Genomic DNA, 445,092 nt, shown 5'->3' on the forward strand with positions numbered 1-445,092 from the left:
CGCGAGATGTTGATTTCTTTCCTGATCGATACCGATCGCAAAGCGGATCCACTCGACGCGAACCTTCGCGCGCGCGCCCGCGTCGAGCAGCTCGACGTCGCGCTCCGCCTGGTTCCCTTCACGATTCTTGTGAGCCTCAGCGTCGTACAGGTCATCGTCTACCTGTTCTGGCAACCGGGCAACCGGGTCTACCTCGCCGGGCTCGAGGCGCTCGTCCTGCCCCTGGCGGTGGTCTCGCTTCAGCAGTGCTGGCGCTGGCGCTCCCGTCCGAAACCGCTCGAAGTGCCGTCCTCGTTCGTCCAGGGCGTGGTGCTGGCCGCCCAGGCCTATGGCCTCCTGCTGGCCTCCATCCCGGTCATGCTCTTCGCCGGGGCCGACGCGCACGGGCGGCTCCTGATCGCCTCCAGCATCGCGGGCCTGATCGCGACCGGCATGAGCGCGGCGGTGCTGCCCCGCGTCGCCATCGGCTATTCCGGCCTGATCATCCTCGGCTCGTTCATCGCCCTCGCGACGACCGGGGAGCCCTTCTACATCTACGTCGCGGTTCTGCTGTTCTTCTACGCGATCTTCATCTGCTTCACGATCGTGCATCTCAGCCGGCTGTTGACGATGCGGGTCATCGCGCAGATCGAGCTGGAACGGCAGCAGGAATTCACCCACCTCCTGCTCAACGAGTTCGAGGAGAGCGCCAGCGACTGGCTCTGGGAGACGGATGCCGACCTGCGCCTCCAGCACGTCTCGCCGCGCCTGATCGAGGTCGCCGGCTCCTCCGAGCGCCAGCTGATGGGCCTGCCGCTGGAGCGGCTGCTGCTGCCGCCGGTGGCACCGCCCAGGAGCCACTCGAGCACCACCCTGTGGGGCTGCATCGCCGAGCGGCGTGCGTTCCGGAACCTGCACCTGCAGCTCGACATCGCCGGCGAGCGGCGGACATGGTGCCTCAGCGGCAAGCCGACCTTCAACCGGGCCGGCGCATTCTCGGGCTATCGCGGCGTCGGCTCCGACGTGACCGAGAAGCGGCGCTCCGAGGAGCGGCTGTCGTATCTCGCCCTGCACGATTCCCTGACCGATCTGCCCAACCGGGTCCTGTTCCATCAGCTCCAGGAAACGGCGCGGGAACGGCTCGCGCAGGGGGACCGGTTCGCCGTACTCGCCCTCGACCTCGACGAGTTCAAGAGCGTCAACGACACCTTCGGCCACGCGGCCGGCGACAGGCTCCTGAAATCGGTCGCCGAGCGGCTGCGGAGCTTCGAGGCGTCCGACGTCCAGCTCGCCCGTCTGGCGGGGGACGAGTTCGCGGTTCTCGCGACCGGACGGAGCGCCCGGGACCTGCACGGCATCGAGTCGCTCGCGAACGGCATCGTCGAGGCGCTCGCGTCGCCGTTCACCATCGACGGCATCCGGCTGACCGTCAGCGTCAGCATCGGGATCGCGATCGCCCCGCAGGACGGTTGCCAGGAGATCATGCGGCGGGCCGACCTCGCCCTCTACCGCATGAAGAGCGAGGGCCGGAACGGCTACCGCTTCTACGAAGCGGAGATGGACGAGCGGATCGAGGCGCGGCGCGCCCTGACGGCCGACCTGCGGGGCGCCCTCGATCGGGACGAGTTCGTCCTCTACTTCCAGCCGATCGTGGCGGCCAAGGAGTGCCGCGTGCGCGGCTTCGAGGCGCTGATCCGGTGGAAGCATCCGGTGCGCGGCTTCGTCTCGCCCGGGGATTTCATCCCGCTCGCCGAGGAGACCGGGGTGATCATACCGCTGGGCGAGTGGATCCTCCGGGAGGCCTGTCGGATCGCGGCGGGCTGGCCGGGAGATGTCCGCATCGCCGTCAACCTGTCCCCGCGGCAGTTCCGGCACTCGGACCTGACGCAACTTGTCCGCTCCGCGCTGCGCACGAGCGGGCTCGCCGCCCCGCGCCTGGAGCTGGAGGTGACCGAATCGGTGTTCCTGGAGGCCACGCCGGCGATCAACGCCACGCTCGCCAAGCTCCGCGAGATGGGCGTGCGGCTGTCCCTCGACGATTTCGGAACCGGCTACTCGAGCTTGAGCTACCTGCGCCGGATCGCCTTCGACAAGATCAAGATCGACCAGAGCTTCGTCCGCGACCTGCCTCAGGAGCGGAGCGCTGCGGCGATCGTGAACGCGATCATCGACATGGCGACGAGCCTCGACATGACGATCACCGCGGAGGGCGTCGAGACGGACGCCCAGCGCGCCTGCCTGCTGGAGCAGGGGTGCCACGAGTTCCAGGGCTACCTGTTCAGCAAGCCGCTGCCGGCCGAGCAGGCCGCCGCGCTGGCGCGCAGCCGTCAACTCCTCCCGGCGGCGGTTCAGGCGGCGTGAGGCGCGGTCAGACGCCGAGCGGCGCGACGCCGGTCGTGCCGCTTGCGCCCGCGACGGCGTGCGGGGACGTCTTCGGCCAGTAGGGCAGGAAGCCCTCGATGATCGCCCGCGGAATATCGAGCGGGCGATAGTGGACGGTGTCCACGAACATCAGCGACTGCTCGCCCCGGCCGAGGAGGCCGTTGACCTCGCTGTGGATCTCGTGCGCCAGGGTCACGAACTTCCTGTTGTGGCTCGCGATCGAGATGCGGACGGTGACCGGCTCGAACTCCATCGCCTCCCGGCGGAAGTCGTGCTGGAAGGACTTCGTCAGGATGTAGAAGTCCGTCGATTTCAGGTCGAAATCCGGCATGCAGATGTTGAAGAAAAGCTCGCGGGCCTTGCCCACCCAGCGCACGTAATTGGCGAAGTAGACGTTCCCGACCGAGTTGGTGTCATCGTAGGTCGGGATGAGGCGCAGGACGAACCAGTGCCCGTCGAACCCGTGCGATGCGACGGCGTCGGTCTGGTCCACCGCCACGGGCACCGCCGCCGCCCGCGGCGCCCGCTCCGCCGCCGGGATCAGCTCCGCGACCGGCGGCGGCGCGCGCCAGCCGAGGACCTCGGCGATCATCGGGAGTGCGCCGATCAGGCCGATCAGCGGCGCGATGGCCAGCAGCGCCCAGCTCGGGGCCAGATAGCCTGTCACGAAGATCAGGCACGCCGTCGCCCCGATCATGGAGGTGAGAACCGGGTCGTAGCGGCGGGTCGCGCCGAGCGTCTCGCACACGAGACACGCCGCCGCCCCGACGAGGAGCGTGGCGAATGGCATCATCAGGTAGAGGAGCGAGAGGTTCGCCCAGATCGCCGCCGCCGCTGTGGCGAGCGCGGCACCGAGGATCCAGACCGGCGACGCCACGAGGCCGGCCGGCACGAAGGCGAGGAGCGGGGAATTGCTGCGGGCCGTGACCGAGATTCCGAGCCAGCGCGTGGCGCTGTAGAAGCTGTCGATCGTGGTCGCGGCGGCGATCGCCGTCCAGATCACGAAGGCCACCGCGACGCCGGTCGCGGGTTCGCGCCCGATCGCCTGCGCCACGGCCGCGTAGGCTCCCGACAGGCCGTCGGACGAGACGACCGGCATGCCGAGACCCGCCCGCGCGGCCATGAGTGCGTTGATCGTCAGGAGACCGAGGAAGAGGAGCGCGCCGGTCACGTAGGCCGCGCGCACCGACCCGCCCGAGCGCCGGATCTCGACCGCCCGCTGCCACTGCTGGATGTCCATCCAGGGGCCGAGCAGGAAGCCGACCAGCGAGGGGACGACGAGCCCGTAGAAGCGCTCGTCGAAGGCCTGCAGCGGGACATCCCAGCCGTCCCGGTGCGCGGACAGACCGCCGAGCAGGATCACGCTCGCGGCGAGCCCGACCGCCAGCGCTCCGCAATGGACGATGCGGATCCCGCGCAGCGGGACGGCGTGGCCGAGCGAGCAGGCGACGAGGACCAATGCGATCACGCCCACGGCGGCGTCGTGGCCGAACAGGGGAAGCCACGCGTAGGCCGCGAAGCCGAAGATCGTGATCGCGACGGCGAAGAACTGGGCTCCCATGAACAGGAGCGCGTAGGGGCCCTGCACGGCGGCCACGATCGCGTCGAGATTCCGACGGGGCGCGCCGAGCATCCAGCCGAACAGGCCGAGACCGGTCGCGTTCGGCAAGGCGAAGGCAAGGAACCCGAGCCAGCCGTATGTCAGCGTGACATGGATCGCGTAGAAAAACCCGAGCCCCCAGAACCACGACAAAGCAATCGTGGGTGCCCAGGCCGCGGAGCGGATGAACTGGGAAGGCATTGTGGCTTCAAGCGCTCCGGACCTTAAGCTGCAATAGCGTATCAGATTCGTTTCGGGAATATGGCGAACCCAAAAGAAGGCGGATACAAGAAATTCAGTGAGGGAAAAGCATCGGGCTGCTCCGCCACGGCCGGCGATCCGAGGGGCGCGCGTGTCCTACAGGCACCCGCCATGGCGCCGAGGCCCGGGTGATCCGCCTAGTCGGCGAGCGTCTTCCGACCGTCGCGGACCAGATCGACGAAGTTGCAGACCAGGGCGGCTTTCGCGGGCGACCACAGCGCGAAGACGTCGGCGCGGATGCGGGGTCCCTCGAGCGGCCTGTAGACCACGTCGGCATGCGCCAGCCGGGCGACGTATTCCGGGATGATGGCGATGCCCAGGCCGGATGCGACGAGGCTCGTCAATGAGGCCGCCTCGACGGCCTGATGGGTGATGGTGGGGACGAACCCGGCCTCGACGCAGCAATCCCAGAGATACTTGGCGAACAGCGAATCGGACATCCGGAGGAACACGAACCGCTCGTCGCGCAGGTCGGCGAGCCGGAGCCTGCCCCGCGCGAGACGGTGCCCCCTCGGAAGGACGACCTGCACGGTCTCGCTCCACGCGCGGACCCGGACCAGATCGGCATCCTGCGGCGGGGCTCGCAGGAAGCTGACGTCGGTCTGCCCCGCCTTCAGCATCGCGATCTGGCGATCCGGCGACATCTCGTGGATCCGGAGATCCACCGCGGGATAGACCTGCGCGAAATCCCGGATCGCGTGCCCGAGCGGCCCGGCGAGCATCGAGCCCGTCAGGCCGACATTGATGATGCCGGCGGTGCCCGCGCCGATCGCCCGGGCGCGCTCGACGGCCTCGGCGGCCCGCTCCAGGAGCCCGATCGCCTGAATGTGAAAGTCGTGACCGGCCCGCGTCAGCGCCACGCGCCGGGTCGTCCGCTCGAAGAGAGCCGTCCCGATCTCCGCCTCCAGATCGCGGATCTGCTGGCTGAGCGGCGGCTGCGCGACACCGAGGCTCTCCGCGGCGGCGGTGAAGCTCAGGTGCTTCGCCACAGCGACGAAGTAGCGGAGATGGCGTAGTTCCATGGGCGGATTAAAACTCTGAGCATTTCAAACTAAATGAAATAGATATTTGACGTCTAGATCGTTCGGCACGATTTTGCCGCCGGGAAGGCCGAGCAGGCATCGCTTTGCACAATGCCGCCGCGCCGCGCGGTCGGGCTCGACCGGACCCGCCCATGAGAGGCGGGACGATCGCGGTCGGGTCGGGGCGAGCCTTCCGAGGGAGATCGCGATGAAGCGCTTGTACGGGTCGCTGTTCGGGCAGGTTGTGGCCGCCCTGATGATCGGCATCCTCGTCGGCCGGCTCTGGCCCGACTTCGCCGTCACCCTCAAGCCGCTGGGCGACGTCTTCATCAAGCTCATCAAGATGGTGGTCGCGCCGCTGGTCTTCGGCGTCGTCGTGCACGGCATCGTCGGCGCGGGCGACCTCCGGAAGGTCGGTCGCGTCGGGCTCAAGTCCCTGATCTACTTCGAGGTGGTGACGACAATCGCGCTCGCGCTGGGGCTCGTCCTCGCCTACGTCTTCGCGCCCGGTCACGGCATGAACGTCGATCTGGCGACCCTCGATGCCAAGTCGCTCACCAGCTACACCGACCGGGTCGGGCAGGTGACGGGCACCGTCGACTTCCTGATGAAGATCGTGCCGACGACCTTCATCGACGCCTTCGCCAAGGGCGACATCCTCCAGGTCCTGCTCCTCGCGATCCTGTTCGGCGCCGGGCTCTCGCTCCTCGGCGAGCGCGGCAAGCCGCTGGCCGACAGCCTGGAGCGCATCACCGAGGTCCTGTTCCGGATCATCGGCTTCATCGTGCGGCTGGCGCCGCTCGGCGTGCTGGGCGCGGTCGCCTTCACGGTCGGGAAGTACGGCGTCGGGTCCCTGAAGCAGCTCAGCATGCTGGTGATGCTCTTCTACGCCGGCGTCGCGCTCTTCGTGGTCGTGGTGCTCGGCAGCATCATGCGGCTCGCGGGATTCAGCCTCTTCAAGCTGCTCGCCTACCTGCGCGAGGAGTTGACCGTCGTCGCCGGCACCGCCTCGTCGGACTGCGTGCTGCCGCAGGTCATGCGCAAGCTGGAGCGGCTCGGCATCAAGGAATCCACCGTCGGCCTCGTGATCCCGACCGGCTACTCCTTCAACCTCGACGCCTTCTCGCTCTACCTAACCCTCGCCACCGTGTTCATCGCCCAGGCGACCAACACGGACCTGTCCTTCGGCCACCTGATGCTGATCCTCGGCATCGCGCTCCTGACCTCCAAGGGCGCCCACGGCGTGCCGGGCTCGGCGATCGTCGTCCTCGCCGCCACGCTGTCGGCGGTGCCGGAGATCCCGGTGATCGGGCTGGTCCTCGTCCTGTCGGTCGACTGGTTCGTCGGCATCGCCCGCGCCCTCGGGAACCTGATCGGCAACTGTGTCGCGACCGTCGTCATCGCCGCCTGGGAGGGCGACATCGACCGAGTGCGGGCCAACCGCGTCCTGAACGGCGAGGACACGACCGACACGGCGGAGATCCTCGAGGCACCCGTCGCCGAGCCGCGTACCGCGTGACCAGCTCCCCGACAGACGTTTACAGCTTGAAGTCGAATTCTGGAGACCGACCATGAGCGCTGGAGCCTACAACCCCCCGTGCGGTGGCCTACCCGGCCAGACGCGGCTGATGACCGGCCGCGCGGTGTTCACCGAGGCCTACGCGGTGATCCCCCACGGCGTCATGAGCGACATCGTCACCAGCCTCCTGCCGGGCTGGGACAGGACCCAGGCCTGGATCGTGGCCCGGCCGCTCTCGGGCTTCGCCGAGACCTTCGCCCAGTACCTCATGGAGGTCGCCCCCGGCGGCGGCAGCCAGGCCCCCGAGCCGGAGCCGCAGGCCCAGGGCGTCCTGTTCGTGGTCGCCGGCACGGCCAGCCTCACCCTGGAGGGCGCGCGCCACGCCCTGCGGCCGGGCAGCTACGCCTACCTCGCCCCCGGGGCGGCCTGGGCCCTGCGCAACGACGGCGACGCGCCCGTGCGGTTCCACTGGATCCGCAAGGCCTACCAGCCCGCCGCCGGCCTCGACGCGCCGACGTCCTTCGTCACCCACGAATCGGCGGTCGAGCCGGCCGGCATGGTCGGCACCGACGGCGCCTGGGCGACGACCCGCTTCGTCGCCTCCGACGACCTGCGCCACGACATGCACGTCAACATCGTCAGCATGCGCCCGGGCGCCTCGATCCCATTCGAGGAGACCCACGTCATGGAGCACGGACTGTTCGTGCTGGAGGGCAAGGCGGTCTACCGGCTCAACCGCGACTGGGTCGAGGTCGAGGCGGGCGACTTCATGTGGCTGCGCGCCTTCTGCCCCCAGGCCTGCTACGCGGGCGGGCCGGGCCCGTTCCGGTACCTGCTGTACAAGGACGTCAACCGCCACCCGGCGCTGGCGCCGCGCGGGCTCGGCCGGTGAGCGCGGGCGCCCGCACGGTCGTCGCCCGGCCGCTGACGGCCGAGGCGTTCGCGCCGTTCGGCACGGTAATCGACGCCGCCGCGGTGGCGCCGCGGCCGATGAACGGCGGGATGGCGCGGCGCTTCCACGATCTGGCGGCGGTCGAGGTCGTGGGCGAGGGGTCGCGGGTGGTGATCGGGCTGGTCGAGGCGCAGCCCTACCCGGTGCCGCTGCGGCTCGGCCTGGTCGAGCGGCACCCGCTGGGCGCGCAAGCGTTCCTGCCGCTGAGCGCGGCGCCGTTCCTGGTGGTGGTCTGCCCGGACGCGGAGGGCCGTCCCGGCCCGCCCCAGGCCTTCGTGACGGCGCCGGGGCAGGGGGTCTGCTACGCGCGCAACACGTGGCACGGGGTGCTGACGCCCTACGGCCAGCCGCAGGACTTCGTCGTGGTCGACCGCGGCGGCCCGGGCGTGAACCTCGAGGAACACACCTTCGAGCAACCCTGGACAGTGCATCTGCCCGGCCGGGACTGAGGCCGAGCGCGCCATCCGCGCCATCGTCCCGTCGCCACGGTCTCGCGCGGCCGGGGCCGCCTCCGGTCGCCCCGTATCAGCGGCGGCCGGATGCAATCATTCCCGGGGACGCGGCCGCGAAAGTCCGTTGACTGGCACCGGTCAGCGGCTATCGAGGCCGCAATCAGGAGTCCGCACCAACGCGGACCCGAGGAAACGCCGGGCCCCGCGCCCGCACCGGAAAGGCCGCCATGTCCCCGTACCGCACGCCCCTGTCCCGCCGCCGATTCCTGGCGACCGGCTCGACGGCCCTCATCGCCGGTACCGTGGCGGCACCGCACGTGGCGCGGGCGCAGAAGGCAGAATTCACGTACAAGTACGCTAACAACCTGCCCGACACGCATCCGATGAACATCCGCGCCCGCGAGATGGCGGAGGCGCTGCGTACGGAGACCGGCGGCCGGTTCGACCTCAAGATCTTCCCGACGAGCCAGCTCGGCTCCGACACCGACACGCTCAGCCAGCTGCGCTCGGGCAGCGTCGAGTTCTTCACGATGTCGCCGCTGATCCTCTCGACGCTGGTGCCGAACGCGTCGATCAACGGTATCGGCTACGCCTTCCCGAGCTACGACGCCGTCTGGCCGGCCATGGACGGCGAGCTCGGCGCCTGGGTCCGCCAGCAGATCGCCAAGGCCGGCCTCGTCGCCATGGAGAAGATCTGGGACAACGGCTACCGCCAGACCACCTCGTCGACCAAGCCGATCGCCACGCCCGACGACTTCAAGGGCTTCCGGATCCGCGTCCCGGTCTCGCCGCTCTGGACCTCGATGTTCAAGGCCTTCGACGCGGCTCCCGCGTCGATCAACCTGAACGAGACCTACTCGGCCCTGCAGACCAAGATCGTCGAGGGCCAGGAGAACCCGCTGGCGGTGATCTCCACGACGAAGTTCTACGAGGTGCAGAAGTACTGCTCGCTCACCAACCACATGTGGGACGGGTACTGGTTCCTGGCGAACCGCCGCGCCTGGGAGCGACTGCCGGCGGACCTGCGCGAGACGGTGGCCCGCCACATCAACGCCGCCGGGATGAAGGAGCGGGCCGACGTCGCTCAGCTCAACGCCAACCTGCAGGCGGACCTGTCGAAGAACGGGATGGTCTTCAACAAGCCCGACCCGGAGCCCTTCCGCGACAAGCTGCGCAAGGCCGGCTTCTACGCCGAGTGGAAGGGCCGGTACGGCGACGAGGGCTGGTCGCTGCTCGAGAAGGCCTGCGGGAAGCTCACCTGATGGGCGCCGCGGGGGCGCCGCGCGGCGGGGTCGCGCCGTGCTCCCGGCGGGTGATGAATCTCGCCCATTTCCTGCGCCGCGCCGCGCGCCGGTTTCCGGACGCGGTGGGGCTCGCCTGGGGCGAGCGGCGCTGGACCTGGGCCGAGCTCGACGCCCGGGTCGACGCGATGGCGGCAGCGCTCGCCGCCCGTGGCGTGACCAAGGGTGATCGCGTCCTGGTCCAGGCGCGCAACAGCAACCAGCTGTTCGAGTCGATGTTCGTCTGCTTCCGGCTCGGGGCCGTCTGGGTGCCGGCCAATTTCCGGCAGACGCCCGCGGAGATCGCCTATCTCGCCCGTGCCAGCGGCGCCTCGACGCTGATCTGCGGCGCGGGTTTCCCGGAGCACGCCGCCGCGGTGCGCGAGGCCTGCCCGGATCTGGACCGCGTCGTGGCGATCGGCGACGCGGCCTTCGGGGCCGGCTACGACGCCCTCGTCGCGGACCATCTCGGCGCGGCCGCGCCCGTTGCCGATGTCGAGCACGACGATCCGTGCTGGTTCTTCTTCACCTCCGGCACGACGGGCCGCCCCAAGGCGGCGGTCCTGACCCACGGCCAGATGGCCTTCGTCATCACCAATCACCTCTGCGACCTGATGCCGGGCACGACGGAGGCCGACGCGTCCCTGGTCGTGGCGCCGCTCTCGCACGGCGCCGGCATCCACCAGCTCGCGCAGGTCGCGGCCGGCACCAAGACGGTGCTGACCGCCGGCGAGCGGCTCGATCCCGAGGAGGTCTGGGCTCTCATCGAGGCGTGGCGCGTCACGAACCTCTTCACCGTGCCGACCATCGTCAAGCTGCTGACCGAGCACCCCGCGGTGTCGACGCACGACCATTCCAGCCTGCGCCACGTCATCTACGCGGGCGCGCCGATGTACCGGGCGGACCAGCAGCACGCGCTGCGGGTGCTCGGGCCGGTGCTGGTGCAATACTTCGGCCTCGGCGAGGTGACGGGCAACATCACCGTGCTGCCGCCCCGCCTGCACGCGGCCGAGGACGGGCCGGACGTCAAGGTCGGCACCTGCGGATTCGAGCGCACCGGCATGCAGGTCCAGATCCAGGACACGGAGGGCCGCGAGTGCCCGCCGGGCGTCACCGGCGAGATCTGCGTCTGCGGCCCGGCCGTGTTCGCGGGCTACTACGACAATCCGGAGGCCAACGCGGCGGCGTTCCGCGACGGCTGGTTCCGGACCGGCGATCTCGGCCATCTCGATTCCGAGGGCTTCCTGTTCATCACCGGCCGCGCCTCGGACATGTACATCTCCGGCGGCTCCAACGTGTATCCGCGCGAGATCGAGGAGAAGCTCCTCACGCATCCGGCGATCACCGAGGCCGCGATTCTCGGCGTCCCGGATCCCGGCTGGGGCGAGGTCGGCGTCGCGGTCTGCGTCGCCCGTCCCGGGGCCGCGGTGCAGGAGGGAGAGCTGATCGCGTGGCTGTCCGCGACTGTCGCTCGTTACAAGCTGCCTCGGCGCGTGTTCTTCTGGGAGGCCCTGCCGAAATCCGGCTACGGCAAGGTGACGAAGCGCGCGATCCGCGAGGGACTTGAGGCGCGGGGCGACCTGCCCTTCGACGGGCAGGCGAGGCCGCAGGCCCGATAGGGCTGTCGCGATCCCATCCGGTTGATGCGGCGCCCCGTCTTTGCGAGCGGAGCGAAGCAATCCAGTCAGCGCCACGATCTCAGTGGACGCGCCGCCCTGGATCGCTTCTCTCCGCTCTCGAGGACGGCAGCGGCGGAATCGGCCTCCATATGCGGGACGCAGATTCAGGGAGCCGCGTCGATCTCGGGGCACGCGACCGGTAGCCGACATTCCGAGCGGAAAGTCGGGCCGGTCCACATCCCTCCGCGCACATTATGATCTCGCTGCATGGTAGCTCCGAGATGCAGACCCTGACATGTCCCCGGAGCTGCGCGCATATTGCAGTGCAGCACGCCGGGCCCCCGCCCGGCCACGACCGGGATCTCGGCACAATGACAACCCTCGCGAATCTCGTCAGCCGGCTCGAGGGTGCAGTGCGGCGCGCCGCGGCCGAACGCTACGCCGAGCAGCGCGAGCGGATCGCGCGGACCGGCAGCGCCGGCATGATCTGATCGCGCGCGGCGCGTCCCCGCGGTGGAGATCGTCAGAGGAAGCCGATCGAGAACCAGGGGACGAGGATGATGGCGAGCAGCCCGACCAGCAGGGCCACGATGTAGCCGACGATCGGGCGCATCCCGGCATCGGGATGGATCCGGCTGATGGCGCAGGCCGCGTAGTAGCCGACGCCGAAGGGCGGGGCGAACAGGCCGATGCCCATCGCGAGGATGACCACCATGGCGTAGTGGACCTCGTGGACCCCGACTGCCCGCGCGATCGGGAACAGCAGCGGCCCGAACAGCACGATCGCCGGTATGCCCTCCAGCACCGAGCCCAGGATGATGAAGGCGAAGGCCGAGACGAACAGGAACCCGAGCGCGCCGCCCGGGAGGCTCTTCATCACCTCGGCGAGCGTCTGCGAGAAGCCCGACTGGGTGAGCGCCCAGGCCATCCCGGTGGCCGCGCCGATGATCAGCAGGATCGCCCCCGACAGGGTCGCGGTGGTCACCAGCATCGGGTAGAGCCGCCGCCACTCGAACTGGCGGTAGATCAGCAGGCCGGCCAGCGCCGCGTAGACGATGCCGATGGTCGAGACCTCGGTGGCGGTGGCGATGCCCTCGACCACGGCGAAGCGGATCACGAACGGCAGCGCCAGCGCCGGGATCGCCACCAGGAAGGCGCGACCGATGACCCGGCCGGACGGCCGGGCGACGTGGCTCAGGTCCTCGCGGCGGTAGCGCCACCAGACCAGCGCGCACAGCGTCGCGGCGAGGACGAGGCCCGGCATCAGGCCGCCGGTGAACAGGGCGGTGATCGACACGCCGGTGACCGAGCCGATGGTGATCAGCACGATCGAGGGCGGGATCGTCTCGGTCTGCGCGCCCGTGGTGGCGAGCAGGGCGACCAGATCGCCCTCCTTGGCGCCGCGGGCCTTCATCTCGGGGAACAGCACGGGCGCCACGGCAGCCATGTCGGCGGCCTTGGAGCCGGAGATGCCCGAGACGAGGTACATGGCGCCGACCAGCACGTAGTGCAGGCCGCCGCGGACGTGTCCCAGCAGCGAGGCCAGGAAGCCGACCATGGCTTTCGCCATGCCGGTCATCTCGATCAGCAGGCCGAGGAACACGAACAGCGGCACGGCGAGCAGGATGAGGTGGCTCATGCCCTCGTCCATGCGGCCGACCACCACCATGGAGGGCGCGTCGGTGGTCAGCGTGATGTAGGCGAAGGTGGACAGGCCGAACGCGAAGGCGATCGGCACGCCGGAGAAGACCAGCGCTCCGACGCCGACGACGAAGAACAGCAGCAGGTTGAGGTTCCCGAGGTTGGCGAGCCACGGCTGCAGCGCCAGGAGCGCGGCGGCAACACCGCCTCCCAGGATCAGCGCCCCCACGGTCAGTTTCCAGTCGGCGGTCTCCAGGAGTCGGATCAGCGCCACGATCAGCATGAGGCCGAGACCGATCGGCAGGGCGGCGGCGCGCCACGCGTTGTTCAGCTCCAGCGCCGGCGTCTGCACAAAGGTCTCCTCGCTGGCGAACTCGAAGGCCGGCTCGAGCAGCAGGGCGACGAAGATCAGACCGGCGACCAGGGCGACCGTCTCCAGGAAGGCGCGCAGGCGCGGGCCGCTCATGGCCACGAAAGCGGTCATGCGCATGTGCTCGGCGCGCCGGAAGGCGACCACGGCGCCGAGCATGGCGAGCCACAGGAACAGGATCGAGGCGAGCTCGTCCGACCAGATGATGGGATCGCGGAACACGTAGCGGCTGACGACACCGGCGAGCAGCACCGCGATCTCGGCTAGGACGAGCAGTGCCGCCGGGATCTCCACGAGGTGGCCGAGCCCGGCATCCACCCGGCGCAGCCAGCCGCGGGCGCGCAGCGGCGGTCCCGAAAATTTAATCCCCGCCGTCGACTCGACGGCCGCAACATCGATCTGCATGGCGCCCCTCCGTCGGGGCCGCTCCCGATGCCGCTGGCGGCGGGATCGACCCCACATGCGTCTTCGCGTGTGTCTTGCGGTGCGTCTCGGCGCGCCTTCGTTCTCCGATACCGTTATCCGATCCTGCGGAAAACGGTCCCGGTCAGTTTGCCCGACGCATCCTCACGATGCGACCGCGCCCCGTCGCCGTACTTCGTTTTCCGGTCCTTGTGGAATCTCTGCCGTTCAGCGGCGCGCGAATCCGCGCCAGCAGGTCGGCCGGCTCGTGGATGCGGGCCGCCCGAGCGGGTTGCGGAGCGGCGTGACGGTTTCCTAACCCTGCGGCATCCGCACCGGACCTTCGCCGCGGGGCAGTCCTGAGACGTTGTCGGCGTCGAACGCGTCGGTGATGAGGCGGGCATAGTCCATGCGGGCAGCGAGCCGCACCCCGAAATCCGGATGGGCGCTCAGGAATTGCGCCAGCCGCAGCGCCACGAGGTCGAAGGCGCGGTTCGACTCGGCGGAGGCGCGCCCGACATGGTCGCACGACGCCTCTCCGGCAGGGGTCCGCGGGATGCCCTGACCCACCTGCTCGAACAGAACGACGCCCAGCGTCTCTTCCGTCCTGCGCGATGCCCGACTGACTGCGCGCGGGGGAGAGGTTGGACGGCGGAGAGGGGTACGGACGGCCTCATTCCGGGCAGGATGGGCCCGCGACCGGTGCCGCTGGGATCGGGCCCGGGCCGGCGATACGCCGGTCGCGGCGCGCCGGGATCAGGCCGACCGGTGGCCGCGGACCCGGACCGGCGCGGCGGCCGGGACGATCTTGCCCTGCTGGGCAACCTCGCAGAGGACCGCCACCATCGCGTCGGCCTGCGTCTCGAGGTCGGGCGGCCCGACATCGTCGCGCGTGTTACGCCAGGCGATGAAGATGCAGGCCAGGATAGCCGACGCGCTGGCTGCCAGGGGTGCGATGATCAGCGCGGCGAGGGCGCTCACCGGCGCCAGGATCGTGGCTGTCGCGAGACCGCTGACGATGGCTGCGGCTATCAAGACGATCATCGGAGCCTCGCCCGATCTGCGTGGCCGGATCCCGTGCCCGTCCACCGTCCTAGGATCACGTCACAAAGGTTTACGCTTCGTTAACGGGAAGCTTCCATCCGCTAATTCCTTGGCAGCTGTCTCGCCGATTGCTTGACGATCGCCCGTTCAGCGCCCGCAATGACAGGTCGGGGCGCGGATTCGTGGCCCCGGCTCCGGTCTGCCGGGTCGCGCAACACGACGAGCTGCGCCGTGGCCGGCCCGATCGCGGACGCCGGCACGCCGGTGGCGCCGGACTGTGCGGAGACTGTTCACGCCTTCGTGAGGCTACGCGCTGCAATCCGCTCGCGCAGCGTGTCGACCACATGCCCAGAAGTGTTCAAACTGATACGATCGGATCAGGCCTAGTACAGGGCGATCCCTTGCTGCTCAGGGTTGGGCAATGATAGCCCTTGCGCGCCCGGCGTGTAGGAATTCTGTCTCCAATGGCCATCGATGTTCGAGCTGTCGCGCGCCTGCGCGAGATCGCAGCCGTCATTGGCTGTCCGGTCGAGGCCTTCTACGGACCGGATGGCGAGGCCGTCGACCTCGGCATGACGCACGAACTCTTTCGCCTCTGGCACGCGATACAGGATCCGAAAGCGCGTCAGCGCGTCCTGAACAGCGCGCGGCGTGAGGCTCTCGGCGACGCGGTCCCCAAAACGGCCGCCGAATAGCCGCCGCGCCGTCAGCGCCCCTGTGCGATCCAGCCCAGGACCGTCGCGCAGCGCTCGGCCTGCTCGCGGGTCAATCCCGACGCGACGGCGGCGCCGTTGCGGTAGACCACGAAGGTCCCGTCGTCGGTCGCGCGGATCTTGACGGACGCCATCACTCGGCTCCCGACGTGAGAGCCCGGAGCTGGGAGAGGCCGGCCGCGGTGATCTGCCAGACCGCCACTGGACCACCCGGATCCTCGAGCGGGTCGATCCGCCGGAGATGGCCGGTGCTCTCGAGCGCCGTCAGCCGGCTGTGGTCGCCGGGCCAGGACGCGTCCGCCCTCTGACGGATCGTGATCTGGTAATCACGTGCCTCCGCTGCCTTGTTGAGGAGACGGCGCTGGTGGTTCACTCGCATCGGCACTCCGGCTCAGCTCGGGTCGGTACGCAGTAACTACGGACAGGCTGGCCGATACGGTTAAGCTTGGCAACCCCGCGGTCGCAACGGGCTCTGGATCGTCCTGTTCAGAATGCGTGCGATGCGAGGGCCGCCTTCCCGCGTGGATTCTCCTCGGCGCTCCGTCGAGCCGGGGCGGTTGCCGGCGCGACGTCGGCTTCGGATGCCGCGCTCCACGATCGCGGGCGCGGACATAGAGAGAGGCCGGCCGGGTTGCCCCGGCCGGCCTCTGGCGCTTCGCGGTGCGTTTCGCTTACCGCAGGAGCTGGAGAACGCCCTGCTGGGCGGAGTTGGCCAGCGACAGGGCCGAGATGCCCATCGACTGGCGGGTCGACAGCGCCTGCGAGTTGGCCGCCTCCTGGTTCAGGTCGGCGTTCGTCAGGTTGGCCGAGCCCGTCTGCAGCACGTTGATCAGCTGCTTGGAGAAGTCCTGGCGGTTCTGAACCACCGACAGGTTCGAGCCCAGGGAGCTCGCCGCGGAGGTCAGCGAGTTGCCGGCGCTGGTCAGGGTCGACAAGGTCTTGTTGACGTCGGCGTTCAGCAGGAAGTTGCCAAGGCCGTTCTGGCTCGACGAGTTGTTCGAGCTGGTGATCGACGACAGGCCGAGACCGCTCGCCGTGGCGTCGACCGAGGCGACGTTGAGGGTCGAGCTGCCGGTGTCGTTGAACTTGATGTTCAGGTCATTGCCCTTGCCGGCAATGAGGTTGACGCCGTTGTAGCTGGCGTCGCCGGCGAGCTGCGTGATCTGGTTGAGCAGGTTGTTGTACTGGTTGGCCAGCGAGGCGCGCTGCGTCACGCCCGAGATCGACAGGTCGCTGGACACGACGGTGCTGGCGGCGGTGCCGTAGGTCGAGGCGGTGGTGGCCGAGGCGGTGAAGCCGAGCGCCGTCTGGCTGCCCGAGTTCTGGAATTCCACGTCCGCCTGAGCGTTCAGGACGATCTTGGTGCCGGTGCTGTCGACCGAGAAGATCGCGCCGGCGCCGAACGAACCGCTCGAAGAGGTCGAGGCCGAGCTGACCGCAGAGTTCAGGGCCGCGACGGTGGCGCTGATGCTGGAGGAGGCGGCGACCGTGGCCGAGACCGAGGTACCGTTGATCGTCATGAGCACCGTCTGGGAGGCGGTGCTGGCGCTGTAGGCGTTGGCGGCGGTGCCGGTGGTGGAGAGCTGGGTCGAGAGCGCTTGGTTGGCGATCGACTTGGCTTGGTCCACGAGCTTCTGGATCGAGGTGATGCCCTGGTTGGCGGCCTGGATCGACTGGATACCGTTGGAGACGCCGTCGAGGAGGGAGTTCAGGCTCGAGGAGCGTCCGTCGAGGGCCTGGGAGGTGAAGAAGTTGGTCGGGTTGTCGAGGGCGGAGTTGACGGTCTTGCCGGTCGCGAGCCGGTTCTGGGTGGTCGCCATCAGCTGGGCGGTGTCCTGCAGCGAGAGCAGGTTCTGACGCGTGGCGGCCGACAGGGTGATCGAGGACATAGGTCTTATCTTTCTGATTTGATGCACCCGTTTCTCGGGTACGCCAGTAATCGCCCTCCAAACGTTTCGCGGGGGTTAAATCAATTGCCGACTCCGAGTGCGTCCGAAGTGATCGTTAATGAATCGATCCTTGAAGCGCTAAGTATTTACGGATCGCGGGGCGTGTTCAAGATCCATTAACCATCCGCAGCCATAAGCTGTGACGCAAACCAAGTCTGTCGCGCCTGCCCGACCGGTGCCGATCCGGTTCGGTCGGCGCGGCGGGTACGGGGCGCACCTTGCAGGGAGCTCAGATGTGATCGCTCAAGCGTCCGGTGATGTTGGCGCCGCGACCCCTTCCGCGTCGCCGAAGTTGCCCCATGTGGCGATCGCGATCCCCTGCGGGACCATGGTCCACGCGGACTTCGCCGTGAGCCTCGGATCGATGATGCACTCGCTCGGCGAGATGCCGATGTCGATCGTAGTCGGGAAGTCGTCGATCGTCGCCGATGCCCGCAACCTCGGCCTCGAATACGCGCAGAAGTACGGGGCGGAGTACGTCCTGTTCATCGACAGCGACATGACCTTCCCGAAGGACGCACTCCTCAAGCTCCTCGTGCGGCAGGTCGACATCATCGGCGCGACCTATTCCCGCCGCACCGCCCCGTTCCACTTCCTGGGCGACATCCTCCCGGAGCAGCCGGCCGACGCGCCGAAGGGTCTGCTGGAGATGTCCCGGATCCCGACCGGCTTCCTGCTGATCAAGTCCACGGTCTTCGAGAAGCTGAAGAAGCCCTATTTCCGCTTCCGCGTCGACGAGGAAGCCGGCGTGAACATCGGCGAGGACTTCGACTTCAGCGACCGGGCACGCGCCGCCGGCTTCCGGATCTGGTGCGATCCGTATCTCAGCAAGGAGCTCGGCCATATCGGCGAGCAATCCTTCAAGCTCTGACAGCGTTCCGCGCCGCGGCGCGCGACGCCCGACACGGTGAGGCGTGGGAATGAGGATCGCGATCATCACGCCGTCGAGGCTCAAACCCTCGACCCTGGCCGGAAAGGCCGGCCAGTACTTTTTGGAGCACGCGATCGCGAGCGCCAACGCCCAGGAGCTCGACCGGCCGGCGACGATCCACTTCTTCGTCGGGATCGACCCCGGGATCGAGATCCCGGCGCGGCTCGCCGCGCACCCGCAGGTCACCTTCGCGCGCGGCCCGCAGAGGGGCCAGATCCCCGCGCTGAACGCTGCCATCGCCGCCGTCGACGACAGCTGGGACCTCGTCGGCTTCCTCGAGGACGATGATCACTGGCTGCCCGCCTATCTGGGCTTCGCGCTGAGGGCCCTCGAGAGCTTCGATTTTGTCTCCTCGACGCAGCTCGAGACCGACGAGGCCGGCGAGGTGGTGCGGATCAACGACTTCGCGACGCCGTCGGGCTGGCTGATGCGGCGGACCACCTTCGCGCAGGTCGGCGCGATCAGCCCGGCCGCGAAGTGGCACTACGACAACGAGTGGCTCGGCCGCCTCGCCGAGACCGGCCTGCGCCGCGCCCACCTCGTCGAGGCGACGGCGCCCGTCACGCTGCAGGACGCGATCCAGGTCCGTCCGTGGCTCGCCAACGTCCTGCGCAACGGCGGCCCCAACGTGCAGCTCGTGCGGCACGGTTTCGTCCTGCCGCTGGTGTGCCGCCTCGTGCATCCAGGCTCCGGGACCTCGGATGTCGGCTCGGGCGGCACCTCCAAGGCCGAGAGCAACGCCGAGTACCAGCGGCTGGTCGACCGCTTCGGTCGCATCCCCTGGTGAAGGCGCCGGGTGAAGCACCCGACGCCCGCAGCCCCCGTCCCGAGGCGGCCGACCTAGGCGGTCCGCCGCCGAGCCCGCCCCCGCAGCGCGTCCTGGAACGCGGCGAAGACCCGGCGCATCTGCGGGGCCTTGTAGGGAAACAGCTCCACCGAATCCATGTCGTGGACGACCATCCCGGTATCGGCCTCGAAGATCAGCAGACGGCCGTCCGCGCTCTCGGCGCAGTCGATGATCAGGTAATCGAGGCCGATCCTGCGGTGGATCTCGGCGAACGCGGCGCGGTGGCGCTCGGCGAAGTCGGTGTCGAACGTGGCCATGGCGGCGGCCTCGACCTGCCGCTTCACCGGATCCTCCAGCATGCCGGCGTTGAGGTAGTGGATCATCCAGTGGTCGCGGATGGCCATGTGGCAGAGGTAGGGCACACCGTCGATCAACACGACGCGTAGCTTGCGGTAGAGGCCGTCGGCACCGCGATAATCGCAGAACTGCGTGACGTAGTACGCCTCGGCATCCGTCTGCGCGAGGTAGAGATGCAGGTCCTCCGCCCGGTCGATCTTCTGGAGGTCGTTGCCGGCGTGCGTGTCCAGGGGCCGCACGAGGAGCGGGTAGGTCGGGCCCTCGGCTCTGCGGGACGCCGCGGCGCTCAGGATGGAGCGGCTCACGCGGACGACCTCCGGCGCCAGGATCCCATCCGCCCCGCGGAGCGCGTCCGCGATCCCGTGGCGGGACGTCTTGAGGACGTGGCGCGGGTGATTGACGATCGGCCGCGTCCACTGGTCCGCCGCCGCCGCGAGGGCTTCCAGGAGCGGCTCGGCGGTCCGCGCGTAGGCGATGCCCGTGACGATGACGTCGTGCGCCGGCAGGTCGTGCGGGACCGGCTCGCCGGGGCGGAGATAGAGGTAGGTGAGGCCGAAATCGCCGTCGTTCAGCAGGAAGTCGATCGGCGTGTTGGCCATGAGGTCGCCGGCCGTGACCAGGACGAGGACGCGGATCCGCGCCTGATCCGGGTTCGAGCGCAGCGAGAAGACCCGCTGTCCGTCCAGCACCTCGCTCTGGAGCGCGAGCCCCTCGGTGAAGCGGTGCTTCAGCAGCAGGATCGTCGCCATGTCCAGCGCCGTCCCCGCGTCGAGGGCGGAGTCGCCGCCTTCGGCGAGGATTTCGGCGGCCAGGGCGGCCATGTCGGCGCCTTCGAAGGCCGCCCGGATCAGGCGGGCCGGGCCGATCATCGGGTTCGGGTTGTCGATCCCCGCAACGTGCGCTTGCATCAGAGCCTCCGAGCCGTGGGGTCGCCGCAGCGATCCCGGAACCGCGATCAGGTGTTTCGAATCGCGCTCCGCGGCACGACGCCCGCACTCTGACCGCACGGAGGTTTACGAAGCGCTAACCATGTTCTCGGTTCACCGGCGGCAGTTCCGGCCGCGACGCGGAGGCCGTGCGCGCGCGTCAGGCGTGCCTCACTCGCGCCGCGGCGCGGCGCCCGCGCGCCGGAGAGCGTCGGCCAGCGCCCCGCCGGGGGCCGGACCCGGGCTCGGTCGGCTCCGCGGCGCGTCCTGCCGGGGCTCGGCCGTCCTCCGGGTCTGCTGGCCCGGCTCGACGGGATCGTCGAGCCGCAGCGACAGCGCGATGCGCTTGCGCGGGACGTCGACGCTGAGGACCAGCACCCGTACGACCTCGCCGATCCGGACGACCTCGGTGGGCGACGCGATCCGCCGCCGGGCCATCGCCGAGATGTGGACGAGCCCGTCCTGGTGAACGCCGATATCCACGAAGGCCCCGAAGGCCGCGACGTTGGTGACGACACCCTCGAGCTGCATCCCGGGCTTCAGGTCCCCGATCGTCTCGACGCCCTCCTGGAAGCGCGCCGTCTTGAATTCCGGCCGCGGGTCCCGCCCCGGCTTCTCGAGTTCGGCGATGATGTCGCGCACGGTCGGCAGGCCGAAGCGCGCGTCGACGAAGGGCTCCGGCGCGAGGCGGCCGAGGAGGGCGGTGTTGCCGAACAGGACGTGGATGTCGCTCTTCGTCGCCTGGAGGATGCGGCGGACCACCGGATAGGCTTCCGGGTGGACGCCAGACCCGTCGAGCGGGTCGTCACCGCCCTGGATGCGGAGGAAGCCGGCGGCCAGCTCGAAGGTCTTCGGGCCGAGCCCCGGGACCTTCTTGAGCGCCGCCCGCGTGCGGAACGGGCCCTGGGTGTCGCGGTGGGCGACGATCCGCGCCGCCATCGCGCCGCCGAGGCCGGAGACCTGCGCCAGCAGGGCCGGGGAGGCGGTGTTGACGTCCACCCCGACCGCGTTGACCGCGTCCTCCACCACCGCCGAGAGCGACCGCGACAGCTTCGCCTCACTCACGTCGTGCTGGTACTGCCCGACGCCGATCGACTTGGGGTCGATCTTGACCAGTTCCGCCAGGGGATCTTGGAGGCGCCGGGCGATCGACGCGGCGCCTCGATGGGACACGTCGAGGTCGGGCAACTCCTTGGCGGCGATCTCGGAGGCCGAGTAGACCGAGGCGCCGGCCTCGGAGACCACGACCTTCGCCAGCGGCAGGTCCGGGTTCGCCGCGATGATCTCCGCGGCGAGGCGCTCGGTCTCGCGGGACGCGGTGCCGTTCCCGACGGCGAGAAGTTCCACGCCGTGCAGCCTGCAGAGCCGGCCGAGCGTCGCCACGGCCTCCCGCCAGCGCCGCTGCGGCTCGTGCGGGTAGGTCGTCTCGACCGCGACGACCCGCCCGGTCCGATCCGCCACCGCGACCTTCACGCCGTTCCGGTAGCCCGGATCGAGCCCCATCGTCGCCCGCCCGCCCGCCGGGGCGGCGAGGAGCAGGTCCTTGAGGTTCCCGGCGAAGACCGACACGGCCTCGTCCTCGGCCCGCTCGAACAGCCGGCCGCGCAGGTCCTGCTTGATCCCGGCCCGGATCTTCGTCCGCCAGGCCGTGCGCACCGTGTCGAGGAGCCAGGCATCGCCGGGACGCCCCCGCGCCGCGATCTCGAAGCGGCGGCAGATCGCCGTCTCGAAAGGCCCGGGAAGGCCCGGCGCCGACTCCTCTCCCTCCGCGGCGAAGCCGACGTCGAGCACCTCTTCCCGCTCGCCGCGGAAGATCGCCAGGATCCGGTGCGAGGGCATGCGCTCCAGCCGCTCGCTCCAGTCGAAGTAGTCCGAGAACTTCGCCCCCTCGTTCGCCTTGCCCTTGCGCACCTGCGAGACGAGTTGGCCGGTCCGCCAGTAATCCGCCCGCAGGCGCCCCACGAGGTCGGCATCCTCGCCGAAGCGCTCGATCAGGATGGCGCGGGCGCCCTCCAGCGCGGCCTCGGTGTCCGGCACGCCGCGCGCGTCCGACACGTAAGCGGTCGCGACCGCTTCGGGCGCGCGGTCGGGACGGCTCAGCAGGGCCTGGGCCAGCGGTTCGAGGCCGGCTTCGCGGGCGGATTGCGCCTTCGAGCGCCGCTTGGGCCGGAAGGGCAGGTACAGGTCCTCCAGCCGCGCCTTCGTGTCGGCGGCGTCGAGGGCCGCCGCCAGGGGCGGGGACATCTTGCCCTGGGCCGTGATGCTCGCGACGATCGCGGCGCGCCGCTCGTTGAGATCGCGCAGGTAGGACAGGCGCTCCTCCAGCCTGCGCAGCTGCGTGTCGTCGAGGCCGCCCGTATTCTCCTTCCGGTAGCGCGCGATGAACGGCACGGTCGCGCCGCCGTCCAGGAGCGCGACGGTGGCCGCGACCTGCGCCTCCCCGACACCGAGTTCCTCGGCGATCAGAGCGTTCACGGATTTCATGGGTTCTCCGACTGGGGGCGCGGCGACGGACGGGCTGCCTGGGTGGAGCGCCAAGCCGTCGGAAACAAGGCACCGGTCAGGGGCGCGGCTGCGCGTCCGCTCCGGCCTCGGCCTTTACGGCCCGGGCACAATCCAGGATGCGGTGCTGGGCATCGGGATCCTTGATCGAGAACCACAGGGTCAGCAATTCTTCGGTCATCGAACGGTCGTCCTGCGGGTCCGGATCGAAGAAGACGTCGACCGAACATCCGAGAGTTTCGGCCAGATCGCCGAGAAGGCGGCGCGACCGTTCGTTCGGGACTCTGCTGTGATCTGCCATCACGTCGATCCGCCTCGCAGCGCCACCGGGTGCTGCCGCCAGAATGCCCTCGACCCCGCCCGCAACGGGTCAGAGCATCGAGATCCAGACAATCCAGTCAAGTCCGCGCGTCGCAGGCCCGTCGGGGCGTCGGCAGCGCGGATGCCGAGGCGGCCGTCACGGGGCCAGCGCAGTTCCTGGGGATAGCTGGCCGGCTGTCCGCTCATCCTGGCACGGACTTCGCATCCGATTATTCGGGTCAGATCTCGATGGATAGCTGGCACGATGCTGAACCATCGATCTCCCCGCGCTCCGTCCACGAAGACAATAGTCTTCAGCGGAAGTTCGCGGCGGCCGGCGCGCCTTGACGGTCGCGAAACAACGTCATCCGGATGTCACCCGCGGATGCAAGTCTTTCGCTTCGCATGTCCCGGACAGGGAGGCGCCCGTGCAATTCGAGATACGAGAGCGTAGCCGGTCGCTGTGGTCCTGGGTTCTCGTCAACGAGACTGACGAGCCCGTTCTCGAATCGCGACGCAGCTTCCCGTCCCGCGCCCAGGCCACGGCGGCGGCCCTGGCCTTCTCCCAGCTCGTCTCCCGTGCGGGGCGCAGCCTGGGCGGCGGCCCGCGTCAGGTCGGATTCCTCTGACGGTAGCTTGCTCCGGTCCGGTGTCAGGTCGTCCGGATCCGGTGGCGCACGAGGCTCACGAGACTCGTGGCGGCGATGACGCAGCCGACGCCCATCGCGCCGAGGCAGCTGATGGTGCGGATCGGCTCGCCGCGGGCCAGGACGATGGCCACCGCGAGCGGCAGGAGCAGGAACACGAACAGGAGGGTCATGACCGGATCCGAATGACGATGCGCGAATCTAGGACCCGAATGGTTAATCACTTCTCACGGCTCGGTCCGGCTGGCGGCCTCGGTGGACCTCGCGATCGGGGCGCACCGACACGTCTTCGCGAGCGGCGCTGAGCGATCTCGGGCGCGCGCCGCGACCCGTCACTCTGCGGGCGGACGGACCGCGATCACCGTTCGCGCGCGTCGAGGCGGACGAGACGGTCGACCAGGGCCCGGTCGTGCAGGAGCGCCATCCGCTCCTTCGGCGAGAGCCACGCCTGCGCCTCCGTCACCGTCTCGGCCTCGCAGATCTTGGCGGTGGCCAGGGTCTGGTCCGGATCGATCGCGCCCCGGGGCCGCCGCTGTCCGAGGGGAAGCATCCGCGTGTGGGCGCGCGCGAGGTCGGGATCGGCGTGGAGGGCCGCGAGGGCATCCGTCTCGTCGAACCCGCGCTCTGCATTGCGGGCCGCGAGGGACGCGGCGCGGACCGCGATCTCCGGCGGGGTGGCCTCTTCCGGCGTGGCGAGGAGCAGGCGTCGCTTGAGCGCCAGGCCTAGCCCGAGCTGGCCGCTCGCCCAGGAGATCGGGATCGCCAGAACGAGACCCAGGATCGTCGGGCTCATCCAGAGGAACAGCGAGGTGGCGATCGCGAAGGCGGCGACGCCCGCCACCAGCCCTAGCAGCGTGTGCCAGCGGTGACGGACGACGATGTCGCGCAGCGGGATCGAGCCGTCGTCCCGCCGCTGCGGGTTCCAGCCCGTGTCCCGTCCGAGCAGGATGCCCATCACGGAGCCCGACTGGATCACCATCGCCACCGGCGCCACCAGGGCGGACAGCAGGATCTCGACGAGGCTCGACAGGACGAGCCGTCCGGCGCCGCCGCAGGCGCGCCGCACCGGACCGTCCAGCAGCGCCAGGATCAGGCCGAGGAACTTGGGTGCCAGCAGCACCGCCATGGTCAGGCCGAACAGCTGGAGCGCGCGGACCGGATCGAAGCGCGGGAAGACCGGCGAGAAGCCGGCGCCGCCGAAATAGTCCGGCCGCTCCGTCGCCGTCTGGAGCACCAGCAGGATGCCGACCACCAGCTGCAGCAGCCACAGCGGTGAGGCGAGGTAGCCGGCGATGCCGGTGGCGAAGTGCTGCCGCGTCGCGGGATGCAGCCCGGCGGCGCCGATCACCCGCGCGTGCTGGAGATTGCCCTGCGCCCAGCGCCGGTCGCGCACCGCCACGTCGATCAGCGAGGGCGGGCTCTCCTCGTACGAGCCTGGCAGGCGATGGAGCATGTACACCGCCCAGCCCGCCCGGCGGATCAGGGCGGCCTCGACGAAGTCGTGGGACAGGATGTGTCCGCCGAAGGGCGGCTTCCCGGGCAGGTCCGGCAGGCCGCAGGAATCCGCGAAGGCGCGGGTCCGGATGATCGCGTTGTGACCCCAGTAGTTGCCGTCCCGGCCCGACCACGCGGCGAGGCCGGCGGCGATCACCGGGCCGTAGATCCGGGCCGCGAATTGCTGGAGCCGGGCGAACAGGGTGTTGCGGTTGATGATCAGCGGCAGCGTCTGGATGATCCCGGCGTCCGGGTCCGCCTCCATGGCGGCCGCGAGCGCCACGACGGCAGATCCGCTCATCAGGCTGTCGGCGTCCAGCACGAGCATGTGGTCGTAGCGCCCGCCCCAGCGGGTGACGAAATCGCCGATGTTCCCGGCCTTGCGGTGATGGTTCTTCGGCCGGTGCCGGTAGTAGAGCCGGGCCTCGGGGCCGAGCCGGCCGCGCAGGTCGAGATAGGCCCGCTCCTCGGCGATCCAGGCATCGGGCTGGGTGGAGTCCGACAGGACGAACCAGTCGAAATGATCGCCCAGCCCGGTCGCCTCGACCGCCTCGCGCATGGCCTCGATGCCCGCGAAGGTGCGGGCCGTCGCCTCGTTGTAGACGGGCATCAGGACCGCGGTCCGCGTGCGCAGCGCGGCCGGGTTCGGCGTCGGCCGGGGCCGGCGCAGCAGCGTCGCGAAGCCGAGCACCGCGCTGGTGAAGGCCAGGGCGATCCACGAGAAGGTCAGGCAGAACAGGACGACCAGCACGAGCTGGAGGGCGGTCGGGCTGCCGGAGACCGACACGGTCTCGACCATCTGCCAGCCGCCGAAGGCCGTGAGCGCCAGGGCGCCGCCGAACACCAGGATCCGCTCAGGCCAGGGCGTCCGGACCCGGCGCTCCGGCCGGTGACCGAGCCCCGGATCCCAGCGCGCGAGATCCTGGACGGGCATCGACAGGGGGGCCTCGGGCGGCAGATAACGGCCGCCGTCGGTCACGGTCTCGCGCCCGGAACCGGCGTCCGTCGCTGGCGGCAACATCATGGTCTCGTCCAGTCGCACGGGGGAGGCCGTTCCTCAGCAATCGGGTCGGGGTTCAGGGTGTCCAGCGAAACAGCCAGGTCTCGCTGGCCCGGGCCTGGCCGCGCCGGAGCGCGAGACGCAGCTCGCTCGCGCGCTCGCTCCCCGGATCGAGCTCGAACAGGATCCGCAGCGTCTTACGATCGGGGTACCGAAACCGTTCCTGGCGCGTGATCGTCCCGGCCGAGGCGCCGAGGTCGACGTCGATGTCGCCGGGCTGGAACAGCGCGTCGCCCTCGAAATCGACGGCGAAGAGCCGGCGGTTCCCCGTGCTGCCGTGGCCGCAGCGGCTGTCGCGCACCCGGGCGATCTCCGGCGGCAGCGGGTCCGGCCAGCCCTTGGACCAGTGCTGCCGGCACTGGAAGCGCATCTCCGCGCCCTTCGCGAGCTTCGCCTTGGGCCGCCAGTAGGCGAAGACGTTCTCGTTGAGCTCGGAATCGCTCGGGATCTCCAGCAGCGTGACCGCGCCCTCGTTCCAGTCGTCGAGGGGCTCCAGCCAGAGGGACGGACGCTGCTCCCAGTGGCGCCGGTCGTCCTCGAAATCGTCGTAGGCGCGGGCGCGCTGCATGAGGCCGAAGCCCTTGGGCCCGCGATCCACGAAGGCCGAGACCTGCAGCGCCTCGGGATTGTGAACCGGGCGCCAGATCGGCTCGCCGTAGCCGTTGTGGATCGCCAGGCCCTCCACCGAGAAGGCCGCGGCGCGCAGGTCGTCCACGCGGTTCCGGTCGAGGGGCCCGAACAGGTAGCTGCCCTGCATGCCGCCGAGACCGATATGGTCGAGTTCGGCGCGGGCGAAGACCGTCCCGTCGATCTGCGCCGTGGAGACGTCGCGGCCCGGCGTCAGCGTGATCTTGAACGCCGCGGTCGCCGATTCCGATTCCGCGAGGGCGTGGACGATGACCGGCTGGCCCGCCCGCGGCGCCTCGACGAACAGGGCCCGGAACAGCGGGAATTCCTCGCCGCGGGAATCCGCCGGCCGCAGGGCGAGCGCCCGGGCGTTGATGCCGAAATCCTGACCCTCGGCGACGAGGCGGAAGAACGAGGCGCCCTGGAACAGGGCGAAGTTCGACAGCCCGTCGGCGCCGTCGAACCGGGCGCGCAGGCGGAAGCCCGAGAAGGCGGTGTCGGCGGTCAGGTCGGGCAAATCGAGGCCCGGCGCCGCGATGGCGGACTTGTCGTACCCGACCGACTGCACCACGCCGTTCTCCACGACGAACAGCGACACCGGCGTCTCGAAGATCGAGCCGCGCAGCAGCGGCTCCAGGACGTAGCCGGCATTCCGGTCGGCCCAGACCGCGCGGCCCTCCGCGGGACGGATCGCCTCGTAGGCCTCGCGGGAGAGGTTCTTGAGAACCGTCGGCACGTCGCCGGTCTTCAGGGCGGCGTAGGGGGCGGCGGCCCGGGCGCGGGCGAGGTCGGTCAGCGTGCCCGCCGCGAATGCCTCGCCGGCGCCGGGCATGGCCGGGGCCTTCTCCGGGTCGGCCGCCCGCGCGGCTGCCGGGAGCAGTCCCGCGGCAGCGCCGAGCGCGCCCCCCAGGACGGCGCGGCGTGTCGCGGTGGCGGAGAATCCGGGGTCGATCATCATGCAGGCGGTCGTCTCACGTCGCAAGGCAAGGTGCCGGAGGCCCCGTGTATACGGACAGGCCGGCTGAACCCAGCGTTAAGCAAGCGCTTGAACCGCAAGGGGCTCCGTTGACTTAACCCGAGCCGGCTCTCTAATTCGGCCGACTGCATCGGAACGGGGGAGGCAGCATGGGATCGTTGCGAGTGACTGGCCACGGCGTGGATCTCGGCGAGAGTCTGCGCGGCCGCGTCGAGGAACGGATGTCGGCGATCCAGGCGAAGTATCTCGACTCGCACATGCACGATTCCTGCAACGGCCACGTCACGCTCCGGCGCGACGGCACAGCCTTCCGGACGGATTGCGTCCTGCACCTCGTCTCTGGCCTGACGATCGAGGCCAACGGCTTCGCCCACGACGCGCGGTCGAGCTTCGAGCAGACCGCCGAGCGCCTGGAGACCCGTCTGCGGCGCTACAAGCACAAGCTGAAGCAGCACGCGACCGGCCCGGGGGACGACGCGGCGGTCGAGGCCGCCTACGCGGTGTTCGCCGCCCCGGAGGTGGAGGAGGACGACGCCGCCGAGGGCGACGCCCACCCGCCGATCGTCGCCGAGAGCACCAAGACTCTCCAGCGCCGCACCATCGGCGAAGCGGTGACGGCCCTCGACATGACGGGATCCCCAGTGGTTGTGTTCGTCCACGCTGGCACCGGCCGCGTCAACGTCGTATATCGGCGGAGCGACGGAGCGATCGGCTGGGTGGACCCGCCGAACGCCACCGAGTGACGCCGCGGGTCGGGAGGAACGGAGCCGGAACCGGCTGGTTTCCCCGCTTATTGAATCTGGTGGGGGCGCGGCCGGAACGGTCGTCGATGCCCCTGCGACGAGGCCCGCTTCCTCGCGAACGGGCGACGGGGCAACGGTCGTTCGATGCCAGTTCTGGAATTCCTCGACCCCGACTCGGTCGTGCCGGCCCTGCGCGCCCGCGCCAAGAAGCAGGTGCTGCAGGACCTCGCCGCGCAGGCGGCGCGGCGCCTGCCCGCCCTCGGTGAGCGCCCCGTCTTCGACACGCTGCTCCAGCGCGAGCGGCTCGGGTCGACCGGCATCGGCGACGGCGTGGCGATCCCGCACGGCAAGCTGCCCGGTCTCGACCGTCTCTTCGGGCTGTTCGCGCGCTTCGACCGGCCGGTGGACTTCGAGGCGCTCGACGGCCAGCCCGTGGACATCGCCTTCCTGCTGCTCGCGCCCGAGGGCGCCGGCGCCGATCACCTGAAGGCCCTCGCGCAGGTCGCCCGCATCCTGCGCGAGCCGGGCATGCTCGCGCATATCCGGGCCGCCCGGGACGCCGGCGCGCTCTACGCGCTCCTGACGCGCTCGACGGCACCGCAGGCCGCGTGATGATCCAGAGCTTCCGAACGGCCGCCGCCCTGACCCTCGCGGCCGGCATCTCCGGCGCCGCCGCCCAGGGCGAGACCACCTGTGCGCGCGACGTCCTGGTGGCGCAGTCGATGCAGCGCCAGGCCCTCGAGCAGCTCGAGCAGGCGGACGGGGACGACGCCAAGAACTGCCGCGTCTGGCGGCGCCACGTGGAGACGATGCGCCGCGTGGCGAGCGTCTACGGTCGCTGCCTGTCCGGTTCGGAGCGCGGCGAGCGCCTCGCCCAGGTCCAGGGGTCGGACCGCGAGTTCTCGGCCGCGATCAAGGCCCGCTGCAAGGGGCTGTAGGGGCGGGCGTGGCGCGCGCCGCGCCCTCAATCCACGCCGCGGAGCATGAGCGGCTCGGCCACCATCTTCACCGGCTTGCCGCGCCCGATCAGGATCGCCGCGCGGGAGCGTTCGGGATCGGCCTCGAAGCGCGTGCGGACCCAGCTGACCAGGAACTTCATGTATTCGGAGGCCAGGAGGCGCGCGGCCGGCGGGTTCTGCCACCAGCGATCGGCATCGAAGGCCTCGCTCACGACCGGATGCGGCAGGACGCGGTCGCTGTCTTGGAGGGCGTGGTCGAGTTCGACCAGCGTCCGCGGCATGTGGTAGTTCGAGGTCACGACCGCCACGGTGCTGAACCGGTGCGCGCGCATCCAGCGGCGCGTCTCGATGGCGTTCCCGATCGTGTTGCGCGCCCGGTAGTCGAGATCCACGCAGCAGGCGATCAGGGCGCGCTGGGTCGGGTTCAGCCGGGCGATCTCGTCGCGGCTGGTCCGCTCGTTGACCCCGGTGATGAGCAGGCGCCGCCCGTAGCCGCCGGCGAGCAGGTCGATCGCGTCGCCGATCCGCTGGGCACCGCCGGTCAGCGCGACGATCCCGTCCGCCCGGTCGGTCGGCGTCCGCTCCTGGCGGGCGAGCGCGCCGACGAACACGAGAAACCCCGCGAACAGGGCCAGCATCCCGAGCCCGGCGCCGAGGCCGCAGGTCCAGAGCGCGATCCGCCGCCGGTCGCGCGGGCGCGCGGCGGCGCGGCGCGGGAGACCCCACTCGTGCCAGGCCCAGCCGACGGCGTCGGTCGAGGGCGGATCCGATGCGCGCAGCATACGCGTGGTCATCCTCCGGAGAATCGGCGCCGATTGCGGCGGCTCGGAGGCCGGCGCGGTCGGCTGTTTCCACACCGCAACGATAAAGTTTCCAGATGGTAAACGCGCTCGGAAGACCCCCTATTTCCACGTCTTCGTGACGCAGCAGGGATCAGGCCAGGAAGCGCCGCACGGTCACGCGCGAGACGACGCCTGTGACGAGGGACGCGATCACGCCGATCAGGATCACGCTGGCGTAGCCGCGCAGGCCGATATGGAACGCGCCGAACAGCGCCTCGACCTCCTGACCGGCCGGTCCGGAGCGCGCGGCCCGGGCGAGGAGCCCGGCGATCACGAAGGCCACGAGGGCCAGACCGGCGCCGATCGCGCCGCCGCGCAGGCCCAGGCCGAAGAACCGCCGCTGGAACGCGCGGGCGATGTAGTCGTCGTCGGCGCCGACGAAATGCAGCACTTCCACCACCTCGCGGTTGCTCGCCATGGCGCCGCGTGTCGCGAAGGTCACCGCGAGGCCGGTGGCGATCAGGACGAGCAGCACGAGCCCGATCCCGATCCCCACGAAGGCGTTGGCGGCGGTCGAGAGCCGCTGCAGCCAGAGCGCGTGGTCGTCGAGGCTGGCGACGCCCGGCAGCGCCTCGACGAGGCGTGATCGCAGCCGCTTCAGGTCGGCCGCCTGGCTGCTGGAGAGCTTGAGGGCGATGAGCCGCGGCACCGGCAGGTCGGACAGGTCGAGCCCGGTCCCGAGCCACGGCTCGAGCAGGCGCTCCGCCTCGGCCTTGCTGAACACCCGCGTCTCCGCGATCCCGGGTTCGGCCTTGGCGATGCCGTCGGCGCGCGCGACGTCGGCGTCGACGTCGCGGCCGGGACCGGGCCGGACCTGGATCGTGACCTCCCGCGCCACGTCGCCCTGCCACTGGGCGGCGTTGGTCGCGACCATCTCGGCCGCGCCCGCGCAGAGGCCGGCGAGGAAGGTGAGGATCGCGATGACCGCCGCGAGGGAGCGCCCCGCCGCCGTGTCGGTGGGCACCAGCGGCGCGTTGCGGCGCAGGTTGGCCGGCGTCGACGGGTCGGGCGGCACGGCCGATCCACCGGCCTTCGTCCGCGGCATCGCCTGAGTACTCATTCCTCGATCCGCAGCCGGCCTTCGCCCAGGACCATCCGGCGGGCATCGACGGCGTCCATGATGCCGAAATCGTGGGTGGCGATGATGACCGAGGTCCCGAGCTTGTTCAGCTCCAGGAACAGGCGCAGCAGCCGCCGCCCGAGGCCGGGATCGACGTTGCCGGTCGGCTCGTCCGCGAGCAGCAGGTCGGGCCGCGCGATCAGCGCGCGGGCGATGGCCGCGCGCTGCTTCTCGCCGCCCGAGAGCAGCGGGGGCAGGGCGTGCATGCGCTCGCCGAGGCCGACCCAGCGCAGCAGTTCCACCACCTCGGCCCGGTAGCTGGCCTCGGCCCGGCCCTGGACGCGCAGGGGCAGGGCGACGTTCTCGTAGGTGGTCAGGTGGTCGAGGAGCCGGAAATCCTGGAACACCACGCCCATCCGGCGCCGGAGCCCGGTCAGCGCCTTCGCGGAGATGTCGCTCACCTCCTCGCCGAAGATCGAGACGAGCCCGCGGGTCGGCCGCACCGACAGAAGGATCAGGCGCAGCAGCGTCGTCTTCCCGGCGCCGGACGGGCCGGTCAGGAACTGGAAGGAGCGCGGCGCGATGCGGAAGCTCACGTCGGACAGCACCTCCGGCCCGAGGCCGTAGCGCATGCCGACATTCTCGAACTGCACCACCGGCCGCTCCGCGCCGGGCAGCAGGCTCTTCATGCTCGCCTGTAGGTTCAAAGCCGTGCCGTATCTCGTCTGTCCGTCCCTCGGGAATCGCCGGAGCGGCGGGCGTTTTCAAGGCCTCGGGGATTTCACGGCCCCTTAACCCTGTTCGGGCACACTTCTTCAAGCAATTCACAGTCCGGCCCGGTCGCGGCCGATCGATGCGAGTATGGCGCGGATGCTGATCGCCTGCCCGAGCTGCGCGAGCGAATATCGCATCGACGCCAGCAAGGTCGGCATGGAGGGCCGTTCGGTCCGCTGTGCCGCCTGCCGCGAGACGTGGTTCATCTCGCCCGCCGACGTCCTCGCCGGCCACGAGGCGGAGCTCGCCGCGCAGGCCGAGACCGATCCCCTCGCGGACGCGGCCTGGGAGGAGGCGACCGCCTCGGTGCGGAATGCCACCGACGTTCCGGCGCCCGAATCCCGACGGTCCGCCAAGCGCAAGTCCGCCGGGAAGGCCGCCGGGAAGGCGCGCCGCGCGATCCCGGGTCTGACCCCGTCGCTGGCTCTCGGCCTGACACTCCTGGCGGCGATCCCGCTCGTCTGCCTCGCCCGGACCAGCGTGGTCCGGGCCGTCCCGCAGACCGCCTCCCTGTTCGCGCGCATCGGCCTGCCGGTGAACGTGCGCGGGATCGAGATCCGCGACGTCGTCGCCTTCAACAACCCGGCCGAGGACGACAGTCACGCGGAACTCGTCGTCGAGGGCGACCTCGTCGGCGTCGCGCGCTCGGACGCGCCCGTCGCGCCGCTGAGCGTCGAGATCCGCGACGCCGGCGGTCGGACGATCAAGACCTTCACGGTCGCGCCGCCGCGGACGATCCTCGCCGCGACCGAGACCGCGCGATTCCGCGCGAGCCTGCCGTCGCCGCCGGCCGCTGGGCGGGCGGTGGTGCTGCGTTTCGCCGACGCGTCCGCGACCCGCTCCGACCCTCGAGTGGCGGCGGCGGATCGGTGAGGCGGGTCCGCGCCGGTCATTAGCTCAGGTCACGCCTCTCCCGCGGATCGGCAACCTTCTCGACGGCGTCCCCGTTGCGGGCGTGAGCGTCGGCCGACGTCGGCGCATGGGATCGCCGTGCCTTGAGTGTTCGCGAAACCGTTCCCATCGTCGTCGAGACGACCGACTCGGTCGATCAGAAGCGCGCCTTCGACTACTGGCGCAGCACGGCACTGGCGCGCGTCGACGCGACGCCGCTGGCACCCGACATCCCGTTCGCGGCGGGCCGCCGGCTCGCGATCACCCGTCACGGCGCGATCCTGCACACCCTGAGCAAACCGATCGGGGTCGAGCGCACGACGCAGCACGTGCGCCGGGACGGGCGCGACGACATCGCGATCGTGCTCCTCGTCCAGGGCAGCGGCTACATCGAGCAGGGCAACAGCGGCGCCGTGCTGGGCGCCGGCGACATCGCAGTCCATGCCATGGACCAGCCCTTCGCGATCGGCAGCCGCGATTCCTACGAGGAGATCCGCCTCCAGGTGCCGCGCGCCGCCTTCGTGAGCCAGGTCGGCAGCGTGCACGCCTTCGCCGGGCGCGGTCTCCGCGCGACGCCGCTCAGCGGCCTGTTCGCGACCTATCTGCGGTCGTTCTCCGAGACGGTCGGCGGTATGTCGGAGGCGGAAGCCGGCATCGCCCTCGAGGGCGTCCTGCACCTGCTGCGCGCCCTGGCCGACCGCCAAGGCGAGACGGCCGGCGACGAGCTGTCCGGGGACGCCGTGCGGGCCCTGGCCCTCGCCCATATTGAGCGCCGACTGCACGATCCCGCCTTCGGGCCGGAATCGCTGCCGACGGCTCTGCGGGTCTCGCGAAGCCGCCTCTACGCGGCTTTCACCGGCGACGAGGGCGTGGCGGCGAAGATCCGCGACGCCCGGCTCGACCGGGCCTACAGGCGGCTCCGCGGCGGCACGCGGATCGGGTCGGTGATGACGAGCTGCGGCTTCACCGACGCGGCTACCTTCAGCCGCGCCTTCCGCCGCCGGTTCGGCGTGGCACCTCGGGACGTGCTGGAACGCCGCCCCTGACGGAGTCAGATGCGGCTGCCGCGCGGGTCGGAGACCGTCCGCCCGGGCGCGACCGCGCCCGCGAGCCGCTGCGCCACGCCGATCAACCCCAGGCCGAGGCGGATCGCGACGACGCCGACCCGCGCGATCCGGATCTGCCCGGGCAGCTGGCGCGGGCCGATCGGGCGGTAGGCGAGGCGCGGGCTGGCGCGCTCCGCCTCCGCGATGGCCTGACCCAGCGGGAGGGACGCGATGCGCCGCGCCTCCGGCGGAACGATGCCGATCGCCCGCGCCCAGCCGTCGCTCCGCGCGAGCGCCCCGCGCCCGTGCATCTGGCGGAATCGCCGCCGCCAGAGGTAGCGCCGCACGGCGCGCGGGAAGGTCTCCATCCGGGCATCGCAGAGCGCGTCGGGCTCCTCGCAGCGGGAGCGGATCGTGTCCGCCACGCCGCCCGGCGCGCGCCCGGCGAGGCGGGCCGAGATGGTCACGCAGACGTCGGTGGCGTGCCGGACCCGCAGCCCGTGCTCCAGCAGCCGGGCGATGAAGGCGCCGTCCTCGCCGAGCGGGATCTCGGGCATGCCGCCGACGGCGAGGTACGCGCTGCGGGTCACCGCGAGGGTCGCGCCGATCGCGGTCCGGTGGCAGGGCCAGGGGTCGTTCGGATCGGGATCGATCCGCGCCTCGACCTCGGTGATCAGGGCGTCGTAGGTGTCTTCCAGCCGGCCGCGGGCGGGGAGCGAGGGCGGCAGCAGCGCCGCCTCCGCCGCGTCGAGCTCGACCCGGCCGGCCACAGCGTCGGCCCCGGCCTCGATCGCCGCGCGATTGCGCGCCACCCAGTTGGGCGGGACCCGGCTGTCGGCGTCGGTCGACAAAATGATCCCCGCATTCCCCGCATCACCCAGCCAGGCGGCGGCGGCGTCCATGGCCCGGCGCCGGGCCCATCCGGCATGGGCGCCGGAAAAATTCTCGACGGACACCCGGACCGGGATCGACAGCGTCGGCACCAGCGCGGTGACGAGGGCCTCGGTGCCGTCCGTGCAGTTGTTCAGGAACAGCACGAGCCCGACGCGCCCCGATTCAGCACCCTCCTGGGCGTCGATCGCCCGCAGGCACGCGGCGATCCGCTCCTCCTCGTTGCGCACGGGCACCGCCACGATCGCATCGGGACCCGGGACGTCTGACAAAGGGGGGCTCGACACCGGTGATCATCTCCGCCGGACCCGTCGTGCGGGTCTGGATCGGGCTTATGCCGGAGCTTCCCTGAACGGGACCGGACCGGGGAGATCCGGCGACGCGCCGTCGGTCAGAGGGTCTTCTCGACGAGGCCCTCGATCCATTCCGGCTGGGTCTCGCCGACCGAGCGGCCGACCTCGGTCGCGCCCTTGTAGGCGATCAGCGTGCTCTGCATCCGCACGTTCAGGCGGCGCAGCAGCTCCTTCTGGCTGTCGAAGTCGATGTCGAAGATCTGGAGATCCTTGAAACGCGGCTCGGCCGCGAGTTTCGCGAGGATCGGCTTCTGCGTCCGGCAGATCGGGCACCACGGGGCGCTGACCGCGATCAGCACCGGCTTCCCGCCCTTCTGCGCGGCCTCGAAGGCCGCGTCCGAGAACGGCCGGGTCTCGCCCGCCAGGGCAGCGGTCGGGACCTCGAGCAGGGCCGGGCCGGCGAGGGCGAGGCCGACGAGCGCGAGGACGTGACGGCGGCTCTTCATGGCGTGCGATCCTCCCGCGACCCCGTCGGCGCGGGGGGCTGCTGGTGGCGGGATGCTACGTCGCGCGCCCGGCCCCGTCCCTGTGACCTGTGCGCCCCAAAGACGGAAAGCCCCCGCGCCGGATCACATTGTCGAGACGCCGGACGGCGACGCGTCGGACGACCGGTCCTCCGCCACGAGCGCCGCGATGTCGTCGGGATCCACCGCGTCGATCGGGCGCCGGATCTTCAGGGCCCGCGTGGGCGCGCCGGCGCGCATCACCAGCACGATCGTCTCCATGTCGGGGCAGCCCGGATCGGCGCAGGCGATCTCGTTGACCGCCAGCGTGTCGGCTTCTCCGAGGCCGAGGGCCGTCCGCAGATCCTGCTTCAGGCGCGCCGCGATCGCGGCGCGCTCCGCCGAGCGGGTTCGCCACGCCTTGAGGCTCACGAAAGCCATGCGCGATGCTCGTTGTCCTGCCGTGGAAGACCGGTTGCGGATGTGTAACACTGTTACAGTTTTCCGGGGGCGGTCAAGCGTCGCCCCATGCGCCTGAAACAACCGTCGTGTTCACCGGTCATGTAGAGGCCGACCTCGGAAAAACCGACTGCGTTGGTCTTCGGACTCGACAGGGGCGTAGAGGTCCGGTGTGGTGTAATAGGCGCGCGAAGGATGTGAGATCTTGCGACCCTGGCGGGACGGACCGGACGACCGGCGGAGCTACCATCACGGCAACCTGAAGGAGGCCCTGCTGGAGGCCGCGCGCCGGTTCATCGCCGAACGCGGGATCGGCGGCTTCACCCTGGTCGACGCCGCGCGGCTCGTCGGCGTGACGCCGGCCGCCTTATACCGCCATTTCCGCGGCCGCGAGGCGCTCCTGGAGGAGCTGGCCGGGCGCGGCTTCGCGGAGCTCGCCGCGCGTCTGGCGCGGGCCCTGACGTCGCGCGGGACGCCGCTGGAGCGGTTCACCCGGATGGGCGAGACCTATCTCGCCTTCGCCGAGGAGGAGCCGGCCTACTACGCGGCGATCTTCGAGACCCGCGGGGCACCCGCCGGCGAGGCCGATCCCGACGCGCCGCCCGGCACCCCCGGTGCGGAGGCGCGGCCGAGTCCCTTCGACCTGCTGGTGGAAGCGCTGCAGGCGACCTTCGCGGACGGGTTCGGGGGCGTGGCGCCCCGCTTCATCGCCCTGGAGGTCTGGGCCCTCGCGCACGGCCTCGCCACCCTCTCGGCCGCCGGCCATCTGCCGCGCGGCCCCGGCTTCCCCGACAAGTACGAGTTGCTGCGGGCCGGAGTCCTCGCTCTGGTCCACGGGGCGGGGCGCCCCGGCGAGCGCGACGGCGGCGGTGGGCGGCCTTGAAAGGCCCCCGCCGGACCCGCATGTTAACCGCGTTCACATGAACAGCGGAGCACAGCCGTGACCTCTCAATCCTCCTCTCCCTGGGCGACCGGCAGGCTCTGCCGGTCCGGCCCGTTCCCGCGTCGGTCGCTGGAGATCGGCGCGATCGTGGTGGGCTTCATCTACTGGTGGCCGGTCGGCCTCGCGCTCGTGGCCTGGAAATTCGCGGGCTACCCGGCCTTCGCCGAGATGCGGGACGCCGCGCGCCGGACGGTGTCGGGGTTCGAGGGCGGGCGCCCCGCGTCGCGCTTCGCCCGCGCTTTCGAGGCCGCGAACCGCCGCGGCGGCAGCGGGAATGCCGCCTTCGACGAGTACCGCCGGGCCGAGCTCGACCGCCTCGAGGCGCAGCGCCGCGCCCTCGAGGAAGAGAGCCGCGCCTTCTCGGACTTCGTGGAGGAGCTGAAGCGCGCTCGCGACCGCGAGCAGTTCGACGCGTTCATGGCCAAGCGCCGGACCGAGGGTGGCGGCCGCGCGGTCTGATTCTGCGACGCGGCGTCCGGGCTCATCGGCCCGGACGCACCCCTGAACGCCACGTGCCGTCTCAGGCCGCGCGGACGCGATCGAGGAACCGCGCCACCTCGCCGCTCAGGTGCTCGGACTGCTCCGAGAGCCGCGACGCCTCGGCCAGAACCTGCCCGGCGGCCTGACCGGTCTTCTCGACGGCCCCCGCGACGCTGACGATGCTGCGGGTCACCTCGCCGGTGCCGGCCGCGGCCTGACCGACGTTGCGGACGATCTCGTGGGTCGCCGCGCCCTGCTGCTCCACCGCCGCCGCGATCGTGGTCGCCACGCCGTCGATGTCCCGGATCCGGGCCGTGATCGTCCCGATCGCCGCGACGGCCTGCCCGGTCGAGGCCTGCACCCGCCCGATCTGACCCGCGATCTCCTCGGTCGCCTTGGCGGTCTGCTCGGCCAGCGCCTTCACCTCGGTGGCCACCACCGCGAAGCCGCGGCCGGCCGCGCCCGCGCGCGCCGCCTCGATCGTGGCGTTGAGCGCCAGCAGGTTGGTCTGGCCCGCGATGGTCGAGATCAGCCCGACCACGTCGCCGATCCGCGCCACGGCCTCGCTCAGGTCCCGGACCAGCGCGCCGGTCCGGTCGGCCTCCGCGACCGCCGCGCGGGCGAGGCTGGCCGAGCCGTCGACCTGCCGGCCGATCTCCTGCACGGAGGCGCCGAGTTCCTCGGCCGCCGCCGCCACGGTGCCGACGTTGCTGGCCGCCTCCTCGGCCGCGGCCGCGACGGTGGTCGACTGCCCCGCGGTCTCGGCCGCGGTCTCCGTCATGCCGCGGGCCGTGGCCTGCAGGCCGGCCGCCGCGGTCGAGACCTGCGCGACGATCCCGCCGACGGCGTCGGCGAAGCGGTCGGCGACCTGCCGCATCGCGAGGCCGCGCTGACGCTCCGCGTCCTGCCGGGCCGCCTCGGCCTCGGCCTCCAGCTGCCGGGTGCGGATCAGGTTGTCCTTGAACACCTGCACGGCCGCCGCCATGGCGCCGATCTCGTCGCGACGATGCCGGAACGGGACCTCGGTGCCGGCCTCACCCCGCGCCAGCCGGGTCATCGCGGCGGTCATCGCGGCGATCGGCCGCGAGATGTAGAGGAGGCCGAAGATCGCCGCCGCCAGGGCGGACACCAGCGCGAGGCCGATGCTGGCGACGGCCGCGGCGGACGCGGCCTCGACCCGGATCATCGCCGCGTCCGCGTCCTGCTGCGCCGCTTTCTCGTCGTGGTCCGCCAGACGGGCCAGGGCCGCCCGGGCACCGTCGTACAGTGCCACGACGTCGGGCCGGATCAGCAGCGCGGTCGCCTCCGTCTGCCGCCCCGCCTCCACGAGGCGCCGCACGTCCCGATCCACCTCCGCGAATCGGGTCCAGGACGCGCCGAACGCGTCGTAGTGCCGCCGCTCCTCGGCGGTGGTGATCAGCGGTTCGTAAGCCCGGCGCGCGTCGCGCAGCCGCGCGTGCGTGGTCGCCAGGGCGGCCTCATTGGCGTCCCGGTGCTCCGGCGTATCCGACAGCAGGATGAGCCGGTACTGCTTGATGCGCACCTCGGAGGCCGCCACTTCGATCGCGCCGACCTTCTCGAGGGAGGGCACCCAGTCCCTGGCCAGCGCCGTCGCAGCCTGCCCGATCCCGGCCAGCTGACGGAGGGACAGACCGCCCTGCGCCGCGGAGATCAGGGCAAGTCCCGCGAAGAGAAGGGCCAGGATTGCTTTGAGTGGAATGGATGCGCGCATGACGATCCTCGGCCAGATCCGAGTGCGGGACGGTCGCATCGGGCGGCCCGACGCAGGCGACTGCATCTAGCCACTTCGGGATCCCGCGCAACTCGCGCCTTAGAAACATCACAGAACGATTTTTGCTTATAAAAATACTGCAGAAACCGATAATTTACCGAGCAAAGCTACATTATCATATCAGATAAAGGTGAACCGTCGCGCAGGTTCGGGTATCCGGTTCGCCCGAAAATCTCTCTTATCCAGACGAAAGCGTTGACGGCGACGAGACAAGTGACGTTTGTGCCGGACCCGCACGCGACGGACCGCGCCGACCGAGCCCCCATCCTTCCGAGAGGATTCAGCGCCCGGCCGCGATGCCTACCAGAGTCCTCACGCACCTCCGTCGATCCGGCCTTCCGCCGGGATCACCGGGACGAGTTGCACCCCGGCCTTCGCTCCTGCATTGCTCCTCAACCGCAAGGGGAGGGTTCGGGGCATGTCGACGGCTCGGGTCACCGTGGTCGATCACCCGCTGGTGCAGCACAAGCTGACCCATCTGCGGGACAAGAACCGCTCGACCAAGGGCTTCCGGCAGATCCTCAACGAGATCGGGATGCTGCTGGCCTACGAGGTGACCCGTGACCTCCCGCTGGAGCCCGTCACCATCGAGACGCCCCTCCAGCCGATGCAGGGGCAGCAGATCCAGGGCAAGAAGCTGGTGCTCGCGCCGATCCTCCGCGCCGGAGTGGGCTTTCTCGACGGCATGCTGTCGCTGGTCCCGTCGGCCCGCGTCGCGCATATCGGGCTCTACCGGGATCCCGAGACGCTGGAAGCCGTGGAGTACTACTTCAAGGCGCCGTCCGATCTGGCCGACCGGACGGTGCTGGTGCTGGATCCGATGCTGGCGACCGCCAACTCGGCGATCGCGGCCCTCGACCGCCTCAAGGCCCGGGGCGCCTCCGACCTCCGCTTCGTCTGCCTACTGGCGGCGCCGGAGGGCCTCGCCAAGTTCCAGGCCGCCCATCCGGACGTGCCGGTCTGGACCGCGGCGATCGACAGCCACCTGAACGACCACGGCTACATCGTCCCGGGCCTCGGCGACGCCGGCGACCGGATGTACGGCACCCGCTAGGAGCCGGCCTCAGCGCCGACGCCGGGCTCCGGCGCGGCCCTTGCCGACGACCTTGCGGAGGGTCTGCGAGAGCTGATCCACCGAGTAGGGCTTCTGGATCAGGTCGAAGCCGTGGACGCCCTCCTGCGCCAGCACGTGGCTGTAGCCGGAGGTGAGGACCACCGGCAGGTCGGGCAGGCGCCGCTGCAGCTCGCGGGCCAGCGCGATACCGCCCATGCCGGGCATCACGACGTCGGAGAAGACGGCGTCGAAGCGGAAGGGGATCCTCTCGATCTCGACGAGCGCCTCCTCGGCATTGGTCGCCCAGACGGTCTTGTGCCCGAGATCTTCCAGGATCTGCGTGGCGAAGCGGCCGACCTCGATGTTGTCCTCGACGACCAGCACGCAGAGGCTGGCGCCGTCGAGCCCGTTCTCCTCGCTCCGCGGCGTGACGGACATGTCCGGCGCGTGCTCCGCCTGCGGCAGGTAGAGCGTGAAGGTCGTGCCGTGGCCCGGGCTGCTCGACACGTCGACGTCGCCCCCGGACTGCTTGGCGAAGCCGAAGACCTGGGACAGCCCGAGCCCGGTGCCCTTGCCGATGTCCTTGGTGGTGAAGAACGGCTCGAAGATGCGCGGCAGCACGTCGGCCGGAATGCCGATGCCGGTGTCGGACAGCGACACCGCCGCGAAGGTGCTGCGCGACCCCGCGTGACCGCGGATCGCCGGCATCGGCCGGTCGCCGGATAGCTTCAGGGTGAGGGTGCCCTCACCGCCCATCGCGTCGCGGGCGTTCACCGCCATGTTGATCAGCGCGGTCTCGAACTGGCTGAGGTCGGCGCGGATGTAGCAGGGGGTGGCGGGGATCTCGGCCAGAACGCTGATGCGCGCTCCGGTGACCGAATCCAGCATCTCCGCCACGGCCCGCAGCGAGGCGCCCACCTCGAAAACTTCGGGCCGGAGGGCCTGGCGACGCGCGAAGGCCAGGAGCTGGCCGGTCAGCTTGGCGGCGCGGTCGACCGTGTCGGAGATGGCCTCGACGTAACGGCGACGGCGCTCCTCCGGCAGGTCCGGGCGCTTGAGCAGGTCGGTGGAGGATTTGATCACCGTCAACAGGTTGTTGAAGTCGTGGGCGACGCCGCCGGTCAGCTGCCCCACCGCTTCGAGCTTCTGCGACTGCCGCAGCGCCTCCTCCACGCGCTCGCGCTCGGCGCTCTCGGACTGGAGTTTGGCATGAGCCTCCGCCAACGCCTGCATATTGCGTCGCTGCTCGGTCAGATCCGTCAGGATCCCGCAGAGGAGCGGCTGATCGCCCTGGCAGGCGAAGCGGCTGAGCGACAGGAAGGTCGCGCTCTCCGATCCCGCCGCGTGCAGCGCGATCTCCTCGCGGACGGGCCCGTCCATCGCGTGCCGGATCAGGCGCCCGAGGTCGACGTCCGCGTGGACGAAACCCTGGAGCGTGCGGCCGGTCAGGCGCTCCTGCGGCTCGCCGAGCATCTCGGCCAGCCGCCGATTGCAGTAGAGCAGCGTCCCGTCCAGCGCCAACGTGAACGCGCCTTCCTGCATCTGCTCGATCAGCGCCCGGTAGGGCAGGTCCGCGTTCTCGAGCGTGTAGACGAGGCGCTCGTGGTTCGGCCCCTCCACCACGACGGCGTCGAAATCGCCCCGGCGGATGGCCGCGAGGGTCTCCTCGCTCTCCTCCAGCCGCGCCTCGAGTTCGCGGATATGGGCGCGATAGGCGTCGAGCCCGGGCTCGTCGCCGGGCAGCAGAGCGTCCACACCCATCAGAGCGGCTCCGCGGCGGACGCGATCTCGAGACTGCGCAGCACGCGGCCCTCGTCCAGGAGGTCGCCCGAGAGGCGCCGTTCCGGCCCCGGCGCCAGTCTCAGGAGTGTGGGCGCGGCGAGGATCCCGTCGCGCTCGGCAAGGTCGGGTTGCTGATAGATGTCGACGATCTCCAGCTCGTAGCGGCCCGGGAAGTGGGCTTCGCAGATGCGGCGCAGCACTTCGACCGCGCGCAGCGAGCGCGACGCGGTTCCGGCCACGAACAGCCGCAACCGGACGTGCTCCGCGTCCGTCGGAGACGAGGCGGCCGCGTTCAAGGCCGGTCGGCCTTGGGACGGATGTCGAGGCCGACCAGAACCTTCTCGGTGTTCGACAGGTCGCCGATGATCCGCTTGAGCGGCGACGGCAGCCGGCGCACGAGGGTCGGGATCGCGAGGATCTGATCGCCGGCGGCGAGCTGAGGGTTCTTCATGAGGTCGATGACCTCGATGTCGTAATGGCCGGCCAGGTGCTCCTCGCAGAACCGCTTCAGGTTGCTCAGGGCAGCGAGAGACTTGGCCGTCTGCCCGGCGACGTAGAGGCGCAGGTGATAGTGGCCGGAATCGCGGTCGGGATCCGTCTCGGGTGCTTGGTCGTCCGATGTCGTATCGCTCATTCCGCGGCACTCCGTCGTGCGCTCAACGCCTGCTGCTCCGCCGCGAGCGTGACGCCCCGCGCCGCGTCCTCGGTACGCAGGCTCTCCTCCTCGTCCACGGCCGCCTCGAGACCGGCCCTGAGCTCCTCGATCTGACGCTCCAAGGCGGAGCGTCGGCGCGCCATATCCCGGAGCCGGCGCTCGGTCGCGTCCCGGTGCTGCTGCGCGGCCGCGCGTTCCTGAGCCTCCTGAACCAGGCGCGCGGTGCCGGTGAGAACACCTGAAGGACCAATATAGGCATCCACCAACTGGATCCCGTCCGACGACATCAGAAATTCGCGGATCTGGTTGGAGTGGCTCATACCCCGCGCCTTGATGACGTAGAGGGTCCGCGTCCGCTCGCCGTTCGCCTCCATGTTCTGAAGCTTGATCCAGGCATCCATCAGGGAGGACACGCCGAGATCGTTGTCCTCGATCAGGGAGCCGTCGCCGCGGAGGGTCGTGAAGATCGCCGTGATGCCGCGGGTCTTGATCAGGTCGATCATGCGCAGGAGCGTCGCCTGCAGCTCGCCCGACGACCCGCGCAGGGCCGAGATCGGGTCGAGCACCACCACGTCCGGCCGGAACTGGTCGAGGTCGCGGTGCATCCGCGCGAGATGCGTCTCCAGACCGAACAGGCTCGGCCGCGCGGCCTCGAAGCGGAGGCGGCCGCTCGCCACGTGCGCGGCGAGGTCGAGCCCGATCGAGCGCGCGTTGCGGATGATCTGGGCACCGCTCTCCTCGAACACGAAGGCCATGCAGCGCTCGCCGCGCCGGCAGGCCGCGTCGAGGATCGAGGCGGCGAGCATGCTCTTCCCGGTCCCGGCCTCGCCGGAGATCAGGATCCCGGAGCCGCGATGGAAGCCCCGCGGTCCCAGCATGGCGTCGAGCCCGGCGATCCCCGTCGAGAGGATGCCGTCGGGCACCCCGTAGACGAGATCCGCCGAGGTCACCGGCAGGACGCTGATCCCCGCGTGATCGATCAGGAACGGGTACTCGTTGGTGCCGTGAGCGGAGCCTCGATACTTGACGACGCGCAACCGTCGCGTGGTGATCTGGTCCTCGACGCGGTTGTCGAGCAGCACGACGCAGTCGGAGGCGTACTCCTCCAGGCCCTGGCGGGTGAGCGGCCCGTCGCCGCGCTCGCCCGTGATGATCGCGGTCAGGCCGCGATCCTTGATCCAGCCGAACAGGCGGCGCAGCTCGGCGCGGAGCAGGGTCGGATCGGTGAAGCCCGCGAACAGCGTCTCGATCGTGTCGAGGACGACGCGCTTGGCCCCGATCGAGTCCACCGCGAAGCCGAGGCGGATGAACAGGCCCTCGAGGTCGTACTCTCCGGTCTCCTCGATCTCGCTCCGCTCCACGCGCACGTGGTCGATGGCGAGATGGCCGGCGGCGACGAGACCGTCGAGGTCGTAGCCGAGCGACGCGACGTTCGCCGCCAGATCCTCGGCCCGCTCCTCGAAGCTCATGAACACGCCGGGCTCGCCGTAGAGCGTCGCGCCGTTGACCAAAAAGGTCGTGGCGAACAGCGTCTTGCCGCAGCCCGCGGCGCCGCAGATGAGCGTCGGCCGCCCGGCCGGCAGACCGCCATGGGTCAGGTCGTCGAAACCGGTGATGCCGGTCGCGACCTTAGGCAGTGTCCGGGCGGCTTGCGGGTCGGGCACGATGGGCGAATCCCTGGACGTCTCGGAGGACGGCAAGTCCGGAAGTGCGGCGGCGCTCTCAACCCTGCCGGACCGATCGGGACGGTTCGCACCGCGAGAGACGCGGAGGCTGGCGCGAACAGCGCGTCGAACGGGCAGAACACCGGTGGAATGCGGTATGGCAACGGGTCCGCCCGCGCAATATGGGTGCGTGACGCGTCCGGCCGCCATCCCGTCGACGGACTGCGCAGACCGATGGAGGGCCTCCATGCTCGGCTGGGACGTCGACGTCACCGAGGCCCTGACGGCGCCGGCCGTCGCGCGCAACCGCGACGCGATCCTGGCCGTGCTCCGCGAGATCCTGCCCGACAGCGGCACCGTTCTGGAGATCGCCAGCGGCTCCGGTGAGCACGCGGTTCACGTCGCCGCGGCCCTGCCTGGCCTGGACTGGCTGCCGAGCGATCCCGAACCCGCCGCCCGGCGCAGCATCGCCGCGCACGCGCTCCGGGCCGGGCTCGACAATATCCGGCCGCCGCTCGCGCTCGACGCCGCCGCCGCGGCGTGGCCCGTCGCGCGGGTCGACGGGATCGTGTGCATCAACATGATCCACATCGCGCCCTGGGCCGCCACCGAGGGTTTGATGGCCGGCGCCGGCCGGGTCCTGAGCGCGGGCGGCGTCCTGTTCCTGTACGGGCCGTTCCGCGAGGCGGACCGGCCGTTCGCGGAGAGCAACGCCGCCTTCGACGCCTCCTTACGCGCGCGGGATCCCGCCTGGGGCGTGCGGGACCTCGACGCCGTCGCGGCGGAAGCGACCCGGCACGGGCTCAGCCTGGTCCGGCGCGTGGCCATGCCCGCCAACAATCTGAGCCTGATCTTCGGCCGGGCGGACAGGTGAGCGCCCGTCTGTCACGGCTTTCCGCATCTGCACACTGTATTCAAGCATCCGCGTGCTGCACTATCCTGTCCTGAACCCGATGCGGCGGCAAAAGCCGCACGGGCCGCAGGAGGAAGCCCATGCCGATGGAACGCAGCGTCTCGAGCCGGGCCCTCGCCCTGCTCGCAGTGGCCGGATTACTGGGATCGACACAGGCGCGGGCCGCGGATCCCATCAGGATCGGGGTGATCGCCGAGGCGCAGTCGGTGGTCGGGGCCTCGATCCCGCAGGCCGTCCAGCTCGCCGCCGACGAGATCAACGCCCAGGGCGGCGTCGACGGGCGCCAGATCCAGGTCGTCACCTACGACGACAAGTCCTCGGCCTCCGACGCGGTCCGAGCCTTCCAGCGGGCGGTCTCCGAGGACAAGGTCAACCTCGTCATCGCCAGCTACATCTCCGAGGTCGTGCTGGCGCTGATGCCCTGGGCGGCCCGGCTCAAGACGCCGATGATCACGCCCGGCGCTGCCTCGAACGAGATCAGCGCCGCGGTCCACAAGGACTACGCGCGCAACAAGTACACCTTCCACGGCTACCTGACCTCGGCGGCGCTCGCCCAGTCCATCTGCGATTCCACCAAGGACATGCTGATCGACCTGATGAAGGTGAAGACCGCCGCGATCATGAGCGAGGACGCGGCCTGGACCCGGCCTCTCGACGTCGGCTACGAGAAGTGCCTGCCCGAGATCGGCGTGAAGGTCGTCGACCACATCCGCTTCTCGCCGGACACGGGCGACTTCACGCCGATCTACAACAAGATCGAGGCGGCCAAACCCGATCTGATCGTCACAGGCATCTCGCATGTCGGCGTGCAGCCGACCGTGCAGTGGCAGAACCAGAAGGTGCCGCTCGCCATGACAGGCATGAACTCACAGGCGACGTCCTCGACCTTCTGGTCGAACACCAACGGCGCGACCCAGGGCGTGATCTTCCAGAGCATCGCGGTGCCGGGCGCGGCGATCACCGACAAGTCGCTCGCCTTCAGCGCCGCGTTCAAGAAGCGCTTCGGCAGCGACCCGTCCTACGCCGGGTACATGGCCTACGATCAGGTCTACTACGCCGCCGACGCGGTGAAGCGGGCCGGCACCACGGAGGCCGACAAGCTCGTCGACGCCCTGGAGAAGACCGACTGGGTCGGCACCGTCGGGCGCACGCAGTTCTACGGCAAGGACGACCAATTCACCCACTCGATCAAGTACGGGCCGGGCTTCGTCACCGGCCTGATGGCGCAGTGGCAGGACGGCAAGCAGGTCGCGGTCTGGCCGAAGAGCCTCGCGCAGGGCGCGATCGTCCTCCCGGCCGCCGTGAAGGCGGCGGCCCGCTAGGCGGCTCCCCGGACCGGCAACGGGCGCGCGGCTTGCCAAGCGCGCCCGTTGCCGCAAGTAGAGCCGGGCCGCGACACCGTGAGCGCGGCCGAGACGACGTGCGCGCGAAGGACAATCGCTGATGGCCACCACCGACCTGCCCGGGACCATGCGCCAGATCCGTTACGCGGGTTCCGGCGGACCGGAGGTGATCAGCCTGGAGAACGCGCCCGTGCCGAGCCCGGGGCCCGGCCAGGTCCTGATCGAGGTGGTGGCGGCCGGGGTGAACCGGCCCGACGTCGCGCAGCGGTCCGGGGTGTACCCGCCGCCGCCCGGCGCCACCGAGATTCCCGGCCTCGAAGTCGCCGGCCGCGTGGTCGCGCTCGGCAGCGGGGTCGAGGGCCTGTCGGCCGGCGACGAGGTCTGCGCCCTGGTGATCAGCGGCGGCTACGCCGAGTACGCCGTGGCCGAGGCGGCCCACTGCCTGCCGCGACCGAAGGCCGTCTCGCTGGTCGATGCCGGCGGTCTGCCGGAGACCTTCTTCACGGTCTACTCCAACGTGGTCCAGCGCGGCCGCCTGACGCGCGGCGAGAGCTTCCTCGTCCACGGCGGGTCGAGCGGCATCGGCGCCACGGCGATCCAGATCGCCAAGCATGTCGGCGCCCGGGTCTTCGCGACGGCGGGCTCCGCCGAGAAGTGCCGGTTCTGCGAGGATCTCGGGGCGGATGCCGCGATCGACTACAAGCAGGCCGACTTCGCCGAGGAACTGAAGCGCCTCACCGACGGGCGCGGCGTCGACGTCATCCTCGACATGATCGGCGCCAGCTACCTCGCCCGGAACCTGAAGTCGCTGGCACCGGACGGGCGGCTGGTGATGATCGCGCTGATGGGCGGCTACAAGGTCGACGGGCTGAACATCACGCCGATCATGCGCAACCGCCTGACCTTCACCGGCTCGACGCTCCGGCCGCGCGGGAAGGCCGACAAGGCCGCGATCGCCGACGGTCTCGGTCGGGACATCTGGCCCGAACTCGAGGCCGGACGCATCCGGTCCGTCACCCACGCCACGTTCCCGCTCGAAGAGGCGCGGGCGGCGCATGAGCTGATGGAATCAAGCGCCCATCTCGGCAAGATCCTGCTGACGACAGGGCGCTGAGCCGGCCCCGTCAGGAACCTGCCTCGGCGGCCCCGCGTTGGCGGCCGGTAACGAGATCGTGTCGCACAGCGCCCGTTCCGGCGTGTGGCGTCCCGCCGAGGAAGGTTTTGCACATGGCCGAGAGACTGAACCCCAACGAGAGCCGCCAGGGCGAGCGCGGTAAGCCGGTGCTCTGGGTCCTGGTGGCGAGTCTCGTCCTGCTGGCGATCGCCACCGTGGGCCTGCTCACGTGGAACGGCGCCAACTCGCCGAAGGACTACGCCAGCCAGAGCCAGGACGCGTCGCGCAAGGAGGTGACGGGCTCGGTCAACGGCCAGTCCGGCGGGTCGTCGCCGTCGAACAGCACCGCCGTTCCGGGCGGCAACCCGTCCTATCCGCAGCCGGCCCAGCCGGGCGCGAACGGCGCGCCGAAGTAAGGCGTCGCGCGCGGGACGGCTCGGGCCGTCCCGCACACGGCCCTCTCAGCGGGTCGGGATCGGCGTCGGGCCGCGGTAATCGTAGAAGCCGCGCTTGGCCTTCCGGCCGAGCCAGCCGGCCTCGACGTACTTCACGAGGAGCGGGCACGGCCGGTACTTCGAATCGGCGAGGCCCTCGTAGAGGACCTGCATGACCGACAGGCAGGTATCGAGGCCGATGAAGTCGGCCAGCTGCAGCGGGCCCATCGGGTGGTTCGCGCCGAGCTTCATGGCGGTGTCGATCGACTCGACCGATCCGACGCCCTCGTAGAGCGTGTAGATCGCCTCGTTGATCATCGGCAGCAGGATCCGGTTGACGATGAAGGCCGGGAAATCCTCCGACATCGTCGACGTCTTGCCGAGCTTCGCGATGAACGCCTTGGCCGACTCGTAGGTCGTGTCCTCGGTGGCGATGCCGCGGATCAGCTCGACGAGCTGCATCACCGGCACCGGGTTCATGAAGTGGATGCCGATGAACTTCTCCGGCCGGTCGGTCGCCGCCGCCAGCCGGGTGATGGAGATCGACGACGTGTTGGTCGCCACCAGGGTCTCCGGCCGCAGCGACCCGCACAGCGTGGTGAAGATCTCGCGCTTGGTCGCCTCGTTCTCGGTCGCCGCCTCGATGACGAGATCGCACGGGCCGAGGGCAGCGAAGTCGCGGGCGGGGACGATGCGCGAGCGGGCCTCGCCGCTGTCGCCCTCGGTGAGCGTGCCCTTCGAGACGAGGCGCGCGAGGCTGCCTTCGATCACCGACAGGCCGTTCTCGAGCCGGGCGGGATCGCGGTCGTTCAGCAGAACCTCGAAGCCGGCGGTGGCGCAGACTTGCGCGATGCCGCTGCCCATCTGGCCCGCGCCGACGATGCCGACCCGCTTGATCTCCATATGCATGTGCCGACCTGTGCCCCCAAGGCGGATGCCGCAGCGCTGCCGCCCAGCTCTCTGGACGGCACGGACGCGACGGCACCGCGCGAAGTCTCGCCGCTGCTGCCTTCTAGACCAATCCTCGATCCGGAAGGAACCCGTGAAGCCGCGTTCTGCGACAATGCTCGCGGGTTGCCAGATCCGGTGCCGTTACTGGCCCTTGGCTTTGCCGATCTCGGATTGCAGCTCGGGAACGACCTGGAACAGGTCGCCGACGAGGCCGTAATCGGCCACCTGGAAGATCGGCGCGTCCTCATCCTTGTTGATGGCGACGATGACCTTCGAGTCCTTCATGCCGGCGAGGTGCTGGATCGCGCCCGAGATGCCCACCGCGACGTAGAGGTCCGGCGCCACGACCTTGCCGGTCTGCCCCACCTGCCAGTCGTTCGGCGCGTAGCCCGCGTCCACGGCGGCGCGCGAGGCGCCGACGGCGGCACCGAGCGAGTCGGCCAGCGGCTCGATCAGCTCGTGGAACTTGTCCGAGGAGCCGAGCGAGCGGCCGCCGGAGACGATGATCCGCGCCGAGGCCAGTTCCGGCCGGTCGGACTTCGCGATCTCCTCGCCCTTGAAGCTCGAGCCGCCCGCCTCGGGCGCCGCCGCCGAGACGGCCTCCACCGGCGCCGGGGCGCCGCCCTCTTCGGCCGCCTTGAAGGCCGCCGTGCGCACGGTGATCACCTTCTTGCCGGCGGGCGCCTGTACGGTCTGGATGGCGTTGCCGGCGTAGATCGGCCGCTCGAACGTGTCGGGCGAGACCACCTTGATGATGTCGGAGACCTGCGCGACGTCGAGCAGGGCGGCCACGCGCGGCAGCACGTTCTTGCCCGTTGTCGAGGCCGAGGCGATGATCGTGTCGTACGGCTCGGCGATGGCGGCGATGAGCGCCGAGACCGGCTCGGCGAGGTCGTGGTCGTAGACGCCGTCCTCGGCGTTCAGGACCTTCTCGACGCCGTCGAGCTTGCCCGCGGCCTCGGCCACGGCCTTGGAGCCGGTGCCCAGCACGAGGGCGTGGACCGGCGCGCCGATCTCCTTGGCGGCGGCGAGCGCCTTCAGCGTGCTGTCCTTGATCTGGCCGTTGCCGTGCTCGACGAAGAGGAGTGTCGTCATGATCTGCTGGTGCCCTCGAAGGTGGTGGCGCGGGGCTCGACCGTCGACCGGGAGCCCCGCCTCGGATCAGATGACGCCGGCTTCGACCTTAAGCTTCTGGACGAGCTCGGCCGCGGAGGCGACCTTCACGCCGGCCGAGCGGCCCGGCGGTTCGGCGGTCTTCAGCACCGTGAGCCGCGGCGTGACGTCGACGCCGAGCGCGTCGGGTGCCAGCTCCTCCAGGGGCTTCTTCTTGGCCTTCATGATGTTGGGCAGCGATGCGTAGCGCGGCTCGTTGAGGCGGAGGTCCGTCGTCACGATGGCCGGCAGCTTGAGGCTCACGGTCTGCAGGCCGCCATCGACCTCGCGGGTGACGTCGAGGCTGCCCTCGCCGGGCTCGATCTTGTACGCGAAGGTGCCCTGAGGCCAGCCGAGCAGGGCGGCGAGCATCTGGCCGGTCTGGTTCGAGTCGTCGTCGATCGCCTGCTTGCCGAGGATGACGAGCTCCGGGCTCTCCTTCTCGACGACGGCCTTCAGGAGCTTCGCGACGGCGAGCGGCTCGCAGTTCACGTCGGTCTTCACCAGGATCGCCCGGTCGGCGCCCATGGCGAGCGCCGTGCGCAGCGTCTCCTGCGCCTGCTGCGGGCCGATCGACACGGCCACGATCTCGGTGACCTTGCCCTTCTCCTTCAGGCGGATCGCCTCCTCGACGGCGATCTCGTCGAAGGGGTTCATGGACATCTTGACGTTGGCGAGCTCGACGCCGGAGCCGTCGGCCTTCACGCGAATCTTGACGTTGTAGTCCACCACCCGCTTGACGGGCACCAGCACCTTCATGGCGGTCACGATCCTTCCCCGGAGGATTCTTGTCGTCGTGCAGGCCACTCCCACGGGCGCGCGAGGCGCAGCGTGGCCGGGGCACGCAAGGCGCCGGACCGTAACGGCCACATTTCCGCCTTGTCAACGCGGCGCCGTGGCGGCCCCGCGAAAACCGCGATGCCGGCTCAGCGATTGGCGCCGGGCACCCAGAGCACGTCGTCGGCCCCGTCGCCGTTCGCCGCCCGGCTCGCCACGAACAGGAAGTCCGACAGGCGGTTGAGGTAGCGCAGCGCCTCCGGCGAGACCGTCTCGTCCTCCCGCGCAGCGAGGCTGACCGCGAGCCGCTCGGCGCGCCGGCAGACGGTCCGGGCGAGGTGCAGGGCCGCGGCAGCCGGCGAGCCGCCGGGCAGCACGAAGGATTTCAGCGGCGGGATCGCGGCGTTGAGCGCGTCGATGTCGCGCTCCAGCCGGTCGACCTGGCTCGCCACGATCCGCAGCGGCTCGTAGGGGAGGGGCTCGGGGGTCGGCGGCGTCGCGAGGTCGGCGCCGAGGTCGAACAGGTCGTTCTGGATCGCCCCCAGCATCCCGTCGAGGGGGCCCTGCGTGTGCAGGCGCGCCATGCCGATGCAGGCATTGGTCTCGTCGACGGTGCCGTAGGTCTCGACCCGCAGGTCCGCCTTCGAGCGCCGCTGCCCGTCCGCTAGCGCGGTCGTCCCCTTGTCGCCGGTCCTCGTGTAGATGCGGTTGAGCTTGACCACGGGGTGGCGTGCCTCAGAACGTGTAGCCGATCTTGCCGCCGAAATTGGTCAGGCCGCGGTTGTTGGCGCAGAGCCCGGCATTCGACATGTGCTCGACCGTCGCCATGATGCTCCAGTGCTCCGTGAGGCGGAAGCCCAGGGCGGCCGCCTCGCGGAACATCGGCGAGCAGCCGAGGGTGTTGAAGCCGTAGGGCGTCTCGGCCTTCGGGCCGGTCCAGCCGTTATGGGCCACGCCGCCGAAGAACCCGTCGAGGAACACGCGGCGGTTGAAGGTCTCGGGGAAGATCTCGAGCGTCCAGGTCGCGCCGAGATAGGCGTAGCTGGTCCGGCCGCCGGTGTTGTAGCTGCCGCCGACGGTCGGCCGCGGCACGAAGGCCTGCCAGAACGGATCGTCGCCGATGCGCGGCTTGGCGAACAGGATCTCGCCGTTGACGTTCGCCTTGCTGAATCCGGGGAGCTTGCCCTCGGCGCTCCCGGGATCCTGCACCGCGCCGCCGATCCGGATCTCCGACACGATGCTGAGCGGCTGGACAGGGGCCGCGTAGGCGGCGGGCGGCGGCGGCGCGAGGTCGGCGGCCGAAGCCGGCAGAATCGCCGCCCCGGTCAGAAGGCCGAACAGACGGAGGCGGGAAGGGGCAGTCATGCGGGCTCGGCCGGTTAGGCGCAGCGATTTGCTTCTACCGAGCGTAGCAGAGGCCCGCGCGGCGGGGCGGCCTATTCATCCTTCACCGGATCGAAAGGTGTTCGGTGCGGCGGCGCGGTCACACCCGGCCCGACGCCCTCACGCCGAGCGCCACCAGACGACGCCCATGATGATCACGATCGCGACGAACTGCAGGAGCACCCGGAGGCGCATCAGCTTCTGCGAGAGGTTCACGCTGCCGCCGCGCATCATGTTGGCGAGGCCCGCGACCAGGACCGCGGCGACGGCGAGGCAGGCGATCAGGACGAGGGTGTTGGACGACATGCGGTCGGGGATCCGGGTGGGGCGCGAGCCGCGATGCGGCTCGGCGCGTCGTTGAGGTGTCGGGCGCTCAGTTGCGGCGGAGCAGGCGCTCGAAATAGTCGAGTTCCTCGCGGGGGCGACTCGGGTCCCCGAGCTTGCGCCGAAGCTCTTCCATGATGCGCCGGGCGCGCTGGACCGCGGATTCGTCGGCCGTGGGGACGCGGACCCGCCCGTCGCTCATGTCGCGGCCGCGGGTCGGGCGCCCGAGGGGATCGTCGTCGCGCGCGCCGGCCTGACCCTGCTGGCCCGGCTGCTGGCCGCCCTCCTGCTGGCCCTCGCCCTGGCCCTCGGCCATCTCCTGCATCTGCTGGGCCATGCCGTCGGCGCCGCGCTTGAGGCCGTCGAGGGCGCGGCCCTGCGCGTCGACCGCGCCGTCCGAATCGCCGTCCTTCAGCGCGTTCTCGGCCTCGCGCATGGCGTCCTCGGCGTCGGAGAGGCCCTGCTCGCCGCGCATGCCGTTCTCCTTCATGCGCTTCTGAAGGTCCTCCAGCCGCTGCCGGAGCGCCTGCTGGCGCTCGCCGACGCCGCCCTGCTGGCCCTCGCCCTGCTGCCCCTGACCCTTCTGGCCCTGTTGGCCCTGACCCTGCTGGCCTTGCCCCTGCTGACCCTTCTGACCCTGCTGGCGCTGGCCCTGCTGCCCCTGGCCCTGCTGGCCGCGCTGTCCCTGCTGCGGCTGGCCGCGGTTCTGCGGGCGCTGGCCGTCGCGCTGCTCCTCGCCGTCCTTGAAGGTCTCGTCGCGCAGGCCCTGCTGCTCGCGCGACATCGCGTCGAGATCGCGCATCTGCTTCTGCATCTCGCGGGACGCCTGATCGGAGCGTCCGCCGCGCTCGGCGGTCTGGAGATTCTCCAGGATGTTGCGCAGCTGCTCCATCAGGCGCTGCGCCTCGGCGGTGTCGCCGCGCTTCATCGCCTCCGCCATGTCCTGGATCATCTTGTCGAGATCCTCCGGCGTGACGGTCTTGGTCTGCCCGTTGTTCTGGCCGCGCTCGCTCTGCTCGCGGGGCTCGCGGCCCTGCTTCTGCGCCATCTCGGACAGGAACTTGTCGAGCGCCTGCTTCAGGTCCTGCGTCAGGCGCTTGATCTCGTCGTCGGGCGCGTTGCGCTCAATCGCCTCCTTCAGCCGGTCCTGGGCCTGGCGGAGCTGCTTCTCGGCGTCCGACAGGTCGCCGTCCTCGATCTTGAGGGCCATCTCCCAGAGGAGGTCGGCCACCGCGACGAGGTCGGCATCCGTGCGGGCGCGGCGCAGGCGCTCGGTCGCGGTCCGCAGGCCGAGGAAGATCGCGGGCTGCGGCGTGTACGTGTCGGGCGCGACCAGCAGGGCGTCCAGCGCACCCTGGACCCAGCGGCGATCCGTGTCGGGCGCGATGACGAGCCGGCGGCGCTGCTCGGCGAGCGCCCGCGCCAGCGGTTCGCGGAACGGCCGCGCCGGCAGGACGATCTCGGTGTCCGGCGTGCGCCCCTCCTGGCCGGCCTCGTCCTTGACGACGATGTGGTAGCGGACCTTCGCGCCGGACCACGGGCTCTCGGTGAGGTCCACGAGGGTCTTGGTGTCGGTGTCGCCGCTCGCGTCGCCCGGCAGCGCCAGGTTGATCTGCGGCACCGGGACCAGGGCCCGCGCGGATTTCAGCGGCTCGATCACCGCCTCGGCCGAGCTGATCCCGTAATCGTCCTTCGCCCGGTAGGTCAGGTTGAAGGTGCCGCGCCCGTTCACCTCGGGGCCGCCCACGGCGGTCACCTCCGGCGGCCGGTCGGGGATCGCGTCGACCGTGAGGCGCTGCTTGCCCGCCGGGGTGACGATCGTCAGCGCGGCGCCGCCGACGATGCGGTAGCGCTCCTCGCGCAGGTCGGCGCGCGCCTCCTGGCCCGGCACCGGGACGAGGCCGGCATTCGGCGTGAGGGTCGTCTCGGACGCGGCCTTGCCCTGGCCGGCGATCCGCACGATCAGCTGCGCGTTGACCGGCGCGCGCAGGTGCTGGTCGCTCCCGTCCATCGCGATCAGCAGCGGCGGAAGCCGCGTGTAGAGCGGCGGGTCGATCCAGCCGTCCACGCGGAAGTTCGGGCCGGGCGCCGCCGGCTCCTGCCAGTCGAAGGCGGCGCCGATCCGCTGGCGCCACTCGGGGCCGGCCACGAACAGGCTGGCGACCGCTGCGACCACCAAGCCGGCGCGCAGCGCGAAGGGGTCGTGCCGGGTCATGCCCGGCCGCGGCAGGCCGACCCGCAGGGCCGAGATCGCCTGCGCGGCGCGGCGCTGGTGGAGGTCCCACAGCAGCCGGCTCCCCGGATCGGCGGCGCCGACGGCGAGGCTGTCCTGGGCCGCCGAGGCCGGCCCGTGCCGCAGCTTCGGATCGCGGGAAGCGGCCTCGCGGTCGAGCCGCGCCAGGGCGAGGCGCCGGTCCGGCCGGGCGATGTGGATCAGCGGCAGGAGCGCGGCGACGAACAGAATGGCGAGGGCGCCGAGGCCGATCTGGCGCCAGAGCGGCGTGAGGTCGAGCCAGACGCCCGCCCAGGAGACGACCAGGAAGAGCAGGAAGACGCCGATACCGCGCCAGAGCACGGGCCAGGCCTGCTCCCACAGGGCGGCGGCCCGCGCCTGCGCCACGAGCCGGTCGAGCCGCGTGGACGCCGCGTCCGCTCCGCCCACCCGTGTCTTGCTCTCGGTGCCGTTGCTGCCGATCACGCCGACCGTTCCGCCTCACGCCGAAGGAGTGGCCCACGGAGCCGCCCCCGGCGGGCCCCGTCACACGTGCCTAGCATGGTGGGCCGCGCGGGTCGGCGGGTCAAATCGGCGCGACGCCGGCCCGACCGGCGCGCCGGTCAGTTGTGCGCCTGGATGAAGTTGCGCACCTGCGGGTAGATCTGCGACTCCCAGCGCCGCCCGGCGAAGACGCCGTAATGGCCCACGCCGGCCTGGAGGTGGTGGGTCCGCATGTACGGGGCGAGGTCCGAGCACAGGTCGTGGGCCGCCATGGTCTGCCCGACCGCGCAGATGTCGTCCCGCTCGCCCTCGACCGTCATCAGCGCCGTGCGGCGGATCGCGCGCAGGTCGATCGGCTCGCCCCGATACGACACCGCGTTCCGGGCCAGGGCGTGGTCCTGGAACACGGTCTTGACCGTCTCCAGATAGAAATCGGCGGCGAGATCGAGCACCGCGAAATACTCGTCGTAGAAGGTCTCGATCGCCTCGGCCTTGTCGTGCTCGCCGTTGGCCATGTGCCAGAACAGGTCGGCGTGGCCCTGGACGTGGCGCTTGGCGTTCATCGCCATGAAGGCCGAGACCTGAACGAAACCCGGATAGACCTTGCGGCCAGCCCCCTTGTGGCGGGACGGCACCGTGGCGATCAGGTTCTTCTCGAACCACTCGATCGGCTTGGAGGTCGCGAGCTCGTTCACGCCCGTCGGGTTGATCCGGCAATCCACCGGGCCGGCCATCAGGGTCATGCTGCGCGGGGCGGCCGGGTCCTTCGACTGCGCCATCGCGGCGGCGGCCACCAGCGCCTGCACGGCGGGCTGGCACACCGCCACCATGTGGGCGCCTTCGCCCATGGTCCGCAGGAACTGGATGAGGTGGCTCACGTAGTCGTCGAAGCCGAAGGTCCCGTCGGAGAGCGGCACGTCCCGGGCGTTGTGCCAGTCGGTGATGTAGACGTCGTGGTCGGGCAGCATCGTGCGCACGGTGGCGCGGAGCAGCGTGGCGAAGTGGCCCGACATCGGCGCCACCATCAGCACCTTGGGCTGCTCGGTGTGGATGTCCTTCTTGAAGTGGAGCAGCGTGGCGAAGGGCGTGACCTCGACCGCCTCCTCGGAGACCGGGACGCTCCGGTTCCCGACATTCACCGACTCGATGCCGTAGGGCGGCCGCGCGAAGGTCAGGCCGGCGCGCATCATCATCCGGGCCCCGGCGGACATCCAGGTCGCCGGCTCGCCCCACCCGACCCAGGGCGACCAGATGTCGTTCAGCAGCCGCCCCCACGCCCGGGTCTGGGCGGCCATGTCGGTCTGCAGATCGAACGCGTCGTACAGCATCGGGCAGGCACTCGCTTGAGCCCTGCCCGGCACGCGGGCCATCGGGGCGGCAACGTTGGCGGATGCCGGAGTGAGGGTTGCATCAGCGTGGCCGTGCAGGATGGGTCCCGTTCCCGGGGGCGGCAACTGTCCGATAGGCGGATGCGAACAAGAATTGTCGTGACGTGACTTTGATGCACCACGCGCCGCGCCGATCACATTCGGGTGTGCCGAATCGTCCGTCACACCCCCGCCGTCACGAGGCGCGGCGAATGACCGGGCGCGGGTCGGACTCGCTCCGACGATGCTCGCAGGCGACCTTGAGGTACCGGTCGCTGCCCCCGGGCAACCCGGCCTGGGCGGCCATCGTCTGGGCGTGCATCAGGCATTCCATCGGCGTGTGCGCCGGCGCGACGATGACGTCGAGGGCGGTGTCGCGCGAGCAGTCCTGGGCCAGCAGCGTGCCGGCACAGACGAGGGCAACGGAGAGCAATTCCGACATGACGGACCTCAGCTTCGAGTGATCGAAAGGTCCGCGGGGTGCTCCGGCGTGCGAGCCACCGCGTTGTCGTTGCCTAGTCGCTTCCTCCGGTTGCTGAAGACTTGAAGCACGTCATGTGCCAGCGCAGCACGACGCGTCCCTTGAGAGGTGCAACGCCGTCCGGTCCGGACTCAGTCGCGGGCGGGAAGCCAGCGCGTCTCCGGCTCGTCGGCGGGCAGGAGCGCCGCGACCGCGTCGAGGTCGACCACGTACTGATCGGTGAGGCGCTGCCACATCTCGACCGGCGAGGCGACCTGCGGCCGGAGCCCGTCGAGGGCGCGGGCGAGCAGGGCCGCATTGACGAGCTTCGGGCGCGGCACGAGCGGGTCAGCGTTCAGCATCGATGACGATCCCATTGGAGTGACGCCATCCTGCGTCGATCGTGGTTAACGATGGGTTACGTGCCGCCTCGACATCTTGCGCTGTTCTTGCGGACGCTTTCGCGCCGGGCTCTGAGCTGGATTCGTCGGCGCCCTCGGTCACGCCGAGGCGCCGCCAGACCTGAGCAACGCTGCCCGCGGACGCACCGGGCCGCGCGGGATCGCCCAGGCGAATCCACGCGCGTTCGCCAGGGCGTCGGCACCCGCTCGAGTTCACAAGCCGGACCCCTTCCCTTATCAGGCAGGCGCATCGAGCCTGTCCCGGCCGACGAAGTGCCGCCGCGCAGGGCGCGCACGGCTCCGGTCGCGCGGCTCCGGTCGATTGTGCGAACGGGACATCATGGACGCCAAACCTGAAGCGATCGGCGCGACGCATGAGCCGACGGCGCGACTCGTGCTCGCGTCCGCTTCGCCCCGCCGTCTCGCGCTGCTCCAGCAGATCGGGATCGAGCCGGCGGCGCTCCTGCCCGCCGAGATCGACGAAACACCGCGCAAGGCCGAGCCGCCGCGCGAGCTTGCGCGGCGCCTCGCGCGGACGAAGCTCGCCACCGCCGAGGCGGCGCTCCACCTGGAGGACACGACGACGCCGACCTGGCTTCTCTCGGCCGACACGGTCGTCGCGGTCGGGCGGCGCGTCCTGCCGAAGGCCGAGATCCCCGACGAGGCCGCGGATTGCCTGCGCCTGCTCTCGGGCCGGCAGCACCGGGTCTACACGGCGGTCTGCGTGCTCTCGCCCCGCGGGCGCCGCGAGCGGATCGTCGAGAGCCGCGTCCGGTTCAAGCGGCTCTCGGGCCGGGACATCCAGGGCTACGTGGCCTCGGGCGAGTGGCGCGGCAAAGCCGGCGGCTACGCGATCCAGGGCCTGGCCGGGGCCTTCGTGGTCAAGCTGGTCGGCTCGTACAGCGGCGTGGTCGGCCTGCCGCTCTACGAGACCCTGAGCCTGCTCGACGGCGAGGGGTATCCTGTGCGAGCCGGGTGGGGCGCCCTCGCATGAACCGCGAACGCCGGCCGCCGCCCTGTCCGATCTGCCGGAAACCGTCCGCGCCGGAGTTCCAGCCGTTCTGCTCCCAGCACTGCGCCGACGTCGATCTGGGGCGCTGGCTCAACGAGCGCTACGCGATCCCCGAGGAGCTCGATCCCGACGCGCCGCCGCCCCCGCCGGATCCGGGGCGCTGAATTTTTCGGCCTTCCGGTCCCGTCAATGTCACGCGAGGCTGGACAGGCCGCCAAGCACTCACTATACCCCGCGACGTCCGAGGCCGGCACCGGCGCGGACGACGCCCAGGTAGCTCAGTTGGTAGAGCATGCGACTGAAAATCGCAGTGTCGGCGGTTCGACTCCGTCCCTGGGCACCATCATCCCGCTGAGCCCCCGACCATCGGATCGGTAGAGCCGGCGACAGGATCCTCGATTTTCTGACAATACTCGGCTGCAGGTCGCGCGCGTCCGCGCGTCCCAATCAGCGCGTCTCCGCGTCGCGCAGGTGCAGGTAGGTCGGATCGAATTCGGCCGCTTCCTGCAGCCCGGCCCAGTCGTGGACGGTGAGGCGGCGACCCCGGAGCGTGATCAGGCCGGCGGCTTTGAGATCGCGGATCGTCCGATTGACGTGGACCGACGTGATCCCGAGGGCATCCGCGAGTTCGGGCTGCGTCATCGGCAGGTCGCAGGTCCGGTCGGGTGCCAGCCCGACGGCGTCGAGGCGGGTCATCAGCTCGCAGAACAGGTGGGCCATCCGCGCATACGCTTCCCGGCGCCCGGTGTTGAGCATCCATTCCCGGACCAGGGCGGCGTCCATCAGCGTCGCGCGCCAGAACACCTCGTTGAGGCGCGGGTGCGCCCGCAGCATCGCCCGGACCGCGTCGTGCTGGACGAAGCCGAGGCGGCAGGCGCTCACCGTGGCGATGTTGATGTCGAGTACCTCCAGGAACAGGCTCTGGAAATCCGGCACATCCCCGGGCACGTGGTAGCTCATCACCTGCCGCTTGCCCGCGCGTGTCGACTTGTAGGTGCAGGCGATACCGCTGAGCAGCGTGAAGCTCCGGGACGGCCGGTCGCCCTCCCGAATGATGTCCTGGTTGGTCTCGAACTGGGCGACCTGCAGCGGGAGCGCGACGAGGGCGGCGCGCTCCGCGTCGGACAGCCGGAACAGGGCCACGGTCTCGATCCGGCGCAGGAACGGATCTCTGACCGACGGTTGGGGTGTCTCGTTCATCGCGCCTCGGCCGTCCGGCAGAAGCGCTCGGCGTCGCGCGGCCGGTCGTCCACCGTCGTTGGTCCCCGCGTAAGTGTAGGGTCCCGGTCGGGCGCGACCAGGGCGAGGGCCGGCGCCGGGCGCCCTCGGTGAGGCCGGGACTGGAATTTCCCGCCCCGTCCGCGCACAGAAGTCCGGCGGCGCGATCGCCGTTCAGCCTGACGGAAAGCCCGATGAACACGGCAGATCTCGCCCCGCACGCGCATCAGGTCCTGCGCGACGCGACCCTGCCCGAGCTGCCCCGGCACTACCGCGGCAAGGTCCGGGACAATTACGACCTCCCCGACGGCCGTCGCATCCTCATCACGTCGGATCGGATCAGCGCCTTCGACCGGGCGCTCGCGGCGATCCCGTTCAAGGGCCAGGTCCTGACCCAGACCGCCCGCTACTGGTTCGAGCAGACCGCCGACCTGTGCCCGAACCACGTCCTCGCCTATCCCGATCCCAACGTGGTGGTCGGCCGGCGCCTGGAGATCCTGCCCGTGGAGGTGGTGGTGCGCGGCTACCTCGCGGGCACCACGTCGACCTCGATCCTGACGCGCTACCGCGCGGGCGAGCGGGACATGTACGGCCACACCTTCCCCGACGGGATGCGGCCGAACCAGCGCCTGCCGGAGGCGATCATCACGCCGACCACCAAGGCGTTCGACGGCGGCCACGACGAGCCGCTCACCGAGGCGGAGATCCTCGAGCGCGGGTTGCTGACGCGCGCGCAGTGGGAGACCGTGTCGAGGGCGGCCCTGGCGCTGTTCGCGCGCGGGACGGCGATCGCGGCGGAGCGCGGCCTGATCCTGGCCGACACGAAGTACGAGTTCGGCACGGATCCCGAGGGCCGGATCGTCCTCGCCGACGAGATCCACACGCCGGACAGCAGCCGGTACTGGTTCGCGCAGAGCTATCCCGAGCGCTTCGCCGCCGGTTCGGCCCCGGAGAGCTTCGACAAGGATTTCGTGCGCAACTGGGTCGTCGCCCGCTGCGACCCGTACAAGGACGCGATCCCGGAGATCCCCGCCGAGGTCGTCCTGGAGACCGCGGCGGTCTACATCCGCGCCTACGAGACGATCACGGGCAAGCGCTTCGTCCTGCCGGACCCGGCCGAGGAGCCCCTGAAGCGCATCCGGCGCAACATCGCCGCCTATCTCGCGGCGTAGCCTCGAGGTCGGGACAGGAGGTGCGGCGCCCGGCGCCGCACCCGGTCAAGCCTGTCAGGCCGCCGCGGCGATCGGGGCCGGCGACGGCGCGTCCATGGCGCGCAGGTAGACGTCGAGGAGCGTCTCCTGCTCGTCGCGCTCGTCCTTGTCCTGCTTGCGGATCTTCAGGATCTCCTTGAGCACCTTCACGTCGAGACCTTCGCCCTTGGCCTCGGCGAAGACCTCCTTCTTGGCCTCCATCAGGTCCTTGATCTCCTCCTCCAGCCGTTCCACGCGCTCGATGATCGAGCGGATGCGGTCGCCCGCGACGCCCACGGTGTCGGTCATGTCGGTCATGCAGTCCCTCGTCGGATGACGGGGGCACCCTCGCCCGACAGGGTAAGCGGTGGGTTAAGGCCGGGCCGGTGCTTCGACTTGGCCCTGGACCGGGCCCTGGACCCGGCCCCGGATCCAGCCGGAGATCGCGTCCGCCACGGCGTCGCTGTTCGATTCCAGCATCATCATGTGGCCGTTTCCGCGGATGCCGTGGTCGGCGAGCGCCAGCCGGTCCGGCTTCGCGCCCGCCTGAGTCAGGAAGGCCGCCGTGCAATCGTCCATTGTCGCCCGGAACGACGCCTCGGCGGTCACGATCACCGCCGGCACCCGGGCGAGGTTCGGCAATCGGCGCGCGGGTTCGGCCTGGAGCCAGCAGCGGATCCTGTCGGGCGCGGCGGCGCTCTCCGCCTGGACGACCGTCAGGTCGGCCGGGCCGCTCACCGGCGGCTCGAAGTGCAGCGGCACCCGGGTGATGCCATAGGGCCGCGCCCGCGCCTCGCCGACGCGCTCGTACCAGTCCGCGCCGCCCTTGAAGCGGATGTCGTAGAAGGTCGGCCCGTTCGGCTCGACGGCGACGTGCGCCTTCACGAGGTCGGGCCGCTGATCGGAGACCGCCCAGCCGAAGACGCCCGCCTGCGAGTGCGTCAGCAGGATCGCCGGGCCGATCTTCTCCAGCAGGGCGATCAGCGCCGGGTCGACCAGCTCCTCGCTCCGCAGCGCGCTGGAGATGTAGGGCACCTGGGAGAGGTAGAACTGATCGAAGGCGGCGTTGCCGCGGATCCCGGCGCCACCCGGCCACTGCGTGTGGAGCTTCGCCTGCGGGTAGAGCGCGGACCGCTCCTGCCCGGTGAACACCGTCTCCAGATCCTCGGCGGGCAGGCGGGCGTAGGGGCCGTAGGTGTCCGGGTCGCCGCCCGAGCGGCCGCGACCGACCTGGTCGACGACGTAGACCGCGAAGCCCTGCGCGGCGAAGCGGTCGGCCCAGCCCGGCCGGCCGTCGGGCGTCCCGAGGAAGTTGGTCCCGGTCTGGGCGGTGCCGTGCACCAGGACGATCGGGTAGGGCTGCGTCACCCGCTCCGGAACGCGGTACTCCACGAACATCTGGCCGGACGCCGTCGTCTTGCCGCCCGCGGTGGCGTAGCGGCCACCGACGAAGAAGTAGCCCGCGGGCTGCGTCGGCCTGAACGGCCCGTCGGCGACACCCGGCTCGGCGGCTCCGGACGGCGATGCAATGGCGAGACAGAGCAGGGCCAGCGCCCCGGCGGCGGCGTTCCTCGACATGGCGTCCTCCCGCGGGCGTCTGGCGCGCCCGGCGGGAGGCATATCAGCGTGAAAGTCCGGCCCGGTCCAGCCGGGCGTCCGATCAGGCGTGGGCGAGGCGCGGCTTCTTCCCCAGCGCCTCCTCGACGGTGCCCGCGCCGTCGAGATAGCCGTGGACCTTGGGGTTCGGCATGATCAGCGAGGCCACGAAGGCGATCGCCATCAGGACGGTCACGTACCAGAAGAACGTGCTCTCCATGCCGGCGTCCTTGAACCACAGGGCGACGAACTCGGCGGTGCCGCCGAAGGTGGCGTTGGCGATCGCGTAGGAGAGGCCGACCCCGAGCGCCCGGACGTTGGTGGGGAACAGCTCGGCTTTCACGATGCCGCTGATGCCCGTGTAGAACGACACCACGGCGAGCCCGAGGGTGATCAGCGCGAAGGCGAGGTAGGGGTCCTTGTTGGTGCCGAGGGCCGTCATCAGCGGCACCACCATGAGCGTGCCGAGGCCGCTGTAGAGCAGCATGTTCGCCTTGCGGCCGATCTTGTCGGAGAGCGCGCCGAAGATCGGCTGGATGATCATGTAGACGAACAGCACCACCGTCATCGTCTGCGAGGCCGACGTCTTCGGCATGCCGGCGGTGTTGACGAGGTACTTCTGCATGTACGTCGTGAACGTGTAGAAGCTCAGGGAGCCGCCGGCCGTGTAGGCGACCACGACCAGGAACGCCCGCCAGTGCTTGGCCAGAGCCGAGAAGGTGCCGGCGGTCTCCTTGTCGCTGCTGTCCTTCGTCTCGGCCAGCGAGCGCCGGAGATAGAGCGCGACGACCGCCAGCGCGGCGCCGATGAAGAACGGGATGCGCCAGCCCCAGGCGGTGAGTTCCGGGCCGGTCATCACAGTCTGCAGCAGCACTAGGACCAGCGAGGCGAGGAGCTGGCCGCCGATCAGCGTCACGTACTGGAACGAGGCGAAGAACCCGCGCCGCCCCTTGATCGCCACCTCGCTCATGTAGGTCGCCGAGGTGCCGTACTCGCCGCCGACCGACAGGCCCTGGAGCATGCGGGCGAGGAGAAGCAGCACGGGGGCCAGCGTGCCGACATGCTCGTAGGTCGGCAGGATGCCGATCAGCAGCGAGCCGAAGCACATCATCAGCACCGAGATGACCATCGAGGTCCGGCGGCCGACCCGGTCGGCGATGCGCCCGAACAGCCATCCGCCGATCGGCCGCATGAAGAAGCCCACCGCGAAGATACCGGCGGTCTGCAGGAGCTGACTGGTCGAATCGCCCTTCGGGAAGAAGGCCGGCGCGAAATAGAGCGCGAAGAACGCGTAGCAGTAGAAATCGTACCACTCGACGAGATTGCCCGACGACGAGCCGACGATCGCCCAGATCCGGCGCTTGCGGTCCGCAGCATCATCGAGGTCGCTCGGTGCGATACCGATCGTATCGTCGCGCGAGGCGGACATGGCGTCTCCGTCGATCAATCTTGGTGCCGGCCGAGGCCGGTCTCTTCTTGGTGCGGCGCGACGTTACAGGTGACGCGCCCGATCGCAAGGCCGTGATCCGACTTAGCCGAGGACAGCGCAGGGCGGTGTCACCGGCCGCGGGTCCACAGTGCCGCGGGAGGGAACGGTTCGCCTCAGGACCCCGTTGCGGGCCGGCGTGGGCGTCGATGGCGTTCCGACCACCGCAGGAGGAAGAGGCCATGAAGCGAGTTCTGAGAGACGCGGTCGCGGCCGCCATCGTCGTCGCCGGCGCGGCGACGGCGTTCGCGCAGGGCGGCCCGGGCGGCGGAGGGGCCGGACCCGGTGGTGCGGGCGGCGGCGCCGGCGGCCCGGGTGGTGGGGCCGGAGCGGGCGCGGGTCCGTCCGGCGGCGGCCCGGCCGGCGGCCCTGCTGGCGGTGCCGGCGGCGGGATGAGGGGCGGCGCGCCCGAAGGCGGGGCGATGCGCGGTCCCGGCGGTGCCGAGGGTGGGCCGCGCGGCGCCGAGGGACCGGGTCGCCCGGGCGGCGCGGCCGAGCGCAACGGACCGGCGGACCGGGGCGGCGCGGCCGCGAATCCAGGTGCGGGCGAACGCGGTGCGGGCGAACGCGGTGCGGGTGAACGCGGTGCCGGCGATCGGGGTGGCCGCGAGCCGGGTGCCGGACCCGAGCGGGGCAACCGCGACGCGGCCGGTCCCGAGCGCGGCGGTCGCGGTCCGGCCGGCGAACGGGACGGCCGTGCCGGTGCCCGCGACCGAGGCGCCGTCCGCGGCGCTGTCGGCCGCCTCGACACCCGTCAGCGGACCGAGTTCCGCAGCTCGATCACGCGTCTGGGCGTCTCGCCGCTCCGGGACGTGGCTTTCGGCTTGGCGATCGGCACCGCGATCCCCCGCTCGGTCAGGCTCCACAGGCTGCCGCCGGCGATCATCGAGCTGGTGCCGGAATACGAGGGCTACGACTTCGTCCTGGTCCGCGACGACATCGTGATCATCGATCCCGACACCTACGAGATCGTGGACGTGATCCCGGCCTGAGCGGGCAATCACAGGGAGATCGGTGTGCCGGGCGGATCCTCTGCCCGGTGCCCTCTACCGCCCGCCGTCCAGGAGTTTCGACACCACGCGCGCCGTGTAGTCGACCATCGGCACGATCCGCGCGTAGTTCAGCCGGGTCGGACCGATCACGCCGACGACGCCCACGATCTTCTGCGAGCCGTCGCGGAACGGCGCCGCGATCAGCGAGGATCCGGAGAGCGAGAACAGCTTGTTCTCCGAGCCGATGAAGATCCGCACGCCCTCGCCGCCCTCGGCGCGGGACAGGAGATCGATCACGTCCTTCTGGGTCTCCAGATCGTTGAACAGGAGGCGGATCCGCTCGAGATCCTCGACCGCGCGCAGGTCGTCGAGCAGGTTGGCCTGCCCGCGCACGATCAGCTGGCGAGCCTCCGTCGGGCCGACCGGCGTGGCCAGTCCGGCATCGACGAGGCGCTCGGTGATCGCGTCGAGCTCCCGCTTCATCGCCTTGCGGCCGGCCTCGATCTCGGCGCGCAGCGTGCCGAGGGTGCGCCCCTGCAGGCGCGCGTTGAGGAAGTTCGTCGCCTCCTGGAGGGCACCGGCCGGCAGGCCCGCCGGCAGGTCCACGAGGCGGTTCTCCACCGAGCCGTCGTCCGAGACGAGGATGACGAGAGCGCGGGCCGGATCGAGGCGCACGAACTCGATGTGCTTCAGGTTGACGTTCGCCTTGGTGGTCAGGACGACCCCGGCGCCCCGGGAGACGCCGGACAGCATGGTCGAGGCTTCGGCCAGGGCCGAGTCGAAGGTGTGACCCGAGGCGGCGGCGCGCATCTGCGCCTCGATGCGCGCCTGCTCGTCCTGGCTGACGTCACCGAGCTCGAGCATCGCGTCCACGAAGAAGCGCAGGCCGAGCTCCGTCGGCAGGCGGCCGGCGGAGGTGTGCGGCGCGAAGATGAGGCCGGAATGCTCCAGATCCGCCATGACGTTGCGGATCGAGGCCGGCGACAGCGCCATCGGGAGGATGCGCGCGAGATTCCGGGAACCGACCGGCTCGCCGGTCGTGAGGTAGCTCTCCACGATCTGCCGGAAGATCTCCCGGGCACGCTCGTTGAGGGCGGCGAGCGCCTGCATCGCTTGGCCGTTCGAGAAATTGGGACTGGGGTGTGTCACGGGGTCATCCTGTGGTCCGATCATGTCCAACCGTCCCGCGCGGATCAATCCGTACGGCGATGCTTGCCCGCGGTTGCGCGGCGGCCTAAGAGCCCGGCCCTCGACACTCTCGACAGAAGGGGCCCGCGATGCGGCCTTCCAAGCGTGCCGCCGACGAGTTGCGGCCCGTGAGCCTGGAGCGCGCAGTCTCGCGCTACGCCGAGGGCTCCTGCCTCGTCAGCTTCGGCAACACCCGGGTGCTCTGCACCGCATCGCTGGAAGAGCGCGCGCCGCCGTGGCTGCGCGGTTCCGGCAAGGGCTGGGTCACGGCCGAGTACGCCATGCTGCCGCGTGCGACGCACGAACGCACCCGCCGCGAGGTCGGTTCCGGGAAGCCGTCGGGGCGGACCCAGGAGATCCAGCGTCTGATCGGCCGTTCGCTGCGCGCCGTCACCAACCTCCCGGCCATGGGCGAGCGCCAGATCACGATCGATTGCGACGTGATCCAGGCCGACGGCGGCACCCGGACAGCCGCGATCACGGGCGCCTGGGTGGCGCTGCACGATTGCTTCGCCTGGATGCGGACCCGCTCGATCATCTCCGTCGATCCGCTGCGCGACCACGTCGCCGCCGTTTCCTGCGGCCTGTACAAGGGCACGCCGGTCCTCGACCTCGACTACGCCGAGGATTCGGCGGCCGAGACCGACGCCAACTTCGTGCTCACCGGCCGGGGCGGCATCGTCGAGGTGCAGGGCACCGCCGAGATGGAGCCCTTCACGCAGGAGCAGCTTCTCGAGCTCCTCGGCCTCGCCCGCGCCGGCACCGAGCGGCTGGTCGCCCTGCAGAAGGAGGCCCTCGCGTGAGCCGCCGTCTGACCGGGAAGGTGGTCATCGCCACGCACAATGCCGGCAAGCTCGCTGAGATGCGCGACCTGCTCGCGCCGTTCGGGATCGAGGCGGTGTCGGCGGGCGAGCTCGGCCTGTCCGAGCCCGACGAGACCGGCACGATGTTCGCGGAGAACGCGGCGATCAAGGCGCGGGCGGCGGCCGACGCCACCGGGCTGCCGGCCTTCGCGGACGATTCCGGCCTGTGCGTCGACGCCCTGGACGGCGCGCCGGGCATCTTCTCGGCCCGCTGGGCCGGCGCGACCAAGGATTTCACCGGCGCGATGGCGCGGATCTTCGCCGAACTCGACCGGCGCGGGGCCGCCGAGCGCCGGGCGCACTTCGTGTCCGCCCTCGTGCTGGCTTGGCCGGACGGGCACACCGAGCTGTTCGAGGGACGGGTCTTCGGCGACCTCGTCGCCGCGAAGGGCTCCGCAGGCTTCGGCTACGACCCGATCTTCCGGCCGGACGGCCACGACCGCACCTTCGGCGAGATGAGCGCCGAGGAGAAGCACGGGGTCGACTGGCAGCAGGGGCGGGGCCTGTCGCACCGGGCGCGGGCCTTCGTCGAGCTGAGCCGCGCCTGCCTCGCGCCCGGCGCCTGATTGCCAAACGACGCGCGGGCGCTCACATGCCCGCCATCATGTCATCGACCGGCCCGGACCATCCGACCCGCGACGCGGGCTTCGGGATCTACCTGCACTGGCCCTTCTGCGCCGCGAAGTGCCCGTACTGCGACTTCAACAGCCACGTCCGCCACGCGGGCGTGGACGAGCCGCGCTTCCTGGCAGCCTTCCGCGCCGAGATCGCCCACACCGCCGCCCGCACGCCGGGCCGGACCGTGACCAGCATCTTCCTCGGCGGCGGCACGCCCTCGCTGATGCAGCCCGCGACCGTGGCCGGGCTGCTCGACGCGGTGGCGGAGCATTGGGCGGTCGCGCCGGACGCGGAGGTGACCCTCGAGGCCAACCCGTCGAGCGTCGAGGCGGGCCGCTTCCAGGGCTACCGCGCCGCCGGGGTCAACCGGGTGTCGCTCGGGATCCAGGCCCTCGACGACGCCTCGCTGCGGACCCTCGGGCGCCTGCACGACACCGCGCAGGCGCTCGGCGCGATCGCCCTGGCGCAGTCGGCCTTCGCGCGGACCTCCTTCGACCTGATCTACGCCCGGCCGGGGCAGACGCCGGATCTGTGGCGGGCGGAGCTAAGTGATGCGCTCGCGCGGGCCGCCGAGCACCTGTCGCTCTACCAACTCACCATCGAGCCCGGGACGCCGTTCCACGGGCTCGCAGCCGCCGGCAAGCTGGTGACGCCGGACGACGAGGTCGGTCGCGCCCTCTACGACGTCACCCAGGAGCTCTGCGCGAAGGCCGGCCTCCCGGCCTACGAGATCTCGAACCACGCGCGGCCCGGGGCGGAATCGCGGCACAACCTGCTCTACTGGCGCTACGGCGAGTATGCCGGCATCGGTCCGGGCGCCCACGGACGGCTCGTGACGGGCCGGGGCCGGGTCGGAACCGTGACGGAGCGGTCGCCCGAGGCGTGGCTCGCCCGCGTCGAGGCCGAGGGCCACGGGATCGTCGAGACCGAGAGCCTCTCGGCCGCCGACCAGGCCGACGAGTTCCTGGTGATGGGCCTGCGCCTGCGCGAGGGGATCGATCCCGACCGCTACGCGGCGCTCAAGGGCCGGCCCCTGAATGGCAACCGCATCGGCATGCTGATCGGGGACGGCCTGCTCGAGCGGCAGCCGGGCGGCCGCATCGCCGCCACGGCGCAGGGGGCGCCGGTGCTCAACGCCCTGGTCGCCGAGCTCGCCGCTTGATCAGATCGCGGGCTTCGCGAGGACCCGGGGCGCCGGGCTGACGGGCGTCGCGGCGTTGTTGCGGATCTCGTAGACCGCGAGGGACCGCTCGCTCTGACCGTCCGGCCGGAACCGGAACGTCCCGTCGACGCCGGCGAAGCCCAGGCCGTTGGTCAGGGTGGTCTCGGCGAAGCGCTGCGAGCCGTAGCGCCGCGACAGGGCCGCCGCGAGCAGCACCGCGTCGTAGGCGAGCGAGGCCACCCGCGGCGGGACGGCGCCGAACCGGGCCTGGTAGCGCGCGCTGAAATTCGAGAAGCCGACGCGGTCCGGCGCGGCGAAGCGGCCACCCTGGAGGGCCGGCACCACGAAGAGTGACGGCTCGTTCCAGAGGGCGGTGCCGAGGGGCCGCACCCGTGCCGGCGAGAAGCCCGCCTTCGTCAGCGCGGCCGCCACGGCGGGCATCGCGTCCGCGGTCTCGGGGATGAACAGCGCGTCGGCGGTGGCGCCGGGCCCGGCGATCACCCGCGCGAGCCGCTCGACCGCCGGGCCGGGCGCGCCGGCCGGGTATCGCTCCACGGCGGCGACGCGCGCGCCCTTGCGGGCGACGACCTCCCGGAACGCCGCCTCGACGGCGTTGCCGTAGGCGGTCTCGGGGATCAGCGCCGCGAAGGACCTCTTTCCGCCCGCGACCGCGTCCTCGACCACGCGGTCCACCTCCGGCTGCGGCAGGAAGCTCAGCAGGTAGACGCCCTGGTTCGCCACGGTCGCGTCCGTGGAGAAGCCGATGACCGGCTTGCCGGCGGTCCTGGCGACGGCCGCGGCGGCCTGCACGCTGCCGGCGAAGAGCGGGCCGAGCACGATCTCGGCGCCCTGCCGCAGCGCCTCCTGGGTCGCCTCCCGGGCGCCGTCCGGACTGCCCCGGTCGTCCTCGACGATGAGCGTCAGGTCGGGCTGCTGGGCCTCGTCGTAGGCGAGCTGCGCCGCGTTGCGCATCGCGGCCCCCACGGTCGATCCCTGGCCGGTCAGCGGCAGCACCAGGGCGACCTTCACCGAGCCCGCCCCGATGCGCCCGCCGCCGCCCGCGGCCGGCATCGACGGCGCCGCGGGCGCGGCGCCCGGCGCATCCGGCACGGCGGCCGGCGGTGACAGCTCGGCCTGCGGCCCGGTCGCGCGTCGCGCGAGGTCGCTGCCGACGCAACCGCCGAGCGAGAGCAGGATCGCGCAGAGCGCGGCGGTCTGGGCGGTGACACGCACGAGACGGTCCCGCGCGCTTGTCGGGCGCGCCATGGCGCGTACTCCTTCGGGCAGGCTCCGCAGCCTGACCGGCGGATTCTCAAATGTAAACGCGGCGGCGGGGACTTGCCCCCCGGCCACGCGGCCTCGCCGCGACGAGAGGCGACCAGTGTGGCAAGATCGCCGGTGATGACCCGCAGATTCGATGACCCGGGGCCCGCTGCCCCGACCCGAGCTCCGTCCCCGAAGCTCGCCCCCGACCGCCCGCGCAGCACGACCTTCACGGCCTTTGGCCTCGCGAGCGAGACCGAACCCCTGTCGCCGGGCCTGCACATCGTGGCGACGCCGATCGGGAACCTGCGCGACATCACCATCCGGGCGCTGGCGACCCTGGCGGCCGCCGACGCGGTCCTGGCCGAGGACACCCGCGTCACCCGGAACCTGCTGGCGCATTACGGGATCACGACGCCGCTGCTCGCCTATCACGAGCATTCCAACGACGCGGTGCGCGAGCGGATGGTGGCGCGGCTCACCGCCGGCGAGGCCCTGGCTCTGGTCTCGGATGCCGGGACGCCGCTCGTCTCGGATCCCGGCTACAAGCTGGTCCAAGCCGCCATCGAGGCCGGGATCGCCATCACGCCGGTCCCGGGGCCGTCCGCGGTGATGACCGCGCTGGTCGCGGCGGGCCTGCCGACCGACCGGTTCTTCTTCGAGGGCTTCCTGCCGCAGAAGGCCGGTGCGCGGCGCAACCGCCTGGAGGCGCTGATCCAGGTTCCCGGCACCCTGGTCCTGTTCGAATCGCCGCATCGCCTGCCCGACATGCTGGCCGACGCCGCTGCGGTGCTCGGTCCGGAGCGGCCGGCGGCCGTGACCCGCGAGCTGACCAAGCTCTACGAAACCATCCGGCGCGATACGTTGGGCAGCCTGAGCGCACGCTTCGCCCAGGAGGGACCGCCGAAGGGGGAGATCGTGGTGATCATCGGTGCGGCGACGGCGCCGGAGCGCAGCGCGGATTCGGATGCCGCCCTCGACGCCCTCATCCTGGCGGCGCTGGAGCGGCACTCGATCAAGGATGCCGCCAGCCTTGTATCCGACGAGACCGGTCAGCCGAGGCGCCTCGTCTACACCCGCGCGCTGGCGCTGGCGCGGGACCAGGGATGACCGGGGCCCTGCCGGACCGGACCGGTCGGCGCCGCGCCGCCTACCAGCTCGGCCACCGCGCCGAGTGGCTGGCGCTCGCCGCGCTGATGCTCAAGGGGTACTGGCCGATCGGCCGGCGCGTGAGCGTCGCGGGCGGCGAGATCGATCTCGTCGTCCGGCGCTGGAAGACCGTCGTGTTCGTGGAGGTGAAGGCTCGGGCGCGCCGCGACGACGCCCGGGAGGCGATCGACGCCGCCAAGCGGCGGCGGTTCTCCCGCGCGGTCCGCGCTTGGATCGGACGCAATCCGTGGTGTGCCGGGTCGACGTTCCGGGCCGACGCCGTGTTCGTCGGATCCCGCACCTGGCCCGCCCATGTCGAGCGGGTCTTCACCATCGAGGGTCTCTGACGGGCGGCCCGAGGCCGCCGGAGCCGACGCGCCGGGTCTCAGTCCCGGGCGGCGCGGATCGCCCCGATCAGGGTCCGCTTCAGGTCGGCCTGGCTGAACGGCTTCTGGACGACGGGCCTGTCGCGGAACGGCTCGCGGATGCCGGCACCGCCGTAACCGGTCGAGAAGACCAGCGGAAGGTCGCGCTTGGCGATGGCCTCGGCCACCGGGTAGATCGGCTCACCCGCCACGTTCACGTCGAGAATGGCGACCTCGAACGCTTCCTGCGACGCCATCTCCAGCGCGGAGGACAGCCGCGCGGCCGGCCCGACCACGGCGCAGCCGAAATCGAGGAGCATGTCCTCCAGCAGCATCGAGATCGCGGCCTCGTCCTCGACGACGAGAACACGGACGCCGTTGAGGACGTCGTCGTTGGGGTCAGCAATCACGCCGGGCCGTCTTCCCTTCGAATGCCCCCGTCGCCGGGGATCTTGCCATGCGGCTGGTCACGCCTTGCGCACCGCGTGAGCAGCGTCCGGACGGGTGAACGCGGCCCGAGGGTCAGCCCGCGAGACAACCTGAGGCGTCGCCCGTAATGCGCAATGTGTCAAGCGTTCCCGGCCCGTTCCGACACCCAGACCGGGCGCTATGTTAACCGATGATACATTTTTGTGCGGGCGGTTTCGCGCGGGCGTATGCGAGTGTCGCCGCGCGGCCGCTCAATCGTCCTTGAACGTGACCTTGGCGCCCCGTGTCACATGCGCGGCGAGGTCGCGGGCGTTCCAGTTGGTCAGGCGGATGCAGCCGTGGGACTCCGTCTTCCCGACCTTCTCGGGCTCCGGCGTCCCGTGGATCCCGTAGCTCGGGATCGCCAGGTCGATCCAGACCAGGCCGACCGGGTTGTTGGGCCCCGACTGGATGGTGAATTTGTGCTGCGCCTTCACGCCCTTGAACGCGTATTTCGGGTTGTAGGTGTAGTCCGGGTCGAACGCGACGCCCTTCACCTTGGTCTCGCCGCTCGGGGCCGGCTTCTCGGCACTGCCGATCGACGCGGGGTAATAGGCCACAAGCTTCCCGTCGGCGCCGTAGGCGCGGACGTCGCGGCTCGACTTGTCGACCTCGATGCGTTCGACCTTCGGCTCCTGGGGCAGATCCTTGCCCTTCGGCTTGTCCGTGCCCATCGGGTCCACCGCCGCGACCGCGATGGTCGTGCCGGCCTTGTCCAGGGGCTTGCCGGGATTGAGCGCGCTCACGAGGTCGCGGCTCATGTGGAAGCGCTCGGCCAGCATCTCGCGGGGATTGGTGTAGCCCATCGACTTGAGCTCGGCCTGCTCCTCCATCTTGGGCGGGATCCGCTCGACGTAGGGGCCCGCGGCGTCGGCCTCGGAGAGCGTGTAGTCGGTGACGGCGGGCTTGTCGCTGGTCGCCTGGAGCTTGTCCCAGATCTCGGGCGTCAGGTCCTCGCCGGCGGGAAGCCCCTGGGCCACCGCGAACGCCGAGAGGGCGTGCCGGTAATTGTCGCCCTTCCGGCCGTCGATCGCTCCGGGATAGAAGCGCGCGCGATCGAGCAGCACCTGGGCCTTGACGATCAGCGGATCGGGCTTGTCGTCCGACGACTTGGCCCGACGAGCCTTCGCGTCGGACTTTGTGCCCTCGCCCTTCCCGGCGCCCGACTGCGCCAGGGTCGCGGCGTTCACTGCCTCGGCGGTCAGCGCCGGCGGCTGGGCCGTCTCGGCTTTCCGGCCCTTCCCGGTCCGGGCAGCCGCACCGTGCGCGGCCAGACAACTCGCCAGGAGAGCCACGCAGACCGGCCGCCAGGGTTTCGGGATCATCGCCGTCGTCATTCCGGGGAGCGGGCGCGCTCCCGAGCCGAGAAATGCCGGATCGGCGGGAACGTTCCACGCCGCTCTACTGGCACAGGCGGTGACCGCCGTTACGCTCGCGCTCGTCGAGGTGGAGATGGTTGGCGTGGGCGGCGTTCGAGCCCGGGCCGAGGACGGTGCGGAAGAAGCCGCAGGCCTTGGCGTGCACCGCGCCGAGGAACTGCGCCTCCTCGGAACCGTCCGGCATCGCCTTGACGGGGATGCTCGCGCGTCCCGCGAAGGCGAAGCCCATGATGTCGGCGGCGTTGGCGAAGGCGTGCTCGCTGAGCTTCGCGTCGACGTCGTGATTCTGTCCCCGGCAGACATAGGAACCGCCGAGTTCGAGCGCGGTCAGCGGATGCTTCAGCGTTCGATCGGCCTCGATCTGAACCTCCGTGACCCAGCGCGCCAGCGCCTCGGCGGTCCGGCAGGTCAGCGTGGCGCCCTGCGGCAGCACCACCCCGTCGGCGAACTTCGTCACCTTGAGCGGCAGCGGCGCGGTGCACTGGCCTTCGGAGATCGGCGGCAGCGGCTCGAACTCGACCCCGAGACGCTTGAGGCGCGTCCGGCAGGCGGAATCGTCCGGCGGTGTCACCTTGAGCGCCAGGGCGGCCGCGCCCGACAGCTCGGGCGGCCGCGCGGGCGGCGCCGGCGGCGGTGAAGGGATCTCGGGCTTCGCTGTCTCCTTCGCGGGTTCCTTTGGGGCTTCCTTCCCGGCTTCCTGCCCGGCCTCCGGCGGCTTGTCCCGGCCATTCTCCCTCGACGGCTCCCGGGCCAGGTCCTTGCTCGGCTCCTTGCTCGGCTCAGCCACGGCAGGTTTCAGCTCGGGCGGCCGCGCCGGCGGCATCGGTGGCGCCGGCTCGGCGACGGGCGGCTTCAGAGCCTCAGGGCGCTCCGGCGGCAGGGGCGGGGGCGTCGGCACCGTCGCCGCCGGCGTCTCGACGGCGCCGACCGGCGTGGCGGGGAGGGCGAGCCCCGCGGCGAGGGCGCCGCCCGCCAGGAGCGTCGCGGATCGGAGGATCGACAGGCTGCGTCCCGGCATGGGGCCTCGAAGCGTGGGCGTTGGCCTCTACAACGGGCGAGACGCCATTCGGATCGCCTAGACCCGGTTGACGGCCGCGCCGATCGGACCACTGTCTTCCGGATCGCGCCGGCACACCCCATGTCGGCGCACCGGCGGGGCGGACGATCGCGCGGTCGCGTGGACGTAGAATTTGAGGACTGCATGTCGGACGCAGCTGATGCCGGGCTCCCGAGCCTGCCGCCGGACAATCCCTTCCGCGAGGCGCAGTGGAGCACCCCGCACGGCCTCCCGCCCTTCGAGCGGATTCGGCCGGAGCACTACCGACCCGCGTTCGACGCCGCCCTCGCGGCGCACGATGCCGAGATCCGCGCCGTCGCGAACCAGGCTGCGCCGGCCACCTTCGGCAATACCGTCGAGGCGATGGAGCGGGCCGGCCTCGCCCTCGAGCGCGTCGCCGGCGTGTTCTACAACCTGACAGGCAGCCACACGAACCCCGAGCTGCAGGCCATCGAGCGGGAGATCGGGCCAAAGCTCGCCCGGCACGGCAGCGCCATCTACCTCAACCCCGAGCTCTGGGCCCGGATCTCGGCGATCGACGCCGAGGGCCTGAGCGCGGAGCAGCGCCGGGTCCTCGACCGGTACCGGATCCGCTTCCGCCGGTCGGGGGCGGATCTCGGGCCCGAGGACAAGGCCCGCATCGCCGAGATCGCGGCGCGCATGTCGGAGCTCGGGACCACGTTCAGCCAGAACCTCCTGGCCGACGAGAGCAGCTTCACCCTGCCGCTGCAGGGCGAGGAGGATCTGGCCGGCCTGCCGCCGTTCCTGCGGGCCGCTTCCGAGAGTGCCGCGAGGGAGCGCGGCCTCGACGGGCACGTCATCACCCTGTCCCGCTCGCTGATCGAGCCGTTCCTGGTCTGCTCGACCCGGCGCGACCTGCGCGAGCGCGCCTACGCGGCCTGGACGCGGCGCGGCGAGAACGGCGGCGCGACCGACAACCGGGCGATCATCGCGGAGATCATCCGGCTGCGCGCCGAGCGGGCGCGGCTGCTCGGCTTCGAGAGCTTCGCCCATTTCGCCCTCGACGACACGATGGCGGCGAGCCCGGATGCGGCGACCGGGCTGCTGCGGGATGTGTGGACGCCGGCCCGGGCGCGGGCGGCGGAGGAGCGCGACCGTCTCCAGGCCACCATCCAGGCGGAGGGCCACAACTTCGCCCTCCAGGCGCACGATTGGCGGCACTACGCCGAGAAGGTGCGGCGCGCCGAGCACGACCTCGACGAGAGCGAGATCAAGGCGTACCTGCCGCTGGAGCGGATGATCCAGGCGGCGTTCGACACGGCCTCGCGGCTGTTCGGGCTGACCTTCACGGAACTCGCCGACGTGCCGCGCTACCATCCCGATGTCCGGGTCTGGCGGGTCGGCAATCCCGACGGGTCCGAGGTCGGCCTGTTCCTGGGCGACTACTTCGCCCGCGCCTCGAAGCGGTCCGGCGCCTGGATGAGCGCCTTCCGCTCGCAGGAGCGCCTGAACGGGACGGTCACGCCGATCATCGTCAACGTCATGAACTTCGCCAAGGCGCCGGACGGCGAGGCGACGCTGCTGTCCTTCGACGACGCGCGCACCCTGTTCCACGAGTTCGGCCACGCCCTGCACGGGCTGCTCTCGGACGTGACCTACCCGCTCCTGTCCGGGACGGCGGTATCGCGCGACTTCGTGGAGCTGCCCTCGCAGCTCTACGAGCACTGGCTGGAGCAGCCGGAAGTCCTGCGGACCCACGCGCGCCACCATCGCACCGGCGAGCCCATGCCCGACGCCCTGCTGCGGAAGCTGCTCGCCGCGCGGACCTTCAACCAGGGTTTCGCCACCGTGGAGTACACGTCCTCGGCGATCGTCGACATGACCCTGCACCTCTCGGCGGAGGGCGAGGACGGTCTCGACGTGCCCGCCTTCGAGGCCGAGGCGCTTCGGCGGATCAGCATGCCGGCCGAGATCAGCATGCGGCACCGGACGCCGCACTTCGCCCACATCTTCTCGGGGGACGGCTACGCCGCCGGATACTACAGCTACCTCTGGTCTGAGGTGCTGGACGCGGACGCCTTCGACGCGTTCCGCGAGGCCGGCGACATCTTCGATCCGGAGACGGCGAAGCGGCTGCGGACCTTCGTGTACGGGGCCGGCAATTTGCGCGACCCGCGCGAGGCCTACACGGCCTTCCGCGGGCGGATGCCGAGCATCGAGCCGCTCCTGAAGAAGCGCGGGCTCGCGGCCTGAGCGACAGGCGTGCGGTAAGGGTTTCGTAAACAAACGTCCTTAACGAACGCTTGCAGCGCGAGTCCGCGTGCGGAGTTCGGGGCGATGACGAAGATCGAAGCCAAGCAGGGCGTTTCCCAGGGCATCTCGCCGGCCGACCTGCTCAAGGCCGCGGTGACCGGCAAGACCGACGCCGCGGCCGCCGCGACCGAGACAGCGGCCTCGCCGGCCGGCGGGACGTTCGCGCTGGCGTCGCTGGCGCGCCTGGATCCGAAGCGGTTCGCGATCCCGGGCGCGACCCTGGCGGTCGGTGTCCTCCTGGGCGGGGGCGTCATGGCGCTCTCCCGCCCGGCCTCGGTCCGGCCCGACGCGCTCGCGGCCCTCGAGACGACGCTCGATGCCGGCCGCACCGAGACCGTGCGCCTCGCCGCCGACATCGCGCAGCTCCACACCGTGCTCGCCGACCTGCGCGCCTCGACCGACGTGGCGCGGAAGGAGGCGGCCAGCCGCAGCACCGCCCTCGGCGAGCGCCTGGCGCAGGTCGACAAGAGCCTGAACGGCAAGATCACGGCCCTCGGCGAGCGGCTCGAGCAGGTCGAGCGCGACCACAACACCCGCCTCAGCGGCCTCGCCGCGCAGCTCGACCGCCGCGCGGCCGCGACTCCGGCCGCCGCGAAGGCGGAGCCGACCCAGACCGGCAGCATCGGCGAGCCCGCCCGCGCCGCCGAGGCGAAGCCCGAGGTCAAGGTCGCGGACGCCAAGGTGAGCGAGCCGAAGGCGAAGCCGGCCGCGGCCGACAAGCCGCCGATCATCGAAGGCTGGGCCCTGCGGGACGTCTACGAGGGCACCGCGATCTTGGAGAACCGCCGGCGCCGCCTCGTCGAGGTCGCGCCCGGCGACGTCATCCCGGGCGTCGGCCGCGTCGAGGGCGTCGAGCGCCACGGTCGGGAATGGGTGGTGGTGACCCGCCAGGGCCTCGTCACCGCGCAGGCCTGGTAGACCTCAGCGGCCCGTGAACCCGGTCGGCGCCAGCTCGCCGGGCGCGATCGGGAAGCGCGGCTCGATCGTCATCGGATCGGCCAGGGCCGCCGCGCGCTCAGCGCGCAGGCGACCGTGCCTCAGGGCCCGGGTCTGCGCCGCGCGGGTCGGGTGCAGGATGGCAGCGAGCAGGGACTGCCCTTCGAACTCGCTGTCCAGGTTCTTGGCTTCGAAGACGGGCATGGCCGGCCTGCTTGAGTGCGGTACCGGACACTGCCGAAGGCGTCGATCCGGGCCACATCCCCAATAACAGGGATCGCGTGGACAGGTTCCGTCAAGCTTTCGCTCCGCAACCTCTTTTTTACTTTCGTCCAGGCGTCACCCGAATGCAGTGCGGCCGCGCACACCGGCCCGCGGTCAGACGAACTGGTTCAGCCCCGGGATCGAGCCGATGATCGGGCCCATCGCGTCCTCGCCGACCTTCTCGCGGCCGAAGGCGAACAGCTCCTGGCCGAGCGGCTGCATCTGACCCATCGGCACGCCGGCGGCCATCAGCTTCTGGCCGAGCGCCATGACGCCGCCGCCGCCCATCATCCCGCCGAGCATGCCCATCAGCCCGCCGCCGCCGCTCTCGCCGGCATTCGACTCGGCGATCAGCGCCTCGGAGCCCGGCAGGGCCGCCAGCAGCTGGCCGACCTCGGCCGCGGGCCCTTCCTTCTGCAGGAAGGCCAGGATGTGCCCGATGGCGGTCTGAGCGGTCGCGGCGTCGAGCCCGGTGCGGGTCGTGACGCGGGCGAGCAGTTCTTCCATGGTGATGATCTCTTCGGAACGCTTCCAGACGTCCTTCGACTCTGAGGCGTCGGAAATCAAGCGCGCGGCATCGCTTCCCAGGAAAACTCCCCGGTTACAGCGGGCACGGTGCCGCAGCGGGCGACCTCGCCAAGGGCCGCCCCTTCCGGTAGACCCTCGGTCAGTCTTGAACCGTTCCAGGCCGCCGGGCCGGGTGATCCAGGGAGTTGCCGGACCATGCGGGTCGGCCTGTTCGTGCCGTGCTACGTCGACGCCTTCGAGCCCGAGGTCGGGATCGCCACCCTGGAGCTCCTCGAGCGCCTGGGCTGCACGGTCGAGTACCCGTTCGACCAGACCTGCTGCGGCCAGCCGATGACCAACACCGGCTGCCATGCCGAGGCCGCCGCGACCGAGGCGCTGTTCGTCAAGAACTTCTCCGGCTTCGACTATATCGTCGCCCCGTCGGGATCCTGCGTCCACCAGGTGCGCGAGCACCTGACGGCGATCCCGCAGACCGACGAGGTCCGCCACGTCCGCGCCAGCACCTACGAGCTCGTGGAGTTCCTGCACGACGTGCTGAAGGTCGAGGACCTGCCCTGGGCGAACTTCCCCCACAAGGTCGCCTATCACACCAACTGCAACGCCCTGCGCGGCATCCACCACGCGCGGCCGACCGAGCTGGTGAAGCCCTACTTCTCGAAGCCCCTCGACCTGCTGCGCCTCGTGAAGGGGGTCGAGCTCGTCGACCTCGCCCGGCCGGACGAGTGCTGCGGCTTCGGCGGCACCTTCTCGGTGTTCGAGCCCGCCGTCTCTGCGAAGATGGGCTACGACAAGGTCGCCGATCAGAACCGGGCCGGGGCCGCCTACGTCGTCTCGGCGGATTCCTCCTGCCTCATGCACCAGAAGGGCTGCGCCGAACGGCTCGGCTTGCCGCTCAAGTACATCCACATCGCGCAGGTGCTGAACGGAGCCGCCGCATGAGCGCCGAGGACCTCAACCCCCGCGAGCGCGAAGGCGTCATCCACCCCGAGGTGCGGGCCGGCCACGACGAGAGCGAGCGGGCGCCGGACGGCCGGCGTCTCCAGCACGCGGAAGCCGCTTCGAAGCCGATCCGCGCCCCGCAGACCCGGGAGCCGCAGCCGCGCGGCGCGAAGATCCGGGGCGACCGGCCGATCAACCAGTCGGAAGCCGCCGAGCGCTTCCTCGCGGCGCCGCTGCACCAGGCCGCCCACGACGAGCGCCTGTGGGACCTGCGCAAGAAGCGCGACGCCTCCGCGCACGGCATCCCGGAGTGGGAGGAGCTGCGCGAGCTCGCCTCGCAGATCAAGACCCACACGCTGAGCCACCTTGACCGGTACCTCGAGCAGTTCGAGGCGGCCGCGAAGGCCAACGGCGTCCACGTGCACTGGGCGAAGGACGGCGCCGATCACAACCGGATCGTGCTGGAGATCCTGCGGAGCCACGGCGCGAAGACGCTGGTGAAGTCGAAGTCGATGCTCACCGAGGAGTGCGGCTTCCGCCACCACATGGCGGCCAACGGCATCGAGGTCATCGAGACGGATCTCGGCGAGCGGATCCAGCAGCTCGACAACGAGGAGCCGAGCCACGTCGTGGCGCCGGCCGTCCACAAGACCCGGATGGACGTGGCCGAGGTCTTCGCCAAGACGCTCGGCACCGATCCGGACAACGACGACGCGCACTACCTCGCCGAGAGCCAGCGCGAGACCACCCGGCCCTACATCCTCAAGGCCGATGCCGGCATGACCGGATGCAACTTCGCGATCGCCGAGACCGGCACGGTCGTGACCTGCACCAACGAGGGCAACGCCGACCTGTCCGGCAACGTGCCGCCGCTGCAGATCCACTCCATCGGCATCGAGAAGATCATCCCGAAGGTCGAGCACCTCGGGGTGTTCATCCGCCTGCTGTCGCGCTCGGCGCTGGGCTCGCCGATCACCCAGTACACCTCGCATTTCCGCGGCCCCCGCGCGGGCACCGAGATGCACATGGTGCTGGTCGACAACGGCCGCTCCGAGCGCCTCGGCATGGAGGAGTTCTGGACCTCGCTGAAATGCATCCGCTGCGGCGCCTGCATGAACACCTGCCCGGTCTACCGGCGCTCGGGCGGCCTCTCCTACGGCGCGACCTATTCGGGGCCGATCGGTCTGATCATCGATCCGACCTTCAACAAGCGGAAATACTCGACGCTGCCGTTCTCCTCGACGATGAACGGCTCCTGCACCAACGTCTGCCCGGTGAAGATCAACATCCACGAGCAGATCTTCGCGTGGCGGAAGGTGCTGGTCGAGGAGCACCAGATCCCGGCGCTCAAGCAGGGCATGATGAAGGCCGCGGGCGCCGTGCTCTCGCGCCCGGCCGCCTACCGGGCGGCGATCGGCGCGGCGGATTCCGCCCTGAAGGTCCTGCCGCGCTTCGCGGTCTACAACCCGCTCAACACCTGGGGGAAGAAGCGCGAGATGCCCGACGCGCCGCGCCAGACCTTCCACGCCTGGTACAAGCAGAACCGCATGAAGGACACGGGTCGATGAGCGCCCGCAACGCGATCCTCGACGGCATCCGCAGGAACCGGCCGGCCGGCGACTTCCCGCTGCCGGAGGTGCCGCTGTTCGCGCCGCTCGTCGGTGAGGACCTGGTCGCCGAGTTCGGCGAGCGGCTGAAGCGCATGGGCGGCCGCGTGGCCGAGCCCGGTGCCGGCGACGTGTTCGCGGGCGTGCGCGAGCGCCTCGACGCCGCCAAGGTTATCGCCTCCGCGGTGCCGGAGCTGACCGGCAACCGCGACCTGCGGGGCGTGCGTGCGCCCCAGGAGGTCGAGGACGTGGACGTGGCGGTGGTCCGCGCGGTGTTCGGCATCGCCGAGACCGGCTCGGTGCTGTTCACGCAGGACCAGCTGATCGTCAACGCCGTCGCCTATCTCGCGCAGCACCTCGTCGTGCTGCTCGACCCGGCCGACATCGTGCCGAACGTGCAGGCGGCCTACCGCCGGCCGGAATTCGGCCGCTCGGCCTACGCGGTGCTGCATACCGGCCCGTCGGCCACCGCCGACATCGAGGGCGTCCTCATCCACGGCGCGCAGGGCGTGCGCTCTCTGACGGTGGTGCTGCTCCCACGGGATGCCGCCGAGCGCGGCTGAGAGCGGCTCCATCGCTTCAGCCGTTTTTGCGAGTGGAGCGAAGCAGTCCAGGGACGCCCTATGCCCGGCGATGTCGCGCCGCCCTGGCTCGCTTCGCTGCGCTCGCGATGACGGTGGAGCCGTCCGACGCAAGCGGCGCCCCCGTCTCGCCCGCGACTCCCCGATCGAGCCGGAACCGACGGTCGGGCGCGCCCCTTGCTTGCACGGCGGATGAGCCGTCATCCGGCAAGGAGATCCGATGCGCTACACCCTCGGTTGCAGCCTGTCCTACAACATCCTCTCGGACACCACCTTCATCTTTAATCTGGAGGTGGCGAAGCTGAAGAGCGTCGAGATCCTGAGCGAGAGCCTGGTCCTGACGCCGAACCTCAAGCGCGATCTCTACACGACCCCCGATCTCCAGAACCGCTATCTCGCGGTCAACGTGCCGACCGGTCAGTTCACGCTGGAGTACAATGCCGAGGTCGACCTGACCGTGCACCGGGCCGACCCGGCGACCGTCAACGAGACGCCCATCGGGCAGCTGCCCCTCGACATCCTGCCGTTCCTGCTGCCGAGCCGGTTCGTCTCCTCGGACCGGCTGACGCCCTTCGCGCTCGCCGAGTTCGGGGCGCTCCCCAAGGGCCACGCGCGCGTGAACCAGATCTGCAACTGGATCCACGACCACATCGCCTACCAGCCCGGCTCCAGCGACGGCGAGACGACCGCCCACGAGTCGCTCCTGAAGCGCGCCGGCGTCTGCCGCGACTTCGCGCATATCGGCGCCGCCTTCTGCCGGGCGCTCGGGATCCCGGCCCGGTTCGTGAGCTGCTACGCCCACGGCCTCGTCCCGAGCGACTTCCACGCGGTATTCGAGGCCTATCTCGACGGGCGCTGGTGGCTGTTCGACGCCACCCGGCAGGCCGACCTCGACGGGCTGGTGCGAATCGGCGTCGGGCGCGACGCCGCGGAGATCGCCTTCTCGACGCCCTTCGGCAACATGCAGCCGGTCAATCAGCAGGTCCGGATCCAGCGCGCGGACGGGCAGGGCAGCCCGATGCCGCGCACGGTGGACGCCATCTCGACCGAGATCCCGGCGCCGCACGCCGGAGCGGCCTGAGCGCGGATCCGGCCGGGATCACGTCGTCCTGTGATCCCGTGATCCCGGCCGCGCCGCGGCGAAGCGGGTGCCGGTGCAGGACGCCCGATCCCGGCCTGCGTCGGCGAAGAACGGCACGCGGGCTCCATTCGATCAGGCCCGCGACGCCGCCACGGACGCGCGCCGGACCCGCCGTTCCGCGCGAGCGAGGACCGCGCGGCGCGCAAGCAGATTGGCGCGCCGGACCCGCCGCGGCGGCGGCGCGACATGTCGTTCCGCCCGTCGGTCGGCGTATTGCCGGCGCCGGTCCCGCGCAGGGATAGTGATACAGCGACTTTCCGGGTGCCGGATTGCCGCGTCCCGCCCGGATCGCGGCCGGGAGATCCTCGGCTTGCCCGAAGACAAGTTGCGTCTCGGAGAAGCGTCTCGTCAGCGCCGCGCCATTGTCCTTCATCTTGTCGTCGCCGCCGAAATGGCCGCAAGCGTGGCTGTGGCGGGGTCGCAACACCGTAAAACGATCCCCGCTCCGCCCCGAGACCTGCCCGTAAACGCCGCGATCCCGCCATAGTCCGGGCCCACCTCAACATCCGCGGTAAACGGCAAATTCGACAACGGTTTACCGTTCGGAAACGAGGACTTCCCGAGCACGCGGACGGATCTCCCGGCGCCTCGCGAACGGCGACGCGCCGCGGTTCAACGCACCCTCGGGATCGGCTGCGAAGGCTTGGTCTGAAGTCATGGTGACGCGTTTGAACGACAAGTCGAAGCTGCCGAGTCGCCACGTCACGGAGGGGCCCGACCGCGCCCCGCACCGCTCCTACCTCTACGCCATGGGCCTGACCCGTGAGCAGATCCACCAGCCGCTGGTGGGTGTCGCCTCCTGCTGGAACGAGGCCGCGCCCTGCAACATCTCGCTGATGCGCCAGGCGCAGGCGGTGAAGAAGGGCGTCGCCGCCGCCAACGGGACGCCGCGCGAGTTCTGCACGATCACCGTCACCGACGGCATCGCCATGGGCCATGGCGGCATGCGCGCGTCGCTGCCGTCGCGGGAGGTTATCGCCGACTCGGTCGAGCTGACCATGCGCGGCCACGCCTACGACGCCCTCGTCGGCCTCGCGGGCTGCGACAAGTCGCTGCCCGGCATGATGATGGCGATGGTCCGGCTGAACGTGCCCTCGATCTTCATTTACGGCGGCTCGATCCTGCCCGGCTCGTTCCGCGGCAAGCCCGTGACCGTCCAGGACCTGTTCGAGGCGGTCGGCAAGGTCGCCGTCGGCGACATGAGCCTCGAGGACCTCGACGAGCTGGAGCAGGTCGCCTGCCCTTCGGCCGGCGCCTGCGGCGCGCAGTTCACCGCCAACACCATGGCGACCGTCTCCGAGGCGATCGGCCTGGCGCTGCCCTACTCGGCCGGCGCCCCGGCTCCCTACGAGATCCGCGACAAGTTCTGCGCCACCGCCGGCGAGAAGGTGATGGAGCTCCTGGAGAAGCGCATCCGCCCGCGCGACATCGTCACCCGCAAGGCGCTGGAGAACGCCGCCACGGTGGTGGCGGCCTCGGGCGGCTCCACCAACGCGGCGCTGCACCTGCCGGCGATCGCCCACGAGTGCGGCATCGAGTTCACCCTGTTCGACGTGGCCGAGATCTTCCGGCGCACGCCCTACATCGCCGACCTGAAGCCCGGCGGGCGCTACGTCGCCAAGGACATGTTCGAGGTCGGCGGCATCCCGCTGCTGATGAAGACGCTCCTCGACCACGGCTTCATGCACGGCGACTGCCTGACGGTCACCGGCCGCACCATCGCGGAGAACATGGATCGGGTGACCTGGAACCCGGACCAGGACGTGGTCTATCCGGCGAACCGGCCGATCACCCCGACCGGCGGCGTCGTCGGCCTCAAGGGCAACCTCGCCCCCGAGGGCGCGATCGTGAAGGTCGCCGGCATCCCGGCCGAGAAGCAGGTCTTCACCGGCCCGGCCCGCGTGTTCGACGGCGAGGAGGCCTGCTTCGCGGCCGTGCAGGCCCGCAGCTACCAGGAAGGTGACGTCCTCGTGATCCGCTACGAGGGCCCGCGGGGCGGCCCCGGCATGCGCGAGATGCTGTCGACCACCGCGGCCCTCTACGGCCAGGGCATGGGCGACAAGGTCGCGCTGATCACCGACGGGCGCTTCTCGGGCGCGACCCGGGGCTTCTGCGTCGGGCATGTCGGCCCCGAGGCCGCCGTGGGCGGCCCGATCGGGCTGCTGCGCGACGGCGACGTCATCACCCTCGACGCGATCCAGGGCACGCTCAGCGTCGCCCTGTCGGACGCGGAGCTGGCCGAGCGGCGCAAGGCCTGGACCGCGCGGTCCAACACCGCGACCTCCGGCTACCTCTGGAAATACGCGCAGGGCGTCGGGCCGGCCTTGTACGGCGCCGTCACCCATCCGGGAGGTGCCAAGGAGACGCAGAGCTATGCGGACGTCTAGGACTGACCTCAGCCGGCGCAGGGCGCCGGCCGGGGCCGATCCCGGTCGGTTCCGGTCCGTCGGCGGCCTCGCGGTCGCGGCCTGGGCGCTCGCCCTGGTCGCGCTGCCGGTCGCGCCGTCGCGCGCCCTCGACGCCAATGTCCGCACGCCCGTGCAGGTCCCGGTCGCCGACAAGAGCTACCGCTCGGCCAAGGACGCGCTGCGCGCCGGCATGCGCGAGTACAATGCCGGCGACAAGCAGGGCGCCGCCCGCGCGCTGGAGTACGCGGCCGGCCAGGGCCACGCCCTTGCGCTGTGGAAGCTCGGCCGGATGTACGCCGACGGCGACGGCGTCCCGCACGACGACCTGAAGGCGTTCGAGTTCTTCTCGCGGATCGCCGACGCCAGCACCGATGACGGGCCCGATCCGCAGAACTCGGCGGTCCTGGGCAGCGCCTTCACGGCGCTGGGCACCTACTTCCTGGAGGGGATCAAGGGCACCTACGTGCGCCCCAATCCCGAGCGCGCCTACGACATGTTCAACTACGCGGCGTCCTACTACGGGGACCCCAACGCGCAGTACAATCTCGCCCGGCTCTACCTCGACGGCACCGGCGTCGAGGCCGACCCGCGGCAGGCCGCGCGCTGGTTCAACCTCGCCGCCGAGAAGGGCCACCACCCGGCGCAGGCGCTGCTCGGCGACATGCTGGTCAACGGCCTGGGCGGCATCCCGGTCCAGCGGGTGCGCGGCCTGATGTGGCTCTCGCTCGCCCGGGAAGGCGCCGAGAGCCGCAAGGACGACTGGATCGTCGCGCTCTACGAGAAGAACTGGGCGGCCGCCAGCGAGGACGACCGCGCCGAGGCGCAGACGCAGCTCCAGACCGTGGGCTCGATCCGCAAGCGGCGCTGAGCCGCCCTCGACTGTGCAAGCGGCGCTGAGCGGCCTCAGCTCTTCGCCGCGGCGATCGCCGCGGTGAAGGACGGCCGCTCCAGCGTCGCCGCCACCCAGTCGGCGAGCTTCGGCCACCGGGCGCCGTCGACCGCGACCTTGGCTAGCCGCAGGTTGTGGAACGGCGCCGCCACGGCGATGTCGGCGATGCCGAACCGGCCGCCGACGAGGTAGGGCCCGTCGATCTGCGATTCGAGGTAGTCGAACAGCGGCGGCAGCGCCGTGTCGACAGTCCGCTGCGCCAGGGCCTCGTCGCCCTCGACCTTGAACAGGCGGGGCTTGAGGAAGCGCTCGACGAACGGCACCAGCACCTGCCGGGTCAGCTCGCACTCGCCGAACTTGTCGAACCAGCGGGCGCGGGCGGCGTCCCGCGCGTCCTCGGGGATCAGCGCGGGCGCCGGATGCAGCCGCTCGAGATAGTCCACGATGGCGCTCGAATCGGCGAGGCGATACCCGGCATCCTCCATCGCGGGGATCTTCCCCATCGGGCTCGCCGCCCGGAAGCCGGGATCCGCCGCGTGGAAGCCGACCGGGCGGTGCTCGAAGGCGACGCCCTTCTCGTAGAGCGCCGCGAGCACCTTGCGCACGTAGGGCGACACGCTGCTACCGTAGATGATCATCGTCGTTCCCCCCGATCGCGGCTCTAACCGGCCGCCAGCTCCGCCGTCACCGGCACGTGGTCCGACGGCTTGTCGAGCCCGCGCATGTGCTTCTGGACCGAGGCCGAGACCAGGCGGTCGCCGGCCTGGGGCGAGAGCAGCAGATGGTCGATGCGGATGCCGGCATTCCGCTGCCAGCACCCGGCTTGATAGTCCCAGAAGGTGTAGAGCCCGTCGCGCGGGTCGCAGGCGCGCAGGGCGTCGGTGTAGCCCTCGGCGAGGATCGCCCGGAACGCGGCCCGGGTCGTCCCGAGGAACAGGGCGTCCGAGCGCCACGCCTCCGGATCGGCCGCGTCGGCCGCCTCCGGGATGACGTTGTAGTCGCCCGCCAGCACCACAGCGATCTCGTCGTCCAGCAGCGCCCGGGCGTGGAGCCGCAGCCGCTCCATGAAGGCGAGCTTGTACGGGTATTTCGGGCTGTCCACCGGGTTGCCGTTCGGCAGGTAGATCGACGCCACGCGCACCGGGCGGGTGTCCGCGCCCGAGATCAGCGCCTCGATGTAGCGGGCCTGCTCGTCGGCGGCGTCGCCCGGCAGCCCGCGCCGAATCTCCGACATGGCCAGCGGCACCCGGACCAGCAGCGCCACGCCGTTATAGGCCTTCTGGCCCAGCGTCTCGACCGCGTAGCCCGCCGCCTCGATGTCGGCGCGCGGGAAGGCCTCGTCCTGGCATTTCAGCTCCTGCAGGCAGACCACGTCGGGCCGCGCCTCCTCCAGGAAGCTGAGGAGGTGCGGGAGCCGCTGCTTGATCGAGTTGACGTTCCAGGTGGTGATCCGCATCGCCTCGCTTCCGGTCGCCGCCCGGCCGTCATCCGCGCTTCGCGTCGCGCTGACAAGGCCATCCCGGCGCAAGGACGGGGAAGTAGGGTCGGCGAATGGACTGGTTCGAGCCGGTGTCGGCTTACTGCGAGCGGGGCGGGTTGGACTTCTGGGCCGAGCCCGCGAACGCGCTGTCGAACGCGGCCTTCCTGCTGGCCGCCGCCGCCGCGGCGCGGCGCGCCGCCGTGGCCGATCCGCCGGACCGGACCTGCCTCGGGCTGGCGACCCTGATCGCCGTGGTGGGCGTCGGCTCGTTCCTGTTCCACACCCTGGCAGTCTACTGGGCGATGCTCGCGGACGTCGTCCCGATCGCGCTGTTCATCTACGCCTATCTCGCGCTGGCCCTCTCGCGGTTCCTGCGCTTGGCGCCGGTCCGGGTCGCGGCGGCGACGGGCGGCTTCGCGCTCCTCGGATTCGCGCTCACGCCCCTGCTCGACGGGCTGACCGGCCTCGACGTCGCGCGGCTCACCAACGGCTCGGTCGACTACCTGCCCGCCCTGCTGGCGCTGTTCGGCGTCGCCTGGGCCGCCGCGCGGCGGCCGGAGGAGCGCTTCGTCGGGACCGGGCGGCGGCTCGCCGGCATCGGCCTGCTCTTCCTGATCTCGCTCGCGGCGCGAACCGGCGACCGGGCGGCCTGCGCGCTGCTGCCGACCGGCACGCACCCGCTCTGGCATGTGCTGAACGCCGTCGTCCTGTACGCCCTCGTGGCGACGGCGATCCGCCACCGGGAGACCGCCGGGTGACACGCCCCGCGGTCCCGGGCCAATTCCTTGCGGGCGGGGCGGAATTCTTGCAGAAGTGCGCCGCATCGGGCGCCCGGCCCATCGCGGTCGCCCGGGCACGGAAGGGGTCATGACAGTGAGCTTTCGCCTCGGGATCGCCGGACTCGGGACCGTCGGTGCGTCCGTGGTCCGGATGGTCGAGCGCCGCCGCGCCGCCTTCGCTGCGGCGGGCCTCGACATCCGCGTCACCGCGGTCTCCTCGCGCGACCGTGGCCGGGACCGCGGCCTCGACCTGTCCGGCATCGCGTGGTTCGACGATCCGGTGGCGCTCGCCCGGTCGGAATCCGTGGACTGCGTGGTCGAGCTGATCGGCGGCGCCGAGGGACCGGCCAAGGCCGTGGTCGAGGCGGCGCTCGCGGCGGGCAAGCCGGTGGTGACCGCCAACAAGGCGCTGCTGGCCCGTCACGGCGCCGCCCTGGCCGCGCAGGCCGAGGCGAAGGGCGTGGCCCTGGCCTTCGAGGCGGCGGTGGCCGGCGGCATCCCGGTGATCAAGACCCTGCGCGAGGGCCTGCCGGGCAACGCGGTCTCCCGCGTCTACGGGATCCTCAACGGCACCTGCAACTACATCCTCAGCCGCATGGAGCGCGAGGGGCTGACCTTCGAGGCCTGCCTGAAGGACGCGCAGGCCCTGGGCTACGCCGAGGCGGACCCGACCTTCGACGTCGAGGGGTTCGACACCGCGCACAAGCTCGCGATCCTGACGAGCCTCGCCTTCGGGACCGCCGTCGACGCCGACGGCGTGTCGGTCGAGGGCATCTCCCGGGTGCAGCCCCTCGATCTGCGCATGGCGGACGAGCTCGGCTACCGGATCAAGCTGCTCGGCGTGGCGCAGGCGACCGAGGCCGGCATCGAGCAGCGGGTCCACCCGACCATGGTGCCGAAATCCTCGGCGATCGCGCAGGTCATGGGCGTGACCAACGCCGTGACGATCGACGCGGACGCGGTGGGCGAGCTCACGCTCATCGGTCCCGGCGCCGGCGGCGAGGCCACGGCCTCCGCGGTGGTCGCCGACATCGCCGACGTGGCGCGCGGCGTGATCCGCCCGACCTTCGGCGTTCCGGCCGCGGCGATGCGCGCCAGCGAGCGCGTGGAGATGCAGCGTCACGAGGGCGGCTACTACATCCGCCTCACCGTCCATGACCGCCCGGGCGTCGCGGCCGGCGTCGCGCAGCGGATGGCCGAGCGATCCATCTCCCTGGAGAGCATCCTGCAGCGCCGCGTCGAGGGGCCGGAGGCCGATCCGCGCGGCCGCTCCGGCCGGCCGGTGCCGCTGGTGCTGATCACCTACGCGGCGACCGAGGGCAACATCCGCGACGCCCTCGACGCCATCGGCGCCGACGGACTGCTGGCGGAGCCGCCGCAGCTGATCCGGATCGAGCGTGAATAACAGTGCATACGGTAGCGTGACCCCCCACCGCTTGATGCAGGATAGTGGGCATTAGCGAACCGGCGTATACGCTGCGCGGCCGTCATCCGACGGTATCCATCCGGGATCCGACCCCAAGATCGGACCCGGCCAGAGGCAGGAAACCATGGAAGAGGCCCCCAAGCCGGCATCGCGCGGCGTCCCGCGCACGCTCGCCCTCGAACTGGCCCGCGTGACGGAGCGTGCCGCCATCGCCGCCGCCCGATTGCGCGGCCAGGGCGACGAGAAGGCGGCCGACCAGGCCGCGGTCGACGCGATGCGCGACGAACTCAACGGCCTGCCGATCCGCGGCACCGTGGTGATCGGGGAGGGGGAGCGCGATCAGGCGCCGATGCTGTTCATCGGCGAGCAGCTCGGTCTCGGGGAAGGGCCCGAGGTCGACATCGCGGTCGATCCGCTTGAGGGCACGACCCTCTGCGCCAAGGACATGCCGGGTGCCATCGCCGTCATGGCGATGGCCGAGCGCGGCTCGCTCCTCGCCGCGCCGGACGTCTACATGCAGAAGATCGCGATCGGGCCCGGCTACCCGCCCGGCCTCGTCGATCTCGACGCCAGCCCGACCGACAACATCGCGGCGCTGGCCCGGGCCAAGGGCGTCGACCCGAAGCAGATCACCGCGCTGATCCTCGACCGGCCGCGCCACGCGGCGCTCGTGGCCGAGGTGCGGGCGGCCGGCGCGGCGGTCCGCCTGATCTCGGACGGCGACATCGCCGGCATCATCTTCACGGCGAGCCCCGAGGAGACGGGCATCGACCTCTATCTCGGGACCGGCGCGGCGCCCGAGGGCGTGCTGGCGGCCGCCGCGATGCGCTGCATCGGCGGCCAGATGCAGGGACGCCTGATTCTCGACACCCCGGACCGTCGGCGCCGGGCCGCCGAGATGGGCATCGAGAATCTGGACCGGAAATACGACCTGACCGATCTCGCGAGCGGTGACGTCATCGTGGCCGCCACGGGCATCACGGACGGGGCTCTCCTGCGCGGCGTGCGCTTCCGGCCGGACAAGATCCAGACCGAGACCCTGGTGTACCGGTCCGAGGCCGGGACGGTCCGCCGGATCCTCGGCGAGCACCGGCGCGGGCTGACCTGAACCGGCGGACCGCCGGTCCCGGACCGGCGGCGCTCGGGCGGTGGGCCTGGCCCGGCCTCAGTTCAGCACCACCACCTTGCTGCCGACGCCGACCCGGCTGAACAGGTCGATCGCGTCCTGATTGATCATCCGGATGCAGCCCGACGACACGCTCTTGCCGATGGAGAAGGGCTCGAGGGTTCCGTGGATGCGGAACAGCGTGTCCTTGTTGCCCTGCCAGAGGTACATGGCGCGGGCGCCGAGCGGATTGCGCAGACCGCCGGCGACGCCGAGGCCGCTCTGCAGCTTGTCGACCTCGCTGGCGAGCTTCGGGCTGCGGGCGATCATCTCCTTCGGCGGATACCAGTCCGGCCACGCCTGCTTGGAATTCACCGTCGCGGTGCCCGACCACGAGAAGCCCTGCTTGCCGACGCCGACGCCGTAGCGGCGGGCCCGGCCGTTGGCCTCGACCAGGGTGAGCTGGTGGGCCCGCGGGTCGACGATGATCGTCCCCGGCTCGTAGGGACCGTGATAGGCGATCTCCTGACGGAGGAAGGCGGGGTTCATCTTCTTGTAATTGAACGCTTGGACCGGGAACACGTCGTCCGTGATCGGGCCGTAGATCTTGGCGTAGTCGATCGGCTCGTTGTCGGGCGCGCGGAGCACGGCCTTGGCCTTGGCGGCCTCCAGCGGCGAGAGCCCCTCGGCCGCAGGCGCGCTGCCCGGGCGTGCCGGGACCGTCGGGTCCGTCTCCAGGTTGGCGGCCGGCGGCGGCGCGACCGGGGCCTGCGTGGCGGGCGGCGGGGGTGCCGGGCGCACGAAGTTGGTGCGGCCGGTATAGGGCAGGTAGCGGCCGCCGCGACGCACGTAGAGCGCGCCGTTCTGATCCTGGTAGAGCTGATTGTCGTCGCCGAACCCGTCGATCCCGGCATCACCCACGGGGCCGCGGCCCTGGGCGTGCGCGGCGGAGGCGAGGGCGAGGACCGTGAAGCCGGCCAGGAGAAGGCGACGGATCGGGGCGGACATGGTTCGAATTCCTCGGGAGGCGCCGCCGGGGCTTGCCGCGACGCGCAGGCGAGCGGGCCGGCACGAAGTCGCGGCACAGCTCATCCCGGGGCTTAGCAAAGGTCGCGCTTTACCGCCAAGTTGCTGACGGTCATCAAGGGCAACTTACAGGGTCTTCCGGATCGTTTCTCGCCGCGTGTGTTGCCCTCGTGCAGCAACGATTTCGGCCGCGCCGCTCACCGATCCGTGAGGGCGCCGGGCGAGCGCCCGTTTACTCGGCACGCCTGCCTCGCCGAGCGGCAGCGACTCGGCGCCAGCGACTTGGCGGAACGCGGTTCGGCCGCGGCGCCGCGACGGCCGAGCGATCCGGTCGGCGGGCGTCCGTCCGGGATGGCACGCTTGCTGCATTGCCCAGTCAGCCGCGCCTGCTGCGGCGGCGGAGCAACGACGCTCCAAACAGCGGACGGTGTGAGTCCGGATCCCCGGCATGAGCGACCGCACGGCGGTTCGCCCACTTACGACGAGCACCAGCTATGGCCAGCTTCAAAACGGTGATGAAGTCGGGTCACCCCCCGACGCTGTTCGCGGCATTCCTCTACTTCGATTTCTGCTTCGCCATCTGGGTCCTGAACGGCGCCATGGGCCCGTTCATCACCGAGACCTACAAGCTGACGCCGGCCCAGACCGGCTTCATGATCTCGCTACCGATCCTCGCCGGTGCGCTGATGCGCTTCCCGCTCGGCGTTCTGGCCCAGTATATCGGCCGCAAGAACGCCGCGATCACCGAGATGGTCGTGATCATGCTGGCGATGGCCTACGGCTATCTCTTCGTCTCCTCCTACAACGACGTGCTCGCGATGGGCGTGCTGCTCGGCATCGCCGGCGCGTCCTTCGGCGTCGCGCTCTCCCTCGGCTCCGGCTGGTTCCCGCCGGAACACAAGGGGCTGGCGATGGGCATCGCGGGCGCCGGCAATTCCGGCACCGTGCTGGCCGTGCTGTTCGCTCCGCCGCTGGCCCAGGCCTACGGCTGGCAGACCACCTACGCCTTCGCGGGCCTCGTCATGCTGCTGCCGCTGGCGGTCATGATCGTGCTCGCCAAGGAGCCGCCGGATTGCGAGCACCAGTCCTTCAAGGAGCACGTCTCCTGCCTGTTCACGAAGGATGGCTGGGCGTTCTCGCTGATCTACGTCATCACTTTCGGCGGCTTCATCGGCCTGTCGAACTTCCTGCCGACCTTCTTCTACGAGCAGTTCGCGGTGACGAAGGTCGAGGCCGGGCGGCTGACGATGCTGGCGGCCTTCATGGGCTCCGGCATCCGGATCGTCGGCGGTTACTTCGCCGACCGGATGGGCGGAATCGCGGTGCTGTCGGTGGTGCTGCTGGCGGCGATCGCGACCCTGCTCTCGCTGACCGCGACCCCGTCGCTGGCGCTCACGACGCTCCTGTTCATGCTGTGCTTCGCGGCGCTCGGCGCCGGCAACGGCGCGCTGTTCCAGCTCGTCCCGCTGCGCTGGCCCACCAACACGGCGGTGGCCGGCTCGATGATCGGCGAGATCGGCGCGCTCGGCGGCGCGATCCTGCCGAACGTCATGGGCCTGTCGAAGCAGTATACCGGCTCGTTCTCGCTGGGCTTCGTCGGCTACGCCGTCTTCACCGCGATCGTGCTCGGTTGCCTCGCCCTCTGGCAGCGCAAGTGGGTCGGGAGCTGGGTCGGGCCGCGCGGCAAGGCGCTCGGCAAGGCGATCGGCACCCCGACCGAGGCCGAGCAGGGTCAGCTCCGGCCCGCGACGGCCTGACCGGCGCCGCGGGGCCTCCCGGCCGCGACCGACACGAGACGGGGGCCCGGGCGGCCCCCGTTTTCAGTTGCACCCCGTGGAATGAATTCACGTGCCGGATGCAAGTCGGCGGTTGCCTTCCGCCGCGCGACGCGTTTGAATAATGCATTACGAAAGAGCGCCCGGCCCGAGAGCCGAGGTGCCCGGCGACCGCGCGAGGCGGCGCCCCCATGGGAGGAACGGTCGATGTCGAAGCGCTTCAGCGCCACGAACGGCGTGCTCGGCCTGCTCTGTCTGATGTACTTCATCACGTACCTGGACCGGGTGAACATCGCCACGGCCGGTGCGGAGATCATGCGCGATTTCGGCATGTCGAAGACCGATTTCGGTCTGATCCTGTCGGCCTTCGCGTACCCCTACGCGATCTTCCAGGTGATCGGCGGCTCGGTCGGCGACAAGTTCGGCGCCCGGCGCACGCTGCTCGCCTGCGGGGTGATCTGGGCCTCGGCGACCATCCTGACCGGCATGGTCGGCGGCCTCGTCAGCCTGTTCATGGCCCGGGTGCTGCTCGGCTTCGGCGAGGGCGCGACCTTCCCGACCGCGACCCGCGCCATGCAGAACTGGACGGCGCCCGGCCGGCGCGGTTTCGCGCAGGGCATCACCCACGCCTTCGCGCGGCTCGGTAACGCGGTGGCGCCCCCGATCGTGGCCTTCCTGATCTACCATTTCGGCTGGCGGACCAGCTTCGTCATCCTCGGCGCGGTGAGCTTCGTCTGGGTCGCGATCTGGTGGCTGTACTTCCGCGACGACCCGTCCGAGCATCCGGCGATCACCGAGGCCGAGCTCGCGACGCTGCCGCCGCCCCGCCAGGTCGGCGCGAAGCAGAGCGTGCCGTGGGGTGCCCTGACGCGCCGGATGCTGCCGGTCACCGTCACGTATTTCTGCTACGGCTGGACGCTGTGGCTGTTCCTCGGCTGGCTGCCGAGCTTCTTCAAGGAGAACTACAGCCTCGACCTGAAGAACTCGGCCCTGTTCGCCTCGGGCGTGTTCTTCGCCGGCGTCGTCGGCGACACGGTCGGCGGCCTGCTCAGCGACTCGATCCTGCACCGCACCGGCAAGGTGAAGCTCGCGCGCCTGTCGGTGATCGTGATCGGCTTCCTCGGGGCGGCCGCGAGCCTCGCGGGCGTGTTCATGACCCGGGACCTGACCCTCGTCGCGCTGCTCCTGTCCTCCGGCTTCTTCTTCGCCGAACTGGTGATCGGACCGATCTGGTCCGTGCCGATGGACATCGCGCCGAAATACGCCGGCACCGCCAGCGGCCTGATGAACACCGGTTCGGCGGTGGCGGCGATCGTCTCGCCGATCGTCTTCGGCGTCATCGTCGACGTGACCGGGAGCTGGACGCTGCCGTTCGTCGGCTCGATCGGCCTGTGCCTGCTCGGCGCCGCGCTGGCCTTCACGATGCACCCTGAGCGGGAATTCGTGGATCCCGTCACGCCGCCGGTCGGCCCCGCGGCCACCGTCCCGGCCGGGGAGTAGCGCGCGATGGCGGAGACGATGAAGCGGTCGGGTCCACTCGCCGGGATGCGGGTGATCGAGCTCGCCCACATCATGGCCGGGCCGGTCTGCGGGCTGATGCTCGCCGACATGGGCGCGGAGGTGATCAAGGTCGAGAAGAGGGAGGGCGACGACACCCGTCGCACCGTCCCGCCCGCCCTCGAGGGCGAGAGCGCCGCCTACATGATGATGAACCGCGGCAAGCGCGGACTCAGCCTCGACCTGAAGGATCCGGACGGTGTCGCGGTCCTGCGGCGCCTGCTCAAGGGCGCGGACGCCCTGATCGAGAACTACCGCGGCGGCACGATGGAGCGCCTCGGGATCGGGTACGAGACCCTGAAGGTCGAGTTCCCGGAGCTGGTCTACTGCTCGCTCTCCGGCTTCGGCCGCACCGGTCCCTACGCCGACCGGGCCGGGTTCGACCTCGTGGCGCAGGGCATGAGCGGCCTCATGTCGGTGACCGGGGAGGGGCCCGGCCGGCCGCCGATGAAGTGCGGGCCACCAGTCACCGACATCACCGCGGGCATCCTGGCCGCCATGGGCATCCTCGCCGCCTACGCGAACCGGCTCCGCACGGGCCGGGGCCAAGCGGTCGACACGTCGCTGTTCGAGGCCGGCATCACCCACACCTACTGGCAGTCGGCCATCGCCATGGCGACCGGGATCGCGCCCGGGCCGATGGGCTCGGCCCATCCGCTGAACGCGCCCTACGAGGCCTTCGAGACCGCCGACGGCTGGATCACGATCGGCGCGGCCAACCAGACCAACTGGCTGCGCCTGCTCAAGGCCATCGGCGCCGACGACCTCGCGGAGGATCCGCGCTTCGCGCTCAACCGCGACCGGATGGCCAATCGGCACGCGCTCGCCGTGACCCTCGCGCCGATCTTCCGGGCCCACGGCTCGGCCGAGTGGCTCGCCCGGCTGGAAGCCGGCGGCGTCCCGGCCGGCCCGGTCCTCGACGTGAACGCGATGCACCGGGACCCGCAGACCCTCGCCCGCGAGATGGTGGTCGAGGTCGATCACCCGCGGGTCGGCCGCATGAAGACGCTCGGCCTGCCGGTGAAGTTCTCCGAGACGCCGGGACGCGTGCACGGGCCGGCCCCGTTGCTCGGCGAGCATTCCCGCGCGATCCTGGCGGAGGCCGGCTACGCGCCGGCCGAGATCGACGCGCTGATCGCGCGGGGCGTGGTCCGCGAGACCGCGGCCTGACGCCGCCACCCGGAGACCCGCGCATGACCGCCAAGCCCGCGACCGACGAGTTGCTGTTCACCACCGACGAGGCCGGCATCGCCCGCATCGTCCTGAACCGTCCGCAGGCGCGCAACGCGCTGACCTTCGCGATGTATCAGGGCCTGATCACCTGCTGCGAGGCGATCGCCGGGAACCCCGCGGTCAAGGCGCTGATCATCACCGGCGCGGGCGACAAGGCCTTCGCGGCCGGGACCGACATCGCCCAGTTCCGCGACTTCAGCACCGCCGAGGACGCGCTTGGCTACGAGCGCTTCATGGACAAAGTGCTGGGCTCCCTGGAGCGGCTGCGGGTGCCGACCATCGCGGCGATCGCCGGGGCCTGCACGGGCGGCGGCGCGGCCATCGCGGCGGCCTGCGACCTGCGCATCGCCACGCGCGACGCCCGCTTCGGCTTCCCGATCGCCCGCACCCTCGGCAATTGCCTGAGCCAGGGCAACCTCAAGCGGCTCTCCGGCCTGATCGGCCCGGCGCGGGTCAAGGACATCATCTTCACCGCCCGCCTCGTCGGCGCCGAGGAGGCGCTCGCCATCGGCCTCGTGGGCGAGGTGGTCGACGATCGGATCGCGCTCACGGAGCGGGTCGATACGCTGGCCCAGCTCTTGGCCAACCACGCGCCGCTGACCATGCAGGCGACCAAGGAGGGTCTGCGGCGGCTCGCCGAGGAGGAGGCCGGCGCCGAGGGCGCGCCGCATCCCGGCGATGACCTGATCCTCATGTGCTACATGAGCCAGGATTTCCGCGAGGGCATGGAGGCCTTCCTCGGCAAGCGCCCGCCCAACTGGACCGGACGCTAGGGCCGCACCCTGTCACGTGGTGCGACGGTCCGGAGGGAAGGCCTCTTGGGTGTCGAGACAGTGGCGCCATGCCCCCTCTCCCGTGCGGGAGAGGGTTGGGGTGAGGGACGAGAACGTTCAGGATCAAGCGCGCGGTCCTGCGTCGACGGCGCGCGCCTCGTCCGGACAGACCTGATCCCTCACCCTGTCCCTCTCCCGCACGGGAGAGGGGACCCGCGCCTCGTGTGGAGCGGGAACGGCGCTGACCGCGCCGCTCAGCCCGGCAGCGCGCAGACATCGACCCAGGCGGCGCCGGTCAGCTCGGCCATCCGCGCCGGCGCGATCCGCACCGAGCTGTGGGTGCTGCCGGCCGCCGGCACCACCTCGTCGAACGCCCGCAGCGAGACGTCGCAGTAGACCGGCAGCGGCGTCAGCAGGCCGAAGGGGCAGACGCCGCCCACCGGATGGCCGGTGAGCGCCTCGACCTCGCCGAGGTCGAGCATCCGCACCTTGCCGCCGAAGGCGGCCTTGGCCTTCCGGTTGTCGAGCCGCGCGTCGCCGCGCGTCACCACCAGGGCGACCTGATCGCCGACCCGGATCGAGAGCGTCTTGGCGATCTGGGCCGGGACGACGCCGTGGCCCTCCGCCGCCTCGGCGACGGTCGCGGTGCTGGTCTCCAGCACGATGACCGCGATGTCGGGCGCCTTCTCGGCGAAGAAGGCGCGCACGGAGGCGAGGCTCATGGTTCGGTCCGAAGCTCTGGATCGGGGCGGGGCGGCGCGCGCGCTGCCATAGGCGGCTCCGGTCGCGCCGGCCAGCGCGCCGACGCGGGCCGCCGCTGCGCGGGACGCGGCGCTCGCGCGACCGCGTCCCCACGCGCGACAGGCCCCTCTCCGGGCGGAGAGGGGCCTGCCTCGCACGGGCCGGGTGGATCGACCTACCGCGTCGTCGTCAGCAGCAGGTCCGGCAGCCACATCGCGATGCCCGGGACGAGGCACAGGATCAGGATCGCGACCGCCATCAGGATCACGAAGGGCAGGGTGCCCCAGATGATGTCCGAGAGCGGGATGTCCGGGGCGATGTTCTTGATGACGAAGATGTTGAGGCCCACCGGCGGGTGGATCAGGCCCATCTCCATGGTGATGGTCATCACGACGCCGAACCAGACAAGGTCGAAGCCGGCGGCCTTGAGCGGCGGCAGGATGATCGGCGCCGTCATCAGGATGATCGAGACCGGCGGCAGGAAGAAGCCGAGCGCGATCACCAGCGCCAGGATGGTCACCAGCAGCACCCACGGCGACAGCTGCATCGCGACGATCGCGGCGGCGGCCGACTGCGAGATGTGCAGGTAGCTCATCACGTAGGCGTAGAGCAGCGACATGCCGATGATCAGCATCAGCATGGTCGATTCCCGCAGCGTCGCCGTCAGGATCGGCGTGACGTCGCGGAAGCGCCAGACGCCGTAGATCGCGGCGATCAGCGCCAGGGCCATCAGCCCGCCGAGGCCTGCGGTCTCGGACGGCGTGGCGTAGCCGCCGTAGAGCGCCACCATCACGCCGGTGAGCAGGACCACGAAGGGCAGGACCCGCGGCAGCGTCGAGAAGCGCTGCGCCATGCTGTACTGCTCGTCCGCCAGGATCGGCGAGGCCGGCCCGCCGCGCTCCAGGGCCACCTTCGCGGCGGCGTATTCCGAGCGGAAGCGCACCATCGACCACGCGGCGAACAGGCCCACGAGCAGGAGCCCCGGCCCGATGCCCGCGAGGAACAGGCGCCCGAGCGACTGCTCGGCCGCCACCGCGTACAGGATCATGGTGATCGAGGGCGGCAGCAGGATGCCGAGCGTGCCGCCCGCCGCGATGATCCCGGCCGCGAAGCCCGGCGAGTAGCCGCGCTTGCGCATCTCTGGGATGCCGGCCGAGCCGATCGCCGAGCAGGTCGCCGGGCTGGAGCCCGCCATGGCGGCGAACAGCGCGCAGGCGAAGACGTTGGCGATGCCCAGGCCGCCCGGGATGCGGTGCATCCAGGCGTGCATGGCCGTGTAGAGATCCTGGCCGGCCTTGGACCGCCCGATTGCCGCGCCCTTCAGGATGAAGAGCGGGATCGACAGCAGGGTGATGGAGGCCATTTCCTCGTAGACGTTCTGCGCCACCGTATCGAGGGAGGCGCCGGGCATGAACGCCACCATGAAGGCGAGCGCCACGAAGCCCAGCGCGAAGGCGATGGGGATGCCCGAGAGCATCGCCCCGAGGGTCGCGCCCGCGTACAGGAAGCCGATCGCGGCCGTGCTCATCGTTCAACCTTCGCGGAAACGGTCTGACCCATCGGGTCCGGTCCCCGGGGCGTGACCTCGGCCGCCCCGTGCATGTCGCGATTCACGTCGGCCCCGAGCCCGATCTTGGGCTGCGCCCAGCCGGCGGCCCGCGGCCCGTAGGCGAGGGCCTCGGCGATCTGCAGGACGAACTGGAGGCACAGCAGGCTCATGCCGACGGACATGAGCGTGTAGGGGATCCAGAGGGGCGGTCCCCACGTCGACTGCGAGACCTGACCGTCGACCCAGGCCTCGTGATCGAGCGACCAGCTCTTCCACGCGAAGAATAGGCAGAAGGCGAGGCTGACGACGTCGGCCAGCAGGAGCCGGACTCTGTTCGCCGCCGGCGGGAGGAGGCCGGTCAAGGCCTCGATCGCCACGTGCCCGCGCTTGGCCTGCACGCCGGCCGCCGACAGGAAGGTGGCCCCGATGATGAGGTACACCGCCATCTCGTCCTGCCACTCCGTCGGCTCCTTCAGGAGGTAGCGGACGACGACGCTGTGGGTCAGGACGAGGCAGGCTGCCACCAGGCAGAGGCCGCCGACGGCCAGGATCACATTGTTCAGGAGGCGCATGCCCCGATCGAAGGTGCCGAGGAGGCCCGGAAGGCGCGGTTCCTCGGCCCCGCGCGCCTCCGGGGCGGCCGTGGCCGCGTCGAAGCCGTGGCTCACGCGACCTGCTCCGCGAGCTTCAGCAGTTCCGCGCAGTTCGCGTTCTTGGCGGCGTAGTCCTTCCAGGCCGTGTTGCGGGCGAGATCCCGCCACTGGCCGAGGGACTTCTCGTCGACCTGGACGACCTTAGCGCCGGCCTTGGCGAAGATCTCCTCGACGCGGGTGTCGTCCTCCTTCGCGCCGGCCTGGCCGAAGGCCTCGAGCTCCGTGCCGACCGCCATGATCAGGTCCTGCTGCTCCTTCGGCAGTCCCGAGAACACGATCTTGGACATCATGATCGGCTCGAGCATGAACCAGTAGGAGCGCTCGCGCCCCGAAGTCAGCGCCTTGGACAGCTCCTCCAGGCGGAAAGAGATCAGGCTGGTGGAGGAGGTGATCACCGCGTCGCAGGCGCCGGTCTGCATCGCCGCGTAGGACTCGTTCGACGGGATCGAGAGGGTGGCCGCGCCGGCCTCCTTCATCATCATGTCCATCTCGCGCGAGCCGCCGCGGACCTTCATCCCCTTGGCGTCGGCCGGCGCCACGAGGGCGCGCTCCCGGCTTGCGACGCCGCCGGCCTGCCAGACCCAGGAGACCAGGATGATGCCCTTCGCGTCCAGGATCTCGGTGAGCTTGCGGCCGACCGGGGCCGCCTTCCACGCCACGGCTTGCGCGTAGGACGTCACGAGGGCGGGCATCAGGCCGATATTGAGTTCCGGAATCTCGCCGCCCGCGTAGGGGCTCGGGTAGAGCGACATGTCGAGCGCGCCCTTGCGCATGGCGCCGAACTGGGCGTTCGTCTTCATCAGCGAGGAGCCCGGGTAGACCTGGACGTCCAGGGCGCCCTTCGAGCGCTCGCCGACCATCTTGGCGAACTTCCGGCACATGCGGTCGCGGAAATCGCCCTCGTCGATCGTGCCGCCGGGGAACTGGTGGGACAGCTTCAGCGTCGTGGCCGCCTGCGCGCTGTTCAGGCCGAACCGCAGGATGGCCGGTGCCGCGAGCGTGGCCGCGATCAGCGATCGACGAGTTGGCGTCATGGAGCTCTCCCGCACCGCAAACAACGCGGCGTAATTTTGTGCGCTGCAATAGTGCGGCGCCTCGTTGTATGCATGGAAAACCGGCTTGTATATTTTGTCAATGCTCCAGCATAATGTTCGCGCGCGCCGAACATCCGCCGGCCTTAAACGGCGGGGCGGCGCGCGACCCGTTCATCGGGGGAGGGAACGGCGGCATGAGCCACGCGCAGCGGCTGCGGCAACGAATCGAGGATGAGATCGTCTCCGGCGAGCTCGCCTTGGGATCGCGACTCGACGAGAACCAGCTCGCGGCCCGCTTCGGGGTCTCGCGCACGCCCATCCGGGAGGCGCTGCTGCAGCTCGCCGTCACCGGCCTCGTGCAGACGAAGCCCCGGCGGGGAGCGATCGTCAGCGCGCCCGAGCCGCACCTGCTGCTCGCCATGTTCGAGACGATGGCGGAGATCGAGGCGGCCTGCGGCCGTCTCGCGGCGCGCCGGCTCGTCCCCGAGGACGCCGCCGCGCTGCGCGCCGCGCTGGAGGGCTGCCGCGCCGCCCTGACCACCGAGGACACCGAGGCCTACTACGCCGAGAACTACGTGTTCCACACGGTGGTGTACCGGGCGAGCCGGAACGCCTTCCTGGCGGAGCAGGCGCTGTCGCTCCATCGCCGCTTGGCTCCGTATCGCCGGCTGCAGCTGCGCGTGCGCCAGCGCCTGCCGCAATCGCTGGCCGAGCACGAGGCGATCGTCGCCGCGATCATCGCGGGCGACGAGGCCGGCGCCGCGGAGACCCTCCGGGGCCACGTGATCGTCCAGGGTGACCGCTTCACCGATCTGGTGGCCGGACTGCGGGCGCCGAGCGCTGCCTGAGCGGCGGGGGGCGCGTCGCCCGCGATAATTGTGTCGACGGCCTGTCCGAATCCGGGCCCGGCCCGGGGATCGTCCCTTCATCGCGCCCTAACCCTGCCGGCAGGTCGGACTGCGTAGGTGTTCCGCCCGACTCGACCATAAGTTGCAGTCCCGGCATTGTCGATCCGGAGCCGGGGATCGATCATGCTGAAGGACGTCGTCAGGAGCGCGGGCCGTCGCGCGGGGGTGGATATCTTCCGGGCCAGCCGGGAAGTTTTTCGCTGGAGCCACACGGTCCACGATTACTACCCCGTCGTGCCGTCCGCGCGCTGGTCGCCGGGCCGGGCGCCGCACGGCCAGCTCAAGGCGGTGCTCGCTCGGTCGCACGCGGCCTACGACAGCTTCCTCACGGAACTCGAGGCGCGGGCGGACCTGCTGCACAGCGTCCCGCACGACGCGCCCGTGACCGGCGGGGCGATACCCCACTGGAACAACACGTGGTTCACCGCCCTCGACGGCGCCGCGCTGATGACCATGCTGGCCTGGAAGCGCCCGTCTCGCTTCTTCGAGATCGGCTCGGGCTGCTCGACCTGCTTCGCGCGGCACGCGATCGACACCCTGAACCTTCCGACGCGGATCACCTCGATCGATCCGATGCCCCGCCGCGAGATCGACGCGCTCTGCGACTGGACCGTGCGCAGCCCGCTGGAATCCTGCGATCTGAAGATCTTCGAGGAACTGAAGGCGGGCGACATCCTCTTCTTCGACGGTTCGCACCGCTCCTTCGCGAATTCGGATGTGACGGTGTTCTTCTTCGAGGTGATGCCGCGCCTCGCACCGGGCGTGATCGTGCAGATCCACGACATCTTCATTCCGGACGACTACCCGTCCGCCTGGAACTGCCGATTGTACAACGAGCAGTACCTTCTGGCGGCGATGCTGCTGTGCGGCGCGCCGCCGTTCCGGGTGACCGTGCCGGTGATGTATATCTGCCAGGACCCGGCGATGAGCGCCCGGGTCAAGACGGCCTTCGCCGCCCGCGGCACCGGCCCCGACATCCCGTTTCTCTACGCGAACGATTCCCGCACGCCGGGCGCGTCGTTCTGGTTCGAGATGACCGGGACGCCCGGCTGATCGCGGGCGCGGTCTATCGCGGCTGAGGCTCAGGCGGTCTCCGCCGCACCGTAATTGGCGGCGATCACCGACTTCTTCCCGCGGATGTGCTCGCGCATCAGGACGGCCAGCGCCGCACCGTCCCGGGCGCGCAGCAGCGCGATCATGCGCTCGTGCTCGGAGACGGCGCGGGCCCACTGCTCGGGGGTCTGGTGGGCGGAGTAGCGCGAGCGCTGGATCCGGCCGGACAGGCTCTCGTAGATGTTGGCGAGGATCGTGTTGCGGCTCGCCGCCATGATCCCCTCGTGGATGCGCCGGTTGTGGCTGAAGTAACCGGCCTCGTCGCCCGATTTCCAGGCCTCGACCATCGCGTCGTGGTCGACCACCAGGGCGTCGATGTCGGCGTCGGTGATCGTGCGGCAGGCGAGGTCACCGGCCGTCGCCTCGAGCCCGGCGATCACCTCCATCATCTCCTCGAGTTCGCCGTCCGAGATGCTGGCGACGCGCGCCCCGCGATTCGGGAGCAGTTCGAGCAGCCCCTCCGTCGCCAGGATCTTGATCGCCTCGCGGAGCGGCGTCCGCGAGATCCCGAAGCGCTCGGTCAGCTCGCTCTCGTTGATCCGCGCCTTCGGCTCCATCTCGCCGGACCGGATCAGTTCGCGCATGCGCTCGGCGACCTCGTCGTGGAGGTAGCGGCGGCTGATGCCGATCCCGGGCTCGATTTTGTTCATGGTCCCCCGACACACGTCAGGTCAGTGCGACCTGTGGTCTATGTGTAGGTGCCCGGCAATGGAGTGTCGAGGCACGAGGGCCCGATCCAGCACGCGGGCCACATGTTCCGCCTGGAGACCCAGCCCGTCGTGGATCTGGTGACGGCAGCTCGTCCCGTCGGCCACCACGAGGTCGTCGGGCCCTGCGGCGCGCAGCGCCGGGAACAGCGACAGCTCCGCCATGGCGAAGGACGTCTCGATGGATTCCGGCCGGTAGCCGAAGGCGCCCGCCATCCCGCAGCAGCTCGACTCGATGACCCGCAGGTCGAGCCCCGGCACCGACCGGAGCACCGTCTCGACCGAGCCCATGACGCCGAAGGATTTTTGATGGCAGTGGCCGTGCAGGTGCGCGACCCGGCCGCCCTGATCGGCGAACGGCAGCGCGATGCGTCCGGCCGTCAGGTCGGCGGCCAGAAGCTCCTCGAACAGGAATGACTGCTTGGCCAGCAGCGCGGCCTCTTCGCCGGGCAGGAGCGCCGCGAACTCGTCCCGGAAGGTGAGCAGGCAGGACGGCTCGAGGCCGACGACCCGTGCCCCCGCGCGCAGGAACGGCAGCAGCGCGTCGAGGGTGCGGCGCGCCTCCTGGCGCGCCCGGTCGGTCTGGCCGGCGGAGAGCCAGGTCCGGCCGCAGCAGAGGGGGCGCCGGCCGCGGGACGGGTAGACCCGGTGCAGCCGGTAGCCGGCCGCCTGTAGCACCCGCTCGGCCGCCTCGAGATTCTCCCGCTCGAAGGCCCGGTTGAAGGTGTCGCCGAACAGGATCACGTCGCGGAAATCGCCCGCGACGTCCTGCGCGTGGGCGGGCTCGCCCTGCTCGCTCCAGGGCCGGCGCCAGCGCGGCAGCGAGCGCTTGGCCGAGAGGCCGGCGACGCGCTCCGAGAGGGCGGCGAGGGCCGGGTACCGGTCCCGCAGGTTGAGGAGCGGCGCCAGCCGCGCGGCGGCCCCGGCGTAGAGCGGCATCGTCGCGATGAGGCGCTCCCGCAGGGGCAGCCCGTGGCGGGCGTGGTAATGGTGCAGGAACTCGATCTTCATCTTGGTCATGTCGACGCCGGTCGGGCACTCGCGGCGGCAGGCCTTGCAGGAGACGCAGAGATCGAGGGTGCGCTTCATCTCCGGGCTGGTGAAGGCGTCCTTGCCGAGTTGGCCCGAGATGGCGAGCCGCAGGGAATTGGCCCGGCCCCGGGTCAGGTGCTGCTCCTCTCGGGTTGCCCGGAAGGAGGGGCACATGGCGCCGCCGACGAGCTTCCGGCAGGTGCCGTTATTGTTGCACATCTCGACGGCGGAGCCGAAGCCGCCCCAGTCCGACCAGTCGAGGGCGGTCTTCATCGGCGCTGACACGGCGTAGTCCGGCTTGAACCGGAACAGGCTGCGATCGTCGAACTTCGGCGCCCGCACGATCTTGCCGGGATTGAGCCGGTTGTCCGGGTCGAACGTGTCCTTCACGGTCTCGAAGGCGCGGGTGAGCGTCGCGCCGAACAGCGGCTCGACGAATTCCGAGCGCGAGAGGCCGTCGCCGTGCTCGCCGGAATACGAGCCCTTGTAGCGGCGCACCAGCTCGGAGGTCTCCTCCGCGATCGCCCGCATCCGCCGGACGTCACCGGCCTCCTTCATGTCGAGGATCGGGCGGACATGCAGGCAGCCGACAGACGCGTGGGCATACCACGTGCCGCGGGTGCCGTTCTTGGTGAAGACCTCCGTCACCGCGTCGGTGTAGTCGGCGAGGTGCTCCAGCGGGACGGCGCAATCCTCGATGAACGAGACCGGCTTCGCGTCGCCCTTCATCGACATCATGATGTTGAGGCAGGCCTCGCGCACCTCCCAGACGGATTTCTGGCGCGCAGGCTCGACGACCTCCACGACGGCGTCCGGGAAGCCGTGATCGGCCATGCAGGCGTCGAGGCGCTTCAGGTCGAGCCGGAGCGACGCGAGGTCGTCCCCGGCGAACTCGGTGAGCAGCAGGCAGTTCGGCTTGCCCTTGGTGATGTCGGCGAGCGTCGTGCGGAACAGCGGGATATCGGCGCCGAGCACGAGGACGTTGTTGTCGACCAGCTCGACCGCCACCGGGTCCAGGCCGACGATGTGCCGCGTCGTCTCCATGGCCGCCCGGAAGGACGGGAAGTGGCACACGCCCATCACGCGGTGTGTCGGCAGGCGCGATAGCTTCAGCGTCACCGCGGTGGTCGCGGCCAGCGTGCCCTCGGACCCGACGAGCAGGTGCGCGAGGTTCGGCTGGGCCTCGATCAGCGAATCGAGGTTGTAGCCGCCCACGCGGCGCTGAACCTTCGGGTAGTGCGCTTCGATCTCGGCGCGGTGGTCCTCGGCGAGGCCGCGCATCCGCGCGGCGAGCGCCGCGGCCCGATCCGACCCGTTCACGCCCGGATGCGCGTTTCCGGTCAGGCCGAAGCCGAAGGCCTCGCCGTCGTGGAGCAGCGCCTCGATCGCGAGGACGTTGTCGCTCATCTTGCCGTAGCGCAGGGAGCGGGCCCCGCAGGAATTGTTGCCCGCCATGCCGCCGATGGTGCAGCGGGTCGCCGTCGAGGGCTCGACCGGGAAGAACCAGCCGTCGGCCTTCACCCGGGTGTTCAGGCGCTCCAGCACCATGCCGGGCTCGACGGTGATCGTGCCGGCCTCCGCGTCGTAGGCCAGGACGCCGTTGAAGTACCGCGAGCAGTCGACGACGAGGCCGGACCCGATCGGCTGGCCGTTCTGCGAGGTGCCGCCGCCACGCAGGATGACCGGGGCGCCGTGCTCGGCGGCGATGCGCAGGGTCGCGGCGATGTCGGCGGCGGAGCGCGGCAGCACCACGCCGGCGGGCATGATCTGGTAGATCGACGCGTCGGTGCTGTAGCGTCCGCGCGTGAAGGCGTCGAAGCGCGCCTCACCCTGGAGCTGCTCCGCCAGCCGGCGCGGCAAACCGGCCTCGAGGCGCGCCGCTGCACGCGGCGCCGGGGCATCCGCCCTCGCTTCCGTCACGATCGATCCCTCCCGAGATGGGACGCGCCCACCCGCGGGGAAATGTATTCAAAATTCACTGCGGCGCAAATCGGCCGCGGTGTCACGCTGGTAACGGGCTGCCGGGGCCCGGTTCCGCGGTCGGCCTCGCGGGCTGCCGCGAACCTCGCCCGACGGGCCGTCGCAGCCCCGCGGCCGCCCGTCGGGCGGGTTCCGGTAACGGCCTCAGTGGTTGTCCCGCGGCACCCCGGAGGCCTGCGCGACCTTCTGGAACTTCACCGCGCCCTTCAGCACCATGCCCTGGTCGAGCTGGTCGACCTGATCGCGGTAGATCTCCTGCCAGGGCGTCTGCGTCGCCGGGTAGGGATATCCGCCGCGCGCCGCCAGATCCGCGCGCCGGCGCGCGATCTCCTCGGCCGGGAGCAGGATGTCGGCACTCCGGCGGTTGAGATCGATGCGGATGCGGTCGCCGCTCTGCAGCAGGGCCAGCCCGCCGCCCACGGCCGCCTCGGGAGACGCGTTCAGGATGGCGGGCGTGCCGGAGGTGCCGGATTGCCGGCCGTCGCCGATGCAGGGCAGCGAGGTGACGCCGCGTCGGATCAGGGCGCCGGGCGGCTGCATATTCACCACCTCGGCGGCGCCGGGATAGCCGATCGGTCCGGCCCCGCGCATGATCAGGATGGTGTTCTGGTCGATGTCGAGCGCCGGGTCGTCGATCCGCGTGTGGTAGTCCTCGGGACCGTCGAACACGATCACCCGCCCCTCGAAGGCCATCGGATCGTTCGGATTGCGCAGGTAGCGGGCGGCGAATTCCTCCGAGATCACGCAGGTCTTCATGATCGCGGAATCGAACAGGCTCCCCTTGAGATTGAGGAAGCCGGCGCGCTCCATCAGCGGCTCGCCGTAGGCGCGGATCACGTCGCGGTTCCAGCTGTGCCGCCCGCGGTAGTTCTCGCCGACGGTCCGGCCGTTGCAGGTGAGGGCACCCTCGTGGACCTTCCCGGCCTCGATCAGCTCGGCGAAGACCGCCGGCAGGCCGCCCGCGCGGAAATACTCCTCGCCGAGCCAGCGGCCGGCGGGTTGCATGTCCACGAGCAGCGGGATCTCGAACCCGACCCGTTCCCAGTCGTCGCAGCTCAGCGGCACGCCGATATGCTTGGCGATGGCGTTGATGTGGATCGGCGCGTTGGTCGAACCGCCGATCGCGGCGTTGGCCACGATCGCGTTCTCGAAGGCCTCGCGGGTCAGGATGTCAGAGGGCTTGAGGTCTTCCCAGACCATCTCGACGATCCGCTGGCCGGTGGCGTAGGCCGCCTGGCCGCGCTCGCGGTAGGGCGCCGGGATCGCCGCCGAGCCGGGCAGCGCGAGGCCGAGCGCCTCGGCGAGGGCGTTCATTGTCGAGGCCGTGCCCATCGTGTTGCAGTGGCCCGTGGACGGTGCCGACGACCCGACGATGTCCATGAACTGCTGGAAGTCGATATCGCCGGCGGCATGCCGCTCGCGCGTCTTCCAGACGATCGTGCCGGACCCGGTCAGCTCCTTCTGGAAGTAACCGTTGAGCATCGGTCCGACGTTCAGCGAGATCGCCGGGATGTTGACGGTGGCCGCCGCCATCAGACAGGCCGGCATGGTCTTGTCGCAGCCGGTCAGCAGCACGACGCCGTCGAGCGGGTAGCCGTACAGCACCTCGACCAGCGACAGGTAGGCGAGGTTCCGGTCGAGGGACGCGGTCGGCCGCTTCCCGGTCTCCTGGATCGGGTGGCAGGGAAACTCGAAGGCGACGCCGCCGGCCGCCGTGATGCCGTCCCGCACCCGCTTGGCGAGCTCGACGTGATGGCGGTTGCAGGGCGCCAGGTCGGAACCCGTCTGAGCGATGCCGATCAGGGGCTTGCCCGACCGCAGCTCCTCCGGCGTCAGCCCGTAATTGAGGTAGCGCTCCAGGTAGAGGGCGGTCATGCCCGGGTTGTGCGGGTTGTCGAACCAGGCCTTCGAGCGCAGGTCGGCGGGCGTGATCCGGCGTTTGTCGCTCATGGTCGCTTCCTCGCATCCTCGGGCCGGCGCTGGCGGTCCGGCTCGTGTCTTCCGCTACCGCGGCGGGCGTCGCGACCGCGGTCGCGGCGCCCTGAGCTCGATCTTGCAATACTCTGAGGATTGATCCGCCGCAGCATCTCCGGCGCTGGATTAATTTCAGGACAGCATCCGGGTGTCACCATCGATGGAAATGGCCTGCCCCGAGATCGTCCGGCCGCGCGGCGAGCAGAGCAGCAGGATCTGGTCGGCGAGCTGCCGCGCCGTGACGTACTCCTTCACCGACACGAACGAGAACGCCCGCGCCTCCATGTCGGCGAAGCTCGTGCCCTGCTGCTGGGCCTTCGATTCGAGCACCCGGCGCTGGCGATCCCCGGCCACGAGACCCGGGAGGATCGCGTTCACCCGGATCCCCGCGCCGCCGAGCTCGATCGCCAGGGACTTGGTGAAGCCGATCACCCCCCACTTGGCGGCCGCGTAGGGGCTGCGCAGGGCGAAGCCGAACTTGCCCGCGGCCGAGGAGAGATTGACGATCGAGGCGTTGGCGCTCTGGCGCAGGTGCGGCACCGCCAGGCGCGCGCAGTTGAACTGGCTGGTCAGGCAGACCGTGAGGCAGCGGTCCCACTCCTCGGGGGCGATCTCCTCGACCCGGCCGGTCGGACCGGCGATCCCGGCATTGTTGACGAGCACGTCGAGGCCGCCGAGGAATTCGACCGCCTGGTCCATCATCGCGGTGACGGCGTCGCGGTCGGCGACGTCGGTCCGGCTGCGCCCGACGGTGTCCGGCAGCGCGGCCAGGGCGTCCGTGTCGATATCGCAGGCGAAGACGCGCGCGCCTTCGTCCAGGAAGGCGTCGACGATCTCGCGGCCGATCCCGGCAGCGCCCGCCGTCACCAGGACCCGCAGGCCGGCAATCCCCAGATCCATGATCAATCCTCTCCCTGAACGTCCCGCAATCCGCCGCGGGTCAAGATGAACTCCGCGGCTTCCCGGATGTCGGCGGCGATCGCGGCCGCGGCCGCCGCGCCGTCCCGGATCTCGATGGCCGAAACGGCCTCGGCGTGCCGGCGCAGAGCGAAGCCCTGGAGGAGGCGCTCCGGGTGGGCGCGCAGATCCAGGTTGATCACCGGGCCGGCCTTCAGCCAGAGCCGCGCGATGATCTCCTGCAGGGGTGCCAGCCCGCAGGCGCCGTAGATGGCGAAATGCAAGTCGCGGTTGAGCTGGACGGCGCGCGCCCTGTCGGGCTCCGCCGCCTCGGCCTCGGCCCGGAAGGCCGTCTCGGCGCTCCGGATCGCCGCGAGCTCGGCCCCCGTCCGCCGCTCGGCCGCCCGCGCCACCGCGATCCCCTCGACCGCGATGCGGGTCTCGACCAGGGCCCGGAACGCGGCCGCGCCCATGACCGGCACCCGGATCACGCGATTCGGCGCCACCTCCAGCACGCCGTCCGCCGCGAGCCGGCTCACCGCCTCGCGCACCGGCATGACCGAGACGCCGAGGGCCGCGGCGCTCTGCCGAAGGGACAACCGGTCGCCCGGCGCCAGCCGCCCCGAGGCGAGCAGATCCGACAGGGCCTCGTAGACGGTGTCGGACAGGGTCCGCCGCTCGAGCTGGGGCAGGTCGGCCAGCGCCAAAGTGGAATTCATATGCCGACACTAGACGGATCCGGCACTATCACGCTAGTGATCTGTGATCACAGTTCGGGTGAGGGCCGTCAGAGCTCGCCACAACAACCCGGCTGGAGGACACGCACGGGAGCGGAACGATGACGGACCGGTACGGGAATTCCCTTTCTCGCCGCAGCCTCCTGCGCGCCGGCGGCGCGGCGCTCCTCGCGCCGGCCCTCGCGAGCCCGGCGCTCTCCCAGGGACAGTCCGAGGTGATCCGGATCGGTCACCTCACGCCGCGGACCGGCTTCCTCGGGCCGCTCGGAGAGTTCGCCGTGCAGGCGGCCCAGCTCGCGGTGGAGGAGATCAACGCCGCCGGCGGCATCGCGGGCCGGAAGGTCGAGCTCCTGTCGGAGGACAGCGTCAACCCGCAGACCGCCTCGGCCAAGGCCGAGCGCATGGTCCAGCGTGACCGCGTCGCCTGCCTCGTCGGCGAGATCAACTCCGCTTCGGCGCTGGCGATCAGCCAGGTCGCGCAGCGCGAGAAGATCCTGTTCATCAACACCGGCGCTAACTCGGACGCGCTGCGCGGCTCCGACTGCAAGCGGTTCATGTTCCACGTCGAATCGCAGAACACCATGATGGTGCGGGCCTGCGGCCGAGCACTGCTGGACCGGGGCCTGATCAAGGGGCGCAAGGTCTACGCGCTCACCGCCGACTACGCCTTCGGCCACGATCTCCTGAAGCAGGCCAAGAAGTACTTCGCCGCCAACGACGCCACCCTCGTCGGCGAGGATCTGATCCCGACCGAGCTCACCGACTTCTCGCCGTTCCTGCTCAAGCTCCGTCAGGCCAAGCCGGACCTCGTGATCTGCAACCTCGCGGGCGCGCAGATCACCAACTTCCTGAAACAGTACAGCGAGTTCGGCCTGCCGTTCCCGGTCGCCGGCTTCGGCTTCGACACGGCGCTCGCCTGGGGCGCCGGGCCGGGGAACTTCCTCGGCACCTGGCCGGTGATCTGGCACCACCAGATCGACTCGCCCTCGGCGAAGAAGTTCGTCGCCGCCTTCAAGGCCAAGTACAAGAAGCCGCCTGAGAACCAGGGCTGGGGCGACTACACGGCGATGAAGATCGTCGCGCAATCGATGAACGAGCTCAAATCGACCGAGTCGATCAAGGTCGTGGAGCACCTGGAATCGGGGGCGAAATTCGACATCGCCAAGGTCCGCGAGGGCTATTTCCGCCCCTGGGACCACGAACTGATGCAGGAGATGTTCGCGATCACCGCCCTGCCGGCGGATCAGGTCAAGAACCCCTACGACATCTTCACCTCGACCGGACCGCTGCCCGGTCCGGACGAGAGCCTGGAAGTGCTCGCCACCACCCGCGACGAGAACGCCTGCACCTTCCCGGCGTGAGGCGTCCATGCAGCTCGTCTTCATCCTGGAGCAGGTGCTCAACGGCCTGCTGATCGGCGTGCAGTACCTGCTGATCGCGCTGGGCCTGTCGCTGATCTTCAGCCTCGGCGGGATCGTGAACCTCGCCCACGGCGCCTTCTACGCGATCGGCGCCTACATGACTGTGCTGCTGACGCCGACCATCGGCTTCGGCGGGGCGCTCATCGCCTCGCCGCTCGCGGTGGCGGTGCTCGGCCTCCTGATCGAGCGGTTCCTGCTCCGGCGCTTTTACCGCGGCGACCCGACGCTCGGCCTGCTGCTCACCTTCGGGCTCGCGATGGTGGCGGAGCAGGCGCTGCGCATGGCCTTCGGGGCGGCGCCGGTGCCCTTCGGGATTCCGCTGTGGCTGCGCGGGCAGGTCTTCATCGGCGACCTGATCTACTCGCGCTACCGGCTCTCGATCCTCGTCGTGGCCCTCGCCTGCGTCGCCGGCCTGTGGCTGCTCCTGACCCGCACCAGCTTCGGGCGGGTGGTCCGGGCGGGCGTGCAGAACCCCGACATGGTCGCGGCACTCGGCATCTCGCTCCGGCCCTACATGACCGCAGTGGTGACGATCGCGGTCGGGCTCGCGGCGCTCGCCGGGACCATGATGGCGCCGGTCACGGGCGTGCAGCCCGCCATGGGCGCCGAGATCCTGACCTTCGCCTTCGTGGTCGTGGTGATCGGCGGTCTCGGCTCCTTCTGGGGCGTGGTGCTCGCCGCGCTGATCGTCGGCGTGGTCCGGGGCCTCACCGCCTACGCCTACCCACCGGCCACCGAGGCCGCCGTCTACGCCCTCATGGTGCTCGTCCTGCTGCTGCGCCCGCGCGGCCTGTTCGGCGAGCACATCGCCCGGTTCGAGTGAGCGGAGAGCGTCCCATGTCCGGAACCGCCGAGCCGCTGCCGCTCGCCCTGCCGCAGCGCGGCCTGATCCTGCGCGAGAGCCGCCAGCTCTGGGCGGCGCTCGCCGCCCTGATCGTCCTGCCCTTCGCCCTCGACGCGATCGGCCTGACGCTGATCACCGCCACCGACGTGGTGATCTTCGCCCTGGCGGTGCTCGGCCTCAACATCCTGGTCGGCTGGACCGGGCTCACCTCGTTCGGCCACGGGGCGTGGTTCGGGATCGGCGCCTACGCGGTGGCGATCCTCCAGACGCGCCTCTTCCCCGGCGACATGGCGCTGCCGCTCCTCGGCGCCCTGGCGATCACCGGGCTCGCGTCCCTCGCCGCCGGCGGCCTGATCCTGCGGCGGCGGGGCGTCTACTTCTCGCTCCTGACACTCGCCTTCACGGCGATGCTCTACGCCATCGCGTTCCGCTGGACCGACCTCACCGGTGGCGAGAACGGCATCGGAAACCTGCACCGCTGGGCGGCGCTGCAGGAGCCCGGCGCCTACTACGCCGCGGTGTCCGGGATCGCCTTCGCGGTCCTGATCGCCCTGTGGCGCTTCCGGCGCTCGCCCATGGGCACCGTCCTGGTGGCGATCCGCGAGAACGAGCAGCGCGCGGGATTCCTCGGCTACGCCACCAACCGCTACAAGCTCGCGGCCTTCGTGATCTCGGCGACGATCACCGGGCTGGCGGGGGCGCTCGCGGCCTACAGTCACCGCTTCACCTCGGCCGACCCGATCTCCATCGCCTTCTCGGGCGAGCTGCTCGCCATGGTGGTGATCGGAGGGATGCGCTCGTTCCTCGGGCCGGCGCTCGGCGCGCTGTTCTACATCCTCTTCCGCGAGTTCCTGTCGATCTACACCGCCGACTGGCTGCTGTATTTCGGCCTGCTGTTCGTCGCCTTCATCGTGTTCTCGCCGGACGGGCTCGTCGGCATCGTGGCGCGGCTGCTCAAGCCGTTCCGGCGCGTCCCGACCGAGGGCGCGGCCATGTCGGCCCGCCGCGCCGGCGCCTCGGGCCGCGTCCCGGCCCGTTTCATCGCGGAGGGGCGCGGTGACGGCCCGGTGCTGGTCGCCGACGAGATTCGGAAGAGCTTCGGGCCCGTGAAGGCGGTGCGCGGCGTGTCCTTCGCGGTCGCCGACCGGACGCTCCACGCCCTGATCGGGCCGAACGGCGCCGGCAAGACCACCGCCTTCAACCTGCTGTCCGGGATGTTCCGCCCGAGCGGCGGCAGCATCCGCCTCGACGGAAGCGAGATCGCCGGCCTGGAGCCGCACGCCATCACCCGGGCCGGGATCGGGCGCTCGTTCCAGATCACCAACCTGTTCCCGGGCCTCTCCGTGGAGGAGAACGTCCGCCTCGCGGTGCAGGCCCGGCACGCCGCGCATTTCAGCCCCTGGCGGGACGCGCTGGCCGTCCGGGAGATCGCCGACGACACCGCCGAGCTGCTGCGCTGGACCGGCCTGTCCGGCATCGAGCGGGCCGAGGCCGGCAGCCTGTCCTACGGCGGCCAGCGGCTCCTCGACATGGGGCTGGCCCTGGCCACGCGGCCGCGCGTGCTGCTGCTCGACGAGCCCCTCGCCGGGCTCGCGGCGGCCGAGCGCGAGCGGGTCGGCGACCTGATCAAGGCGCTCTCGGCCGACATCCCGGTGCTCCTCGTCGAGCACGACATCGACCGCGTCTTCCGCCTCGCCGACCGCGTCACCGTGATGGCCGACGGCGCCGTGCTGGTCGACGGCTCGGTCGCGGACGCCCGGGACGACGAGCGGGTGCAGGCGGTCTATCTCGGCTCGGGCACGGCGGCGATCGCCGCGAAGCCGCGCGCCAGCGCCGCCGAGGCCGAGACGCTGCTCGCCATGGAGGGCGTCGACACCTTCTACGGCAAGTCGCACATTCTGAACGGGGTGAACCTGGCGGTGCGCCGGGGCGAGGTCGTGGCGCTCCTCGGACGCAACGGGGCCGGCAAGTCGACTCTGCTCAAGACCCTGATCGGCACCGCGCCGCCGGCCGCCGGCCGGATCGTGCTCGCCGGCCAGGACATCGCCGGCCTGTCGCCCGACCGGATTGCCCGGCTCGGGATCGGCTACGTCCCGCAAGGGCGGGCGCTGTTCGCCGGCATGACCGTCGCGGAGAATCTGGGCCTCGGCCGGCTGCGGCGGCTCACCGGCGCCGGCATCCACTGGGACGAGGAGAAGGTCCTCGAGTTCTTCCCGCGCCTGAAGGAGCGCTGGACCGTCGACGCGGCCCGCCTGTCCGGCGGCGAGCAGCAGATGGTGGCGGTGGCCCGCGCCCTCTCGGGGGACACGCGACTCCTCCTCCTCGACGAGCCCTTCGAAGGCCTGTCGCCGGCGGTGACGGAGGAGCTGTTCGAGGCCTTCGACCGGCTGCGCCGGGAGATCGCGATCATCCTGGTGGACCACCACCTCGACCTCGCCCTGGCGCTGTCCGACCGGACCGTGGCCCTGGAGCGCGGCAGCGTGCAGTGGACGGGCGAGTCGCGTCTCTTGCGCGAGGATCAGGAGTTGAGGCGGAAGGTGCTGTGGCTATGACCGAGAGCGTCGCGATCGTCGGCGCCGGCCTGATTGGCCGGGCCTGGGCGATGATCTTCGCCCGTGCCGGCTGGGACGTGCGCCTGTTCGACCCCGCGGCGGGCGTCGCCGAGGCCGCGATCCCGCTCTGCGCCGAGGGGCTGCGAACGCTGGCGGCGAACGACCTCTGCGCCGACCCCGCGGGTGCCGCGGAGCACATTCGCGCGGCCGGCACCCTCGCGGCGGCCCTCGACGGCGTCGCCTTCGTGCAGGAGAACGGCCCGGAGCGGCTGGAGGTGAAGCGGAGCCTCTTCGCGGACCTCGACGCCGCGACGCCGCGGGAGGCCGTCATCGCCTCGTCCTCCTCGGCGATCCGCTGCTCCCTGTTCACCGAGGATCTGCCGGGTCGGGCCCGGTGCCTGGTCGGCCATCCGGTGAATCCGCCGCACCTGATCCCGCTCGTGGAGATCTCCGGCGCGCCGTGGACGGCGCCCGAGGCGCTGGTGCGGGCCCGTCAGGTCTACGAGCAGATCGGGCAGGTCCCGATCACCGTGCTGAAGGAGATCGAGGGCTTCATCCTCAACCGGCTCCAGGGCGCCCTGTTGGCGGAGGCGTTCCGCCTCGCTTCGGAGGGCTACGTGACCCCGCAGGACCTCGACAAGACCGTGGCCGACGGCCTCGGCCTGCGCTGGAGCTTCATGGGTCCGTTCGAGACGATCGAGCTCAACGCGCCCGGCGGCATCGCCGATTACTGCGCCCGCTACACCGGTTTCTACAAGAGCCTCGCCGCCGACCCGGCTCCGCCCTCGGTCTACGAGGCGCCGGCCACCGAGGCGATCCTGGCCAAGTGGCAGCCGCCGACCGATCTGCCCGCACGCATGAACCGCCGCGACGCGCGGCTGGCGGCGCTCCGCGCCCACAAGGCTTCACGGAAGGACTGAGCATGGCCTCACAGCGGAAAGTCATCATCACCTGCGCGGTGACGGGCGCGATCCACACGCCCAGCATGTCGCCGCACCTGCCCGTGACGCCCGAGGAGATCGCCGACGCCGCCATCGGCGCCGCCGAGGCCGGCGCCGCCATCGTGCACCTGCACGCCCGCAACCCGGAGAACGGCCAGCCCGACCAGACACCCGAGGCCTTCGTCAAGTTCCTGCCGGTGATCAAGCAGCGCTCGAACTGCGTGGTGAACATCACCACGGGCGGCGCGCCGACCATGTCCATCGAGGAGCGGGTGCGCCCGGCCGCGACCTTCCAGCCGGAGGTCGCCTCGCTGAACCTCGGCTCGATGAACTTCGGCCTGTTCGGCATGCTCGACCGCTTCAAGGACCTGAAGCACCAGTGGGAGCGGGACTATCTCGGCAACAAGGACATCATCTTCCGCAACACGTTCGGCCAGATCGAGCACATCCTGACGACCTGCGGCCCGAACGGGACGAAGTTCGAGTTCGAGTGCTACGACACCGCGCATCTCTACAACCTGAAATACTTCTTCGACCGCGGGCTGGTGCAGGCGCCGCTGTTCATCCAGACGGTCTTCGGCCTGCAGGGCGGGATCGGCGCGCATCCGGACGACGTGATGCACATGAAGCGCACCGCCGACCGTCTGTTCGGCGATCAGTACCGCTGGTCGGTGCTCGGCGCGGGCCGCAACCAGATGAACATCGCCGCCATGGCGGCCGCGATGGGCGGCAACGTCCGCGTCGGGCTCGAGGACAGCCTCTGGGACGGTCCGGGCAAGCTCGCCGAGACCAACGCCGCGCAGGTCCGGCGGGTGCGCGCGATCATCGAGGGGCTGGGCCTCGCGGTCGCCTCGCCCGACGAGGCGCGCGAGATGCTGGCGCTGAAGGGCGGCGACAAGGTCGCGTTCTGATCGATCAGTCGATGGACGATGCGTCGCGGAAGGTGGGACGCATCGTCCGAGAGCGGATGACGTTCAGGCTCACCGTCCTTGCGAGCATAGCGAAGCAATCCAGGCGCGCCTCAGGCCTCCGATGTCGCGCAACACTGGATTGCTTCGCTGCGCTCGCAAAGACGTAGGCGACCGCTCACGGCGAACCGAACACGCGATCCAGATCCGCCTGCGCGACGCCGTCGATCTCCAGGATCTTCAGCCGGCTCTGCTCGCCGGTCACGATGCGGACCGAGCCGCGGCTGACCTTCAGCGCCTTGGCGATCAGCGCGACGAGCGCCTCATTGGCCGCGCCCTCGACCGGCGGGGCGGCGACGCGGACCTTCAGGTAGGGCTGCCCCTTGTGGTCCCGGGCCCAGCCCTCCGCGGCGTCGCGCCCACCGCGCGGCGTCAGGCGCACCGCCAGACGGATCGCCACGGCGGAGCCCTCAGAAGATCTTGCCCGGGTTCAGCCGGTTGTCCGGATCGAGCGCCCGCTTCACGAGCCGCATGACGGCGATCTCCTCGGGCGAGCGCGACAGCTTCAGCTTGGCCCGCTTCTCGAGCCCGATCCCGTGCTCCGCCGAGACGGAGCCGTTCAGCTCCGCCAGCGGCTCGTAGATCGCCGCGTCGATCGCCGCGTTGCCGGCGGCGTCGAGGCGGGTGGTGTTCCAGTGGAGATTGTTGTCGCCGATATGCCCGTAGACGACCGCCCGGCAGCCCGGGATCGCAGCGAGCCGGTCGAGCGCGCCGCGGACGTAGCCGTCCATCCGCGCGAGCGGCACGCTCACGTCGAAGGCCCGGTCGATCCCGTCGGCGTTCAGGTGCTCGACGCGGTCGCGGATCCGCCACATGCCGCGGCGCTGCTCCTCCGAGGCGGCGACCACGGCGTCGAGGATCGTGCCGTCTCCCATCAGCCCTTCCAGCAGACCGAGGAACCGGTCCGATTCCTCGGGGACGCACTCGACCTCGATGATCGCGTAGAACGGGTAGTCCGGTCCCAGCGGCGGGGTCGCGCGCCCGGGTGCCGTCATCAGCCGGTAGAAGTCCGGCCACAGGCCCTCGAACGAGGAGACACGCCCCTGGAAGGCGCTCTGCGCCGCCCGCAGCACCCGCGCGCCGTCGTCGACCCCGGGGCACGCGATCAGCGCCGTCGCGTAGCCGGCGGGCTCCGGCCGCAGGCGGATGACCGCCCGCGTGACGATGCCCATCGTGCCCTCGGTGCCGAGGAAGAGCTGCTTGAGGTCGAGCCCGGTATTGTTCTTGATGAGCGGCCGCATCGACGACACGACCGTGCCGTCGGCGAGCACCGCCTCCAGGCCGAGCACCATCTCGCGCATCATGCCGTAGCGCAGCACCCGCAGGCCGCCCGCGTTGGTGGAGATCGCGCCGCCGATCGTCGCCGAGCCGCGGGCCCCGAGATCGAGGGGGAAGAACAGGCCCGCCGCGGACGCGGCGTCCTGCACGCTCTCGAGCGTCGCGCCGGTGCCGACCACCACCGTCATGCCGAGCGGGTCCACCGGCTCGATGCCGGTCATGCGCTCGGTCGACAGGGTGATCTCGTCGGGCTGGCAGAGCGTGCCGTCGACGAGGCCGGTGGCGCCGCCCCGCGGGACCACCGCGACGCCCGCCGCGTGGCAGGCGGCCATGACGGCGCCGGTCTCCTCCGTGCTGCGCGGGCGGACCAGGGCCAGGGCGGCGCAGGGCTCGGTCGGGCGCGTCCAGTTGGCCGAGCGCCCGCGCAGCTCCGCGCCGGTGACGAGACCGGACGGTCCGACGATCGCGGCGAGGCGGTCGAGGAAGGCGGTGTCGGTCATCGGCATCATCTCGGGGCTCGGTCCGGTGGCCGCTCTGTCACAGAATCCCGCGCGCGGCGAGGTTCCGCATCAGCGCGCGGGCGCCGAAGGTCCAGGGCTCGCAGGCGTCGCAGCGGCGCATGCGGTTGACGAGGCTGCCGAGCTCCGGGCTCGCCACCACGACGCGGTCGCCGTCGGCGTGGGTGAAGCCGAGGCCCGGCCCGTGCCGGTCCTGGATCGGCGCGAACATGGTGCCGAGGAGGAGGAGGGCGCCGTCGGGGTAGTCGTGCGTCCTCCCCATCAGCGCCTCCGCCAGCTCCTCCGGGTCGCGGCTGATCTCGGAGAGCGGCGAGGTGCCCTCCAGCCGGAAGCCGTCCGTGCCGGTCACCTCGAGGGTCACGGTCGTGCGGCGGACGTCGTCGAGGCCGAACGTGTCGTCGAACAGGCGCAGGAACGGCCCCACGGCGCAGGAGGCGTTGTTGTCCTTGGCCTTCCCGAGGAGCAGCGCCGACCGGCCCTCGAAGTCGCGCAGGTTCACGTCGTTGGCGAGCGTCGCCCCGACGATCCGCTGGTCGGAGGCGACCGCGAGCGCCACCTCGGGCTCGGGGTTGTTCCAGTGCGAGTCCGGGTGCAGCCCCGCATCCGCGCCGCAGCCGACGGCCGAGAGCGGCTGCGCCTTGGTGAAGATCTCGGCGTCCGGGCCGATGCCCACCTCCAGATACTGGCTCCAGGCGCCCTGCGCGACCAGCACCTCCTTGAGGGCCATGGCCTCGGGCGAGCCGGGCTTCAGCCGGCGCAGGTCGTGCCCGACCAGGCGCTCGACCTCGGCGCGGATCGCCGCCGCGGCGGCGAGATCGCCGCGTGCGCGCTCCTCGATCACCCGCTCCAGCATCGAGGTGGCGAAGGTCACGCCCGCCGCCTTCAGGGCCTGGAGGTCGACCGGGGCCAGGAGCCAGGGCTTGGTGGCGTCGCGCGCGTCCGGCGGCGTGTTGGCCAGAACCGCGTCGAGGCTGCCGAGGTCCTCGCCCTGGGCGCCGCGCAGGGCGGCGGCGGGGTCTCGGGCCTCGCACAGGTCGCTGACGGTGGGGAAGGCGGCGGTGACGTCGACGATTCGGGCCGCACCGTCCGCGCCGGCGCGGATCGCCACGACGCTCGGACCGGCCACGTCCGGCCGCCACACCCGGCCCACGAGGGCGCCCCGGCATCCGTCGGCGGGCAGGATCTCCCGCGCGGTCAGGCCCGATAACGACATGTGCTCATGTCCCCTGGATGTGTGACCCTGAGATGTCCGCGCGCGACGGGCCCGGTTCCGGGACCGCGGCCGGCGCGCGATCCCATAGCATTCCGCGGCGCCCTTCATCCCGCCGGATGTTTCACCGGGCCGCGCTCGTCACGGGCGCCGAGCGAGCTCGCCTGACAGATCCAAGATTATCTGCAGCTTTGCCAGGAGGCCGGCTTGCTTTCCCGCGAACCCTCATTTGTACTGCTGTCCTAGAGCCGCCGACAGAGCGGCCTTGATCGGGAGGAAGCATGGCCTCGGTGGGAATCCGCGAGGTTCGCAAGGCTTTCGGATCGACGAATGTCCTGCACGGCGTGTCGGTGGATATCCGGGACGGTGAATTCGTGATCCTGGTCGGCCCGTCGGGCTGCGGGAAATCAACGCTCCTGCGGATGATCGCCGGGCTCGAGAACATCTCCGGCGGCGAGATCCGCATCGGCGAGCGCGTGGTGAACGATGTGCCGCCCAAGGAGCGGGACATCGCCATGGTGTTCCAGAACTACGCCCTCTATCCGCATCTCACCGTCCGCGAGAACATGGCGTTCTCGATGCGGATCCGGAAGGCGCCGGCCTCCGAGATCGACCTCCGGGTCAACAAGGCCGCCCAGATCCTCGGGCTGGCTCCCCTGCTGGACCGCTACCCGCGCCAGCTCTCGGGCGGCCAGCGCCAGCGCGTCGCCATGGGCCGGGCGATCGTGCGCGACCCGCAGGTCTTCCTGTTCGACGAGCCGCTGTCCAACCTCGACGCCAAGCTCCGCGTGGCGATGCGCACCGAGATCAAGGAGCTGCACCAGCGCCTGAAGACGACGACGATCTACGTCACCCACGACCAGATCGAGGCCATGACCATGGCCGACAGGATCGTGGTGATGCACGACGGGGTCGTGGAGCAGATCGGGCCGCCCCTCGAGCTCTACGACCGGCCCGACAACCTGTTCGTCGCCGGCTTCATCGGCTCGCCGGCCATGAACTTCATGCCCGGCAAGGTCCGGGCGAACGGGCGTCTGACCTTCACCACCGAGACCGGCCTGTCGATCCCGCTCGCCGACGCGCCCTCCGGGGTCGACGGTCGGCCGCTCATCCTGGGCGTCCGCCCCGAGCATTTCGACCTCGCGCCCGAGGGGATCGCCGCGGAGGTCGTCGTCGTGGAGCCGACCGGCTCAGAGACCATGCTGGCGGTGCGGGCCGGGGGCCAGGACCTCACCTGCGTGCTGCGCGAACGCGTGCGCGAGCGGCCGGGCGAGACGATTTCCCTGCGGCCGAGCCGCGTGCACTTCTTCGACGCCGAGACCGGCCGTCGCCTGCCGAACTGACCCGCGTCGGATCCGACGCGGATTCGAGGCGCGCGGCGCCTCCAGGATCACGATCACCGAGGGAGAAGAAACGATGTCCGTTCTCGATCGCCGGTCCCTCCTCGCGGGCGCCGCAGCGACAGGCCTCGCCGCCGGCGGCGACCTCCTCGGCTTCGCCAAGGCCTGGGCGCAGAACGCGGAGTGGAAGCCCGAGCCGGGGGCGAGCCTGTCGCTCCTGCGCTGGAAGCGCTTCGTGCCGGCCGAGGACGAGGCCTTCATGAAGCTCGTCGACGCCTTCACCAAGGCGACGGGCGTCAAGGTCACGGTGACCAACGAGTCCTTCGACGACATCCAGCCCAAGGCGTCGGTCGCCGCCAACACGGGCCAAGGGCCCGACATGGTCTGGGGTCTGTTCTCGTTCCCGGCGCTCTTTCCCGACAAATGCCTGCCGCTCGAGGACGTGGCGGAATCCCTCGGCAAGAAATACGGCCCCTGGTTCCCGTCGGCCGAGGCCTACGGCAAGGTCAAGGGCAAGTGGATCGCGATCCCCGTGGCGTTCAACGGCGGCTATCCGAACTACCGCATCTCGGCGATGAAGAAGGCCGGGTTCGACAAGTTCCCCACCGACACCGCGGGCTTCCTCGAACTCTGCCGCGGCCTGAAGAAGAACAACACCCCCGCCGGCTTCGCCCTCGGCCACGCCACCGGTGACGGCAACACGTGGTGCCACTGGGCGCTCTGGTCGCACGGCGGCAACCTCGTCGACGCCAACGAGAAGATCGTCATCAACTCGCCCGAGACCGCCAAGGCGCTCGAATACGTCAAGTCGCTGTACGAGACCTTCGTGCCCGGCACGGTGTCGTGGAACGACTCGTCGAACAACAAGGCGTTCCTGGCCGGCGACCTGTACCTGACCAACAACGGCATCTCGATCTACGCGGCGGCCAAGAAGGACAACCCGAAGCTCGCCGAGGACATGGACCACGCGGTCTGGCCGATCGGCCCGGTCGGCAAGCCCACCGAGTTCCAGCTCGCCTTCCCGATCCTGGCCTTCAAGTACTCGAAGGCGCCGAACGCCTGTAAGGCCTTCATCGCCTTCATGATGGAGGCGGCGAACTACAATCCCTGGCTGGAGGCGGCCCAGGGCTACCTCTGCGAGCCGCTGTCGAACTATCCGAAGAACCCGATCTGGACGAGCGACCCGAAGAACGCGGTCTTCGCCGAGGCGGGACGGCGCTCCCTGGCGGCGGGCGGCCTCGCGCCGGTGAGCGAGCGGATCGCCGCGGTGCTGGCCGACTTCGTGATCGTCGACATGTTCGCCAGTCACTGCACCGGCCGCGAGGACGTGAAGGGCGCCATCAAAAACGCCGAGCGCGCCGCCACCCGCATCTTCCGGAACACCTGACCGCACCCGCCGGAGGCGAGACCATGGCGCACACGGCCCTGACGCAGCCCGCCCCGGCCGCAATCCCGACCCGCTCGGCCTGGCAGCGCGTGCGCGCGAGCCGCGGCTGGGCGGGGTTCTGGTTCATGCTGCCGACGGCGCTGATCCTCGGCCTGTTCCTGGCCTACCCGCTCCTGAAGGGCATCTGGCTGTCCTTCACCAACGCGCGGATCGGCCGCGACGGGGTCTTCGTCGGCCTGGAGAACTACGAGTGGCTCTGGGACGACGACGTCTTCTGGCTCTCGGTGTTCAACACCTGCCTCTACACGGCGGTGGCGTCCGTGGTGAAGTTCGGGGTCGGGCTCTACCTCGCGTTGCTGCTCAACAAGAACATGCCGTTCAAGTCGATCATCCGGTCGATCGTGCTGATCCCGTTCGTTGTGCCGACCGTGCTGTCGGCCATCGCCTTCTGGTGGATCTTCGACAGCCAGTTCTCGATCATCTCCTGGTCGCTGCGCCATCTCGGGGTGATCGACGGCAACATCGACTTCCTCGGCGATCCCGCCATGGCGCGGGCCTGCGTGATCTTCGCCAACATCTGGCGGGGCGTGCCGTTCATCGCCATCACGCTGCTCGCCGGTCTCCAGACGGTCTCGCCCTCGCTCTACGAGGCCGCGACGCTGGACGGCGCCTCCAACTGGCAGATCTTCTCGCGGATCACCCTGCCGCTGCTGACCCCGATCATCGCGGTCGTGATGACCTTCTCAGTGCTGTTCACCTTCACCGATTTCCAGCTGATCTGGGCCATGACGCGCGGCGGCCCGGTGAACGCCACCCACCTGATGGCGACCCTGTCGTACCAGCGCGGCATCCTCTCGGGGACGCTCGGCGAGGGCGCGGCCATCGCCACCGCCATGGTGCCGTTCCTGCTCGCGGCCATCGGCATCTCGTGGTTCGGCCTGCAGCGCAGGGCCTGGCAATCCGGGGGGAACGACCGATGAGCGCGCCCGCACCGCCCGCCCACGCCGATCCGCATCTCAACTCCGTATTGGAGGCGCGGCCCGCCGGGCTCACGGACAATTCGGAGGGCATGGCCTATCTCGAGCGCCTGCCCCGGCGGCTCGTGACGACCTACCTGCCCCTCCTCCTCATCCTCGCCGTGCTGCTGTTCCCGTTCTACTGGATGGCGCTGACGGCCATCAAACCGGACGAGCAGCTGATCGACATGGAGCGGTTCAACCCGTTCTGGGTCGTGGATCCGACGCTCAAGCACATCAACAAGCTCCTCTTCGAGACGCAGTATCCGCGCTGGCTCTGGAACACGATGTACGTGTCGGTGGCGGCGACCGTGCTGTCGCTGTTCGCGAGCGTGCTCGCCGCCTATGCCTGCGTCCGCGTGCGCTACCGGGGCGCCGGCTGGGTCGGGGCGGCGATCTTCCTCGCCTACCTCGTGCCGCCCTCGATCCTGTTCATCCCGCTCGCCACGATCATCCAGGCCTACGGCCTGTTCGACTCGCCGATCGCCCTGATCCTCGCCTACCCGACGATCCTGATCCCGTTCTCGACGTGGCTCCTGATGGGCTACTTCAAGACCATTCCCTACGAGCTGGAGGAATGCGCGCTGATGGACGGCGCCAGCCGGTGGCAGATCCTCACCAAGATCATCCTGCCGCTCGCCTTCCCGGGGCTGATCTCGGCGGGGATCTTCTCCCTGACCCTGTGCTGGAACGAGTTCATCTACGCGCTGACCTTCCTGTCCTCGACGCAGAACAAGACGGTGCCCATCGCCGTGGTGAGCGAGTTCGTGGACGGCGACGTCTACAAGTGGGGGTCGCTGATGGCCGGCGCGCTGCTCGGCTCGCTGCCGCTGGTGATCCTCTACTCGTTCTTCGTCGAGTACTACGTCTCCGCCCTCACCGGCGCCGTGAAGGAATAAGGGACGGGCAGGACCGTCGTCGTCGCGCGCGCAGCGAAGCGTGCCGGGGCGGCGGGACTTCGGTCGGCGTGGCGCGGGCCGGATCGCTGCGCTGCGCTCGCGAGGACGGAGACCGTTGCCAGCAGGGCTCGACGAGGCGGACAATGCGCGCGGATCCGCCGACGCAGAATCGCGGATTGGCCCCATCGAAGGTCACGCCATGGCCCACTTCATCGACGCCCGCTCCACCCTGGTCAACGACGCCGTCGACGGCCTCGTCGCCGCGAGCGGCGGACGCCTGGCACGGCTCGACGGCGACCCGGGCATCCGCGTCGTCCTCCGCGCCGCTCCGGATCCCGGGAAGGTCGCGGTCATCTCCGGCGGCGGCTCCGGCCACGAGCCGGCCCATGCGGGCTTCGTCGGACCGGGCCTGCTCAGCGCCGCTGTCTGCGGTGACGTCTTCGCCTCGCCGAGCGTCGACGCGGTGCTGGCCGGGATCCTCGCGGTGACGGGGCCGGCGGGGTGCCTGCTCGTCATCAAGAACTACGCGGGTGACCGGCTGAATTTCGGGCTCGCCGCCGAGCGCGCCCGGGCGCTGGGCCACAGGGTCGAGACCGTGATCGTCGCGGACGACATCGCGCTGCCGGACGCCAAGCAGCCGCGCGGCGTCGCCGGGACGCTGTTCGTCCACAAGGTGGCGGGTCACGCCGCGGAGGCCGGGGAACCGCTCGAGACCGTGGCGTCGCTCGCCCGCCGGGCGGCCGGGGCGGCGAAGTCGCTCGGCATCGCGGTCTCCACCTGCACGATCCCCGGCTCGCCGCGCAGCGAGCGGCTGGCGGAGGGACAGGCCGAGCTCGGCCTCGGCATCCACGGCGAGCCCGGCGCGGAGCGCATCGCGCTGCCCAAGGCCAGCGACCTCGCCGAGCTGATGGCCGAGCGTCTCGCGCGCGCCGTCGCGGGTGCGGACCGGCTGGCGCTGCTCGTGAACAATCTCGGCTCCGCCTCCGCGCTCGAGATGCAGGTCCTCACCCGCGCCGTGCTCGCCACCGACCTCGGGCGGCGCGTCCGCCTGCTGCTCGGGCCCGCGCCGCTGATGACGGCGCTCGACATGCACGGTGCCTCGCTGTCGGTCCTGCCGCTCGACGACGCGCTGGAGCGCGCCCTGTCGGAGCCCGTCCCGGTCCCGGTCTGGCCCGCGGCGGTGCGGGTCACGCCGCCGATCCTGCGGCCGGTGCCCGAGGGACTCGCGGGCGAGGCCTTCGCGCCCTCGCACGACGCCGTCACCGCCGCCCGGATCCGGGCCGTCGCCGAGGCCCTGATCGGGGCCGAGGACACCCTGAACGGCCTCGATGCCAAGGTCGGGGACGGCGATGCCGGCACGACCTTCGCGGGCGCGGCCCGCGCCGTCCTGGCCGATCTCGACCGGCTGCCGCAGGCGGAGCCCGCGGCCCTGTGCCGGGCGCTCGCCGAGCGGATCGGGCGCGCGGTCGGCGGATCGAGCGGCGTGCTCGGCTCGATCTTCTTCGCCGCGACGGCCTCGGCCCTCGCCGACGGCGCCGCGTGGCCCGAGGCTCTCGGGCAGGGCGTGGCGCGCGTCCAGGGTTACGGCGGCGCCCAGGCGGGCGATCGCACCCTGCTCGACGCCCTGATCCCCGCCGTCGAGGCCCTGAAGGGCGGCGATCTCGCGGCCGCCGCGGCGGCGGCCCGGGCCGGCGCCGAGGCCACGGCCGGCATGGATCGCGCCGGCGCGGGCCGCTCCAGCTACCTCGCGGCCGGGGATCTCGCCGGTGTCCAGGATCCCGGCGCCGCCGGCGTCACGGCGGCGTTCGCGGCCCTGGCCGGGGCGTAGGCGCCGCGCGCCGTCGCCCGGCATCCGTTGACGCTCCACCCGTCGAGGCCTACCCCATCCCCATGCGCACCGGCCTGATCCTCGACGATTACCAGCAGGCGGCCCTCGCGCTCGCGGACTGGGCGCGCCTCTCCGACCGCGTCGCGATCTCCGCGATCAGCCAGCACATCCCGAATCCGGACGACCTCGTGGCGCGGATCGCGCAGGCCGAGATCCTCGTGATCATGCGGGAGCGGACGCCGTTCCCGGCGGCTCTGCTGGAAAGGCTGCCGCGGCTGGAACTCCTCGTCACCAGCGGCATGCGCAACCTCGCCATCGACCTCGCGGCGGCCCGCGCGCGCAACGTCGTCGTCTGCGGCACCGATTCCAGCCCGACGCCGCCGACGGAGCTGACCTGGGCGCTGATCCTCGGACTGGCCCGACACGTGGCGCCGGAGAGCCTGACCCTGCGCGCGGGCGGCCCCTGGCAGAGCACGATCGGGACCGACCTCGCCGGCGCGACCCTCGGCGTTCTGGGCCTGGGGAAGATCGGGACGCGGGTGGCCGAGATCGGGCGCGCCTTCGGCATGCGGGTGATCGCCTGGAGCCCGAACCTCGACGATGGCCGCGCCGCCGCCGCCGGGGTGGAGCGGGCGGCCTCGAAGGAAGCCCTGCTGGAGGCGAGCGACGTCGTCACGATCCACCTCGTGCTGGGCGACCGGACCCGCGGCCTCCTGGGCGCGGCCGAGCTGCGCCGCATGCGCCGCGACGCGTTTCTCGTGAACACCTCGCGCGCGCCGATCGTCGATCAGGCCGCGCTGGTCCAGGCGCTGGAGGAGGGCTGGATCGCCGGCGCGGGCCTCGACGTGTTCGAGACCGAGCCGCTGCCGGCCGACAGCCCGTTCCGGCGCCTGCCGAACGTGCTGGCGCTGCCGCATCTCGGCTACGTGTCGCGCAACAACTACCGGACCTTCTTCACCCAGGCGGTGGAGGACATCGAGGCCTGGCTCGCCGGCGCCCCGATCCGGCAACTGGGCTGACGTCGCGGAGCTTGCCGGACCCGGACTCAGTCCCGGCGCGGGTCCAGCGCGTCCGCGAGGCCGTCGCCGCTCAGGTTGAGCGCCACCAGGGTCGCGATCAGGAACGCGGCCGGGGCCGCGAGCAGGTGCGGCGCCGCCTCGATGGAGCGGGCGCCCTCGGCGATCAGGACGCCCCAGCTGGTCTGCGGCTCCTGCACGCCGAGCCCGAGGAACGACAGGAAGCTCTCCAGCAGGATCACCTGCGGCACCAGCAGCGTCGCGGTCACGGCCACCGGGCCGAGGGTGTTCGGCACGATGTGCCGGAGGATGATCCGGGGTGTTCCGAGGCCGAGCGCCCGGGCGGCGCGGACGAAGTCGCGCTCGCGCAGCGACAGGGTCACGGCGCGCACCACCCGGGCCATGTCGAGCCACTCCACCGCGGCGATCGCCACCAGCATGAGCAGCAGGCTCGGGCGGAAGAAGACCAGCAGCAGGATCACGAAGAACACGAAGGGGAGCGCGTAGAGCACGTCGACGGCGCGCATCATCACGGCGTCGACGGCGCCCCCGACGAAGCCCGCAATCGCCCCGTAGGCGACGCCGATGAGCAGGGCGACGAGGCTGGCCGCGAGCCCGATCGCCAGCGAGATCCGGCCGGCGACGAGGCAGCGGGTCAGCAGGTCGCGGCCCTGGATGTCGGTGCCGAGGGGGAAGTGCAGGCGCCGGACCGGCACCGCCACGACGAGCCCGCGGCCGCCGTCCCGCTCGTCCACGACGGTCGGGGTCCCGAACAGAGCCGAGCGCGGCAGGTAGACGAGGCTGCGCCGGTCGACGCCGGCATCGGAGCCGAGGGCGAGTCGCAACGTGTCGCCGTCGCGCTCGACCGCGTCGAGCCGCGCGCGCATGCGGAAGGCCAGACGCTCGAGCGCCGGCCGGAGACGCGCGGCGTCGGGCTGCGCGGTGAGGCCGGCCGGGAGCTGGCGCAGGTCCGGATAGGCGCGCTCGGGGTCGTGGCCGGTGAGGCCCGGGCCGATCAGGCAGGCGAGGGCGATCAGGACCAGCACGGCGAGCGCCGCCACGGCGGTCCGCTCCCGCGCGAACCGGAGGACGGCGCGCCGGGCCGGCGCCGTGGAAACCGCCGTCACGCCGCCCCCCGGAGGCGCGGGTCGAGCCACGCGCAGGCGAGGTCGGCGGCGAGGTTGAGCAGGATCACCAGCCCGGCGACGAGCAGGACCGTGCCCATCACCAGCGTGTAGTCGCGGTTGAGCGCACCCTCGACGAAGTACCGGCCGATCCCCGGAAGCCCGAAGATCGTTTCGACCACCACCGAGCCGGTGAGCAGGGCCGCCGCCAGCGGCCCGAGATAGGCCACCACCGGCAGCAGCGCCCCCCGCAGGGCGTGCCGGGTGACGCGGGCCGGCGGAAGGCCGAGGCTGCGCATCGTACGGACGGGCTGCGTCCGCAGCGCCTCGGCGAGCGAGGTCCGGGTGAGCCGGGCCAGGGCACCGACCTGCGGCAGGGCCAGGGTCACCACCGGCAGGACGAGGTGGCTCGGGGCACCGTCGTTCCAGCCGCCGAGCGGCAGCCAGCGCAGGGTCAGGCCGAAGGCGATCTGCAGCAGCGGCGCGACCACGAAGCTCGGCAGCGAGAGGGTCAGGGCGGCCCCGACGCCGAGGAGCCGGTCGACGAACCCGCCGCGCCGGAGCGCCGCCACGATCCCGAGGCCGACGCCGAGCGCGGTGGCCAGCGCGAGGGCGAGGGCGCCGAGCGTCGCGGAGACCGGCAGGCCCCGGGCGATCAGGCCGAGGACGCTCTGGTCGCGGAACGAGAAGGAGGGACCGAGGTCGCCCCGCGCCAGCGCCGCGAGGTAGCTGCCGAACTGCGCGATCAACGGCCGGTCGAGGCCGTAGACCCGGCGCAGGTTCTCCATGGCGGCGGGCGCCAGCGGCCGCTCCAGGTCGAAGGGCCCCCCCGGAGCGAGGCGCATCAGGAAGAAGCTGACGGTCACCACGGCGAGCAGCGTCGGCACCGCCTGGAGGAGGCGGCGCAGGATGAAGCGGATCACGCGTCGAGCCTCATGAAGCGGGTCGGCGCGGCGTTGCGCAGGTTCGGGTGGTAGCCGTGCAGCCGCGGCGCGATCAGCGCCTTGGAGCGGTAGTGCATCAGCGGGATCCAGGGCAGCTCGCGCAGGGCGATCGCCTCGGCGTCGTAGAGCAGGCCGGCCCGGCGGGTGAGGTCGCGCTCGGTGGCGGCCCGCGCCATCAGGGCGTCGTAGGCGGCGTCCGACCAGTGGCCGGCGTTCATGCCGTCATTCCCGCTCTGAAGCAGGAACAGGAAGTTCTGCGGATCGGAATAGTCGGCGATCCAGCTGTAGCGGGCGACGTCGAAGTCGCCGCCGTCGCGCAGGTAGGCGAAATGCGTCTTCGCGTCCGTGTAGACGTAGCGCGTCACGATCCCGAGGTCGCGCCACATCTCGCCGAGCGCCACCGCGATGGTGCGGTTGTTGTCGCTGATGTTGAACCGGTACTCCACCGTGAGTGGCCGGTCCGGGCCGAACCCCGCCTCCGCGAGCAGGCGGCGCGCCTCCGCCTCGTGGTCGATCGGCAGGCCGAGGCGGCCCTCGGTCTCGGGGGGCGTGCGGTAATTGTCGAGGCCGGGCGGGCACAGGGAGTAGGCCGGGCTCATGGTGCCGCCGTTGAGGCCGTCGGCGAGGTACTCGCGGTCGATCACGAGCGACAGCGCCCGGCGGACGCGCCAATCCGAGAACGGCGCCTTGCGGGTGTTCACCACCAGCGCCGCGAGCCCCAGCGAGGGGCCGAGCACCACCTGCGGCCCGAAGCGGCGGCGCAGGTCGGCGATCTGGTCGACGGGCAGGTCGGAGAGGGAGTCGATCTCGCCGGCGGCGTAGCGGCGCACCGCGGCGGCGATGTCGGGCGTCGGCAGGAAGGCGACGCGCCGGATCGCGAGGCTCGCGGCGTCCGGATGGTGCGGGTTGGCCTCCAGCGTGATCGCGCCGCCCGGCACGCGGTCTGCGAGCCGGTAAGGTCCGTTGGTCACGAGGTTTCCCGGACGGGTGAAGCTGTCGCCGTAGCGCTCGACCGCGGCGCGGTGGACCGGAAGCGCGGTCTGGTGGGTCAGGAGTTCCAGGATGTAGGGCGTCGGCTGTTCCAGCGTGATCGCGAGCCGGAGCGGCGCCTCGGCGGCGACGCCGAGGGCGTCGGCCGGCCGCTCGCCGCGGTTCACGGCGGCGGCGTTGCGGATCGGGAACAGGATCTCGGCGTATTTCGCCGCCGTGGCCGGGTCGAGCATCCGGCGGAACGCGTAGACGAAGTCGTTCGCTGTGACCGGCTCGCCGTTCGACCAGCGGCCGTCGGGGCGCAGGTCGAAATGCAGGCTCACCCCGTCCTCGGAGATCGACCAGGCGCGCGCCGCGCCCGGGATGATCGTGCCCCGGTTGTCGTAGGTGAGCAGCCCGTCGCAGAGGTCGCGCAGGATGTGCGCCTCCGCGACCGTGGACGAGCGGTGCGGGTCCAGCGTCTCGGGATCGGCGTCGTTGCCGCGGCGGTAGAGCGCGTCGGCCGCGCGGGCGGGCCGCACGGCCGCGAGGGCGAACGCGCCGGCCAGCCAGTCGCGCCGGCGCGGGCGCACGGTCAGGCGCCGGTATCCGGCCTCAGGCCGGCCGCCTCGATCCCCGCCACCGCGCAGATCTCGTCGTTGTCGGAGGTGTCCCCGGAGATGCCGACCGCGCCGAGAAGGCGTCCCTCGCCGGAGCGGATCAGCACGCCGCCCGGCACCGGCACGAGGGCGTCGGGCCCGGCGAGGTGCGTCACGGCGGCGACAAAGTAGGGCTGCTGCTCCGCCCGCGCGTAGATCGCCCGGGAGCCGAGGCCCAGCGCCAGAGCGCCGTTGGCCTTGCCGCTCGCGATCTCGGCCCGGCGCAGGGACGTGCCGTCCTCGGCCGCGACCGCCTTCAGCGCGCCGCGGGCATCGTAGACGACGACGGCGAGGGGCTTGAGGTTGCGGGCGCGCGCCGCCCGGAGGGCGGTGTCGACGACGGTGCGGGCGGCCTCGAGGGTCAGGTCGATCATCGGATTCCAACACGGACGCCGCTCCGGGCGGCGCCTCCATCCTTACGGACGGGGGCGCGCCGGGTCCACCGACGCGGATCGCTGCGGCCTCCGACACACGACCTCGACGTTCGGCGGCCGGCGCGCTCGACCCGCCAGCCTGCGAGCGCCTGCGCGCCGGTGTCCCGCGGGCCCGTTAACGGATCACGCCGGTCGCGCGGCCGGTAGGCGGATGATGCTCGCCAGGAACGCGTCGTAGCCGGCCGCCACCGCCTCCGGCCGCTCGAAATGCGGGAACGCGCCGGTCGGCAGGGTGTCGACGCGCCAGTTCGGCCGGTCGGCGACCCGCGGCACCAGCCGGTAGTCGACGAAGTCGCCGCGCTCCCCGTGCACCATCCAGACCGGGAGGCGGAGGCGCTCGTAGAGGCGGGTCGCGTCGGTGGGGAACAGGTGGCCCGCGATGAAGCAGAACGGGGCGTGCTCGGCGCCGGGCTGGTGAGCCGAGGCGTGATCGTAGGCGAGCAGACCCTCGTCGATCTCGGAGGAACCGAAGGTCTTCTCCAGGAAGAACCGCATGCTCGGCCGCGTGACCAGCGCGTCGAAGAGCGGCCGGCCGAGCGGAGGGCGGTCGAGGACGCGGAGCAGCCAGTCGCGGCCGCGATGGCCGTCCGGCGGACCCTCCCCGGAGAGCCGGGCGTCGAACCCCGTCGGGCTGACCAGCGCGAGGCTGCGATAGGCGTCGGACCGCTCCAGGCTCGCCCGCGCCAGGAACGAGCACGAGAGCGACAGGGCGAGGGCGTCGATCGCCCAGCCGCCGTGCCGGCTCCGGATCTCGTCGACCGCCGCGTGGATCGCCTCCACCATCAGGCGCGGCGTATAGCGGCGGCGCGAGCGCTCCGAGAAGCCGAAACCCGGGAGTTCCAGGGCGTAGACCGGGCGCGTGCCGCGGTAGCGCAGGTACAGCGGCCGGACCTCGTAGGCGTTGGCCGCCGCGTTGATCGAGTGGATGAGCAGGAGCGGCACGCCCTCGGCCTCAGCGGAGCCGTAGAGCGACAGCGCGCCGGCGCGGCGGGTTCGGATCCGCTCGTGGCGGCCCGGCAGGGCAGGCGGCAGGGTCATCCGCCGGTCCACGGCCAGCGCGCTCCAGCCGACCAGCGCCGCCGCCGATCCGGCGAGCGTCAGGGCCGCCGCGGTCGCGGCGCGACCGGTGCGATGGCGGGACACGGAACTCATCGGAACACCTCGACGTCCTTCCCGCGGCGGCGGGCCGTGGCCGACAACGCCGGGCCCGCGGGGAAGTGCCCTTCCGGACGCTACGAGGCGTGGCCGGCGAGGCTGCCGGCATTCACCGCCGGGGCCCGGCTCGCCGGCCGCGCCGGCGCGTCGCCCCGGCCCGCGGCCTCGCGCAGGAAATCCACCGTCGGCGCGTCGTTGAGCCAGCCCTGGACGCGCTGCGAGATCAGGAGCTTCCGCTCGCGCCGGTCGTAGTTCGCGTAGGAGGCGGCGACGAATTCGGGCCGGCTCATCGTGCGCGCGGGGCCGGACCGGCGCGTCTCCGCCTTGAAGAACAGGGCGCTGCCGGGCACGCCGTAATGCTGGGCGATCTCCGGATAGACCGGCCAGCTGCCCTGGCCGCCGAGGTCGTCCGGGAGGAACGCGTCGAGGTCGCATTCCTCGAAGGGCACGCCGGCCCGGGTCAGCAGGCCGCGGGCGAGGTCGGCCACCACGTAGAGCTTCGTGTGGTTGATCGAGTGCATGAAGCAGCCCCGACGCGCCCAGCGCGTGAGGTGCGTGTCGAGATCGTACCCGGCCTGGACGCCGAGGCCGCGCAGGTACGCGACCGACTCGTCCCAGAGATTGAAGTATCCGAGGCGCTCGAAGACCGGCTCGGAGAACAGCCGAAGCGCCTGCGCCTGCGAGAAGCCCGACAGGTAGGCGAACAGCGTGATCGCCGAGTGCGAGTGCCCCATCGGACCCGAGATCAGGCCGTTCAGCGTGACGTGATCCTGAACGCCCACGTGGACGAGGTCGGGATGGTAGGCGCTGAACACGATGGTCGGGATCAGTCGGACCTTCGGGTGCGTCCGCAGCGTGTCGATCGAGCCGCCGCCCTTGAACTTGGGCAGGTAGATGCTGGTGAAGACGTGGTCGTACCCGTCCGCGTGCGCCATCAGGTCGGCGAGCCGCGGGAACCGGCGGGACGCCGTGAAGGCCGAGACGAAATCCACCTGTGCGTGCGGCAGCAGGTAGCGCATCGTCTTGGCGATGGATCCGGCCTGGCAGACCCCGATCACGAGGATGCGCGGCGATCCGGTCCGCTTCTTCCCGAACTGCGCGAGCCGGTGCCGCGCGCGCCAGAGGCTATCGACGGTCAACATCCGGCCTCTCTCGCATGTCCGCGGGCCGCGGGCAAACACCGCACCCGTGCGGATCCGGCGGGCCGGGACCGCCGATCGCGCCCATCGGGAGGAGCCCCCTCGCGGTGCCGACCGTCGGACCGCCTGCGCGACCAGCGCGGCGGAACCGTGGCTCACGGCGACGCGCGCCGCCTGTGGATCGCCCGGGCTCGGAGGGAGGCGCTCGTCGATCTCCGATTATTCGGAGCGCCGCCCGCCATTTCTGAGAAGAGCGGAAGCAACGCGTACAGCGGACCGCCGAATTCCGACGATTTCGCTCAGATATACGGGCTATGAAAGTCTGTCGCGGAGACGATTCAACTTGCGTGCCGTTGACAGAGTCAAGTCGTTGGATACAAATCCGATTCAACGAAGCATGAAGCTCGCGGACTGGGCGCTCGCGGTCATGAGGACCGGCAGGCCCCCGATGACCGAGGTGGATCCCCTCTCTCGCCGTGACTCCGCGTCAGCGGCCGCTCCGACGGGCGCGGGGCGCTTCCGACCGACCTGCCTGGACAACGGGCCACGGTCCGAGCCGCTCGGACGGCGCAGCCGCGGCATGCCCGCGGTGGCGCCCCTCCGCATCGCCGCGACTGTCGTCGATCCACGCCCGCATGGCCGTCGGCAAACGGTCGATGCGCGGGCGACGGCGCTGCGCGGGTCGGAGGCCGGGTTCCGCATCGGGTCGAAAGCTGGAGACTGCGCGATGGATTACGTACCTCCGATGGCCGCGATCGCGGCGGCCGCACAGAAGGCGCCGCCCGGCGAGGCGACCGTGCTTACCCCGGCGCGCGACGTGAATCCCGTCGCGGCGCCGGATCCGCGGTCGATCTACACGCTCACGCCGGAGGCGGCCGGGGCCGTCTTCGCGCTCGTCGAGAACCGCATCCAAGTGATCGACGCCGCGCTTGACGTGACCGACCGGCGGGGCACGCAGGTCGCTGCCGCCGCGATGGCGACGGCCACGGCGACGACCCCGGTCGTGTCGCCGGAGACGACGAAGACGATCGGCGCCGCCAATCGCAACTGGAGCGAGGATGTCCGGTTGGATCACAGCCCGTCCCGACTCGTCGGCGCCGACACGGTCGTGGCGTACGACAGCCCGCGGGTCACGGCGGCCTGGAGCCTGGCCTTTCCGGACGTGCCCGGCCGGCGGTTCCGGGCCGTGCAATTGCCGGGTCCGAGCCTCCGCTCCGTCCTGCGCGAGGCGGAGGCCGGTTTGGACGACACGGGGAGCGACATCTACCTGCTCTGCAACAGCGCGCATTTCGAGACGATCCGCCAAGCCCATCCGCGCACCCACATCAACTGGATCAACGTCGACAACGACGAGATCGTCGTCGTCTGGCGGAAGCCGTCCGAGGCGGGCTAGCGACAGGCCCGACCGGCTCGGGGCGGCCGCGATCGCGATCGGACCAGGGCTACCCCGTCCGGACGAACGGGAGCCCGGCGGGACCGCCCGATCAGAGCGTCGGCAGCACCGCGCGCAGGTGGGCGGCGAAGGCGCGGGTCAGCGGCGCGGCGTGCGCCTCGTCCAGGTGGATCGTCAGGCCGATCCGCGGCAGCGCGGGCAGGTCGCTGCCGCGGTTCAGGACGCGCAGGTCGGGCGGGACCGCGGCCCGGGTGAGGACTGCGACCGCCTGGGCGGAGCGCGCCACCGCCAGGAGCCCGGACAGGCTGCCGCTCGCGTAGGCGATCCGGTACGCGCGCCCGCCCGCGTCGAGGGCGGCCCGCGCCGCCCGGTGGTCCAGCGTGTCGGGGTCGCCGAGCGCGAGCGGCAACGGGTCGGGCCATGGCGCTTCGGCGCCGCGCGGCGCCACCCAGACGAGGTCCTCGCGCCGCAGGATCTCCCGCCCGGCCGCCAGCGGGACCGAGACGAGGGCCAGATCGAGCTCGCCGCGGGCGAGCCGCTCCTCCAGACGGGGCGTCGCGCCGCAGACCACCTCGATCGCCGCGTCGGGATGCAGGTGCGCGAAGCCGCGCAGCAGGGTGGGGAGGAAGGCCTGCGCGTAATCGTCCGGGCAGCCGAACCTGAGCGTGCCGTTGAGGCGGCCGCCGGACAGTTCCGCCACCGCGTCGTCGTGCGAGGCCAGGATCCGGCGCGCGTGGACGAGGAGCCGCTCGCCCTGCACCGTGAGCACCACCCCGCGCCCGGTCCGGCGCAGCAGCGGCTGCGCGACCAGATCCTCCAGTCGCTTCATCTGCATGCTGAGGGCGGCCTGGCTGCGCCCGACCCGCTCCGCGGCCCGGCTCAGCGCGCCCGTCTCCGCGACCGTGGCGAAGCTGCGCAGGAGGTCGATGTCGAGGCTCTGGGCCATCAGGATCGCTGAACCCTTGGTTCAGAACTATAAGCTTCTCTGGGGTCACGGGCGGTCCTAGCATGGCGGGGCCTGCCACGGGACCCGGATCGATGACGACGCGGAACGACGACCCCGACTTCTGGACGCGCGCGCGCCGGCACCTCGTGCGCTACGGCGGCGCCTTCGCGCCGGTCATCATCGAGCGCGCGGAGGGCAGCTTCGTCTACGACGCGGACGGCCGGAAGATCCTCGACTTCACCTCCGGCCAGATGAGCGCGATCCTGGGTCACGGGCATCCCGAGATCGCCGCCGTCGTCGCCGACCACGTCGGGCGCCTGGATCACCTGTTCAGCGGCATGCTGAGCCGGCCGGTGGTCGACCTCGCGACCGAGCTGGCCGGCCTCGCCCCCGGCGGGCTGGAGCGCGCGCTTCTCCTGACCACCGGCGCCGAGGCCAACGAGGCCGCCCTGCGCATGGCCAAGCTCGCCACAGGCGGCTGGGAGATCGTGAGCTTCGCGCAGTCGTGGCACGGCATGACGGCGGGGGCCGCTTCGGCGACCTACAGCGCCGGCCGCAAGGGCTACGGCCCGGCCCCGGTCGGATCCTTCGCGATTCCCGCCCCGAACGCCTACCGCCCGACCTTCGCGCGGGACGGGGCCGCCGACTGGCAGACCGAGCTCGACTACGCCTTCGCGCTGGTGGACCGGCAGTCGACCGGCAACCTCGCCGCGTTCCTGGCGGAGCCGATCCTCAGCTCCGGCGGCATCCTCGAACTCCCGCCCGGCTACCTCACGGCGCTGAAGCGCAAATGCACCGAGCGGGGCATGCTGCTGATCCTCGACGAGGCCCAGACGGGCATCGGCCGCACCGGCCTGATGTTCGCCTGCGAGCGCGACGGGGTGGTGCCCGACATCCTCACCCTCTCGAAGACCCTGGGCGCCGGCCTGCCCCTCGCGGCGGTCCTGACCACGCCGGAGATCGAGGATCTCTGCCACGCCCGCGGCTTCCTGTTCTACACCACGCACGTCTCCGACCCGCTTCCCGCCGCGGTCGGCCTCAAGGTGCTGGAGATCGTCCGGCGCGACGGCCTGGTCGGCCGGGCCGAGGCGGCCGGCGCGCGGCTGGCGGCGCGGCTGCGGGCGCTGCAGCAGCGCTTCGCCTGCATCGGCGACGTGCGCGGGCGCGGCCTCCTGCAGGGCGTGGAGATCGTGGCCGACCGGGACACGAAGGTGCCGGCCCCGGAACTCGGCGACGCGATCACGCGGCGCTGCCTCGAACTCGGGCTGAGCATGAACATCGTGCAGCTGCCCGGCATGGGCGGCGTGTTCCGGATCGCCCCGCCGCTCACGGCCACCGACGCGGAGATCGACCTCGGGGTCGACATCCTGGAGCGGGCGATCGAAGGCTCGGTGTGAGGCGGCCCCGTCAGGCCGCCTCGATCTCCGCGCTGACCGTCAGCCACTCCTCCTCGGCGGCGGCGAGCGCGGTCGCGGCGTCCGACCGCATCTTGGCGATCTCGCCGGCCTTGGCGGCGTTCTCCCGGAACGCGGACCCGTCCTCCAGGGCGGCGTCGATCTTCTGGATCGCCGCGGTCAGCTTGGCCATCCGCGCCTCGATCGCCTCCAGCCGCTTGCGCAGGGGCGCGAGGGCCGCGCGGCGCTCGACGCCGGCGCGGCGCGCCTCGGCCTTCTGGCCGCCGGACGGCTCGGTCTCGCGCTCGGTCTCGCGCTCGGGCCCCGACAGGACGAAGCGCCGGTAATCGTCCATGTCGCCGTCGAAGGTCTTCACCGTGCCGTCCGCGACCAGCCAGAGCCGGTCGGCGCAGGCCTCGACCAGGAACCGGTCGTGCGAGACGAGGATGACGGCGCCCTCGTAGTCGTTGATCGCCTCCACGAGGGCCTGCCGGCTCTCGATGTCGAGGTGATTGGTCGGCTCGTCGAGGATCAGGAGGTGCGGGCCGTGGAAGGCGGCGAGCCCCATGAGCAGGCGCGCCTTCTCGCCGCCCGACAGCTTCTCGACCGGCGTGTCGGCCTTGTTGGCGCCGAATCCGAGCCGCGCCGTCGCGCTGCGGACCTTCGCCTCGGGGACATCCGGCATCAGGGTCCGGACATGCGCGTAGGCGCTCTCGGCGGGGCGCAGCTCGTCGAGCTGGTGCTGGGCGAAGTAGGCGACCTCCATCTTGGAGGAGCGCTTCACCTCACCGGCGACCGGCCCGAGCCGGCCGCCGATCAGCTTGCAGAAGGTCGACTTGCCGTTGCCGTTCGCGCCCAGCAGCGCGACCCGGTCGTCCGGCGCGAGGCTGAGGTCGAGGCCGGTCAGGACGATCCGGTCCCCGTAGCCGGCCTTGACGCGCTCCATGGCGACGATCGGCGGCGACAGCGGCTTCTCCGGGCTCGGCAGGTGGATCACCGGCACGTCGTCCTCGAGGAGCGCGGCGATCGGCTCCATCTTGGCGAGCCGCTTCATCCGCGACTGGGCCTGCCGCGCCTTGGTCGCCTTGGCCTTGAAGCGGTCGATGAAGCTCTGCAGGTGCGCGCGCTCGGCATCCTGCTTGGCCTTCGCCTTGGCCTGGAGAACGCGCTTCTCCGAGAGCTGCTTGGCGAAGCTGGTGTAGCCGCCGCGGTAGATCGTCAGCTTGCCGCGGTCGAGGTGCAGGATGTGGTCGACGCTGGTGTCGAGCAGGTCGCGGTCGTGGCTGATGATGATCGCGGTGCGCGGGTAGCGTTCCAGGTAATCATACAGCCAGAGCGTGCCCTCGATGTCGAGGTAGTTGGTCGGCTCGTCGAGGAGCAGCAGGTCCGGCTCCGAGAACAGGACGGCGGCGAGCGCCACGCGCATCCGCCAGCCGCCGGAGAAGTCCGCGCAGGGCCGCGCCTGGGCCGCCGCGTCGAAGCCCAGCCCGTGCAGGATCGCGGCGGCCCGGGCCGGCGCCGAGTGGGCGCCGATATCCACGAGCCGCGTCTCGATCTCGGCCCGACGCAGACCGTCCGCGTGCTCGGCCTCCGCCATCAGGCGGGCGCGCTCCGTGTCGGCGGCGAGCACGACCGCGTGCAGCGTCTCCGGTCCGGCCGGCGCCTCCTGGGCGACGGCGCCGATCCGCATGCCCTTGGGCAACGCCACCGACTTCGCGTCGACCGGGAGGTCGCCGAGAATGGCCTTGAACAGGGTGGTCTTGCCGGCCCCGTTGCGCCCGACCAGCCCGACGCGGGCGCCTTCCGGGATCGTGAAGCTCGCGGAATCGAGAATCAGACGGTCGCCGATGCGGTAGGTGAGGTCGTTGACGCGCAGCATGCCGGCGTTCTGGCGGTCCGGACGCCGCGAGGCAAGCGCCGCCGTCGCGCGGGCAGGCCGGCATCCCCGTGTCGCCCTCCGACACAACGCGGCGCCTATTTTAAGCTTGAAACATCAGCTTCGGCTGTCGGATTTTTAACGGAATGCCGTCAAACCTGTGGCGAGTGCTGCGCAAATAGACGCTGATAGTGCGTTCATCGGCTCTAGAACGTCGTCGCGTGAGCCGGAAAAGCGCCCGGGCGGGGGCGAGCCACAGGGGGGAATCTTGGGCCAGACCCTGATCCTGACCGACGATGTCGAGCGCGCCGAGAGGCTCGCGCGCAATCTCGGCGGCGTCACGCCCGTTGTGCTGCACGACCTCTACGGCGACGCCGTCCCGCCGCGGGGGGCGGGGCTGATCATCAGCGACGTCAGCGCGCTGACCTCCGAATCCGTGCGCCGGCTGCGCCAGGCGCTGTCCACCGCGCGCGGGCCCGGCATCCCGTTCCTGGCCCTGATCCACGGCAACCTCGGCCGCGGCGAGATCCAGGCCACCGCCCTCGGCGCGACCCGCGCGATGCCGGCCGCCGCGGTCAGCGCCATGCTGCTGAACGCGGTCGCGACCCTGATCGGCACCGCCAAGGCCCCGCCGCAGACCGGCAACTGGCAGGAGCAGGTGAACGAGGCCCGCTCGGCCTTCGTCAGCCTGTTCCGCGCCGATCAGGCGCCCCCGGCCGCGCTGGTCGAGAACGGCGCCGACTTGGTCAACCAGGCGATCCGCGAGGCCAAGGTGCGCGAATGGCTCAGGGTCGTGGCGAGCTTCGACGACGTCACGCACCGCCACTGCCTGAGCGTGGCCGGAATCGCGGCCGAGTTCGCGCGCGTCCTGGGGCTCAACGAGGCGGATTCCCGCTACCTCGTCAAAGGCGCGCTGCTCCACGACATCGGGAAGGCCAAGATCCCCCTCGCGATCCTGAACAAGCCCGCGCCGCTGACGCCGACGGAGCGCGCCGAGATGGCTCGCCACCCGGCGCTCGGACACGAGATGCTGCTGACGGGCGACTACGACGCGCTGACCCTGTCGGTGGTCCGCTCGCACCACGAGTATCTCGACGGGTCGGGCTATCCGGACGGGCTGCGCGGGCAGCAGATCCCCGACCTCGTCCGCCTGATCACCATCGCCGACATCTTCGCCGCGCTGATCGAGGCGCGCCCCTACAAGGCGCCGAAGGCCCCGCGCGAGGCCTACGCCATCCTCGAATCGATGAGGGCGAAGCTCGATGCGGACCTCGTCCGCGCCTTCGGAGCGGTCGCGGTCGCCTGCGAGACGCCCCGCCGCGCCTCCGCCTGAACCCGACCCTCAGACGAGTTCCCAGGCCTTGCCGTCCCGCATGAGGGCGGTGACGAGGGCGTGGTTCAGCTCGTGCCCCGTGTGGAACGCCGAGATCCGACCCTCGACCGGGTGGCCCGCCAGCGCGAGGTCGCCGACGAGGTCGAGGATCCGGTGGCGAACCGGCTCGCCGGGGACGCGCATCCCGCCCAGGACGTGCCCGCGCACCAGCAGCGCTGCCGAGCGGGGCGAGACGCCCTGCAGGAAGTCGTTCCGCATCAGGTAGCCGTAGGCGCGGCCCGCCATGGCCCGCGCGTAGCGCCCGAAGCTGCGCGCCGGCGCGATCTCCCGCTCGAAGGATTCCGGCGTGATCGCGCCCGACCAGTCGATCGATCCGAAATGCGCCAGCGCGACGTGGCCGGTGATGTGCAGGCCCGGGCCCGGCTCGATCTCGAGGCGGCGCCGCCCGTTCTCGACCGCCACCGTGCGCAGCAGGCGGATCACCCGGCAGGGCAGGCTCTGCTCGCGCCGGCCCGCGATCCGTATCGCCTCACACCAGGGCGTCGCGCTCCCGTCGAAGATCGGCAACTCGTCGGCGTCGATCTCGGCCAGCACGTTGTCGATCCGCAGCGCGCTGAGCGAGGCCATCAGGTGCTCGATCGTGCGCACGAGGACGCCGTCGCGTCGCAGCGCCGAGGAGAGCGGCTGCGATTCCCGGTAGTGCCAGTGGGCGGGCACGTCGACCGCCCGTCCGTCCTTCAGGTGGCGGCGGAAGACGATGCCGTGGCCGGCCGGGGCGGGGCTGACGCGGACCGTGGCGTGCCGCCCGGAATGGAGGCTGCGGCCCGAACGCTCGAAGGGGCGCGCGAGTGTCGCCTGCTGGCGGGGACCGGTGGAGGATGTCGAGCGCGGGAAAGGTACGTCTTGATGCATCGATACTGCCCGCCTCGGCGGGCCAGGAATTTAGCCCTGATACCTGATCCACGCTAATAAACTCCTGTTCATCGGGACGCGGCTTGACCGCCCCGCCCGCGACCGTCACGATTGCGGCGCCCGATCGATCCAGCACCGCCCCGGCGGGGCGCGGCTTCACTGTGCGGGCTGCTCCCGTCCCCAGATCTGCTGGCCGGCCCCCGTCAGGGCAGGGACGGAGGCCGGAGTTGAGGGAACACGATCGATGGCGCGGTTGGGGACAATACCTTTCTTCAAGGATCCCGGCATCGAGCTCAGCCCCTACGAGCCCCGCTGCCACTGGCGCCGCTTCGACGAGAACGAGGTCCTCGTCGACTTCGACGATATCTCCACCGACGTGTACTTCATCGCCTCCGGCGAGGTCCGCATCCTGAACCGGACCCAGTCCGGCAAGGAAGTCATCCTGGGCGAGATGCGGGGCGGGGCCTTCTTCGGCGAGCTCGCCGCCATCGACGGGATCGGCCGCTCGGCCAACGTCACGGCGCTGACCCGCGGCGAGGTCTGCGTGGTGCCGGCGCCGGTCTTCCGGCAGATCGTGTTCGCCTCCGAGGCGATCGCCGACCGGCTGTTCCGGCTCCTGGCCAAGCGCGTGCGCGAGCTGAACACGCGGCTCATGGAACACGCCCTGCTCGACCTGAAGCACCGGCTCTACGCCGAGCTGCTCCGTCTCTCCGTGCCCCGGGCCGGCACGGCGGGCGAGCGGGTGGTCTCGCCGCCGCCCTACCACCACGTCCTCGCCGCGCGGATCGGCTGCCGCCGCGAGCAGGTGACCCGGGAGTTCACCGCGATGGCGGCGGAGGGACTGGTCGACCGCACCCGCGGCGCCCTGGTCCTGCGCCGGCCGGACCTCCTGGAAGCGCGCGTGGCCGAGGCGCTGCGCGAGGATTCCTGATCCGTTGTCCGAGGGGCCGGCGCCGCGCCTGCGGCTGGAGGAGCTGACCAAGCGCTTCGGCACCCATCGGGCCGTCGACGCCGTGTCCCTCGACCTCGAGGCGGGGGAGTTCTTCTGCCTGCTCGGCCCGTCCGGATGCGGCAAGAGTACACTCCTGCGCATGATCGCGGGCTTCGAGAGCCCGACCTCGGGACGGATCCTGCTGGGCGCGCAGGACCTGACCGCGCTGCCGCCCCATCGGCGGCCGGTCAATATGATGTTCCAGTCCTACGCCCTGTTCCCGCACATGAGCGTGGCCGGCAATATCGGCTACGGGCTGAAGGGCCTCGGCCGCTCCGCCTCGGCGGAGCGCGTGTCGGAACTGCTCAAGCTCGTGCGCCTGGACGGGTTCGGCGACCGTCGACCGGAGACGCTCTCGGGCGGCCAGCGCCAGCGGGTCGCCCTGGCCCGGGCGCTCGCCCGGGAGCCAAAGCTGCTGCTGCTCGACGAGCCGCTCGGCGCGCTCGACCGCGGCCTGCGCGAGGAGACCCAGGGCGAGCTGCGCGCGGTCCAGCGCCGCCTCGGCACCGCCTTCGTCGTCGTCACGCACGATCCCGAGGAGGCGATGATGCTCGCCGACCGGATCGGCGTCATGGAAGCGGGCCGCCTGATCCAGGTCGGGCCGCCGGCCGATCTCTACCGGCGCCCGGCGAGCCGCTTCGTCGCCGGCCTGCTCGGCGACGTGAACCTCATCCCCGGTCGCATCGGCGCCGGAGGCGCCGACACGGTCCACACGGTCGAGACCGCCCACGGCCCCGTGCGGGGCGTCGCGGAGGCCGCGCTCGCGGAAGGGGCCGCGGTCGTGGTGGCGGTGCGGCCCGAGGACGTGGTGCTGGGCGCGGAAGGGCTGCCGGTGGTCGTCGCCGACGCCGTGTTCCTGGGCGACCGGGTGCGCCGGACGCTGCGCCTGCCCGACGGCGCCACGCTGCGGGCGAGCGGGCGGCCCGCGGAGGCCGCCGCGGCGCCGGGCTCGGACGCACGGGCCAGCTTCCCCGCCGACGTCGCCGTGATCCTGCCGGCATGAGGGCCGCCGGAGCGGAGGCCGACCGCGCGACCGGGCGAACGGAGGCCGGGTCCGCGCGCGCCCGCAAGCGCGGCCGGATGTTCGACCGTCTGGCGCGCCTGCCGCCCTTCCTGTGGCTGGCGGCGTTCTTCCTGCTGCCCTTCGTCATCACCCTGAAGATCAGCCTCTCGGAGCCGGCGACGGCGATCCCGCCCTACCTGCCGCTGCTCGACTGGCGCGGCGGGCTCGACGGCTGGTCGGCCTTCCTCGAGGCCCTGAACTTCGACAATTACCGCACGCTCGCCGCCGACCCCCTCTACCGCGACGCCGCCCTGGGCTCCCTGACCTACGCGGGCGTCGCCAGCCTGATCCTCGTCGCTCTCGGGACGCCGCTCGCCTACGCCCTGGCGCGGGCGCCGTCCCGCTGGCAGCCGCTCCTCGTCGCGCTGGTGATCGTGCCGTTCTGGACGAGCTTCCTGATCCGGATCTACGCCTGGATCGCGATCCTGAAGCCCGAGGGCCTGCTCAATCTCGCCCTGCGCCGGCTCGGCCTGATCGACGCGCCGCTGACGATCCTCAACACCGACGCGGCGGTGATCGTCGGTCTCGTCTACGCCTACCTGCCCTTCATGGTGCTGCCGCTCTACGCGGTGATGAACCGCCTCGATCCGACCCTGCGCGAGGCCGCGGCGGATCTCGGCGCCTCGCCGAGCCGGGTGTTCTGGACCGTGACCGTGCCGCTCAGCCTGCCCGGGATCGCGGCCGGCGCGGGGCTCTGCTTCATCCCGATGGTCGGCGAGTTCGTGATCCCCGACCTGCTCGGCGGGTCGGAGACGCTGATGCTCGGCCGGGTGCTCTGGAGCGAGTTCTTCTCGAACCGCGACTGGCCGCTGGCCGCGGCTGTCGCCGTGCTGATCCTCGCCATCGTCATCGGACCGGTGGTCCTGTTCCGGGACAGCCTGCGCGCGGGCGAGGGCGAGGCGCCGTGAGCTGGGTGACCCGCACCGCCCTGGTGGCCGGCCTGGGCTTCCTCTACGGGCCGATCGCGGTGCTGATCGTGTACTCATTCAACGCCTCGCCGATGGTGACGGTCTGGGGCGGGTTCTCGACCCGCTGGTACGGCGCCCTGCTCGCCGACGCGCCGCTCCTGTCGGCCGCCTGGGTCTCCCTGAAGGTCGCTTTCCTCGCGAGCCTGCTCGCCACGTTCCTCGGGACGCTGGCCGCGCTCGCCCTGGAGCGGCAGGGCCGCTTCCGCGGTCGCGCCCTGTTCACGGGTCTCGTCTTCGGGCCGATCGTGATGCCGGAGGTGATGATCGGGCTGTCGCTCCTGCTCATGTTCATCGGGATCGGGCTGGACCGCGGCCTCGTGACGATCGTCATCGCGCACACGACCTTCTGCACCGGGTTCGTGGCGGTGGTGGTCGGCGCGCGCCTGCGCGGCCTCGACCGGTCCCTCGAGGAGGCCGCGGCCGATCTCGGCGCGGCGCCGGCGCGCGTGCTGATGACCGTGACGCTGCCGCTGCTGGCGCCCGCGCTGGCGGCCGGCGCGCTCCTCGCCTTCACGCTGTCGCTCGACGACCTGGTGATCGCGAGCTTCGTCTCCGGCCCGGGCTCCACCACCCTGCCGATGCGGCTCTACAGCCAGGTCCGGCTCGGCGTGAACCCGGAGATCAACGCGGCCTCGACGCTCCTCGTCGGGCTGGTGAGCGTCGCGGTGCTGCTGGCGTCCTGGCTCACCGCCCGCCGCGGACAGGACTGAGCGGCGTCACTCCGCGGCCTGCGCGGCGGTCGCGCCCGCGCGCACGGTCTGCGTCACGACGAGCGTCACGACGACGTTCACCACCAGCGCCACGATGCCGACGTTCACGTCCTGGAGCGGTCCGAGGACCGGCAGCTTCGCCAGGCTGAACCCGGAGAGAACCGTCACCGCCACGGTGGCGACACCCGCGACGATTCCGGCGATCGCGGCGCGGCGGTCGAGGGGATTGCGGCGCATCAGGCTGGTGATGAAGCAGGGGAAGAGCTGCGTCACGAAGTTGTAGCCCATGAGCAGGAGCTGCACGATCGTGTCGCCGCCCGACAGGGTGAAGCCGACGCAGACCAGCGCCAGCACCGGCACGAGGATCTTGCACAGGCGCGCGGTCGCGGCGTCGTCCATGCCGGGGCGCAGCGGGCGGACGAGGTTGTTCGCCACCAGGGTGACGCCGGCGATCAGGATCATGGAGCCCGGGACGAGGGCGGTCAGCACGCCCGTGGCGCCGATCAGCCCGATGACCCAAGGCGGGAAAGTCGCGAGGGCGAGCTTGAACAGCGACAGGTCGACGTCGGGCCCCGTCAGGCCCGGCACCTGCATCACCGCGGTGAAGCCGATCACGAACACGAACAGGTTGATCAGCTGGTAGATCGGCAGGATCACCGCGTTGCGCCGGAAGGCGCCCGGCTCCCGCGCCGTGTAGAGCGACGCGAAGGTGTGGGGCCACATGTAGCCGCCGAGCGCGGTGAGCAGGACCGTGGTGGTGAACCACACGGGGCTCTGACCGCGGTCGGGCAGGGCCAGGAACCTGGGCTTGGCGGCCTCGATCGCCGTGAACAGACCCTGGTAGCCGCCGTAGTAGTGGACCGGCAGGTAGATCCCGAGGAACACCACCACGAACAGGATGCTGGTGTCCTTGATCACCGCCGTCCAGGCGGAGCCGTGCACGCCCGACACCACCACGTAGGCGGTGAGCGCGGCCGCGCCGATCCAGACCGCTGCGGTCGACGAGATCGCGCCGTAGGACGCCGTCGAGACGATGATCCCGAGTCCCTTGAACTGCAGCACGAGGTACGGGACGAGGGCGACGATCCCCACGAGCGCCACCAGCATGCCGAGCGCCCGGCTGCCGTACTTGCGCGCGAAGAAGTCGGGCTGCGTGTAGAGGTTGTTCTGCTTGGCGTAGCGCCAGACCGGCGGCAGCAGCCAGTACGAGGTGACGTAGGCGAGCGTCAGGTAGCAGAGGATGTAGTAGGCGGGGCCGCCCTTGCCGTAGGCGATGCCGGAGCCGCCGAGGAACGTGAAGGTCGTGTAGATCTCCCCGGCCATCAGCAGGAAGACCAGGGCGGTGCCGAAGCCGCGGCCGCCGACGGTCCACTGCTCCAGCCCCATCTCGCGGCCGACACGCGCGTAGAGGCCGAGGCCGATCGCCAGCGCGAAGCCGGCGGCCACGATGACGAGCGCGACGCTCATCGGGGATCCTCCGGCGCGCGGTTCTGCGGGTCGGTCAGGTAGATCACCGCCATTACGGCGGAGGTTCCGATCACGCAGAACACCAGCCAGGCCAGGAGCAGCGGCAAGCCGAACACGAAGGGCTCGACCCGGTTCAGGAAGAACGGGCCGACCAGGATGCCGAGGAAGGGCAGGGCGGCCAGCCACCGCAGATTTCGCATGCGCGATACCGTTCAGAAGGCCCCGATATCGCGGGTTGAATCAGTCACGAACCGCTGTCAACGCCGCGATTGCTCGTCGGCGCCGATCGCGATCACGTCTGCGTGCTGTGCGCTCGCGCACGCGGCCGCGCTTCGGGCGTGCATATCCTCGTGCAGCGTCGCGCCGTCCGACACGGCGGGCGCCGAAGGATTTCACGATGACCCGCACTCTGACCATCGCGGCGCTGGCCGCGCTCCTCGCCGTTCCGGCGGTCCAGGCGGAGGCCCGCCCGCGGCACACCCCCGCCAAGGCGCAGCCCAGCGCCGCGATCAAGGCGCGCCAGACCGTCTTGAACGACTTCAACGCGCGGATGAGCCGCCTGGACGCGCTCATGGGCGCCCCGAGCACGTCGTCGGTCCGCGCGCGCTCGGCCGAGGCCGGCCGCTAGGGAACGTGACGCGTCGGTCGCCCGGACCGGCGCGTCGGCTCAGCGGCCCAGGCCGCCCGCCTCCTCGACGAAACGCGCCACCGCGTCCGCGCCCGCACCCTCGCGCAGGGAGGCGAACACGTACGGCCGGGTGCCGCGCATCCGCTGCGTGTCGGATTCCATCACCGACAGGTCGGCGCCGACGAGCGGCGCGAGGTCCGTCTTGTTGACGATCAGCAGGTCGGACCGGGTGATGCCCGGACCGCCCTTGCGGGGGATCTTCTCGCCGCCGGCGACGTCGATCACGTAGAGCGTGATGTCGGCGAGTTCCGGCGAGAACGTCGCCGCGAGGTTGTCGCCGCCGGACTCGATCAGCACGAGGTCGAGCTTCGGGAAGCGCCGGTTCATCTCGGCGACCGCGGCGAGATTGATCGAGGCATCCTCCCGGATCGCGGTGTGCGGGCACCCCCCGGTCTCGACGCCGAGGATGCGCTCCTCCGGCAGGGCGCCCGCGACCGTGAGGATCCGCGCGTCCTCCTTCGTGTAGATGTCGTTGGTGATGGCGCAGATCTCGTAGCGGTCGCGGAAGCGCTTGCAGAGCTGCTCCATCAGGGCGGTCTTGCCGGAACCGACAGGTCCGCCGATGCCGACGCGGAGGGGGCCGTTCGTGGAGGTCATGCTGCGGGCTCAGGATCGGAAGATGCGGGAATACTGGGTCTCGTGGCGGAAGGAGCCGAGATCCAGGCGGAACGTGGCGGCACCGAGGGCGTCGAGATCCGCCGCGGCGGCCGCCTCGGCGAGCCCGGCGAGGCTCGGCGCGAGGGCGGCGACGACCCGCGTGCCGGCGGCCTGCCCCACCGGCGCCGCCCGCAGGGCCGCGGAGACGAGGTTCTGCAGGAAGGCGAGGCCGTAGGCGGCGAGCACGGGGCCCGGATCCATGCCGTGCGCGCCGGCCGCGAGGCCGACCGCGACCGGGTAGGCGACCGGCCCCGGCAGATGCCCGGCCAGGGCGTCGAGGGCGTCGCAGGGCCACGCGCCGCGCGTCGCGTCGAGGAAGCTGCGGCCCTGCTGGCTCGTCTCCAGGTGCAGCTCGCGCGAGGGCGCCAGGGCCAGGGCGAGGTCGTTGACGGCGACGAGCGCGGCGCCGTCCGCGGACAGCGCCGCCGCGTGGGCATGGGCCGCCAGGATCAGGTCGTTGCGCAGGGCACCGCGCTCGCAGACGTCCCGGAGCCACGCGGTCAGGCTCGCCTCGTCGCGGACGTCGCCCGCCTCGACCGCCCATTCGAGCCCGTGCGAGTAGGCGTAGGCCCCGACCGGGTAGCCGGGCGACAGCCACGCCATCAGGCGCAGCGCCTCCAGGGGCTCAGCCCGCGGCATGGTGGTGATGGTGGCCGCCATGCGGGTGGTCGTGCCCGTGGCCGTGGCCGTGATCCCCGGAATAGGCGCCGCCCTCCGGCCGGAACGGGCGCTCCACCGGCTCGGCGGTGCCGCCGAGGCCGCGGACCATCTCGGCGAGGACGTGGTCGTGCGCGATCCAGACCGCGTCCGGGCCGATCTCGGCGGCGATGTGCCGGTTGCCGATGTGCCAGATCAGGCGCTTGAGGGCGTGATCGCTGGGAGCCCGGATCTCGAGCAGGCGCTCCGGCGCGGCCTCGACCCAGACGAGTCGTCCGTCCTGCAAGACCAGGGCGTCGCCGTCCTCCAGGACCGCGGGCTCCGGAAGGTCCAGCAGGAAGCCCAGGCCCCCTGCGCCGCGCATGGCGACGCGGCGGCGGTGGCGGTCGCCGTGATCGAGGACGACGCGGTCGACGATCTCGCCGCCCGACAGGGCGTCGCGGCGGAGGATGCGGGTGGCGCGGATCATGGATGGCCGCGCTCAGAACAGGAAGTAGCGCTGCGCCATCGGCAGGACCTCGGCCGGCTCGCAGACCAGCAGCTCGCCGTCGGCGCGCACGTCGTAGGTCTCCGGATCGACCTCGATGACCGGCGTGGCGTCGTTCAGCACCATGCTCTTCTTCGAGATGCCGCCGCGGACGTTCTCGACGGCGACCAGCTCCTTCTGCACGCCCAGCCGCTCGCGCAGGCCGTCCTCCACCGCCGCCCGGGAGACGAAGGTGAGGGCGGTGGCGAAGGGCGCCCGGCCGTAGGCGCCGAACATCGGCCGGTAATGCACCGGCTGCGGCGTCGGGATCGAGGCGTTGGGGTCGCCCATGGGCGCGGCCGCGATGCTGCCGCCCTTCAGCACGAGGTCGGGCTTCACGCCGAAGAAGGCCGGATTCCACAGCACGAGATCGGCGAGCTTGCCGGGCTCCACCGAGCCGATGTGCCGGGAGATGCCGTGCGCGATGGCCGGGTTGATCGTGTACTTGGCGACGTAGCGGCGCGCCCGAAGGTTGTCGGTTCCGGACGCGTCGCCCGGCAGGGCACCCCGCTGGCGCTTCATCTTGTCGGCCGTCTGCCACGTGCGGATGATGACCTCGCCGACCCGGCCCATCGCTTGGCTGTCGGAGGACATCATCGAGAGCGCGCCGATGTCGTGCAGGATGTCCTCGGCCGCGATGGTCTCGCGCCGGATCCGGCTCTCCGCGAAGGCGAGATCCTCGGGGATCGACGGGTCGAGGTGGTGGCAGACCATGAGCATGTCGAGATGCTCGTCGATCGTGTTCCACGTGTAGGGCCGCGTCGGGTTGGTGGACGACGGCAGCACGTTCGGCAGCCCGGCCACCTTGATGATGTCCGGCGCGTGGCCTCCGCCCGCGCCCTCGGTGTGGAAGGCGTGGATGGTCCGGCCCTTGAAGGCCGCGATCGTGTCCTCGACGAAGCCCGATTCGTTGAGCGTGTCCGTGTGGATCATGACCTGGATGTCGTGGGCGTCCGCCACCGACAGGCAGGTGTCGATCGCCGCGGGCGTGGTGCCCCAGTCCTCGTGCAGCTTCAGCGCGCAGGCGCCGGCCCGCACCATCTCGACGAGGCTCTCCGGCCGGGACGCGTTGCCCTTGCCGGCGAAGGCGAGGTTCATCGGGAACGCGTCCGCGGCCTCGATCATCCGGGCGATGTGCCAGGGGCCCGGCGTGCAGGTGGTGGCGAAGGTGCCGTGCGCCGGCCCGGTGCCGCCGCCGAGCATCGTGGTGATGCCCGAGCAGAGCGCCTCCTCGATCTGCTGCGGGCAGATGAAGTGGATGTGGCTGTCGAAGCCGCCCGCCGTCAGGATCTTGCCCTCGCCGGCGATGACCTCGGTGCCCGGCCCGACCACGATGTCGACCCCGGGCTGCACGTCCGGGTTGCCGGCCTTGCCGAGCCGGAAGATCCGGCCGCGCACGATCCCGACATCGCACTTCACGATGCCCCAGTGGTCGAGGACAACCGCGTTGGTGATCACCGTGTCGACGGCGCCGTCGGCGTTCGTGGCCTGGCTCTGACCCATGCCGTCGCGGATGACCTTTCCGCCGCCGAACTTCACCTCCTCGCCGTAGGTGGTGAAGTCGCGCTCGACCGTGATCTCCAGGCTCGTGTCCGCGAGCCGGATGCGGTCTCCGACCGTGGGGCCGAACATGTCGGCGTAGGCCGAACGGGGCAGGCTGGCGGGCTTGGGCGTGTTGGCCATGGTCAGAGCTTGCCCATCACGTCGCCGCGGAACCCGTAGACGGTGCGCCCGCCGGAGAGCGGCACCAGCGCGACTTCCCGCGTCGATCCCGGCTCGAACCGCACGGCGGTGCCCGGCGCGATGTCGAGGCGCTTGCCGCGGGCCTGCTCCCGCGGGAACACGAGGCCCGGATTGACCTCGAAGAAGTGATAGTGCGAGCCGACCTGGATCGGCCGGTCCCCAACATTGGCGACCTCGATCACGGTCCGCTCGGCGCCGGGGTTGAACACGATCTCGCCGGGCAGCGTCGTCACCGCGCCGGGGATGTCGGACGAGGCCGCGCCCCGGATCGGGTGATGCACGGTCACGAGCTTGGTGCCGTCCGGGAAGGTCGCCTCCACCTGGATGTCGTGGATCATCTCGGGCACGCCCTCCATGACCTGATCGGCGGTCAGCACGGTGGCGCCGGCCTGCATCAGGTCGGCCACGGTGCGGCCGTCCCGCGCGCCCTCGACCACGAAGTCGGTGATCAACGCCACCGATTCCGGATGGTTGAGCTTCACGCCGCGGGCGAGGCGGTTGCGCGCCACCTGCGCCGCCATGGCGATGAGCAACTTGTCCTTCTCACGGGGCGTCAGCAGCACGGGCAACCTCGTCGTCGCGGCGGCCGGAGCAAGGATCATGCGCGCCGCGCGGTCAAGGGCGGGCGTCGGCCGTTGCAGGACCCGGACCAGCGGCCGTCGCGGCCCGCCGGAATCAAGGAGCCGTCACGGCGTCATGGCGATGAAGCCGGCGAACAGGTCGGGGAGGGCCGCGCCCTTCACCGCACCCGGCAGGTCGCGGGGATGGATGAACTCGTCCCGGAACCAGGGATAGCGCTTCGGATCGAAGGAGGCCCGGAGCCAGTCGATCGTCCGCCGCACGCGGGTGATCCGCTCGGCGTCCGGGTGATAGGTCAGCCAGATGTCGACGCTGAAGCGGCCGAGATTGTCCACCGGGACGACCTGGGCACCGATCGCGCTGGCATAGGTCGGCAGCAGGCCGATCCCGGCCCCCTTGGCGATCGCCCAGTAATACGCGCTGCTGACGTTGATCTTCAGGGTGATCGGGACCTTCGCGGGGAAGCCCGGCACCGTGCGCACGTAATCCTCGAGGGCGACGGTCTGGCCGCCGTCCTGCACCACGATCCGGTGGCGCTCCAGGTCCTCGGGGCGCGCCGGGAGCCCGTAGGTCTCCTCGTAGCTCCGCGCGGCGTAGGGCACCATGTGGATCCGGCCGAGCTTGACAATGCGCAGGTCCGGGCTGGTCGGCCGCGTCAGCTGGATCGCGACGTCGGCCTCCAGCCGCAGGACGTCGGCGGATTCCATCGCGCAGCGCAGGTCGACGGTGAGGCGCGGGTTGGCACGCTGGAACTCGACGAGCCGCGGCGCGAGCCAGAAGGCGCCCAGCCCCTCCGTCACGGCGATCCGCACCTCGCCGGTCTCGGCGAAGGGCGCGCCCTCGCCGGTGCGCACGAGGCTGAAGGCGGCCGCCTCCATGCGGCCGGCGGCCTCGAGGATCGCGTGGCCCTCGGCGGTGAGGCGGATGCCGTCGACGTGGCGGGTGAGCAGCGGCGCGCCGATCAGCGCCTCGAGATCGTCGATCCGGCGCCGCACCGAGTTCACCGACAGGCCGAGCTTCGTCGCCGCCGAGCGGAAGCTGCCGGACCGCTGGAGCGCCAGGAAGACCCGGATGCTCTGCCAGTCGGGCATCGGGTCCCGGATCGCCTCCGCCTGTTCCATCGACGGAACACCCCTGTTTCAAATTTTGCACATACAGCCAGAGCGCTAGATGCGAAGTGCTTAACCGTCAATCCGTACCCGAATGACAGGTCATCCGATGACGGTGCACATTGCTCGCGCGCAGTTCGTCGCGAAGGACGCCGATCAACTCGGTACAGCGCCAGTCTCTCCCGAGCCGCGGCACGCGCTGAATGCGCTCGAGGTCGGCCGAATTGCCCGGCACCTCGTCATCTTCACGCCGACCCCGGACGATCTGGCGCGGCTGATCGCGGCGGCGCGCGCGGATCTGCCCGATCTCGCGCCCCTGCGCACCGTCCAGCGGGTGATGTCGATCAATCCCGACAGCGTCCTGGCGATCGCCCAGCGCCACCGGTTCGACGCCGCGGATCCGCGGGGCGAGGGGTTCGTGGCCTGCCTGATGCTGAACGCCGATGGCCTGGCGGCGCTCAAGGCCGGGACGCTCGACGCGTCCGACCCGCCCGCCGCGCTGCTGGCCGGCCAGCACGAGCGTCCGGCCGGGATCTACGTCTGGGCCGTCTACGCGCGGCGGCGCCTCTCCGGCGGCGTCGGCCTCGTCTTCGACCGTCTGTCGAGCCCGACCTACCGGGGCGTCGACTTCTACGCCCGCGCGGCCACCCCCGAGGGGGCCGACCTGCTGACCACCCTCGGCTTCACCGCGCAGACCTCCGCCCGCGGTGCCCTGTACCATTTCGCCCGCGCACCGAAGGCGGAGCCGGCGCCCCCGTATGACACCCACCGGTCCGGCGGGACCGGCATCAGCGTCGCGGTCGCGCGGAACATGGAGGACCTGTCCCGCGTGATCGCCCTGCGCGCCGCCGTCTACATGGCGGAGCAGGCCTGCCCGTACGAGGAGGAGTTCGACGGCAACGACCTCTCGGCGACGCACCTGATCGGCTACGTCGGCGACGAGCCGGCGGGCTGCCTGCGCATCCGGTTCTTCGCGGATTTCGCCAAGATCGAGCGCCTCGCGGTCCGGGCCGAGTTCCGCAACACGCGCCTGTCCTTCGCGCTGGTCCGCGCCGGGATCGAATTGGCCCGGGTCAAGGGCTACCGGCGGCTCTACGGCCACGCCCAGAAGCGCCTCGTCGGCTTCTGGAGCCGCTTCGGCTTCCGCGTCTTCGAGGGCGCGCAGGAGCTGGTCTTCTCGGATTTCGACTACGTCGAGATGCTGATGGAGGCGGAGCCGCACCCGCAGGCGATCGGCCTCGGCGCTGACCCCTACGTCATCATCCGGCCGGAGGGGCGCTGGCACCGGGCGGGCGCCCTCGACCGCTCGCGGAGCCGCGCCGTGACCCGCCCGTCCGTCGACCGGGCGGTGGCCGCGCGATGAACCGGCCGATCAACCCGGCGCTGTATCGCCGGCCGCGCAGCGTCCCGGCCTTGGTGCTGGTGGACATGCAGCAGGAATACGAGATCGCGGGCCGCCCGCTCGCCCTGGCGGGGATCGAGCCCGCTCTGTCGAATTGCCGGCGCGCCCTCGCGCATGCCCGCGCGAGCGGCATGCAGGTCGTCTACGTCCGCTGGATCGGCGCGCCGCTGTTCCAGGCGGGCAGCCGCTTCGTCCGCTGGATCGAGGGGTTCGAGCCGCACGGCTGCGACATGATCTTCGACCGGGACCGCCCGTCCTGCTACGCCAGCCCCGCCTTCGCGGACGCGATGGAGCGGGGATCGCCGCCGCTCGTCATCGCGGGCTTCGCCGGCGAGTCGTCCTGCCTCGCGACGGCGGTCGACGGCTTCCACCGCGGCCAGGACGTGACCTTCCTGTCCGACGCCTCCGCGAGCCACGACCTCGACGGGATCTCCGCCGACGAGATCCACCGGTCGGTGAGCGCGGTGATGCGGGTGTTCGGCGACGTCACCGACACGCAATCCTGGATCGCGGCCTCGGCGCCTTTCAGGCCCCTGCCCACAGCTTCGAGACCCACGCACGCCAATGACTGACCGAAGCCAGAATCACGGGTTTCCGGAGGGGGTCCCGGCCGGCGACGATGTGGACCTGCGCCTCGGCCGGCACGCGATCGAGCTGCTGCAGGCGGCGCGCGAGGCCGGCGAGCCGACGCTGATCGCCCAGGCCGAGGCCATGGCGATGGCGGTCGGCTTCGTGCTGGCGAGCCGGCTGCCGGGCGGCGCGCCGGAGACCGCGTGATCAGTCGGCGCCGTCCTCGCCGCCGATGAGGCGCATGGCGCGCAGGCGCGCGGTCCGCTCGTCCTGGGCGCGCCGGTCCGCGGCGAGCGCCCGCCACAGCACGACGAGCTCATCCGCGAGAGGCGAATCGACGGTTTCGTCGGCATCGCGCGCGATATTGGCGTGATCGAAGGCGTCCATGTTCGAGGTTCCGCGCCTTGAGGTGCGGTCCGCTAACAGGACAGGATCGCGATCGTCCAGCCCGAAAGTTGAGCAGATCCTGTACAAGCCGACGGGATCGTCACGCGCGGCGCAATCCATCGCCGGCAAACCGAACACCGGATCGTAGATCGGCGAGGATGGGGAGGCTGACGGCGGTCGATCGACCGGGGCGATGATCCGGCTGGACCGAATTGCATCCGGAGCCGCTGTTTCGGCGCCTGCCCGGACATGAATTCAATAATCTATTGACGATAATCGATGAATACGCGACCGGCCACGCCGCCCGCCGCCTCGAACAGTGTCCGCACGGGGCCGCGCACGCCGCGAGCGCTCAGAAACATCTCGGACACCGAACTGTGACAATCCCGACCGGTATCGGCCAGGGCCCGGGCGCCGCACGGGTGCGTCCGATCGGACCGCGAGCACCTCAGGCCCGGGATCGCGTCAGCGCGGCGATGATGGATTCGACCACCACGATCTGCTCCTGCACGGCGACCAGCCGCGGCCCGGCATCCGCGCCGTCGCCCAGCACGAAGGTGCCCTTCTGCCGCCGCGCGTCGCGCAGCTTTCGCACCGACGCGACGATGACCTGCCGCTCCTCGATCAGCGCGTCGCGCAGTTCGTTCAGGCCGTCCAGTTCCAGGGTCGAGGCCATGCGGCGTCCCGGTCTCACATCCTCGGCGCGGCGTCGGCGGCCATCCCGCGCGGGCACGCCGGGCGCCTGTCGTCCGCGCGGGGCGTCCGGCCCCGCGGCGCGGCCCACTCTCGGCGGCGGTAGCACGCTTTCCGCTCACGGAACATTGCCGCGATCCGGGGAGCGCCGCGATGTCCGGCGCGGCCATTGTATGCTATTGAATGCAAAATTATCCCGGCCCGCGAAGCGGTCGGATCAACGGGCGGATAGCGGCGCATGCTGAGTGAGGACGTGCACGACCGCGACGAGTCTCGCGCGGACGAGACGGTCACGGACCGGCGCCACGGCGACGCGCGTCGCGCCGCGACCAAACCGGCGAAGAAGCGCTCGGGCGCGGCCGGCCTGATCCTCCTGCTGCTCGCCGTCGCGGGCGGCGGCGCCTACGGCTACACGCGCCTGAATCAGCCCGCGGTGAAGTCCCGGGCGGCGGCCCCGCTGCCGGTGCCCGTCACCCTCGGCACGGTCGAGCAGGGGCCGTTCGCCCTCGTGTCGAACGGTCTCGGCACCGTCCAGGCGTACAACACCGTTCAGGTGCGCACGCGCGTCGACGGCGAGATCCAGCAGGTCGCGTTCCGCGAGGGTCAGACCGTCCGCAAGGGCGACGTGCTCGTGCAGATCGACCCGCGGCCCTACCAGGCGGCGCTGGATCAGGCGAAGGCCAAGAAGGAGCAGGACACGGCCAACCTCGGCAACGCGAAGGCGGACCTCGTCCGCTACACCGGGCTGGGCGCCTTCGCCTCCCGGCAGCAGACCGAGACGCAGACGGCCCTGGTCGCCCAGCTCACCGCGCAGGTGGCGTCCGACCAGGCGGCCATCGACAACGCCACGACGCAGCTCGGCTACGCCACGATCCGCGCGCCCATCGACGGCGTCACGGGCTTCCGGCAAGTCGATATCGGCAACATCGTCAACGCGGCCGGCCAGACCCCGATCGTGACGATCACCCAGGTCGAGCCGATCTTCGTGGTGTTCACGGCCCCGGAGGATCAGCTGCCCGCCATCACCGCGGCCCTCAAGGCCGGTGACGTGCCGGTGGAGGCCTGGACGTCGGACGGGCTGACCAAGCTCGCCGACGGCAAGCTGGCCCTGTTCAACAACCAGGTCGACACCGCGACGGGCACGATCCGCCTCAAGGCCGTCTACGAGAACAGGAACCACGCGCTGTGGCCGGGCCTGTCGGTCTCGACCAAGATGCGGGTCGGCACGGTCGCGGTCGCCACGACGGTGCCGGACGACGCGATCCAGCACGGGCCCGACGGGCTGTTCGCTTTCGTGGTGGACGATGCCAGCCGGGCGCATCAGCGCGCGCTGAAGGCGGGTCGCTCGGATTCGGGGCGGACGCGCGTTCTCAGCGGCGACCTCCGGCCCGGCGAGCGGGTGATCGTCGCCGGCCAGTACAAGGTGCAGGACGGCAGCCTCGTGGCCGATCCGCACGCGGCCCACACCGCGCAGGCGGAGGCGGTCCAGTGACGCGCGCGGGACGCCTCACGGCGGGCGCGTCCCCGCGCGGGGCCCGGCCATGAAGGGCGGCATCTCGGCACCGTTCATCCGGTTCCCGGTGGCGACCACGCTGATCATGGTCGGCATCCTGTTCCTCGGGATCGTGGCCTACCCGCTGCTCGGCGTCGCGCCGCTGCCGCAGGTGGATTTCCCGACCATCCAGGTGACCGCGCAGCTGCCCGGGGCCAGCCCGGAGACGATGGCCTCGTCGGTGGCGCAGCCCCTCGAGCGGCAGTTCTCGCAGATTCCCGGCGTGTCGCAGATGACCTCGACGAGCTCCCTCGGGATCTCGACGGTCACGGTCCAGTTCGACCTCAACCGCAACATCGACGGCGCCGCGAGCGACATCCAGGCGGCCATCAACGCCGCCAGCGGCCAGCTCCCGAAGAACCTCCCGACCCCGCCGACCTACCGCAAGGTCAATCCGGCCGATTCGCCGATCCTGCTGCTCTCGGCCACGTCCGACAGCATGCCGCTGATCGACGTCGACGACGCGGTCGACGTCCAGCTTGCCCAGCGGATCAGCCAGATCTCGGGCGTCGCGCAGGTCTTCATCGGCGGCCAGCAGAAGCCCGCCGTGCGGATCCAGATCGACCCGGCCAAGCTCGTGGCCAAGGGCCTGTCGCTGGAGGACGTGCGCGCGCAGCTCACCCTCACCACGGTCAACAACCCGAAGGGCAGCATCGACGGCGGCAGCCACAGCTACACCATCTACGCCAACGACCAGCTCACCGCGGCCCACAACTGGAACGACGTCATCGTCGCGTATCGCGACGGCGCGCCGCTGCGCGTCCGCGACATCGGACAGGCGGTCGCCGGCCCCGAGGACACCAAGCAGGCCGGCTGGACCAACGGCAAGCGCGGCATCTTCCTGGTCGTGTTCAAGCAGCCCGGCGCCAACGTCATCGACACGGTCGACAGCATCAAGGCCCAGCTGCCCCGCCTGACCGCCACACTGCCGGCCGCCATCAAGGTCGGCATCCTGAGCGACCGCACGCAGACCATCCGCGCCTCGGTCGAGGACGTGCAGTTCACCCTGCTGCTGACGATCGTGCTGGTCGTCGGGGTGATCTTCGTCTTCCTGCGCAGCTTCTGGGCGACCGTGATCCCGAGCGTGACCGTGCCGCTCGCGCTGCTCGGCGCCTGCGCGCTGATGTGGATGGCGGGCTACACCCTCGACAACCTCTCGCTGATGGCGCTCACCATCTCGGTCGGCTTCGTGGTCGACGACGCCATCGTCGTGCTGGAGAACATCAGCCGCTACGTCGAGGAGGGGATGCGGCCCATGGAGGCCGCCTTCAAGGGCGCGGGCGAGATCGGCTTCACCATCGTGTCGATCTCGGTGTCGCTGATCGCCGTGCTGATCCCGCTCCTGCTGATGGGCGGCATCATCGGAAGGCTGTTCCGCGAGTTCGCCGTGGTGCTGTCGATGACCATCGCGGTCTCGGCCTTCGTGTCTCTGACGCTGACCCCGATGATGGCCTCGCGGCTGCTGAAGGCCCACGACGCCGAGCGCCACGGCCGCCTCTACCGCATGAGCGAGGCCGCCTTCGACTGGCTGCTCGCGGTCTACGCCGACGCCCTCGACGTCGCGCTGCGCTTCCGCCGCGTCACGCTGCTGGTCTTCTTCGCCACGCTGGCGTTGACCGGCTACCTGTTCGTCGCCATCCCGAAGGGCTTCTTCCCGCAGCAGGACACCGGTTTCATGATCGGCGTCACCGAGGCGTCGCAGGACATCTCCTTCTCGGCGATGAAGGCGCTGCAGGAGAAGGTCGGCGCGATCGTCCAGGCCGATCCCGCGGTCGCCACCGTCGGCATGTCGCTCGGCGGCAACGGCCAGGCGCTCAATTCCGGGCGCATGTACATCACGCTCAAGCCCCGCGACGAGCGCGACGTCAACGCCTTCCAGGTGATCGGCCGGCTGCGCCCCAAACTGGAACGCGTCGAGGGCATCCGGACCTTCATCCAGGCGACCCAGGACGTGCGCACCGGCGGCCGCACCTCGCGGACGCAGTTCGAGTACACCCTCCAGGACCCGGACCTCGCCGAGCTGAACACCTGGGCGCCGCGCATCCTCGACAAGATGAAGACGCTGCCGGAGCTGCGCGACGTCGCCACCGACCAGCAGACCCGCGGCACGACGCTGACGCTGTCGATCGACCGCGACGCCGCCTCGCGCTACGGCATCACGCCCCAGCTGATCGACGACACGCTCTACGACGCGTTCGGCCAGCGCCAGATCGCGCAGTACTTCACGCAGCTGAACAGCTACCACGTGGTGCTGGAGGTGCTGCCGGCGCTCCAGGGCAGCGTCGAGAGCCTCGACAAGATCTACATCAAGGCACCGATCGGCGGCGGGCAGGTGCCGCTCGCGGCCTTCGCCCGCTGGACGACGGAGCCGGTGGCGCCGCTGGCGGTGAACCACCAGGGCCAGTTCCCGGCGGTGACGATCAGCTTCAACCTCGCCCCCGACGTCGCCCTCGGGCAGGCCACGGAGGCGATCGGCCGGGCGATGCGCGAGCTGCAGGTCCCGCCGACAGTGGTGAGCGGCTTCCAGGGCACCGCTCAGGCCTTCCAGCAATCGCTCTCGACGGTGCCGCTGCTGATCCTGGCGGCCCTGTTCGTGGTCTACCTGATCCTCGGCATCCTCTACGAGAGCTTCATCCACCCGATCACCATCCTGTCGACGCTGCCCTCGGCCGGCGTCGGCGCGCTCGCGGTGCTGATGTGGGCCGGATTCGACTTCAGCCTGATCGCGCTGATCGGCATCATCCTTCTCATCGGCATCGTGAAGAAGAACGGCATCATGCTGGTCGACTTCGCCATCGTCGCCGAGCGCGAGGAGGGCCTCTCGCCCGAGGTCGCGATCCGGAAGGCCGCGCTGCTGCGCTTCCGGCCGATCCTGATGACCACGATGGCGGCCCTGCTCGGCGGCATCCCGCTGATGGTCGCTACCGGGACCGGCTCGGAGATCCGGCAGCCGCTCGGCTACGCCATGGTCGGCGGCCTCGCGGTGAGCCAGGTGCTGACGCTCTTCACCACGCCGGTGATCTACATCTACCTGGACCGGCTGGCGCGCCGCTTCTCGTTCCGCGACAAGCCGCGGGCGGTGGACGCGGCGCTCGACGATCCCGAGCCGATGGAGGAGGTTCGCGGGCCGCCGGCGCTGCGCGCGGCTGAGTGAGGCCGACCGCCGTCTTCGCGAGCGCAGCGAAGCGATCCAGGGCGGCGCGACGTCGGTGAGCGTGGCACGTCTGGATCGCTTCGCTGCGCTCGCGAAGACGCTGGAAGTCTCTGGGAGAGACGTCCCGAAGCCAATGGCCGGGCGACCCTGTCACTGTGGCCCGCTTGGCGGGCGGTCTGGCCGTTCCAGTTCATTCGCTGCCGGCCCACTGAGACCGCGGGACGCCGAAGGATGCGGATGAGCCAGAACCTGCCGCTGCGAGGGCTGACCGTGCTCGCCCTGGAGCAGGCCGTCGCCGCGCCGTACTGCACCTCGCGGCTGGCCGATGCCGGGGCCCGGGTCATCAAGATCGAGCGGCCGGAAGGGGATTTCGCCCGCGGCTACGACGCGGCGGTCAACGGGCTGGCGAGCTACTTCGTCTGGCTCAACCGCGGCAAGGAGAGCCTCGTCGCCGACATCAAGGATCCGGCCGACGCCCGCCTCCTGCACGCGATCCTCGCGCAGGCCGACGTGTTCGTGCAGAACCTCGCCCCCGGCGCGGCCGCCCGGGCGGGGTTCGGCTCGGCGGAGCTGCGCGCGCGCTATCCGCGGCTGATCACCGTCGACATCTCCGGCTACGGCGCCGGCAATGCCTACAGCGCCATGAAGGCCTACGACCTGCTGGTCCAGGCCGAGAGCGGGCTCGCCGGGATCACCGGCCACCCGGCGGGGCCAGGCCGCGTCGGCGTCTCCGTCTGCGACGTCGCCTGCGGGATGGACGCCCACGCCGCGGTCCTCGAAGCGCTGATCGCCCGCGGGATCACCGGGCAGGGCTGCGCCCTGGAGGTCAGCCTGTTCAGCGGCGCCGCCGACTGGATGAACGTCCCGCTGCTCTACTTCGAGGGGACCGGCAAGGCGCCCCAGCGGGTCGGCCTCGCGCACCCGTCGATCTGCCCCTACGGCGCCTTCCCCACGGCCGACGGCAGCCTCGTGCTGATCTCGATCCAGAACGAGCGCGAGTGGGCGAATTTCTGCGCCGGCGTGCTCGGCGAGCCGGAGCTCGCCCGGGCCGAGGGCTTCGCGTCCAACAACGCCCGTGTGGCCAACCGCGCCGCGGTCGACCTGCGCATCGGCGCCGCGCTGGTGCGGCTGACCCGCGACGCGGCCGCCGCCCGGCTGAAGGCGGCGGGCACCGCCTACGGTTTCGTCAACACGCTGGCGGACCTCGCCACGCACCCCGCGCTGATCCGCGCGGAGGTCCGGACGCCTTCGGGGCCGGCCCGGATCGTGGCGCCGCCGGTGCTGATCGACGGCGCGGTCCGCGCCCTCGGGCCGGTCCCGGCCATCGACGAGCACGGGGCGCGGATCCGCGCGGAATTCGCGCCCCGGGCTCGAGGACAGTGATCTGGCAGCGCATCGGAATGGGCGGGAGGAGACGATGAGACTGAACGGCAAGATCGCGCTCGTGACGGGGGCGGGCAGCGGCTTCGGGGCCGGGATCGCCCAGCGCTTCGCCGCGGAGGGCGCAAAAGTGGCCTGCGTCGACATCGACGGCGCGGCGGCCGGGCGCGTCGCGGCGGCGCTCGGCGAGAACGCCATCGCGATCGCCGCCGATGTCGGTCTGGCCGCCGACGTTGCCGCCAGCGTCGCCGAGACGCGGCAGCGCTTCGGCGTGCCGAGCATTCTCGTCAACAACGCCGGCACCACCCACCGCAACAAGCCGCTGATGGACGTCACGGAGGAGGATTTCGACCGGGTCTTCCGGGTCAACGTGAAGTCGATCTTCCACTACGTCCGGGAAGTCGCCCCGCTGATGCGCGACGCGGGCGGCGGCGCGATCCTCAACGTCAGCTCGACGGCGGCGCTGCGGCCGCGCCCGGGTCTGACGTGGTACAACGCCTCCAAGGGTGCGGCGAGCCTCGCCTCGAAGTCGCTGGCCCTGGAGCTGGCGCCCTGGAAGATCCGGGTGAATGCCCTCTGCCCGGTCATGGGCGCCACGGGGCTCCTCGAGCATTTCATGGGCGTCCTCGACACGCCCGAGAACCGCGACCGCTTCATCGCCACGATCCCGCTCGGGCGCCTGTCGGAGGCGAGCGACATCGCCGCCGCCGCCCTGTTCCTCGCCTCCGACGAGGCGGCGTTCATCACCGGCGTCGATCTCCCCGTCGACGGCGGCCGCACGGCCTGAGGAGCCCCCGATGGAAGCCTATACCGAGATCCGCGAGGCGGTCGCCAAGCTCTGCGCCGGCTTCCCGGGACCGTACTGGCGGGCCCTCGACCGGGAGATGGCCTACCCGACCGAATTCGTGAACGCGCTGACCGAGAGCGGCTACCTGTCGGTGCTGATTCCCGAGGCGTACGGCGGCTCCGGCCTGCCGCTCTCGGCGGCCGCCGCGATCCTCGAGGAGGTGCAGCGGGCGGGCTGCAACGGCGGCGCCTGCCACGCGCAGATGTACACGATGGGCACGCTGCTGCGGCACGGCTCGGAGGCGCAGAAGGCCGAGTACCTGCCGGGCATCGCGGAGGGTCGCCTGCGGCTCCAGGCCTTCGGCGTGACCGAGCCCACCTCCGGCACCGACACGGGCAGCCTGAAGACGACGGCCCGCCTGGAGGGCGACCACTACGTCGTCAACGGCCAGAAGATCTGGACCAGCCGCGCCGAGCACTCGGACCTGATGCTGCTCCTCGCCCGCACCACGCCGAGGGCCGAGGGCATGAAGCGCACGGACGGGCTGTCGGTGCTGCTCGTCGACATGCGCGCGGCCAAGGGCAACGGCCTGACGATCCGGCCGATCCGCACGATGATGAACCACGCCACCACGGAGGTGTTCTTCGACAATCTCCGCGTTCCGGCGCAGAACCTCATCGGCGAGGAGGGCAGGGGCTTCCGCTACATCCTGTCCGGCATGAACGCGGAGCGGATCCTGATCGCCGCCGAGTGCGTCGGCGACGCCAAGTGGTTCATCGACAGGGCCCGGGCCTATGCCGGCGAGCGCTCCGTCTTCGGGCGGCCGATCGGTGCCAACCAGGGCGTGCAGTTCCCCATCGCGAAGGCCTACGCCAACATGCGCGCGGCCGAGCTGATGGTCCGCGAGGCGCTGACCCTCTACGAGGGCGGGGCCAATCCCGGGGCCGAGGCCAACATGGCCAAGATGCTCGCCGCCGACGCCTCCTTCGAGGCCGCCAACGCCTGCATCCAGACCCATGGCGGCTTCGGATTCGCCGAGGAGTACGACGTGGAGCGCAAGTTCCGCGAGACGCGCCTCTATCAGGTCGCGCCGATCTCCACGAACCTGATCCTCGCCTACCTGTCCGAGCACGTCCTCGGCCTGCCGCGCTCGTACTGACATGACCGATCTCAGCGCCTGGATCGGCCGGACGCGGGCGGCGTCCGACCTCGTCACGCCGCGCCTCCTCGCCGAGTTCCGCGCGACCTTCGCGCCGCACCTGGCGCCGGTCGCCGACGGGATCGCGCCGCCGGCCCTGCACTGGTGCCTCGCGCCCGAGACGCCGCCGGCCGATTCCCTCGGGCCCGACGGCCACGCCGCCAAGGGCGGCTTCCTGCCCCCGGTGCCGCTGCCCCGGCGGATGTGGGCGGGGGGCGAGATCGAGACGCTCTCGGACCTGCGCGCGGGGGACACGGTCACGCGCACCGAGACCGTGCGGGACGTCGCCTTCAAGAGCGGGCGGAGCGGGAGCCTGTGCTTCGTCACCGTCGACCACACGGTCTCGACAGAACGGGGCGTCGCGATCCGCGAGCGGCAGGATATCGTCTACCGCGAGGCGGCGGGCGCACAGACGGGAACCGGCGCCGCGCCCGAGCGCGACGGTTCCGAATCCTACGCGGTGATCTGGGAGGTGCCGGCGACCCCGACGCTGCTGTTCCGCTACTCGGCGATGACCTTCAACGGCCACCGCTTCCACTACGACCAGCCCTACGCGACGCGGGTGGAAGGCTACGCCGACCTCGTCGTGCACGGCCCGATGCAGGCGACGCTGCTGATGAACCTCGCCGAGACGCTCCTCGGACGCGTGCCGCGGACGTTCACCTATCGCGGGATCGCGCCGATGACGGCGAACCAGGTGTTTCGGGTCTGCGGGCGGGTCGCCGGGACGGCGTTCGAGGGCGTGACCCTCGACGCGGGGGGGCATGTCTGCATGCGGGCCCGGGCCGACGGGTGAGCGGCCGCGGACGCTCGGTCCGCATCCGAGATTGGGCCGGGATCGGCACCGCCGTCGCGCCGCGCGCGAAAAAAGCGGCCCGCGGACGCGTCCGCGGGCCGGCCCCGGGCGGGATCAGGCCAGCTTCAGGCCGACGTTGACGTTGCCGCGGGTCGCGTTGGAGTACGGGCAGACCTGATGGGCGGCGTCGACGAGCTTCTGCGCGTCGGCGCGGTCCAGGCCCGGGAGGCTGATGGTCAGGTCGGCGGTGATGCCGAAGCCGCCCTCGGAACGCGGGCCGATGCCGACATCGGCGGTCACGGTGGCCTCCGCCGGGACCTTCAGCTGCAGCGACGGCGCGACGGCCTTCATGGCGCCGAGGAAGCAGGCCGAGTAGCCGGACGCGAAGAGCTGCTCCGGGTTCGCGCCCGGACCGCCCGCGCCGCCGAGCTCCTTCGGGGTCGAGAGCTTGACCTCGAAGCTGCCGTCGGCAGTCCGGGCGGCGCCGTCGCGGCCGCCGGTGGCCGTGGCGGTGGTACGGTACTTCACGTCTACGGGCATGGGACTCTCCGGTTTGGGGATGCCGCCGGCATGTAGGCGCCGACTCGCCTCCGCACAGCCCATTTAGATTGCGCGCAATCTAATTTCAAGGATCGATCAGCGCGAAGCGGTCTACATCGACGAGCCCACGATCGGTGATCTTCAGGTGGGGGATCACCGGCAGGGGCAGGAAGGCCACCTGCAGGAAGGGTTCGGGAAGGACGACCTCCAGGCTTCGCGCCGCTTCGCGCAGGGTTACGAGCGACCGGCGGATGGCGTCGAACGGCATGAGACTCATGAGCCCGGCGACCGGCAGCGCGATCTCGGCCACCACGAAGCCGCCCTCGACCACCACGAAGCCGCCCTCGATCGCGCCGAGCCGGTTCACCGCCACGGCCATGTCGGCGTCGTCCACCCCGACCACCGTGATGTTGTGGCTGTCGTGCCCGACCGACGAGGCGATGGCGCCGCGCTTGAGGCCGAACCCCTTCACGAACGCGACCCCGACGCCGCGCGCGCCCGGCTGTGTCCGGCCGTGGCGCTCGACCACCGCGACCTTGATGACGTCCTGGTCGAGGTCGATCCGTCGCTCGCCGCCGGAATAGGGCAGGGTCAGGTCGTGCCGCAGGGTGATGATCTTGCCGGGCACGACGCCGATCACCGGCGTCGACGGCCCGGAGCCCGGAGCGGCGAAGTCGGCGGCCGTCACGTGCCGCGCCCGCACGCTCCGGCGGCCGATCGGCTCGATCGACGCGCGCGCGTCGAAGAGCGCGGCGTCCACCGGCCGGCCCGCGCTGAGGACTTGCGACACGGCACAGGCGGCGAGATCGTCGAGCACCACGAGGTCGGCGCGCTGGCCGGGCGCGACGAGGCCCCGGTCGTGCAGCCCGAAGGCCCGGGCCGCCGACCAGGAGGCCGCCCGGTAGGCGGCCAGCGGCGGCACGCCGAGGGCGATGGCCGTGCGGATGACGAAGTCGAGGTGCCCCTCCTCGGCGATGTCGAGGGGATTCCGGTCGTCGGTGCAGAAGGCCAGGAACGGCGCCGTCCGCTCGGTCAGGATCGGCGCCAGGGCGTGCAGGTCCTTGCACACCGAGCCCTCGCGGATCAGCACGGTCATGCCCTTCGACAGCTTCTCGCGGGCCTCCTCGGGCGATGTCGCCTCGTGCTCGGTGCGGATGCCCGCCGCGATGTAGCCGTTGAGCGCGAGGCCGCGCAGGAGCGGCGCGTGCCCGTCGATGTGCCGACCCTGGAAGGCCGCGAGCTTGTCCAGCACGCCCGGATCGCCCGCCAGCACGCCCGGGAAGTTCATGAACTCGGCGAGGCCGATCACCTTCGGGTGCGTCGCGAAGGGCAGGAGATCCTGCGCCTCGATCCGGGCGCCCGAGGTCTCCAGGTGGTCGGTGGCCGGCACGCAGGACGAGAGCTGCACCCGCAGGTCCATCGCCAGCGTCTCGGAGGATCTGAGGAACCACGTGAAGGCGTCGGTGCCGAGCACGTTGGCCATCTCGTGCGGGTCGCAGATCCCGGTGGTGACGCCGTGCGGCAGGACGCACCGCTCGTATTCCTGCGGCGGCATCAGCGACGACTCGACGTGGAAATGCGTGTCGATGAAACCCGGCACCACGATCTTCCCGGACGCGTCGATCTCCCGGGCGCCGCGATACTGCCCGAAGGTCCCGACGATCCGGTCGCCGCAGATCGCGATGTCGGAGGCCACCAGATCGCCGGTGACGAGGTCGAGGAAGCGGCCGCCCTTCAGGACCAGATCGGCCTCGGCCCGGCCCTGACCCTGCGCGATCGCGCGCCGGAGGAAATCCACCTGTGTCATCGCGATCCGCCCCTCCCGCCTGCCATCCGCCAGAAGCATGCCACGGGTGCCGGTCTCCCGGCGACGCTTGCGGATGCGCGGGCGCGGGCGCAGAAGCCCTTCACCTTTGAACCAGTCGAAGCTCTCGATGCCTGCCTATCGCTCACGCACCACCACCCACGGCCGCAATATGGCCGGTGCCCGCGGCCTCTGGCGCGCCACCGGCATGAAGGATTCGGATTTCGGCAAGCCGATCATCGCGGTGGTGAACTCCTTCACGCAGTTCGTGCCGGGCCACGTTCACCTCAAGGACCTCGGCCAGCTCGTCGCCCGGGAGATCGAGACGGCCGGCGGCGTCGCCAAGGAGTTCAACACCATCGCGGTCGATGACGGAATCGCGATGGGCCACGATGGGATGCTGTACTCGCTTCCGTCTCGCGAGCTGATCGCCGATTCCGTCGAGTACATGGTCAACGCGCACTGCGCCGATGCGATGGTGTGCATCTCGAACTGCGACAAGATCACCCCCGGCATGCTGATGGCGACCCTGCGCCTCAACATCCCGACCGTGTTCGTCTCGGGCGGCCCGATGGAGGCCGGTAAGGTCCAGCTCCCGGGCATCGCCAAGAAGGTCGACCTAGTCGACGCGATGATCGCGGCCGCCGACGACCGGATCTCCGACGAGGACGTCGCCGTCATCGAGCGCTCGGCCTGCCCGACCTGCGGCTCCTGCTCGGGCATGTTCACCGCGAATTCGATGAACTGCCTCACCGAGGCCCTCGGCCTCGCTCTGCCGGGCAACGGCTCGGTGCTCGCCACCCACGCCGACCGCAGGCGCCTGTTCGTCGAGGCCGGCCACCTGATCGTCGATCTGGCCCGCCGCCACTACGAGCAGGACGACGCCAGCGTGCTGCCGCGCGCGGTCGCGAGCTTCCAGGCGTTCGAGAATGCCATGACCCTCGATATCGCCATGGGCGGCTCGACGAACACGGTGCTGCACCTGCTGGCCGCCGCCCACGAGGGCGAGGTTCCGTTCACCATGGCCGATATCGACCGGCTGTCCCGACGGGTGCCGGTGTTGTGCAAGGTCGCTCCGGCGGTGGCCAACGTCCACATGGAGGACGTCCACCGGGCCGGCGGCATCATGGGCATCCTGGGCGAGCTCGACCGGGCCGGCCTGCTCGACACCGGCGTCGGCAACGTCTCGGCCGGAACGCTCGGCGGGGCGCTCGCCCGCTGGGACGTGCGCGGCGAACCGGCCGCCTCGGTCCAGGACTTCTATCGCGCCGCCCCCGGCGGGGTGCCGACCCAGGTGGCATTCAGCCAGGAATCGCGCTTCGACGAGCTCGACCTGGACCGGGAGGGCGGCGTCATCCGCGACGCGACGCACGCCTACTCGCAGGATGGTGGCCTCGCCGTGCTCTACGGCAATCTCGCCGAGCAGGGCTGCATCGTGAAGACCGCGGGAGTCGACGCCTCGATCCTGACCTTCACGGGCACCGCCCGCGTGTTCGAGAGCCAGGACGCGGCCGTCGACGGCATCCTCAACGGCAAGGTCACGGCCGGCGAGGTGGCGCTGATCCGCTACGAGGGCCCCCGCGGCGGCCCCGGCATGCAGGAGATGCTCTACCCGACGAGCTACCTGAAATCGAAGGGTCTGGGTAAGGCCTGCGCTCTCGTCACCGACGGACGATTCTCCGGCGGGTCGTCGGGCCTGTCCATCGGGCACGTCTCGCCCGAGGCGGCCGAGGGCGGCCTCATCGGCCTCGTGCGCGACGGCGACCGGATCGCCATCGACATCCCGAACCGGCGCATCCACCTCGATGTCGAGACGGCGGAGCTCGACCAGCGGCGGGCAGCCCAGGAGGCGGCGGGCTGGCAGCCGGCGAAGCCGCGCAAGCGGAAGGTGAGCGCGGCCCTGCGCGCCTACGCCATGCTCACGACGAGCGCGGCGCACGGCGCGGTGCGCCGGGTCTGATCAGCGGAGTTCGAGGACCAGGGCGGCGATGGCGGCCAACAGGGCCGCCGCCGCCACCGCGGCGCCGATGAGGCGCGCGCGGACGGACCGGGCCGTGTTCGCGGGCGCACCGTTCACCGACAGGGCAGGGGCGGATGGGGCATCCGGGATGCGCCCCAGCGCCCGGAGCATCAACGGCTCGATCGCCGCGTATCCGGCCGGGCTCAGGTGGAGCCCGTCCGTCCCGTAATCCGGCCGGAGCCCGCCGGACTCGGACACCAGCACGGCGTGGTAATCGATGAACGTCGCGCCGTGCTCGTGGGCGTGGTCCCGGAGCCACGCGTTGACCGCCGCGATCATGGCGGGGGCGTCCCGCACCTCCGGGTTCCACGGGATGCCGTCCACTGGCGTGAGCGAGCCGATCCAGGCCTTCACGCCCAGGGCGCGGGCCTCGTTGAGCATGCCGGCGAGCGTGCGGCAGATCTCCTCGACCGGGACGAAGACACCCTCGTTGCGGCCGATATCGTTGACGCCGCACAGGAGATGCACGCCCCGGGCGCCGGTCTCCGCGAGGTCGCGGGCGAACCGCATGGTGATCCAGCGCGCCGTCTGCCCGGAGCCGCCACGGGGGATGAGGCCGTAGGCCTCGAAAGTGCCGGCCCGGTGGAAGCCCCAGAGCTCCGTGATCGAGTCGCCCACGAAGACGATCGGTTCGGCCATGGCTCAGGCGGCCGTCGCCGCCCCGACCGTCTCGACCACCTCCGCCTGGAGACGGTCGGCCATCACTTGGCGCCCCTCCGAAGTCACGTGGACGATGTCGGTGAACAGGGCGCGGGTGTCGGCCTCGAACAGCCGGCTCAGGTTCCGCGCCGCGAAGGCCCGGTCGGCCGTGTCCAGCCGCCCGAGGACACTCTCGAAGCGCTCGTACTGGCGGTCGAGATAGGCGAGGAACGCGCCGGACGCGGCGCCGGCCTCCGCGCCCGCGAGCGTCCCCTTGCGGACGACCGTCGGCTGCAGGAGGAACCGGACCGGCGCGCCGATCCCGGGCGCGAGCCGCGCGAGGCGCCTGAGCGCCAGCTCGAACTGCCGCACCCCCTCCCATTCCCAGATGTCGGACTGCCAGTTCGTCAGCGCGCGCAGGTTCTCGAGGCGATTGAAGATCATCGCCTGCAGGCCGTCATACGACAGGTCCTCCGCGTCCTCGGCGGATTTCCTCGGGTCGAAGAAGTAGTCGTAGAGGCTCTCGTTCGCGAAGTGATTGTAGGGAACGCCGGCCCGCGGATCGAAGCTCCACGGCTGGAAGATGTCGGTCGCGCCGCCGACGACTAGGATGACGTCGGGCTGCAGGTCCATCAGCCGCGTCGTGATCAGGGCGATCATCTGGTTGAGACAGGCCGAGACCGCGCCGAAATTGTAGACCCGCGCGCCGCGCCCGTGCGCCTGCTTCAGCCCGGTCTCCAGGCGTCCGGGCACGGTGTCGGCGAAGACCTGGCCGTCGATCAGCGTGCTGTCGCCGACGACGAAGACCCGCAGCGTTTCGGAGGGCGGCCGCGCGTCCGCGTGCGCGTCGTTGCGATACCCGAGGGCGTCGTAGCGCCAGCCCTGACCGGACGCCTCGGTCAGCGGCTTCCCGGCGAACTGCGCGTAGGGCGCGGGAAACCGGCTGTTCGCGTCGAAATTCTGGAAGCTCTGCAGGAACTTCCGCCGTCGCGCGTCCGCGCTGTCGTCGGGCGGCCGGTGGGCCATGGTCCGTCTCCTCGCCGAGCGGATGCCCGGTGGCTGTGCGATGGTCGGTGAGCCGGGCGGCGCGACGGCGGGCCCGGTCAGCTCCGCAGCGTCGCGTGGTTCTCCAGGAACCAGCCGTAGGTCTGGCGCAGGCCGTCCTCGAGGGCGATCTCCGGCCGCCAGCCCATCGCCCGCAGCCGCGACACGTCCATCAGCTTGCGCGGCGTCCCGTCGGGCTTGGTCGCGTCGAACGCGAGTTCGCCCGCGTAGCCGATCACCCGCGCGAGCGCCTCGGCGAGCTGACGGATGGTGCAGTCCTCACCCGTCCCGACGTTGATGTGCGACAGGTCGGGGCGCGTGTTCGCGGCGTAGACCGCGTCGTCCATCTCCATCACGTAGACGCTGGCCCGCGCCATGTCGTCCACGTGCAGGAACTCGCGCATCGCCCGGCCGGTGCCCCAGACCGTGACCTTCGCCACACCCTCCCGCTTCGCCTCGTGGAAGCGGCGCATCAGCGCCGGCAGCACGTGGGCGTTCTCGGGATGGAAGTTGTCGTTCGGGCCGTAGAGGTTGGTCGGCATCACGCTGCGATAGCGGCGCCCGTACTGCCGGTTGTAGCTCTCGCACATCTTGATCCCCGCGATCTTGGCGATCGCGTAGGGCTCGTTGGTCGGCTCGAGCAGCCCGGTCAGCAGGGCGTCCTCGCGCATCGGCTGGGGCGCGAGCTTCGGGTAGATGCAGGACGAGCCCAGGAACAGCAGCCGGTCGACGCCGTGCGTGTGCGCGGCGTCGATCAGGTTCGACTGGATCAGCAGGTTCTCGTGGATGAACTCGGCCGGGTAGGTGTTGTTGGCGTGGATGCCGCCGACGCGCGCGGCGGCGAGGTAGACCTGGTCGATGCGGTTCTCGGCGAAGAAGCGCCGGACCGCGGCCTGATCGAGGAGGTCGAGGGTCCGGCGGTCGGCCGTGAGAATCCGCTCGTGACCGAGCTCACGCAGGCGACGCACGATCGCCGAGCCTACCATGCCGCGATGGCCCGCCACGAAAATGGTCTGACCTCGACCGTCCATCACGCGTCCGTTCCCTGCCGAAAGCTCGGATTTCCAAGCCCCTATAGCCCCTTTGCGGCGCGATATCGCCGCGCAAACACGCGTTTTCTGAGGCGGGCCACGGGGCGCGCGCCAACCTCCGCGAACCGCGTCATTGTACGGGAAACGACGAAACCAAATACAACTGAAAGTTAGCGTTAATCATTCTACCAGAAGCTGCACCTCGTTCCTGCTTGCCGACCAACGGGTTGCAGGGCCGGATCAGAATCGCTCCCCGGCCGCGCAGCAATGGAGTTCCAGATGCGTCCCTTGACCGTCGTCCCGGTTACGCCGCGGACTGCGATGATCGCTGTCATCCGTCCGGGCGCCGCCCGCGCGATCCCGATCGCGGCCGGGCTCCTGCTCTGCACGGCCCTGGCGACGCCCGCCCAGGCGCAGCTCCTGCGCGGCGCGCTGGATACAACCACGAATGGCATCCTCGGCACCGGGCTCACGATCGGCACGAGCAGCCCCGGCAGCGGCGTGCTCGGAACCGGCCTCAATGTCGGGACGACCAATGGCGGGCTTCTCGGCACGGGCGTAACGGTCGGCACCACCAATCCCGGGACCGGCGTCCTCGGGACCGGCGTCAATGTCGGGACCACGACCGGCGGCAGCGTGCTCGGCACCGGCGTGACGGTCGAAACCACCGCTCCCGGGACCGGCGTCCTCGGAACGGGGCTCAACGTCGGGACCACCGGCGGGGGTGTGCTCGGGACCGGCGTGCTCGTCGGCACGACCGGTCCGGGAGACGGGCTGCTCGGCACCGGTCTCACCCTGGGAACCGCGGGAGGGACCGGAACGGGCGGCTGCGGCACCTGCGGCGGCACCGGCGGGGGTGGGACCGGCGGAGGCGGAACCGGTGGTGGTACCGGTGGCGGGTCCAATCAGGGCATCTACATCATCACCGGCAACGTGACGCAGTCCCAGGGGCAGACCGTCATCAACGAGCTGAGGCTCTCTCAGCTCACGAGCGTCACGGGCGTCGCCGCCAACAACACCAGCAACCAGGCCGCGCCGATCGCCGTCGGCAGCGACGCGCTGGCGGTGGGCTACGGTTCGAGCGCGGCCGGGACGGCCTCGACAGCCGTCGGCACGGGCGCCAGCGCGGCCAACACCGGCAGCGTCGCCCTCGGCTACGCGGCGAGTGCACAGGGACTCGGCGGAACGGCCATCGGCACGGCCTCCGCGGCGTCCGGAGCCGGCAGCACCGCTCTGGGCTTCGTCGCCGGCGCGACCGGAACCGGCTCGACCGCCGTCGGTGCGGCCGCCTCGGCGGCCGGCAACAACAGCGTCGCGCTCGGCAACGGGGCGGCCGCCAATCAGGCCAACACGATCGCGATCGGCGCGAACGTGAAGACGACCCAGGCCAACCAGGTGGCGATCGGCAATTCCGCGAACACCTACACGCTGGCCGGCATCGCCTCGCAGGCGAGCGCCGCCGCCCAGAGCGGAGCGACGGCCTTCGTGACCACGGACGCGAACGGTAACCTCGCGGCCTCGGCCTACGGACCGTCGACGATCGCCGGCCTCGGCAACCGGATCGATTCGGTGCAGGCGCAGGTCAACAACCTGGAAGCCAAGACCGACTCGGTCCAGCGCTACGCGATCCAGACGCGGAAGGAGGCCCGGCAGGGCGTCGCCATGGCCATCGCGATGGCGACCGCGCCGATGCCGTCGGCGCCGGGCAAGACGACCTGGGCCACCAACGGGGCGACCTACCGGGGCGAGTGGGCCGGCGGTCTCGCTGTGGCGCACCGGTTGCCGACCTGCTGCGTCCCGATCGCGGTGACCGCCGGCGTGGCCTACGGCGGCGACAACGCTGTCGGTGTCCGCGCCGGCCTCGCGGGCGAGTTCTGACGCGACCATCGCCGCCAGGGACGCGCATGATTTCGTCCTTGCGCGGCGGGAAAGGACCGCGATAGTGTCAAGCAATGCTGACACTCGCGGTCGACCATCGGGTTGCGCAAGAGATCGATCGGCGCCCGCACGCCGTCGTGGCCGGCTCGGGCTTCGGCGGTCTCGCCGCGGCGGTCCGGCTGGGCGCGCGCGGCTATCGCGTCACCGTTTTGGAGCGCCTCGCGCAGCCCGGGGGACGGGCCCGCGTCCACAGGCAGGACGGCTTCACCTTCGACGCCGGTCCGACCATCGTCACCGCGCCCCAGCTCTTCGAGGAGTTGTGGCAGCTCGCCGGCCGCAGGCTCGCCGACGACGTGACGCTGGTGCCGATGGATCCGTTCTACCGGATCCGCTTCGCCGACGGCACGTCCTTCGCCTACAGCGGCGACGTGGACCGGATGCGCGCCGAGGTGGCCCGCTTCGCGCCGGACGACGTCGCGGGGTACGAGCGCTTCATGGCGCACAGCCGCGCCGTCTGCCGGATCGGGTTCGAGCAGCTCGGACACGTGCCGTTCGGCAGCGTCGGCGCGATGCTCAAGATCGCGCCCGACCTGCTGCGCCTCTCGGGACACCGCTCGGTGTACGACGTGGTGGCGCGCTTCATCCGCGACGAGCGGCTGCGCACGGTCTTCAGCTTCCATCCGCTCCTGATCGGCGGCAACCCGTTCCGGGCCAGCGCCATCTACTGCCTGATCGCCGACCTCGAGCGGCGCTGGGGCGTTCACTTCGCGATGGGCGGTACGGGGCAGCTGGTCGACGGGCTGGTGCGGCTGATCCGGTCGCAGGGCGGCCGCCTGCGCCTCGGCGTCGAGGTCGCGCGCATCCGGGTCGAGGCGGGGGCGGCCACCGGCGTCGACCTGACCAGCGGCGAGGCGATCGCGGCCGACGTCGTGGTGTCCAACGCCGATTCGGCCGTGACGCACGCGCGCCTGCTTCCGGAGGCGCAGCGCTGGAGCCCGGGGCGGTTCCAGCGAGCCCGCTCGTCGATGGGACTGTTCGTCTGGTACTTCGGCACCAAGCGGCGCTACCCGGCGGTGGATCACCACACGATCCTGCTCGGGCCCCGATACCGCGGCCTGCTCGCCGACATCTTCGACCGCAAGGTGCTGGCCGAGGACGCGAGCCTCTACCTGCACCGTCCGACCGCCACCGATCCGAGCCTCGCCCCACCGGGATGCGACGCCTTCTACGTGCTGGCCCCGGTGCCGAACCTCGCCGGCGGCCAGGATTGGCAGACCCTCGCCGAACCGTACCGGCGCCGGATCGCCGCCCTGCTTGAGGCGAGCGTGATGCCCGGCCTGTCGGAGGCCATCGTGACCTCGAAGGTGACGACGCCGCTGGATTTCCAGGACGATTTCCTGAGCTACCGGGGCTCCGGATTCGGCCTGGAGCCGGTGCTGACGCAATCGGCCTGGTTCCGTCCGCACAACCGGTCGAGCGCAGTCCGCAACCTCTACCTCGTGGGGGCCGGCACGCATCCGGGGGCCGGCCTCCCCGGGGTGCTGTCCTCCGCCCGCATCCTCGACAGCGTGGTCCCCGATGCCCGCGTTACCGCCTGAATTCGCCGCCGCGGCCGACCGGACCGCCTGCCGGTTGGCGATCCGGGCCGGCTCGAAGAGCTTCTTCGCGGCCGGCCAGCTGCTGCCGGCCGACATGCGCGAGGCGGCTTACGGCCTCTACGCCTTCTGCAGGCTGTCCGACGATCTCGTCGACGATGCGGCGAGCCCGGCCGACCGGCGCGGCGCCGTGGCGCGTCTCGAGGCCCGGATCGGCCAGGCCTACGCGGGCCGTCCCGCCGACGCCCCGGCGGACCGCGCCTTCGCGGAGATCGTCGCGGCCCACGCGATCCCGGAAGCGCTGCCGCGCGCGCTGATCGAGGGCTTCGCCTGGGACGCCGAGGGCCGGCGCTACGCCGATCTCGGGGCGCTCCACGCCTACGCTGCCCGGGTCGCGGGCTCGGTCGGGGCGATGATGTCCCTGATCATGGGGACCCGCTGTCCCGACGCGCTGGCCCGCGCCTGCGATCTCGGCGCCGCGATGCAGCTCACCAACATCGCGCGCGACGTCGGCGAGGACGCGCGGATGGGCCGCCTCTACCTGCCGCTGGACTGGATGCGGGAGGCGGGGCTCGATCCGGACGCGTTCCTCGCCGATCCGCGGCCGAGCCCGGCCCTGGCCGGCGTGGTGGCCCGCCTCCTCGCCGAGGCGGACAGCCTCTACGCGCGCGCCGAGGCGGGCATCGCGGTGCTGCCACGCGGCTGCCGGCCCTCGATCCGGGCGGCGGGGCTGATCTACGCCGAGATCGGCCGGGTCGTTGCGGCGCAGGGCTACGATTCGGTCCGCCACCGCGCCCGGGTCACGACGGCGCGGAAGCTCGCCCTGATCGTCCGCGCGATCCGAACGCCCGCGGACGCGACCGGCCTCGGCGCGGCCCCGCTTCCCGAGACGGCGTTCCTGATCGAGGCCGTGGCGGCCGAGCCGGTCCTGCCGATGCGCGCGCGCCCGGCGCTGCGGCCCTGGTGGGACGTCGGCGGCCGGGTCGTGCACGTCCTCGACCTGATCGAGCGGATGCGCGAGCGCGAGGCGTTCGGCCGCTCCGCACCGTCCTGATCGACGCGGCGGGGGCTCATCGGTGCGCGACGGGCTGTTCGCCGCCCTCGATATCGGACTCGTCTTCGCCCTGGCGCTGGGTGTCGGGGTCTGGCAGCTCATCGCGGTCCGCCGCAGCATCCGCCGCGACCGGGACGGCAAGGTGGATTGAGGCCACGGTTACCGACGGCGGCCTCCGGGCCGTGACGGCGGGGTGAGCCACTACCCCGCGATCCGGCCGCCCTCATCCGTCGCGGTCACGCGGTCGGTGGATTCGGCGAGCGCGACGTCGCCCTCAAGCAGGCACCCGACCGGGCGGCCGTCCACGAAGCCGAGCCGCACCCGGATCTCGGACAGGCGGCCCATAGCCCGACCCTGCAGGATCCGGATCGGACGGTCGTCCGGCTCGATGAGGCCGTCCTGCAACAGCCCGAAGGCCAGGGCTGCGGCCGCGATGCCCGTGGCGGCGTCCTCGGGATAGCCGGAGGCGCGGGGAAACTGCCGCGCCTCGAACAGCCGGGCCGGGCCGTCCAGCACGGCGTAGGGATAGAGGCCGGTCGACCCGATCCGCGTGCAGGCAGCCTCGACGGCATCGCTGGCGGGCGCGAGGGCGTTCAGCGCCGCCGCGTCGCGCATCGGCACGAGCGTCTTGACCCGCGACGTCACAGCGTTGTGGACCGGCCGCGCAGCGAGGGCGTCGCGCCCGATTCCGAGCGCCGCTTGAACTGCAGCGCTCTGCTCGTCCGTCAGGGGCCGCACGCGGCCGACCGACTGCGTGATCGCGACGCTCCAAGCATCCGCGCCGCGCGGGCTGACGAACCCCGTTACGGAACCGCTGCCGGTGGCGATGCGGACCGACCCCACCGGCAGGCGCCCCTCACGGGCGAGCACCCACAGGACGCCGATCGTGGCGTGGGCGCACATCTCCATCTCGTGGTTCGGCACGAAGAAGCGGAGGTGCAGATCGTGGGCCGGGTCATCGGCCGGCAGCGCGAAGCCCGATTCGTGGCCGTACCGCCGGGCGACGCCCCGCATGGCCTCCGCGTCGAGGGCCCGCGCGTCGGAGACGACGGGACAGGGATTGCCGCCCGTGCCGGCGTGCGTGAAGACGTCGACCACAGTCACGCGGGGCATCGGCCGGCCCTCACTGGAGGTGGCGGGTATAGGTGGCGCCGGCCGCCGCCTTGAGGGCCGCGCCCGCCTCGCGGCCGATCCGCTCCGCCTCCGCGACGGGCCCCTGCCGGGACGCCGCCCAGTGGCGGCTGCCGTCGGGCAGGAAGAGCAGCCCGTCGATCCGCAGAGTGTCCCCGTCGATCTGCGCCAGGGCGGCGATGGGCGTCCGGCAGGATCCGTCGAGTTCCGCGAGCAGCGCCCGCTCGGCCGAGACCGCGATGGTGGTCCGCGCGCAGGCGATGGGCGCCAGGAGGTCGCGGATCGCCGCGTCGTCCGAGCGGCACTCGATGCCCAGGGCGCCCTGCGCCACGGCCGGCAGCATCTCCTCGACCGACAGGACGCTGCGCGCCATGCTCTCCAGGCCGAGGCGCTCCAGGCCCGCGATGGCGAGGAGCGTCGCGTCGCACTCGCCGGCCTCGAGCTTGCGCATCCGGGTGTTGGCGTTGCCCCGCAGCGGGACCACTCGGAGATCGGGCCGTCGCATCAGCACCTGCGCGCCGCGGCGGAGCGACGAGGTCCCGACCCGGGCGCCGGCCGGCAGCCCCGCCAGTCCGTCGGCGTGCGGCGACAGGAACGCGTCCCGCGGGTCGTCGCGCGCGAGGATGCAGGCGATGGTGAGACCGTCGGGGAGCCAGGTCTCCACATCCTTCATCGAATGCACGGCGACGTCGACCTCGCCGGCGAACAGGGCCTGCTCGAGTTCCTTGGTGAACAGGCCCTTGCCGCCGATCTCGGACAGGGGCCGGTCCAGGATCTTGTCGGCCACGGTGGTCACGACCACCAGCTCGGTCTCGAGGCCCGGATTGGCCGCCACGATCCGGTCGCGCACCATCCCGGTCTGCGCGAGCGCCATCGGAGAGCCGCGGGTGCCGATGCGCAGGGGGCGGTTCAACATCTGTTCCGGATCGCTTCGCTGGACGAGACACTGCCTTATAGACCGAGCGCGGCGGCAGGCCACATTCCGTCAACCGGTTTCGGGCCAGGGTCTCGCGGCCGTGAAGGCGGCCCGCCCCGCTTTCGCCGGACTGCGCGCCTAGCGGGACCCCGGCGGGTTCTGGAGCCTACAGGTCTTATCGCGATGCTGATCATGCCGAGCCGCCGGCAGTTCCTGACCGGGCTCGGCGTGGGCGCCGGCCTCACCGCCGCGACGGGCGTCTACGCCTTCGACGTCGAGCCGCTGCACCGGCTGGTGGTCACGTCCTACGCGCCGTCCCTGCCGCGCTGGGATCCGGCGCTGCGCCTGCGGGTGGCGGTGCTGGCGGATTTCCACATCTGCGAGCCGTACATGCCGTTCGACCGGGTGGCGGAGATCGTCGCGGCCACCAACGCCCTCGCGCCCGATCTGGTCCTGCTGCTCGGCGACTACCCGGCCGGGCGCATCGCGTGGCGCAAGCTGCCGCTCGACCAGTTCGCCCGGATGATGACCGAGCTGAAGGCGCCCCTCGGCACGCACGCGATCCTCGGCAACCACGATTGGTGGGACGACCACGCCGTCCAGCGGGCCGGCCGCGGCGTTCCGGCGGTGCGGCGCCTGCTGGAGGCGCAGGGCATCCCGGTCCTGGAGAATCAGGCCGTGCGCCTCGTGAAGGACGGGCGGCCGTTCTGGCTGGCCGGGCTCGGCGACCAGCTGCCGTTCCTCAACGCGTGGAACACGTTCAGCCTGGCCGACCTGCCGCGGACGCTGCGAGCGGTCACGGACTCGGCGCCCGTGATCCTGATGGCCCACGAACCCGACATCTTCGTCTCCGTGCCCGACCGCGTCTCGCTGACCCTCGCCGGCCACACCCATGGCGGCCAGGTCCGGCTGTTCGGCCACGCCCCCGCCATCCGGAAGGTGCGCGGCCACGATTACTCCTACGGCCACATCGTCCAGGACGGCCGCCACATGATCGTCTCGGGCGGTTTCGGGATGAGCCGGATCCCCGTGCGGATGGGCGTCCCGCCGGAGATCGTCCTCCTCGAGCTCGGCACGTCGGACGCGTCCGCGACCGCCAGCTGAGCACGCGAGAGCGTCACGCGGACGCCGACGGTCGCCGCATCGGTGAAGTAGATCCAGGTCGCGCGCAATGGATGTGTCGCCTGCGCGCGCGATCCCGCAAGTCACAGCGTTCATTCGCAGGCATTGACGCGGGTTTGACACACCGAGATGTGCGTGAGAGCGTCCCGCGTCGATTCGATCTGGGGACGCTCATGCCGATCCTGCTCGGCCTCATCGGGATCATCGTCGCGGGACTGTTCTGGATCTTGCGGACGCACGGGACCGTCAAGGGCCTGCAGGAGGTCAACCGGGACACGAAGGGGCTTCAGCGCCGCGCCGTCTCGACCTTCCAGAACCTCGTGGGGACGCCGTTGCAGCGCGTCCGCGACCCGCGCCTGGCGGCGGTGATCCTGATGATCCAGCTGGTCCGGACCGGCAGCCCCCTCACCGCCAGCGAGAAGACGCGGATCCTCGAATACATGGAGCGTCCGCTCGAGGTGGATCGGATCTCGGCCACCTTCGAGAGGGCCTGGGGCTACACGCAGGCGCGTCTCCCGTTCTCGCAGGTCGCCGACGCCCTGGCGCCGCTGCTGCGCGACGCGCTGACGGTGTCCGAGCGGGGCGAGTTGATCGCGATGCTGACCCAGGTGGCCAGCGCGCATTCCCCGCCCAGCGAGTTGCAGCGGGAGGGCATCGCCCGCCTCAAGCGGCGCCTCCTCGTCGGCGAGGGACCCGTTCTGGTCCGGGGACGAGGCGAATCCGCCTGATCCGCATCGGGGTGGGGCGCGGCGCGCCGGAACGCCGCGCCGCTCGCCTTTCCGGACCGCCGCGCTACCTCGCGGGCATGCGCGCGCTCCTGCCTCTCCTCGTCCTCACCGCCCTCTCGGCCGGCGCCGGCCCCGTCCGGGCACAGTCCTGCGACGCGCTCGTCGACAAGGTCACGGCCGAGACGGCGGCCAAGACGGCCGAGCGCCGGAGCGACTACGCGAGCTTCACGGCCGGTCCGGACATGACCCTGACGCTGGCCTGCGGCGGGCCAAACCTGTCCTCTGTGGGCGCGCAGTTTCGCGGGGCGAACCCGCCCGACCGCTACTACGACCTGTTCGGGCAGGCCGGGCACGCGGTGACCGGCATCGATGCCGCCGTGATCACCGACGCCGCGCACCGGGCCCAGGCGACGGCCACGAAGCTCAGGCACAGCAACGTCGATCTCGGCGGGGCCCGGGTCACCTGCTCAGCGATGGTGTCGCCCGACAAGGGCCCGCTGACGCTGTGCGCGGTGATCGAGAACAGCAACCGCAGCTGAGACCGGCGGCGGCGCGGCCGCCGGCCCGTGCGCCCGCCTCAGAGCGGGATGTTGTCGTGCTTCTTCCAGGGCTGCTCCATCTTCTTGGTGCGGAGCATCCCGAGGGCCTTGGCGATCCGGCGGCGGGTCGAGTGCGGCATGATCACCTCGTCGATGTAGCCGCGCTCGGCCGCCACGAAGGGCGAGAGGAACCGGTCCTCGTACTCGCCGGTGCGCGCCGCGATCTTCTCCGGGTCGCCGATCTCGCTGCGGAAGATGATCTCGACCGCGCCCTTCGCGCCCATCACGGCGATCTGCGCCGTCGGCCACGCGTAGTTCACGTCCGCGCCGACGTGCTTCGACGCCATGACGTCGTAGGCGCCGCCGAAGGCCTTGCGGGTGATGATCGTGACCAGCGGCACCGTCGCCTGAGAGTAGGCGAAGAGCAGCTTGGCGCCGTGCTTGATCAGGCCGCCGTATTCCTGCGCCGTGCCCGGCAGGAAGCCCGGCACGTCCACGAAGGTGACGATCGGGATGCCGAAGGCGTCGCAGTAGCGCACGAAGCGCGCGGCTTTCCGCGAGGCGTCCGAATCGAGCACGCCCGCGAGCACCAGCGGCTGGTTGGCCACGAAGCCGACGGTCCGGCCCTCGATCCGGCCGAACCCGGTGATGATGTTGCGCGCGTAGGCGGACTGGATCTCGAAGAAGTCGCCCTCGTCCACCACGCGGCGGATCAGCTCGCCCATGTCGTAGGGCTTGTTCGGGTTGTCGGGGATCAGCGTGTCGAGGGACGCGTCGATCCGATTGACGTCGTCGAAGCTCTCCAGCTCCGGCACGCCGTCGATGTTGTTCGCCGGAAGGAAGTCGAGGAGGCGGCGGATCTGGAGGATCGCCTCGACGTCGTTCTCGAAGGACCCGTCGGCGATCGACGACTTGGTGGTGTGGACCTTGGCGCCGCCGAGTTCCTCGGCGGTCACGACCTCGTTGGTGACGGTCTTCACCACGTCGGGGCCGGTCACGAACATGTAGCTCGTGTCGCGAACCATGAAGATGAAGTCGGTCATGGCCGGCGAGTAGACGTCGCCGCCCGCGCAGGGACCCATGATCACCGAGATCTGCGGGATGACGCCCGAGGCCATGACGTTGCGGCGGAACACCTCGCCGTAGCCGCCGAGCGCCGCGACGCCCTCCTGGATGCGCGCGCCGCCGGCGTCGAAGATACCGATGATCGGGGCGCGCATCTTCAGCGCCATGTCCTGAACCTTCACGATCTTCTGGGCATGCGCCTCGGACAGCGAGCCGCCGAACACCGTGAAGTCCTTCGAGAAGAGGAAGACCGTGCGGCCGTTGATCGTGCCCCAGCCGGTCACGACGCCGTCGCCGGGGATCTTCTGCTTCTCCATGCCGAAATCGGTGGAGCGGTGCTGCACGAACATGTCGAACTCCTCGAACGACCCGTGGTCGAGGAGGAGTTCGATGCGCTCGCGCGCCGTCAGCTTGCCGCGCTTGTGCTGGGCCTCGACGCGCTTCTCACCGCCGCCGAGCCGGGCCTGCGCCCGCCGCTCTTCGAGCTTGTCGAGGATGTCCTTCATGGCTGTTCCCGCCCTTCCCCTGCCTGTGACCTGCGACCCGGATCGGGCCGGGTCCAAGCTTATGCGTTCACCGATCGAGCGCCCTTAGCACGCGCTTTTCGGGTGGCAAACCGACGCGGGGAGCCGCGGGATCAGACCTTCGGGGGATAGGGGATGATGGTGGACGGTGCAGGGATCGAACCTGCGACCTTTCCCGTGTGAAGGGAACGCACTACCGCTGTGCTAACCGTCCGTACCGGCGTGCCGCCTGAGCGCACGCCATCGCCGCTCGCCCGTGGGGGCGTCGCGACCCGGTGGCGGGCCTTCTAGAGCGCGGCGGGCCGCGACGTCAAGCGCGGCCGGCGATGTTGGCCGACAGCCGGACGAGCGTTCGAGCAGGCGTCCAGATACGCACCGCACTCGGCGGAGCGCCGCCGTCGCCGGCCCGGGGCACGCCGACGTGCGCGTGCGTGAGGTTGACAAGGGCGCCGGCCCGGTGCGCTGTGCGGGCATGCACGATGGGCCAGCGGGCGCGAAGCCCGGCAGCGACGTGACGGTGGAGGGCGCGGCGAGGCCAGGACGGCCGCGCGTCGCGATCACGTACTGCACCCAGTGCAACTGGCTGCTGCGCTCCGCCTGGATGGCGCAGGAACTCCTCTCGACGTTTCGCGATGATCTGGGCGAGGTCGCCCTCGTCCCGGCCACGGGGGGCGCTTTCAACATCCAACTGGACGGGGTGCTCCTGTGGGAACGGGTGCGCGACGGCGGTTTCCCGGACGTGAAGGCGCTGAAGCAGCGCGTGCGCGACCACCTCGACCCGACACGCGATCTCGGTCATATCGACCGGTCATGAGGCGAGGGAACGGCGACGAGCCCGCGTGGCACCGCGGGCCGGGGACGGACCCCGCTTGAGTCCGGACCATCACGCCGAGGGCGCGGGCGTCCCCGCGGTGATTCCCGCGCGCCGTTCCTGGCTGTCGCGGCGGCTGCACCGCTTCGGGCGAAACGGCTTCTCGACCCAGGTCTACCTGATCGCGCTGGTGATCGCGCTGATCGGCCCCGGCCTGCTGTTCACCAGCATCCTGCTGATGCGCTACGCCTCCGCCGAGCGGGCACGGTTCGAGCAGGACGCCCGCGAGAACGTGCGCGGCATCGGCCTGTCCCTGGACCGCGACACCGCCGGTCTCGTGTCGGTGCTGCAGACTCTGGCGACCTCACCGCGGATCCGGCAGGGCGACTTCGAAGCGTTCGACGCCCAGGCGCGCCTCGTCCGCGAATCGATCGACCTGGACGTGCTCCTGCGCCGGCCCAACGGGCAAGAGATGGTGAATACCGGCGTGCCGCGCGGCGCGCCGATGCCGATCGTGACGCTACCCTTCGACCAGGATCTGGCCCGCGGGACGCAGCGCGCCATGGTGAGCGGCTACGTGCCGGGCCCGACGCCGAGCGAGGCCACTTACGCGGTCGGCGTGCCCGTGATGGTCGACGGCGAGGTCGGCTATATTCTGAGCTTCACCGTCCCCCTGTCGCGCCTGCAGGGCATCCTGTCCCGGGAGGTCGTACCGGGCTGGACGACGGGGATCAGCGACAGGTCGGGCATTGTCCTGGCGCGCCTGCCCGATCCTGAGGCGGTGGTCGGCAAGCAGCGCCTCGCCAGCCTCCGCCAGGTGCAGTCGTCGACGCCCGGGGTCTGGGAGGGCCAGGATCGCCAGCACAAGCCGGTGGTGGTGATCGAGGCGCGCTCGCGGCTCACCGGCTGGATGGTCGCGACCAGCATCCCGCAGGCCCTCGTCGACGCGCGGGTGCGGCGCTGGATCTGGGCCTTCGCGGGCTTCGGCCTGCTGGTGCTGGCCACCTCGTCGCTCCTGGCGGTGAACCTCTGGTCGCGGGTCTCGCGCCCCCTCCGGCTGCTGGCCGCTTCGGGGCCTGCCCTGGCCCGGGGCGAGGCGATCCCGCGCGTGTCGTCGCCGGTCCACGAGATCCAGCGGCTCGGCGTCGTGCTGTCGGAGGCGTCTCTCCGGCTGCGCACCCGGGAGGAGGAGCGCGACCGGGCACTCGCCGAGACAAAGCGCGGCCTGAGCGCCCTGAGCGAGTCCGAGGCGCGCTTCCGGCACATGGCCGATTCGGCGCCGGCCCTGATCTGGATGACCGACGAGACCGGCGCGGTCAGCTTCGCCAACCTCCATTTCGAGCACCTGTTCGGGCTGCCGGCCGCACGGTTCAACGACGACGGCTGGCACCAGATCGTGCATCCCGACGACCTGGAGAATTTCCGCAGCGCCTTCACGGAGGCGTTCGAGGCCCGGATCCCGTTCCGCACGGAGGCGCGGGTGATCGACCGGACGGGCGCGGTGCGCTGGCTCCAGTGCGAGGGCGTGCCGCGGCTCGACGACGCCCAGAACTTCCTGGGCTACACCGGCTGCAACATCGACATCACCGACACGAAGAACGCCGAGGAGCACCTCCTGCTCCTGATCCACGAGTTGAACCACCGGGTGAAGAACACCCTGGCGACGGTGCAGTCGATCGCGGCCCAGTCGCTGCGCGGGCTGGAAGGCGCCGAGGCCGACGCGGCGCGCGCCGCCTTCGAGGCGCGCCTCCTCGCCCTGGCGCGGGTGCACGACGTGCTGACCCGGGAGAGCTGGGAGGGGGCGGAACTCTCAGCCGTCGTGGCGGACGCGATCCGGCCGCTGGAGGCCGGCGACGGCCGGGCCTCGCGGTTCCATGTTCAGGGACCGGCCCTGCGGCTGCCGCCGCGGCTCGCGCTGTCCATCGCCATGGCCCTGCACGAGCTCGGCACGAACGCCGTGAAGTACGGCGCGCTCTCGACCGAGGGCGGCACGGTCGAGATCGCCTGGACGGTGCGGCGCCTGGACGAGATGCAGCTCTCGCTCCGCTGGTCCGAGCGCGGCGGCCCGCCGGTGAAGAAGCCGACGCGGACCGGATTCGGATCACGCCTGATCGAGCGCAGTCTGGCGCGCGAGCTCGCCGGCGAGGTGGTGCTGAGCTACGAGCCGACCGGCGTGGTCTGCACCATCGACGCCCCGGTGCCGCCGCCGGGCCTCCTCGAGCGCAAGGGCGTCGCCGCCCCGACGCGGATCGCGCCGCTGCCGCTCGCCGGGTAGGCCACACGGCGCGGCGCGCGCCCGTCAGTGGTACGGGTCGGCAGCGTCGCGCAGGCCGTCGCCCATGAAGTTGAAGGCGAGCACCGTCACCAGCACGGGCAGAACCGGCAGGAGCAGCCAGGGGTAGAGCTGCACCGCCGCGAGATTCTGCGCCTCGTTGAGCAGCACGCCCCAGCTGGTCACCGGCGGTCTGAGTCCGAGGCCCAGGAACGACAGGGCGGTCTCGCCGAGGATCATGGTCGGGATCGACAGCGTCGCTGACGCGATCAGGTGGCTCATGAAGTTCGGGATCAGGTGGCGGCCGATCACCCGGGTCGGCGAGGCGCCCATCAGCTCGGCGGCCTGGACGAAATCCTCCTCCCGCAGCGCCAGGAGCTTCCCGCGCACCGCCCGCGCGAGCCCCGGCCAGTCGAGCAGGCCGAGGATCACCGTGATGCCGAAGAAGATCAGCAGCGGGCTCCAGTTCGGCGGCAGCGCCGCCGACAGGGCGAGCCAGAGCGGCAGCTCCGGCAGGGAGCGCACCACCTCGATCAGCCGCTGCACCCCGGCATCGACGACGCCGCCGAAATAGCCCGCGATGCCGCCGAAGAAGAGCCCGAGCGCGAACGAGATGGCGACGCCCACGAGGCCGATGGTGAGGGAGATCCGGGCCCCGTAGATCATGCGCGAGAACAGGTCACGCCCGAGCTTGTCGGTGCCGAGGAGGAACAGCGTGCCGTTCTCCGGCGGGCAGACGAGGTGCAGGTCGGTGCGGACGAGCCCCAGCCAGTCGTAGCCGTCGCCCCGGCAGAGGAAGCGCAGCGGCTGCGGGGCGGCGGCGTCCACCTTGTAGTCCCGGCGGAACGTGTCGAGGTCGAGATGGGCCCGGTAGGGGTAGACGAACGGCCCGACGAAGCGGCCCTCGTGGAACAGGTGCACGCCCTGCGGCGGCGCGTAGAGGAAGTCGCCGTTGCGGCGGGCCTGCCCGTAGGGCGCGAGCTGCTCGACGAACGGCACGGTCGCGTAGAGCGCGAGCAGGATCAGGGCCGAGGCCACGGCGAGGCGGTGGCGCAGGAACTTGCGGAGGATGAGCCGCCACGCGGAGGCCGTGGCGACCGGGCTCTCGGTCCGGGCCTCCGGCTCGAAGGGCGCCGGATCGACGAAGTGTCCGGATTCGGGCAGCGCGTCGGTCATCGCGGGGCGAGTCATCGCAGGCCCATGCGGATGCGCGGATCGAGCCAGACCAGGATCAGGTCCGAGATCAGCATGCCGACGAGGGTGAGGGCCGCGACGAACATCAGGATGAACCCGGCCATGAACTGGTCCTGGCTGCGCAGGGCCTCGAGGAGCAGCGGCCCGACAGTCGGCAGGCTGAGCACCAGGGAGACCAGCACCGACCCGGAGACGAGGTGCGGGAGCAGGTTGCCGATATCCGCGACGAACGGGTTGAGCGACATCCGGAACGGGTATTTCAGCAGCGCCTGCAGGGGCGGCAGGCCTTTGGCGCGGGCGGTCACCGTGTAGGGCTTGGCCAGCTCGTCGAGCAGGTTGGCGCGCATGCGCCGGATCATGGCCGCGGTGCCGCCGAGGCCGATCACCAGCGTCGGCACGATCAGGTGCGCCAGGAGCGAGCGGACCTTCTCCCAGGTCCAGGGCTGGTTGGTGAGGGCCGAATCGTAGAGGCCGCCGATCGAAAGCCCGAACCACCGGTTGGCGTAGAACAGCAGGATCAGGGCGAGCAGGAAGCCCGGCACGGCGAGGCCGACATAGCCCAGCAGGGTGACGACGGCGTCGCCGAGCGTGTTCCGGTGCGTCGCGGAGTAGATCGCCGCCGGGATCGCCACGAGGTGGACGAACACCACCGCCGTCAGGTTGATCAGCAGGGTCAGCCACAGGGCGTCGCCGACGACATCCGCCACCGGCTTGTCGTACTCGAACGACCAGCCCCAGTCGCCCTGGAGCAGCCCGGAGAACCCGACCGATCCGGGCAGCACGCCGATCCACATCAGGTACTGCTGCCAGACCGGCCGATCGAGCCCGTACTGCTTGATGAGCAGCTCCGCCTTCGCCACGGAGCTCGCGTCGCCGGTGGCCCGCAGCTCCATGATCCGGTTGGTCAGGTAGTCGCCCGGCGGCAGCTTGATGATCACGAAGACGAGCGCCGAGATGACCAGCAGCGTCACCGCCATCGTGACGACGCGGCGGAGGATCTGGACGATCACCGGGCCTCCGCGCGCTTGTCGGCGCCGGTCTCGGTGCCCTTGTCCCAGAACAGCTCGTCGAGACGCTGCACGCCGATCATCGCGGTGGGCTCCCAGGAATAGAGGGCGCGCTTCGGGAGGTTGATCAGGCGATCGGCGCCGACCACCGGCTGGAGCGCGCCCGCCACCGTGCCGATCACCCAGGTGTTGTGCGCGTGGTTCATCAGCATCTCGCGCCAGATCGCGGCCTGCCGGCCGGCATCGTCGGTGTGGCGCCACTCCCGGTCGAGCTCGATGAGGCGCTGGACCTCCGGTACGTCGCAGGGCTCGCCGCTCTTGCCGCGGCTCTCGACGTTCATGCTCCACAGCGGCCAGGAATAATGCTCCGGCTGGGCCGGGCTCAGCTCGGTCGGGGGCATGATCGCGGTCGGGACGGCGAGGTCGAGGCCCTGGGCGGCGACCATGACGGTCACGCCCGCGATCGAGCGCCGGTGCAGGTTCGTGCGCTCCTGCGGCTTGGTGATCAGGCGGATCCCGACCTCGCGCCAGAACTCCGTGATGAGCAGCAGCGCGTCGAGGACCATCTCGGCCTCGCCGTCGCTCTCCACCACCAGCTCCAGGGCGCGACCGCCCGGGAGCAGCCGCGTGCCAGAACCGTCGCGGGCCGTCAGCCCGATCTCGTCCAGCAGCTTGGCGGCCCGGGCCGGGTCGTAGGCGGCGTTGAGGGTCCGCATCTCGGGCTCGAACAGCGCGCTCTCGGGCACGATCGTGTCGTTGCCCTCGGTGCCCAGGCCGAACAGGAGCGTGTTGTTCAGGGTGCGCCGATCGATGGCGAGCGACAGGGCGTGCCGGTACCGCACGTCGCGGTTGAGCTGCCGCCACGCCGGATCCGTCGTGGTCAGGTTCGGGTAGAGCGCGATCTCCGAGCCGCGGGCCACGGGCCACAGGTTGGTGCGGTAGCGATGCGCCGCCTCACCCTCCTTGAGGCTCGGGATGTCGGGCATCATCAGCCCGCGGAACATCAGGTCGGCCTCGCCGGCATTGGTCTTGGCGACCAGGAGGCCCTGCGAGGCCACGTCCATCACGATGGAATCGACGTAGGGGAGCTGCGTGCCGGCCGTGTCGACCCGGTGGTAGCTGCGGTTGCGCTCGAACCGGAACCGGGTGGCCGGCGAGCGGGTCCGCGGGACCCAGCCCTGCAGGGTCGGGCAGTCCGGGTTGTTGAGCTCGTAATTGTCGTCGAGGCGATTGTGCAGGGCCGCCCAGCTGCGGAGCTTCAGCGCCTTGGCCTTCGCGTCGGCCGCTTCCTTGCCGACGTAGCGGGCGTGGTACGGCTTGAGATAGTGCGACGGCCGGTAGATCAGCGGGTCGCGCGGCGCCGCCAGGGCCGGCAGGAACATCGGGTTCGGCCGGTCCCAGCTGTAGCGGACGGTGACCGGATCGAGGAATTCCACCTCCGGGAGCTTGCCGTCGACCCGGAAGAAGGCCGCGGGCCCGTCGGGGCTCAGGGCCTTCTCGTTGGCGACATCCTCCCAGTAGTAGCGGAAATCCTCCGCGGTGAACGGGTGCCCGTCCGACCAGCGGTGGCCCTGGCGGAGCGTGAACGTGAAGCGGCCGCCCTCCACGTCGACGCGCTCCAGCACATCGGGCCGCAGGTTGAGGTCGGCATCGTAGCCGACGAGGCGGGTGTAGCCGTAGACCGACAGGTAGCGGACGTCCCGCGCCTTGGCGATCAGGGTGCGGATCGTGCCGCCCGCACTGCCGAGCCGGCGTCCGTGGGCGGCGAGGTCGGCCACGTAGGGGGTGGTCGGCGGGCCGGGCGCGTCGGCCGGCGGGGTGTCGGCGAAGGCCCGCGACGGCGCGCGCGACCAGATCAGGCTGGCGCCGAGCCCGGCGAGCAGGGCGCGGCGGGACACGGTGCTGTCGTTCCCGCCCCGCAGCGGGAGAGCGGACGGGGTGCCGTCCTGAATGTCCCAGGCCTTCATGAGCTGCCCCGCAACGTCACGGAGGTGAGCCGGGCGGGCGAGTAGCCGGTCGCCCTGTGCAGGTCGTCGAAGGCGTGGGACCGGGCGATCAGCCCGGCGGCCTGCCGCACCAGGGCGTCGTCGGCCGGCTGCTCGAAATGGCGGCCGTTCCGCGTCCACCGGATCGGCTCCGGGCTGCGCTCGGGCCCGGTGATCATCGCGATGGTCGGGTGCGCGGGGCCGCCATGGGCGTGGATCCGGTGCCCGGCCGCGTCGTCGTCGAACAGCAGCCGGGTCAGACCGCGCGCCCGCGCCTCCACGACCCGCCGGCCCTGGGCGACGTGGTCGTCGAAGAACGCCACCGTCCGCGCCGGGTCGAGCATGGACCAGTCGGCGGTCGACCAATCCGCCGTGCTGTAGCGGGCCTGCCGGTCGCGGTACTGCAGGCCCGACAGGTCCGGATCGTGGCAGAAGATCTGCGCCTGCGGGCGGGCCTGCCGGATCACCCAGGTCGTGAGCCCGCGGAACACGCCCGATTCGATCACGAAGTCGGGCTTCAGCGCCCGCATGGCGACGTAGAGCTGCAGCGCGCCGTTGAAGCCGCTGCCGCCGCGCCGCTGCCGGACGGGGGCGGTGGGTATCAGCGCCCAGAACGCCCGGACCTGCTCCAGCACGTCGCCGTCGGGGACGAGGCCGGCGGCGGCGAGATCGCGTTCCAGGATGGCGGCGGCCGATTCGAGCAGGGTGGCGACTTCCCGCGGCGAGGTCGGCCGGTGGGTCCAGTCGGGGGCGGCCGGGACGAGGTCGTAGCCCAGGCGGTCGAAGAACGGCGACAGCACCTTGCGGCGCAGGCGCTCCAGCATCACGGGCGGCCGGGCCTGCATCACGCGGCCTCCGCACTGTGGGCGGCGCTGAAGCGCACCCGGTGTCCGGTCTCGACCGGGCGCATCGCCCCGGCCTCGTCGGGGGCCAGGCGGAACGGCTCCTCCCAGCGGGTCGGGTCGTTGCGGTCGGAGGCGACGGCCGCGAAGTCGAGGGGATGGTCCAGGCTCGGATCGGGCACGGCGGCGAGCAGCGCCCGCGTGTAGGGATGGACGGGCCGGCGGAACAGGGCCGCGCGGGGCGCCTCCTCGACGATGCGGCCCCGGCACATCACGCTGATCGTGTCCGCCATGTAGTCGATCACTGCCAGATTATGGGAAACGATGAGGTAGGAGAGGCCCAGGGCGGCCTGGAGATCCTTGAGCAGGTTCAGGATCTGCGCCTGGACCGAGACGTCGAGGGCCGAGACCGGCTCGTCGAGCACCAGCAGCCGCGGCTTCGGGGCGAGCGCCCGGGCGATCCCGATGCGCTGCCGCTGCCCGCCCGAGAAGGCGTGCGGGTACCGGCCGAGACCGCTGGGCTCCAGGCCGACCATGGCCATCAGGGCGCGGCAGCGCTCCCGCCGCTCCGCCGCCGGGACGCCGTGGATCTCCATCGGCTCCGACAGGATCTGCCGGACGGTCATGCGCGGATCGAGGGACGCGTAGGGGTCCTGGAACACGAACTGGACCGTGCGGCGATAGGCGAAGAGGGCGTCGCCGCTCAGGCCGTGGACGTCCCGCGGGCCGCTGCCGTCGTCGAACAGGATCCGCCCGGAATCCGGCCGGAGCGCCCGCATGATCATCTTCGAGACCGTGGTCTTGCCCGACCCGGACTCGCCGACGAGCCCCAGCGTCTGGCCCGCCGCCAAACTCAAGGAGACGTCGGACACGGCGTGGACGATCCGCGGCTTCTGCCACAGCCGACCGGCGCGCAGCGTGAAGCTCTTGCTCACCCCCTCCACCTGCAGGATCGGCCCGGCCAGGGGCGCGGGCGCCTGGCCGGGCGGGATCTCGGCCTTGGCCGGGCGGATCGGCGTGAGCCGCTCGCCGGGCGCCATGTCGAAGCGCGGCACCGCGTGGAGGAGCGCGCGGAGATAGGCGTGGCCCGGCGCGCGCATCACCGTGTCGCGCGGGCCCGCCTCGACGAGGCGTCCGCGATAGAGGACGGCGACGTCGTGGGCGATGTTGGCGACCACGCCGAGGTCGTGGGTGATCAGCAGGATCGCCATCCCGGTCTCCTCCTGGAGCCGGGCCAGCAGGGCGAGGATCTGGGCCTGGGTGGTGACGTCGAGCGCGGTGGTCGGCTCGTCGGCGACGAGGAGGGCGGGTTTCAGGATCAGCGCCATGGCGATCATGGCGCGCTGGCGCAGGCCGCCGGACAGCTCGAACGGGTAGGTCCGCAGGGCGCGGTGCGGGTCCGGGAAGCCGACCCGGGCCAGCGCCCCCTCGGTCCGGGCATCGGCCTCCTTGCGGTCGGCCCCGGTGTGGATGCGCAGCGCCTCGCCGATCTGGTCGCCCACCGTGTGGAGCGGTGACAGGCAGGTCATGGGCTCCTGGAAGATCATGGCGATGCGCTGGCCACGGATCGCCCGCATCGCCTCGCCCTCGGAGGGGAGCCGCGCGATGTCGGCCTCGACCTCGCCGTCCCGGAACAGGATCTGACCGCGGGTGATGGCGGCGGAGGGCGGCAGGATCCGCAGAATCGCCTGGGCGGTCACCGACTTGCCCGAACCGGACTCGCCGACCAGGGCGAGGGTGCGGCCGCGGTGAACGTCGAGGGACAGGCCGTGCAGCGCCTCGAACGGACCGCTCTCCGTGCGGAACGCGACCGCGAGGTCGCGGATGGACAATAGCGGGCTCAACCCGTCCTCGCGATCTGTGAGACCTGAGACTTAGATGCCGCCGGCCCCTTGTCCATCGCGGACGCGCCGAAGTGCGCCCGAACATCCACGACCTGTATCGCCGGGTGCCGCAGGAGGTTGGCCACCAGCGCGCCGACGAAGTCCCAGACGGCCTCGTCGTGGACGCGGTGGTGCGTCAGAAGGCCGAGCGGCCGCTCCGGCGCGCCCGCGATGTCGGCGGCGAGGCCGCGCAGCAGGGCTTCCGGATCGCGCAGGGACCGGCTGCCCCGCCAGTCGATCGGGTCGAGGGTGGCATCGAGCCGGCGCAGACCCGGGATCGACGGGCCGGGCACGGCCGAGAGGCCGCGATAGCCGAGATCCGGCAGGGCGGCGGCGAGTTCCGGCGCGACGCGGTTCCACGGCGGCACGAAGACAGGCAGCAGCGAGCCTTCCGGCAGACGCTGCCGGGCGATCCGGAGGCCGGCAGCGGCGTCGGCGACCAGGGTGTCGAGAGGGCGGTGCGCGCCGAACTCGGCCCGCTTCTCGCCCGGCGGGGCGTGGTTGTGGTGGGCGAGGCCGTGGACGGCGACGGATACACCGGCAGCCGCTTCGAGCCGCCGCGGCAGCGAGGCGTCGATGCCGGCCGGGATCGCGGCGAGGAGGAGCGGGACGCCGTGGTGCTCGGCGAGACCGATGAGGCGGTCGAGGTCCGGACCGCCCGCGACCGCGTCGTCGTCGCGCCAGAACAGCGGCACGCGCAGGCCCCGCGCCGCGACGGCGTCGAGAGCACGGCGGAGAGCGTCGAGGGCCGGCTCGGCCGGCTTAGCCCGGACGGGGCGCGATCGCTCGCCCCCGCGGAGGGATTCGACCAGCGCGACCGTGCGCGCTGCGCCGTCCCGATCGATCCCGGGATCGCCGGGCGCGGGGAGGACGCCCCGCGACGCGATGGCCTCCACCAGGGTCCCGGGCGTCAGCTCCGATTCCGGCAGCACCCGGGCGAGGCCCCGGGCGGCGAGGCGCTCGGCGCGCAGGCGCTGCTCGGTCTCGCCGCCGGCCTCGAAGGGCACGAGGACAGCGGGTGTGCCGGTGGCGAGGAGATCGACGGCCGTGTTGTAGCCGCACTGGCTGACCGACAGGGCGGCGCCGGCCAGGAGCGCGCGATAGTCCGGCTGGGCGCGACCGAGGATGCCGAGCGCGAGACCGTGACCGATCTCGGACAGCTCGGCCTCGGGGACGCCGTGGCCGGCGAGGATCCGCCAGCCGAGATCCGGCCGAAGCCGGGCCGCGCCTGCGGCCGCGCGCAGCAGGACCAGCCCGGCCGGTCCGGATCCGGCGGCGACCACCACGCCGGAGCGGCGCGAGGCCGGCGCGGGCACGGTCCCCTCGTCCACGTAGCCGGTGTAGCGGACCTTCGCGGCGGTCGCCGCGTCGAGGGGCCACGAGGCCTCGAGGGGGATCAGGGCCGGATCGCCGTGCACCAGCACGGCGTCGTAGAGGTCCGCCACACGCGCGTGCGCCAGGGCGATCCGCTCCGGCTTGGTCGAGGCCACGAGGACGTCGCGCACGGAGGCGAGGACGAGCGGGCGCGGCCGCCGGGCGCGGGCCGCGTCCACCAGGGCGAGGAACTCGGCCGCCAGGGCGCGCCGGCCGAACGGGAACAGCTCGGTGATCACCGCGTCCGGCTCGAAGGCCGCCAGGGTGTCGACCATCAGGGCCCGGCGGCGTTCGAGGAGCGCCGGCCCGGCCGGGCGTCCGTCGGGGTCCAGCAGCGTCGAGAAGTCCGTGCCGGTGATCCGGAGCGGCGGCAGCTGCACGCGGCGCAACCCGTCCTGTCGGACCATCGGTGCCGGGACGCCGCCCGAGACCAGCATCGTCTCGTGGCCGGCCGCCGCGAAGGCGCGGGCGATGGCGGCCGCGCGGGTGAGGTGCCCCGCGCCGAGCAGATGCGTGACCGCGATCAGGACGCGCACGCGGACAACTCCGATTCGCGGGCGACCGCGCCCTGCGGCAGACCCGCGGACGCGCGCAGCCGGCCGGCGATCAGCGCGATCGCCGCTTCCTCGGAGAAGTCCTGCACGAGCCGGGCCAGGGCCGCCGCGCCGAGCCGCTGACGGAGGCCCGGATTGCCCGCGAGACGCGACAGGGCCTCGGCCAGCGCTGCCGGCTCGCCGGGCGGCGTCAGGACGCCGTGGACACCGTCGGTGATGAATTCCGGCGTGCCGGCGAAGGCGGTCGCCAGGATCGGGAGCGCCTGGCTCGCGGCCTCCATCAGCACGTTCGGCAGGCCGTCGCGATCGCCGCCGGGGGCGGGCTTCGTCGGCAGGACGAAGAGGTCCGCCGCGCGCATGGCCTCGATCACCGCGGGCTGCGCCAGGGCGCCGCGGAAGCGGACCCGCTCCGCCAGGCCGCAGGCAGCGACCCGGGCCTCCAGGGCTTCGCGCCGCTCGCCGCTGCCGATCAGGTCGAGCCGCCATTGCAGGTGCGCGGGCAGGGCGGCGAGGGCGTCGATGAGGTCGTCGTGCCCCTTCTTGGCGACGAGCCGGCCGACACAGAGGAGCCGGAGGGGGCGGTCCGGGTCCGTCCCGTCGCGCGGCTCGCGCGGCGGCGGCGCGTCGGGGAACCGGGCGAGATCGAGCCCGTGATAGGCGAGGAGCGTCCGGCCCGGGGCGAGGCTGTCGAGCCGGGCGAGGCCGTCACGGGTGCAGGTCACGCCCCATTCGGCGTCGCGCAGCTTCTCGGCCAGTTCCCAGTCGGGCGTGGTCCAGATGTCCTTGGCATGCGCCGAGAAGCTCCACCGGCGCCCGGTCAGGAGCGCGGCGTAGCGGGCGACGCTGGCCGGCGTGTGCAGGAAGTGCACGTGGATATGGGCGACCTCGGCCGGCAATTCCCGGGCGAGGACCAGGGCCTGCCCGAGGCGCCGCAGCCGCGACGCCGTCGGGTCACGTCGGAGATCGCGGGCGAACAGCGCCAGGAGCGCGGGCAGGTTCGGCCGCCGGAGCGCGGCGCCGACGCCCCGGAGCACCCGCAGCGGCGCGTCGCGCAGGTACTCGGGCAGGTAGGCGGCCTCCGCGCGGATCTGCGCGTGCATCGGATGGCGGGCCCGATCGGTCGGGCGCCGGAGGGACCAGATCTCGAGAGCCAGTCCGCACCGTTCCAGCGCCAGCAACTCCTGCGCGATGAAGGTCTCGGAGAGCCGCGGATAGCCCTTCAGCACCACGGCGACCCGTTTGGCGCTCACGAATAGGCCTGCAGGTACGGTCGGGCCGCGACGTCCGCGCCGCCGCGGGCGGTCAGCGCCCGGACGCGGCGCGCGACCGCGTCGAGGCCGTCCAGGAGACCCGGCACCAGAACCCGCGACGGCGGGTCCTGTCCCGGCAGGTCGCGGAGCGCCGCCGCCATGCGCCCGGGCGCCCGGCCTTCCGCCTCCATCAGCACCCGCGCGAGGCCGAGTCGCTCGGCCGCCAGCGCCCGGATCGCCTGTTCCCGCCGCGGCTCGGTCCGGGGCACGAGGATCGCCCGGCGGTCGAAGGACAGGATCTCGCAGAACGTGTTGTAGCCCCCCATGGCGACGACGCCGGCGGCCTTGCGCATCAGGAATTCGATCTCGCTGTCGAAGGTGATGGCCGCGATCCGGTCGCCGAGGCGGCGGATGCGCGCCATGAACCCGTCGCGGATGCCGGCGTCGAGGAAGGGACCGAAGGCGATGAGCGCGGGGAGGGGGATCGCGGGATCGGCCTCGTAGGCGGCGATCACCCAGTCGATCAGGGCCGCCCCGTCGCCGCCGCCGCCCGGCGTCACCAGGATGAAGGGGCCGTTCGCGATCGGGGGCTCCTCGCGGCCGGCGCGGCGCTCCGGGAGGTCGCGGCGGAGATAGCCGGTGTAGATCAGGCGCCCGTCGATGCGGGCGGCCATCTCGGGCTCCATCGGCAGCGCCGCCAGGGGCTCGTGGATCCGGCTCAGCCCGTACACCCAGATCTCGTCGTAGAAGCGCGCCATCGTCTCGGCCGCGCCCTTGCGCTCCCATTCGGGGACGAGGCGGTCGGCGTCGTCGAGGACGTCGCGCAGGCCCAGGACGAGGCGGATGTCGCGGGCCGCGGCCTTCTCCAGCACCGGCAGCAACTCGCCGTGGAAGCCGGCCGGTTCCTTGTCGACGATGATCAGGTCGGGTCGGAAGGCGTCGCAGGCCTGGGCGATGATCGCGGAACGCTGCGCGACGGTGCGCGCCAGCGGGGTCGCGCCGTCGAGGCTGGCATAGCCGCCGTCGGCGAACTTGGTCACCGGCGGCAGCCTGACCGTCCGGACGCCCGCCGCGAAGGCGAAGCGGTCGACCACGGGCGAGCCTGAGACGATCATCGCCCGGGCGCCGCGGTTGCACGCCACGATCGCGTTGGCGATCGCCCGCGAGCGGCGCAGATGGCCGAGCCCGAAGGTATCGTGGCTGTAGATCAGGACGCGCGGGGCCGGAGACGCCTCGTCCAGTCGCATCGATGTGATCGCCCCGGTTTGACGGCGCGAGGATCGCAGCCGCCGCCCTCTTGCACAAGCCGGGCCGGGCCGCAAACACCCCTGTTAACGGGCCCGGAACCGCGCGCGCCTAGGCTGCCGCGGAATCCGGACGCGGAAATCCTCCGTCATGCCAGCGCCCCTCCACACCCGTGCGCCGGGCTCACCGTCAGCACGCGCCGCCGCGCTCCGGTCAGATCTCGCGCATCTCCTGAGCAGCGATGACCGGCTGTTCGCCTTCGGCAGGCGGGCGGCCTGGGTGCTGCTGCCGTTCGGCCTCGCCCTGGTCCTCCTCGTCTACGGGACCGGCCCGGACCCGCGGCGCAACTGGTACGGCGACCCCCTCGGCAACGACTTCGTCCAAGTCTGGGTGGCGGGCCGCTCGGCGCTGGAGGGGCGGGGGGCGGACCCCTACGATCTGCCGGTGCACCTGGCGAACCTGAAGGCGGCCTGCGGGCAGGCGTGCCGGTTCGCGTGGCACTATCCCCCGGTGTTCCTCCTGCCGGCGGCCGCGATGGCACTGCTGGATCTGCAGCCGGCCTACCTGCTCTGGACCGCGCTCTCCCTCGCCCTGTTCGCGCTCGCGATGCGGGTCGCGGCCGGCCGGCGGGACGCGGCCCTCATCGCGCTCGCGCACCCGCTCGTGCTCTGCAACCTCGTCTACGGCCAGAACGGCCTGTTCACCGCGTCGCTGCTCACCCTCGGCGCGGTGCTCGTCGATCGCCGACCGTGGCTCGCCGGGCTCTGCTTCGGCCTGCTGGCCTACAAGCCGCACTTCGCGGCGCTCGCCCCCCTGCTCCTGCTGGTGACGGGACGGCGCGCGTGCCTGGCCGCCTGCGCGTCGACGGTGCTGGCCCTCTGCCTCGCGTCGCTGGCGCTGTTCGGGACGGCGCCCTGGACCGGCTTCCTCGGCACGCTCGGGGACACGAACCGGATCATCCTGCAGAACGCGGCGGCGAGCCTCAACCTCAACGCCAGCGCGTTCGGCGCGGTGCGCTTGCTCGGCGGCTCGATGGCCGCCGCCTGGACGGCGCAGGGTCTCGTCGCCGTACTGGCGCTCGGCCTCGCCTGCCGCGCCTGGTCCCGGCCCACAGACCCGACGCTGCGCGCGGCCGCGCTCCTCGTCTCCGCGCCGCTGCTGTCACCGTACCTCCCGGTCTACGACCTGGCGCCCCTCGTGCCGGCCGTGCTCCTCCTGGCGCTCGCCGCGCACCGCGCGGGCGGCCTGCGGCCGCGCGAGCGGGCCCTGCTCTGCGCGGTGCCGCTCTTCGCGGTCGTCCGGGAGGCGGCCGCGCTGACCGGCTTCCCCCTCGGCCTCGTGCTGAGCATGGCGACCTTCGCCTGCATCGCGGAGCGCGTCATGCCGCGGAGCGTCACCCCGAGCCGGCGGCGATCCGGGACGGGCGGCGCCGAGGCCCTCACGGAGCCAGCGGCCGCGGGATCCGGAAGGGCAGCATGAGTCGCACCATCGGGTTGCGGAACCGGTCGAGCGACAGGCTCTCGTGCACGGCCCGGACCGGCTCGCCGCCCAGCGTCGAGGCGAGCAGCGAGCGGGCGTAGAACGGCGTGTCCTCGTAGGTCGCGAGCACCCGCGAGCGGCCGCCGTCACTGCGGGTCTCGCGCGGCATCCGCCAGAAGCGCGTCGCCGGGAGCGCCGCGCCGGGCGGCGGCCGGATCTCGCGGCGGCTGCCGTCCGCGGAGAACCGGAGCGACAGGTTCTGGCCGCCGCCGTCGCGGTGATGGACGTCGTAGAGGATCGCCGCGCCGTCCGGCAGGTCGGCCCGGCACCATGTCCACCGCGAGAAGGCGGCCTCCAGCGGTTCGTCACCGTCGTTGGTATCGAAGTAGCCGCTCCCGCTCCAGCGAAGGTCCGGCGCGTCGAAATCCACCTCGACCCGCGAGGACGGCGACATCGGCCACCAGCGGTGGCGCCCGGCCCGGTCGAGATGGAACGGGCCGCCCGTGAACCCGCGCGGCTCGAGACGCACGGTGCCGCGGATCCTCCGGGGCAGGGGCGCGCCGCGCTCGTCGATCCGCACCGTCAGCGCCGTGCCGTCCCAGTGCATGGCGCTGGGTCCGACGGCGATGTGGTCGGCGCTGCGCGACAGGCTGGCGGCGCGGCGCTCGGTCATGGCGAAGCGGCCGCGGTCGCCGTAGAGCACCACGTTCATGGCGCAGTGGGCGAAGGGGTCCTTCTCGGCGCTCCAGGCGTAGTAGGGCGAGAACACGCTGCCGATGAACGCGATGATCGTGAGGCCCTGGCGGCCGTCGTCGCTCACCGCATCGACGTACCACCACGCGTAGCCGCCCCGCGCGACCGCGCCATCGAATCGCGGTCGTCCAGGATCGCTGCCGCTGCCAGCCGCCCCGACTGCGCCGCCATCGGCACGCCCGGGCCGGGATGGATCGAGCCCCCCGCGAGATAGAGGCCCGGCAGCGCCGTCCGCGCGCCCGCGCGCTTGAAGGTCGTCGCCCATCCCTGCGCCGCCCGACCGTAGAGGGCTCCGCCCGTCCCGGGGAAGAGGGCGTCGAAGTCCCGCGGCGTCGTCGTGACCGCCGACGACGTGAAGTCCAGGGTGAGCCCGCAGGCCTCCAGCCGGCGGATCAGGTTCCTCTCGCATCTCTCGATCTCCGGCGGCTGAAGGGGGCGCTCCCGGCCATCCGCCGGAGCGTTGACGAGCAGGAGCAGGCGTTCCGGCCCCCGCGGCGCGGCGCCCGCCGCGTCCCGGTCCTGGGCACAGACGTAGACGGTCGGGTCGTCGGGCAGGCGGCGGGCGCGCAGGAGCGCGTCGAACTCGGCCCGGTAGTCGCGCGAGAAGAACACCGTGTGGTGCGCCAGCGGGAAACCCGCCGGCACCGCCTCCGCGCAGAGCGTGACCGCGGAGAGCGAGCGCTCGCCGGGCGCGAGCCGCTCGCCGGCGGCGGCCGCATCGGGCCCAAGCAGCCCCGCCCCCAGGGCCGCGCAGTCCGCGTTGCAGACGACGTAGTCGGCGGCCACAGTCGTGCCGTCGCTCAGGCGCACGCCGGTGACGCGGCCGCCGTCCGCGAGGATTTGCGCGACCTCCGCGCCGTACCGGAAGGTCGCGCCGCGCTCCGCCGCCAGATCGGCCACCGCCCGCGCGAGGCCGCTGAGCCCTCCCGCGACGGTCCAGACGCCGGCCTGCTCCACGTGGGCGACGAGCATCAGCGTCGCCGGTGCCGTGAAGGGCGAGGCGCCGCAATAGGTGGCGTAGCGGCCGAACAGCTGGAGCAGCCGCGGGTCGCGAAAGTACGCCCCCAGCGCCGACCAGAGCGTCGTGAAGGGCTGGATTCGCCAGAGATCGCCGAGGCCCGAGAGCCCGACCCGCTGCGCGAGGCCGGCGGGACCCGTCCGGCCCTCGCGGATGAAGGGCCCTTCGAGGGTGCGGTAGACCTCGGCCGAGCGGGCGCAAAAGCGCCGGTAGCCGTCCGCCTCGCGCGGTCCCGCGAAGGCCGCGATCGCGTCCGCCGACGCGTCGATATCGGCGAAGAGGTCGAGACGCTCGTCCCGGCTCCAGGCGTGACGGGCGAGGAGCCTTGCCGGTGACAGGGCGACCCGGTCGCCGAGATCCGCCCCGCACTCGGCGAACAGCTCCTCGAGAACCCAGCGCATCGTGAAGACGGTCGGACCGGCCTCGACGGCGCGGTCCCCGACCGGGACGGCGCGCATCTTCCCGCCGGGCTGCGGCGCGCGCTCGAGGATTGTCGTCTCGAAGCCGGCATGGGCGAGCCGCAGGGCGGCGGCGAGGCCACCGATCCCGGCACCGATCACGACGACGCGCTCCTGCGCCACGGCCGCTCCGAACTCCCCCACCACGGGATTGATCTCCCCTCCGCAAAGTGTCAATAAGAAATGACACCTGTTGCTGACAACCGCATACAACACGGGAGGCAACGATATGGAGTTCGGTCGGCGGATCGAGATGGCGCTGGATCGCGCCGTTGCGCACGCGGAGGCGCCCGGCGCCCCGCCCCTTCTGGCGGAGGCTCTCCGCTACGCGGTGTTTCCCGGCGGCCATCGGATCCGGCCGCGCCTGTGCCTCTCGGTGGCCTGCGCCTGCGGCGACGACGACCCGGCGGGGTCCGTGGCGGCCGCCGCCGCTATCGAGCTCCTGCACTGCGCCTCGCTGGTCCACGACGACCTGCCGTGCTTCGACGACGCGCCGATGCGGCGGCAGAAGCCCTCCGTCCACGTCGCCTTCGGCGAGCCGATCGCCGTCCTGACCGGCGACGCCCTGATCGTCCTCGCCTTCGAGACCCTCGCGCGGTCCGTCGGGCCTCATCCGGCGCGCCTCGGGCGCCTCGTCGGACTCCTCGGCCGCGCCGCGGGGTCGCCGTCCGGCATCGCGGCCGGGCAGGCCTGGGAATCGGAGGCGCATATCAGCCTCAGCGACTATCAGCAGGCGAAGACGGGCGCCCTGTTCGCCGCCGCCACCGTGGCCGGTGCCGCGGCGGCGGGCGCGGATCCGGAACCCTGGCGCCGCCTCGGCGAGTGCCTCGGCGAGGCCTATCAGGTCGCCGACGACCTGCGCGACGTCGCCTGCCGGCAGGAGGAGATCGGCAAGCCCGCCGGGCGCGACGCGACGCTGGGCCGCCCCAACGCCGCCGCCCTGCTGGGGACCGGCGGCGCGATGGAGCGCCTGTCCCGGCTGACCCGCGAGGCGATCGCGGCGATCCCGCCCTGTCCGGGCGTGGCCACGCTCACCGCCGAGATCGAGGCGCAGGCGCGGCTGTTCCTGCCCGCGAGCCTGCGCGCGGTGGCGGTCTGAGCGCCGGATCGCTCCCCGGAACCGGCACGGTGCCGCCCGTTCCGCCCGCGTGGGCGGACAGGTGGCTCGCGTGGCGCAACCGCCTCGTCGCCAGCCCCCGGTTCCAGCGCTGGGCGGCGGGTTTTCCGCTGACGCGCCGCATCGCGCAGCGCAACACGCGCACGCTGTTCGACCTCTGTGCCGGCTTCGTCTACGCGCAGGTCCTGACCGCCTGCATCCGCCTCGACCTGTTCGCGATCCTCGCGGATGGCCCGCAGACGGTCGACGCGCTGGCGCGGCGGCTCGACCTCACGCCCGACGCGGCACGACGCCTGCTGCGCGCCGCCGAGTCCCTCGGTCTGCTGCGCGCCCTGTCGAATGACCGATTCGGGCTCGCCGACCTGGGCGCGGCCCTGGTCGGCAATCCCGGCATCGCCGCCATGATCGAGCATCACGCGCTGCTCTACGCGGATCTCGCGGATCCGGTCGCCCTGCTGCGCGGGCAGGCCCAGCCGACCCGCCTCGCGGGCTACTGGCCCTACGCGGCCGGGGCGACGGGCGACGCGCGCACGGTGGCTCCCTACAGCGGCCTGATGGGTGCCTCGCAGGCGCTGATCGCCGAGGATGTGCTCGACGCCTGCGACCTGTCGCGCGTCCGGCACCTCATGGATGTCGGCGGCGGCGAGGGCGCCTTCCTGCAGGCCGTGGCGGCGCGGCACGCCGGCCCCCGCCTGACCCTGTTCGACCTGCCGGCCGTCGCCGACCGCGCCCGAGCGCGCCTCGACCAATCCGGCCTCGGCGACAGGATCGCCTGCCGCGGAGGCGACTTCCACGGCGGGCTGCCCGCGGGCGCCGACACGATCACCCTGGTGCGGATCGTCCACGATCACGACGACGCGCCGGCCCAGGCACTGCTGCGGGCGGCCTACGCGGCGCTGCCGCCGGGCGGCACGCTGCTCATCGCGGAGCCGATGGCCGGGACGCCCGGCGCGGAGCCGGTCGGCGACGCCTATTTCGGCTTCTACCTCCTGGCGATGGGCTCCGGCCGGCCGCGCCGGGCCGAGGAGCTGCGCGCGATGCTCGCGGCCGCAGGTTTCACCGCCACGCACGAGCATCCGACACGTCGCCCCCTGCTCGCGCGGGTGCTGAGAGCTCAAAAAACAGGCCCAGCCAAGTAAGTGTGACTTGACGCTGACCTGTGTCTATCTAGGATGACACATAGCGGCTTCGCACCAGAGAGAGTCGCAACGCAAAGGGTGGACACTTCCAGCCATGGACGCTCTGGCCGTCATTCTGGAAAACCCGGAGCACCTGTCGGTTCAGCGCCTGGCCCTGACGCCGCCCACTGACGCGGACGCGGTCGTGGCGGTGTCCTGGAGCGGGATCAGCACCGGCACCGAGCGCCTGCTCTGGTCGGGGCGGATGCCGCCCTTCCCGGGCATGGGCTACCCCCTGGTGCCGGGCTACGAATCCGTCGGGACGGTCGTGGAGGCGGATGCCGGCGCTTCGGTCCGGGTCGGCCAGACCGTCTACGTCCCGGGGGCCCGCTGCTTCGGCGCCGTTCGCGGCCTGTTCGGAGGCGCCGCGTCCCATCTGGTCGCACCGGCCGCCCGCCTCGTGCCGGTGGACGAGGCCCTCGGCGAGCAGGCCTGCCTCCTGGCCCTCGCGGCGACTGCCCATCGCGCCCTCGGGCGCCTCGCCCCCGGCGCGGCTCCGCTCATCGTCGGGCACGGCGTCCTCGGCCGGCTGCTCGCGCGGCTGACCCTGGCTGCGGGCGCCGCGCCCACCGTCTGGGAGACGGACCCCGTGCGCGCAGCCGGCGAGCACGGATACACCGTCGTCGCGCCCGACGCGGATCCCCGGCGCGACTACGCGACGATCACGGATGTCAGCGGCAACGCCGCCGGCCTCGACGACCTGATCGCCCGGCTCGCACCGGGGGGCGAGATCGTCCTCGCCGGGTTCTACGAGGCGCCCCTCAGCTTCGCTTTCCCGCCCGCCTTCATGCGCGAGGCCCGGATCCGGATCTCGGCCGAGTTCAGGCCCGAGGACACGGTGGCGGTGACGCGGATGATCGAGAGCGGCCGGCTCTCCCTCGACGGTCTGATTACCCACCGTGCCCCGGCGGCACAGGCCCAGGACGCCTACCGCACCGCGTTCGCGGATCCGGGCTGCCTGAAGATGATCCTCGACTGGAGGGACGCCGCGTGAACGTTCAGCTCAACAAGGCTGCCCTGTCCCAGGCGACTCAGCTCCGCGCCGAGGCCGCGATCGAGCCCGATGCCGTGTCCACCGCACCGGCGAAGAAAGAAACGCAGATCATCGCGATCTACGGCAAGGGCGGCATCGGCAAGTCGTTCACCCTCGCCAATCTCAGCTACATGATGGCCCAGCAGGGCAAGAAGGTCCTGCTGATCGGCTGCGACCCGAAGAGCGATACGACCTCGCTCCTCTTCGGCGGCAAGGCCTGCCCGACCATCATCGAGACGTCGACCAGGAAGAAGCTCGCGGGCGAGTCGGTCGCGATCGGCGACGTCTGCTTCAAGCGCGACGGCGTCTACGCAATGGAGCTCGGCGGTCCCGAAGTCGGGCGCGGCTGCGGCGGCCGCGGGATCATCCACGGCTTCGAGCTTCTGGAGAAGCTGGGCTTCCACGAGTGGGGCTTCGACTTCGTCCTCCTCGACTTCCTCGGCGACGTGGTCTGCGGCGGCTTCGGCCTGCCGATCGCCCGGGACATGTGCCAGAAGGTCATCGTCGTCGGCTCGAACGACCTGCAGTCGCTCTACGTCGCCAACAACGTCTGCTCGGCGGTGGAGTATTTCCGCAAGCTCGGGGGCAATGTCGGCGTCGGCGGCCTCGTGATCAACAAGGACGACGGCACCGGCGAGGCCCAGGCCTTCGCGGAGGCGGCCGGCATCCCGGTCCTGGCCTCGATCCCGGCCGACGAGGACATCCGCCGCAAGAGCGCGAATTACGAGATCATCGGCAAGCCGGACGGGCGCTGGGGCACCCTGTTCGCGGAACTCGCCGCCAATGTCGCGGAGGCCGCGCCGCACCGCCCGACGCCGCTCTCGCAGGACGGGCTGCTCGGCCTGTTCTCCAGCGAGACCACCGGCCGCGACGTCGTGCTGGTTCCGGCGACCCACGAGGACATGTGCGGCGTCGCCCACGTGTCCAAGCCGTCCCTCGAAGTCGTGTACGACGAGGTCTGACGCGCATGGCCGTCTCCCTCGACATCGCCGATCTGCGGGCCCGCAAGGCGCCGGCCACCGTCGACCTCGCCGCGGCGCAGAGCGACGGCCTGGGCTGCCACGCCGGTAAGGACGCGATGGTGGCGGCCGCGGAAGCCGCCGGCATGTCGGAGACCCTGGCGCAGCTGCGCGAGGATTATCCCCAGGGCCCGCACGACCAGCCGCAGAGCATGTGCCCGGCCTTCGGCTCGCTGCGGGTCGGTCTGCGGATGCGCCGCACGGCGACGATCCTGTCGGGCTCGGCCTGCTGCGTGTACGGCCTGACCTTCACGTCGCATTTCTACGGGGCGCGGCGCAGCGTCGGCTACGTGCCGTTCAACTCCGAGACGCTCGTCACCGGCAAGCTGTTCGAGGACATCCGCGAGGCGGTCCACGCGACTGCGAAGCCGGAGGATTACGACGCCGTCGTCGTCATCAACCTCTGCGTCCCGACGGCCTCCGGTGTGCCGCTGCGGCTGCTGCCGAAGGCGATCGACGGCGTCCGGGTGATCGGCATCGACGTGCCGGGCTTCGGCGTCCCGACCCACGCCGAGGCCAAGGACGTGCTCGCTGGCGCCATGCTCAAGGTCGCCCGCGCGGAGGCCGAGCAGGGGCCCGTCGCCGCCCCCCGCGGTGGCCGTTCCGAGCGCCCGAGCGTCGCGCTGCTGGGCGAGGTCTTCCCGGCCGACCCGGTGGTGATCGGTGCGCTCCTGGAGCCGCTGGGACTCTCGGCCGGCCCGGTCGTGCCGACCCGGGAATGGCGCGAGCTCTACGCCGCCCTCGACTGCGCGGCGGTGGCGGCGATTCACCCGTTCTACACGGCCTCGATCCGCGAGTTCGAGGCGGCCGGCCGCCCGATCGTCGGCTCGGCCCCCGTGGGCGTCGACGGGACCGCCGACTGGCTCGACCGGATCGGCGAGGCTTGCGGTGTCGCTCGCGCGACCGTCGAGGCGGCCAAGAACCGCATCCTGCCCGGCATCCGCGGCGCGCTCGGCGCGATGCCGATCAAGGGGCGGATCACGCTCTCGGGCTACGAGGGATCGGAGCTGCTCGTGGCGCGCCTCCTCGTCGAGAGCGGCGCCGAGGTCCCCTATGTCGGCACCGCCTGCCCGCGCACGCCCTGGTCGGAGGCGGATCGCGACTGGCTCGAGTCTCGCGGAACGGAGGTCCGCTACAGGGCCTCCCTCGAGGATGATCTGTTCGCCTTCGAAGCGCTGAAGCCCGATCTCGCCATCGGCACGACGCCGGTCGTGCAGCGCGCCAAGGAGCGCGGCACGCCGGCGCTCTACTTCACGAACCTGATCTCGGCGCGCCCGCTGATGGGCGCGGCCGGCGCCGGGTCGCTCGCCACGGTGATCAACGCCGCCCTCGGCAACAGGGCGCGCTTCGACGCCATGCGCGACTTCTTCGAGGGCGTCGGCACCGGCCACGCCGCGGGCGTCTGGCAGGAGGTCCCGCAGAAGCGCCAGGGCCCGAAGATCGAGGGTCCGAAGAAGCCGATCGGGGAGATGGCCTGATGCTCATCCTCGATCACGACAGGGCTGGCGGCTACTGGGGCGCGGTCTACGTCTTCACGGCGATCAAGGGCCTGCAGGTCGTCATCGACGGCCCCGTGGGCTGCGAGAACCTGCCGGTCACCTCGGTGCTGCACTACACCGACGCGCTGCCGCCGCACGAGCTGCCGATCGTGGTCACCGGGCTCGCCGAGGAGGAACTCGGCCGGCACGGTACCGAGGGCGCCATGAAGCGCGCCCACGCGACCCTCGATCCGGGCCAGCCCAGCGTCGTGGTCACCGGCTCCATCGCCGAGATGATCGGCGGGGGCGTGACGCCCGAGGGCACGGGCCTTCAGCGCTTCCTGCCGCGCACCATTGACGAGGATCAGTGGCAGGCCGCCGACCGCGCCATGCGGTGGCTCTGGCAGGAGTACGGGGCGAAGAAGTTCGCCAAGAAGGGCATTCCGGCCCGGCCCGAGAAGAAGCCCGGCGAGAAGCCGCGGGTGAACCTGATCGGCCCGGCCTACGGCACCTTCAACATGCCGTCCGACCTCGCGGAGATCCGTCGCCTGGTCGAGGGGATCGGCGCCGAGGTGAACCTCACCTTCCCGCTCGGCGCGCACCTCGCGGACGTGCCGAAGCTGGTCAACGCCGACGCCAATATCTGCCTCTACCGGGAGTTCGGGCGGCTGCTCTGCGAGGATCTGGAGCGCCCGTACCTGCAGGCGCCGATCGGCATCCTGTCCACGACCAAGTTCCTGCGCTCGCTCGGCGCGATCCTGAACCTCGATCCCGAGCCGTTCATCGAGCGGGAGCGGCACACCACGATCAAGCCGGTCTGGGATCTCTGGCGCTCGGTGACGCAGGACTTCTTCGGGACCGCGAGCTTCGGCATCGTCGCGACCGAGACCTACGCGCGCGGCGTGCGCCACTTCCTCGAAGACGAGATGGGCCTGCCCTGCCACTTCGCCTTCGGGCGCTCGGCCGGTCTGAAGCCCGACAACGCGGCCGTCCGCGCCGCCGTCGCGGCCAAGCCGCCGCTGGTGCTGTTCGGCTCGTTCAACGAGCGGATGTACCTCGCCGAGTGCGGCGCCCGAGCGACCTACGTGCCGGCCTCTTTCCCCGGCGCGATCATCCGGCGGCACACCGGCACGCCGTTCATGGGCTACGCCGGGGCGACCTACCTGGTCCAGGAGGTCTGCAACGCCCTGTTCGACACCCTCTTCCATATCCTGCCGCTCGCCCGCGACATGGACAAGGTCGAGGCCACTCCCACGCGGCGGCACGCCGAGCTGCCGTGGGACGAGGCCGCCCGGCAGGCACTCGACGCCCTCGTCGAGGCCCAGCCGGTGCTCGCCCGGATCTCCGCGGCCAAGCGCCTGCGCGACGCCGCCGAGCGGGCTGCCCGGGACACCGAGGCCGCCGCCGTAGCGCCCGCCCACGTGGCGCGGGCCCGGGCCGCCCTCGCGGGAGGAGTGCCCGCATGAGCCGCCTTTCCGTTTCACCCAGAGGAGACCTGACGATGCGAACGATGGTCCCGACCGGCCGCCAGCACCAGGAAGCGTTTCAGTTCCGGCTGATCCTGGCGGCGACCTACCCGTTCTTCCTCGCCGCGGCGGCGCTGAACCGGTTCCGGCCCAGCCGCGAGACGGCCCGCCCGGGCCTGGCGCCGGCGCGCCGCTCGGTCTTCGGCGAAGCCCGCGCCATGGCGGTTCAGGCGATCCCCTTCGCCTTCATGGGCTGAAACGCCCCTGAGCGAGACGCTTCCGTCCGGTCACGCGGGGGAAGTCGGGCCGTGACAGCCGAAAGGCATCGCGGCTGAACCCGTCGCGCCTCGCCAGAGGCGCGGCCAACACACGGAGGTCTGAACGATGGCGAGTGGACCCGTCACAACAGAAAGACCGAGCAGCCTGTCCGGGCTGACGGAACCGGAAGCCAAGGAGTTCCACGCGATCTTCCTGACGAGCTTCCTCATCTTCACGGCGATCGCCGTGGTCGCCCACATCCTTGTCTGGCTGTGGCGTCCGTGGCTCCCCGGACCGCAGGGCTACGCCTCTCTCGAGGGCGTTCGCGATGCGGCCCACGCCCTCGTCACGATGATCGGCTGAGGAGGATCGGATGCACAAGGTTTGGTTGCTCTTCGATCCGCGGCGCACGCTGGTAGCTCTGTTCACCTTCCTCTTTATCCTGGCGCTGCTGATCCACTTCATCCTGCTCTCGACTGACCGGTTCAACTGGCTGGACGGCCCGAGAAACAACAAGGCGGCCCAGAACACCATCACGCTCGCGCTGCCGCAGATGCCGGCCTGAGTGCCGGTTCGGACCGCGGCGCGCGAGGGCCGCGGTCCACCCATATTTCCTCTTCTCCGGCCTGACTGAGGAGCAGCCGCCATGGCGATGCTGAGCTTCGAGCGCAAATACAGGGTTCGCGGCGGCACCTTGCTCGGAGGCGACCTGTTCGACTTCTGGGTCGGGCCGTTCTTCGTCGGTTTCTTCGGCGTCGTCGGCATGTTCTTCACGGTGCTGGGCACCGCGCTCGTCATCTACGGCGCCGCGATCGGACCGACCTGGAACATCTGGCAGATCAACATCGCGCCGCCCGATGTCAGCTACGGCCTGAGACTCGCGCCGCTGAAGGATGGCGGGCTCTGGCAGATCATCACCATGTGCGCGCTCGGCTCGTTCGTCTCCTGGGCGCTGCGCGAGGTCGAGATCTGCCGCAAGCTCGGGATCGGCTACCACGTCCCCGCGGCCTTCGGCATGGCGATCTTCGCCTACTTCACCCTCGTGGTGATCCGGCCGCTGCTGATGGGCGCCTGGGGCTACGGCTTCCCGTACGGCATCCTCAGCCATCTCGATTGGGTGTCCAACACCGGATACCAGTATCTCCACTTCCACTATAATCCGGCCCACATGCTGGCCGTGACGTTCTTCTTCACGACGACGCTGGCCCTGGCGATGCACGGCGGCCTGATCCTGTCGGCGACCAACCCGAAGAAGGGCGAGACCGTGAAGACGCCCGAGCACGAGGACACCTTCTTCCGCGACACGATCGGCTACTCGATCGGCACGCTCGGCATCCACCGCCTCGGCCTGTTCCTGGCCCTCTCTGCAGGGTTCTGGAGCGCGGTCTGCATCGTCATCAGCGGGCCGTTCTGGACGCAGGGCTGGCCGCAATGGTGGGGCTGGTGGCTCAACCTGCCGGTCTGGCGGTGACGGGTCGGACGCGATCGGAACGAGGGGACTAACGCGGGTCGCCGCCGCCCAGCGCGCGGCACTCCGGGGGAGGGCAGGCCATGGCCTATTACCAGAACATCTTCACGCAGGTTCAGGTGCGCCCGCTCGTGCCGGATCAGGGCGTCCCGGTCGCGGTCGACGAGCGGGTCGGCAAGCCGTTCAACAGCTACCTGTTCGGGCTGATCGGCAACAGTCAGGTCGGGCCGATCTACATCGGCTACATCGCGGCTCTGTCGATCACATGCGGAGTGATCGCCTTCGAGATCATCGGGCTCAACATGTGGGCCTCGGTGAACTGGGACCCGGTCCAGTTCGTCCGGCAATTGCCGTGGCTCGCCCTCGAGCCGCCTCTCCCGAAGTACGGCCTGAAGGTCCTTCCGCCCCTGAACGAGGGCGGGTGGTGGCTCATCGCCGGCTTCTTCCTGACGGCCTCGATCCTGCTGTGGTGGGTCCATCTCTACAAGCGGGCGCGGGCGCTCGGCCTCGGCCTGCACGTGCCGTGGGCCTTCGCGTCGGCGATCTGGCTCTACCTCGTCCTCGGCTTCATCCGGCCGGTGCTGATGGGTTCGTGGTCGGAAGCCGTGCCGTTCGGCATCTTCCCGCACCTCGACTGGACCGCCGCCTTCTCGCTCCGCTACGGGAACCTGTTCTACAACCCGTTCCACATGCTCTCGATCACGTTCCTCTACGGGTCGACGCTGCTGTTCGCGATGCACGGGGGCACGATCCTGGCCTGCTCGCGCTACGGCGCGGAGCGCGAGATCGACCAGATCGTCGACCGCGGCACGGCCACCGAGCGCGCCGCCCTGTTCTGGCGCTGGACCATGGGCTTCAACGCCACGATGGAGTCGGTCCACCGCTGGGCGTGGTGGTTCGCCGTGCTGACGACGCTGACCGGCGGCATCGGCATCCTGCTCACCGGGACCGTGGTCGACAACTGGTACCTCTGGGCGGTCAAGCACGGCGTCGCGCCCTCGTACCCGCAGGTCTACGGCCCGATCGTGGATCCCGCCCATCTCGCACCCGGCATGAAGCCGTGAGGAGGCCGTCATGAAGACGATTCTGGCGGTGGCCGGCGGCGCACTGGCCCTCTTCCTCACCATCGCGATGTTCGGCGGCGCCGGCTGGACCCACCCGCCGATGGCGAACAAGCAGACCGGCTTCCGCGGGACGGGCATGGACCTGATCCGCACCCGCGCCGGCAACGAGGCGCTGGCCGCCGCGAACGTCGCCCCGACCCCGGCCGATCCGGCCGATGCGGGCGGCGACAAGGCCTCCGCCGTCTACCAGAACGTCCAGGTTCTGGGCGATCTCTCGGCCGAGCAGTTCAACCGGCTGATGGTGTCGATCACCGAGTGGGTGGCCCCGCAGCAGGGCTGCACCTACTGCCACAGCACCGAGAACATGGCGTCCGACGAGCTCTACCAAAAGCGCGTCGCCCGGCGGATGCTCCAGATGACCCAGTACATCAACTCGTCCTGGAAGGAGAACCACGTCCATCAGGCGGGCGTGACCTGCTACACCTGTCACCGCGGCAATCCGGTGCCGGCCAATATCTGGTTCGATCATCCGGTTCAGGGGGCGGGGCGCTTCATCCCGCGCAACAACAGCCAGAACCTCGCCTCCGCAGAAGTCGGCAACACCTCGCTGCCCTACGACGTCTATCAGGCCTTCTATCAGCACAAGGAGACGTCGGAGGACGCGGTCCGGGTCAACGCCACCACGGCGCTGCCGGAGACCAAAGGCAAGCCGATCCAGGACGCCGAGAAGACCTTCGCGATCATGATCAGCATGTCGCAATCGCTCGGAGTCAACTGCACCTTCTGCCACAACACCCGGTCGGTGGCGCAGTGGGACACCAGCACGCCCAACCGTGTCCATGCCTGGTACGGCATCCGGATGGTGCGTGACCTGAACCAGGATTATATGGAGCCGCTGAAATCGACGTTCCCGCGGAACCGGCTCGGGATCCTGGGCGACGTGCCGAAGATCAACTGCGCCACCTGTCACAACGGCGCCAACAAGCCGCTCAACGGCGCCAACGTGATCGAGCCCTATCCGGAGCTGTCGCACCCGACGATCGCCGTGAGCCTGCCGACCGGCGAGGCCAAGGACCCGATCCCCGGGACCGAGACCCCGACGCCGAAGCCCTGATCCGCCCCGGGGCGGCCGGACCACCGGCCGCCCCGCCCAAGCTACAGGGAACCTCCGTGGGGTAGAGGCGTCGATACCGGCGGCCAAGCTCGGCCTTTAGGAGGCGTCCGTGACCATCACCATCTCGAACCTCCAGCCGCTGATCGCGATCCTCGCCGGAATCCTGATCCTGGTGATGCCGCGGCTGCTCAACTACATCGTCGCGATCTACCTGATCGTCGTCGGCGTGATCGGGCTCGGAATCCTGCATTGACGGGCCGCGCCCGCGCCGCGACGGCGCGGACCTGACAGACCGCTCGAGCCGTCAGTCGCGCACGCACAGGGCCATCGCGCGTTCATCTTGCGTTGCGCTGCGGGATGGTCCAACCCCGCCCATCAGCTCGGCCGGCGCCGGGCACCAGATACGGACGGGATCGACATGGCGACCGGCAGCGCGAAGTGGGTCTATGCCTTCGGCGACGGCAAGGCGGAGGGCAAGTCGCAGATGCGCGACCTGCTCGGCGGCAAGGGCGCCAACCTCGCCGAAATGTCCAACCTGGGTCTGCCGGTCCCGCCGGGCTTCACGATCACCACCGAGGTCTGCACCTACTTCTACGATCACGGCAAATCCTATCCGCCGGAGCTCAAGGATCAGGTCGCGGAAGCGCTCGCCCAGGTGGGCAAGCTCACCGGCCGCAAGTTCGGCGACGCGACGAACCCGCTGCTCGTGTCGGTCCGCTCGGGTGCGCGCGCCTCGATGCCCGGCATGATGGACACGGTCCTCAATCTCGGCCTCAACGACGAGACCGTCCTGGCCCTCGCCAAGGAGGCCGACGACGAGCGCTTCGCCTACGATTCGTACCGCCGGTTCATCACGATGTACTCGAACGTGGTGCTCGGCGTTGAGCACCACGCCTTCGAGGAGGCGCTGGAGCAGTACAAGGAGGGCAAGGGCTTCGACCTCGACACCGAGCTCGGCGCCGGCGACTGGAAGACCCTCATCCAGACCTACAAGAAGATCGTGCGCGACGAGCACGGCTCGGACTTCCCGCAGGGCGCGGATGACCAGCTCTGGGGCGCGATCGGCGCCGTGTTCAATTCGTGGATGATCCCCCGCGCGAAGAAGTACCGGGAGCTGAACAACATCCCGGAGAGCTGGGGCACGGCCGTCAACGTGCAGGCCATGGTGTTCGGCAACATGGGCGACACGTCGGCCACCGGCGTCGCCTTCACCCGCAACCCCTCCACCGGCGAGAAGGCGCTCTACGGCGAGTTCCTGATCAACGCGCAGGGCGAGGACGTCGTGGCGGGCATCCGCACCCCGCAGAACATCACCGAGAAGGCGCGGGAAGAGGCGGAGAGCGACAAGCCTTCCATGGAGAAGGCCATGCCCGAGAGCTTCGCGGAGCTGACCCGGATCTACGGGATCCTGGAGTCGCACTACCGCGACATGCAGGACATGGAATTCACCATCGAGAAGGGGAAGCTCTGGATGCTCCAGACCCGCAACGGCAAGCGCACGGCCAAGGCCGCCCTGCGCATCGCCGTTGATCTGGCGGGCGAGGGGCTGATCTCCCGCGAGGAGGCGATCGGCCGCGTCGAGCCCGGCGCCCTCGACCAACTCCTGCACCCGACCATCGACCCGAAGGCCGACCGCAAGGTCATCGCCTCCGGCCTGCCGGCCTCGCCCGGCGCGGCGACCGGCGAGATCGTGTTCAATTCCGAGGACGCGGAGGCCCACCGCAAGGCCGAGCGCAAGTGCATCCTCGTCCGGATCGAGACCTCGCCCGAGGACATCCACGGCATGCACGCCGCCGAGGGCATCCTCACCACCCGCGGCGGCATGACCAGCCACGCGGCCGTGGTGGCCCGCGGCATGGGCAAGCCCTGCGTCTCCGGCGTCGGCTCGATCCGGATCGACTACAAGGCGCAGACCCTGACGGTCGGCGGCACGACGCTGAAGGCCGGCGACCGGATCACCATCGACGGCTCCACCGGCCAGGTGATCCAGGGCGAGGTGAAGATGCTGGAGCCCGAGCTGTCGGGCGACTTCGCCACGCTGATGGAGTGGGCCGACGCGATCCGCGGCATGAAGGTCCGCGCCAACGCCGACACGCCGACCGACGCCCGGACCGCGCGCAACTTCGGCGCCGAGGGCATCGGCCTCTGCCGCACCGAGCACATGTTCTTCGAGGGTGACCGCATCATCGCGGTCCGCGAGATGATCCTGGCCGACGACGCCGAGGGCCGGCGCGCGGCGCTGGCGAAGATCCTGCCCTACCAGCGCCAGGACTTCCTGGAGCTGTTCACGATCATGTCCGGCCTGCCGGTCACGATCCGCCTCCTCGACCCGCCGCTCCACGAGTTCCTGCCGCACACCGACGCCGAGGTCGCCGAGGTCGTGAAGGCGACGGGCGTCTCCGAGGAGAAAATCCGGCACCGGACGCGCGAGCTGTCCGAGCACAACCCGATGCTCGGCTTCCGCGGCTGCCGCCTCGCGATCGCCTTCCCGGAGATCGCCGAGATGCAGGCCCGCGCGATCTTCGAGGCCGCGGTCCAGGCGGCCGCCGATACCGGCAAGGCGGTGACGCCCGAGGTGATGGTGCCGCTGGTCTTCACCCGCGCCGAGTTCGACATCGTGAAGGCCCGGATCGACGCCATGGCGAAGGCCGTGGCCGAGGAGAAGGGCGCGACCCTCGACTATCAGGTCGGCACGATGATCGAGCTGCCGCGCGCGGCCCTCAAGGCCAATGAGATCGCCGAGACCGCGGAGTTCTTCTCCTTCGGCACCAACGACCTCACCCAGACGGCGCTGGGCATCTCCCGCGACGACGCCGCCACCTTCCTGGGCCCCTACACCCAGAAGGGCATCCTGCCGGCCGACCCGTTCATCACGATCGATCAGGAAGGCGTGGGCGAGTTGGTGCGCATCGGCGTCGAGCGCGGCCGCAAGACCCGGCCGGACATCAAGCTCGGCATCTGCGGCGAGCACGGGGGCGATCCCGCCTCGGTCGGCTTCTGCCAGGAGGTGGGGCTCGATTACGTGTCCTGCTCGCCCTACCGGGTGCCGATTGCCCGACTGGCGGCCGCCCAGGCGGCGCTCGGCAAGGTCGCCGGCAAGGAAGGCTGAGACCGGTCCGGGGGACGCCGAGCGCGTCCCCCTTTCGGCTATCAACCGTCCGTATGAGGATCAGTGGAAAAATTCGCCTTTCGGTCGAACTCGCCTCTTTCTGAGGCGTTCTTCGATTGAACGGGTACGTCCGACGTGCGCCTAATCGGCCCGCGTCGGGTTCAGCATCGCCCGTCAGAAGCGGCCGCCACCATGTCCCACAGCCCATCGCCGCTGTGCCTCGCCGAGACCGAAGCGGTCGCGGCTGTCCCGAGCGTCGCCGTCCGCGCCTATCTCGCTCTCGTCGCCGGTCTCGGCGGTGTCGTCACGGCCGTGATGCTGATGATGTCGGTCGCGGCCAACAGCGGCAGCGAGGCGGAGCGCATCTCGGCGACGCAGGAAGACAGCTACGCGACCACGCTGGTCGGCGCGCTGGCGGTCAACCTGTCCAAGCCTCTGCGCTGAGCGCGTATCCGGCGTCGACCGCCCCGGGTGGCCCGGCCCACTGCGCGGCTCCGATGCGGACGTCCTGACGACGACGGTCGAATCACCGCGCCCCCGACACGGCCCGTGCGGCCGAGCCGGTGAAACGGGTCGGCAGGTCGTCGCCGGGGCTGCGGGGGCTGAAGCGCGTGGTGACCCGATCGGGCGCGGCGCCGACCACCGCGTCGGGCGCGGCACCGCGCAGGCGCGTGGCGGCCACGTGCACGGGCGTGGCGCGGCTCGCCGGGGCAGCGCCCGGGCCGGCCGATACGGAGTCGAACAGGGCGCGCAGTTGCGCCTTGGCATCCGCGTCCGGAGCCACGAGGGAGCGGGCGCGAGCCGGAACCGCCGCCGCCGGCTTGTCGAGGGCGCGGATCTCGGCCGCCGGCGCGAGGTTGGCCATCCCGCGCTCCAGCGCCGCGAACTGCACAGGGCGGGGCGGCGGCAGGGGCATGTTCAGGCTCGCCGCGACGGCGGCTATATCGGCGGGGCGCCGCGGCGGGAGCGGTGCCGTGACGGCGGTCACGGTATCGTCGACGGCGACCGGCTGACTGGCGGTCAAGAGCGCCTTGGCGTCGGCGGGCCTGGTGTCGGAGGGCTTGGTCTCGGCGCCTTTCGCCTGCGCCCGCTCGGCCAGCGAGCCGCGCAGGGCGTCGTCGGCCGCGGGCGCCGCGTAGGCGAGGGCCGCGCGCGCGCCCGCCGGATCCTGCGGATCGGCGCTCGCCACGGCGACGACGGGCGCGCGGCGCGACTTCCGCGCCGTCTCCACCGGGGCCGGCACCGGCGCGGGTTCCGGTGCCGACCGGCCGCCGCCGAACAGGCTGGCCAGGAAGCCGAACAGGCCGGGCCCATCCTCCTCCTCGCCGCTGGCCATCTGCGTCGTGAGGCCCGCCACGGTGCCGCCGCGGGCCAGGATCTCGGCCTTGGCCTCCTCGTAGCGAGGGAAGGGGCGGTTGTCGCTCGGGAGCAGGACGGTCTTGCCGTCCGGGAAGAGGCGGGCGAGCTGATCGTGGGTCATGCGCGGCCACATCCGCACTGAGCCCACGTCGAGGTGCACGAACGGCGTTCCGGCATGGGGGTACCAGCCGACGCCGCCGCGCTGCATCCTAAGACCGACCTCCCGGATCCGGTCGATCGACACGTCCGGCAGGAAGAAGTCCATCGCCTTGCCGAGCATGTGCTGGCTGTACTCGGCCACCATCCTGGAGCGGCGGCGCAGCATCGCGTTGGTGCCCGGCGACCGGTAGGCCGACACGACGTGGATCGGCTGCGTCGCCCCGACCTGGCGATAGGCCTCCCAGACCGTATCGAACAGCCGCGGATCCATCTTTGTCGGCTCGTTGACCCGCCAGTCGCGCAGGAGCCAGTTCAGCTGCTCGAGGGCCGCGCGGTCGTAGCGCCCATCGCGCTTGAAGGTGATGGTCGCGCTCTCCTGCGTGTGGGTGTGGTAGATCGACAGGGAGCGGGTGTCGCCGTTGGCGACCGCGTCCTCGGTCTCGGCCGTCCCGGCGATCAGTCCGAGCGCGAGGCCGGACAGGGCGAGGGTGACGTGGCGAAGGGCGCGCGGGAGACTGGGCACGACGGTCCTGATCCTCTCCCGACAGCCTGACCCGACGCCTGTTGAACCGGGTTCGCGACCGAAACGGCTAAGGCTCGACCGTGGCGAAATCGTGCCCGGCTGTGCGGCCGCGCACCTGAAAGTTGCTGCTGGCGCGGGTGGGCTACCACCACCCGCGCGGCGCCGCCTGCTGCGGCGCGGGCGTCCAGAGGCCGGGCTCGCCGTATTCCGGCGCGCTGTCGGCACGGGCGGCGCGACGCTGGGCGCGGCGCGGCGTCTCCGCCTCCTCGTAGCGCCCGCCCGGCCACGCGTCGGCATCCGCGACCGGCCGCTCGGGCGCGCGGCGATGGACGGTCCGGGGCGCGGGCGGCTTCAGGGCGCGCTCGGCCTTGCGCCGCGGCGGCTCGTCCGGGAGCCGCGCGATCGCCGGCCCGCCGCCGCCGGGCAGCCCGAGGGCCGCGCGCATCGGCGCGTCGTAGCCGTAGAGATCCGGAAGGGTGCGGTAGGCGCCGCCGTCGTCCACGAAGGCGGTGAAGTAGGCGAGGTGGACCGGCAGTTTCTCCGGCAGCCGGATGGTGCGCTCGCCCTTGCCGATCAGCTTCTTCAGCCGATCCGCGGACCAGTTCGGCAGCACCGCGTCGGCGAGGCGGAACGGGTCGTCGACGCGGACGCAGCCGTGGCTGAAATCGCGCTTCGCGGCGGAGAACAGCGAGCGGTTCGGCGTGTCGTGCAGGTAGACCGCGTGCTGGTTCGGGAACATGAACTTGATGAAGCCGAGCGCGTTGCGCTCCCCCGGGGGCTGGCGCAGCGAGATGTGCCCGCCGCGACGGACGACCTCGTAGCCGCCCCAGGTCTTGCCGCCGTAGCCGGCGAGCTTCGGCGCCATCGTCTTCAGGATCGACGGCGGGACGTACCAGGACGGGTTGACGACCGCGTACTCCATCATCCCGGAGAACAGCGGCGTGCGCGATTCCGGCTTGCCGACGATGACCCGCGCCTCGTCGCGCATCACACCGCCCCGGTAGGCGCGCAGGCGATATTCCGGCACGTTGACGAGGATGTAATCCGGTCCCAGATCGCCCGGAAGCCAGCGCCACCGCTCCATGTTGACGATGAGTTCGGCCTCACCGCCCGTCGGGCGCGCCGTGCGGCCGGCATCGGCGAGGGCGAGCACCGTCTGGACGTTCAGGACGCCGTTCCCAGGTAGGCCGCGGCCGCGCTGGAACTTGGCCACCGCGTCGGCGACCATGGAATCGTACTCCTCCGGCTCGCCGGGCCCCTTGTCCAGGGTCGCGGCCGGGCGGCTCTCGAGGTTGAAATGTGCCCGCAGCAGCGGGACGCGGGCATCACGCATGCCGACGCGCAGGGCCGGCCCGGCCGGGAGGCGCAGCGGCTTCACCGCGGTCGGCGTAGGCCCCCGCAGGCTGGCGAGCCGGGCCTTCAGCGCGAGATAGCCCGGAGTCGCCGGGTTGTAGGCCTGCAGTGCCTCGCCGGCTTTCGCGCCGGCCTCGTCGAGCTTCGCCAGGACGTCGTTGCCGGCCGGCAGATCGAGGTGCGGGGTGATCAGCCGCGAGATCGAGGCCAGGTTGATCCGGCCGCCGCGGGCGTCCCGGGCGTAGAGAACCGCCGCCGCGGACAGGCGCAGATCGGCGTCGGCGACCGCCTTCTCGTCCGGTTTGTCGGCGAGCGCCGGGACCGTGTAGGCGCGGGGGTCGAGCCCGTCCTCGGCGGCGGCCGCCAGCCGCGCCGAGACCGCCTTCGCGGCGTCGGTCCAGGCCCCGCCGGAGATCCAGAGCGGCTTGAAGCTGCGGGCCTCGTAGAAGCTCCGGATCGCGTCGCGGTCCTTGCCGGTGAGGCGGAGCAGCAGGGGCGCGGCATCCGCGAACCGGGCGAAGATTGCGGCGCCGAGCGGGTCCGTCGGGGCGACCGGGGCCGCCGCGGCGGGAGCCGGGGCCGGCTCGGCCGCCGGCGCCTCAGGCTTGTAGTCGGGAAGGGCGGTCGCGGCGGGCGCCGACGGATCCGCCGGCGCGGGCGCCGCCGGCCCCGGCGCGGCAGCGGGCGGGGTCGCGGGGACATCGGCGGCCGGCTGGTCCAGCGCGGCCGTCGCGGCGCGGAGGGAGCCGGCCGGTGCCAGCGTGCCGCCGAGAAGGGCGGCCAGCGCGATGAGGCTGGAGCGCGGGACGCGCATCGTGATCTCCCGGGGCGCGGCGGCAGGACCGCACGCTCAGATTGTGATTATCCGCGCAAGCGTGGCTTTGAGCAACCGCAGTTATCGCGAATAGAGGCTCGGTCCTGCAGATGAATGTGTCATTTCTAATGCTGCTCAGCTTACGATCCGCTCAATCATCTGCCGGCGCGACGCAGCAGGGCCGAGAATTTTAGCGACCGTGGCCGAAACGAATGCGCACGGTGCGCTAGCGCACGCCGCGCTCGATCAGGCCGCGTCCTCGGTTTTATCATCCTCCTCCAGCCCCAGATCCTTGAGCTTGCGGTAGAGGGTGGAGCGTCCGATGCCGAGGCGGCGCGAGACCTCGGACATCCGCTGCCGGTAGAACTGGAGCGCGAAGCGGATAATCTCCGCCTCCAGGACGTCCATCGGTTTCATCTCGCCGGTCTCCTCGGCGACGAGCGACATGGCGTGCGGGTCGCGGACCTCGACGCGGACGATCTCCCGCACCGGTTCGGGGGCGTAGGCCGGCATCTGCGGCTGGACCGGCGCTGCCGGGATCCGCACGTCGAAGCCCTCGACCTGCGCGGCGATCTGGGGGAATTCGGAGACCGTCAGCTCGTCGCCGTCCGCCAGCACGACGGCGCGGAACAGGGCGTTCTCCAGCTGCCGGACGTTGCCCGGCCAGGGATAGCGCGTGAGCAGGGCCATGGCCTCCGGGCTGATCGCCCGAACGCGCTTGCCTTCCTCGGCCGAGAACCGCGCGCAGAACGAGCGGACGAGGTCCGGGATGTCCTCGCGGCGCGCCCGCAGGGGCGGCAGCGTCATCGGGAAGACGTTCAGGCGGTAGTAGAGATCCTCGCGGAACTTACCCTGCTTCACGAGGTCGAGCAGCGACCGGTTCGTCGCCGAGACGAGCCGGATGTCCACCCGCACCGAGCGCTTGCCGCCGACGGGATCGACCTCGCCCTCCTGGAGGGCCCGGAGCAGCTTCACCTGCGCGTCGAGGGGCAACTCGCCGATCTCGTCCAGGAACAGGGTCCCGCCCGAGGCCTCGACAAACTTGCCGGCGTGCTTCTCGGTGGCGCCGGTGAACGCCCCCTTCTCGTGGCCGAACAGGGTGGATTCCACCAAGTTCTCCGGGATCGCCCCGCAATTGACGGTCACGAACGGCTTGCCGCGCCGGTCGCCGGACCCCTGGATCGCCCGGGCCAGGACCTCCTTGCCGACGCCGGACTCGCCCTCGATCAGAACGGGGATGTTCGACTTCGCCGCCCGCTCTGCGAGGCGGATCACCCGCTCCATGTCGGGGCTCTTCGAGGTGAGATCCTTGAAGGTGAGCGCCCCGGAGGCGCGGCGGCGCATGCGGCGCACCTCCTCCTCGAGCGTGTCGACCCGCAGGGCATTCTTGATCGAGACCTGGAGCCGCTCCGCGCCCGCCGGTTTGACCACGAAATCCACGGCGCCGGCCCGCATGGCGCTGACCACCGTGTCGATGGAGCCGTTGGAGGTCTGGACGATGACCGGCGTGGCGAGGCCGCTCTTGCGCATCTCGGCCAGGACACCGAGCCCGTCGAGCCCCGGCATCACGAGGTCGAGGAGCACGACATCCGCACCCTCGGATCGCAGCAGGGTCAGCGCGTCCGCACCGGTCTCGGCGATCCGCGCCTCGAAGCCGAAACGGCGCACGGCCGCCTCGGCCAGGCGCCGTTGGACCGGATCGTCATCCACGATGAGCACAGTGGCGGACATGGCGGCTCCCTGAACGGCGCGCGAAGGCCGGACACGCGACGCGGGCTCGACCCGGTCGCGGCCTTCCGATTCGGCGACTGTTTCGTTTCGAGCCGTAGGGTGACCGACAGTCGTAAAGTGCCGCTTAACGACGTTTGCGCCGCGTCGTCACCGATCGCGCGCCGGTCCGACGGTCCCTCCGCGTTGAACGCGTGGCGGCACGCTCGATATCAGGGTACGGGGCCGGAGCCCTTGGAGAGGATCGCACACCATGATGCCGAGCCACACCGCCTCGCCGGTGACTGTCCGCCTGCCGGAGGGCGTGAGTGCCGCGCGCGCCGCTGCGAAGGCTGCCGACCTCGGCCATCTTCCGGAATGGGACCTCACGGATCTCTATTCCGGCCTCGATGATCCGAACTTCTCCGGCGACATGACCCGCGCCGAGGAGGAGTGCCGCCGCTTCTCCGAGACCTACGCCGGCCGGATCGCGGAGCTCGCCGCGGGCCCGGACGCGTCCGCGCGGCTGGCCGAGGCGGTGCGCGCCTACGAGGGCATCGAGGACCTGCTGGGCAAGCTCATGTCCTTTGCGGGTCTCGTCTATTCCGGCGACACCACCGACGAGGCGCGCGCCAAGTTCTACGGCGACACCCGCGAGCGGCTGACCAGCGCCTCGGCGGATCTCCTTTTCTTCGCCCTGGAGCTGAACCGCGTCGACGATACGGCCATGAACGCCGCGATGGCCGAAGGGCCGCTCGCCCACTACGCCCCGTGGATCGAGGACCTGCGGCGGGAGAAGCCGCACCAGCTCGACGATCGCACCGAGAAGCTGTTCCTCGAGAAGTCGGTCACGTCGAACGCCGCCTGGGACCGGCTGTTCAACGAAACGATCGCCGCGCTGCGCTTCACCGTGCAGGGCGAGGAGATGCCGCTGGAGCCGACGCTCAACAAGCTTCAGGATCCGGACGGCGCGGTCCGCAAGGAGGCGGCCGGCGCGATCAGCGCGGTCCTGCGCGGTCAGCTGCGGGTGTTCACGCTCATCACCAACACGCTGGCGAAGGACAAGGAGATCAGCGACCGCTGGCGCGGGTTCAAGGACGTCGCGGACGCGCGCCACCTGTCGAACCGGGTCGAGCCCGAGGTGGTGGAAGCCCTCGTCGACGCCGTGCGGGCGGCCTATCCCCGCCTGTCCCACCGCTACTACACGCTCAAGGCGAAGTGGTTCGGGCAGGAGGCGCTGCCCTACTGGGACCGCAACGCGCCGCTGCCCCGCGTCGAGCAGCGCACGATCCCGTGGACGGAGGCCCGCGACACGGTGCTGTCCGCCTACGACGCCTTCTCTCCGAAGATGGCGGGGATCGCGCGGCGCTTCTTCGACGAGCGCTGGATCGACGCGCCGACCCGTCCCGGCAAGGCGCCGGGCGCCTTCGCGCATCCGACCGTGCCCTCCGTCCACCCCTATGTGCTGGTCAACTACCAGGGCAAGCCGCGGGACGTGATGACGCTGGCGCACGAGTTGGGCCACGGCGTCCACCAGGTGCTCGCCGGGCCGAACGGCGCCCTCATGGCGCCGACGCCCCTGACGCTGGCCGAGACGGCGAGCGTCTTCGGCGAGATGCTGACCTTCCGTCGGCTCCTCGCCGCGACCACGGACACGACCCAGCGTCGGGCCATGCTCGCCGCCAAGGTCGAGGACATGATCAACACGGTGGTGCGCCAGATCGCCTTCTACTCGTTCGAGCGGAAGGTCCATCTCGCCCGCGCCAAGGGCGAGCTGACCACAGATCAGATCAACGCGCTGTGGCTGTCCGTCCAGGCAGAATCGCTCGGTCCGGCGATCACGCTGGATTCCGGCTACGAGCCGTTCTGGGCCTACATCCCGCACTTCATCCACTCGCCGTTCTACGTCTACGCCTACGCGTTCGGCGACTGCCTGGTGAACTCGCTCTACGGCGTCTACGCCCGGGCGGAGGACGGCTTCGTGGACCGCTACTTCGCGTTGCTCGCGGCCGGTGGCTCGAAGCCATACGGTGAGCTGCTCGCGCCCTTCGGTCTCGACGCCAAGGACCCGGGCTTCTGGCAGATCGGGCTCGGCATGATCGAGAGCATGATCGTCGAGCTCGAGAGCATGGAAGGACAGGCCTGAGCCGAGCGCCGCGGACCCCGTCGGCCCCCGCGGCGCAGGGACCCACGCCCCTGGTTCGCGGCCGGGGGCGGCTTATCTGCGCATCATCGTCAGACAAGCAGATCGAGTGATGGCCGAGACCGACCGCGAAGCCAACCGCTTCTCCGCCCGCGCCGGGCGCTACGCCAGCGTGGGCGCCAACGTCGGCGGCGTCGCCGCCCGGATGGCCGTGGCACGGCTGTTCGGAAAGGAGGGCACCACCAACGCCGCCGCCCTGGCGCAGGCGCTGGGCGGCCTGAAGGGCCCGATCATGAAGGTGGCCCAGCTGCTGGCCACCGTTCCGGACCTGCTCCCGCCCGAATACGCGACCGAGCTGCAGAAGCTTCAGGCGGACGCCCCGCCGATGGGCGCGGCCTTCGTCCGGCGCCGGATGCAGTCGGAGCTCGGCGCCGGCTGGCAGGAGCGCTTCGGCAGCTTCGACCTCAAACCCGCGGCGGCGGCCTCGCTGGGCCAAGTCCATCGCGCGACCACCAAGGGCGGCGAACGTCTCGCCTGCAAGCTCCAGTACCCGGACATGCAGTCGGCCGTGGAGGCCGACCTGAAGCAGCTGGAGGTCGCGTTCGCGCTGCACCGCCGGATGAACACGTGGCTCGACACGCGCGAGATCGCGAAGGAGATCGGCGCCCGGGTGCGTGAGGAGCTCGACTACGAGCGCGAGGCCAAGCACGCGGCGCTCTACGGGGCCGTGCTGAAGGACATCGCGGCGGTGCGCGTGCCGCGCGTCTTTCCGGAGCTCTCGACGAAGCGTCTGCTCACGCTCGGCTGGCTCGACGGGGACAAGATCCTGGGCTTCGCCGACGAGCCGGTCGAGGTGCGCAACCGGATCGCCCAGGCGATGTTCAAGGCGTGGTGGCACCCATTCAGCCGGGCAGCGGTGATCCACGGCGACCCGCATCTGGGCAATTACACCGTGTTCTTGGACGCCGGCGAGGCCGCGGGAATCAACCTGCTGGACTACGGCTGCGTCCGGATCTTCCATCCGCGCTTCGTCGGCGGCGTCGTGGATCTCTACCGCGGCCTGTTGGAGAACGACGATGCCCGCATCGTCCACGCCTACGAGGTCTGGGGATTCAAGGATCTCGACAAGGAGAAGATCGAGATCCTGAACATCTGGGCCCGCTTCATCTACGGGCCGCTGCTCGAAGACCGTACTCGCACCGTCGCCGACGGCGTGAAGCCGGGGGAGTACGGTCGCCGACAGGCCTTCCAAGTCCATCAGGCCCTGAAGGAGCGCGGGCCCGTGACTGTCCCGCAGGAATTCGTCTTCATGGATCGCGCGGCCGTGGGGCTGGGCGCCGTGTTCCTCCACCTCAGATCTGAACTCAACTACCACCGGTTGTTCGAGGCCGAGATCGAGCATTTCTCGCTGGACGAACTCACGAAACGCCAGGGCCGGGCACTCACCGAAGCCGGTCTGCCGAAACCGGCCTGATTCGACGCGAAGATCCACCGGGAGAGCGATCAACTTGCGTGCGTCCGATTGCGGCAGGTAAACGCTTGAGCTACATCCGACCGCGACCGCAAGAAGTCGCGTCTTAGGGAAACGAGCGCACGATGGCCGAGAGTGACACGGTGGCCGGGCATACCTACAGCCCGGCGATGGACGCGACGACGCACGAGCAGACCTATCGCGGATTTGTCCGGTTCGTCGAAATCGCCACTGGCGTCGTCATCTGCTGGGTGCTGGCCCTCGCCATCGGCGGGATCCGCGAGGCGTGGCTGCTGGCCATCGTCGGCGTGATCGCCTCCGGAGCCGCGGGCGCGGTGGGCGCCCTCGCGCCGGCCGTGGGGTGGAAGGCCCCGCTGGTCGTCGGCATTCTCCTGGTCCTCTACCTGTTCTTCGCCTGAGAGGGCCGTGGGCGGCGGCGTCGAGCGTCGCCGCGGATGACGAACCCGCTCGCGTTCGCCGGGCGGGTCGCTGACACATTGTTGGCAATTAAATTGGGCGCAAGTTACATTCCGGCCGCATCCATCGCGGTATCGTAGATCCGCCTCTCGAAAAGCTGCGCCGGTTCGCGCATTCGAAAGGCCGAGCTTTTCCAGGGGAACCCTCGCATGCGCATTGCTGTGCTGTCCGAGACGGACTCCGCGGAGCCGCGCGTCGCCGCGGTTCCTGAGACCGTCAAGAAGTTCAAGACTCTCGGTGCCGACGTCGTGGTGCAGTCCGGGGCCGGTCAAAAGGCCGGAATCCTGGACTCCGAGTACGAGGCCGCCGGCGCCAGCATCGCTGGGAGCGCCGCCGATGCTGCCGGGGATGCCGACCTCGTGCTCAAGGTCCGGCGCCCGAGCGCCGAGGAGCTGCCGCAGTTGAAGCGCGGCGCCACCGTGATCGCGATCATGGACCCCTACGGCAACGAGGACGCCCTCAAGGCGATGGCCGAGGCGGGGATCGACGGCTTCGCCATGGAGCTGATGCCCCGCATCACCCGCGCGCAGGTGATGGACGTCCTGTCCTCGCAGGCGAATCTCGCCGGCTACCGCGCGGTCGTCGACGGCGCCGCCGAGTACGGGCGGGCCATGCCGATGATGATGACCGCCGCCGGCACCGTGCCGGCCGCCCGCGTCTTCGTCATGGGCGTCGGCGTGGCCGGCCTCCAGGCCATCGCGACAGCCCGCCGGCTCGGCGCGGTCGTCACCGCCACCGATGTCCGGCCCGCCACCAAGGAGCAGGTCGAATCGCTCGGCGCCAAATTCGTCGCCGTCGAGGACGACGAATTCAAGCAGGCCGAGACAGCCGGCGGTTACGCCAAGGAGATGTCGGCCGAGTACCAGAAGAAGCAGGCGGAGCTGGTCAAGGGTCACATCGCCAAGCAGGACATCGTCATCACCACCGCGCTGATCCCGGGCCGGCCGGCGCCGAAGCTCGTCTCCGAGGAGATGGTGGCGTCGATGAAGCCGGGTTCGGTCCTCGTCGATCTCGCGGTGGAACGCGGCGGCAACGTCGCCGGCGCCAAGGCCGGCGAGGTCGTCACGAACGATCGCGGCGTGAAGATCGTCGGCCACGTCAACGTGCCGGGGCGGCTCGCCGCCACCTCGTCGAGCCTCTACGCGCGCAACCTCTACGCCTTCGTCGAGACCCTGATCGACAAGGAATCGAAGGCGCTGGCCATCAACTGGGACGACGAGCTGGTGAAGGCCACGAACCTCACCCGCGACGGCTCGGTCGTCCACGCATCCTTCCAGCCCAAGACCGATGGCGCAGCCTCGGAAGCCGCCTCCGTGGGGCTGGCCAAGTCGGAGGCCAGCAAGGCGTCCGGTGCGGCCACCCCGGAAGGCGCGCAGTGAAGCCTGGCCGAGAGGAGTAGCAGAATGGCAAACGTCATCGTCCCTCCCGATCAGGCGGCCGATCAGGCCCGCGTGCTAGCCGACGCCGCGCGCGCCGCGGCCGCGGTGGCGCGCAACGCCGCCGACCAGGCGCAGGTCATCGCCGACGGCATGGGCCACGGGCTCAGCGCCGCCACCGGCGGCGCGGTCGATCCGACCGTGTTCCGGCTCGCGATCTTCGTGCTGGCGATCTTCGTCGGCTACTACGTGGTCTGGTCGGTGACCCCGGCCCTGCACACCCCGCTCATGTCGGTGACCAACGCGATCTCGTCGGTGATCATCGTCGGCGCGATCCTGGCGGTCGGCGTTCCGCTGATCGAGAAGGGCACGGGCCTCGCCCGGTTCTTCGGCTTCATCGGCATCGTACTCGCCAGCGTGAACATCTTCGGCGGCTTCCTCGTCACGCAGCGCATGCTCGGCATGTACAAGAAGAAGGGCTGAGCCGGTGTCAGAGAACGTCTCCTCTCTTCTCTATATCGTCGCCGGCGTCCTGTTCATCATGGCGCTGCGGGGGCTCTCGCACCCCACGACCTCCCGGCAGGGCAACCTGTACGGCATGGTCGGCATGGGGCTCGCCATCCTGACCACGCTGGTCGGCCACCCGCCGGCGGGTGCCGGCGCCTGGATCCTCGTCCTGCTGGGCTTAGGGCTCGGCGGCGGCGCCGGCGCGGTGATCGCCAAGCGCGTGCCGATGACCGCAATGCCGCAGCTCGTGGCGGCCTTCCACTCGCTGGTCGGCCTCGCGGCCGTCTTCGTGGCCGCGGGCGCCCTCTACGCACCGCAGGCGTTCGGCATCATCGAGAACGGGCACTTCCACAAGCAGTCGCTGTTCGAGATGGGTCTCGGCGTGGCCATCGGCGCCATCACCTTCACCGGCTCGGTGATCGCCTTCGCCAAGCTCGACGGGCGCATGTCCGGCAAGCCGATCATGCTGCCTCAGCGCCACCTCATCAACGCGCTGCTGGCCGCCGGCCTCGTGCTGCTGATCGCCCTGTTCATCGGCACCGAGTCGAAGGCGATCTTCTGGCTGATCGTCATCGCCTCGCTGGTGCTCGGCGGCCTGATCATCATCCCGATCGGCGGCGCCGACATGCCGGTGGTCGTGTCGATGCTCAACTCGTACTCGGGCTGGGCGGCGGCCGGCATCGGCTTCACCCTGGGCAACCTCGCGCTGATCATCACCGGCTCGCTGGTCGGGTCGTCGGGCGCGATCCTGTCCTACATCATGTGCCACGCGATGAACCGGTCGTTCATCTCGGTGATCCTCGGCGGCTTCGGTGGCGACACCGCCGCGGCCGGCACCGGCCAGGTCGAGACCCGGCCCGTGAAGCAGGGTTCGGCCGACGACGCGGCCTACATCATGAAGAACGCCGAGCGGGTCATCATCGTCCCGGGCTACGGCATGGCGGTCGCCCAGGCGCAGCACTCCCTGCGCGAGATGGCCGACATGCTGAAGAAGGAGGGCGTCGACGTGAAGTACGCCATTCACCCGGTGGCGGGCCGCATGCCGGGCCACATGAACGTGCTGCTCGCCGAGGCCAACGTGCCCTACGACGAGGTCTTCGAACTGGAGGACATCAACGGTGAGTTCCCGCAGGCGGACGTCGCCTTCGTGATCGGCGCCAACGACGTCACCAACCCGGCCGCCAAGACCGACAAGGCCTCGCCGATCTACGGCATGCCGATCCTCGACGTGGAGAAGGCCAAGACCGTGCTGTTCATCAAGCGCGGCATGGGCTCCGGCTACGCGGGCGTGGAGAACGAGGTGTTCTTCCGCGACAACACCATGATGCTGTTCGGCGACGCCAAGAAGGTCGTGGACAGCGTGCTGAAGTCGCTCTGAGACCCAGGTCTCCGGCAGCGTCGAGGGGCGGGCAGCGATGCCCGCCCTTTCTCGTTGTGGCGATCGGGTTCGCCGTCGCTGTTGCGGCGGGGCGCAAGATTCCCCGCGCCGGCCGGTGTAGGGTGGCGCCCGTGTCGTCCGCTCCGCTCCTCGCCGAATTGCCGCCCTTCCTGGGTGTGGCCGCCTCCGTGACCGGCCGGCGCTGGCAGGAGCGCTGCGGCGGCGCGGCCGTCCAGAATCACATCGCCAAGATGGTCCAGGCCCACGGCCTGCCGGAACTGCTGGCCCGGGTGCTCGCGGGACGCGGGATCGTACCGGAGGCGGCGCCCCGCCACCTCGCGCCGCGCCTGCGGGACCTGATGCCGGATCCGGACACGCTGCTCGACATGGAGGCGGCCGTCCGCCGACTCGTTCGGGCGGTGAAGCGCGGGGAGACCGTGGCGGTTTTCGGCGATTACGACGTCGACGGCGCCGCAAGCGCGGCCCTGCTCGCCGGATACCTCCGCGAACTGGGTTTGCGCGCGCCGATCCACATTCCCGACCGGATCACCGAGGGCTACGGACCCAACATCGCGGCGATCACCGCGCTCGCGGCTGAGGGCGCGACGCTCCTCGTCTGCGTCGATTGCGGGACGAGCGGCCACGCGCCCCTGGAGGAGGCCGAGAAATCCGGCCTGGACGTCATCGTCCTCGACCACCACGCGGCCTCCGAGGTGCTCCCGCCGGCTCGCGCCGTGGTCAACCCGAATCGCCTCGACGACCTCTCGGGCCTCGGCCATCTCTGCGCCGCCGGCATCGTGTTCCTGACCCTGGTCGCGCTGAACCGCGCCCTGCGGCAGGACGGCTTCTTCGGCGGCCATCGTCCCGAACCGCAGCTCACCGACGCCCTCGATCTCGTCGCCCTGGCGACCGTTGCCGACGTCGTGCCCCTCACGGGCCTCAACCGGGCCTTCGTGACCCAGGGCCTCACGGTGATGCGCCATCGCGGCCGCACCGGGCTCGCGGCGCTGCTGGACGCCGCCTCGCTCGGCGAGCCGCCGGAAGCCTGGCACCTCGGCTTCGTCCTCGGGCCGCGCATCAATGCCGGGGGCCGCATCGGCGATTCGGCACTGGGCGCCCGCCTGCTGACCACGGCGGACCCGAGCGAGGCGGCCCGGATCGCCGCCGACCTCGATCGGCTGAACCGCGAGCGCCAGGCGATCGAGGCGCAGGCCGTCCAGGAGGCCGAGGCCGAGATGGACCGGGCGCTGACGCTGGATCCAGCCCGCACCGTGCTGGTGACCGCCAGCGCCGAGTGGCACCCCGGCATCGTCGGCCTCATCGCCTCGCGGTTGAAGGAGCGCTTCAACCGCCCGGCCTTCGCGTTCGCGATCCGCCCGGACGGCACCGCCACGGGCTCTGGGCGCTCGATCCCGGGCGCGGATCTCGGGCTCGCGGTCCGCGCCTGCGTCGAGGCGCGGCTCGCCAGCAAGGGCGGTGGCCACGCCATGGCGGCCGGCGTCACCGTGCGGGCCGACGACATCCCGCGCTTCGAGGCGCACCTGGCGATGCTGCTCGGGGCGAGCGTCGCGGTGGCGCGCGCGGCCGACGCCCTGCTGATCGACGGCGGCCTCAGCGCCGGCGGCGCCACCGCGGAGACGGTCCGGCTGCTGCAGCAGGCCGGCCCGTTCGGCCAGGGCGCGCCCGAGCCGCTCTTCGCGCTGGGCCGGCATCGCCTCGTCGATGCCGGCGTGGTCGGCTCGAACCATGTCAGGGCGCGACTGCGCAGCCGCGACGGTCAGGTGGTCGGGGCGATCTGCTTCCGCGCGGCCGAACGGCCGCTCGGCCTGGCCCTCCTGAACGGGATCGGCCGAGAGATGCACGTGGCCGGGACCCTGTCCTGCGACCGCTGGCGCGGCGCCGAGCGCGCCCAGCTCCGGATCGTCGATCTCGCGCCGTCCGAACCCTGAGACGCCCCGGCGTCAGGTCCCGGCCATCACGAGCGCCCAGAAGCGCTTGTACCGCGTCGTGGGGGCATCGACCCGGGCGATCCCGATCCTGCGGATCTGCGGGAGCAGCATGTTCTTGTTGTGCTCGGGGCTCGCCTTCCAGCGGGCGAGCACCTGTTCCAGGGTCTCGGAGCCGGCGCTGAGATTCTCGGCCGCCCAGGATCTCGCGAGACCGGCCGACGCCATGCGCGAGGTGAAGCTGCCGCCAACATCGTGGCTGAGCTGGCCGCGGCGGGCGTTGTTGCCGGCCTGGAAGGCCGCCGCCTTCACGAGAGCCGGATCGACCACGACCGGGCTCAGGCCGTGCTGGACCCGGTAGGCCGAGATCGCCGCGGCGGCCGCGACCTCGTCGAGCACGGCGGTGTGCGTCGCGTTCTCGACAGAGGACTCGGGCAGGACCGAGAGACCGCCGCACCCGGCGAGGGCCAGCAGGAGGGCGGCGGCGATGGCGCGACTGAGTTTGGGCACGGTCCGGACGGCGTTGCGTGAGACGGGATCGCTTCCCTCCGGCGCGGTTGCGGCGAAAGCGCGGCGCGCGGCGCGCCGGCAGGATCCCGCCGACCGGCGTGGCGCCAGAGCCACGCCCGGCCGCGGATCAGGCCGCGAATTCAAGCTGCGGATTCAGGCCGCCAGGGCGCTGCCTTTGAGCATGGAGGGCGCGAAGGCCCGCAGGAGATCCGGATCCAGATGCCCGGCGCTGTCCGTCATGATCGACAGCGCCTCGGCGGGCGAGGCGGGCTGCCGATAGGTCCGCCGCTCGGTCAGCGCGGAGAACACGTCGCAGATCGTCACGATGCGCACGAGGTCGGAGATCGCGGGGCCGGACAGCCGATCGGGATATCCTTTCCCGTCCAGACGCTCGTGGTGGTGGCGGACCACGTCGATCACCGCGTCCTCGAAATCGCCGTGCGCCCGGAGCAGATCGGCGCCGATGTCGGGATGGCGCTGCATCAGCCGCAATTCCTCGGCGTTGAGCGGCCCCGGCTTGTTGAGGATCTCCACGGGGATGCGCGCCTTGCCGATGTCGTGCAGGAGCGCCGACCGCACCAGCAGTGCGAGATCGGTCTGACCGAGCCCGATCTGCGAGCCGAACGTGGCGGCATGGCCCGCGACGCCGAGGGTGTGCTGATAGACGCCGATCTCGTGGCGCCAGACCTCGGCAAGCCACTCGGAGATCCCGACCTCGGAGATGGCCGCCAGAACCAGCTCGGTCCCGCGATCCGCGTCGGCGCGCTGCAGCCGGGCCCCGAGGGCGGCGCTGTCGAAGATCTCGGCGACGACGGCGGTCGCGCCCGAGACGCGCTCCAGGAGCCGGCGCTGCCGCAGCTCTGCGGACCGCGTCGCCTCCTCGATCATGGCGAAGACGTTCGCCAGAACGAGTTGCCGGGGCGAGGCGGCCGGCAGCTGACGCAGATAGCGGGTAGCCGGCATGGGTTCGCCGCGCACGAGGACGAGGCGCGGAACCGGCGGTCCGTGGTGGGGGAGGGTCGACTGCACTCTGGCGGTCTGGGCCGGCGGCAGGTCGAGGATGACGAGGTGCGGGCGGCCTGACGGTAGCGGCGCGCCGGGCGGGATCGCCCAGCAGTTCATCACGAGCGCGATGGCACGCTCAAGGGCCGATCGTTCTGACGGGCGGTCCGATACGAGGAGGACGAAGGGGCCGTCCGAGAAAACCGAGGCTGCGCCGAGGGCCAACGCGGTAGCTCCTCGCCCGCACGGTCAACGATCGGTTCACCCTACGCGTAAAATTTGAGGAAAGCGTTACCCCTACGCAATCTCTGGTATCGCGGATCCAGCTCTGACTTCAGGCGAGCTTGGCGTTCGTGACGTCGGCGGTCGGCTCGACAGTGTTCCGTGCCCGGTCGGCGGAGAGGAAGTCCGCGAACTTGACGGTGAGCAGCGCCTGGCAGGCGGCGAAGGCGACAAAGATGGCGAGGAAGCTGGCGATCATCGGATTCTCCGGCGCGGTCTGGAACCGCCTCATGTTGCGACGCACTGCGTGCCATGCCGCTGCGCAACTTGGTATGCCAGATTACGAATATCGATTATGTCGAACATGCATGGGACGCGCAGATCGAGCCCACAAAGTTCGGATTGTGGCCCAGTCATGCATAAAAATGCACAACTGACCGGCTTTGAAAGGTCGTGGCCTGCCGAACATGTTCTGCACTGCATCAACGCTTGCGCGCGATTTATGTTCAGGCGCGTGCTGAGCTCGTGTGATAGCCGGCGCGGCGATCGAGGGTTCCCCCCGAGCGCCGCTCGCGCCCTTGGCCCATCATCATGCCGCAGAGGCACGAGGTGTCGTCCGCGCCGGACGATCCGTCAGGCGAGGACAGAACGGTCGCTCAATCCAGATAATCGCCGTAGGTGTCGACGTGCTGCGCGAGGCCCAGACCGTGCTCGCGCACGAGTCTCTCGGCCAGATCGGCATCACGGGCTTCGAGCGCCGAGATGATGGCGACGTGCTCCCGGATGGAGCGCTCCGCCCGATCGCCCTGCCGGAGCGCGGTGCTGCGGATGCCGCGAACGTGCATGAGCAAATTGCTGGTCAGATCGGCGATCGCCTCGCAGTGACCGAGCGCGATGATCCGCTGATGAAATCGGATGTTCGCGTCCGAATACTCGTCCATGTGTTCGGACGGCTGGCCCTCGAAGAACTCGGGGAAGGATTCGCGCAGCGAGCGAAGCTGGCCGTCGGTGGCGCGCGCGCAGGCGAGGCGTGCCGCCATGCTCTCCAGCGCCGTCCAGGCGTGGATCATGCTGACGATCTCGCGCTTGTTCTTCTTGATCACGAAGACGCCGCGCCGGGCCTCGGAGCGAACGAAGCCTTCCTGCTCCAGAACCGTCAGGGCCTCCCGCACCGGGGTGCGGCTGACACCGAGATCCTGCGACAGCTTGCGCTCGTCGAGCCGCACCTCGTCCGGACGCCCGTAGATGTCCATGTTGGTGATGGCCGTCTTGAGCGCCTCGTAGGCCAATGTCCGGAGACTGGAGCTGGCGACGATGGGCTTCACGCTCAGCGGTTCGGAATTCGACATCCCTCGTCCAGTCAGCTCACACGCATGATGTCTCGCACGCATTCTCTGTCGTGCGCTCTCAAACGACCTAACCCAAACCTTTGCGAGATCCTAGTCGATCGCGGAGCGGTCCCACAGACCTGTGACCATTGCCGGCGCTCGGCACCTGAAAAATTGGCCGCGGCGCGACCATCACCCGTCGCCTAGCGAGGCACGTTCGGGAAGGCGATTTAATCCCCGGTCGCGAACCTGTGTTTTTTTGCAGGTTTGATTGACACCCCGGGATTAAATCAGCACCATCTTGCTGGCATACCGTCGACCATCGGACATCAAGGCCGACTCGGCGACGGATGCTGCTGTACTGCAGAGATTATTTGCCTGCGGGCCAAGAATTTTTCGAAGAATTCCGATCACGTTGTTCTGACAAGCTGCGTCGTGGCAGGGCATAAGCCCGGCTCGAGCGCGAACGCCGACAAGAATACTGCCAAGAGGGAACGGTATGTCCGAGATCGTCAAACCGGTTGGGCGCGGCCGCTGGCTGCAACTCGCCTTCGGCGTCGTCTGCATGTGCATGATTGCCAATATGCAGTACGGCTGGACCTTCTTCGTGAGCCCGATGCAGGAGCGGCACGGCTGGGATCGCGCGGCGATCCAGGTGGCGTTCACGCTGTTCGTCGTCACCGAGACGTGGCTGGTCCCGATCGAGGGCTGGTTCGTGGATAAGTACGGTCCGCGCATCGTCACGCTGTTCGGCGGCCTGCTCTGCGCCGTCGCGTGGGTGATCAATTCCTACGCGGACTCGCTCACCGTGCTTTACATCGCGGCCGCGATCGGCGGCACCGGTGCAGGCGCGGTTTACGGGACCTGCGTGGGCAACTCGCTGAAGTGGTTCCCCGACCGCCGCGGCCTGGCCGCCGGCATCACCGCCATGGGCTTCGGCGCGGGTTCGGCACTCACGGTCGTGCCGATCCAGGCGATGATCAAGTCCCAGGGCTACGAGGCGGCCTTCTTCTACTTCGGGATCGGGCAGGGCGTGATCGTCATGCTGATCGCCCTGTTTCTGCGCGCGCCGGCCAAGGGCCAGGTTCCAGAAGTCGCCCGGGTCAGCCAGTCGAAGCGGGACTACAAGCCCTCCGAGATGGTCCGCACCCCGATCTTCTGGGTCATGTACGCGATGTTCGTCATGATGGCCGCCGGCGGCCTGATGGCCACCGCGCAGCTCGGCCCGATCGCCAAGGACTTCAAGATCGCCGACGTCCCGGTCTCGCTCCTGGGGATCACGCTGCCGGCGCTGACCTTCGCGGCCACGCTCGACCGGGTTCTCAACGGCGTGACGCGCCCGTTCTTCGGCTGGGTCTCCGACCATATCGGCCGCGAGAACACGATGTTCCTGTCCTTCGCGATCGAGGGCCTGGGCATCTACGCGCTGAGCCAGTTCGGCCAGAATCCGATCGCCTTCGTGCTGCTGACCGGTCTCGTGTTCTTCGCGTGGGGCGAGATCTACTCGCTGTTCCCGGCGACCTGCGGCGACACGTTCGGCTCGAAGTACGCGGCGACCAATGCCGGGCTGCTCTACACGGCCAAGGGCACCGCGGCGCTGATCGTTCCCTACACCAGCGTGCTCACGACCATGACTGGAAGCTGGCACACGGTGTTCCTCGCGGCCGCGGCCCTCAACATCCTCGCGGCCCTGCTGGCGCTGTTCGTCCTCAAGCCGATGCGCGCCGCCTACACCAAGAAGCCCGAGGCGGGCCTCGCGCCGGTGCTGGCGCAGTAGCGGGCCCCCATCGCTCGGCGCCGCGGCGCCGAACCGAAGCGAATGAGCCCGGCGCCGTCTTTACGGCGCCGGGCTACCTGCATACCGGGAACCGGGCCTTCCGGAGATCGGGCATGGACAGGGACGAGCAGATCGCGCGCGAGGGCGTCGTGGCGGCGGCGCGGGCACTCGACGCACAGGGGCTGAACCGCGGCACGTCGGGCAATGTCTCGGTGCGCTTCCGCGACGGGCTCCTGATCACCCCGTCGGGCGTGCCCACCGAACGGATCGGACCGGACGACGTGGTCCGGATGGGTCTCGACGGCACCCACGCGCCGGATCGGAAGCCGTCATCGGAATGGCGCTTCCACCGAGACATCCTCGCGTCCCGTCCGGGATTCCACGCGGTGGTCCACGCGCATCCGGTCTACTGCACCGCCTTCGCGATGTGCGGAGAGGCCATCCCGGCGATCCACTACATGATCGCGGCCTTCGGCGGCCCGACGGTACGCTGCGCGCCCTACGCGCCATACGGCACCGCGGAACTCTCGGACCTCGCCCTCGCGGCGCTCGTCGACCGCAACGTCTGCCTCCTCGCCAATCACGGGATGATCGCGGCCGGGGCGAGCCTGGAGAAGGCCCTGTGGCTCGCCGTCGAGCTGGAGACGCTCTGCCAGCAATACGCCGTCGCGCGGCAGATCGGGACGCCGATCATCCTGTCCGACGACGAGATCGGCACGACGGTCGAGCGCTTCCGCGGCTACGGTCTGAATGCGGCGCGGCCGACCGCGCCGGAGACGACCTGAGGCGCGGCTGACCTAGCGCCCGAGAAACTGACCGACCGCCAGTCCGGCCTCCCGGGCGTACTCGGCGGCCGCGACCTTCTTGCCGCCCTCCGCCTTGACCTTGCGGATCTCGAGCCGCCCGCCCTGCGCGCAGACGCTGAAGCCCTCGTCGTCGACGGCGATCACCTCGCCGGGCTTGCCGACGACGTCGGCGAGCTTGCGGATCCGATGCAGGCTGCAGTCGAAGATCTGGAGCTTCTTGCCGTCGTGCGTGGTCCAGGCACCGGGCGCCGGGTTCGCCGCGCGGATCAGGTTGTAGATCTGCTCGGCGTGGGCCGACCAGTGGATCTCCGCCTCGGCGCCGCGGAACCAGCCCTCGTAGCTCGCGGCATCCTCGTCCTGATCGATCTCGACATGCTGGCCGGCCACGACGAGGTCGGCCGCCTCGAGCATGGCCTCGACGCCCATCGGGAACAGGTTGTCGAAGTAGACGTCGCCCAGGGTCGCGTCGGCGCCGATCGGGCAGGATTTCTGCAGGATCACCGGCCCCTCGTCGAGGCCGTCGGTCGGCCGGAAGATCGTCAGGCCGGTCTGCAACTCGCCCCGGGCGATCGGCCAGTTGATCGAGGACGGGCCCCGGTAACGCGGCAGCAGGCTCGGATGATACTGGATGGTGCCGTGCTTCGGGATGTTGACGAAGCTCTGCGGCGCGAACTGGAGCACGTAGGCCATGATGCCGATATCGGCGTTCAGGCCGCGCATGGCGTCCTCGGCCTCGGGGCTCTTCAGGCTGGGGAACTGGAAGACCGTCAGCCCCTTCTCGACGGCCGCCGTCTTGAGGACATCCGGCTTGGCACCGGGCTTCTCAGGCGCGCAGAACACCGCCGCAACCTCATCGCCTCGTTTGAGGAACGCCTCCAGGACCGCTTTTCCGAAATCCTGTTGACCGATGAAGGCGATGCGCATGCAGGCTCCTGGGTGTCATCCGGACCCTGAGCAGGGCCGGGGAGAAACAAACCGAACGCGGGCTCGGCGGCGCGACCGTGCCCCGGCTGTCGAACGGCGTCACCCGGAATCCGGGGCCGCGCTTCACGCACGCCCCCGGATTGTAACATCGGCGATCCGGGATCTCGCCCCCGGATCGCCGGAGACCGATCACTCCGCCGCGATCTTCTGCACCGCGCCGATCGCGCCAGATTCGGCGATCTCACCGACCTCGGCCTCGGAGTAGCCGAGCACGGAGCGCAGGATCTCGTCGGTGTGCTCGCCGAGGAGCGGCGAGCGGGTGACCTCGCTCGGGCTCGCCGACAGCTTGATGGGGTTGCCGACCGTCAGGTACTTGCCGCGGGTCGGGTGATCGACCTCCACGATGGTGCCGGTCTTCCGCAGGGACTCGTCCTCGGCGATCTCCTTCATCGACAGGATCGGGCCGCAGGGGATGTCGTACTTGTTCAGGGTGTCCATCACCTCGAACTTCGACACCTTCATCGTCCAGGCCTCGATCCGCGTGAAGATCTCGTTGAGATGCGGCAGGCGGGCCTTCGGGGTCGCGTAGTTCGGATCGGTCTTCCAATCCGGCTCACCGATGATGTCGCAGATCGGCTCCCAGACGGCGGCCTGGGTGATGACGTAGATGTAGGAGTTCGGGTCCTGCTCCCAGCCCTTGCAGCGCAGGATCCGGCCCGGCTGGCCGCCACCGGAATCGTTGCCCGCACGCGGGGTCGCCTCGCCGAACGGGATGCCCTCGCCGAATTGGCTGTACTCCCTGAGAGGCCCGTGCGCGAGACGCTGCTGGTCGCGCAGCTTGACCCGGCAGAGGTTGAGCACGCCGTCCTGCATGGCGCAGTCGACCTTCTGGCCGAGGCCGCTCTGGGTCCGGTGGTAGAGCGCCGTGACGATGCCGAGGGCGAGGTGCAGGCCGGTGCCGGAATCGCCGATCTGCGCGCCCGTCACCATCGGGATTCCGTCGCGGAAGCCCGTCGTCGACGCGGAGCCGCCGGCGCACTGCGCGACGTTCTCGTAGACCTTGCAATCCTCGTAGCGGCCCGGACCGAAGCCCTTCACGGAGGCCAGGATCATCCGCGGGTTGACCTCGTGGATCTTCTCCCAGGTCAGGCCCATGCGGGCGAGGGCGCCGGGCGCGAAATTCTCGACCAGGACGTCGCATTCCTTGATCAGCCGCCAGAGAACCTCCTTGCCCTTCGGGTTCTTCGAGTCGAGCGTGATCGACCGCTTGTTGTGGTTCAGCATCGTGAAATAGAGGCTATCCACATCCGGAATATCCTGAAGCTGCTGACGCGTGGCGTCCCCCGCGCCCGGCCGCTCGACCTTGATGACGTCGGCGCCGAACCAAGCCAGGAGCTGCGTACAGGTCGGGCCGGATTGAACGTGGGTGAAGTCCAGGATGCGGACGCCTTCGAGGGCCTTGGTCATGATCGGTCTCGGAGCTGGAGTCGGTTTGGGGATGTCGGAGGGCGGCTCAGGCCGCGCGGGATATCGGTTCGATGCCTGCACGGGCCCGTGACGCGCGTGCCGCGACTGAGGGGCAGGGGCCTTCCATCCTCGAACGGATCATGTCTGTTCTCCCTCCCACAGCGCGGTCCCGTCGTATCGCGACACCGTCACGCGGACCCGGGGTGACGAGTCCGCCAATTTGTATACCACATGCCATTTGCCGGATGCGAGTGCCTATTGTGGACACCTCCGGCACCGGCCGATGGCCGACCGTAAGCCGGTGCGGGCTCGCGCTCAACACGCTGCACAGCGTGCAGGGGGTCCGGGGCGGCGACCCCTTGGCATTCGCCGACAGGCGGTCCATGATTTCGCCAAAATTGCCCCAGCCGCGGGATGAAAAACGCGTCGCGGCCGTGGGTGAAACGATGTAACGCTGCACGAGGAACGCCCATGCTCGCCAGCACCAGCCTGATCAAGTCGTCCTGGATCGCCGTCGACGTCGCCCACGACCGCGCCGAGCGCGTGTTGGTGGTCGAGACCTACATCGCCGTCAGCCCGCTCGAACCGAATTACGACGCCGCGCAGTACGAGCGGGTGCTCGCCTGCGTTCAGAAGGTGCTCAAGACGCACCCGGAGATCGACCGCGCGTCGATCCTGAGCATGCATCGCGGCTCCGGCTGTACGGCTCTGTTCCGCGACACGCCCGCGAAGCAGCCCGCGGCGGCCTGAGGCGTTCAGGCCTCGCCGCCCTCGGTCGGTCGGGACAGGTCCGGCGGCTCGAGGGCGACGCGGGCCGCGTGGAACCACCAGAGCGGGATGTCGCGATTGGCCTTCGCCAGTTCCGACGCCCATCCCTCCTTGGGCATGACGTCGGCCCGGTCGGCGAACAGGCGCAGCGCCGCCTCCGCGCGCTCCCGTCGGCACCGCTCCTCGATCGCCCGCCGCTCGGCCTCGGCGCGGGCGTCGGTCTGCTCGATGAGGCGCCGGGTCGCGAGATCGTCGGCGTCGAAGGCGAATTGCTGCCAGAACGCCTCGGCTTCCCGCGCGACATCCCGCTCGCGGCGCAGCGTCGCGAGCGCTTCCTCCGCGGTGTGCCGCGCCGTCTCGGCGGCCTCGGCGCGGGCGACGAGGCGGTTGTTCGCCTCCAGCAGCTCCCGCTCGCGCTCGGGCGACATCCGCTGCCGGCGCAGCACCCGCAGTTCCTCCTCGTCGGCATGGCGGGCGGCCATCAGGTCCGCGAGCGGACCGGCCGCCAGGGCGTCGGCGGATCGGCGATAGCGCTCGCGCAGGCCCGGGTGGCGGGCCTCAAGGTCCGTGTCGGTCCAGGCGGCGCGATCCTCCCCGTCCGTCCGCTCGCAATCGTACAGAGCCTGCGCCAGGGCTTCGCGCAGGTCGTCCGGAAATCGTGCCGCGGCGTGTCCGTTCATGAACCTGCATTCGCGTTGAGCGATCGACAGAACCTAGAACGCGCGCGCCCGCCGGGAGAGACCGTCGCTGTGTGACGAACGCGTTTTTTTTCGACGCGGCTCGGCCGCGCGGCGGCGGCGATACGCGCCTGTCCACCGAGGCGTTCCGGCCGGGATGACAGCGTCGCCGTCATCCAGCCTCCGCGCATCCTGTCTGCCGGTCTCGTCTGACGGGAGTCGCGGTGGATCATCGCTGACCCTGCTTGCCTGAGCCTGTGTGGCGCGCACCGGGATGCCGATCGCGATGGCCGATCCGCTCTGGTCCCGGCGCCGGTCTCGGAGCTCGCCAACGCGGCTCGATGTTCGGTAGCTTCATGCGTCTCGGAATCGCGATAGCGCCGACGGATCACCCGGGATACATCGCGAGGAGGCTCCTTCACGCGTCGATCGCAGTCGATGGTCCATACTGGCTACAATCCGGCGCTGGTCGCCCTGTCGATCGGCCTCGCGATCTTCGCGTCCTACACCGCCCTGGACCTGGGCGCGCGGATCCGCGGGCCCGTCGCGGGACCGCGCTGGCCGTGGATCGCCGGCGCCGCCCTCGCCATGGGCGGGGGCATCTGGTCGATGCACTTCATCGGCATGCTGGCCTTCGAGATGGGCCTGCCGGCCGCCTACGATACCGGGCTCACGCTCCTGTCCCTCGCGATCGCCGTCGCGGCGACCGGCGCCGCCTTCCTGTGGGTGGCGCGCGTCGGCGACGGGACCGGCAGCCTTCTCGTCGCCGGCCCGCTGATGGGCCTGGGCGTCGCAGGCATGCACTACACCGGCATGGCGGCGCTGCGGATCCCCGGCGACCTCGCCTATAGCCCGGCGATCATCGCGCTTTCGGTGGCGATCGCCGTGACCGCGGCGACCGCCGCCCTGTGGCTCTCCTTCCGGCAACACGGCGTCTGGCAGAAGCTCGTCGCGGCCTGCGTGATGGGCCTCGCGGTGGCGGGCATGCACTACACCGGCATGGCGGCGGCGACGATCACCGCCGAGGCGGGCGGCGCCCACGCCGCCCACGCGGTGACCAGCGCCCCGGCTCAGCAGAACCTCGCCCTCTACGTCGCCGGTGCCACGTTCCTAATCCTGTTCCTGGCGATGCTCGCCTCGTCGCTGGACCAGCAGCGCGTGCAGCGCGAGCTCCAGGCGAGCGAGGCGCGGTTCCGGGCCGCCGTGCAGGCCGTGCGCGGCGTGCTCTGGACCAACGATGCGACGGGCCGGATGCTCGGCGAGCAGCCGGGCTGGAGCGCGATCACCGGTCAGACGCGGGCGGAGTATCAGGGCTACGGCTGGGCCGACGCGGTCCATCCCGACGACATGGAGGCCTCCGTCGAGACGTGGAACGCGACCGTCCGGGCGCGGCGCACCTACGTCCACGAGCACCGGGTCCGGGTCCGCGACGGGACGTGGCGACACTTCGCGATCCGCGCCATCCCAGTCCTCGACGCGCGCGGCGAGATCCGCGAGTGGGTCGGCGTCCACACGGACATCACCGAGCAGCGTCAGGCCGAAGCCGACCTGCGCGAGTCCAACGAGGAGATCCAGCGCTACGCCTACATCGTCAGCCACGACCTGCGCGCGCCGCTGGTCAACGTGATGGGATTCACGAGCGAGCTGGAGGCGACCCGGACCGAGGTCGCCGCGGCCCTCCGGGGTCACCCGGCTGCAGAGCGGCTCGACGCCGATTTCGGCGAGGCGCTCGGCTTCATCAAGGCGGCGGTGAACCGGATGGAGGGGCTGATCGCCGCCATCCTCAAGCTCTCGCGAGAGGGCCGGCGACAATTCTCGCCCGAGGCCCTCGACATGACGAGCGTGCTCCGCGGCGTGGCCGATGCCCAGCGGCATCAGGCGGAGGCGGTCGGGGCCACGGTGACGATCGCCCGCGACCTGCCCGAGATCGTCGCCGACCGGCTCGCGATCGAGCAGGTCTTCGGCAACCTGCTGGACAACGCCGTGAAATACCTCGACCCGAGCCGGCCCGGACGGATCACCGTCACGGCCAAGGCCGTGGGCGAACGCGGCGTCTGCTTCTCCGTCGCCGACAACGGCCGGGGGATCGCCGCGCGGGACCATGCCCGCGTCTTCGAACTCTTCCGCCGATCGGGCGCCCAGGACCGCCCGGGCGAGGGGATCGGTCTCGCCCACGTGAAGGCGCTGGTGCGCTCGTTCGGGGGCCGGATCGAGATCCGTTCAGAACTCGGTGTGGGCACGACGTTCGACGTGACCTTGCCGCACGGGACAGCTACAGCGGTCCGGATCGACCCCGAACCGGCGCCCATCGCCGCCTAATGAGCGTGGAGCGGCCCGTGCACCCCGTCAGCATCGTGATGATCGAGGATGACGAGGGCCATGCGCGCCTGATCGAGCGCAACATCCGACGCGCCGGCGTCAACAACGACATCGTGCCGTTCCGCAACGGCACTTCGGCGCTGGACTATCTGCTCGGGCCGGACGGCTCCGGCGAGGCGAGCGCCCGACGGCACCTGCTGATCCTGCTCGACCTCAACCTGCCGGACATGACCGGCCTCGACATCCTCGAGAAGGTGAAGGCGAACCCGCACACGCGTCGGTCCCCGGTCGTGGTCCTGACCACGACGGACGACAGCCGCGAGATCCAGCGCTGCTACGACCTCGGGGCCAACGTCTACATCACCAAGCCGGTGAGCTACGACGGCTTCGCGAACGCGATCCGCCAGCTCGGTCTGTTCTTCTCGGTCATGCAGGTTCCGCAGAACCCATGACTGCTCGGCGTGCCAGCGGGGACGGCACCGCCGCGGCGGCACGCATCCTCTACATCGACGACGATCCCGGCCTCGGCCGCCTGGTCCGGCGCGCCCTCGAGGCGCGCGGCTACGCGGTCGAGCTCTGTCCCGACGGCGCGGCGGGGCTGGCGCGGCTCGCCCAGGGCGGGATCGACGCCGTCGCCCTCGACCACCACATGCCGGGACAGACGGGCCTCGACCTGCTGCCCGAGATCCGCGCGCTGCCCGAGGCGCCGCCGGTCATCTACGTGACCGGCTCCGAGGACAGCCGCGTCGCCGTGGCGGCCCTGAAGGCCGGAGCGGTGGACTACGTCTGGAAGGACGTCCAGGGTCAGTTCCGCGAGCTGCTCGGCGAGGCCGTCGCCACCGCCCTCCGGCAGGAGAGCCTGCGGCGCGACAAGGAGCGGGCCGAGGCCGAGATGCGCGAGGCGCGCGACCGCGCCGAGCTGCTGCTGCGCGAGGTCAACCACCGCGTGGCCAACTCCCTGGCCCTCGTCGCCGCCCTGGCGCACATGCAGCGCAACGCCGTCACGGACCCGGCCGCCAAGGCGGCGCTCGACGAGATGCAGGCCCGGATCTCGGCGATCGCCGGCATCCACCGCCGCCTCTACACGTCCGACGACGTCGAATCCGTCGAGCTCGACGCCTACCTGCAGAGCCTGGTCGAGGAGTTGCAGGCCGCCATGCGGGCGAGCGGGCGCGACCACGCGATCCGCCTTCGTGCCGCGCCGGTGAGGCTCTCGACCGACAAGGCCGTGTCGGTCGGCGTTGTCGTGACCGAACTCGTGACCAACGCCTACAAGTACGCCTACCCGGTCGGCACGTCGGGCGAGATCCGCGTCGCGGTCGAGCGGGACGCCGCCGACACCGTGCTGCTCGCCGTCGAGGATGACGGTATCGGCTGGACCGGGGAGGGCGAGGTCCGCGGCACCGGTCTCGGGTCGCGCATCGTGCGCGCCATGGCGTCGAACCTGCGCTCGGCCCTGTCGTATGCCCCCCGAAGCGCCGGGACGCGCGCCGTCCTCGCGTTCCAGGCCTGAGCGTCCGGATCTAGCCGCCGGCTCGCCCGGCGATGCGGTCGAGGGCCTCGAGCATCGGCGCCAGGGCGTCCTCGTCGAGTTGCTGAAAGCCCAGCGCCCGGCTCATGAACAGACCGAGGATGGCGAAGTACAGGACGGAGCCCTCGCCCGGGGGAGCGCCCTCGATCCGTCCGAGCTGGTCCAGCTGATCCGCGACGAACGCCTGGAAGTCTTTCTGCGCCTCCGGTGACTCCATCGATGCCAGCAGGAGTGCGCGCGCCGCTTCGTTGTCGTCGCAGTAGTGCCCGCGGATATGCGACACCATCGCCCTGGGAAGCTGCGACGGGCCGGCCGGTATCTCCCGCGCACAGGCGTCGATCTCCGCGCGCACGTCCGCGAGCTTGCGGGCGACCAGCGCGCCCACCAGGGCGTCCTTCGACGCGTAATGGTGCAGGACGCCGCCCTTGCTCAGCCCGGCCTCGGCCGCGACCGCGTCGATGGTCAGCCCGCGGACGCCTCCCTTCAGGAGAACGGCCGCGGCCGCCTCCAGGATGATCTCGGGGCGCGCCGCCAGTCGCTGTCGCTTCGCCTGCATCACGGACCTGCACTAAAAACCGTCTGGACGGTATGTAACGGATGGCGTAGGAACGCGCCACGCAATTCGCACGAGTCGCGCCGACACGGTCGATCGCATGAACCGCATCGCCTTCCTTCCATCGGCATCCGCGCTGCTGATGTTAACCGCGCTCGGGTCGATCGGGTGCGCCCAGGCCGCACCCGAGACGGCGCTCGACTCCGCCGTGGCGCGCGTGCGGGTCGTGCAGGCGCGTCGCACACCGATGGCGCTCGACGTGGTGGTGACCGGCGACGTCCAGGCCCAGGCGCAGGTCAACGTCTCGTTCCGGACGAACGGGAAGGTCGCCGAGCGGCGCGTCGAGGTCGGCGACCACGTCTCGGCCAATCAGGTCCTCGCCGTCCTCGAACCCCTGACGCAGCAGGCAAATCTCGACAACGCCAAGGCCGCCCTGGCTTCGGCCGAGGCGCTGCTGACGCAGGCGAAGATGTCGTACGAGCGCCAGAAGCAGCTCCTGGCCGGCGGCTTCACGACCCGCTCGACCTACGACAACGCCGAGCAGGAGCTGCGCACCACGCAGGCGGCGGTCGACTCGGCCAAGGCGGCGCTGGGAACCGCGCAGGAGCAGTTCTCCTATACCGAGCTGCGCGCGGGCGTGTCCGGCGTGGTGACGAGCCGCAGCTTCGAGGTCGGCCAAGTGGTCCAGTCGGGCCAGACCGTGCTGGTCGTCGCGCAGGACGGGCCCCGCGACGCGGTCTTCAACGTCTACGAATCGCTGCTGGCCCAGCCGCCGGCCGGCGACACCGTCGCGGTGGCGCTGCAGTCGGACCCGTCCGTCACCGCGGTCGGGACCGTGCGGGAGATCTCTCCCACCGTGGATGCCGCCAGCGGCACGGTGCGGGTCAAGATCGGCCTTAAGTCGACGCCCGCCGCCATGGGGCTCGGCGCCGTCGTGATCGGCCGCGGGCGCTTCGCGCCGCACGAATCGGTGATCCTGCCCTGGTCGGCGCTCTACCGCTACGACGGGAAGCCCTCGGTGTGGGTCTACGATCCGGACCGGAAGACCGTCTCGGTCCGCGCGGTGGAGATCGATCGCTTCGGCCCCGATATCATCGCGCTGAAGCGCGGCGTCGAGCCGGGCGAGCGCGTGGTCGTCGCCGGCATCCAGTTCCTGCGTCCCGGCCAGACGGTCGCGGCCGCCGAGATCGGAGACCGCCCATGACGGCGCGCGCGTATCTCGTCCTGGGCCTCCTCGCGACGGCACTGGCCGGGTGCAACGGTCACGGCGAGGAGGGAGGCGAGGCCGCGGCGGCCCCGGTCCGTCCGGTGCTGACGCAGGTTGTCGTACCGAGTGACACCGTCACGTTCGGGCCGTTCGCCGGCACGATCGAGCCGCGCTACCAAGCGCAGCTCGGCTTTCAGATCCCCGGGCGCATGGTCGCGCGGGACGTGACGATCGGCGACCTCGTCACCCGCGGCCAGCGCCTCGCGGCCCTCGACACCATCGTGACCCGTTTCGACCTGACCCGCGCCGAGGCCGACTTGGCCGACGCGAAGGCGCAGGCCGAGAACGCAGAGGCCGCGGAGTCGCGGACCCGGCGCCTGATGACCGGCAACGCCGTCTCCCAGGCGACGCTCGATCAGGCTGTCGCCAAGCGCGAGACCGCCCGGGCCCGGGTGGATCAGGCGATGGCGAGCCTCCAGAAGGCCCGCGACCAGATGGGCTACACTGAGCTGAAGGCCGAGTTCGACGGTGTCGTGACCCAGCGCCTCGCCGAGGTCGGCCAAGTGCTCAGCGCCGGCCAGGGCGTCGTGACCGTGGCGCGGCCCGACGTCCGTGAGGCGGTGGTCGACATTCCCGAGGCCCATGTCGGGGCTCTGCCGTCGGACGGCGTGTTCACCGTCGCGCTCCAGAGCGCGCCGGAGCTGACGGCGCGCGGGCGCGTCCGCGAGATCGCGCCCCTCGCCGAGTCGGGGACGCGGTCCAAGCGCATCCGGATCACCCTGGACGATCCCGGCCCGGCCTTCCGGCTCGGCGCGACCATCAACGTGTCGCTCATGCGCAAGGTCGCGCCCACCGTCCTTCTGCCCGCCTCGGCGCTGCTCGAGGACGGTGACCGCCGCTCGGTCTGGGTCGTCTCGCCCGACGGGAAGTCGGTAGCGCGCCGCGACGTCACCGTGGCGGCGCGGGACAACGCCGAGGACGGCCGCGTCGCGGTCGTCGCCGGCCTGAAGGCCGGCGAGCGCGTCGTGGTCGCGGGCGTCCACGTCATCGAGGAAGGCCAGGCCGTGCGCCTGACCGACGGCGCCGTCTGATCCGGCCGCACGGGGTTTTCGCGTGAAGGACTTCAACCTTTCCGACTGGGCGCTCGGGCACCGCTCGTTCGTCTGGTTCCTCATGCTGGTCTCGCTGATCGCGGGCCTGATGGCCTACACCCGCCTCGGCCGTGAGGAGGATCCGCCCTTCACCATCAAGACCATGGTGGTGCAGACCACGTGGCCGGGCGCGACCATCAAGGACACCCTCGATCAGGTCACCGACCGGGTCGAGAAGGAGCTCCAGCAGCTCAACGGCCTCGACTTCGTCCGCAGCTACACGACGCCCGGATCGTCGACAGTCTTCGTCCAGTTCCGCGACACGCTCAAGAAGAACGAGATCCAGCCGGCCTTCTACCAGGTCCGCAAGCGGCTCGGGGACATCAAGGGTCAGTTCCCGGAGGGCGTGCAGGGTCCGTTCTTCAACGACGAGTTCGGCGACGTCTACGGCAATATCTACGCGTTCACGGCCGACGGCCTGACGCACCGGCAGCTGCGCGACTACGTCGAGGGCATCCGCACCGAGGTCCTGCGGGTGCCCAATATCGGCAAGACCCAGCTGATCGGCACGCAGGACGAGACGATCTACCTCGACTTCTCCACCCGGAAGCTCGCCGGCTACGGCATCGATTTCCAGGCCCTGATCAAGGCCCTGCAGGCGCAGAACGCGGTCTCGGCCTCCGGCGTGGTGCAGGCCGGGCCGGAGCGCATCTCGCTGCGGGTCAGCGGCTCCTTCGCCTCCGAGGCCTCGCTCCAGGACTTCAACCTGCGGGTCAATGACCGCTTCTTTCGCCTCGCCGACATCGCCGAGATCAGCCGCGGCTACGAGGATCCGCCCGCACCGCTGTTCCGGGTGGACGGCAAGCCCGCGATCGGCCTCGCCATCGCGATGCGTCCGGGCGCCAACCTGCTGCATTTCGGAGAGGCGCTGAAGGAGCGCATGCGCGCCATCGAGGCCACCCTGCCGCTCGGTGTCGGCGTCCATCTCGTGTCGGACCAGCCCAAGCAGGTCGAGCACGCGGTCGGCGGCTTCACCCAGGCGCTGGTCGAGGCCGTCATCATCGTGCTGGGGGTGAGCTTCGTGAGCCTCGGCGTCCGGGCCGGCCTCGTCGTCTCCGTGTCGATCCCGCTGGTGCTGGCGATCGTCTTCGTCGTCATGCAGATCATGGACGTCACCCTCCAGCGCATCTCCCTCGGCGCGCTGATCATCGCGCTCGGCCTCCTCGTCGACGACGCCATGATCACCGTCGAGATGATGGTGGCCCGCCTGGAGCGGGGCGACACGCTGCGGAAGGCCGCCACCTTCGCCTACACGTCGACGGCGTTCCCGATGCTGACCGGGACGCTCGTGACGGTGGCGGGCTTCCTGCCGATCGGCTTCAACGGCTCCGGCGCCGGCGAGTACACCTACTCGCTGTTCGTGGTGATCGCGGCCTCGCTGCTGGTCTCCTGGGTCGTGGCGGTCCTGTTCGCGCCGCTCGTCGGCGTCACGCTCCTGCCGAAGACCATGAAGCACCACACGGAGAAGGAGGGGATCTTCACGCGCCTGTTCGTCTGGGCGCTGCGGCTCGCCATGCGCTGGCACTGGACGACGGTGGTGGTCTGTCTCGGGCTGATGGCGGCGGCCATCGTCGGGATGGGGCACGTGCAGCAGCAGTTCTTCCCGTCCTCGGACCGGTCCGAGGTGCTGGTGGACCTGACCCTTCCGCAGAACGCCACCATCGCCGAGACCCGGGCGCAGATGGACCGGTTCGAGGCGAACCTGAAGGACGATCCGGACGTGACGAGCTGGTCGTCCTACGTCGGCGAGGGCGCGGTGCGCTTCTACCTCCCGCTCGATCAGCAGCTCGCCAACGCGTTCTTCGGCCAGATCGTCATCGTCACGAAGTCGCTGGAGGTGCGCGACCGCGTGATGGCGCGCCTGCAGACGATCGGCCTGCGCGACTTCGTCGGCACCGACGTGCTGGTGCAGCCCCTGAGCCTCGGGCCGCCCGTGGGCCGGCCGGTGCAGTACCGCCTCAGCGGCCCGAACATGGAGACGGTGCGCCGCCTGTCGCTCGACCTCGCCAACGTGGTGGCGGCCGACAAGCGCATCGACGTGCCGACCTTCGACTGGAACGAGCCCGGCAAGGTGCTGCGCGTCGAGATCCTCCAGGACAAGGCGCGCCAGCTCGGCGTGACCAGCCAGGACGTCGCCGGCATCCTGAACGGGATCGAGGGCGGGCAGGCGATCACGCAGGTCCGGGACTCGATCTACCTCGTCAACGTCGTCGGCCGCGCCCGCGCCGCCGAGCGGTCGTCGCTGGACACCCTGCAGTCGCTGCAGGTCGGTCTCGCCAACGGCACGGTGGTGCCGGTGCTCGCCTTCGCGCGGATCGGCTACGATCTCGAGCAGCCGATCGTCTGGCGCCGGGACCGCCTCCCGACCGTGACGGTGCGCGCCACGATCCACGACGCGACCCAGCCGGCCACCATCGTGGCCGCCCTGCAGCCCGGTCTCGACGCCTTCATCAAGGCGCTCCCGGAGGGCTACACGGTCCAGACCGGCGGCGCCGTCGAGGAATCCGCCAAGGGCCAGGGCCCGATCGCGGCCGTGGTCCCGGTCATGCTGCTGGCCATGGCGTTCCTGCTGATGATGCAGCTCCAGAGCTTCGGCCGGATGCTCCTCGTCTTCACCGTGGCACCGCTCGGCCTGATCGGCGTGGTGCCGGCGCTGCTCCTGTTCGACAAGCCGATGGGCTTCGTCGCCATCCTGGGCATCCTGGCGCTCATCGGGATCATCATCCGCAACGCGGTGATCCTGGTGAGCCAGATCGAGGAGTTCCGGGCCGAGGGGATGGCGCCCTGGCAGGCGGTCTTCGAGGCGACCCACCACCGCATGCGGCCGATCCTCCTGACTGCGGCCGCGGCGAGCCTGGGCCTGATCCCCATCGCCCGCGAGGTGTTCTGGGGGCCGATGGCCTTCGCGATGATCGGCGGGATCCTGGCGGCGACCTTCCTGACGCTCCTGTTCCTGCCCGCCCTCTACATCGGCTGCTACCGCATCCGCCCGGAGACGGGCGGCGCGCCGGCGCCCCACGCTGGCTGATCGGCCGGATCACGCGATCGCGGCGCCCGCGGGCGCCGCGAGGAACGGTCGGCCCGCCCCTCCGCCCCCTCAGGGCGGGCCGACCGTGACCAAGTTTCACGCGGGCTGGGCCACACCGCCGGAAACCCGGCGGTACTCCCGCGCGTAGGGTGCGACGGAACCGAGGACCGTCTTGCCCATGAACGCCTTCATCGCCGTCGTCCTGGTCTGTGCCAACGGGATCGCCCAGGATTCCTGCACGGACGCCCAGGCGCTCGAGGTCCGCAAGGTCCGAGTCGCCAACGAACTCGGCTGCGCCACCGGCTGGCAGGAGATCATCGCCCGCACCGAGCTGCGCGAGGAGATCGGCAAGACCGCCTACCTGAAGACGGAGTGCCGCCGGGTGAAGGAGCCGCGGTGACGCACGCGGCGGCCGCTACTTCTCGTACTTGATGTAGGCGAAGCGCGGATCGGTCGGGGTGCCCTCGAGCCCCTGTCCCTCCAGGCCCGGCTGCCAGGAGACGACCTCCTCGATCTTCCGGGCGAGGGCGAAATCCTTGTCGGTGATGCCCTTGGCCGCGTGGTTCATCAGCCGGACCTCGACCCAGGCGTAGGAGGCCGTGATGTCCGGATGGTGCCACGCCGCCTCGGCGAGGTGGCCGACCGTGTTGATCACCATCAGGGTGCTCTTCCAGCCGGACGTCTTGTAGGTGCGCCGGATCCACCCGTCCTCCAGCCGCCAGGCGGGCAGCTCGGCCTTCAGCCGCGCCTCCACGGTCGCGTCGTCCAGTGCGCCCTCGCGTCGCTCGCTCATGATCCATCTCCGATGAAACCGTCGCTGCCGAGGGTGCCGCCGCGGCCGGTTGCGCGCAAGCGTGTTTGCCGCGGTGGACGGAAACCGGTGTGAGCCCTATGACCTTTTGGCAATGGCGTCCGGCTCGATCGGCACTCCAGTCTGCCGCCGCTGAAGACTGCGCAATACGATGGGAGAAGGCGTGATGCTGTCACGGCGCGCGATGCTCGCCGGGGGCCTGCTCGGCGGCCTCGGCCTGCGGGCGGCGCGCGCCGACGTGCCGACGATCCGCCTCGGCAGCCTGCCCTTCGGCACGTCCACCTGGGAGGCGGCGGTGATCAAGGCCCGCGGCCTCGACACGGCCAACGGCTTCGAGCTCGACGCGGTCAAGCTCGCCGGCAACGACGCGGCCCGGATCAGCTTCATCGGCGGGCAGGTCGACACGATCATCGGCGACCTGCTCTGGGCTGCCCGCCTCGGCAACGACGGCCAGGCGGTCCGCTTCATCCCGTACTCGACCTCCGAGGGTGGCGTGATGGTACCGGGCGGCAGCCCGGTGAAGAGCCTCAAGGATCTCGCGGGCAAGCGCCTCGGGGTGGCGGGCGGCCCCTTGGACAAGAACTGGCTCCTCCTCCGGGCACAGGCCAAGGACGCGGCCGGCATCGACCTCGAGCAGGCCGCCGAGATCGCCTACGGCGCCCCGCCGCTGATCACGCTGAAGCTGGAGCAGGGCGCCCTCGACGCGGCGCTGACCTACTGGACCTACTGCGCCCGCCTCAAGGCCAAGGGCTATCGGCAGCTCGTCGGGACCGAGGACATCATGCACGCCCTCGGGGTCCCGGGCGACGTGGCGCTGATCGGCTACCTGTTCCAGGACGCCACCGTGAAGGAGAAGCCCGCGGCCGTGGCGGCCTTCGCCCGGGCCTCGCGGGCCGCAAAGGACATGCTCGCCTCCGACCCGAGCACGTGGGAGATCGTGCGCCCGCTGATGGCGGCGGAGGACGAGGCGACCTTCGAGGCCCTGAAGCACGATTTCCTGGCCGGCATTCCGCGCCGCTCCATCGCGGAGGAGCGCGCCGACGCCGAGAAGCTCTACGCGGTGATGGCGCGGCTCGGCGGCGCCCGCCTCGTCGGAAAGGGCAACGCGCTCCCGCCGGACCTCTACTACACCGGCCGCAATGGTTGAGGCGGCCGCCCGGCGGGCGCGCGTGTCGACCGTCAAGACTATCAGGATCATCGGGACCGCATGGGCGCGCTGACCCGTATCGCGTCCCTGGCCGTGCTCCTCGCCGCCTGGCAGCTCGCCGCGATGGAGGCGGGCTCGCGCCTGCTGCCGGCGCCCCTCGCGGTGCTGCGCTTCATCGTTCAGGAGGCGGAGCGCGGCGACCTCGCGCACAACGTGGGCATGACGCTGCTCCGCGTGGCGATCTCCTTCACCGTGGCGATGGTCCTCGGCGTCCTCCTCGGCGTCGCGCTCGGACGGTCCAAGGCCGCCGACCTCACCCTCGACACGCCGCTGCTCGTCCTCCTGAACACGCCCGCCCTGGTGATCACGGTCCTGGCCTATGTCTGGGTCGGCCTCACCGAGACCGCCGCGATCCTGGCGGTGGTGCTCAACAAGCTGCCGAACGTCGCGGTGATCGTGCGCGAGGGCGCGCGGAATCTCGATCCCGGGCTCGACGAGATGGCCCGCGCCTACCGTCTCGACCGGCGCAGCTGGGCCCGCGACATCCTGATCCCGCAGCTCCAGCCCTACATGGTCACGGCGGCGCGGTCGGGTCTCTCGCTCGCCTGGAAGATCGTGCTGGTCGTGGAGCTGCTCGGGCGCCCGGACGGGGTCGGCTTCGCGATCAACTACTACTTCGTCCAGAGCACCGACGTGGCGGCCATCATCGGCTACAGCCTCGTCTTCATGGCCGTGATGATCGGCATCGACGTCCTCCTCCTCCAGCGGCTCGAAGCCTATGTCCGTCGCTGGCGTTGAGCCCGTCCTCCAGGTCGCGATCGCGTCGAAATGGTACCGGCCCGCCCGGGCCGAGGCGGTCGAGGCCGTCCGGAACCTGACCTTCGGCGTCGGCGCCGGGGAGATCGTCTGCCTGATCGGGCCGTCGGGCGCCGGCAAGACCACCACCCTGCGGATCCTGCTCGGCCTCGACACCGCCTTCGAGGGCCGCGTCTCCGGCGCGGACCGGGCGGGCATCGTGTTCCAGGAGCCGCGGCTGCTGCCCTGGCGCAGCGTCGAGCACAACGTCCGCCTCGGCCTGCCCCGGGCACGGCGCGGGCGCGATCTCGACGATCTATTCGCGCGGCTCGGCCTGGCGGCGTGGCGGACGCGCTACCCGAAGGCCCTGTCGCTGGGCATGCAGCGGCGCGTAGCGCTGGCGCGCGCCCTGGCCGATGGCCCGCGCGTCCTCGTCCTCGACGAACCGTTCGTGTCCCTCGACGACGCCGCCGCCGCGGAGCTGCGCGGCCTCGTGGTGGACACGGTGGACCGGGCCGGCATGAGCGTGCTGATGGTGACGCACAACGTCGCCGAGGCGATCGGGATCGCAGACCGGCTGCTCCTCGTGTCGCGGCGCCCGGCCAGTCTCATCGCCGACGTCCGCCTCGACCGGCCGCGCCGGGAACGCGACCGCGCCTGGGCCGAGGCGACGCGGGCGAACCTCGCCGCGCAGCATCCGGAGATCATCGCGCAGTGACGCGTGTCGCGCCGGCCGTTCGGCCGATGCCATCGGTCCAGATCGGCCACTGCGTTCAGCGCGCCTCCCGAACGGATCGTTGAACCTCCCTCCATCTCAACCTCGGACGATCCCCGGCCAGGCAGGCCATCCCCCCGCGGGACCCGATTGGCGTAGGGGCGCCCGAGGGAGGTGCGGATCAGTATCGGCGGGTGGTTCGCGCGGGCGGTCCTCGGCGGTCTCGCGCACGCGGCGCGGGAGGTGCTGGAACGCGGCACCTTCAGCGACGCGGCGGAGGCCGTGTCGGGCGGTGGGGCGAAAGCCTACAGGGCTGAAGAGCCGCGGCAGGCGCGACCGCTCGGGATCGCTGCCGCACGGCGGGCGATCCTGCGGCGAGCGGGCGCCGATCGGCCCGGATACGCGAGTCGCGGCGAAGGACCGGGCGGCACGGTTTGTCATCGCATCGCGATACGGACGGGAACGCCGCCGCTATACCGGTGCCCTCGTCGCACCGGCCGGCCGCGGAGCCTTGTCGAATCCAGAGCGTCCCGATGTCCCGCACGTCCCCCTCGGCCATCGACCGCGCGCCCGTCGCCGACCGGTCGGGCACCGGCAATGTGGTCAGGCTAGCCGTCGCGCAGGCCCTCGCCGGCGCGAACTCGACCGTCGTGTTCGCGACGGGCGCGGTCGTCGGCAACATGCTCGCGCCCAGCAAGGTCCTGGCCACATTGCCGATCTCGATCTTCGTGGTCGGGATGGCCGCCTGCGCCCTTCCGACCGGCAGCATCGCCAGGCGCCACGGGCGCCGCACCGCCTTCATGGTCGGCACCGGGTGCGGCGTGCTCGTCGGCCTGCTCTCGGCCTGGGCGATCGTCGCGGCCAGTTTCTGGCTGTTCTGCGCGGCGATGTTCCTCGGGGGCGCCTACGCGGCCGTGGTCTTCTCGTTCCGCTTCGCCGCCGCGGACTGCGTTCCGGCCGATCGCCGCCCGCGGGCGCTGTCGGCCGTCATGGCCGGCGGCGTCTTCGGCGGGGTGATAGGGCCGCAGCTCGTCACCCACACCATGGACCTGTGGCCTCCCTACCTGTTCGCCGCCACCTTCCTGGCCCAGGCCGCCGTCGCCGCCGCGGCCGCCCTGATCCTGGCGGGCGTTCGCCTGCCGCGGCCGGCCGCCGGGTCCGTCTCGGGCGGACGACCGCTGGCCGTCATCCTCGCGCAGCCGCGCTTCGTGATCGCGGTGATCTGCGGGGCCGTGTCCTACCTCCTGATGAACTTCGTCATGACGGCCGCCCCGCTGGCCATGCGCCTGTGCGGCCACGCGCAGGAGGATGCTAATCTGGGCCTGCAGTGGCACGTCATCGCCATGTACGGCCCGAGCTTCTTCACCGGGCGGTTGATCACGCGCTTCGGCGCGTCCCGCGTGGTGGCGACCGGCCTCACCTTGACGGGGGCGGCCGCGCTCGTCGGACTCGCGGGCGCGGACGTCGGGCATTTCTGGCTGTCCCTCATCCTCCTCGGCGTCGGATGGAACTTCGGCTTCGTCGGCGCCTCCGCGATGGTGCTGGACTGTCATCGCCCGGAGGAGCGGACGCGGGTGCAGTCGATCAACGACTTCATCGTGTTCGGAATGGTGGCGCTCGGTTCGTTCTCGTCCGGGGGCCTGCTGACGAGCTACGGCTGGGACACGGTTCTCTGGGTGTCCTTCGCACCCTTGGCGCTGGCCGCGACGGCGCTCGCGCTCACGACAGGGCGCAGCGCGAAGGCGTGGTAGCCTGGATCGTCCCTCGCGGTCGCAGAGCCCGTCGATGACCCTCGATCAGTTGCGCATCTTCGTGGCGGTCGCCGAGCGTCAGCACGTCACCCGCGCGGCCGAGGCCTTGAACATCGTGCAGTCCGCGGTCAGCGCCGCGGTGTCCGGGCTGGAAGAGCGCCACGCGGTGAAGCTGTTCCACCGGGTCGGCCGCGGGATCGAGCTGACCGATGCCGGTCGCGTCTTCCTCGAAGAGGCCCGTGCGGTCCTCGCCCGCGCCGAGGCGGCCGAGTGGGTCTTGGCTGACTTGAGTGGCCTGCGGCGGGGAAGCCTGCGCGTTCACGCGAGCCAGACCATCGCCAGCCACTGGCTGCCCCGCCATCTCGTCGCGTTCCGGGCCGCCCATCCGGACATCACGATCCGGCTCGCCGTGGGCAACACCGCGGAGGTGGCGCGGGCGGTCGCCGATGGTTCGGCCGAACTCGGCTTCGTCGAGGGCGAGGTCGAGGATCCGGTCCTGGCGAGCGCGGCGGTCGCGCAGGATCGGCTCGTGCTCGTCGTGCCGGCCGGCCACCCCTTCTCGGCCCGGGAGACCCTGACGGCCGCCGATCTCGCGGGCCACCCGTGGGTGCTGCGCGAGGCGGGTTCCGGAACGCGCTCCGCCTTCGAGGCGGCGCTCGCGGCGGCGGGGCTGGCGCTCGCGGATGTGGCGGTGTCGCTCGAGCTGCCCTCCAACGAGGCCGTGCTCGCCGCGATCGAGGCCGGGGCCGGTGCGAGCGTCCTGTCGGAGGCGGTCGTGGCGAGCAAGCTGGCCGCCGGCGCGCTCGTCGCGCCGCCGTTCCCGTTGCCGGCACGGACCTTCCGGATGCTGCGCCATAGGGAGCGGTACAGGAGCCGCGCCGCGGACGCCCTGCTCGGCCTGATCCGAGACGGGGCGCCGTGAGCGGCGCAGTCAGGGCCGCGGCTTCAGCGCGGCGAGATAGTCGATGATGGCCTGCCGGTCGGCGGGATCCACGCTGGCCTTGTAGCTGTGAATCATCTTGTCGACGATCCCGCTCCACTGCGCCTTCGACAGGGCGGGCTGCGTGAGGATCATCCCGGCCGAGTGACAGGCGAGGCAGGTGTTGCTGATCGCCTCGGCGCCCGGTCCCGCCGGGAAGACCTGATCGGACGTGGGCCATTCGACCTGCTGCGACGTGAAGCGCATCGGCTCCGGCGCGGCGGCCGCGGAGACGGGGATCAGGGCGAGCGCGGCCAGGCAGCGCGCTGTTGGCGTCAGGGACATGAAACTCCTCCTCAGGCGACCTGGAGCGTCACGGTCTCGACGCCGTTCTGCATGAAGCCCGCGCCGTTCCAGACGGGGTCCATCGGCTGCGCGAGTCCGTTCGTGTTGGTGCAGCGGACCTTGACGGCGCGGGTGCCGGTCGCGAGGGCCGGCAAGCCGACGTCGAAGCGGCGGAAACTGTAGGCGCCCGCGTCGGCCCCGAGCCGCGTCGGCGCCCAAGACGCGCCGCCGTCGGTCGAGATCTCCACGGACCTGACCCCGCAATCGCCCCCGAAGGCGATGCCGCGCACGGCCACCGGCGCGCCGGCCGCGACCCGGGCGCCGTCCTGCAGGTTCGTCACGAAGGCGCGCGGCACCATGCGGTCGATCGGCACCGTCTTGAAGCCGGTCTGGCCGGGCCGGACGTTGGCTCCCGGCACGTCCGGGATGCGGTAGGCCGTCTCCATCCAGTACTGATCGTCGGGCCTGTCCAGAACCTCGATGTCCGACAGCATCTTGACCCAGTAGGTCGAGTACCGGCCCGGAACGACGAGGCGCAGCGGGAAGCCGTTCAGCAGCGGCAATTGCGCGCCATTCATCGCGTAGGCGATCATCACCTCGCCGTCGCGGGCATGGTCCAGGGCGAGGGATTTCCGGAAGTGCGGCGCGTCGCCCACGACCGGCTCGTCGAGGCCGGCGAAGCGCACCTGCACGGCGCCGGCCCTCACGCCCGCGCGGTCGAGCACGTCCTTCAGGCGCACGCCGGTCCAGAGGGCGTTCCCCATCGCGCCGTTGGCCCACTGCGCGCCGGGGACCCGCGGCACGAACAGGCCCCGCGAATTGCCCGAGCACTGGTTGACCGCCGCGATCTCGAATCGCGGCATGTCGGCGAGTGCGTCGAGGGACAGCGACAGGGCCGTCTCGACGTGACCGCGCACTGTCAGTCGGAAGGACGGCACGTCGATCGCGGTCGGGATCTCGGCCCAGTGCCAGCGCACATAGAAGCGGTCGTTGGGGGTGAACACGCCCTCGTCGAACACCGCGAAGGGTGTCTCCAGCAGCGGCGGCCGGGTGCGCTGCAGGATCATCGCGCCCTTCCCGGGGAAGGCGGTCGTGACCGCGCGCTGCTCGGGACCGCCGGGCAGGGGGAGTCTGACCGTGCCGGCGGCCCAGGCCGGGGCGGCCGCAGCGAGGCCTCCGAGGCCGAGGCCGGCCAGCACGGCACGGCGGGGAAGGGCGGATTGGCTCACGGCAATGTCTCCTCAACGGCGTGGAATAACTCGATGACCGTTGCTCTGCCTTTTGCAGATCGCGGTTCCGCGGTCCGATCTCTCTCCTGACGCTCCTCGAACTGGGCTCGGGCATCACGCGATGCCGGAAGGTGGATCAGGTGGAGGCTGATGGCGGTGGGCGCGGCGAGCGAGGGTGCAGGTCCAGGACCCGGCCGACGATCGCGACCTCGACCGCCTCGGGCCGACGGCTCCGAGGCTGACCGCGAGGCGGGAGCCAAGCCTGGCTACGGAACCGCGGATGCGGCACGCGATCGAAAGAGGGTTGGTCCTGCGCGACACGGCTCGGCTCCGGAACAGGGAGCCACCATCCCTCTCGCCAAGCGTTCAATCCAACAGAATTTATGGAACGAACTGATCGCGATTCCCGATCGTTCCGGGTGGCGGTGCGGCGAACTCCGAGAACGCGGTCGGCACGACAGCCCCCGCGTCGGGGCAGCGCTGGCCGCGCGATCTCAGCCTCTGCGGCCCGCCTCCGGATCCTCGGCCTCGGGCAGGGCGACGTAGATCATCACGCCGAGGACCGTCATGGCGAAGCGGAAGGCGGATTGCTGGCCGTTCCAGACCTTCGACATCCACATGCCGAACCACTCGGCGCCGATGCCCAGGAAGCCCGCCTGCCAGACCAGGAAGCCGACGCTCAGGCCGGCGATCGCCCAGGTCTTGGCCCGGTCGAAGTCGCCGCGCGGGGCCCGCAGCCGCGCCAGCATCAGCGCGACGCCGATCCAGAGCAGGAGCGCCGTGACAGCCTCCGCGGCGACGATCATCGCGAAGGCGCCGCGCTGCAGTGCCGGATCGGTGATCGCGCGGTCGGCGATGCCCGAATCCGGCAGGATCGTGTCCATCGACAGCACGTGCTGCACGAAGGCGAGGTTCACCGCCGGCTCCGTGACGTTGCCGTACACGACCAGCGTGCAGGTCAGTGCCAGGGCGCCGACGAGGGCGGCCTTCGAGAGGCGGACGGCGAGCATGGGCGGCCCTTCCAAATATGCGGGCGTCGCCTTCGGAGCCGGGCCACGGCCTCGGCCGATCGCGGCGTCCCTCAGTTCGCTTTCGCCTCGACCTCGAGCCGGTCGAGGACGGCGGCCGGTGAGCGCGCCGCGCCCAGGTCGATGAAGCCGATCCCCGCCGGCTCCTTGGACTTGGCGTGCACCACGAGCTTGCCGGGTTTCATCACGAACTGGCCCATGGCGGCGCCGATCCCCTTGGCGGCCGCGCTGTTGCCCAGGATGATCGGCACGCCGAGCAGGCTGGCGGTGACGTATTCCTTGCGCAACTCGTCCGGCTTGAGGCTGAGATCCTTCGACTGCGCGGCCAGGAAGCGCTCGAACAGGCCGGCATTCTCGACCGTCAGGTTCAGGGTCTTGGCGCTGCCCGAGAACATCACCATGGTCGCCGCCGGCAGGGTGCCGGAGAACAGTTCGGGCCCGATGCCTCCGAGAGTGCCGGACAGGCGGACGGTGCCGATGTCCCGCCCGGAGATCGTGACCTCGCGCAGGGCGAGGTCGCGGGCCTTCTCGTCCAGGCTCGCGTCGGCCACGAGGTCGAGGTCGAGGTCTCGGTAGCCGTAGGCCGGCAGCAGGCCGAGGAGCGGCGCGCCCGCGAGCAGGTCGGCGGGCAGGCTCAGGCCGGTGAGGCTGATGCGGGTCGCGCTGGGCACGCCATCGGTCAGCGGGCCGAAGGCCAGGGCCGCCTCGCGCAGCGCGACGCGGGGGGACGTCCGCGGCGACACTGTGACCGCCAGGGGATCCGCGGTCCTGTCGGCCGGCCTGGGCTCGGGTGTCCGCGCCGACCGGCCCGGCTCGGGCAGGGCGCCGCGGGCCGGGGGCCGGACGTCGCGGGGAGGCGCCCGCTCGACCTCCGCCTCGGGCGGCAGGTCGATCGACAGGTCGGTGAGGGTGAGCGTGCCGAGCTTCGGCGTCAGGCGACGCATCTCGACGTCGGAGAAGCCGGCGCCGCCCGTCGGCTCGGCGGCGATGCCCTGGAGGGTCGCGACGGTCGGCGCCAGGGAGGTCCCCAGCGCGGCCACGCGGCCGACATGGATCCGCAGCGCGCCGCGGGTCATCGACAGGTTGTCCAGGGTGGTGCCGCCCTCGGAGCCCGAGGAGGTGTAGGCGGCCCGGCCGATCTCGAACAGCACCGGCCCCTTCGGATCGGTGTCGCTGACGCTCAGGCCCTGCATCTCCAGGCTGCCGACCGAGGTGGCGTCGATGAGATCGGCGGCGGCGGCGGCCAGCGGTCGGCGGTCGCTGGCGCCGTCGAAGCCGTTCGCCACGATGGCGAAGGCACCGCTCCAGCCGTCCGGGACCTGCCGGCCGCCGAGGTCGCGGCCGTCGAGGCGGGCGATCTTCACGGTGGTGCCGCGCGCGTCCGAGTAGGTGACGTCCGAGACCTGGATGGTGCCGTAGACGCGCTGGACCGGTCCCTTGCCGTCGCCGGGCACCGTGTAGAGCCGGCTGAGCGCGGCGAGATCCAGGTCCGTGGCGCGCACCTGACCGTAGGTCCCGGACCCGCGGTTCGGCCCCGCGACGGAGCTGACCGTCGCGCCGGCCGCCGTCAGCTCGCCGACGCGGCCGGCCCGGATGTCGCGGGCGACCACGTCGCGGTAGGTGACGGTCTGCCGGTTCTCGCCGGGACCCGCGTTCTCGGAGACGAGGACCGGGACGGTCAGGCTGCCGGCGTCGAGCCGGGCGAGGCGCTGCTCCCAGGGCACGTTGGAATCCGGGCGCAGGATCGCCGCGAGATCCTCCTTGGAGAGGCGGGTGCCGCTGGCCGTCAGCTTCGGAGCCTTCAGCAGCGTGCCGCCCAGCGGGATCACCACGTCGTTGACCGTCACGTCCTGGACGGCGGCGGCGCCCTCCTGCGCGGCGAGCGGCGCGGGCGCGAGGCCGAGAAGGGCCAGCGTGGCGGCCGTCGCCCAGGCCGACCGGAGGCGGAGACGGGCCTTCGGGTGGTTCATGGCAGCGTCCGGACCAGGGCTCTCGCGGGGATGCCCTAGCCGTGCCGTGTTTTGCCGGGCGAGGCAATCGCGCGCGCCGGCCCGGGCGATCGAGCCTGGAAAGGTGTCGTACGGACGCAACGGCGCGTCGGCGCCGGGGCGGGGGCTACAACGAGAAGGAGGTCCCGCAGCCGCAGGAGGCGGTGGCGAGCGGGTTCTCGATCTTGAAAGACTGCCCGATCAGATCGTTCACGAAATCGATGGTCGAGCCGCTCATGTACTCGAGCGAGACCGGATCGACGATCACGGTGGCGCCGTCGCGCTCGATCGCGACATCCTGCGCCTCGCGGGCGCGGGTGATGTCGAAGGCGTAGGAGAAGCCCGAGCAGCCGCCGCCGTTGACGCTGATCCGCAGCGACGAGCCAGCCGGCTCCGCCACCATGATCTCGTTGATGCGCTTGGCCGCGCGGGCGGTCAGGGTGATCTCAGCCATCGGTCTCTGGCCACGCATTCGTTCGGTGGACGGCGCGCCCGGCCCGTTGCCGAGGGCGCCTCGACCCACAAGATATGAGCCGCAAGCCCGCGCCGCAACGCGCCGGGCGGGGAGCCGTCATGAGCAGGGTGCGTGAGTTACAGAGCGGATGCCGTGCGACCGAACGGTGAGCGCTGGCGCGCGCCCTACGCCACCGACCCGGCCCGCACCCGGGGCCGCCTGATCCCGGAGGCCGGCTCGCCGACCCGCAGCGACTTCCAGCGCGACCGGGACCGGATCATCCACTCGACGGCGTTCCGGCGGCTGAAGCACAAGACGCAGGTTTTCGTGCATCACGAGGGCGACCACTACCGCACCCGCCTGACCCACACCCTGGAGGTGAGCCAGATTGGCCGGGCGCTCGCCCGCGCCCTCGGGCTCGACGAGGACCTCGCGGAGGCGCTGGCCCTCAGCCACGACCTCGGCCACACCTGCTTCGGCCATACGGGCGAGGATGCCCTCGACGCCTGCATGGCGCGCCACGGCGGCTTCGATCACAACGCCCAGGCGCTGCGTATCGTCACCCGGCTGGAGCGGCGCTACGCCGGCTTCGACGGGCTGAACCTCGCCTGGGAGACGCTGGAGGGTCTCGTCAAGCACAACGGTCCGCTGCTCACCGCGAACGGCCAACCGACGCCCCGCTACGCCGCCCGCGGCATCCCGGCGGCGATCCTGGAATACGACGCGCTGAATCCCCTCGACCTGTGGAGCCAGGCCGGCCCCGAGGCCCAGGCCGCCTCGCTGGCGGACGACATCGCCTACGCCGCCCACGACCTCGACGACGGGCTGCGCGCCGGCCTGTTCGAGATCCCGGAGCTGCGGGCGGTCCCGTTCCTGGCCGGGCTGCTCGACGAGATCGACCGGCTCCATCCGGGCCTGGAGCCGTCGCGGATGATCCACGAGCTCGCCCGCCGGGTGATCACCCGCTTCGTCGAGGACGTCATCCGCGAGGGCGGCCGCCGCATCGCCGCCCTGGATCCGCAGCGCGTCGAGGACATCCGCAACGCGGATCAGCCGGTCATCGTGTTCTCGCCGGAGATCGCGGCGGCCGACGCCGAGATCATGCGCTTCCTGTGGGAGCGGATGTATCGGCATCCCGGCGTGGTGGCCGTGCGGAAGAAGGCCGACGCCATCGTCAACGACCTGTTCGCCGCGTTCACCGCGGCGCCGTCCCGGATGCCGGAGGAGTGGAGCGCCGGTCTCGACGGGGCCACCGAGGCCCGGGTCGCCCGTCGTGTCGCCGACTACATCGCCGGCATGACCGACACCTACGCGGTCCTGGCGCACCGCAAGCTCTACGCGACGACGCCGGACCTCCACTGGGAGTTGCCCAGCCGGGGCCTGCCCCTCGCCGAGCCCTGAGGGCCCGGCGCGGGGCCGGCGCGTGTCAGCAGCCGCAGCCGCAGGTGAAGCTGCCGTAGCACCCGCCGTAGCCGTAGCCACCGTAGGCGGCGGGGTAGCCGTAGCCGCCGTAGGCGGCCGGGTAGCCGTAACCGTAGCCGCCATAACCGTAGCCGCCGTAGACGCTGCCGGCGGCGAGCCCGAGCCCGAGGCCGATCCCCGCGCCGGCCAGCCCGTAGCCGAGGGCCCGACCGTAGCCGCCGCGGTAGCCGTAACCGTAGCCGCGCCCGTAGAAGCCGCGGGCCACGTAGCCGCCGCGGTAGCCGTAGCCGCCGCGGTAACCGCCCCGGAAGCTGCCGCCATGGAATCCGCCACCATGGAATCCGCCACCATGGAATCCGCCGCCGCGGAACCCGCCCGCCTCGGCACTCGGCGCGGCCAGGATGAGCGCGCAGAGCGCCGTTCCCGCAATCGTCAAGGTCTTCATCAATAACTCCGCGATCGGCCTACTCACGATCGCCGACGATGACACCGTGTCGTCTCGTTCGAGACAAGACGGACACTGGGCGATCCGTATTCGTCGCGCGGGATAACCCGTCGGCGACGCGCACGTGGTTACCGGAGCGATGCCGCGACCGCGGATTCCGCGCGGTCGGTGCGCGGCCCGGCGCCGTGACACCCTCCCGCCCCCTTGCTAGACCGCCGGGGCGGGCGCAGGCCGGACGGGCCGGGCGACGAGACCCCCGCGCGAGCGAGATCGAGATCCATGAACATCTTCGCCCTGTTCGAGGCGCGCGTGCGCGAGGCCGTGGAGGCGCTGACCCGCGCCGGCCACCTGCCCGAGGGCCTCGACCTGGGCCGCGTGGTCGTCGAGCCGCCCCGCGACGCGTCGCACGGCGATCTCGCCACGAATGCCGCCCTGGTGCTCGCCAAGGAGGCGCGGACCAATCCGAAGGCGCTCGGCGAGGCCCTGGCGGAGGAACTCCGCGCGGACCCGCGGATCGTCGAGGCGAGCGTCGCCGGGCCGGGCTTCATCAACCTGCGGCTCGACCCCGCGATCTTCCACGCGGTCGTGCGCGACGCGCTGACGGCGCCGGAGGCGTTCGGCCGCGCGCGGCTGCCCGGCGGCCCGATCAACGTCGAGTACGTGTCGGCGAACCCGACGGGGCCGATGCATGTCGGGCACGGCCGCGGCGCGGTGTTCGGCGACGCCCTGTGCAACCTGCTCGTCGCCGCCGGCCGGCAGGTGACGCGGGAATACTACATCAACGACGCCGGCGTTCAGGTCGACGTGCTGGCCCGCTCGGCCTTCCAGCGCTACCGCGAGGCCCTGGGCGAGCCCTTCGCCATCGCCGAGGGCCTCTACCCGGGCGACTACATGAAGCCCGTGGGCGCCGCGCTGGCCGAGACCCACGGCCGCGCGCTCCTCGACAAGCCGGAGGCGGAGTGGCTGCCCGCGGTGCGCGAGACCGCGCTCGGCATGATGATGGAGATGATCCGGGCCGACCTGGCGGCGATCGGCATCCGCCACGACGTGTTCTTCTCCGAGCGCACGCTCCAGGAGAGCGGGGCCGTGAAGTCCCTGCTCGCGGAACTGCGCGCCAAGGGCCTCGTCTACGAGGGCCGCCTGCCGCCGCCCAAGGGTCAGCTGCCGGAGGATTGGGAGGACCGCGAGCAGACGCTGTTCCGCACCCGGGAATTCGGCGACGACAGCGACCGCCCGCTGCTGAAGTCGGACGGCTCGTACACGTACTTCGCCTCCGACATCGCCTACCACCGGGCCAAGTACCTCGCCGGCGCGACCGAGCTGATCGACGTCCTGGGCGCCGATCACGGCGGCTACGTGAAGCGCATGCAGGCTGCCGTGAAGGCGGTCAGCGACGGCAAGGCCACGCTCGACGTCAAGCTCTGCCAGCTCGTGCGGCTGTTGCGCGCAGGCGAGCCGGTCAAGATGTCCAAGCGGGCCGGCGAGTTCGTGACCCTGCGCGACGTGATCGACGAGGTGGGCCGCGACGCGATCCGGTTCATGATGCTCTACCGGAAGAACGACGCGACCCTGGATTTCGACCTCGCCAAGGTCGTGGAGCAAACGAAGGACAACCCGGTCTTCTACGTCCAGTACGCCCATGCCCGCGTCCGCTCGGTGCAGCGGCAGGCGCGCGAGGCCTTCCCGGACGCCGACCTCTCGGCCGCGGCGCTGGCCCGCGAGGCGGATTTCTCCGTGCTGAGCGACCCGGGCGAGATCGAGATGATGCGCCTCATCGCGCAGTACCCGCGGGTCCTCGAATCCGCGGCGCTGGCGCACGAGCCGCACAGAATCGCCTTCCACCTCTATGAACTGGCCTCCGCGCTGCATAGTTTCTGGAACAAGGGCAAAGACTTGCCGCAATTACGGTTTGTTAATGCAACCGACCGAAAGTCGACGTGGGCCCGGCTGGCGCTCGTCGAAGCTCTGCGGAGCACGCTGGCGGCCGGCCTTGCGATTCTCGGTGTGACCGCGCCGGACGAGATGCGATAGGCCCGGGTGCATCGGGCCGGTCTTCGGCGTTGATGTGAGGATGCTGCCATGACGAACGCTTCGCGCGCTCAGGTCGATTTGGACGCCCTCGCGCGCGATCTGCGTCAGGAGAAGGGCCAGGCGCCGCAGGCGTCCGGCAAGGGCGACCCGCTGGCGGAACTCGCCCGCATCGTCGGCCAGGACGACCCGTTCCGGGCGCTGCTCGCGGCCCGCGACGAGATGCGCGCCGTCGCGCCCGCCGCGCCGCAGCAGGCCGCCTGGAATGCCCGGGTCGAGCCGAGCTTCGCCCCGGAACCCGCCAAGGCCACGCCGGCCGACGCGTTCGACCAGTATCTCGCCTCGGTAGAGCAGGACACGCACCGCGAGGGCGCCGGCTACGCTCCGGAGAGCGGCCCGACCTCGACCGGCGACGAGGAGACCTACGCGGACAGCCGCGCGCTCCGGCGCGCCAATCCGCGGCGGCGGCTCGTCTCGGTGGGTGCCGGCGTCGCCGTGGTTGCGCTCGCCGTCACAGGGGCGCTCACCTACAAGGGCCTGAGCAATTCGGGCCACGGCGGCGTGCCGGTGGTCCAGGCCGATTCCACGCCCCTCAAGGTCGCCCCGAAGGTCGCCGACGGCGTCGAGATCCCGGATCAGAACCGGCAGATCTACGACCCGAAGGGCAAGAAGGACGGCCAGATCAAGATCGTGAACCGCGAGGAGCAGCCCCTCGACGTGGCCGAGGCCGCGCGGGCGGCCCAGGGCCCGTCGCAGCCGAGCGGCGCCCAGGGTGGCACGACGCCGGGCAGCGGCCCGTTCGAGGCCTTCGGGGAGCCGCGCCGCGTCCGCACCGTGGCGGTCAAGCCCGAAGCGCCGCCCGCGCCGCCGCCGCGCGAGCAGCAGGCCGCCGATGCCGGGCCGGCCCCGATCCCCACCATGGTCCTGCCGAGCGACGAGCCGCCCGCTCCGCCGGCCCCGAAGTCCAGGCCCGTCCGCCAGACCGCCGCAGCCATGCCGGCGACCACGGCCACGCCCGTCGACGCGCAGCCGGAAGCCGCGGTCGAGCAGCCGGCGCCCAAGCCGGTGGCCGTGAAGCCGCCGCCGAAGGCCGCCCAGCGCATCGCCGCCGTCGCTCCGGCCGGGGCGGCCGCGCCCGACACCACCGCCAGCACCACGACGGACGACGACGCCGTGAAGTCCGGCCCGGTCAGCGGCTTCTCGGTCCAGCTGGGCGTGCGCAGCTCCGCCGCCGAGGCCAAGGCCGCGTTCCACCAGTTGCAGGCCAAGTACGCGCAGCTCGCCGGCAAGCCCGAGCTGATCCGGCAGGCCGAGGTCAACGGCAAGACGATCTACCGCGTCCGCGTCGGACCGCTGGAGAAGGCCCAGGCCGCGAGCCTGTGCAGCGCCCTGCAGGGCGCGGGCGGCCAGTGCTTCGTGGCCAAGAACTGATCTCCTGACGGCACCTCGCGGACGGGACGGCGTGCCCGTCCGCGGTGATCCGCGTCGCCCGTCCGACCGAGTCCCCTAGGCAACACGGGCGGCGCGATCGCCCCGGCCACCGGTCCGGGGCCCCGGTTTGGTCTTGCCGGCTCCCCGTTCCCGCCCGACTCTGTCGCCATCGATTCGCGCCGTCCGGCGGTTCCGCCGCCGTTCTCGCGCCGTCTTCGCGCCGCAACCGAGCTGTCCCCGAGTCGTTCCAGATGACCTCCCGCGCCCTGATTCTCGGCTGCACCGGCCCGTCGCTCACGGCGGAGGAGAGGGCCTTCTTCCGGGACGTGAAGCCCTGGGGCTTCATCCTGTTCAAGCGCAACATCGGGACGCCCGACGAGGTCCGCGCCCTCACCGGGGCACTCCGGGACTGCGTCGGGTCCGACCGGGCGCCGATCCTGATCGATCAGGAAGGCGGCCGGGTCCAGCGGATGGGCCCGCCCCACTGGCCGGCCTATCCGGCCGGCGGCCGCTACGGCCGCCTGAACGGCAGCGCCGCGACCGTCGCCCGGCTCGGCGCGCGCCTCATGGCGCACGACCTTGCCGAGGTCGGCATCAACGTCGACTGCGCCCCCGTCCTCGACGTGCCGGCGCCGGGCTCGCACGACATCATCGGCGACCGGGCCTACGGGACGAGCCCGGAGCGGGTCGCCGAGATCGGCCGCGCCGTCGCCGAGGGCCTGATGGCCGGCGGCGTCCTGCCGGTGATGAAGCACATTCCGGGGCACGGGCGCGCCACCTGCGATAGCCACCACGGCCTCCCGGTGGTCGACGCGACCCGCGCGGATCTCGCCGGGCAGGATTTCCGCACCTTCCGCGCCCTCGCAGACCTGCCGATGGCGATGAGCGCGCACGTCGTCTTCACCGCCATCGATCCCGACCGGCCGGCGACCCAGTCCGACACCGTCATCCGCGACATCATCCGCGGCGCCATCGGCTTCGACGGCCTGCTGATGACCGACGACCTGTCCATGCACGCGCTGACCGGCACGTTCCGCGACCGGACGGAGCGCGCCTTCGCGGCGGGGATCGACATCGGCCTCCACTGCAACGGCGCGCGCGACGAGATGCAAGCGGTGGCCGAGGCGGCGCCCGAACTGACCGGCGAGGCCGCGCGGCGCGCCGCCGCCGCGCTGGCGCGGCTCGATCCCGCCGGCGACGGGCTCGACGTCGCGGAAGCCCGCGACCGCTTCGCCGCGGCCCTCGCCGCCGCCTGACCTGAGACACCGCGCGGCGATCCATCGCGGCCTTCCACCGGCCGTGGCATCGCCTCTGCTTGTGTTCGGGCGGCGCGATCCCTAGGTTCGCCCCGAAATCCTCAACCGGACGTGGCGTCACGCTCCCGCTTCTTCGGGGCGCCCGCAGGAGGTTGCCATGGGCAGCATGAGTATCTGGCACTGGGTCATCGTCGCGGTCATCGTGATGCTGCTCTTCGGACGCGGCAAGGTGTCCGACCTGATGGGCGACGTCGCCAAGGGCATCAAGGCCTTCAAGAAGGGCATGGCCGAGGACGAGACTCCGCCGGCGGCCCAAACCGCGCCGCCGCCGGCCGAGCCGGTCCGCACCATCCCGCACGCTGCCGAGACGAGCCCCGGCACCGCGATCCCGGCGAGTCATATCCCCGGCGGCGAGCGCAAGCCGGTCTGACGGCGAGCTTGACTGTAGGACTGTCAGAGCGCGCGCGCTCGTGTAGAGCCTGACGGGGTCCGGCCGCCGTGCCGGATCTCGGGGCAGCAGGACCGTCGACGACATGCTGGACATGAGCTGGGGCGAGGTGATGCTGATCGGCGGCGTCGCCCTCATCGTCATCGGGCCGAAGGATCTGCCGAAGGCGCTGCGCACCGTCGGGCAGATCACCACGAAGCTGCGCCGCATGGCCGGCGAGTTTCAGATGCAGTTCAACGAGGCGATCCGCGAGGCCGAGCTCGACGACGTCCGGCGCGAGGTCGACGGCATCCGCAACACCGTCCGCACGGCGGGCTCGACCTTCAATCCGGTGCAGACGATCCGAGACGAACTGAAGGGCGCCGTCGAGGGCCGGGCCAAGATGGGTCCGGAGAAGATGGGACCGGAGATGCCCGGCCCCGAGACACCCCCGGTCGAGACCCGGTCGCTGGCCGACGCCACGGCGCAGCTGAAGGCCGAGCAGGAAGCCGCGGCGGCGCCTCACGCCGCCGATACGCATCCGGTGACGCCAGCCGGCGCGTCGGACCATGGTGCGGCGACCGAGGTCGCGGAGGCGCCCCTGCCCGTGCCCGGCTCGGTGGACGATCCGTTCGGCCCTCCGCCCGACCCGCCCGCCGCGCATCCCGCCACCGAAGAGTCCAAGAACGGCACGGCTGCCCGATGATCAGCGAGGCGGACGAGGCCGAGATCGAGGCGTCCCGGGCGCCCCTGCTCGAGCACCTGATCGAATTGCGGTCGCGGCTGATCAAGTCGCTCATCGCCTTCGTGCTGATGTTCTTCGCGTGCTTCTTCTTCTCGCGCGATATCTACAACGTGCTGGTCTATCCCTACGTCTCCATCGTAGGTGCGCAGAACGCCGAGCTGATCGCCACGCACTTCCTCGAACAGGTCTTCACCAACATCAAGCTCAGCGTCTTCGGCGCGGCCTTCCTGGCCTTCCCGGTGATCGCGACCCAGATCTACGCCTTCGTGGCACCCGGCCTCTACCGCAACGAGCGCAAGGCGTTCCTGCCCTACCTCGTCGCCACCCCGATCTTCTTCCTGCTCGGCGCGCTCGTGGTGTTCTTCCTGGCGATGCCGCTGCTGATCAAATTCTCGGTGTCGCTCCAGCAGGTGGGCGTCGCCGGGGAGCCGACGATCAAGCTGCTCCCGAAGGTCGACGAGTACTTGTCGCTGATCATGACGCTGATCTTCGCGTTCGGCATCGCCTTCCAGCTGCCGGTGATCCTGACGCTGCTCGGCCAGATCGGGATCATCGACGCGGCGTTCCTGCGCGAGAAGCGCCGCTACGCGATCGTGCTGGTCTTCGTCGCCGCCGCCATCCTGACCCCGCCGGACGTCATCTCGCAGCTCTCCCTCGCGATCCCGATGCTGCTCCTCTACGAGGCCTCGGTGTTCTCGGTGGCGCGGGTCGAGAAGCTGCGCGCCGCGCGGCGCGTCGAGGAGGGGCTGGAGCCCTGAGCCGGCGCGCCGGGCTCAATCCGGCGCGCGTAGGCGGTAGCCGACGCCGGTCTCGGTGAGCAGGTAGCGCGGGCGCTCGGGATCGGGCTCGAGCTTCTGGCGCAGCTGCCGGATGTAGACGCGCAGGTACTGCGGGTCCGACGAGGCCGGCGCGTGGCGCATGAGCTGCGCGTGGGTGAGCACCTTGCCGGCGTGCTGCACCAGCACGCGCAGGAACTCGTATTCCCGCGGCGACAGCTTCACCTCGCGCTCGCCGACGCGGACGATGCGGCGGACGAGGTCGACCGAGAGGTCCTCGACCCGGAAGACCGGCCGCTCACCCTGCATGGCGAGGCGATGGCGCAGGGCCGCGCGGATGCGCGCCAACAACTCGTTCATGCCGAAGGGCTTGGTGACGTAGTCGTCGGCGCCGAGATCGAGAGCCTCGACCTTGCCGCGCTCGTCGTCGCGGCTCGACAGGATCACGACCGGCAGGTCGGGCCAGCGCTCGCGGATCGCCGCCAGGAGCGCGTGGCCGGCCATGTCGGGCAGGCCGAGGTCGAGGAGCGCGAGATCCACCCCGCCGGCCTCCAGGGCGACGAGCGCCGCGGCCCCGTCGGCGGCCTCGACGACCGCGTAGTCCTGCGTCCCGAGACCGGTGCGGAGCAGCCGGCGGATCGGCGGCTCGTCGTCGATCACCAGGATGCGGGCTATGCTCACGCGTTCCGTCCCTCGTGGCGGTCTCGGGCGGCCTATTCGGGCCGCAACAGCACGTGCCGCTTCTTGCCGAAGGAGAGCTTGATCACCCCGTCCGCGGTCACGTCGCCGCGGCCGAGGACAGCCTTCTCGTCCGTGACCGGCACGTCGTTGACCCGCAGGCCGCCGCCCTTGATCTGACGGCGCGCCTCGCTGGTGGACGGCACGAGCTTGGCGACCTCCGGCCCGAAGGCGGTGAGCACGCCGAGGCCCGCCTCCAGGGCGGCGGACGGCACGGTGACGCTCGGGAGGTCGGCGGCCAGCGTCCCCTCGACGAAGGTCTTGCGGGCGGTCTCGGCGGCGGCCTCGGCGGCCTCGCGGCCGTGCATCAGCGCGGTCGCCTCCGTGGCCAGCACCGTCTTGGCCGCGTTGATCTCGGAGCCGGCGAGGGCGGCGAGGCGCGCGATCTCCTCCATGGGCAGGAGGGTGAACAGCTTGAGGAAGCGGGCCACGTCCGCGTCCTCGGTGTTCCGCCAGAACTGCCAGTACTCGTAGGGCTTCAGCATGTCCGGGTTGAGCCAGACGGCGCCGGCGGCGGTCTTGCCCATCTTGGCGCCCGACGACGTGGTCAGGAGCGGGCAGGTCAGGGCGTAGAGCTGCGGCGTGCCCATGCGGCGGCCGAGATCGATGCCGTTGACGATGTTGCCCCACTGGTCCGAGCCGCCCATCTGCATGACGCAGCCGTAGCGGCGGTTCAGCTCCACGAAGTCGTAGGACTGGAGGATCATGTAGTTGAATTCCAGGAACGAGAGTTCCTGGTCGCGCTCCAGGCGCAGGCGCACGCTGTCCATCGACAGCATGCGGTTCACCGAGAAATGCCGGCCGACGTCGCGCAGCATCTCGATGTAGTTGAGCTTGGTCAGCCACTCGGCGTTGTCGACCATCACGGCATCGCCGGTCTCCTCGCCGAAGCGCAGGAACCGGTCGAAGGTCTTGCGGATCTCGGCCTTGTTGGCGTCGATCTGCTCGACGGTGAGGATCTTGCGGGTCTCGTCGCGGCCGGACGGATCGCCGACCCGGGTGGTGCCGCCGCCCATCAGGGCGATCGGCTTGCCGCCCGTGGCCTGCAGCCAGTGCAGCATCATGATCGACAGGAGGTGCCCGACATGGAGCGAGGGCGCCGTGCAGTCGTAGCCGACATAGGTGGTCAGCCGGCCTTCCAGGGCCGCGGCGTCGATGCCGGCGAGGTCCGAGGTCTGGTGGATGTAGCCGCGCTCGGTCAGGATCCGCAGGAAGTCGGATTTCGGCGCGAAGCTCTCGGCGGTCATGGATGCCATCTCGGGTCGCGCGCTGGCGCGACAGGCCGAGGCCCCGCATGCTAGCTCGCGCTGGGTTCAGGATACGGCGCGCTCTTAGCAGGGCGTTGGCCGAAAGGCACGGGGCAGGGCGGCATGGCGATGATGCGCGCGATCGGACTGATGAGCGGCACCTCGCTGGACGGCGTCGACATCGCGCTGATCGAGACCGACGGCGAGCGGGTCCACGTGGTCAAGGGCCACAACAACTTCCTCGAACCGCTGGGCCCGACCGGCTACCGCGGCTACGCCGACGACGAGAAGGCGCTGCTGCGCGCGGCCACCAAGGACGCCGAATCCGTGCTCCATCCCGCCGACCGGCCCGGGCGGCTGCCGGAGGCCGAGGCCTTCGTCACCCTCGCCCACGCCGAGGCCGTGGAGCGCTTCCTGGCGGAGCACGGCCTGACCGCCTCCGAGATCGACGTGATCGGCTTCCACGGCCAGACGGTGATCCACCGGCCGGACCAGCGCATCTCGATCCAGATCGGCGACGGGCAGGCGCTGGCGACCCGGCTCGGCATCCCGGTCGTCTCGGACCTGCGCCGGGCCGATATCGAGGCGGGCGGGCAGGGGGCGCCGCTGGTGCCGGTGTTCCACAAGGCGCTCGCCGAGGCCTCGGGCTTCGACGGGCCCTTCGGCATCCTGAACATCGGCGGCGTCGCCAACGCGACGCTGATCGATTCGAGGGGCGGCGTCATTGCCTTCGATACCGGCCCCGGCAACGCCCTGATCGACGAGTGGATGCAGGAGCGCGAGGGCAAGAACCTCGACGATGGCGGCCGAACCGCGGCGAGGGGCCGGCCCGACGAGCAGCTGCTGGCCTGGCTCCTGACCCACCCGTTCTTCTTCCGGAAGCCGCCGAAATCGCTCGACCGGAACTGGTTCTCCCACAAGCTCGCCGGCCAGCTCTCCACCGAGGACGGCGCCGCGACGCTGACGGCCTTCACGGCCCGGGCCGTGGCGCGGGCCCTCGACCACGCCCCCGAGATCCCGACCCGCTGGATCGTGGCCGGCGGCGGCGCCCGCAACGGCGAGCTGGTGCGGCTCCTGAACTACCACCTGCGCGCCGAGATCACGACCGCGGACGCGATCGGCTGGTCCTCCGCCTATCTGGAGGCGCAGGCCTTCGCGTACCTCGCGGTGCGCTCGCTCAAGGGCCTGCCGATCACCTTCCCGGCGACCACCGGGGTACGCGAGGCCATCACCGGCGGGGTGCTGGCGCGGCCGTGAGCCTCGGCTACGCCCTCCGGCGGATCGTCGAGGAATACCCGCTCGCCCGGCTCGACCCGCCGGCCGGCCACCCGCTCGCCGCCGTCATCCGCAGGGGTGCGCCGGACGAGCTGCGCGCCGCCCTGGAGCCGATCGACGGGCCGTTCCTGGTGAAGGGCAGCCCGGGGCGCGGGAGCCACTGGGCCGCGATCCCCTGGATCGCCGTGTTCGATCCCGCCGTCACCACCAGCGCCACGCGGGGCTACTACCTCGTCTACCTGTTTCCGGCGAACCGCGAGGCGGTGCACCTGTCGCTGGCGCAGGGAACGGTGGCGGCGATCCGCAGCCACGGTCCGGCGGCGGCCGGTGCCCATCTTCGCGCCAGCGGCGCCGCGCTCAGGACTCGGCTGTCGGACTTCGCCGACGCGCTGCCGAACGCGGCGATCGCCCTCGGCAGCGCGGGCGAATTGCCGGAGGGCTACGAGGCCGCCCACATCCTCGGCCTCACCTACGCCCTCGCCGATCTCGGCGACGAGCGCCGGCTGCGCCGGGATCTCGCGGCGGCGGTCGCGGCGTACCGGGCGCTCAAGGCGCGGGGCGGGCTCGATCTGCCCGGTTCGCCGAAGTCGCCATGAGGCTGGCGACCGCTTCGGCCCGTCGCCGCGCGCGGGCCTGCCCGGCCGCCCTGCACGGGCCGCGTTTGTGCCCCCGCCGCTCCCGCGCTAAGGCAGCCGCGCCATGTCGCACAACACCTTCGGCCACCTGTTCCGCGTCACGACCTTCGGCGAGAGCCACGGGATCGCGCTCGGCTGCGTCGTCGACGGCTGCCCGCCCGGCCTGCCCCTGGAGGCCGAGGAGATCCAGGCCGAGCTGGATCGCCGGAAGCCCGGCCAGTCGCGCTTCACGACGCAGCGCCGCGAGCCCGATCAGGTCAAGATCCTGTCCGGCGTCTTCGCGGACGACCGCACCGGCGGCCGCCAGCTCACCACCGGCACCCCGATCGCGCTGATGATCGAGAACACGGATCAGCGCTCGAAGGACTACTCGGAGATCCGCGACAGCTACCGCCCCGGCCACGCCGACTACACCTACGACGTGAAGTACGGCATCCGCGACTACCGCGGCGGCGGCCGGTCCTCGGCGCGCGAGACCGCCGCGCGGGTCGCGGCCGGCGCGGTGGCGCGCAAGGTCATCCAGGGCGTGACCATTCGGGCGGCCCTCGTGCAGATGGGCCCGCACGCCATCGACCGGTCCCGCTGGGACTGGGACGCGGTCGGCAAAAACCCGTTCTTCTGCCCCGATGCCGAGACGGCGTCCTTCTACGAGACCTATCTCGACGGACTCCGGAAGGACGGCTCGTCGGTCGGCGCCGTCATCGAGGTCGTCGCCGAGGGCGTGCCGCCCGGTCTCGGCGCACCGGTCTACGGCAAGCTGGACGCGGACCTGGCCGCCGCGATGATGTCGATCAACGCCGTGAAGGGCGTCGAGATCGGCGACGGGTTCGCGGCGGCGGCCCTGCGCGGCGAGGACAACGCGGACGAGATGCGGGCCGGCAACGGCGGCCGGCCGCGCTTCCTGGCGAACCACGCGGGCGGCATCCTGGGCGGCATCTCCAACGGCGAGCCGGTCGTGGTGCGGTTCGCCGTGAAGCCGACCTCCTCGATCCTGACCCCGCGCCGCTCCGTCACCCGCGACGGCGGCGAGGTCGATCTCGTCACCAAGGGCCGGCACGATCCCTGTGTCGGCATCCGCGCCGTGCCGGTCGCGGAGGCCATGATGGCCTGCGTGCTGGCCGATCACTATCTGCGCCATCGCGGACAGGTCGGATCCCAGCCTTGATCCGGGTCCGTCCCAACGATTCGAGAATGCCCGTGCCCCACTGCACCGTCACAGAGGCCATCGCGGCCTTCGCCCGCGGCGAGATCGTGGTCGTCACCGACGACGACGACCGCGAGAACGAGGGCGACCTCGTCGTCGCCGCCTCGCTCTGCACGCCGGAGAAGATGGCGTTCATCATCCGCAACACCTGCGGCATCGTCTGCGCGCCGATCACCCAGAGCGAGGCGCAGCGCCTGCACCTCGCCCCGATGGTCGCGTCGAACGACGCACCGCTGGGCACGGCCTTCACGGTCACGGTCGACGTCAAGCACGGGCTGACGACCGGCATCTCGGCGGAGCAGCGCTGCAACACCGTGCGGGCGCTGGCCAACGGCAACATGGGCGCCGGCGACTTCGTGCGGCCCGGCCACGTCTTCCCGCTGATCGCCCGCGACGGCGGCGTACTCATGCGCTCGGGCCACACCGAGGCCGCCGTCGACCTGTGCCGCCTCGCCGAGCTGCCGCCCGTGGGCGTGATCTGCGAGCTCGCCAACGACGACGGCACCGTCATGAAGGGGCCGCAGATCGAGACCTTCGCCGAGAAGCACGGCCTCAAGCAGGTCTCGGTGGCTGACCTGATCGCCTATCGGCAGGCCCGCGATCGTCTGGTGGAGCGGGTCGGACACTTCCCGGTGCGCTCGAACCACGGCGACCTGAACGCTTACGTCTTCTCGACGCCCTTCGAGTCGATCCAGCAATTCGCGTTCGTGATGGGCGAGATCGGCGACGGCCGCGACGTGCTGGTGCGCCTGCACCGCTCCAACGTCGCTGCCGACGTGATCGGCGGCGGCAAGCAGATCGACGCCGTGCTCAAGCGCTTCGCGGCGGCCGGGCGCGGCGTGCTGGTCTATCTCCGGGACGGCACCGCGGGTGTCCCGGTCAAGAGCGTCACCGACGAGGGTACGGAGGCGCTCCGGGCGCGGCAGTGGCGCGAGGTCGGGCTCGGCGCCCAGATCCTGCGCGATCTCGGCGTGGTCTCGATCCGCAACCTCGCCACCTCGTCCCGCTCCTATGTCGGCCTCTCGGGCTTCGGTATCGAGCTCCTGGGCGACGAGCCCCTGGAGGGCTGAGGCCCGGAAGAGCGCACCGGTCAGGCGCGGCGCAGGACGGTCCAGACCGCCGCGCCGGCCATGATCGCCGCGGCGCCGCGGTTCAGCCGCGCGCGAAAGGCCGGCCGCCGGAGAGACTCGCGCGCCCGCGCCGCCAGCGCCGCGTAGGGCGTCATCACGGCGAAGAGGATCGCGGCCGTGATGACGACGAGGCTGACGCAATCCGCCGCCGTCACGCCCCGCAGATCGACGAGCGTTGGCAGGATCGCGAGGTAGAAGACGATCGTCTTCGGATTGCCCAAGGTGATGGTCAGCCCGGCGACGAAGCTGGTCCACGGCCGGTCCCGCGATTCCCCCTCGACCCGGGCTGCGGCTCCGGCCGCGCGCCAGAGCCGGAACGCCAGGTAGGCCAGGTAGAGCGCCGCGCCGTAGCGGACGACGACGAAGACCGCCCCGAGCGCCTCCGCGATCAGCGACAGGCTGAAGATCGCGGCGGCGAGATAGGTCAGGTCGCCGAGGATCAGGCCGAGCGAGAAGGCCATCGCGGCGCCGAAACCGGCGCCCAGGGCCCGGGCGACGAGGGCGACGACGCCGGGCCCGGGGATCGCGGCAGCGACCCCGAGGGCCAGCGCGTAGGTCAGGAAGCCCGCGAGCGTCATCGAGCGGTGCCCGCGGCCGGGACGGGAATGCTCCGCAGGGGTGGGCGCAGACGGTTCCGTGGCGGCATGGCGGCGATCTCCTCCGAGACGCCGATTATCGCGTGCCGCCGGACGACCGCAACGCAGCCGCCGTCAGCGGCCCATCAGCGCGTCGACGTGGGCGGCCACCGACTTGCCGAGGCCCTCGAGGCTGTAGCCGCCCTCGAGGATCGAGACGACCCGGCCGCCCGCGCAGCGCTCGGCCAGGTCCATCAGGCGGCGGGTCGCCCAGCCGAAATCCTCGGCCTCCAGCCGCAGGTTGGCGAGCGGGTCCAGCCGGTGCGCGTCGAAGCCGGCGGAGATCACGATCACGTCCGGGCGGAACGCCTCCAGGCGGGAGAGGATGCCGGTCTCGAACGCCTCGCGGAACACCTCGCCGTCGTCGTTCGGCCGCAGCGGCACGTTGACGATCGTATCCTTCTCGCCCCGCTCGGACGGCGATCCGGTTCCCGGGTAGAGCGGCATCTGGTGGGTCGAGCAGTAGAGCACAGAGGCGTCGTTCCAGAAGATGTCCTGGCTGCCGTTGCCGTGGTGGACGTCCCAGTCCACGAGCGCCACCCGCTCGGCGCCGTGCTTCTTCCGGGCGTGCAGCGCCGCGATGGCGGCGTGGTTGAACAGGCAGAAGCCCATCGCGCGGGTCCGCTCCGCGTGGTGGCCGGGCGGGCGCATGGCCACGAAGGCGTTGCGGCACTCGCCGCCGACGACGGCGTCGACGGCATGCATCCCGCCACCCACGGCCCGCAGCGTCGCCTCGAGGCTGCCCGCCGACAGGATCGTGTCGGAATCGATGCCGACCATCCCGTGTTCGGGCACCGCCGCCACCAGCGCGTCCACGTACTCGCGCGGGTGCGCGAGGGTGACGGCCTCGATCTCGCCCCGGGGCGCGGTGGCCCGCACGAGGCCCGCGAAGCGCTCGTCCTCCAGGGCCCGCTCCACCGCGCGCATCCGGGCCGGTCGCTCCGGATGCCCCTCGGGGACCTCGTGATCGAAGCTGGCGGGATGGCTCACGTAGAGGGTGGTCACGAGGGTCGCTCCCGGGATGCTCGCCTGTCGCGCACCGGCAACAGGAGCCGGCAATGTGCCACGGGCCCAACGCGCGGACTACGGCGGGGTGCCGTTGCCCCCTTATGGTTGCGTGATTCTTCCACGGGACGGACCCGGATCGGCGATCCGCGCGCCCCGTCCGCGGTCGCGACGACCTTCGAGGCGGGGATATGCGCATCATCTCGGGACTCGGCTGCGCCCTGCTGCTGGCGGGCTGCACCTTCAAGGGCGTGCCCGATCCGGCGCTCTCGGCCCGCGACGCCGAGTACATGGCCCTGGTGCCCGAGGCCGAGTTCGATCCGCACTTCGCCCGCTACGAGATCGCCGACCCGACCCGGGAAGCGCCCGGCACGATCGTCGTCGAAACCAAGGAGCGCCAGCTCTACCTCGTCCTGCCGAACGGCCGGGCGATGCGCTACGGCGTGTCGGTGGGCGACGAGGCGTATGGCTGGACCGGCACGGCCCGGATCGACCGCAAGGCGGAGTGGCCGGCCTGGAACCCGCCGGCCGAGATGATCCGGCGCTGGCCGCACGTCCACGCCATGCAGGGCGGCCCGATGAACCCGCTCGGCGCCCGCGCCCTGTACCTGTCGGATCGCGGTCGGGACACGCTCTACCGGATCCACGGCACGAACGAGCCCGAGAAGATCGGCCAGGCGGTCTCCTCGGGCTGCATCCGGATGCGCAACATCGACGTGGTCGACCTCTACAACCGGGTGCCCGTGGGAGCCACGGTCATCGTCCGGTAACGCAACCGGTCAACGTCCCAATAAGCCTGCTTGCTCGGGGGGTGTTTACCTGAACTTCCGTTCAGATCTCGCCATTAACCTCTGGAAGGGGAGCGGTCCCGTAAGTTGAAGACACACAGGGACTAGAGCCGACCGCAACAAAGGTCGGGGAGGCAGGCGATCATGACCACCATTTCCGTTCAACAGTTCTGCAACCATGCTGTCTCGGCCGGCACGATCAGCGACGAGGACCTGTTCGTCCTGAAGCGCGAGGTTCTCCCGGACGGCCTCATGAACCGCGAGGAGGCCGACCTCCTGATCGCCCTCGAGCGGGCGGTGATCGGTTCCGACGCCTTCGCCGACTTCCTGGTCGCCTCGGTCGTCGACTTCGCCGTGTGGGGCTCGCGCCCGACCGGCTACATCGACCGCGACGTCGCCGCGTGGCTCGCCGCCTCGCTCAGCGGCCGCGACGGCCCGAGCGCGGTGGGTGCCCGGATCGCCATGGAAGTCGTCCGCGAGGCCGAGAGCAGCGCCGAATCACTGGTGGCCTTCGCCCTCGAGGCCAACCGTCGCGCCCGCGACACGGTCCAGGCCCCGCGCATGACCTTCGCCCTGGCCGCCTGAGCCTCAGACCAAGGCGCAGCTTCCGTCCGCGGCGCAACTGATCTATCGGGACAGTCAAGCCGGTGCGCAATCCGGCGATCTCGAAAGCAGTGCGCCAGCGATGTTCGACAAGATCCTGATTGCCAACCGGGGTGAGATCGCCTGCCGGGTGATCAAGACGGCCCGAAGGATGGGCATCAAGACCGTAGCGGTCTACTCGGATGCCGATCGCGACGCCGTGCACGTCGCCATGGCCGACGAGGCCGTGCATATCGGGCCCGCTGCCGCCTCCGAATCGTACCTCGTGATCGAGAAGATCGTCGAGGCCTGCAAGAAGACCGGCGCCCAGGCCGTCCATCCGGGATACGGCTTCCTCTCCGAGCGCGAGGCCTTCCCGAAGGCGCTCGAGGCCGCCGGCATCGTGTTCATCGGCCCCAACCCGGGGGCCATCGCCGCCATGGGCGACAAGATCGAGTCGAAGAAGGCGGCCGCCGCCGCCGAGGTCTCGACGGTTCCGGGCTTCCTCGGCGTGATCGAATCACCCGAACACGCCAGGAAGATCGCCGACGAGATCGGTTACCCGGTGATGATCAAGGCCTCCGCGGGCGGCGGCGGCAAGGGGATGCGCATCGCCTACTCGGGCGAGGAAGTGGCGGAGGGCTTCGCCCGCGCCAAGTCGGAGGCGGCCTCCTCCTTCGGCGACGACCGCGTCTTCATCGAGAAGTTCATCACCGACCCGCGCCACATCGAGATCCAGCTGATCGGCGACAAGCACGGCAACGTCGTCTACCTCGGCGAGCGCGAGTGCTCGATCCAGCGCCGTAACCAGAAAGTGATCGAGGAGGCGCCGTCGCCGCTCCTCGACAAGAAGACCCGCCGTAAGATGGGCGAGCAGGCCGTCGCGCTCGCCAAGGCGGTGAACTACGATTCGGCCGGCACGGTCGAGTTCGTCGCTGGGCAGGACAAGTCCTTCTACTTCCTGGAGATGAACACCCGTCTGCAGGTCGAGCATCCGGTCACCGAGATGATCACCGGCCTCGACCTCGTCGAGCTGATGATCCGCGTCGCGGCCGGCGAGAAGCTGCCGATCACCCAGGACGACGTGAAGCTGAACGGCTGGGCGGTCGAGAGCCGCGTCTACGCCGAGGACCCGACCCGCAACTTCCTGCCCTCGATCGGTCGGCTGACCACCTACCGTCCGCCGGAGGAGGGCCAGCAGGGCACGGCGATCATCCGCAACGATACCGGCGTGGAGGAGGGCGGCGAGATCGCCATCCACTACGACCCGATGATCGCCAAGCTGGTCTCCTGGGCGCCCACCCGGGCCGAGGCGATCGCCGCGCAGGGCGAGGCCCTCGACGCCTTCGCCATCGACGGCATCCGCCACAACATCCCGTTCCTCTCGGCGCTGATGGCCCATCCGCGCTGGCAGGAGGGTCGGCTGTCCACAGGCTTCATCGCCGAGGAATTCCCCGAGGGTTTCACGGCTCCGGAGCCCGCCGGCCCGGTGGCGATCCGCATGATGGCGGCGGCGGCGGCGATCGACCACAAGCTCAACCAGCGCAAGCGCGGCATCTCCGGGCAGATGCGCGCGCCCGGCCTCTTCGCCTTCGAGCGTGAGCGCGTGGTGATCCTGGCGGGTCAATCCTTCCCGGTGACGGTCGAGCCGGAGGGCGAGGACATCCTCGTCACCCGCGACGACGGCACGGCGCTCACGGTGGCGAGCGCCTGGCGCCCGGGCGAGCCGGTCTGGATCGGCACGATTGGCTCGGAGCGCGTGGCGATCCAGGTGCGCAGCCTGCTCAACGGCGTGTTCCTGCAGCACGCCGGCGCGGCCGCCGAGGCCCGGGTCTACACCCGCCGCGAGGCGGAGCTCGCCGCCCTGATGCCGGTGAAGGAGCAGGCCGGCTCGGGCAAGCAGGTGCTCTGCCCGATGCCCGGCCTCGTGAAGCAGATCCTCGTCACCGAGGGCCAGGAGGTGAAGAACGGCGAGCCGATCGCGGTCGTCGAGGCCATGAAGATGGAGAACGTCCTCCGCGCCGAGCGCGACGCGACGGTGGGGAAGATCCACGCCAAGGAGGGCGACAGTCTCGCGGTCGACGCGGTGATCCTGGAATTCGCCTGATCGCGGGGCACGCGTCGCGCTCGCGGCCGTCATCGGCTTCGTCACGCCGATGACGGCCGCGAGCTTCGGTGTGCCGAGTGCACCGGCGCTGCGCGTCGAGAACGCGATCTTCACGCTCGTTCGGCTTGGGACCGGCTGCGCACTACATTACGGCGCGAGGCGTGCCCTCCGGAGCCTGAAGCCGTGAACTACGACTGGATCTTCGTAACGTTCGGCATTCCGGCGATCACGTTGGCGATCGCCTACGCGGCCGTGCGCGCGAACGAGCGGGCCGCGCGGCGCCTCGATCCTCCCGCGGGCGAGTAGGCTCTCACAGCTCCGGCATGCCCCTCTATTTCGCCTACGGCGCCAACATGGATGCCGCCGCGATGGCGCTGCGCTGCCCGGTTTCGCGGCTGATCGGCGGCGGACATCTGCCGAACCACCGCTTCATCATCATGCGCGAGGGCTACGCGTCCGTCGTGCCCGATCGAAGGCGCACCGTCTGGGGCGTCCTGTGGGAACTCGCTCCCGACGACATCCCGGCCCTCGACCGCTACGAGGGCGTCGCCGGGGGGCTCTACACCAAGGCGGCGCTGCCGGTCCGCACCGGGGAGGGCGTCAAGCGCGCCCTGATCTATCGCGGATGCTCGACGGCGCCCGGGCGTCCGAGGCCCGGGTACCTGGAGGCGGTCGTCGCGGCGGCGCGCGCGGCGCAGCTGCCGCCCGCCTATCTTCGGGAACTCGGCACCTGGGCCCGCGGCCTGCCCGCCTGAGCGTCGCGCAGTTGGTACGCGACATGCTTGCCCACGAGCGAGCTGGAGGGCGAGCGGCAGCACCGCGCCCGTCCGGCCATCCGTGATTGCGCGGCGCGCCCGTCGGTCAACGACGATCGGCGTGCGTTCGCGAGGGAGAGTTGTGCATGTCGTATCTGGCGCCCGCCGATTTCGTGAAGAAGGCCGTCGATGCCGGTGAGGCGAAGGTCTTCATGGCTACCAAGGACACGTTCATCCGAGCCTACATGGCCGGCGCGATCCTGGCGCTCGCCGCCGCCTTCGCGGTGAGCGTCAACCAGGCGACCGGCCAGCCGCTGGTCGCGGCGCTGCTGTTCCCGGTCGGCTTCTCGATGCTTTACCTGCTCGGCTACGACCTGTTCACCGGCGTCTGCGTGCTCACGCCGCTCGCCCTCATCGACAAGCGCCCCGGCGTCACCGTGGCCGGCGTCGCCCGCAACTGGGTGCTGGTCTTCTTCGGCAACTTCGCGGGCGCCCTGACCACCGCGGTGATGATGTCGATCGTCTTCACCTTCGGCTTCGCCACCGAGCCGAACGCCGTCGGCAAGCTCATCGCCGGGATCGGCGAGGCGCGCACCCTCGGCTACGAGAAGTACGGCGCCTCGGGGATGCTGACGCTCTTCGTCCGCGCCATGCTGTGCAACTGGATGGTCTCGACCGGCGTCATCGGCGCCATGCTGTCGACCTCGGTGCCCGGCAAGGTCATCGCGATGTGGATGCCGATCACGGTGTTCTTCTTCATGACCTTCGAGCACTCGGTGGTGAACATGTTCCTGTTCCCGTCGGCGATCCTCATGGGCGGCCACCTGACGGTGATGGACTACCTGCTCTGGAACGAGATCCCGACGCTGATCGGGAACATCGTGGGCGGCATCGCCTTCACGGGCCTGATGCTCTACTCCACGCATGTCCGCACCGGCGCGACGCGGACCCCGGCCCTCGGCGCCGGCATGCGTCGCCCGATCGCGGCCGAGTGAGGCCATCCCGGCCCGCGCCGCCGGCGCGGGCCCTTCCAGGCGAGACCGCGCCCGCATGAGCGAGACCCGGACGATCTCCGTCATCGTCACCGGTCGCGTCCAGGGCGTGTCCTACCGGGCCTGGACGCAGTCCGAGGCCCGCGCCCGCGGCCTCTCCGGCTCCGTGCGCAACCGCGACGACGGCACGGTCGAGGCGGTCTTCAGCGGCGCGACGGAGGCCGTGGCGGAGATGGCGGCCCTGTGCCGGTCGGGTCCGCCGGGTGCGCGCGTGACCGACGTGGCCGCGCGGGACGGCGGCGACGTGCCGCGCGACGGCGAATTCCGGATCCTGCGCGACTGAGATCGCCGCCGCGGGTTCAGCGCGCGCCCGCGGACTGGTATGGCGGACGGCCCCTTCGCGTATCCGCCATCCGGAGACCATGACCGACCTGTCCGCCGGCAGCGCCGCCTTCTCGCATCTCGATCTCGCGGCGCTGCTCTACTTCGTCCTCGCCTGGATCGCCTACGGCCTGTCCGTCGGCCGGCTGCGCGGCAGGATGGTCTCCCTCAGCCAGATCATGAACGGCCACCGGGCCAACTGGGCGCGCCAGGTCATCGGCCGCGACAACCGGGTGGTCGACACGCAGATCAACGCGTCGCTGCAGAACGGCACGGCCTTCTTCGCCTCGACCTCGCTCATCGCGCTGGGTTCCGTCCTGACCCTGTCGCGCTCCGGGGACGACGTCCTGAACCTGTTCGCCACGCTGCCCTTCGGGACGGTGGCCAATCGCCTAACCTGGGAGCTGAAGGTCGCCGGCCTCGCGCTGATCTTCGTCTACGCGTTCTTCAAGTTCGCCTGGGCCTACAGGCTGTTCAATTACACGGCGATCCTGCTGGGCGCCGTGCCGCACAAGGGGTCCGGCACGAGCGACGTCGAGATGCTGCGGGCGGTGCGGCGGCTCGCGGCCATGAACGTCAGCGCCGGGCGGCACTTCGCCCGCGGTCAGCGCGCGTTCTTCTTCGCACTGGCCTATCTCGGCTGGTTCATCAGCCCCTACGTGCTGTTCGTCTCGACGACGGCCGTCGTGATTATCATGTGGCGCCGCCAGTTTGCCTCGGAGATCCGCAAGGCGCTCCTCGAAGCCGGAGAGGGGCCCCACGAGGGACCGCTCGAGGCGCCGCTCCTGTCGCCCGCCGAAGAGGCCCGCACATGACCGACCCACGACCCGACGACGCCGCGATCGAGACGGCGATGCTGCGCCTCGTGGCCGAGCGCGGCGCCGACAAGACCGTCTGCCCCTCGGAGGTAGCCCGCGCCCTCGGCGGCCCGCACCCGGACGGCTGGGGCCCGCTGATGCAGCCTGTGCGCCGGGTCGCGGTGCGGCTCGCCCATGCCGAGCGGATCGCGATCCTGCGGAAGGGGAAGCCCGTCGACCCGGACGATTTCCGCGGGATCTACCGCCTGTCGCTGCCGGCCTCCGATGCGGCCTCGGAAGCCCCCCTGGAATCCGGTCCCGGCAGCCAGTCCGGCGTGTAGCCGGACAGGCGATAGGCGACGAGGCCGATCCACTCCTTCACGGCCAAGTCGAACTGGAGCAGCCCGTCCGACGCGAAGCCGTGGAAATGCGCGACGTCGCCCCAGCCGCGGGTCCGGTAATCCACCGGGAAGGCGTCCACCGCGAATCCGGCCTGGCGGAAGCAGCCGACCGCCCGGGGCATGTGCCAGGCCGAGGTCACGAGCAGCCAGCGCTCGCCGGGCTTCGGCTGCACCAGGGCCGCCGAGAAGGCGGCGTTCTCGTGGGTGTTGCGCGAGCGGTTCTCCAGGATGAGACGCGTCCGCGGCACGCCGATCACGTCCGCCTGCCGGCTCACGATGTCGGCTTCGGCCATGCCGCCCGCGATGAAGCCGCTGCCGCCGGAGAAGACCAGCCGCGCCGCCGGGTATCGCCGGGCGAGGTCGGCGAGATAGATCGGCCGCTCGCCGGCATCGTTGACGACGATCTGGCGACGCGCCTCCGAGAGGCCCGTCTCGATGCCGCCGCCCAGCACGATGATCCCGGCCGGGGCCGGCCCGTCTTCCGGATAGGCGGGGAAGCGCTGCTCGAGGGGGATCAGGGCCACGTCCGACAGGGGCGCCAGCCCGGCCGCGCCGAGCAGCAGGGTGCCGAGCAGCGCCAAGCCGAGGCCGGTCCTCCGCCACCGCGTCACCGCCGCGACGGCGATCCCGAGCAGGATCGCGAAGATGCAGAAGTTCGACGGGGTGATCAGGAAGAAGATCACCTTCGAGACGGGGAAGAACACGGTGCTCAGGCCGGCTTCGTCTCGGCCTCGAACCGGGCGAGCGCCGCGGCGTCCGGCGGAAGGAGACTCGCGAGGTCGGCGCCGCGCTCGACCTCGCGCTGGATCCAGAGATCGAGGCGCTGCTGCTCGACGGCCTCCAGGGCGACCCGCTCGGCGAGCGCCGCCGGCACGGCGACGAGGCCGCTCGAGTCGCCGACCAGGATATCGCCGGGATGGATGGCGGCGCCGCCGCAGGCGACGCGCTCCTGCGTGCCGACCAGGGCCAGGGCCCCTGTGGCCGCGGCCGGCCGGCACCAGGCGGGGAGGCCGATCTCCTCGGGCAGGGCCGCGTCGGTGATCAGACCGACGGCGCCGCGCTGGGCGAGGCGTGCCGCCAGGATCGCTCCGAATGGCAGGGCGAGGGCGGAGGCCGCGGCATCGATCACGACCACAGCGCCTTCGGGGACGGCATCGATGGCCGCGGCGAGATCGCCCGCGGCGTCGTCGCGGGCCGGGATCATCCGCATCGTGTAGGCGGGCCCGACCACGGTTCCGCTCCCCCGCGCCGAGAGCCCGTGCGGCGTGCAGGCCTTCACCCCGGCCCGCGCCAGGGCGCGGGCGAGGCTCGCCGGTGTCACGGCGGAGAGCGCGTCGCGCAGGGTCGGGTCGATCGCCATCGGGGGCTCCGTGAAAGGCCGGTCCCGGTCCGGGCGGCGCGGTCGGGGAAAGTGGATCGCGCGGGCGTGCCGGCAAGGCTCCGGGCGCCCGCGGCGGCCGTCAGGCGATGGGCTCGCCGAGCGCCCGGGCGGCGCCGGGCCGGGCGGCGATCCGGTCGTACCAGCGCCGCAGCGCCGGGCGCTCGATCCGCTCGGCCGGAAGGTTCAGCCAGCGATGCGCCGCGCAGCCGAGGGCGATGTCGGCGATGCCGAAGCTGTCGCCGACCGCGTAGGTCCGGTCCGCGAGATGGCGGTCGAGGATCTCCGCCATGGCCTCGCTCTTCTTCAGCGATGCGGCGATCAGGCCGCGGTCCGGATCGGCCGCGCGGTAGAGCTGCCAGAAGGCGTCGCGCATGGCCGGCGTGAAGCTCGTGGCCTGCCAGTCGAGCCACTGCTCCGCGTGGGCGCGCGCCCGGGGGTCAGCCGGCAGGGCCAGGGCCGGGCTCACCGCCGCCAGGTAGCGGAGGATCGCGTTGGATTCCCACAGGACGAAGCCGTCCTCCTCCAAGGTCGGGACGAGGCCGTTCGGGTTCATCGCGCGGTAGCCGGGGTCGTCGACGACCCCGTGGGCGCCGCCGGCCTCGACCCGCTCATACGGCAGGCCCGTCTCGTCGAGTCCCCACACCGCCTTCTGCACGTTCACCGAGGTGAGGCGGCCCCAAAGCCTGCGCATAATCGAAGAGTCTCCGTCACGCCTTCGGCGGGTAGGCGTGGTCCTGCCCGCCCGGATCGGTCACGCGCACCCCGTCGGGGGTGTCGTGCAGGTAGCCCGGTCCGATCGGCACCTTGCCGTGGCCGCCGGGAATGTCGAGCACGTAGGTCGGCTGGGCGAGGCCGGAGAGGCGGCCGCGCAGGGCGCGCATCAGCGCCTGCCCCTCGGGCACGTCCGTGCGCAGGTGAGCCGTCCCGGGGGCCAGGTCGCCGTGGTGGAGATAGTACGGTTTGATCCGGTTCTCGACGAGGACCCGCATCAGCGCCTCGAGGGTCGCGGCCTCGTCGTTGACGCCGCGCAGGAGCACCGACTGGCTGACCAGGGGAATGCCGGCATCGACCAAGCGGGCGCAGGCGGCGCTGGCGGCGGCGGTGAATTCCCGCGGATGGTTGGCGTGGACGGCGACGAAGACCGCGCGCCCGAACCGCTTGAGCGCTTCGACGAGGGCGTCGGAGACGAGATCGGGCTTCACCACGGGCACGCGCGTGTGGACCCGCATGACCCGGACATGGGGGATGGCGGCGAGGCGCTCCGCGATGGCGCCGAGGCGGCGCGGCGAGAGCGCGAACGGGTCGCCGCCGGTGAGCACCACCTCCCAGATCCGCGCATCCTGCGCGATGTAGGCGAGGGCGGCGTCGAGTTCGGCGTCGGTGAGGGTCCCGAGCCCGTCGGGTCCGACCATCTCCCGGCGGAAGCAGAAGCGGCAGTAGACCGGGCAGATGTGGAGCGGCTTCAGCAGCACGCGGTCCGGGTAGCGGTGCACGATCCCCGTCACCGGGGCGTGGGCGGCGTCGCCGATCGGGTCGGCGCGCTCCTCCGGCGTCGCCACGGCTTCCGCGGCGCGGGGCACGAACTGGCGGCCGATCGGGTCGTCGGGGTCCTGCGGGTCGATCAGCTCGGCCATGTCGGGCGTCACCGAGACCGCGTAGCGCGCGAGGACGGCGCCGAGGGCCTCGGCCTCCGCCCCCGAGATCAGGCCGGCGGTGAGGAGGTCGTCCGCGCTGCGCAGGACCCGGTTCATGGCCGCGTCTCCGCCACGGGAGTCCAGATCACGTCCTCGACCCGGGTAGCCCCGCAGGCCAGCATCGCCAGGCGGTCGAAGCCCAGGGCAACTCCCGACGCCTCCGGCATGACGGCCAGCGCCGCGAGGAACTCGTCGTCGATCGGGTAGCGCTCGCCGTAGACCCGCTGCTTCTCGGCCATCTCGGCCTCGAACCGGCAGCGCTGCTCCGCCGGGTCGGTCAGCTCGCCGAACGCGTTGGCCAGCTCGACGCCGCAGGCGTAGAGCTCGAACCGCTCGGCCACCCGCGGGTCGTGCGGCGCCGGACGGGCGAGGGCGGCCTCGCTGATCGGGTACTCGCACAGGATGGTCGGGCGGCCGAAGCCGAGATGCGGCTCGATCCGCGCGACGAGAACGCGGGAGAACAGGTCGGCCCAGGTATCGTCCGGGGCGACCCGGAGGCCGGAGACCGCGACGGCGGCGGCCAGAGTCTCGCGGTCCGTCTCGCCGCCCGGCGCGACGCTCGCCAGAAGGTCAATCCCGGCGAAGCGGTCGAAGGCCTCGGCCAGGGTCAGGCGCTCCGGCTCGGCGAAGGGATCCGTCTCCCGGTCGCGGAAGGTGAAGCGGCGGGCGCCGGCGGTCTCGGCCGCGCCGGCGAGCAGGTCGGCGCAATCCGCCATCAGCGCCGTGTAGGGGTCGCCGGCGCGGTACCACTCGAGCATCGTGAATTCGGGATGGTGCAGCGGCCCGCGCTCGCGGTTGCGGAACACCCGGGCGACGCTGAACAGCCGCGTCTCGCCCGCGGCCAGGAGCTTCTTGCAGGCGAATTCCGGCGAGGTGTGCAGGTAGAGGGGCGTGCGGGCGCCGCTCGCACCGATGGCTTCCGTGGCGAAGGCCGACAGATGCGCCTCGTTGCCGGGCGAGACCTGCAGGCAGGCGGCATCGACCTCGACGAAGTCGCGGTCCGCGAACCACGCGCGGAACGCCGCGAGGACGCGGTTGCGCAGGAGCAGTGCCGGGCGCCGGTCGGCGTGGCGGCCGGCCTTCCACCACGGGGAGGCGGGTCCGCTCACGACCGGCTTCCTCGCCGGGGTGGGACCGGCCGGCTCCGACGGAGACGCGTCGCGTTCTGGAGCACTCTCATCCTCGGACCTGACTGGCTCCGGGCCGCGGAGACGCGCCGCGGCCGATGCCGGTTGCCATCGACGGTCCACGCCCGCCCGCTGGCAACCGCGGCGCAGATGCGATAGTGGCGGGGTCCGAGATGCAGCGCCCGCGCTTGGCGCGTGCCGGCCCCCATGTCAATGCAGGACGCAATTCCGTGAAGGTGATCGCCTCAACGCTCCGTAAGGGCAACGTCGTCGAGAAGGACGGCAAGCTCTACGTGATCCTGTTCGCCGAGAACATCCACCCCGGCAAGGGCACCCCGGTGACCCAGCTCGACATGCGCCGGATCACGGACGGCGTGAAGGTGTCCGAGCGCTACCGGACGACCGAGCAGGTCGAGCGCGCCTTCGTGGAGGATCGCGAGCACACCTTCCTCTACAGCGACGGCGAGGGGTTCCATTTCATGAACCCCGAGAACTACGAGCAGATCGCGGTGCCGCAGGACGTGGTCGGCGACGCCGCCCCGTATCTCCAGGAGGGCATGGCGGTGATGCTCTCCGTCCATAACGGCGTCCCGCTGACCATCGAGCTGCCCCAGCGCGTCACGCTCGAGGTCGCCGAGACCGAGCCGGTCCTGAAGGGCCAGACCGCCTCGTCGTCCTACAAGCCCGCGACCCTGTCGAACGGCGTGCGCACGACCGTGCCGCCCCACATCGCCGCCGGCACCCGCGTCGTCGTCATGACGGCCGACGGGTCCTACGTCGAGCGCGCCAAGGACTGATCCGGTCCGCGCCGGCGACCAACCCTGCGAGGTCGGTCGCCGCGTTCAGCGCGCGGATCGCGCGGCGGCCTCCAGGGTGGCGTAGCAGCCCTGCGAGATCGCCTGCGCGCGCAGGCGCTCCGTCCCGCTGAAGGGGCGGCCATCCTCCCGGAACAGGTCCTCGCGGAGCAGCGCCTCCGAGGTGCAGCGGGCCGCGATGCGGCAGAGCGGCGGCTCGCCGCCGGTGCGCGCGCAGATCGTCACGTAATCGGCGCGGAACGCCCGCAGCCCGGCACGCGGATTGGCGCCGACCACCGTGACGAGCCCGGTCAGCAGCGCCAGCAGCAGCGGCTGGTGGATGAGGTAGATCGCGAGGCTGTGCCGGCCCGCGAAGGTGGCGGCGCGGCCGAGCCGCGTGCGCGGCGCCCAGGCTCCCAGCCGCGACCGGGCGAGCCGCGGCAGGGCCAGACGACCCAGGACGATGCCGGCCAGCACAAGCCCGAACCAGGGGAAGAGCGGCACGTAGTCGTTCGTCCGCGGCAACACCGAGCCGAGGCCGAGGAAGAACAGGGCCGGCGCGTCGAGGACGGGCGCGTGCACCACGTGCGGCGCGGCGAGCACGGCCGCGGCCGCGACGGCGGTGACCGGGACCGGCAGGAACAGGAACGGCAGCCCGAGCAGGCTCGAGACGGCGATGCAGTGGAGCACGCCGAAGAACACGAAGGCGTCCGGGAACATGACCCAGGTGCCGAGGGTCACCAAGAGCGCCGCCCCGCCGATCCGCGCGAGCCGCAGCAGCGTCGGTCGAAGCCGGACCCCGCGCCCGTTCATCAGCACGAGGCCGATGCCGACCAGGACCAGGAAGGTGCCGGCGATCGCCTCGGCGGCGTGCCGCCCCGTCGGCGTCAGCGCGTAGTTCTCCGCGGTCAGCCGCAGGTGACCGAGATCCCAGAGCGTGTGGTAGCTCGCCATCGCCAGCAGGGCGGCCGCCCGCGCCGCGTCGACGACCGGCAGGCGGCGCCGCTGCGAGGCGGGCGCGACCGGGGAGGCGGCGACGGGACGGTCGAGGGTGACGTCAACGGACATGATGGTGCACCCAAACCATGTCGGGGCCGCCCTTTCCATCGCGCCGTGCGACGGACGCTCCGACCGAGCCCGAAGCGGGTGCGTCGGCTCTCGGAAACGTGAACACCGACGCGGCGTGCGCGGGAGTGCCGGGAGGGAGAGCCGGCATCCGGAAAACCCCTCGGCAGCCCCGACGCTTAAACGGCGGTTTCGCCCGAGCCTGCGACCGATCGACTGTTGCGGCCCCGCCTCCTTGCGCCAAGATTGCAACTTGGCGTCACTGTTCTGCCGGCCAAATGGGCTTCCCGGACATCAGGACTTCGTTAATCTTGCTGGGAGAGCGCGCGGCGTGATTCGGTGTAGGTTGCTCGGCCATGTCTGACGAACGCGGATCCGGGCCGGAGAACCCCGAGCGGGGGATTGTCGCCCGAACCGGCGAACTGGATCAGCACGAGGATGAGGCGCTCGACCTCGTCGAGGTGGCCGGCCGCATCAAGTGGTTCGACGTCTCCAAGGGTTTCGGGTTCATCGTGCCCGACGACGGCGCGCCCGACATCCTGCTTCACGTCACGTGCCTGCGGCGCGACGGCTACCAGGCGGCCAGCGAGGGCGCCCGCATCGTCGTGGAGGCCATCGAGCGGCCCCGCGGCTGGCAGGCCTTCCGGGTCATCTCCCTCGATCAGGCGACGGCGGTGCATCCCTCCGAGCTGCCGATGCCGCGCACGCACGTCACCGTGACGCCGACCAGCGGGCTCGAGACCGCCGTCGTGAAGTGGTTCAACCGCCTGCGCGGGTTCGGATTCCTGACCCGCGGCGACGGGACTCCGGACATCTTCGTGCATATGGAGACGCTGCGGCGCTACGGGATCGCCGAGCTGAAGCCCGGCGAGTCCGTCCTGGTGCGCTACGGCGACGGCTCGAAGGGCGTGATGGCGGCGGAGGTGCGGCTGATCGACGGGACGATGCCCGCGTCCCATTGAGGCCGCGTTTCCCCGGCCCGGCACACCCCGTCCTATCTCCTTGTCGAAGCTCGGAAAATCCGGAGCCGGATTCCCCTTCGGCATGTCCTAGTCTATCACCGGGCGACGGGCCTCACGGTCCGCGCGCCATCCCACGAGAGGCATGAGCCTGTGAGATCCCTCCTTCGCACCGCCCGGGCGGCCGCCATCGCCTGCCTCGCCCTGACCGCGATCGCCCCGGCGCCCGCCGTCGTGGCGCAGGCGGCCGCCCGGGCTGCCGCGACCAAGTCGGAGCCGCTGACGATCGTCACGAAGGCCGGGCCGAAGCGCTTCGACGTCGAGGTAATGCGCGACGACGCCGCCCGCGCCCGCGGCCTCATGTTCCGCCGGCACATGGCGGCCGACCACGGCATGCTGTTCGACTTCGAGCAGAACCAGCCCGTCACGATGTGGATGAAGAACACCTACCTGCCGCTCGACATGGTGTTCATCCGGCCCGACGGGACGATCAGCCGGATCGCCGCCGACACCGAGCCGCTCTCCACGGCGATCATCCCGTCGGGCGGCCCGGTCGTGGCGGTGCTCGAGCTGAACGCCGGCACCGCGGCGAAGCTCGGGATCGCCCCGGGCGACCGGATCGAGCACGCCATGTTCAAGGCCCGCTGAGGCGCGCCCGCGCGATTCGCGAACGCACCGGGAACAAGCGCCTTGACCACCGCCGATTTCCGCTCCAGTGTTCCGGCAATGTTCCGGTGCGCCGGAAGGCTGGTTCAGGGCGGAGGACCCGATGGGCGACGCGGCTGAGGTCGAACTGTTCGGCAACGACGACTGGTCGGTGCAGGCGGACGGAATCGAGCACCGCCAGACCGGCTACTTCATCGCCCGCTCCGCGCTCGCGACGCGCCGGGCGGAGGGCCTGTGGGACTGGCCGCTGCAGATGGCCGAGAAGCGCTGGTGCCGGCCGAGCCTGTTCCGCGAGGCGTTCCTCGCCGCTCTCGACCGGTTCGGCATCCCGCGGGACGCCGAGCTGATCCGCTCCTTCGCGCTGGGCTACGGCATCCGCGCCGTGATCTCGCCGGCCGCCGAGACCTTCGTGAGCCTGGGCGACATGCTGAAGCCCCGCGAGATCGCCGAGCCGGCGCGCGCCGCCAGCCCGCGGCCCGTCCGGGCCCTGGCGGCCGCCGGCGCCTGAGGGCCCGGCGACGGCGGCCGATTTGACCCGGGCGGCTGCCCGCGGATAGCCCTCAGCCTCGGAACGAGGGAGAGAGCATGATGGCGGATCACGACCGGGCCGGACTCGACGGGTTGATCACGCCGCCCCTGTCGCGACGGGGCTTCGTGATGACGAGCCTGATGAGCGGGCTGACGCTCGCGACCACCCGCGTCGAGGCCCAGGTGATTCACACCGACAGTGCAGGCATCGAGGCCGGCGAGGTGAAGATCCCGGCCGCGGACGGGCCGATGCCGGCCTACCGCGCGGTTCCGGAGGGCGCGGGCCCGTTCCCGATCATCCTGGTGATCGAGGAGATCTTCGGCGTCCACGACTACATCAAGGACATCTGCCGCAGGCTCGCGAAGGCCGGCTACTGCGCCGTGGCCCCCGAGCTCTACGCCCGCCAGGGCGACCTCTCGACCATGTCGGATCCGAAGCAGATCATCCGCGACGTCATCGCGAAGACGCCGGACGCGCAGTGGATCGGCGATCTCGACGCGACGGTGGCCTGGGCGGCCTCGGCGGCGAAAGGCGACCCGAACCGCCTCGGCGTCATGGGATGGTGCCGCGGCGGGCGCGCTACGTGGCTCTACGCGGCGCATCGTCGCGACCTGAAGGCGGCCGTCGCCTGGTACGGGCCGGTCGGTGGCGAGCGGACTGACATCCAGCCGCGCACCGCCGGCGACGTGGCGGCCGAGATCCACGCGCCGCTCCTCGCCCTCTACGGCGGGGCCGATACCGGCATCCCCGTAGCGGCGGTCGAGGAGGCGCGCGACCGCGCCAGGGCGGCCGGCAAGAGCGTCGAACTCGTGGTCTACCCGGACGCGCCGCACGGCTTCCACGCGGATTATCGTCCGAGCTACCGCCGCGAGGCGGCGGAGGACGGCTGGAAGCGCGCGCTGGCCTTCCTGAAATCGCACGGCGTCGGCTGAATAGTCGGCCCAGGACGCCCGATCGGGCGCGTTCCGGGGTGGCTGTGTTACCCAAGACACGGCCACAACTTCACAATCGTGCAAGGATCCAAGGAGGATCTGTGCCCGCGCGGGTCTGGCCCTTCGCGGCGCTCGGGCGTTGAACCGATCGAAGCGACCGTCGTTCAGCCCCTGTAGAGTGTCCTGGTCCATGAGCGATTCGGTACAGCCTGGCCAGAAGCCCGTGATCCTCGTCGTGGAGGACCAGCCCGACGAGCGCTTCCTCGCGGCCACGCTGCTGGAGGATACCGGCTTCACGGTGATCGAGGCCGAGACCGCCGATCGCGCCCTGGCGATCCTCAACGATCGCGCGGACGAGGTCAGTGTCGTGTTCTCGGACGTCCGCACGCCCGGACCGATCGGCGGCTTCGAGCTCGCGCGGATCATCGGCGTGACTTGGCCGCGCGTGCGGGTCCTGCTCACCTCGGGCGACGCGGGCGACCAGCCGAGCGACCTGCGCGTCTCGGCGACCTTCATCCCGAAGCCGTGGCGCGCCGAAGACATCCTCGCCTGGGTGGAGCAGGCGGCCGGGCGACCCTCGGCCGGGTCGGGACCGTCCGTTATCGGACCGGGCGGCAAAATAATCCCGTCCGGCTTGGAAACCTGAGGCGGCCGCACAGTTGTACGCCACTCCGGAGCGCGCCGCGCCCGGACTTCCGCAGTACAACCGATCCCCGACGCCGCCATGAAGATTGTCGCAACCAACCACGCCGATTCACTCCGACGCCCCGGTTCGCGGGATTCGGCGGAATCCGCCGTTCTCGACACGGTCCGGGAGGGGCTGCTCAGTGTCTACGGCACGGCGGATCGCGACCTGCCGGCGGAATTGGCGGCGCTGGCGCGGCAGCTCGACCGTCCGGGTCCCGCGGGCTGCGGCCCGACCTAGCTTCCGCCGCGGAACCTTGACAGGAGACTGCGCCAGCGGGTCGCCAAGACGAGAGAATCTGCTATTCAGCGCATTCTGACCTGCCGACGCAGTGCGTCTCTCAGTCGAGTCCCGGATGCGTCTCACAGTTCTTCGCGGATCGCTCACCGCCGCCGCGATCATGACCCTGGCCGGCCTCGCGTCCGTTCAGGCGGCGACCCCGCCGGCCCAGCCCGCCGACGGCGCGGGCGGTGTGGGTGACCGCAAGGCGACGGTGACCAAGCGGCTGCTCGGGCGCGGCACGGCCTCGACCTACGCGTTCTACGCCGCGGGCGCGGCCCCCGAGACGGGCCGGCCGGTCGCGATCGTCCTGCACGGGTGGGGCGCGGTCAATCCGCAGAGCTACGGCGGCTGGATCGATCATCTCGCCCGCCAGGGCTGGCTCATCTTGTATCCACGATTTCAGGAGGTGAACCGGACCCGCCCGGCCGACGCCCCGGCCGTCGCGGAATCCCTCGTCAAGGCGGCCCTCGCCGAGATCGCGACGGACGGCGAGGCGAAGCCCGACCTCGGCCGCGTCGCGATGATCGGCCACCTCGCCGGGGCTCCGCTCGCCATGGATCTGGCTGCCGCGGCCAAGGCCCAGGGCCTGCCGGTGCCGAAGCTGATCTTCGCGGTGATGCCTGGCGGCATCGCCAGCGGGCCGAAATCCCGCGGCATCGCCCTCAACGACCTGTCGGCGATCGATCCCGCGACGCTGATCGTGACCATGGTCGGCGACAAGGACACGCGGGCCGCCGATCTCGCGGCCAAGCGCCTCCTGCGCGAGGCGAGTGCCGTGCCGCTGGAGCGCAAGCTCTTCGTGCGGGCGCTGTCGGACGATCACGGCTTCCCGGCCCTGACGGCGACCCTGGCGGCCCCGGCCGGCGTGGACATGGCCTACGACGGCGGCGCCATCAAGCCGGGCCCTGAGCCGAAGGACGCGCCCAAGGACGCGACGAAGCCGCCGCCGTTCCGATGGTCCGCCGACATGGCGCTGTCCGGCGAGCAGCAGACCCTGGTCTCGCAGATCAACCTCGCCCGGGTCGACGCACTCGATTATCTCGGTTTCTGGAAGACCTTCGACCTCGCCGCCGCGGCGGCCTTCGCCGGATCGGACGCGACGGCGCTGAAGAACAATCCGCGCCTCGCCGACATGGAGCGCTGGAGCGACGGCTGGCCGGTGAAGCGGCTCGCCGTCGAGACGCCGCGGCCCACGCCGGCCGCGCAGGCCGGGACGCCGGCGCCGGCACCCGCCGGACGCAAGCGCTGAGGTCGGACGGCCCGGCAGCTTGGCCTTGGCGCGCGGCTTGCTAATCTCTCCCCGTTCGACACGGGAGGGAGATCATGCCCGAGTTCGTCGCCAGCCTGCTCGCCGCCGCGGCCTTCTGCCTGACGTTGCTCGCGCTGAACGCGCTGACACGGCTGCTGATCCAGGCGCATATCACCCCCTCGGATCTCGGCGAGACCGGCTTCCTGCAGGTCGGCGGTGCGCTCCTGATGGCCCGGGCGGCCTACCGGCGGGCGCCCCAGCGCCGACCGGGCTGACGCTCAGCGCAGGAACGCGCCGAACGAGCGTGGGCCGTTGCCCGTCGGGATGGTCGCCAGCACCTTGAGCGTCTTCGAATCGAGGACGCTCAGCGTGTTGTCGCCCCAGTTGGCGACGTAGAGGCGTCCGTCGGGATCCGCGGCGATCCCTTCCGGGTGGTCGCCGACATCGACGTCGGCGATCGGCTTGAGCGTGGCGAGGTCGAACGCCGTGACGCTGCCGGCATACTGGTCCGTCACGAAGCCGCGCCCGCCGGCGAGGGCGATGACGTAGGGCCGGCGGCCGGTCGGGATGCGGCCGATCTCGCGCCCTGTCTTCAGATCCAGCACCGAGACGTCGTCGCCGGTCACGTTGGCCGTGTAGGCGCGCCCCGCCGCGGCATCGAGCGTGATTCCGAACGGATGCTGCCCCACCGGGATGACCTTGGTCTCCCGCAGGGTCGCGGCGTCCACGACCGAGACCGTGTCGGCCTCGCGGTTGGCGACGTAGAGCGTCGCCCCGTCGGGGCTGACGGCGATCCCCGAGGGCGAAGCGCCGACCGCGATCTCGCCGTCCGGAACCAGGGTGCCGTCGCGCTCGGTCAGCACGAACAGGCGGTGCCCGTACCAGTCGGCCACGTAGACCGCGCCGCCCCGTGGGTCGGAAGCGACGCCGAGCGGGCCGCCGGGCAGCGGAACCTCGGACAGGACCTTGCCAGCGTCGAGGTCGAGGATCGCGAGGCCGTGCCCCTCCGGGCGCGTGACGTAGGCCCGCCGGCGATCGGGCGACAGGGCGATCCCGGCCGGGGCCCCGTCGACGGGGATGCGGCGCACCACCTTCCCGGCGGCCAGGTCGACGATCTCGACCGCGCCGCCGAGCTGGGCGGTGACGATGGCCTCCCGGGCCGGTTCGGCACGGGAGGCCGTCGCCACGAGGACGAGGCCGGCGGCGAGGGCCGCGCGGCCCCGTGCTGGGCTCACGAGCCCTTCTCGACCTTGGCCTTCAGGTTGGCGAGGCTCGCCTTGATCCAGTCGCCGACGCCCTTCTCGGAGGCCTCGTCGTTCAGATCCGGCGGCGGGTCGTTGTTCATGTAGCCGCGGTAGAACGCCGCCTTCCATTCGACCTTCGACTTGGCGTTGCCCTCGGGCTCGACCGTGATCGTCGCCGAGTAGTCGTTCGCCGGAAGATCCTTCACGTCGACCTTGTCGATGTAGTACGAGAACAGCTTGTCCTCCGGCTTGTACTTGTTGCTGGTCTCGGAGATCTGATTCCCGTTCTTGAGCGTCAGCACGCGCTTAAACTTGCCGGCCGGGTCGCCGTTGAGCTCCGTCTTGGTGACGTTCTGCATCCAGTCGGAATTCTTCAGGTCGCCGACCACGGCCCAGACCTTGTCGGCGGGGGCGTTGATCTCGATCGACTCGGTGATCTTGCGCCGGGTCGGGCCGTGGGCCTGCGCGGTCGCCGCCACCAGGGCCGCCGTGGCCGCCAGGGCCAGGGTGATTTTCTTCATCTTGTCCTTCTCCTCCCGCCCTCAGCGGTCGTCGCGATCGAGGACGCGCGCCTCGGGGCCGAGGGCCGCCGCGACCTTGTCCTCGATCCAACCCCAGGCCTCGCGCTCGCGCGGTCCCGCGGTCTTGCCAATGGCGATGGCGAGGTAGGCCATCTCCGTCAACACCTTCTCGGGCTCCAGCATGTGGAGCCGGGTCGAAAGAATGGCGGCCTCGAGGACCGCCGCCTGCGCGCGGTTGAAGCCGATGAACGGCGCGTGCGCGGCGCTGTGGACCATCCGGCCGCGGAAGCGAGGCCGAGTCTCGTGGGCCTCGACGGAGGCGACCTCGAACTCCGCGTGGCCGAAACTGTCGGCGAGGCGGCGGCCCTCGATCGCCGCGCACGGCAGCGTCGGCCACTCGCGCCGGCCCGTCACCGCGCCGGCGATCACCCGGATGTCGCGCGGGCTCGAGGCCGCGAAGCAGGGATTGGCCTCTAGGTTGACGATCGTCGGCGATGGCCGGAACGGCGCGAGGACGTAGCCCTCATCCTCGCCGATCAGCCCGAACGGGACGAGGTGCAGCTCGCCCGCCGGGGACAAGGTGGTGACGATGGTCTCGAGGATCAGCGGCATGGCCTCACGCCTTGTCGGCGGGGACGAGGCGCCCGCAGACCAGCTTCGACGGCGGATCCTGCGGGCGCTCGGGCGCGACCGCGGCGCGCGCCGCGGCCTCCGGGACGGTCTCGGGCGGGCTCGCGCCGGCCTCGGGCCCGGCCAAGCGCGCGTCGCGGGTCCCGGGCGGGGGCGCGTCGGGTCCGGAATGGCGGGTGTGGCCGGCCTTCTTGAAGGCGGTGGCATCCTCGACGTCGGCGTCGGCCGCGCAGCCCCAGTCGAGGGCCTCGTCCTGAACGTAGCGCTTGCCGAGCCGCCACGCTGTCTCGGCCTTGGCGAGTTCGGCGCCGAGATAGAAGGCGTGGGCGCCGTCGCTCGCCACGTCGAGGTCGGGGAAGAAGGCCATCGCGTCGGTGCCGACCCTGTGGATGTCGCGGTTGTAGAGGTGGATCCCGTCCTCGGCGATCACGATCCGGTAATTCCGGTCGCGCACCTCGGCGGCGGCCTGGGCGATCTCGTCGGCGGTCTGCACGAACGGGCGCTTGTCGTGAAGGGCGAGGAGCGCCTGTCCGTAGCCCTTCGGCAGCGCCGAATCGGCCTTGGCCGCGTACATGACCCGCCGGGCAGCGTCGTGCTCCTCGACGGTTCGGCGGGTGTGGTTGGAGACCTGCACGATCAGCACGTTGCGGATTGACAGCTCCGAGCACATCCCGACGAGCAGCGCCGTGACGCCCAGGGAATCGGCCTCGGTCAGCTCGGTGAGGTTGCCGGTGCCCATCATCATGTCGATCTCGGGCCAGCGGGCGCGGGTGTCGCGGTAACGCGCGATCGAGTCGACGAAGCCGTGGTGGATCGGCTCGAGGATCGGGTCGGCCAGGAACGGCCGCCCCGCCTTGAGCATGCGCTCGATCGCGCGATCGAGGGAGGGCAGGTCGTCCGGCCGCATCGGCACGAGGATCGGCATCGCGTCGGTCTCGAAGGCGAGATCGAGGGTCTCCTCGTTCAGGCTCAGCAGGAAGTCGGCGCCGGCGCCGGCGCCCCGGACCAGTTCCTCGCGGGAGAAGGAATCGACGCTGACCCTCAGGCCGGCGCCCTTCAGGGCCCGCACGGAATCCTCGAGGTGCGGGAACGGGGTATCGGGCAGGCCGCCGAGATCGATGACGTCCGCGCCGCGCCCGGCGAGATCGAGCCCCTTGGCGAGGATCTGGTCGACGCTCATCTTCGACGCGTCCACGATCTCCGAGAAGATCCGGAGGTCGTGCCGGGACAGGTCGACCTTGCGGGCGGTCAGGCCGAGCCAGGCCGGCAGGTCGACCACCTCGTCGGGTCCGCGCTCCACCGGGACGCCGAAATGCGCCGCAAGGTGCTCGGGATCGGCCCGGCACCGGCCCGGCAGGACGATCCGCGTGGCGCCCTCGGGCAGCACGACCCGCCGGCGGATGATCTCCTCGGTCATCAGCGCCGCGACCTTCACGCCGGCATCCGCGATGCTCCAGTGGAGGGTCTGCGGAAGCCCCGCCGCGACCTTCTCGAGCCGCGCCCGGGCGAGGCGGCCGGTGACGAAGACGATGTGCTCGGCGGTGCTCACGCGGCGGCCCTCGTCTCTACCGCGACGCGGCGGTGCGGTCCCCAGACCTCGATCGTACCCCCGAAACATGCCGCGAAGCCCGGGAAGGCGGCGTCCACGATCCGGTCCCGCGCCAGCGCGGCGGGGTCGACGCGCGGCGGCGCATCAACGGATTTCACCAGGACGCAGCGCTCCGCCCCGACCCGCGCGGCGAGCCAGAGGGCGAGGCTGTCCGAGGTGACGTCCCAGGTCTCCGGGATGTCCGGGTGGCCGGCTCGGAGAGCGCGCGGGTTCCAGACCCGAATCCGCGCGGGCGCCGTCTCAGCCCAGGGCTCCAGGCTCTGCACGAGCCGCGGCTCGATCCCGCGGAAGATGCCGGCCGCGTCGCTCATGGCGTCGAGCGCCCGGCGATGGGCCTCGGCGTCGCCGAAGCGCTCCCGCGCCTGCGCGGCCCGGACGGCGTCCGCGAAGGCGCCGCCGCCCGGCACCACGATGCAGCGCCCGTGCGCGCCGTCGCCGATCGCCTCCAGCAGGGCGCGGCGGCGATGCGGATCCGCCTCGAGGCTGCCGCCGATCTTGATGACGCTCGTCACGCCGCGTCCTGCCGGCTCGGCCGCAGGGCGCGCAGGGCCTCGGCCACGCGCAGGGGATCGATGCCGTTGCGGCGGTCGAAGTCCCGGCACAGGCCGCCGCGGAAGCCGAGGTAATCCGGCCGGTGTGCGCAGAGGCCGGGGATGTCGATGACCCGCAGCGACCCGGCGAGGCCGCTCATCAGGCCGTGAGCCCGGCAGGCGGCGGTGAAGGCCGAGAGATCGGAGGGCGCGGCGAGGTCGGGCAGGCGGGCGCCGGTCTTGCCGGCAGTGTCGATCATGGCGCCGGCGAAGCCGGCGGCCGCCAGGGCGGGCACGTGCGGGGCCGCCGGCCCGTCCTCGGCGAACAGCACGGCGATCAGCCGGCCCGGCGCGGCCGCGACGCGATCGGCCAGCGCCGCCGCGTCCCGGATCTCGGCAGGACGTAGACCGATCTTCACCCAGTCGACCCCGGTCCGGGCCAGGGCGGCGACGGATCCGGCCGCCGGATCGGCCACCGCGCTCGTCGCGGCACCGCCGGACACGCGGGCGACGATCTCCCGCACGACGTCCTCGTCCAGGGCGCCGAGCGCCCCGCGCTCCGGGTCCTTGGCGTCGATCAGGTCGGCGCCGGCGAGGCGGGCTGCCTCGGCCTCGGCCGGATCGCGAACGCTGACGAGGAGCCGGGGCAGGGGGTCTTGCTGGATGGTGGACGCGGGCACGAAACACTCGGACTTGAACGGGCCGTCTCAGGACTTCCCGGGCAGCGGCTCGGCGAGCAGGCGGTTCTTCACCACCCAACGCATCGCGTGCGCCCAGGTATCGTCGGTGTCGGCCCGGATCGTCACCTGCCCGCCGCGCACCACCTTGCCGGTATCGGCTTCGGCGATTGCGACGCTCAGGTTGAAGATCTGGCCGGACCCCTTCTCCACATAACCGGTCACGACGAGGTCCGCACCCAGGCTCTTGGCGATGTCGGCCGCGCAGCCGTTGCATTTGTAGAGCGGCCCCTCCTTGGCCACGACGTCGGCCTTGGGCGCGGTATCGACGATCTCCAGACCGGCCTTGTCGCGCAGGGCGTTGCGCAACTCGTCGGTGACGAGGGAGAGCTTCCGGGCGTCCACCGGCCGCGTCCGGGATCCGTAGGCGGCACCGGGATCGAACAGCTCGACCGGGAAGACGGCGGCCTTCTCGGCGGCGCCGGCCGCACCGGGCAGGGCGGTCCATAGGACGACGCCGCAGGCGAGCGCGGCGCGGAGAGACGTGTGGCGCATCGGCGGGAGCTTCCTCTCGAGGCGTGCGACCGCCCGAGGCGGCGGCATCGTTCCCGCCATAGGTCGGGCGAAGGGACAATTTGGCAATGTACTTCCGCGCCCGCCTATCCCACGACGGTAACGTGAACGTCGGGACGAGACGCCGCGGTTGAGCGGCCTGAGCGGAAGCTGATAGAGGCCGCGCGCATGCACCATCCTGCACCCGACACGGCCCTCCGGCACAAGACGCGCCCGTCCTGGCTGCGCGCGGCCGCCGTCGCGCTCGCCATCGCCCCGGCGGCGGCGCGGGCCGAGGACCCGGCGCCGGCCGCGGCGGCGCAGCCGGCCCAGGCCGCCGCTCCGCAGGCGCTCGAGACCCATGTCGGCCTGATCTACCGGCCGCAGCCTGCCCCGTCCTCGTACGATGCCGAGGCGGCGCCGGAGGACGAGGGCCTGGCCGGTGCCAAGATGGGCATCGCCGACAACAACACCACCGGCCGCTTCACCAAGCAGACCTACGTCCTCGACGAGGTCGCCCTGACCGACGACAAGCCGGACGCCGTGGCGGCGGCCAAGGAGCTGATCGGCAAGGGCGTGCGCTACCTGGTCCTGGCGCTCCCCGCCGACGCGGTTCTGGCCGTGGCCGACGCCGTCAAGGACACGGGCGCGGTCGTGCTCAACGCGGGGGCGTCCGACGATCGTCTGCGCGGCGCCGAGTGCCGCGCCAACGTGTTCCACATCCTGCCGTCGCGGGCGATGCTCACCGACGCCCTGGCGCAGTACCTGACCGTGATGCGCTGGCGGAAGCTCTTCCTGATCGTCGGCCCGACCGACGCCGACAAGGCCTACGCCGACGCGATGCGCAACTCGGCGCGGAAGTTCGCGCTGAAGATCACCGCCGAGAAGCCCTGGACCTTCGGCCCCCTCGCCAAGGCGCGCGGCGACACGCCGACCCGCGCCGAGGCGATGGTCTTCACCCGGGGCCTCGACTACGACATGGCCATCGTGGCCGACGAGGAGGGCGACTGGGGCGACTACGTGCCCTACCGCACGGTCGATCCGCGCCCCGTCGGCGGCACGCAGGCGCTGACGCCGACGACCTGGTCCCCCGTGCTGGAGACCTGGGGCGCCGCGCAGGCCCAGAACCGGTTCCGGCGGCTCGCCTCCCGGCTGATGCGCCCGCTGGACTATCAGGTCTGGGCCGCGGTGCGGACGGTGGGCGAGGCCGTGACGGCCAAGAAGACCAACGACCCGGCCGTGATCGCCCCGTACCTCGTCGAGCCCGCCTTCACGCTGCCGGCCTACAAGGGCGTGCCGCTGAGCTTCCGGCCCTGGGACCACCAGCTCCGGCAGGCGATCATCGTGGTACAGCCGAAGGCGCTGGTCTCCGTCGCGCCGGAGCAGGGTTTCCTGCACCAGCGCACGCCCCTCGACACGCTGGGCGTCGACCTCCCCGAGACCACCTGCAAGTTCAAGTGAACCCGCGGCCTGCGGCGATGGCGAGCGGCCAAGGCCCTCGCAACGCGCGGAAATCGCACTACAAACGTCCCCCGAGAACGTCCGCCCAGGGCGCCGGGCCGTCGCAAGGGAAGGAAACCGTATGAGCCGCCGCGTCGAGGCATGTCTGAGTGGGGTCGCCCTCGGTGCGTGGTTCGCCCTGTGCGGGCCGGCCGCCGCCTTCACCGCCTACGTGACGAACGAGAAGGGCAACTCGGTCAGCGTCATCGACACCAACACGATGGCGGTGACGGCGACGTGGAAGGTCGGGCGGCGCCCGCGCGGTGTGACCGTCTCCAAGGATGGCAAGGAGCTGTTCGTCTGCGCGAGCGACGACGACCGGATCGACGTGCTCGACACCAGTTCCGGAAAGGTGGTGCGCTCGCTGCGCTCCGGGCCGGATCCGGAGCAGTTCATCCTCGACGCCTCCGGGAACCCGCTCTACGTGGCCAACGAGGACGACAGCCAGGTCACGATCATCGACATCGAGAAGAACAAGGTGCTCGCCGAGGTACCGGTGGGCGTCGAGCCGGAGGGGATGGGCCTGTCGCCGGACGGGAAGATCCTTGTCAACACCTCCGAGACGACCAACATGGCCCACTTCATCGATACGAAGACATTCCAGGTCATCGACAACGTGCTGGTCGACGCCCGGCCGCGCTTCGCCGAGTTCACCGCCGACGGCAAGTTCCTGTGGGTCTCCGCGGAGGTCGGCGGCACGGTGAGCGTGATCGACGTCGCCCAGCGCCGCGTGATCAGGAAGATCACCTTCAAGATCCCGGGCGTGAATGACGAGGCGATCCAGCCGGTGGGCATCCGGATCACCAAGGACGGGTCTAAGGCCTTCGTGGCCCTCGGGCCGGCGAACCGCGTCGCCGTGATCGACGCCAAGACCTACGCGGTCGAGAAGTATCTGCCGGTCGGCCAGCGGGTCTGGCAGCTGGCCTTCACGCCTGACCAGAAGCAGCTCTTCACCACGAACGGCACCTCCAACGACGTCTCGGTGATCGACGTGGCCGCCGAGAAGGTGGTGAAGAGCATCCCGGTCGGGCTCTTGCCCTGGGGCGTGGCGATCTCGCCGAACTGATCCGCGCGACCTCCGGGCGCCGAGCGAGGACGGCCGCGCGCGACGCGGCCCTAGGGTGGAACACGACATGACACGCATGTTTCGAACGGCGGCCCTCGGCCTAGCAGGGCTGCTCGCCGCGGCACCGGCCAGTGCCCTCGACCTGACCAAGAAGCGGGAGAACCTGCCCGACCTCGTCCTGGGCGACGATCAGGGCAACGACTTCGTGGTCGAGAACAAGGACATCACGCTGGAATCCGGCAAGGCCTACCGGCTACGGATCGTCGCCAAGGGGCACCAGGAATACAAATTCTACGCGCCGGAGTTCTTCCGCTACATCTGGTTCAACCAGATCGTGATCGAGCACAAGGAGATCCACGGCGGCGGCCCACCCGATCACCTGGAGTTCGACGATCCCGGCGAGATCGCCATCGAGTTCGTCGCGATCAAGCCCGGCACCTACACGTGGTCGGTGCACGGCCTGGAGTCCAAGGGCATGACCGGCACGCTGACGGTGAAGTGATGCGCATCCTCCTCCTCTCCGCCTGCCTCCTCGCCGCCGGCCCGGCCCTCGCGGCCGACGACGCCGCGTCCTGCGCCGAGGGCATCACGATGATCCGCGACGCCCTCGCCCTGAACCCGCCCGAGACGGCGGTGCCGAAGCTCAAGAAGGCCCTGCGGGTGGCCGAGCGGGAGCAGAAGGAGGGCGAGTTCGACGAGTGCCTCGACGCCGTCTCCGACGCCCGGAAGGTCCTGGGCCGATGAGCGCGACCGAGCCGGCGGCCCTCCTGATCGAGCATGTCGGCCATAAGTTCGGCGCCCGCGCCGCGCTGGACGACGTCTCGATCACGGTGGAGCGTGGCCACTTCGCCGCGCTGCTGGGGCCGAACGGCGCCGGCAAGACGACGCTGTTCTCGGTTATCACCCGGCTCTACAACAACCAGACCGGGCGGGTCTCGATCTTCGGCCACGCCCTGGATCGCGAGCCGTCCCGGGCGCTGGCGCGGCTCGGCGTCGTGTTCCAGGCCCGCACCCTCGACACCGATCTCACCGTCGAGCAGAATCTCCTCTACCACGCGAGCCTGCACGGCATCGCCCGCGGCGCCGCCAAGGTCCGTGTGGGCGAGCTGCTCGACCGCGTCGGACTCGCGGACCGCCGCCACGACAAGGTGCGCACGCTCTCGGGCGGCCAGTCGCGCCGGATCGAGATCGCCCGCTCGCTGATCCACCGCCCGGACCTGCTGCTCCTCGACGAGCCCACCGTCGGCCTCGACCTCGAGTCGCGGGCCGACATCGTGGCGATCGTCCGCGCCCTGGTGCGGGAGGAGGGCTTGTCGGTGCTCTGGGCGACCCACATCTTCGAGGAGATCGCGGACGACGACGACGCCGTGGTGCTGCACCGGGGCCGGATCGTCGCCCGGGGCCGGGCCGGCGGGATCGGCAGGCCCGGCGAGGCGCTCGCCGACGCGTTCCGCCGCCTGGTCGCCGAGCCGGGGAGGGCGGCGGCATGACGAACCCGACACCGCTCGCCACCCGGATCGGCACCGCCCCGCCGCGCGGCCAAGCCGCGCGGATCGGCCGCCTCGACGCGGTCGGCTACCTGATCTGCCTCGGCGGCATCGTCCGCCGCGAGTTGCTGCGCTTCTTCAATCAGAAGGAGCGGTTCTTCTCGGCGCTGGTCCGGCCGCTGGTCTGGCTGTTCATCTTCGCCGCCGGCTTCCGCAACACGCTCGGCGTGTCCATCGAGCCGCCCTACCAGACCTACGTGCTCTACGAGGTCTACGTGGTGCCGGGCCTCGCCGTGATGATCCAGCTGTTCAACGGCATGCAATCGTCGCTGTCCATGGTCTACGACCGCGAGGTCGGCTCGATGAAGGTGCTGCTCACCTCGCCCTATCCGCGGTGGCTGCTCCTGCTCGCCAAGCTGATCGCCGGCGTCGCCGTGTCGATCGTGCAGGCCTACGCGTTCCTGGCCGTGGCGTATTTCTGGGAGAGCGACATCCCGTGGCTGGGCTACCTCGCGGCGCTGCCGGCCTTCCTGGCCACGGGGCTGATGCTGGGAGCGATCGGGCTGTTCCTGTCCTCGCTGGTCCGCCAGCTCGAGAACTTCGCCAGCGTGATGAACTTCGTGATCTTCCCGATGTTCTTCGCCTCGTCGGCCCTCTACCCCCTGTGGCGGATCCGGGAATCCTCCGAGACTCTCTACTGGATCTGCGAGCTGAACCCGTTCAGCCACGCCGTCCAGCTCGTCCGCTACGCCCTCTACCTCCAGTTCGAGCCGGTCGCCTGCGCCGTGGTGGTGGGCGTGGGGCTCGCTTTCTTCGGCATGGCGGTGGTCGCCTACGACCCCGGCCGCGGCATCATGGCCCGGCGCGGCGGCCCGGCCGGCGACAACACCTGATGGAGTCCGCCCGATGAACGTCCTCCTGACCCGCATCGTCGGCCCGGCGCTCGGGCTCGCGATCCTCTCCGGTCCAGCCCTGGCGCAGCCGAAACAGGATCCGGATTGGCCCTGCGTCCAGCGCAAGGTTGCCACACTCAGTCCCGGCCAGTTCTGGACCGGCCCCGACGTGGAGGCCGCCGGCGACTGGGGCAGCGACAACGACGCCGCCGTCCTGGCGCAGAAGATCGCGTCGCGCCGCACCGACCTCTCGCAGGTCGGCCCGCTTCTCGACACGTTCGCGGAGAAGTTCGGCTCCGACAAGGACGCGAAGGACAAGGCCCTGACCCGCGTCTACGCCGGCGTGTTCGAGGTGCTGAACGGCGAGCGCAACAAGGTGGTCGGCGGCATCGCGCGCTACGCGCAGGGCCAGCGCCGTATGGCCGAGCGGATCCGCGACGAGGCCGACAAGATCAGTCAGGTGAAGGACGCGCCGAGCGCCTCCGACGCCACGGAACTCCCGAAGGACCAGTCCGAGCTGGAGACGAAGTTCGCCTGGGATCGCCGGATCTTTCAGGAGCGGAGCCAGTCGCTGACTTATGTCTGCGAGGTTCCGCAGCTGCTCGAGCAGCGGCTCGGCGAGATCGCGCGCCTGATTCAGGCGCGGCTCTGACCCCGCGCCAGCGATCATTGCCAAACTATCCCGGGCAGATTGCCGAAATATCCTTAAGTGCCTGAAATCTTTACCGAAACTGTTGCTGTTTAACCACGTGGCGGCGGCTTCGGTCGGCGCGGCCCGGAAATGAGGCCGAAACGCGTCTCACGTGTTCTTGAACCAATTGTGCGCGTTCCCGGCACCCGCCAAGAAAGACCCAAGCTCGGCAGTCACGAGCACGTGTTTGGGTTTGAGGGGGTTGGGGATGTCACTTCGGGCGCTTCGGAGCAGCCTGGTCGCGTCGGCGTCGGTTCTCGCCGGGACTGTCGTTCCGGCGGCGGTGCAGGCTCAGCAATCGGTGACGCTCGGCGAGATCAGCGTCGTCTCGACGTCGCCGGTCGGGTCCGGCGGCGGAAATTCGAGCCAGGCGCAGATCTTCAACGGTCCCGGACCGGTGCCGCCGGCCGGCTCCCTGGGACCGAGCACCGGCGTACGGCTGCGCGGCTCCGAGCAGCCGCTCTACAAGATCCCCAGCACCGTCGAATCGGTCACGGCGAGCGATATCACGATCGATCGCGCCAGCGACAACCTGACCACGACGCTGGCCCGCCGCACGCCCGGCATCAACGTCTCGGACTCGCAGGGCAACAACAACCGCGTCGACATCACCTACCGCGGCTTCACGGCCTCGCCCGTGCAGGGCGTGCCGCAGGGCCTCGCCGTCTACCAGAACGGCGTGCGCATCAACGAGGCCTTCGGCGACATCGTCAACTTCGACCTGATCCCGCCGCAGGCGATCCAGCGCATCGACGTGGTCACCGGCAACCCGGTCTTCGGCCTCAACGCGCTCGGCGGCGCGGTCAACATCCAGATGAAGAACGGCTTCACCTGGCAGGGCACCGAGATCTCGGCCTGGGGCGGCTCGGACGCGCGCACCGCCGGCTACCTCGAGTACGGCAAGGTCTCCGGCCCGTGGAGCGTCTACTTCACCGGCGACGGCCTGAACGACCGCGGCTGGCGCTACGAGAGCCCGAGCACGATCGGCCGCCTCTACGGTGACATCGGCTACCGCTCGCAGGATGCGGAGTTCCACCTGATCGGGCTCGCCGCCCGCAGCTTCTTCGGCGCGGCCGCGGCCACGCCGGTGGACTTCACTCACCGCGACCCGCGGGCGATCTTCACCTTCCCGCAGACCACCACCACCGAGGTCGGCACGCTCCAGCTGACCGGCCGGGTCGACATCTCGCCGACCTGGGATCTCGCCGGCAACGCCTATTTCCGCCGCTTCAGCCAGACCTACGTCGACGGCAACGACGGCAACTTCGAGAACTGCAGCACGCGCTCCAGCTTCCGCGGCAACCTCTGCTTCGAGGATGACGGGTTCAGCCCGGCGGCCGGACAGTCGCAGCTCGCCTTCCGCAACCAGTTCCTGATCCTGGGCCAGCAGAACCAGCGCATCCCGTTCCGGGCGGGCATCCCGTACGGCACGCTGGACACGACCCGGACGGAAGCTACAGGCTTCGGCGGCTCGCTCCAGGCCGCCAACCGCGACCGGATCTTCGGCCTGTCCAACACCTTCGTGGTCGGCGGCAGCATCGACGCGGCCAATTACGGCTTCAAGTCGTCCAGCACGCTCGGCGTCATCAACCCGGATCTGTCGATCACAACCAACCCGAGCAACCCGTTCTACGGCAACGTCCCGGGCCTCGGCACACCGCAGCTGCGGACCGCCGGCGCGCTCGGCATCGCGCCGAGCTCGGTCAACGGCTCCAACCTCTACATGGGCCTCTACACCCTCGACACGCTCGACGTGACCGACCGGCTGTCGCTGACCGCCGGCGCGCGGCTCAACTTCGCGCGCATCCAGAGCGAGGATCTGACCGGCTTCTCGCCGGACGTGACCGGCACGCACTACTTCAACAAGATCAACCCGGTCGCCGGCCTCACCTACCGGTTCTTCGACGCGCTGAACCTCTACGGCAGCTACTCGGAATCGAACCGCGCCCCGACCCCGCTGGAGCTGGCCTGCGCCAACCCGGACCGGCCGTGCCTGCTGCCGAACTCGCTGGTGGCCGACCCGCCGCTCAAGCAGGTCACCGGGCGGACCTACGAGGTCGGCTTCCGCGGCCAGCTGCCGAACACCTATGACGGCGGCATCATCACCTACAAGATCGGCGCCTTCCGCACCGATCTCGCCAACGACATCCTGTCGCTGGCCACCCCCGGCAACACCGCCCGCGCCTACTTCGTCAACGTGCCGTCGACGCAGCGGCAGGGCATCGAGGTCGGCGGCGAGTACACGGCCGATTACCTGCGGGTCTACGCCAACTACGCGCTGGTCGACGCGACCTTCCAGTTCAACGGCACCCTGTCGTCGCCCAACAACCCGCTCGCGGATGACGGCGCGATCCAGGTCCGCAAGGGCAACGTCGTGCCGCTGGTGCCGACCCACCAGATCAAGGCCGGGTTCGACTACTTCGTCACGCCCAACTGGCAGTTCGGCCTCTACCTCCAGGCCTTCTCGTCGTCCTACTTCCGCGGCGACGAGTCGAACCTGAACCGTAAGCTGCCGCCCTACTACGTTCTGAACTTCCAGACGAAGTATCAGGTGACGAAGAATCTCGAGGTCTTCGGCCTCATCACCAACCTGACCAACAACCGCTACACCACGTTCGGCACCTACGCCGAGCCGGGCGCGGTGGCGGGCAACCTGCGGATCAGCGATCCGCGGACCACGACCCTGGCGCAGCCCTTCTCGGTCTACGCCGGCATCCGCTACGCCTTCGGCGCCGATCCGGTGCCGATGTCGCCGGAGCCGATCATCCGGAAGTACTGATCCGTCAGCGGCGTCGAGAGGCGGGCGCCTCCCGCGGCCAGAAGGCCGCGCGGGGCGCCCGTCGCGTTTCCGCGCTACCGCATGCGGCCTCCTGTCTCGGGAACGGGCCCGTTCGCCCGGCGTCTCCCCGGTAGCCGCACCGGCGCATCACCGTCCGCTCATGCATGAGGGGTCGGCGCCGGCCGCATCCCGACACCGTGGAGCCTCGTCTCGATGATCATCCGTTTCGCCGTCGCAGCCCTGGCCCTGGCGGCCGCCACGCCGGCCCAGGCGACCCCGTGCGCCGACGAGGTCGACACGCTGCAGCGGCGGCTCGACAGTGCCGGCGCCGCCTCGGTGACCGGAACGACCCCGCCCGGCGGCACCACGTCCTCCAACTCGCCCAAGGCGCTCGACACGCCGCCAGCGCTCACCAAATCGGACGCCGCCGTGAAGCCCACCGCCTCGGGCGTGGAGGAGGCCAAGAAGCTGGTCGCCCAGGCGCGCCAGCAGGACAAGGCCGGCGACGCCCAAGGCTGCCGCGACACGATCCTGAAGGCCAAGGAGAAGGCCGGCGCGCTGCCGTAGCGGGCTTCCGCCCGGCACCGCTCCGGTGCCGGCCCTTTCTCTCAGTAGGCGTTCTCGGTCTTGAACAGCGCGAACGGCGTGGTCAGCAGGATCTGCAGGTCGAGCAGCACCGACCAATTCTCAATGTAGTAGAGGTCGTGCTCGACGCGCCGCTGCAGCTTCTCTGAGGTGTCGGTCTCGCCGCGCCAGCCGTTGACCTGCGCCCATCCGGTGATGCCGGGCTTGACCTTGTGGCGCGCGAAGTAGCCGTCGACCACTTGGTCGTAGAGCGTGTTGGCGGCTTTGGCCTGCAGCGCGTGCGGGCGCGGGCCGACCAGCGACAGGTCGCCCTTGAGCACGTTGAACAGCTGCGGAAGCTCGTCGAGCGAGGTCTTCCGGATGAAGCGCCCGACCGGCGTGACCCGGGGATCGCCCCGTGTCACCATCTTGGCCGCGCCGGCATCGCACTGATCCACGTACATCGAGCGGAACTTGTAGACCTCGATCAGCTCGTTGTTGAACCCGTGGCGCTTCTGCCGGAACAGCACCGGCCCGCGCGATGTCAGCCGGACCGCGAGGGCGATGACCAGCATGAGCGGCGACAGCGCCAGCAGCATCATCAGGCCGACGCAGCGGTCGAACAGCGCCTTCACCACGACGTCCCAGTCGGCGATCGGACGGTCGAACACGTCCAGCACCGGGACGGAGCCCAGATACGAGTAGCTGCGCGGGCGCAGGCGCAGCTTTGCGGCGTGCGCCGAGAGACGGATGTCGATCGGCAGGACCCAGAGCTTGGCGAGCATCTGGAGGATCCGGGCCTCCGCGGTGATCGGGATCGTGAAGACGATCAGGTCGAGCCGGGCGTGACGCGCGTAGGCGACGAGGTCGTCGACGTTGCCGAGCTTGGGGTGCCCCGCCACCACGTCCGAAGAGCGATCGGCGTTGCGGTCGTCGAACACCCCGACGATGCGGATGCCGCTCTCGCTCTGCGTCTCCAGGGCGGCGATCAGGTCCTCCGCGGGCTGCCCGCCGCCCACGATCGCGGTGCGCCGGTCGAACCGTCCTGCCCGGGTCTGGGCATCGATGATGCGGAACAGGACGAAGCGGCCGACCAGCAGCATCGCGAGGCCGGTGCCGAAGAAGGTCGCGAGCCAGAGGCGCGAGTAGTGGTCGGCGACCTTGGCCAACACGAGGCCGGCGGCGACCATCAGGAACGTCATCGACCACGCAGCGATCAGCCGGACGGCGGTCTTGAAGAAGCTCCGGAAGGCGGCGACCCGGTAGCCGCCGGACGCCTGGATCAGCGTCACGGTGATCACCGCGATCATGCCGATCGCGCCCGCGTAGGTCAGCCCGAACGGGACGCGGCCGCGGAGCATCAGCACGTGCAGCAATGCGCCCAAGCCGAAAATGAGCGCGCATTCCAGCCCGCGCACCAGACCGGCCACCACGACGGGCGAGATCGCCGTCGGGCAGGGGACGGCGGTCTCGGCGAGGGGCACGCTGCCCGCGGCCGGGGTCGAGGACGCCTCCATCGGGACGGCGGCCTCGAGAAGATCGCGAATGTCGAACGCGCTCATCGATCGGCTCCCCCCGAGCCTTGCGGTCGCTGCCTCGGCGAAACCCTGGCACGGGGCGTTGTGGGAACATTTAAGAGCGCGGGCGCCGCCGCCTTTTCCACCGCGGCGCACAGGCCTCCGTTCCTCTTGCTGCTGGTCTCGTCGTCAGGCGGTCCGAGCCCCGGCGATCGCGCGCGGTGCGGGATCGCGGCGCTCCGCGCGGGCCTCGAAGGCCGCGGCGTAGCCGGAGATCACCTCGCTGCCCATGCGTTCCAGGGAGAAGCGCTGCCGGATCGAGGCGCTCAGACTCTGCGTCCGCTCGGCCAGGGCCTCCGGCGCGGCGTCGAGGACCCGTCGGATCCCCTCCACGAGCGCCGCCGGGTCGCGCGACGGCACGAGGTCGCGCGCGGCCGCGCCGAAGATCTCCGGGATTCCGCCGACCCGAGTGGCGACCAGGGGCTGCGCCGCCGCGGCAGCTTCCAGCACGACGTAGGGCAGCGACTCCGCGAGCGACGGGACGACGAGGATCCGCCCGCGTGCGAGCACGGAGCGGATCGCCTGCGGCGGCTCGAACGCCACCGCGTCGGCGAGGCCGAGCCGCGCAACGGTGTCGCGAAGGATCTCGGCATCCGGTCCCGACCCGACGAGGAGCAGGCGCAGCGCCCGGCCCTCGGCCCGCAGCCGGACAAGGGCCTCGAGCAGGTAGGGCAGGCCCTTGGCCTCCCGCAGCTCGCCGACATAGAGCAGGTCGAAGGGCTCGGCGACGCGGTCCAGCGGCGCGAACTCGGCCTCGGCGATGCCGTTGTGCACGATCCGCGTCACGCGCTCGGGACCGCCGACGAAGCTCCGATGGCGGCCGGCGACGTACTCGCTCTCGAACAGGAACGCGTCGGTGCGGCGGGCGAGCACCGCCTCGGCACCCATGTAGAGGCGGTGCAGCGGGCTGCCCGGCCGGTAATTGTAGCTGCCGCCGTGCGGCGTGTAGGCGCGGATCGCCGGACCCGCCGCGGCGAGCCGGGCATAGGCCCCGCCCTTGGCGCCGTGTCCGTGCAGGACCTCCGCGCCGACCTCCGCGGCCCTCTGCGCCACGGCCCGGAGGCAGGACCAGTCCGACGGATGCGGATTGCGGCGCATCGGCAGCCGGACAAGGCCGAGGTCCAGGCAGGGCACCAGGTCCGCCAGGGCGCCCGCAGCGCGGTCGCCGCCGGTGCTGGAATCACAGACGAGACCAACATGGTGCCCCGCGGCCGCCTGAAGGCGAGCGAGATCCATCACGTGCCGGAACAAGCCGCCCACCGGCGCGCGGAACACGTGCAGGATCCGGTAACGCTGAGCGATGCCAGAGTCGTTCGTCTTCGGGACCACGGTCCAGCTCCCGGGAATATCAGTCCCTAGGTTGTGGTGCACCCGTGGTCGCAGGAAACTTAAAGCAGGTCGCCGCGTCTCGACCTTTCCATCAGGACGGTAACCGGAATTTTACGCGCACGATCGCAATCGATCCCAACGCTACGTCATCGGCGAGCCGTTCAGGCTGGCCCAAATCGTCCCGTAGTGGCAGGCCGTGGCGGCGAGGACGAAGCCGTGCCAGATCGCGTTCTGGAAGGGCAGGGTCCGCCAGATGTGGAACACGACGCCGATCGAATAGAGCGCTCCGCCCATTCCCAAGAGCCACAGGGCGGTGGGCTGAAGCGCCGCGATCACTGATTCGTAGGCGAACAACCCGCTCCAGCCGAGCAACAGGTAGAGCCCGATCGAGAGGCGGTCGAACCGGCCCGGCAGAAACAGCTTCACGGCGATCCCGATGAGGGCCACGACCCAGATCATCGCCAGGAGCGCGTACGCCCGCGGGCCCGACCCGACGAGGGCCACCAGCGGCGTGTAGGTCCCGGCGATCATCAGGTAGATCAGCGCGTGATCGGCGCGGCGCAGGAGCCATTTGCGCGGGCTCACAGGGTAGAGATTGTAGACGGCCGAGACGCCGAGCATCATGACGAGGGCCGTGGCGTACACGACAACGGCCGCACGCTCGCCGAACCCGAGATGCGCCGTGACCGCGGTCGCCACCAGGGCCACGGCACCGGCGAGGCCGAACACCACGCCGAGACCATGGATCACGCCATCCGCCATGATCTCCCGCGGCGTGTAGTGCCAGGTCAGGGAGAGCGGTCGACCATCCTCCGCGAGAGACATCTTGAAGCCTCCTGCCACGCGTGCAGCTTAAAGCTTGAGAAGTCTTAGTCGTTCCATGTGCAGATTGCTGATGGGGAGTTATCCCAAGGTTCCACTGGAAGCGGTAAAAGTCTCGTGCGGCGCAGCAAGGTCGCTGCACCGCACGAGAGCCTAGATGCGGCCGGCGGCGAGCCCCTCGAAGCCCAGCGGCGGCTCGGCGGCTGCGGGCTCGACCAGGCCGGATCCCCGGCCGAGGCGGGCATGGACGGTGGCCATCGTGAGCACCGCCATGGCGAGCACCTGATGCGCGAGCGCCGCCCAGAGCGGCACGGCGAGGAGCAGCGTCGCGATCCCAAGCGCCATCTGGGCGAGGACGAGGATGACGACCCCCGTGGCCCGCCCAGCCGCGCTCTTCGGGCCGGTGAGCCGGGCGTCGACGGCGTGCAGCACCGCCACGACGAAGACGAGGTAGGCCGTCACTCGGTGGTCGAACTGAACCAAGGCGTGGTTGTCGATAAAATTCTCGATCCACGGCCGGATCGCGAACAGGCTGTCCAGCGGCGGGACGAGATGGCCGTCCATGGTCGGCCATGTGTTGTAGACGAGGCCGGCATGCGAGCCGGCAACGAGGCCACCGAGGAAGATCTGCACTAGGACGAGGATCGGCAGCAGCAGGGCGGTCGCCCGCAGGCGCGCCGGGGCCGGCGCCAGGACGCCGGGGCGCTGGCCCGCGGCCAGCCAGACCAGCCCGGCCAGGATCAGGCTCGCGGTGGTGAGGTGCAGGGCGAGCTTGAGCGGCGCCACGGCCGTCATGCCGGGCTGGAGGCCCGAGGCGACCATGATCCAGCCGATGGCGCCCTGGAGGCCGCCGAGCGCGCCGAGACCGAGCAGGCCGAGGCCGAGCCGCCGGCTGATCCGGCCCTGCCACCAGAACACGATCAGCGGCAGGAAGAACACGAGGCCGATCACGCGGCCGAGCAGGCGATGGCCCCATTCCCAGCCATACAGCACCTTGAAGGCCGACAACCCCATCCCCTGGTTGAGGATGTTGTATTGCGGCGTGTCCCTGTACTTGGCGAACTCGGCCGCCCAGTCGGCCTCGGTGAGCGGCGGGATCGCGCCCGTGACGGGGCGCCACTCGGTGATCGACAGGCCGGACCCGGTCAGCCGCGTCGCGCCGCCGACCGCCACCATGGCGACCACCAGGGCCGCGACCACGTAGAGCCAGGCTCGCACCGCCCCCGACCGCCGGTCGCCCGCGCCGCTCATGTCCATGCACGTCCCTTCCGCGGAGACCGGGATGCTCCCCGCGGTGTCGGGGTTAGGGGATGTCCGGTCGCCCATCAACGGCGCCGGCGCCGCAGCCCGCGTCAGCGGGCGCGTTGCCAACCGGGTTCTAGGACGGTAGCCGTCGCCCGTCCGAGCCCGCGGCGCCGCCCGCGGGACCAGGAGTACTGTTCGAAGACACGGTCCAGGAACACAGCAATGCGCCGCCGCACCCGGACCCTGATCGGCACCCTCGCCATCTTGGTCTTCGTCTGCCTCTACGGGCCGCTGGCGATGACCCTGGCCGATAGCCGCATCTCGGAGACGCCGGCGGCGGTGCAGGCGGTGATCTACTCGATCCTCGGCATCGCGTGGATCTTCCCACTGATGCCGCTGATCCGGTGGATGGAGCGGCCCGATCGCTAAGGCCGACCCTCGATTTTGCCGCACTCGGGGATCACAAGCCTGCCGTCGCCGCTCGAGACCCCCTCCGTGCACCGCCCGACTCTCTGCCTCAAGCCGCTGGCCGCTCTCGTCGTGCTGCTCGCGCCCCTGCCGGCCCTGGCGCAGGGGACACCGCGCTCCATCGGTGAATGCGAGCGTCTCAAGAACGACCTCGCCTACAACCAGTGTCTCGCGATGTTCGGACCGGCGGCCAAGAACGTCGCCGGGGGCTACGCCTCGGCCGATACGGCGGTCGCCATGGCGGCGACGCCCGCGGCGGCCATGGCCGAGCCGATCCCGCAGGTGGAGGAGACGGTCGAGGCCAGCACCAGCCGGCGTCGACGCTACCGGTCCGTGCGCGGCCGTCAATACGCCTCGTTCTCGACCGGCTACCGCCACCGGCGTCGGCGCTAGCGGCCACCGGCCCGCGTCACTGCACTAACGGCGATCCGGAGCTTCGAGCGCCTCGAGGACCCGCGTACCCGGAACCGAACCGTCGCCGGGCCAGACGTTCCAGTCGGCGACCTGATCGAGAGCCTCGGCGAGGCGGCGCTTGTAGACGTGGCGCGGCACTTCCTCGGCACCGAACTGCGACAGGTGGTCGGTGACGAACTGGGTATCGGCGAGCCGGTAGCGCCCGGCGCGCAGGCGGGCCATCAGGTGGACGAGGGCGACCTTCGAGGCGTCGCGGACCTCGTGGAACATGCTCTCGCCGAAGAAGGCCGCCCCCAGCGAGACGCCGTACAGGCCGCCGACGAGCCGGCCGTCCGCGCCCGCGTAGACCTCGACCGTGTGGACGTGGCCGATGTCGAACAGGGCGCCGTAGAGCTCGCGGATCCGCCCGTTGATCCAGGTGCGCTCGCTGTCCCGCCGGGGCGCAGCGCAGCCGTCGATCACCCCGTCGAAATCGGTGTCGCAGCGGACCACGAACTGGTCGGACCGCACCGTCCGGGCGAGGCGCCGGGGAACGCGGAACGTGTCGAGGGGCAGAACGCCGCGCGCCTTGGGTTCGACCCAGTAGAGCGTAGGATCGTCGGCATCCTCCGCCATCGGGAAGATGCCCGCCGCGTAGGCCTTCAGCAGGATCTCAGGGGTGATGTCCACGCGGGCGGTGTCGTGCATGCCGTGAATGTCGCGCGCGGACGGCGCGAAGACCAGATCCCGCGCGCGCCGCGCTCGCCGCAGCCCCGCCCAGGTCCGGTCAGGCTTTCATGCCGCCGTCTTCCAGGAAATGCTCCAGCCAGTGAATGTCGTAAAGGCCGTTCTGCACGTCCGGGTTGCGGACCAGCGTCCGGAACAGCGGCAGCGTCGTGTCGATCCCGTCGATGACGAACTCGTCCAGGGCGCGCCGCAGGCGCATGAGGCACTCGTTGCGGGTCCGGCCGTGGACGATCAGCTTGCCGATCAGCGAATCGTAGTTCGGCGGGATCCGATAGCCCTGGAACGCGGCCGAATCGACGCGGACGCCGAGGCCGCCGGGCGTGTGGTAGTGGGTGATCTCGCCGGGCGAGGGCCGGAAGGTCTCCGGGTGCTCGGCGTTGATCCGGCACTCGATGGCGTGGCCCTCGACCTTGATGTCCGCCTGGCTCACCGACAGCGGGCCGCCCGAGGCGACCTGGATCTGCTCGATCACGAGGTCGATCCCGGTGATCATCTCGGTCACCGGATGCTCGACCTGGATGCGGGTGTTCATCTCGATGAAGTAGAACCGCCCGTCCTCGTAGAGGAACTCGATCGTCCCGGCGCCGAGATAGCCGAGCTCCTTCATGGCGTTGGCGCAGATGCCGCCGATCTCGGCGCGCATCGACTCGTTGAGGGCCGGCGAACCGCCTTCCTCCCAGACCTTCTGGTGTCGGCGCTGGAGGGAGCAGTCGCGCTCGGCAAGGTGCACGGCGCCGCCGCGGCCGTCGCCGAGCACCTGCACCTCGATGTGCCGGGGCTTCTCCAGATATTTCTCGAGATAGACCGCGTCGTCGCCGAAGGCGGCCTTGGCCTCGGACTTGGCCATGCCGATCGCCTGCTCCAGCTCGGCCTCGGAGCGCGCCACCTTCATACCACGGCCGCCGCCGCCGGCCGCCGCCTTGACGAGCACGGGGTAGCCGATCCCGGCAGCTACGCGCTTGGCCGTGTCGATGTCGTCGACGCCACCCTCGGAGCCCGGCACGCAGGGGATGCCGAGCTTCAGCGCCGTGCGCTTGGCCTCGATCTTGTCGCCCATGGTGCGGATGTGCTGCGCCTTGGGTCCGATGAAGCCGATCTGGTGATGGGCCAGAACCTCGGCGAAGCGGGCATTCTCCGACAGGAAACCGTAGCCGGGATGCACGGCATCGGCCCCGGTGATCTCGCAGGCCGCGATGATCGACGGGATGTTGAGGTAGCTGTCGCGGGCGGCCGGCGGCCCGATGCAGACGCTCTCGTCGGCGAGGCGCACGTGCATCGCGTCGGCGTCGGCGGTGGAGTGGACCGCCACGGTAGCGATCCCAAGCTCCTTCGCCGCCCGCAGGATGCGCAGGGCGATCTCGCCGCGGTTCGCGATCAGGATCTTGTCGAACATCGGACCCGTTAGAGCGTCCTGGCGATCCCGGACCGCGCAGGATGCTCTATCCTCTCGTGTTGCGGCGTCGTTCGGGACTGGGCGGCGGGCGCCCGGCGGACGTCCTAGGTGATGACGAGCAGGGCCTCGCCGAACTCGACCGGCTGACCGTCCTCGACGAAGATGGCGCTGATCGTGCCGGCGCGGGGCGCCACGATCTCGTTGAAGGTCTTCATCGCCTCGATCAGCAGCAGCTTGTCGCCGACCGCGACCGTCGAGCCGACATCCACGAAGGCCTTGGCGTCGGGCGAGGGGCGGAGGTAGGCGGTCCCGACCATCGGCGAGGGCACGGTGCCGGGCTGCGCGCGGGCCGGCTCGGCCGGGGCGAGGGGAGACGACGCGGCGGGCGCGGACACCGGAGGCGGGGCGACGGCCGCGAGCGGCGCGGGCGCCGCGACCTGCACGCTCGCGGGCTCGAGCCGCCGCGCCACGCGGATGCGCAGGTCGCCCTTCTCGACCTCGATCTCGGACAGGCCGGTCTCGGTCACGAGGTTGGCGAGCTCGCGCACGAGCTCGGGATCGATGGCGTCGTTCTTTGGCATCCGGCCTACTTCGTCTCGCGGCACGTCGGTGCGTCCATCCGGGCTCGGCCCTGGACCCCACCGCGGCCCTGCGGCTGGCGGCTCTTAGACGAAGGCGCCCCGGCGCGACAAGGCTGCGCGGACCGCCTTCGGGGTTCCTCGGCCCGATCCGTCAGCTCAGCAGGAGGCGTGGCCGCACTGGCGCACGTCGGCGATGGTCTTGCGCATCGGCTCAACGCCGACGGCGCCCGGGATCACCTCGTCGCCGATGATGAAAGCCGGCGTGCCCGACAGGCCCAGGCGGTCGCCGAGGCCGCGGTTCTCGCTGAGCGCGGCCTTCACCTCGGGGGAGGCCATGTCCTTCTGCAGCTTGGCCGTGTCGACGCCCATGTCCTTGGCGACCTGGATCGCGCGGGCGCCGTTCACCCGGCCCTTGGTCTCCAGAAGCTTCTGATGAAACTCGAACAGCTTGTCGCCCTTCAGCTGCTGGCGCACCGCGACGGCGACTTGGCTGGCCTCCAGCGATTCCGGGCCGAGGACCGGGAAGTCCTTGATGACCACCCGAAGCTTCGGGTCGGATTTGATCAGCGCCTGGATGTCGCCCAGGGCCTTGCGGCAGTAGCCGCAATTGTAATCGAAGAACTCGACCAGCGTGACGTCGCCCGACGGGTTGCCGGCAACGACGTCGTGGGGACCGTTGTGGAGAGCCTCGCGCGACTCCTTGAGGGCAGCGGCCTGGGCCAGGCGCTGCGTCTCGGCCTGCTGCTTCTCGGCCTCGGCGAGGGCCTCCTGGAGCACCTCGGGATGCTTGATCAGGTAGTCCTTGACGATCGCCTCGATGCCGGCGCGCTGCGCGTCGGTGAACGGCGCGGCGGGGGGCGTCGCGGTCTGCGCGAGGGCCGGGACGGCGACGAGGCCGAGCGCCAGGACCAGCGCGGGCAGGGGGCGGATGAAGGGCATAGATCCTCGCTTGCGCGGCGGGGCGGCCCGCGCGTGGCGCGAGCGGTAGGGGCTGGGTTAGGCGTTTTCGCGGCGTCCGGTCAATTCCCGCGGTGAGGGCGGCGTGCGCCGCCGGCTTGAGGCGGGAAGGGGGAGCGTCTAACCCCCGGAGGCTCCAGCGTCGTCCGGCTCAGAGCAGACCCCATGATCCCGATCTCCCGGCGCGCCGCCGCCGTCCAGCCGTTCCTCGCGATGGATGTCATGGCCGCCGCCGCCGCCAAGGCGCGGGCCGGCAGCGACGTGGTGCGGATGGAGGTCGGCCAGCCGTCGGCGCCGGCGCCCCGGGCGGTCATCGCGGCCGCGCAGGGGGCGCTCGCGACCGGCCGCGTGCCCTACACCGAGGCCCTGGGCCTGCCGTCCCTGCGCGCCCGCATCGCCCGGGACTACGCGGAGCGGCACGGCGTCGCGGTGAGCCCGGAGCGCGTGGTGATCACCACCGGATCCTCGGCCGGCTTCATCCTCGCCTTCATGAGCCTGTTCGACTCCGGCGCCCGCGTCGCCGTCCCGCAGCCCGGCTATCCCGCCTATCGCAGCATCCTGGCCGCCCTCGACCTCGTGCCGGCGCCGATGGTGCTGCGCGCCGATGACCGCTTCGCGCCGACCGCCGCCCTGCTGCGCGAGACCCACGCCCGCGCGCCAGTCTCTGGGGCACTGGTGATGAGCCCGGCGAACCCCTCCGGCACAGTCATCACGGAGGGCGCCCTGCAGGATCTCTGCGCGGCGGCGCGCGGCCTCGGCCTGCCGCTGATCTCCGACGAGATCTATCACGGCCTCAGCTACGGCGAGCCCACCGTCACGGCCCTGCGTTTCGACCCCGACGCGGTCGTGATCAACTCGTTCTCGAAGTACCACTGCATGACCGGCTGGCGCGTCGGCTGGATGGTCGTGCCGGAGGCGCTGGTCCGCCCGATCGAGCGGCTGGCCCAGAACCTCTACATCTCCGCGCCGTACCTGTCGCAGGTCGGCGCCCTGGCAGCCTTCGACGCGACGGACGAACTCGACGCCGTTCGCGACGGCTACGCACGCAACCGCGCGATCCTCCTGGACGCGCTGCCGGCCCTCGGCCTCGGCCGCGTCCACCCGGCCGACGGCGCCTTCTACCTCTACGCGGACGTCTCGAACCTCACCAACGACGCTTCGGACTTCTGCCGGCGCATGCTCGACGAGGCGCACGTCGCGGCGACGCCGGGCCTCGATTTCGATCCGGACGTGGGCAACCACCACGTCCGCTTCTCCTTCGCGGGCTCGGAGACCGAGTGCCGCGAGGCGGCGCGGCGCCTGAAGGCGTGGCTGCGCTGACAGGTCAGGCCGCCGGCACGAGCGCGCCGACCGCCTCGACCAGCTCCGAGAAGTGCTCGATCACCCGGTCGGGCCCGAGCTCGGCGACCGGGCGGTCGGTGTAGCCGAAGGTGACCGCCACCACCGGGATCCCGGCGGCCTTGGCGGTGTCGATGTCGGTGCGGGAATCGCCCACCATCACCGCGCGGGCCGGATCGCCGTCGGCGCGGGCGATGGTGCCGGTCAGGTGGCGGGGGTCGGGCTTCGACTGCGGGAAGGTGTCCCGACCGCAGATCGCCGCGAAGCGGTGGCCGATGCCGAGGAGGCGCAGCAGCTCGACCGACTGCCCCTCGTACTTGTTGGTGCAGACCGCGAGCCGGAAACCCGCCGCCTCGAGGGCGTCGAGCGCCTCGACAACGCCCGGGAAGAGGTGGGACGTGTCGGCGAGGTGCGCCCCGTAATGGGCAATGAAGGCGTCGAACAGCCGGTCGTGGTCCTCCGGCGAGAGTGGCCGGCCCTCGGCCTCGAAACCCCGCCGGATCAGCGCCCGGGCGCCGGCGCCGATCAGCCCGCGCGCCTGCGAGAGGGGCAGCTCGGCCAATCCCTCGCGCTTCATCAGCACGTTGAGGGTGCCGATAAGGTCGCCCGCGGTCTCAGCGAGCGTCCCGTCCAGGTCGAAAACGGCGATCGGGGGCTTGCGCGTCGATTCGGTAGACATGCCTGGGCGGTTCCGTGCTCGGCGGGATCTCGAACGGCGTCGCTATCGGGGCCGGGCACCCGGGGCAAGCCGACCGGCGCAGCACGGCGTATGCGCGGATCGTCTCACCGGGCGCCCCAGACTCGCCCGAAAGCGCAGCGAAACGCAGCGCGTACCAGCCCCGGGACCCGCGATGAAACTCTTCCTGCCCCTCCTGGCCGCCTGCGCCGCGCTGCAAGCCCTGCCGGCGGCGGCGACCTCCTTCGAGTTCGTGCCCGCCCCGCAGACCGACCTGAACCGGATGTACCGGGTCGACAAGGTGACCGGCGAGGTGACTTCCTGCCAGTACGGCCTCCAGGAATCGGCGGGCGGCATCGGCCAGACGGTCTGCTTCGGATCGGGAGAGGGCGCCGGGCCGCAGACCCCGTCCGAATACGGGCTGGTGGCGAGCCGGCATACCCGCGAGGCCGGCGTCTTCCGGGTGAACTACCGCACCGGCGAGATGAGCATCTGTTTCGTGCTGGTGAAGAAGGAGCAGGTCGTCTGCACCCAGCAGGGCAAGCCGGGCGCCGAGGGCGCGTCCGACGCGCCGCTGACCGGTCCGGCCCCGGGTCGCGCGGGCGCCAGCGCCACCCCGACACAGGGCGGCCGTCCGTGACGCGGCCGTGCGGGCGGGGCGTTCCGGTCGGCCCGGTCCCGTGCTAGGGGCCGCCCGACGCCCACGGAAAGACCGGCTGCCCATGACCCGCGCTCCCTCGCTCCCCCTCGCCGACCGGGCCGTGTCCCGGTGAGTGGGCCGGACCTGAGGCGGGCCGCTGCCGCCCGCGCCCTCGACCTCGTCGAACCGGGCATGCGGCTCGGCCTCGGCACGGGCTCCACGGCGGCGGCCTTCGTGGCGCTCCTCGGCGAGCGCGTCCGCGCCGGCCTCGACATCGTCGGCGTCCCGACCTCCGAGGCCACGCGCGCGCAGGCCGAGGGCCTGGGCATCCGCCTCGCGACCCTGGACGAGCAGCCCGAGCTCGACCTGACCATCGACGGCGCCGACGAGGTCGACGACCGGCTGCGCCTGATCAAGGGCGGCGGCGCGGCACTCCTGCGCGAGAAGATCGTCGCCTGCGCGAGCCATCGCATGGTGGTGATCGCCGACGCGGCCAAGCACGTGGCGCGGCTGGGCGCCTTCCCGCTCCCGATCGAGGTCAATCCCTTCGGCCTCAAGGCCACGCACCGGGCCGTCGAGGCCGCAATCGCCGGGACCGGCTGCTCCGGCGAGGTCCGGCTGCGCGCCCTGACGGATGGCAAGCCCCTGGTCACCGACGGAGGCCATTACATCCTCGACGCGCGCCTCGGAGCGATTCCTGATCCGGAGGCCCTCGGCGCCGCCCTCTGGGCCGTGCCGGGCGTCGTCGAGCACGGTCTGTTCCTCGGCATCGCCGACGCCGCGATCCTGACGGCGGCGCGGGACGGGCAGGCCGAGGTCACCGTTCTCGGCAGCCTCACCTGAGGCGCCGCCCTCCATCGCCGGCCATCCTCGCAAGAAAGTCCAGCATGTCCCGTCGCCTCACCGCCGTGCCAGGCCTCGCGCTCAGCCTCGCGCTCGGCCTCGCGCTCCCGGCGCTCCCCCACGCGGCGGCCGCGCAGCCGCAGAAGGCCGCGCAGGCCAAGCCGGCGGCGCAGCCGGCCGCCGGCGCCCCCGCGGCCAACAGCCCGGCCGCGGCCACCTACACGCCGGCCCACCTCGCCCTGGCCCGCGAGGTGATGCTCAGCTCCGGCATCGCCCGGTCGTTCGACTCGGTGCTGCCGGCCTTCGCCGACCAGATCCGCAAGCAGGCGGTCACCCGTCCCGAGCTGTCCAAGGACCTCGAGGAGGTCCTGGCCTCGCTGCAGCCGGAGATGGAACTGCAGAAGCAGCGCATGATCGACATCGCGGCGCGCACCTACGCGTCGAAGTTCTCGGAAACCGAGTTGAAGGAGATCGCGACCTTCTTCCGCTCGCCCGCCGGCAAGCACTACGTCGAGGCGCAGCCGCAGCTCCTCGACGAGATGGTGCAGGAGATGCAGGACTGGACGCAGGACGTCTCCGAATACGTCATGGTCCGCGTCCGCGCCGAGATGGGCAAGCGCGGACACCAGATGCAGTGAGAGCAGCCGCTCCCGGGGGCGGATCGCCGTGAGAGGTCGTCCATGAGAGCGGCCGGCCGCATGTACGCGGCGGGCGGCGCGCTCCTCGCGGCCATGCCGCTCGCCATGGTGCTGGCCAACCGGTCGAGCCCGCTGGTCGTCGGGCTGGCGGCGCTCGCCTTCCTGGCCGGACGATGGGCGGAGGACGCGTCCGCCCTGCGCCGCGCGCTGCTGTCCCCGCTGCGGACGCCGCTCGCCGGGGCGGCGCTCGCCTTCCTGGCCTGGGCGCTGGTCTCGCTGGCCTGGAGCCCGTTCCCGGCGGCCTCCCTGCGGGTGCTGGGCGAGTTCATCCCGACGCTGCTTGCCGCCTACCTGCTGGCCTGCCTCGCGCCCGGCCGGATCCCGGCCTTCGCGCCGCGGCTCGGCGCGATCGCGATCGCGCTGGCGGGACTCCTGATCGCCGTGGATCTCGCCTCGGATCTGGCCCTGGAGCGGGCCCTCGGGCGCCGGGTCGCAGCCTTCGTGCACAACCGGCCGGCCCTGACCCTCGACCTCGTGGCCGGCCCGCTGGCCCTCGTCCTCTGGAAGGACCGCGCCCGCGGCCTCGCCGCCGCGACGCTCGCCTTCGCGAGCCTCGGCGTGCTCCGCTCGATCAGCGGCGCCGCCCAGCTCGGCCTCGTGGCGGGCGCCGCGATGGCGACCCTGGCGCGGTTGCTTCCCGTGCGCGTCAGCCTGGGCCTTGCCGGCCTCGGCCTCGGCCTCGCCGTGGCGCTCGCCCCGGTCGAGGGCGACCTCCTCGCCCGCGCCATGCCGGAGGCCGCCCACGAACGCCTCGTTCAGTCCTCGTCCCGGGCCCGGGTCGCGATCGCGCGCAGCTTCGGGGCCGCGGTGGCGGCCGATCCCTGGCGCGGCGCGGGCGTCGGCACCAGCGCGCGCTTCGCCGAGACGTCCGTCGCGCAGACGGTGCCGCCGGAGATGCGCGTCCTCCTCGGGGTCGGGCACCCGCACAACAGCTTCCTGCAGGTCTGGGCCGAACTCGGCCTGCCCGGCGCGATCCTCGCGGCGCTGACCGCGATGCTGATGCTCGCCCGGATCGCGCGGCTGCCGCGACCGGACCGCGCGGCGGCGCTCGGCCTCGTGGCCTGCGCGGCTTCGATCGCCTTCGTCGAGCACAACGGCTGGGCCGCGTGGTGGACGGCGGGGCTCGGCGCTGCCATCACCTGGATGCGCGCGGCCCCTCGGGGCGGCGCGATCGTGAGATCCGAGCGGGACGGTCCGGCATGAGCGCGTTCGACGTCGACCTCTTCGTCATCGGCGGCGGGTCCGGTGGTGTCCGCGCGGCGCGGATCGCGGCCGGGTACGGCGCGCGGGTGATGCTGGCCGAGGAGTACCGGGTGGGCGGAACCTGCGTGATCCGCGGCTGCGTCCCGAAGAAGCTGATGGTCTATGCCGGCCGCTTCGCCGACGAGTTCGAGGATGCCGCGGGCTTCGGGTGGACGGTGGAGAAGCCCCGCTTCGACTGGGGCACGCTCAAGACGCGGCGCGACGCGGAGGTGACCCGGCTCGAAGGCATCTACGACACCAACCTGATCCGCGCCGGCGTCGAGATTGTGCCAGAGCGGGCGGTGATCGAGGATCCCCACACGATCCGCCTCGTCGCGTCCGGCCGCACCATCCGGGCCGAGCGGATCCTGGTGGCGGTCGGCGCGCACCCCGTGAAGGAGCCGGCGGTGCCGGGCATCGACCTGGCGATCACCTCCAACGAGGTGTTCGAGCTGGAGCGTCTGCCGGACCGGATCCTGGTAATCGGCGGCGGCTACATCGCGGTGGAGTTCGCGGGCGTCTTCGCGGCGCTCGGCAGCCGCACGACGCTGCTGCACCGGGGCGACAGGTTGCTGCGCGGGTTCGACGACGAGATCCGCGACGCTCTGGCCGAAGCCTACGCCCAGCGCATGGACCTGCGGCTCGGGCGCACGCTGCGGCGCATCGAGCGCCGGGACGGCGGCCTCTGCGCGCAGCTCGACGACGGCGGCGAGATCCTGGTGGACGAGGTGCTCGTCGCCACGGGGCGGCGGCCGAACGTCGAGGGCCTCGGCCTCGACCGGGTCGGCATAGAGACCGACGCCGCCGGCGCGATCCCGGTCGACGCGTACTCGCAGACCAAGGTGCCGTCGATCTACGCGGTGGGCGACGTGACCAACCGCGCCAACCTGACGCCGGTGGCGATCCGCGAGGGTCACGCCTTCGCCGACACGGTCTACGGCGGCAAGCCGGCCTGCGTCGACCATCGCCTGATCCCGACCGCGGTGTTCTCGACCCCCGAGATCGGCGTCGTCGGCCACAACGAGGCGGCCGCCCGGGCGATCTACGGCAAGATCGACGTCTACAAGGCGCGCTTCCGCCCGATGAAGGCGACCCTGTCCGGCCGCGAGGAGCGGATCTTCATGAAGGTGCTGGTCGACTGCGCCAGCGACCGCGTCGTCGGCGTCCACATCTTCGGCCACGATGCCGGGGAGGTGATCCAGGCGGTGGGCATCGCCGTGACCATGGGCGCCACGAAGGCCGATTTCGACCGGACCATCGCGGTCCACCCGACAGCCGCCGAGGAGCTGGTGACCATGCGCGTCCCGGAGGTCACCAAGCACCCGGTCGGCGTCGGCTGAGACCTCCGCCGCGGCCGGGGCTCGACGCGGTGCGCGACCGAGCCATATCAGGGTCATGGGCAAGCAGGGCACCGGCAAGGGACGACGCGAGGACGACGCGCACGCGCGGCGGCAGGCGATCATCGACGGCTTGCTGGAGGACGCCCTGCGGCCGGCCTTCCACCGGCCGCCGAGCCACGAGGCCCTCTCCCCGGACATCCGGCATGCGATCGACCGCCTCCTCGCCAAAGCTGAGGCGCAGCGCAGCCGCAACCTGACCTACGACGACCTGGAGGAGGCGCTGCCGCCCCGAGACGTCTCGGCCGAGGATCTGGAGGCGATCTTCTGGATTCTGGCCGAGCACGGGATCGAGGTCGAGGACGGCGAGGCCTGATCCGAGACCTGAATCCGGGACGCGCCTGCCCCCCGGTTCACGGCACTCGCCAGTGTAGAGGAACCTCTCTATAAGCCGCGCTTCGCGCGTAGGCGCGATCGCACGAAGAGGTGCGCGGAGAGAGACCATGGGCGAGCGTTGGACACCGAAGAGCTGGAGACATCTGCCGATCGAGCAGGTCCCCACCTATCCGGACGCCGCCAGCCTCGGTGCCGTCGAGTCGCAGATCGCGAGCTTTCCGCCGCTTGTCTTTGCCGGTGAGGCCCGCAAGCTGAAGGCCGCGCTCGGGCGCGTCGCCGCGGGCCAGGCCTTCCTGCTCCAGGGCGGCGACTGCGCCGAGAGCTTCGACGAGCACTCTGCCGACAACATCCGCGACTTCTTCCGGGTGTTCCTGCAGATGGCGATGGTGCTGACCTTCGCGGGCGGTTCGCCCGTGGTGAAGGTCGGGCGCATCGCCGGGCAGTTCGCAAAGCCGCGCTCGTCGCCGACCGAGACCCTCGAGGGCGTGAGCCTGCCGAGCTACCGGGGCGACATCATCAACGGCATCGGCTTCACCGCGGAGTCGCGGGTGCCGGATCCGCGCCGCCAGCTCGAGGCGTACCGGCAATCGGCCGCGACGCTGAACCTGCTGCGCGCCTTCGCAACCGGCGGTTACGCGAACCTCGAGAATGCGCATCGCTGGATGCTGGGCTTCGTGAAGGATTCGCCGCAATCCTCGCGTTACCAGGACGTGGCCGGCCGCATGACCGACGCGCTCGACTTCATGCGGGCGATCGGCATCAATCCGGAGACCCATCCGGAGGTGCGGACCACCGACTTCTACACCAGTCACGAGGCCCTGCTGCTCGGCTACGAGGAGGCGCTGACCCGCGTCGATTCGACGACCGGCGACTGGTACGCGACCTCCGGCCACATGCTGTGGATCGGCGACCGGACCCGGCAGCCGGACCACGCCCACGTCGAGTACGCCCGCGGCATCAAGAACCCGATCGGCCTCAAGTGCGGCCCGTCCATGAAGGCGGAGGGCCTGATCCGGCTCATCGACCTGCTCAACCCGGAGAACGAGCCGGGGCGCCTCAGCCTGATCTGCCGCTTCGGCGCCGACAAGGTCGGCGACCACCTGCCGGCGCTGATCCGGGCGGTCGAGCGGGAAGGGCGCTCGGTCGTGTGGATCTGCGATCCGATGCACGGCAACACGATCCCGGCCGGCCGCTACAAGACCCGGCCGTTCGAGCGGGTGATGCAGGAGATCGAGGGCTTCTTCGGCGTCCACCGCGCCGAGGGCACCTTCGCGGGCGGCATCCACCTGGAGATGACCGGCAAGGATGTGACCGAGTGCACGGGCGGCGCCCGGGCCCTGACGGCAGACGACCTGCAGGACCGCTACCACACCTACTGCGACCCGCGTCTCAACGCGGAGCAGGCGCTGGAGGTGGCGTTCCGCACGGCCGAGCTGGTCAAGGCCGAGCGCAGCCACATCGAGCGCCCGCGCCTCGACGCGGCCGAGTAGGGCGGATCTCCGACCGGTCATCTGACCGGCCAACGACGCGCGCTGTCCCCTCGCGGGGGCCGCGCGCACCGCCGGACGCCGCGATGGTCAGGCGATCGCCCGGAGCGTGCCGTTCCAGCGGCGGATGACCGAGGCGACCTCCGAGACGGGGACGGCGCGGCTGAACAGGTAGCCCTGGACCTCGTCGCAGCCCTCGGCGCGCAGTTGCGCGAGTTGCGCCTCCGTCTCGACGCCCTCGGCGGTCGTCGTCATGCCGAGGCTGGCACCGAGGCCGATCACCGCCCGAACGATGAAATCGGTCCCGTCCTTCACGCACAGGTCGCGCACGAAGGACTGGTCGATCTTGATCTTGTCGAACGGGAAGGAGCGCAGGTAGCTGAGCGACGAGTAGCCGGTGCCGAAATCGTCCATCGCCACGCGCACGCCCAGCGCGCGCAGGCTATGCAGGATCGCCGTCGTCGCACCAGGATTGGCCACCAGGACCGTCTCGGTGATCTCCAGCTCCAGGCGCCGGCCCGGCAACCCGGTCCGCCGCAACGCCTCGCGCACGGCGGTGACGAGACTCGCCGAGGTGAACTGCACGGCCGAGACGTTGACGGCGACCTTGAGCTCGTCCGGCCAGCGGGCGGCCTCCTCGCAGGCGCGGCGCAGCACCCACTCGCCGAGCGGCACGATCAGCCCGAGCTCCTCGGCGATCGGGATGAATTCGGCCGGCGAGACGGAGCCGCGGACCGCGTGGTTCCAGCGCAGCAGCGCCTCGAAGCCGCAGATCCGGTCCGTCTCGAGGCTGTAGATCGGCTGGTAGTAGACCTCGAACGCCTCCCGGGCGAGGGCGTCACGCAGGTCGCGCTCCATGATCCGCCGGGCCATGAGGCGGGCATCCATGGCCGGCTCGAAGAAGCGGAACGCGCCCCGCGCCTCGGCCTTGCCCCGGTCGAGGGCGACCTCGGCGTTCTTCAGGAGCTTGTCCGCGTCGGACCCGTCGCTCGGGGCGAGGGTGATGCCGATGGTGAGCCCGACGCAGATCGTGTGGTGGGTGAGGCTGTAGGGCGCGCCGACGACCTCAATGATGCGCCGGGCGAGGATGGCGGCGTCCTCAGGCCGGTCGACGCCGCGCTGGACCACGATGAACTCGTCGGCTCCGAGGCGCGCGACGCAGTCGATCTCGCGCACGCAGGCGGTGAGCCGATTCGCGACCGCGACGAGTAGCTCGTCGCCGATCCCGTGGCCCAGGGTCTCGTTGACCGGCCGGAAGTCGTCGAGGTCGATGGCGAAGACCGCGAAGCCCTGGTCGCGCCCGGCCTGCGCCACGGCCACGTCGATCTGCTGCCCCACAGCCACCCGGTTGGGCAGGCCGGTCAGCAGGTCGTGATGCGCCAGGAAGGCGATGCGAGCCTCGGCCCGGCGGCGCTCCGTGACGTCCTCGTAGGTGGCCACGAAGCCGCCATCGGCGGCCTCGCGCCGGTCGATGGCGACGATGCGGCCGTTGCTCAGCTCCTGGAAATGCGTCTGCCAAACGCCGTTGCTGAAGGCGTCCCGCTGCTGGCGCAGCAGCGCTTCGAGATCGCAGCCGGGATGGTTGCCGGCCGCGAGACTGGCGCTCAGGACCTCGAGGGCCGTCATGCCGGGTACGACCGTGCCGGGCGGCAGGCCGTAGATCTCGCCGTAGCGCCGGTTGACCACCATCAACCGATGCTGCGCGTCGTACAGGCAGAGCCCCTGGGACATGGTGTCGAGGGCCGCATCGAGGCGCAGGTTGGTCCGGGTCAGGAAATGCGCCTGCTCCTTGAGCAGGCTGATATCGCTGCACACCGCGATGAAGCCGCCCTGCCGGGTCGCAGTGCGGCTCACCCGCAGCCAGCGGCCGTCGGCCAACCGGACGTCGCCGTCCCGGGCCAGGGCTCCGAAGCGATCCTCCGGGACATCCGAGCGGTAGTCCTGCGGCTCGTGCGCAACCTTCGTCAGCGACAGACCGGCCCCGATGGCAGCGTCGAGCCCGTCGAAGAAGCGCAGGGCCTGCGCGTTGGCCAGGGTGATCCGGCCGTCGGCATCGACCACGACGACGCCTTCCCGTGCTGTCTGCAGCGCGTCGGTCACCTGCGTCTCGGTGCCCCGGCGCTGGCTGCCCTCGCGGAGCGTGAGAGCCCGGATGGTCGACCGCATCGCCGCGACGGCGTTCAGCAGCCGGCCCAACCGGTCGCGGCCGCCGGTGGGAATCCGATCGTCGCGCTGGCCGCCCGCGATCCGTTCGGCCGCCTCGGCCGCAGCGCCGACCGATCCGCCGATGTGGCGGGTGAGCAGCCAGGCGATCAGCCCGCAGGCGATGATCACGAGGGCCGCCGCGATGGCGTGCCACCGGACGAAGCCCCGCACGCGCTGCCGCGCAGCCTGTCGAAAGGTGAAGCCGTCGCCGGCCATGACGTTGATCAGGAGATCGATCTGGCCTTCGATTGCGTCGGCCTGCCGTTCGAGAGCCGCCTTCTGATCCGGCCGAACTGTCACGGGATCGAGTACGCGGCGCAGGCTCTCCCAGGACGCCACGCTGGTCTGAACGGCCTCGGCCGTCCGCGCCGCCCGCTCGGACTGGGCCCGTTCGGCCGCGATGGTGAGATCCTCGGCCAGGATCGCCGAGAGGTCGGTGATGTCCGCATCCCGCTTCGCCACCTCGGCAGCGTCGCCGGTCTGCATCCGCCGGACGAGGGCAGCGCGCATCTTCGCGAAGTCGGCCGCCACCGCGCGGGCGAAGCTGATCGAGGTCAGGGATTCGTCGTAGGTCCGTGTGACGAGCGTCCCGACCTGCGTGATCGCCAAGCCAGCCGAGAGCGCGAGCGCGCCCAGGAGAAGACCGACACAGAGGAAGGCGACGCTGACCGCGGCGCGAATCGACGTGATACGGCCCGTCCGCGTCGCGGCCGCGCGGGTGTGCCCGGCTCGGTCCGCGCACGCCGTCGGTGTCTCGGGATCTAGCATCGCACAGGTCGCTGGGTCACACGTCCGGCCAGCGATAAATGTCAGTTGTTAAGAGGCAATTAGCTGGCTTGTCTCAGATCACGGATCAGCTGCGCGCGACCGTCACGGAGCACTCGGCGGATCGTGCACAGTCGACCGCACGATCGGTGAAATCTTCGGCACCGCGCTTGTGCCGGCGAGCGGATCCCGTCGATTGAACGCGACCTTTCATTACGAGTGGCGCGCATTTGAGCAACGGATCCGACCGGCGCGATGCTCATGTCGCCAGCTCGGCACCGATATACCGACCGGTTTCCGACAGCTCAGAGGCCGTATCCGCGCGCCGGCCCGCCGTCGCGACGCGGTCCGCGGCCGGCGCGCCCGAATGATTCCCGCGCTCGAATGATTCCCGCGGTCGAGCGTCTCCCGCGTTCACCGCTGAGCCGAGCGGAGCGGCCCGGGCGGAGGCGGTGACTTCAGGGGCTCGACGGACTGGCCGTCCCGCAGATCCGGGGCGGGGCTGTAGATGATCCGGCTGTCGGCGGGTAGCCCCGAGTCGAGCTCCAGCGTGCGCCCGAGATCGCGCCGCACGCGGATCGTCCGCCACGTCACCCGGTCGTCGTCGCTGAGGGTGGCGACCCTGAGGTCGTTGCCGTCGAACACCGTCGCCTCGGCGGGGATCGACACCCCGGGCTCCGCTCGGGGGATCTTGAGGGTGACGTAGGCGTACAGCCCGGCCCGCAGCGCCCGGTCAGCGTTGGGGACGTCCACCTGGGTGGTCAGCGTGCGCGACGCCGCGTTCAGCGCGACGGAGCTGCGCTCCACGTAGCCTTCGAAGCGCCGCCCCGGCATCTGCGGCACGGTGATCTCGGCCCGCACCCCGGGTTTGACGCCGACGGCATCCTTCTGCGGCACGTTGACGGTGATGCGCAGCAGGCTGTCCTGATCTAAGGTTAGCAGCGGCGTGCCCCCGTTGTCGGCGCGGACGAGGTCGCCGACATCGACGTTGCGCACGGTCACGACCCCGTCGAATGGCGCCACGACACGCTCGAAGGCGGTGAGTGCCTTCAGGCGGTCGACCACGGCCTCCTGCGCCTTGATGTTGGCGGTGGCGACCTTCACGCCGGCCTCGGCGGCGGCGAGCGCGGCGGCTTGGCTCAGCACGCCCGCCTTGGTGTTGTCGGCGTTCTGCCGCGAGGCCCAGCCCTGCACGGCCAGGGTGCTGGTGCGGTTGTTGGTGAGGTTGGCGAGGTTCACGTTCGCGCGGGCCTGCTCGACCTGCGCCTGCGCCTGGAGCAGCTGCGCCTTCAGCTGGCCGACCTGCGCCTCGGCCTGCGCGAGCTGCTGGTCGAGATCCGGTGCGGCGATGCGCAGAAGGAGGTCGCCCGCCTTGACCCGGGATCCGATATCGACCCGGCGCTCCGCGATGTAGCCGGTGGCGCGCGCGGCGATCGCCGCCGTGGTGAAGGCCTGGATCTCGCCGGGAAGCACAAGATCGATGGGGCCCTCGGCCCGCGCGGCGGCCACGGTGCGCACCTGCGGCACGAGGGTCTTGATCCGCTCCAGCGTCGCGGTCGCCTCCACGTCGCGCTGCCAGTGACCGTAGGCACCCCAGGCGAGCAGGCCGAGTCCGGCGAGGCCGACCAGCAGGAACGGGGCCTTGCCGGGCGGCGGAGGGACGTCCGAGCCCGCGTCGTGCGCCTTCATCGATCGGCTCTCCGCCCCGGACATCCGGCCAGGTCACGGTGAGGGTAGCGCCCGGCGGGCCGGCCGGCCAGCGTGTGCATTGGCCGCATCGGCGCGCCGGCCTAACGCGCTGGCCCGGCCACCAGCAGGCGCCGGCTGAGGCGCTTGTGCAGGTGGACCATCAGGGCGATGCCGAAGAGGGGCGTCAGCAGGTTGAGAACCGGGACGATCATCAGGCCGGCCAGCAGGCAACCGGCGCCGAGCGTCCGGACCGAGAAGGCGCGGCGCATCTCGGCGGCCTCGGGAAGGGGGCGGAACCGGGCCGCCGCCATCTCGAAGTACTCGCGGGACAGCAGGTAGGCGTTGGCGGCGAAGAAAGCCGCGATCCCGATGACGGGAACGAAGAAGATCGCCAGGGCCGCGAGGTTCACCAGCAGCGTCACACCGGCGAAGCGCAGGGCGTAGAGCATGGCGGTCCCGAACGGCATGGCGCGTCCGGGCGGCTCGTTCGGGAAATCGGTGCGCTCGACGATCTCGGCCGCGTCGTCGAGGAAGAAGCCCGCCACCAGGATCGAGACCGCCGGCATCAGGTAGGCGAGGGCCACGACCAGACCGAAACCCGCGAGGTAGTAGGCGAGGCTGTCGAGGATCGGGTACTGGGCGGAGATGTGGTGGCTCGCCTGGAAGGCCTGGATCAGCCGGGTCAGGCCGAGCCAGATCAGGAGCAGGAGCCCGACCGTCAGGCCGAGGGACTTCCACAGGATCGCGCGCAGCGGCGGCGAGAAGGTCTGGCGCAAAGCCGCCGCGGCGGACTCGACGAGCATCGGGCGAGAATTCCGGCCTGCGCCGGAAGCGGCGCTGGCGCGTTGTGGAGCGGTGCGGCGACCGGTGCAAGATCGGGCTCCGTCGCAGGGGCGGCAGGGTGCGGGGAGCACGCGTGCAGGACACGACAGGACAGGTCTCGGCGCCGCGGGCGCTCGATCACCGGTGGAGCGACCCGGTCGTCCGGCCCACCTACAGGCCGCGCCTCGCGCCTCTACCCGAGAAGCCCGACGTGCTGGTGATCGGCGCGGGCGCCGCCGGCATCGGCGCGGCCCGCACCCTCGCGGCCCGGGGCGTGCCCGTCGCGGTCCTGGAGGCGCGGGACCGCGTCGGAGGCCGGGCCGTGACGGTGGCCCTCCGCGGCCACGCCCTCGATCTCGGTGCCCACTGGCTCCATGCCGGGCCGATCAATCCCCTCGTGGCGCTTGGCCGGGCGCGCGGCGAGCGGCTCCGCCGGGCCGCGCAGGAGAGCCATGTCTGGGTCGGGGGTCGGCCGGGCCGCGCCGACGACGTTCGGGCCAACGCGCGCGCCTTCGACCGCGCGGACCGCGCCATGACCCGCGGCGCCGCGCGACCGGGCCCCGACCGGCCGGCCGCCAGCGCCCTGCCGGCCGGCCTCGGCGCCTGGGGCGGCCGGGTCGCGCAGGTCCACGGCCTCGTCTCGGGCCGGCCGCTGCAGGCGGTCTCGCTCCACGACTTCCCCAGCATGGAGTACGGCGACAACTACTTCCTGGCCGACGGCTACGGCAGCTACGTCGCCCGCCTGGCGGACGGCCTGCCGGTGGCGCTCGCGACGCCGGTGACCCGGATCGACTGGTCGGGCGGCCGCGTCCGCGCGACCGGCGCCGACGGGACCGTCTACGCCGCCCGCGCGGTCATCGTGACGGTGCCGATGATGGTGCTCCGGGACGGGCCGGCCTTCACGCCGCCGCTGCCGAATGCGGTGCGCGCCGCCATCGACGGCTTCACCACCGGCATCTACGAGCACGCGGTGCTGCACTGGCCGTCGAGCCCGTTCCGCGGCCGCGACCGGCTCGCCGCGATCCACGGCGGGCGGCGCGCCCCGCCGGGCCTCCTCACCCGCATCGACGACACGCCGTTCCACTACTACGAACTCGACCTGCACGAGGCGGCGGCGATCGACGCGGCAGGATCCGGTGCGGACGGCGTGCGCCGCCATGTCCGCGCGGTCCTGGGCGAGCATTTCGGCCGGGCGCGGCTGCGCGACCTGACGATCCCCGCGGTGAGTGCGTGGCGCCACGACCGGTGGTCGCGCGGCTCGTGGGCCGTGGTCCCGCCGGGCCATGCGCCGGCGCGACAGGCCCTCCGCGCCGCCGTCGCCGACACCGTCTGGTTCGCCGGCGAGGCGCTGTCCCGGGAGCAGTGGGGCACGGTCGGGGGCGCCTACGCGGAAGGCGTCCGGGCCGCCGAGGCCGTGTCCGCCGTCGTACAGACGGGCGCCGGCGAGCGTATCCGGGCGGGCACAGGCTGAAGCGCGCGCGGCGCGGAACCTGCCGGAACGCTTGCCGCAGCCGGACAAGACAGGCATCCCCCGGCCGAAACGCGACAGGGGGCGGCGATGGATTGGGTCGAGGGCATCGGCTATCTCGGGACGGCGCTGACCATCACGGCGACGGCCATGAGCACGATGATCCCGCTGCGGATCATCTCGCTCTGCGCGAGCTGCGCCGTGATCACCTACGGCATCATGATCGGCAGCATGCCGGTGGTGCTGACCGAATTGATCCAGATGCCGTTCAACGCCTACCGGCTCTGGCAGATGCTGCGCCTCGTGCGGGACGTGGAGACGGCCGCCGAGAACGACCTGTCCCTGGAATGGCTCCGTCCCTTCGGCTCCCGACGCCCGTTCGGCATCGGCGAGGTGGTGTTCCGCAAGGGGGATCTCGCCACCGAGATGTACTACATCGAGAGCGGCGTGTTCCGGATCCCGGAGGTCGACCTCGAGGTGCGCCAGGGGGGGATCGTCGGCGAGCTCGGGCTCCTGTCGCCCGGCAACGCCCGCACCGCCTCGCTGGTCTGCGTCGAGGCGGGACACGCGCTGTGCGTGTCCTACTCGGACGTGAAGCAGCTCTACTACCAGAACCCCGAATTCGGGTTCTACTTCCTCAAGCTGACCAGCGAGCGGCTCTTCCAGGGTGTGCAGGGCATGTCCAAGCCCCAGGCGGTGGCCGGCGACGCCCTGTGAGGCGCCGCCGTCCGCTGCTCAGTGTCCGCCGCTCAGAGCATGCTCGGCAGGATGCGGTCCGGCGGCCGGTGTCCGTCCATGAAGGTCTTGATGTTGATGATGACCTTCTCGCCCATGTCGGTGCGGCTCTCGTAGGTCGCCGAGCCCATGTGGGGCAGGAGGACGACCTTGCCCTGGCGGGCGAGCTTGACGAGGCGCGGGCTGACGGCGGGCTCCTGCTCGAACACGTCGAGGCCGGCCGCCGAGACCTCCCCGCCCTCGATCAGGCGCGCCAGGGCGTTCTCGTCGATCACCTCGCCGCGGGCCGTGTTGACCACGATCGCCTCGGGCTTGAGCAGCTTGAGGCGCCGGGCCGAGAGCAGATGGTAGGTGGCGGGCGTGTGCGGGCAGTTCACCGACACGATGTCGACGCGCGCCAGCATTTGGTCGAGGGATTCCCAGTAAGTCGCGTCCAGCGCGCTCTCGATGGCGGCCGGCACCCGGCGGCGGTTGTGGTAGTGCACCTGCAGTCCGAAGGCGCGGGCGCGCTTGGCCAGCGCCTGGCCGATCCGGCCCATGCCGACGATGCCGAGGCGCTTGCCGGTGATGCGCCGGCCGAGCATCCAGGTCGGCGACCAGCCGGTGGTCCACTCGTCGTCCGGGATGATCCGCGCGCCCTCGGTGACCCGGCGGGCGACCGCGAGGATCAGCGCCATCGTCATGTCGGCGGTGTCCTCGGTCAGCACGCCGGGCGTGTTGGTGACCGTGATGCCGCGCTCCAGTGCCGCTGCCACGTCGATGTGATCGACGCCGTTGCCGAAATTGGCGATCAGGCGGAGGTTCGGGCCGGCCTGGGCGATCAGCCCGGCATCGATCTCGTCGGTCACGGTGGGGACGAGCACGTCGGCCTCGCGCAGGGCCGACGCCATCGCGTCCGGCGCCATCGGCGCGTCCTCGGAATTGAGCCGGACGTCGAACAGCTCGCGCATCCGCGTCTCGACGGCATCCGGCAGGCGCCGCGTCACGACCACCAGCGGCTTGCGCTTCGACACGTCTCTCTCCCCGTCAGCCCAGCGGCCTTGATCGCGGCTCGCGCCCGGTGGCTCCCGCCCGGACCGCGTCCCGCAAGCGTCCGTTAACCGAACTCGGCCAGACAGGATCGGTCACGGGGCGCCGGTTCCGGAGCCCGTTCCGACCCATCGGCCTCTCTACCAGAGGTGGGCCGGAACACAATCGGATGCGGGCCGGTCCGCGTGTCGAACCGGCCCCGCTTTCGACATGTCCGGCGCCCAGCAACGCCACGTCTGGATAGGGAGACGACCATGCGCGTGTCATGCCTCAGCCTCGCCGTCGCGGCGGTGCTGGCCGGCGGCCTCGCGACCGGTGCCCGCGCGGCGCCGCCGACCGGCCCCGAGGCCGGGGTCGGGCCGGTGACCAAGCTGCCGCTGCCGCGCTACGCGAGCCTGAAGACCGATCGCGTCAACCTCCGCGAAGGCCCCTCGAAGGATCACAGGACGCTCTGGGTGTTCCAGCGGGCCGGCCTGCCGGTCGAGATCGTGGGCGAGTTCGAAACCTGGCGCAGGATCCGCGATTCGGAGGGCACCGAGGGCTGGGTGCTGCACTCGCTGCTGTCCGGGCGCCGCACCGCCATCGTGAATGCCGGCCCCGACAAGGGTGTCGAGAAGGCGGCCGTGTCGCTGCGGGCCAAGGCCGACGACGGCGCCGACGACGAGGCCAAGCTCCAGACCGGCGTGATCGGCAGCGTCAAGAGCTGCACCGGCACGTGGTGCCGCATGATCGTCGCGCTGCCGAACAAGCGGGACGTCGACGGCTACATTCGCCAGAATCGCCTTTGGGGCGTCTACCCGAACGAGGTCGTGGAATAGAGGTCCGGGCGCCCCGACGGCGCCCGTCCGTCATTCCGGGCGGCGGCGCGCCTGCTCCCGGCACGCCGGCAGCCCGAAAAAGCGAAGGCCCGGACGATGCCGGGCCTCGCGTCGCTCGCGTACTGCGTTGGACCCGGGCCTCAGCCCTGGCGGCGGCCCGCCGGACGGCTGCGGCGCAGGCGCACGATCACCTCGACCCCGGCGATCTCCATGCCCTCGGGCGCCTCGGGCAGCGAATCGACCGTGATGCCGCAATCCGGCATGTCGATCACCTGGCTCTCGTCCTCCAGGTAGAAATGGTGGTGCTCGGTCGGGTTCGTGTCGAAATAGGCCTTCGACCCGTCGAGCGCGAGCTGGCGCAGGAGCCCGGCCTCGGTGAACTGGTGCAGCGTGTTGTAGACGGTCGCCAGCGAGACCGGCACCTTGGCGCGCATCGCCTCGTCGTACAGCATCTCCGCCGTCAGGTGGCGGTCACCGCGGCCGAAGAGCAGCCAGCCCAGGGACAGGCGCTGCCGCGTCGGGCGCAGGCCGGCCCGACGCAGACGGTCGCGCAGGTCGGACAGCGGACAGCCGCGGCGCGGAGTCCCGTTGGCCTCCAACTGGGGGGCGGGGACCCGGCCGTTGAAGACGGCCTGGAATGGCACCGGTTCGGACATCGCTGGACTGAACGCTCGACGAGGGGCCTGAAGGAACGGATGTCTCCTCAGTATATTGAAGTGGTCGGACAGTCGCAACCCGAGCGTTGCCGCATACCCGCGGCTGCAGGCTTTGAAGGCGCGGCGCCCCGTGCTAACCCGCGCGCCAGCCGATGGGCCGAGTATAGTCGCCCGCGACGCGAAGATCGCGCACATCCGAGGAAACAGCCAACGCAATGCCGCCAGACGCCGAGACACAAGCGCAGGGTGCGAACCGCCGGTCGCACTATTCCTACGAGGATCTTCTGGCCTGCGGGCGCGGCGAACTCTTCGGATCCGGCAACGCGCAGTTGCCGCTGCCGCCGATGCTGATGTTCGACCGGATCACGTCCATCGGGACCGAGGGCGGCGCCCACGGCAGGGGGCACGTGACGGCCGAGCTCGACATCCGGCCGGACCTCTGGTTCTTCCCCTGCCATTTCCAGGGCGACCCGGTGATGCCGGGCTGCCTCGGCCTCGACGCCCTCTGGCAGATGCTGGGCTTCCATCTCGGCTGGCTCGGCTCGCCGGGCCGCGGGCGCGCCCTGGGCGTCGGCGAGGTGAAGCTCGCCGGCCAGGTGCTGCCGACGATCAAGAAGGTCGTCTACAATGTCGACGTGAAGCGGGTCCGGCAGGGCAAGCTCGTGCTCGGCATCGGCGACGGCTGGCTCGAGGCCGACGGCGAGCGCGTCTATCAGGTCCAGGACATGCGGGTCGGCCTGTTCCAGAGCTGAGCCGCAGCCGTCGCGCGTCCGGTTCGCGGCTTGGCCGCAACGCCGGGCGGTCTCGGCGGTTGAGATTGTGTCCGCGTCACCTTAGCTGACCGTGACGCGGCCCGGGCGACCGGGACCGCGACGGAGGTAGTGTCACCATCATGCGCCGTGTCGTCATCACCGGGATGGGCATCGTCTCGTCCATCGGCAACAACACGCAGGAGGTGCTCGCCTCCCTGCGCGAGGCCCGCTCGGGCATCGCGCGCGACGCCAGCTACGCCGAGCACGGCTTCCGCAGCCAGGTCTCCGGCGCGCCCACCCTCGATCCCGAGGGCGTGGTGGACCGGCGCGCGATGCGCTTCCACGGCGGCGGGACCGCCTGGAACCACGTCGCCATGGATCAGGCGATCCAGGATGCCGGCCTGGATCAGGGCGACATCTCGAACGAGCGCACCGGCATCATCATGGGCTCGGGCGGTCCCTCGACCCGCGTGATCGTCGAGGCCGCCGGCATCGCGCGGGACAAGGGTCCCAAGCGCATCGGCCCGTTCGCCGTGCCGAAGGCGATGTCGTCGACCGCCTCGGCGACGCTCGCGACGTGGTTCAAGATCCGCGGCGTGAACTACTCGATCTCCTCCGCCTGCGCGACCTCGAATCACTGCATCGGCAACGCAGCCGAGATCATCCAGGGCGGCCGGCAGGACATCATCTTCGCGGGCGGCTGCGAGGATCTCGACTGGACGCTCTCGGTGCTGTTCGACGCCATGGGCGCCATGTCGTCGAAGTACAACGACACGCCGTCCCGTGCCTCCCGCGCCTACGACGCCAACCGCGACGGGTTCGTCATCGCGGGCGGCGCCGGCGTGCTGGTCCTCGAGGAGCTGGAGCACGCCAAGGCGCGCGGCGCCCGGATCTACGGCGAGGTCGCGGGCTACGGCGCCACCTCGGACGGCCACGACATGGTCGCGCCGTCGGGCGAGGGCGCCGTGCGCTGCATGCGCCAGGCGCTGGACGGGCTGAAGGGCGCGCGGATCGACTACATCAACCCGCACGCCACCTCGACCCCGGTCGGCGACGACAAGGAGATCGAGGCGATCCGCGAGGTGTTCGGCCGCGGCGAGGATTGCCCGCCGATCTCGGCCACCAAGTCGCTGACCGGCCATTCCCTGGGCGCCACCGGCGTGCAGGAGGCGATCTACAGCCTGCTGATGATGAACAACGGCTTCATCTGCGAGAGCGCACACATCGACACGCTCGACCCGGCCTTCGCCGACATGCCGATCCTGCAGCAGCGCCGGGACAACGCGCAGCTCGGCCACGTGCTGACCAATTCCTTCGGCTTCGGCGGCACCAACGCCACCCTGGTCCTGAAGCACATCGACGCCTGATCGCCCGGCGCGGAACCGCCGGCCGCGGGCCGGCGTTTACCCGCTGTTGAGATCTGGTGGTGGCGATGGGGACTTTCATCTTCGGAACATTGGGCGGCCTCATGATCGCCGGTGTCGCGGCGATCTACGCGAAGCAGGCCGCGTTGGAAGAAGCGGATTCCCACACGGACGGGCATTTCTGAGCCCGGCCCACGACGCCACAAACGCCCCGCCCGCCGGCGGGGCTTTTTTTTGCCGGCCGTCTTCGGTGCCGCGTTTGGATCGCGGCGCGAGCCGCGTTAAGGCAGCCTGCCGCGGTTCGCTGGTCGCGACCGCGGTCCGGACCCGCTTCGCGGGTCCGGCGTGGTCGGTCAGGATGTGAGTCGGCATGACGGGTTTGATGGCGGGCAAGCGCGGCCTGATCATGGGCGTCGCGAACGATCACTCGATCGCCTGGGGGATCGCCAAGGCGCTGCACGCCCAGGGCGCGCGACTGGCCTTCACGTACCAGGGCGAGGCCCTGGGCCGCCGGGTGGCGCCCCTCGCCGCCAAGCTCGATTCGGACATCGTTCTGCCCTGCGACGTCGAGGATCTCGCCTCCGTCGACGCGACCTTCGAGGCGCTCGACGCGCGCTTCGACGGCGGCCTGGACTTCGTGGTCCACGCCATCGGCTTCTCCGACAAGGCGCAGCTCAAGGGCCGCTACGTCGACGTGACGACGCGCGAGAATTTCGTGCGCACGATGACGATCTCGTGCTTCTCGTTCACCGAGATCGCGCAGCGCGCGGCCAAGCGGATGAACCAGGGCGGCTCGCTGCTGACCCTGACCTACGGCGGCGCGACCCGGGTCATGCCGAACTACAACGTCATGGGCGTCGCCAAGGCGGCGCTCGAGGCCTCAGTGCGCTACCTGGCGAGCGACCTGGGCCCGGACGGGATCCGGGTGAACGCGCTCTCCGCCGGCCCGATGCGGACGCTGGCCGGGGCCGGGATCGCCGACGCGCGACTGATGTTCAACCACCAGCGGGCGCACGCGCCCCTGCGGCGCACGGTCAGCCTGGAGGATGTCGGCGGTTCGGCCCTCTACCTGCTGTCGCCGCTCTCGGGCGGCGTCACCGGCGAGATCCACTTCGTGGATGCCGGCTACAACATCATCTCGATGCCGCGCCCGGACGTGCTGCAGGCGCAGGACGAGGCCGGCGTCGTCGGGAATGCCTGAGGCGCCTCACTCCTCCGGGATGCGCCCCGGGGGCAGGGGACCGGCCGGCGAACCGCGCTCGCCGCGGACCGAGCGCCGCTCCCGGGCGGCGCGCGCCTCCTCCGCGGTCGGCGGCGCCGAGGGATAGTTCGACGCGAAGGGGTTCGGCGGCGCCCCGCGCCCGGAGCCGCCGAACAGCTTGTCGAGGAAGCCCTCCTCGGCGCTCGCGGGTCGGGCGACCAGGAGAAGGGCGAGGGCGAGGATCGGGCGAAGCTGCATCGTCGTCGTCTGCGTGCCGGGACCGAGCCGGGTTAGGGCCACTTTCCGGCGGATCGGAGGCCGAGTCCCCGTCGCCTGGAACCCAGGCGCGTCCGGCGGGTTCGCGGTCAACGATGAGGGCGCGTACAGGAGGCGTGATGTCCGAGATTACCTATCGCATCGTCGAGCACGACGGCGGATTCGCCTATAAGGTCGGCGACGTGTTCTCCGAGACGTTCCCGAGCCGCGAGGAAGCGCTGCAGGCGGCGCAGGCCGCGGCGGCGGAGCAGCAGGTCCCCGGGTCGACCGAGGGGATCCGCTATCAGGATCAGGCCGGCGGCTGGCACGACGAGACGGCGCAGGGCAGCGACCGGCCCCGCGCCCGGGTCGTGGAGTAGCCGCGGCGGACGGGACGGACATGCGCGATCGTCCGCAACGGCGGGAAATCTCGTGGCGCGTGCGCGGCGCGTGACCCCGGCCGCGGCGCCGGCCGGTCGCAGGGCGCCCGCCCTGCCGAAGGGCGCACGGCGGACGACCCCGTCGCCGGAGACGCTGGCGGCGCTCGGCCCGGACCGGCTGATCGCGCTGATCCTCGGCGAGACCGGGCGCAACCCGGCCTTCAAGAAGCTGGTGAGCGCCGCGCTCGCCTCGCTCCAGGGCCCCGAGGCCGTCGCGGCGATCGTCGACCGGCGGCTGACGGCCCTCGAGGGCGCCCAGGGCTACATCGACTGGCAGAAGCGCCGGACCTTCGCGGCCGACCTCAACACGACCGTGACGGTGATCCTCAACGAGCTGCGGCCCCTCGATCCGGGGGCCGCGCTCGACCGGCTCCGGCGCTTTCTCGACGGCGCCGACGCGGTCCTGAACCGCGTGGACGACAGCACCGGCGCCGTGCAGGGCGTGTTCGACCGCGCCGCCGCGGCGTTCGTGGAGATCGCCGGCGCCCTGCCGCCGGAGGACGCCGCCCGGGTAGCGGCGCGCCTCGTCGAGCCGTTCGCGGCGGATCCGTTCGGCCCCCTCGGAACCGTCCTCGGCGACATGATCCCGGCGCTGCCCGAGCAAGCCCTCGCCGAGATCGACGACAGGCTCGCCGCCGCCGAGGCGGCCCTGCCGCAGGGTGGGGATCCCCGCCGCGACGCGACCCATCACCGGCAGGCGGCCCGGATCCAGATCCTGCGCCTGCGCCAGGCCGTCGCCGACCGGCGCGGCGACACCGACACCTTCATCGCCCTGGAGCGGGCGACCTTGCCGGGGCGGGAGAACCGCGTCGCGATTGCCCGGCGGCTCCTCGACGCCGGGCGCGCCACCGAGGCGCTGGACTGGATCCGGCGCATGCAGGACCCGGGCCTGCGCATCGCCACGCGGGCCGACCTGATCGCCGGCTTCGACCTGCGCGGACCCGAGCGGGAACGGCAGGCGCTGGAGATCGAGATCCTCGACGCGCTCGGCCGGGGCGATGAGGCGCAGGCCCTGCGCTGGAGGCGGTTCGAGCGCGAGCTCGACGCGCCGATGCTGCGCACCTTCCTCGCCAAGCTTCCGGATTTCGAGGACGAGGAGGCGCTCCGGCGCGCCCTCGACCACGCCGAGGCCTTCCCGCAGCCGCACCGGGCGCTCGCCTTCCTGGCGGCCTGGCCGGATCTGCGCCGTGCGGCCGCGCTGGTCGTCGCGCGGCCTGAGACCTGGCAGGGCGACCAGTACGCGGTGCTGGCGCCGGTCGCCGAGGCGCTGGCGCAGGATCACCCCCAGGCCGCGACGATCCTGTATCGCCGGCTCCTCGACTCGATCCTCGAGACCGGCCGCAGCGCCGCTTACCCGCACGGCGCGCGCTACCTCGCGGAGCTCGACGCCCTGGCGGGGCGCATCGCGACCGGCGACGTCGATCCGGATCCACAGGCCTACCGCGCTGCTCTGCGGCGGGCGCACGGCCGCAAGCACGGGTTCTGGAGCCTCGTGCGCGACTGAACCGGACGCGCGGCCGGCTCAGTCCTCCAGCACGATGGCGTCGACCCGGTCCGGGTAGAAAGCCACGTGGTCGCGGATTGCCGCGACGGCCGGGTACGGGTCGCCGTAGCTCCAGACCGCGTCGGGGCGCCGATCGCCGTCGACGACGAGGTCGAAATAGTGGGCGTCGCCCTTGTACGGGCAGTGGCTCGTCCGCGCCGAGGCGACGAAACAATCGGCGCGGATGTCGCTTCGCGGCACGTAGAAGACCGGTGGGTATTGAGCCTCCTGCAGCCGCAGGGCGTTCCGGGTCTCGGCGACCGCGGCGCCCGCCACGACGACGCGGACGCGGCGGGACTCGGGCTCGACGGTGATCGGGTGGTCCGGTCCGGGCAGCTTCATGGCGTGTTCCCTCCCTCGGGCTTCAGTTCGACGGTCCCGAGCGCGTCGGCGAGGCGCGTCTTCGCGGTCCCGGGCCGCAGGGGCTTCTGCTGGGTCTCGTGCGGCGCCCAGCCCGAGAGCCACAGCACCTCGAAGGTCGCCCGCACGCGACCGTCCGGGTCCGAGAACCGCTCGGCGTAGATCTCGGCCATGCGCAGCAACGTCGCCCGCCGCAGCGGCGTCCGCCGCCGCTCGGTGAGCACGTTCGTCATGCCCATGGCCCGCAGGTCGCGCATCAGGCCGAACGGGTCGGCGTAGCGGACCGTCAGCGTGTCGGTATCGGCCACCGGCAGCGCGAAGCCCGCCCGCTGCAGCAGGCCGCCGGCCTCGCGCACCGCCGCGAAGGGCGCCACGCGGGGGCTGACCCCGCCCTCGACCTCGCTCTCGGCCTGGGCGAAGCTCTGGCGCAGCTCCGTCAGCGTCGCGCCGCCGAGCAGGCAGCCGACGAACAGCCCGTCCGGCCGCAGGGCGCGGCGCAGCTGGATCAGCGTGCCGGGGAGGTCGTTCACGGCGTGGAGGGCCAGCAGCGACACGGCGAGGTCCAGGCTCCCGGTCGCCAGCGGCAGCGCCTCGGGATCTCCGACGATCAGGTCGCCACCCGGCTCCGGCAGGGCCGCGAGGCGGACTTGCCGCGCCGCCGGATAGCGGGCGGCGAGCAGCCGGGTCGCCACGGGACGCGGCGTGGCGAGGTCGAAAACCGAGACGAAGCTGCGCAGGACTGCGCCGAGCCGGTCGTCGAGATCCTCGGCGAGGCGGTCGAGGAGGAAGCCCGGGTAGCCGAGGCGCCCGGCACGGGCGAGGCGGCGGCGGGCGAGGCGCGTGTCGAACAGGGCGGCGGGAGCATCCATCGGGGGGCAGATGGCATCTGCGGTCGCGTCGCGCCACCGTCGCCGCGCACGGTCTCGTGAGCTGCGCTAGGATGCTGGAACGACTCGGGAGCGTCGCTGTTCCTGCTGCAACCGGCCCAACGGCCGAGATTCCTCAGGGAGCACACATCATGAAGCGCATGCTCGTCGGGGCCGCCGTGGCCCTCACCACCCTGGCCGCTGCGGGCGGCGCCGAGGCGAAGGGCTGCATCAAGGGCGCCATCGTCGGCGGCATCGCGGGTCACTACGCCGGCCATCACGGCCTCGTCGGCGCCGCGGCCGGCTGCGCCATCGGCCGCCACCGCGCCAACGCTCGCGACCGTCAGGTCGAGCGGCAGCAGATGGCGCCGCAGGCGCGCCCCGTCTCGGCCCAGTAAGCCGGGTCTGCGGGAGCGCGTCGCGCGCATGACGGCCTTCCAGGCCGTCGCCACGGCCCTGCGCGGTCTGCCGCGCGGGGTCGTCTCCCTGATCTACCCGCCCACCTGCGCGGGCTGCGGCGGCGCCACCGCCGACCCGGGCGCCCTCTGTCCGTCCTGCTGGTCGAGCCTGCGCCTGATCGAGGAACCGGTGTGCCAGCGCTACGGTACGCCCTTCGCGGTCGACCTCGGGGTCGGCCCGCTGGTGTCGCCCCGGGCCATCGCGGAACCGCCGGTCTTCGGCCGCGCCCGGGCGGTCGCCCTCTACGATTCCGTGGCGCGGCGGCTCGTCCATCGCCTGAAGTATGAGGACCGGCTCGATCTCGCCGGCGTGATGGCCCGGATGATGGCCGCGAGCGGCCGGACCCTGATCGCCGAGGCCGAGTGCCTCGTGCCGGTACCGCTCCATCGCGGACGCCTGTGGCGGCGGCGCTTCAACCAGTCCGCCCTGCTGGCGCGGGCGATCGCGGATGCGGCGGGGCGGCCGTGCGTCGCCACGGCCCTGGTGCGCGTGCGCGCCACGCGATCCCAGGTCGGCCTGAGCCGCGCGGCGCGGGCCGAGAACCTGAGCGGCGCCTTCCGGGTCGCTTCCGCCGAGCAGCACCGCGTCCGTGGGCGCCGGGTCCTTCTCGTGGACGACGTCATGACCACCGGCGCCACCGGCAACGCCGCCGCCCGCGCGCTCCTGCGCGGCGGGGCGACGTCCGTGGATCTCCTGACCTTCGCCCTCGTCGGCGACATCGCCGGCTGAAGCCTGCCTTCAGCGCCCGGCCTGCACCCGCTCCGGGAAGCCCGCCGCCAGGGTGAAGTCGAACGCCTCCGCGATCCCCTCGTACCAGAGCGAGAACGGCGTCGGACGCGCGAGGTGCAGGGCGCCCTCGGTCTCGCGCCCCTCGTGCTGGAGGGCCGCCCCGTGCTTGGCCGCGAGCCGCAGCATGGGCCCGTTTCCCGACAGGCAGCGGACGTGGAGATCCTTGACGCCGCGATGCCGCGCCGCGCGGGCGATCCGGGCGAACAGGGCGGCCCCGATCCCCTTGCGGCGGAAGGTCTGCTCGACCGCGAAGGCCGCCTCAGCGTGCGGCCCCAGGGCGTAGCGGGACGCGCCCGGCCCCATCGGCCGCAGCTCGGCGAGACCGCGCAGCACGCCGCCCACGAAGGCGCCGTACATCACGCCCTCCGCGGTCAGCGCCTGCGCGGCGTAGGCCCGGACTCCGGCCTCGCTGACATTGCCCATGAAGCGGCTCGCCCGGGTCTCCGGATCCAGCCGCAGGAAATAGTCGAGGACCGCAGCGCGGTCCGCCGGCCAGAGACGCCGGATGGTGTGGGTCGGCCCATCGAGGGCTTGTACCGCCATGATGAAGCTCCGGTTCGTGCGCGCTGCCGCGCGGGGTGATCCGGACGCTCCTCCCAAGAGACCGCCGGGATGTCGCATCCCCGTATTCATTGTGCAATGCAGCAGAGTGCGGGGCCGGCCGGCCGCGGGCCTGCCATGCGTGGGACCGATGGGAGGCTTCGATGGGACGCCTCGATGGGACGCCTCAATGGGACGCTTGCCCGCGGCTGTTCGGCCGCGGGCTTGATTCAGGCCGAGCTTGCGCGGCACTGGAACAGGCCCCGGGTCGTTGACCGCCGACGCGGGTGCAGGGGGTGCCGAACCGGTACCGCGATCAGCAGCGAGGAACCGGCGGCGTGAACGACAGATCCGGCAAGCCCATCGCCCCGTCGCCGGCGGCGCTCGCCGGTGCGGTCTCGCCCGGCCCGGTCCACGAGCGCTACGAGGCGCTGGTCGCCAACGGCGCCATCGAGCGCGATCCCGCCCAGGCGCACCTCGTGCGCGCCCTCGACCGGCTGGTCGTCGACCTCCAGCGCCGCAAGCGGGCCAGCAAGACGAGCGCCCTGGGGTGGCTGTTCCGTCGCAAGGACGAGGCCGAGGCGATCAAGGGCCTGTACATCTGGGGCTCGGTCGGGCGCGGGAAGACCATGCTGATGGACCTCTTCCACGAGGCGGCGCCGGAGCCGAAGCGGCGCGTCCATTTCCACGGCTTCCTGGCCGACGCGCACGAGCGGATCCACGCCTACCGTCAGGCGCTGAAGGCCGGCACCGTCAAGGGCGACGACCCGATCGGACCGGTGGCCGACCAGCTGGCCGACGAGGCGACCCTGCTGTGCTTCGACGAGTTCACTGTCACCGACATCGCCGACGCGATGATCCTGGGTCGCCTGTTCAACCATCTGTTCCGGCGCGGCGTCACCGTCGTCGCGACCTCGAACGTCGAGCCCGACCGACTCTACGAGGGCGGCCTCAACCGGGCGCTGTTCCTGCCCTTCGTGGCGAACCTCCAGGAACGCGTGACCGTCGTCCGCCTCGACTCCCGGACGGATTTCCGGCTCGAGAAGCTCGGCGGCGCGGCGGTCTACCATGTCCCCGCCGACGCGGCGGCGCGCGCGGCCCTCGACGCCGCCTTCAAGGCCCTGACCGGCAAGGCTCGCGGCCTCCCGGCGACGGTCACGGTCCACGGCCGGGCCGTGGCGGTTCCCGAGCAGGCGACCGGCGTGGCCCGGTTCGGCTTCGACGATCTCTGTCGCCAGCCCCTCGGCGCCTCCGACTACATGGCACTCGCCCGCGCCTACCACACGGTGATCCTCGACGGGATCCCGGTGATGGGCGAGGCGGAGCGGAACGAGGCCAAGCGCTTCATCACGCTGGTCGACACGCTCTACGACCGGCACGTGAAGCTCGTGGCCTCCGCGGCCGCCGAAGCGCAGGACCTCTACACCGCCCGGACCGGCCGCGAGGCCTTCGAGTTCGACCGGACCGTCTCGCGCCTCATCGAGATGCGGTCGCGGGAATATCTCGGCCAGCCGCACGGCCGGCCGGATTCCGAGGCGTCGGGCGCCACCACCGGGCTGGTGGAAACGTGAGCGCCCCGTCGCGCGCCGGATCGATCTTCGGCCTGCGCCGGCGCAATTGGCGCGGCGCCGGCCCGCTGGGCTGGCTCCTCGGTTCGCCCGTCGCCTTCATCCTGCTGATCGTTGCCCTGGGCAGCGGCACGGCCAATTACGTGACCGGCGAGACCGACCGGGCCGCGACCGCCCGGGCGAACGCGACGATCGCCGGGATCGAGCGCCTGATCTCCGAGGTCAAGGACCTGGAGACCGGGGAGCGCGGCTTCGTGCTGGTCGGCAGCGAGGATTACCTCCGACCCTACACGACCGCCCTCACCAAGATCGACACGGAGCTGACCGGCCTCGGCGCCGCCGCGCAGGAGTCGGTCCGGGCCGGCGGCCCGTCGCTCGCCGGGCTGATCGCGCAGAAGCGCGACTTCGCCGCCCGGGTGGTGGAGGCGCGGCGGAACCGGGGCTTCGACGCCGCCATCGACCTCGTCCGCACCGGCGAGGGCAAGCAGCTGATGGACGCGATCCGCGCCGAGTCGGCGGCCCGGCAGGCCGCGACCCTGGAGCAGCTCGCGACCATCCAGGCGCGCGAAGCGTGGCGCGGACTCCTTCTGTTCCTCCTCTCCGCGGCGGCGGCCCTCGGAGCGATCGTGCTGCTGGCGCGCCTCGCCCTGGTGCGACGGCAGGAATCCCTGCGGATGTCCCGCCTCCTCGACGGGGTACTGGCCAACGCGCCGGTGGGGCTCGGCTTCCTCGACCGTGACCTGAAGATCCGGCACATGAACCGGGCGCTCGCCACCATGAGCGAGCGCGGCTTCGGGGCCGATCTCGGCGCGCCGATCTGGGCCATGCTCCCGACTCTGCGGGAGGAGCTGGCCCCGAAGCTGGCCGCGGCCCTGACGGAAGGCCTGGTCTCGCCGAACGTCCCGGTGGCGGTGCCGACCCCCTCGGCGCCGGGCGGCGTGCGGCATTTCTCGATGAGCTTCTATCCGCTCCGGGGCGAGGAGAGCGCGGCGGCCGACCAGAGCGTCGAGGGCGTCGGCCTCGTGGTGGTCGACGAGACCATCCGCCACCTCGCGGAGGCCCGGCTGCGCCGGAGCGAGGAGCGCTTCCGCTCGCTGATCGAGGCGAGCGCCGCCATCGTCTGGACCGCCAACCCGGAAGGGAGCCTCCATCGCCGCCAGACGGCCTGGACCCGCTTCACCGGCCAGGACGAGGCCGCCTACGCGGGGCTCGGCTTCCTCGACGCGGTCCACCCGGAGGACCGTGCGCATACCCGCGCCGCGTGGACCCGCGCTGTCACCAGCCTGGAACCCTACGCCACCGAGCACCGGATCCGCGCCGCCTCCGGGACCTACCGGCACATGAGCGTGCGCGCCGTCCCGATCCTCGAACCCGACGGCACCCTGCGGGAGTGGGTCGGGACCCACACGGACATCACCGAGCGCAAGGAGGCCGAGGCCGCGATCGAGGCGGCGCGCGCGGCGGCCGAGGCCGCCAACGCGGCCAAGAGCCAGTTCCTGGCCAATATGAGCCACGAGCTGCGCACCCCGCTCTCGGCGGTGATCGGCTATTCCGAGATGGTGCAGGAGGAGCTGGAGGATATCGGCGAGGCCGATCTCGTCACCGACATGAAGAAGATCGAGACCAACGCCCGCCACCTCCTCGGCCTGATCAACGACGTGCTCGACATCTCGAAGATCGAGGCCGACCGGGTCGAGATCTACGCGGAGGATTTCGAGGTCGCCGCCGTGGTGCAGGAGGTCGCGGTCACGGTCGAGGGTCTCGTCGCCAAGAAGGGCAACACCCTGGCGCTGGAGCTGGAGCCGGGCCTGGGCAGCGCGCATACCGACGTGACCAAGCTGCGGCAGTGCCTGATCAATCTCCTGAGCAACGCCGCGAAGTTCACCGAGGATGGCCGGATCACCCTGGCGGTCGCCCGGGCGGACGGTGCGCTGCGCTTCTGCGTGACCGACACCGGCATCGGCATGACGCGGGAGCAGGTCGGCAAGCTGTTCGAGCGGTTCACCCAGGCCGACGCCTCCACGACGCGCCGGTTCGGCGGCACCGGGCTCGGCCTCGCGATCACCCGGGCCTTCGCCGAGATGCTGGGCGGCTCGATCACCGTGGACAGCCGTGAGGGGCAGGGCACCACCTTCACGCTGACGCTGCCGGACCGTTTCGAGGCCGCCGCGGCCGGGGACGCGGACCCGGCCGCATCGGGAGACGGCGACCGCGGGACGATCCTGGTGGTCGACGACGACGCCGCCACCCGCGATCTGCTGGCGCGCTTCCTGGAGCGCGAGGGCTTCTCGGTGACGGTCGCCGAGGACGGGCGGCGCGGGCTCGATCTCGCTCGCAGCCTGCTTCCGCGGGCCGTGCTCCTCGACGTCACCATGCCGCAGATGGACGGATGGGCGGTGCTGCGGGCCATCCGGGCCGATCCCGAGATCGGCGCGACGCCGATCGTGATGGTGACGGTCCTGGACGAGCAGAACCTCGCCTTCTCCCTCGGCGCCACCGACTACCTGCAGAAGCCGATCGACTGGGGAAGCCTGCGCCAGATCGTCGACCGCTTCCGCCTCGCCTCGGGTGACGGCGCGATCCTCGTCGTCGAGGACGAGGCCGACGTCCGCGAGCACGTCTGCGCCTATCTCGCGCGCGAGGGCTTCCCGGTCCGCGAGGCCGAGAACGGCCTGCGCGCTCTGGCAGCCCTGGAGACGGAGCGCCCATCCCTCATCCTGCTCGACCTGATGATGCCCGAGATGGACGGATTCGCGTTCCTGCGGGCGCTGCGGGCCCGGCCTGACAGCCGCGACGTGCCGGTGGTGGTGCTCACCGCCAAGGACATCACGGCCGAGGACCGGCGCCGTCTGGCCGGTCAGGCCGACAGGGTGCTCGCCAAGGGCTCGACCGGGCTCAAGGAGCTGGCCCGCGAGCTGCGTGCCCTGGTCCCCACAGCGGAGGACGCGCCCGCCCAGGGACCCGAGCCCGGCTGAGCGCCCGCGGACGACGCGCGGTCCCGGTCCCGGATCGGGGATGGTGCCGCGTCAGAGACCCCGGAACGCCAGCATCAGCGCGCCGACGGCGATGCCCCACAGGGCCAGCGTCGACCAGATCGCGCGATAGCGTTCGTTGCGGGCGAAGCGCTCCAGCCGGCGGGCATCGCCGGTGCCGGCCTCGTCGAGGCGGACCAGCACGCGCTTCAACCGCATGGCAAGGTCCGGGATGTCGCCGACGACGTCGGAGACGACCTTGAGGGCGTCCAGGCCGCTCTGCGCCCGGCCGACCGGCCCCATGTTGCGGGCGATCCAGGCGCGCACGACCGGCTCGGCCGTGGTCCACATATCGAGGCGCGGGTCGAGGGAGCGGGCGACGCCCTCCACCACCACCATGGTCTTCTGGAGCATCACCAGCTCGGTGCGGGTGCTCATGTCGAACAGGGCCGTGACGTCGAACAGCAGGGTCAGGACCTTGGCCATCGAGATCTCGTCGGCCCGGCGTTGGTGGATCGGCTCGCCGATGGCGCGGATCGCCTGAGCGAAATCCTCCACGGAGTGGTGGGCCGGCACGTAGCCCGCCTCGAAATGGACCTTCGCCACCCGGCGGTAATCCCGCAGGATGAAGCCCAGCAGGATCTCGGCGAGAAACCGGCGCTCGTTCGGGCCGAGGCGGCCCATGATGCCGAAATCGACCGCGACCAGCCGGCCCTCGGCATCGACCAGCAGGTTCCCCTGGTGCATGTCCGCGTGGAAGAAGCCATCGCGGATCGCGTGCCGCAGGAAGCTCTGGATGACGGTCCGGCCGATTGTCTGCGGATCGTGCCCCCGGGCGGCGAGCTCCGCGGCGCTGTGCAGGCGGGTCCCCTCGATCCACTCGGCCGACAACACCTCGCGGGCGGTCAGCTCCCATTCCGGCCTCGGCACACGGAAGTCCGGATCGTCCTTGGTGTTCTCGGCGAGCTCGGAGGCGGCCGCCGCCTCCAGGCGGAAATCCATCTCCATCAGCACCGAGCGCGCGAGGATCTCCACCACCTCGCGCGGGCGCAGCCGCTCCGCCTGCGGCGACAGGGCGTTCACCACCCGCGCCATGAAGCGCATGACCTCGAGGTCGCGCATGAAGCGCTCGCGGACGCCAGGCCGCATCACCTTCACGGCGAGGGCGCGCTGCGTGCCGTCGGGATCCTGCACGATCGCCTTGTGGACCTGCGCGATCGAGGCGGCGGCGATCGGCTCGCTGAACGACACGAACAGGGCGCTCACGGGCTTGCCGAGGGCGGCCTCGACGGTGCGAAGCGCGACCGCCTGCGGGAAGGGCGGCACCCGGTCCTGCAGTTTCTCCAAGTCGAAGGCCGCGCGCATGCCGACGATGTCGGGCCGCGTCGCCAGGAACTGGCCGAATTTCACGTAGGACGGGCCGAGGCGCGTCATCGCCGCAGAGAGCCGGGCCGCCCCGTCGTCGAGGCCGGGCCGCTCGAGGGAGCGGCCGATCCGCAGGGCGAGGCGCAGGTGCGGGGGCAGCTCAGAGGGGTCGACGAGGGCGAGGGCGCCCTCGCGGGCCAGCACGAAGCCGACCCGCGCGCCGCGAAACAGGTTGACGGCGGCGCTGATCACCGGTGCTGGCTCCCGTCGCGCGCGGCGGCGGTCAAGAGACCTTCCAGCCCGAATGGATCGCCACGATCCCGCCCGTCAGCGCCCGGTCGGTGACGTGCCGGAAGCCCGCGCGCTCGATCATGCCCGCGAAGGCGCCGCGGGTCGGGAACTTCCGGATCGACTCCACGAGGTAGCGGTAGGACTCGGCGTCCCCGGCCACCCGGGCGCCGATGCGCGGGATGACGTTGAACGAGTAGGCATCGTAGATGCGGTCGAGCAGCGGGATGTCGACGGCCGAGAATTCCAGGCAGAGGAAGCGCCCACCGGGCTTCAGCACCCGCCGCGCCTCGGCCAGCGCCGTCTCGATCCGCGGCACGTTCCGGATGCCGAAGGCGATCGTGTAGGCGTCGAAGGACCCGTCCGGCAGCGGCAGCGCCTCGGCGTTGCCGGTCACGAAGGCGATCCGGTCGCCGGCCTCGTCGACCTTGCGCTCCCGCGCCCGCTCAGCGCCGACCCGCAGCATCGACTCATTGATGTCGAGGACGGTGACGCGGGTGCGCGGACCGCCCGCGGCCAGAACCCGGAAGGCCACGTCGCCGGTGCCGCCGGCGACGTCAAGATGCGCGAAGGCGCGGTTCTGCGGCGGCCGCAGCATCGAGACGAGCTGCGCCTTCCAAGCCCGATGCAGGCCCGCCGACATCAGGTCGTTCATGATGTCGTAGCGGCGGGCGACCGAGTGGAAGACGCTGTCGACGCGCCCCTGCTTCTCGTCGAGCGCCACGCGCTCGAAGCCGAAATCCGCGCTCGCGCGCTCAGACGCCCCGTCTCCGGCCTTCATGACGCTCCCAATCCTCGATGGGCGCGTCATAGCGAAGGTCGCGCCCGATCGCCATGCGTCGAAACACGCGGCTGGGGACCGACCCCGGTGCTGCGACACGCCGAAGACGTGTCTCAGCCGACCCGGGTGCGGAGCGCGTCCGCCACCGCGCTGGCCATGGCGCGCGTACCCATCGGGTTCGTGCCCTCGCCGGCGATGTCGGCGGTGCGCGCGCCGCCCGCGAGGGCGTCCGTGATGGCGCCGTCGAGGGCGTCGGCCGCGTCGCCGAGGCCGAAGGAGTAGCGCAGGCACATGGCGAGCGAGCCGATCATGGCGATCGGGTTGGCCTTGTCCTGGCCGGCGATGTCGGGCGCCGAGCCGTGGACCGGCTCGTAGAGCGCGCGGCGCAGGCCGCTGGCGTCGACCGCCCCGAGGGAGGCCGAGGGCAGCATGCCCAGCGAGCCGGTGAGCATGGCGGCGATGTCGGAGAGCACGTCGCCGAACAGGTTGTCGGTCACCAGCACGTCGAACTGCTTGGGCCGGCGCACCAGCTGCATGGCGCAGTTGTCGGCGAGGATGTGCTCGAGCTGCAGGTTGGCGTAGTGCTCGGCGTGCACCTTGGTGACGACCTCCTTCCAGAGAACGCCCGACTTCATCACGTTGTGCTTCTCGGCCGAGGCGACCCGGCCCGAGCGCTTGCCCGCGAGGTCGAAGGCCACGTGGGCGATCCGCTCGATCTCAGCCGTCGTGTAGACCTGGGTGTCGACCGCCCGCTTGGAGCCGTCCTCTAGCGTGGTGATCTCCTTCGGCTCGCCGAAATAGACGCCGCCGGTGAGCTCCCGCACGATCATGATGTCGAGTCCCTCGACGAGCTCGCGCTTCAGCGCCGAGGCCTCGGCCAGTGCCGGGTAGCAGATCGCCGGGCGCAGGTTGGCGAAGAGGTCGAGTTCCTTGCGCAGGCGCAGCAGGCCGGCCTCGGGGCGGTTCTCGTAGGCGACACCGGCCCATTTCGGTCCGCCGACCGCGCCGAGCAGGATGGCGTCCGCGTCCCTCGCGCGCTGCAGGGTCGCGTCCGCGAGCGGGACGCCGTGCGCGTCGAGGGCGCTGCCGCCGACGAGGTCGGTCTCGGTCTCGAAGGTCGCGAGACCGGTCTCCTTGAGGGTGTCGAGCACCACCTGCATGCCGCCGGCGACCTCCGGGCCGATCCCGTCGCCGGGGAGGAGCAGGAGCTTGTAGCTGGCCATGACGGTCTCGCGGGTTCGGTCTCGACGTGCCGGCGGGCTTTATCGAGGCTGCACCGTCATTGGCAAGCTTCGGTAAAGCGCCGGCCCGCAGGCCGGGACGGATCGGGCACCGCGGTCAGAGGATCACGACCCGGCCGGTGCCGATGTCGTAGAAGCCGCCCACGACCTTCACCCGCTCGGCGGCGACGGCCTCCGCGATGATGGGGCCGGCCTGCTCGAGGCGCCGGACGCTGTGCCGGACATTCTGGGCGATGGCCTCTGCGAGGGGATCCTGCGCACGCGCCTTTTCGGCCAGATCCACCGCCGGGCGAATCGCCTCGATCAGCACGGGGAGATGACCGGGGAGCGACGCGTTGGTCTTCATGACGTCGATCGTCGCCTTCACGGCCCCGCAATCGGAATGGCCGAGGACGAGGATCAGCGGCGCGCCCAGGACCGATACGCCGTACTCGAGGCTGGCGAGACCGTCGGTTGTGACGAAGTTGCCGGCGACGCGGACGACGAACAGATCGCCCGGTCCCTGGTCGAAGATGAAATCCGGGGCGACCCGGGCATCGGCGCAGCCGACGATACACGCGATCGGATACTGCGCCGCGGCCCGCGCGGCGCGACCGGCCGGGAAGTCCCGGTTCGTCGACGTGTTGGCGACGTAGCGGCCGTTGCCGTCGCGCAGCCGCGTGAGGGCCGCCTCGGGCGTGATGGCGTTCGATCGCGCGCCGTCGGGGGCCGCCTCGGCCCGCCGGATCCCGGCGGAAGCCCCCATCACGGTACCGGCCGCGGCCGCGGCCAGCAGGCCGCGCCGGGAGAGAGAGGGTCGATGCAGATCGCACACGGTGGACGGTCCCCTTCGCATCTGACGCCGGCCAGGCCCGGCGGACCGCTCGCTCCGGCAGCGCTGAGACAAGCACTGCGAGTCGTATCCCGGCGCGTTCTTCACCACCGAGTCCAAACTTTGCAGGAAATCCTGGACCGAAGGCCGGGCGCGCGGCATCCCTTCGGCCGGATCCGGCTGATTCGGGGCGCGGATGTTGGACGATCATTTCCGGGCGCGGATCACTCTGCTTCGATCCGAGCGCGATTTCCGCCCGGCGGTCGCCGGTTACTGCCAGGGCATGATCGAACCGGCGCAGATTGTTTGGCCGAGCCACAAGCTGCTCAATCAGATCGGGCGCTACGTGGTCTCGTTCATGCTGATCCACAACGACTACGCGTGGCGCCATCACGGGGGCCCGCGTCCCACCCTGACGGTCCTCCAGGCGATGGTGGGATCGAGCCCGAGGCAGACAGCCGGCTTCGTGTCGGCCCTGAAGGCCGGGCGATTCGTCACCGCGGTGGCGGATCGGGGCGACGGGCGCGTGAAATGCCTGCAGGCGGCGCCGGCCCTGGTAACCGAGATCGCGCGGAGCGGGCGCCTGTTCGTCGCCGCCATGGACGCGGTGACCCGTCGCGACCCGGGCCACGCCGGGATGCTCGACGGCCCCGACCGGCTCGGGGAGTTGGTGCGCCTTTCGGCCGCCCACGTGCTGCGGCACGGCACGCTCATCGCGCCGTTCCCGCGGGTGCTCCATTTCGCCGGACGGGACTGCGGCTATCCGCTGCTCACGGCCCTGGTCGGGGCCCACTATGCCGCCACGGTGCCCGGCGCGCCGGCGGCGGTGTCGCTCAGCCTGCGCAGCCTCGCCGAGCGGCTGGACGTGTCGCGGGCCCATGTCGGCAACCTGCTCGGCGAGGCCGAGGCCGCGGGATGGATCCGGATCGCCGGCGGCCACCTGACCGCCTTCGACCCGACGCTGCTGGCGGAGTTCGAGGTCTGGGCCGCGGGGCAGATGCTGTTCTACGACGATCTCGCGGCGGCGATCCTCGCGGACCTGCCGGCCGCGACAGCCCCGGTCCGCGCCTCCGGACACGTCGGTCTCGCTTGTGTTCCGGTCGATCCGGGGATACCTACGGGCGGCACCGCGCCGTGAGAACGTCCCGCGCGGGTCGCCGACAGGAGAGACGAGCCTTGGCCAGAGCCGGCTCAGCGATCGAGACCGCCCGCGCCGCCTCTACGGCGCTGCGGTCCCGTGCGCGCCGCTCCGGGCTCCTTCTCCCGCTTCTGCTTACCCGCCCCTGAGGGCCGTCCGGGCGCGCGCCTGGGCCTTCAGGGGAGTTCTTTCATTCGCGAATCCGCCCGCGAGGGCACCACGCCGCGCCGCGCCATCACGTGCCGGGCGGCCCGCGACAGGGTAATGCCATGACTACGACCAGCACCGCTTCCGCCCGCGACCGGATCTTGATTTTCGACACGACGCTCCGCGACGGCGAGCAGTGCCCCGGCGCCACCATGACCTTCGACGAGAAGCTCGCGGTCGCCGAGTTGCTCGACACGATGGGCGTCGACATCATCGAGGCCGGGTTCCCCATCGCGTCGAACGGCGATTTCGAGGCGGTCTCGGAGATCGCCCGGAGGACCAAGCGCGCGACCATCGCGGGCCTCGCCCGCGCGATCCCCGCCGACATCGCCCGGGCCGGCGAGGCCGTGCGCCACGCCAAGCGCGCGCGGATCCACACCTTCGTGTCGACCTCGCCGATCCATCTCGCGCACCAGATGCGCAAGAGCCAGGACGAGGTCGTCGAGATCATCCTCAGGACCGTGGCCCAGGCCCGCGACCTCGTCGAGGACGTGGAGTGGTCGGCCATGGACGCGACCCGCACGCCGCTCGACTACCTGTGCCGCTGCGTCGAGGCGGCGATCAAGGCCGGCGCTACGACCATCAACCTCCCCGATACAGTCGGCTACGCCACGCCGTCGGAGTACCGCGACATGTTCGCGAACGTCCGCGCGCGCGTGCCGAACGCCGACAAGGCCGTGTTCTCGGTCCATTGCCACAACGACCTGGGCCTCGCGATCGCCAATTCCCTGGCCGGCATCGAGGGCGGCGCCCGGCAGGTCGAGTGCACGATCAACGGCATCGGCGAGCGCGCTGGCAACGCCGCTCTCGAGGAGATCGTGATGGCGCTGCGCACCCGCGCGGACGTGCTGCCCTACGAGACCGGCGTGGAATCGACGATGCTGACCCGCGCCTCGAAGCTCGTGAGCCACGCCACGAACTTCCCGGTGCAGTTCAACAAGGCGATCGTCGGCCGCAACGCCTTCGCGCACGAGAGCGGCATTCACCAGGACGGCATGCTGAAGAACGCCGAGACCTACGAGATCATGACGCCGGCCTCCGTGGGGCTGACCAAGACCTCCCTGGTGATGGGCAAGCACTCCGGCCGGGCGGCGTTCCGCTCCAAGCTGGAGGACCTCGGCCTGCACCTGTCGGACAACCAGTTCCAGGACGCTTTCGACCGGTTCAAGGCCTTGGCCGACCGGAAGAAGCACGTCTACGACGAGGATATCGAGGCGCTGGTCGACGAGAACCTCGCCACGGCCCACGACCGCATCCGGCTGGTCTCGCTGTCGGTCATCGCCGGCACCCGCGGACCGCAGCGCGCCACGCTGCGGATCGCCGACGAGACCGGCACGCGGATCGAGGAGGCGGACGGCAACGGGCCGGTCGACGCGGTGTTCAACGCGATCTCGGCGCTGGTCCCGCATCAGGCGCAGCTGGAGCTCTATCAGGTCCATGCCGTGACCGGCGGGACGGACGCGCAGGCGGAGGTCTCGGTGCGGCTGCGGGACGGCGAGCGCAGCGTCACCGCGCGCGGCGCCGATCCGGACACGCTCGTGGCGTCGGCGAAGGCGTATCTGTCGGCGCTGAACAAGCTGTCGGCCCATTCCGTGCGCGTGCATGCACAGCATGCGGCGGCGGAATGAGAAAAGCGGCGGCCGGGGGTGGACAGGCCCCGGCCGCGTTGGTATCAGCCCGCCACCCCGGACGGACTTGGTGGCCACCGGGCGGTCGCAGAAGCGATCGGGCGCATAGCTCAGTTGGTAGAGCAGCTGACTCTTAATCAGCGGGTCCTAGGTTCGAACCCTAGTGCGCCCACCAAGCATCTCTCTGATACTGTTGAGATATTTTCCCCTCACGGGGCGCCGTTGCTGAATAGCAGCGCCAATTATCCGGCACATATTCAGCACGAAAAACTTCTGCCACTCAGCAGCTGATGGCCGAACTGTCTGTTCGACAGCTGCCAGCGTTGGCTCAGGGATCGTGGCGATTTGGCTTTCGACAAGCGACAGACCCATTCAATGTAACCCGAAGGCCCGAGCAGCTCACGAGCCGAGCGTTGCCGTGATCGCGTCGTCGCATTGTATGGCGTATGGACCGCGGGAAATTCGCAGGAGACAGCTATGGCCACGGACAAAAAGAGCACGTTTCCCGGCTCACTGCGGGACCACAAAGATGCTGCGAACGCCGAAGCCGAGAAGGTCAGCGCGAAGATCGATGACGCCTTCCTGAAGCTCGCCAAGAAAATGCGCGAGCGCGCCGACAAGGCGAAGTCGAAGGTGGACACGGCACGGAAGCCAGAGAAGCGCGCCATCCTCCTGCGGCGCTTCGAGCTCTACGCGGATGCAGCGACCCATCTGGAAGAGCGCCTGCCCCCGCGCAACGACTAGGTGCCCAATCGAGATCAGGCGAGCTTGTGAGGCTGACGACCTTCCTGAGCGTAGGGTTGCCTCACTGCCGCGCAGACCCCTATGACCGAAGGATCAAATCGCAGATCTGCCGGGCACAGGTGCATCCATGGCCTCGATCGATCAATTGGCAACCACCCTTCAGGGGCTCGCTGGTCCTGGGATTGCGCGGAAGGAACTGATCGCTGCCGTCCGTGAGCGCCATCCCAAGGCCTCCAAGAAAGACATCGTGCGGGCGGCCTTTTACGCCCTCACGAGTGCCGTTGATGGCGATCTAGAACGCGCCCAACGGCTGCACGACTTCGCCCTGAGCCATCGGGCAGAGGACGAGCCGCTCCCCGTTAAACGCCGCAAGAAGCACGTCCGGCAGGACGCGCGGCAGAGCCATGCGCGCGCTGCAGAAAAGGTCTGAGCCTTACGGTCAAGGTCACCTCGCTGTCGTGTCCGGGCCATAGGGCACGGGACCTCCCACCGAACCCGATGCAGCGCAGTGACCGATTGGTTTGACGAACATGAAGACGTTCAGCCCTCGTCGACCGTCGAGGAGAGCTGGATGCGTCTGTACATCGTATGGGGACTGATCGGCCTTGGAGCGCTTGGAGCGCTTGGAGCGCTTGGCGGTATGCTCCACGTGCTTCCAGCCTGAATTTGGCGAACGGGAACCCGTTGGATGAGCGAACCTGAGCAGGCTGAGCCCTTCACGTTCGAACTCCTCCCATCGAAGCGCGCGGCCGGCGGCTACCACTGGGCCATCCGTAAGCACGGGAAGCTCGTCCAGCGCTCCGATACCCCGCTCCCGACAGAGGATAAGGCCCGCGTTCAAGCCCAGGCCATGATTGGGCGTCTGCGCATCGGGCAGACCAACTGGTAGGAGACCAGCTGTCAGGCAGGAGCCCGCCGCGGCTGCGCCGGGCGGGCTCCCTCCCTCGGACCATTTGTGTCAACGCGGGGTCCGATGGCTTGCTGGCGTCGGCTGTTGAGACGGACGCGCAAGGAAGCGTCGCTGCGGCACAAGTCGTCGACGTGTTGCCGCCGCTGGCAGCGCTACCATACCACACGCAACGCCTGCGTGACGTCCGTAGCCGCCGGCTTGGTGGTGGATCCATATCGGATCTGGTGCTTGGCGCCGGCAGGCGCCTGGTGAACGGCCACGTCATCGCTTCTCCATGCTTGAGGGGCCTTAAGCACACGCTCCAGCTCGGCCTGGTAGAAACTAAGGCTGGTAGCGTGGGCGGCGTTCGCGACGCTGGCCTCGCGCGCGTCGCGGATATCGACGAGCTCTAACTAGTCGCGATCATTTTGCAGGCGGCGGCGACCTCGCTGCGACGGCTGCTCGGGCGCTTAAAGGCGCCAGGGCAGCTGCGAGCTTGTCCACAGCCGCAACCAACTCCGCAAATGTGAAACTCCTGGGGATTGACCTACATCTTGTGGGTATGCGGCCAGCCAGCCATAGACAGCAGCCGTTTTTGGTGCCAGCGTTATGCTCCCGCTTGAAGGGAGTTCTGTTTGGCAGCCAAGATCAGCGATCGAGAATTACGCCTACAGGCGCTTATGCTCGATGATCCCTATGAACAGCCGAACCTGGCATGGGAGATCAAACCAGACGCGCGTCTTCTCGACGTGTTGAACCTCTACCAATTCAAGGAGTGGCCTACACAGAAAGTGTACTGCGTGTCCTGTCAGGGGCACCACCACAAAAAGGGTTTCACCTGTATAACTAGCGATGGCGATCGCCTTCTGTTTGGTTCCAAGTGCGGACAAGAAGCATTTGGCGAGAGTTGGGTTAACGCTGAAAAGCGGATCAAGGAACGACATCAGCGACAGCACGAGCTGCTTAGCTTAGACCGCAGCAAGCACATACTAGATACGATGAAAAAGGCGCTCTGGCGCTGGGTAAAACCAATCAACGATTTGGCAGCTCGGCGCGTTGGGTTCGCGAGCAAACTTGATAAACTGTATCAGCGATGCCACGAAGCAGCACAAAGATCGAATGGCATCCTGACAACGTTCGAAAAAGTCAAGCAAAAACTAGGCAATGAGCCAGATTGGGTTGAAAGGCCCTATGCGCCCCTTCCCGGGAAAGCTATGTTTGCCGCGTTCGACCGCATGAACATCGTGCATGTTGTCGAAGGCACTTTCAAAGCTATCGAGGAAGTCAAAGCCAACGCCGCTAATACCGACGGCGTCTCTACCACCAGCCTGAAGCGCGCACGCCTGAACCTTGAACGTAAATTTGAGCTGCTTGAGCATTCTGCGGTTGCGTACGAAGGCGCACAGGAGTTTTTCAGCGCTAACTCGTTCAAAAGGATAGCTGAATGGTCTTGGGCTCGCAACGTGAACGGCGAGCGATACCTCTTTGAAAGGGGCATCCTTCGACACACTGACACCGACCGTGCCGTGGGCCTGTTAAGCCCCCTTCAAGACCTCGACGACGAGATCCTGGATCTCATTCGAGAATATCGGCGCGGCGAGTAAGGAAGGGTGGGGGCTCGACGGCCCCCACCTCTCATGACGTATCGAGATCTTTCTGGCATTCAGCGACCAGCTCGCGCTGGCGCGGTGTCAGGTCGTCGAGCTGATCTCTCTCGACCAGGCCGGCGGCCTGGGCGGCGTCCCGTGCCGTGGCCGCGAGGGCGGCCAGGACCTTGGACTTGGTGGTCTGCAGGGCGGCCTCGTCGTGGGCCCAGGCCACGCCCACGAGGGCGTGGACGAGCGGGAGGTTGTGGGCGCGGCTCTTGCCCGGCATCTGGCTGGCATGCGCGACGACGGCGTCGAAGATCTGTTGCTTGCTCGGGTTCGGAACGTCGACCAGAGGTGGCACTCGCATCGGTAGGATCCTTGTTGGCTGGGTCCGTTTCGGACCGTGTGGTTCAGGCGTGCGAATGCGCGACTGTGGTGGGTTGAGGGTAGCTCCGCTCGGCCCGGCGGGCTTGGTGCTGAGCGAGCAGCCTATCTGCGCGCTGCTGGGACGTCTCTCTGGGTGGCTGCCGCATAGGCTTGTTCTCCCATATCCGATATGGAATGCGACCTCGAACTTGTTGCCGGACTTTTGACTTGTTAGTCCGATCCGTACCATCTAGTTCTAGCGTGGACACGGTCTGGTAGTGGACGTTGGAAAGCCTTCGCCGCATTTTTCCGCACTGCACAGTGAGAACAGGACAAGAACACGCACGGGGATATGTGCCGAAGGCGTTGACTTTCGTGCAACGAAAATGGTGGATCAGCGTACCATATCGTCGGCCAGCGTTCGGCGAGCGTCGGTACGATTTATCCAGTGCTCACGGTCACGTTACTCGGAATATTTGCCTAAGATGATATTAAATCACCGACCAGAGCTGAGCGATGACTGCGACTGCAGTTTTGTATCAGCAAAAGTATTTTGTCGGTGAAGTGGCTTAACATGCGTGCATCCGCTGCCACAATAGCCGGTCCGAGGATCTGACCGACATGACTGACAATCGAGGTGAGCTGTACTACAGCGGGCACACGAATAAGATAGTTGCCGCGCTGGTACAGATTGATGACAGCTGGGTAGATGTATTCGAGCGTGTAACAGTTAGACCGGGCCAGACCTTGGTTCATGGCGGCACCCGGCCGGCACTGCTTCACTTTCCCATCAACAGCGTATGCGTCGACCTTGTAAGCCCCACAGGATGGAGCCCGAGCGCCGCTCCAGCTTCTGTGGCCGGCGAGAACAAGGACAACACTGTCCAGGTCGCCATGCACGGTGACGCCGGCATGGTTGGCATCCAGGCCCTGATTTCCAACAGCCTGTCCTCGCGCATGACCGTGGTGGATCACGGCGGCCAAGCGCTGCGCTGCCAGATCTCGGCGGCGCGCCGCATGATGGACAGCTCGCCGGCCTCGCGTGAGCTGCTGCTGAACTTCACGGCGCTGGCTCTGGAAGAGCTGGCGCAGCAAGCCGCCGGTCAGCAACGGCTTGGCGTGCCCGAGCGGGTCGCGGCCTACCTGCTGGAGACGTTGAACCTGCTGCGTGAGCAGACGCTGCCGCTCACACACATCCACATCTCGAAGAGGCTCGGTGCGCGCCGACCGTCCGTGACTGAGGCGATCACGGCCATGACGAACGAGGGCGTGCTGCGCCAGGTCGACAAGGGCCGGATCGAGGTGCTGAACGAGCACGCGCTGCGGGCTCGGGTCGAGGGGGCGTGGCCGAGCCTGTTCCACGGCCGTCAGGCGTTCACGGAACGGCTGAGCGCCGCCGCGTAGTCGATGACTGCGCGCGGCGTGAAATACTCGATCTGCGAGGGCTGGGCGCGATAGGCCGGCAGGGTGGCGCGAGCCTCTGCGATAACGTCGAGCACGTCGGTGTGGCTGGTGCTGCGGCTGTCGTTGAGCTGCTGCAGGCTTTCGAGGCAGGGCGTGCCGAAGATGCGGCGCGCGGTGTCGAGGAGCAGGATCTCGGTGTCCTCGGCGAGGCGAGCCCGCAGGATCGGATCCACGATCTGGCCCAGCATGCGGTCCAGCGCGCCAGACAGGCACCAGGACCGGGCGGCGGGCGAGCAGGGGTCGCAGGGCATCCCCTCGCTGGTGTGCGAGCCAGCGCGCCGGCTCCACTCGTGCGGCAGCCGCAGCGTGGCGTGCATGCCGTCGAGGACGTTGGCCACGTTCTGTGGCCCCAAGTCGGTGTGCGTTCGTGGCATGCCCATATCGGATATGGTCCTCCTTACCAAACTGGCTCGGTGCGCCCACACGTCAGGCTCGCGACGTGCATCGATGTTCTCATTCTGTTCTAGTTGCGCCAACCCCAGGTTTCACCCCGGGGCATGCGCAGAACCTGGGGACTAGCTCACATCGCAGCCGAAGCGGTGCTCGTCGCGGCATGGATCGTACATGGGCGAGAAGCTGGATAATGACGGTCCAACCTCGAACTGGTTCAGGATCGAGTTGGCAGCCGGGGTGGCACAGAAGCAGCCGAGGATGCACGCGAGGCGGGCCAGCAGTTGGCGGCCCTTGGGGCTCAGGCGCAGCTCGTGCTGCCGGCCCTTCATCTCGCAGTGTATCAGGTCGAAGTTGCCGGCCTTGAGGTTGCCCACCACACGGCTGGCGGTCGCCTGAGGGATGTCGAGGAAGTTGCGGACGTCGCGCTGGCAGGCGCCCTCATTGTCCGCGACGAAGAGGAAGGCCCGCAGCTCGGGCGAGGTGATGCCGGGGGCGCTCTCCACCACGGTCGACTGGAGGGCGAGCAGGCGCTTCGGCACGGTTCCGAGTGAGCGTCCGAGCGAGCGTCCTGGCATTCGTTCCCCTCATGTTACAGGCGTCACATATCCACTTCTGGATGAGTTGACCACCTGTTAATTTTGCATAGTGTCCCAGCGATTTGGAACGGAACGTACCGATCGAATGATGCGTCCGCGCTTTCTTTGGGATCATCTTGGTACGTTCCGTACACCCTGTTTTGGGCGTGCGCCAATCCGGGTTCGCTTCGTCCCAGGCGAGATAGGTGGCCCAGATGTCAGGTGTGATCGAGCCGCGCGGCAGCTCGCATTCGTCCTCGGCGCTCTCGAAGGACATCTCGGAGAACGGGCGCACCCGCTGAAGGGTTGCGAGCGGTGTCTCCGCGTTCGGGTCGCCCACCAGCTGCGGCTGCGGATGCGGCTCGCCGGGCGTGAACTGCTCCAGCACCCGCATGGCGCCGAGCAGCGGGCGCGTGTCCGGCACCGCGCCCATGTCCTGCGTGTGGTGCGGGTTCACGCACCGGTCGTTGTGGCAGCGCCCGAGCTTGGGCACGGCCTTCAGGTCGATCCCGTGGACCAGGCCGTAGACCACGCGATAGGCGGCCACCGGGTAGCCGAGCGCGCTCACCCACACGGTCGGTGTCCCGCGTGCGTTCACCATGCAGCCGGTGGTGTGGCGGAAGCGCGAGGTGTCCTCCTTCACCGGGTACTCCTTGTGGTAGCGGGTTGGCGCACGAAATGAGCCTGTCCACTCCCAGCACGCCTCGCGTTCGTTTTCGTGGTCGATGCGGATCTTATTCCTGATCCTGGTTGGTAGCTCGGTGAGGCTCAGCGGTGTCGGTGCGTCGGTCATGGCCCTCTCGTCCGTTTCGTACCAATTCTAAGGCTTACGAGTTCGCCTCTTACCCCTTATAGAACAATAACATTGTTCCTAATGTTCGGATTTCCAGCTAACTAAGGTCGGGATTTATAAGCTCTAGTTTTTCTCCTCCACCCTAGAAAAAGGTAAAAGAAGAATAAAGACAAGAACTTACGTGCCTAGCACCGATCACGAGACCAGGACCGCGTTTTGCGCGTCCGCTGGGTGATCCTAGATGGTGCGACGGGCCACCACATAGCCCACCAACCACCATCTAGGAAGTACGTTCCGTACCGTGAGCCCCAGACACGCTAGAAAATGCCCGGCGCGCCCGGCACCACCACCTCGGCCAGCACCACGTAGGCGGTGATGAGCACGGTGCCGATGAAGAATAAAGTCGTATCCATGATGTCCTCCGTGCGGCCATATCCGATATGGCTGTTGGTGTGGTCGCCCGAGACGGTTCTCGGGCGTGCCGCGGTCCGCGGGGCGTGCCCTCGCGTGGTGGGCCCGTGGCGTAGTGCCAGGGCGTCATCTCGGCAGGGTGCCGCGCCTGACCTTCTCGCGTCCGGCCTGGACGTCGGCGGGATAGCGGCGCTTGGGCTCGACGAAGCGCTCCGCGCGCTTATCGGCGCCGTGCATGCCGCCCACCGGCTCCGCGATGGCGTCCACGAGACTGCGCCCGCGTGCGGTCGCGTGGCGCGTCTGGCGCGAGACCGTGAAGTAGAGGTCGATCTGGTGCTGCTGCGCGGGCGTGCGCTCCTCGGTCGGGATCGCGATCAGCGCCTGCATCGCGTAGCGCAGCGAGACCAGGCTCGCCGGCGGGCGCGTCTGGAAGCGCACCGGGCTCGCCTCATGGCGCATGAGGCCGAGCGCGAACTCGGGATTGGCGTGGGCCATTGCTGTTCTCCGAACACTGGACCGGGGGAGGGGAAGCCATATTGGATATGGCTGGGTGCCCATGGGGGCACTGCGCGCACGAGCGCGCGCATGGGCGCACACCGAGACAGGGCCTCGGTGCGCGCCGATGCGCGTGGGCGTGGGTGGGCGCCCCGTAGGGCGCCCGGTGTGGGGCTTAGGCCGCCTGCTTGGCGAAGTGCTTGGCCAGGGCCGACAGGGCCTCCGGCTCGATGGTATCGGCCAGCACCGGGGCCGTGGTCGGGGCCGGGGCGGCATCGACCATCGCCTGTAGGGCGCCGATCCGCTCATTGAGGGCCGCCAGGGCCGTCATCGCGTCGGCCGTGGTCAGGGCCGCGATCCCGGCGAGAACCGCGTCCAGGGCCGAAACCGGGGCCGCAGGAGCCATATCGGGTATGGTGCTGCTGTCCGCCGCGTTCTGGGCGAAGAACAGGGCCGCATCGGCCTGGCCCTTGGCCAGCGACTTGGCCTTGGCCGCCGCCGCCTTGGCCGCCTTGGCCGCCGCCTTGTCGAGCGGCAGGAACTCGCCCGCCGTGGCCCAGGCCCGAATATCCGAACCGGACAGGATGTTGAGGCCTTCGTACAGCTGGCGAACCGCGTCCACCGCCTCATCGGCCGCCATATCCAATATGGCCGCCACCTCATCCGTGGCGTGGGTGTGGAACATGGTTGCCGCCGTCTCCACACCCTTGACGTAGCTCTGCCAGGTGTTTTCGGCGATCAGCCCCGTATCATGGGCGCGGGCGGCCAGGTGCTTGCGGATGACCTTGGTGTCGGTGCCTGAGTTCATCATGAACAGGAGCGTGAAGGCACTATAGGCGTGCAGCTTCATGCTCTCCGCACCGACGAGCGAAGCGAAACCGATATCGGCGACAGCAGCGTTGTTCAGGGCCATGACATCCTCGTAGGCTGGCACCGGAGGCCGGTGCGGGGGGTGTGAGCCATATCCGATATGGCTAGTTGGGCGAGGCGACTGCCTCACTCACTCCCTCTATATGAGGGCACATTAAGACCATACAGACGGGCCTAGGCCCTGTCAACTCCTATCGTAGGAATAAATAGGTTATTTTGCAAATAAAAACAAATACAACTGTCAAGTGAATAGTGCGATGGGTGGGCCCTTTTCTGTGTAATATTTCAGGCCTTGGTGAACACTATTGCCCCTGTGCTTCTCCGGAAAATTTCAATATTTGGGTAATAGCACTCGAATACTCGCCGGGTCAAGCGCCGCCCACCAAGACCAGGCCCGCGGGGTAGGCCCACCAGTTGCTCAAGGCCCGCCCACCGAGACCCGGCCCAGGGAACCCACCGGGCACGGGGGCAGGCCTTGAGCGCGAGACCTACAAGCGGCCCCGCATCCGATCCAGGATCGAGCGGAGGTGGCCGCCGACCCGCATCGGATCCTCGTCGATGCCCATCAGCAGAGGCGGATCGCCCGCCTCGATGGGCTCGCCACCCTTGCGGGCGACCAGCATGTTGCCGCACGCCAGCTCGGACTGCGCCGCCGCGGGGAGGGCGTTCACAAGGCGCGTCCACTCGGGCCCCATCGGGTCCAGCGAGACGATCTCGTGGAGCTGCATCTTCTTCACCCGGCGCCGCTCAGCCTCCGGCAGCCGGTACAGCAGCATCTGCAGGATCCAGCGGACGGTGAAGGCGGCGCTCTGATGGGCCCCGGTGAAGGCCCGCTCGACCGTGAAGCCCGCATCCTCGAAGATCGAGGTCAGGCCCTCGCGCGTGGCGTTGAAGAAGTGCGACGGGTAGCCGTGGACTGGCTGTAGGAAGGGCCAGTCGATCATCGCGTAGCCGCCCGGCTTCAGCATCCGGTGGATCTCGCGGACCACCACCCACGGCTTGGGGACATGCTCCAGCACCGCGAAGCAGCCAATTCCGTACAGACTTTGGTCTTTGATCGGGTAGTAACAGTCCGGTTCGACGATCAAATCGGCAGAATTTGACGGATAAACTTCCAAATATAAGCAATTATCGTGGGTTTTTTCGCGTTTTCCACACCCAAGATCGAGAAATAGCTCGTTCGGGTGCGATTTTATCAAATCATCGAAGATATCGACGTTCGCGCCGGCACTTTCGCTCTGGTATTGGCTCAGATCGAAGTGCCGGTCACCAGCGGTGATCGGGAAGGCCCCACTCGGGTGATTGTCCAAGGGAGGGGCCAATATCCCCCTGAACCGCTCGTATTTCGCCTGCGGATTGGCTTGCATGGGCTCACCTCCGCAGCAGACCGCTCAGAAGACCGCTCTTGCGCGGCTTCGGAGCCTCGGGTTCGGGGGCAGGAGGCGCCACGGGCGTCACGCGGACCGGGTCGACGAGCTTCGAGGTGTCGAAGGTGCGCTCAGAGGCCGAGCCGCGCCGGATCGCGATGATCGAGGGCCGCGTCGCGTGCTCAGTCTCGACCTTCTCGTCGTCGTGGTGATCGGCGTGAGCCGTCGTGAAGTGGACGTCGAAGCCCAGGTTGTCGAACAGCTTCTCGTACAGGCCCCGAGACAGGTGCCACCACACCCAGAACGCGCCCGTGTCGAGCTGCGTGATCGGGCGCATCTGCATCTCGGCGAGCGGCAGCACGTCCGTGAACGGGATCAGCACCGCCTCGCGCGCGAGACGCGCCCAGGCACCGATGGCGTAGACCGGGTCCGAGAGGTGCTCGACGATGGCGCCCGCCTGCACGACATCGAACGACTGGGCCTCCCACTCGTAGAGCTGCGCCATCGGCGCGTAGACGCACTTCGCCTTGCTGTTGAATTTGTGCCAGGCGTACCACCAGGAGTTCTTGATCGGGTTGAGGTTCTGGACCTCCCACTGCCGCCGGCTTTCGACGATGTCCTGGTACGATAAGGACTGTGCGAAGGGGAAATGCCGAAACTCGTGAGTGGACGAAGCGTCCAACCCCGTCACAACCGCTCCTGCCTTTTCAGCGTGGAACGCCAGGTAGCCCGAGGCAGTCCCGACATCTAGCAAAGTCTTGCCCGCGAGGTCGAACCCGCCAATATACTGATCGAAATTGTGGATCGTCCAGCTTCCCTTGACGCTAGATCCGTCCGAGAATTGCATGGAGTGATACCAGTAAAGTTTGTCTTCTGGAGTGATGACCCGCGGTTGCTCGAACTGCGGCAGCTGGGTCTTTGTCACTTCTTGGGTCATATCTGAACCCTTCCTCCAGAACCTGGGGATGCGCGAAACGCGGGCCTTCTAACAAGTTCGTCAAGGCCTGTCGCGGAGGTTATTTCCTCTACCTCGGGTTGACGTACCCATCCATTAATGAATGTATCATTACCATAATCCGGCCACGCTTGCGGTACGATACGATCAGAGCTACGGGGCGCTGATGCGCAGCATGTTCGTCCTGATCGTACTGTCCGCCACCGCACAGGCCGCCCCGCGCGCGCCAGCGCCGGTCATGGCGTCGGACAAGGCGGTGATCCTGGACTGGGCCCGCTCGTTCTTCGCGGATCCCTTCTCGCTGCGCTCCACCGGCATCAGCGACCCGCTCGTGAGCCCGGACGGGAGCGGCATGGTGTGCATCGAGTACAACGCCCGCAACGCGCTGGGCGGCTACATCGGCCTCGACCGCATGGGCTTCGTCTGGACCCCGGCCGGACTGCGCCCCGCCACCCGCGGCCTGGGCGGCGTCACCAACCTGACCTGCTACCAGCCCGGCATCAGGATGCGACCGTTCCCCGAGCTGTCGCAGATCAACTAGATAGCTTTCTCAGAGGAAACCCTATGATCAAAGAAGCCGCGGACACCATTGTCGAGCTGAAGCGCATCATCGACGGCATTCGATCTGACGAGATCGACGCGAGCACGGGCCTGCGGTTGATCAACAACAACTTCTGGGTCAACGGGCTCGATAAGACCCACGAGATTGCGGTGGCCGAGGCCGCCTTCGTGGCCTCTGCCGCCACGCTGGCTACGGGTGCCGACGTCCTCACTCACTCTCTCAAGGATGAGAAGACCCGCGAAAGCGAGTACCAGGAGGCGCTGACGGACCTGCGCGCCTACCGCGACGCGCTTCGCGGGGCCCGGCTACGGGACGATGCGAAGATGATCGGGTCGGCTGACGAGACCGAGGTCGACGAGCCAACGATCTAGCCTGTTCTCTTTACGTTCTCGACCTAGCTTGACCGCATGGGCCGAGATCCAGTTCCACCGATCCTACTGGGCGAGGTCTGCGAGGCGGACCTCGCCCTTTCCGTTCGCTGCCCGCGCTGCCGTCACACGGTGGAGCTGGCCGCCACCGCGCTCCCGCTGCCGCGCGATCTGGACATGGACCAGGTCCGGCATCGGCTGCGGTGCTCGGGCTGTGGCCGGCGCGGCGGCCACACTGTCTACCCGGACCCGGCTGGCTGGGTCCGCTACGTCCGAACCCAAGGCTGGCGTCACCGCGAGCCCTGGTTCGCTCCGATGGTCCGTGGATAGAGCACCAGATGCGCGAGGCAGCTCTATACGCGGATTAGCCGCCAGCCGATATCGCGTATCGATATCCACCCAAGTGAAGCTTCTTGCCGATTGGGTCTACGATCTGCACATCAGTATGCCCGGCAGCCACCCAAGACTTCGCAAGCGCAATAGCACTCGCGGCCCTTCCCCGTGTTTGCTGCACAAATCCTTGATTTGACTTCCCAGTTATTACGTACTGAGGAGAGTGACTTTCTGGCATGAGACACATACCGTTGCGGGCGGAGTGAGCGCGATAGGGCCGCCGGCAGCCAGGGTCGTTGCCGACGATAAGCTAACCTAGGCTATAAATTGCATTGCGCGCAACCAAGCTGACTAGCCTTCACCATGGTGTGAACTGCGCACCGCCCACAAAAAAGGCCACTCCCGAGGGAGCGGCCCGAAGTCTTGGGAGGAAACGTCACAGAGTGACATGACGGGCAGCGGCTGGAGCGCGGCCCGTCGACCGGCGGTGTCCCATGATGCAGCGCGGCAATCAACCCGAGTTGTTGCCGCACCGCGAACAGCCGCGTCAACCACGGTCGGAGAAGGTGGGATCGTCCCCGTCCAGCAGGCGCTGGACCGCGAGCACGATCAGGCCGGCGCGCTGGTGATGCGTGCGCTCGGCGACCCGGTTGAGGCGCTCCAGGACCTCGACCGGGAACGTCACCGTGAGCTGGCGCCGGCCGGCGTTCTTGGTCGCGATCCCGAGACCGTAGCTCGACCCGGCCTTGGGACCGGGCTTTGGCTTGGGCGGCGCGTCGGGCGCGGCTCCCACCACGCGCTCGAACGCGGCATCCTCCTCGGCCTGGGATCGGGGCGCGCGCGGCGCGGGCCGCTTCGTGTTGAGGGCCATCTCAATGCGATCCTTCCTGCTGCTCGTAGATAGCTTTCACCAACCGATCTAGCTCGGCAACGGCCCGCGGGTCGACCGGCTTCTGCTCGGCCACGGCCAGCCCGGACCCGGAGGAGGCCGAGAACGCCTTCCGCTTCACCAGCCGGGGCTCCAGCAGCTCGAAGACCGGGATCTCCTGCACGGCCTTGGCCGCCTCGGCGTTGTCGGTCGAGACCGCCCGGGGCTCTGCCTGGTTCATCACCGCGAGCGAGACCAGGCCGTCGCGCTCGGCGTTCACCTCCTCGATCACCTTCGCCATGTCCTCCATCGCCCACAGGTCGAAGGACATCGGCGCGAACGGCACCAGCACCACGTCGGCGAGCATGAGGGCGGCCCGCAGCGCCCCCGTGTCCCGGCCGCCCACGTCGATAATGATGTCGTCCCAGTTCGAGCCCTGCTGCTTCACCTGGCTGCGGAGCTGGCGCGGGTCCGAGTAGGACGAGCAGGCTAGCGCCGGCTCGATCTCGGCGTCCGCCCGGAACTGGATCGAGGACGAGGCCGTGCCCTGCACGTCAGCGTCTACCAGCCAGACGCGCCGGCCCGCGCGCGCCCTCGACAGTCCGATTTGTACCCCGAGCGTCGTCTTGCCGACGCCACCTTTTGTGTTCCCGACCACCAAGATCATCTTGTTGCTCCCAGGGATCTCTCTGCGATCACACAGCGATATCGCAGATAGCTATCTCCGATCTTATGAACAAGCTCGGATGGCCCCGGGGTAAGATGTTTTTTGCCCCTTGTCCATGGTCCGTTTCGTACCATCTTCAGCGAGCCGCCAGACGGCAGCAGTCGGAGACGTACCGTGGCTAAGCTCACCCTCGAAGAAGCCCAGAAGCGATACCCAGTCGGGACCAAGGTGTCCTTCGTACCGGGGAAGACCTCGCCCACCCGCGTGACCGCCGAGGTCACGGGCGTGCGACAGGCCGGCCGGCCCGGCACCAAGGGCTTCTCGATCTTCGTGGACACCCGCGAGGACCTCGGGGACGGCAAGGCCAAGGAGCGGTCCGTCCGCCCCGCCACGCTGACCGCGGCTTGATCGTGAGGGGCACGCGCCTCTCACCACGGGAGACGTGTGCCTCTCAACCCGAGACCACCCTCCACCACCTACATCGTGAGGCTCCCGTGAGATCCACCCTTCGCAAGCTGGGCCTCGGCCTGGCTCTGGCGGCGTCTGCCGTCCTGTCTCTGTCCCCGGCCGTCGCCGAGTGGCAGGGCCCCAACGCCCAGCCGTGGTTCGAGAACTACGTCCGTCCGCAGGGCTACAACTACGCCCCCTCCGTGATCTCGGAGAACGGCACGACCGACGTGTGGTGGTGCGGTCAGGGCGCGACCGACGTCATCTACCACCGCTCCTACTCGGCCTCCGGCGGCTTCTCGCCGATCTCGCAGGTCCTGTACCCGCGGCAAACCTGGAACCGGCAGTACACCTGTGACCCGAGCGTCACGAAGGGGAACTTCCGCAACCCGCAGGACGGCCAGCAGTACCAGTACATCATGTACTACTCGGGCGCCGACAATCAGCCCGGCAACAACAACCAGCTCGGTCTCGCCTACTCCAACGACAAGGTAAACTGGGTCGACTACCAGGGCGACAGCGTCCTGAAGCCGCTCGGCGACGCCTCCAACAACTACGGCCTGGGCCAGCCATCGGTCTTCAATGCGGACGGGCAGTCCAGCCTGTTCGTCATCACCACCGACACCTCGGTGCCGGCGGATCCGAACTTCGCGCAGATCTTCGTGCGTCACACGAACGACGGCGTGAACTTCGAGGCGCCCGTCCGCGTCCCCGGCCGTGCCACCGATGGCACCACGGTCGGCCCGAACTCGGACTTCGCCTACGACTACGCCGCGGGCGACGTCTACATGATGTCCTCGCTGCCCGGCCGGAACTGCAACGCCGAGCCCTGTAAGGATCCGGCGCACAACCCGGACCGTGAGACCTACCAGATGGCGCTCTACAAGATGCCCATCTCGCAGTTCCTCTCGGGCCAGCCGTTCCAGTGGACCCCGCTGGGCCAGCTCTCCACCGATCAGACCGGCTACTACCTAAACCACTCGCCGGGCTTCAACCGCGACCCGTCCGGGAACATCACCACGTTCTTCCCGACGATCCAGATCTTCCACTCGGGCGGTGATCCGTCGCCGACCACCTGGAAGCTGACCTTCTCGCTGCTGAACAAGGACAACCCGTTCGCCCCGATCAACCGTTACTACAACGGCTCGATCCACAAGGTGACGTCCGGTTACGCCGGGCCGGGCTTCAACTACGAGATGACCCTCGGCCGTGCCCTGGTCGCTGCGACCGCGGCCACGCACAAGGTCTACTCGTGCTTCACGGGCGGCGACTACTTCCTGTCGACGGCCGCCAACTGTGAGGGCCAGCAGCATCTCGGCGTGACCGGCGAGTTCTTCAACAACAACGAGCCGAACACCCACGCCGTCTACCGCTGCCTCGCCGGCAACCACCACTTCGCGTCGAACGACGCGAACTGTGAGGGTCAGACCGTCGAGGGCCCGCTGGGCTACATCTACAACAACTAAGTCTTCGCAAGACTTAGGCGCACCTCCCCTCCCAAGGGGGGAGGTGTGTCCTGCCCCGACTGTACGTTTCGTACCGTCCGGGCAGGACACGGAGCCTGCGATCCAGAAGAGAGAGCTTAGATGCCCGAGGCCATCAATTTCCGCGAGCGCAAGTACAACCCCATCGACTACGGTGCCTCCGCCGGCGCGTCTGGTGGTCAGAACACCGCGGCGTTCGCGGCAGCGGCCAGCGAGCTGGTCGCCAACGGCGGCGGTGCCTTCGTCGTCCCGCACGGCGACTTCACCCTGGCCGACACCTTCCAGATCAACAACGATGGCGTCAGCGCCAAGCTCTACGGCTCGGACAAGGGCAGCCGCCTCGTGTTCACGGGCGGGATGCAGAACGGCACGATCCTCAACGGCCGGGCGATGACCTGCGAAGGCATCACCATGATCGCGTCGGGTGCCCCGAACATCAACCAGGGCTCGCTGCTCTACATCCGCGGCGCCGCGCAGCTCGGCTCGCTGTTCGAGACCATCTCGGTCCGCGACGTTGTGCTCGAAGGCCGACCAGGGTCCGACCCGTCGAACTTCCTGGCCATCCAGAACCCCGCCTTCGCGCGCATCAACGGCGTCGGGATCGTGGCGTTCGAGAACGAGAGCTACGGGACCAAGGGCAACCGCGGCCTGTACCTGTTCGGCGACGTGGATGCGGTCAACGGTTCGGCGGTCGGCGACTTCTCGGTCGTGGGCTTCAACTGCTACGGCGTGCAGACCGGCATCCTCATGAGTGGCGGCAACGGCGCGAATGGCCAGCAGACGGTCGAGGGCGGCTCCTTCACCGACTGCGTGATCCAGGGCGCCGAGACCGGCTTCCGGGCCCAGGCGTCCGGCTACCAGTCGCCGGGCCACTCCTGGAAGGGCGGTCACATCAACTGCGACGGCCTCGCCTTCGACCTGGAGAGCTGGGCGCAGTTCAAGATCTCGGACGGGCTGTTCTACCTCGACGCCGGCTCCACCCGGAAGCGCGGCTTCGTCTACAACAACGGCTCGACGCAGATCAACGTCCACGACTGCAACATGCTGCACTTCCCGACCCGCGCGGGCGTGCCCAACACGGGCGTCGGCATCTGGGGCGTGGCGATGCAGAGCGGTGGCTCGTTCACCAACGTCCACGACAACGAGTTCCTCGGCTTCGATGCCGGCTCGGCCTGCGTCTACAACGCCTCGAACGGTGGCGCGAACCGCGCCCACCACAACGTCCGGCAGGGCAACGGCCAGTTCCTGGCCGGCGCCGTGATCGACGGCGGCGGCAACATCATCGTCTGATCACGCTCAAATTGTGCCTGGAGCACACGGTACGTTCCGTACCTATGGGGCCGACATCCGAAAGGGTGCCGGCCCATCTTCGTCAGAATGCCCCGCGGAAGCGTTTCGGAAGCTCCCAAAGCTCTTCCGCCTGCACCAATTCGCGATTATTGAGGTTCGCCGCAAACATCCGCTTGGTACATTCGAAGAAAAACTCCCCAGATCCAAGTCTTGAACCAGTCCTAGGCAAAGACTGGACATAACCTTGGACGTGCCGCAACAAGGCACTTGGGGGTATGCCGTGATGGTCCATCACTGGCTTGTCCTTTGCCACAGCATTTCTGCGCAACTGCCGATCTTCGAGCATCCGGTTGTCACAAAATGCGAGATGAAAAAGATACAGTTCTCCGATATATGCCTTTGTTACATGCTGAGTGAAATGGAAGCCAGCACCCCAATTCGGCTTTTCGGAAACAAGTGTCGGCTTGCACAAAGCTGAAAACGGGCGGATCAGCTTGCGCTGCTTCGAAATCGGCTTTGCCCAGTCGATCTCTCGCTCGTTCTCATGATCATGAAGAAGATCGACGCCGAACGGGCTGACCACAGGCGGCAGCTTCCGGTTCCAGGCAACCCAATGCTTCAGCGTCGGGGCCCGCCCTGGGTCGGCCACGACCAGCTCGTCCACATCCGTAAACAGGACATGGTGATAGCCTTCGAGCAGCCCCGCGCAGAACTCGTTGGCGATGATTGCCCGGCGGTTCTCGTCTGGTTGCGCTCTCGCGAGGTGGAAGACCCTGGCAGGGATGTTGCGCGTCGATCCATCCGAGGATCCGTCATCGAGCACGTAGCAGTGCTTGGATCCAACCTGGCGGCCGTAGTGTCTCAGCCAGACCGGCAGCAGGACGGCCTCATTGTAGACCATCGTCACTACGGCTAGGGGCAATTTTCTTCGCGCCAACATCGGAAATTTCGTTCCTATAGAGGCATCACAGCTCCGTGAGGCAACCATAGGTTTCTGAACAAAACGGCAAGGAGTTGGCTGCCCGCGCCTTGTTCAGGCAATAAAAAGCCCGCCACCCTTTCGAGTGGCGGGCAATCTGGCAGAACACCGTAAGGTCAGGCGGCCTTGGCGCCGGCCGCCGGGCCCTTCACCGAGGTGTCGGCGGCCGGGGCCGCCATCGGCGACTTCTGGAGCACCTTCACGAGGGCGTCGAAGCCGGGCTCCTCGCGAAGGACCTGGCGCAGGCCGTTGTCGCCCGGGAGCGCGAAGCGCACCGCGTCGCCGTCCACCGTGTAGGCCGTGGCCTGGACCTCCTCACCGGAGGCCATGTCCTTCACCAGGACGATCCCGTCCTTCACGCGCGCGGACCAGCGCGGATCGCCGGCCTTCTTGAGGGCCGAGGGGGAACGGGGCTTGAAGCTCGTGGACATCGTGATCTCCAGTGTACGTTTCGGACGAAGGGGTTCAGGCGCGCGAACACGCCGACAGCGAGGCCTTCAAGATGGCGCGTGCCTCGCTCGGATCCAAGGCACGGCCGAGCCCAGCCGCCGCATTCACGGCCGCGTCGACCATCTCGGGCGTCACCTCCAGGCCGCGCATCGGCAGGATGCCGGCCTGATCGCGGCTCACCGCGCCGGCCGAGCCCGCCATCAGCACGGTGTTGCCCTCCCGGGCCTCGGCCGCCGCTAGGCCGGGCGTGTCCGGGCCGGCCATCTCGACGCCGGTCTTGTCGACCACACGGGTACGCATCTCAGTGCTCTCCTGATGCTTTCAGATTGCTTTCTGCGATCAGCGCGCTGTCGATGGCGAGCCGCAGGGCCTCCCGGTCAACGCCCGGGAGGAAGGATCGAGCCGCATCCACCATCTCGTCGGTGACGCGGCCGGCGGCGGCGTAGTCCCGGCGCAGGCAGGCGGCGAGCACCGCTCCGGGCGCCGGCTCGAACACGGCAAGCCGCTTGCCGGCGGCCATGATGACCACGCGCTCGCCGCGGTCGAGGCGCTCCCGGATCGCGCCGACACGGTTGGCCAGGCTGTCCCGGATCGCGCTCGGGCTCGGCAGCGGCGAGCGGAAGATCTGCTCGAAGGCCTTCCGGCCGGTGGCGTAGGCGCTCGCCGGGTCGAAGCTCTTGAGCGGGTCCTCCTTCGCCTCCATGCGGCGGCGGAAGCCGGGCTCCTCGGCGATGTTGGGCAGGTCACTTCCCACGGCTGGCCCCCTTCTTCGGAGCCGGGCCGGCGGCGCGCCGGAGGCGCTTGACGTCGGCCTCCAGCCGGTCGTTCTGCCGGAGCAGGTCGAACACGAGGTCGCAGATCTCGTGCTTCGTCTTGTTCATCAGGTATTTGCGGGTGATCCGCGCAGTGCTCTCGATGACGGCCATGTTCTGGGAACCCTCCGTGGTACGTTTCGTGCCATGAAAACCGGGCAGGCAAAGTATCGCCTACCGCTTTTCTCTCCAGCTCGCAGCTTCGTACTCGCCCTTGATCCGATCCCAGACCGTCTTCGCGATCATCACGCTGCGGCTTTTCGATTGGCCACAAGTGTGAGGTATCGGAACACTGAGATCGGAAGGCCCTGCGCACCAGAAACCTTGTCCACCTTGAACCCGAACTGACCCTGGAGCTGCGCCATACGCTTTGCGAGCACCTTTGACCCAACAGGCGAGACACTCTGACTGACGCAATACGACCGATATTCGTTCCAGAGGGTCGTGAAGGTGGTGTAGTTGTGCTGGTCGCTGAAGTCCTTGTTCGCTTCGGCTCCCAGGCGCATCCAGCCGTGCTCCCGGAAGCCGCAGATAAAATCCCGGACGGAGTTCAGCTCGTTCTCCAGCATCTCGCGCTGCTCGATGGAGGAGGGCGGGTCCGTCACCTTGAAGTTCTCCACTCGCAGGCGGTTCATGTGGGCCACGGCCCAGGCCGCGATGGCCTCGCGCTCCTCGGCCACCACGATCTTGTCGTAGTCGTTGATCTTGCGCGCGTCCTTCGGGAACGCCTTCGTGAACACCAGGAACAGCCACCGCCGGGTGAAGCCGTCCGAGCTGTCCTGGCTCTTCGGGGTGTGGTTCGAGGCGAACCAGTGCGCCGCCCGGGGGCGGAAGTTGAACATGGGCTTGTTCTTCTCCTGCGCCTCGATCACCTCGCCCGACACGATCTGCTTGAACTTGGCGCTGTCGATCACCTGCTTCTCGGACAGCTCGCCCGCGAAGTTGAGCAGCTTGCCCACGAGCTGGGCCGGGCCGAACTTGTCGCCCCACAGGGTCGGGGGCAGGGAGGTCTGCGCCTCGGCCGGCATCATGGCCTGCATGATCTCCATGATCCGGCTCTTGCCCGAGTGCGCGACGCCGTAGAGGCAGACCGCGAGCTGCACCTCGGTCATCTTGCCGAACATCGTCAGCGCCATCACCTCACCGAGCGCGGTGACCTTCTCGCTGTAGTCCGGGTCGTCGCCCCAGTAGTCGTTCAGCATCTGCTGCCAGCGGGTGCATTTGCCGGCCAGCTCGGCCTTGTAGGGGTAGGGGAGGGTGTAGGTCATCCCGTAGTCGGGATGGTGCTCGCGCAGCTCCAGGTCCTCGGTCAGGAAGCCGTTGACGAAGTTGATGCCCGTCTCGGCCCGGCGCTTCAGGTCGCCCTTCCGCTTGCCCCGGATCGTCTTCAGGATCCCGACGTGGTCCGACGCGCGCACGGCGGTCTTGTAGGCGCCGTACTCGTTGATGATGTGCTTGAGGATCTCGCCCTCGTCCATCTCGTCCCACGAGGAGCCGCGCCACTGCCACAGCTTCTCCTGGTGGAAGCGGATCTCGCCGCCCAGCTCCTCCAGGTCTCGCGCGACCGCCTCGGCGATCTCGGCGTGGTTCGTGCCGGCGATCTCGCCCTGCCGGAGCGCGGCGAGCTGGCGGCGCACCGCGGCGACGGTCAGCTTCTTGCCCGACACCGAGGCCACGTAGTTGATGATCTGGTCCTCCTCGATGGGTTCGAGGTTCGAGGCCGCCATCCGGTTCAGGACGTGCTTCACCACCGTCGTGAACTGCTCGGCGCTGTCCTTCACGCCGGCCTTCTCGATGTGCGCGTTGAAGTAGTTCAGGATCTCGCCAGCGTCCCAGGTCTCGTTGTCCGATGAGAAGGCGTCGAGGCCCCAGGCCTCGCGCTGCTCGGCCGACAGGCCCTCGTCCCAGCCCTTCGGCAGCGACTTCGCCTTCGGCCCGGTCACGTCGCGGATCAGGAACTCGATCAGCTTCTGCGGGCCCTTCTGGGGGTCGATGTTGTCCCCGTAGGTCTTCTGCATGAACTGGCTGATCGCCACCTCGATCTCGCGGCAGGCCTCCAGCAGCGTGCGCTGGCCGCGGAGCACATCCCGCGCGAACAGGCCGGCCATGGACACGAGCGAGTTGTCCCGGTTGCCGGTCGAGATGTAGTTCGTCACCGCGCCGAAGGCCGCCGAGCCCACCTGGACGCCGGCCTGGCCGAGCGCGTCGCGCAGGATCTGCTCGATGTTCGGCGGCAGCGACCGGATGTCGGCGATGCAGTCCAGCAGGTCCTTGTTGGCGTAGTAGGGCTGCCCGGTCTTCGGGTGGATCGAGGGCGGCAGCACGATCTGCGAGCCGGCGCCGAGCATCTCGACTAGGGACTGGATCTTCCCCTCGGCATCCCGGTGCTTGATGCGGATGATCGGCTGGCCGTCGTACTTGTAGATCAGCACGAAGCCCTTCTGGCCGATCCGCCGCCAGGGCGACGGCGGCAGGACCTTCTGCAGGACGCCCAGCACGGTCGGATCGTCCGTGTCGACATCGATGGCGACCAGCCCGGACTGCGGCCCGAGCGGCAGGCCGATGTTAGCGTGGCGGTGGAAGGCGCGCCAGCTGGTGCGCTCGGCCTCGTTCGGCATCCTGCTCTGCAGGGACTGCCAGTTCATGATGATCGGCTTCTTGTCCCCTCGCTGGAGGGGCATCACTGGGAGCCCGGCGGCCCAGAACCGCTCACAGTGCTCCGCGAAGATATTCTCCATCGGCTTAGTAGTCTCGGCAGACATCTCGCTCTTCTCCAACCTCATACGTACAGAATGGTACGTTTCGTACCGTGAACTCGGACTGAGAAACGCTCAGCCGGCGTTGATCTTTTTCAGTCGCTCCTTGAAATCGAGGCGGGCATCTTTGTCGAGAACTTGCTCCATGATCTCGATGACCAGGCGCTGGAACTCGTACATCTGCTTGAGACCGTGGGCCTTCTCCTGGATGCCCAGGTAGCGGTCCATCAGGGAGGAGTAGTTCTTCAGGAACTGGAGGCGCTCGCTGATGTCGTCGCTGCTCTCCATGTCCCGCTGGAGGCGCTTCATCGAGTTGATAGCGGTCTTCACCTCGCGGATCAGGCTGTCGGCCTCGTCGTCGAGGCCCTGGCCCTCTCGGAAGATCGCGTCCTCCGGGTCGATCTCGGCGCCGCGCGCCGGGGCTACGAGCTTGCGCAGGAAGCCCTTGAGCTGGTCCGGGTAGGGGCAGGCCGGATCGGTCAGGAAGCCGGGGTCGACCTCCATCTGCTGGCGGATGGCCTCGAAACTGAAGCCGAGCGTCTGCGGGAGGTTGGGAAACACCCGGTCTGTCATCGTGGCCATTCCTCGTGGGGAGCCGAACATAGTTGTTGCCAAATCCGTTTTCCAGGCGGGCTATATCGACACATTAGTGATAATGTGCCTAATTTCGCCGTCTTTTCTCTTTGCGACGCCATCACCACATAGAGGGAACGGAAGATTTACTGGCTGGGCTAAATGTCTGATCTTGCTGCCAAGACCGCCCTGTCCGAAACGTACACTGGACCGTGGGTAATAAGTCACCCCGACGCGAGCCCTCTCGCACCGTGGTTTGTGGCCCTGCTTCCCATGGAAGTGAGTGATGAAACCAGCCCAGTCAACCCGGGGTTAGTTGCTGGGTCCGAGCGCGCCGAGGACGCGCTGCAGTTCGCCCGGCGCGCCGACGCCGACCTCTACCGGCGCGCGCACCTCGGCCAGCACATCGCCTGGATCGTCGAGCCGCTGCCCCGGCAGCTGCCGCCGCTTTGGTCCGACAGCTGCCCGCTCACCGAGGCCGTGCAGGAGCTGGACGCCGAGGACCGGGAGAAGGCGCTCGGCCCGACCGACTGGTGGAACCACCCGGACCACCGGTCATGACCAACCCGCACCTGACCGGCTTCATCGGCGGGCTCGACGAGCGGTTCCCCGACGACAGCACCAGCATGTCGATGTCGGAGTGGATCACCACGAACACGCGGCTGCGCCAGAAGAAGTTCAGCTTCAAGGGCTACGAGTTCCAGCGGCAGATCGTGGATGACATGCATCCCGACCTGACCTGCATGAAGCTCTCGCAGATCGGCCTCACCGAGGTCCAGATGCGGAAGTTCTTCGGCTTCCTCAAGCGCAACGTCGGCACGGCCGGGATCTTCTCGATGCCGACCCAGCCGATGCGCGACCGGCTGTCCCAGACCCGGATCAAGACGCTGATCGAGAACGAGCCGATCTTCAACGGCCCGATGGTGGCCAAGCCCGTCCGGCAGAAGGCGCTCTACCAGGTCGACGAGAGCTACGGCTACATCACCGGCACCACCGAGGGCGAGGCCACCTCGATCTCGGCCGACATCCTCATGGAGGACGAGGTCGACCTGGCCGACCAGGCGATGCGCTCGCTGTTCCAGTCGCGCCTCCAGGGCTCGAAGTGGAAGATCACGCAGCGCTTCTCGACGCCGACCTACCTCGGCTACGGGATCGACGCCGCCTACCAGGCCTCGGACAAGCACGAGTACCCGATCCGCTGCGTCTGCGGCCACTGGCAGACACCGATCTTCCACCCGCGCTTCCTCTGCCTGCCGGGACTGGTCGGGGACCACGAGGACCTGTCGAAGCTCGGCCAGGACGAGGTCGACGCCATCGACATGGACGGCACCTACGTGCGCTGCGAGCGGTGCTCGCGGGCGCTCGACCTGGACGGCGGGCAGCGCGAGTGGGTCGCCGAGTACCCATCGCGCCGCGCGCGCGGCTACCGGGTCCGGCCGTTCTCGATCTCGAACATCACCATCCCGTACATCTTCCGGCAGCTGCTGGAGTACCAGCGCAAGGACAACCTGCGCGGCTGGTTCAACACCGTCATCGGCGAGGCCTTCAACGACAGCAACGCCCGGATCTCCGAGGAGGACCTGACCGCAATCATGAACCCGCGCCAGGTCGAGCCCGGCGAGCTGGCCAACGGCGACCTGTTCCTCGGCTGCGACGTCGGCCAAACCTGCCACGTCGTGATCGGGAAGCCCCACGCAATCCTGGAGTTCCACCAGGTCCAGCAGGCCGACATCGTCGAGTTCATCAAGGGCCGGGTCGAGAGCCTCGGGATCGTCCAGGGGGCGATGGACTACTACCCCTACACCCCCACCACCGAGGCGGTGCGCGAGGCCACGAACGGCATCGTCATGCCGATGGCCTACTCGACCTCGAAGACCGCGGCCCCGATGAAGGAGGTCACGGACGAGTTCGACAAGATCACTCACTACCAGATCAACCGGACGAACGCCCTCGACCTGGTCGCGAAGCAGTGCCGGAACCGCAGCTGGCAGCTCGCCGGCTACGGCCCCTACGCCAGCCTCGTGAAGACCCACTTCCGGGACATGATCCGCATCGAGGCGCCGGACGAACCGCCTGTCTGGAACAAGATCAACGGCGACGACCACTTCCTGCACGCCGCAGCGCTGCAGCAAACCGCGGTCCGGCTCAAGGCCGGCATCGACTTCACCACCGATCAGCGCAGTGCTGTCTTCTTCGGCGCAGGCTCTCGGTTGTTCTTGCCCACAGGCCGACCCATGTATCGCGGGGCCGACAACGCCGGAGTATTACGCTAGTGGCCGACAATCTCTCCGGCAAGCTGCTGTCCATCATCCCCTTCAAGAAGAAGGCGAAGGCCGGCGGCATCTCGATCACCTCGACGTACAACCCGACTGCGGCGGACCAGGTCCTGACGCAGCCGACGTACCGTGATCACCTCGACGACATCTTCACGTCGCGTCAGGCTGACAACAGCCAGACGATCATGCGGAGCCTGATGCAGGCCGACCCGGACGTGTCCGGGACGGTCAACGGCTACCTGACGCTCGCCGACACCCAGATGATCGCCTACGTCGAGGACATCGACGGGAACGTGGACGTCGAGAAGAGCCGCGAGCTGCAGCAGCTCATCGCCAAGCTGTCGAACCAGACCGACTTCACGCAGGGCTTCCAGCTGAAGCAGGGCATGTACCGGCAGTGCGAGGAGCTGCGCTACATGCTCCTGATGCGCGGCGCCATCGGGGCCGAGCTGGTCTTCGACAAGGCCGGCCTGCCGGACAACATCCGCAACGTCGACATGGCCTCGATCCGCTGGACCGAGAAGCAGCCGGGCCAGTACAAGCCCGGCCAGGTCGTGGCCGGCCGCTCGGACCCGGTCCCCATCGACACGCCGGCCTTCATGGTCGGCTTCTACCGGCGCGATCCGACCGCGATCTACACCAACTCGCCCTTCGTCTCGGTCATCAACACCGTGGCAGCACGGCAGCAGGTCATCAACGACCTCTACCGGATCATGCGCGTGAACGGCTACCCGCGCATCGAGATCAAGGTGCTGGAGGAGATCCTCCGCAAGAACATGCCGGCCAACTTCAACCAGCCGGGCCAGGAAGCCGCGCGGCAGGACTGGATCAACGCGCGCTTCGCCGAGATCCAGACCTCGTTCGATAACATCGCGGTCGACCAGTCGATTGTCCACTCGGACAGCATCGAGCTGAAGATCATCAACGAGAAGTCGCCGGGACTGGCGCTCAACGTCGAGCCGATCATCAACGTCCTCAACGCGCAGAACCAGGCGGCGCTGAAGACCATGTCGACGATCCTCGGCCGGGGCACGTCGGGCGTGAACACCGGGTCCGTCGAGGCGCGTCTGGCTGCCCTCTACGCCGACCAGCTGAACGAGCCCCTGGCCGACCTCCTGTCCCGGATGTTCTCCTTCATCCTGCAGCAGGGCGGCTACGCCGGCTTCGCGAAGGTGGAGTTCGACCCGGCCGAGCTGCGGCCCTGGACCGAGCTGGAGCCCCAGCTCACCCTGCGCTCGCAGCGCCTGCGCCAGGACCTGTCGGACGGGCTGATCACCGACGTCGAATACCACCTGTGGGTCTACAAGCGGCTGCCGCCCGATGGCGCGCCCGAGCTGTCCGGCACCGGCTTCCTCACCGAGGTGGCCGACGCCTCCGGCGCCGCGGGCTCGAACACCGGCGGGGGCGCGAAGCCCGAGAACGTGAGCCCGAAGACCGACAGCGTCGGCCGCGCCGCGAGCCCGGCACGCACCCGCGCGACCGCTACGAACCGGCGCCAGACCCGCCGGCTGGTCAACACCCCGCTGTTCACCCGGGCCATGGAGCTGATCGCGGCGTCCCCTAAAGTTTAGGGGACGTAACCGCCTCGATTGTTGAAGCAATCTGTGATCATTCCTATCTACTCGCAAGAACAGAGCGGACTTCTTGCAGTGAAGCAGCTACCCCTCAACGATGATCTGAGAGCAAAGCTGAAAGCAGCTGCGCCCGACACCGATCCTGAGAAGGTGGCTGTGTTCGAGGCCGCCGCGCTCTCGACTGCTCCGGTTCGCAAGAAGCACCCCGTCTATCAGGGCGCGGTGCATACGGCGAACTTCCTCGCCCAGATGATGGGTGAGCTGCAGAAGGAGAGCCGGCCCCTACAGATCATGCACGGGTCGTCGGACGGGGATCAGCTGCCCATCGGGCGGGTGTTCCACGGCCAGATCTCGGAAGGGACTGGTGTCGACGGCGCCACGGAGCTGCTGACCCTGTTCTGGATCGACAACGAGCACGAGAGCCTCATCAATAAGGTCAACTCGGGCACCATCGACCAGGTGAGCGTGGCGATCCTGGGGAAGTCGGCGAAGTCCAACAAGACGGGCTTCGACTTCATGGGGCCCGAGGCCGACCTGGAGAACATCTGGCTCGGGGTCGACGACAAGGGGAACAAGATGGGCGTCGAGGGCGCCCACGTCATCGTGGACGAGCTGGATGGCTGGTTCGAGATGAGCCTTGTCGGCCAGGGCGGCGCGCAAGGTGCCCGGATCAAGGGCAGCCGGCTGCAGCTCTCCGCTTCGGGTCAGGAGGTCCCCTCCATGACCCTGGAACTCTCCACCGGGCCTGCGCCCACGCCAACCCCGAAGCCGCCGGCCCCGGCGCCCCAGAAGGACCTGTTCGACATGGACGCCAAGGATTTCGCCGGCATCATCGCCGAGAACGCCACGAAGCTCGCCAACGCCGAGGCCGCCAAGGCGACCGCCGAGGCCGCTGCCGCCGCGGAGAAGACCCGCGCCGACGCGCTGAAGACCGAGCTGGACGCCCTGAAGGCGACCGACACGGCCAAGCAGGTCACCGACCTGACGACCGAGCGGGACGCCCTCAAGACCCAGCTCGACAACGCCAAGGCGCTCCCGGGCAAGCTCCTCTCGCCGCTGTTCGCGATGATCGGCCAGCCGACCGCGACCCTCGACGAGGACGAGGCCAAGGCCGTCACCCAGGTGACCGGCGCCCTCGACAGCCTCAAGGCGCTCGGCGCCCGGCTCTCGGGCGGCCTTTCGCTCGGCAGCTCGGCGCCCCGCACGGGCGGGAACGCCGCCTTCAAGCGCCGCGCCTAATCGCCGGCTCCACTCGACACCGCAACAGGAGATCCGGCGATGAGCACGCCTTTCCACCAGAAGGTCCACGTCCACTCGATCAAGAACGAGATGTTCAACCGGACCATGGCGTTCGCCAATCCGGGTGGCCTCTCGAAGGCGGACCTCGAAGGCCGCCTGGTCGAGCCGGATCCGGCCGTGCCGTGCGGCATGAAGCTGGCCGAGGCCGGCACCGCCATCGGCCCGCGCGTCGCCCGCATCGACGTGTTCGAGAACCGCGGCCCGGGTGCCGGCGGCGTCATCACCGCCCAGTTCCGGTTCACGGACCTGGTCCCCGTGCTGGAGGGCGACGCCCTCGCGCAGGGTGACACGGCGGTGGCCGGCGGCGACGGCTTCGTGAAGAAGGGCGCGGCCGACGATGTCGGCGCCTTCGTCGCCGAGATCCTGACGATCAAGGGCAAGAAGTACGCCTCGGTCGTGAAGCTCTAAGCCTCCGGCCCGGTCACCAGAACTACGCCTTTTGCCCGCGGTACGCTTCGTACCGCGTGCAGGGGCGGCAGGACTACCAGGTTCAACTTTAACGGTACGTCTCGTACCACCAACAGGCCCCCGAGGAATACGGGACATGGATCTCAAGCCGCTCACTAAGCTGACCGCCAACCGCAAGTCGCCGGAAGGTCTGCTCGCCACCCTGGCCCTGCGGGACAACAAGCGCTCGTCGGCGGACGCCGGCCTGCAGCTCGTGGCCGACGCGCGCCAGTACGGCCTGGAGATGCGCGACTACCTGCGTCTGGCCATCGACCCGATGGCCGCCGACAAGCCCGAGCTGTACGAGGGCCTGAACGGCTACGAGGCCGCGCTCAAGTTCCTCAACCTGCCGGTCGGCAACGACTACGACAGCGGTGTGGTCCTCGACCTCGCCTCCGACACCTTCGAGTACAGCCCCGGCACCCGCGCGCTGTTCCCCGAGGTGGTCGACGACGTCGTGCGCTTCGCCTCGCGCCAGGTCGACTACGAGAACCTCGACAGCCTGATCGCGTCCACGCGGACGATCAACGGCGTCGAGATGATCTCGACCGTCGTGAACGACGAGAACCCCGAGGACTTCAAGGTCTTCGGCCCGGTCTCCGAGTTCGGCCGGTTCCGCATCGGCTCCATCAAGACCAGCGAGACGCGGGTCAAGATGTGGAAGATCGGTGGTGGCTACCGCACCTCCTACGAGTTCCAGCGCCGCTCGCGCCTGGATCTGCTCACCCCGTATGCCAACCGCATGCAGCGTGAGCTGAACCTCTCGAAGGTCGGTCTCGCCACGGACCTGCTGATCAACGGCGACACGGTCAACCAGCCGGCGCCCGTCGTCCTGCAGTCGGCCTTCGACGACCTGCACGGCGCCGGCAAGTCGGAGCCCGGCCGGATCTCGTACAAGCACCTCCTGCAGTGGTTCGTCGCGCGGGCCAAGGCGGGTGTGCCCATCGACACGGTGGTCGGCAACTGGGACGCCTACCTCGACTGGCTGTTCCTGTTCGCGCTCCCCACCGCGAACGCCACGACCCGGACCGACGCCGAGAACCTCGCGGCGACCGGCTTCCGCATCGGCGGCGTGCCGATCCTGAACGGCCAGATCAACTTCGTGCTCTCGACCACGATGCCGGCCGGCCAACTCCTCGGCTACCGCAAGGGCGAGACCCTGGAGCAGCTGATCGAGGCGGGGTCGCTGATCTCGGAGAGCGAGCGCGCGATCCAGACGCAGTCGATCACCTACGTGAAGTCCGAGGTCTCGGGCTTCCGCCTGGTCTTCGGCGACACCCGCGAGATCTACGACTACTCCAAGTAGTCGGCTGATCCCGCCGGCCCCCGGGGAAACCCGGGGGTCACCTGACGCCGGAGCCCGAACACCATGAAGATCCTGGTCTCTACGACCGGCGCGTTCCAGCTCGTGCATTCCGAACAGCACGAGCACATCCGCGCGCACGGAGATACCGTCATCGAGAAGTCCCAGTGGGCGCAGGAGAAGGTCTCGATTGGCCAGCTCCTCGTTTCGGCGCAGCTCAACGACGAGGCCTCCGATGCTGAGTGGCTCAAGACGCTCGAAGAGAGCGACGGCGACCGCGACCTGGCCCTGGCCAGCTTCCTCGACCGCTTCCCGGTCGACGCGGAGAGTGCCCGCCGGCCCGAGCCCGCACCGAAGCCGCCGACCACCGCCCAGGTCACGCACAACCGCCGGGGCGCCTCGCACAAGAAGTAGGGTCGAGCTGTGGACATCGTATCTTCAACCCCCGTGACGCTCTGGGTCGATTTCGAGGCGCCACAGGGACTGGTGATCCCCGATGTCGGCTCTGTCGCCTACAGCCTGTATGACGGCCAGGGTGTCCCACTCGTCGTAGACCAGGCTCTGACCCCGGAGGCTGACGCCACCGGGGTCTCCATCAAGGTCCCCGCGATTAGCAACGTGATCGCCCCGGACCGCTTCTTCGAGCGCCGGACCACGCTGGTGAGCTGGACCGCCGATGGGCGCGGCTACAGCGCTCGCGCCGGCTACCGCGTCATCGACCTCCCGCCCTACGGCGTCATGCCGGCCGACGTGCGGACCTACCTCGCCCTCAACGAGGACGAGCTGCGCGACGACGAGGTCGACCTGTTCACCGCCTACGTCACCCTGGCCGGCGTGATCGGCCGTGACCGGCTGGACGCGGCGCTCAGCGCCGGCACGCTGGTGGAGGTGCGCGCGAGCCGCGCCGTCATGCTGACGGCCGCCACCGCCCTGTTCCCGTCGCTGCGCTACCGCATCGCCCAGTCGAAGACGGACGGGACGCTGAAGTTCGAGCGGCTGAAGGACGCCGCCGCCTTCGACGGCCTGGTGGCGGCGACCGCCGACGAGCTGCGCCAGATCACCCAGGAGCTGACCGGTGACACCTCGGCCAGCGAGGCCCTGCCGTTCCTGCTCGGGCTCACCACCAACACCACCGATCCCGTGACGGGAGCGGCGCCCGCGGTCGGCACCGGAGGCTAAGCTATGCCGATGCTCCTGTCCCGGATCCAGGCCCAGAACGAGGTCTGGATGCGGAAGCTGCCGCCGTCCGCCACGCGCTTCCGCGGCGTCATCTTCCCGGTCAACCCGACCGCGCTGCCGACCAGCGTGTTCGTGCTGCCGCGCCTCGGGCTGCGCACCCGGCCGCGCGAGCCGGTCCGGGCGAAGGACCTGTTCCGCGACCCGGCCGGCCGCGTCCTGCTGGTCGGGAACTGGGAGCTGCCGCTCGCGCTCGACGACGTGGTCTCGCGCTGCTTCGTGCTGTTCCAGATGACCGGCAAGGTCAGCTGGCAGCGGCGCAGCTCGGCCGTGAAGCACCCGGTCACCGGCCTGCCGATGTCGGAGGGCCCGTACCAGGAGAAGGGCCCGATCTGGGTCAGCATCGAGAGCTACACCCACGGAAACGAGGACCCCGGCGCCCGGATCGCCACCGACCGGCTCCGCTGCATCACGGCCGCGCCGCTGCAGCTCGGTGACCAGGTCAACGGCAAGACCGTGAAGCGGATCAACCCGACGCTCGGGGTCACCATCGCCGAGATCGAGTGATGGCGGCCGACCTGCAGCTCCTGTTCCGGGTCGGCGGCTCGAAGACGGGCGACCCCGGCTTCGTGGCCGCGCGCGCCGTCGAGCTGCTGCGCGAGCGCGCCGAGGCGAAGGGGATCGAGCGCCTGATGGAGGCCATCGTCGCCGACGAGAAGGCCATCGTGGCGGCGATCACCGCCGACGCGGAGAAGTTCGCCGGCCAGGCTGCGCGGGTGTTCACCCGCCTGAAGTCGCCGTCCTCGGGCTCGGTCACCATCTCGCTCGACGACATCAGCCGGAACGCCGGGGTGCTCTCGTCCGACAGCATGTCGAAGCGGCTGCAGGGCAAGACCACCACCGAGTGGCTGGCCCTCACGAAGCAGACCGTGGCGAACAAGCGCCGCCGGAAGGCCGGCGAGCCGACCACCTTCTTCGTGGAGACGGGCGCGCTGAAGGCCCTGCTGACCCAGTACCTGGGCCCGGCCATGGCCGCCCTGGTCGATCCGAAGATCGTCGTGCGGCGGGGACCGCGGCGCGTGTCCGTGACGCTGAGCCTGATGGCGCAGGCGTCCGGCCGGGAGAAGGCCGGCGTGACCGGCGCGAGCTTCCCGGGCGCGGCCGGCGGCGGCATCGCGCGCGAGGAGAGCCTGTTCGTCCGCTACCTAAAGAAGGCCGGCGCGCCGGACCGCGATCCCAAGCACCCGCTGGCCTACAAGCTGGAGAACCCCCGCGGCTCGCACCGGCCCTTCCTGCAGAACACCCTGGTCTACTGGATCAGCCGCCGGCTGCCGCTCGTTCTCGACAAGTCGCTGCGCTCGGCCGTGGCCAAGTCCAAGAAGAAGGGGAAGACCCGTGTATAAGATCGCCCGCAACTCGACTGTCCGCATGATCGTGGATGCGATCCGCGACATGCCCGGCGAGCCCCAGTATTACGAGTTCGACGCGCACGCCGAGGCCACCGAGCTGCCAAACGCCGATCTGATCGGCCTGGTCGCCTTCTCCTGCACGGAGAACGACCAGTTCCACGACCTGTCGTTCGGCGTCGTGGTGATGACGGTCCAGGACCCGGGCCTGACGCGCTCGACCGACTACGTGGACGCCTTCTACCGGCGGCTCCAGGCGCGCTCGAAGTGGCCGATGTTCAACGACGACGGCTCCCCCACCGGGTTCGAGGCCGTGGCCTTCGACGGCGTCGCCGCCTCGCCGATGGGCCGGGTCGACATGCGCCCGACCGTCGAGCTGGTGGTCACCGCCCGCGTCACGCAGGCTGGTCAGTGGTCTCCTCAGTGACCTCGACGCCCGCCTTGTAGAGGAGGTGCATCGTCTCGCGCACGCTCTCGCTGGCGCAGCCGAGCGCGGTCTCGATCAGGTAGACCACCTCCTTGGTCACCGAGCGGTGGTTCTGCTCGGCGCGGTGCTTCAGGATCTCGTGCAGATCGGGCTTCACCATCACGGTGATCGGCTTCTCGCCGGAGGTCTTGTATTCGCGTGGCATAACATCTTCCCCTATTCCCCTAATTTTTAGGGGAAGTCTTTGGACAAATGGGGACGCATGCTCATATTGCAAGCGACCGATTGCAGACCACTGTTGGAGACCTTGCCATGAACCCGGGAACCGCCAAGAGCGGTCGCTTCCACTTCTCGACCGCCACCCTGTGCATCGCGCCGATGACGGAGCAGGCCGAGATCAACCCGCTGCTCCACTCCGTGGGCCTGGTGAAGAACTGCAAGGTCGACGTGACGACCTCGAAGGTCGACCTCACGCAGGGCATCCAGAACGACATCGTGGCGTCCGTCGTGAACGGCATGCCGATGACGGGCTCGGCCGAGGTGTACGAGTACACCGCGAAGAACTTCGCCTACGGCCTGTCGCAGGATCCGGCCGGCCTGGTCGACATGGCCAAGCCCGTGGGCATCACCGGCCCGGTCGCGGCGGCGGCCACCGAGGTCACGGCGGCGAGCGCCATCGCGGGCGCCGCGGTCGGCTCCTGGATCTACCTCCAGGAGAACGAGGACGACCAGATCCACATCGCCAAGGTGTCGGCGGTGGCGGACGCGAAGCTCACCTTCGCCGGCTACCCGGTCCCCGAGGGGATGTCGTTCTCGGCGGGCGCCCGCGTCGGCCTGCTGAACAAGATCGACAGCGATCCCGGCAAGGCGAACAACAACTTCGCGGTCCGCGTGATCGGCATCGCGCTCGACGGCAACACCCCCGTGACGCTGCACTTCCCGAAGTGCCGCATCACCAAGGGCTTCTCGATGGGCTTCAGCTCGGACAACTTCTCGAACATGCCGTTCGAGTGGACGCCCCTGGTGCCGACGCCCAACGACGAAGGCTACATGGCCGACTTCAACCAGAAGCTCTCGATCTTCTCCCGGTAATTCGGGAGGTCAACAAGATCAGGCCCCGGGCAACCGGGGCCTTTTCTTTTGGACATCTGGAACCCACATCTCCCCCAGCCAAACGAGGGGTCGAGATGTCGTCCGACGAGAAGCCGCAAGCCCGCATCACGCTCGATGTCGGTGGTACGCAGCGTACCGTGTTCATGAGCTTCGGGCTCCTGAACGAGATCGCGGCCCTCGTGCAGAGCCCAGAGAACGTCCCCGAGCTGAGTTTCAACTCGACCGTGTCGACGGCCGCGCTGCATCTGATGCTGGCGCCCCGCGACAAGCGCGGCAACATCCTGCCCGAGAACGAGGACGAGCCGGCTGTGCCGCTCGATCTCGACCCCGACACCGCCGAGCAGCTGCTGGACTGGGCAGGGTCTCACGTCCTGGATTTTTTCGTCCGCCGCCTCGCGAAGTCCGCGGCACTCTTCGCGACGAGGGCGGACAAGCTAGCGGCAGCCGGATCATCTCTGACTTCTTCGGCGAACTCTCCTGGGAAGACAGCCTGATCCTGTGCTTCCGGTGCGCGCCCAGCGATCTTCCGAAGCTCTACTGGAAGCGCACCCTCAACGATCTACGGCGGATGACTGGTCTCTTCATCCGCTACGAGATGGTCAAAGCCATGTCGGTCACGGAGAGCCTGCTCTTCGTCACCGGGAAACTGTTCGGGAAGGCCGAGCCGGAGGCTGAGGACCTGAACGGGCTCAACGAGATGATGGCGTTTGCCCGAGCGGTCAATGGCTGATGATCTGAACGTCGACCTTGGCATTGGCACGAACGACCTGGAGGCCAGCCTCCGGCGCACGTTCGAGGTCCTGCAGAATGGTCTCCAGACGGCGCAGCAGGTCCAGACCTGGTTCGAGCGCTCGGCGCGCGCCGCGCGCGAGATGCCGGGCGCCATCGCGGACCTCGACGCCAAGCTGAAGGCCGCCAAGGGCACGGCGGCCGAGGTCGGCCTGACGAAGCAGCTGGAGGACGTTAAGCGGAAGCAGCAGGAGCTGAACCGCGAGCTGGAGCGCGAGATCACGCTGCAGCGCGAGCTGTCGCTCGCCCGCGGCGCCGGCCAGCGCACCACCGAGGGCAACCGCGTCGCCGATGGCCGGACCATCGCCGAGGTGCGCCTGACCGAGCGCGCCGTCGCCGACGCCATCACCGGCATCAACACCACCGCGGACCAGATCGCCGCCCGGCTGAGCATTGCCACCGGCAAGGCGATGGAGCGCCTGATCGCCGGCACCGCGCAGCAGGTCGAGCAGTCCGTGCAGCTGGCCGCGAACCGGGCCATGTCCCGGAACGCCCAGCTCTCCGTTCCCGGCTACCTGGATGCCTCCGTCGTGAACGCGCGGGTCGCCGCCGAGGCCGCCGTCCGCAAGGCCGGCACCGGCTCCTCGCTGGAGGAGCGCGACGCCTTTGCGGCGAACCAGAAGGCCCAGCGCGCGGCCGAGCTGGCTGCCGCCTCCGAGGCGAAGCAGGCGGCCCTGCGCGAGTATTACGCTGCGGTGGACGAGAACCGCCGGCGGGACATCGTCAACCGGGACTTGGCGCGCGGCATCGAGGCCGAGAACAAGCGCGCCGCGGTGCGCGAGTACAACGCGGCCCAGTACGAGAACGCCCAGCGCGAGCGGCAGAAGCGCGCCGACGACCTGGCGGCTGCCTCGGAGCAGAAGCGCGCCGCCCTGCGCGAGTATTACGAGGCCCAGGACGCCAACCGCCGGTTCGACCGGAACCGGAAGGGGCTCGCCAGCGCGGAGCAGGCGCGGCTGGATCCGCTGACGGCCGCGCGCGAGCAGACGAAGGACGAGAGCTTCGCCAACCGCTACGGCGTGTCCCGCAGCGAGTTCGCCGCGCGGATCGCCCAGGAGAACCTGACCATCGAGCAGCAGCGCACCCTGCTGGCCGCGCTGCGCCGCGACCGGCAGGAGGCGATGAACGCCGGCCGGCCGGCGCCGCTCACGCCCCAGGACCGGGCGCGCGCGAGCTTCGAGGCGCGCGGGGCCGCGTTCGACCTGAACGGTGGCGCCGACCAGTTCACCTTCCAGGCCAAGCTCGCGGCGAACTACGCCATGTTCGGTCTGGTGGCGACCGCGATCCGCGGCGCCGCCTCGGCCGTGGTCCAGTTCGACGAGCAGCTGGCCCAGTTCCAGGCGATCACCGGCACCGCGAACGCCGAGATGGACGGCTTCCGCGGGAAGCTCCTGGAGGTCGCCTCGACCAGCAAGTTCTCCGTGAGCGAGCTGACACAGGTGGCGGTGGCGCTCGGCCAGACCGGCCTGTCGGCCAACGAGGTGACGAAGGCCCTGAAGCCGGTCGTCGACCTGGCCGCCGCGTCGGGCTCGACGCTGCAGCAGTCGGTCGAGGCGATCACCGGGGTGCTCGGCGCCTACAACCTGGAGGCCGGCCGCTCGGGCGAGGTGGCCGACGTCTTCGTGGCGGCCCTGAACCGCACCAAGCTGACGATGGACCAGCTGCAGCTGGGCATCCAGTACGCGGCCAACATCGCCCGCGACAGCGGCATCAGCTTCTCCGAGCTGACGGCGTCCATCGGCGCGGTGGCCCAGGCCGGCGTGAAGTCGGGCTCGACCATCGGCACCGGCATCCGGCAGCTCATCACCGAGTTCTCGGCGCCCACGGACAAGCTCCGCGGCGTGCTGAAGGAGCTGGGCATCAACCTGGCCGACGTCGACCTGCGCACGCAGGGCTTTGCCGGCGTGCTGGAGAACCTGCGCTCCAAGGGCTTCGGCACGTCCGAGGCCCTGCGCGCCCTCGACCTGCGCGCCGCCTCGGCCTTCGCCGCCCTGTCCGGCCAGTCGGACAAGATCACCCAGCTGCAGCAGGAGTTCCTGCTCACCTCGGCGGCGACCGAGAGCGCCGGCAAGGCCAACGAGAGCCTGTCGGCCACCCTGCAGCGGCTCACCAACTCCGTGTTCGGCGTCGTCGACACCGGCTTCCGCCCGCTGGTGGCGATCCTGCAGCTCGCGGCCGGCGGTATGGCGACGTTCGCCCAGAACGTCTCCGGGCTCGGGCCGGCCCTGCCGGTGCTCGCCTCCGGCCTGGCCGCGGTGGCCGCCAGCGCCATCGCGCTGAAGACCCTGAACCTGGCCGGCGGCCTGCTGGGCGGGCTGACCTCGGGCGCCTCGCTGGCCGGTCTGCTGACCAACCCGATCACGGCCGGCGCCGCCGGCATCGCTGCCGTGTCCGGCCTGGTCTACTACCTGGTCAACGTGAAGGACGAGGCGGGCAGGGCCACCGCGAAGCTCGACGAGCTGCAGAAGATCCAGAACGAGCTGACCGGCCGGCAGCAGACCCTGCAGCAGCAGCCCGGCAGCCTGGACAGCACCATCACGTCGCTGATCGACCGGCGCGACAAGCTGAACGGTGACGGCCTGCTGCGCCAGACGGCGGTGATCGAGGCGCAGAAGGCGTTCGCCGACCTCGGCCTGGTGGTCGACAGCAACACCACGTCGGTCGACGGCCTGATCGGCGCCCTGCAGAAGCTGCGCGGCGAGCTGAACCAGGAGATGCCGGCCCTGCTCGCCCAGCAGCTCGCCGGCATCACCGAGAAGATGGACCAGCTCGCGAAGCTGGAGGCCGCCCGCGAGGAGAAGAACCGGACCCGCCGGGTCGTCATCCCGGGCGGCGAGTTCTCCGGCCTCGGCGACGCCGGCTCGGTCGACCTCGACCCGCTCGCGCAGATGCGCGACCTCGGGCCGGAGTTTGTCCAGGCCGCCGACATCCTGTCCGGCAAGACCCGGCTCCGGCCGGGCGACGTCCGGTCCCAGACCGCGCCCATCGCCTCCGCGATGTCGACCATGCTGCTGAACCTGCAGCGGTCCCGCACCGACGTGTCGCTCGACAACAGCCTGTCGGAGAGCGACCGGCGGACCATGCTCGGCCAGCTCGAAGAGACCATCGGGCGCGTCGAGGCGGCGATCAAGGAGTTCGGCGACAAGGTCGGCTCGGTCCAGAGCCAGCAGGCCGCGGTGATCGAGGCCGAGCGGGTGAACCGCGGGCTCCAGGCCGCCACCATCCAGGCGTCCCCCGAGTTCCAGGCGATCCGCAACGCGCGCGACAACATCTACGGCCAGCAGGACCGGGCCGTGGCCGACGCCGGCCGGAACGCGCAGGGCTTCTCGGCCTTCGAGGCGATGAAGACGGCTGCGCGCTCGACCGACGACATCGTCAAGGCGCAGCTCGCCGAGATCGAGGAGGCGAAGCGCAAGGCCATCGCCGAGGGCGTGGACCCGAAGGCGGTCGACGACGCCTACCGGGACGTGATCGACAGCTTCAACACCCTGCTGAAGGGCTCGACGAAGGAGATCCGCGAGCGCTTCCAGGCGGTGTCCAGCGACGCGAAGGCCGACCTGAACCAGCAGATCCGCACGGCCCAGAGCCAGCTGGAGGTCCTGCAGCGGCAGGCCTCGACCACGCAGGACCCGTCCCGGGTGACGGAGCTGCAGGGCCTGGCCACCCACTACCAGGAGGTGATCAACACAGCGCGCGAGCGCCTGTTCATGATCGAGCAGGGCGTCAACGCCGAGCAGATCATCGCCAACTCGCCCGAGCTGCGGGACAAGCAGCGGGAGCTGCAGGAGAAGGGCCAGGCCGACCTCAACAAGCTGGCCATTTCCTACGCGGAGCTGCACCGCCGCGTGCAGACCCAGCTGCTGACCTTCCAGGCCGACCGGGCGACCGAGCGGCGCGACCTGCTGCAGGAGCAGATCAAGGGCCTGGAGAAGGTCCGGGATGACGTGCGCTCGACGCCCGAGCAGATGCGCGCGGCCGTGCAGGAGATCAACCGGCTGCTGGGCGAGGTGGCCAAGATCGGCCAGAGCATCAACCGGATCAACGCCGACAAGGTCGACCTGAAGCTGCCGTCCACGCTCGGCCCCACGGTGGCGTTCAGCGCCGGCTCGACGCAGCAGGCCATCGTCGACCAGCTGCGCGCGGCCGGCGCTAGCGAGGAGCGGATCCGCTACGCCCTGGCCTCCGGCCAGATCGAGAGCGGCTACTCGCCCGACGTGGTCTCCGGCGCGCGGCGCTCGTCGGCTGGCGCGACCGGCGTGTTCCAGTTCATGCCGTCCACCTGGCAGAAGATGTACGGCACCCGGGACGTCGACACCGACATCGGCGCCCAGATCCGTGCCTTCCAGGAGTTCACCGACCGCAACGCCGGCACCTTCCGCTCGAACATGGGCCGAGAGGCGACGCCGGAAGAGCTGTACCTGATGCACCAGCAGGGCGCGGCCGGCTCGATGGCGCTGCTGCGCGCCGGCTCGGGCTCGGCGCTCGATGCCCTGACGGCGGTCTACGGCGGCGATGCCTCGAAGGCGCGCTCTGCGATCACCGGCAACGGCGGCCGGGCCGACATGGCGGCCGACGAGTTCGTGGCGCTGATCGAGCGGAAGTTCCGGGCGGCCGAGGGCGCGGTCGGCAACCCGTTCGGCACCACGGGTGACGCCGAGCTGAAGCGCATGCGTCAGGCCACCGACGACAAGACGGCGGCCGAGGAGGAGCGCAAGAAGGCCGAGAACGAGCAGAAGGCCCAGGCCAACGAGCGCGCCCGCCAGCTGGCCGAGCTGAAGCGGACCGACAAGGCCCTGTCGGAGACCTACGACACGCAGCTGGAGGCGGTGAAGCGCGCCCAGGACCCGGCGGCGGCGATGAGCGCCAGCCGGGACGCCTACGGCACGCTGAAGCAGCTCCTCGACATCGCGAAGCAGGAGGACGGCAACAAGCCCGGCCTGGACGACGACGCGCGCGCCGCCCAGTCCGACGCGACGCGGAAGCGCTTCGCCGGGCTGTTCCAGCAGCAGGGCCTGGCCACCGCGGAGACCATCGGCAGGGACAGCCTGAAGGCCTACGAGGACCGGCTCACCCAGCTGCGTGCGGAGCAGAAGGAGCTGGAGCGGCCGGAGAACGAGGGTCGCGCCGGCAACACCGACCGGCTCAACGTCCTGCGCGAAGAGATCAACCAGCTGGAGAAGCAGAAGGAGCTTCAGGGCACCTACGAGAGCAACCAGGCCAAGATCGTCGCGCTGGAGGAGACCCTCAAGCAGATGAAGGACGCCGGGCTCGACGTCGACCGTGACGGTGTCGAGGTCCAGCGCCGCATCCTGGAGCTGCGCGAGCGGAACAAGGTCCTGGAGCCGACCATGAACCTGTCGCGGCAGCAGGCCGGCACGCAGCGCACCTACGGCGAGGCGGCCTCCGGCGCCATGGACAGCTTCCTGAAGAACCGTGGCGTGCTCGACTTCAAGGGCCAGGTGGTCGACCCGGTGGTGCAGGCTCAGCGGACCCTGACCGAGAGCCTGAACGTGGTGGGCGGCGCCTTCGACAACTTCTTCACCAACCTGTTCAACGGGTCGATGAAGGCCGGCGACGCCCTGAAGTCGTTCGCGACCACGATCCTCTCGGGGCTGATGAGCCAGATCTCGAAGAGCCTGACGAACTCGATCTTCCAGTCGCTGTTCGCAGGCGGCTCGGGCGCGGGCGCGAGCATCCTGTCGTCGCTGTTCGGCGTCGGCATGTACTCGGGCGGCCCGATCCGCATGGCGGGCGGTGGCGCGGTGCCGGGTCTCGATGCGGCGCTGACGATGCGCGACAGCAAGATGATCCTGGCCCAGCCGGGCGAGTACCTGCTGCGCCGGTCGGCGGTGGACGCCATCGGCCGCGATCAGCTCGACCAGGTGAACGCGTTGGGCGGCGCAATGGTGAACCGGGCGCCGAAGGTGGACGCCGGCCAGAAGTTCGGCGGCGCCTCGGCGGCGGCGAACGTCTACGTCGTCGACCGCGAGCAGGTCCCGCCGCCGAGCCAGAACGACGTGGTCCACATGATCGGCGACAACATCCAGCGGGGCGGCGCGATCCGGCAGCTGATCAAGAGCGTGGCGGCGCGAGGCTGAGATGGCACTGAAGACCTTCGACTTCCCGTACTCGACCCCGCAGGACGAGTACCCCGCCGGCGCCACGGTCAAGTTCGGGCGCGGGTATCGCTTCGCCTCGGCGCCCACCGGGCCCGACGAGGTGATCCTGCACCTGAACTTCCCGGCCATGTTCGCCTTCCAGGCGGCGTTCGGCGCGGCGCCCGATCCCAGTGTCGAGCCGCAGCTCAACATCCACGCCCTGGAGGACTTCTACAAGGAGCACCGGATGTACCTGCCGTTCTACGTCATGCACCCACGGCAGGGCCAGATCATCTGTCGCTTCAACAAGCCCTTGGTGATGCCCAAGCCGATCAAGACCAGCCCGGGTGAGGTCGGCGGGCGCATCGTGAACGGCACCAGCTGGCGCGTCTTCCAGATGGAGCCCTTCGACATCGAGATGCTGATCCAGCCATGACCGTCCCCAGCTCCCACGTCGACGAGGGTCTGAAGCTCACCGCTGACGGTGAGGTGATCCTCTACGAGATCAACCTGATGAACGTGCCGGACGGCGCGAGCGCGGTGCTGCGCTTCCGGGACGGCCCGATGGGCTCCTCGACCCAGTGGGACGGGAAGACCTGGGACCACCTGGCCGTTCAGTTCTCCGGCTACTCCCGATCCTCCGAGGAGGAGAAGAGCCGGCCGACGCTGCGCCTCATGAACCCTGTTGGCTTGTTCAACGAGGCCGCGTTCGAGGGCCGCTTCGATGGCGCGCTGGTGCAGCGCTACACCGTGCTCAGGGACCACCTGGAGCGCGGCGTGGTGATCTCGAACAATGAGATGTTCTTCATCGGTCGGGTTAAAGATCTTATCTCTGGGCAGTCGATCAGCTTCGAGCTGCGCTCGCTTTCGGACGGCCCGGACCAGCTAATCCCCGCTCGGATGTTCCTCCCGAGCGAGGGATTTCCTTTTGTGACGCTGTAGTGCGACCTATCTCGAACCGAATTCCCTCTTCAGCACGGCAAGTACCTCTCCGAAAACTTCCTTGATGTTGCCCTTCTGGAAACGAATTTGTTGCAACCCCGCAATGTTGCTGAATTCGTTTGTGCCCTCTTCAAGGAGCACAATTGCGCGTTTGAAACCAAGTTTACCTTGGAACAAACCCGTCTCATGAACAACGTTTTCACGAGCGTGCTCTTTACCCTCACGGTCCACATCTTCCGCCGTGTGAACGAGTAAAGCAATGGAAGCTTTGGTCGACATATCCTTTAATACTTCTTGTATTGTATATCCGGCTCGCGCGCCTGTCTCATAAGCTTCGACTTTGAAATGGTGCATATCCTGGAGGTGATCCTTTAGATCCCTCCACAGTCGGCTTCGCCCGTGGCCAATGAAAATTGTAACATTTTTGAATGTGTCTACGACCGGTATCTTACTAGAAGCGTGATAGGCCTCAAATTGATTATGGATCTCGTCAATCTCAGCTTCCGTTTGAAAATCAGCTAGGCTCAGATCCATATCTCGGCCATTATATCTTAAATGTAGATTACGTTTACGGCTATTCGTATAGATGTATAATCTAAAAAAATCCGAGGCAAATGCGGCTCCGAGATGTTGTTTATCCGGATTGTTGACCGCAATTCGAGATCTGTGACCGTCATAGTTTACTTCCCAGCTTCTGACGCTGTCGCCATTTCGAACTAGGATACTATTGTACGTGCCTAGAAGCTGGTGCAAAACATCAGCTTTATATCTAACATCGAGGAAGGGAATATCGCGGCTATACGAAGTGGTAGGTTTTGGGGTTTCGACAACGTCGTTCATAGCAGGCTCGTGCGGGGCGCTTCCAACTACCCTACGGACGGTGGCATAAGAAGTCGATATTTACCGCAAGCCCAGGGCGTCGCAGCGAAACGCCCGCTAGCAGATCGGTACGAAACGTACCATATTGCGATCATGCTGACCGCTGTCCGCCTTCGCGAGTTGCTGCATTACGACCCGGTGACGGGGATCTTCACCTGGAAGGTGAGGGTCAGCCAGCGCATGCGTGCTGGCTCGAAGGCAGGCACGCTCTCGACCAAGGGCTACATCGTCATCGGGATCGCCGGGAAGTTCTACCGGGCGCACCGGCTGGCGTGGCTCTACATGACCGGGGAATGGCCGGAGCATGAGGTAGACCACCGCATTGGTGTCCGCGACGACAACCGCTGGTCCGAGCTGCGAGAAGCTACACAAGCACAGAATATGCAGAACCGCCCGGCTCTGAACAGCAGCTCGACTGGGGTGAAGGGTGTCGTCTGGCGCGACCGGCAGAAGAAGTATCAGGCCCGCCTCACGGTCAGTGGGAAGCGGATCAGCCTCGGCTACTTCCATGCCCTGGAGGATGCCAGCGCTGCCTACGCGGCAGCGGCGCGCGAGCATCACGGCGAGTTCGCGAGGGCGGCATGAAGACGGATGGCCTCCTCGGGCGCGCGTTCAAGCACGGCAGCACAGACTGCTTCGGGTTGATGCGCGACTTCTACCGGATGAACTTCGGCATCGAGGTGCCGGACGTTGCTCGGCCCGATGAGTGGTGGGAGCCGGACGCCGAGGGCAAGCACCTCAACCTCTACCTCGATCTCTACAGCGAGGTCGGCTTTACCCTGTTCACCGGGCACCCACGCCAGCGACTGCCGGGCGATGTCCTGCTGATGGCCATCCGCTCGCCGGTCGCGAACCACGGCGCGATCCTGCTCACGGGCGAGCGGATGATCCACCACCTGGCCGGCCAGCTCTCGACAATCGAGAGCTACAACCGCCCGCTCTACCGGGACACCACCGTCGCCGTGCTCCGGCACCCGCAGGTCGACGGCTCGAAGCTCCTCACCGAGACCGAGATCGACGCCTGGGACCTGATCCCGCAGCGGATCCGCGACCAGCTCGAAGACGCGCGCCAGGGCCGCCTCGATGTCTGAGGCGACCATATCCGATCTGGCTGGCCGGTACGAGGACGACCTGGCCGCCCCCGAGCGCTGCGGCTTCGTCCTGAAGACCGGTGAGGTGGTCGAGGTCAAGAACCTGTGCCACGACCCGGCCAACGGCTTCGACATCTCCGGCGATGACCTCCTGAAGTACGAAGATCTCGCCGCCGCCTCATGGCACACACATACCGGGACAGACTGCAACCTGACCCGGGATGATCTTGTCAGTTTCTTGAACTACCCACACCTTCAACACTATATCATCGGCTCGGACGGCGTTGCCTGCTACGCCGTAGAGCGGGGGCAGGTCATCCGTGCAGCGACGCATCCATCTCCACGGAAGCCTGAAGAGCATCCATCCCGAGCCCATCGTGGTCCATGCGGCGACGGTCGCCGAAGCGATCAAGGCCGTGACCCGGCAGCTGCCGGGGTTCCGCGGTAACGCCGTGTCGGGCCCGCTGCGGGTGAAGGTCGCCGGTCACGAGACCATCGAGGACCTGATCGCCCCGTCCAAGGTGCAGGACCTGCACATCTTCCCGCAGCTGAACGGCGGCAAGAACGGTGGCTTCTTCCAGGTGCTGATCGGCGCCGTGCTGGTGGCCGCCTCCTTCATCCCGGGCGTCGGCCAGGTGTTCGCTCCGATCCTGCTGAAGCTCGGCATCATGATGGTGCTCGGGGGCATCCTGCAGATGTTCAACACGCCGAAGCGGGACAACAAGGACCAGGTGGAGAAGAAGAGCCACTACCTGGGCGCGCCGCACAACACCGTCGACATCGGCACCCGCATCCCGATCCTCTGCGGTGAGGACAAAATCGGCGGCCAGTACCTGTCGTTCCAGATCGACGCTGTCGACACCGGGGGGATCTGATGAACGCGCCCCTTAAGGGCCGGAAGAGCCTGACCGGCTCGCAGCCGCGCTCGGCCACCCGCTACGACGACAACCTGTTCGGCGCCGACACCGTCGAGCTGATCCTCGCCCTGTCCGAGGGCCCGATCCAGGGCCTGAAGGACGGCGCGTCGAGCTTCTACGTCGGTGACGTGCCGCTGCTCGACAAGGGCACCGGCACCCCGAACATCTCCAACTTCGAGCTGCGGATGCTGAAGGGGACCAACCCCGCCGACAGCATCCGGCCGAACCTCGGCGGCTTCGCCTCGTCGAAGAACGTCGGGCTGCCCATGCGCGCCCAGAACCAGATGGTGGTGGCGCAGGGCGACAAGACCCAGATCGACTACATCGACATCCGGTTCGTCGTGAACCGCCTCCTGGTTGTGAGCACGACCGGCGGTGAGTTCGCCAACGGCATGACGATGAAGATCGAGGTGAAGCCGCGCTCGTCGAGCGTCTGGCAGATCCCGTTCGACAACGAGCCGCCCCCGCCGCCCGACACCTCCGGCGGCTCGAACTACCGGCCGGACAGCGTCCGGGCCGGCTCGCTGGTCAACGCCGCCCTGCACGAGACCTACCTCGCGCCCGAGACCGATCCGCCGCTCCAGGCCAAGGAGCAGGGGGCGATGTGGTTCATCACCACCGAGGAGCACTGGGCGCCGCGCGCCTGGGACGGCAAGGCGTGGCAGGTCCCCACCGGCCTCACCAGCTCGATCATCTCCGACTTCTGGGTCTGGCAGTGGACCGACCACGTCGGCGACACCCGGCGCGCCTGGTTCTCGCCCTCGGGCGCCGCGCCGCCGGCCGGCAGCGTGACGGTGTTCGACTGGCTGCTCACGCCCGAGAGCGGCGAGATCGTCTACAGCTACAACGACACCAGCTGGGTCGGCACGCAGACCTTCCCGGACACGCCCATCGCGGCGCCCGGCAACGTGGTCATTTCCGGCCTGACGCGCTCGAACTACCCGAAGGAGTACCGGATCCCGGTCGCCCGGATCAACGAGCCCTACGACGTGCGCGTCACCCGGCTCGATCCGCCGACCACGAAGGACAACTTCAAGGACATCACGTTCGAGAGCATCCAGGAGGTCGTGGCCCAGGTCTACAGCTTCCCGGACCTGGCCCTCGCGCACCTGACGATCCGCGCCACCGACACCTTCACCAGCCTGCCGGAGTTCACCGGCATCTACCGGGGCGTCATCATCCCGGTGCCGTCGAACCACGTCTTCAACGAGACCACCCAGCTGTCCGAGTTTCCGGGGCTGTGGGACGGCACGTTCAAGATGGCCTACACCAACAACCCGGCCTGGCATGCGTACAACCTGATCAAGAACGCTCGGTACGGCAAGAACGCCTACTATCCCGAGGTCCCTGACCAGTGGGATTACTACGAGTTCGGCAAGCACTGCTCTGCGCACGGCTTCCGGTTCAACGAATACATCCAGGAAGCTCGGTCGCTGAACGAGCTGATCAACTACGTCGTGGGCATCGCCGGCGGTCGGTACGTCGACCGGGGCGACGGCTTCTCGACGGTGATCTGGGACGCCGACGATCAGCCGGCGGTGGCGATCTTCGCGCCCGAGAACACCATCGAGGGGAGCTTCAACTACAGCCTCACCGACATCACCGAGCGCAAGAACGACTTCAAGGTGTCGTTCAAGAACCCGGGCCTGGAGTACCGCGAGGACCGGGTCCGCGTCTGGGACCAGAACGCCATCGACGTCCACGGGCGCAACCCCGAGGAGTTCGTGGCGGTCGGCTGCCGCGACGCCGCCGAGGCGGTGAAGCGCGGCCGGCTGCGGCTGGCCACCTCGCTGACCGAGAAGATCATCGTCAACTTCAAGACGAACCGGCTCGGCCGCTACCTGCTGCCGTTCCAGGTGATCCTGGTCGCCGACGACCAGTCCACCAACGTCATCTCCGGGCGCGTGCGCAACATGGAGCCGCTGCCGGCTGGCCCCCTGCGGCTGCCGCTTCGCGACCAGATCTACCTGGAGGCCGGCATCAGCTACAGCGTCCAGTTCACCGTGTCGGACACGGCCGGCGGCCTGCGCGTGGTGACCTACCCGCTGCAGGTCGATCAGCCGGGCGCGCAGAGCGAGCTGGTGCTCGCCCAGGCGCTCGCCGACCCGCTGCCGGAATACGCCGTGTTCTCCATCGGCGCGCCGAAGGCGTTCCGCATCACCTCGATCAGCCAGGCCGACGACGAGCCCGACCAGCTGGACATCACCGCCATCGAGGTGAACCGGCTGAAGTGGGCCTTCGTGGACGGCGACGTCGAGCTGCGGGACCTGACCGGCCTGCAGACCGGCCCGCTCTCGAAGTTCGTCTACCCGGTCACCAACGCGCGGATCGGGCCCGACCTCGCGGCGGACGGCACCTTCAGCCTGATCGCGAGCTGGGACGCCTCCGAGACGAAGCTGATCCGCGGCTACCGGGTCCGGCAGTCGGTGAACGGCCAGCCGGCCGAGATCGTGGCCGAGCCCGGCGACACCACCTTCCGGCTCCTGTCGCCCGCCCCGGCCGTCTACGCCCTGATGGTGACCGCGGTGAGCCTGGACGGCTCCACCGAGAGCGCCCCGGTGACGCTGAGCTACACGGTGGCCGACAGCACCACCGTGCGCTCCGTCGTGCCGCCCACCGACCTCGTGCTCCTCGACGAGCCCGAGGCGCCGATCTTCCGCGCCGTGAACCCGCGCTTCTCCTGGGGCGCCTCGGCCGACCCGCTGGTGAAGGACTACCTGGTCGAGGTGGTGAGCCCGGCCGGTGTCGTCGTCCACAGCGAGGCCGTGCAGGGCCAGCTCGTCTTCCCCTACACGCTGGCCCAGAACCTGGCCGAGAACGGCCAGGCGCTGCGCGCCTTCACCGTGCGCGTGCGGGCCCGGGACACCACCGGCCAGCTCTCGACCCCGGTCGAGCTGTCGGTGAGCCACCCGGCGCCGCCCGTCATCACCCCGGTGCTGGACAGCGTGTCGGAGACGATCTTCATCTCCTACGACGCGCCGCCCGGCGACTTCGCGGGCGTGCTGGTGTGGATGGAGCCGGCGTCGGGCTACGACCCGGCCGTTGTGCCGCCCGCCTACGACGGCCCGAACACCAACATCGCGCTGCCGGCGGTCCCCGAGACCACCTACTTCGTCCGCATCGCCGGCTACGACGCCTACGGGAAGACCGGGCTGAACGTGAGCGGGGAGGTGTCCCGCAAGGCCACCGTCACCCTGTTCGACGCTGCGCCGCCGCCCGTGCCGGCCAAGCCCACCCTGACCTCCGACGCCGAGACGGCGGCGGACGGCACGGTGACGGCTGTCCTGCGCGCGACCTGGGACGGCCCGGCCGGCCGCTACACCGTGGCGGCGGCGCAGGGTGGCGGCGGCTTCCTGGAGTTCCCGGTCAGCGACGCCAGCTTCGAGCTGCACGGGCTCCGGCCGGCCATCCCGGTCCAGGTGAAGGTCCGGGCCGTGGCCGCGTCCGGCTTCGGCCAGTCGGACTGGTCGCCGGTCGCCTCGATCACCACGGCATCGAGCAAGGCCAAGCCCGACAACCCGACCGGCGTGGTCGCGACCGGCACCTACCAGGGCGTCACGCTCTCGTGGACGGCGCCGGCCGCCAAGGACCTCGCCTGGATCGAGGTGTGGTCCATCGACCGCGCCTCCGTCGCCCAGTCGCCGCCCTCGGGCTCGGCGATGCGCAAGGTATCGGCCGGGTCGACCTTCTCTTACGACGGCACGGTGCCGGTGGAGACGCAGCGCACCTTCTGGCTGCGCTCGGTCTCCACCTCGGGCGTCACCGCGGACGGCTACTCGGCGCCGGCCACCGCCACGAACCCGGCGATCTCCGGCGACCAGCTGGCGGACGGCTCGGTCACGAACGCCAAGATCGTGGCCGGCACCATCACGGGCGACCGGATCCAGGCCGGGAGCATCGAGGGCGACCGGCTGAAGGCCAACTCGATCACCGCGGAGCAGCTCGCGGCCGGGGCGATCACGGCCGACACCATCGAGGTGGGCACCACCACGCTGGCCTCGTGGGTCTCGGGCACCGACACCACCAAGATCGACGGCGGCGCCCTGTCGGCCAACTCGATCTCGGCCAACAGCCTGAAGATCGGCGCGCGCGGCGTGCAGCTCGTGGGCGTCTCCTTCTTCGTGGAGCGCGACGCGGACGGGGTGCTCACCAACAAGTTCGGCTGGACCGCCGGCCAGATCGTCTACACGGGCGACGACGGCAAGCCGGTGACGCAGGCCATCGCAGCGGCCACCACGCCTATCGACGCGGGCGCCTGGTACGTGTGGTGGGACAAGCGCCAGCCCGGCAAGCTGCAGATCGGCAAGGACAACTGGGCCAACATCTCGAACGACCCCGAGACCATCCTCATCGCCACGACCTCGAACTTCACGGGGCTGTCGGTGCTGGTGGGCGGCACGATCATCGACGGCACCCGGATCCAGACCGGGTCGATCCAGGCTGACCAGATCGCGGCCAATGCGATCCAGGCGAAGCACCTGGGCGCCGAGAGCGTGACCGCGGACAAGATCAAGGCCGGGGCGATCACCGCGGACAAGATCGGTGCGGGCTCGGTCCAGGCCGACTTCATCTTCCTGGGCGGGATCAACTTCCAGCTCAACGCCACCAACCAGCTGATCCGCATCTACGGCAACGACGGCATCGAGCACCTCTCGATGGGCCACGTCGGCGTGTTCGACGGGACCGACGCCTACGGCCTGACCCTGCGCGACGGACGCGGGCAGAACGTCCTGAAGGTCACCGACAAGGAGGCAGTGATCGAGGGAGCGTTCATCCGCGACGCCACGATCACCAACGCCAAGATCGGCGACCTCGCGGTCGACACGATCAAGATCGCCGGCAAGGCCGTCTCGCAGACCGTGTCGGCCACCTCGACTGGTCCGACAGCGCAGCTCGCCATCGACAGCCGCTCGGAGACCAGCTCCTTCCAGATCCTCGCGTTCCGGCGAGGCGACGGCGGCCAGCCACATCCGGCGCTGGCCACGAACGGCAACCTGTACGTCGACTACTCTGATGACGGCGGCAACAACTGGGCCAATCTGAACGGTATCGTCAACATCTTCTCGTACCTCTACCAGCCCAACGTCAGCGCCAGCTCACTATTCATGATGCCGACAACGCTGGTGTTCAGCTGGACGCCCGGCGTCATCCGGTCATTCATCTTGCGGGTGCGCGATACGAACGGTGAGAATGTTGGCGGCGTCTACCTGTCCGTCACGGAGCTGGCGAAATGAGCGACGAGCGCGACTACAAGACCTTGGCCGAGGCAGCGGTTTACGACGAGACCGGGCGGATCACAGGGGTGGTGAACCAGGCCATCGGCTTCACCCAGGACTGGCAGGACCGCGGCGAGCGGATCCTGCTCGGTGATGCCGGCTGGGACCAGCAGGAGTTCCGCACCACGCGCTACGTCAAGCTCACTGGCAAGAAGCCGGTGCTGGCGGACCGGCCGGCCCTGGCCGGCGTGCCGGAGCAGGCCACGGCGTCGGTGGGGACCGAGGTCTCGATCCCGCGCGTGCCGGCCTGCACCGTCCGGTTCGAGGGGCCGGTGAGCGGCACGCACGAGCATCCGGGCGGCAGCCTCAAGATCGGCTTCACCCTGGCTGGCACCTACCGGATCTCCTTCGAGGCCTTCCCGAACCTGCCCTGCAGCTTCGACCTGACGGTGACGCCATGATCTTCGGACCCGACCTCACCGCGCTGCGCGAGGCCGCCAAGAACCTGGCGAGGAGCCACTTCGTCGACCGGGCCGAGGCGGACGGCACGCCGGCCACCCTGCGCGCCATGTACGTGATGAAGGCGGCCGAGGCCGCCTCGGTGCAGGCCGGCGGCAGCTCGGCGCTGATCGAGGGCGAGGCGGCGCTGCGCGGCGTCACGCCGGCCGAGCTGGCGACGACCATATTGGATATGGCCAAGCAGTCCGCCGACCTGGAGCTGGCCCGGATGAAGGTCAACGTCGACATCGAGGCGGCGGCCAGCGCCGCCGACGTGATGAACATCTTGAACAAGTTGGGACTTGATTTGAAAATGTCCGCGTGAACCTTCCCCTAGGACTTAGGGGAAGGCATCAAATCTACTAGCAGACGCACCTATATGCGAGCATGCCCCGCAACCAAGCAATCATGGCCTACGGAACCCGCGCTGATCGAGCGCGTGCTGCCGTCATGGCCAAGCTGGCGAAGAAGTCGACCAGCGAGTGGCTGCTGAAGCTGATCCGGGCCGAATACGCCGCCGTCTATGGCGAAGCTGACCCGGAGAAGATCCATGCCGGCCTCAAGTAGCGCGGTGCGCCTGGAGCGCTGCCTCCCCTACATCTTCGAGGGCGAGGGCGGCTACACCAAGAACTCGAAGGACCCCGGCAACTGGACCGGTGGCAAGGTCGGCAAGGGTGTCCTGAAGGGCACCAAGTACGGCATCGCCGCCGCGTCGTTCCCGACGCTCGACATCGCCAACCTGACCAAGGACCAGGCCGCGGAGATCTACCGCGCGAAATACTGGACCACGGCCGGCTGCGACCAGCTGCCGGACGGCGTTGACCTGCCGATCTTCGACAGCTCGGTGAACTCCGGCCCGAGCCGCGGGAAGAAGTTCGCGGCGGCCACCGCCGCCATCGCGGACGCCGTCACCCGGATCAAGGCGATCTCCGGCCAGCGCCGGTCCTTCTACCAGGGCCTCTCGACCTTCAAGACCTTCGGCAAGGGCTGGCTGGCCCGCGTCGCGAAGATCGAGGCGGGCGCGATCAAGATGGCGCTGGCGGCTGCCGGCGCGAGCCCGGTGGCGGTGAACACCGCCCTGAAGGGTGAGGCCGCCACGTCCCAGACCAAGGTCAAGACCGGGACCACCGTCGCCACCACCACGGCGGCCGGCGGCGGCACGGGCACCATCGCGGCGGCGCAGCAGGGTGTCGACTGGCTGCAGGTCGGCATCGCGGTCGCCGTGGTCGGCATCGCGCTGTTCGTCGCCTTCCACTTCATCCGAGCACACCAGGAGCGCGCCAACGCCTTCCTGGCCGAAGCAGCAAAGGTCTGAGCCATGAACTTCGATGGGCTGAAGAACGTGGAGTGGGGCCCAGTCGCCGGCCAGCTCATGAAGATCGGCGCGCCGATCCTCGGCACGGTGATCGGTGGCGTCCCGGGCGCCATCGCCGGCAACCTGATCGGCTCGCTGGCCTCGGCCATCGGCGCGCCCGAGGCGACGCCGGAGAGCATCTCGACCACGCTGCAGGACCCGGCGGCCCAGGCCGCCGCGGTGCAGTTCGAGGCGGACAACAAGGCGAAGCTGGAGGCGATGGTCGAGCAGACCAAGCAGGTCCAGATCGAGCAGGCGAACCTGTCGCTGCGCGCCGAGATCACGGCCGGCGACCGGTTCCAGCGCTGGGCGCGGCCCTTCAATATGTACTGCGTCGGGGCGGTCACGCTCAGCTACGGCTTCGTCTGCGTCGCGGCGGCGATCAACACCATCGTCACCAAGGATCCGACCGCGCTCACGCACGTCACCACCCTCGGGTCGTCGCTCACCACCGTGCTGATCCCGGCCGGCGCCGTCGCGGGCGTCACCGCCTGGCAGCAGACCAAGGAGAAGCTGGCCGGCGTCATCCAGCGCCCGGCTCCGGCGGCCCTCGTGCCCGGGAAGCCGGTCAAGAAGGGCTGATCCCGTGGCCAAGGGCTCGCGCTTCCAGCGCGGCAGCATGCCCGATGTCCCTCACGAGAAGCGTGACCCGGACATCGAGCTGCTGTCGCACGGTCATTTCGGCCCGCGGATCGACCAGGCTCCGCGGATCGAGTTCGATCAGGTCCATCCCCTGCTGCAAGAGATCCTCATCAGGATCGACGATGAGGAAGCCAAGAACCTCAAGCAAGGGATCAACATCTTGGTGCGGTTTGAGCCGGAAGACTTCACCCGGCTCAAGACCGTCCTGAAGCTGATCAATATTCTATTTGGCATCGGGAGGGTCATCAAATGGTCAGTGGCGTCGTTTTTGGCCGGCCTGGCGGCCGTCGTGCTGGCCGGCGAGCATCTCCAGAAGATCTGGGGCTGGATCTTGAGCGCCCTGAAGCTGGTCAAACCATGAGGCACACGGTGAACAAGATCGCCTTCTGGACCTTCATCGCGATGGTCGGCGGCTGCGGCGGCTGGATGGGGACCAAGATCTCGAAGAAGAGCTATCCGCTCTCGATGATCGAGCGCGTGAACCTCACGCCCGAGGTCAAGCCGGGCGACCCGATCCTGCTGGCCCAGCACGTCGACCGCCGGGACCAGTGCGACGTGGTGGTGAAGCGCACCATCAAGACGTCGACCGGGCAGCGCATCCCGGTGCGCCAGGCGTTCGAGGAGGACTTCGGGCCGCTCGGGGGCGACAAGTACATCTTGCCGGTCCCGACCGACCCGGCGGCCTCGCTCGGCGACGCCCAGATGTACTCGAAGGCCTACAGCTGGTGCTCGTGGCTCGACTACGTCGTGCCGTCCGAGGCCGAGAGCTGGACCCTGAACTTCAAGTTCGCCGAGAACACGGTCACCTTGCCGGCGCCGGGCAGCTTCGACGGCATCGGGGTCAAGGCCTCGCAGAGCAAGTCGGGCCACGCCCCGAGCACTTCGCCGCCCTGATCTTCTGAAGATGTTCGTGCCTGGCATTACAAGATGTCGGGCACCATATCCTGATCGAACTTCGAGAAGATCATGACCGGCGCTGTCGACTATCTCATCCTGAACGTCGTGCATCGCACGAACGAGGACTGGAGCCTCGTTCTGCCGCTCGACATGGATGACCTGGTCGGGGCGACGGCGATCTGCACGCTGCTGAGCACCAGCGGCGGCCGGATCGAGCTGTCGGTGACGGTGGACGCCACCCAGAAGCAGCTGGTGACGGCGGCAGAGAGCGAGGTGTTCGAGGTCATGTCGCCCGGCAACTACTCGGGCGACGTGCTGGTGACGCTGACGGGTGGGCGGGACCTGGTCACGCACATCATCAACCTGGAGCTGAAGCGGGGGGTCTCCCAGCGTGGTTGAGATCGTCTCCACCAGCATCCAGCGGCGGGTGACGACGAGGCGCGTGACGCGCTCCACGGCCGGTCAGGCGCCGCCGCCCGCCGATGTCGTCGAGTACGTCGTCGCCAAGGTTGGCGTGCCCGGCCGGGAGGGGCCGCCCGGACCGCCGGGCCAGGCCGGCCCGCCCGGTGACGGCACCGACACCGACCCGGGCGACCTCACCCTGCTCTTCGACAACCAGCTCATCTGAGGACCATCATGGCCAGCCTTTCCACCCGCCTCACCGACCTCACCACCCGCATCGCCACCGAGTTCAAGTCGCTGCGCACGCTGGTCAACGGCAACGCGAGCACGAACGCCGCCCTGAAGACGACCGCCAAGGGCAACCTGGTGGCGGCGATCAACGAGGTGTTCGACCGCGTCTCCGGCGCCGGCTCGGGCGACATGCAGAAGGCCACCTACGACACGAACGGCGACGGCATCGTCGACCGGGCGGCGTCGGCCGGCTCGGCGGACGCGGCGCCGTGGGCCGGCATCACGGGCAAGCCCTCCAGCTTCCCGCCGAGCGCCTTCGACGCCTCGCTGATCACCTCGGGCACCATCGACCCGGCCCGGCTGCCGGTGATCGCCTCCCAGATCCAGGTGGCGTCCTCCGGCGACCTCACGGCGCTGACGGCCGCCCAGCAGAGCACCATCGGCCAGGGCACCGTGGTCACCACCACGGACGGCTTCCGGTGGGTCTACTCCGGCTCCGGCTCGAAGACCGCCTCGGCGAGCTACATCCAGCTGGCCGACATCACCCCCGAGTGGTCGGCCATCGCCAACAAGCCCACCAGCATCGCCGGCTACGGCATCACCGACGCCTACACGAAGACGGAGATCGGCACCCCCGACACCAACTTCGTGACGGTGTTCGAGAGCGGGATCGCGTGACATGGCCTCGCTTGCCTCACGGGTGAGCGACGGCTTCTCGCGCGTCGCATCCGAGATCAAGAACGCGGTCTCCCCTCGGCTCCTGCCGCCAGGCGGCGGGGGAGGCATGATGCTGATCAAGGCGAGCGATGCGCCCTACCACACCGGGTGGGCGATCCCTGCGATCCTTCCGCAGACGCACTTCTGCGACGTGTCGGGCCAGGGCGTGAAGCCCTACGTGACGGATGGCAACACGGCCTGGCCGCGCGTCCCGATGAACCAGAAGACGGCGGATGCGGAGAACCTCTTCGACGGGTCCAACAACTGGTACTCGGTCCCGGAGACGGGGCTCTACCTGATCAACGCCTCCTTCCGCCCGCCGGACGGCTCGGGCAAGCAGTACGAGTTCGGCTTCGGCGTCCACACCGCGCAGGGCGACGGCCCGCACTTTCTCTGGACCTTCCGGCCGAACGCCTCGCGCTACACCGCGAGCTACGCGCGGATCGCGCGATGCACGGCCGGCGATAAGCTGCGGATGTTCGTCTACACGGACTACACCGTCTGGGAGCAGACCGTGTCGACTGCAGCGATGCAGATCGGCATGCTCTCGAACAAGGTCTGATGTTCAGGACCCTCACCGAGCCCACCGTCTGGGTCGTGGTGATCGTCGCCTGCTCGGTAGTCGCCTGGGTCGCCGACCGGCAGGCGCGATTGGACGAAACGGACCGTGACGGCTAGAAGGCCGTCATGAGTGAGGACGCGAAGATCATCCCGTTCCGAGGCCGCAAGCCGATGCCGGCGCCGCCTGCCGGCGCCGATCAGCACCCGCTTCCATGGCGCCACGAAGGCGGCTTCGTCTTCGACGCCAACGGCCGCCTCGTAGGCTCGACGGTGCAGAAACAGACCGCCGAGTGGCTCACCAGAGCTGTGAACTCGCAGCTGGAGCCGGACCACCTCGACAGCTGAAACGAGAGAGGCCGGCGGGAGACCGCCGGCCCCTGTGTCAGTCCTCCAGATCGACGCCCAGCGCCTTCAGCTGTCGGTCCAATTCGGACAGCCGCGCCTCGAAGTAGGGAACCAGCCCGGCTGCCGCCGCCTCGGCCACGGCCTGCTCCTGGGCGGTGCCGTGGAAGTGGACGTTGAAGTAGCGGGTGTCCGGGTTGCGCACCGAGTGCAGCTTCGACAGGACGTCGCTGCGGTCCTTGGTGAGCTGGTTCACCGCGTACAGGTTTTCGAGCTTCATGACCGCGCCTCCACCGCGTAGCCACGCTCCTTCTGGGTCGGCTGCACCGGCCCATCGTCCACGTCGACCCCGAGCTTCTCCAGCGCCTTGGTGTTCACCAGGAGCTGGTCGTCGTAGAGCATGCGGATCGCCCGCAGGCAGGCCTGCCTGACCGGACCCTGCGCCTCGCTCCCACGGATGGTGACCTTCACGTCATCGTCCGCGAGCACGTCCCCGATGCTCTGGCGCAGCCGCTCTCGCTCCTTGAGGAGCGTGTTCAGCCGGTACTGGTCCGAGAGCTTCATCACGCAGCCCTCCCCACGCCGGTCGAGCCGAAGCCGCCGGCGCCCCGCGCCGTCTCGTCGAGGGTGTCGACCTCCTCGAACACGGCCCGCGCCACCGGCACGATGACACCCTGCGCGACCCGGTCGCCCGGGTTGACCACGAAGGCGCGCTCGGTGGCGTGCAGGATCACGCCGATGCCGCCCCGGTAGTCGGCGTCGATGACGCCCGGCCCGTTGTGGACCGTCACGCCGCTCTTGGCCGACAGCCCGGACCGCGGGCAGACCAGCAGGGCGAGCCCCACCGGCAGCGCGATGGCGATGTTGGTCGGGATCAGCGCCCGGCCGCCGGCCTCGATGCGGACCGGCGCCGGGATGTCGGCATGGAGATCCATGCCGGCCGCCTGGTCGGACCCGTAGGTCGGGATGATCGCGGTCTCGGTGAGCCGCTTCAGCTTGATCGACGTCACGACTTCTTCTCCGGCGGCTGGTTGAAGGTGAGATCGCGGACGGGGAGCTGCTGCCCCGGCGGCTGGTCGGGGTAGCGGAAGCGGTCGTCCTGGCCCCGGCCCTTGTCGAAGAACTCGATCAGGATCATCACGTTGAAGGCGATGTGGGCGAGGTGAGGCAGAGCGCTCTCGACGTCACAGTCTTCGCCCTCCCGGAACGCATCGAGGTGTCGCTGGAGACTGTCGATGGCCGACGTCCAGCTGCCGCCCTTGCGCCAGTTGTTGGCGTTGTACTTGATCGCCCCGTATTCGAGCACCGCCGCCGTGTACCGGCCTAAGCTCGCCGGGATGAGCGTCATCCGGTGCTTGCCGGAGTTGTAGCGGAGCATGCCGGTGTCGGTACGATCCGTACCATCGACTGCGGGCACAGCGATGCCCTCCATGATCTTCTCCGCGTGCTCCTGAGTGATGGGGCCAGCCGGCGCGGTCAGCTCCTGGATGCGCTCCAGCGCGGGATCCGGGCCGCAGCTCGGCGCGTCGTCCGGTCCTGGCAGCTTGCGGATCATGAACTCTGGTTCATCGGTCATCACACGAGGTCCTCTCTGAAGAGCTGGTAGAAGCGCCGCGTCCACGACACCGCGGCGATCTCCGGGGTCACGGGCACGATGTGGATGCCGAGCTTGTTCTGCTCGGCGATCTCGCGGTCGGCGGGGTCCATGTGCTCGAACATGAACAGCCGCTCGTCGAACGAGATGGCGGTGTCGGCCTCCTTGATCGCCTCGAACGCCCAGGCCGGGATGCCGTAGACGGTGCCGATCCGAGCGATCATGCAGGCGTCGGCCGCCTCGATGCCGGCGCAGAGCCGCTTGATCGGCCGCGGGATCTCGCCCGTCCACATCTCCGGCACGTCGTGCATCAGCGCGGCGCGCTGCCGGTGCGGGCAGTCACCGACGAGGTGGGACAGGAGGAGCGAGTGCTGGGCGACGTTCACGGCGCGCTCGCCGGCACCTCCGTAGCGGTTCAGGCGGGACAGGGCGCGGCCGACAAGCGGCGGCGGCAGGTCACTGGCCTCGAAGTGGTAGGCGTCGATGCGCCGACCGGAGCCGAAGTAGACCTGGGGGCCCGGGAACGGGCACGCGGGGGCTGGTGTGGCGACCTGGATCACGACCGCGCCTCCGTGAAATACGGCCGGGGGCCGGCGGGCACCCGACGCGGACGGCTGTAGAGCTGGGTCCAGCCGTCCGGCGTGGTGCAGCTGACCATCTCGTGGGTGCCGGCCTCGTAGCGCTCACGGGCGCGCTCGATACGGAGGCGTAGGGAGGGCGGCCATGGGTCGCCCACCGGCTTCACCGCGACCAGGAAGTCCTCCCAGCCGGGACGCGCCGGCGCCGGCCGGCCCTTGGGCCGGCGGACGCCGTCGTCCACTGGTGGGGCGTCGGCTGCGCGGATGCGCAGGCCCATCGCCCGAAGTTGACGGTTTACCACCTCAGTTCTCCAGCGTGATGACCCGCGAGCAGGCGGGGCGCTTGTGGGTGATGACCAGGATCTGGCTGAGCTTGCCCTCCAGGGCGCACAGGGCGTCGTGGAGGTGGCCGGCCCGGTCGTTGTCCATGGACGCATCCATCTCGTCCCCCATGAAGACGGGGAAGACGCCGTTGGTCAGGATGCGGCCAAGGCCCAGGCGGACAGCCAGGTTCGCGCACACCTTGCCGGAGCCCGACAGGGTGTTGAGCGGCTGCCCGTCCACCTGGATCTCGAAGTCCTCGTCGACCGCGATCCGCCCGCGCGCGCCGCCGGTCATCTGAGCCAGCAGGTGCGAGGCGACGCGCGAGAGCGCGGGCACGAGGTACGTCTTGGTGTCGGCGCGCAGGTCGTTCATGGCCTGCTTGCCGTTGCGCCAGCTCTCCAGCTCGCGCCGGAGGTCGGTGAGCCGGTCGCGGCCCTGCGCCCAGTCGGCGTAGGAGCGCTGGTAGGTCGCGAGCTGGGCGTCGTAGACCTGCACGGCCGCCAGCAGGGTCTCAGCCTGCGCCAGCCGGTCCGCGGAGGCGACGGCGCGCGCGGCGGCCAGCGTCTCCCGCACCGAGGCCGCCTCGGCCTCCCAGGCCGCGTGGCGGGCCGCGCAGCCATCCCGGGCGGCGCAGACCGCCTGGTAGGCCCGCAGCTCGCCGGCCAGGGCCTGGATCTCCATCCGGCTCTTGCCGTCCACGCCCAGCTCGCGGAGCGCCTTCTGCACGTCATCGACGTGGACTGCGCCCTTGGCGTCGCGCGGGTCATGGACCAGCTCGGCCGCCGGCTGGACGCCCTCCAGCTCCTTCCACTGGGCCAGGACCTCGGGGGTCCAGCGCTTCAGGGCGGCGGCCTCCTCGGCGAGGTTGTAGACGCCCTTCAGCACCGGGATCGCGTCAATCTCGGCCTCGATCCGAGCGATCTCAGCATCGGCCGTGGTGATCGGCTTCCCGCAGGGGCAGAGGATCTCCGGTGTCTGGCGTAGCCGGGCGCGGTCCTGCATCAGGCCAACGCGCCGGGTCTGCTCCTCGATCTCCTGCGCGGTGAGGGTGGGGCAGGGGAAGTACCGCTCGACGAACCGCTGCCGGCGCTCCCACCGCTCCATCGCCACCGCGGCCAGCTCGGCGTCGGCCAGGTCGAAGTCGTAGGTGCGCAGGCCGAGGATCTGGTCGGCCTTCTCCAGGGTCGCCAGCGGGATGTCGGTAGGCGCCGGGCCCACCACCGGCACCACCGGCTCGTTGGCCAGGAACGCCTCGGCCCGGACCACCGCGTCGGCGGCGTCCCGGAGCTGGCGCACCAGCTCGTGCAGCTCGCCGGCCGGCCGGTAGCCCTCCGGCTGCACCGGCTTCACCGGCTCCGCGCCCAGGCCCGCCTCCAGGCCGGCGATCTCGCGCGACAGGCCCAGCGCCTGCTCGCCGCACCAGCTGGCGATGGCCTCGATCTGGTCGGCGCCGATCAGCTTGTCGACCATGGCCTTGCGCTCGGTCGGCAGCATCTTCGACAGGCGCTCGGCATCGCCCTGGTTCGCGACGTTCGCCACCCGGAACACGTCCAGGCCGTAACCCAGGATCTTCAGCAGCAGGGCGTTGACCGGCTTGGTGCCGACCGCGAGCGGCCCGGTCTCGGTGCCGAGCGAGGCGTTCTTCGCCGTGCGCTCGATGTAGTAGCGCTCGCCCCGGATCAGGACGGTGCCGGAGGCCTTCAGGTGCTTGTAGTCGGCCGCCGCGCCGCGGAGCGCCTTGTTCCCGAAGAGCAGGAACTCAATCATCTCCAGGCACAGCGACTTGCCGACCTCGTTCGGGCCGACGATGCCGGTCATACCGGCCTTGAAGTCGATGGTGCGGTCGAAGTGCCGGCCGAGGGGGAAGTGGTCGGTCGGCGGGAACCTAACCGTAAACGCGATTTGCTCGATCATAATGCGCCTGCAGAATAGGGGCCTTGCCAAGCGAGCGGAACGTGTCCTTCAGACGGTTCAACGCCTTGGTCGCGGCCAGATCATTGTGGATCACGTCGAGCGCAGCCTCGAACTCTGCGTCTCCACGAGCGGCGTGCTTGCAGAGGAAGGCCAGCATGGCCAGCTCGTCTTGAGTGAACTGGACGTCCTTCATCAGGAGGCCCAGTCCGACCTGGTAGAAGTTACCCGTCACGACCGAACACCTCGGAAAGGCGCTCGTCGATCTGAGCGCGGACCTCTGGGATGATGTCGTGGGCATCGAGCGCCTCGCGCGCGGCGGCGCGGGTGTCGAAGCCCTCCATCGAGATGTCGGCGGGGGCCTCGTCGTCCTCGCCCTTCACCCGCTCGATGTTCCAGGACAGGCAGTTCGGCGGCTCGCCGTCGAATTGCTCACCGGGCGCGAGCTGCAGCCGGACGACGGTGCTCGACAGGTCGCCGGCAGCCTCCAGCTCGGCCAGCGTCAGGGTGGCATATCGGATATGGCCCTGGCCGCCGTCCTCGCCCTGCGCGTAGGGCTGCATCGAGCCCACCACGACGACCTCGATGCCGTCCCGGCGGAAGGCCTCGGGCTTGTGGACGTGCCCGGTGTAGGCCCGGGTGATGCCGGCGGCGGCGAGCGCCTTCGTCGGGATCAGGTTGTGGCCGGACGTCCGGGGATCGACGTCCCAGTGACCGTAGGCGGTGGTGCAGCCCTGCTGCCGGATGAGCCAGGCCGCCTTCTCCACCATGGCCTCGGCCGGCTCGACCGGATCCCAGGGGAACAGGGTGAAGTGCGGACCGACGAGGACATCGGTGACCGGCTTCACGTTCGGCAGCACCAGCATCAGCCGGCAGAAGATGTCCCAGGCGGTGACCTCGCCGAGGTCCCGGCTGTCGTCGTGGTTGCCCTGGAGGATGTAGTAGGTGGTGCCCGGGTTCAGCTGCGCCGCCGTGGTGTAGGCGGTGGCGGCGAAGGCCAGGTCCTCGTAGGAGACCTGCGGCTTGTCGAACAGGTCGCCCATGGTGATGTGCGCCTTGAGCCCGTCGACCGACAGGTGCCGGTTCAGGTCGAGGCGCACCAGGTTCTCGCGCTCGCCCCGGCGGTCGAGCGGCACGCCCTTAACGAAGCGGCGACCCAGGTGCGGGTCGCCGAGGCGGTAGATCTCATCGTCACGCATTGAAGATGGCCCGGATCTGGTAGAGGCAGTCGTGCAGCGCGTTGTGCGCGTCCCCGACCGGCTCGATGGTTTTCCAGAACTCGCGACGGTTCTCGTGTCCCCGGCCCAGCAGATAGCTGTTCAGGTCGATGGCCTCGCGATAGTGAAACGGCTGCATCAGGCCGTACTGGCGGAAGTACGAGCCGATGAAATTGAAGTCGAACGTGGTTGGCTTGCCCCAGAATGCTCGGGGGCACAGGCTGGAACCTTCGGCGACCCAGTCCCAGAACGCCTTGATGACGATCTGCGGCGGCTCGGCGCGCGAGAGGATGCCGCGCAGCACGTCCGGCTGGTTCATCCACCAGTCGCGGGTGTCCTCGGCCCAGTAGCGGCCGGGCGGGACCTGCAGGGCCCGGTCGAAGAACTTCGGGTCGATCTCCTTCGTGTGCCGGTTGAAGCGCACGGCGGCGATCTGGATCAGCGCGTTCTCCTCCGGGTTGGTCCCGGTGGTCTCCACGTCGATCATGTAGTCGAACATCGGCGCGCCGAGCTGCGGCTGGAAGGCCGTGCGGTGCTCACGCTCGATGGCCACCTCGTTCGGTCCGATCTGGACCAGCTCTTCCTTCACCACAGTGGGCGGCTTCCCGCGGGGGTCTGCTCCGTCGTACATTGGAAGCACCTCATCTCGTCCCAGCTCAGCGACTTGCGGCCGGTGTCATTCTGGTGAGCCCGGATCCGAGACATGGCGAGTAGATACCAGTCGTCGGTCTCCAGGCGGTGGACCAGCACCAAGTATCCGCCGCCGGCCGCAACGATGCGGGCGCCGTGAGCATTCTGCCCCTTCTTGAGGAGCTTGAACTCGAACAGGGTTGGGTGCTGGGTCGACTTGACTTCGCAGAAGAAGGTCTGACCCTTCACCGCGCAGATGTAGTCCGATGGAGTGGCGTCCATGCCGGCGCCGACCCGGCCGGTCAGGCCCCGCACCGCGGCGGCGTCCTTGATCCGGTAGAAGTAGCCCGCCTTGCCCAGCGCCGCGATGGACGCCTCGAAGCGGGCCTCGGTTGGTTTGCCGGTGTTCTTCATGACGGTACGTTTCGTACCGAGAAGGGCCGCCATCGGCAAGATGGCGGCCCCCGGATTTGCTAGTATTTTTGCGGTCAGGAGCGGTCAGGCGCGCTCGCCGGACAGCCCCTTCCGGTACTGGATCCACCCCTTCAGGTTCCCGTGCAGCTTGGGGTTGGCCCAGATGGGCTCACCGTCCTCGTCTCGGCCGACGATCCTGTCGGGAAGGGCCTGGTGCTCGGCCGGCGAGGCGTGCATCGGCCGGGCGGTGACCAAGGCGTCGTGCCGGGCGCACTCCTCCTCAATCGTCAGCTTCGCCTCGTGGAACGGGGTGTAGCTGACCTGGGCGCACCGGGTGACGGACACCCTCACCGCGTCGGCCACGTCGAGGACCCGCTCGCCGGGCTCACGGAACCGCACCCGCCGCTCGCCGCCGTCCGCCGAGTAGCCGACCAAGCCGACGCCCTTGTCGTGGAGCTGCGTGATGTAGGGGAGGTGCCACTCGCCGTGGTTGAGGAACGACGGCTCGCCGTAGTCCTCCACCGCCTCCTTCATCGCCACCGCCAGGTCCCGGATGTGGGGCTCGGCCGCCTTGTCGTCCCGGAGCGCGTTCCAGTTCGACAGGTCGACGGTGGTGAGCACCACGTCGATGTGCAGGAACGGGGCGAGCAGCCGGTTGGCGATCTGCTTGTGGTAGCCGGCCTCGGCGAAGGCTTCGGCGGCCTGGGCGGCGGCGTCCCGCGCGTCGAGCCACGCCCGCTCACGGCACTGCCACCGGCCGTTGGAGAGGACCTGGGCGTCGTGCTCGGCGCCGGCCTGCATGCCCTTCTGGTTGGCGCCCCAGTAGCGCGGGATGAAGGGGGCGCTCCGCACCTCCTCCAACATCCGCGCCGTGGGGACGGCCCGGCTGGACCGGGCGTTCCGGGAGAACAGCCGGTGGGTCATCAGCTCCGCGTGGATCTGCAACGGGTAGCGGAGCTGGAAGCTGGTGAGGGGAGGGGCGTCGACACCGCGGGAGCGGACGAGCACCTTGGCTTCGATCTGACACGTCATTCGCGGAACCCTGCCATGATCTCGGAGACCCGGCCGCCGTTGACGCCAAAGCGTCGACCGATGGCGGCCTGGCTCTCCTTGGGATTGTCCGTCGCGTACCGATGGATCTCGATACGCAGCTCGTCGGTCACCTTCTTCGAGGTGACGGGCGCCCGGCGGACCGGGGGCCGGCGGCGCAGCTCGTCGGCGAGCTGCTCCAGTTCTGCGTCGCCGCTCTCGGCCGCCTTCTCGCGAAGGCGGCGCATGATCTCCGGGATCGTCATGCGATCACCGGATCGGGCAGGCGCCGGTCGAGCAGTCCTCGACCTCCAACAGCTCGGCGGACTTGTCCGCGTCGATGTCGATGGGCGAGAGCCGGGCGACGTACGCTTCGTACCGTTCGCGGGAGACACACTCCTGCGGGAGGTACTTGAAGCCCAGCTCCTCCGCGGTCGCCAGCGGGTTGTTGCGCTTTAGGAAGCTCACCCCGACGTACTCGTCCCAGTGATCCATGAACCACTGGGTCATGGCCGGGATCTCGCTCTCGTCAAAGGACACCGTGATCGAGCAGTTGTGCTCGACGTAGTGGTTCATGAGCAGCCGGTAGCGCTCCAGCTGGCTGACCGCGCTCTCCTGGTTCACCTCCAGGTGCTCACCGTCCGGCGTGGTGATCGCCGTGAACTTCGAGCTGGCCGGGTACTCGACCGGCCAGCACACCAGCATGCCGGTGGGGTCGTTCGGATTGGCCTTCAGCTCGTAGCCGGCGGCCCGGAAGTTCTCCAGCATCGGGTCGTTGGCCGGGAAGTTGACCCAGTTGAAGATCCACCGGGACAGCGACAGGTGCGCGCCCTCGTGGACCTCGTCGCCCTCCAGCCCGAGGGCCTTCGAGCTGGTGCCGGCCGGCTGCACCTGGGTGACGCGCCGCGCGCGCGGCGTGCCGAAGTCGTCCGCCATGCTGTCGGCGCCGGAGATCGCCGCGTCGCGCACGGCCTCCAGCATCAGCGGATCCTCGATCCCCTCCCAGGCCACGGCGCCGGTCGGTGACACGCCGCACAGGCGCAGCAGCTTCTGCATGTCGTTCCACTGCAGCTGCAGCACGCCGTCGCGCATCGAGACGCAGGTCTGGCGGTAGTTGGCCCGGCCGGCGAGGTACTGCGCCCGCATCAGGCCCTTCATGTCACCGTTGAAGCGGTGCCAGACGACCTGCATCAGGTTGCAGAAGCCCTTGTTCGCCAGGAGGATCTCGGCGCAGGGGTTGAGCCCCTCCATCTCCGGCGCCCGGCGGCGCGCCTCGGCGACGTTCACGAAGCCCGGCTCGCCGGTCGGCAGGATCCGGCGCAGCAGCTCCTCGATCACCGCGGCGGACGGCTTGCGCCGGAAGCCGATGGAGTTGTTGGACTGCTCACGCTGGCCCTGGCCACGCTCCCAGCGGTTGGTCTTGAAGTCGATGTACCAGCGCAGCTCGGTGAGCAGCTCGTCCAGCGTCTCCGCGTCCGTCTCGATCAGGCAGATCTGCGCGGACCGGCGCGACGACAGCACGGTGCCGAGCCAGTTCACCACGTCGATGATCTCGCCCTTCGTGAGGGTCCGGTGGTTGGCCTGCTGGAGGATCGTCGCGATGGCGGCCATGGCCTTGGCCAGCGGCTCCCAGCCCGAGGAGATCCAGCCGTAGCCGCGCAGGCGCTTCCCGCCGGGGCGCAGCTCGCTGAAGTCGAGGATCAGCTCGGCCACGCGCGGCTTCTCGCCGAACAGCATGCCGATGGCCTTGGCCCAGCCCTTGGCGCTGTCGCCGAAGACGATGCGCCAGGTGCTGGCCTCCATGTCGATGTGCTCGGAGGACAGCTCCTGGCCGCCGCGCTCGGTGCGCGTGCTGGGCACCACGGTGATCTTCCGAACCGAGCTGGGCAGCCCGGACAGCAGGCCGGTTACCGGCTTGAAGCCGACGCCGCAGCCGTTCAGCAGGAGCCAGAAGATGTCGACCAGGTCGGCCGGGGTGTAGGCGACCGAGAACGAGCAGTTGAAGGCGCCCGCGGCGCGCTCGCGGACCAGGGCGGTGCCGCCCATCCACTTCACGCGGCCCGACGCCGAGACGCGCTTGGCCTCCATCAGGGCGCGCAGCTCGGACAGTTCGTCCAGCTCGGCCTCGTTGAGGGCGCGCTGCAGCTGGCTCTCCCAGAGCCAGCGCTGGTGCCCCATGACGCGGTCCATGGCCTCGTCCACGGTCTCGAACAGGACACCGTCCTCGTCCAGCGGACGCAGGTAGGTACGGCGATGCACGAACTGAGCGCGCACCGATGGGAGCTGGTTGGTCAACATGATGCTCTGGGGGTTGCTTAGGGTCACAAGATATGGGGGCTGACGGTACGAACCGTACCATCAGCCCTGGGCAAATCAGGCCGCGTCCGCCACCTGATCCGGCCGGTCGAAGTCGATGGCCACGGGGAAGCGCGGCATGCCATCCGGGGTCGGCGTGAAGTACCGGATCGTCACCACCTTCGGCTTCGGCCGGGCCAGCAGCTCCTTGGCCTGCTCGGCCGTCCCGCGGATGCCGCCGCCGCACTCGCGGCCGTCCGGCAGGCGGAAGCGGACCTTCTTGGCGAGCCCGGCCCAGTTGCCGTTGCCCTCCTCGATGGCGATCAGCGGGAACTCGGCGGTCTCGAACTCCTTCCGCTTCAGCAGGTTCTTCGAGCGCTTGCGCTCGTACTCGGCATCGAGGCGGATGATCTGGCCCTCGTAGCCGGCGGCCAGATAGGAGCCGTAGGCGGTGTCGAGCTGCTCGATGCCGCTCACCTCGGCGGTCGGCACGAGCACGATCTCCGGCGCACCGAGGTTGTCGACGAACAGTTCCAGCGCGCGGTAGCGGTCGCCGAAGTTCTTCCCAGGACGGTACAGATCGTACACATGGAACTGGGCAACAGAAGCCGCCTCGGCGATGTCGGCGTCCGTGGGCTTCGACTTCCGCAGGACCGACATCAACTTGTTGAAGTTGTCCCGCAGCTCGTGATTGTAGAGTTCGCCGTCGATCTCCAGGTCCGGCGTGTTGATGAAGGCCGGCGCCAGGCTGGCGAAGATGTGCGGGCACGACAGGATTGGCTTGCCGGTCCGGCTCCACATGCCGTGGCGGTTCACCTTGCAGCGCATGCCGTCGAGCTTCGGCTGCGAGAACACCGCGCCCGAGAACACGGGGAAGCCCTCGAACTTGTGCGCCAGCATGACCTTGCCGCCGCAGTCCCGGGGCTCGTCCACGCCCTCGATGGTCAGCGCGTAGTCCTTGTCGAGCTTCTTGCCCATCTCGGCCTCGGCCTCGAACAGCGCCTGCGCGGCGGCCGTGGGCTTCGACTTCGGCACGCAGGTCGTCCAGCCGGACGTCACCAGCTGGCCGTCCACGAGGCCGCTCTGTGTGCGCCAGCAGCCGTCGACCTGGTCGACCTGGTACTGCCAGACGCGGATGCCGCCGTTGCTGTCACGCTTGTAGATCTTGGGTCCGTGCATCGTGCTGCTCCCTGATGGCTCGGATCTGCGCGGCGAGGTCGGCCTCGACGAGGGCCGCGAAGATGGTGGCGGTCGCGGTGATCTGGGCGGCGGCGAGCCGCGCCCGATCACCGGACGATGGGTAGAGCTTGTCCGGCATCGCCTTCATCGTGGCCTCGCGGGCGAGGATGACGGCGTCGTCGAACAGGCGTTGCGTATGCGACCACGTCATGCGGCTTCCCGCATACGGATGCGGGCCTCCTTGAGGTATGCGACCACGTCCAGGATCCCCTGGTCGTCCAGGCGCTTGCCGGCGCGCTCCTCGCCGACCACCGCGGCGTCCGGCTCGAACAGCTCGATCTGGCCGCCGAAGGCCTTCTTGCCGTTCCAGGGCTCGAAGGTGACGCCGATGGCCGGCGAGCTGTCGAGCTTGCACCGTTTGAAGATGTCGCCGTGGTCGACCATGATCCGGTGCGCGTCCCGGACGAACGGCACCACCAGGTCCTGGTGAACCGACCAGACCAGCTCATCGTGGATGGGGACGAGGAACCGGAACTCGCGGTCGGTCCAGCCGAGCGACCGGAAGTGCTGGATCGTGCGGACGATGGAGCGCTTCGCCAGCGTGGCGCACGTCCCCTGAATGAGGGCGTTCACCGTCTGGTTGCCGGCCCGCTTCTGGATCTTCCGCATGATCCAGCGCATCACGGCGTTGAAGTTCTCGCTGCCGAGCGTCTGCAGCAGGAACTTGTCGCACCAGTCCTGGGCCCAGAGGTTGGTCGCCTCGTAGCGCCAGTACCGGTGCCCGTCCGGCAGCGTGACGTAGCCCAGCATATTCACGTCGGAGATCTGCTGGACGCGCCAGGCCTCGGCCACCGGGAACTGGGCCCGGTAGGCCTCGGTCGCGTCGGCCGTCTTCTGCTGCGACCAGCCCGCCCGCTCGCCGATGGTGGCGAGCCAGCCGGAGTAGAAGTAGTTGAAGTTGGCCTCCTTCCCGAAGACGGTCCGCCAGTAGCCGTAGGCCTTCTCGGCCACGAGCAGCTCGCCCTTCAGGTTGGTCATGAGGCGCGGCAGCCGGTCGGCCTCGCCCTTGTGGGCCTCCAGCCATTCCGGCCAGCTCGACATGCCCTTGAGCGTCTTGAACAGCCCGAGGTTCATGCCGGGGCAGTCGAGCGTCAGGAGCGCGGTCGCGGTGCCGGCGTGCAGATCCTGGTGCGGGATCTGGCCGAAGGCCTTGAAGAACTCCGGGTCGCCGGAGAACTCGCCGATCTCCACCAGCTCCACGCCCGACCAGTCGAGCGACACGATGAGGTGGTCGTCGTGGTCGCCGAGGTAGAAGCCTCGGACGTAGGCGGCCTCGCCGCGCTTGCCGAGCTGCATCGGGTTCGGGTTCGAGCCCGCCATCCGGCGCGTCGCGAGCAGCGACGTGACGGACGGGTACATACGCCCGGTCTCGGGGTCGGTGAGCATGCCGTAGGGGGTGAGGAACAGCTTCATGCGCTGCTCGACGCCCGACAGCCGGTTCAGGCAGTCGATCACCTGGAGGGCGTGGCGGTTGTGGTAGACCGCGAACGGCTCCAGATCCTCGCGCGCCGGCTTCTCGGCCGCCTCAATGCGGGCCCACCGGGCGTCGTTCTCGTCGAACACCACCTTGGCCGCCAGCGCGTCCTCACCGCCGGCCTGCATGCGGATCGCCAGCTCGGACTGGATGCCGTTGAAGGCGTCGATCAGCTCGGCCTTCGAGAGGTGCTTGCCGTCCTTCAGCCGGTCGACGATGCGCCCGCGGGCCTCGCCGTCCGAGGCCACCTTGCCCTTCGAGATCACGACGTGGCAGCCGAGCAGGTCGTAGAGGACCGTGCGGACCGGCATGTAGTGGGCGAGGTTCACGCCCGTGAGCGTCTTCTCGTTGACGCCGTTCTCGGTCGCCCAGCCGTTCGTCACCGGCCCGCGGACCTGCAGCAGCTGCTGGTAGTCGTCGTCGCTGTCCGGCGCGTCGAGCCAGGCCTGCACGCGCTCGCGGTACTTGGGCCAGCCCATGACCCCGTCCTTGTTGGGGCCGTACCACTTCTCGTACCGCAGGAGCTTCTCGTTCGGCCCCTCGGGCCAGGTGAAGTGCTGCGCGGCGGCCTTCATCTCCCGGAGGATCTGCGCCGCGACCGCGCGCTCGGTCTCGGTGCGCTGCCGGATCGCCGGCGCGTTCACCCGCATGCCGCCGATGGCGATGCTGGCGAACACGGCCGGCATCACGTTCTCCTGGGTGAAGAACGTGTTGACCAGCTCGGAGCCGCCGTTGCGGATCATGTAGGTGAGGAGGTGCCGGAACAGGCGCACCGCCCAGTAGGCGTCGTCGGCGCCGTAGGCCGCGACCTGCTCGCCGGTCACCAGGCCCATGTGGGCCTCACCGTCCAGGGTCTCCTCGAACGTCCGCATCTGGACGCCGAAGTGGCTCTTCACCGCCTGCTTCAGGCCGTAGCCGTAGGCGATGGAGCTGACGAAGCCGTTCCAGGAGAACGCGGCCTTCGAGGACTTGCCGATGATCTTGAACACCAGCTCGGACAGGGCCGGCGACATCTCGCCGGTCTCCTTGTCCCAGCCGGTGGTCGAGGCACGGATGAGCTGGTCGACGAGGGTGCCGATGGCACCCTGGCCGGCGGCCCGCCAGGCGTCCATGCTGTAGGTGTCCGGGCCGTAGGCCGAGACCGCCTGCGTCATGGTGCAGATGATCGAGCCGGGCCGGAAGTCGAAGTCGAGCACGGCCTTGCAGACCGTCTGCTCGAACGCCGAGTTGTGGGCGATGAAGTAGGCGCCCTCCGGCAGGCAGCCGAGCAGGTCACCCAGGACGTCAATCGGCAGCCGGTTCTCAGCGTCGGCGTGGCCGAAGTTTATGTAGTAGGCCCGGTCGGGCTGCTCTTCCGAGTAGAACGAGGCGCCGCAGATGATGGTTCGGCGCCAGTCGAACACAGTCCGACTGGTTTTAGATTTGAAGCCCTCGTCGTTGTATTTGCAGTAGCGGTTGATGCCGTCGTGGCGGTTGCTGTCCTCGGTCTCCAGATCGAAGCCGATGAACTCGGAGCGCTGGATCAGCTCAGCGATCTCGGCGATCACCTCCGGGTTGCGGGCATCGACCAGGATGGTTTGCGGCTCGACGGCCACGGGGGAGTGGGCGTTCATCGGGACCTCCTCAGTGCATGAAGCGGCGCAGGATCGCGTCGCCCGCAGCGGCGTCCTCGGTCCCGGAGGCGAGGAAGGTGTGCCAGTTGTCCGGCATCGGCAGGAAGCCGACGATCTGCCAGAAGGCACGCAACAGCTCGGCCTGCTCGGGCAGGCACATCCGGGCGGCCATGGCCTCCTTCACGCCCGCGGCGACGAACAGGGTGTCGTCGGGCTGGCCGGCGACGAGCGCGTCCATGGCGAGCTGCAGGGCGCGGGCATCGCAGGCGACGAAGGCCTTGGGCCCGAAGCCCTTCATGCCCGGGATCTTGTCCGAGCCGTCGCCGCAGAGCGCCTTGTAGAGGCGGATCTGGCTCGGCGGGATGACCACGTCCTTGGAGTGGTCGGCTGGATCGAGCACCACCTTGAGCGGCTTCACGTCGACCAGGACGCGGTCGCGCTGCAGCGCCAGGAGATCGCGGTCGATGGTGTGGACCCGGACGTCCTGGGTGGTGCCGTAGGTGTGGCAGAGGTGGGCGATGACGTCGTCCGCCTCGCGGCCCGGGACCGCCACCTGGATCGCCCGGGTGTGGCGCAGGGCGTCCCGGGTCAGGTCGATCAGCGACCGCACACCGTCCATCAGGGACGAGGGCCGGTCCTTGTAGCCCGGGAAGATCTCGCGCCGGGCCTTGATCGAGCCGGCGCCCTCGAAGACCCACACGGCCACGTCGGCGGCCGGGAGGGAGAGCATCTCGGTGAACACCGTCCGCGGCCCGCGGCCGAGGTGGTCGGTGTCGAAGCGGCGGCGCAGGACCGCCATGCCGTCGTAGACGTGGATCATTGGCGGGCGTCCCAGCTGCGCGGCGGCTGCCGGAAGCCGCGGGTGCGGCGGCGCGCGGCGCCCCGGCGCTCGGCGATCTCGACGGCGGCCCACCACAGGAGCGCGCAGATCGCGCTGATGACGAAGGCGTAGAGGAAGAAGATGCCCAGCTTCGCGAGCACCCAGCCGGTGAGCGGCAGGGGCCAGGCGAGCAGGTAGGCCCAGCTCCAGAGGCTCTCGACCTCGAACCGGGGGCCGATCAGCCAGGCATGGACCAGGGCGCCGACGCCCAGGTATTTCGCGACGCTGAATAGGTGCCGGGCGAGCGGCCGGCGGTTCAGGGAGGCCTCGGTGCAGAGGCGGGAGAAGGCCTCGCGGTCGATGGTGATGGTGGATGGCTTCTCGATGTCGTTCACGGCGGCACCTCGGTACGAAACGGACTGACGAAAAAGCCCGTGCCTCGGGCGAGACACGGGCTTGAAGTCGGGGCCTAGGCCCGGGTGGCGCTTAGGCGGCCTTCTTGCCGCCCTTGGTCGCGGCGGCCTCGTCGATCACCTCGTAGCCGAACACGCCGTAGTCCTGGCCCGAACCCTTCTTCGGCACCGCGATGAGGCGGACCTTGAACGAGTTGTCGGTGCCGACCTTCGGGAACTGCTCCTTCAGGAAGGCGCCGAACGCCTTGGCGTTCATGTACGAGAGCGAGAGGCCGACGACGGTGCCGGCGGCGAGCGGGCCACCCTCCTTGCGGGTGTAGTCGGAGAGCAGCCGGACCGGCAGCTCGATCAGATCGGACGGGTAGGAGTTGCCGTCCATCTTCTTCGCGTCCGCGATCACGGCGGACCAGTTCTGGCGCGACCGGGCCTCGGTCACACCGTCCCACGAGGTGAGGTACTGCACGCCCGAGGGGGTGTTCACGCGCAGGACGAAGCCGGCCTTGGCGTCCTTGAAGGCCATCTCGACCTCCACGGCGTCGTGGAGCTGCTTGTCCTTGCCGAACCGGATGCCGAGGTCGGAGACCGAGAGGTAGACCTCCACGTTCATGGAGGCGCTCTCCATGAACTGCATCAGGGAGCGCGGGGCGGCCGGGGCAGCGGCCGGGACGCTCGCGGCGGGCGCGGCGGCGGGAACGCTGGCGGTCTGGGTGGGGGTCTCGGCGGCGGCGGTCTCGGCGGCGGCGAGAGCGCGGGCGATGGCGTCGGTCATGTGAATTTCCTAACTTCGATTGGGTTTCAGACTGGAACTCGCCGGTACGTTTCGTACCGACACGCATCGAGATAGACGGGGATTTGCTAGTTGTCCAGCCCGTCTACCGCGATTGGTGAGGCCGCGGCATTCTGTCCGTTTCGGACCGAGCTACCAGGGCAAAGCGACCCGACCGCGCTCGACCTGCGTGGCATCCTGCGACTTCCGCTTGGTCAGCCGCATGATGTGCTGGTCGATGCTGTCGATGTAGGTGTAGATCTTGATCCGAAGTGCAGCCTGCCGGGCTTGACGCATTGCGCGCTTGTAGGCCTGGAAGAACGCAGTGTCCTGGTAGTCCATCGAGACGAAGAACACGTCCTGGACTTCCTTCAAGCCGCAGAACTGCCAGTTGTAGCCGCAGTCTGCAACCTGGGGCGAGCCGATGATTGTATCCAGCTCACCGGACCGGAACCCGCGGTCGACCTTGGCGGCCTGCGCCGGGCTGACCTCGCCGTTGATGATGCCGGCGCGCCGGCCGAGCCGGACGGCGTGCTCGAACATCTGCTTCTGCTGCGGGACAAGCGCCGCGTAGGCCAACATCGGCCGGCCGAGCGCGGTCATCTTCTCGCAGTCGTCGATGAACTCCGACAGCTTGCCGGGGGTCTCGCCGAAGCAGATGTCCACGGTGCCGATCCCGCCCTCCATCAGGTTCGGGAACACGTTCGGGTGCTCCATGATCTGACGGGCGCGGGTGAAGGCGACGCCGGGCTTGGTGCCGTCGATGAAGAAGTTCTCCAGCTCCAGCACCGCCTCGTCCCGGAACTTGTCGTAGGCCTTGCGCTGGCGGTCGTTCATCGGGCACCGGCCGACCTCGACGACGATCTCCTCGGGGCCGTGGACGTCGGTCCAGAGGCGCTTGATCGAGTGGGTCGACAGGATCGCCTGCAGCCGGTCGAGGTTGCAGTGGCCGGTCACCTTGCCGGTCCACGGATCCACGATGTCGTGCATCATGCTGAAGGCCTCGGGCGTCCCGTAGTAGCGGGGCTCGATGATCTGCAGCGCCGGGTAGATGGTGCTCGGCCGGCCGTTGTAGACCGTGCCGGTCATCGGCACGAACCACAGGTCGGCGCCGCGCCGCTGGCACCAGCGGTACAGCGCCTGGGTGCGCCGGCTCTCGTGGCCCCCGAAAGCCTTGTGCCACTCGTCGATGTCGATCCCCTTGTAGTCGTCCGGGATCTCGTCGGCGGTCAGCTCGAAGCGCTTGTAGCCCATGAGCAGAAGCTTCACGCGCGGGTCGGCGATGATCGCCGAGCACTCGGCGGCCGAGCCGTCCACGATGGCGACCTCGCCCGGGGCCCACTCGCCCCAGAGCATGGCCTCGTCGTAGTTCTTGTCGAGCAGCTTCATGGGCTGCAGCCACACGCTCTTGTGGCCGTGCTTGTCCCAGCGCGCCCGCTGCAGGACGCAGATGGTCGGCGTCTTGCCGGTGCCGGGCTCGCCGCCGTGGATGCAGCGGCGCTCGCGGTAGAACAGGCGGCCCAGGTCCTGGATCTGGTCTGGGCGCAGCTCGCGGGTCTCGGTCACGCTCAGTCCTCCTCGCCGTGCTGGTGCGCGTGCAGGGCGGCCTCCAGGATCTCGTCGCGGCCGATCTCCTCGGGAACCAGGTCGGCCTCGGTGGTGCCCGGCAGCGGCCCGCGGCCGTGCCGGCGCGAGCGCTTCCCGCGGATCTTCTCGATCACCTCGGGCTTCCAGCAGCGCGCCAGCTCGACCTCGCCGCAGTAGATCAGGTCGTGGCCGGTGTGCTCGGCCAGCACCATGGCGGTCGTCAGCATGCCGCCGAACTCCTGCCGGGGGATCCCGGCCGGCCGGCCGAACACGTAGAAGACGAGCTGGCGGACCTCGTCCTCGGTCATGCCGAGCGACTGGACCAGCTCCAGGCTCTCCTCCATGAACCGGGCGATCCGCTCCTTGCGGTCGGTCGGGTCGCCGGACGTGACGATGTCGAGCCAGGCCTGGCATCGGGCCTGGAAGTCCTGGCGGGGCTCGCGCTCGACGCGCGCCGCCTGATCCTGCTGATCCAGCGGCATCTGCCGGTAGGCCTCACGCGCCAGCTCGACGACGCGGTCGAGCAAGGCCTGCGGGATCTCACGGGTGGTCATGGCTGCCTCCTGATGAAGTGGTAGAGCTGGCGCCGGCCCTCGGCCGCCCAGTCGTGGTCCCAGTCGAGCCCGTCAGGGTTCAGGGTGATCGCGCCCGGCAGCCGGATCGGGCCGCACAGGATCAGGTTGCGGGTGCGCGGGAGCTGCGCGAGCGTCTCCAGGTCGACGGTGTCGGCGGGCTCGATGTCGATGAAGCACTGCGGCGCGGCGTTCGTGAGCGTCAGCAGCTGCGCGGCGCGCCGGGCGCGCGGGCGCTTCACGAAGCCGAAGGGCTCGACGACGCGCTGGGCGCCGCCGATCATCGCCGACAGGCGCCACAGCCAGCGCACGTCGGTCGGGCGGACGTGGTAGAGCCCGCCGGTCTGGGCCGGGCTCATGGTCCGCACGAAGGAATGCGCGAGCGCGGGGCCTTCCTCCGGCTCGCCGAACCGGTGGGGGCAGGGGAGCCACCACCGGTTCTCGACCTGGAACGGGCTGTCGAGCCCGGCCAGGCGCGGCATGAGGCACCGGCCTCCGTCCTGCTCGTGCAGGAAGACGAAGTTGTCGTGTCGGTGCAGGCCGTAGCCCGGTGCCTGGATCATCCGACGTCCTGCTGGTTGACGGTGGCGGACGGCTGCAGCCGGCGGGCGAGGAACAGCCCGAGGCAGCGGCGGGTGAGGGGATCGACCCGCATGCGCTCGCCGGTCGCCGGGTCGGCCATGGAGCTGAGCCGACCGGTCAGGTCGGCCGCGCGGTGGGCGAGCGGCAGCTTGTGGTGGATGCGCAGCAGGTTGAAGAACGGCTTGGTGTGCAAGATCATTCGGGGGGTGCTCCGAAACTCGGCGGCGTGAGAAGTTCTTCCACAGTCATGTCGACGATATCGGCTATGGCGCTGACCTCTGAGACTGTGAAGTCGTGGTATCCCTGCTCCATCGCGGCGAGAACGACGCGATTGGCGAACTTGTAGCGGTCGCTGAACTGACCGTGCGTGAGACTTTCGGCGAGGCGAGCAGCCAGAAGCTTGCGGCCTATGCGGATATGCACGGGCCCCAGCACCTCGCGCTGCTGGAACTTCTTGTGGTAGGTCGCGCGCTGCTGCGGCCGGCCCGCTCGGGCCTTGTCCCGCTGCAGGCGCTGCTCTGGGCTCAGCGCGGCGTTGGCCGTGCCGTAGTAGGTGCGGACGCTGGTCGGCTTCAGGTTCGGCAGCGCCTCCTGGACCTCCTTGAGGGACAGGCCCTCAAGAATGAGGGCCTGCACCTTGGCGATGCTGGGCGTCATGACTGGGCGAGCCTCCGGTCGATCATGCGCTTGCGCGTGCCGTGGGCCGGGAAGCCGACGATCACCCCTCGGGGTCGGGCGCGAGAGCAGAGGTTGCAGGTCGAGCAGGTCACCCGCTCGGCGTAGGTGGCCGGGCAGACCGCGATCTCACGGCCGGCCGGTGTGCGGTGGCGGCCTCGGCCGGCGTCGGACGGCAGGACCGTAACGACGCTCATGTCCGGGGCCTCGTCGAGCAGGCGGTCGGCCTCGGCCGCGCTGTCGGTGGAGCAGTTGACGTGGAGGCCGAGCTTCCGGGCCTCTCGGTACGTTTCGTACTGTCGGCCGTGGGTAAAGACAATCGCCTCGCGACCGCCGTTGGCCCGCGCCAGCTTGAGGACGTCGTCGTGGGCCGGCGGCAGGTCGCCGGCCGTGCCGTAGCGCCAGCGGATCTTCTTCGGCAGGGCGCGGATCAGGTGGCAGAGCTGGTCGAGCGTGACCTGGTTGACGGCGGTGCCGGCGGTCAGGTTGCGCCAGAAGATCGAGCCGGGCCCGTGCTCGGCGTAGCAGCCGGCGCCGCGGAGGCCGCAGGAGGCGGGGCAGGTCGCGGCGGAAGCCATGACGGCGGGCATCGGTCCGAGCTTGCGGTTCTGGGAGGCACGGCGGAAGTGGAAGAACATGGTGATCCTCATGGGCTGGCGGTACGTTTCGGACCGCGGGTGGTGGACATGCGTCAGGCGGCGATATCGAGCGGCGCGCAGGCGGCGAGGTGGACATCCTCGCGCCCGCGGGCCTTCAGCGTGACCGCGCCCTCGGTCACGATGGCGATGGTGGCCCCGCACGGCATGACGGGCTCGCCGTTGCCGTTCAGGAGCTGCGACGGGCCGTGGAAGATGACCTCGTCGTAGTAGTAGGGCTGGCCGTGCTTGCCGCGGGTGACCCGGACGGCGGGCTGCCGCTCATCGAGCGGCAGCTTGCGGTTGGCGGCGATGATGTGCCGGTTCATGACGATGTAGATCGGGGGTAGCTTCACGACTGGACCTCCTCGAAGCGCGGCGACACCATCTCGTCCGGGAAGCGGACGAAGGTGCCGTGCTCGTTGCGGTAGACGGTGACGGGGTCGCCATCGGCGATGGTGCGCGACTTGGCCTCGATCAGGTTGCGCGTGCTGACCTGGAACAGGGCCTTGTCGGCGATGACGTCGTAGGTGGAGCCCCGGCCCGGGTGGTAGACCTGGCGCTCGGCCTGGCCGGCGTTGATCGCGGCGGCGATCCGCTCGGCGAACGCAGTCATCTCCTCGGGCGTCCGCGCCTCGGTGGCGTTCATGAGCCCGAGCATGCCGACGCAGGCGCCGGCCTCGTTCAGCAGCATGATGCTGGAGCCCACGACTGAGCTGAAGGCTACCGCCCGTGCGGTGAGCTTCATCGAAATTCTCCCAAGCTTGGCTGTTTCGGAGTGCTAGTACGAGCACCCCGCCCGGAGGCGGGGTGCGGTGCCGGTCAGTCGCGGACGATGCGCTTGACGTAGCGGTTCAGGACGCCCTGCAGGCCGTCGTGCTCGGTCTGGACGATCAGGCGGAACTCGGCGCCCTCGTCGACCTGGGCGACCTCGTAGATGCCGGCCGGCGGCCAGCCGCCCTCCACGGTCTCGATGCGGTCGCCGACCTTGGCGGTGAGCGCCGGGGCCTCGGGCTCGACCGGGAACTCGACCTGCTCGGCGACGGTGCGCGGCCACAAGGTCTCTCCGGCCAGCTCGACGCCGACGATGTGCCGGTTCTGCACGGAGGCACGGCCGTCCTCGCCGTCGTCCAGCTCGACCTCGAACACGGCGTCATCGGGCACGTCTTGCGCACCGTCGCCGCTCTCGATCAGCCCTGCGACCGTGTACTTGCCGTCGCGCAGTCGGGGGTGATCGGCGAGGGTGACGATGCTCCCCTCGACGACGAGCATGGCAGCAGTGACCTCTGCGGCCGGGATGATGGCCTCGAAGTCGGTGTCGCTGACCCAGCAGTGCCCATCGTCGATGCCGCGGACGCACACCCGGAGGGTGTCATTCGGGTCGATCTCGATGACCAAGCCGCAGAACGGAGCATCAATATCCCTGTACGAGATCACGTCGCCTTCCTTGACGCTCTCGTAGGCTGTGATCTCGGGGGCATCGCCCTCGGCGTCGCTCTCGCCCTCCTCGTCCTCATCCTCCTCGGGCAGCAGCTCGATCTGGTTCTCGTCCTGCTCCTCCTCGACGGTGTCGTCGACACCCTCGTCCTGATCGACCTCGTCGAGGGAGGCGTCGTTCGGCGCCGGCATCTGCGAGCGGGGCGTGAGGACCGGGCGGCCGAGGATGGTGGCCGCGTACTCCTCGTCCAGCTCGTCGATCACCTCGTAGGCGCAGATCCGCATCTTGGTGCCGTCGTAGGAGTAGGGCACGGAGACGACGTCGTGCGGCCACACGGCGATCAGCATCACCCGGCGGCCATCGGCGCCGAGGCCGAAGTCCTTCACGTAGTCGGGCGTGCCGACGTGCAGACCGGTCGAGCAGCAGGCGTTCGGGTCCGAGTTGACCCGGTCGCGCGGCATGTGCGGCGTGTCGCCGATCATGTTGCGGAACGAGTTGCCGGTGTGGATGTCCATGTAGTCGCCGCGCACGGCCTTGTAGGCGACGAACCGGCCGTCCTCCAGGAAGCCGAGCTGCGACTTCTCCAGGAACACCGGCAGGCGCTCGATGGCGGCCTGCGTCGGGTTCTGCATGAGCGAGCCGAGCGCGTTCCAGAGCGGGGCGAAGGGCTCGCCGGCCTTCTGGAACTCCAGGATGCGCTCGACCCAGAGGCCGGTGAGCACCTGGCCCTTGAACACGATGTCCTGGCCGATGAAGGTGATGGCGCCGTAGCTGTCGCGCAGCAGCGCCTTGCGGACGTCGACGAGCGCCATCAGGTGCTCGGCGTCGTGCTCGCCCGGAGCGAGCAGGAGCTGCTTGGCCTCGGCGTAGCGCTCGTGCTCGCGGGTCAGCGAGTAGGGCTTGCCCTTCACGAAGAAGGTCAGCGACTGGTTCGAGATGGTGTAGGGAAGACGAACAGCGTTGGTCATGATCATATCCAATATGGCTGGCTGTTGGTACGAAACGGACGATGTATTGCAGGCGCACTGACCCCGTAGGATCAGTGCGTTGGCGGACGACTACTTGTTGATGAGACTGAAGTAGTGGTCGAACTTACGCTGCACGTCGCCGTCGCACTTGGTGTAGTGGTACTGGAACAGTGCGTTCAGCAGGGTGACGAACAGCGGATACTTGGCCGTGAACTCCTTCCAGGCGGTCTTGACGCCTTGGGTCGGGTCCTTGGCGACCGACTTGAGGTCGGTGCCGGTCAAGGAGAGGAGCACGGCCGCGAGGCGGTCGTGATCGTTGTCGTCGCGCTCCAGCGTGTCCCGCTCGCGGTTGAGCCGGCGCATCTCGTTGATCATCTCCTTCAGCTCCGGCGGGGCCAGGCCGAGGTCGATCTCCTTGTCCACGGTGCGGCGCAGCGGCTCCGGGAAGCTGGCGTAGGACCACGGGATGGTCGGGGCGACCTGGCTCGGGTCGATGGCCGCATCGAGCAGCTCGACCAGGTGGTCGCCCAGCGAGATCCAGTGGTCGAGCGGCTGCTCGTCCTCGTTGACGACGACGCAGGTCATGTCGCCGCCGATCTGGTCGATCAGGCTGTTCTTCCGCATCGCGTGCAGGATGCCGCGCAGGTTGGTGCTGTAGCGGTCGGTGAACTCATGCACCTCGCCGTCGATGGTGAGGATGTGCGTGAGCTTCTTCCCGCGGCCCTTGATGCGCAGGTACAGCAGCTCGTCGTCGTGATCGACGAACTCCGACCAGGTCTCCAGGGTCTGCAGGTTGACGACCTTGCGCCGCTTGACGCTCTCGGGCCGCTTCTCCCGCGGGCCGCGGACGACCTTGGGCAGCTTGATGTCGTCGAGCAGCACGTACTCGGGGTTGCCCATCCGCTCCAGGGCGTAGGCCAGGTCGGCACGCTTGCAGCGGACCCAGAGCAGGCGCTCGTCGACGAGCCCGGCCGCCTCCAGGCGCTCCAGGGAGCGGCTGGTGTTGTGCTGGACCACGATCTTGCGGTCCTGCAGCTCGCCCGGGTTGATCTCCCAATCGGCCTTGAACGTGACCGGCATGCCGTTGCGGGTCCGGTCGCGCAGCTCCGGCCAACGGGCGGTCTTCACGCGCCAGTCGTTCGGGAACAGCTTGTCGTGGAACTGGAAGCCACGCCAGCCGATCTCGCGGACGATGTGCCACTGGTGGCCGGGCAGCGTGTCGGCGATGTCGCCGGCCTTCCAGCGGGCGTCGAAGTAGGTCGTGCAGGCGTCGACCTGGGCACGGGCGTTGCGCATCCAGTCGATCCGGTAGGCCTCGAACAGGGCCTCCAGCCCGGACTGGGTGCGGTCGTCGTACTGCAGGTTCTCACGCGAGGCCGACACCGAGATGGTGCCGATCTTCGCCTCGAACACGATGCAGGTCTCGTGGTCGAGCATGTTGGTGCTGGGCATGTTGTAGGGGTCGATGGGGTACATGACCGGCCCGAGCATGACCTGCGGCCCGTCGAACGGGACGGTGCCCTGACGGTAGACGGTCCAGCCGTCGCCCTTGTTGAGCACCTTCGGCTCGCCGAAGTCGATGGCCGGCGAGATGACCGGGCGCGGGTGGAACGACCACAGCACGGCCTTGGCGTGCTCGTGGAAGCGGCCGATGTCGGCCTCGCGGACCGGGAAAGAGATCTCCAGGCCGGTGCCGCGGTCGTCGGCATCGAGCACCCACTCGCCCAGGAACGAGATCTGGATCTTGCCGGCCTCGGACACGCCGATGGAGTAGACGCGCCGGAACCCGCGGAAGCGGGAGATGACGGTGAAGGCGCCGGCGCCGTCCGAGCGCATCAGGTAGGCGAGGGCGGCCTTCGAGCCGAAGCCCCAGCCGCCCACGGCGTCGTCGTCGCCGTCCTTGGTGCTCTCGCCGATCTTGGCGTACTTGTTCATCATGAACGAGTGCGGCAGGCCCGGCCCGAAGTCACGGATGGTGTACTGCGGGTTGAACCGCGTGGGCAGCTCGATCTCGAAGGGCTTCTTGGGCGGCGAAACCTCCCAAGCATTGGTCGCGTACTCGCGGACCGGGTAGACGATCTTGTCGGAAACCATGCCGGTGAGCAGAGCGTAGACGATCTTCGCGTCACCGCCGACGCCGGTCTGCTTGACCTGCTGCGCGCCTTCGCCAACGGTCTCGTTGAGAGCATGAACCATACGCATTGGAGTTCTCCTGAGAGGCTGAACGGTACGTTTCGTACCGTGTGGGGTCAACAAAAATCAGTCTAATGTCAGTAGATTTATCGGGGCGCGTACGCCCCTATACTTGACAAAGCTCCGCACGCCGGGCTTTAAGCTCCCGGATTGCTTGCTGGCGGTGGAAGTAGGCGAGCCGAAGATTGCGAGGCGCGTCCGGTGTGTTGGCGCTCTGCTCCTTCAGCTCTTCCAGATTGCGCTTGAGCCGGGTCAGGTAGGCGTCGCACTCGTCCAGCGTGCCGACATCGGCGGCCGTCTTCGTGCGAGCCTGGTCGATCCAGCTCGGTGCGTTCGACTTACCCAAGACCCTCCCCCTCGCGGTAGGTGATCGGGAAGACCGCGCGGACGCCCTGGAGCGACGCGCGGGCTTCCGCCTCGGTGTCGAAGATGTACCAGTTCAGGCCGCGCTCCGCAGCAAACTCCTTGCCGCCGACGACCTGCTTGCCGGCCTCGTTGAGCTTCCGGTCGTAGACCCGCACCCACTTCGTCATGGGCGGGTTCACCTCGAACACGTCGCCCGGGTGATCGCCCTTGCTGGCCGGGTGGAGGCCGGCCTTGGTGCGCAGGCCGGTCGCCGTGCCGCCGTCCGGCAGATGGATGCGGACGCCGACCGGGAACTCGCCCGGCTCGTCGAACGAGAGGATCTCGACCTTCAGGCCCTCGCGGGTCCGGTACTCGTGGCCGGGGCGCAGGGTCCGAGCGACGAAGGTGGTGTCCTCCGGCCGGCGGGCGATCAGGTTCTCGCCCACGGCGCCGTCGAGCGCCGTGTCCACGGTCGTGACCTTGCCGGTCTGGCGGTCCTCGACCGAGAAGATGGTCGCGGTCGAGCCCTGGCTCTGGATCTCGCTCGCGAAGGCGGCGGCCTCCTCGGGCGACGAGGCGGCCGTCTCGATGGCCCAGTCGACGCGGAAGAGCTTGAGGCCGGCCGCGAGTGGGGAGTGCATGTTCATGGCGTGTCCTCTCAGTCGGTGCCGTCGCGGACGGCGATGAGCGCCGCGATCACGGCGTCGAGGTTGGCGAAGGGGATGGAGAGGCGGGCGGCGCCGGAGCGCCGGCCGCGCGAGACCAGGCCGACGAGGTGCGCCTCGCCGCCGAAGACCTCCACGGCGATGCCGTGGGCCTGCATGGTGCCGTTCCGGCCGTAGTGGCCGGTGCGGGATTGGGTCTCGAAGGGAATGGCTTGGTGATGCGGCCGAGCCGCCATGTCGTCCTCCTCTTGGGCTGGGCGACGGTCCGTTTCGGACCGTCGCCATATTGGATATGCCTGCTATCTCAGGGACTTACGGCTAGACGCCGTAGTGGGTGGCCAGCAGGTCGAGGCCGTAGGCGTTGAGGGCGAAGAACAGGGCGATCAGGCCCATCGCTCCCCAGACCCTGGTGCCGGCGTCACCGTCCGAGCCGAAGGTCAGGCCCGCGATGCCGAGCAGCAGGAACAGGTTGGCCATCAGCCACGCGGCGCAGCGGAGGACCAGGATCGTGGTGGCGAGGCTCATGCGGCCTCGACCTTCTTCTTCCGCGGCGCGCGCTTCGGCTTCGGCGCGGCCTCGATGCGGGCGGCGGCCTCCTCGATCTGCGCGCGGGTCGGGTGGTTCGCGAACCGGGCGACGACGCTCGGGTGCTGGTGGAGGTGCGCGCCCTGGCGCTTGCGGCGCTCCGCGGGGCGGCTGCCGGCGACGTCGGCCGGGGCGTAGAAAACCTCGCCGGGGGCGGCGTGGTGGCGGCGCTTACTCAGCATGCCGAGCAGCGCGACGTGGATGCGGTTGCGGACGCGACGGCCGCGGGCGCGGCGCTCGCTGCGCGCCATCAGCTCCTCGGGCGTCAGGACCTGCTGGGCCTTCCGGCGCATGCCGGCCTCGTAGAACGAGTAGAGCAGGGTGCCGGCGACCGAGTAGGGGGATGGGCCCCCGGTCTCGCCCTTCTTCCGACGCGGCTTCTGGGACACGGGCATGGGTGCTCTCCGAGCTTTCGCGCGCTTCATGCGCAGGGCGGTGATGGGGTTGAGTGCGGTCATGCCGGGCAGTTCTCGATGCACCGGCGGGCGACCGCGGCCGACACCTCGCGTCCGGTGAGCCGGAGCGCGGGGATCCCGCTGTAGACGGCGTCGATCAGGCCGACGCCGACGTGGTCCGGGTACAGCTCCGCGAAGGCGTCGCTGGCCCGTTCCATCATGACCAGCTCCAGCTCCTCGAAGCCGTGCTTGGTCGGACGCTCCTCGCCGATCTCGGCCATGAGCGTCGTGAAGAAGGAGTGGTTGCCCACGGCGAGCCCGGCCTGGGCCGCCGTCAGGATCTCATGGTGGCTGCGCATGGTACGAAACGGACCCTCAGTTGCGGACAAGCGTCAGGACCGGGCGCGCCTTCCGAGGGGGAGGGGGCGCCGACCGCGACGGCTGGCTCGGTTGCAGGTAGCGGGCGATCTTCGCCTCCCGCTTCTCCAGCAGGATGACGAGGCCCAGGACGACGAGCGCCACGGCCATCGGGCCGAAGAGCATGGTGAGGAACGTCGCGGTCAGCTGGCTCATCAGAGCTGCCGGGCGAAGGCGCGGAAGGCCATGAACGAGCGGTCCCGCGGGTCGGAGTGCGGATCGCGCTCGCGCGGATCCGCGCTGGTTGGCGGGGCCCGGCGCGTGCCGGCGTCGGACGGACGGAACGGCCGGCTGACACCGTTGCGGATGACGGTGCCGTCGTCGGTAACGATCTGGCGCATAACGATTTTCCTGGGTGTCGGTACGAACCGTACCGTAGGTTGCGGGCACACTGCCCGCCCCGGGGCAAGCTGTTCATGCCACGGATCTCGTCGGTACGTAAAGGACCATCAGGTTAAAATCTGCTAGCAGATCGTTGACCGCGGTGTGTCCGTTTCGTACCGTAGGAGTATGGAAGAGCTACCAGCCTCGAACCCGAAACACGTCGTCCGGCTGCAGGCGGCGGCCAAGGAGATCGGGATGCATCCCGACACCCTGCGCCGCATCTGCAAGAACGGCACAGGGCCCAAGATGCTGAAGCTATCAGCCCGCTGCTACGGCATCCGCCGGGGCGACCTGGATGCTTGGGTTGATAGCCGAATAGTCGACTAAGTAGCTGCGCCCCATCACTTTGTTCCTGTTGCCGCGGCATCCAATCTCGGGGCATAAAGCGAATGTTGCTGGATTGACACGCCTGCCTCAAACCGACTGTGTCTGGCCTGAACGGCATTGCTGACCGCAACAAATCAGGCATGATCCAGAACCAGCAGATCCCCGAAGCAAGCGGATCTGCCCGGAGCACGCCATCAAGACGCGGGCCCGAAAAAATTAAGAGCGGCAAGACCCGGAATGCCGGGCAGGACCGCGTTCACGGGTCTCGAAGTTTTTGGGGTTGCTGATGACGTTTCTGAAGACATCGTTGCTGGGCTCGGCTGCCGCGTTCGTGGCCGTGGGCGCAGCTCATGCCGCCGACCTCCCGGTCAAGAAGGCGGTTCCGATCGAGTACGTCCGCGTCTGCGGCGCCTACGGCGCCGGCTTCTTCTACATCCCCGGGACCGACACCTGCCTGCGCATCTCGGGCCGCGCCCGGTTCGAGGGCGGCTACATGACCAGCTACTCGCGGCAGAACGGCACCAACACTGGTGATACGTCGGGCTACCAGGGTCGCCTGCGCATCAACATGGATGCCCGCACCCAGACCGCCTACGGCACTCTGCGCGCCTTCGTCCGCCTCGATGCCGGCGCCCGCACCGGCTACTCCGGCGTCGGCACCTCCGGCACCCAGCAGCGCATCGGCCAGGCCTTCCCGGGCCTCGGCATCGACAGCTTCGGCCGTGACCAGCAGTTCGTGAACGTCGACAAGGCCTTCATCCAGTTCGCCGGCATGACCGCCGGTCGCGCCTCGTCGTTCTTCGACTTCTACGCCCACGACTTCGAGTTCGCCGGCGCCACGCTCGGCTCCGACATCGCCTCGACCAACCTGCTCGCCTACACGGCCACGCTCGGCAACGGCCTGTCCGCCACGATCTCGGCCGAAGACCCGGTCTTCCGCCGCAGCCCGATCTTCTCGTCGACCAACAACCCGGCCGGTATCACTAACAACGCGTCGATCGCGAACTTCGCTCAGACGAACTCGCCGGCGGAAGTGTTCATCGGCTACACCGGCGGTGTGCCGACCCGGTACAGCTTCGTCGACGTGATCCAGCGCTCGCGCATGCCCGACTTCGTCGGCGCCCTGCGTCTCGACCAGGCCTGGGGCTCGGCTCAGCTGTCGGCGGCCGTCCACGAGCTGAACGTCGGCAACGTCGCGAACGGCGCCGGCACCGGCACCGGCTCGAACATCAGCATCCCGCACACCAGCAACTCGTACGGCTGGGCGGTGCAGGGCGGCCTGAAGATCAACACGCCGTTCATCGCGCCGGGCGACGCCCTCTACCTGCAGGGCGCCTACGGCTCCGGCTCGCAGCTCTACACCGGCTACTCCGCGTTCAGCGGATCCTACGCTCAGAGCCCGGCCACGATCCAGGGTCAGAAGTTCAGTCAGTTCTTCAATGACGCGACGGTCAACCCGTTCACGGGTCAGCTGGAGCAGTCGACGAGCTTCACCGTCACGGCCTCGTACCTGCACTACTGGTCGCCGGAGTGGCGCTCGGCCTTCTTCGGGTCGTACGGTGAGATGGACTTCAGCAGCGGCGCGCGTCTTGCGCAGGGTGCGGCCTTCGCGCTCGCTAATCCGACCGGCAACTCGTTTGGCGCAAACGCGGTCGGCGTACCGGGCACCCGTTTCTACCAGCTCAGCGAGGCGCTGCGCGATACTTACCAGTTCGTGGCGGGCGGCAGCATCATCTGGTCGCCGGTTAAGGACCTTGATATCGGCGTCGAGGGCCTCTACACCCAAATTGGTGTCAAGAGCGGACGCGTGATCGACAAGGATAAGAGCCCGACGGCCTACGCGAACGTCGCCGGCATCAACAACGGCACCTTCGTTCCGCGGACCACGACGTCGGACGGCGTGTCCACCTTCCGCTTCCGCGTCCAGCGCGACTTCTAATTCCCCAATCGGGACCGGTTTGTTCTCCAAAGCTTCCCGGTCTTGATGTCCCCGTGCAAAGGGACCTAACTAGCCCGGCCGAAAGGCCGGGCTTTTTCGTTTGACCTGGTTGCTTTAAGCGAGCGTCGCGGTGTGCTCGGCCCACAGGTCTAGGGCTTCGCGCTTCTCCGCGTCGTAGAGGTGCCGGTTGTAGACGCCGGCCACGCCGGCCTTCGCGCCGGAGACGTGATTGAGGATCGCCTCGATCACATGCGGCGGCACCCGGATCCTCGCGAGCCCGGTCGAGACCGACCGGCGCAGGTCGTGGATCCGCCAGGGCGTCGCGAGCTGGCAGCGCTCGTCGAGTAGCGCCTTCCCCTTCGAGAAGCCCGAGAAGCCGGTCCGGCCCGACCGGCCGAAGACGTGCGTCCGGCCCTCCAGGCGGACATCGTC

The 445,092-nt window shown here is 70.3% G+C and carries 443 protein-coding genes, 3 tRNA genes and 2 pseudogenes (1 of these 448 cut by a window edge); 234 read left to right on the forward strand and 214 right to left on the reverse strand.

Annotated features, from left to right (window positions below; genetic code table 11):
• Positions 1-6: 6 nt before the first annotated feature.
• Positions 7-2,340 (forward strand): putative bifunctional diguanylate cyclase/phosphodiesterase, encoded by a 2,334-nt coding sequence (locus tag ACX9MN_RS10075; protein ID WP_489724318.1) that lies wholly within the window; start codon positions 7-9, stop codon positions 2,338-2,340.
• Between the two features lie 7 nt (positions 2,341-2,347).
• Here the strand turns inward: ACX9MN_RS10075 and ACX9MN_RS10080 are convergent, their stop codons facing one another.
• Together ACX9MN_RS10080 and ACX9MN_RS10085 are read right to left on the reverse strand one after the other, a co-directional pair.
• Positions 2,348-4,162, reverse strand: coding sequence for an acyl-CoA thioesterase (locus ACX9MN_RS10080; RefSeq protein ID WP_489724319.1), 1,815 nt, complete (start codon positions 4,160-4,162; stop codon positions 2,348-2,350).
• 197 nt (positions 4,163-4,359) lie between these two features.
• The gene (locus ACX9MN_RS10085; protein ID WP_489724320.1) at positions 4,360-5,244 is read right to left on the reverse strand and encodes a LysR family transcriptional regulator; all 885 of its coding nucleotides are present in this window, start codon (positions 5,242-5,244) and stop codon (positions 4,360-4,362) included.
• Positions 5,245-5,452: 208 nt separating this feature from the next.
• On the opposite strand from ACX9MN_RS10085, the gene ACX9MN_RS10090 reads away from it, so the two are divergent.
• From ACX9MN_RS10090 to ACX9MN_RS10110, 5 genes are all read left to right on the forward strand, one after another.
• A complete protein-coding gene (locus ACX9MN_RS10090) occupies positions 5,453-6,763 on the forward strand; it encodes a dicarboxylate/amino acid:cation symporter (RefSeq protein ID WP_489724321.1) in 1,311 nt (436 codons plus the stop codon).
• A 52-nt stretch (positions 6,764-6,815) separates the two neighbouring features.
• Positions 6,816-7,655, forward strand: a complete 840-nt coding sequence (locus tag ACX9MN_RS10095) for a bifunctional allantoicase/(S)-ureidoglycine aminohydrolase (protein WP_091927803.1) — start codon at positions 6,816-6,818, stop codon at positions 7,653-7,655.
• On the forward strand, positions 7,652-8,164 hold the full coding sequence (locus tag ACX9MN_RS10100; protein ID WP_489724322.1) for an ureidoglycolate lyase: 513 nt from the start codon (positions 7,652-7,654) through the stop codon (positions 8,162-8,164). Before ACX9MN_RS10095 ends, ACX9MN_RS10100 begins: the two co-directional genes overlap by 4 nt.
• 230 nt (positions 8,165-8,394) lie before the next feature.
• Complete coding sequence (locus tag ACX9MN_RS10105; RefSeq protein ID WP_020093576.1) at positions 8,395-9,429, forward strand: TRAP transporter substrate-binding protein; 1,035 nt, start codon at positions 8,395-8,397, stop codon at positions 9,427-9,429.
• Positions 9,429-11,066, forward strand: a complete 1,638-nt coding sequence (locus ACX9MN_RS10110) for an acyl-CoA synthetase (RefSeq protein ID WP_489724323.1) — start codon at positions 9,429-9,431, stop codon at positions 11,064-11,066. Before ACX9MN_RS10105 ends, ACX9MN_RS10110 begins: the two co-directional genes overlap by 1 nt.
• A 523-nt stretch (positions 11,067-11,589) precedes the next feature.
• Here the strand turns inward: ACX9MN_RS10110 and ACX9MN_RS10115 are convergent.
• The 3 genes and pseudogenes from ACX9MN_RS10115 to ACX9MN_RS10125 all read right to left on the reverse strand — a co-directional run bounded on the left by ACX9MN_RS10115 (position 11,590) and on the right by ACX9MN_RS10125 (position 14,523).
• A complete protein-coding gene (locus ACX9MN_RS10115; RefSeq protein ID WP_489724324.1) occupies positions 11,590-13,482 on the reverse strand; it encodes a TRAP transporter large permease in 1,893 nt (630 codons plus the stop codon).
• A 241-nt stretch (positions 13,483-13,723) separates the two neighbouring features.
• Positions 13,724-14,109, reverse strand: a pseudogene (locus ACX9MN_RS10120) (type 2 periplasmic-binding domain-containing protein); the annotation flags it as partial.
• Between the two features lie 126 nt (positions 14,110-14,235).
• Positions 14,236-14,523, reverse strand: coding sequence for a hypothetical protein (locus ACX9MN_RS10125; RefSeq protein WP_489724325.1), 288 nt, complete (start codon positions 14,521-14,523; stop codon positions 14,236-14,238).
• A 464-nt stretch (positions 14,524-14,987) separates the two neighbouring features.
• Between ACX9MN_RS10125 and ACX9MN_RS10130 the strand changes: the two genes are divergently transcribed.
• A complete protein-coding gene (locus ACX9MN_RS10130) occupies positions 14,988-15,218 on the forward strand; it encodes a hypothetical protein (RefSeq protein ID WP_489724326.1) in 231 nt (76 codons plus the stop codon).
• Between the two features lie 11 nt (positions 15,219-15,229).
• Here ACX9MN_RS10130 and ACX9MN_RS10135 read toward each other — a convergent pair whose 3' ends face one another.
• From ACX9MN_RS10135 to ACX9MN_RS10145, 3 genes are all read right to left on the reverse strand, one after another.
• A complete protein-coding gene (locus ACX9MN_RS10135; RefSeq protein WP_012319948.1) occupies positions 15,230-15,370 on the reverse strand; it encodes a hypothetical protein in 141 nt (46 codons plus the stop codon).
• The gene (locus ACX9MN_RS10140; RefSeq protein WP_026604999.1) at positions 15,370-15,615 is read right to left on the reverse strand and encodes a membrane-bound lytic murein transglycosylase EmtA; all 246 of its coding nucleotides are present in this window, start codon (positions 15,613-15,615) and stop codon (positions 15,370-15,372) included. The genes ACX9MN_RS10135 and ACX9MN_RS10140 overlap by 1 nt, the downstream gene beginning before the upstream one ends.
• Before the next feature lie 292 nt (positions 15,616-15,907).
• Entirely contained in the window at positions 15,908-17,125 is a 1,218-nt protein-coding gene (locus ACX9MN_RS10145; RefSeq protein ID WP_489724327.1) for a flagellin N-terminal helical domain-containing protein, read from the reverse strand.
• A gap of 361 nt (positions 17,126-17,486) precedes the next feature.
• Between ACX9MN_RS10145 and ACX9MN_RS10150 the strand changes: the two genes are divergently transcribed.
• Together ACX9MN_RS10150 and ACX9MN_RS10155 are read left to right on the forward strand one after the other, a co-directional pair.
• Positions 17,487-18,056 carry a glycosyltransferase family 2 protein gene (locus tag ACX9MN_RS10150; RefSeq protein WP_020093585.1) on the forward strand — a complete coding sequence of 190 codons (570 nt, stop codon included), beginning with the start codon at positions 17,487-17,489 and terminating at the stop codon, positions 18,054-18,056.
• Positions 18,057-18,105: 49 nt separating this feature from the next.
• Positions 18,106-18,903, forward strand: a complete 798-nt coding sequence (locus ACX9MN_RS10155; protein ID WP_091683346.1) for a glycosyl transferase family 2 — start codon at positions 18,106-18,108, stop codon at positions 18,901-18,903.
• 53 nt (positions 18,904-18,956) lie between these two features.
• On the opposite strand, the gene ACX9MN_RS10160 is transcribed toward ACX9MN_RS10155, so the two are convergent.
• From ACX9MN_RS10160 to ACX9MN_RS10170, 3 genes are all read right to left on the reverse strand, one after another.
• Positions 18,957-20,168, reverse strand: coding sequence for an ATP-grasp domain-containing protein (locus ACX9MN_RS10160; RefSeq protein ID WP_489724328.1), 1,212 nt, complete (start codon positions 20,166-20,168; stop codon positions 18,957-18,959).
• Between the two features lie 189 nt (positions 20,169-20,357).
• Positions 20,358-22,670 carry a Tex family protein gene (locus ACX9MN_RS10165; RefSeq protein ID WP_489724329.1) on the reverse strand — a complete coding sequence of 771 codons (2,313 nt, stop codon included), beginning with the start codon at positions 22,668-22,670 and terminating at the stop codon, positions 20,358-20,360.
• A gap of 76 nt (positions 22,671-22,746) precedes the next feature.
• Positions 22,747-22,989, reverse strand: coding sequence for a hypothetical protein (locus ACX9MN_RS10170; protein ID WP_489724330.1), 243 nt, complete (start codon positions 22,987-22,989; stop codon positions 22,747-22,749).
• A 427-nt stretch (positions 22,990-23,416) separates the two neighbouring features.
• Here ACX9MN_RS10170 and ACX9MN_RS10175 point away from each other — a divergent pair, with 427 nt between their 5' ends.
• Positions 23,417-23,617 (forward strand): hypothetical protein, encoded by a 201-nt coding sequence (locus tag ACX9MN_RS10175; protein WP_020093590.1) that lies wholly within the window; start codon positions 23,417-23,419, stop codon positions 23,615-23,617.
• 23 nt (positions 23,618-23,640) lie between these two features.
• Here ACX9MN_RS10175 and ACX9MN_RS10180 read toward each other — a convergent pair whose 3' ends face one another.
• From ACX9MN_RS10180 to ACX9MN_RS10190, 3 genes are all read right to left on the reverse strand, one after another.
• A complete protein-coding gene (locus tag ACX9MN_RS10180) occupies positions 23,641-23,808 on the reverse strand; it encodes a hypothetical protein (protein WP_020093591.1) in 168 nt (55 codons plus the stop codon).
• Between the two features lie 185 nt (positions 23,809-23,993).
• Positions 23,994-26,153 (reverse strand): glucans biosynthesis glucosyltransferase MdoH, encoded by a 2,160-nt coding sequence (gene mdoH / locus ACX9MN_RS10185; RefSeq protein ID WP_489724331.1) that lies wholly within the window; start codon positions 26,151-26,153, stop codon positions 23,994-23,996.
• A gap of 52 nt (positions 26,154-26,205) precedes the next feature.
• Positions 26,206-27,774, reverse strand: a complete 1,569-nt coding sequence (locus ACX9MN_RS10190; protein ID WP_489724332.1) for a glucan biosynthesis protein D — start codon at positions 27,772-27,774, stop codon at positions 26,206-26,208.
• Between the two features lie 167 nt (positions 27,775-27,941).
• Here ACX9MN_RS10190 and ACX9MN_RS10195 point away from each other — a divergent pair, with 167 nt between their 5' ends.
• From ACX9MN_RS10195 to ACX9MN_RS10205, 3 genes are all read left to right on the forward strand, one after another.
• Positions 27,942-28,535, forward strand: coding sequence for a ribosome hibernation promotion factor (locus ACX9MN_RS10195; RefSeq protein ID WP_026605000.1), 594 nt, complete (start codon positions 27,942-27,944; stop codon positions 28,533-28,535).
• A gap of 144 nt (positions 28,536-28,679) precedes the next feature.
• Positions 28,680-29,147: a PTS IIA-like nitrogen regulatory protein PtsN gene (ptsN, locus tag ACX9MN_RS10200; RefSeq protein ID WP_020093595.1), complete on the forward strand. Its 468-nt coding sequence runs from the start codon at positions 28,680-28,682 to the stop codon at positions 29,145-29,147.
• Positions 29,147-29,473, forward strand: coding sequence for a hypothetical protein (locus ACX9MN_RS10205; RefSeq protein WP_020093596.1), 327 nt, complete (start codon positions 29,147-29,149; stop codon positions 29,471-29,473). The genes ptsN and ACX9MN_RS10205 overlap by 1 nt, the downstream gene beginning before the upstream one ends.
• A 26-nt stretch (positions 29,474-29,499) precedes the next feature.
• Here the strand turns inward: ACX9MN_RS10205 and ACX9MN_RS10210 are convergent, their stop codons facing one another.
• The 3 genes from ACX9MN_RS10210 to ftsE form a co-directional block, all read right to left on the reverse strand.
• A complete protein-coding gene (locus ACX9MN_RS10210) occupies positions 29,500-30,276 on the reverse strand; it encodes a YdcF family protein (RefSeq protein ID WP_056528310.1) in 777 nt (258 codons plus the stop codon).
• A gap of 151 nt (positions 30,277-30,427) precedes the next feature.
• The gene (locus ACX9MN_RS10215; protein ID WP_489724333.1) at positions 30,428-31,396 is read right to left on the reverse strand and encodes a cell division protein FtsX; all 969 of its coding nucleotides are present in this window, start codon (positions 31,394-31,396) and stop codon (positions 30,428-30,430) included.
• Positions 31,393-32,085 carry a cell division ATP-binding protein FtsE gene (ftsE, locus tag ACX9MN_RS10220; RefSeq protein WP_020093599.1) on the reverse strand — a complete coding sequence of 231 codons (693 nt, stop codon included), beginning with the start codon at positions 32,083-32,085 and terminating at the stop codon, positions 31,393-31,395. Before ftsE ends, ACX9MN_RS10215 begins: the two co-directional genes overlap by 4 nt.
• A 181-nt stretch (positions 32,086-32,266) precedes the next feature.
• Between ftsE and ACX9MN_RS10225 the strand changes: the two genes are divergently transcribed.
• Positions 32,267-33,043, forward strand: coding sequence for a zinc-ribbon domain-containing protein (locus ACX9MN_RS10225; RefSeq protein WP_489725220.1), 777 nt, complete (start codon positions 32,267-32,269; stop codon positions 33,041-33,043).
• Positions 33,044-33,165: 122 nt separating this feature from the next.
• Positions 33,166-34,107 carry a helix-turn-helix domain-containing protein gene (locus ACX9MN_RS10230; RefSeq protein ID WP_091683334.1) on the forward strand — a complete coding sequence of 314 codons (942 nt, stop codon included), beginning with the start codon at positions 33,166-33,168 and terminating at the stop codon, positions 34,105-34,107.
• A gap of 5 nt (positions 34,108-34,112) precedes the next feature.
• On the opposite strand, the gene ACX9MN_RS10235 is transcribed toward ACX9MN_RS10230, so the two are convergent.
• The 3 genes from ACX9MN_RS10235 to ACX9MN_RS10245 form a co-directional block, all read right to left on the reverse strand.
• Positions 34,113-35,240, reverse strand: coding sequence for a glycosyltransferase family 2 protein (locus ACX9MN_RS10235; protein ID WP_489724334.1), 1,128 nt, complete (start codon positions 35,238-35,240; stop codon positions 34,113-34,115).
• Positions 35,241-35,389: 149 nt separating this feature from the next.
• Complete coding sequence (locus ACX9MN_RS10240) at positions 35,390-35,797, reverse strand: thioredoxin family protein (RefSeq protein WP_132366535.1); 408 nt, start codon at positions 35,795-35,797, stop codon at positions 35,390-35,392.
• A 123-nt stretch (positions 35,798-35,920) separates the two neighbouring features.
• Complete coding sequence (locus ACX9MN_RS10245) at positions 35,921-36,235, reverse strand: hypothetical protein (protein ID WP_091927819.1); 315 nt, start codon at positions 36,233-36,235, stop codon at positions 35,921-35,923.
• Positions 36,236-36,458: 223 nt separating this feature from the next.
• Between ACX9MN_RS10245 and ACX9MN_RS10250 the strand changes: the two genes are divergently transcribed.
• Together ACX9MN_RS10250 and ACX9MN_RS10255 are read left to right on the forward strand one after the other, a co-directional pair.
• Complete coding sequence (locus tag ACX9MN_RS10250; RefSeq protein ID WP_489724335.1) at positions 36,459-37,136, forward strand: TetR/AcrR family transcriptional regulator; 678 nt, start codon at positions 36,459-36,461, stop codon at positions 37,134-37,136.
• 57 nt (positions 37,137-37,193) lie between these two features.
• Positions 37,194-37,655, forward strand: coding sequence for a DUF2852 domain-containing protein (locus ACX9MN_RS10255; RefSeq protein WP_489724336.1), 462 nt, complete (start codon positions 37,194-37,196; stop codon positions 37,653-37,655).
• Between the two features lie 61 nt (positions 37,656-37,716).
• Here ACX9MN_RS10255 and ACX9MN_RS10260 read toward each other — a convergent pair whose 3' ends face one another.
• Complete coding sequence (locus ACX9MN_RS10260) at positions 37,717-39,408, reverse strand: methyl-accepting chemotaxis protein (protein WP_489724337.1); 1,692 nt, start codon at positions 39,406-39,408, stop codon at positions 37,717-37,719.
• 478 nt (positions 39,409-39,886) lie between these two features.
• Here ACX9MN_RS10260 and upp point away from each other — a divergent pair, with 478 nt between their 5' ends.
• A complete protein-coding gene (gene upp / locus ACX9MN_RS10265; protein ID WP_020096508.1) occupies positions 39,887-40,522 on the forward strand; it encodes a uracil phosphoribosyltransferase in 636 nt (211 codons plus the stop codon).
• Positions 40,523-40,531: 9 nt separating this feature from the next.
• On the opposite strand, the gene ACX9MN_RS10270 is transcribed toward upp, so the two are convergent.
• Genes ACX9MN_RS10270 through kaiC form a run of 4 tightly spaced genes read right to left on the reverse strand, consistent with a single transcriptional unit; the run spans position 40,532 to position 44,623 of the window.
• Complete coding sequence (locus ACX9MN_RS10270; RefSeq protein ID WP_091976656.1) at positions 40,532-42,283, reverse strand: ATP-binding protein; 1,752 nt, start codon at positions 42,281-42,283, stop codon at positions 40,532-40,534.
• Entirely contained in the window at positions 42,283-42,555 is a 273-nt protein-coding gene (locus tag ACX9MN_RS10275; protein WP_020096506.1) for a circadian clock KaiB family protein, read from the reverse strand. Before ACX9MN_RS10275 ends, ACX9MN_RS10270 begins: the two co-directional genes overlap by 1 nt.
• Positions 42,556-42,596: 41 nt before the next feature.
• The gene (locus tag ACX9MN_RS10280) at positions 42,597-42,938 is read right to left on the reverse strand and encodes a circadian clock KaiB family protein (RefSeq protein WP_056528328.1); all 342 of its coding nucleotides are present in this window, start codon (positions 42,936-42,938) and stop codon (positions 42,597-42,599) included.
• Entirely contained in the window at positions 42,935-44,623 is a 1,689-nt protein-coding gene (gene kaiC, locus ACX9MN_RS10285) for a circadian clock protein KaiC (protein ID WP_489724338.1), read from the reverse strand. Before kaiC ends, ACX9MN_RS10280 begins: the two co-directional genes overlap by 4 nt.
• A 247-nt stretch (positions 44,624-44,870) precedes the next feature.
• Between kaiC and ACX9MN_RS10290 the strand changes: the two genes are divergently transcribed.
• The 4 genes from ACX9MN_RS10290 (at position 44,871) to ACX9MN_RS10305 (ending at position 48,409) form a co-directional block, all read left to right on the forward strand.
• Complete coding sequence (locus ACX9MN_RS10290) at positions 44,871-45,497, forward strand: DUF938 domain-containing protein (protein ID WP_489724339.1); 627 nt, start codon at positions 44,871-44,873, stop codon at positions 45,495-45,497.
• A 119-nt stretch (positions 45,498-45,616) separates the two neighbouring features.
• Positions 45,617-46,858 (forward strand): ABC transporter substrate-binding protein, encoded by a 1,242-nt coding sequence (locus ACX9MN_RS10295; RefSeq protein ID WP_091677173.1) that lies wholly within the window; start codon positions 45,617-45,619, stop codon positions 46,856-46,858.
• Between the two features lie 121 nt (positions 46,859-46,979).
• Positions 46,980-47,993: an NAD(P)H-quinone oxidoreductase gene (locus ACX9MN_RS10300; RefSeq protein WP_489724340.1), complete on the forward strand. Its 1,014-nt coding sequence runs from the start codon at positions 46,980-46,982 to the stop codon at positions 47,991-47,993.
• A 113-nt stretch (positions 47,994-48,106) separates the two neighbouring features.
• Positions 48,107-48,409: a flagellar basal body-associated FliL family protein gene (locus ACX9MN_RS10305; RefSeq protein WP_020091847.1), complete on the forward strand. Its 303-nt coding sequence runs from the start codon at positions 48,107-48,109 to the stop codon at positions 48,407-48,409.
• A gap of 45 nt (positions 48,410-48,454) precedes the next feature.
• Here ACX9MN_RS10305 and ACX9MN_RS10310 read toward each other — a convergent pair whose 3' ends face one another.
• The 10 genes from ACX9MN_RS10310 to ACX9MN_RS10355 form a co-directional block, all read right to left on the reverse strand.
• The gene (locus ACX9MN_RS10310; RefSeq protein WP_026604743.1) at positions 48,455-49,336 is read right to left on the reverse strand and encodes a 3-hydroxybutyryl-CoA dehydrogenase; all 882 of its coding nucleotides are present in this window, start codon (positions 49,334-49,336) and stop codon (positions 48,455-48,457) included.
• A gap of 183 nt (positions 49,337-49,519) precedes the next feature.
• Complete coding sequence (locus ACX9MN_RS10315) at positions 49,520-50,473, reverse strand: electron transfer flavoprotein subunit alpha/FixB family protein (RefSeq protein WP_056528343.1); 954 nt, start codon at positions 50,471-50,473, stop codon at positions 49,520-49,522.
• Between the two features lie 66 nt (positions 50,474-50,539).
• On the reverse strand, positions 50,540-51,289 hold the full coding sequence (locus ACX9MN_RS10320) for an electron transfer flavoprotein subunit beta/FixA family protein (RefSeq protein ID WP_056528346.1): 750 nt from the start codon (positions 51,287-51,289) through the stop codon (positions 50,540-50,542).
• A 167-nt stretch (positions 51,290-51,456) separates the two neighbouring features.
• Complete coding sequence (locus ACX9MN_RS10325) at positions 51,457-52,029, reverse strand: cob(I)yrinic acid a,c-diamide adenosyltransferase (protein WP_056528350.1); 573 nt, start codon at positions 52,027-52,029, stop codon at positions 51,457-51,459.
• A 13-nt stretch (positions 52,030-52,042) separates the two neighbouring features.
• Positions 52,043-52,672, reverse strand: coding sequence for an acyloxyacyl hydrolase (locus tag ACX9MN_RS10330; protein WP_489724341.1), 630 nt, complete (start codon positions 52,670-52,672; stop codon positions 52,043-52,045).
• 138 nt (positions 52,673-52,810) lie between these two features.
• On the reverse strand, positions 52,811-52,996 hold the full coding sequence (locus ACX9MN_RS10335; protein WP_020091853.1) for a twin transmembrane helix small protein: 186 nt from the start codon (positions 52,994-52,996) through the stop codon (positions 52,811-52,813).
• A gap of 67 nt (positions 52,997-53,063) precedes the next feature.
• Positions 53,064-55,712: a TIGR02302 family protein gene (locus ACX9MN_RS10340; RefSeq protein ID WP_489724342.1), complete on the reverse strand. Its 2,649-nt coding sequence runs from the start codon at positions 55,710-55,712 to the stop codon at positions 53,064-53,066.
• A 137-nt stretch (positions 55,713-55,849) separates the two neighbouring features.
• Positions 55,850-57,058 (reverse strand): polyhydroxyalkanoate depolymerase, encoded by a 1,209-nt coding sequence (locus tag ACX9MN_RS10345; RefSeq protein WP_091677165.1) that lies wholly within the window; start codon positions 57,056-57,058, stop codon positions 55,850-55,852.
• Positions 57,059-57,293: 235 nt separating this feature from the next.
• Entirely contained in the window at positions 57,294-57,539 is a 246-nt protein-coding gene (locus tag ACX9MN_RS10350) for a hypothetical protein (RefSeq protein ID WP_020091856.1), read from the reverse strand.
• A gap of 170 nt (positions 57,540-57,709) precedes the next feature.
• Positions 57,710-57,919: a hypothetical protein gene (locus ACX9MN_RS10355; protein ID WP_020091857.1), complete on the reverse strand. Its 210-nt coding sequence runs from the start codon at positions 57,917-57,919 to the stop codon at positions 57,710-57,712.
• A gap of 379 nt (positions 57,920-58,298) precedes the next feature.
• Here ACX9MN_RS10355 and ACX9MN_RS10360 point away from each other — a divergent pair, with 379 nt between their 5' ends.
• The 3 genes from ACX9MN_RS10360 to ACX9MN_RS10370 all read left to right on the forward strand — a co-directional run bounded on the left by ACX9MN_RS10360 (position 58,299) and on the right by ACX9MN_RS10370 (position 59,313).
• Entirely contained in the window at positions 58,299-58,952 is a 654-nt protein-coding gene (locus tag ACX9MN_RS10360; RefSeq protein ID WP_020091858.1) for a Maf-like protein, read from the forward strand.
• The gene (locus ACX9MN_RS10365; protein WP_489724343.1) at positions 58,949-59,134 is read left to right on the forward strand and encodes a DNA gyrase inhibitor YacG; all 186 of its coding nucleotides are present in this window, start codon (positions 58,949-58,951) and stop codon (positions 59,132-59,134) included. Before ACX9MN_RS10360 ends, ACX9MN_RS10365 begins: the two co-directional genes overlap by 4 nt.
• 103 nt (positions 59,135-59,237) lie before the next feature.
• Positions 59,238-59,313, forward strand: a tRNA-Phe gene (locus ACX9MN_RS10370).
• Between the two features lie 104 nt (positions 59,314-59,417).
• Here ACX9MN_RS10370 and ACX9MN_RS10375 read toward each other — a convergent pair.
• Complete coding sequence (locus ACX9MN_RS10375) at positions 59,418-60,170, reverse strand: Crp/Fnr family transcriptional regulator (RefSeq protein ID WP_489724344.1); 753 nt, start codon at positions 60,168-60,170, stop codon at positions 59,418-59,420.
• Positions 60,171-60,382: 212 nt separating this feature from the next.
• On the opposite strand from ACX9MN_RS10375, the gene ACX9MN_RS10380 reads away from it, so the two are divergent.
• A complete protein-coding gene (locus tag ACX9MN_RS10380) occupies positions 60,383-61,360 on the forward strand; it encodes a phosphoribosylaminoimidazolesuccinocarboxamide synthase (RefSeq protein ID WP_489724345.1) in 978 nt (325 codons plus the stop codon).
• A gap of 54 nt (positions 61,361-61,414) precedes the next feature.
• On the opposite strand, the gene ACX9MN_RS10385 is transcribed toward ACX9MN_RS10380, so the two are convergent.
• The 3 genes from ACX9MN_RS10385 to ACX9MN_RS10395 form a co-directional block, all read right to left on the reverse strand.
• Positions 61,415-61,696, reverse strand: a complete 282-nt coding sequence (locus tag ACX9MN_RS10385; protein WP_020091862.1) for a DUF2312 domain-containing protein — start codon at positions 61,694-61,696, stop codon at positions 61,415-61,417.
• Between the two features lie 54 nt (positions 61,697-61,750).
• The gene (locus ACX9MN_RS10390) at positions 61,751-62,956 is read right to left on the reverse strand and encodes an alpha/beta hydrolase (protein WP_489724346.1); all 1,206 of its coding nucleotides are present in this window, start codon (positions 62,954-62,956) and stop codon (positions 61,751-61,753) included.
• Positions 62,957-63,038: 82 nt separating this feature from the next.
• On the reverse strand, positions 63,039-64,403 hold the full coding sequence (locus ACX9MN_RS10395; RefSeq protein WP_489724347.1) for an MFS family transporter: 1,365 nt from the start codon (positions 64,401-64,403) through the stop codon (positions 63,039-63,041).
• A gap of 239 nt (positions 64,404-64,642) precedes the next feature.
• Between ACX9MN_RS10395 and ACX9MN_RS10400 the strand changes: the two genes are divergently transcribed.
• A complete protein-coding gene (locus ACX9MN_RS10400; RefSeq protein ID WP_091677148.1) occupies positions 64,643-65,452 on the forward strand; it encodes a DUF1236 domain-containing protein in 810 nt (269 codons plus the stop codon).
• Between the two features lie 54 nt (positions 65,453-65,506).
• Here ACX9MN_RS10400 and hrcA read toward each other — a convergent pair whose 3' ends face one another.
• Entirely contained in the window at positions 65,507-66,562 is a 1,056-nt protein-coding gene (hrcA, locus tag ACX9MN_RS10405; protein ID WP_020091867.1) for a heat-inducible transcriptional repressor HrcA, read from the reverse strand.
• Between the two features lie 167 nt (positions 66,563-66,729).
• On the opposite strand from hrcA, the gene rph reads away from it, so the two are divergent.
• Genes rph through hemW form a run of 3 tightly spaced genes read left to right on the forward strand, consistent with a single transcriptional unit; the run spans position 66,730 to position 69,283 of the window.
• Positions 66,730-67,443, forward strand: a complete 714-nt coding sequence (gene rph / locus ACX9MN_RS10410; RefSeq protein ID WP_056528382.1) for a ribonuclease PH — start codon at positions 66,730-66,732, stop codon at positions 67,441-67,443.
• A complete protein-coding gene (gene rdgB / locus ACX9MN_RS10415) occupies positions 67,440-68,069 on the forward strand; it encodes an RdgB/HAM1 family non-canonical purine NTP pyrophosphatase (protein ID WP_489724348.1) in 630 nt (209 codons plus the stop codon). The genes rph and rdgB overlap by 4 nt, the downstream gene beginning before the upstream one ends.
• A gap of 26 nt (positions 68,070-68,095) precedes the next feature.
• On the forward strand, positions 68,096-69,283 hold the full coding sequence (gene hemW / locus ACX9MN_RS10420) for a radical SAM family heme chaperone HemW (RefSeq protein WP_489724349.1): 1,188 nt from the start codon (positions 68,096-68,098) through the stop codon (positions 69,281-69,283).
• On the opposite strand, the gene ACX9MN_RS10425 is transcribed toward hemW, so the two are convergent.
• Positions 69,284-70,549: a penicillin-binding protein activator gene (locus ACX9MN_RS10425; protein ID WP_489724350.1), complete on the reverse strand. Its 1,266-nt coding sequence runs from the start codon at positions 70,547-70,549 to the stop codon at positions 69,284-69,286.
• A 135-nt stretch (positions 70,550-70,684) separates the two neighbouring features.
• On the opposite strand from ACX9MN_RS10425, the gene rsmI reads away from it, so the two are divergent.
• Both rsmI and ACX9MN_RS10435 read left to right on the forward strand, forming a co-directional pair.
• Entirely contained in the window at positions 70,685-71,656 is a 972-nt protein-coding gene (gene rsmI, locus ACX9MN_RS10430) for a 16S rRNA (cytidine(1402)-2'-O)-methyltransferase (protein ID WP_020091872.1), read from the forward strand.
• Positions 71,653-72,042, forward strand: coding sequence for a YraN family protein (locus ACX9MN_RS10435; RefSeq protein WP_489724351.1), 390 nt, complete (start codon positions 71,653-71,655; stop codon positions 72,040-72,042). Before rsmI ends, ACX9MN_RS10435 begins: the two co-directional genes overlap by 4 nt.
• Before the next feature lie 38 nt (positions 72,043-72,080).
• On the opposite strand, the gene ACX9MN_RS10440 is transcribed toward ACX9MN_RS10435, so the two are convergent.
• The 3 genes from ACX9MN_RS10440 to ACX9MN_RS10450 all read right to left on the reverse strand — a co-directional run bounded on the left by ACX9MN_RS10440 (position 72,081) and on the right by ACX9MN_RS10450 (position 74,925).
• The gene (locus tag ACX9MN_RS10440) at positions 72,081-72,470 is read right to left on the reverse strand and encodes a response regulator (RefSeq protein ID WP_012319888.1); all 390 of its coding nucleotides are present in this window, start codon (positions 72,468-72,470) and stop codon (positions 72,081-72,083) included.
• A 270-nt stretch (positions 72,471-72,740) separates the two neighbouring features.
• Positions 72,741-73,853 carry a L,D-transpeptidase family protein gene (locus tag ACX9MN_RS10445; RefSeq protein ID WP_489724352.1) on the reverse strand — a complete coding sequence of 371 codons (1,113 nt, stop codon included), beginning with the start codon at positions 73,851-73,853 and terminating at the stop codon, positions 72,741-72,743.
• Positions 73,854-73,929: 76 nt separating this feature from the next.
• The gene (locus ACX9MN_RS10450; protein WP_489724353.1) at positions 73,930-74,925 is read right to left on the reverse strand and encodes an extensin family protein; all 996 of its coding nucleotides are present in this window, start codon (positions 74,923-74,925) and stop codon (positions 73,930-73,932) included.
• Positions 74,926-75,108: 183 nt separating this feature from the next.
• On the opposite strand from ACX9MN_RS10450, the gene ACX9MN_RS10455 reads away from it, so the two are divergent.
• Entirely contained in the window at positions 75,109-77,178 is a 2,070-nt protein-coding gene (locus ACX9MN_RS10455; protein ID WP_489724354.1) for a M3 family metallopeptidase, read from the forward strand.
• Positions 77,179-77,262: 84 nt separating this feature from the next.
• The gene (locus ACX9MN_RS10460) at positions 77,263-78,156 is read left to right on the forward strand and encodes a hypothetical protein (RefSeq protein ID WP_489724355.1); all 894 of its coding nucleotides are present in this window, start codon (positions 77,263-77,265) and stop codon (positions 78,154-78,156) included.
• 3 nt (positions 78,157-78,159) lie between these two features.
• Here ACX9MN_RS10460 and ACX9MN_RS10465 read toward each other — a convergent pair whose 3' ends face one another.
• Positions 78,160-78,378 carry a hypothetical protein gene (locus ACX9MN_RS10465; RefSeq protein ID WP_489724356.1) on the reverse strand — a complete coding sequence of 73 codons (219 nt, stop codon included), beginning with the start codon at positions 78,376-78,378 and terminating at the stop codon, positions 78,160-78,162.
• A gap of 174 nt (positions 78,379-78,552) precedes the next feature.
• Positions 78,553-78,945, reverse strand: coding sequence for a DUF2267 domain-containing protein (locus ACX9MN_RS10470; protein ID WP_012319882.1), 393 nt, complete (start codon positions 78,943-78,945; stop codon positions 78,553-78,555).
• A 216-nt stretch (positions 78,946-79,161) separates the two neighbouring features.
• Between ACX9MN_RS10470 and ACX9MN_RS10475 the strand changes: the two genes are divergently transcribed.
• From ACX9MN_RS10475 to ACX9MN_RS10500, 6 genes are all read left to right on the forward strand, one after another.
• Positions 79,162-79,905 (forward strand): (Fe-S)-binding protein, encoded by a 744-nt coding sequence (locus ACX9MN_RS10475; RefSeq protein WP_091976638.1) that lies wholly within the window; start codon positions 79,162-79,164, stop codon positions 79,903-79,905.
• Positions 79,902-81,473 (forward strand): lactate utilization protein B, encoded by a 1,572-nt coding sequence (locus tag ACX9MN_RS10480; RefSeq protein ID WP_427510148.1) that lies wholly within the window; start codon positions 79,902-79,904, stop codon positions 81,471-81,473. Before ACX9MN_RS10475 ends, ACX9MN_RS10480 begins: the two co-directional genes overlap by 4 nt.
• Complete coding sequence (locus tag ACX9MN_RS10485; protein ID WP_489724357.1) at positions 81,470-82,075, forward strand: LutC/YkgG family protein; 606 nt, start codon at positions 81,470-81,472, stop codon at positions 82,073-82,075. Before ACX9MN_RS10480 ends, ACX9MN_RS10485 begins: the two co-directional genes overlap by 4 nt.
• A 238-nt stretch (positions 82,076-82,313) precedes the next feature.
• Entirely contained in the window at positions 82,314-83,174 is an 861-nt protein-coding gene (locus tag ACX9MN_RS10490; RefSeq protein WP_489724358.1) for a transglutaminase-like domain-containing protein, read from the forward strand.
• Positions 83,175-83,890: 716 nt separating this feature from the next.
• Complete coding sequence (gene ilvD, locus ACX9MN_RS10495; protein ID WP_489724359.1) at positions 83,891-85,621, forward strand: dihydroxy-acid dehydratase; 1,731 nt, start codon at positions 83,891-83,893, stop codon at positions 85,619-85,621.
• A complete protein-coding gene (locus ACX9MN_RS10500; protein WP_020091884.1) occupies positions 85,608-86,510 on the forward strand; it encodes a tetratricopeptide repeat protein in 903 nt (300 codons plus the stop codon). The genes ilvD (ACX9MN_RS10495) and ACX9MN_RS10500 overlap by 14 nt, the downstream gene beginning before the upstream one ends.
• A 35-nt stretch (positions 86,511-86,545) precedes the next feature.
• On the opposite strand, the gene ACX9MN_RS10505 is transcribed toward ACX9MN_RS10500, so the two are convergent.
• Both ACX9MN_RS10505 and xth read right to left on the reverse strand, forming a co-directional pair.
• Positions 86,546-87,169, reverse strand: a complete 624-nt coding sequence (locus ACX9MN_RS10505; RefSeq protein WP_447693586.1) for a glutathione S-transferase family protein — start codon at positions 87,167-87,169, stop codon at positions 86,546-86,548.
• 23 nt (positions 87,170-87,192) lie between these two features.
• Complete coding sequence (xth, locus tag ACX9MN_RS10510) at positions 87,193-87,987, reverse strand: exodeoxyribonuclease III (protein WP_331299977.1); 795 nt, start codon at positions 87,985-87,987, stop codon at positions 87,193-87,195.
• Between the two features lie 95 nt (positions 87,988-88,082).
• Between xth and ACX9MN_RS10515 the strand changes: the two genes are divergently transcribed.
• From ACX9MN_RS10515 to glpX, 3 genes are all read left to right on the forward strand, one after another.
• Positions 88,083-88,769: a ceramidase domain-containing protein gene (locus tag ACX9MN_RS10515; RefSeq protein ID WP_489724360.1), complete on the forward strand. Its 687-nt coding sequence runs from the start codon at positions 88,083-88,085 to the stop codon at positions 88,767-88,769.
• A 109-nt stretch (positions 88,770-88,878) separates the two neighbouring features.
• Positions 88,879-90,195, forward strand: a complete 1,317-nt coding sequence (locus ACX9MN_RS10520; RefSeq protein WP_056528413.1) for a homoserine dehydrogenase — start codon at positions 88,879-88,881, stop codon at positions 90,193-90,195.
• Between the two features lie 145 nt (positions 90,196-90,340).
• A complete protein-coding gene (gene glpX / locus ACX9MN_RS10525) occupies positions 90,341-91,324 on the forward strand; it encodes a class II fructose-bisphosphatase (RefSeq protein ID WP_020091889.1) in 984 nt (327 codons plus the stop codon).
• A gap of 57 nt (positions 91,325-91,381) precedes the next feature.
• Here glpX and ACX9MN_RS10530 read toward each other — a convergent pair whose 3' ends face one another.
• Positions 91,382-92,329 (reverse strand): L,D-transpeptidase, encoded by a 948-nt coding sequence (locus ACX9MN_RS10530; RefSeq protein ID WP_489724361.1) that lies wholly within the window; start codon positions 92,327-92,329, stop codon positions 91,382-91,384.
• A 512-nt stretch (positions 92,330-92,841) separates the two neighbouring features.
• Between ACX9MN_RS10530 and ACX9MN_RS10535 the strand changes: the two genes are divergently transcribed.
• The 4 genes from ACX9MN_RS10535 to ACX9MN_RS10550 all read left to right on the forward strand — a co-directional run bounded on the left by ACX9MN_RS10535 (position 92,842) and on the right by ACX9MN_RS10550 (position 97,685).
• Positions 92,842-94,104: an MFS transporter gene (locus ACX9MN_RS10535; RefSeq protein WP_020091891.1), complete on the forward strand. Its 1,263-nt coding sequence runs from the start codon at positions 92,842-92,844 to the stop codon at positions 94,102-94,104.
• A gap of 225 nt (positions 94,105-94,329) precedes the next feature.
• The gene (locus ACX9MN_RS10540) at positions 94,330-95,622 is read left to right on the forward strand and encodes an MFS transporter (protein WP_020091892.1); all 1,293 of its coding nucleotides are present in this window, start codon (positions 94,330-94,332) and stop codon (positions 95,620-95,622) included.
• A 6-nt stretch (positions 95,623-95,628) separates the two neighbouring features.
• Positions 95,629-96,849, forward strand: a complete 1,221-nt coding sequence (locus tag ACX9MN_RS10545) for a CaiB/BaiF CoA transferase family protein (protein ID WP_489724362.1) — start codon at positions 95,629-95,631, stop codon at positions 96,847-96,849.
• A 23-nt stretch (positions 96,850-96,872) separates the two neighbouring features.
• Entirely contained in the window at positions 96,873-97,685 is an 813-nt protein-coding gene (locus ACX9MN_RS10550) for an enoyl-CoA hydratase/isomerase family protein (RefSeq protein ID WP_489724363.1), read from the forward strand.
• Between the two features lie 254 nt (positions 97,686-97,939).
• Here ACX9MN_RS10550 and ACX9MN_RS10555 read toward each other — a convergent pair whose 3' ends face one another.
• From ACX9MN_RS10555 to dctP, 4 genes are all read right to left on the reverse strand, one after another.
• Positions 97,940-98,407 carry a YbaK/EbsC family protein gene (locus ACX9MN_RS10555; RefSeq protein WP_489724364.1) on the reverse strand — a complete coding sequence of 156 codons (468 nt, stop codon included), beginning with the start codon at positions 98,405-98,407 and terminating at the stop codon, positions 97,940-97,942.
• A gap of 194 nt (positions 98,408-98,601) precedes the next feature.
• Positions 98,602-99,954 (reverse strand): TRAP transporter large permease, encoded by a 1,353-nt coding sequence (locus ACX9MN_RS10560; RefSeq protein WP_020091896.1) that lies wholly within the window; start codon positions 99,952-99,954, stop codon positions 98,602-98,604.
• Complete coding sequence (locus ACX9MN_RS10565; protein WP_489724365.1) at positions 99,951-100,643, reverse strand: TRAP transporter small permease; 693 nt, start codon at positions 100,641-100,643, stop codon at positions 99,951-99,953. Before ACX9MN_RS10565 ends, ACX9MN_RS10560 begins: the two co-directional genes overlap by 4 nt.
• Positions 100,640-101,662, reverse strand: a complete 1,023-nt coding sequence (gene dctP / locus ACX9MN_RS10570; RefSeq protein WP_489724366.1) for a TRAP transporter substrate-binding protein DctP — start codon at positions 101,660-101,662, stop codon at positions 100,640-100,642. Before dctP ends, ACX9MN_RS10565 begins: the two co-directional genes overlap by 4 nt.
• A 194-nt stretch (positions 101,663-101,856) precedes the next feature.
• Here dctP and ACX9MN_RS10575 point away from each other — a divergent pair, with 194 nt between their 5' ends.
• Positions 101,857-102,510: a GntR family transcriptional regulator gene (locus tag ACX9MN_RS10575; RefSeq protein ID WP_489724367.1), complete on the forward strand. Its 654-nt coding sequence runs from the start codon at positions 101,857-101,859 to the stop codon at positions 102,508-102,510.
• A 183-nt stretch (positions 102,511-102,693) separates the two neighbouring features.
• Positions 102,694-103,623: a class I SAM-dependent methyltransferase gene (locus ACX9MN_RS10580; protein WP_489724368.1), complete on the forward strand. Its 930-nt coding sequence runs from the start codon at positions 102,694-102,696 to the stop codon at positions 103,621-103,623.
• A 29-nt stretch (positions 103,624-103,652) separates the two neighbouring features.
• Here the strand turns inward: ACX9MN_RS10580 and ACX9MN_RS10585 are convergent, their stop codons facing one another.
• The 5 genes from ACX9MN_RS10585 to ACX9MN_RS10605 all read right to left on the reverse strand — a co-directional run bounded on the left by ACX9MN_RS10585 (position 103,653) and on the right by ACX9MN_RS10605 (position 110,992).
• Positions 103,653-104,333: a GntR family transcriptional regulator gene (locus ACX9MN_RS10585; protein WP_020091901.1), complete on the reverse strand. Its 681-nt coding sequence runs from the start codon at positions 104,331-104,333 to the stop codon at positions 103,653-103,655.
• A gap of 21 nt (positions 104,334-104,354) precedes the next feature.
• Positions 104,355-107,342, reverse strand: a complete 2,988-nt coding sequence (locus ACX9MN_RS10590) for an FAD-binding and (Fe-S)-binding domain-containing protein (protein WP_489724369.1) — start codon at positions 107,340-107,342, stop codon at positions 104,355-104,357.
• Between the two features lie 204 nt (positions 107,343-107,546).
• Positions 107,547-109,352, reverse strand: a complete 1,806-nt coding sequence (locus ACX9MN_RS10595) for an IlvD/Edd family dehydratase (protein WP_489724370.1) — start codon at positions 109,350-109,352, stop codon at positions 107,547-107,549.
• A gap of 156 nt (positions 109,353-109,508) precedes the next feature.
• Positions 109,509-110,276: an SDR family oxidoreductase gene (locus ACX9MN_RS10600; RefSeq protein WP_489724371.1), complete on the reverse strand. Its 768-nt coding sequence runs from the start codon at positions 110,274-110,276 to the stop codon at positions 109,509-109,511.
• Positions 110,277-110,278: 2 nt separating this feature from the next.
• On the reverse strand, positions 110,279-110,992 hold the full coding sequence (locus tag ACX9MN_RS10605) for a GntR family transcriptional regulator (RefSeq protein ID WP_489724372.1): 714 nt from the start codon (positions 110,990-110,992) through the stop codon (positions 110,279-110,281).
• Between the two features lie 119 nt (positions 110,993-111,111).
• On the opposite strand from ACX9MN_RS10605, the gene ACX9MN_RS10610 reads away from it, so the two are divergent.
• The 5 genes from ACX9MN_RS10610 to kce are packed head-to-tail and all read left to right on the forward strand — an operon-like array spanning position 111,112 to position 117,679.
• The gene (locus ACX9MN_RS10610; protein ID WP_489724373.1) at positions 111,112-112,371 is read left to right on the forward strand and encodes an ABC transporter substrate-binding protein; all 1,260 of its coding nucleotides are present in this window, start codon (positions 111,112-111,114) and stop codon (positions 112,369-112,371) included.
• 7 nt (positions 112,372-112,378) lie between these two features.
• Entirely contained in the window at positions 112,379-113,254 is an 876-nt protein-coding gene (locus tag ACX9MN_RS10615) for a branched-chain amino acid ABC transporter permease (protein WP_056528459.1), read from the forward strand.
• A 14-nt stretch (positions 113,255-113,268) separates the two neighbouring features.
• A complete protein-coding gene (locus ACX9MN_RS10620) occupies positions 113,269-115,827 on the forward strand; it encodes a branched-chain amino acid ABC transporter ATP-binding protein/permease (RefSeq protein WP_489724374.1) in 2,559 nt (852 codons plus the stop codon).
• Positions 115,824-116,747, forward strand: a complete 924-nt coding sequence (locus ACX9MN_RS10625; RefSeq protein WP_489724375.1) for a 3-hydroxyacyl-CoA dehydrogenase — start codon at positions 115,824-115,826, stop codon at positions 116,745-116,747. The genes ACX9MN_RS10620 and ACX9MN_RS10625 overlap by 4 nt, the downstream gene beginning before the upstream one ends.
• A 2-nt stretch (positions 116,748-116,749) precedes the next feature.
• A complete protein-coding gene (gene kce / locus ACX9MN_RS10630) occupies positions 116,750-117,679 on the forward strand; it encodes a 3,5-dioxohexanoate:acetyl-CoA acetone transferase (protein ID WP_489724376.1) in 930 nt (309 codons plus the stop codon).
• 175 nt (positions 117,680-117,854) lie between these two features.
• On the opposite strand, the gene ACX9MN_RS10635 is transcribed toward kce, so the two are convergent.
• Genes ACX9MN_RS10635 through ACX9MN_RS10645 form a run of 3 tightly spaced genes read right to left on the reverse strand, consistent with a single transcriptional unit; the run spans position 117,855 to position 120,745 of the window.
• Positions 117,855-118,136, reverse strand: a complete 282-nt coding sequence (locus tag ACX9MN_RS10635) for a DUF167 domain-containing protein (protein WP_489724377.1) — start codon at positions 118,134-118,136, stop codon at positions 117,855-117,857.
• A gap of 10 nt (positions 118,137-118,146) precedes the next feature.
• A complete protein-coding gene (locus tag ACX9MN_RS10640; protein WP_234082416.1) occupies positions 118,147-119,514 on the reverse strand; it encodes an FAD-binding oxidoreductase in 1,368 nt (455 codons plus the stop codon).
• Positions 119,515-119,551: 37 nt separating this feature from the next.
• Positions 119,552-120,745: a fumarylacetoacetate hydrolase family protein gene (locus ACX9MN_RS10645; protein ID WP_489724378.1), complete on the reverse strand. Its 1,194-nt coding sequence runs from the start codon at positions 120,743-120,745 to the stop codon at positions 119,552-119,554.
• Positions 120,746-121,023: 278 nt separating this feature from the next.
• Here ACX9MN_RS10645 and ACX9MN_RS10650 point away from each other — a divergent pair, with 278 nt between their 5' ends.
• From ACX9MN_RS10650 to ACX9MN_RS10675, 6 genes are all read left to right on the forward strand, one after another.
• On the forward strand, positions 121,024-122,085 hold the full coding sequence (locus ACX9MN_RS10650) for an ABC transporter ATP-binding protein (RefSeq protein WP_489724379.1): 1,062 nt from the start codon (positions 121,024-121,026) through the stop codon (positions 122,083-122,085).
• A gap of 73 nt (positions 122,086-122,158) precedes the next feature.
• The gene (locus tag ACX9MN_RS10655) at positions 122,159-123,469 is read left to right on the forward strand and encodes an ABC transporter substrate-binding protein (RefSeq protein WP_020091915.1); all 1,311 of its coding nucleotides are present in this window, start codon (positions 122,159-122,161) and stop codon (positions 123,467-123,469) included.
• A 23-nt stretch (positions 123,470-123,492) separates the two neighbouring features.
• Positions 123,493-124,449 (forward strand): carbohydrate ABC transporter permease, encoded by a 957-nt coding sequence (locus ACX9MN_RS10660; protein ID WP_020091916.1) that lies wholly within the window; start codon positions 123,493-123,495, stop codon positions 124,447-124,449.
• 89 nt (positions 124,450-124,538) lie between these two features.
• A complete protein-coding gene (locus ACX9MN_RS10665; RefSeq protein WP_234082978.1) occupies positions 124,539-125,384 on the forward strand; it encodes a carbohydrate ABC transporter permease in 846 nt (281 codons plus the stop codon).
• 199 nt (positions 125,385-125,583) lie between these two features.
• The gene (locus tag ACX9MN_RS10670) at positions 125,584-127,212 is read left to right on the forward strand and encodes a dihydroxyacetone kinase subunit DhaK (protein ID WP_489724380.1); all 1,629 of its coding nucleotides are present in this window, start codon (positions 125,584-125,586) and stop codon (positions 127,210-127,212) included.
• A gap of 62 nt (positions 127,213-127,274) precedes the next feature.
• Positions 127,275-128,231 carry a D-2-hydroxyacid dehydrogenase family protein gene (locus ACX9MN_RS10675; protein ID WP_175556302.1) on the forward strand — a complete coding sequence of 319 codons (957 nt, stop codon included), beginning with the start codon at positions 127,275-127,277 and terminating at the stop codon, positions 128,229-128,231.
• A 26-nt stretch (positions 128,232-128,257) separates the two neighbouring features.
• On the opposite strand, the gene ACX9MN_RS10680 is transcribed toward ACX9MN_RS10675, so the two are convergent.
• The 6 genes from ACX9MN_RS10680 to ACX9MN_RS10705 form a co-directional block, all read right to left on the reverse strand.
• Complete coding sequence (locus ACX9MN_RS10680; RefSeq protein WP_489724381.1) at positions 128,258-129,355, reverse strand: ABC transporter permease; 1,098 nt, start codon at positions 129,353-129,355, stop codon at positions 128,258-128,260.
• Entirely contained in the window at positions 129,352-130,275 is a 924-nt protein-coding gene (locus tag ACX9MN_RS10685) for an ABC transporter permease (protein ID WP_489724382.1), read from the reverse strand. Before ACX9MN_RS10685 ends, ACX9MN_RS10680 begins: the two co-directional genes overlap by 4 nt.
• Positions 130,272-131,858, reverse strand: a complete 1,587-nt coding sequence (locus ACX9MN_RS10690) for a peptide ABC transporter substrate-binding protein (protein ID WP_489724383.1) — start codon at positions 131,856-131,858, stop codon at positions 130,272-130,274. The genes ACX9MN_RS10685 and ACX9MN_RS10690 overlap by 4 nt, the downstream gene beginning before the upstream one ends.
• 2 nt (positions 131,859-131,860) lie before the next feature.
• Positions 131,861-132,298 carry a GlcG/HbpS family heme-binding protein gene (locus tag ACX9MN_RS10695; protein WP_489724384.1) on the reverse strand — a complete coding sequence of 146 codons (438 nt, stop codon included), beginning with the start codon at positions 132,296-132,298 and terminating at the stop codon, positions 131,861-131,863.
• Between the two features lie 183 nt (positions 132,299-132,481).
• Positions 132,482-133,510: an alpha/beta fold hydrolase gene (locus ACX9MN_RS10700; protein WP_091677054.1), complete on the reverse strand. Its 1,029-nt coding sequence runs from the start codon at positions 133,508-133,510 to the stop codon at positions 132,482-132,484.
• Between the two features lie 80 nt (positions 133,511-133,590).
• Positions 133,591-134,655, reverse strand: a complete 1,065-nt coding sequence (locus ACX9MN_RS10705) for a WcbI family polysaccharide biosynthesis putative acetyltransferase (RefSeq protein WP_020091925.1) — start codon at positions 134,653-134,655, stop codon at positions 133,591-133,593.
• Between the two features lie 724 nt (positions 134,656-135,379).
• Here ACX9MN_RS10705 and ACX9MN_RS10710 point away from each other — a divergent pair.
• Complete coding sequence (locus tag ACX9MN_RS10710) at positions 135,380-136,045, forward strand: hypothetical protein (protein ID WP_106735905.1); 666 nt, start codon at positions 135,380-135,382, stop codon at positions 136,043-136,045.
• A gap of 91 nt (positions 136,046-136,136) precedes the next feature.
• On the opposite strand, the gene ACX9MN_RS10715 is transcribed toward ACX9MN_RS10710, so the two are convergent.
• A complete protein-coding gene (locus tag ACX9MN_RS10715; RefSeq protein WP_091976603.1) occupies positions 136,137-136,991 on the reverse strand; it encodes a LysR substrate-binding domain-containing protein in 855 nt (284 codons plus the stop codon).
• A gap of 92 nt (positions 136,992-137,083) precedes the next feature.
• Between ACX9MN_RS10715 and ACX9MN_RS10720 the strand changes: the two genes are divergently transcribed.
• The gene (locus ACX9MN_RS10720) at positions 137,084-138,388 is read left to right on the forward strand and encodes an aspartate aminotransferase family protein (RefSeq protein WP_489724385.1); all 1,305 of its coding nucleotides are present in this window, start codon (positions 137,084-137,086) and stop codon (positions 138,386-138,388) included.
• Between the two features lie 10 nt (positions 138,389-138,398).
• Here ACX9MN_RS10720 and ACX9MN_RS10725 read toward each other — a convergent pair whose 3' ends face one another.
• Positions 138,399-140,264: an ABC-F family ATP-binding cassette domain-containing protein gene (locus ACX9MN_RS10725; RefSeq protein WP_489724386.1), complete on the reverse strand. Its 1,866-nt coding sequence runs from the start codon at positions 140,262-140,264 to the stop codon at positions 138,399-138,401.
• 265 nt (positions 140,265-140,529) lie between these two features.
• On the opposite strand from ACX9MN_RS10725, the gene ACX9MN_RS10730 reads away from it, so the two are divergent.
• Positions 140,530-141,594, forward strand: a complete 1,065-nt coding sequence (locus tag ACX9MN_RS10730; protein WP_091677041.1) for an HD-GYP domain-containing protein — start codon at positions 140,530-140,532, stop codon at positions 141,592-141,594.
• A gap of 9 nt (positions 141,595-141,603) precedes the next feature.
• Here the strand turns inward: ACX9MN_RS10730 and ACX9MN_RS10735 are convergent, their stop codons facing one another.
• Positions 141,604-142,506, reverse strand: coding sequence for a UDP-3-O-acyl N-acetylglycosamine deacetylase (locus tag ACX9MN_RS10735; protein ID WP_091926613.1), 903 nt, complete (start codon positions 142,504-142,506; stop codon positions 141,604-141,606).
• Between the two features lie 244 nt (positions 142,507-142,750).
• Here ACX9MN_RS10735 and ACX9MN_RS10740 point away from each other — a divergent pair, with 244 nt between their 5' ends.
• The 4 genes from ACX9MN_RS10740 (at position 142,751) to ACX9MN_RS10755 (ending at position 146,238) form a co-directional block, all read left to right on the forward strand.
• On the forward strand, positions 142,751-143,437 hold the full coding sequence (locus ACX9MN_RS10740) for a Crp/Fnr family transcriptional regulator (RefSeq protein ID WP_026604752.1): 687 nt from the start codon (positions 142,751-142,753) through the stop codon (positions 143,435-143,437).
• 4 nt (positions 143,438-143,441) lie between these two features.
• Positions 143,442-144,500: an ABC transporter ATP-binding protein gene (locus ACX9MN_RS10745; protein WP_489724387.1), complete on the forward strand. Its 1,059-nt coding sequence runs from the start codon at positions 143,442-143,444 to the stop codon at positions 144,498-144,500.
• Positions 144,501-144,577: 77 nt separating this feature from the next.
• Positions 144,578-145,468, forward strand: a complete 891-nt coding sequence (locus tag ACX9MN_RS10750) for an ABC transporter permease (RefSeq protein WP_447698808.1) — start codon at positions 144,578-144,580, stop codon at positions 145,466-145,468.
• Positions 145,465-146,238, forward strand: a complete 774-nt coding sequence (locus tag ACX9MN_RS10755; RefSeq protein ID WP_489724388.1) for an ABC transporter permease subunit — start codon at positions 145,465-145,467, stop codon at positions 146,236-146,238. The genes ACX9MN_RS10750 and ACX9MN_RS10755 overlap by 4 nt, the downstream gene beginning before the upstream one ends.
• Positions 146,239-146,244: 6 nt before the next feature.
• Here ACX9MN_RS10755 and ACX9MN_RS10760 read toward each other — a convergent pair whose 3' ends face one another.
• Both ACX9MN_RS10760 and ACX9MN_RS10765 read right to left on the reverse strand, forming a co-directional pair.
• Positions 146,245-147,705, reverse strand: a complete 1,461-nt coding sequence (locus tag ACX9MN_RS10760) for a sodium:solute symporter family protein (protein WP_489724389.1) — start codon at positions 147,703-147,705, stop codon at positions 146,245-146,247.
• Positions 147,702-147,905, reverse strand: coding sequence for a DUF3311 domain-containing protein (locus ACX9MN_RS10765; RefSeq protein ID WP_273558527.1), 204 nt, complete (start codon positions 147,903-147,905; stop codon positions 147,702-147,704). Before ACX9MN_RS10765 ends, ACX9MN_RS10760 begins: the two co-directional genes overlap by 4 nt.
• Positions 147,906-148,102: 197 nt before the next feature.
• On the opposite strand from ACX9MN_RS10765, the gene ACX9MN_RS10770 reads away from it, so the two are divergent.
• Positions 148,103-148,333: a hypothetical protein gene (locus tag ACX9MN_RS10770; RefSeq protein WP_273558525.1), complete on the forward strand. Its 231-nt coding sequence runs from the start codon at positions 148,103-148,105 to the stop codon at positions 148,331-148,333.
• A 39-nt stretch (positions 148,334-148,372) separates the two neighbouring features.
• Here ACX9MN_RS10770 and ureG read toward each other — a convergent pair whose 3' ends face one another.
• From ureG to ACX9MN_RS10800, 6 genes are all read right to left on the reverse strand, one after another.
• Complete coding sequence (ureG, locus tag ACX9MN_RS10775; RefSeq protein ID WP_273558523.1) at positions 148,373-148,990, reverse strand: urease accessory protein UreG; 618 nt, start codon at positions 148,988-148,990, stop codon at positions 148,373-148,375.
• A 9-nt stretch (positions 148,991-148,999) separates the two neighbouring features.
• On the reverse strand, positions 149,000-149,710 hold the full coding sequence (locus ACX9MN_RS10780; protein ID WP_489724390.1) for an urease accessory protein UreF: 711 nt from the start codon (positions 149,708-149,710) through the stop codon (positions 149,000-149,002).
• Positions 149,676-150,176: an urease accessory protein UreE gene (locus ACX9MN_RS10785; RefSeq protein ID WP_489724391.1), complete on the reverse strand. Its 501-nt coding sequence runs from the start codon at positions 150,174-150,176 to the stop codon at positions 149,676-149,678. The genes ACX9MN_RS10780 and ACX9MN_RS10785 overlap by 35 nt, the downstream gene beginning before the upstream one ends.
• Positions 150,177-150,188: 12 nt before the next feature.
• Positions 150,189-151,916, reverse strand: a complete 1,728-nt coding sequence (ureC, locus tag ACX9MN_RS10790) for an urease subunit alpha (RefSeq protein WP_447684213.1) — start codon at positions 151,914-151,916, stop codon at positions 150,189-150,191.
• A 2-nt stretch (positions 151,917-151,918) separates the two neighbouring features.
• A complete protein-coding gene (locus ACX9MN_RS10795) occupies positions 151,919-152,539 on the reverse strand; it encodes an urease subunit gamma (RefSeq protein ID WP_042673510.1) in 621 nt (206 codons plus the stop codon).
• A 123-nt stretch (positions 152,540-152,662) separates the two neighbouring features.
• Positions 152,663-153,676, reverse strand: coding sequence for a LysR family transcriptional regulator (locus ACX9MN_RS10800; RefSeq protein ID WP_020091945.1), 1,014 nt, complete (start codon positions 153,674-153,676; stop codon positions 152,663-152,665).
• A gap of 97 nt (positions 153,677-153,773) precedes the next feature.
• Here ACX9MN_RS10800 and ACX9MN_RS10805 point away from each other — a divergent pair, with 97 nt between their 5' ends.
• The 3 genes from ACX9MN_RS10805 to ACX9MN_RS10815 are packed head-to-tail and all read left to right on the forward strand — an operon-like array spanning position 153,774 to position 155,843.
• The gene (locus ACX9MN_RS10805) at positions 153,774-155,027 is read left to right on the forward strand and encodes a GNAT family N-acetyltransferase (protein WP_489724392.1); all 1,254 of its coding nucleotides are present in this window, start codon (positions 153,774-153,776) and stop codon (positions 155,025-155,027) included.
• Positions 155,024-155,638 carry a cysteine hydrolase family protein gene (locus ACX9MN_RS10810; RefSeq protein WP_020091947.1) on the forward strand — a complete coding sequence of 205 codons (615 nt, stop codon included), beginning with the start codon at positions 155,024-155,026 and terminating at the stop codon, positions 155,636-155,638. Before ACX9MN_RS10805 ends, ACX9MN_RS10810 begins: the two co-directional genes overlap by 4 nt.
• On the forward strand, positions 155,631-155,843 hold the full coding sequence (locus ACX9MN_RS10815; RefSeq protein WP_234082447.1) for a hypothetical protein: 213 nt from the start codon (positions 155,631-155,633) through the stop codon (positions 155,841-155,843). Before ACX9MN_RS10810 ends, ACX9MN_RS10815 begins: the two co-directional genes overlap by 8 nt.
• On the opposite strand, the gene ACX9MN_RS10820 is transcribed toward ACX9MN_RS10815, so the two are convergent.
• Positions 155,844-156,023: a hypothetical protein gene (locus tag ACX9MN_RS10820; protein WP_042673505.1), complete on the reverse strand. Its 180-nt coding sequence runs from the start codon at positions 156,021-156,023 to the stop codon at positions 155,844-155,846.
• Positions 156,024-156,471: 448 nt separating this feature from the next.
• A complete protein-coding gene (locus ACX9MN_RS10825; protein WP_042673504.1) occupies positions 156,472-156,699 on the reverse strand; it encodes a hypothetical protein in 228 nt (75 codons plus the stop codon).
• Positions 156,700-156,954: 255 nt separating this feature from the next.
• Between ACX9MN_RS10825 and ACX9MN_RS10830 the strand changes: the two genes are divergently transcribed.
• The 6 genes from ACX9MN_RS10830 (at position 156,955) to ACX9MN_RS10855 (ending at position 165,583) form a co-directional block, all read left to right on the forward strand.
• Positions 156,955-158,208, forward strand: a complete 1,254-nt coding sequence (locus ACX9MN_RS10830; protein WP_447698724.1) for an efflux RND transporter periplasmic adaptor subunit — start codon at positions 156,955-156,957, stop codon at positions 158,206-158,208.
• A gap of 49 nt (positions 158,209-158,257) precedes the next feature.
• Positions 158,258-161,422 carry an efflux RND transporter permease subunit gene (locus ACX9MN_RS10835; protein WP_489724393.1) on the forward strand — a complete coding sequence of 1,055 codons (3,165 nt, stop codon included), beginning with the start codon at positions 158,258-158,260 and terminating at the stop codon, positions 161,420-161,422.
• 237 nt (positions 161,423-161,659) lie between these two features.
• Positions 161,660-162,805, forward strand: coding sequence for a CaiB/BaiF CoA transferase family protein (locus tag ACX9MN_RS10840; RefSeq protein ID WP_489724394.1), 1,146 nt, complete (start codon positions 161,660-161,662; stop codon positions 162,803-162,805).
• A gap of 34 nt (positions 162,806-162,839) precedes the next feature.
• Positions 162,840-163,589 carry an SDR family oxidoreductase gene (locus tag ACX9MN_RS10845; protein WP_489724395.1) on the forward strand — a complete coding sequence of 250 codons (750 nt, stop codon included), beginning with the start codon at positions 162,840-162,842 and terminating at the stop codon, positions 163,587-163,589.
• Between the two features lie 10 nt (positions 163,590-163,599).
• Positions 163,600-164,748, forward strand: coding sequence for an acyl-CoA dehydrogenase family protein (locus tag ACX9MN_RS10850; RefSeq protein WP_489724396.1), 1,149 nt, complete (start codon positions 163,600-163,602; stop codon positions 164,746-164,748).
• A 1-nt stretch (position 164,749) separates the two neighbouring features.
• Positions 164,750-165,583, forward strand: coding sequence for an HTD2 family dehydratase (locus ACX9MN_RS10855; protein WP_489724397.1), 834 nt, complete (start codon positions 164,750-164,752; stop codon positions 165,581-165,583).
• Positions 165,584-165,697: 114 nt separating this feature from the next.
• Here ACX9MN_RS10855 and ACX9MN_RS10860 read toward each other — a convergent pair whose 3' ends face one another.
• Positions 165,698-166,123 carry an organic hydroperoxide resistance protein gene (locus ACX9MN_RS10860; protein ID WP_489724398.1) on the reverse strand — a complete coding sequence of 142 codons (426 nt, stop codon included), beginning with the start codon at positions 166,121-166,123 and terminating at the stop codon, positions 165,698-165,700.
• Between the two features lie 85 nt (positions 166,124-166,208).
• The gene (gene ade / locus ACX9MN_RS10865; protein ID WP_489724399.1) at positions 166,209-167,930 is read right to left on the reverse strand and encodes an adenine deaminase; all 1,722 of its coding nucleotides are present in this window, start codon (positions 167,928-167,930) and stop codon (positions 166,209-166,211) included.
• Positions 167,931-168,057: 127 nt separating this feature from the next.
• On the opposite strand from ade, the gene ilvD (ACX9MN_RS10870) reads away from it, so the two are divergent.
• The gene (ilvD, locus tag ACX9MN_RS10870) at positions 168,058-169,887 is read left to right on the forward strand and encodes a dihydroxy-acid dehydratase (RefSeq protein ID WP_489724400.1); all 1,830 of its coding nucleotides are present in this window, start codon (positions 168,058-168,060) and stop codon (positions 169,885-169,887) included.
• Here the strand turns inward: ilvD (ACX9MN_RS10870) and ACX9MN_RS10875 are convergent, their stop codons facing one another.
• From ACX9MN_RS10875 to fcl, 3 genes are all read right to left on the reverse strand, one after another.
• Positions 169,888-170,586 (reverse strand): GDSL-type esterase/lipase family protein, encoded by a 699-nt coding sequence (locus ACX9MN_RS10875; RefSeq protein WP_489724401.1) that lies wholly within the window; start codon positions 170,584-170,586, stop codon positions 169,888-169,890. It abuts the gene before it with no gap.
• A gap of 3 nt (positions 170,587-170,589) precedes the next feature.
• On the reverse strand, positions 170,590-171,612 hold the full coding sequence (locus ACX9MN_RS10880; RefSeq protein ID WP_489724402.1) for an SGNH/GDSL hydrolase family protein: 1,023 nt from the start codon (positions 171,610-171,612) through the stop codon (positions 170,590-170,592).
• 77 nt (positions 171,613-171,689) lie between these two features.
• Positions 171,690-172,661 carry a GDP-L-fucose synthase gene (gene fcl, locus ACX9MN_RS10885; protein WP_489724403.1) on the reverse strand — a complete coding sequence of 324 codons (972 nt, stop codon included), beginning with the start codon at positions 172,659-172,661 and terminating at the stop codon, positions 171,690-171,692.
• Positions 172,662-172,982: 321 nt separating this feature from the next.
• On the opposite strand from fcl, the gene ACX9MN_RS10890 reads away from it, so the two are divergent.
• The 4 genes from ACX9MN_RS10890 to ACX9MN_RS10905 all read left to right on the forward strand — a co-directional run bounded on the left by ACX9MN_RS10890 (position 172,983) and on the right by ACX9MN_RS10905 (position 177,339).
• Positions 172,983-174,539 carry a hypothetical protein gene (locus tag ACX9MN_RS10890; protein ID WP_489724404.1) on the forward strand — a complete coding sequence of 519 codons (1,557 nt, stop codon included), beginning with the start codon at positions 172,983-172,985 and terminating at the stop codon, positions 174,537-174,539.
• Positions 174,540-174,613: 74 nt separating this feature from the next.
• The gene (locus ACX9MN_RS10895) at positions 174,614-176,137 is read left to right on the forward strand and encodes a phytoene desaturase (protein WP_489724405.1); all 1,524 of its coding nucleotides are present in this window, start codon (positions 174,614-174,616) and stop codon (positions 176,135-176,137) included.
• A complete protein-coding gene (locus ACX9MN_RS10900) occupies positions 176,118-177,188 on the forward strand; it encodes a phytoene/squalene synthase family protein (protein WP_489724406.1) in 1,071 nt (356 codons plus the stop codon). The genes ACX9MN_RS10895 and ACX9MN_RS10900 overlap by 20 nt, the downstream gene beginning before the upstream one ends.
• A 22-nt stretch (positions 177,189-177,210) precedes the next feature.
• The gene (locus ACX9MN_RS10905) at positions 177,211-177,339 is read left to right on the forward strand and encodes a hypothetical protein (RefSeq protein WP_280141588.1); all 129 of its coding nucleotides are present in this window, start codon (positions 177,211-177,213) and stop codon (positions 177,337-177,339) included.
• 50 nt (positions 177,340-177,389) lie between these two features.
• Here the strand turns inward: ACX9MN_RS10905 and ACX9MN_RS10910 are convergent, their stop codons facing one another.
• Both ACX9MN_RS10910 and hemC read right to left on the reverse strand, forming a co-directional pair.
• Complete coding sequence (locus tag ACX9MN_RS10910; RefSeq protein ID WP_489724407.1) at positions 177,390-178,301, reverse strand: PhzF family phenazine biosynthesis protein; 912 nt, start codon at positions 178,299-178,301, stop codon at positions 177,390-177,392.
• Between the two features lie 10 nt (positions 178,302-178,311).
• On the reverse strand, positions 178,312-179,235 hold the full coding sequence (hemC, locus tag ACX9MN_RS10915; RefSeq protein ID WP_489724408.1) for a hydroxymethylbilane synthase: 924 nt from the start codon (positions 179,233-179,235) through the stop codon (positions 178,312-178,314).
• Between the two features lie 183 nt (positions 179,236-179,418).
• On the opposite strand from hemC, the gene ACX9MN_RS10920 reads away from it, so the two are divergent.
• The 3 genes from ACX9MN_RS10920 (at position 179,419) to ACX9MN_RS10930 (ending at position 181,624) form a co-directional block, all read left to right on the forward strand.
• Entirely contained in the window at positions 179,419-180,339 is a 921-nt protein-coding gene (locus tag ACX9MN_RS10920) for a metallophosphoesterase (protein ID WP_091676964.1), read from the forward strand.
• Positions 180,340-180,530: 191 nt separating this feature from the next.
• Positions 180,531-181,085 carry a tellurite resistance TerB family protein gene (locus tag ACX9MN_RS10925; RefSeq protein WP_091676961.1) on the forward strand — a complete coding sequence of 185 codons (555 nt, stop codon included), beginning with the start codon at positions 180,531-180,533 and terminating at the stop codon, positions 181,083-181,085.
• A 77-nt stretch (positions 181,086-181,162) separates the two neighbouring features.
• A complete protein-coding gene (locus ACX9MN_RS10930) occupies positions 181,163-181,624 on the forward strand; it encodes an ABC transporter ATPase (protein ID WP_489724409.1) in 462 nt (153 codons plus the stop codon).
• A gap of 38 nt (positions 181,625-181,662) precedes the next feature.
• Here ACX9MN_RS10930 and ACX9MN_RS10935 read toward each other — a convergent pair whose 3' ends face one another.
• Both ACX9MN_RS10935 and ACX9MN_RS10940 read right to left on the reverse strand, forming a co-directional pair.
• Entirely contained in the window at positions 181,663-183,195 is a 1,533-nt protein-coding gene (locus ACX9MN_RS10935) for an acyl-CoA carboxylase subunit beta (RefSeq protein WP_020091972.1), read from the reverse strand.
• 157 nt (positions 183,196-183,352) lie between these two features.
• Positions 183,353-183,427: transfer RNA gene (locus ACX9MN_RS10940), tRNA-Val, on the reverse strand.
• Positions 183,428-183,685: 258 nt separating this feature from the next.
• On the opposite strand from ACX9MN_RS10940, the gene ACX9MN_RS10945 reads away from it, so the two are divergent.
• Positions 183,686-184,027, forward strand: a complete 342-nt coding sequence (locus ACX9MN_RS10945) for an Rdx family protein (protein ID WP_234082982.1) — start codon at positions 183,686-183,688, stop codon at positions 184,025-184,027.
• A 55-nt stretch (positions 184,028-184,082) separates the two neighbouring features.
• Positions 184,083-186,299, forward strand: a complete 2,217-nt coding sequence (locus ACX9MN_RS10950) for a sensor histidine kinase (RefSeq protein WP_489724410.1) — start codon at positions 184,083-184,085, stop codon at positions 186,297-186,299.
• Positions 186,300-186,323: 24 nt separating this feature from the next.
• Here the strand turns inward: ACX9MN_RS10950 and ACX9MN_RS10955 are convergent, their stop codons facing one another.
• From ACX9MN_RS10955 to ACX9MN_RS10990, 8 genes are read right to left on the reverse strand one after another with little or no spacing between them, the layout of a single operon-like run.
• Positions 186,324-187,472 carry an ABC transporter permease gene (locus tag ACX9MN_RS10955; protein WP_489724411.1) on the reverse strand — a complete coding sequence of 383 codons (1,149 nt, stop codon included), beginning with the start codon at positions 187,470-187,472 and terminating at the stop codon, positions 186,324-186,326.
• An 11-nt stretch (positions 187,473-187,483) separates the two neighbouring features.
• On the reverse strand, positions 187,484-188,500 hold the full coding sequence (locus ACX9MN_RS10960; RefSeq protein ID WP_056528616.1) for an ABC transporter permease: 1,017 nt from the start codon (positions 188,498-188,500) through the stop codon (positions 187,484-187,486).
• Positions 188,497-190,464, reverse strand: coding sequence for an ABC transporter substrate-binding protein (locus ACX9MN_RS10965; protein WP_091976556.1), 1,968 nt, complete (start codon positions 190,462-190,464; stop codon positions 188,497-188,499). Before ACX9MN_RS10965 ends, ACX9MN_RS10960 begins: the two co-directional genes overlap by 4 nt.
• Positions 190,461-191,327, reverse strand: a complete 867-nt coding sequence (locus ACX9MN_RS10970; protein WP_091676945.1) for a hypothetical protein — start codon at positions 191,325-191,327, stop codon at positions 190,461-190,463. The genes ACX9MN_RS10965 and ACX9MN_RS10970 overlap by 4 nt, the downstream gene beginning before the upstream one ends.
• Positions 191,327-193,168 carry an ABC transporter ATP-binding protein gene (locus tag ACX9MN_RS10975; protein WP_026604759.1) on the reverse strand — a complete coding sequence of 614 codons (1,842 nt, stop codon included), beginning with the start codon at positions 193,166-193,168 and terminating at the stop codon, positions 191,327-191,329. The genes ACX9MN_RS10970 and ACX9MN_RS10975 overlap by 1 nt, the downstream gene beginning before the upstream one ends.
• On the reverse strand, positions 193,165-195,117 hold the full coding sequence (locus ACX9MN_RS10980; protein WP_489724412.1) for a glycosyltransferase: 1,953 nt from the start codon (positions 195,115-195,117) through the stop codon (positions 193,165-193,167). The genes ACX9MN_RS10975 and ACX9MN_RS10980 overlap by 4 nt, the downstream gene beginning before the upstream one ends.
• Positions 195,105-196,385 carry a glycosyltransferase family 4 protein gene (locus tag ACX9MN_RS10985; RefSeq protein WP_489724413.1) on the reverse strand — a complete coding sequence of 427 codons (1,281 nt, stop codon included), beginning with the start codon at positions 196,383-196,385 and terminating at the stop codon, positions 195,105-195,107. The genes ACX9MN_RS10980 and ACX9MN_RS10985 overlap by 13 nt, the downstream gene beginning before the upstream one ends.
• Complete coding sequence (locus tag ACX9MN_RS10990) at positions 196,382-197,632, reverse strand: glycosyltransferase family protein (RefSeq protein ID WP_042669527.1); 1,251 nt, start codon at positions 197,630-197,632, stop codon at positions 196,382-196,384. Before ACX9MN_RS10990 ends, ACX9MN_RS10985 begins: the two co-directional genes overlap by 4 nt.
• Before the next feature lie 148 nt (positions 197,633-197,780).
• Between ACX9MN_RS10990 and ACX9MN_RS10995 the strand changes: the two genes are divergently transcribed.
• Positions 197,781-199,109 (forward strand): glycosyltransferase family 87 protein, encoded by a 1,329-nt coding sequence (locus tag ACX9MN_RS10995; protein WP_489724414.1) that lies wholly within the window; start codon positions 197,781-197,783, stop codon positions 199,107-199,109.
• Here the strand turns inward: ACX9MN_RS10995 and ACX9MN_RS11000 are convergent.
• Positions 199,069-199,929: a carotenoid 1,2-hydratase gene (locus ACX9MN_RS11000; RefSeq protein ID WP_489724415.1), complete on the reverse strand. Its 861-nt coding sequence runs from the start codon at positions 199,927-199,929 to the stop codon at positions 199,069-199,071. The two genes, ACX9MN_RS10995 and ACX9MN_RS11000, sit on opposite strands and share 41 nt — an antisense overlap.
• Positions 199,926-201,461, reverse strand: coding sequence for a 1-hydroxycarotenoid 3,4-desaturase CrtD (gene crtD / locus ACX9MN_RS11005; protein ID WP_489725221.1), 1,536 nt, complete (start codon positions 201,459-201,461; stop codon positions 199,926-199,928). Before crtD ends, ACX9MN_RS11000 begins: the two co-directional genes overlap by 4 nt.
• Before the next feature lie 106 nt (positions 201,462-201,567).
• Between crtD and ACX9MN_RS11010 the strand changes: the two genes are divergently transcribed.
• From ACX9MN_RS11010 to ACX9MN_RS11080, 15 genes are all read left to right on the forward strand, one after another.
• Positions 201,568-202,437 (forward strand): polyprenyl synthetase family protein, encoded by an 870-nt coding sequence (locus ACX9MN_RS11010; protein WP_489724416.1) that lies wholly within the window; start codon positions 201,568-201,570, stop codon positions 202,435-202,437.
• Between the two features lie 29 nt (positions 202,438-202,466).
• Positions 202,467-203,594: a methyltransferase gene (locus ACX9MN_RS11015; protein ID WP_489724417.1), complete on the forward strand. Its 1,128-nt coding sequence runs from the start codon at positions 202,467-202,469 to the stop codon at positions 203,592-203,594.
• 94 nt (positions 203,595-203,688) lie between these two features.
• A complete protein-coding gene (bchC, locus tag ACX9MN_RS11020; protein ID WP_091976542.1) occupies positions 203,689-204,627 on the forward strand; it encodes a chlorophyll synthesis pathway protein BchC in 939 nt (312 codons plus the stop codon).
• A complete protein-coding gene (locus ACX9MN_RS11025) occupies positions 204,624-205,628 on the forward strand; it encodes a chlorophyllide a reductase iron protein subunit X (protein WP_042669531.1) in 1,005 nt (334 codons plus the stop codon). Before bchC ends, ACX9MN_RS11025 begins: the two co-directional genes overlap by 4 nt.
• A 5-nt stretch (positions 205,629-205,633) precedes the next feature.
• Positions 205,634-207,163 (forward strand): chlorophyllide a reductase subunit Y, encoded by a 1,530-nt coding sequence (gene bchY, locus ACX9MN_RS11030; protein ID WP_489724418.1) that lies wholly within the window; start codon positions 205,634-205,636, stop codon positions 207,161-207,163.
• Positions 207,163-208,629 (forward strand): chlorophyllide a reductase subunit Z, encoded by a 1,467-nt coding sequence (gene bchZ / locus ACX9MN_RS11035; RefSeq protein WP_331300048.1) that lies wholly within the window; start codon positions 207,163-207,165, stop codon positions 208,627-208,629. The genes bchY and bchZ overlap by 1 nt, the downstream gene beginning before the upstream one ends.
• A 35-nt stretch (positions 208,630-208,664) precedes the next feature.
• The gene (locus ACX9MN_RS11040) at positions 208,665-208,886 is read left to right on the forward strand and encodes a hypothetical protein (protein WP_026604760.1); all 222 of its coding nucleotides are present in this window, start codon (positions 208,665-208,667) and stop codon (positions 208,884-208,886) included.
• 127 nt (positions 208,887-209,013) lie between these two features.
• Positions 209,014-209,250, forward strand: a complete 237-nt coding sequence (gene pufB / locus ACX9MN_RS11045) for a light-harvesting antenna LH1, beta subunit (RefSeq protein ID WP_012319767.1) — start codon at positions 209,014-209,016, stop codon at positions 209,248-209,250.
• A gap of 10 nt (positions 209,251-209,260) precedes the next feature.
• Positions 209,261-209,452, forward strand: a complete 192-nt coding sequence (gene pufA, locus ACX9MN_RS11050; RefSeq protein ID WP_020091993.1) for a light-harvesting antenna LH1, alpha subunit — start codon at positions 209,261-209,263, stop codon at positions 209,450-209,452.
• A gap of 81 nt (positions 209,453-209,533) precedes the next feature.
• Positions 209,534-210,358 (forward strand): photosynthetic reaction center subunit L, encoded by an 825-nt coding sequence (gene pufL / locus ACX9MN_RS11055; protein ID WP_020091994.1) that lies wholly within the window; start codon positions 209,534-209,536, stop codon positions 210,356-210,358.
• Between the two features lie 80 nt (positions 210,359-210,438).
• Positions 210,439-211,419, forward strand: a complete 981-nt coding sequence (pufM, locus tag ACX9MN_RS11060; protein WP_020091995.1) for a photosynthetic reaction center subunit M — start codon at positions 210,439-210,441, stop codon at positions 211,417-211,419.
• Between the two features lie 10 nt (positions 211,420-211,429).
• Entirely contained in the window at positions 211,430-212,533 is a 1,104-nt protein-coding gene (gene pufC, locus ACX9MN_RS11065) for a photosynthetic reaction center cytochrome PufC (RefSeq protein ID WP_056528659.1), read from the forward strand.
• 109 nt (positions 212,534-212,642) lie between these two features.
• Positions 212,643-212,786: a DUF3096 domain-containing protein gene (locus tag ACX9MN_RS11070; RefSeq protein ID WP_012319762.1), complete on the forward strand. Its 144-nt coding sequence runs from the start codon at positions 212,643-212,645 to the stop codon at positions 212,784-212,786.
• Between the two features lie 165 nt (positions 212,787-212,951).
• Entirely contained in the window at positions 212,952-215,642 is a 2,691-nt protein-coding gene (gene ppdK / locus ACX9MN_RS11075) for a pyruvate, phosphate dikinase (protein ID WP_489724419.1), read from the forward strand.
• A 192-nt stretch (positions 215,643-215,834) separates the two neighbouring features.
• Positions 215,835-216,086: a hypothetical protein gene (locus ACX9MN_RS11080; RefSeq protein ID WP_020091998.1), complete on the forward strand. Its 252-nt coding sequence runs from the start codon at positions 215,835-215,837 to the stop codon at positions 216,084-216,086.
• An 82-nt stretch (positions 216,087-216,168) separates the two neighbouring features.
• Here ACX9MN_RS11080 and ACX9MN_RS11085 read toward each other — a convergent pair whose 3' ends face one another.
• From ACX9MN_RS11085 to ACX9MN_RS11095, 3 genes are all read right to left on the reverse strand, one after another.
• Positions 216,169-217,683, reverse strand: coding sequence for a peptidoglycan L,D-endopeptidase MepK (locus ACX9MN_RS11085; RefSeq protein ID WP_489724420.1), 1,515 nt, complete (start codon positions 217,681-217,683; stop codon positions 216,169-216,171).
• A gap of 142 nt (positions 217,684-217,825) precedes the next feature.
• The gene (locus ACX9MN_RS11090) at positions 217,826-219,850 is read right to left on the reverse strand and encodes a L,D-transpeptidase family protein (protein WP_489724421.1); all 2,025 of its coding nucleotides are present in this window, start codon (positions 219,848-219,850) and stop codon (positions 217,826-217,828) included.
• Between the two features lie 246 nt (positions 219,851-220,096).
• Positions 220,097-221,581 carry a sigma-54-dependent transcriptional regulator gene (locus ACX9MN_RS11095; protein ID WP_020092001.1) on the reverse strand — a complete coding sequence of 495 codons (1,485 nt, stop codon included), beginning with the start codon at positions 221,579-221,581 and terminating at the stop codon, positions 220,097-220,099.
• A gap of 250 nt (positions 221,582-221,831) precedes the next feature.
• Here ACX9MN_RS11095 and ACX9MN_RS11100 point away from each other — a divergent pair, with 250 nt between their 5' ends.
• From ACX9MN_RS11100 to recJ, 7 genes are all read left to right on the forward strand, one after another.
• The gene (locus tag ACX9MN_RS11100) at positions 221,832-223,703 is read left to right on the forward strand and encodes a M3 family oligoendopeptidase (RefSeq protein ID WP_091676909.1); all 1,872 of its coding nucleotides are present in this window, start codon (positions 221,832-221,834) and stop codon (positions 223,701-223,703) included.
• 109 nt (positions 223,704-223,812) lie between these two features.
• Entirely contained in the window at positions 223,813-225,174 is a 1,362-nt protein-coding gene (locus ACX9MN_RS11105; protein ID WP_489724422.1) for an ABC1 kinase family protein, read from the forward strand.
• A gap of 122 nt (positions 225,175-225,296) precedes the next feature.
• On the forward strand, positions 225,297-225,590 hold the full coding sequence (locus ACX9MN_RS11110) for an aa3-type cytochrome c oxidase subunit IV (RefSeq protein ID WP_020092004.1): 294 nt from the start codon (positions 225,297-225,299) through the stop codon (positions 225,588-225,590).
• 207 nt (positions 225,591-225,797) lie between these two features.
• Positions 225,798-227,027, forward strand: a complete 1,230-nt coding sequence (locus ACX9MN_RS11115) for a Re/Si-specific NAD(P)(+) transhydrogenase subunit alpha (protein ID WP_489724423.1) — start codon at positions 225,798-225,800, stop codon at positions 227,025-227,027.
• Between the two features lie 24 nt (positions 227,028-227,051).
• A complete protein-coding gene (locus ACX9MN_RS11120) occupies positions 227,052-227,507 on the forward strand; it encodes a proton-translocating transhydrogenase family protein (protein ID WP_020092006.1) in 456 nt (151 codons plus the stop codon).
• Between the two features lie 4 nt (positions 227,508-227,511).
• Positions 227,512-228,909, forward strand: a complete 1,398-nt coding sequence (locus ACX9MN_RS11125; RefSeq protein ID WP_020092007.1) for an NAD(P)(+) transhydrogenase (Re/Si-specific) subunit beta — start codon at positions 227,512-227,514, stop codon at positions 228,907-228,909.
• A gap of 131 nt (positions 228,910-229,040) precedes the next feature.
• Positions 229,041-230,858, forward strand: coding sequence for a single-stranded-DNA-specific exonuclease RecJ (gene recJ / locus ACX9MN_RS11130; protein WP_082557928.1), 1,818 nt, complete (start codon positions 229,041-229,043; stop codon positions 230,856-230,858).
• A 12-nt stretch (positions 230,859-230,870) separates the two neighbouring features.
• Here the strand turns inward: recJ and ACX9MN_RS11135 are convergent, their stop codons facing one another.
• From ACX9MN_RS11135 to ACX9MN_RS11150, 4 genes are all read right to left on the reverse strand, one after another.
• On the reverse strand, positions 230,871-231,365 hold the full coding sequence (locus ACX9MN_RS11135; protein WP_489724424.1) for a CAP domain-containing protein: 495 nt from the start codon (positions 231,363-231,365) through the stop codon (positions 230,871-230,873).
• A gap of 153 nt (positions 231,366-231,518) precedes the next feature.
• The gene (locus tag ACX9MN_RS11140; protein ID WP_331299193.1) at positions 231,519-232,592 is read right to left on the reverse strand and encodes an HD-GYP domain-containing protein; all 1,074 of its coding nucleotides are present in this window, start codon (positions 232,590-232,592) and stop codon (positions 231,519-231,521) included.
• 109 nt (positions 232,593-232,701) lie between these two features.
• On the reverse strand, positions 232,702-232,848 hold the full coding sequence (locus ACX9MN_RS11145) for a hypothetical protein (protein WP_489724425.1): 147 nt from the start codon (positions 232,846-232,848) through the stop codon (positions 232,702-232,704).
• A gap of 397 nt (positions 232,849-233,245) precedes the next feature.
• A complete protein-coding gene (locus tag ACX9MN_RS11150) occupies positions 233,246-233,938 on the reverse strand; it encodes a GntR family transcriptional regulator (protein ID WP_020092012.1) in 693 nt (230 codons plus the stop codon).
• Between the two features lie 478 nt (positions 233,939-234,416).
• On the opposite strand from ACX9MN_RS11150, the gene oxlT reads away from it, so the two are divergent.
• Together oxlT and ACX9MN_RS11160 are read left to right on the forward strand one after the other, a co-directional pair.
• Entirely contained in the window at positions 234,417-235,694 is a 1,278-nt protein-coding gene (gene oxlT / locus ACX9MN_RS11155) for an oxalate/formate MFS antiporter (protein WP_020092013.1), read from the forward strand.
• A 113-nt stretch (positions 235,695-235,807) separates the two neighbouring features.
• Positions 235,808-236,479, forward strand: coding sequence for a class II aldolase/adducin family protein (locus ACX9MN_RS11160; RefSeq protein WP_489724426.1), 672 nt, complete (start codon positions 235,808-235,810; stop codon positions 236,477-236,479).
• A gap of 12 nt (positions 236,480-236,491) precedes the next feature.
• Here the strand turns inward: ACX9MN_RS11160 and ACX9MN_RS11165 are convergent, their stop codons facing one another.
• Both ACX9MN_RS11165 and frc read right to left on the reverse strand, forming a co-directional pair.
• Positions 236,492-237,424, reverse strand: coding sequence for a methionyl-tRNA formyltransferase (locus ACX9MN_RS11165; RefSeq protein WP_091976521.1), 933 nt, complete (start codon positions 237,422-237,424; stop codon positions 236,492-236,494).
• Between the two features lie 189 nt (positions 237,425-237,613).
• The gene (gene frc / locus ACX9MN_RS11170) at positions 237,614-238,891 is read right to left on the reverse strand and encodes a formyl-CoA transferase (RefSeq protein ID WP_020092016.1); all 1,278 of its coding nucleotides are present in this window, start codon (positions 238,889-238,891) and stop codon (positions 237,614-237,616) included.
• 471 nt (positions 238,892-239,362) lie between these two features.
• Between frc and ACX9MN_RS11175 the strand changes: the two genes are divergently transcribed.
• Positions 239,363-239,641, forward strand: a complete 279-nt coding sequence (locus ACX9MN_RS11175; protein ID WP_012319741.1) for a hypothetical protein — start codon at positions 239,363-239,365, stop codon at positions 239,639-239,641.
• Between the two features lie 5 nt (positions 239,642-239,646).
• On the opposite strand, the gene ACX9MN_RS11180 is transcribed toward ACX9MN_RS11175, so the two are convergent.
• Entirely contained in the window at positions 239,647-240,339 is a 693-nt protein-coding gene (locus ACX9MN_RS11180; RefSeq protein ID WP_020092017.1) for a hypothetical protein, read from the reverse strand.
• Between the two features lie 435 nt (positions 240,340-240,774).
• Between ACX9MN_RS11180 and ACX9MN_RS11185 the strand changes: the two genes are divergently transcribed.
• From ACX9MN_RS11185 to ACX9MN_RS11195, 3 genes are read left to right on the forward strand one after another with little or no spacing between them, the layout of a single operon-like run.
• Complete coding sequence (locus tag ACX9MN_RS11185; RefSeq protein WP_489724427.1) at positions 240,775-242,655, forward strand: MHYT domain-containing protein; 1,881 nt, start codon at positions 240,775-240,777, stop codon at positions 242,653-242,655.
• Entirely contained in the window at positions 242,655-243,107 is a 453-nt protein-coding gene (locus tag ACX9MN_RS11190) for a response regulator (RefSeq protein ID WP_020092019.1), read from the forward strand. The genes ACX9MN_RS11185 and ACX9MN_RS11190 overlap by 1 nt, the downstream gene beginning before the upstream one ends.
• Complete coding sequence (locus ACX9MN_RS11195; RefSeq protein ID WP_020092020.1) at positions 243,104-244,168, forward strand: sensor histidine kinase; 1,065 nt, start codon at positions 243,104-243,106, stop codon at positions 244,166-244,168. Before ACX9MN_RS11190 ends, ACX9MN_RS11195 begins: the two co-directional genes overlap by 4 nt.
• 10 nt (positions 244,169-244,178) lie before the next feature.
• Here the strand turns inward: ACX9MN_RS11195 and ACX9MN_RS11200 are convergent, their stop codons facing one another.
• Complete coding sequence (locus ACX9MN_RS11200) at positions 244,179-244,742, reverse strand: TetR/AcrR family transcriptional regulator (RefSeq protein ID WP_489724428.1); 564 nt, start codon at positions 244,740-244,742, stop codon at positions 244,179-244,181.
• 97 nt (positions 244,743-244,839) lie between these two features.
• Here ACX9MN_RS11200 and ACX9MN_RS11205 point away from each other — a divergent pair, with 97 nt between their 5' ends.
• From ACX9MN_RS11205 to ACX9MN_RS11220, 4 genes are all read left to right on the forward strand, one after another.
• Positions 244,840-245,943: an efflux RND transporter periplasmic adaptor subunit gene (locus ACX9MN_RS11205; protein WP_489724429.1), complete on the forward strand. Its 1,104-nt coding sequence runs from the start codon at positions 244,840-244,842 to the stop codon at positions 245,941-245,943.
• Positions 245,940-247,037 carry an efflux RND transporter periplasmic adaptor subunit gene (locus tag ACX9MN_RS11210; protein WP_489724430.1) on the forward strand — a complete coding sequence of 366 codons (1,098 nt, stop codon included), beginning with the start codon at positions 245,940-245,942 and terminating at the stop codon, positions 247,035-247,037. The genes ACX9MN_RS11205 and ACX9MN_RS11210 overlap by 4 nt, the downstream gene beginning before the upstream one ends.
• A 22-nt stretch (positions 247,038-247,059) precedes the next feature.
• Positions 247,060-250,125 (forward strand): efflux RND transporter permease subunit, encoded by a 3,066-nt coding sequence (locus ACX9MN_RS11215; RefSeq protein ID WP_489724431.1) that lies wholly within the window; start codon positions 247,060-247,062, stop codon positions 250,123-250,125.
• A gap of 178 nt (positions 250,126-250,303) precedes the next feature.
• Positions 250,304-250,525, forward strand: a complete 222-nt coding sequence (locus tag ACX9MN_RS11220; RefSeq protein ID WP_012319732.1) for a hypothetical protein — start codon at positions 250,304-250,306, stop codon at positions 250,523-250,525.
• Positions 250,526-250,540: 15 nt separating this feature from the next.
• On the opposite strand, the gene ACX9MN_RS11225 is transcribed toward ACX9MN_RS11220, so the two are convergent.
• Positions 250,541-250,918: a 4a-hydroxytetrahydrobiopterin dehydratase gene (locus ACX9MN_RS11225; RefSeq protein ID WP_020092026.1), complete on the reverse strand. Its 378-nt coding sequence runs from the start codon at positions 250,916-250,918 to the stop codon at positions 250,541-250,543.
• A gap of 184 nt (positions 250,919-251,102) precedes the next feature.
• Here ACX9MN_RS11225 and ACX9MN_RS11230 point away from each other — a divergent pair, with 184 nt between their 5' ends.
• The 6 genes and pseudogenes from ACX9MN_RS11230 to ACX9MN_RS11255 all read left to right on the forward strand — a co-directional run bounded on the left by ACX9MN_RS11230 (position 251,103) and on the right by ACX9MN_RS11255 (position 256,266).
• A complete protein-coding gene (locus tag ACX9MN_RS11230; protein ID WP_489724432.1) occupies positions 251,103-252,083 on the forward strand; it encodes an ABC transporter substrate-binding protein in 981 nt (326 codons plus the stop codon).
• 60 nt (positions 252,084-252,143) lie between these two features.
• Positions 252,144-252,881 carry an ABC transporter permease gene (locus ACX9MN_RS11235; protein ID WP_331299181.1) on the forward strand — a complete coding sequence of 246 codons (738 nt, stop codon included), beginning with the start codon at positions 252,144-252,146 and terminating at the stop codon, positions 252,879-252,881.
• A complete protein-coding gene (locus ACX9MN_RS11240; RefSeq protein WP_489724433.1) occupies positions 252,862-253,596 on the forward strand; it encodes an ABC transporter ATP-binding protein in 735 nt (244 codons plus the stop codon). Before ACX9MN_RS11235 ends, ACX9MN_RS11240 begins: the two co-directional genes overlap by 20 nt.
• A gap of 174 nt (positions 253,597-253,770) precedes the next feature.
• Positions 253,771-253,867 (forward strand): annotated as a pseudogene (locus ACX9MN_RS11245) (isocitrate lyase/phosphoenolpyruvate mutase family protein); the annotation flags it as partial.
• Between the two features lie 259 nt (positions 253,868-254,126).
• A complete protein-coding gene (locus ACX9MN_RS11250; RefSeq protein ID WP_489724434.1) occupies positions 254,127-255,344 on the forward strand; it encodes an MFS transporter in 1,218 nt (405 codons plus the stop codon).
• Positions 255,345-255,378: 34 nt separating this feature from the next.
• Complete coding sequence (locus ACX9MN_RS11255; RefSeq protein ID WP_489724435.1) at positions 255,379-256,266, forward strand: LysR family transcriptional regulator; 888 nt, start codon at positions 255,379-255,381, stop codon at positions 256,264-256,266.
• Between the two features lie 9 nt (positions 256,267-256,275).
• Here ACX9MN_RS11255 and ACX9MN_RS11260 read toward each other — a convergent pair whose 3' ends face one another.
• From ACX9MN_RS11260 to ACX9MN_RS11280, 5 genes are all read right to left on the reverse strand, one after another.
• The gene (locus ACX9MN_RS11260; protein ID WP_482959340.1) at positions 256,276-256,608 is read right to left on the reverse strand and encodes a cytochrome c; all 333 of its coding nucleotides are present in this window, start codon (positions 256,606-256,608) and stop codon (positions 256,276-256,278) included.
• Between the two features lie 11 nt (positions 256,609-256,619).
• Positions 256,620-257,837 (reverse strand): molybdopterin-dependent oxidoreductase, encoded by a 1,218-nt coding sequence (locus tag ACX9MN_RS11265; RefSeq protein ID WP_489724436.1) that lies wholly within the window; start codon positions 257,835-257,837, stop codon positions 256,620-256,622.
• A gap of 494 nt (positions 257,838-258,331) precedes the next feature.
• Positions 258,332-258,847, reverse strand: a complete 516-nt coding sequence (locus tag ACX9MN_RS11270; protein ID WP_132366643.1) for a DUF2165 family protein — start codon at positions 258,845-258,847, stop codon at positions 258,332-258,334.
• Between the two features lie 71 nt (positions 258,848-258,918).
• Complete coding sequence (locus ACX9MN_RS11275) at positions 258,919-260,835, reverse strand: aq_1923 C-terminal domain (protein ID WP_042673301.1); 1,917 nt, start codon at positions 260,833-260,835, stop codon at positions 258,919-258,921.
• Positions 260,836-260,980: 145 nt separating this feature from the next.
• On the reverse strand, positions 260,981-261,307 hold the full coding sequence (locus ACX9MN_RS11280; protein ID WP_020092036.1) for a HesB/IscA family protein: 327 nt from the start codon (positions 261,305-261,307) through the stop codon (positions 260,981-260,983).
• Between the two features lie 153 nt (positions 261,308-261,460).
• Between ACX9MN_RS11280 and ACX9MN_RS11285 the strand changes: the two genes are divergently transcribed.
• Entirely contained in the window at positions 261,461-262,708 is a 1,248-nt protein-coding gene (locus tag ACX9MN_RS11285) for a deoxyguanosinetriphosphate triphosphohydrolase (RefSeq protein WP_447681450.1), read from the forward strand.
• A 25-nt stretch (positions 262,709-262,733) separates the two neighbouring features.
• On the opposite strand, the gene ACX9MN_RS11290 is transcribed toward ACX9MN_RS11285, so the two are convergent.
• Positions 262,734-263,174, reverse strand: a complete 441-nt coding sequence (locus ACX9MN_RS11290; RefSeq protein ID WP_489724437.1) for a hypothetical protein — start codon at positions 263,172-263,174, stop codon at positions 262,734-262,736.
• A 279-nt stretch (positions 263,175-263,453) separates the two neighbouring features.
• On the opposite strand from ACX9MN_RS11290, the gene argS reads away from it, so the two are divergent.
• The 6 genes from argS to tatC all read left to right on the forward strand — a co-directional run bounded on the left by argS (position 263,454) and on the right by tatC (position 269,819).
• On the forward strand, positions 263,454-265,205 hold the full coding sequence (argS, locus tag ACX9MN_RS11295; protein WP_489724438.1) for an arginine--tRNA ligase: 1,752 nt from the start codon (positions 263,454-263,456) through the stop codon (positions 265,203-265,205).
• A gap of 48 nt (positions 265,206-265,253) precedes the next feature.
• Positions 265,254-266,633 (forward strand): SPOR domain-containing protein, encoded by a 1,380-nt coding sequence (locus ACX9MN_RS11300; RefSeq protein WP_091976498.1) that lies wholly within the window; start codon positions 265,254-265,256, stop codon positions 266,631-266,633.
• Between the two features lie 251 nt (positions 266,634-266,884).
• Positions 266,885-267,889, forward strand: a complete 1,005-nt coding sequence (gene nagZ / locus ACX9MN_RS11305; RefSeq protein ID WP_489724439.1) for a beta-N-acetylhexosaminidase — start codon at positions 266,885-266,887, stop codon at positions 267,887-267,889.
• A gap of 157 nt (positions 267,890-268,046) precedes the next feature.
• Positions 268,047-268,319, forward strand: a complete 273-nt coding sequence (locus ACX9MN_RS11310; RefSeq protein WP_489724440.1) for a twin-arginine translocase TatA/TatE family subunit — start codon at positions 268,047-268,049, stop codon at positions 268,317-268,319.
• A gap of 103 nt (positions 268,320-268,422) precedes the next feature.
• Positions 268,423-269,022, forward strand: a complete 600-nt coding sequence (tatB, locus tag ACX9MN_RS11315) for a Sec-independent protein translocase protein TatB (RefSeq protein ID WP_056528755.1) — start codon at positions 268,423-268,425, stop codon at positions 269,020-269,022.
• A complete protein-coding gene (tatC, locus tag ACX9MN_RS11320) occupies positions 269,019-269,819 on the forward strand; it encodes a twin-arginine translocase subunit TatC (protein ID WP_020092044.1) in 801 nt (266 codons plus the stop codon). Before tatB ends, tatC begins: the two co-directional genes overlap by 4 nt.
• Positions 269,820-269,834: 15 nt before the next feature.
• Here the strand turns inward: tatC and ACX9MN_RS11325 are convergent, their stop codons facing one another.
• On the reverse strand, positions 269,835-270,518 hold the full coding sequence (locus ACX9MN_RS11325) for a response regulator (protein WP_091676838.1): 684 nt from the start codon (positions 270,516-270,518) through the stop codon (positions 269,835-269,837).
• Positions 270,519-270,550: 32 nt separating this feature from the next.
• The gene (gene tyrS / locus ACX9MN_RS11330) at positions 270,551-271,822 is read right to left on the reverse strand and encodes a tyrosine--tRNA ligase (protein ID WP_489725222.1); all 1,272 of its coding nucleotides are present in this window, start codon (positions 271,820-271,822) and stop codon (positions 270,551-270,553) included.
• Between the two features lie 123 nt (positions 271,823-271,945).
• Here tyrS and ACX9MN_RS11335 point away from each other — a divergent pair, with 123 nt between their 5' ends.
• The 4 genes from ACX9MN_RS11335 to ribB all read left to right on the forward strand — a co-directional run bounded on the left by ACX9MN_RS11335 (position 271,946) and on the right by ribB (position 276,006).
• Positions 271,946-273,079, forward strand: coding sequence for an anhydro-N-acetylmuramic acid kinase (locus tag ACX9MN_RS11335; RefSeq protein ID WP_489724441.1), 1,134 nt, complete (start codon positions 271,946-271,948; stop codon positions 273,077-273,079).
• Positions 273,076-273,693 carry a DUF3578 domain-containing protein gene (locus tag ACX9MN_RS11340; protein WP_489724442.1) on the forward strand — a complete coding sequence of 206 codons (618 nt, stop codon included), beginning with the start codon at positions 273,076-273,078 and terminating at the stop codon, positions 273,691-273,693. The genes ACX9MN_RS11335 and ACX9MN_RS11340 overlap by 4 nt, the downstream gene beginning before the upstream one ends.
• Before the next feature lie 103 nt (positions 273,694-273,796).
• Positions 273,797-274,897: a chorismate synthase gene (gene aroC, locus ACX9MN_RS11345; protein WP_042675260.1), complete on the forward strand. Its 1,101-nt coding sequence runs from the start codon at positions 273,797-273,799 to the stop codon at positions 274,895-274,897.
• Between the two features lie 32 nt (positions 274,898-274,929).
• The gene (gene ribB / locus ACX9MN_RS11350; RefSeq protein ID WP_489725223.1) at positions 274,930-276,006 is read left to right on the forward strand and encodes a 3,4-dihydroxy-2-butanone-4-phosphate synthase; all 1,077 of its coding nucleotides are present in this window, start codon (positions 274,930-274,932) and stop codon (positions 276,004-276,006) included.
• Between the two features lie 20 nt (positions 276,007-276,026).
• On the opposite strand, the gene ACX9MN_RS11355 is transcribed toward ribB, so the two are convergent.
• Entirely contained in the window at positions 276,027-276,644 is a 618-nt protein-coding gene (locus ACX9MN_RS11355; RefSeq protein WP_489724443.1) for a LysE family translocator, read from the reverse strand.
• 132 nt (positions 276,645-276,776) lie between these two features.
• Complete coding sequence (locus tag ACX9MN_RS11360) at positions 276,777-277,706, reverse strand: histone deacetylase family protein (RefSeq protein WP_020092052.1); 930 nt, start codon at positions 277,704-277,706, stop codon at positions 276,777-276,779.
• A gap of 191 nt (positions 277,707-277,897) precedes the next feature.
• On the opposite strand from ACX9MN_RS11360, the gene ACX9MN_RS11365 reads away from it, so the two are divergent.
• The 9 genes from ACX9MN_RS11365 to ACX9MN_RS11405 all read left to right on the forward strand — a co-directional run bounded on the left by ACX9MN_RS11365 (position 277,898) and on the right by ACX9MN_RS11405 (position 284,449).
• The gene (locus ACX9MN_RS11365) at positions 277,898-278,476 is read left to right on the forward strand and encodes a L,D-transpeptidase (RefSeq protein WP_020092053.1); all 579 of its coding nucleotides are present in this window, start codon (positions 277,898-277,900) and stop codon (positions 278,474-278,476) included.
• Positions 278,477-278,638: 162 nt separating this feature from the next.
• Positions 278,639-279,079, forward strand: a complete 441-nt coding sequence (locus ACX9MN_RS11370) for a hypothetical protein (protein ID WP_489724444.1) — start codon at positions 278,639-278,641, stop codon at positions 279,077-279,079.
• Positions 279,080-279,179: 100 nt separating this feature from the next.
• Positions 279,180-281,183 (forward strand): acetyl-CoA carboxylase biotin carboxylase subunit, encoded by a 2,004-nt coding sequence (locus ACX9MN_RS11375; protein WP_020092055.1) that lies wholly within the window; start codon positions 279,180-279,182, stop codon positions 281,181-281,183.
• Positions 281,184-281,366: 183 nt separating this feature from the next.
• A complete protein-coding gene (locus tag ACX9MN_RS11380; RefSeq protein ID WP_273564484.1) occupies positions 281,367-281,489 on the forward strand; it encodes a hypothetical protein in 123 nt (40 codons plus the stop codon).
• A gap of 17 nt (positions 281,490-281,506) precedes the next feature.
• Complete coding sequence (locus ACX9MN_RS11385) at positions 281,507-281,938, forward strand: gamma-glutamylcyclotransferase family protein (protein ID WP_091676826.1); 432 nt, start codon at positions 281,507-281,509, stop codon at positions 281,936-281,938.
• Between the two features lie 146 nt (positions 281,939-282,084).
• Positions 282,085-282,933, forward strand: coding sequence for a formate/nitrite transporter family protein (locus tag ACX9MN_RS11390; protein ID WP_020092058.1), 849 nt, complete (start codon positions 282,085-282,087; stop codon positions 282,931-282,933).
• A 55-nt stretch (positions 282,934-282,988) separates the two neighbouring features.
• On the forward strand, positions 282,989-283,273 hold the full coding sequence (locus ACX9MN_RS11395) for an acylphosphatase (RefSeq protein ID WP_489724445.1): 285 nt from the start codon (positions 282,989-282,991) through the stop codon (positions 283,271-283,273).
• Positions 283,274-283,352: 79 nt separating this feature from the next.
• On the forward strand, positions 283,353-284,126 hold the full coding sequence (locus ACX9MN_RS11400) for a DUF599 domain-containing protein (protein WP_020092060.1): 774 nt from the start codon (positions 283,353-283,355) through the stop codon (positions 284,124-284,126).
• Positions 284,123-284,449: a DUF3253 domain-containing protein gene (locus ACX9MN_RS11405; protein WP_489724446.1), complete on the forward strand. Its 327-nt coding sequence runs from the start codon at positions 284,123-284,125 to the stop codon at positions 284,447-284,449. The genes ACX9MN_RS11400 and ACX9MN_RS11405 overlap by 4 nt, the downstream gene beginning before the upstream one ends.
• Here ACX9MN_RS11405 and ACX9MN_RS11410 read toward each other — a convergent pair.
• The 5 genes from ACX9MN_RS11410 to epmA all read right to left on the reverse strand — a co-directional run bounded on the left by ACX9MN_RS11410 (position 284,368) and on the right by epmA (position 288,693).
• Positions 284,368-285,213: a YdcF family protein gene (locus ACX9MN_RS11410; RefSeq protein WP_489724447.1), complete on the reverse strand. Its 846-nt coding sequence runs from the start codon at positions 285,211-285,213 to the stop codon at positions 284,368-284,370. The genes ACX9MN_RS11405 and ACX9MN_RS11410 overlap by 82 nt on opposite strands.
• Positions 285,214-285,218: 5 nt before the next feature.
• Positions 285,219-285,869: an RraA family protein gene (locus ACX9MN_RS11415; protein ID WP_020092063.1), complete on the reverse strand. Its 651-nt coding sequence runs from the start codon at positions 285,867-285,869 to the stop codon at positions 285,219-285,221.
• Between the two features lie 100 nt (positions 285,870-285,969).
• Positions 285,970-286,581: a glutathione S-transferase family protein gene (locus tag ACX9MN_RS11420; protein WP_042675274.1), complete on the reverse strand. Its 612-nt coding sequence runs from the start codon at positions 286,579-286,581 to the stop codon at positions 285,970-285,972.
• Between the two features lie 16 nt (positions 286,582-286,597).
• Positions 286,598-287,641: a lysine-2,3-aminomutase-like protein gene (locus ACX9MN_RS11425; protein ID WP_489724448.1), complete on the reverse strand. Its 1,044-nt coding sequence runs from the start codon at positions 287,639-287,641 to the stop codon at positions 286,598-286,600.
• A complete protein-coding gene (gene epmA / locus ACX9MN_RS11430) occupies positions 287,638-288,693 on the reverse strand; it encodes an EF-P lysine aminoacylase EpmA (RefSeq protein ID WP_489724449.1) in 1,056 nt (351 codons plus the stop codon). Before epmA ends, ACX9MN_RS11425 begins: the two co-directional genes overlap by 4 nt.
• Positions 288,694-288,884: 191 nt before the next feature.
• Here epmA and efp point away from each other — a divergent pair, with 191 nt between their 5' ends.
• Positions 288,885-289,508, forward strand: a complete 624-nt coding sequence (gene efp / locus ACX9MN_RS11435; RefSeq protein ID WP_199778764.1) for an elongation factor P — start codon at positions 288,885-288,887, stop codon at positions 289,506-289,508.
• Between the two features lie 45 nt (positions 289,509-289,553).
• Here the strand turns inward: efp and ACX9MN_RS11440 are convergent, their stop codons facing one another.
• Positions 289,554-290,573, reverse strand: a complete 1,020-nt coding sequence (locus tag ACX9MN_RS11440; RefSeq protein ID WP_489724450.1) for a heparan-alpha-glucosaminide N-acetyltransferase — start codon at positions 290,571-290,573, stop codon at positions 289,554-289,556.
• A gap of 353 nt (positions 290,574-290,926) precedes the next feature.
• Between ACX9MN_RS11440 and ACX9MN_RS11445 the strand changes: the two genes are divergently transcribed.
• The 8 genes from ACX9MN_RS11445 to ACX9MN_RS11480 all read left to right on the forward strand — a co-directional run bounded on the left by ACX9MN_RS11445 (position 290,927) and on the right by ACX9MN_RS11480 (position 296,147).
• Complete coding sequence (locus ACX9MN_RS11445) at positions 290,927-291,532, forward strand: cold-shock protein (protein WP_489724451.1); 606 nt, start codon at positions 290,927-290,929, stop codon at positions 291,530-291,532.
• A 150-nt stretch (positions 291,533-291,682) separates the two neighbouring features.
• Positions 291,683-292,177 carry a DUF192 domain-containing protein gene (locus ACX9MN_RS11450; RefSeq protein ID WP_100251254.1) on the forward strand — a complete coding sequence of 165 codons (495 nt, stop codon included), beginning with the start codon at positions 291,683-291,685 and terminating at the stop codon, positions 292,175-292,177.
• Positions 292,178-292,298: 121 nt separating this feature from the next.
• On the forward strand, positions 292,299-292,703 hold the full coding sequence (locus tag ACX9MN_RS11455) for a hypothetical protein (protein WP_020092071.1): 405 nt from the start codon (positions 292,299-292,301) through the stop codon (positions 292,701-292,703).
• Between the two features lie 80 nt (positions 292,704-292,783).
• Positions 292,784-293,656 carry a dienelactone hydrolase family protein gene (locus ACX9MN_RS11460; RefSeq protein ID WP_091676803.1) on the forward strand — a complete coding sequence of 291 codons (873 nt, stop codon included), beginning with the start codon at positions 292,784-292,786 and terminating at the stop codon, positions 293,654-293,656.
• 190 nt (positions 293,657-293,846) lie between these two features.
• Positions 293,847-294,302 carry a response regulator gene (locus tag ACX9MN_RS11465; RefSeq protein ID WP_042675510.1) on the forward strand — a complete coding sequence of 152 codons (456 nt, stop codon included), beginning with the start codon at positions 293,847-293,849 and terminating at the stop codon, positions 294,300-294,302.
• Positions 294,303-294,380: 78 nt separating this feature from the next.
• Positions 294,381-294,581: a hypothetical protein gene (locus ACX9MN_RS11470; protein ID WP_020092074.1), complete on the forward strand. Its 201-nt coding sequence runs from the start codon at positions 294,381-294,383 to the stop codon at positions 294,579-294,581.
• A 115-nt stretch (positions 294,582-294,696) separates the two neighbouring features.
• Positions 294,697-295,872, forward strand: a complete 1,176-nt coding sequence (locus ACX9MN_RS11475) for an alpha/beta hydrolase (RefSeq protein ID WP_489724452.1) — start codon at positions 294,697-294,699, stop codon at positions 295,870-295,872.
• 74 nt (positions 295,873-295,946) lie between these two features.
• Positions 295,947-296,147, forward strand: a complete 201-nt coding sequence (locus ACX9MN_RS11480; RefSeq protein ID WP_489724453.1) for a hypothetical protein — start codon at positions 295,947-295,949, stop codon at positions 296,145-296,147.
• A gap of 3 nt (positions 296,148-296,150) precedes the next feature.
• Here the strand turns inward: ACX9MN_RS11480 and ACX9MN_RS11485 are convergent, their stop codons facing one another.
• From ACX9MN_RS11485 to ACX9MN_RS11515, 7 genes are read right to left on the reverse strand one after another with little or no spacing between them, the layout of a single operon-like run.
• Complete coding sequence (locus ACX9MN_RS11485; RefSeq protein WP_489724454.1) at positions 296,151-297,107, reverse strand: YncE family protein; 957 nt, start codon at positions 297,105-297,107, stop codon at positions 296,151-296,153.
• Positions 297,104-297,637, reverse strand: a complete 534-nt coding sequence (locus ACX9MN_RS11490) for an SRPBCC family protein (RefSeq protein ID WP_020092078.1) — start codon at positions 297,635-297,637, stop codon at positions 297,104-297,106. Before ACX9MN_RS11490 ends, ACX9MN_RS11485 begins: the two co-directional genes overlap by 4 nt.
• A gap of 21 nt (positions 297,638-297,658) precedes the next feature.
• Positions 297,659-298,249, reverse strand: a complete 591-nt coding sequence (locus ACX9MN_RS11495) for a DUF447 domain-containing protein (RefSeq protein WP_427508816.1) — start codon at positions 298,247-298,249, stop codon at positions 297,659-297,661.
• A gap of 4 nt (positions 298,250-298,253) precedes the next feature.
• On the reverse strand, positions 298,254-299,816 hold the full coding sequence (locus ACX9MN_RS11500; protein WP_489724455.1) for a DUF6513 domain-containing protein: 1,563 nt from the start codon (positions 299,814-299,816) through the stop codon (positions 298,254-298,256).
• The gene (locus ACX9MN_RS11505; protein ID WP_091926700.1) at positions 299,813-300,388 is read right to left on the reverse strand and encodes an amino acid kinase family protein; all 576 of its coding nucleotides are present in this window, start codon (positions 300,386-300,388) and stop codon (positions 299,813-299,815) included. The genes ACX9MN_RS11500 and ACX9MN_RS11505 overlap by 4 nt, the downstream gene beginning before the upstream one ends.
• Positions 300,385-301,086 carry a (5-formylfuran-3-yl)methyl phosphate synthase gene (locus ACX9MN_RS11510; RefSeq protein WP_489724456.1) on the reverse strand — a complete coding sequence of 234 codons (702 nt, stop codon included), beginning with the start codon at positions 301,084-301,086 and terminating at the stop codon, positions 300,385-300,387. Before ACX9MN_RS11510 ends, ACX9MN_RS11505 begins: the two co-directional genes overlap by 4 nt.
• Positions 301,087-301,113: 27 nt before the next feature.
• Positions 301,114-301,638, reverse strand: coding sequence for a DUF3280 domain-containing protein (locus tag ACX9MN_RS11515; protein ID WP_489724457.1), 525 nt, complete (start codon positions 301,636-301,638; stop codon positions 301,114-301,116).
• 186 nt (positions 301,639-301,824) lie between these two features.
• Between ACX9MN_RS11515 and ACX9MN_RS11520 the strand changes: the two genes are divergently transcribed.
• The 9 genes from ACX9MN_RS11520 to ACX9MN_RS11560 all read left to right on the forward strand — a co-directional run bounded on the left by ACX9MN_RS11520 (position 301,825) and on the right by ACX9MN_RS11560 (position 310,618).
• A complete protein-coding gene (locus tag ACX9MN_RS11520; RefSeq protein ID WP_091676787.1) occupies positions 301,825-303,096 on the forward strand; it encodes an ABC transporter substrate-binding protein in 1,272 nt (423 codons plus the stop codon).
• Between the two features lie 121 nt (positions 303,097-303,217).
• Positions 303,218-304,201 carry a YVTN family beta-propeller repeat protein gene (locus ACX9MN_RS11525; RefSeq protein ID WP_020092085.1) on the forward strand — a complete coding sequence of 328 codons (984 nt, stop codon included), beginning with the start codon at positions 303,218-303,220 and terminating at the stop codon, positions 304,199-304,201.
• A gap of 67 nt (positions 304,202-304,268) precedes the next feature.
• Positions 304,269-304,703 (forward strand): cupredoxin domain-containing protein, encoded by a 435-nt coding sequence (locus ACX9MN_RS11530; RefSeq protein WP_331290481.1) that lies wholly within the window; start codon positions 304,269-304,271, stop codon positions 304,701-304,703.
• A complete protein-coding gene (locus ACX9MN_RS11535; protein ID WP_091926749.1) occupies positions 304,703-304,945 on the forward strand; it encodes a hypothetical protein in 243 nt (80 codons plus the stop codon). The genes ACX9MN_RS11530 and ACX9MN_RS11535 overlap by 1 nt, the downstream gene beginning before the upstream one ends.
• Positions 304,942-305,691, forward strand: coding sequence for an ABC transporter ATP-binding protein (locus ACX9MN_RS11540; RefSeq protein WP_091926704.1), 750 nt, complete (start codon positions 304,942-304,944; stop codon positions 305,689-305,691). Before ACX9MN_RS11535 ends, ACX9MN_RS11540 begins: the two co-directional genes overlap by 4 nt.
• The gene (locus tag ACX9MN_RS11545) at positions 305,688-306,581 is read left to right on the forward strand and encodes an ABC transporter permease (protein ID WP_331299091.1); all 894 of its coding nucleotides are present in this window, start codon (positions 305,688-305,690) and stop codon (positions 306,579-306,581) included. The genes ACX9MN_RS11540 and ACX9MN_RS11545 overlap by 4 nt, the downstream gene beginning before the upstream one ends.
• A gap of 13 nt (positions 306,582-306,594) precedes the next feature.
• Positions 306,595-307,233, forward strand: a complete 639-nt coding sequence (locus ACX9MN_RS11550) for a hypothetical protein (RefSeq protein ID WP_132366673.1) — start codon at positions 306,595-306,597, stop codon at positions 307,231-307,233.
• 247 nt (positions 307,234-307,480) lie between these two features.
• Positions 307,481-310,051, forward strand: a complete 2,571-nt coding sequence (locus tag ACX9MN_RS11555) for a TonB-dependent receptor (protein ID WP_132366674.1) — start codon at positions 307,481-307,483, stop codon at positions 310,049-310,051.
• 213 nt (positions 310,052-310,264) lie between these two features.
• Positions 310,265-310,618 carry a hypothetical protein gene (locus tag ACX9MN_RS11560; protein WP_489724458.1) on the forward strand — a complete coding sequence of 118 codons (354 nt, stop codon included), beginning with the start codon at positions 310,265-310,267 and terminating at the stop codon, positions 310,616-310,618.
• Between the two features lie 41 nt (positions 310,619-310,659).
• Here the strand turns inward: ACX9MN_RS11560 and ACX9MN_RS11565 are convergent, their stop codons facing one another.
• The 4 genes from ACX9MN_RS11565 to ACX9MN_RS11580 all read right to left on the reverse strand — a co-directional run bounded on the left by ACX9MN_RS11565 (position 310,660) and on the right by ACX9MN_RS11580 (position 315,600).
• Complete coding sequence (locus ACX9MN_RS11565; RefSeq protein WP_489724459.1) at positions 310,660-312,177, reverse strand: undecaprenyl-phosphate glucose phosphotransferase; 1,518 nt, start codon at positions 312,175-312,177, stop codon at positions 310,660-310,662.
• Positions 312,178-312,321: 144 nt separating this feature from the next.
• The gene (locus ACX9MN_RS11570; protein WP_091676765.1) at positions 312,322-313,521 is read right to left on the reverse strand and encodes a glycosyltransferase family 4 protein; all 1,200 of its coding nucleotides are present in this window, start codon (positions 313,519-313,521) and stop codon (positions 312,322-312,324) included.
• 141 nt (positions 313,522-313,662) lie between these two features.
• On the reverse strand, positions 313,663-314,346 hold the full coding sequence (gene trhA, locus ACX9MN_RS11575; RefSeq protein WP_482959260.1) for a PAQR family membrane homeostasis protein TrhA: 684 nt from the start codon (positions 314,344-314,346) through the stop codon (positions 313,663-313,665).
• A 150-nt stretch (positions 314,347-314,496) separates the two neighbouring features.
• A complete protein-coding gene (locus ACX9MN_RS11580) occupies positions 314,497-315,600 on the reverse strand; it encodes a COX15/CtaA family protein (protein ID WP_091676762.1) in 1,104 nt (367 codons plus the stop codon).
• Between the two features lie 210 nt (positions 315,601-315,810).
• Between ACX9MN_RS11580 and ACX9MN_RS11585 the strand changes: the two genes are divergently transcribed.
• Positions 315,811-316,017 carry a DUF2842 domain-containing protein gene (locus ACX9MN_RS11585; protein WP_012319661.1) on the forward strand — a complete coding sequence of 69 codons (207 nt, stop codon included), beginning with the start codon at positions 315,811-315,813 and terminating at the stop codon, positions 316,015-316,017.
• A 66-nt stretch (positions 316,018-316,083) separates the two neighbouring features.
• Positions 316,084-316,449 (forward strand): hypothetical protein, encoded by a 366-nt coding sequence (locus ACX9MN_RS11590; RefSeq protein ID WP_020092097.1) that lies wholly within the window; start codon positions 316,084-316,086, stop codon positions 316,447-316,449.
• Positions 316,450-316,473: 24 nt separating this feature from the next.
• Here the strand turns inward: ACX9MN_RS11590 and aat are convergent, their stop codons facing one another.
• The 4 genes from aat to ACX9MN_RS11610 all read right to left on the reverse strand — a co-directional run bounded on the left by aat (position 316,474) and on the right by ACX9MN_RS11610 (position 320,109).
• Positions 316,474-317,157: a leucyl/phenylalanyl-tRNA--protein transferase gene (gene aat / locus ACX9MN_RS11595; protein ID WP_020092098.1), complete on the reverse strand. Its 684-nt coding sequence runs from the start codon at positions 317,155-317,157 to the stop codon at positions 316,474-316,476.
• Between the two features lie 79 nt (positions 317,158-317,236).
• Complete coding sequence (gene accC, locus ACX9MN_RS11600; RefSeq protein ID WP_091676759.1) at positions 317,237-318,589, reverse strand: acetyl-CoA carboxylase biotin carboxylase subunit; 1,353 nt, start codon at positions 318,587-318,589, stop codon at positions 317,237-317,239.
• A gap of 104 nt (positions 318,590-318,693) precedes the next feature.
• Positions 318,694-319,170: an acetyl-CoA carboxylase biotin carboxyl carrier protein gene (gene accB, locus ACX9MN_RS11605; protein ID WP_489724460.1), complete on the reverse strand. Its 477-nt coding sequence runs from the start codon at positions 319,168-319,170 to the stop codon at positions 318,694-318,696.
• A gap of 156 nt (positions 319,171-319,326) precedes the next feature.
• On the reverse strand, positions 319,327-320,109 hold the full coding sequence (locus tag ACX9MN_RS11610) for a DsbA family protein (RefSeq protein WP_020092101.1): 783 nt from the start codon (positions 320,107-320,109) through the stop codon (positions 319,327-319,329).
• Positions 320,110-320,292: 183 nt separating this feature from the next.
• Between ACX9MN_RS11610 and ACX9MN_RS11615 the strand changes: the two genes are divergently transcribed.
• Positions 320,293-321,447, forward strand: coding sequence for a pyridoxal phosphate-dependent aminotransferase (locus ACX9MN_RS11615; protein WP_100251268.1), 1,155 nt, complete (start codon positions 320,293-320,295; stop codon positions 321,445-321,447).
• Positions 321,448-321,451: 4 nt separating this feature from the next.
• On the opposite strand, the gene gph is transcribed toward ACX9MN_RS11615, so the two are convergent.
• Positions 321,452-322,144 (reverse strand): phosphoglycolate phosphatase, encoded by a 693-nt coding sequence (gene gph / locus ACX9MN_RS11620; protein ID WP_091976445.1) that lies wholly within the window; start codon positions 322,142-322,144, stop codon positions 321,452-321,454.
• Between the two features lie 172 nt (positions 322,145-322,316).
• Here gph and ACX9MN_RS11625 point away from each other — a divergent pair, with 172 nt between their 5' ends.
• The 7 genes from ACX9MN_RS11625 (at position 322,317) to ACX9MN_RS11655 (ending at position 328,787) form a co-directional block, all read left to right on the forward strand.
• Positions 322,317-322,781: a hypothetical protein gene (locus ACX9MN_RS11625; protein ID WP_020092104.1), complete on the forward strand. Its 465-nt coding sequence runs from the start codon at positions 322,317-322,319 to the stop codon at positions 322,779-322,781.
• Positions 322,782-322,910: 129 nt separating this feature from the next.
• Positions 322,911-323,624 carry a ribose-5-phosphate isomerase RpiA gene (rpiA, locus tag ACX9MN_RS11630; protein WP_489724461.1) on the forward strand — a complete coding sequence of 238 codons (714 nt, stop codon included), beginning with the start codon at positions 322,911-322,913 and terminating at the stop codon, positions 323,622-323,624.
• Between the two features lie 44 nt (positions 323,625-323,668).
• On the forward strand, positions 323,669-324,262 hold the full coding sequence (locus ACX9MN_RS11635; protein WP_489724462.1) for a DUF2059 domain-containing protein: 594 nt from the start codon (positions 323,669-323,671) through the stop codon (positions 324,260-324,262).
• A 42-nt stretch (positions 324,263-324,304) separates the two neighbouring features.
• Entirely contained in the window at positions 324,305-325,525 is a 1,221-nt protein-coding gene (locus ACX9MN_RS11640) for an O-antigen ligase family protein (protein ID WP_489724463.1), read from the forward strand.
• Positions 325,522-326,904 carry a glutathione-disulfide reductase gene (gene gor, locus ACX9MN_RS11645; protein ID WP_331299084.1) on the forward strand — a complete coding sequence of 461 codons (1,383 nt, stop codon included), beginning with the start codon at positions 325,522-325,524 and terminating at the stop codon, positions 326,902-326,904. Before ACX9MN_RS11640 ends, gor begins: the two co-directional genes overlap by 4 nt.
• Positions 326,905-326,959: 55 nt before the next feature.
• Positions 326,960-327,277 carry an RNA polymerase sigma factor region1.1 domain-containing protein gene (locus tag ACX9MN_RS11650; RefSeq protein ID WP_020092109.1) on the forward strand — a complete coding sequence of 106 codons (318 nt, stop codon included), beginning with the start codon at positions 326,960-326,962 and terminating at the stop codon, positions 327,275-327,277.
• Positions 327,278-327,404: 127 nt separating this feature from the next.
• On the forward strand, positions 327,405-328,787 hold the full coding sequence (locus ACX9MN_RS11655; RefSeq protein WP_489724464.1) for a class II 3-deoxy-7-phosphoheptulonate synthase: 1,383 nt from the start codon (positions 327,405-327,407) through the stop codon (positions 328,785-328,787).
• 87 nt (positions 328,788-328,874) lie between these two features.
• Here the strand turns inward: ACX9MN_RS11655 and ACX9MN_RS11660 are convergent, their stop codons facing one another.
• The 3 genes from ACX9MN_RS11660 to ACX9MN_RS11670 all read right to left on the reverse strand — a co-directional run bounded on the left by ACX9MN_RS11660 (position 328,875) and on the right by ACX9MN_RS11670 (position 334,246).
• Positions 328,875-331,757 (reverse strand): EAL domain-containing protein, encoded by a 2,883-nt coding sequence (locus tag ACX9MN_RS11660; protein ID WP_489724465.1) that lies wholly within the window; start codon positions 331,755-331,757, stop codon positions 328,875-328,877.
• 411 nt (positions 331,758-332,168) lie between these two features.
• Positions 332,169-333,443 (reverse strand): efflux RND transporter periplasmic adaptor subunit, encoded by a 1,275-nt coding sequence (locus ACX9MN_RS11665; RefSeq protein WP_489724466.1) that lies wholly within the window; start codon positions 333,441-333,443, stop codon positions 332,169-332,171.
• A 101-nt stretch (positions 333,444-333,544) separates the two neighbouring features.
• Positions 333,545-334,246 (reverse strand): sulfate transporter family protein, encoded by a 702-nt coding sequence (locus tag ACX9MN_RS11670; RefSeq protein ID WP_489724467.1) that lies wholly within the window; start codon positions 334,244-334,246, stop codon positions 333,545-333,547.
• Between the two features lie 230 nt (positions 334,247-334,476).
• Here ACX9MN_RS11670 and ACX9MN_RS11675 point away from each other — a divergent pair, with 230 nt between their 5' ends.
• Both ACX9MN_RS11675 and ACX9MN_RS11680 read left to right on the forward strand, forming a co-directional pair.
• Positions 334,477-335,736, forward strand: a complete 1,260-nt coding sequence (locus ACX9MN_RS11675; RefSeq protein WP_489725224.1) for a flavin monoamine oxidase family protein — start codon at positions 334,477-334,479, stop codon at positions 335,734-335,736.
• Between the two features lie 87 nt (positions 335,737-335,823).
• Positions 335,824-336,450, forward strand: a complete 627-nt coding sequence (locus tag ACX9MN_RS11680; protein ID WP_056528908.1) for a Crp/Fnr family transcriptional regulator — start codon at positions 335,824-335,826, stop codon at positions 336,448-336,450.
• Positions 336,451-336,482: 32 nt separating this feature from the next.
• Here ACX9MN_RS11680 and ACX9MN_RS11685 read toward each other — a convergent pair whose 3' ends face one another.
• Positions 336,483-337,481: a 2-hydroxyacid dehydrogenase gene (locus ACX9MN_RS11685; RefSeq protein WP_020092116.1), complete on the reverse strand. Its 999-nt coding sequence runs from the start codon at positions 337,479-337,481 to the stop codon at positions 336,483-336,485.
• Between the two features lie 270 nt (positions 337,482-337,751).
• Between ACX9MN_RS11685 and ACX9MN_RS11690 the strand changes: the two genes are divergently transcribed.
• Complete coding sequence (locus ACX9MN_RS11690; protein WP_020092117.1) at positions 337,752-338,315, forward strand: SH3 domain-containing protein; 564 nt, start codon at positions 337,752-337,754, stop codon at positions 338,313-338,315.
• Positions 338,316-338,455: 140 nt separating this feature from the next.
• Here the strand turns inward: ACX9MN_RS11690 and irr are convergent, their stop codons facing one another.
• Positions 338,456-338,971 carry a Fur family transcriptional regulator Irr gene (gene irr / locus ACX9MN_RS11695; RefSeq protein WP_012319639.1) on the reverse strand — a complete coding sequence of 172 codons (516 nt, stop codon included), beginning with the start codon at positions 338,969-338,971 and terminating at the stop codon, positions 338,456-338,458.
• Between the two features lie 215 nt (positions 338,972-339,186).
• Between irr and fabA the strand changes: the two genes are divergently transcribed.
• The 3 genes from fabA (at position 339,187) to fabI (ending at position 342,288) form a co-directional block, all read left to right on the forward strand.
• Positions 339,187-339,723, forward strand: a complete 537-nt coding sequence (gene fabA / locus ACX9MN_RS11700) for a 3-hydroxyacyl-[acyl-carrier-protein] dehydratase FabA (protein ID WP_489724468.1) — start codon at positions 339,187-339,189, stop codon at positions 339,721-339,723.
• Positions 339,724-339,863: 140 nt separating this feature from the next.
• Positions 339,864-341,090: a beta-ketoacyl-ACP synthase I gene (gene fabB / locus ACX9MN_RS11705; protein ID WP_489724469.1), complete on the forward strand. Its 1,227-nt coding sequence runs from the start codon at positions 339,864-339,866 to the stop codon at positions 341,088-341,090.
• Positions 341,091-341,457: 367 nt separating this feature from the next.
• Positions 341,458-342,288, forward strand: a complete 831-nt coding sequence (gene fabI / locus ACX9MN_RS11710; protein ID WP_489724470.1) for an enoyl-ACP reductase FabI — start codon at positions 341,458-341,460, stop codon at positions 342,286-342,288.
• A 6-nt stretch (positions 342,289-342,294) separates the two neighbouring features.
• Here fabI and ACX9MN_RS11715 read toward each other — a convergent pair whose 3' ends face one another.
• Positions 342,295-342,546 carry a hypothetical protein gene (locus ACX9MN_RS11715; protein ID WP_042672450.1) on the reverse strand — a complete coding sequence of 84 codons (252 nt, stop codon included), beginning with the start codon at positions 342,544-342,546 and terminating at the stop codon, positions 342,295-342,297.
• A gap of 137 nt (positions 342,547-342,683) precedes the next feature.
• On the opposite strand from ACX9MN_RS11715, the gene ACX9MN_RS11720 reads away from it, so the two are divergent.
• Both ACX9MN_RS11720 and ACX9MN_RS11725 read left to right on the forward strand, forming a co-directional pair.
• Complete coding sequence (locus ACX9MN_RS11720) at positions 342,684-342,923, forward strand: hypothetical protein (protein WP_331299077.1); 240 nt, start codon at positions 342,684-342,686, stop codon at positions 342,921-342,923.
• 52 nt (positions 342,924-342,975) lie between these two features.
• The gene (locus ACX9MN_RS11725) at positions 342,976-344,487 is read left to right on the forward strand and encodes a DUF6880 family protein (RefSeq protein WP_489724471.1); all 1,512 of its coding nucleotides are present in this window, start codon (positions 342,976-342,978) and stop codon (positions 344,485-344,487) included.
• 18 nt (positions 344,488-344,505) lie between these two features.
• On the opposite strand, the gene ACX9MN_RS11730 is transcribed toward ACX9MN_RS11725, so the two are convergent.
• Positions 344,506-344,868 carry a DUF427 domain-containing protein gene (locus tag ACX9MN_RS11730; protein WP_056528925.1) on the reverse strand — a complete coding sequence of 121 codons (363 nt, stop codon included), beginning with the start codon at positions 344,866-344,868 and terminating at the stop codon, positions 344,506-344,508.
• The gene (locus tag ACX9MN_RS11735) at positions 344,865-345,755 is read right to left on the reverse strand and encodes a methyltransferase domain-containing protein (RefSeq protein WP_489724472.1); all 891 of its coding nucleotides are present in this window, start codon (positions 345,753-345,755) and stop codon (positions 344,865-344,867) included. Before ACX9MN_RS11735 ends, ACX9MN_RS11730 begins: the two co-directional genes overlap by 4 nt.
• Before the next feature lie 149 nt (positions 345,756-345,904).
• Here ACX9MN_RS11735 and ACX9MN_RS11740 point away from each other — a divergent pair, with 149 nt between their 5' ends.
• Positions 345,905-346,150, forward strand: coding sequence for a hypothetical protein (locus ACX9MN_RS11740; protein ID WP_020092126.1), 246 nt, complete (start codon positions 345,905-345,907; stop codon positions 346,148-346,150).
• A gap of 28 nt (positions 346,151-346,178) precedes the next feature.
• Positions 346,179-346,940 carry a ComF family protein gene (locus tag ACX9MN_RS11745; RefSeq protein ID WP_020092127.1) on the forward strand — a complete coding sequence of 254 codons (762 nt, stop codon included), beginning with the start codon at positions 346,179-346,181 and terminating at the stop codon, positions 346,938-346,940.
• A gap of 9 nt (positions 346,941-346,949) precedes the next feature.
• Here ACX9MN_RS11745 and ACX9MN_RS11750 read toward each other — a convergent pair whose 3' ends face one another.
• Positions 346,950-347,543 (reverse strand): GNAT family N-acetyltransferase, encoded by a 594-nt coding sequence (locus ACX9MN_RS11750; RefSeq protein ID WP_020092128.1) that lies wholly within the window; start codon positions 347,541-347,543, stop codon positions 346,950-346,952.
• Positions 347,544-347,878: 335 nt separating this feature from the next.
• Here ACX9MN_RS11750 and zapE point away from each other — a divergent pair, with 335 nt between their 5' ends.
• Both zapE and ACX9MN_RS11760 read left to right on the forward strand, forming a co-directional pair.
• Positions 347,879-349,111 (forward strand): cell division protein ZapE, encoded by a 1,233-nt coding sequence (zapE, locus tag ACX9MN_RS11755; RefSeq protein WP_489724473.1) that lies wholly within the window; start codon positions 347,879-347,881, stop codon positions 349,109-349,111.
• Positions 349,108-352,083 (forward strand): response regulator, encoded by a 2,976-nt coding sequence (locus ACX9MN_RS11760; protein ID WP_489724474.1) that lies wholly within the window; start codon positions 349,108-349,110, stop codon positions 352,081-352,083. Before zapE ends, ACX9MN_RS11760 begins: the two co-directional genes overlap by 4 nt.
• 51 nt (positions 352,084-352,134) lie before the next feature.
• On the opposite strand, the gene ubiB is transcribed toward ACX9MN_RS11760, so the two are convergent.
• The 4 genes from ubiB to ACX9MN_RS11780 form a co-directional block, all read right to left on the reverse strand.
• Positions 352,135-353,697 carry a 2-polyprenylphenol 6-hydroxylase gene (gene ubiB / locus ACX9MN_RS11765; RefSeq protein WP_056528937.1) on the reverse strand — a complete coding sequence of 521 codons (1,563 nt, stop codon included), beginning with the start codon at positions 353,695-353,697 and terminating at the stop codon, positions 352,135-352,137.
• Positions 353,698-353,728: 31 nt separating this feature from the next.
• The gene (ubiE, locus tag ACX9MN_RS11770; RefSeq protein ID WP_489724475.1) at positions 353,729-354,514 is read right to left on the reverse strand and encodes a bifunctional demethylmenaquinone methyltransferase/2-methoxy-6-polyprenyl-1,4-benzoquinol methylase UbiE; all 786 of its coding nucleotides are present in this window, start codon (positions 354,512-354,514) and stop codon (positions 353,729-353,731) included.
• Positions 354,515-354,627: 113 nt separating this feature from the next.
• Positions 354,628-355,737: a 3-isopropylmalate dehydrogenase gene (leuB, locus tag ACX9MN_RS11775; protein WP_489724476.1), complete on the reverse strand. Its 1,110-nt coding sequence runs from the start codon at positions 355,735-355,737 to the stop codon at positions 354,628-354,630.
• Between the two features lie 115 nt (positions 355,738-355,852).
• A complete protein-coding gene (locus ACX9MN_RS11780) occupies positions 355,853-356,590 on the reverse strand; it encodes a carbonic anhydrase (protein ID WP_489724477.1) in 738 nt (245 codons plus the stop codon).
• Between the two features lie 172 nt (positions 356,591-356,762).
• Between ACX9MN_RS11780 and ACX9MN_RS11785 the strand changes: the two genes are divergently transcribed.
• From ACX9MN_RS11785 to ACX9MN_RS11815, 7 genes are all read left to right on the forward strand, one after another.
• The gene (locus ACX9MN_RS11785; protein ID WP_489724478.1) at positions 356,763-357,704 is read left to right on the forward strand and encodes a hypothetical protein; all 942 of its coding nucleotides are present in this window, start codon (positions 356,763-356,765) and stop codon (positions 357,702-357,704) included.
• 269 nt (positions 357,705-357,973) lie between these two features.
• Positions 357,974-359,539 carry a 2-isopropylmalate synthase gene (locus ACX9MN_RS11790; RefSeq protein WP_489724479.1) on the forward strand — a complete coding sequence of 522 codons (1,566 nt, stop codon included), beginning with the start codon at positions 357,974-357,976 and terminating at the stop codon, positions 359,537-359,539.
• 99 nt (positions 359,540-359,638) lie between these two features.
• Positions 359,639-359,714 (forward strand) — tRNA-Lys (locus ACX9MN_RS11795).
• A 302-nt stretch (positions 359,715-360,016) separates the two neighbouring features.
• A complete protein-coding gene (locus ACX9MN_RS11800; protein WP_489724480.1) occupies positions 360,017-360,283 on the forward strand; it encodes a hypothetical protein in 267 nt (88 codons plus the stop codon).
• Between the two features lie 127 nt (positions 360,284-360,410).
• Positions 360,411-360,713, forward strand: coding sequence for a hypothetical protein (locus ACX9MN_RS11805; protein WP_489724481.1), 303 nt, complete (start codon positions 360,411-360,413; stop codon positions 360,711-360,713).
• A gap of 258 nt (positions 360,714-360,971) precedes the next feature.
• On the forward strand, positions 360,972-361,172 hold the full coding sequence (locus tag ACX9MN_RS11810) for a hypothetical protein (RefSeq protein ID WP_489724482.1): 201 nt from the start codon (positions 360,972-360,974) through the stop codon (positions 361,170-361,172).
• Between the two features lie 635 nt (positions 361,173-361,807).
• On the forward strand, positions 361,808-362,776 hold the full coding sequence (locus tag ACX9MN_RS11815) for a hypothetical protein (protein WP_489724483.1): 969 nt from the start codon (positions 361,808-361,810) through the stop codon (positions 362,774-362,776).
• 31 nt (positions 362,777-362,807) lie between these two features.
• Here ACX9MN_RS11815 and ACX9MN_RS11820 read toward each other — a convergent pair whose 3' ends face one another.
• A complete protein-coding gene (locus tag ACX9MN_RS11820; RefSeq protein WP_489724484.1) occupies positions 362,808-363,128 on the reverse strand; it encodes a hypothetical protein in 321 nt (106 codons plus the stop codon).
• A 620-nt stretch (positions 363,129-363,748) separates the two neighbouring features.
• Between ACX9MN_RS11820 and ACX9MN_RS11825 the strand changes: the two genes are divergently transcribed.
• Positions 363,749-364,531, forward strand: coding sequence for a Crp/Fnr family transcriptional regulator (locus ACX9MN_RS11825; protein WP_489724485.1), 783 nt, complete (start codon positions 363,749-363,751; stop codon positions 364,529-364,531).
• Here ACX9MN_RS11825 and ACX9MN_RS11830 read toward each other — a convergent pair.
• The 7 genes from ACX9MN_RS11830 to ACX9MN_RS11860 all read right to left on the reverse strand — a co-directional run bounded on the left by ACX9MN_RS11830 (position 364,495) and on the right by ACX9MN_RS11860 (position 370,432).
• Positions 364,495-364,965 (reverse strand): DUF6197 family protein, encoded by a 471-nt coding sequence (locus tag ACX9MN_RS11830; RefSeq protein ID WP_489724486.1) that lies wholly within the window; start codon positions 364,963-364,965, stop codon positions 364,495-364,497. The two genes, ACX9MN_RS11825 and ACX9MN_RS11830, sit on opposite strands and share 37 nt — an antisense overlap.
• A gap of 141 nt (positions 364,966-365,106) precedes the next feature.
• Positions 365,107-365,487, reverse strand: coding sequence for a MarR family winged helix-turn-helix transcriptional regulator (locus ACX9MN_RS11835; RefSeq protein ID WP_489724487.1), 381 nt, complete (start codon positions 365,485-365,487; stop codon positions 365,107-365,109).
• Positions 365,423-366,352 carry a hypothetical protein gene (locus ACX9MN_RS11840; protein ID WP_489724488.1) on the reverse strand — a complete coding sequence of 310 codons (930 nt, stop codon included), beginning with the start codon at positions 366,350-366,352 and terminating at the stop codon, positions 365,423-365,425. Before ACX9MN_RS11840 ends, ACX9MN_RS11835 begins: the two co-directional genes overlap by 65 nt.
• A gap of 537 nt (positions 366,353-366,889) precedes the next feature.
• Complete coding sequence (locus tag ACX9MN_RS11845; RefSeq protein WP_489724489.1) at positions 366,890-367,258, reverse strand: hypothetical protein; 369 nt, start codon at positions 367,256-367,258, stop codon at positions 366,890-366,892.
• Positions 367,259-367,433: 175 nt separating this feature from the next.
• On the reverse strand, positions 367,434-368,171 hold the full coding sequence (locus ACX9MN_RS11850; RefSeq protein WP_489724490.1) for a hypothetical protein: 738 nt from the start codon (positions 368,169-368,171) through the stop codon (positions 367,434-367,436).
• 445 nt (positions 368,172-368,616) lie between these two features.
• The gene (locus tag ACX9MN_RS11855) at positions 368,617-369,495 is read right to left on the reverse strand and encodes a methyltransferase domain-containing protein (RefSeq protein ID WP_489724491.1); all 879 of its coding nucleotides are present in this window, start codon (positions 369,493-369,495) and stop codon (positions 368,617-368,619) included.
• A 4-nt stretch (positions 369,496-369,499) separates the two neighbouring features.
• Positions 369,500-370,432 carry a class I SAM-dependent methyltransferase gene (locus tag ACX9MN_RS11860; protein WP_489724492.1) on the reverse strand — a complete coding sequence of 311 codons (933 nt, stop codon included), beginning with the start codon at positions 370,430-370,432 and terminating at the stop codon, positions 369,500-369,502.
• 184 nt (positions 370,433-370,616) lie between these two features.
• Between ACX9MN_RS11860 and ACX9MN_RS11865 the strand changes: the two genes are divergently transcribed.
• Positions 370,617-370,991, forward strand: a complete 375-nt coding sequence (locus ACX9MN_RS11865; protein ID WP_489724493.1) for a hypothetical protein — start codon at positions 370,617-370,619, stop codon at positions 370,989-370,991.
• A 23-nt stretch (positions 370,992-371,014) separates the two neighbouring features.
• Positions 371,015-371,383 (forward strand): hypothetical protein, encoded by a 369-nt coding sequence (locus ACX9MN_RS11870; RefSeq protein ID WP_489724494.1) that lies wholly within the window; start codon positions 371,015-371,017, stop codon positions 371,381-371,383.
• Positions 371,384-372,260: 877 nt separating this feature from the next.
• On the opposite strand, the gene ACX9MN_RS11875 is transcribed toward ACX9MN_RS11870, so the two are convergent.
• Together ACX9MN_RS11875 and ACX9MN_RS11880 are read right to left on the reverse strand one after the other, a co-directional pair.
• Entirely contained in the window at positions 372,261-372,584 is a 324-nt protein-coding gene (locus ACX9MN_RS11875) for a hypothetical protein (RefSeq protein ID WP_489724495.1), read from the reverse strand.
• Position 372,585: 1 nt separating this feature from the next.
• Positions 372,586-373,248 (reverse strand): AAA family ATPase, encoded by a 663-nt coding sequence (locus ACX9MN_RS11880; RefSeq protein WP_489724496.1) that lies wholly within the window; start codon positions 373,246-373,248, stop codon positions 372,586-372,588.
• Positions 373,249-373,422: 174 nt separating this feature from the next.
• Between ACX9MN_RS11880 and ACX9MN_RS11885 the strand changes: the two genes are divergently transcribed.
• From ACX9MN_RS11885 to ACX9MN_RS11895, 3 genes are all read left to right on the forward strand, one after another.
• The gene (locus ACX9MN_RS11885) at positions 373,423-373,656 is read left to right on the forward strand and encodes a hypothetical protein (RefSeq protein WP_489724497.1); all 234 of its coding nucleotides are present in this window, start codon (positions 373,423-373,425) and stop codon (positions 373,654-373,656) included.
• A gap of 86 nt (positions 373,657-373,742) precedes the next feature.
• Positions 373,743-375,161 carry a hypothetical protein gene (locus ACX9MN_RS11890; RefSeq protein ID WP_489724498.1) on the forward strand — a complete coding sequence of 473 codons (1,419 nt, stop codon included), beginning with the start codon at positions 373,743-373,745 and terminating at the stop codon, positions 375,159-375,161.
• 120 nt (positions 375,162-375,281) lie between these two features.
• Positions 375,282-376,469 carry a hypothetical protein gene (locus ACX9MN_RS11895; protein ID WP_489724499.1) on the forward strand — a complete coding sequence of 396 codons (1,188 nt, stop codon included), beginning with the start codon at positions 375,282-375,284 and terminating at the stop codon, positions 376,467-376,469.
• A gap of 82 nt (positions 376,470-376,551) precedes the next feature.
• On the opposite strand, the gene ACX9MN_RS11900 is transcribed toward ACX9MN_RS11895, so the two are convergent.
• The 7 genes from ACX9MN_RS11900 to ACX9MN_RS11930 form a co-directional block, all read right to left on the reverse strand.
• A complete protein-coding gene (locus ACX9MN_RS11900; RefSeq protein ID WP_157861995.1) occupies positions 376,552-377,370 on the reverse strand; it encodes a glycosyltransferase family 2 protein in 819 nt (272 codons plus the stop codon).
• A 194-nt stretch (positions 377,371-377,564) separates the two neighbouring features.
• Positions 377,565-377,879: a hypothetical protein gene (locus tag ACX9MN_RS11905; RefSeq protein WP_056528989.1), complete on the reverse strand. Its 315-nt coding sequence runs from the start codon at positions 377,877-377,879 to the stop codon at positions 377,565-377,567.
• Positions 377,880-377,913: 34 nt separating this feature from the next.
• Positions 377,914-378,198, reverse strand: a complete 285-nt coding sequence (locus ACX9MN_RS11910; RefSeq protein WP_489724500.1) for a hypothetical protein — start codon at positions 378,196-378,198, stop codon at positions 377,914-377,916.
• 1 nt (position 378,199) lies between these two features.
• On the reverse strand, positions 378,200-378,652 hold the full coding sequence (locus ACX9MN_RS11915) for a hypothetical protein (protein WP_489724501.1): 453 nt from the start codon (positions 378,650-378,652) through the stop codon (positions 378,200-378,202).
• On the reverse strand, positions 378,642-378,824 hold the full coding sequence (locus ACX9MN_RS11920) for a hypothetical protein (protein WP_489724502.1): 183 nt from the start codon (positions 378,822-378,824) through the stop codon (positions 378,642-378,644). Before ACX9MN_RS11920 ends, ACX9MN_RS11915 begins: the two co-directional genes overlap by 11 nt.
• Positions 378,825-378,955: 131 nt before the next feature.
• Positions 378,956-381,472 carry a phage/plasmid primase, P4 family gene (locus ACX9MN_RS11925; protein WP_489724503.1) on the reverse strand — a complete coding sequence of 839 codons (2,517 nt, stop codon included), beginning with the start codon at positions 381,470-381,472 and terminating at the stop codon, positions 378,956-378,958.
• A 69-nt stretch (positions 381,473-381,541) separates the two neighbouring features.
• Positions 381,542-382,039 (reverse strand): hypothetical protein, encoded by a 498-nt coding sequence (locus ACX9MN_RS11930; RefSeq protein WP_489724504.1) that lies wholly within the window; start codon positions 382,037-382,039, stop codon positions 381,542-381,544.
• Positions 382,040-382,312: 273 nt separating this feature from the next.
• On the opposite strand from ACX9MN_RS11930, the gene ACX9MN_RS11935 reads away from it, so the two are divergent.
• From ACX9MN_RS11935 to ACX9MN_RS11985, 11 genes are all read left to right on the forward strand, one after another.
• Positions 382,313-382,600: a hypothetical protein gene (locus ACX9MN_RS11935; protein ID WP_489724505.1), complete on the forward strand. Its 288-nt coding sequence runs from the start codon at positions 382,313-382,315 to the stop codon at positions 382,598-382,600.
• Complete coding sequence (locus ACX9MN_RS11940; protein ID WP_489724506.1) at positions 382,597-384,312, forward strand: phage terminase large subunit family protein; 1,716 nt, start codon at positions 382,597-382,599, stop codon at positions 384,310-384,312. Before ACX9MN_RS11935 ends, ACX9MN_RS11940 begins: the two co-directional genes overlap by 4 nt.
• Positions 384,312-385,886, forward strand: a complete 1,575-nt coding sequence (locus ACX9MN_RS11945; RefSeq protein ID WP_489724507.1) for a hypothetical protein — start codon at positions 384,312-384,314, stop codon at positions 385,884-385,886. Before ACX9MN_RS11940 ends, ACX9MN_RS11945 begins: the two co-directional genes overlap by 1 nt.
• Before the next feature lie 153 nt (positions 385,887-386,039).
• Complete coding sequence (locus tag ACX9MN_RS11950) at positions 386,040-387,128, forward strand: hypothetical protein (protein ID WP_489724508.1); 1,089 nt, start codon at positions 386,040-386,042, stop codon at positions 387,126-387,128.
• 39 nt (positions 387,129-387,167) lie between these two features.
• Positions 387,168-387,596 (forward strand): hypothetical protein, encoded by a 429-nt coding sequence (locus tag ACX9MN_RS11955; RefSeq protein WP_489724509.1) that lies wholly within the window; start codon positions 387,168-387,170, stop codon positions 387,594-387,596.
• Between the two features lie 136 nt (positions 387,597-387,732).
• On the forward strand, positions 387,733-388,941 hold the full coding sequence (locus tag ACX9MN_RS11960) for a hypothetical protein (protein ID WP_489724510.1): 1,209 nt from the start codon (positions 387,733-387,735) through the stop codon (positions 388,939-388,941).
• A 63-nt stretch (positions 388,942-389,004) separates the two neighbouring features.
• Positions 389,005-389,352 (forward strand): hypothetical protein, encoded by a 348-nt coding sequence (locus tag ACX9MN_RS11965; RefSeq protein WP_489724511.1) that lies wholly within the window; start codon positions 389,005-389,007, stop codon positions 389,350-389,352.
• A gap of 9 nt (positions 389,353-389,361) precedes the next feature.
• Positions 389,362-390,117: a hypothetical protein gene (locus ACX9MN_RS11970; protein WP_489724512.1), complete on the forward strand. Its 756-nt coding sequence runs from the start codon at positions 389,362-389,364 to the stop codon at positions 390,115-390,117.
• A 3-nt stretch (positions 390,118-390,120) separates the two neighbouring features.
• On the forward strand, positions 390,121-390,681 hold the full coding sequence (locus tag ACX9MN_RS11975; RefSeq protein ID WP_489724513.1) for a hypothetical protein: 561 nt from the start codon (positions 390,121-390,123) through the stop codon (positions 390,679-390,681).
• Positions 390,681-391,517, forward strand: a complete 837-nt coding sequence (locus ACX9MN_RS11980; protein ID WP_489724514.1) for a hypothetical protein — start codon at positions 390,681-390,683, stop codon at positions 391,515-391,517. The genes ACX9MN_RS11975 and ACX9MN_RS11980 overlap by 1 nt, the downstream gene beginning before the upstream one ends.
• Positions 391,510-391,947 carry a hypothetical protein gene (locus ACX9MN_RS11985; RefSeq protein ID WP_157862002.1) on the forward strand — a complete coding sequence of 146 codons (438 nt, stop codon included), beginning with the start codon at positions 391,510-391,512 and terminating at the stop codon, positions 391,945-391,947. The genes ACX9MN_RS11980 and ACX9MN_RS11985 overlap by 8 nt, the downstream gene beginning before the upstream one ends.
• Here the strand turns inward: ACX9MN_RS11985 and ACX9MN_RS11990 are convergent.
• Complete coding sequence (locus ACX9MN_RS11990) at positions 391,916-392,152, reverse strand: hypothetical protein (protein WP_489724515.1); 237 nt, start codon at positions 392,150-392,152, stop codon at positions 391,916-391,918. The two genes, ACX9MN_RS11985 and ACX9MN_RS11990, sit on opposite strands and share 32 nt — an antisense overlap.
• 107 nt (positions 392,153-392,259) lie before the next feature.
• Here ACX9MN_RS11990 and ACX9MN_RS11995 point away from each other — a divergent pair, with 107 nt between their 5' ends.
• The 6 genes from ACX9MN_RS11995 (at position 392,260) to ACX9MN_RS12020 (ending at position 400,889) form a co-directional block, all read left to right on the forward strand.
• Positions 392,260-393,039 (forward strand): hypothetical protein, encoded by a 780-nt coding sequence (locus tag ACX9MN_RS11995; protein ID WP_489724516.1) that lies wholly within the window; start codon positions 392,260-392,262, stop codon positions 393,037-393,039.
• A 95-nt stretch (positions 393,040-393,134) separates the two neighbouring features.
• Positions 393,135-393,554, forward strand: a complete 420-nt coding sequence (locus tag ACX9MN_RS12000) for a hypothetical protein (RefSeq protein ID WP_489724517.1) — start codon at positions 393,135-393,137, stop codon at positions 393,552-393,554.
• A gap of 74 nt (positions 393,555-393,628) precedes the next feature.
• Positions 393,629-393,790, forward strand: a complete 162-nt coding sequence (locus tag ACX9MN_RS12005; protein WP_157862003.1) for a hypothetical protein — start codon at positions 393,629-393,631, stop codon at positions 393,788-393,790.
• Positions 393,783-399,947, forward strand: coding sequence for a phage tail tape measure protein (locus ACX9MN_RS12010; RefSeq protein ID WP_489724518.1), 6,165 nt, complete (start codon positions 393,783-393,785; stop codon positions 399,945-399,947). The genes ACX9MN_RS12005 and ACX9MN_RS12010 overlap by 8 nt, the downstream gene beginning before the upstream one ends.
• A 1-nt stretch (position 399,948) precedes the next feature.
• The gene (locus ACX9MN_RS12015; RefSeq protein WP_489724519.1) at positions 399,949-400,383 is read left to right on the forward strand and encodes a hypothetical protein; all 435 of its coding nucleotides are present in this window, start codon (positions 399,949-399,951) and stop codon (positions 400,381-400,383) included.
• The gene (locus tag ACX9MN_RS12020; RefSeq protein ID WP_489724520.1) at positions 400,380-400,889 is read left to right on the forward strand and encodes a phage minor tail protein L; all 510 of its coding nucleotides are present in this window, start codon (positions 400,380-400,382) and stop codon (positions 400,887-400,889) included. The genes ACX9MN_RS12015 and ACX9MN_RS12020 overlap by 4 nt, the downstream gene beginning before the upstream one ends.
• A 6-nt stretch (positions 400,890-400,895) precedes the next feature.
• On the opposite strand, the gene ACX9MN_RS12025 is transcribed toward ACX9MN_RS12020, so the two are convergent.
• Complete coding sequence (locus ACX9MN_RS12025; protein ID WP_489724521.1) at positions 400,896-401,729, reverse strand: TIR domain-containing protein; 834 nt, start codon at positions 401,727-401,729, stop codon at positions 400,896-400,898.
• Between the two features lie 132 nt (positions 401,730-401,861).
• Between ACX9MN_RS12025 and ACX9MN_RS12030 the strand changes: the two genes are divergently transcribed.
• The 16 genes from ACX9MN_RS12030 to ACX9MN_RS12105 all read left to right on the forward strand — a co-directional run bounded on the left by ACX9MN_RS12030 (position 401,862) and on the right by ACX9MN_RS12105 (position 414,639).
• Complete coding sequence (locus ACX9MN_RS12030) at positions 401,862-402,353, forward strand: HNH endonuclease (RefSeq protein ID WP_489724522.1); 492 nt, start codon at positions 401,862-401,864, stop codon at positions 402,351-402,353.
• Positions 402,350-402,859 (forward strand): NlpC/P60 family protein, encoded by a 510-nt coding sequence (locus ACX9MN_RS12035; protein ID WP_489724523.1) that lies wholly within the window; start codon positions 402,350-402,352, stop codon positions 402,857-402,859. The genes ACX9MN_RS12030 and ACX9MN_RS12035 overlap by 4 nt, the downstream gene beginning before the upstream one ends.
• A gap of 320 nt (positions 402,860-403,179) precedes the next feature.
• Positions 403,180-403,734: a tail assembly protein gene (locus tag ACX9MN_RS12040; RefSeq protein WP_489724524.1), complete on the forward strand. Its 555-nt coding sequence runs from the start codon at positions 403,180-403,182 to the stop codon at positions 403,732-403,734.
• Positions 403,734-409,010, forward strand: a complete 5,277-nt coding sequence (gene gpJ, locus ACX9MN_RS12045) for a TipJ family phage tail tip protein (protein ID WP_489724525.1) — start codon at positions 403,734-403,736, stop codon at positions 409,008-409,010. The genes ACX9MN_RS12040 and gpJ overlap by 1 nt, the downstream gene beginning before the upstream one ends.
• The gene (locus ACX9MN_RS12050) at positions 409,007-409,453 is read left to right on the forward strand and encodes a hypothetical protein (RefSeq protein ID WP_489724526.1); all 447 of its coding nucleotides are present in this window, start codon (positions 409,007-409,009) and stop codon (positions 409,451-409,453) included. Before gpJ ends, ACX9MN_RS12050 begins: the two co-directional genes overlap by 4 nt.
• Positions 409,450-409,815, forward strand: coding sequence for a hypothetical protein (locus tag ACX9MN_RS12055; protein ID WP_489724527.1), 366 nt, complete (start codon positions 409,450-409,452; stop codon positions 409,813-409,815). Before ACX9MN_RS12050 ends, ACX9MN_RS12055 begins: the two co-directional genes overlap by 4 nt.
• Before the next feature lie 83 nt (positions 409,816-409,898).
• Positions 409,899-410,057 (forward strand): hypothetical protein, encoded by a 159-nt coding sequence (locus ACX9MN_RS12060; protein ID WP_157862005.1) that lies wholly within the window; start codon positions 409,899-409,901, stop codon positions 410,055-410,057.
• Positions 410,041-410,805, forward strand: a complete 765-nt coding sequence (locus tag ACX9MN_RS12065) for a glycosyl hydrolase 108 family protein (RefSeq protein ID WP_489724528.1) — start codon at positions 410,041-410,043, stop codon at positions 410,803-410,805. The genes ACX9MN_RS12060 and ACX9MN_RS12065 overlap by 17 nt, the downstream gene beginning before the upstream one ends.
• A gap of 3 nt (positions 410,806-410,808) precedes the next feature.
• Positions 410,809-411,426, forward strand: a complete 618-nt coding sequence (locus ACX9MN_RS12070) for a hypothetical protein (protein ID WP_489724529.1) — start codon at positions 410,809-410,811, stop codon at positions 411,424-411,426.
• Between the two features lie 4 nt (positions 411,427-411,430).
• Positions 411,431-411,847 carry a hypothetical protein gene (locus ACX9MN_RS12075; RefSeq protein WP_489724530.1) on the forward strand — a complete coding sequence of 139 codons (417 nt, stop codon included), beginning with the start codon at positions 411,431-411,433 and terminating at the stop codon, positions 411,845-411,847.
• A gap of 8 nt (positions 411,848-411,855) precedes the next feature.
• The gene (locus ACX9MN_RS12080) at positions 411,856-412,380 is read left to right on the forward strand and encodes a hypothetical protein (RefSeq protein ID WP_489724531.1); all 525 of its coding nucleotides are present in this window, start codon (positions 411,856-411,858) and stop codon (positions 412,378-412,380) included.
• 72 nt (positions 412,381-412,452) lie between these two features.
• Positions 412,453-412,782, forward strand: coding sequence for a hypothetical protein (locus tag ACX9MN_RS12085; RefSeq protein WP_489724532.1), 330 nt, complete (start codon positions 412,453-412,455; stop codon positions 412,780-412,782).
• Entirely contained in the window at positions 412,775-413,011 is a 237-nt protein-coding gene (locus ACX9MN_RS12090) for a hypothetical protein (RefSeq protein ID WP_489724533.1), read from the forward strand. The genes ACX9MN_RS12085 and ACX9MN_RS12090 overlap by 8 nt, the downstream gene beginning before the upstream one ends.
• An 8-nt stretch (positions 413,012-413,019) precedes the next feature.
• A complete protein-coding gene (locus tag ACX9MN_RS12095; protein WP_489724534.1) occupies positions 413,020-413,694 on the forward strand; it encodes a hypothetical protein in 675 nt (224 codons plus the stop codon).
• A gap of 1 nt (position 413,695) precedes the next feature.
• Positions 413,696-414,295: a hypothetical protein gene (locus ACX9MN_RS12100; RefSeq protein WP_489724535.1), complete on the forward strand. Its 600-nt coding sequence runs from the start codon at positions 413,696-413,698 to the stop codon at positions 414,293-414,295.
• A 125-nt stretch (positions 414,296-414,420) separates the two neighbouring features.
• Positions 414,421-414,639 (forward strand): hypothetical protein, encoded by a 219-nt coding sequence (locus tag ACX9MN_RS12105; protein ID WP_489724536.1) that lies wholly within the window; start codon positions 414,421-414,423, stop codon positions 414,637-414,639.
• A gap of 37 nt (positions 414,640-414,676) precedes the next feature.
• On the opposite strand, the gene ACX9MN_RS12110 is transcribed toward ACX9MN_RS12105, so the two are convergent.
• The 38 genes from ACX9MN_RS12110 to ACX9MN_RS12295 all read right to left on the reverse strand — a co-directional run bounded on the left by ACX9MN_RS12110 (position 414,677) and on the right by ACX9MN_RS12295 (position 442,351).
• Positions 414,677-414,916: a hypothetical protein gene (locus tag ACX9MN_RS12110; RefSeq protein ID WP_489724537.1), complete on the reverse strand. Its 240-nt coding sequence runs from the start codon at positions 414,914-414,916 to the stop codon at positions 414,677-414,679.
• Positions 414,913-415,203 (reverse strand): hypothetical protein, encoded by a 291-nt coding sequence (locus tag ACX9MN_RS12115; protein WP_489724538.1) that lies wholly within the window; start codon positions 415,201-415,203, stop codon positions 414,913-414,915. The genes ACX9MN_RS12110 and ACX9MN_RS12115 overlap by 4 nt, the downstream gene beginning before the upstream one ends.
• A complete protein-coding gene (dut, locus tag ACX9MN_RS12120) occupies positions 415,200-415,646 on the reverse strand; it encodes a dUTP diphosphatase (RefSeq protein ID WP_489724539.1) in 447 nt (148 codons plus the stop codon). The genes ACX9MN_RS12115 and dut overlap by 4 nt, the downstream gene beginning before the upstream one ends.
• On the reverse strand, positions 415,643-416,191 hold the full coding sequence (locus ACX9MN_RS12125) for a dATP/dGTP diphosphohydrolase domain-containing protein (RefSeq protein WP_489724540.1): 549 nt from the start codon (positions 416,189-416,191) through the stop codon (positions 415,643-415,645). Before ACX9MN_RS12125 ends, dut begins: the two co-directional genes overlap by 4 nt.
• Before the next feature lie 20 nt (positions 416,192-416,211).
• Positions 416,212-416,790, reverse strand: coding sequence for a hypothetical protein (locus tag ACX9MN_RS12130; RefSeq protein WP_489724541.1), 579 nt, complete (start codon positions 416,788-416,790; stop codon positions 416,212-416,214).
• Positions 416,787-417,110, reverse strand: coding sequence for a hypothetical protein (locus ACX9MN_RS12135; protein ID WP_489724542.1), 324 nt, complete (start codon positions 417,108-417,110; stop codon positions 416,787-416,789). Before ACX9MN_RS12135 ends, ACX9MN_RS12130 begins: the two co-directional genes overlap by 4 nt.
• A gap of 1 nt (position 417,111) precedes the next feature.
• Positions 417,112-419,046, reverse strand: coding sequence for an ATP-binding protein (locus ACX9MN_RS12140; RefSeq protein ID WP_489724543.1), 1,935 nt, complete (start codon positions 419,044-419,046; stop codon positions 417,112-417,114).
• The gene (locus ACX9MN_RS12145) at positions 419,018-419,278 is read right to left on the reverse strand and encodes a hypothetical protein (RefSeq protein ID WP_056529125.1); all 261 of its coding nucleotides are present in this window, start codon (positions 419,276-419,278) and stop codon (positions 419,018-419,020) included. The genes ACX9MN_RS12140 and ACX9MN_RS12145 overlap by 29 nt, the downstream gene beginning before the upstream one ends.
• Positions 419,268-420,242, reverse strand: a complete 975-nt coding sequence (locus ACX9MN_RS12150) for a hypothetical protein (protein WP_489724544.1) — start codon at positions 420,240-420,242, stop codon at positions 419,268-419,270. The genes ACX9MN_RS12145 and ACX9MN_RS12150 overlap by 11 nt, the downstream gene beginning before the upstream one ends.
• The gene (locus ACX9MN_RS12155) at positions 420,235-420,852 is read right to left on the reverse strand and encodes a 3'-5' exonuclease (RefSeq protein ID WP_489724545.1); all 618 of its coding nucleotides are present in this window, start codon (positions 420,850-420,852) and stop codon (positions 420,235-420,237) included. The genes ACX9MN_RS12150 and ACX9MN_RS12155 overlap by 8 nt, the downstream gene beginning before the upstream one ends.
• Positions 420,846-421,304: a Holliday junction resolvase RecU gene (locus tag ACX9MN_RS12160; RefSeq protein WP_056529134.1), complete on the reverse strand. Its 459-nt coding sequence runs from the start codon at positions 421,302-421,304 to the stop codon at positions 420,846-420,848. The genes ACX9MN_RS12155 and ACX9MN_RS12160 overlap by 7 nt, the downstream gene beginning before the upstream one ends.
• A gap of 84 nt (positions 421,305-421,388) precedes the next feature.
• A complete protein-coding gene (locus tag ACX9MN_RS12165) occupies positions 421,389-422,336 on the reverse strand; it encodes an FAD-dependent thymidylate synthase (protein ID WP_489724546.1) in 948 nt (315 codons plus the stop codon).
• Complete coding sequence (locus tag ACX9MN_RS12170; RefSeq protein WP_489724547.1) at positions 422,333-422,599, reverse strand: hypothetical protein; 267 nt, start codon at positions 422,597-422,599, stop codon at positions 422,333-422,335. The genes ACX9MN_RS12165 and ACX9MN_RS12170 overlap by 4 nt, the downstream gene beginning before the upstream one ends.
• Before the next feature lie 4 nt (positions 422,600-422,603).
• On the reverse strand, positions 422,604-424,631 hold the full coding sequence (locus tag ACX9MN_RS12175) for a ribonucleoside-triphosphate reductase, adenosylcobalamin-dependent (RefSeq protein WP_489724548.1): 2,028 nt from the start codon (positions 424,629-424,631) through the stop codon (positions 422,604-422,606).
• A 75-nt stretch (positions 424,632-424,706) separates the two neighbouring features.
• Positions 424,707-425,807, reverse strand: a complete 1,101-nt coding sequence (locus ACX9MN_RS12180; RefSeq protein ID WP_489724549.1) for an ATP-dependent DNA ligase — start codon at positions 425,805-425,807, stop codon at positions 424,707-424,709.
• A complete protein-coding gene (locus ACX9MN_RS12185; RefSeq protein WP_489724550.1) occupies positions 425,779-426,018 on the reverse strand; it encodes a hypothetical protein in 240 nt (79 codons plus the stop codon). Before ACX9MN_RS12185 ends, ACX9MN_RS12180 begins: the two co-directional genes overlap by 29 nt.
• A complete protein-coding gene (locus ACX9MN_RS12190; protein WP_489724551.1) occupies positions 426,015-428,954 on the reverse strand; it encodes a DNA polymerase in 2,940 nt (979 codons plus the stop codon). Before ACX9MN_RS12190 ends, ACX9MN_RS12185 begins: the two co-directional genes overlap by 4 nt.
• 10 nt (positions 428,955-428,964) lie before the next feature.
• Positions 428,965-429,774 carry a hypothetical protein gene (locus ACX9MN_RS12195; RefSeq protein ID WP_489724552.1) on the reverse strand — a complete coding sequence of 270 codons (810 nt, stop codon included), beginning with the start codon at positions 429,772-429,774 and terminating at the stop codon, positions 428,965-428,967.
• The gene (locus ACX9MN_RS12200) at positions 429,771-430,169 is read right to left on the reverse strand and encodes a hypothetical protein (protein WP_489724553.1); all 399 of its coding nucleotides are present in this window, start codon (positions 430,167-430,169) and stop codon (positions 429,771-429,773) included. The genes ACX9MN_RS12195 and ACX9MN_RS12200 overlap by 4 nt, the downstream gene beginning before the upstream one ends.
• Before the next feature lie 91 nt (positions 430,170-430,260).
• Positions 430,261-430,956 (reverse strand): hypothetical protein, encoded by a 696-nt coding sequence (locus ACX9MN_RS12205; protein ID WP_489724554.1) that lies wholly within the window; start codon positions 430,954-430,956, stop codon positions 430,261-430,263.
• Positions 430,957-431,106: 150 nt separating this feature from the next.
• Positions 431,107-432,519, reverse strand: a complete 1,413-nt coding sequence (locus ACX9MN_RS12210) for a DEAD/DEAH box helicase (RefSeq protein WP_489724555.1) — start codon at positions 432,517-432,519, stop codon at positions 431,107-431,109.
• A gap of 2 nt (positions 432,520-432,521) precedes the next feature.
• A complete protein-coding gene (locus tag ACX9MN_RS12215; protein WP_489724556.1) occupies positions 432,522-433,094 on the reverse strand; it encodes a hypothetical protein in 573 nt (190 codons plus the stop codon).
• Entirely contained in the window at positions 433,091-433,675 is a 585-nt protein-coding gene (locus ACX9MN_RS12220) for a hypothetical protein (RefSeq protein WP_489724557.1), read from the reverse strand. The genes ACX9MN_RS12215 and ACX9MN_RS12220 overlap by 4 nt, the downstream gene beginning before the upstream one ends.
• On the reverse strand, positions 433,672-433,893 hold the full coding sequence (locus tag ACX9MN_RS12225) for a hypothetical protein (protein WP_489724558.1): 222 nt from the start codon (positions 433,891-433,893) through the stop codon (positions 433,672-433,674). Before ACX9MN_RS12225 ends, ACX9MN_RS12220 begins: the two co-directional genes overlap by 4 nt.
• Positions 433,890-434,351 carry a hypothetical protein gene (locus tag ACX9MN_RS12230; RefSeq protein ID WP_489724559.1) on the reverse strand — a complete coding sequence of 154 codons (462 nt, stop codon included), beginning with the start codon at positions 434,349-434,351 and terminating at the stop codon, positions 433,890-433,892. Before ACX9MN_RS12230 ends, ACX9MN_RS12225 begins: the two co-directional genes overlap by 4 nt.
• Complete coding sequence (locus ACX9MN_RS12235; RefSeq protein WP_489724560.1) at positions 434,348-435,007, reverse strand: DUF7227 family protein; 660 nt, start codon at positions 435,005-435,007, stop codon at positions 434,348-434,350. Before ACX9MN_RS12235 ends, ACX9MN_RS12230 begins: the two co-directional genes overlap by 4 nt.
• A gap of 53 nt (positions 435,008-435,060) precedes the next feature.
• Positions 435,061-435,360 carry a hypothetical protein gene (locus tag ACX9MN_RS12240; protein WP_489724561.1) on the reverse strand — a complete coding sequence of 100 codons (300 nt, stop codon included), beginning with the start codon at positions 435,358-435,360 and terminating at the stop codon, positions 435,061-435,063.
• The gene (locus ACX9MN_RS12245; protein ID WP_489724562.1) at positions 435,357-435,752 is read right to left on the reverse strand and encodes a hypothetical protein; all 396 of its coding nucleotides are present in this window, start codon (positions 435,750-435,752) and stop codon (positions 435,357-435,359) included. Before ACX9MN_RS12245 ends, ACX9MN_RS12240 begins: the two co-directional genes overlap by 4 nt.
• 74 nt (positions 435,753-435,826) lie before the next feature.
• Positions 435,827-437,410, reverse strand: a complete 1,584-nt coding sequence (locus tag ACX9MN_RS12250) for a hypothetical protein (protein WP_489724563.1) — start codon at positions 437,408-437,410, stop codon at positions 435,827-435,829.
• Between the two features lie 90 nt (positions 437,411-437,500).
• Complete coding sequence (locus ACX9MN_RS12255; RefSeq protein WP_489724564.1) at positions 437,501-439,612, reverse strand: hypothetical protein; 2,112 nt, start codon at positions 439,610-439,612, stop codon at positions 437,501-437,503.
• Positions 439,613-439,709: 97 nt separating this feature from the next.
• Positions 439,710-439,949, reverse strand: coding sequence for a hypothetical protein (locus ACX9MN_RS12260; RefSeq protein WP_157862015.1), 240 nt, complete (start codon positions 439,947-439,949; stop codon positions 439,710-439,712).
• Positions 439,942-440,595: a hypothetical protein gene (locus tag ACX9MN_RS12265; protein WP_489724565.1), complete on the reverse strand. Its 654-nt coding sequence runs from the start codon at positions 440,593-440,595 to the stop codon at positions 439,942-439,944. The genes ACX9MN_RS12260 and ACX9MN_RS12265 overlap by 8 nt, the downstream gene beginning before the upstream one ends.
• Positions 440,596-440,606: 11 nt before the next feature.
• Positions 440,607-440,849 carry a hypothetical protein gene (locus ACX9MN_RS12270; protein WP_489724566.1) on the reverse strand — a complete coding sequence of 81 codons (243 nt, stop codon included), beginning with the start codon at positions 440,847-440,849 and terminating at the stop codon, positions 440,607-440,609.
• A gap of 82 nt (positions 440,850-440,931) precedes the next feature.
• Positions 440,932-441,138 carry a hypothetical protein gene (locus ACX9MN_RS12275; protein WP_489724567.1) on the reverse strand — a complete coding sequence of 69 codons (207 nt, stop codon included), beginning with the start codon at positions 441,136-441,138 and terminating at the stop codon, positions 440,932-440,934.
• A complete protein-coding gene (locus ACX9MN_RS12280; RefSeq protein ID WP_489724568.1) occupies positions 441,135-441,656 on the reverse strand; it encodes a hypothetical protein in 522 nt (173 codons plus the stop codon). Before ACX9MN_RS12280 ends, ACX9MN_RS12275 begins: the two co-directional genes overlap by 4 nt.
• On the reverse strand, positions 441,653-441,952 hold the full coding sequence (locus tag ACX9MN_RS12285) for a hypothetical protein (protein ID WP_489724569.1): 300 nt from the start codon (positions 441,950-441,952) through the stop codon (positions 441,653-441,655). Before ACX9MN_RS12285 ends, ACX9MN_RS12280 begins: the two co-directional genes overlap by 4 nt.
• Positions 441,953-441,968: 16 nt before the next feature.
• Positions 441,969-442,166 carry a hypothetical protein gene (locus ACX9MN_RS12290; RefSeq protein ID WP_489724570.1) on the reverse strand — a complete coding sequence of 66 codons (198 nt, stop codon included), beginning with the start codon at positions 442,164-442,166 and terminating at the stop codon, positions 441,969-441,971.
• Positions 442,166-442,351, reverse strand: a complete 186-nt coding sequence (locus tag ACX9MN_RS12295; RefSeq protein ID WP_489724571.1) for a hypothetical protein — start codon at positions 442,349-442,351, stop codon at positions 442,166-442,168. Before ACX9MN_RS12295 ends, ACX9MN_RS12290 begins: the two co-directional genes overlap by 1 nt.
• A gap of 169 nt (positions 442,352-442,520) precedes the next feature.
• Here ACX9MN_RS12295 and ACX9MN_RS12300 point away from each other — a divergent pair, with 169 nt between their 5' ends.
• Complete coding sequence (locus tag ACX9MN_RS12300) at positions 442,521-442,721, forward strand: helix-turn-helix transcriptional regulator (protein WP_489724572.1); 201 nt, start codon at positions 442,521-442,523, stop codon at positions 442,719-442,721.
• Positions 442,722-443,007: 286 nt separating this feature from the next.
• Positions 443,008-444,660: a porin gene (locus tag ACX9MN_RS12305; RefSeq protein WP_489724573.1), complete on the forward strand. Its 1,653-nt coding sequence runs from the start codon at positions 443,008-443,010 to the stop codon at positions 444,658-444,660.
• A gap of 114 nt (positions 444,661-444,774) precedes the next feature.
• Here the strand turns inward: ACX9MN_RS12305 and ACX9MN_RS12310 are convergent, their stop codons facing one another.
• Positions 444,775-445,092, reverse strand: the final stretch of a protein-coding gene (locus ACX9MN_RS12310) for a tyrosine-type recombinase/integrase (RefSeq protein ID WP_489724574.1). 843 nt of this gene lie beyond the right edge of the window; 318 of the gene's 1,161 nt are visible here — the last part of the coding sequence; its start codon lies beyond the right edge, outside the window; its stop codon occupies positions 444,775-444,777.

The sequence above is a fragment of the Methylobacterium sp. 1A genome, assembly GCF_058072805.1.

Bases quoted from the DNA above. Each gene is read 5' to 3' on its own strand.
- ACX9MN_RS11905 (WP_056528989.1), bottom strand. From the start codon at position 377,879: ATGTCCACGAGCTTCAAGCCCCGTTCCCCCTCGGCCCTCAAGAAGGCC.
- ACX9MN_RS11355 (WP_489724443.1), bottom strand. From the start codon at position 276,644: ATGACGCTCGCGGGCTTCCTGACCTACGCGCTGGCCCTCGGGGTCGCT.
- ACX9MN_RS11825 (WP_489724485.1), top strand. From the start codon at position 363,749: ATGACTGACAATCGAGGTGAGCTGTACTACAGCGGGCACACGAATAAG.
- ACX9MN_RS10575 (WP_489724367.1), top strand. From the start codon at position 101,857: ATGAGCCACGCGCAGCGGCTGCGGCAACGAATCGAGGATGAGATCGTC.
- ACX9MN_RS12285 (WP_489724569.1), bottom strand. From the start codon at position 441,952: ATGCGCAGCCACCATGAGATCCTGACGGCGGCCCAGGCCGGGCTCGCC.
- argS (WP_489724438.1), top strand. From the start codon at position 263,454: ATGAACATCTTCGCCCTGTTCGAGGCGCGCGTGCGCGAGGCCGTGGAG.
- ACX9MN_RS11880 (WP_489724496.1), bottom strand. From the start codon at position 373,248: ATGATCTTGGTGGTCGGGAACACAAAAGGTGGCGTCGGCAAGACGACG.
- ureC (WP_447684213.1), bottom strand. From the start codon at position 151,916: ATGGCCAACACGCCCAAGCCCGCCAGCCTGCCCCGTTCGGCCTACGCC.
- ACX9MN_RS12230 (WP_489724559.1), bottom strand. From the start codon at position 434,351: ATGACGCCCAGCATCGCCAAGGTGCAGGCCCTCATTCTTGAGGGCCTG.
- ACX9MN_RS12305 (WP_489724573.1), top strand. From the start codon at position 443,008: ATGACGTTTCTGAAGACATCGTTGCTGGGCTCGGCTGCCGCGTTCGTG.
- ACX9MN_RS10215 (WP_489724333.1), bottom strand. From the start codon at position 31,396: ATGAGTACTCAGGCGATGCCGCGGACGAAGGCCGGTGGATCGGCCGTG.
- ACX9MN_RS11925 (WP_489724503.1), bottom strand. From the start codon at position 381,472: ATGTCTGCCGAGACTACTAAGCCGATGGAGAATATCTTCGCGGAGCAC.
- ACX9MN_RS10920 (WP_091676964.1), top strand. From the start codon at position 179,419: ATGCTGATCATGCCGAGCCGCCGGCAGTTCCTGACCGGGCTCGGCGTG.
- ACX9MN_RS10785 (WP_489724391.1), bottom strand. From the start codon at position 150,176: ATGATCCGCGCCACCCGCATCCTCCGCCGCGACGCCCTGTCGGGCGGC.
- ACX9MN_RS10705 (WP_020091925.1), bottom strand. From the start codon at position 134,655: ATGTTGACCGTCGATAGCCTCTGGCGCGCGCGGCACCGGCTCGCGCAG.
- ACX9MN_RS11610 (WP_020092101.1), bottom strand. From the start codon at position 320,109: ATGCCCTTCATCCGCCCCCTGCCCGCGCTGGTCCTGGCGCTCGGCCTC.
- ACX9MN_RS10125 (WP_489724325.1), bottom strand. From the start codon at position 14,523: ATGATCGTCTTGATAGCCGCAGCCATCGTCAGCGGTCTCGCGACAGCC.
- ACX9MN_RS10135 (WP_012319948.1), bottom strand. From the start codon at position 15,370: ATGGCGTCCGTCAAGATCCGCGCGACCGACGACGGGACCTTCGTGGTC.
- ACX9MN_RS11480 (WP_489724453.1), top strand. From the start codon at position 295,947: ATGCCCGAGTTCGTCGCCAGCCTGCTCGCCGCCGCGGCCTTCTGCCTG.
- ACX9MN_RS11475 (WP_489724452.1), top strand. From the start codon at position 294,697: ATGCGTCTCACAGTTCTTCGCGGATCGCTCACCGCCGCCGCGATCATG.
- ACX9MN_RS11895 (WP_489724499.1), top strand. From the start codon at position 375,282: ATGCCCGAGGCCATCAATTTCCGCGAGCGCAAGTACAACCCCATCGAC.
- ACX9MN_RS11900 (WP_157861995.1), bottom strand. From the start codon at position 377,370: ATGGTCTACAATGAGGCCGTCCTGCTGCCGGTCTGGCTGAGACACTAC.
- ACX9MN_RS12270 (WP_489724566.1), bottom strand. From the start codon at position 440,849: ATGGCGGCTCGGCCGCATCACCAAGCCATTCCCTTCGAGACCCAATCC.
- ACX9MN_RS11250 (WP_489724434.1), top strand. From the start codon at position 254,127: ATGTCCCGCACGTCCCCCTCGGCCATCGACCGCGCGCCCGTCGCCGAC.
- ACX9MN_RS12140 (WP_489724543.1), bottom strand. From the start codon at position 419,046: ATGATCGAGCAAATCGCGTTTACGGTTAGGTTCCCGCCGACCGACCAC.
- ACX9MN_RS12185 (WP_489724550.1), bottom strand. From the start codon at position 426,018: ATGACGTGGTCGCATACGCAACGCCTGTTCGACGACGCCGTCATCCTC.
- ACX9MN_RS10115 (WP_489724324.1), bottom strand. From the start codon at position 13,482: ATGCAGATCGATGTTGCGGCCGTCGAGTCGACGGCGGGGATTAAATTT.
- ACX9MN_RS11010 (WP_489724416.1), top strand. From the start codon at position 201,568: ATGGAGTTCGGTCGGCGGATCGAGATGGCGCTGGATCGCGCCGTTGCG.
- ACX9MN_RS10130 (WP_489724326.1), top strand. From the start codon at position 14,988: ATGGCCATCGATGTTCGAGCTGTCGCGCGCCTGCGCGAGATCGCAGCC.
- ACX9MN_RS11375 (WP_020092055.1), top strand. From the start codon at position 279,180: ATGTTCGACAAGATCCTGATTGCCAACCGGGGTGAGATCGCCTGCCGG.
- ACX9MN_RS11145 (WP_489724425.1), bottom strand. From the start codon at position 232,848: ATGATCGCCAGCTTCCTCGCCATCTTTGTCGCCTTCGCCGCCTGCCAG.
- ACX9MN_RS11385 (WP_091676826.1), top strand. From the start codon at position 281,507: ATGCCCCTCTATTTCGCCTACGGCGCCAACATGGATGCCGCCGCGATG.
- ACX9MN_RS11785 (WP_489724478.1), top strand. From the start codon at position 356,763: ATGTTGGACGATCATTTCCGGGCGCGGATCACTCTGCTTCGATCCGAG.
- ACX9MN_RS11225 (WP_020092026.1), bottom strand. From the start codon at position 250,918: ATGAGCGAGCGACGCGAGGGCGCACTGGACGACGCGACCGTGGAGGCG.
- ACX9MN_RS11790 (WP_489724479.1), top strand. From the start codon at position 357,974: ATGACTACGACCAGCACCGCTTCCGCCCGCGACCGGATCTTGATTTTC.
- ACX9MN_RS11810 (WP_489724482.1), top strand. From the start codon at position 360,972: ATGAGCGAACCTGAGCAGGCTGAGCCCTTCACGTTCGAACTCCTCCCA.
- ACX9MN_RS12195 (WP_489724552.1), bottom strand. From the start codon at position 429,774: ATGATCCACGTCTACGACGGCATGGCGGTCCTGCGCCGCCGCTTCGAC.
- aat (WP_020092098.1), bottom strand. From the start codon at position 317,157: ATGCACGACACCGCCCGCGTGGACATCACCCCTGAGATCCTGCTGAAG.
- ACX9MN_RS11805 (WP_489724481.1), top strand. From the start codon at position 360,411: ATGGCCTCGATCGATCAATTGGCAACCACCCTTCAGGGGCTCGCTGGT.
- ACX9MN_RS10925 (WP_091676961.1), top strand. From the start codon at position 180,531: ATGCCGATCCTGCTCGGCCTCATCGGGATCATCGTCGCGGGACTGTTC.
- ACX9MN_RS12055 (WP_489724527.1), top strand. From the start codon at position 409,450: ATGATCTTCGGACCCGACCTCACCGCGCTGCGCGAGGCCGCCAAGAAC.
- ACX9MN_RS11365 (WP_020092053.1), top strand. From the start codon at position 277,898: ATGCGCATCATCTCGGGACTCGGCTGCGCCCTGCTGCTGGCGGGCTGC.
- ACX9MN_RS10475 (WP_091976638.1), top strand. From the start codon at position 79,162: ATGCGGGTCGGCCTGTTCGTGCCGTGCTACGTCGACGCCTTCGAGCCC.
- bchC (WP_091976542.1), top strand. From the start codon at position 203,689: ATGGACGCTCTGGCCGTCATTCTGGAAAACCCGGAGCACCTGTCGGTT.
- ACX9MN_RS10605 (WP_489724372.1), bottom strand. From the start codon at position 110,992: ATGAATTCCACTTTGGCGCTGGCCGACCTGCCCCAGCTCGAGCGGCGG.
- ACX9MN_RS10545 (WP_489724362.1), top strand. From the start codon at position 95,629: ATGGCGGAGACGATGAAGCGGTCGGGTCCACTCGCCGGGATGCGGGTG.
- ACX9MN_RS12010 (WP_489724518.1), top strand. From the start codon at position 393,783: ATGGCTGATGATCTGAACGTCGACCTTGGCATTGGCACGAACGACCTG.
- ACX9MN_RS10780 (WP_489724390.1), bottom strand. From the start codon at position 149,710: ATGGCGGCCACCATCACCACCATGCCGCGGGCTGAGCCCCTGGAGGCG.
- ACX9MN_RS12150 (WP_489724544.1), bottom strand. From the start codon at position 420,242: ATGCGTGACGATGAGATCTACCGCCTCGGCGACCCGCACCTGGGTCGC.
- ACX9MN_RS10725 (WP_489724386.1), bottom strand. From the start codon at position 140,264: ATGCTGCGCGTCAACGACCTCACCTACCGCATCGGCGACCGTCTGATT.
- ACX9MN_RS10965 (WP_091976556.1), bottom strand. From the start codon at position 190,464: ATGAAGGCCTGGGACATTCAGGACGGCACCCCGTCCGCTCTCCCGCTG.
- ACX9MN_RS10260 (WP_489724337.1), bottom strand. From the start codon at position 39,408: ATGCGCGCATCCATTCCACTCAAAGCAATCCTGGCCCTTCTCTTCGCG.
- fcl (WP_489724403.1), bottom strand. From the start codon at position 172,661: ATGGACGGTCGAGGTCAGACCATTTTCGTGGCGGGCCATCGCGGCATG.
- ACX9MN_RS10110 (WP_489724323.1), top strand. From the start codon at position 9,429: ATGGGCGCCGCGGGGGCGCCGCGCGGCGGGGTCGCGCCGTGCTCCCGG.
- ACX9MN_RS10190 (WP_489724332.1), bottom strand. From the start codon at position 27,774: ATGATGATCGACCCCGGATTCTCCGCCACCGCGACACGCCGCGCCGTC.
- ACX9MN_RS10955 (WP_489724411.1), bottom strand. From the start codon at position 187,472: ATGACCGACGCGCTGCCCGAATCCGGACACTTCGTCGATCCGGCGCCC.
- ACX9MN_RS10485 (WP_489724357.1), top strand. From the start codon at position 81,470: ATGAGCGCCCGCAACGCGATCCTCGACGGCATCCGCAGGAACCGGCCG.
- frc (WP_020092016.1), bottom strand. From the start codon at position 238,891: ATGACCAAGGCCCTCGAAGGCGTCCGCATCCTGGACTTCACCCACGTT.
- ACX9MN_RS11235 (WP_331299181.1), top strand. From the start codon at position 252,144: ATGGGCGCGCTGACCCGTATCGCGTCCCTGGCCGTGCTCCTCGCCGCC.
- ACX9MN_RS10380 (WP_489724345.1), top strand. From the start codon at position 60,383: ATGAACACGGCAGATCTCGCCCCGCACGCGCATCAGGTCCTGCGCGAC.
- ACX9MN_RS10740 (WP_026604752.1), top strand. From the start codon at position 142,751: ATGGCGCGGTTGGGGACAATACCTTTCTTCAAGGATCCCGGCATCGAG.
- kce (WP_489724376.1), top strand. From the start codon at position 116,750: ATGGCCTCACAGCGGAAAGTCATCATCACCTGCGCGGTGACGGGCGCG.
- ACX9MN_RS11400 (WP_020092060.1), top strand. From the start codon at position 283,353: ATGACCGACCTGTCCGCCGGCAGCGCCGCCTTCTCGCATCTCGATCTC.
- ACX9MN_RS11585 (WP_012319661.1), top strand. From the start codon at position 315,811: ATGCGCCGCCGCACCCGGACCCTGATCGGCACCCTCGCCATCTTGGTC.
- ACX9MN_RS12000 (WP_489724517.1), top strand. From the start codon at position 393,135: ATGTCGTCCGACGAGAAGCCGCAAGCCCGCATCACGCTCGATGTCGGT.
- ACX9MN_RS12050 (WP_489724526.1), top strand. From the start codon at position 409,007: ATGAGCGACGAGCGCGACTACAAGACCTTGGCCGAGGCAGCGGTTTAC.
- fabA (WP_489724468.1), top strand. From the start codon at position 339,187: ATGCCGCCAGACGCCGAGACACAAGCGCAGGGTGCGAACCGCCGGTCG.
- ACX9MN_RS11640 (WP_489724463.1), top strand. From the start codon at position 324,305: ATGAGAGCGGCCGGCCGCATGTACGCGGCGGGCGGCGCGCTCCTCGCG.
- bchZ (WP_331300048.1), top strand. From the start codon at position 207,163: ATGCTCATCCTCGATCACGACAGGGCTGGCGGCTACTGGGGCGCGGTC.
- ACX9MN_RS11780 (WP_489724477.1), bottom strand. From the start codon at position 356,590: ATGCGAAGGGGACCGTCCACCGTGTGCGATCTGCATCGACCCTCTCTC.
- ACX9MN_RS10490 (WP_489724358.1), top strand. From the start codon at position 82,314: ATGCGCTACACCCTCGGTTGCAGCCTGTCCTACAACATCCTCTCGGAC.
- ACX9MN_RS11165 (WP_091976521.1), bottom strand. From the start codon at position 237,424: ATGCGCATCGCCTTCATCGGTCAACAGGATTTCGGAAAAGCGGTCCTG.
- ftsE (WP_020093599.1), bottom strand. From the start codon at position 32,085: ATGAAGAGCCTGCTGCCCGGCGCGGAGCGGCCGGTGGTGCAGTTCGAG.
- ACX9MN_RS11560 (WP_489724458.1), top strand. From the start codon at position 310,265: ATGATCATCCGTTTCGCCGTCGCAGCCCTGGCCCTGGCGGCCGCCACG.
- ACX9MN_RS10850 (WP_489724396.1), top strand. From the start codon at position 163,600: ATGGAAGCCTATACCGAGATCCGCGAGGCGGTCGCCAAGCTCTGCGCC.
- ACX9MN_RS11190 (WP_020092019.1), top strand. From the start codon at position 242,655: ATGAGCGTGGAGCGGCCCGTGCACCCCGTCAGCATCGTGATGATCGAG.
- ACX9MN_RS10895 (WP_489724405.1), top strand. From the start codon at position 174,614: ATGCTGACACTCGCGGTCGACCATCGGGTTGCGCAAGAGATCGATCGG.
- ACX9MN_RS10240 (WP_132366535.1), bottom strand. From the start codon at position 35,797: ATGAAGAGCCGCCGTCACGTCCTCGCGCTCGTCGGCCTCGCCCTCGCC.
- ACX9MN_RS12255 (WP_489724564.1), bottom strand. From the start codon at position 439,612: ATGCGTATGGTTCATGCTCTCAACGAGACCGTTGGCGAAGGCGCGCAG.
- ACX9MN_RS11460 (WP_091676803.1), top strand. From the start codon at position 292,784: ATGGCGGATCACGACCGGGCCGGACTCGACGGGTTGATCACGCCGCCC.
- ACX9MN_RS10245 (WP_091927819.1), bottom strand. From the start codon at position 36,235: ATGGCTTTCGTGAGCCTCAAGGCGTGGCGAACCCGCTCGGCGGAGCGC.
- ACX9MN_RS11535 (WP_091926749.1), top strand. From the start codon at position 304,703: ATGCGCATCCTCCTCCTCTCCGCCTGCCTCCTCGCCGCCGGCCCGGCC.
- ACX9MN_RS11200 (WP_489724428.1), bottom strand. From the start codon at position 244,742: ATGCAGGCGAAGCGACAGCGACTGGCGGCGCGCCCCGAGATCATCCTG.
- ACX9MN_RS10090 (WP_489724321.1), top strand. From the start codon at position 5,453: ATGAAGCGCTTGTACGGGTCGCTGTTCGGGCAGGTTGTGGCCGCCCTG.
- ACX9MN_RS11080 (WP_020091998.1), top strand. From the start codon at position 215,835: ATGTCCCACAGCCCATCGCCGCTGTGCCTCGCCGAGACCGAAGCGGTC.
- bchY (WP_489724418.1), top strand. From the start codon at position 205,634: ATGGCCGTCTCCCTCGACATCGCCGATCTGCGGGCCCGCAAGGCGCCG.
- ACX9MN_RS10910 (WP_489724407.1), bottom strand. From the start codon at position 178,301: ATGCCCCGCGTGACTGTGGTCGACGTCTTCACGCACGCCGGCACGGGC.
- ACX9MN_RS10560 (WP_020091896.1), bottom strand. From the start codon at position 99,954: ATGAGCACGGCCGCGATCGGCTTCCTGTACGCGGGCGCGACCCTCGGG.
- ACX9MN_RS11940 (WP_489724506.1), top strand. From the start codon at position 382,597: ATGACCAACCCGCACCTGACCGGCTTCATCGGCGGGCTCGACGAGCGG.
- fabI (WP_489724470.1), top strand. From the start codon at position 341,458: ATGACGGGTTTGATGGCGGGCAAGCGCGGCCTGATCATGGGCGTCGCG.
- ACX9MN_RS11690 (WP_020092117.1), top strand. From the start codon at position 337,752: ATGCGCGTGTCATGCCTCAGCCTCGCCGTCGCGGCGGTGCTGGCCGGC.
- ACX9MN_RS10315 (WP_056528343.1), bottom strand. From the start codon at position 50,473: ATGACGACACTCCTCTTCGTCGAGCACGGCAACGGCCAGATCAAGGAC.
- gpJ (WP_489724525.1), top strand. From the start codon at position 403,734: ATGAACGCGCCCCTTAAGGGCCGGAAGAGCCTGACCGGCTCGCAGCCG.
- ACX9MN_RS10620 (WP_489724374.1), top strand. From the start codon at position 113,269: ATGTCCGGAACCGCCGAGCCGCTGCCGCTCGCCCTGCCGCAGCGCGGC.
- ACX9MN_RS10710 (WP_106735905.1), top strand. From the start codon at position 135,380: ATGGATTACGTACCTCCGATGGCCGCGATCGCGGCGGCCGCACAGAAG.
- ACX9MN_RS12035 (WP_489724523.1), top strand. From the start codon at position 402,350: ATGAAGACGGATGGCCTCCTCGGGCGCGCGTTCAAGCACGGCAGCACA.
- ACX9MN_RS10360 (WP_020091858.1), top strand. From the start codon at position 58,299: ATGGACGCCAAACCTGAAGCGATCGGCGCGACGCATGAGCCGACGGCG.
- ACX9MN_RS11370 (WP_489724444.1), top strand. From the start codon at position 278,639: ATGACCACCATTTCCGTTCAACAGTTCTGCAACCATGCTGTCTCGGCC.
- ACX9MN_RS11670 (WP_489724467.1), bottom strand. From the start codon at position 334,246: ATGCTCGTCGAGTCCGCCGCGGCGGCTTTGCGCCAGACCTTCTCGCCG.
- ACX9MN_RS11750 (WP_020092128.1), bottom strand. From the start codon at position 347,543: ATGGCGGTACAAGCCCTCGATGGGCCGACCCACACCATCCGGCGTCTC.
- ACX9MN_RS10800 (WP_020091945.1), bottom strand. From the start codon at position 153,676: ATGGAACAGGCGGAGGCGATCCGGGACCCGATGCCCGACTGGCAGAGC.
- ACX9MN_RS11100 (WP_091676909.1), top strand. From the start codon at position 221,832: ATGATGCCGAGCCACACCGCCTCGCCGGTGACTGTCCGCCTGCCGGAG.
- ACX9MN_RS12110 (WP_489724537.1), bottom strand. From the start codon at position 414,916: ATGAAGCTCGAAAACCTGTACGCGGTGAACCAGCTCACCAAGGACCGC.
- ubiE (WP_489724475.1), bottom strand. From the start codon at position 354,514: ATGAAGGCCGGAGACGGGGCGTCTGAGCGCGCGAGCGCGGATTTCGGC.
- ACX9MN_RS11290 (WP_489724437.1), bottom strand. From the start codon at position 263,174: ATGAAGACCTTGACGATTGCGGGAACGGCGCTCTGCGCGCTCATCCTG.
- hemC (WP_489724408.1), bottom strand. From the start codon at position 179,235: ATGTTGAACCGCCCCCTGCGCATCGGCACCCGCGGCTCTCCGATGGCG.
- mdoH (WP_489724331.1), bottom strand. From the start codon at position 26,153: ATGATGTTGCCGCCAGCGACGGACGCCGGTTCCGGGCGCGAGACCGTG.
- efp (WP_199778764.1), top strand. From the start codon at position 288,885: ATGCAGCGCCCGCGCTTGGCGCGTGCCGGCCCCCATGTCAATGCAGGA.
- ACX9MN_RS10305 (WP_020091847.1), top strand. From the start codon at position 48,107: ATGGCCGAGAGACTGAACCCCAACGAGAGCCGCCAGGGCGAGCGCGGT.
- ACX9MN_RS11185 (WP_489724427.1), top strand. From the start codon at position 240,775: ATGGTCCATACTGGCTACAATCCGGCGCTGGTCGCCCTGTCGATCGGC.
- rph (WP_056528382.1), top strand. From the start codon at position 66,730: ATGCGGCCTTCCAAGCGTGCCGCCGACGAGTTGCGGCCCGTGAGCCTG.
- ACX9MN_RS10535 (WP_020091891.1), top strand. From the start codon at position 92,842: ATGGCCAGCTTCAAAACGGTGATGAAGTCGGGTCACCCCCCGACGCTG.
- ACX9MN_RS10580 (WP_489724368.1), top strand. From the start codon at position 102,694: ATGCTGAAGGACGTCGTCAGGAGCGCGGGCCGTCGCGCGGGGGTGGAT.
- ACX9MN_RS10625 (WP_489724375.1), top strand. From the start codon at position 115,824: ATGACCGAGAGCGTCGCGATCGTCGGCGCCGGCCTGATTGGCCGGGCC.
- ACX9MN_RS11395 (WP_489724445.1), top strand. From the start codon at position 282,989: ATGAGCGAGACCCGGACGATCTCCGTCATCGTCACCGGTCGCGTCCAG.
- ACX9MN_RS11255 (WP_489724435.1), top strand. From the start codon at position 255,379: ATGACCCTCGATCAGTTGCGCATCTTCGTGGCGGTCGCCGAGCGTCAG.
- ACX9MN_RS10695 (WP_489724384.1), bottom strand. From the start codon at position 132,298: ATGATCGACCTGACCCTCGAGGCCGCCCGCACCGTCGTCGACACCGCC.
- ACX9MN_RS10610 (WP_489724373.1), top strand. From the start codon at position 111,112: ATGACGGACCGGTACGGGAATTCCCTTTCTCGCCGCAGCCTCCTGCGC.
- ACX9MN_RS12280 (WP_489724568.1), bottom strand. From the start codon at position 441,656: ATGACCGCACTCAACCCCATCACCGCCCTGCGCATGAAGCGCGCGAAA.
- ACX9MN_RS10350 (WP_020091856.1), bottom strand. From the start codon at position 57,539: ATGTCGGAATTGCTCTCCGTTGCCCTCGTCTGTGCCGGCACGCTGCTG.
- ACX9MN_RS10820 (WP_042673505.1), bottom strand. From the start codon at position 156,023: ATGGACGCCTTCGATCACGCCAATATCGCGCGCGATGCCGACGAAACC.
- ACX9MN_RS11870 (WP_489724494.1), top strand. From the start codon at position 371,015: ATGATCAAAGAAGCCGCGGACACCATTGTCGAGCTGAAGCGCATCATC.
- ACX9MN_RS10765 (WP_273558527.1), bottom strand. From the start codon at position 147,905: ATGCGAAATCTGCGGTGGCTGGCCGCCCTGCCCTTCCTCGGCATCCTG.
- ACX9MN_RS10505 (WP_447693586.1), bottom strand. From the start codon at position 87,169: ATGATCATCTACGGTAGCAGCGTGTCGCCCTACGTGCGCAAGGTGCTC.
- pufA (WP_020091993.1), top strand. From the start codon at position 209,261: ATGCACAAGGTTTGGTTGCTCTTCGATCCGCGGCGCACGCTGGTAGCT.
- ACX9MN_RS12175 (WP_489724548.1), bottom strand. From the start codon at position 424,631: ATGTTGACCAACCAGCTCCCATCGGTGCGCGCTCAGTTCGTGCATCGC.
- ACX9MN_RS11520 (WP_091676787.1), top strand. From the start codon at position 301,825: ATGCACCATCCTGCACCCGACACGGCCCTCCGGCACAAGACGCGCCCG.
- ACX9MN_RS10280 (WP_056528328.1), bottom strand. From the start codon at position 42,938: ATGAGCGATACGACATCGGACGACCAAGCACCCGAGACGGATCCCGAC.
- ACX9MN_RS11425 (WP_489724448.1), bottom strand. From the start codon at position 287,641: ATGAACCGGGTCCTGCGCAGCGCGGACGACCTCCTCACCGCCGGCCTG.
- ACX9MN_RS11440 (WP_489724450.1), bottom strand. From the start codon at position 290,573: ATGTCCGTTGACGTCACCCTCGACCGTCCCGTCGCCGCCTCCCCGGTC.
- ACX9MN_RS12170 (WP_489724547.1), bottom strand. From the start codon at position 422,599: ATGACGATCCCGGAGATCATGCGCCGCCTTCGCGAGAAGGCGGCCGAG.
- ACX9MN_RS10320 (WP_056528346.1), bottom strand. From the start codon at position 51,289: ATGAAGGTGCTGGTGCCCGTCAAGCGGGTGGTGGACTACAACGTCAAG.
- ACX9MN_RS10550 (WP_489724363.1), top strand. From the start codon at position 96,873: ATGACCGCCAAGCCCGCGACCGACGAGTTGCTGTTCACCACCGACGAG.
- ACX9MN_RS10520 (WP_056528413.1), top strand. From the start codon at position 88,879: ATGACAGTGAGCTTTCGCCTCGGGATCGCCGGACTCGGGACCGTCGGT.
- ACX9MN_RS10875 (WP_489724401.1), bottom strand. From the start codon at position 170,586: ATGGCCGAACCGATCGTCTTCGTGGGCGACTCGATCACGGAGCTCTGG.
- ACX9MN_RS10815 (WP_234082447.1), top strand. From the start codon at position 155,631: ATGACTGACCGAAGCCAGAATCACGGGTTTCCGGAGGGGGTCCCGGCC.
- ACX9MN_RS10270 (WP_091976656.1), bottom strand. From the start codon at position 42,283: ATGGGTGTGGACGCTCTGCTGCCCGGCGACGAGCCCGGGCTCGACGCC.
- ACX9MN_RS10195 (WP_026605000.1), top strand. From the start codon at position 27,942: ATGGGATCGTTGCGAGTGACTGGCCACGGCGTGGATCTCGGCGAGAGT.
- ACX9MN_RS12290 (WP_489724570.1), bottom strand. From the start codon at position 442,166: ATGAGCCAGCTGACCGCGACGTTCCTCACCATGCTCTTCGGCCCGATG.
- ACX9MN_RS11980 (WP_489724514.1), top strand. From the start codon at position 390,681: ATGGCGGCCGACCTGCAGCTCCTGTTCCGGGTCGGCGGCTCGAAGACG.
- ACX9MN_RS11195 (WP_020092020.1), top strand. From the start codon at position 243,104: ATGACTGCTCGGCGTGCCAGCGGGGACGGCACCGCCGCGGCGGCACGC.
- ACX9MN_RS11405 (WP_489724446.1), top strand. From the start codon at position 284,123: ATGACCGACCCACGACCCGACGACGCCGCGATCGAGACGGCGATGCTG.
- ACX9MN_RS10890 (WP_489724404.1), top strand. From the start codon at position 172,983: ATGATCGCTGTCATCCGTCCGGGCGCCGCCCGCGCGATCCCGATCGCG.
- xth (WP_331299977.1), bottom strand. From the start codon at position 87,987: ATGCGGATCACCACCTGGAACGTCAACTCGATCAAGCAGCGGCTCCCG.
- ACX9MN_RS10845 (WP_489724395.1), top strand. From the start codon at position 162,840: ATGAGACTGAACGGCAAGATCGCGCTCGTGACGGGGGCGGGCAGCGGC.
- ACX9MN_RS10310 (WP_026604743.1), bottom strand. From the start codon at position 49,336: ATGCATATGGAGATCAAGCGGGTCGGCATCGTCGGCGCGGGCCAGATG.
- ACX9MN_RS10145 (WP_489724327.1), bottom strand. From the start codon at position 17,125: ATGTCCTCGATCACCCTGTCGGCCGCCACGCGTCAGAACCTGCTCTCG.
- pufB (WP_012319767.1), top strand. From the start codon at position 209,014: ATGGCGAGTGGACCCGTCACAACAGAAAGACCGAGCAGCCTGTCCGGG.
- ACX9MN_RS12265 (WP_489724565.1), bottom strand. From the start codon at position 440,595: ATGAACATGCACTCCCCACTCGCGGCCGGCCTCAAGCTCTTCCGCGTC.
- ACX9MN_RS11270 (WP_132366643.1), bottom strand. From the start codon at position 258,847: ATGCTCGCCGTCCGCCTCTCGAAGGCCGCCCTCGTCGGCGCCCTGGCA.
- ACX9MN_RS10945 (WP_234082982.1), top strand. From the start codon at position 183,686: ATGCACGATGGGCCAGCGGGCGCGAAGCCCGGCAGCGACGTGACGGTG.
- ACX9MN_RS10840 (WP_489724394.1), top strand. From the start codon at position 161,660: ATGAGCCAGAACCTGCCGCTGCGAGGGCTGACCGTGCTCGCCCTGGAG.
- ACX9MN_RS11565 (WP_489724459.1), bottom strand. From the start codon at position 312,177: ATGAGCGCGTTCGACATTCGCGATCTTCTCGAGGCCGCCGTCCCGATG.
- ACX9MN_RS12165 (WP_489724546.1), bottom strand. From the start codon at position 422,336: ATGACGTGTCAGATCGAAGCCAAGGTGCTCGTCCGCTCCCGCGGTGTC.
- fabB (WP_489724469.1), top strand. From the start codon at position 339,864: ATGCGCCGTGTCGTCATCACCGGGATGGGCATCGTCTCGTCCATCGGC.
- ACX9MN_RS10860 (WP_489724398.1), bottom strand. From the start codon at position 166,123: ATGCCCGTAGACGTGAAGTACCGTACCACCGCCACGGCCACCGGCGGC.
- ACX9MN_RS11495 (WP_427508816.1), bottom strand. From the start codon at position 298,249: ATGCCGCTGATCCTCGAGACCATCGTCACCACCTTGTCCCCGGCGGGC.
- ACX9MN_RS11615 (WP_100251268.1), top strand. From the start codon at position 320,293: ATGATCCCGATCTCCCGGCGCGCCGCCGCCGTCCAGCCGTTCCTCGCG.
- ACX9MN_RS11845 (WP_489724489.1), bottom strand. From the start codon at position 367,258: ATGGCCCACGCCAATCCCGAGTTCGCGCTCGGCCTCATGCGCCATGAG.
- ACX9MN_RS11715 (WP_042672450.1), bottom strand. From the start codon at position 342,546: ATGCAGCTTCGCCCGATCCTCGCCCTCGCCCTTCTCCTGGTCGCCCGA.
- tyrS (WP_489725222.1), bottom strand. From the start codon at position 271,822: ATGACCGCCGAGAGCTTCGCGCCGAAATCCGACTTCCTGCGGATCCTG.
- ACX9MN_RS11820 (WP_489724484.1), bottom strand. From the start codon at position 363,128: ATGCGAGTGCCACCTCTGGTCGACGTTCCGAACCCGAGCAAGCAACAG.
- ACX9MN_RS10300 (WP_489724340.1), top strand. From the start codon at position 46,980: ATGGCCACCACCGACCTGCCCGGGACCATGCGCCAGATCCGTTACGCG.
- irr (WP_012319639.1), bottom strand. From the start codon at position 338,971: ATGTCCGAACCGGTGCCATTCCAGGCCGTCTTCAACGGCCGGGTCCCC.
- ACX9MN_RS10355 (WP_020091857.1), bottom strand. From the start codon at position 57,919: ATGCTGAACGCTGACCCGCTCGTGCCGCGCCCGAAGCTCGTCAATGCG.
- ACX9MN_RS10205 (WP_020093596.1), top strand. From the start codon at position 29,147: ATGATCCAGAGCTTCCGAACGGCCGCCGCCCTGACCCTCGCGGCCGGC.
- ACX9MN_RS11625 (WP_020092104.1), top strand. From the start codon at position 322,317: ATGAAACTCTTCCTGCCCCTCCTGGCCGCCTGCGCCGCGCTGCAAGCC.
- ACX9MN_RS10335 (WP_020091853.1), bottom strand. From the start codon at position 52,996: ATGTCGTCCAACACCCTCGTCCTGATCGCCTGCCTCGCCGTCGCCGCG.
- ACX9MN_RS10155 (WP_091683346.1), top strand. From the start codon at position 18,106: ATGAGGATCGCGATCATCACGCCGTCGAGGCTCAAACCCTCGACCCTG.
- ACX9MN_RS11735 (WP_489724472.1), bottom strand. From the start codon at position 345,755: ATGGATGCTCCCGCCGCCCTGTTCGACACGCGCCTCGCCCGCCGCCGC.
- ACX9MN_RS10700 (WP_091677054.1), bottom strand. From the start codon at position 133,510: ATGAGTTCCGTGTCCCGCCATCGCACCGGTCGCGCCGCGACCGCGGCG.
- ACX9MN_RS10880 (WP_489724402.1), bottom strand. From the start codon at position 171,612: ATGGCCCACCGGCCGCCCGACGACAGCGCGGACGCGCGACGGCGGAAG.
- ilvD (WP_489724359.1), top strand. From the start codon at position 83,891: ATGGTGACGCGTTTGAACGACAAGTCGAAGCTGCCGAGTCGCCACGTC.
- ACX9MN_RS11210 (WP_489724430.1), top strand. From the start codon at position 245,940: ATGACGGCGCGCGCGTATCTCGTCCTGGGCCTCCTCGCGACGGCACTG.
- ACX9MN_RS11865 (WP_489724493.1), top strand. From the start codon at position 370,617: ATGCGCAGCATGTTCGTCCTGATCGTACTGTCCGCCACCGCACAGGCC.
- ACX9MN_RS10455 (WP_489724354.1), top strand. From the start codon at position 75,109: ATGTCGGACGCAGCTGATGCCGGGCTCCCGAGCCTGCCGCCGGACAAT.
- ACX9MN_RS10225 (WP_489725220.1), top strand. From the start codon at position 32,267: ATGCTGATCGCCTGCCCGAGCTGCGCGAGCGAATATCGCATCGACGCC.
- ACX9MN_RS10665 (WP_234082978.1), top strand. From the start codon at position 124,539: ATGGCCTATCTCGAGCGCCTGCCCCGGCGGCTCGTGACGACCTACCTG.
- ACX9MN_RS11455 (WP_020092071.1), top strand. From the start codon at position 292,299: ATGGGCGACGCGGCTGAGGTCGAACTGTTCGGCAACGACGACTGGTCG.
- ACX9MN_RS11175 (WP_012319741.1), top strand. From the start codon at position 239,363: ATGCTCGCCAGCACCAGCCTGATCAAGTCGTCCTGGATCGCCGTCGAC.
- ACX9MN_RS11415 (WP_020092063.1), bottom strand. From the start codon at position 285,869: ATGGCGATCGACCCGACCCTGCGCGACGCGCTCTCCGCCGTGACACCG.
- leuB (WP_489724476.1), bottom strand. From the start codon at position 355,737: ATGGCCAGCTACAAGCTCCTGCTCCTCCCCGGCGACGGGATCGGCCCG.
- ACX9MN_RS11110 (WP_020092004.1), top strand. From the start codon at position 225,297: ATGGCCGAGAGTGACACGGTGGCCGGGCATACCTACAGCCCGGCGATG.
- ACX9MN_RS12300 (WP_489724572.1), top strand. From the start codon at position 442,521: ATGGAAGAGCTACCAGCCTCGAACCCGAAACACGTCGTCCGGCTGCAG.
- ACX9MN_RS10855 (WP_489724397.1), top strand. From the start codon at position 164,750: ATGACCGATCTCAGCGCCTGGATCGGCCGGACGCGGGCGGCGTCCGAC.
- ACX9MN_RS10075 (WP_489724318.1), top strand. From the start codon at position 7: ATGTTGATTTCTTTCCTGATCGATACCGATCGCAAAGCGGATCCACTC.
- ACX9MN_RS10530 (WP_489724361.1), bottom strand. From the start codon at position 92,329: ATGTCCGCCCCGATCCGTCGCCTTCTCCTGGCCGGCTTCACGGTCCTC.
- ACX9MN_RS11850 (WP_489724490.1), bottom strand. From the start codon at position 368,171: ATGGCCCTGAACAACGCTGCTGTCGCCGATATCGGTTTCGCTTCGCTC.
- ACX9MN_RS12085 (WP_489724532.1), top strand. From the start codon at position 412,453: ATGACCGGCGCTGTCGACTATCTCATCCTGAACGTCGTGCATCGCACG.
- ACX9MN_RS10140 (WP_026604999.1), bottom strand. From the start codon at position 15,615: ATGCGAGTGAACCACCAGCGCCGTCTCCTCAACAAGGCAGCGGAGGCA.
- ACX9MN_RS11420 (WP_042675274.1), bottom strand. From the start codon at position 286,581: ATGCGCAGGCTTTGGGGCCGCCTCACCTCGGTGAACGTGCAGAAGGCG.
- ACX9MN_RS11920 (WP_489724502.1), bottom strand. From the start codon at position 378,824: ATGGCCGTCATCGAGAGCACTGCGCGGATCACCCGCAAATACCTGATG.
- ACX9MN_RS10470 (WP_012319882.1), bottom strand. From the start codon at position 78,945: ATGGAAGAACTGCTCGCCCGCGTCACGACCCGCACCGGGCTCGACGCC.
- ACX9MN_RS11960 (WP_489724510.1), top strand. From the start codon at position 387,733: ATGGATCTCAAGCCGCTCACTAAGCTGACCGCCAACCGCAAGTCGCCG.
- ACX9MN_RS12275 (WP_489724567.1), bottom strand. From the start codon at position 441,138: ATGAGCCTCGCCACCACGATCCTGGTCCTCCGCTGCGCCGCGTGGCTG.
- ACX9MN_RS10970 (WP_091676945.1), bottom strand. From the start codon at position 191,327: ATGCAGGCCCGGCCGCCCGTGATGCTGGAGCGCCTGCGCCGCAAGGTG.
- ACX9MN_RS10425 (WP_489724350.1), bottom strand. From the start codon at position 70,549: ATGGCGCGCCCGACAAGCGCGCGGGACCGTCTCGTGCGTGTCACCGCC.
- ACX9MN_RS10760 (WP_489724389.1), bottom strand. From the start codon at position 147,705: ATGAGCGTCGCGCTCGTCATCGTGGCCGCCGGCTTCGCGCTGGCGATC.
- ACX9MN_RS10835 (WP_489724393.1), top strand. From the start codon at position 158,258: ATGAAGGGCGGCATCTCGGCACCGTTCATCCGGTTCCCGGTGGCGACC.
- pufL (WP_020091994.1), top strand. From the start codon at position 209,534: ATGGCGATGCTGAGCTTCGAGCGCAAATACAGGGTTCGCGGCGGCACC.
- ACX9MN_RS10655 (WP_020091915.1), top strand. From the start codon at position 122,159: ATGTCCGTTCTCGATCGCCGGTCCCTCCTCGCGGGCGCCGCAGCGACA.
- ACX9MN_RS10735 (WP_091926613.1), bottom strand. From the start codon at position 142,506: ATGCATCAAGACGTACCTTTCCCGCGCTCGACATCCTCCACCGGTCCC.
- ACX9MN_RS12020 (WP_489724520.1), top strand. From the start codon at position 400,380: ATGACCGTCCCCAGCTCCCACGTCGACGAGGGTCTGAAGCTCACCGCT.
- ACX9MN_RS11470 (WP_020092074.1), top strand. From the start codon at position 294,381: ATGAAGATTGTCGCAACCAACCACGCCGATTCACTCCGACGCCCCGGT.
- ACX9MN_RS10720 (WP_489724385.1), top strand. From the start codon at position 137,084: ATGACGACGCGGAACGACGACCCCGACTTCTGGACGCGCGCGCGCCGG.
- ACX9MN_RS10375 (WP_489724344.1), bottom strand. From the start codon at position 60,170: ATGAACGAGACACCCCAACCGTCGGTCAGAGATCCGTTCCTGCGCCGG.
- ACX9MN_RS12070 (WP_489724529.1), top strand. From the start codon at position 410,809: ATGAACTTCGATGGGCTGAAGAACGTGGAGTGGGGCCCAGTCGCCGGC.
- dctP (WP_489724366.1), bottom strand. From the start codon at position 101,662: ATGACGCCAACTCGTCGATCGCTGATCGCGGCCACGCTCGCGGCACCG.
- tatB (WP_056528755.1), top strand. From the start codon at position 268,423: ATGCTGGACATGAGCTGGGGCGAGGTGATGCTGATCGGCGGCGTCGCC.
- ACX9MN_RS10645 (WP_489724378.1), bottom strand. From the start codon at position 120,745: ATGTCGTTATCGGGCCTGACCGCGCGGGAGATCCTGCCCGCCGACGGA.
- ACX9MN_RS10555 (WP_489724364.1), bottom strand. From the start codon at position 98,407: ATGAGCCTCGCCTCCGTGCGCGCCTTCTTCGCCGAGAAGGCGCCCGAC.
- ACX9MN_RS10935 (WP_020091972.1), bottom strand. From the start codon at position 183,195: ATGAAGGACATCCTCGACAAGCTCGAAGAGCGGCGGGCGCAGGCCCGG.
- ACX9MN_RS10650 (WP_489724379.1), top strand. From the start codon at position 121,024: ATGGCCTCGGTGGGAATCCGCGAGGTTCGCAAGGCTTTCGGATCGACG.
- ACX9MN_RS11115 (WP_489724423.1), top strand. From the start codon at position 225,798: ATGCGCATTGCTGTGCTGTCCGAGACGGACTCCGCGGAGCCGCGCGTC.
- gph (WP_091976445.1), bottom strand. From the start codon at position 322,144: ATGTCTACCGAATCGACGCGCAAGCCCCCGATCGCCGTTTTCGACCTG.
- ACX9MN_RS12215 (WP_489724556.1), bottom strand. From the start codon at position 433,094: ATGACCACCCGTGAGATCCCGCAGGCCTTGCTCGACCGCGTCGTCGAG.
- ACX9MN_RS12065 (WP_489724528.1), top strand. From the start codon at position 410,041: ATGCCGGCCTCAAGTAGCGCGGTGCGCCTGGAGCGCTGCCTCCCCTAC.
- ACX9MN_RS10210 (WP_056528310.1), bottom strand. From the start codon at position 30,276: ATGCTGCGCGCATCGGATCCGCCCTCGACCGACGCCGTCGGCTGGGCC.
- ACX9MN_RS10995 (WP_489724414.1), top strand. From the start codon at position 197,781: ATGCCAGCGCCCCTCCACACCCGTGCGCCGGGCTCACCGTCAGCACGC.
- gor (WP_331299084.1), top strand. From the start codon at position 325,522: ATGAGCGCGTTCGACGTCGACCTCTTCGTCATCGGCGGCGGGTCCGGT.
- ACX9MN_RS11740 (WP_020092126.1), top strand. From the start codon at position 345,905: ATGAAGCGCATGCTCGTCGGGGCCGCCGTGGCCCTCACCACCCTGGCC.
- ACX9MN_RS11580 (WP_091676762.1), bottom strand. From the start codon at position 315,600: ATGGACATGAGCGGCGCGGGCGACCGGCGGTCGGGGGCGGTGCGAGCC.
- ACX9MN_RS11090 (WP_489724421.1), bottom strand. From the start codon at position 219,850: ATGCGCGTCCCGCGCTCCAGCCTCATCGCGCTGGCCGCCCTTCTCGGC.
- ACX9MN_RS11160 (WP_489724426.1), top strand. From the start codon at position 235,808: ATGGACAGGGACGAGCAGATCGCGCGCGAGGGCGTCGTGGCGGCGGCG.
- ACX9MN_RS11830 (WP_489724486.1), bottom strand. From the start codon at position 364,965: ATGCCACGAACGCACACCGACTTGGGGCCACAGAACGTGGCCAACGTC.
- ACX9MN_RS11745 (WP_020092127.1), top strand. From the start codon at position 346,179: ATGACGGCCTTCCAGGCCGTCGCCACGGCCCTGCGCGGTCTGCCGCGC.
- ACX9MN_RS12235 (WP_489724560.1), bottom strand. From the start codon at position 435,007: ATGTTCTTCCACTTCCGCCGTGCCTCCCAGAACCGCAAGCTCGGACCG.
- ACX9MN_RS11095 (WP_020092001.1), bottom strand. From the start codon at position 221,581: ATGTCCGCCACTGTGCTCATCGTGGATGACGATCCGGTCCAACGGCGC.
- ACX9MN_RS12095 (WP_489724534.1), top strand. From the start codon at position 413,020: ATGGCCAGCCTTTCCACCCGCCTCACCGACCTCACCACCCGCATCGCC.
- pufM (WP_020091995.1), top strand. From the start codon at position 210,439: ATGGCCTATTACCAGAACATCTTCACGCAGGTTCAGGTGCGCCCGCTC.
- ACX9MN_RS11975 (WP_489724513.1), top strand. From the start codon at position 390,121: ATGCCGATGCTCCTGTCCCGGATCCAGGCCCAGAACGAGGTCTGGATG.
- accB (WP_489724460.1), bottom strand. From the start codon at position 319,170: ATGCCAAAGAACGACGCCATCGATCCCGAGCTCGTGCGCGAGCTCGCC.
- hrcA (WP_020091867.1), bottom strand. From the start codon at position 66,562: ATGCAGGCGCTCGCCGCCCTCAACGAGCGTGCCCGGGAGATCTTCCGG.
- ACX9MN_RS11120 (WP_020092006.1), top strand. From the start codon at position 227,052: ATGGCAAACGTCATCGTCCCTCCCGATCAGGCGGCCGATCAGGCCCGC.
- ACX9MN_RS10170 (WP_489724330.1), bottom strand. From the start codon at position 22,989: ATGGCAGATCACAGCAGAGTCCCGAACGAACGGTCGCGCCGCCTTCTC.
- ACX9MN_RS11275 (WP_042673301.1), bottom strand. From the start codon at position 260,835: ATGAACCACCCGAAGGCCCGTCTCCGCCTCCGGTCGGCCTGGGCGACG.
- ACX9MN_RS11310 (WP_489724440.1), top strand. From the start codon at position 268,047: ATGGGCAGCATGAGTATCTGGCACTGGGTCATCGTCGCGGTCATCGTG.
- ACX9MN_RS10500 (WP_020091884.1), top strand. From the start codon at position 85,608: ATGCGGACGTCTAGGACTGACCTCAGCCGGCGCAGGGCGCCGGCCGGG.
- ade (WP_489724399.1), bottom strand. From the start codon at position 167,930: ATGACACAGGTGGATTTCCTCCGGCGCGCGATCGCGCAGGGTCAGGGC.
- ACX9MN_RS10480 (WP_427510148.1), top strand. From the start codon at position 79,902: ATGAGCGCCGAGGACCTCAACCCCCGCGAGCGCGAAGGCGTCATCCAC.
- ACX9MN_RS11650 (WP_020092109.1), top strand. From the start codon at position 326,960: ATGGGCAAGCAGGGCACCGGCAAGGGACGACGCGAGGACGACGCGCAC.
- ACX9MN_RS10465 (WP_489724356.1), bottom strand. From the start codon at position 78,378: ATGCCCGTCTTCGAAGCCAAGAACCTGGACAGCGAGTTCGAAGGGCAG.
- ACX9MN_RS11655 (WP_489724464.1), top strand. From the start codon at position 327,405: ATGGGCGAGCGTTGGACACCGAAGAGCTGGAGACATCTGCCGATCGAG.
- ACX9MN_RS11040 (WP_026604760.1), top strand. From the start codon at position 208,665: ATGCGAACGATGGTCCCGACCGGCCGCCAGCACCAGGAAGCGTTTCAG.
- ACX9MN_RS11965 (WP_489724511.1), top strand. From the start codon at position 389,005: ATGAAGATCCTGGTCTCTACGACCGGCGCGTTCCAGCTCGTGCATTCC.
- ACX9MN_RS11555 (WP_132366674.1), top strand. From the start codon at position 307,481: ATGTCACTTCGGGCGCTTCGGAGCAGCCTGGTCGCGTCGGCGTCGGTT.
- ACX9MN_RS10435 (WP_489724351.1), top strand. From the start codon at position 71,653: ATGACCGGGGCCCTGCCGGACCGGACCGGTCGGCGCCGCGCCGCCTAC.
- ACX9MN_RS12015 (WP_489724519.1), top strand. From the start codon at position 399,949: ATGGCACTGAAGACCTTCGACTTCCCGTACTCGACCCCGCAGGACGAG.
- nagZ (WP_489724439.1), top strand. From the start codon at position 266,885: ATGACCTCCCGCGCCCTGATTCTCGGCTGCACCGGCCCGTCGCTCACG.
- ACX9MN_RS10400 (WP_091677148.1), top strand. From the start codon at position 64,643: ATGAAGCGAGTTCTGAGAGACGCGGTCGCGGCCGCCATCGTCGTCGCC.
- tatC (WP_020092044.1), top strand. From the start codon at position 269,019: ATGATCAGCGAGGCGGACGAGGCCGAGATCGAGGCGTCCCGGGCGCCC.
- ptsN (WP_020093595.1), top strand. From the start codon at position 28,680: ATGCCAGTTCTGGAATTCCTCGACCCCGACTCGGTCGTGCCGGCCCTG.
- glpX (WP_020091889.1), top strand. From the start codon at position 90,341: ATGGAAGAGGCCCCCAAGCCGGCATCGCGCGGCGTCCCGCGCACGCTC.
- ACX9MN_RS10165 (WP_489724329.1), bottom strand. From the start codon at position 22,670: ATGAAATCCGTGAACGCTCTGATCGCCGAGGAACTCGGTGTCGGGGAG.
- ureG (WP_273558523.1), bottom strand. From the start codon at position 148,990: ATGACCTCCACGAACGGCCCCCTCCGCGTCGGCATCGGCGGACCTGTC.
- ACX9MN_RS11220 (WP_012319732.1), top strand. From the start codon at position 250,304: ATGAACGCCTTCATCGCCGTCGTCCTGGTCTGTGCCAACGGGATCGCC.
- ACX9MN_RS10105 (WP_020093576.1), top strand. From the start codon at position 8,395: ATGTCCCCGTACCGCACGCCCCTGTCCCGCCGCCGATTCCTGGCGACC.
- ACX9MN_RS10595 (WP_489724370.1), bottom strand. From the start codon at position 109,352: ATGAGCGACAAACGCCGGATCACGCCCGCCGACCTGCGCTCGAAGGCC.
- ACX9MN_RS10825 (WP_042673504.1), bottom strand. From the start codon at position 156,699: ATGGCCTCGACCCTGGAACTGGACGGCCTGAACGAACTGCGCGACGCG.
- ACX9MN_RS10900 (WP_489724406.1), top strand. From the start codon at position 176,118: ATGCCCGCGTTACCGCCTGAATTCGCCGCCGCGGCCGACCGGACCGCC.
- aroC (WP_042675260.1), top strand. From the start codon at position 273,797: ATGTCGCACAACACCTTCGGCCACCTGTTCCGCGTCACGACCTTCGGC.
- ACX9MN_RS12205 (WP_489724554.1), bottom strand. From the start codon at position 430,956: ATGACCGACGCCATCGCCCGCGCTCTCGCCGCCGCCGAGACCGCCGCC.
- ACX9MN_RS11665 (WP_489724466.1), bottom strand. From the start codon at position 333,443: ATGAAGGCGCACGACGCGGGCTCGGACGTCCCTCCGCCGCCCGGCAAG.
- ACX9MN_RS12005 (WP_157862003.1), top strand. From the start codon at position 393,629: ATGACTGGTCTCTTCATCCGCTACGAGATGGTCAAAGCCATGTCGGTC.
- ACX9MN_RS12025 (WP_489724521.1), bottom strand. From the start codon at position 401,729: ATGAACGACGTTGTCGAAACCCCAAAACCTACCACTTCGTATAGCCGC.
- ACX9MN_RS10540 (WP_020091892.1), top strand. From the start codon at position 94,330: ATGTCGAAGCGCTTCAGCGCCACGAACGGCGTGCTCGGCCTGCTCTGT.
- ACX9MN_RS10460 (WP_489724355.1), top strand. From the start codon at position 77,263: ATGACGAAGATCGAAGCCAAGCAGGGCGTTTCCCAGGGCATCTCGCCG.
- ACX9MN_RS10080 (WP_489724319.1), bottom strand. From the start codon at position 4,162: ATGCCTTCCCAGTTCATCCGCTCCGCGGCCTGGGCACCCACGATTGCT.
- ACX9MN_RS12225 (WP_489724558.1), bottom strand. From the start codon at position 433,893: ATGATCTTGCACACCAAGCCGTTCTTCAACCTGCTGCGCATCCACCAC.
- oxlT (WP_020092013.1), top strand. From the start codon at position 234,417: ATGTCCGAGATCGTCAAACCGGTTGGGCGCGGCCGCTGGCTGCAACTC.
- ACX9MN_RS11205 (WP_489724429.1), top strand. From the start codon at position 244,840: ATGAACCGCATCGCCTTCCTTCCATCGGCATCCGCGCTGCTGATGTTA.
- ACX9MN_RS10160 (WP_489724328.1), bottom strand. From the start codon at position 20,168: ATGCAAGCGCACGTTGCGGGGATCGACAACCCGAACCCGATGATCGGC.
- ACX9MN_RS10770 (WP_273558525.1), top strand. From the start codon at position 148,103: ATGACCCGCACTCTGACCATCGCGGCGCTGGCCGCGCTCCTCGCCGTT.
- ACX9MN_RS10085 (WP_489724320.1), bottom strand. From the start codon at position 5,244: ATGGAACTACGCCATCTCCGCTACTTCGTCGCTGTGGCGAAGCACCTG.
- ACX9MN_RS10810 (WP_020091947.1), top strand. From the start codon at position 155,024: ATGAACCGGCCGATCAACCCGGCGCTGTATCGCCGGCCGCGCAGCGTC.
- ACX9MN_RS11800 (WP_489724480.1), top strand. From the start codon at position 360,017: ATGGCCACGGACAAAAAGAGCACGTTTCCCGGCTCACTGCGGGACCAC.
- ACX9MN_RS11445 (WP_489724451.1), top strand. From the start codon at position 290,927: ATGTCTGACGAACGCGGATCCGGGCCGGAGAACCCCGAGCGGGGGATT.
- ACX9MN_RS11955 (WP_489724509.1), top strand. From the start codon at position 387,168: ATGAGCACGCCTTTCCACCAGAAGGTCCACGTCCACTCGATCAAGAAC.
- ACX9MN_RS10715 (WP_091976603.1), bottom strand. From the start codon at position 136,991: ATGGCCCAGAGCCTCGACATCGACCTCCTGCGCAGCTTCGCCACGGTC.
- accC (WP_091676759.1), bottom strand. From the start codon at position 318,589: ATGTTCGACAAGATCCTGATCGCGAACCGCGGCGAGATCGCCCTGCGC.
- ACX9MN_RS11995 (WP_489724516.1), top strand. From the start codon at position 392,260: ATGAACCCGGGAACCGCCAAGAGCGGTCGCTTCCACTTCTCGACCGCC.
- ACX9MN_RS11545 (WP_331299091.1), top strand. From the start codon at position 305,688: ATGACGAACCCGACACCGCTCGCCACCCGGATCGGCACCGCCCCGCCG.
- ACX9MN_RS10585 (WP_020091901.1), bottom strand. From the start codon at position 104,333: ATGAACAAAATCGAGCCCGGGATCGGCATCAGCCGCCGCTACCTCCAC.
- ACX9MN_RS10640 (WP_234082416.1), bottom strand. From the start codon at position 119,514: ATGACCGACACCGCCTTCCTCGACCGCCTCGCCGCGATCGTCGGACCG.
- ACX9MN_RS11990 (WP_489724515.1), bottom strand. From the start codon at position 392,152: ATGCCACGCGAATACAAGACCTCCGGCGAGAAGCCGATCACCGTGATG.
- ACX9MN_RS11335 (WP_489724441.1), top strand. From the start codon at position 271,946: ATGGCGATGATGCGCGCGATCGGACTGATGAGCGGCACCTCGCTGGAC.
- ACX9MN_RS11525 (WP_020092085.1), top strand. From the start codon at position 303,218: ATGAGCCGCCGCGTCGAGGCATGTCTGAGTGGGGTCGCCCTCGGTGCG.
- ilvD (WP_489724400.1), top strand. From the start codon at position 168,058: ATGCCTGCCTATCGCTCACGCACCACCACCCACGGCCGCAATATGGCC.
- upp (WP_020096508.1), top strand. From the start codon at position 39,887: ATGTCGACGGCTCGGGTCACCGTGGTCGATCACCCGCTGGTGCAGCAC.
- ACX9MN_RS11280 (WP_020092036.1), bottom strand. From the start codon at position 261,307: ATGGCTGAGATCACCCTGACCGCCCGCGCGGCCAAGCGCATCAACGAG.
- ACX9MN_RS10295 (WP_091677173.1), top strand. From the start codon at position 45,617: ATGCCGATGGAACGCAGCGTCTCGAGCCGGGCCCTCGCCCTGCTCGCA.
- ACX9MN_RS12180 (WP_489724549.1), bottom strand. From the start codon at position 425,807: ATGCACGGACCCAAGATCTACAAGCGTGACAGCAACGGCGGCATCCGC.
- ACX9MN_RS10095 (WP_091927803.1), top strand. From the start codon at position 6,816: ATGAGCGCTGGAGCCTACAACCCCCCGTGCGGTGGCCTACCCGGCCAG.
- ACX9MN_RS10750 (WP_447698808.1), top strand. From the start codon at position 144,578: ATGTTCGACCGTCTGGCGCGCCTGCCGCCCTTCCTGTGGCTGGCGGCG.
- ACX9MN_RS12105 (WP_489724536.1), top strand. From the start codon at position 414,421: ATGAGTGAGGACGCGAAGATCATCCCGTTCCGAGGCCGCAAGCCGATG.
- hemW (WP_489724349.1), top strand. From the start codon at position 68,096: ATGCCCGCCATCATGTCATCGACCGGCCCGGACCATCCGACCCGCGAC.
- ACX9MN_RS10330 (WP_489724341.1), bottom strand. From the start codon at position 52,672: ATGACTGCCCCTTCCCGCCTCCGTCTGTTCGGCCTTCTGACCGGGGCG.
- ACX9MN_RS10180 (WP_020093591.1), bottom strand. From the start codon at position 23,808: ATGACCCTCCTGTTCGTGTTCCTGCTCCTGCCGCTCGCGGTGGCCATC.
- rsmI (WP_020091872.1), top strand. From the start codon at position 70,685: ATGACCCGCAGATTCGATGACCCGGGGCCCGCTGCCCCGACCCGAGCT.
- ACX9MN_RS12245 (WP_489724562.1), bottom strand. From the start codon at position 435,752: ATGAAGCTCACCGCACGGGCGGTAGCCTTCAGCTCAGTCGTGGGCTCC.
- ACX9MN_RS12030 (WP_489724522.1), top strand. From the start codon at position 401,862: ATGCTGACCGCTGTCCGCCTTCGCGAGTTGCTGCATTACGACCCGGTG.
- ACX9MN_RS11730 (WP_056528925.1), bottom strand. From the start codon at position 344,868: ATGAAGCTGCCCGGACCGGACCACCCGATCACCGTCGAGCCCGAGTCC.
- ACX9MN_RS12160 (WP_056529134.1), bottom strand. From the start codon at position 421,304: ATGAAGAACACCGGCAAACCAACCGAGGCCCGCTTCGAGGCGTCCATC.
- ACX9MN_RS11180 (WP_020092017.1), bottom strand. From the start codon at position 240,339: ATGAACGGACACGCCGCGGCACGATTTCCGGACGACCTGCGCGAAGCC.
- ACX9MN_RS10990 (WP_042669527.1), bottom strand. From the start codon at position 197,632: ATGCGACTGGACGAGGCGTCTCCGGCCCCGCGCGTCCTGATCTACAGC.
- ACX9MN_RS11515 (WP_489724457.1), bottom strand. From the start codon at position 301,638: ATGCGCCACACGTCTCTCCGCGCCGCGCTCGCCTGCGGCGTCGTCCTA.
- trhA (WP_482959260.1), bottom strand. From the start codon at position 314,346: ATGTCTCTCGCGGAGGATGGTCGACCGCTCTCCCTGACCTGGCACTAC.
- ACX9MN_RS10345 (WP_091677165.1), bottom strand. From the start codon at position 57,058: ATGCTGTACGACGCGTTCGATCTGCAGACCGACATGGCCGCCCAGACC.
- ACX9MN_RS10385 (WP_020091862.1), bottom strand. From the start codon at position 61,696: ATGACCGACATGACCGACACCGTGGGCGTCGCGGGCGACCGCATCCGC.
- ACX9MN_RS11300 (WP_091976498.1), top strand. From the start codon at position 265,254: ATGACGAACGCTTCGCGCGCTCAGGTCGATTTGGACGCCCTCGCGCGC.
- ACX9MN_RS12220 (WP_489724557.1), bottom strand. From the start codon at position 433,675: ATGATCCAGGCACCGGGCTACGGCCTGCACCGACACGACAACTTCGTC.
- ACX9MN_RS10450 (WP_489724353.1), bottom strand. From the start codon at position 74,925: ATGCCGGGACGCAGCCTGTCGATCCTCCGATCCGCGACGCTCCTGGCG.
- ACX9MN_RS11150 (WP_020092012.1), bottom strand. From the start codon at position 233,938: ATGTCGAATTCCGAACCGCTGAGCGTGAAGCCCATCGTCGCCAGCTCC.
- ACX9MN_RS11635 (WP_489724462.1), top strand. From the start codon at position 323,669: ATGTCCCGTCGCCTCACCGCCGTGCCAGGCCTCGCGCTCAGCCTCGCG.
- ACX9MN_RS11875 (WP_489724495.1), bottom strand. From the start codon at position 372,584: ATGGCCCTCAACACGAAGCGGCCCGCGCCGCGCGCGCCCCGATCCCAG.
- ACX9MN_RS10930 (WP_489724409.1), top strand. From the start codon at position 181,163: ATGCGCGCGCTCCTGCCTCTCCTCGTCCTCACCGCCCTCTCGGCCGGC.
- ACX9MN_RS11935 (WP_489724505.1), top strand. From the start codon at position 382,313: ATGGAAGTGAGTGATGAAACCAGCCCAGTCAACCCGGGGTTAGTTGCT.
- ACX9MN_RS11530 (WP_331290481.1), top strand. From the start codon at position 304,269: ATGACACGCATGTTTCGAACGGCGGCCCTCGGCCTAGCAGGGCTGCTC.
- ACX9MN_RS10600 (WP_489724371.1), bottom strand. From the start codon at position 110,276: ATGGATCTGGGGATTGCCGGCCTGCGGGTCCTGGTGACGGCGGGCGCT.
- ACX9MN_RS10395 (WP_489724347.1), bottom strand. From the start codon at position 64,403: ATGTCCGCCTCGCGCGACGATACGATCGGTATCGCACCGAGCGACCTC.
- ACX9MN_RS11240 (WP_489724433.1), top strand. From the start codon at position 252,862: ATGTCCGTCGCTGGCGTTGAGCCCGTCCTCCAGGTCGCGATCGCGTCG.
- ACX9MN_RS11660 (WP_489724465.1), bottom strand. From the start codon at position 331,757: ATGCTAGATCCCGAGACACCGACGGCGTGCGCGGACCGAGCCGGGCAC.
- ACX9MN_RS10805 (WP_489724392.1), top strand. From the start codon at position 153,774: ATGACGGTGCACATTGCTCGCGCGCAGTTCGTCGCGAAGGACGCCGAT.
- ACX9MN_RS10830 (WP_447698724.1), top strand. From the start codon at position 156,955: ATGCTGAGTGAGGACGTGCACGACCGCGACGAGTCTCGCGCGGACGAG.
- ACX9MN_RS11855 (WP_489724491.1), bottom strand. From the start codon at position 369,495: ATGCAAGCCAATCCGCAGGCGAAATACGAGCGGTTCAGGGGGATATTG.
- ACX9MN_RS11540 (WP_091926704.1), top strand. From the start codon at position 304,942: ATGAGCGCGACCGAGCCGGCGGCCCTCCTGATCGAGCATGTCGGCCAT.
- ACX9MN_RS10515 (WP_489724360.1), top strand. From the start codon at position 88,083: ATGGACTGGTTCGAGCCGGTGTCGGCTTACTGCGAGCGGGGCGGGTTG.
- ACX9MN_RS11390 (WP_020092058.1), top strand. From the start codon at position 282,085: ATGTCGTATCTGGCGCCCGCCGATTTCGTGAAGAAGGCCGTCGATGCC.
- pufC (WP_056528659.1), top strand. From the start codon at position 211,430: ATGAAGACGATTCTGGCGGTGGCCGGCGGCGCACTGGCCCTCTTCCTC.
- ACX9MN_RS11860 (WP_489724492.1), bottom strand. From the start codon at position 370,432: ATGACCCAAGAAGTGACAAAGACCCAGCTGCCGCAGTTCGAGCAACCG.
- ACX9MN_RS11680 (WP_056528908.1), top strand. From the start codon at position 335,824: ATGGATTGGGTCGAGGGCATCGGCTATCTCGGGACGGCGCTGACCATC.
- ACX9MN_RS11260 (WP_482959340.1), bottom strand. From the start codon at position 256,608: ATGTCCCTGACGCCAACAGCGCGCTGCCTGGCCGCGCTCGCCCTGATC.
- ACX9MN_RS10675 (WP_175556302.1), top strand. From the start codon at position 127,275: ATGCGCACCGGCCTGATCCTCGACGATTACCAGCAGGCGGCCCTCGCG.
- ACX9MN_RS10390 (WP_489724346.1), bottom strand. From the start codon at position 62,956: ATGTCGAGGAACGCCGCCGCCGGGGCGCTGGCCCTGCTCTGTCTCGCC.
- ACX9MN_RS10615 (WP_056528459.1), top strand. From the start codon at position 112,379: ATGCAGCTCGTCTTCATCCTGGAGCAGGTGCTCAACGGCCTGCTGATC.
- ACX9MN_RS11465 (WP_042675510.1), top strand. From the start codon at position 293,847: ATGAGCGATTCGGTACAGCCTGGCCAGAAGCCCGTGATCCTCGTCGTG.
- ACX9MN_RS12060 (WP_157862005.1), top strand. From the start codon at position 409,899: ATGGCCTACGGAACCCGCGCTGATCGAGCGCGTGCTGCCGTCATGGCC.
- ACX9MN_RS12125 (WP_489724540.1), bottom strand. From the start codon at position 416,191: ATGATCCGCAAGCTGCCAGGACCGGACGACGCGCCGAGCTGCGGCCCG.
- ACX9MN_RS12190 (WP_489724551.1), bottom strand. From the start codon at position 428,954: ATGAACGCCCACTCCCCCGTGGCCGTCGAGCCGCAAACCATCCTGGTC.
- ACX9MN_RS11720 (WP_331299077.1), top strand. From the start codon at position 342,684: ATGTCCGAGATTACCTATCGCATCGTCGAGCACGACGGCGGATTCGCC.
- ACX9MN_RS11840 (WP_489724488.1), bottom strand. From the start codon at position 366,352: ATGACCGACGCACCGACACCGCTGAGCCTCACCGAGCTACCAACCAGG.
- ACX9MN_RS11230 (WP_489724432.1), top strand. From the start codon at position 251,103: ATGCTGTCACGGCGCGCGATGCTCGCCGGGGGCCTGCTCGGCGGCCTC.
- ACX9MN_RS11105 (WP_489724422.1), top strand. From the start codon at position 223,813: ATGGCCGAGACCGACCGCGAAGCCAACCGCTTCTCCGCCCGCGCCGGG.
- ACX9MN_RS11550 (WP_132366673.1), top strand. From the start codon at position 306,595: ATGAACGTCCTCCTGACCCGCATCGTCGGCCCGGCGCTCGGGCTCGCG.
- ACX9MN_RS10445 (WP_489724352.1), bottom strand. From the start codon at position 73,853: ATGATCCCGAAACCCTGGCGGCCGGTCTGCGTGGCTCTCCTGGCGAGT.
- ACX9MN_RS10660 (WP_020091916.1), top strand. From the start codon at position 123,493: ATGGCGCACACGGCCCTGACGCAGCCCGCCCCGGCCGCAATCCCGACC.
- ACX9MN_RS10670 (WP_489724380.1), top strand. From the start codon at position 125,584: ATGGCCCACTTCATCGACGCCCGCTCCACCCTGGTCAACGACGCCGTC.
- ACX9MN_RS10290 (WP_489724339.1), top strand. From the start codon at position 44,871: ATGCTCGGCTGGGACGTCGACGTCACCGAGGCCCTGACGGCGCCGGCC.
- ACX9MN_RS11930 (WP_489724504.1), bottom strand. From the start codon at position 382,039: ATGACAGACCGGGTGTTTCCCAACCTCCCGCAGACGCTCGGCTTCAGT.
- ppdK (WP_489724419.1), top strand. From the start codon at position 212,952: ATGGCGACCGGCAGCGCGAAGTGGGTCTATGCCTTCGGCGACGGCAAG.
- ACX9MN_RS12250 (WP_489724563.1), bottom strand. From the start codon at position 437,410: ATGACCAACGCTGTTCGTCTTCCCTACACCATCTCGAACCAGTCGCTG.
- ACX9MN_RS11490 (WP_020092078.1), bottom strand. From the start codon at position 297,637: ATGAAGAAAATCACCCTGGCCCTGGCGGCCACGGCGGCCCTGGTGGCG.
- ACX9MN_RS11910 (WP_489724500.1), bottom strand. From the start codon at position 378,198: ATGCGTACCCGTGTGGTCGACAAGACCGGCGTCGAGATGGCCGGCCCG.
- ACX9MN_RS12295 (WP_489724571.1), bottom strand. From the start codon at position 442,351: ATGCGCCAGATCGTTACCGACGACGGCACCGTCATCCGCAACGGTGTC.
- ACX9MN_RS10365 (WP_489724343.1), top strand. From the start codon at position 58,949: ATGAACCGCGAACGCCGGCCGCCGCCCTGTCCGATCTGCCGGAAACCG.
- ACX9MN_RS12100 (WP_489724535.1), top strand. From the start codon at position 413,696: ATGGCCTCGCTTGCCTCACGGGTGAGCGACGGCTTCTCGCGCGTCGCA.